General features: G+C 45.2%; 409 protein-coding genes, 20 tRNA genes, 6 rRNA genes, 2 other RNA genes, 3 pseudogenes and 1 riboswitch (2 of these 441 cut by a window edge). Of the genes and pseudogenes, 261 read left to right on the plus strand and 179 right to left on the minus strand.

What is annotated here, in order from left to right:
- A protein-coding gene (gene pnp, locus PGW99_RS01425; RefSeq protein ID WP_273779386.1) for a polyribonucleotide nucleotidyltransferase crosses the window boundary here: on the plus strand, positions 1–1924 show its 3' portion. The gene continues 164 nt to the left of window position 1, outside the view; 1924 of the gene's 2088 nt are visible here — the last part of the coding sequence; the start codon falls outside the window, past its left edge; it ends in the stop codon at positions 1922–1924.
- Between the two features lie 86 nt (positions 1925–2010).
- Here the strand turns inward: pnp and PGW99_RS01430 are convergent, their stop codons facing one another.
- Positions 2011–2229, minus strand: a complete 219-nt coding sequence (locus PGW99_RS01430; RefSeq protein WP_273778312.1) for a YdcH family protein — start codon at positions 2227–2229, stop codon at positions 2011–2013.
- 355 nt (positions 2230–2584) lie between these two features.
- Between PGW99_RS01430 and PGW99_RS01435 the strand changes: the two genes are divergently transcribed.
- Complete coding sequence (locus PGW99_RS01435; RefSeq protein WP_273778313.1) at positions 2585–3823, plus strand: magnesium transporter CorA family protein; 1239 nt, start codon at positions 2585–2587, stop codon at positions 3821–3823.
- On the opposite strand, the gene PGW99_RS01440 is transcribed toward PGW99_RS01435, so the two are convergent.
- The 5 genes from PGW99_RS01440 to PGW99_RS01460 all read right to left on the minus strand — a co-directional run bounded on the left by PGW99_RS01440 (position 3804) and on the right by PGW99_RS01460 (position 10349).
- A complete protein-coding gene (locus PGW99_RS01440; RefSeq protein WP_273778315.1) occupies positions 3804–4142 on the minus strand; it encodes a chaperone modulator CbpM in 339 nt (112 codons plus the stop codon). The two genes, PGW99_RS01435 and PGW99_RS01440, sit on opposite strands and share 20 nt — an antisense overlap.
- Positions 4143–4152: 10 nt before the next feature.
- The gene (locus PGW99_RS01445; RefSeq protein WP_273778318.1) at positions 4153–5109 is read right to left on the minus strand and encodes a DnaJ C-terminal domain-containing protein; all 957 of its coding nucleotides are present in this window, start codon (positions 5107–5109) and stop codon (positions 4153–4155) included.
- Positions 5110–5280: 171 nt separating this feature from the next.
- Entirely contained in the window at positions 5281–6156 is an 876-nt protein-coding gene (gene hslO / locus PGW99_RS01450; RefSeq protein ID WP_273778319.1) for an Hsp33 family molecular chaperone HslO, read from the minus strand.
- 50 nt (positions 6157–6206) lie between these two features.
- The gene (locus tag PGW99_RS01455) at positions 6207–8045 is read right to left on the minus strand and encodes a monovalent cation:proton antiporter-2 (CPA2) family protein (protein WP_273778320.1); all 1839 of its coding nucleotides are present in this window, start codon (positions 8043–8045) and stop codon (positions 6207–6209) included.
- A gap of 81 nt (positions 8046–8126) precedes the next feature.
- The gene (locus tag PGW99_RS01460) at positions 8127–10349 is read right to left on the minus strand and encodes a primosomal protein N' (protein ID WP_273778322.1); all 2223 of its coding nucleotides are present in this window, start codon (positions 10347–10349) and stop codon (positions 8127–8129) included.
- A 426-nt stretch (positions 10350–10775) separates the two neighbouring features.
- Here PGW99_RS01460 and PGW99_RS01465 point away from each other — a divergent pair, with 426 nt between their 5' ends.
- Complete coding sequence (locus PGW99_RS01465) at positions 10776–11111, plus strand: hypothetical protein (RefSeq protein ID WP_273778323.1); 336 nt, start codon at positions 10776–10778, stop codon at positions 11109–11111.
- Positions 11112–11170: 59 nt separating this feature from the next.
- On the opposite strand, the gene lnt is transcribed toward PGW99_RS01465, so the two are convergent.
- Positions 11171–12730, minus strand: a complete 1560-nt coding sequence (gene lnt / locus PGW99_RS01470) for an apolipoprotein N-acyltransferase (RefSeq protein ID WP_273778324.1) — start codon at positions 12728–12730, stop codon at positions 11171–11173.
- Positions 12727–13566 carry an HlyC/CorC family transporter gene (locus PGW99_RS01475; protein ID WP_273778325.1) on the minus strand — a complete coding sequence of 280 codons (840 nt, stop codon included), beginning with the start codon at positions 13564–13566 and terminating at the stop codon, positions 12727–12729. The genes lnt and PGW99_RS01475 overlap by 4 nt, the downstream gene beginning before the upstream one ends.
- Before the next feature lie 185 nt (positions 13567–13751).
- Between PGW99_RS01475 and tusA the strand changes: the two genes are divergently transcribed.
- Positions 13752–14009, plus strand: coding sequence for a sulfurtransferase TusA (tusA, locus tag PGW99_RS01480; RefSeq protein ID WP_273778326.1), 258 nt, complete (start codon positions 13752–13754; stop codon positions 14007–14009).
- Positions 14010–14139: 130 nt separating this feature from the next.
- Here the strand turns inward: tusA and PGW99_RS01485 are convergent, their stop codons facing one another.
- Complete coding sequence (locus PGW99_RS01485) at positions 14140–15849, minus strand: electron transfer flavoprotein-ubiquinone oxidoreductase (protein WP_273778327.1); 1710 nt, start codon at positions 15847–15849, stop codon at positions 14140–14142.
- Between the two features lie 185 nt (positions 15850–16034).
- On the opposite strand from PGW99_RS01485, the gene PGW99_RS01490 reads away from it, so the two are divergent.
- The 5 genes from PGW99_RS01490 to PGW99_RS01510 all read left to right on the plus strand — a co-directional run bounded on the left by PGW99_RS01490 (position 16035) and on the right by PGW99_RS01510 (position 20467).
- Positions 16035–16646, plus strand: coding sequence for a DUF1285 domain-containing protein (locus PGW99_RS01490; RefSeq protein ID WP_273778328.1), 612 nt, complete (start codon positions 16035–16037; stop codon positions 16644–16646).
- Positions 16647–16693: 47 nt separating this feature from the next.
- On the plus strand, positions 16694–17575 hold the full coding sequence (gene murI, locus PGW99_RS01495) for a glutamate racemase (RefSeq protein WP_273779387.1): 882 nt from the start codon (positions 16694–16696) through the stop codon (positions 17573–17575).
- A 114-nt stretch (positions 17576–17689) separates the two neighbouring features.
- Entirely contained in the window at positions 17690–18718 is a 1029-nt protein-coding gene (locus PGW99_RS01500) for a DUF4062 domain-containing protein (protein ID WP_273778329.1), read from the plus strand.
- Positions 18719–18788: 70 nt separating this feature from the next.
- Positions 18789–19802: a ferrochelatase gene (gene hemH, locus PGW99_RS01505; RefSeq protein ID WP_273778331.1), complete on the plus strand. Its 1014-nt coding sequence runs from the start codon at positions 18789–18791 to the stop codon at positions 19800–19802.
- Positions 19803–19822: 20 nt separating this feature from the next.
- Positions 19823–20467 carry an MBL fold metallo-hydrolase gene (locus PGW99_RS01510; protein ID WP_273778332.1) on the plus strand — a complete coding sequence of 215 codons (645 nt, stop codon included), beginning with the start codon at positions 19823–19825 and terminating at the stop codon, positions 20465–20467.
- A 50-nt stretch (positions 20468–20517) separates the two neighbouring features.
- On the opposite strand, the gene PGW99_RS01515 is transcribed toward PGW99_RS01510, so the two are convergent.
- A complete protein-coding gene (locus PGW99_RS01515) occupies positions 20518–20700 on the minus strand; it encodes a DNA gyrase inhibitor YacG (RefSeq protein ID WP_273778334.1) in 183 nt (60 codons plus the stop codon).
- Between the two features lie 79 nt (positions 20701–20779).
- Here PGW99_RS01515 and PGW99_RS01520 point away from each other — a divergent pair, with 79 nt between their 5' ends.
- Positions 20780–21418, plus strand: a complete 639-nt coding sequence (locus tag PGW99_RS01520; RefSeq protein ID WP_273779388.1) for a DUF938 domain-containing protein — start codon at positions 20780–20782, stop codon at positions 21416–21418.
- Positions 21408–22631 carry a TIGR03862 family flavoprotein gene (locus PGW99_RS01525; RefSeq protein ID WP_273778336.1) on the plus strand — a complete coding sequence of 408 codons (1224 nt, stop codon included), beginning with the start codon at positions 21408–21410 and terminating at the stop codon, positions 22629–22631. The genes PGW99_RS01520 and PGW99_RS01525 overlap by 11 nt, the downstream gene beginning before the upstream one ends.
- Before the next feature lie 98 nt (positions 22632–22729).
- Here the strand turns inward: PGW99_RS01525 and PGW99_RS01530 are convergent, their stop codons facing one another.
- Entirely contained in the window at positions 22730–23062 is a 333-nt protein-coding gene (locus PGW99_RS01530) for a HopJ type III effector protein (protein ID WP_273778338.1), read from the minus strand.
- Between the two features lie 172 nt (positions 23063–23234).
- On the opposite strand from PGW99_RS01530, the gene crcB reads away from it, so the two are divergent.
- Complete coding sequence (crcB, locus tag PGW99_RS01535) at positions 23235–23618, plus strand: fluoride efflux transporter CrcB (RefSeq protein ID WP_273779389.1); 384 nt, start codon at positions 23235–23237, stop codon at positions 23616–23618.
- An 81-nt stretch (positions 23619–23699) separates the two neighbouring features.
- Here the strand turns inward: crcB and PGW99_RS01540 are convergent, their stop codons facing one another.
- The 4 genes from PGW99_RS01540 to PGW99_RS01555 all read right to left on the minus strand — a co-directional run bounded on the left by PGW99_RS01540 (position 23700) and on the right by PGW99_RS01555 (position 27426).
- Positions 23700–23954, minus strand: coding sequence for a type B 50S ribosomal protein L31 (locus tag PGW99_RS01540; protein WP_273778340.1), 255 nt, complete (start codon positions 23952–23954; stop codon positions 23700–23702).
- 115 nt (positions 23955–24069) lie between these two features.
- On the minus strand, positions 24070–25368 hold the full coding sequence (locus tag PGW99_RS01545) for an ABC1 kinase family protein (protein ID WP_273778342.1): 1299 nt from the start codon (positions 25366–25368) through the stop codon (positions 24070–24072).
- Positions 25369–25570: 202 nt separating this feature from the next.
- Entirely contained in the window at positions 25571–26881 is a 1311-nt protein-coding gene (locus tag PGW99_RS01550; RefSeq protein ID WP_273779391.1) for an MATE family efflux transporter, read from the minus strand.
- A gap of 86 nt (positions 26882–26967) precedes the next feature.
- Positions 26968–27426, minus strand: a complete 459-nt coding sequence (locus tag PGW99_RS01555) for a DMT family transporter (protein WP_273778344.1) — start codon at positions 27424–27426, stop codon at positions 26968–26970.
- Between the two features lie 130 nt (positions 27427–27556).
- On the opposite strand from PGW99_RS01555, the gene hemW reads away from it, so the two are divergent.
- The gene (gene hemW, locus PGW99_RS01560; RefSeq protein WP_273778346.1) at positions 27557–28711 is read left to right on the plus strand and encodes a radical SAM family heme chaperone HemW; all 1155 of its coding nucleotides are present in this window, start codon (positions 27557–27559) and stop codon (positions 28709–28711) included.
- Between the two features lie 53 nt (positions 28712–28764).
- Positions 28765–29700 carry an acyltransferase family protein gene (locus tag PGW99_RS01565; RefSeq protein ID WP_273778348.1) on the plus strand — a complete coding sequence of 312 codons (936 nt, stop codon included), beginning with the start codon at positions 28765–28767 and terminating at the stop codon, positions 29698–29700.
- Positions 29701–29750: 50 nt separating this feature from the next.
- On the opposite strand, the gene PGW99_RS01570 is transcribed toward PGW99_RS01565, so the two are convergent.
- Complete coding sequence (locus tag PGW99_RS01570; RefSeq protein ID WP_273778350.1) at positions 29751–31574, minus strand: acyl-CoA dehydrogenase C-terminal domain-containing protein; 1824 nt, start codon at positions 31572–31574, stop codon at positions 29751–29753.
- A 235-nt stretch (positions 31575–31809) separates the two neighbouring features.
- On the opposite strand from PGW99_RS01570, the gene PGW99_RS01575 reads away from it, so the two are divergent.
- A complete protein-coding gene (locus PGW99_RS01575; protein ID WP_273778352.1) occupies positions 31810–34134 on the plus strand; it encodes a hypothetical protein in 2325 nt (774 codons plus the stop codon).
- A 46-nt stretch (positions 34135–34180) separates the two neighbouring features.
- Here the strand turns inward: PGW99_RS01575 and aroE are convergent, their stop codons facing one another.
- Both aroE and hemF read right to left on the minus strand, forming a co-directional pair.
- Positions 34181–34987, minus strand: a complete 807-nt coding sequence (gene aroE, locus PGW99_RS01580; RefSeq protein ID WP_273778354.1) for a shikimate dehydrogenase — start codon at positions 34985–34987, stop codon at positions 34181–34183.
- 103 nt (positions 34988–35090) lie between these two features.
- Positions 35091–36032, minus strand: a complete 942-nt coding sequence (gene hemF / locus PGW99_RS01585) for an oxygen-dependent coproporphyrinogen oxidase (protein ID WP_273778356.1) — start codon at positions 36030–36032, stop codon at positions 35091–35093.
- Positions 36033–36230: 198 nt separating this feature from the next.
- On the opposite strand from hemF, the gene hemN reads away from it, so the two are divergent.
- Positions 36231–37595 carry an oxygen-independent coproporphyrinogen III oxidase gene (hemN, locus tag PGW99_RS01590; protein WP_273778357.1) on the plus strand — a complete coding sequence of 455 codons (1365 nt, stop codon included), beginning with the start codon at positions 36231–36233 and terminating at the stop codon, positions 37593–37595.
- Positions 37596–37672: 77 nt separating this feature from the next.
- Here hemN and ribA read toward each other — a convergent pair whose 3' ends face one another.
- Positions 37673–38275, minus strand: coding sequence for a GTP cyclohydrolase II (gene ribA / locus PGW99_RS01595; RefSeq protein ID WP_273778359.1), 603 nt, complete (start codon positions 38273–38275; stop codon positions 37673–37675).
- Between the two features lie 319 nt (positions 38276–38594).
- Between ribA and dxs the strand changes: the two genes are divergently transcribed.
- The 8 genes from dxs (at position 38595) to PGW99_RS01635 (ending at position 47352) form a co-directional block, all read left to right on the plus strand.
- Complete coding sequence (dxs, locus tag PGW99_RS01600) at positions 38595–40511, plus strand: 1-deoxy-D-xylulose-5-phosphate synthase (protein WP_273778360.1); 1917 nt, start codon at positions 38595–38597, stop codon at positions 40509–40511.
- A gap of 119 nt (positions 40512–40630) precedes the next feature.
- Positions 40631–41461: an inositol monophosphatase family protein gene (locus tag PGW99_RS01605; RefSeq protein ID WP_273778361.1), complete on the plus strand. Its 831-nt coding sequence runs from the start codon at positions 40631–40633 to the stop codon at positions 41459–41461.
- Between the two features lie 416 nt (positions 41462–41877).
- Positions 41878–43695, plus strand: a complete 1818-nt coding sequence (locus PGW99_RS01610; protein ID WP_273778362.1) for a DEAD/DEAH box helicase — start codon at positions 41878–41880, stop codon at positions 43693–43695.
- A 410-nt stretch (positions 43696–44105) separates the two neighbouring features.
- On the plus strand, positions 44106–44924 hold the full coding sequence (locus PGW99_RS01615) for an ABC transporter ATP-binding protein (protein ID WP_273778363.1): 819 nt from the start codon (positions 44106–44108) through the stop codon (positions 44922–44924).
- Complete coding sequence (gene mlaE, locus PGW99_RS01620; protein ID WP_273778365.1) at positions 44921–45700, plus strand: lipid asymmetry maintenance ABC transporter permease subunit MlaE; 780 nt, start codon at positions 44921–44923, stop codon at positions 45698–45700. Before PGW99_RS01615 ends, mlaE begins: the two co-directional genes overlap by 4 nt.
- Positions 45697–46380, plus strand: coding sequence for an outer membrane lipid asymmetry maintenance protein MlaD (gene mlaD / locus PGW99_RS01625; protein WP_273778366.1), 684 nt, complete (start codon positions 45697–45699; stop codon positions 46378–46380). Before mlaE ends, mlaD begins: the two co-directional genes overlap by 4 nt.
- Before the next feature lie 20 nt (positions 46381–46400).
- A complete protein-coding gene (locus tag PGW99_RS01630) occupies positions 46401–47045 on the plus strand; it encodes an MlaC/ttg2D family ABC transporter substrate-binding protein (RefSeq protein WP_273778368.1) in 645 nt (214 codons plus the stop codon).
- A 16-nt stretch (positions 47046–47061) separates the two neighbouring features.
- On the plus strand, positions 47062–47352 hold the full coding sequence (locus PGW99_RS01635; protein ID WP_273778369.1) for an STAS domain-containing protein: 291 nt from the start codon (positions 47062–47064) through the stop codon (positions 47350–47352).
- Positions 47353–47395: 43 nt separating this feature from the next.
- Here the strand turns inward: PGW99_RS01635 and PGW99_RS01640 are convergent, their stop codons facing one another.
- Positions 47396–48409, minus strand: coding sequence for a magnesium and cobalt transport protein CorA (locus tag PGW99_RS01640; protein ID WP_273778370.1), 1014 nt, complete (start codon positions 48407–48409; stop codon positions 47396–47398).
- Positions 48410–48569: 160 nt separating this feature from the next.
- Here PGW99_RS01640 and PGW99_RS01645 point away from each other — a divergent pair, with 160 nt between their 5' ends.
- Positions 48570–49148, plus strand: coding sequence for a TIGR00730 family Rossman fold protein (locus tag PGW99_RS01645; RefSeq protein ID WP_273778371.1), 579 nt, complete (start codon positions 48570–48572; stop codon positions 49146–49148).
- A 2-nt stretch (positions 49149–49150) separates the two neighbouring features.
- Positions 49151–49540: an NUDIX hydrolase gene (locus tag PGW99_RS01650; protein WP_273778372.1), complete on the plus strand. Its 390-nt coding sequence runs from the start codon at positions 49151–49153 to the stop codon at positions 49538–49540.
- A 5-nt stretch (positions 49541–49545) separates the two neighbouring features.
- Here the strand turns inward: PGW99_RS01650 and PGW99_RS01655 are convergent, their stop codons facing one another.
- Both PGW99_RS01655 and recG read right to left on the minus strand, forming a co-directional pair.
- Positions 49546–50175 (minus strand): ComF family protein, encoded by a 630-nt coding sequence (locus tag PGW99_RS01655; protein WP_273778374.1) that lies wholly within the window; start codon positions 50173–50175, stop codon positions 49546–49548.
- On the minus strand, positions 50162–52207 hold the full coding sequence (gene recG, locus PGW99_RS01660) for an ATP-dependent DNA helicase RecG (RefSeq protein WP_273778375.1): 2046 nt from the start codon (positions 52205–52207) through the stop codon (positions 50162–50164). Before recG ends, PGW99_RS01655 begins: the two co-directional genes overlap by 14 nt.
- A gap of 25 nt (positions 52208–52232) precedes the next feature.
- Here recG and PGW99_RS01665 point away from each other — a divergent pair, with 25 nt between their 5' ends.
- On the plus strand, positions 52233–53054 hold the full coding sequence (locus PGW99_RS01665) for an NAD-dependent epimerase/dehydratase family protein (protein WP_273778376.1): 822 nt from the start codon (positions 52233–52235) through the stop codon (positions 53052–53054).
- A 36-nt stretch (positions 53055–53090) separates the two neighbouring features.
- Here PGW99_RS01665 and plsB read toward each other — a convergent pair whose 3' ends face one another.
- A complete protein-coding gene (plsB, locus tag PGW99_RS01670; RefSeq protein WP_273778378.1) occupies positions 53091–55655 on the minus strand; it encodes a glycerol-3-phosphate 1-O-acyltransferase PlsB in 2565 nt (854 codons plus the stop codon).
- Between the two features lie 298 nt (positions 55656–55953).
- Here plsB and PGW99_RS01675 point away from each other — a divergent pair, with 298 nt between their 5' ends.
- A complete protein-coding gene (locus tag PGW99_RS01675; protein ID WP_273778380.1) occupies positions 55954–56826 on the plus strand; it encodes an acyl-CoA thioesterase in 873 nt (290 codons plus the stop codon).
- A gap of 135 nt (positions 56827–56961) precedes the next feature.
- Positions 56962–58218 (plus strand): dicarboxylate/amino acid:cation symporter, encoded by a 1257-nt coding sequence (locus PGW99_RS01680; protein WP_273778382.1) that lies wholly within the window; start codon positions 56962–56964, stop codon positions 58216–58218.
- Positions 58219–58288: 70 nt separating this feature from the next.
- On the opposite strand, the gene yihA is transcribed toward PGW99_RS01680, so the two are convergent.
- From yihA to PGW99_RS01700, 4 genes are all read right to left on the minus strand, one after another.
- Positions 58289–59131, minus strand: a complete 843-nt coding sequence (yihA, locus tag PGW99_RS01685) for a ribosome biogenesis GTP-binding protein YihA/YsxC (RefSeq protein WP_273778383.1) — start codon at positions 59129–59131, stop codon at positions 58289–58291.
- A gap of 79 nt (positions 59132–59210) precedes the next feature.
- Positions 59211–59657, minus strand: coding sequence for an RrF2 family transcriptional regulator (locus PGW99_RS01690; RefSeq protein WP_273778384.1), 447 nt, complete (start codon positions 59655–59657; stop codon positions 59211–59213).
- A gap of 99 nt (positions 59658–59756) precedes the next feature.
- Positions 59757–60521 carry a globin domain-containing protein gene (locus tag PGW99_RS01695; RefSeq protein WP_273779392.1) on the minus strand — a complete coding sequence of 255 codons (765 nt, stop codon included), beginning with the start codon at positions 60519–60521 and terminating at the stop codon, positions 59757–59759.
- 150 nt (positions 60522–60671) lie between these two features.
- Positions 60672–61865: a PLP-dependent transferase gene (locus tag PGW99_RS01700; protein ID WP_273778385.1), complete on the minus strand. Its 1194-nt coding sequence runs from the start codon at positions 61863–61865 to the stop codon at positions 60672–60674.
- A 152-nt stretch (positions 61866–62017) separates the two neighbouring features.
- Between PGW99_RS01700 and PGW99_RS01705 the strand changes: the two genes are divergently transcribed.
- The 32 genes from PGW99_RS01705 to PGW99_RS01860 all read left to right on the plus strand — a co-directional run bounded on the left by PGW99_RS01705 (position 62018) and on the right by PGW99_RS01860 (position 78924).
- A complete protein-coding gene (locus PGW99_RS01705; protein ID WP_273778386.1) occupies positions 62018–62755 on the plus strand; it encodes a type 1 glutamine amidotransferase in 738 nt (245 codons plus the stop codon).
- A 259-nt stretch (positions 62756–63014) separates the two neighbouring features.
- Entirely contained in the window at positions 63015–63326 is a 312-nt protein-coding gene (gene rpsJ / locus PGW99_RS01710) for a 30S ribosomal protein S10 (RefSeq protein WP_000070912.1), read from the plus strand.
- A 59-nt stretch (positions 63327–63385) separates the two neighbouring features.
- A complete protein-coding gene (rplC, locus tag PGW99_RS01715; RefSeq protein WP_273778387.1) occupies positions 63386–64024 on the plus strand; it encodes a 50S ribosomal protein L3 in 639 nt (212 codons plus the stop codon).
- Between the two features lie 11 nt (positions 64025–64035).
- Positions 64036–64638, plus strand: a complete 603-nt coding sequence (gene rplD, locus PGW99_RS01720; protein ID WP_273778388.1) for a 50S ribosomal protein L4 — start codon at positions 64036–64038, stop codon at positions 64636–64638.
- The gene (gene rplW, locus PGW99_RS01725; protein WP_273778389.1) at positions 64635–64955 is read left to right on the plus strand and encodes a 50S ribosomal protein L23; all 321 of its coding nucleotides are present in this window, start codon (positions 64635–64637) and stop codon (positions 64953–64955) included. The genes rplD and rplW overlap by 4 nt, the downstream gene beginning before the upstream one ends.
- 11 nt (positions 64956–64966) lie before the next feature.
- Entirely contained in the window at positions 64967–65791 is an 825-nt protein-coding gene (gene rplB, locus PGW99_RS01730) for a 50S ribosomal protein L2 (protein ID WP_273778390.1), read from the plus strand.
- A 13-nt stretch (positions 65792–65804) separates the two neighbouring features.
- Positions 65805–66080 (plus strand): 30S ribosomal protein S19, encoded by a 276-nt coding sequence (gene rpsS / locus PGW99_RS01735; protein WP_004985338.1) that lies wholly within the window; start codon positions 65805–65807, stop codon positions 66078–66080.
- Between the two features lie 11 nt (positions 66081–66091).
- Positions 66092–66421 (plus strand): 50S ribosomal protein L22, encoded by a 330-nt coding sequence (rplV, locus tag PGW99_RS01740; protein WP_130172996.1) that lies wholly within the window; start codon positions 66092–66094, stop codon positions 66419–66421.
- Between the two features lies 1 nt (position 66422).
- Positions 66423–67166, plus strand: coding sequence for a 30S ribosomal protein S3 (gene rpsC, locus PGW99_RS01745; RefSeq protein WP_442784388.1), 744 nt, complete (start codon positions 66423–66425; stop codon positions 67164–67166).
- 3 nt (positions 67167–67169) lie between these two features.
- The gene (rplP, locus tag PGW99_RS01750) at positions 67170–67583 is read left to right on the plus strand and encodes a 50S ribosomal protein L16 (RefSeq protein WP_273778391.1); all 414 of its coding nucleotides are present in this window, start codon (positions 67170–67172) and stop codon (positions 67581–67583) included.
- The gene (rpmC, locus tag PGW99_RS01755; RefSeq protein ID WP_273778392.1) at positions 67583–67780 is read left to right on the plus strand and encodes a 50S ribosomal protein L29; all 198 of its coding nucleotides are present in this window, start codon (positions 67583–67585) and stop codon (positions 67778–67780) included. The genes rplP and rpmC overlap by 1 nt, the downstream gene beginning before the upstream one ends.
- The gene (gene rpsQ / locus PGW99_RS01760) at positions 67777–68034 is read left to right on the plus strand and encodes a 30S ribosomal protein S17 (RefSeq protein ID WP_273778393.1); all 258 of its coding nucleotides are present in this window, start codon (positions 67777–67779) and stop codon (positions 68032–68034) included. Before rpmC ends, rpsQ begins: the two co-directional genes overlap by 4 nt.
- A gap of 92 nt (positions 68035–68126) precedes the next feature.
- Positions 68127–68495, plus strand: a complete 369-nt coding sequence (rplN, locus tag PGW99_RS01765; RefSeq protein WP_001982634.1) for a 50S ribosomal protein L14 — start codon at positions 68127–68129, stop codon at positions 68493–68495.
- 9 nt (positions 68496–68504) lie between these two features.
- Entirely contained in the window at positions 68505–68822 is a 318-nt protein-coding gene (gene rplX / locus PGW99_RS01770) for a 50S ribosomal protein L24 (protein WP_273778394.1), read from the plus strand.
- A 16-nt stretch (positions 68823–68838) separates the two neighbouring features.
- Entirely contained in the window at positions 68839–69375 is a 537-nt protein-coding gene (gene rplE, locus PGW99_RS01775) for a 50S ribosomal protein L5 (RefSeq protein ID WP_273778395.1), read from the plus strand.
- A gap of 9 nt (positions 69376–69384) precedes the next feature.
- On the plus strand, positions 69385–69690 hold the full coding sequence (gene rpsN / locus PGW99_RS01780; RefSeq protein WP_004825185.1) for a 30S ribosomal protein S14: 306 nt from the start codon (positions 69385–69387) through the stop codon (positions 69688–69690).
- A 13-nt stretch (positions 69691–69703) separates the two neighbouring features.
- Positions 69704–70102, plus strand: coding sequence for a 30S ribosomal protein S8 (gene rpsH, locus PGW99_RS01785; RefSeq protein WP_273778396.1), 399 nt, complete (start codon positions 69704–69706; stop codon positions 70100–70102).
- 13 nt (positions 70103–70115) lie between these two features.
- A complete protein-coding gene (gene rplF, locus PGW99_RS01790; RefSeq protein WP_273778397.1) occupies positions 70116–70649 on the plus strand; it encodes a 50S ribosomal protein L6 in 534 nt (177 codons plus the stop codon).
- Positions 70650–70663: 14 nt separating this feature from the next.
- The gene (gene rplR / locus PGW99_RS01795) at positions 70664–71014 is read left to right on the plus strand and encodes a 50S ribosomal protein L18 (RefSeq protein WP_273778398.1); all 351 of its coding nucleotides are present in this window, start codon (positions 70664–70666) and stop codon (positions 71012–71014) included.
- Between the two features lie 2 nt (positions 71015–71016).
- The gene (rpsE, locus tag PGW99_RS01800) at positions 71017–71514 is read left to right on the plus strand and encodes a 30S ribosomal protein S5 (protein ID WP_273778400.1); all 498 of its coding nucleotides are present in this window, start codon (positions 71017–71019) and stop codon (positions 71512–71514) included.
- A 6-nt stretch (positions 71515–71520) separates the two neighbouring features.
- Entirely contained in the window at positions 71521–71697 is a 177-nt protein-coding gene (gene rpmD, locus PGW99_RS01805; RefSeq protein ID WP_273778402.1) for a 50S ribosomal protein L30, read from the plus strand.
- 3 nt (positions 71698–71700) lie between these two features.
- Positions 71701–72141, plus strand: coding sequence for a 50S ribosomal protein L15 (rplO, locus tag PGW99_RS01810; RefSeq protein ID WP_273778403.1), 441 nt, complete (start codon positions 71701–71703; stop codon positions 72139–72141).
- 45 nt (positions 72142–72186) lie between these two features.
- Entirely contained in the window at positions 72187–73506 is a 1320-nt protein-coding gene (secY, locus tag PGW99_RS01815; RefSeq protein ID WP_273779393.1) for a preprotein translocase subunit SecY, read from the plus strand.
- Between the two features lie 20 nt (positions 73507–73526).
- Positions 73527–73643: a 50S ribosomal protein L36 gene (rpmJ, locus tag PGW99_RS01820; RefSeq protein ID WP_000867907.1), complete on the plus strand. Its 117-nt coding sequence runs from the start codon at positions 73527–73529 to the stop codon at positions 73641–73643.
- Positions 73644–73749: 106 nt separating this feature from the next.
- Positions 73750–74106 carry a 30S ribosomal protein S13 gene (rpsM, locus tag PGW99_RS01825; protein ID WP_273778404.1) on the plus strand — a complete coding sequence of 119 codons (357 nt, stop codon included), beginning with the start codon at positions 73750–73752 and terminating at the stop codon, positions 74104–74106.
- Between the two features lie 19 nt (positions 74107–74125).
- Positions 74126–74512 (plus strand): 30S ribosomal protein S11, encoded by a 387-nt coding sequence (gene rpsK, locus PGW99_RS01830; protein ID WP_001040166.1) that lies wholly within the window; start codon positions 74126–74128, stop codon positions 74510–74512.
- Positions 74513–74524: 12 nt separating this feature from the next.
- On the plus strand, positions 74525–75151 hold the full coding sequence (gene rpsD / locus PGW99_RS01835; protein WP_273778405.1) for a 30S ribosomal protein S4: 627 nt from the start codon (positions 74525–74527) through the stop codon (positions 75149–75151).
- Positions 75152–75168: 17 nt separating this feature from the next.
- Complete coding sequence (locus PGW99_RS01840; protein ID WP_004691292.1) at positions 75169–76176, plus strand: DNA-directed RNA polymerase subunit alpha; 1008 nt, start codon at positions 75169–75171, stop codon at positions 76174–76176.
- 18 nt (positions 76177–76194) lie between these two features.
- Positions 76195–76569 carry a 50S ribosomal protein L17 gene (gene rplQ, locus PGW99_RS01845; protein WP_273778406.1) on the plus strand — a complete coding sequence of 125 codons (375 nt, stop codon included), beginning with the start codon at positions 76195–76197 and terminating at the stop codon, positions 76567–76569.
- A 154-nt stretch (positions 76570–76723) separates the two neighbouring features.
- Positions 76724–78172, plus strand: a complete 1449-nt coding sequence (locus PGW99_RS01850; RefSeq protein ID WP_273779395.1) for a flavin-containing monooxygenase — start codon at positions 76724–76726, stop codon at positions 78170–78172.
- Positions 78173–78281: 109 nt separating this feature from the next.
- Positions 78282–78539: an FAD assembly factor SdhE gene (locus PGW99_RS01855; RefSeq protein ID WP_273778407.1), complete on the plus strand. Its 258-nt coding sequence runs from the start codon at positions 78282–78284 to the stop codon at positions 78537–78539.
- Positions 78532–78924, plus strand: coding sequence for a hypothetical protein (locus tag PGW99_RS01860; protein WP_273778408.1), 393 nt, complete (start codon positions 78532–78534; stop codon positions 78922–78924). The genes PGW99_RS01855 and PGW99_RS01860 overlap by 8 nt, the downstream gene beginning before the upstream one ends.
- Positions 78925–79217: 293 nt before the next feature.
- Here PGW99_RS01860 and PGW99_RS01865 read toward each other — a convergent pair whose 3' ends face one another.
- The 4 genes from PGW99_RS01865 to rnr all read right to left on the minus strand — a co-directional run bounded on the left by PGW99_RS01865 (position 79218) and on the right by rnr (position 84529).
- Complete coding sequence (locus tag PGW99_RS01865; protein ID WP_273778409.1) at positions 79218–79643, minus strand: hypothetical protein; 426 nt, start codon at positions 79641–79643, stop codon at positions 79218–79220.
- Between the two features lie 11 nt (positions 79644–79654).
- On the minus strand, positions 79655–79864 hold the full coding sequence (locus PGW99_RS01870) for a YheV family putative zinc ribbon protein (protein ID WP_273779396.1): 210 nt from the start codon (positions 79862–79864) through the stop codon (positions 79655–79657).
- Positions 79865–79907: 43 nt separating this feature from the next.
- On the minus strand, positions 79908–81947 hold the full coding sequence (locus PGW99_RS01875; protein ID WP_443098203.1) for a M3 family metallopeptidase: 2040 nt from the start codon (positions 81945–81947) through the stop codon (positions 79908–79910).
- 161 nt (positions 81948–82108) lie between these two features.
- Positions 82109–84529 carry a ribonuclease R gene (gene rnr / locus PGW99_RS01880; RefSeq protein ID WP_273779398.1) on the minus strand — a complete coding sequence of 807 codons (2421 nt, stop codon included), beginning with the start codon at positions 84527–84529 and terminating at the stop codon, positions 82109–82111.
- 268 nt (positions 84530–84797) lie between these two features.
- On the opposite strand from rnr, the gene PGW99_RS01885 reads away from it, so the two are divergent.
- From PGW99_RS01885 to PGW99_RS01910, 6 genes are all read left to right on the plus strand, one after another.
- Positions 84798–84887: transfer RNA gene (locus PGW99_RS01885), tRNA-Ser, on the plus strand.
- Positions 84888–84903: 16 nt separating this feature from the next.
- Positions 84904–84980: transfer RNA gene (locus PGW99_RS01890), tRNA-Arg, on the plus strand.
- Between the two features lie 33 nt (positions 84981–85013).
- Positions 85014–85090: transfer RNA gene (locus tag PGW99_RS01895), tRNA-Arg, on the plus strand.
- A 273-nt stretch (positions 85091–85363) separates the two neighbouring features.
- Positions 85364–85440: transfer RNA gene (locus PGW99_RS01900), tRNA-Arg, on the plus strand.
- A 157-nt stretch (positions 85441–85597) separates the two neighbouring features.
- The gene (locus tag PGW99_RS01905; RefSeq protein WP_273778410.1) at positions 85598–86095 is read left to right on the plus strand and encodes a YcxB family protein; all 498 of its coding nucleotides are present in this window, start codon (positions 85598–85600) and stop codon (positions 86093–86095) included.
- 8 nt (positions 86096–86103) lie between these two features.
- Positions 86104–86742, plus strand: coding sequence for a fumarylacetoacetate hydrolase family protein (locus PGW99_RS01910; protein WP_273778411.1), 639 nt, complete (start codon positions 86104–86106; stop codon positions 86740–86742).
- Positions 86743–86789: 47 nt separating this feature from the next.
- Here PGW99_RS01910 and PGW99_RS01915 read toward each other — a convergent pair whose 3' ends face one another.
- Positions 86790–88034 carry a YihY family inner membrane protein gene (locus PGW99_RS01915; protein WP_273778412.1) on the minus strand — a complete coding sequence of 415 codons (1245 nt, stop codon included), beginning with the start codon at positions 88032–88034 and terminating at the stop codon, positions 86790–86792.
- Between the two features lie 111 nt (positions 88035–88145).
- Between PGW99_RS01915 and wrbA the strand changes: the two genes are divergently transcribed.
- Entirely contained in the window at positions 88146–88739 is a 594-nt protein-coding gene (wrbA, locus tag PGW99_RS01920) for an NAD(P)H:quinone oxidoreductase (protein WP_273778413.1), read from the plus strand.
- Between the two features lie 89 nt (positions 88740–88828).
- Here the strand turns inward: wrbA and PGW99_RS01925 are convergent, their stop codons facing one another.
- Both PGW99_RS01925 and PGW99_RS01930 read right to left on the minus strand, forming a co-directional pair.
- Entirely contained in the window at positions 88829–89542 is a 714-nt protein-coding gene (locus tag PGW99_RS01925; RefSeq protein WP_273778414.1) for a DUF3108 domain-containing protein, read from the minus strand.
- Positions 89543–89668: 126 nt separating this feature from the next.
- Entirely contained in the window at positions 89669–90343 is a 675-nt protein-coding gene (locus PGW99_RS01930) for a hypothetical protein (RefSeq protein ID WP_273779399.1), read from the minus strand.
- A gap of 235 nt (positions 90344–90578) precedes the next feature.
- On the opposite strand from PGW99_RS01930, the gene PGW99_RS01935 reads away from it, so the two are divergent.
- The gene (locus PGW99_RS01935; RefSeq protein ID WP_273778416.1) at positions 90579–91460 is read left to right on the plus strand and encodes an energy transducer TonB; all 882 of its coding nucleotides are present in this window, start codon (positions 90579–90581) and stop codon (positions 91458–91460) included.
- Positions 91461–91514: 54 nt separating this feature from the next.
- Here PGW99_RS01935 and ybeY read toward each other — a convergent pair whose 3' ends face one another.
- The 3 genes from ybeY to miaB are packed head-to-tail and all read right to left on the minus strand — an operon-like array spanning position 91515 to position 94582.
- On the minus strand, positions 91515–92000 hold the full coding sequence (gene ybeY / locus PGW99_RS01940) for an rRNA maturation RNase YbeY (protein WP_273778417.1): 486 nt from the start codon (positions 91998–92000) through the stop codon (positions 91515–91517).
- A 12-nt stretch (positions 92001–92012) separates the two neighbouring features.
- Positions 92013–93092 (minus strand): PhoH family protein, encoded by a 1080-nt coding sequence (locus PGW99_RS01945; RefSeq protein WP_273778419.1) that lies wholly within the window; start codon positions 93090–93092, stop codon positions 92013–92015.
- A gap of 35 nt (positions 93093–93127) precedes the next feature.
- Positions 93128–94582 (minus strand): tRNA (N6-isopentenyl adenosine(37)-C2)-methylthiotransferase MiaB, encoded by a 1455-nt coding sequence (miaB, locus tag PGW99_RS01950; protein WP_273778420.1) that lies wholly within the window; start codon positions 94580–94582, stop codon positions 93128–93130.
- A 319-nt stretch (positions 94583–94901) separates the two neighbouring features.
- Here miaB and PGW99_RS01955 point away from each other — a divergent pair, with 319 nt between their 5' ends.
- The 4 genes from PGW99_RS01955 to PGW99_RS01970 all read left to right on the plus strand — a co-directional run bounded on the left by PGW99_RS01955 (position 94902) and on the right by PGW99_RS01970 (position 99087).
- Complete coding sequence (locus PGW99_RS01955) at positions 94902–96815, plus strand: lytic transglycosylase domain-containing protein (protein ID WP_273779401.1); 1914 nt, start codon at positions 94902–94904, stop codon at positions 96813–96815.
- 36 nt (positions 96816–96851) lie between these two features.
- Entirely contained in the window at positions 96852–97508 is a 657-nt protein-coding gene (locus PGW99_RS01960; protein WP_443098216.1) for a ribonuclease T2 family protein, read from the plus strand.
- A gap of 169 nt (positions 97509–97677) precedes the next feature.
- On the plus strand, positions 97678–98664 hold the full coding sequence (locus tag PGW99_RS01965) for a malate dehydrogenase (protein WP_273778422.1): 987 nt from the start codon (positions 97678–97680) through the stop codon (positions 98662–98664).
- A 174-nt stretch (positions 98665–98838) separates the two neighbouring features.
- Positions 98839–99087, plus strand: coding sequence for a DUF2789 family protein (locus PGW99_RS01970; RefSeq protein ID WP_273778425.1), 249 nt, complete (start codon positions 98839–98841; stop codon positions 99085–99087).
- Between the two features lie 35 nt (positions 99088–99122).
- Here the strand turns inward: PGW99_RS01970 and PGW99_RS01975 are convergent, their stop codons facing one another.
- Together PGW99_RS01975 and PGW99_RS01980 are read right to left on the minus strand one after the other, a co-directional pair.
- Positions 99123–99650: a hypothetical protein gene (locus tag PGW99_RS01975; RefSeq protein ID WP_273778426.1), complete on the minus strand. Its 528-nt coding sequence runs from the start codon at positions 99648–99650 to the stop codon at positions 99123–99125.
- A gap of 69 nt (positions 99651–99719) precedes the next feature.
- Positions 99720–100322 (minus strand): 2OG-Fe(II) oxygenase, encoded by a 603-nt coding sequence (locus tag PGW99_RS01980; protein ID WP_273778427.1) that lies wholly within the window; start codon positions 100320–100322, stop codon positions 99720–99722.
- A gap of 124 nt (positions 100323–100446) precedes the next feature.
- On the opposite strand from PGW99_RS01980, the gene PGW99_RS01985 reads away from it, so the two are divergent.
- From PGW99_RS01985 to PGW99_RS02030, 10 genes are all read left to right on the plus strand, one after another.
- Positions 100447–101304, plus strand: coding sequence for a 23S rRNA (adenine(2030)-N(6))-methyltransferase RlmJ (locus PGW99_RS01985; RefSeq protein WP_273778428.1), 858 nt, complete (start codon positions 100447–100449; stop codon positions 101302–101304).
- A 49-nt stretch (positions 101305–101353) separates the two neighbouring features.
- The gene (gene pssA / locus PGW99_RS01990) at positions 101354–102169 is read left to right on the plus strand and encodes a CDP-diacylglycerol--serine O-phosphatidyltransferase (protein ID WP_273778430.1); all 816 of its coding nucleotides are present in this window, start codon (positions 101354–101356) and stop codon (positions 102167–102169) included.
- A 16-nt stretch (positions 102170–102185) separates the two neighbouring features.
- Positions 102186–103271: a DUF6670 family protein gene (locus PGW99_RS01995; protein WP_273778432.1), complete on the plus strand. Its 1086-nt coding sequence runs from the start codon at positions 102186–102188 to the stop codon at positions 103269–103271.
- A 375-nt stretch (positions 103272–103646) separates the two neighbouring features.
- A 16S ribosomal RNA gene (locus tag PGW99_RS02000) occupies positions 103647–105181 on the plus strand.
- 61 nt (positions 105182–105242) lie between these two features.
- Positions 105243–105319: transfer RNA gene (locus PGW99_RS02005), tRNA-Ile, on the plus strand.
- 38 nt (positions 105320–105357) lie between these two features.
- Positions 105358–105433, plus strand: a tRNA-Ala gene (locus tag PGW99_RS02010).
- Positions 105434–105805: 372 nt separating this feature from the next.
- Positions 105806–108698 (plus strand): 23S ribosomal RNA (locus PGW99_RS02015).
- A 170-nt stretch (positions 108699–108868) separates the two neighbouring features.
- Positions 108869–108983 (plus strand): 5S ribosomal RNA (gene rrf / locus PGW99_RS02020).
- Together the 16S, 23S and 5S rRNA genes with 2 tRNA genes alongside form the textbook arrangement of a ribosomal RNA operon.
- A 273-nt stretch (positions 108984–109256) precedes the next feature.
- Positions 109257–110615 carry an aromatic acid/H+ symport family MFS transporter gene (locus PGW99_RS02025; protein WP_273778433.1) on the plus strand — a complete coding sequence of 453 codons (1359 nt, stop codon included), beginning with the start codon at positions 109257–109259 and terminating at the stop codon, positions 110613–110615.
- A gap of 368 nt (positions 110616–110983) precedes the next feature.
- Positions 110984–112579, plus strand: a complete 1596-nt coding sequence (locus tag PGW99_RS02030) for a Na/Pi cotransporter family protein (RefSeq protein WP_273779403.1) — start codon at positions 110984–110986, stop codon at positions 112577–112579.
- Here the strand turns inward: PGW99_RS02030 and PGW99_RS02035 are convergent.
- Together PGW99_RS02035 and PGW99_RS02040 are read right to left on the minus strand one after the other, a co-directional pair.
- Entirely contained in the window at positions 112565–113944 is a 1380-nt protein-coding gene (locus PGW99_RS02035) for a dihydrolipoyl dehydrogenase (RefSeq protein WP_273778435.1), read from the minus strand. The genes PGW99_RS02030 and PGW99_RS02035 overlap by 15 nt on opposite strands.
- 389 nt (positions 113945–114333) lie before the next feature.
- On the minus strand, positions 114334–114669 hold the full coding sequence (locus PGW99_RS02040) for a TIGR01244 family sulfur transferase (RefSeq protein WP_273778437.1): 336 nt from the start codon (positions 114667–114669) through the stop codon (positions 114334–114336).
- Positions 114670–114791: 122 nt separating this feature from the next.
- Here PGW99_RS02040 and PGW99_RS02045 point away from each other — a divergent pair, with 122 nt between their 5' ends.
- Genes PGW99_RS02045 through PGW99_RS02055 form a run of 3 tightly spaced genes read left to right on the plus strand, consistent with a single transcriptional unit; the run spans position 114792 to position 116546 of the window.
- Entirely contained in the window at positions 114792–115691 is a 900-nt protein-coding gene (locus PGW99_RS02045) for an alpha/beta hydrolase (protein ID WP_273778438.1), read from the plus strand.
- The gene (gene trxC / locus PGW99_RS02050) at positions 115688–116125 is read left to right on the plus strand and encodes a thioredoxin TrxC (RefSeq protein WP_273778440.1); all 438 of its coding nucleotides are present in this window, start codon (positions 115688–115690) and stop codon (positions 116123–116125) included. The genes PGW99_RS02045 and trxC overlap by 4 nt, the downstream gene beginning before the upstream one ends.
- Position 116126: 1 nt before the next feature.
- The gene (locus PGW99_RS02055) at positions 116127–116546 is read left to right on the plus strand and encodes an acyl-CoA thioesterase (protein WP_273778441.1); all 420 of its coding nucleotides are present in this window, start codon (positions 116127–116129) and stop codon (positions 116544–116546) included.
- Positions 116547–116669: 123 nt separating this feature from the next.
- Here PGW99_RS02055 and PGW99_RS02060 read toward each other — a convergent pair whose 3' ends face one another.
- Positions 116670–117158, minus strand: coding sequence for a YajQ family cyclic di-GMP-binding protein (locus tag PGW99_RS02060; protein WP_273778442.1), 489 nt, complete (start codon positions 117156–117158; stop codon positions 116670–116672).
- 91 nt (positions 117159–117249) lie between these two features.
- Here PGW99_RS02060 and PGW99_RS02065 point away from each other — a divergent pair, with 91 nt between their 5' ends.
- Positions 117250–117561, plus strand: a complete 312-nt coding sequence (locus tag PGW99_RS02065; RefSeq protein ID WP_273778443.1) for a rhodanese-like domain-containing protein — start codon at positions 117250–117252, stop codon at positions 117559–117561.
- Between the two features lie 65 nt (positions 117562–117626).
- On the opposite strand, the gene mnmC is transcribed toward PGW99_RS02065, so the two are convergent.
- From mnmC to PGW99_RS02085, 4 genes are read right to left on the minus strand one after another with little or no spacing between them, the layout of a single operon-like run.
- The gene (gene mnmC / locus PGW99_RS02070; protein ID WP_273778444.1) at positions 117627–119525 is read right to left on the minus strand and encodes an FAD-dependent 5-carboxymethylaminomethyl-2-thiouridine(34) oxidoreductase MnmC; all 1899 of its coding nucleotides are present in this window, start codon (positions 119523–119525) and stop codon (positions 117627–117629) included.
- Between the two features lie 45 nt (positions 119526–119570).
- Complete coding sequence (locus PGW99_RS02075) at positions 119571–120071, minus strand: hypothetical protein (protein WP_273778445.1); 501 nt, start codon at positions 120069–120071, stop codon at positions 119571–119573.
- Between the two features lie 4 nt (positions 120072–120075).
- Positions 120076–120378 carry a YciI family protein gene (locus PGW99_RS02080; protein WP_273778446.1) on the minus strand — a complete coding sequence of 101 codons (303 nt, stop codon included), beginning with the start codon at positions 120376–120378 and terminating at the stop codon, positions 120076–120078.
- Between the two features lie 29 nt (positions 120379–120407).
- A complete protein-coding gene (locus PGW99_RS02085; RefSeq protein ID WP_273778447.1) occupies positions 120408–121022 on the minus strand; it encodes a septation protein IspZ in 615 nt (204 codons plus the stop codon).
- Between the two features lie 44 nt (positions 121023–121066).
- On the opposite strand from PGW99_RS02085, the gene PGW99_RS02090 reads away from it, so the two are divergent.
- Positions 121067–121918, plus strand: coding sequence for a PHP domain-containing protein (locus PGW99_RS02090; protein WP_273778448.1), 852 nt, complete (start codon positions 121067–121069; stop codon positions 121916–121918).
- A 14-nt stretch (positions 121919–121932) separates the two neighbouring features.
- Here PGW99_RS02090 and PGW99_RS02095 read toward each other — a convergent pair whose 3' ends face one another.
- Together PGW99_RS02095 and radC are read right to left on the minus strand one after the other, a co-directional pair.
- Positions 121933–122844 carry a bestrophin family protein gene (locus PGW99_RS02095; RefSeq protein WP_273778449.1) on the minus strand — a complete coding sequence of 304 codons (912 nt, stop codon included), beginning with the start codon at positions 122842–122844 and terminating at the stop codon, positions 121933–121935.
- 76 nt (positions 122845–122920) lie between these two features.
- Positions 122921–123613 carry a RadC family protein gene (gene radC, locus PGW99_RS02100; RefSeq protein ID WP_273778450.1) on the minus strand — a complete coding sequence of 231 codons (693 nt, stop codon included), beginning with the start codon at positions 123611–123613 and terminating at the stop codon, positions 122921–122923.
- 128 nt (positions 123614–123741) lie between these two features.
- Between radC and coaBC the strand changes: the two genes are divergently transcribed.
- Positions 123742–125019: a bifunctional phosphopantothenoylcysteine decarboxylase/phosphopantothenate--cysteine ligase CoaBC gene (gene coaBC, locus PGW99_RS02105; RefSeq protein WP_273778451.1), complete on the plus strand. Its 1278-nt coding sequence runs from the start codon at positions 123742–123744 to the stop codon at positions 125017–125019.
- Between the two features lie 59 nt (positions 125020–125078).
- Here the strand turns inward: coaBC and secB are convergent, their stop codons facing one another.
- The 4 genes from secB to rsgA form a co-directional block, all read right to left on the minus strand.
- Complete coding sequence (secB, locus tag PGW99_RS02110; protein ID WP_273778452.1) at positions 125079–125534, minus strand: protein-export chaperone SecB; 456 nt, start codon at positions 125532–125534, stop codon at positions 125079–125081.
- Positions 125535–125558: 24 nt separating this feature from the next.
- Positions 125559–125816 (minus strand): glutaredoxin 3, encoded by a 258-nt coding sequence (gene grxC, locus PGW99_RS02115; protein WP_273778453.1) that lies wholly within the window; start codon positions 125814–125816, stop codon positions 125559–125561.
- An 11-nt stretch (positions 125817–125827) separates the two neighbouring features.
- Positions 125828–126244: a rhodanese-like domain-containing protein gene (locus tag PGW99_RS02120; RefSeq protein ID WP_273778455.1), complete on the minus strand. Its 417-nt coding sequence runs from the start codon at positions 126242–126244 to the stop codon at positions 125828–125830.
- Between the two features lie 95 nt (positions 126245–126339).
- A complete protein-coding gene (gene rsgA / locus PGW99_RS02125; protein ID WP_273778456.1) occupies positions 126340–127398 on the minus strand; it encodes a small ribosomal subunit biogenesis GTPase RsgA in 1059 nt (352 codons plus the stop codon).
- A 126-nt stretch (positions 127399–127524) separates the two neighbouring features.
- Here rsgA and orn point away from each other — a divergent pair, with 126 nt between their 5' ends.
- From orn to PGW99_RS02140, 3 genes are all read left to right on the plus strand, one after another.
- The gene (gene orn / locus PGW99_RS02130) at positions 127525–128082 is read left to right on the plus strand and encodes an oligoribonuclease (RefSeq protein ID WP_273778457.1); all 558 of its coding nucleotides are present in this window, start codon (positions 127525–127527) and stop codon (positions 128080–128082) included.
- Positions 128083–128248: 166 nt separating this feature from the next.
- On the plus strand, positions 128249–128980 hold the full coding sequence (locus PGW99_RS02135) for a Bax inhibitor-1/YccA family protein (RefSeq protein WP_273778458.1): 732 nt from the start codon (positions 128249–128251) through the stop codon (positions 128978–128980).
- Positions 128981–129117: 137 nt separating this feature from the next.
- Complete coding sequence (locus tag PGW99_RS02140; protein ID WP_273778459.1) at positions 129118–129924, plus strand: enoyl-ACP reductase FabI; 807 nt, start codon at positions 129118–129120, stop codon at positions 129922–129924.
- A 65-nt stretch (positions 129925–129989) separates the two neighbouring features.
- On the opposite strand, the gene PGW99_RS02145 is transcribed toward PGW99_RS02140, so the two are convergent.
- From PGW99_RS02145 to PGW99_RS02155, 3 genes are read right to left on the minus strand one after another with little or no spacing between them, the layout of a single operon-like run.
- Positions 129990–131420 carry an efflux transporter outer membrane subunit gene (locus PGW99_RS02145; protein ID WP_273778461.1) on the minus strand — a complete coding sequence of 477 codons (1431 nt, stop codon included), beginning with the start codon at positions 131418–131420 and terminating at the stop codon, positions 129990–129992.
- 10 nt (positions 131421–131430) lie between these two features.
- Positions 131431–133419 carry a MacB family efflux pump subunit gene (locus PGW99_RS02150; RefSeq protein ID WP_273778462.1) on the minus strand — a complete coding sequence of 663 codons (1989 nt, stop codon included), beginning with the start codon at positions 133417–133419 and terminating at the stop codon, positions 131431–131433.
- 2 nt (positions 133420–133421) lie between these two features.
- Positions 133422–134741 (minus strand): efflux RND transporter periplasmic adaptor subunit, encoded by a 1320-nt coding sequence (locus PGW99_RS02155; protein ID WP_273778463.1) that lies wholly within the window; start codon positions 134739–134741, stop codon positions 133422–133424.
- Positions 134742–135397: 656 nt separating this feature from the next.
- Between PGW99_RS02155 and PGW99_RS02160 the strand changes: the two genes are divergently transcribed.
- Positions 135398–135847, plus strand: a complete 450-nt coding sequence (locus PGW99_RS02160) for a bacteriohemerythrin (protein WP_273779404.1) — start codon at positions 135398–135400, stop codon at positions 135845–135847.
- Here the strand turns inward: PGW99_RS02160 and holA are convergent.
- The 4 genes from holA to PGW99_RS02180 form a co-directional block, all read right to left on the minus strand.
- A complete protein-coding gene (gene holA / locus PGW99_RS02165; protein WP_273778464.1) occupies positions 135844–136842 on the minus strand; it encodes a DNA polymerase III subunit delta in 999 nt (332 codons plus the stop codon). The two genes, PGW99_RS02160 and holA, sit on opposite strands and share 4 nt — an antisense overlap.
- An 8-nt stretch (positions 136843–136850) precedes the next feature.
- Positions 136851–137378, minus strand: a complete 528-nt coding sequence (locus PGW99_RS02170; protein ID WP_273778465.1) for an LPS-assembly lipoprotein LptE — start codon at positions 137376–137378, stop codon at positions 136851–136853.
- 23 nt (positions 137379–137401) lie between these two features.
- Complete coding sequence (leuS, locus tag PGW99_RS02175; RefSeq protein ID WP_273778467.1) at positions 137402–140023, minus strand: leucine--tRNA ligase; 2622 nt, start codon at positions 140021–140023, stop codon at positions 137402–137404.
- A 192-nt stretch (positions 140024–140215) separates the two neighbouring features.
- Positions 140216–140635 (minus strand): DUF4124 domain-containing protein, encoded by a 420-nt coding sequence (locus tag PGW99_RS02180; RefSeq protein WP_443098204.1) that lies wholly within the window; start codon positions 140633–140635, stop codon positions 140216–140218.
- Positions 140636–141213: 578 nt separating this feature from the next.
- Between PGW99_RS02180 and PGW99_RS02185 the strand changes: the two genes are divergently transcribed.
- The 20 genes from PGW99_RS02185 to PGW99_RS02280 all read left to right on the plus strand — a co-directional run bounded on the left by PGW99_RS02185 (position 141214) and on the right by PGW99_RS02280 (position 161635).
- Positions 141214–142938 (plus strand): acetolactate synthase 3 large subunit, encoded by a 1725-nt coding sequence (locus tag PGW99_RS02185; RefSeq protein ID WP_273778469.1) that lies wholly within the window; start codon positions 141214–141216, stop codon positions 142936–142938.
- Positions 142938–143429 carry an acetolactate synthase small subunit gene (ilvN, locus tag PGW99_RS02190; protein ID WP_273778471.1) on the plus strand — a complete coding sequence of 164 codons (492 nt, stop codon included), beginning with the start codon at positions 142938–142940 and terminating at the stop codon, positions 143427–143429. The genes PGW99_RS02185 and ilvN overlap by 1 nt, the downstream gene beginning before the upstream one ends.
- A 33-nt stretch (positions 143430–143462) precedes the next feature.
- Positions 143463–144479 (plus strand): ketol-acid reductoisomerase, encoded by a 1017-nt coding sequence (ilvC, locus tag PGW99_RS02195; RefSeq protein WP_273778472.1) that lies wholly within the window; start codon positions 143463–143465, stop codon positions 144477–144479.
- A gap of 629 nt (positions 144480–145108) precedes the next feature.
- Positions 145109–145621, plus strand: a complete 513-nt coding sequence (locus PGW99_RS02200; protein ID WP_273778473.1) for a hypothetical protein — start codon at positions 145109–145111, stop codon at positions 145619–145621.
- A 110-nt stretch (positions 145622–145731) separates the two neighbouring features.
- Positions 145732–146454: a fimbrial biogenesis chaperone gene (locus PGW99_RS02205; RefSeq protein WP_273778474.1), complete on the plus strand. Its 723-nt coding sequence runs from the start codon at positions 145732–145734 to the stop codon at positions 146452–146454.
- 7 nt (positions 146455–146461) lie between these two features.
- Entirely contained in the window at positions 146462–148789 is a 2328-nt protein-coding gene (locus tag PGW99_RS02210; RefSeq protein ID WP_273778475.1) for a fimbria/pilus outer membrane usher protein, read from the plus strand.
- 63 nt (positions 148790–148852) lie between these two features.
- On the plus strand, positions 148853–149224 hold the full coding sequence (locus PGW99_RS02215; protein ID WP_273779406.1) for a hypothetical protein: 372 nt from the start codon (positions 148853–148855) through the stop codon (positions 149222–149224).
- A gap of 131 nt (positions 149225–149355) precedes the next feature.
- Positions 149356–150642 carry a glycosyltransferase family 4 protein gene (locus tag PGW99_RS02220; protein ID WP_273778476.1) on the plus strand — a complete coding sequence of 429 codons (1287 nt, stop codon included), beginning with the start codon at positions 149356–149358 and terminating at the stop codon, positions 150640–150642.
- A gap of 30 nt (positions 150643–150672) precedes the next feature.
- The gene (locus tag PGW99_RS02225; protein ID WP_273778477.1) at positions 150673–151224 is read left to right on the plus strand and encodes a phosphatase PAP2 family protein; all 552 of its coding nucleotides are present in this window, start codon (positions 150673–150675) and stop codon (positions 151222–151224) included.
- An 87-nt stretch (positions 151225–151311) separates the two neighbouring features.
- The gene (gene iscX, locus PGW99_RS02230; protein ID WP_273778478.1) at positions 151312–151512 is read left to right on the plus strand and encodes a Fe-S cluster assembly protein IscX; all 201 of its coding nucleotides are present in this window, start codon (positions 151312–151314) and stop codon (positions 151510–151512) included.
- Between the two features lie 107 nt (positions 151513–151619).
- Entirely contained in the window at positions 151620–152051 is a 432-nt protein-coding gene (ndk, locus tag PGW99_RS02235; protein WP_273778479.1) for a nucleoside-diphosphate kinase, read from the plus strand.
- Positions 152052–152175: 124 nt separating this feature from the next.
- Positions 152176–153411 (plus strand): 23S rRNA (adenine(2503)-C(2))-methyltransferase RlmN, encoded by a 1236-nt coding sequence (rlmN, locus tag PGW99_RS02240; RefSeq protein WP_273778480.1) that lies wholly within the window; start codon positions 152176–152178, stop codon positions 153409–153411.
- A gap of 65 nt (positions 153412–153476) precedes the next feature.
- Positions 153477–154238 (plus strand): type IV pilus biogenesis/stability protein PilW, encoded by a 762-nt coding sequence (gene pilW, locus PGW99_RS02245; protein WP_273778481.1) that lies wholly within the window; start codon positions 153477–153479, stop codon positions 154236–154238.
- Positions 154229–155017: a helix-turn-helix domain-containing protein gene (locus tag PGW99_RS02250; RefSeq protein ID WP_273778482.1), complete on the plus strand. Its 789-nt coding sequence runs from the start codon at positions 154229–154231 to the stop codon at positions 155015–155017. Before pilW ends, PGW99_RS02250 begins: the two co-directional genes overlap by 10 nt.
- A gap of 22 nt (positions 155018–155039) precedes the next feature.
- The gene (ispG, locus tag PGW99_RS02255) at positions 155040–156155 is read left to right on the plus strand and encodes a flavodoxin-dependent (E)-4-hydroxy-3-methylbut-2-enyl-diphosphate synthase (protein ID WP_273778483.1); all 1116 of its coding nucleotides are present in this window, start codon (positions 155040–155042) and stop codon (positions 156153–156155) included.
- The gene (hisS, locus tag PGW99_RS02260) at positions 156152–157444 is read left to right on the plus strand and encodes a histidine--tRNA ligase (protein WP_273778484.1); all 1293 of its coding nucleotides are present in this window, start codon (positions 156152–156154) and stop codon (positions 157442–157444) included. The genes ispG and hisS overlap by 4 nt, the downstream gene beginning before the upstream one ends.
- A 29-nt stretch (positions 157445–157473) precedes the next feature.
- Positions 157474–158178 (plus strand): YfgM family protein, encoded by a 705-nt coding sequence (locus PGW99_RS02265; RefSeq protein WP_273778485.1) that lies wholly within the window; start codon positions 157474–157476, stop codon positions 158176–158178.
- The gene (gene bamB, locus PGW99_RS02270; RefSeq protein ID WP_273778486.1) at positions 158178–159326 is read left to right on the plus strand and encodes an outer membrane protein assembly factor BamB; all 1149 of its coding nucleotides are present in this window, start codon (positions 158178–158180) and stop codon (positions 159324–159326) included. Before PGW99_RS02265 ends, bamB begins: the two co-directional genes overlap by 1 nt.
- Positions 159327–159494: 168 nt before the next feature.
- Positions 159495–160904, plus strand: coding sequence for a ribosome biogenesis GTPase Der (der, locus tag PGW99_RS02275; protein ID WP_273778487.1), 1410 nt, complete (start codon positions 159495–159497; stop codon positions 160902–160904).
- Between the two features lie 98 nt (positions 160905–161002).
- On the plus strand, positions 161003–161635 hold the full coding sequence (locus PGW99_RS02280; protein ID WP_273778488.1) for a 4'-phosphopantetheinyl transferase family protein: 633 nt from the start codon (positions 161003–161005) through the stop codon (positions 161633–161635).
- Positions 161636–161681: 46 nt separating this feature from the next.
- Here the strand turns inward: PGW99_RS02280 and secF are convergent, their stop codons facing one another.
- From secF to queA, 7 genes are all read right to left on the minus strand, one after another.
- Positions 161682–162650, minus strand: coding sequence for a protein translocase subunit SecF (secF, locus tag PGW99_RS02285; RefSeq protein ID WP_273778489.1), 969 nt, complete (start codon positions 162648–162650; stop codon positions 161682–161684).
- 8 nt (positions 162651–162658) lie between these two features.
- The gene (secD, locus tag PGW99_RS02290) at positions 162659–164557 is read right to left on the minus strand and encodes a protein translocase subunit SecD (protein ID WP_273778490.1); all 1899 of its coding nucleotides are present in this window, start codon (positions 164555–164557) and stop codon (positions 162659–162661) included.
- Between the two features lie 53 nt (positions 164558–164610).
- The gene (yajC, locus tag PGW99_RS02295) at positions 164611–164940 is read right to left on the minus strand and encodes a preprotein translocase subunit YajC (RefSeq protein ID WP_273778491.1); all 330 of its coding nucleotides are present in this window, start codon (positions 164938–164940) and stop codon (positions 164611–164613) included.
- Between the two features lie 102 nt (positions 164941–165042).
- Positions 165043–166173 carry a tRNA guanosine(34) transglycosylase Tgt gene (gene tgt / locus PGW99_RS02300; RefSeq protein WP_273778493.1) on the minus strand — a complete coding sequence of 377 codons (1131 nt, stop codon included), beginning with the start codon at positions 166171–166173 and terminating at the stop codon, positions 165043–165045.
- Between the two features lie 178 nt (positions 166174–166351).
- Positions 166352–166915, minus strand: coding sequence for a LemA family protein (locus PGW99_RS02305; RefSeq protein ID WP_273778494.1), 564 nt, complete (start codon positions 166913–166915; stop codon positions 166352–166354).
- 20 nt (positions 166916–166935) lie between these two features.
- Positions 166936–167964 carry a hypothetical protein gene (locus PGW99_RS02310; protein ID WP_273778496.1) on the minus strand — a complete coding sequence of 343 codons (1029 nt, stop codon included), beginning with the start codon at positions 167962–167964 and terminating at the stop codon, positions 166936–166938.
- Positions 167965–167972: 8 nt separating this feature from the next.
- Positions 167973–169004 (minus strand): tRNA preQ1(34) S-adenosylmethionine ribosyltransferase-isomerase QueA, encoded by a 1032-nt coding sequence (gene queA, locus PGW99_RS02315; protein ID WP_273778497.1) that lies wholly within the window; start codon positions 169002–169004, stop codon positions 167973–167975.
- 190 nt (positions 169005–169194) lie between these two features.
- Here queA and PGW99_RS02320 point away from each other — a divergent pair.
- Positions 169195–169281, plus strand: a tRNA-Leu gene (locus tag PGW99_RS02320).
- 185 nt (positions 169282–169466) lie between these two features.
- Positions 169467–169778, plus strand: coding sequence for an Arm DNA-binding domain-containing protein (locus PGW99_RS02325; RefSeq protein WP_273778498.1), 312 nt, complete (start codon positions 169467–169469; stop codon positions 169776–169778).
- On the opposite strand, the gene PGW99_RS02330 is transcribed toward PGW99_RS02325, so the two are convergent.
- Positions 169770–170908 (minus strand): IS3 family transposase gene (locus PGW99_RS02330; protein ID WP_100223103.1). Its coding sequence is split into 2 segments (ribosomal slippage): positions 169770–170650 and positions 170650–170908, totalling 1140 coding nucleotides; the frame shifts between segments, so codons are not numbered across the junction. The two genes, PGW99_RS02325 and PGW99_RS02330, sit on opposite strands and share 9 nt — an antisense overlap.
- 109 nt (positions 170909–171017) lie before the next feature.
- Between PGW99_RS02330 and PGW99_RS02335 the strand changes: the two genes are divergently transcribed.
- From PGW99_RS02335 to PGW99_RS02380, 10 genes are all read left to right on the plus strand, one after another.
- Complete coding sequence (locus tag PGW99_RS02335; protein WP_273778499.1) at positions 171018–171704, plus strand: hypothetical protein; 687 nt, start codon at positions 171018–171020, stop codon at positions 171702–171704.
- Between the two features lie 488 nt (positions 171705–172192).
- On the plus strand, positions 172193–173479 hold the full coding sequence (locus PGW99_RS02340) for a sensor histidine kinase (protein WP_273778500.1): 1287 nt from the start codon (positions 172193–172195) through the stop codon (positions 173477–173479).
- Between the two features lie 66 nt (positions 173480–173545).
- On the plus strand, positions 173546–176290 hold the full coding sequence (glnE, locus tag PGW99_RS02345) for a bifunctional [glutamate--ammonia ligase]-adenylyl-L-tyrosine phosphorylase/[glutamate--ammonia-ligase] adenylyltransferase (RefSeq protein WP_273778501.1): 2745 nt from the start codon (positions 173546–173548) through the stop codon (positions 176288–176290).
- Positions 176291–176316: 26 nt separating this feature from the next.
- Positions 176317–177243, plus strand: a complete 927-nt coding sequence (locus PGW99_RS02350; RefSeq protein ID WP_273778502.1) for a branched-chain amino acid transaminase — start codon at positions 176317–176319, stop codon at positions 177241–177243.
- A 61-nt stretch (positions 177244–177304) separates the two neighbouring features.
- On the plus strand, positions 177305–178198 hold the full coding sequence (locus PGW99_RS02355; protein ID WP_273778503.1) for a mitochondrial fission ELM1 family protein: 894 nt from the start codon (positions 177305–177307) through the stop codon (positions 178196–178198).
- Between the two features lie 12 nt (positions 178199–178210).
- Positions 178211–179020 (plus strand): polysaccharide deacetylase family protein, encoded by an 810-nt coding sequence (locus tag PGW99_RS02360; protein WP_273778504.1) that lies wholly within the window; start codon positions 178211–178213, stop codon positions 179018–179020.
- A 2-nt stretch (positions 179021–179022) separates the two neighbouring features.
- The gene (locus tag PGW99_RS02365; protein WP_273778505.1) at positions 179023–180033 is read left to right on the plus strand and encodes a glycosyltransferase family 4 protein; all 1011 of its coding nucleotides are present in this window, start codon (positions 179023–179025) and stop codon (positions 180031–180033) included.
- Positions 180030–181046 carry an ELM1/GtrOC1 family putative glycosyltransferase gene (locus PGW99_RS02370; RefSeq protein WP_273778506.1) on the plus strand — a complete coding sequence of 339 codons (1017 nt, stop codon included), beginning with the start codon at positions 180030–180032 and terminating at the stop codon, positions 181044–181046. Before PGW99_RS02365 ends, PGW99_RS02370 begins: the two co-directional genes overlap by 4 nt.
- A gap of 24 nt (positions 181047–181070) precedes the next feature.
- Positions 181071–182189, plus strand: a complete 1119-nt coding sequence (locus tag PGW99_RS02375) for a glycosyltransferase family 4 protein (protein ID WP_273778507.1) — start codon at positions 181071–181073, stop codon at positions 182187–182189.
- Positions 182189–182986, plus strand: a complete 798-nt coding sequence (locus PGW99_RS02380) for a glycosyltransferase family A protein (protein ID WP_273778508.1) — start codon at positions 182189–182191, stop codon at positions 182984–182986. Before PGW99_RS02375 ends, PGW99_RS02380 begins: the two co-directional genes overlap by 1 nt.
- Here PGW99_RS02380 and PGW99_RS02385 read toward each other — a convergent pair.
- Together PGW99_RS02385 and PGW99_RS02390 are read right to left on the minus strand one after the other, a co-directional pair.
- Entirely contained in the window at positions 182966–184066 is a 1101-nt protein-coding gene (locus PGW99_RS02385) for a glycosyltransferase (protein WP_273778509.1), read from the minus strand. The two genes, PGW99_RS02380 and PGW99_RS02385, sit on opposite strands and share 21 nt — an antisense overlap.
- A gap of 176 nt (positions 184067–184242) precedes the next feature.
- A pseudogene (locus tag PGW99_RS02390) lies at positions 184243–184781 on the minus strand (IS630 family transposase).
- A 47-nt stretch (positions 184782–184828) separates the two neighbouring features.
- On the opposite strand from PGW99_RS02390, the gene PGW99_RS02395 reads away from it, so the two are divergent.
- Positions 184829–185967, plus strand: a protein-coding gene (locus PGW99_RS02395) for an IS3 family transposase (RefSeq protein WP_100223103.1) whose coding sequence is annotated in 2 segments (ribosomal slippage) — positions 184829–185087 and positions 185087–185967 — 1140 coding nt in all. Because the reading frame shifts where the segments join, the coding sequence is not laid out codon by codon here.
- 290 nt (positions 185968–186257) lie between these two features.
- Here PGW99_RS02395 and PGW99_RS02400 read toward each other — a convergent pair.
- Positions 186258–187142, minus strand: coding sequence for an O-antigen ligase family protein (locus PGW99_RS02400; RefSeq protein WP_273778511.1), 885 nt, complete (start codon positions 187140–187142; stop codon positions 186258–186260).
- 673 nt (positions 187143–187815) lie between these two features.
- Between PGW99_RS02400 and PGW99_RS02405 the strand changes: the two genes are divergently transcribed.
- On the plus strand, positions 187816–188598 hold the full coding sequence (locus PGW99_RS02405) for a hypothetical protein (protein ID WP_273778512.1): 783 nt from the start codon (positions 187816–187818) through the stop codon (positions 188596–188598).
- Here the strand turns inward: PGW99_RS02405 and PGW99_RS02410 are convergent, their stop codons facing one another.
- The 3 genes from PGW99_RS02410 to PGW99_RS02420 form a co-directional block, all read right to left on the minus strand.
- Positions 188599–188817, minus strand: a complete 219-nt coding sequence (locus PGW99_RS02410) for a hypothetical protein (protein ID WP_273778513.1) — start codon at positions 188815–188817, stop codon at positions 188599–188601.
- Between the two features lie 112 nt (positions 188818–188929).
- Complete coding sequence (gene aspS, locus PGW99_RS02415) at positions 188930–190717, minus strand: aspartate--tRNA ligase (RefSeq protein WP_273778514.1); 1788 nt, start codon at positions 190715–190717, stop codon at positions 188930–188932.
- 181 nt (positions 190718–190898) lie between these two features.
- Entirely contained in the window at positions 190899–191687 is a 789-nt protein-coding gene (locus tag PGW99_RS02420) for a DUF4184 family protein (RefSeq protein ID WP_273778515.1), read from the minus strand.
- 141 nt (positions 191688–191828) lie between these two features.
- Between PGW99_RS02420 and znuD the strand changes: the two genes are divergently transcribed.
- The 3 genes from znuD (at position 191829) to PGW99_RS02435 (ending at position 196105) form a co-directional block, all read left to right on the plus strand.
- Positions 191829–193955 carry a zinc piracy TonB-dependent receptor ZnuD gene (znuD, locus tag PGW99_RS02425; protein WP_273778516.1) on the plus strand — a complete coding sequence of 709 codons (2127 nt, stop codon included), beginning with the start codon at positions 191829–191831 and terminating at the stop codon, positions 193953–193955.
- Positions 193956–194047: 92 nt separating this feature from the next.
- Positions 194048–195511, plus strand: coding sequence for a phospholipase D family protein (locus tag PGW99_RS02430; protein ID WP_273778517.1), 1464 nt, complete (start codon positions 194048–194050; stop codon positions 195509–195511).
- A 189-nt stretch (positions 195512–195700) separates the two neighbouring features.
- Complete coding sequence (locus PGW99_RS02435) at positions 195701–196105, plus strand: RcnB family protein (RefSeq protein ID WP_273778518.1); 405 nt, start codon at positions 195701–195703, stop codon at positions 196103–196105.
- Between the two features lie 70 nt (positions 196106–196175).
- Here the strand turns inward: PGW99_RS02435 and PGW99_RS02440 are convergent, their stop codons facing one another.
- Positions 196176–196622 carry a hypothetical protein gene (locus PGW99_RS02440; protein ID WP_273778519.1) on the minus strand — a complete coding sequence of 149 codons (447 nt, stop codon included), beginning with the start codon at positions 196620–196622 and terminating at the stop codon, positions 196176–196178.
- Between the two features lie 176 nt (positions 196623–196798).
- Here PGW99_RS02440 and PGW99_RS02445 point away from each other — a divergent pair, with 176 nt between their 5' ends.
- Together PGW99_RS02445 and PGW99_RS02450 are read left to right on the plus strand one after the other, a co-directional pair.
- Positions 196799–197230 (plus strand): RcnB family protein, encoded by a 432-nt coding sequence (locus tag PGW99_RS02445; RefSeq protein WP_273778520.1) that lies wholly within the window; start codon positions 196799–196801, stop codon positions 197228–197230.
- A gap of 169 nt (positions 197231–197399) precedes the next feature.
- Positions 197400–197816, plus strand: a complete 417-nt coding sequence (locus tag PGW99_RS02450; RefSeq protein ID WP_273778521.1) for an RcnB family protein — start codon at positions 197400–197402, stop codon at positions 197814–197816.
- A gap of 52 nt (positions 197817–197868) precedes the next feature.
- On the opposite strand, the gene PGW99_RS02455 is transcribed toward PGW99_RS02450, so the two are convergent.
- From PGW99_RS02455 to PGW99_RS02470, 4 genes are all read right to left on the minus strand, one after another.
- Positions 197869–198366: a phosphate-starvation-inducible protein PsiE gene (locus PGW99_RS02455; protein WP_273778523.1), complete on the minus strand. Its 498-nt coding sequence runs from the start codon at positions 198364–198366 to the stop codon at positions 197869–197871.
- Positions 198367–198495: 129 nt separating this feature from the next.
- Positions 198496–200277 (minus strand): acyl-CoA dehydrogenase C-terminal domain-containing protein, encoded by a 1782-nt coding sequence (locus PGW99_RS02460; RefSeq protein ID WP_273778524.1) that lies wholly within the window; start codon positions 200275–200277, stop codon positions 198496–198498.
- Positions 200278–200436: 159 nt separating this feature from the next.
- Complete coding sequence (locus tag PGW99_RS02465; protein ID WP_273778525.1) at positions 200437–202239, minus strand: acyl-CoA dehydrogenase C-terminal domain-containing protein; 1803 nt, start codon at positions 202237–202239, stop codon at positions 200437–200439.
- Positions 202240–202526: 287 nt separating this feature from the next.
- A complete protein-coding gene (locus PGW99_RS02470) occupies positions 202527–202934 on the minus strand; it encodes a hypothetical protein (RefSeq protein ID WP_273778527.1) in 408 nt (135 codons plus the stop codon).
- Positions 202935–203062: 128 nt separating this feature from the next.
- Here PGW99_RS02470 and baeS point away from each other — a divergent pair, with 128 nt between their 5' ends.
- Entirely contained in the window at positions 203063–204724 is a 1662-nt protein-coding gene (gene baeS, locus PGW99_RS02475) for a sensor histidine kinase efflux regulator BaeS (RefSeq protein WP_273778528.1), read from the plus strand.
- A complete protein-coding gene (locus PGW99_RS02480; RefSeq protein WP_273779407.1) occupies positions 204724–205413 on the plus strand; it encodes a response regulator in 690 nt (229 codons plus the stop codon). Before baeS ends, PGW99_RS02480 begins: the two co-directional genes overlap by 1 nt.
- 4 nt (positions 205414–205417) lie before the next feature.
- Here the strand turns inward: PGW99_RS02480 and PGW99_RS02485 are convergent, their stop codons facing one another.
- The 5 genes from PGW99_RS02485 to PGW99_RS02505 all read right to left on the minus strand — a co-directional run bounded on the left by PGW99_RS02485 (position 205418) and on the right by PGW99_RS02505 (position 211811).
- A complete protein-coding gene (locus tag PGW99_RS02485) occupies positions 205418–206860 on the minus strand; it encodes a protein adenylyltransferase SelO (RefSeq protein WP_273778529.1) in 1443 nt (480 codons plus the stop codon).
- A 125-nt stretch (positions 206861–206985) separates the two neighbouring features.
- A complete protein-coding gene (locus tag PGW99_RS02490; protein ID WP_273778530.1) occupies positions 206986–208152 on the minus strand; it encodes an acyl-CoA desaturase in 1167 nt (388 codons plus the stop codon).
- Positions 208153–208550: 398 nt separating this feature from the next.
- Complete coding sequence (locus tag PGW99_RS02495) at positions 208551–209264, minus strand: glycerophosphodiester phosphodiesterase (RefSeq protein WP_273778531.1); 714 nt, start codon at positions 209262–209264, stop codon at positions 208551–208553.
- 39 nt (positions 209265–209303) lie between these two features.
- A complete protein-coding gene (locus tag PGW99_RS02500) occupies positions 209304–209882 on the minus strand; it encodes a cob(I)yrinic acid a,c-diamide adenosyltransferase (protein WP_273778532.1) in 579 nt (192 codons plus the stop codon).
- 96 nt (positions 209883–209978) lie between these two features.
- Positions 209979–211811 (minus strand): TonB-dependent receptor plug domain-containing protein, encoded by a 1833-nt coding sequence (locus PGW99_RS02505; protein ID WP_273778533.1) that lies wholly within the window; start codon positions 211809–211811, stop codon positions 209979–209981.
- 37 nt (positions 211812–211848) lie between these two features.
- Positions 211849–212058, minus strand: a riboswitch (cobalamin riboswitch).
- 133 nt (positions 212059–212191) lie between these two features.
- Here PGW99_RS02505 and PGW99_RS02510 point away from each other — a divergent pair.
- From PGW99_RS02510 to PGW99_RS02520, 3 genes are all read left to right on the plus strand, one after another.
- Complete coding sequence (locus tag PGW99_RS02510; protein ID WP_273778534.1) at positions 212192–212848, plus strand: phosphoribosylanthranilate isomerase; 657 nt, start codon at positions 212192–212194, stop codon at positions 212846–212848.
- Positions 212832–214061, plus strand: coding sequence for a tryptophan synthase subunit beta (gene trpB / locus PGW99_RS02515; protein WP_273778536.1), 1230 nt, complete (start codon positions 212832–212834; stop codon positions 214059–214061). Before PGW99_RS02510 ends, trpB begins: the two co-directional genes overlap by 17 nt.
- A gap of 229 nt (positions 214062–214290) precedes the next feature.
- Positions 214291–215286 (plus strand): DUF2804 domain-containing protein, encoded by a 996-nt coding sequence (locus PGW99_RS02520; protein WP_273778537.1) that lies wholly within the window; start codon positions 214291–214293, stop codon positions 215284–215286.
- 76 nt (positions 215287–215362) lie between these two features.
- On the opposite strand, the gene PGW99_RS02525 is transcribed toward PGW99_RS02520, so the two are convergent.
- A complete protein-coding gene (locus PGW99_RS02525; RefSeq protein ID WP_273778538.1) occupies positions 215363–216691 on the minus strand; it encodes a Na+/H+ antiporter NhaC family protein in 1329 nt (442 codons plus the stop codon).
- 351 nt (positions 216692–217042) lie between these two features.
- Between PGW99_RS02525 and trpA the strand changes: the two genes are divergently transcribed.
- From trpA to PGW99_RS02545, 4 genes are read left to right on the plus strand one after another with little or no spacing between them, the layout of a single operon-like run.
- Positions 217043–217846: a tryptophan synthase subunit alpha gene (trpA, locus tag PGW99_RS02530; protein WP_273778539.1), complete on the plus strand. Its 804-nt coding sequence runs from the start codon at positions 217043–217045 to the stop codon at positions 217844–217846.
- Positions 217843–218739, plus strand: a complete 897-nt coding sequence (gene accD, locus PGW99_RS02535; RefSeq protein WP_273778540.1) for an acetyl-CoA carboxylase, carboxyltransferase subunit beta — start codon at positions 217843–217845, stop codon at positions 218737–218739. Before trpA ends, accD begins: the two co-directional genes overlap by 4 nt.
- Positions 218733–220019, plus strand: coding sequence for a bifunctional tetrahydrofolate synthase/dihydrofolate synthase (gene folC / locus PGW99_RS02540; RefSeq protein ID WP_273779408.1), 1287 nt, complete (start codon positions 218733–218735; stop codon positions 220017–220019). Before accD ends, folC begins: the two co-directional genes overlap by 7 nt.
- Complete coding sequence (locus PGW99_RS02545) at positions 220010–221080, plus strand: SPOR domain-containing protein (protein ID WP_273778541.1); 1071 nt, start codon at positions 220010–220012, stop codon at positions 221078–221080. The genes folC and PGW99_RS02545 overlap by 10 nt, the downstream gene beginning before the upstream one ends.
- A gap of 17 nt (positions 221081–221097) precedes the next feature.
- Here the strand turns inward: PGW99_RS02545 and PGW99_RS02550 are convergent, their stop codons facing one another.
- Both PGW99_RS02550 and PGW99_RS02555 read right to left on the minus strand, forming a co-directional pair.
- Positions 221098–221676, minus strand: a complete 579-nt coding sequence (locus PGW99_RS02550; protein WP_273779409.1) for a dual specificity protein phosphatase family protein — start codon at positions 221674–221676, stop codon at positions 221098–221100.
- Positions 221677–221838: 162 nt separating this feature from the next.
- A complete protein-coding gene (locus PGW99_RS02555; RefSeq protein WP_273778542.1) occupies positions 221839–222480 on the minus strand; it encodes a peroxiredoxin in 642 nt (213 codons plus the stop codon).
- Between the two features lie 340 nt (positions 222481–222820).
- On the opposite strand from PGW99_RS02555, the gene secA reads away from it, so the two are divergent.
- The 20 genes from secA to hisC all read left to right on the plus strand — a co-directional run bounded on the left by secA (position 222821) and on the right by hisC (position 242996).
- Positions 222821–225535 carry a preprotein translocase subunit SecA gene (gene secA / locus PGW99_RS02560; protein WP_273778543.1) on the plus strand — a complete coding sequence of 905 codons (2715 nt, stop codon included), beginning with the start codon at positions 222821–222823 and terminating at the stop codon, positions 225533–225535.
- Positions 225536–225685: 150 nt separating this feature from the next.
- Positions 225686–226003: a hypothetical protein gene (locus tag PGW99_RS02565; RefSeq protein WP_273778544.1), complete on the plus strand. Its 318-nt coding sequence runs from the start codon at positions 225686–225688 to the stop codon at positions 226001–226003.
- A 162-nt stretch (positions 226004–226165) separates the two neighbouring features.
- Positions 226166–227386 (plus strand): bifunctional glutamate N-acetyltransferase/amino-acid acetyltransferase ArgJ, encoded by a 1221-nt coding sequence (argJ, locus tag PGW99_RS02570; protein ID WP_273778545.1) that lies wholly within the window; start codon positions 226166–226168, stop codon positions 227384–227386.
- A gap of 153 nt (positions 227387–227539) precedes the next feature.
- On the plus strand, positions 227540–228604 hold the full coding sequence (gene nadA / locus PGW99_RS02575) for a quinolinate synthase NadA (RefSeq protein WP_273778546.1): 1065 nt from the start codon (positions 227540–227542) through the stop codon (positions 228602–228604).
- A gap of 153 nt (positions 228605–228757) precedes the next feature.
- Positions 228758–228834 (plus strand) — tRNA-Pro (locus tag PGW99_RS02580).
- A gap of 45 nt (positions 228835–228879) precedes the next feature.
- A tRNA-Arg gene (locus PGW99_RS02585) sits at positions 228880–228956 on the plus strand.
- A 36-nt stretch (positions 228957–228992) separates the two neighbouring features.
- A tRNA-His gene (locus PGW99_RS02590) sits at positions 228993–229068 on the plus strand.
- Between the two features lie 25 nt (positions 229069–229093).
- Positions 229094–229170, plus strand: a tRNA-Pro gene (locus tag PGW99_RS02595).
- A 1203-nt stretch (positions 229171–230373) separates the two neighbouring features.
- Positions 230374–231907, plus strand: a 16S ribosomal RNA gene (locus PGW99_RS02600).
- Positions 231908–231968: 61 nt separating this feature from the next.
- Positions 231969–232045, plus strand: a tRNA-Ile gene (locus PGW99_RS02605).
- 38 nt (positions 232046–232083) lie between these two features.
- Positions 232084–232159 (plus strand) — tRNA-Ala (locus tag PGW99_RS02610).
- A gap of 372 nt (positions 232160–232531) precedes the next feature.
- Positions 232532–235422, plus strand: a 23S ribosomal RNA gene (locus PGW99_RS02615).
- Between the two features lie 170 nt (positions 235423–235592).
- Positions 235593–235707: ribosomal RNA gene (gene rrf, locus PGW99_RS02620) — 5S ribosomal RNA — on the plus strand.
- A gap of 325 nt (positions 235708–236032) precedes the next feature.
- Positions 236033–237484, plus strand: coding sequence for an RNA polymerase factor sigma-54 (locus PGW99_RS02625; RefSeq protein ID WP_273778547.1), 1452 nt, complete (start codon positions 236033–236035; stop codon positions 237482–237484).
- Between the two features lie 174 nt (positions 237485–237658).
- Positions 237659–237991 carry a ribosome hibernation-promoting factor, HPF/YfiA family gene (hpf, locus tag PGW99_RS02630; RefSeq protein WP_273778548.1) on the plus strand — a complete coding sequence of 111 codons (333 nt, stop codon included), beginning with the start codon at positions 237659–237661 and terminating at the stop codon, positions 237989–237991.
- Positions 237992–238138: 147 nt separating this feature from the next.
- Positions 238139–238390, plus strand: a complete 252-nt coding sequence (ibaG, locus tag PGW99_RS02635; RefSeq protein WP_273778549.1) for a BolA family iron metabolism protein IbaG — start codon at positions 238139–238141, stop codon at positions 238388–238390.
- A 7-nt stretch (positions 238391–238397) separates the two neighbouring features.
- Complete coding sequence (gene murA, locus PGW99_RS02640; protein WP_273778550.1) at positions 238398–239657, plus strand: UDP-N-acetylglucosamine 1-carboxyvinyltransferase; 1260 nt, start codon at positions 238398–238400, stop codon at positions 239655–239657.
- Positions 239654–240349 carry an ATP phosphoribosyltransferase gene (hisG, locus tag PGW99_RS02645; RefSeq protein ID WP_273778551.1) on the plus strand — a complete coding sequence of 232 codons (696 nt, stop codon included), beginning with the start codon at positions 239654–239656 and terminating at the stop codon, positions 240347–240349. Before murA ends, hisG begins: the two co-directional genes overlap by 4 nt.
- 200 nt (positions 240350–240549) lie before the next feature.
- On the plus strand, positions 240550–241839 hold the full coding sequence (gene hisD / locus PGW99_RS02650; protein ID WP_273778552.1) for a histidinol dehydrogenase: 1290 nt from the start codon (positions 240550–240552) through the stop codon (positions 241837–241839).
- Positions 241840–241907: 68 nt separating this feature from the next.
- Positions 241908–242996, plus strand: a complete 1089-nt coding sequence (gene hisC, locus PGW99_RS02655; RefSeq protein ID WP_273778553.1) for a histidinol-phosphate transaminase — start codon at positions 241908–241910, stop codon at positions 242994–242996.
- A 10-nt stretch (positions 242997–243006) separates the two neighbouring features.
- Here hisC and pabB read toward each other — a convergent pair whose 3' ends face one another.
- Together pabB and PGW99_RS02665 are read right to left on the minus strand one after the other, a co-directional pair.
- Entirely contained in the window at positions 243007–244344 is a 1338-nt protein-coding gene (gene pabB, locus PGW99_RS02660; RefSeq protein WP_273779410.1) for an aminodeoxychorismate synthase component I, read from the minus strand.
- Positions 244345–244511: 167 nt separating this feature from the next.
- Positions 244512–245060 (minus strand): NUDIX hydrolase, encoded by a 549-nt coding sequence (locus PGW99_RS02665; protein ID WP_273778554.1) that lies wholly within the window; start codon positions 245058–245060, stop codon positions 244512–244514.
- Positions 245061–245184: 124 nt separating this feature from the next.
- On the opposite strand from PGW99_RS02665, the gene PGW99_RS02670 reads away from it, so the two are divergent.
- From PGW99_RS02670 to PGW99_RS02735, 14 genes are all read left to right on the plus strand, one after another.
- Positions 245185–245784, plus strand: coding sequence for an NUDIX hydrolase (locus PGW99_RS02670; protein WP_273778555.1), 600 nt, complete (start codon positions 245185–245187; stop codon positions 245782–245784).
- A 12-nt stretch (positions 245785–245796) separates the two neighbouring features.
- Positions 245797–246330: a gamma carbonic anhydrase family protein gene (locus PGW99_RS02675; protein WP_273778556.1), complete on the plus strand. Its 534-nt coding sequence runs from the start codon at positions 245797–245799 to the stop codon at positions 246328–246330.
- Between the two features lie 139 nt (positions 246331–246469).
- Positions 246470–247135, plus strand: a complete 666-nt coding sequence (tsaB, locus tag PGW99_RS02680; protein WP_273778557.1) for a tRNA (adenosine(37)-N6)-threonylcarbamoyltransferase complex dimerization subunit type 1 TsaB — start codon at positions 246470–246472, stop codon at positions 247133–247135.
- A gap of 13 nt (positions 247136–247148) precedes the next feature.
- Positions 247149–247970: an undecaprenyl-diphosphate phosphatase gene (locus tag PGW99_RS02685; protein ID WP_273778558.1), complete on the plus strand. Its 822-nt coding sequence runs from the start codon at positions 247149–247151 to the stop codon at positions 247968–247970.
- Positions 247964–248782, plus strand: a complete 819-nt coding sequence (locus PGW99_RS02690; RefSeq protein WP_273779411.1) for a class I SAM-dependent methyltransferase — start codon at positions 247964–247966, stop codon at positions 248780–248782. Before PGW99_RS02685 ends, PGW99_RS02690 begins: the two co-directional genes overlap by 7 nt.
- Positions 248783–248904: 122 nt before the next feature.
- Positions 248905–250308 (plus strand): C13 family peptidase, encoded by a 1404-nt coding sequence (locus PGW99_RS02695; protein ID WP_273778559.1) that lies wholly within the window; start codon positions 248905–248907, stop codon positions 250306–250308.
- 20 nt (positions 250309–250328) lie between these two features.
- On the plus strand, positions 250329–251165 hold the full coding sequence (gene fghA / locus PGW99_RS02700; RefSeq protein ID WP_273778560.1) for an S-formylglutathione hydrolase: 837 nt from the start codon (positions 250329–250331) through the stop codon (positions 251163–251165).
- Between the two features lie 436 nt (positions 251166–251601).
- The gene (rpe, locus tag PGW99_RS02705) at positions 251602–252288 is read left to right on the plus strand and encodes a ribulose-phosphate 3-epimerase (RefSeq protein WP_273778562.1); all 687 of its coding nucleotides are present in this window, start codon (positions 251602–251604) and stop codon (positions 252286–252288) included.
- Positions 252289–252677: 389 nt separating this feature from the next.
- The gene (locus tag PGW99_RS02710) at positions 252678–253112 is read left to right on the plus strand and encodes a hypothetical protein (RefSeq protein ID WP_273778563.1); all 435 of its coding nucleotides are present in this window, start codon (positions 252678–252680) and stop codon (positions 253110–253112) included.
- A gap of 44 nt (positions 253113–253156) precedes the next feature.
- Positions 253157–255100, plus strand: a complete 1944-nt coding sequence (locus PGW99_RS02715) for a copper resistance system multicopper oxidase (RefSeq protein ID WP_273778564.1) — start codon at positions 253157–253159, stop codon at positions 255098–255100.
- The gene (locus PGW99_RS02720; protein WP_273778566.1) at positions 255087–256019 is read left to right on the plus strand and encodes a copper resistance protein B; all 933 of its coding nucleotides are present in this window, start codon (positions 255087–255089) and stop codon (positions 256017–256019) included. Before PGW99_RS02715 ends, PGW99_RS02720 begins: the two co-directional genes overlap by 14 nt.
- Positions 256020–256248: 229 nt before the next feature.
- A complete protein-coding gene (sugE, locus tag PGW99_RS02725) occupies positions 256249–256566 on the plus strand; it encodes a quaternary ammonium compound efflux SMR transporter SugE (protein ID WP_273778567.1) in 318 nt (105 codons plus the stop codon).
- 17 nt (positions 256567–256583) lie between these two features.
- A complete protein-coding gene (locus tag PGW99_RS02730; protein ID WP_273778568.1) occupies positions 256584–257090 on the plus strand; it encodes a methylated-DNA--[protein]-cysteine S-methyltransferase in 507 nt (168 codons plus the stop codon).
- Between the two features lie 204 nt (positions 257091–257294).
- Positions 257295–257954 (plus strand): nuclease-related domain-containing protein, encoded by a 660-nt coding sequence (locus tag PGW99_RS02735; RefSeq protein ID WP_273778570.1) that lies wholly within the window; start codon positions 257295–257297, stop codon positions 257952–257954.
- A 75-nt stretch (positions 257955–258029) separates the two neighbouring features.
- Here PGW99_RS02735 and PGW99_RS02740 read toward each other — a convergent pair whose 3' ends face one another.
- Positions 258030–258797, minus strand: a complete 768-nt coding sequence (locus tag PGW99_RS02740) for a hydroxymethylpyrimidine/phosphomethylpyrimidine kinase (RefSeq protein ID WP_273778571.1) — start codon at positions 258795–258797, stop codon at positions 258030–258032.
- Positions 258798–258896: 99 nt separating this feature from the next.
- Here PGW99_RS02740 and PGW99_RS02745 point away from each other — a divergent pair, with 99 nt between their 5' ends.
- Positions 258897–259553: an HAD-IA family hydrolase gene (locus tag PGW99_RS02745; protein ID WP_273778572.1), complete on the plus strand. Its 657-nt coding sequence runs from the start codon at positions 258897–258899 to the stop codon at positions 259551–259553.
- Between the two features lie 21 nt (positions 259554–259574).
- Here PGW99_RS02745 and PGW99_RS02750 read toward each other — a convergent pair whose 3' ends face one another.
- The 3 genes from PGW99_RS02750 to PGW99_RS02760 form a co-directional block, all read right to left on the minus strand.
- Complete coding sequence (locus PGW99_RS02750; protein ID WP_273778574.1) at positions 259575–260318, minus strand: sporulation protein; 744 nt, start codon at positions 260316–260318, stop codon at positions 259575–259577.
- A gap of 90 nt (positions 260319–260408) precedes the next feature.
- Positions 260409–260861, minus strand: coding sequence for a protoporphyrinogen oxidase HemJ (gene hemJ / locus PGW99_RS02755; protein ID WP_273778576.1), 453 nt, complete (start codon positions 260859–260861; stop codon positions 260409–260411).
- Entirely contained in the window at positions 260861–262090 is a 1230-nt protein-coding gene (locus tag PGW99_RS02760; protein ID WP_273778577.1) for a beta-ketoacyl synthase N-terminal-like domain-containing protein, read from the minus strand. The genes hemJ and PGW99_RS02760 overlap by 1 nt, the downstream gene beginning before the upstream one ends.
- Before the next feature lie 296 nt (positions 262091–262386).
- Between PGW99_RS02760 and PGW99_RS02765 the strand changes: the two genes are divergently transcribed.
- The 6 genes from PGW99_RS02765 (at position 262387) to rimI (ending at position 269217) form a co-directional block, all read left to right on the plus strand.
- Positions 262387–263817: an EcsC family protein gene (locus tag PGW99_RS02765; RefSeq protein WP_273778578.1), complete on the plus strand. Its 1431-nt coding sequence runs from the start codon at positions 262387–262389 to the stop codon at positions 263815–263817.
- Between the two features lie 170 nt (positions 263818–263987).
- On the plus strand, positions 263988–264362 hold the full coding sequence (gene rpsL, locus PGW99_RS02770) for a 30S ribosomal protein S12 (RefSeq protein ID WP_000246374.1): 375 nt from the start codon (positions 263988–263990) through the stop codon (positions 264360–264362).
- 164 nt (positions 264363–264526) lie between these two features.
- Positions 264527–264997, plus strand: a complete 471-nt coding sequence (gene rpsG, locus PGW99_RS02775; protein WP_004901967.1) for a 30S ribosomal protein S7 — start codon at positions 264527–264529, stop codon at positions 264995–264997.
- 127 nt (positions 264998–265124) lie between these two features.
- Positions 265125–267263: an elongation factor G gene (fusA, locus tag PGW99_RS02780; RefSeq protein ID WP_273778579.1), complete on the plus strand. Its 2139-nt coding sequence runs from the start codon at positions 265125–265127 to the stop codon at positions 267261–267263.
- A 93-nt stretch (positions 267264–267356) separates the two neighbouring features.
- Complete coding sequence (gene tuf, locus PGW99_RS02785) at positions 267357–268547, plus strand: elongation factor Tu (RefSeq protein WP_273778242.1); 1191 nt, start codon at positions 267357–267359, stop codon at positions 268545–268547.
- Between the two features lie 208 nt (positions 268548–268755).
- Positions 268756–269217: a ribosomal protein S18-alanine N-acetyltransferase gene (gene rimI, locus PGW99_RS02790; RefSeq protein WP_273778581.1), complete on the plus strand. Its 462-nt coding sequence runs from the start codon at positions 268756–268758 to the stop codon at positions 269215–269217.
- A 4-nt stretch (positions 269218–269221) separates the two neighbouring features.
- On the opposite strand, the gene PGW99_RS02795 is transcribed toward rimI, so the two are convergent.
- The 3 genes from PGW99_RS02795 to trxB form a co-directional block, all read right to left on the minus strand.
- Positions 269222–270037, minus strand: coding sequence for an arginyltransferase (locus PGW99_RS02795; RefSeq protein ID WP_273778582.1), 816 nt, complete (start codon positions 270035–270037; stop codon positions 269222–269224).
- 21 nt (positions 270038–270058) lie between these two features.
- Entirely contained in the window at positions 270059–270790 is a 732-nt protein-coding gene (aat, locus tag PGW99_RS02800; protein ID WP_273778584.1) for a leucyl/phenylalanyl-tRNA--protein transferase, read from the minus strand.
- Positions 270791–270910: 120 nt separating this feature from the next.
- Positions 270911–271864, minus strand: coding sequence for a thioredoxin-disulfide reductase (gene trxB, locus PGW99_RS02805; RefSeq protein WP_273778585.1), 954 nt, complete (start codon positions 271862–271864; stop codon positions 270911–270913).
- Positions 271865–272112: 248 nt separating this feature from the next.
- Here trxB and PGW99_RS02810 point away from each other — a divergent pair, with 248 nt between their 5' ends.
- Positions 272113–275208, plus strand: a complete 3096-nt coding sequence (locus tag PGW99_RS02810; protein ID WP_273778586.1) for a DNA translocase FtsK — start codon at positions 272113–272115, stop codon at positions 275206–275208.
- A 60-nt stretch (positions 275209–275268) separates the two neighbouring features.
- Here PGW99_RS02810 and PGW99_RS02815 read toward each other — a convergent pair whose 3' ends face one another.
- The 6 genes from PGW99_RS02815 to PGW99_RS02840 form a co-directional block, all read right to left on the minus strand.
- On the minus strand, positions 275269–275556 hold the full coding sequence (locus PGW99_RS02815) for a PA4642 family protein (RefSeq protein WP_273778587.1): 288 nt from the start codon (positions 275554–275556) through the stop codon (positions 275269–275271).
- Positions 275557–275652: 96 nt separating this feature from the next.
- Positions 275653–275925, minus strand: coding sequence for a cell division topological specificity factor MinE (minE, locus tag PGW99_RS02820; RefSeq protein ID WP_273778588.1), 273 nt, complete (start codon positions 275923–275925; stop codon positions 275653–275655).
- 2 nt (positions 275926–275927) lie between these two features.
- Positions 275928–276740 carry a septum site-determining protein MinD gene (gene minD / locus PGW99_RS02825; RefSeq protein WP_273778589.1) on the minus strand — a complete coding sequence of 271 codons (813 nt, stop codon included), beginning with the start codon at positions 276738–276740 and terminating at the stop codon, positions 275928–275930.
- Positions 276741–276805: 65 nt separating this feature from the next.
- Positions 276806–277510, minus strand: a complete 705-nt coding sequence (gene minC, locus PGW99_RS02830; protein WP_273778590.1) for a septum site-determining protein MinC — start codon at positions 277508–277510, stop codon at positions 276806–276808.
- A gap of 126 nt (positions 277511–277636) precedes the next feature.
- On the minus strand, positions 277637–278680 hold the full coding sequence (locus tag PGW99_RS02835; RefSeq protein WP_273778591.1) for a preprotein translocase subunit SecA: 1044 nt from the start codon (positions 278678–278680) through the stop codon (positions 277637–277639).
- 31 nt (positions 278681–278711) lie between these two features.
- Positions 278712–279632, minus strand: coding sequence for an acyltransferase (locus tag PGW99_RS02840; protein WP_273778592.1), 921 nt, complete (start codon positions 279630–279632; stop codon positions 278712–278714).
- A 246-nt stretch (positions 279633–279878) separates the two neighbouring features.
- Here PGW99_RS02840 and PGW99_RS02845 point away from each other — a divergent pair, with 246 nt between their 5' ends.
- The 10 genes from PGW99_RS02845 (at position 279879) to PGW99_RS02890 (ending at position 289821) form a co-directional block, all read left to right on the plus strand.
- Positions 279879–280511: an OmpA family protein gene (locus PGW99_RS02845; RefSeq protein WP_273778593.1), complete on the plus strand. Its 633-nt coding sequence runs from the start codon at positions 279879–279881 to the stop codon at positions 280509–280511.
- A 128-nt stretch (positions 280512–280639) separates the two neighbouring features.
- Positions 280640–282679: a UvrD-helicase domain-containing protein gene (locus PGW99_RS02850; RefSeq protein ID WP_273778594.1), complete on the plus strand. Its 2040-nt coding sequence runs from the start codon at positions 280640–280642 to the stop codon at positions 282677–282679.
- 34 nt (positions 282680–282713) lie between these two features.
- Positions 282714–283166, plus strand: a complete 453-nt coding sequence (gene dut / locus PGW99_RS02855) for a dUTP diphosphatase (protein WP_273778595.1) — start codon at positions 282714–282716, stop codon at positions 283164–283166.
- A 207-nt stretch (positions 283167–283373) separates the two neighbouring features.
- On the plus strand, positions 283374–284780 hold the full coding sequence (locus PGW99_RS02860) for a phosphomannomutase/phosphoglucomutase (RefSeq protein ID WP_273778596.1): 1407 nt from the start codon (positions 283374–283376) through the stop codon (positions 284778–284780).
- 10 nt (positions 284781–284790) lie between these two features.
- Positions 284791–285690 carry an acetylglutamate kinase gene (gene argB, locus PGW99_RS02865; protein ID WP_273778597.1) on the plus strand — a complete coding sequence of 300 codons (900 nt, stop codon included), beginning with the start codon at positions 284791–284793 and terminating at the stop codon, positions 285688–285690.
- A gap of 114 nt (positions 285691–285804) precedes the next feature.
- Positions 285805–286584 carry a GNAT family N-acetyltransferase gene (locus PGW99_RS02870; RefSeq protein ID WP_273778598.1) on the plus strand — a complete coding sequence of 260 codons (780 nt, stop codon included), beginning with the start codon at positions 285805–285807 and terminating at the stop codon, positions 286582–286584.
- A 95-nt stretch (positions 286585–286679) separates the two neighbouring features.
- Complete coding sequence (locus PGW99_RS02875; protein ID WP_273779412.1) at positions 286680–287528, plus strand: class II glutamine amidotransferase; 849 nt, start codon at positions 286680–286682, stop codon at positions 287526–287528.
- Positions 287529–287797: 269 nt separating this feature from the next.
- A complete protein-coding gene (locus PGW99_RS02880; RefSeq protein ID WP_273778600.1) occupies positions 287798–288253 on the plus strand; it encodes a bacteriohemerythrin in 456 nt (151 codons plus the stop codon).
- A 165-nt stretch (positions 288254–288418) separates the two neighbouring features.
- The gene (locus PGW99_RS02885) at positions 288419–289501 is read left to right on the plus strand and encodes a hypothetical protein (protein ID WP_273778601.1); all 1083 of its coding nucleotides are present in this window, start codon (positions 288419–288421) and stop codon (positions 289499–289501) included.
- Positions 289498–289821: an RnfH family protein gene (locus PGW99_RS02890; protein WP_273778602.1), complete on the plus strand. Its 324-nt coding sequence runs from the start codon at positions 289498–289500 to the stop codon at positions 289819–289821. The genes PGW99_RS02885 and PGW99_RS02890 overlap by 4 nt, the downstream gene beginning before the upstream one ends.
- A 45-nt stretch (positions 289822–289866) precedes the next feature.
- On the opposite strand, the gene PGW99_RS02895 is transcribed toward PGW99_RS02890, so the two are convergent.
- Positions 289867–290265: an outer membrane protein assembly factor BamE gene (locus PGW99_RS02895; protein WP_273778603.1), complete on the minus strand. Its 399-nt coding sequence runs from the start codon at positions 290263–290265 to the stop codon at positions 289867–289869.
- Between the two features lie 111 nt (positions 290266–290376).
- Between PGW99_RS02895 and fur the strand changes: the two genes are divergently transcribed.
- Entirely contained in the window at positions 290377–290814 is a 438-nt protein-coding gene (gene fur / locus PGW99_RS02900) for a ferric iron uptake transcriptional regulator (protein ID WP_273778604.1), read from the plus strand.
- A 66-nt stretch (positions 290815–290880) separates the two neighbouring features.
- Here fur and PGW99_RS02905 read toward each other — a convergent pair whose 3' ends face one another.
- Positions 290881–291999 (minus strand): PilT/PilU family type 4a pilus ATPase, encoded by a 1119-nt coding sequence (locus tag PGW99_RS02905; RefSeq protein WP_273778605.1) that lies wholly within the window; start codon positions 291997–291999, stop codon positions 290881–290883.
- Positions 292000–292028: 29 nt separating this feature from the next.
- Complete coding sequence (locus PGW99_RS02910; RefSeq protein WP_273778606.1) at positions 292029–293066, minus strand: type IV pilus twitching motility protein PilT; 1038 nt, start codon at positions 293064–293066, stop codon at positions 292029–292031.
- Positions 293067–293188: 122 nt separating this feature from the next.
- Here PGW99_RS02910 and PGW99_RS02915 point away from each other — a divergent pair, with 122 nt between their 5' ends.
- On the plus strand, positions 293189–293881 hold the full coding sequence (locus PGW99_RS02915) for a YggS family pyridoxal phosphate-dependent enzyme (protein ID WP_273779413.1): 693 nt from the start codon (positions 293189–293191) through the stop codon (positions 293879–293881).
- Positions 293882–293956: 75 nt separating this feature from the next.
- Here PGW99_RS02915 and PGW99_RS02920 read toward each other — a convergent pair whose 3' ends face one another.
- Positions 293957–297562: an AAA family ATPase gene (locus PGW99_RS02920; protein WP_273778607.1), complete on the minus strand. Its 3606-nt coding sequence runs from the start codon at positions 297560–297562 to the stop codon at positions 293957–293959.
- Between the two features lie 10 nt (positions 297563–297572).
- On the minus strand, positions 297573–298817 hold the full coding sequence (locus PGW99_RS02925; protein ID WP_273778608.1) for an exonuclease SbcCD subunit D C-terminal domain-containing protein: 1245 nt from the start codon (positions 298815–298817) through the stop codon (positions 297573–297575).
- Between the two features lie 413 nt (positions 298818–299230).
- Between PGW99_RS02925 and PGW99_RS02930 the strand changes: the two genes are divergently transcribed.
- Positions 299231–299686 carry an ABZJ_00895 family protein gene (locus PGW99_RS02930; protein ID WP_273778609.1) on the plus strand — a complete coding sequence of 152 codons (456 nt, stop codon included), beginning with the start codon at positions 299231–299233 and terminating at the stop codon, positions 299684–299686.
- A 101-nt stretch (positions 299687–299787) separates the two neighbouring features.
- On the plus strand, positions 299788–300702 hold the full coding sequence (locus PGW99_RS02935; RefSeq protein ID WP_273778610.1) for a TIGR01777 family oxidoreductase: 915 nt from the start codon (positions 299788–299790) through the stop codon (positions 300700–300702).
- Positions 300703–300718: 16 nt separating this feature from the next.
- Here the strand turns inward: PGW99_RS02935 and thiO are convergent, their stop codons facing one another.
- Entirely contained in the window at positions 300719–301843 is a 1125-nt protein-coding gene (thiO, locus tag PGW99_RS02940; RefSeq protein WP_273779414.1) for a glycine oxidase ThiO, read from the minus strand.
- Between the two features lie 27 nt (positions 301844–301870).
- Positions 301871–302884: a porphobilinogen synthase gene (hemB, locus tag PGW99_RS02945; protein ID WP_273778611.1), complete on the minus strand. Its 1014-nt coding sequence runs from the start codon at positions 302882–302884 to the stop codon at positions 301871–301873.
- Between the two features lie 108 nt (positions 302885–302992).
- On the opposite strand from hemB, the gene PGW99_RS02950 reads away from it, so the two are divergent.
- The 3 genes from PGW99_RS02950 (at position 302993) to PGW99_RS02960 (ending at position 306443) form a co-directional block, all read left to right on the plus strand.
- Complete coding sequence (locus PGW99_RS02950; protein ID WP_273778612.1) at positions 302993–303490, plus strand: thioesterase family protein; 498 nt, start codon at positions 302993–302995, stop codon at positions 303488–303490.
- 270 nt (positions 303491–303760) lie between these two features.
- Positions 303761–304906: an EmrA/EmrK family multidrug efflux transporter periplasmic adaptor subunit gene (locus PGW99_RS02955; RefSeq protein ID WP_273778613.1), complete on the plus strand. Its 1146-nt coding sequence runs from the start codon at positions 303761–303763 to the stop codon at positions 304904–304906.
- 10 nt (positions 304907–304916) lie between these two features.
- Positions 304917–306443: a DHA2 family efflux MFS transporter permease subunit gene (locus tag PGW99_RS02960; RefSeq protein WP_273778614.1), complete on the plus strand. Its 1527-nt coding sequence runs from the start codon at positions 304917–304919 to the stop codon at positions 306441–306443.
- A 35-nt stretch (positions 306444–306478) separates the two neighbouring features.
- Here PGW99_RS02960 and glpK read toward each other — a convergent pair whose 3' ends face one another.
- The gene (gene glpK, locus PGW99_RS02965; protein WP_273778615.1) at positions 306479–307969 is read right to left on the minus strand and encodes a glycerol kinase GlpK; all 1491 of its coding nucleotides are present in this window, start codon (positions 307967–307969) and stop codon (positions 306479–306481) included.
- 129 nt (positions 307970–308098) lie between these two features.
- Here glpK and ssrA point away from each other — a divergent pair.
- The 3 genes and pseudogenes from ssrA (at position 308099) to PGW99_RS02985 (ending at position 310026) form a co-directional block, all read left to right on the plus strand.
- Positions 308099–308458: a transfer-messenger RNA gene (gene ssrA, locus PGW99_RS02970) on the plus strand.
- 254 nt (positions 308459–308712) lie between these two features.
- A pseudogene (locus PGW99_RS02980) lies at positions 308713–308862 on the plus strand (IS3 family transposase); the annotation flags it as partial.
- A gap of 114 nt (positions 308863–308976) precedes the next feature.
- Entirely contained in the window at positions 308977–310026 is a 1050-nt protein-coding gene (locus tag PGW99_RS02985; protein ID WP_273778616.1) for an MBL fold metallo-hydrolase, read from the plus strand.
- 509 nt (positions 310027–310535) lie between these two features.
- Here PGW99_RS02985 and PGW99_RS02990 read toward each other — a convergent pair.
- The 4 genes from PGW99_RS02990 to PGW99_RS03005 all read right to left on the minus strand — a co-directional run bounded on the left by PGW99_RS02990 (position 310536) and on the right by PGW99_RS03005 (position 316333).
- Positions 310536–311234 carry a DUF1826 domain-containing protein gene (locus PGW99_RS02990; RefSeq protein ID WP_273778617.1) on the minus strand — a complete coding sequence of 233 codons (699 nt, stop codon included), beginning with the start codon at positions 311232–311234 and terminating at the stop codon, positions 310536–310538.
- Between the two features lie 191 nt (positions 311235–311425).
- The gene (locus PGW99_RS02995; protein WP_273778618.1) at positions 311426–313510 is read right to left on the minus strand and encodes a TonB-dependent receptor; all 2085 of its coding nucleotides are present in this window, start codon (positions 313508–313510) and stop codon (positions 311426–311428) included.
- 770 nt (positions 313511–314280) lie between these two features.
- The gene (locus tag PGW99_RS03000) at positions 314281–314724 is read right to left on the minus strand and encodes a universal stress protein (protein ID WP_273778619.1); all 444 of its coding nucleotides are present in this window, start codon (positions 314722–314724) and stop codon (positions 314281–314283) included.
- A gap of 470 nt (positions 314725–315194) precedes the next feature.
- Positions 315195–316333, minus strand: a protein-coding gene (locus PGW99_RS03005) for an IS3 family transposase (protein WP_100223103.1) whose coding sequence is annotated in 2 segments (ribosomal slippage) — positions 315195–316075 and positions 316075–316333 — 1140 coding nt in all. Because the reading frame shifts where the segments join, the coding sequence is not laid out codon by codon here.
- 190 nt (positions 316334–316523) lie between these two features.
- On the opposite strand from PGW99_RS03005, the gene PGW99_RS03010 reads away from it, so the two are divergent.
- Entirely contained in the window at positions 316524–317564 is a 1041-nt protein-coding gene (locus PGW99_RS03010; RefSeq protein WP_273778620.1) for a zinc-dependent alcohol dehydrogenase family protein, read from the plus strand.
- Between the two features lie 96 nt (positions 317565–317660).
- Here the strand turns inward: PGW99_RS03010 and PGW99_RS03015 are convergent, their stop codons facing one another.
- The 4 genes from PGW99_RS03015 to gatC form a co-directional block, all read right to left on the minus strand.
- Positions 317661–318362: a phospholipase D family protein gene (locus PGW99_RS03015; protein WP_273778621.1), complete on the minus strand. Its 702-nt coding sequence runs from the start codon at positions 318360–318362 to the stop codon at positions 317661–317663.
- 79 nt (positions 318363–318441) lie between these two features.
- Complete coding sequence (gatB, locus tag PGW99_RS03020) at positions 318442–319920, minus strand: Asp-tRNA(Asn)/Glu-tRNA(Gln) amidotransferase subunit GatB (protein ID WP_273778622.1); 1479 nt, start codon at positions 319918–319920, stop codon at positions 318442–318444.
- Entirely contained in the window at positions 319920–321398 is a 1479-nt protein-coding gene (gene gatA / locus PGW99_RS03025; protein WP_273778623.1) for an Asp-tRNA(Asn)/Glu-tRNA(Gln) amidotransferase subunit GatA, read from the minus strand. The genes gatB and gatA overlap by 1 nt, the downstream gene beginning before the upstream one ends.
- A gap of 52 nt (positions 321399–321450) precedes the next feature.
- On the minus strand, positions 321451–321765 hold the full coding sequence (gatC, locus tag PGW99_RS03030; protein ID WP_273778624.1) for an Asp-tRNA(Asn)/Glu-tRNA(Gln) amidotransferase subunit GatC: 315 nt from the start codon (positions 321763–321765) through the stop codon (positions 321451–321453).
- A 133-nt stretch (positions 321766–321898) separates the two neighbouring features.
- Here gatC and PGW99_RS03035 point away from each other — a divergent pair, with 133 nt between their 5' ends.
- The 6 genes from PGW99_RS03035 (at position 321899) to PGW99_RS03060 (ending at position 326663) form a co-directional block, all read left to right on the plus strand.
- Positions 321899–322945 carry a rod shape-determining protein gene (locus tag PGW99_RS03035; RefSeq protein WP_273778625.1) on the plus strand — a complete coding sequence of 349 codons (1047 nt, stop codon included), beginning with the start codon at positions 321899–321901 and terminating at the stop codon, positions 322943–322945.
- Between the two features lie 15 nt (positions 322946–322960).
- On the plus strand, positions 322961–323818 hold the full coding sequence (gene mreC / locus PGW99_RS03040) for a rod shape-determining protein MreC (protein ID WP_273778627.1): 858 nt from the start codon (positions 322961–322963) through the stop codon (positions 323816–323818).
- Complete coding sequence (gene mreD / locus PGW99_RS03045; protein ID WP_273778628.1) at positions 323805–324296, plus strand: rod shape-determining protein MreD; 492 nt, start codon at positions 323805–323807, stop codon at positions 324294–324296. Before mreC ends, mreD begins: the two co-directional genes overlap by 14 nt.
- Positions 324284–324850, plus strand: a complete 567-nt coding sequence (locus PGW99_RS03050) for a Maf-like protein (RefSeq protein ID WP_273778629.1) — start codon at positions 324284–324286, stop codon at positions 324848–324850. The genes mreD and PGW99_RS03050 overlap by 13 nt, the downstream gene beginning before the upstream one ends.
- A gap of 40 nt (positions 324851–324890) precedes the next feature.
- Entirely contained in the window at positions 324891–326345 is a 1455-nt protein-coding gene (rng, locus tag PGW99_RS03055; protein WP_273778630.1) for a ribonuclease G, read from the plus strand.
- A gap of 144 nt (positions 326346–326489) precedes the next feature.
- Positions 326490–326663, plus strand: coding sequence for a PA1571 family protein (locus PGW99_RS03060; protein WP_273778632.1), 174 nt, complete (start codon positions 326490–326492; stop codon positions 326661–326663).
- A 42-nt stretch (positions 326664–326705) separates the two neighbouring features.
- Here PGW99_RS03060 and PGW99_RS03065 read toward each other — a convergent pair whose 3' ends face one another.
- A complete protein-coding gene (locus PGW99_RS03065) occupies positions 326706–328085 on the minus strand; it encodes a WS/DGAT/MGAT family O-acyltransferase (RefSeq protein WP_273778633.1) in 1380 nt (459 codons plus the stop codon).
- Between the two features lie 172 nt (positions 328086–328257).
- Positions 328258–328992, minus strand: coding sequence for a phosphoadenylyl-sulfate reductase (locus tag PGW99_RS03070; protein ID WP_273778634.1), 735 nt, complete (start codon positions 328990–328992; stop codon positions 328258–328260).
- A gap of 202 nt (positions 328993–329194) precedes the next feature.
- Here PGW99_RS03070 and thrH point away from each other — a divergent pair, with 202 nt between their 5' ends.
- Positions 329195–329812, plus strand: coding sequence for a bifunctional phosphoserine phosphatase/homoserine phosphotransferase ThrH (gene thrH / locus PGW99_RS03075; RefSeq protein ID WP_273778635.1), 618 nt, complete (start codon positions 329195–329197; stop codon positions 329810–329812).
- Between the two features lie 56 nt (positions 329813–329868).
- On the opposite strand, the gene PGW99_RS03080 is transcribed toward thrH, so the two are convergent.
- From PGW99_RS03080 to PGW99_RS03090, 3 genes are all read right to left on the minus strand, one after another.
- Entirely contained in the window at positions 329869–331206 is a 1338-nt protein-coding gene (locus tag PGW99_RS03080; RefSeq protein ID WP_273778636.1) for an OmpP1/FadL family transporter, read from the minus strand.
- 375 nt (positions 331207–331581) lie between these two features.
- A tRNA-Arg gene (locus PGW99_RS03085) sits at positions 331582–331654 on the minus strand.
- A gap of 86 nt (positions 331655–331740) precedes the next feature.
- Positions 331741–333102, minus strand: a complete 1362-nt coding sequence (locus PGW99_RS03090) for an amino acid permease (RefSeq protein ID WP_273778637.1) — start codon at positions 333100–333102, stop codon at positions 331741–331743.
- Positions 333103–333711: 609 nt separating this feature from the next.
- Here PGW99_RS03090 and PGW99_RS03095 point away from each other — a divergent pair.
- Together PGW99_RS03095 and PGW99_RS03100 are read left to right on the plus strand one after the other, a co-directional pair.
- A complete protein-coding gene (locus tag PGW99_RS03095) occupies positions 333712–334053 on the plus strand; it encodes a zinc ribbon domain-containing protein YjdM (RefSeq protein WP_273778638.1) in 342 nt (113 codons plus the stop codon).
- Between the two features lie 27 nt (positions 334054–334080).
- The gene (locus tag PGW99_RS03100) at positions 334081–334992 is read left to right on the plus strand and encodes a polyprenyl synthetase family protein (protein WP_273778639.1); all 912 of its coding nucleotides are present in this window, start codon (positions 334081–334083) and stop codon (positions 334990–334992) included.
- A gap of 177 nt (positions 334993–335169) precedes the next feature.
- Here PGW99_RS03100 and PGW99_RS03105 read toward each other — a convergent pair whose 3' ends face one another.
- From PGW99_RS03105 to PGW99_RS03120, 4 genes are all read right to left on the minus strand, one after another.
- Positions 335170–336027, minus strand: a complete 858-nt coding sequence (locus PGW99_RS03105; protein WP_273778640.1) for an SPFH domain-containing protein — start codon at positions 336025–336027, stop codon at positions 335170–335172.
- Positions 336028–336045: 18 nt separating this feature from the next.
- On the minus strand, positions 336046–336516 hold the full coding sequence (locus PGW99_RS03110; RefSeq protein WP_273778641.1) for an NfeD family protein: 471 nt from the start codon (positions 336514–336516) through the stop codon (positions 336046–336048).
- A gap of 100 nt (positions 336517–336616) precedes the next feature.
- Positions 336617–337531 carry a patatin-like phospholipase family protein gene (locus PGW99_RS03115; protein WP_273778642.1) on the minus strand — a complete coding sequence of 305 codons (915 nt, stop codon included), beginning with the start codon at positions 337529–337531 and terminating at the stop codon, positions 336617–336619.
- 38 nt (positions 337532–337569) lie between these two features.
- Positions 337570–337833, minus strand: coding sequence for a hypothetical protein (locus PGW99_RS03120; RefSeq protein ID WP_273778643.1), 264 nt, complete (start codon positions 337831–337833; stop codon positions 337570–337572).
- Positions 337834–337877: 44 nt separating this feature from the next.
- Between PGW99_RS03120 and PGW99_RS03125 the strand changes: the two genes are divergently transcribed.
- From PGW99_RS03125 to PGW99_RS03145, 5 genes are all read left to right on the plus strand, one after another.
- Complete coding sequence (locus PGW99_RS03125) at positions 337878–339152, plus strand: MFS transporter (RefSeq protein WP_273778644.1); 1275 nt, start codon at positions 337878–337880, stop codon at positions 339150–339152.
- A gap of 107 nt (positions 339153–339259) precedes the next feature.
- Positions 339260–340417 (plus strand): porin, encoded by a 1158-nt coding sequence (locus PGW99_RS03130; RefSeq protein WP_273778645.1) that lies wholly within the window; start codon positions 339260–339262, stop codon positions 340415–340417.
- A 112-nt stretch (positions 340418–340529) separates the two neighbouring features.
- The gene (locus PGW99_RS03135; protein ID WP_273778646.1) at positions 340530–342200 is read left to right on the plus strand and encodes a phosphoethanolamine transferase; all 1671 of its coding nucleotides are present in this window, start codon (positions 340530–340532) and stop codon (positions 342198–342200) included.
- A 3-nt stretch (positions 342201–342203) separates the two neighbouring features.
- A complete protein-coding gene (locus PGW99_RS03140; protein ID WP_273778648.1) occupies positions 342204–342890 on the plus strand; it encodes a response regulator transcription factor in 687 nt (228 codons plus the stop codon).
- A 4-nt stretch (positions 342891–342894) separates the two neighbouring features.
- Positions 342895–344256, plus strand: a complete 1362-nt coding sequence (locus tag PGW99_RS03145) for a sensor histidine kinase (protein ID WP_273778649.1) — start codon at positions 342895–342897, stop codon at positions 344254–344256.
- On the opposite strand, the gene PGW99_RS03150 is transcribed toward PGW99_RS03145, so the two are convergent.
- From PGW99_RS03150 to PGW99_RS03175, 6 genes are all read right to left on the minus strand, one after another.
- Entirely contained in the window at positions 344200–344883 is a 684-nt protein-coding gene (locus tag PGW99_RS03150) for a phosphatase PAP2 family protein (RefSeq protein ID WP_273778650.1), read from the minus strand. The genes PGW99_RS03145 and PGW99_RS03150 overlap by 57 nt on opposite strands.
- A gap of 361 nt (positions 344884–345244) precedes the next feature.
- Positions 345245–346432: an ammonium transporter gene (locus PGW99_RS03155; RefSeq protein ID WP_273778651.1), complete on the minus strand. Its 1188-nt coding sequence runs from the start codon at positions 346430–346432 to the stop codon at positions 345245–345247.
- 397 nt (positions 346433–346829) lie between these two features.
- Positions 346830–347186, minus strand: a complete 357-nt coding sequence (locus tag PGW99_RS03160; protein ID WP_273778652.1) for a roadblock/LC7 domain-containing protein — start codon at positions 347184–347186, stop codon at positions 346830–346832.
- Positions 347187–347236: 50 nt separating this feature from the next.
- Positions 347237–348196 carry a hypothetical protein gene (locus PGW99_RS03165; protein ID WP_273778653.1) on the minus strand — a complete coding sequence of 320 codons (960 nt, stop codon included), beginning with the start codon at positions 348194–348196 and terminating at the stop codon, positions 347237–347239.
- Between the two features lie 99 nt (positions 348197–348295).
- A complete protein-coding gene (locus PGW99_RS03170; protein WP_273778654.1) occupies positions 348296–348706 on the minus strand; it encodes a roadblock/LC7 domain-containing protein in 411 nt (136 codons plus the stop codon).
- A gap of 16 nt (positions 348707–348722) precedes the next feature.
- Positions 348723–349265, minus strand: coding sequence for a GTP-binding protein (locus tag PGW99_RS03175; protein ID WP_273778655.1), 543 nt, complete (start codon positions 349263–349265; stop codon positions 348723–348725).
- Positions 349266–349916: 651 nt separating this feature from the next.
- Here PGW99_RS03175 and PGW99_RS03180 point away from each other — a divergent pair.
- On the plus strand, positions 349917–350975 hold the full coding sequence (locus tag PGW99_RS03180; RefSeq protein WP_273778657.1) for a molecular chaperone DnaJ: 1059 nt from the start codon (positions 349917–349919) through the stop codon (positions 350973–350975).
- 48 nt (positions 350976–351023) lie between these two features.
- On the opposite strand, the gene PGW99_RS03185 is transcribed toward PGW99_RS03180, so the two are convergent.
- On the minus strand, positions 351024–353129 hold the full coding sequence (locus tag PGW99_RS03185) for an ATP-dependent nuclease (protein WP_273778658.1): 2106 nt from the start codon (positions 353127–353129) through the stop codon (positions 351024–351026).
- Between the two features lie 92 nt (positions 353130–353221).
- Complete coding sequence (locus PGW99_RS03190; RefSeq protein ID WP_443098206.1) at positions 353222–356116, minus strand: valine--tRNA ligase; 2895 nt, start codon at positions 356114–356116, stop codon at positions 353222–353224.
- Between the two features lie 410 nt (positions 356117–356526).
- Between PGW99_RS03190 and PGW99_RS03195 the strand changes: the two genes are divergently transcribed.
- A complete protein-coding gene (locus PGW99_RS03195) occupies positions 356527–357330 on the plus strand; it encodes an SDR family oxidoreductase (RefSeq protein WP_273779416.1) in 804 nt (267 codons plus the stop codon).
- A gap of 81 nt (positions 357331–357411) precedes the next feature.
- Here PGW99_RS03195 and adeK read toward each other — a convergent pair whose 3' ends face one another.
- From adeK to sdsA, 6 genes are all read right to left on the minus strand, one after another.
- Positions 357412–358866, minus strand: a complete 1455-nt coding sequence (adeK, locus tag PGW99_RS03200; RefSeq protein ID WP_273779417.1) for a multidrug efflux RND transporter AdeIJK outer membrane channel subunit AdeK — start codon at positions 358864–358866, stop codon at positions 357412–357414.
- Positions 358866–362039, minus strand: a complete 3174-nt coding sequence (locus PGW99_RS03205) for an efflux RND transporter permease subunit (RefSeq protein ID WP_273778660.1) — start codon at positions 362037–362039, stop codon at positions 358866–358868. The genes adeK and PGW99_RS03205 overlap by 1 nt, the downstream gene beginning before the upstream one ends.
- 12 nt (positions 362040–362051) lie before the next feature.
- Positions 362052–363284: an efflux RND transporter periplasmic adaptor subunit gene (locus tag PGW99_RS03210; RefSeq protein ID WP_273778661.1), complete on the minus strand. Its 1233-nt coding sequence runs from the start codon at positions 363282–363284 to the stop codon at positions 362052–362054.
- A gap of 3 nt (positions 363285–363287) precedes the next feature.
- Positions 363288–363920, minus strand: coding sequence for a phosphatase PAP2 family protein (locus PGW99_RS03215; protein WP_273778662.1), 633 nt, complete (start codon positions 363918–363920; stop codon positions 363288–363290).
- Positions 363921–364072: 152 nt separating this feature from the next.
- Entirely contained in the window at positions 364073–366124 is a 2052-nt protein-coding gene (locus tag PGW99_RS03220) for a site-specific recombinase (RefSeq protein ID WP_273778663.1), read from the minus strand.
- A 6-nt stretch (positions 366125–366130) separates the two neighbouring features.
- Positions 366131–367108, minus strand: coding sequence for an All-trans-nonaprenyl-diphosphate synthase (gene sdsA / locus PGW99_RS03225; RefSeq protein ID WP_273778664.1), 978 nt, complete (start codon positions 367106–367108; stop codon positions 366131–366133).
- A gap of 456 nt (positions 367109–367564) precedes the next feature.
- Here sdsA and rplU point away from each other — a divergent pair, with 456 nt between their 5' ends.
- From rplU to PGW99_RS03260, 7 genes are all read left to right on the plus strand, one after another.
- Positions 367565–367876 carry a 50S ribosomal protein L21 gene (rplU, locus tag PGW99_RS03230; protein WP_273778667.1) on the plus strand — a complete coding sequence of 104 codons (312 nt, stop codon included), beginning with the start codon at positions 367565–367567 and terminating at the stop codon, positions 367874–367876.
- Positions 367877–367895: 19 nt separating this feature from the next.
- Positions 367896–368153, plus strand: a complete 258-nt coding sequence (gene rpmA / locus PGW99_RS03235) for a 50S ribosomal protein L27 (RefSeq protein ID WP_273778668.1) — start codon at positions 367896–367898, stop codon at positions 368151–368153.
- 217 nt (positions 368154–368370) lie between these two features.
- Positions 368371–369066 carry an outer membrane lipoprotein chaperone LolA gene (gene lolA, locus PGW99_RS03240; protein WP_273778670.1) on the plus strand — a complete coding sequence of 232 codons (696 nt, stop codon included), beginning with the start codon at positions 368371–368373 and terminating at the stop codon, positions 369064–369066.
- A 190-nt stretch (positions 369067–369256) separates the two neighbouring features.
- Entirely contained in the window at positions 369257–370045 is a 789-nt protein-coding gene (locus tag PGW99_RS03245; RefSeq protein ID WP_273778671.1) for an RsiV family protein, read from the plus strand.
- Between the two features lie 115 nt (positions 370046–370160).
- Positions 370161–371432, plus strand: coding sequence for a serine--tRNA ligase (serS, locus tag PGW99_RS03250; RefSeq protein WP_273778673.1), 1272 nt, complete (start codon positions 370161–370163; stop codon positions 371430–371432).
- A gap of 57 nt (positions 371433–371489) precedes the next feature.
- A complete protein-coding gene (cysG, locus tag PGW99_RS03255) occupies positions 371490–372863 on the plus strand; it encodes a siroheme synthase CysG (RefSeq protein WP_273778674.1) in 1374 nt (457 codons plus the stop codon).
- A gap of 39 nt (positions 372864–372902) precedes the next feature.
- Positions 372903–373373 (plus strand): tRNA (cytidine(34)-2'-O)-methyltransferase, encoded by a 471-nt coding sequence (locus tag PGW99_RS03260; RefSeq protein ID WP_273778675.1) that lies wholly within the window; start codon positions 372903–372905, stop codon positions 373371–373373.
- A gap of 84 nt (positions 373374–373457) precedes the next feature.
- Here PGW99_RS03260 and PGW99_RS03265 read toward each other — a convergent pair whose 3' ends face one another.
- The 6 genes from PGW99_RS03265 to rpoD all read right to left on the minus strand — a co-directional run bounded on the left by PGW99_RS03265 (position 373458) and on the right by rpoD (position 379909).
- A complete protein-coding gene (locus PGW99_RS03265; RefSeq protein WP_273778676.1) occupies positions 373458–374849 on the minus strand; it encodes an APC family permease in 1392 nt (463 codons plus the stop codon).
- A 263-nt stretch (positions 374850–375112) separates the two neighbouring features.
- Positions 375113–376297 (minus strand): iron-containing alcohol dehydrogenase, encoded by a 1185-nt coding sequence (locus PGW99_RS03270; RefSeq protein ID WP_273778677.1) that lies wholly within the window; start codon positions 376295–376297, stop codon positions 375113–375115.
- Positions 376298–376300: 3 nt separating this feature from the next.
- The gene (locus tag PGW99_RS03275; protein WP_273778679.1) at positions 376301–376834 is read right to left on the minus strand and encodes a hypothetical protein; all 534 of its coding nucleotides are present in this window, start codon (positions 376832–376834) and stop codon (positions 376301–376303) included.
- Between the two features lie 79 nt (positions 376835–376913).
- Positions 376914–377579: a lipoyl(octanoyl) transferase LipB gene (lipB, locus tag PGW99_RS03280; protein ID WP_273778680.1), complete on the minus strand. Its 666-nt coding sequence runs from the start codon at positions 377577–377579 to the stop codon at positions 376914–376916.
- A 63-nt stretch (positions 377580–377642) separates the two neighbouring features.
- Positions 377643–377930 carry a YbeD family protein gene (locus tag PGW99_RS03285; RefSeq protein ID WP_273778681.1) on the minus strand — a complete coding sequence of 96 codons (288 nt, stop codon included), beginning with the start codon at positions 377928–377930 and terminating at the stop codon, positions 377643–377645.
- Between the two features lie 98 nt (positions 377931–378028).
- Entirely contained in the window at positions 378029–379909 is a 1881-nt protein-coding gene (rpoD, locus tag PGW99_RS03290; protein ID WP_273778682.1) for an RNA polymerase sigma factor RpoD, read from the minus strand.
- 372 nt (positions 379910–380281) lie between these two features.
- Between rpoD and PGW99_RS03295 the strand changes: the two genes are divergently transcribed.
- Together PGW99_RS03295 and PGW99_RS03300 are read left to right on the plus strand one after the other, a co-directional pair.
- A complete protein-coding gene (locus PGW99_RS03295; protein ID WP_273778683.1) occupies positions 380282–380488 on the plus strand; it encodes a PA3496 family putative envelope integrity protein in 207 nt (68 codons plus the stop codon).
- Positions 380489–380557: 69 nt separating this feature from the next.
- Positions 380558–381082 carry a YecA/YgfB family protein gene (locus PGW99_RS03300; RefSeq protein ID WP_273778684.1) on the plus strand — a complete coding sequence of 175 codons (525 nt, stop codon included), beginning with the start codon at positions 380558–380560 and terminating at the stop codon, positions 381080–381082.
- Between the two features lie 74 nt (positions 381083–381156).
- Here PGW99_RS03300 and PGW99_RS03305 read toward each other — a convergent pair whose 3' ends face one another.
- From PGW99_RS03305 to trhO, 3 genes are all read right to left on the minus strand, one after another.
- A complete protein-coding gene (locus PGW99_RS03305) occupies positions 381157–381765 on the minus strand; it encodes a DedA family protein (protein ID WP_273779418.1) in 609 nt (202 codons plus the stop codon).
- Between the two features lie 73 nt (positions 381766–381838).
- On the minus strand, positions 381839–382120 hold the full coding sequence (locus PGW99_RS03310) for an FUSC family protein (protein ID WP_273778685.1): 282 nt from the start codon (positions 382118–382120) through the stop codon (positions 381839–381841).
- 262 nt (positions 382121–382382) lie between these two features.
- A complete protein-coding gene (trhO, locus tag PGW99_RS03315; protein WP_273778687.1) occupies positions 382383–383315 on the minus strand; it encodes an oxygen-dependent tRNA uridine(34) hydroxylase TrhO in 933 nt (310 codons plus the stop codon).
- Positions 383316–383432: 117 nt separating this feature from the next.
- Between trhO and PGW99_RS03320 the strand changes: the two genes are divergently transcribed.
- Positions 383433–383927 (plus strand): DUF1289 domain-containing protein, encoded by a 495-nt coding sequence (locus tag PGW99_RS03320; RefSeq protein ID WP_273778688.1) that lies wholly within the window; start codon positions 383433–383435, stop codon positions 383925–383927.
- A gap of 76 nt (positions 383928–384003) precedes the next feature.
- On the opposite strand, the gene panD is transcribed toward PGW99_RS03320, so the two are convergent.
- From panD to PGW99_RS03375, 11 genes are all read right to left on the minus strand, one after another.
- Complete coding sequence (panD, locus tag PGW99_RS03325) at positions 384004–384384, minus strand: aspartate 1-decarboxylase (RefSeq protein WP_273778689.1); 381 nt, start codon at positions 384382–384384, stop codon at positions 384004–384006.
- A gap of 146 nt (positions 384385–384530) precedes the next feature.
- Complete coding sequence (gene pth / locus PGW99_RS03330; RefSeq protein WP_273778690.1) at positions 384531–385112, minus strand: aminoacyl-tRNA hydrolase; 582 nt, start codon at positions 385110–385112, stop codon at positions 384531–384533.
- Between the two features lie 22 nt (positions 385113–385134).
- Positions 385135–385431: a 50S ribosomal protein L25 gene (gene rplY / locus PGW99_RS03335; protein ID WP_273778692.1), complete on the minus strand. Its 297-nt coding sequence runs from the start codon at positions 385429–385431 to the stop codon at positions 385135–385137.
- Positions 385432–385530: 99 nt separating this feature from the next.
- Complete coding sequence (locus PGW99_RS03340; protein WP_273778694.1) at positions 385531–386484, minus strand: ribose-phosphate pyrophosphokinase; 954 nt, start codon at positions 386482–386484, stop codon at positions 385531–385533.
- A 36-nt stretch (positions 386485–386520) separates the two neighbouring features.
- Positions 386521–386595 (minus strand) — tRNA-Gln (locus tag PGW99_RS03345).
- Between the two features lie 92 nt (positions 386596–386687).
- Positions 386688–386762, minus strand: a tRNA-Gln gene (locus PGW99_RS03350).
- A gap of 20 nt (positions 386763–386782) precedes the next feature.
- Positions 386783–386857, minus strand: a tRNA-Gln gene (locus tag PGW99_RS03355).
- A gap of 30 nt (positions 386858–386887) precedes the next feature.
- Positions 386888–386962 (minus strand) — tRNA-Gln (locus PGW99_RS03360).
- Position 386963: 1 nt separating this feature from the next.
- Positions 386964–387794, minus strand: coding sequence for a 4-(cytidine 5'-diphospho)-2-C-methyl-D-erythritol kinase (ispE, locus tag PGW99_RS03365; protein WP_273778696.1), 831 nt, complete (start codon positions 387792–387794; stop codon positions 386964–386966).
- A 9-nt stretch (positions 387795–387803) separates the two neighbouring features.
- Positions 387804–388388, minus strand: a complete 585-nt coding sequence (gene lolB / locus PGW99_RS03370; protein ID WP_273778697.1) for a lipoprotein insertase outer membrane protein LolB — start codon at positions 388386–388388, stop codon at positions 387804–387806.
- A gap of 8 nt (positions 388389–388396) precedes the next feature.
- Entirely contained in the window at positions 388397–390109 is a 1713-nt protein-coding gene (locus PGW99_RS03375) for a tetratricopeptide repeat protein (protein ID WP_273778698.1), read from the minus strand.
- A gap of 78 nt (positions 390110–390187) precedes the next feature.
- Between PGW99_RS03375 and hemA the strand changes: the two genes are divergently transcribed.
- Positions 390188–391471 (plus strand): glutamyl-tRNA reductase, encoded by a 1284-nt coding sequence (hemA, locus tag PGW99_RS03380; protein WP_273778699.1) that lies wholly within the window; start codon positions 390188–390190, stop codon positions 391469–391471.
- A 36-nt stretch (positions 391472–391507) separates the two neighbouring features.
- Here hemA and PGW99_RS03385 read toward each other — a convergent pair whose 3' ends face one another.
- The 3 genes from PGW99_RS03385 to PGW99_RS03395 form a co-directional block, all read right to left on the minus strand.
- On the minus strand, positions 391508–392578 hold the full coding sequence (locus PGW99_RS03385; RefSeq protein ID WP_273778701.1) for a maleylacetate reductase: 1071 nt from the start codon (positions 392576–392578) through the stop codon (positions 391508–391510).
- A gap of 108 nt (positions 392579–392686) precedes the next feature.
- Complete coding sequence (locus PGW99_RS03390; RefSeq protein WP_273778702.1) at positions 392687–394573, minus strand: DNA primase; 1887 nt, start codon at positions 394571–394573, stop codon at positions 392687–392689.
- 244 nt (positions 394574–394817) lie between these two features.
- Positions 394818–395801 (minus strand): outer membrane protein assembly factor BamD, encoded by a 984-nt coding sequence (locus PGW99_RS03395; RefSeq protein WP_273778703.1) that lies wholly within the window; start codon positions 395799–395801, stop codon positions 394818–394820.
- A gap of 71 nt (positions 395802–395872) precedes the next feature.
- On the opposite strand from PGW99_RS03395, the gene rluD reads away from it, so the two are divergent.
- Genes rluD through PGW99_RS03410 form a run of 3 tightly spaced genes read left to right on the plus strand, consistent with a single transcriptional unit; the run spans position 395873 to position 398283 of the window.
- Positions 395873–396925: a 23S rRNA pseudouridine(1911/1915/1917) synthase RluD gene (gene rluD, locus PGW99_RS03400; protein ID WP_273778704.1), complete on the plus strand. Its 1053-nt coding sequence runs from the start codon at positions 395873–395875 to the stop codon at positions 396923–396925.
- 17 nt (positions 396926–396942) lie between these two features.
- Positions 396943–397704, plus strand: a complete 762-nt coding sequence (gene pgeF / locus PGW99_RS03405) for a peptidoglycan editing factor PgeF (RefSeq protein ID WP_273778705.1) — start codon at positions 396943–396945, stop codon at positions 397702–397704.
- Between the two features lie 21 nt (positions 397705–397725).
- Complete coding sequence (locus tag PGW99_RS03410) at positions 397726–398283, plus strand: flavodoxin family protein (RefSeq protein ID WP_273778706.1); 558 nt, start codon at positions 397726–397728, stop codon at positions 398281–398283.
- 39 nt (positions 398284–398322) lie between these two features.
- Here PGW99_RS03410 and smpB read toward each other — a convergent pair whose 3' ends face one another.
- Positions 398323–398799 (minus strand): SsrA-binding protein SmpB, encoded by a 477-nt coding sequence (gene smpB / locus PGW99_RS03415; RefSeq protein ID WP_273778707.1) that lies wholly within the window; start codon positions 398797–398799, stop codon positions 398323–398325.
- A 147-nt stretch (positions 398800–398946) separates the two neighbouring features.
- Here smpB and coaD point away from each other — a divergent pair, with 147 nt between their 5' ends.
- The 5 genes from coaD (at position 398947) to PGW99_RS03440 (ending at position 400561) form a co-directional block, all read left to right on the plus strand.
- The gene (gene coaD, locus PGW99_RS03420) at positions 398947–399438 is read left to right on the plus strand and encodes a pantetheine-phosphate adenylyltransferase (protein ID WP_273778708.1); all 492 of its coding nucleotides are present in this window, start codon (positions 398947–398949) and stop codon (positions 399436–399438) included.
- Between the two features lies 1 nt (position 399439).
- Positions 399440–399709, plus strand: coding sequence for a YfhL family 4Fe-4S dicluster ferredoxin (locus PGW99_RS03425; RefSeq protein ID WP_273778710.1), 270 nt, complete (start codon positions 399440–399442; stop codon positions 399707–399709).
- A gap of 21 nt (positions 399710–399730) precedes the next feature.
- An RNA gene (gene rnpB / locus PGW99_RS03430) (RNase P RNA component class A) lies at positions 399731–400086 on the plus strand.
- A gap of 64 nt (positions 400087–400150) precedes the next feature.
- A tRNA-Met gene (locus tag PGW99_RS03435) sits at positions 400151–400227 on the plus strand.
- 257 nt (positions 400228–400484) lie between these two features.
- A tRNA-Met gene (locus PGW99_RS03440) sits at positions 400485–400561 on the plus strand.
- A 411-nt stretch (positions 400562–400972) separates the two neighbouring features.
- Here PGW99_RS03440 and PGW99_RS03445 read toward each other — a convergent pair.
- Complete coding sequence (locus PGW99_RS03445; protein ID WP_273778712.1) at positions 400973–402598, minus strand: NAD+ synthase; 1626 nt, start codon at positions 402596–402598, stop codon at positions 400973–400975.
- A 265-nt stretch (positions 402599–402863) separates the two neighbouring features.
- Here PGW99_RS03445 and PGW99_RS03450 point away from each other — a divergent pair, with 265 nt between their 5' ends.
- The gene (locus tag PGW99_RS03450; RefSeq protein WP_273778713.1) at positions 402864–403343 is read left to right on the plus strand and encodes a type IV secretion protein Rhs; all 480 of its coding nucleotides are present in this window, start codon (positions 402864–402866) and stop codon (positions 403341–403343) included.
- A 49-nt stretch (positions 403344–403392) separates the two neighbouring features.
- On the opposite strand, the gene gltA is transcribed toward PGW99_RS03450, so the two are convergent.
- The gene (gene gltA, locus PGW99_RS03455) at positions 403393–404670 is read right to left on the minus strand and encodes a citrate synthase (RefSeq protein ID WP_273778715.1); all 1278 of its coding nucleotides are present in this window, start codon (positions 404668–404670) and stop codon (positions 403393–403395) included.
- Between the two features lie 1183 nt (positions 404671–405853).
- On the opposite strand from gltA, the gene sdhC reads away from it, so the two are divergent.
- From sdhC to PGW99_RS03505, 10 genes and pseudogenes are all read left to right on the plus strand, one after another.
- A complete protein-coding gene (gene sdhC / locus PGW99_RS03460; protein ID WP_273778717.1) occupies positions 405854–406252 on the plus strand; it encodes a succinate dehydrogenase, cytochrome b556 subunit in 399 nt (132 codons plus the stop codon).
- Positions 406252–406617 carry a succinate dehydrogenase, hydrophobic membrane anchor protein gene (sdhD, locus tag PGW99_RS03465; protein WP_273778718.1) on the plus strand — a complete coding sequence of 122 codons (366 nt, stop codon included), beginning with the start codon at positions 406252–406254 and terminating at the stop codon, positions 406615–406617. Before sdhC ends, sdhD begins: the two co-directional genes overlap by 1 nt.
- 12 nt (positions 406618–406629) lie before the next feature.
- On the plus strand, positions 406630–408465 hold the full coding sequence (gene sdhA, locus PGW99_RS03470; protein ID WP_273778720.1) for a succinate dehydrogenase flavoprotein subunit: 1836 nt from the start codon (positions 406630–406632) through the stop codon (positions 408463–408465).
- Between the two features lie 14 nt (positions 408466–408479).
- Positions 408480–409190: a succinate dehydrogenase iron-sulfur subunit gene (locus PGW99_RS03475; protein WP_273778721.1), complete on the plus strand. Its 711-nt coding sequence runs from the start codon at positions 408480–408482 to the stop codon at positions 409188–409190.
- Positions 409191–409755: 565 nt separating this feature from the next.
- A complete protein-coding gene (locus PGW99_RS03480) occupies positions 409756–412596 on the plus strand; it encodes a 2-oxoglutarate dehydrogenase E1 component (RefSeq protein WP_273778722.1) in 2841 nt (946 codons plus the stop codon).
- Complete coding sequence (gene odhB, locus PGW99_RS03485) at positions 412596–413813, plus strand: 2-oxoglutarate dehydrogenase complex dihydrolipoyllysine-residue succinyltransferase (RefSeq protein ID WP_273778723.1); 1218 nt, start codon at positions 412596–412598, stop codon at positions 413811–413813. Before PGW99_RS03480 ends, odhB begins: the two co-directional genes overlap by 1 nt.
- Positions 413814–413878: 65 nt before the next feature.
- Positions 413879–415312 carry a dihydrolipoyl dehydrogenase gene (gene lpdA, locus PGW99_RS03490; protein ID WP_273778724.1) on the plus strand — a complete coding sequence of 478 codons (1434 nt, stop codon included), beginning with the start codon at positions 413879–413881 and terminating at the stop codon, positions 415310–415312.
- Between the two features lie 181 nt (positions 415313–415493).
- Positions 415494–416660, plus strand: coding sequence for an ADP-forming succinate--CoA ligase subunit beta (gene sucC / locus PGW99_RS03495; protein ID WP_273778725.1), 1167 nt, complete (start codon positions 415494–415496; stop codon positions 416658–416660).
- A gap of 11 nt (positions 416661–416671) precedes the next feature.
- Positions 416672–417562, plus strand: coding sequence for a succinate--CoA ligase subunit alpha (gene sucD, locus PGW99_RS03500; RefSeq protein WP_273778726.1), 891 nt, complete (start codon positions 416672–416674; stop codon positions 417560–417562).
- A 487-nt stretch (positions 417563–418049) separates the two neighbouring features.
- A pseudogene (locus PGW99_RS03505) lies at positions 418050–418469 on the plus strand (hypothetical protein); the annotation flags it as partial.
- A gap of 88 nt (positions 418470–418557) precedes the next feature.
- Here the strand turns inward: PGW99_RS03505 and PGW99_RS03510 are convergent.
- Together PGW99_RS03510 and PGW99_RS03515 are read right to left on the minus strand one after the other, a co-directional pair.
- The gene (locus PGW99_RS03510) at positions 418558–419892 is read right to left on the minus strand and encodes a hemolysin family protein (RefSeq protein ID WP_273778728.1); all 1335 of its coding nucleotides are present in this window, start codon (positions 419890–419892) and stop codon (positions 418558–418560) included.
- Positions 419893–420011: 119 nt separating this feature from the next.
- A complete protein-coding gene (locus PGW99_RS03515; protein ID WP_273778729.1) occupies positions 420012–421001 on the minus strand; it encodes a LysR family transcriptional regulator in 990 nt (329 codons plus the stop codon).
- Between the two features lie 667 nt (positions 421002–421668).
- On the opposite strand from PGW99_RS03515, the gene PGW99_RS03520 reads away from it, so the two are divergent.
- Positions 421669–423273: an isocitrate lyase gene (locus PGW99_RS03520; RefSeq protein WP_273778730.1), complete on the plus strand. Its 1605-nt coding sequence runs from the start codon at positions 421669–421671 to the stop codon at positions 423271–423273.
- A 92-nt stretch (positions 423274–423365) separates the two neighbouring features.
- Here PGW99_RS03520 and PGW99_RS03525 read toward each other — a convergent pair whose 3' ends face one another.
- The 3 genes from PGW99_RS03525 to mrdA form a co-directional block, all read right to left on the minus strand.
- On the minus strand, positions 423366–423701 hold the full coding sequence (locus PGW99_RS03525) for a hypothetical protein (protein ID WP_273778731.1): 336 nt from the start codon (positions 423699–423701) through the stop codon (positions 423366–423368).
- A gap of 167 nt (positions 423702–423868) precedes the next feature.
- Entirely contained in the window at positions 423869–424420 is a 552-nt protein-coding gene (gene rsmD, locus PGW99_RS03530) for a 16S rRNA (guanine(966)-N(2))-methyltransferase RsmD (protein WP_273778732.1), read from the minus strand.
- Positions 424421–426436, minus strand: a complete 2016-nt coding sequence (gene mrdA / locus PGW99_RS03535) for a penicillin-binding protein 2 (RefSeq protein ID WP_273778733.1) — start codon at positions 426434–426436, stop codon at positions 424421–424423. It lies immediately after the preceding gene.
- A 590-nt stretch (positions 426437–427026) separates the two neighbouring features.
- Here mrdA and PGW99_RS03540 point away from each other — a divergent pair.
- The 3 genes from PGW99_RS03540 (at position 427027) to PGW99_RS03550 (ending at position 429342) form a co-directional block, all read left to right on the plus strand.
- A complete protein-coding gene (locus tag PGW99_RS03540) occupies positions 427027–428343 on the plus strand; it encodes a hypothetical protein (RefSeq protein WP_273778734.1) in 1317 nt (438 codons plus the stop codon).
- An 80-nt stretch (positions 428344–428423) separates the two neighbouring features.
- Positions 428424–429083 carry an adenylate kinase gene (adk, locus tag PGW99_RS03545; RefSeq protein ID WP_273778735.1) on the plus strand — a complete coding sequence of 220 codons (660 nt, stop codon included), beginning with the start codon at positions 428424–428426 and terminating at the stop codon, positions 429081–429083.
- A 70-nt stretch (positions 429084–429153) separates the two neighbouring features.
- A complete protein-coding gene (locus PGW99_RS03550; RefSeq protein ID WP_273778736.1) occupies positions 429154–429342 on the plus strand; it encodes a hypothetical protein in 189 nt (62 codons plus the stop codon).
- Here PGW99_RS03550 and nth read toward each other — a convergent pair.
- A complete protein-coding gene (gene nth, locus PGW99_RS03555; RefSeq protein ID WP_273778737.1) occupies positions 429339–430034 on the minus strand; it encodes an endonuclease III in 696 nt (231 codons plus the stop codon). The two genes, PGW99_RS03550 and nth, sit on opposite strands and share 4 nt — an antisense overlap.
- A 1-nt stretch (position 430035) precedes the next feature.
- The gene (locus PGW99_RS03560; RefSeq protein WP_273778738.1) at positions 430036–430830 is read right to left on the minus strand and encodes an RnfABCDGE type electron transport complex subunit B; all 795 of its coding nucleotides are present in this window, start codon (positions 430828–430830) and stop codon (positions 430036–430038) included.
- 343 nt (positions 430831–431173) lie between these two features.
- Here PGW99_RS03560 and gdhA point away from each other — a divergent pair, with 343 nt between their 5' ends.
- Positions 431174–432517, plus strand: a complete 1344-nt coding sequence (gdhA, locus tag PGW99_RS03565; protein ID WP_273778739.1) for an NADP-specific glutamate dehydrogenase — start codon at positions 431174–431176, stop codon at positions 432515–432517.
- A 117-nt stretch (positions 432518–432634) separates the two neighbouring features.
- Here the strand turns inward: gdhA and PGW99_RS03570 are convergent, their stop codons facing one another.
- The 5 genes from PGW99_RS03570 to PGW99_RS03590 form a co-directional block, all read right to left on the minus strand.
- Positions 432635–433411 (minus strand): dioxygenase family protein, encoded by a 777-nt coding sequence (locus tag PGW99_RS03570; protein ID WP_273778740.1) that lies wholly within the window; start codon positions 433409–433411, stop codon positions 432635–432637.
- 114 nt (positions 433412–433525) lie between these two features.
- Entirely contained in the window at positions 433526–434005 is a 480-nt protein-coding gene (gene rlmH, locus PGW99_RS03575; RefSeq protein ID WP_273778741.1) for a 23S rRNA (pseudouridine(1915)-N(3))-methyltransferase RlmH, read from the minus strand.
- A gap of 321 nt (positions 434006–434326) precedes the next feature.
- Positions 434327–436753 (minus strand): endopeptidase La, encoded by a 2427-nt coding sequence (gene lon, locus PGW99_RS03580; RefSeq protein ID WP_273778742.1) that lies wholly within the window; start codon positions 436751–436753, stop codon positions 434327–434329.
- A gap of 149 nt (positions 436754–436902) precedes the next feature.
- The gene (locus PGW99_RS03585) at positions 436903–437490 is read right to left on the minus strand and encodes a 5-formyltetrahydrofolate cyclo-ligase (RefSeq protein ID WP_273778743.1); all 588 of its coding nucleotides are present in this window, start codon (positions 437488–437490) and stop codon (positions 436903–436905) included.
- A gap of 84 nt (positions 437491–437574) precedes the next feature.
- Positions 437575–437961, minus strand: a complete 387-nt coding sequence (locus tag PGW99_RS03590; protein ID WP_273778745.1) for a MerR family transcriptional regulator — start codon at positions 437959–437961, stop codon at positions 437575–437577.
- Between the two features lie 86 nt (positions 437962–438047).
- Here PGW99_RS03590 and PGW99_RS03595 point away from each other — a divergent pair, with 86 nt between their 5' ends.
- From PGW99_RS03595 to PGW99_RS03620, 6 genes are all read left to right on the plus strand, one after another.
- Positions 438048–441230, plus strand: coding sequence for a heavy metal translocating P-type ATPase (locus tag PGW99_RS03595; protein ID WP_273778746.1), 3183 nt, complete (start codon positions 438048–438050; stop codon positions 441228–441230).
- A gap of 1650 nt (positions 441231–442880) precedes the next feature.
- Positions 442881–443828: an OmpA family protein gene (locus tag PGW99_RS03600; RefSeq protein ID WP_273778748.1), complete on the plus strand. Its 948-nt coding sequence runs from the start codon at positions 442881–442883 to the stop codon at positions 443826–443828.
- 77 nt (positions 443829–443905) lie between these two features.
- The gene (locus PGW99_RS03605) at positions 443906–454342 is read left to right on the plus strand and encodes an Ig-like domain-containing protein (protein WP_273778749.1); all 10437 of its coding nucleotides are present in this window, start codon (positions 443906–443908) and stop codon (positions 454340–454342) included.
- A gap of 487 nt (positions 454343–454829) precedes the next feature.
- Entirely contained in the window at positions 454830–456068 is a 1239-nt protein-coding gene (locus tag PGW99_RS03610) for a TolC family protein (RefSeq protein ID WP_273778751.1), read from the plus strand.
- Between the two features lie 54 nt (positions 456069–456122).
- Entirely contained in the window at positions 456123–458390 is a 2268-nt protein-coding gene (locus tag PGW99_RS03615) for a type I secretion system permease/ATPase (protein WP_273778753.1), read from the plus strand.
- Between the two features lie 53 nt (positions 458391–458443).
- Entirely contained in the window at positions 458444–459682 is a 1239-nt protein-coding gene (locus PGW99_RS03620; protein ID WP_273778755.1) for an HlyD family type I secretion periplasmic adaptor subunit, read from the plus strand.
- 297 nt (positions 459683–459979) lie between these two features.
- Here PGW99_RS03620 and PGW99_RS03625 read toward each other — a convergent pair whose 3' ends face one another.
- A protein-coding gene (locus tag PGW99_RS03625; protein WP_273778758.1) for a sensor domain-containing diguanylate cyclase crosses the window boundary here: on the minus strand, positions 459980–461373 show its 3' portion. 220 nt of this gene lie beyond the right edge of the window; 1394 of the gene's 1614 nt are visible here — the last part of the coding sequence; its start codon lies off the right edge, out of view — the gene reads right to left on this strand; the stop codon is at positions 459980–459982.

A 461373-nucleotide genomic window follows, 5' to 3' on the forward strand; every position in this document is an offset into this window, starting at 1 on the left:
CTTTCCTTTAACTGTTAACTATCAAGAAAAACAATATGCTGCTGGTCGTATCCCAGGTGGTTATGGCAAGCGTGAAGGCCGTGCGTCTGAAGCGGAAACCTTGATTTCACGTCTGATTGACCGTCCAATCCGTCCATTGTTCCCAGAAGGTTATTTCAACGAAATCCAGGTCACTGCGACTGTAGTTTCTTCTGACAAATCAATGGAAGCAGATATTGCGGCCATGTTAGGTACGTCTGCAGCACTTGCAATTGCGGGTACACCATTCCGTGGCCCAATCGGTGCGGCACGTGTCGGTTTAATCAACGGTGAATACGTTCTGAACCCGAACTATGAACAAATGGCACAGTCTGATCTTGACCTGGTGGTTGCAGGTACAGATTCAGCCGTGTTAATGGTTGAATCAGAAGCGAAAGAACTTTCTGAAGATCAAATGCTCGGTGCAGTATTGTTTGGTCATGATGAAATGCAAATCGCGGTACAAGCGATTAAAGAATTTGCAGCAGCAGCGGGTGCAAAAGAATCCGACTGGGTTGCACCAACTAAAAATGAAGAGCTTCGTGCGCAGTTAAAAGCGGCATTTGAAGCAAAAATTTCTGAAGCGTATACCATTGCGGTGAAACAAGACCGTTATGCGGCATTGGATGCATTAAAAGCTGAAGCAGTTGCTCAGTTCGTTCCAGAAAATGATGAAACTGGTATTGCAGACGAATTGAATGATTTGTTTGAAGACCTGAAATACCGCACTGTACGTGACAACATCTTGTCAGGTAAGCCACGTATTGATGGCCGTGATACTAAAACTGTTCGTGCGCTAGATGTACAAGTGGGTGTACTTGATCGTGCACACGGTTCAGCATTGTTTACCCGTGGTGAAACTCAAGCCCTTGTGACTGCAACCTTGGGTAATACTCGTGATGCGTTGATGGTCGATACGCTTGCAGGTACCAAGACTGACAACTTCATGTTGCACTACAACTTCCCTGCATACTCAGTAGGTGAAACTGGTCGTGAGTCTGGTCCAAAACGTCGTGAAATCGGTCATGGCCGTTTGGCGCGTCGTGGTGTACAAGCGGTACTTCCTGCTGCAGACCGCTTCCCGTATGTGCTTCGTGTAGTATCTGACATCACTGAATCTAACGGTTCGTCGTCTATGGCATCTGTGTGTGGTGCATCTCTTGCATTGATGGATGCAGGTGTACCATTAAAAGCACCAGTTGCGGGTATCGCGATGGGTCTAGTAAAAGAAGGCGAGCGTTTCGCAGTTCTTTCTGACATTTTGGGTGATGAAGATCACTTGGGCGACATGGACTTTAAAGTAGCAGGTTCTGCCAACGGTATTACCGCGCTACAAATGGACATCAAGATCGAAGGTATAACTGAAGAAATCATGGAAGTGGCATTGAACCAGGCATTTGCCGGTCGTATGCACATCTTGAATGAAATGAACAAAGTGATTTCCCGTGCACGTCCAGAAATCAGCATGCATGCGCCAACTTTCCAAGTGATCACCATCAATCCAGACAAGATCCGTGACGTGATTGGTAAAGGTGGTGCGACCATTCGTCAAATCACAGAAGAAACCAAAGCGGCGATTGACATCGAAGACAACGGTACCGTACGTGTGTTTGGTGAAACCAAAGCAGCTGCACAAGCGGCAATTGCCAAAATCCAGGCCTTAACTGCTGAAGTTGAACCAGGTAAAATCTACGATGGTAAAGTGATCCGTATTGTTGAATTTGGTGCTTTCGTGAACATCATGCCAGGTACTGATGGCTTGTTGCACATTTCACAAATCTCGAATGAGCGTATTGCCAACGTGGCTGACGTGCTGAAAGAAGGTCAGGACGTAAAAGTTCAGGTTGCTGACGTGGACAACCGCGGTCGTATCAAATTGACCATGAAAGACATCGCGCAGGCTTAAGCTCTCGCAATAAAAAAAGCCCATCAAATGGGCTTTTTTTATATCTGAAGCTTGAGGGAATCATTCAACCTTCAGAAGTATGTACCTTATTCGCTGTCAGCGCGTCGCAGCATGACATATAACTCATCTTTTAATTTGAGTTTCTGGCGTTTCAAATGCTCAATCTCGTCACTTCCCTCGGTTACCGGGTTTTGTTCAAGACGAATAATTTCATGGTCAAGTGCATTATGTTCTTCAAACACGCGATGGAAATGGGCATCTTCTTGCTTTAATTTGCTGATCAAAGAACGGTATTCTGGAAACATTCGTGATTTACCTCTGCTGGATTGTTCATACTTTCTATCTTTAAAATGCAATATGTCACAAAAAAATGACAGTTTTTTTGCTGAACCCTGCAGGCAGTAAAATTCCTTAATTTTTTTATGGAATTAAGCTATAATATGGCTCCGCCAAGCTATAAAAATAAGATTTCTACACCAAGCACACCATTCGTGCTAATCATTACCAAGTGAGGCTCTGTTCAATATGTTCCATTGAGGCTCATTTTTAGGTGATTGGTCGTGACGAAATCTGCACAGTTTGTAGAGCAAAGCCTACTTTCAAAGCAGACATTTTGTGGCATGATGCCTTTTCCAGCACGTTTTAAAATCCATTCAAATCATGCAGATATTTTATTTCTATCAAGACCGTAAGGATCAGTACACCTTCGTGCGTGATCAGCTTGAGCAGGAGCATCCTGTCGATTTTATCTGGATTGATAATACCCGCGAAGATTTGCTGGACCGTGTAGAGGATTGGAAAGCCGATATTCATGCTTTAACCGGGCTGAAAATTAATGAATATCACCTGCGTGATCTATTGAATATTGACCATCCCTGCGCATTTGACAGTACCGAAGAATATGATCTGCTGATTTTCCGCAAGATGGTCACACCGGATGACCAGATTGATTATAAAGATAAAACTCTATCACCTGACCAGACGGCCTTTGGTTTGGCTTCGACACCGATTGCCTTCTTCTTTAATCCCAAAGTATTGATTACCTTTCGTGAAACAGGAACCCAGGTCATTGAGGCTTATCTACAGCGGATGAAAAGCTGCTCGGTCCAGCAGACGGAAAATGATAAGCCGCTGAAATTACCGACTTCAACGCTGGATTTGGGACTGCGTATCCTCAACCGCATGACGGACAATTATCTGGATTTACGCACACCTTTGACCAGGCGGGTGGAGTACTGGCAGCGTGAATTGCTCCAAGGTAAAAAGCGCTTCAAGCAATGGCACCAGTTATTTCAGGAAATGACCTTATTTCAGCAGATTGAAAATCTGTGTGAAGAACAAATCGAGGCTCTGCAAGAGTTGCGTGATGAAATTGTGCAGAACTATCCACATCTGATGGGGGAAGAACTGCATGATCCACAAGATATTACCTTGGTGCGGATTGATGACTTGGCCAGTCACGTTGAGCGGATCCAGAAACACGTGACCCGATTACGCAACGCGATACAAGCCGCGATTAACCTGCATTTTTCAGCTATTTCTAACCAGACCAATGAAAACATGCGGATCTTAGCAATTATCACCACAATTTTTGCCCCATTGACCCTACTCACCGGAATCTATGGAATGAATTTTCAATATATTCCGGGTTTAGACCAACACGAGGGTTTCTGGATTATTGTGGTTTTAATGCTGCTATGTACCGCTATTTTGCTGTATTTATTCTATCGTAGCCGTCTGTTTGGTGGGCATGAAGAAAGTATTATTGATCTGCTGGCCCAGCAGCACCAGCAGAGAACCGTGAATTTGTCCTGGTTACTCGACTATGACCGCTATAACCAGCATTTAAAGCGTCAAACCCGTCGTTTCAAACGAAAAATTAAAGATCTGGCGGAGTAGTCCGTTGCATGCGGCGCCGTAGCTGTTTGACCTCATCCAGCAGATCCAGCATCACGGCAACCGCAGGTAAACTGGCCTCAAAATCTCGTTGCAGGCGATATGCACGTCGTGCACGACCAACATCTTCGCCGATAAATTGAGGCTGCCCAGCACCGCTGCGCAGGGGTAAAATATCATGTTCGAGTAAAGCCAGAATCCAGTCTGGGCTTTGGCCGCAAATCTGTGCAAATTGCTGGAGTGTGAGTGGATAATCGTTATCCAAAATTTCCATGTCCTCACAGCCGTTACAGATCATTTCGCGATAATGAATCGTGACCATGTGCAACTCCTTATTCTGCCCGTGGATTAAAATGAGGGAAGGCCGCAGCCAGTGCCTGATAGGCTTGTTTTTCTTGTTCGGAATGTGCTGCCGGGTTGACCACATTCAAGATTAAATACAGGTGTCCCGGTGTTTTTGCAGGAATCCCTTTGTCTTTGAGACGCAACTGCTGACCAGTTTTGGCATTTCGTGGTAGATGGACGTGCAGGGAGCCTGCCGGGGTTTTTACCTCAATGCTTTGTCCAAGAACCGCTTCCCAGGATGCCACATCTACGGTGTAATACACATCGCTGCCTTCGACTCGGATGCGGTCATTGTCCTTGTATTGGATCTCAATATACAGGTCACCATTTTCGCCACCATTGATGCCGCTTTGTCCCTGACCGCTAAGCCTGATTTGCTGGCCTTCTTTCATGCCTTTCGGGATTTTGACCTGTAGGGTTTTTCGCTGGATTTCGGGCTCACCATAGGCATTCAGGGTTGGAATCTGCAAGGTAATATTCTGCGTACTGCCGTGATAGGCAATCTCGGGATCAATTTCGATTTTGGCATGTTGGTCTTCACCACGGTAACTGTGTTGTTGACGTTGATACTGGTAGTTGCCACCGCCAAATCCACTGCCAAAGCGTCCAAAAAGATCTTCAAAACCGCTAAAATCTGAAGCACTGCCATGCTGACCATAACCCTGACGGTAAAAGCGTGCCCCATCAAAACCTGCGTGTCCTGCACCTGCACCAAAACCCGAGAACCCTTGTGGATGATCGAGCATCTGGTCATATTCAGCTTTTTTTTCTGGATGACTCAATGTGTCATAAGCAACATTGACCGCCTGCATTTTCTCTTCAGCATCAGATTCTTTGCTGATATCTGGGTGATATTTTTTGGCGAGTTTTCGGTAACTTTTTTTGATTTCTTCTTGTGTAGCATCCCGCGAGACACCGAGAATTTCATAATAATTTTTGGTCATGGTGATGATTTATCATTCAGTTTTATTGTTGATTATTAGTTTTATTCTGTAGAAAGCATAGCTGAGTGCCGTTCAATATTGTTTCAATTTATGAAAAAAGCCAGTGAACGGGTCACTGGCTTGACTGAAACGGCAGGATTTTTTAATGCTGCGCTTCAAGGCTTAGCTGGGTTAACTGACATGCTTGCCAAACAGGCCCAAGGCTTCTTCAGCGCTAAAGGTATATTGGGCCTGACAGAACTGGCAATCCATGACGATGGGGGTTTGATGTTCCAGCGTTTCTTTCACGGCTTCGAGACCAATTTGTTGCAGAGCAATCGCACAGCGTTCTTTGGAACAGGTACAGCCAAAACGTAATGCTTCAACTTCGGGTAAACGAACTTTTTCTTCATTGTACAAACGGTAAAGAATTTCGTTTGGATCCAGTTCAGTCAATTCTTCCACTTTCAGTGTTTGTGTCAGCATGATCAGGCGTGGCCATAGATCTTCATCGACAAACTTCTGTTCTTCTTCATTGTTGCGCGGTAACAACTGGATCAGTAAACCACCCGAGTGCTGGGCATTGCTGGCCAAGACAATGTGCGTTGGGATCTGTGCAGACAGATCATAATACTGCATCAGGCAGCCTGCCAAGGTCGGTTGATCCAATGGTACGATGCCCTGATAGCGTTCACCAAACTCCGGTTCGATATTGATAAAAAGTACAGGGTTGAGCAGTGATTTCAGCACCACACTGCTGTCTTCTGCAGCAACAAAACGTGGGTCTTCTTCGTAATCTGCCAAGGCGCGGACTTCACCGAGATGGTTACATTCAGCCATCGCCCATTTAAAGGTGCCACTGGCCTGAATCTGCAGGCTGATGCGTCCCTTGATTTTGAGGGTGCTGGCCAGCAAGGCCGTTGCGCTCAGCATTTCTCCCAGCAGGATTTGTACAGCAGGCATATACGGGCGTTGGCCCAAAATGGTTTGTAAAGCTTCTTCTAAATGAACTACTTCACCACGAACAGGGCAGTCTTCAATAAAAAAGCGTTGGCGTAAATCAGACATAGTATTCTCCAAGACCCTGTCTTAATGGTGGTGATATTGTAAAACACAAGTCAATTGGGTTCATCCCGTGTTACATCAATACGATGATTTTCTAAGCCGCGGGTTAAATTGACGCCTGTGGAGGATGTACTGATTTCACGGTCATATTCAAACAGCTGTTCCAGTTCAAGCAAGGCATTCCGCTGTGATTCATGGATTTTTTCTGGATCCATGAAAATGCTCTGCTGTTGCGCCAACAGTTTTTCATCATAGTCACGGAAACGTTCAATATTGTCATAGGCCTGTTGTTCGGCTACATCCAGTTCGCGTAAAACCTGAAAGGCCATGCCCAAAGATGATAGATAGGTTTCCCGCCAGATCAGTTGTACCCCGATTTCCCGTAGCAAATGTACATGATGCCGATCACGTGCACGAACCAGCAGTTTTAAGCTGGGATAATTCAGTTTGATATGCCGGGCGACGTTCATAGAGTCTTCGACATCATCAATCGCGAGCACAAACACCTTGGCATGCTGGATGCCGGCCGAACGTAGCAAGTCGGGATGGGTGGCATCGCCATAATACAGTGAGCCGCCGTACTGATGGACAAAATGCTGGTGCTGTGGATTGTTGTCAATTGCAGTAAAAGGAATGTGTTGCAGTCGGGCGACCCGCGCCACGATCTGCCCGAAACGACCGAAACCAGCAATAATGATTGGATACTGTGTTGTTGGAATTGAATCATCAGTTCGAGTCGATCCCGTATTCCAGCGGTTGAGCAGCTTGTGCATGGCCCAGTAGCTAAGTGGTGTCAGCATCATAGACAGGGTCACGATCAGCATTGTCGGTTCAAACAGTACTGTACTCAGCACCTTTTCAGTGTGAGCAACCGTCAGTACGACGAAGGCAAACTCGCCTCCCTGCGCGAGACAGGTGGCTAGTAACAGGCTGTTTCTCCAGCTGCGTCGATAGTAGCGTGCAATACCTACCAGCAAGGCAGCTTTGACCAGCATCAATAATAGCGCGCCACCCACAATCAGCTCAGGGTTATCCAGTACCAGATGGAGGTGGGTGGTCATTCCGACCGTCATGAAGAACAGGCCCAGCAATAATCCTTTAAAGGGTGCGATACTGGCTTCAAGTTCATGACGGAATTCAGAATCGGCCAGCAACATTCCGGTCAGGAAGGCCCCCAAGGTGGTACTGATTCCCAGGGTTTTCATCAGTAAGACCACGGCCAGCACAATAAATAAGCCGACCGCGGTAATGAGTTCGGTTGCGCCACTCTTGGCCACGAAACGGAAAAAGGGGCGCATGACGTAACGGCTGAACAGAAATAGCCCGGTAAAGGCTGCAATAATCGCGGCAAAATAAGCAATGCCATGATGTGTGGAGCCACTCCCAGCCAGTAACGGAATTGCAGCAAGTAAGGGAATGGCGGCCATGTCCTGAAACAGCAAAATGGCAAAGGCCTGTCGGCCGTATACGGTATTGAGCTGCTGTTGTTCACTCAGCATTTGCAGGACAAAGGCTGTGGATGATAGAGCCAGGGCAAAACCCAGAATAAAGCTGGCACTCAGTGTCGTATTCAGCAGTAAAAAAACACCGAGCATCAATACAATGCCACTCAGCAGCATTTGCAAGCCGCCCATGACAAACATGGAATGGCGCATTTCCCACAAGCGCTGCGGTCGTAGTTCCAGGCCAATCAAGAACATCAGCATGATGACGCCAAACTCGGCCAATTCCATAATCGCATGGGGATCATGGGCAATGTTGAACACGCTCGGGCCAAGCAGGATGCCTGTGAACAGATAACCCAGAATACTGGCAATACCGAGGCGCTTACCTAATGGCACCAGAATCAATGCCGCACCCAAGAAAATGGTGACTTGTAACAGTAAAGACATCAGCTGTTCGAATGGAGGGTTCTAATGCCCTTGATTGTAAACATGAATTTAGACAATAGGGCATTAATTTGTAGGGGATTGTTAACTCAGTTCCTGTGGATCCACATCAATCGACATTTTCATCTGTGAAGGGCGTTCATGCAGTAGTTGTTGCCACCACGGACGGCTGTAAAAATGCAAATGTGCCCGATCTTTGGCGAGCAGTACCATGTGGGCTTGATAGCGCCCTGCCTTGCGTTCCATCGGTGCTGGAATCGGGCCCCAGATTTCAATTTCACCATTCGAGCGTTGGCGCAACAGCTCGGCCTGTTGTTGTAAGAACTGCTGGTTCTGTTCCTGCTGACGTGACTCACAGCGTACTAGCATGGCGTAGCGGTAAGGGGGCAACAGAGCCAGTTTGCGGTCTTTCAGGGTTTGTTTGGCAAAGGCACGATAATCCTCTTTAATCAGCGTGTTGAGTAAGGGATGATCGGGTCTGAGGGTCTGTAAATACACCTCACCTTTATGTTCACCGCGGCCGGCACGCCCCGCCACTTGGACGATGAGCTGTGCCGTACGTTCGGTGGCACGGAAATCGACACTGAGCAAGCCAGCATCAATATCCAGAATGGCTACGAGAGTAACATAGGGGAAATGATGGCCTTTGGCCAGCATCTGGGTGCCCAGTAAGATGGTGGGTTTACTCTGCTGGATCCGATCATAAATTTTCTGCCAACTGCCTACTTTGCTGGTACTGTCACGGTCGACCCGAATCACGTCGTAATGCGGGAACAAGGTCTGTAAATTTTCCTCGACTTTGGCGGTGCCCATACCAATCGGTTTGAGCGTAGTCTGCTGGCAGGAAGGACATTGTTCTGGTAGACGATGAATGCTGCCACAATGATGGCAGTGCAAATGTGAGTAGGGCTGTGTATGCAGGGTAAAATGCGCATCACAGTGTGGGCAGTTGGCCTGCCAGCCACAGCTTTCACAGATTAGTACAGGGGCATAACCGCGACGGTTCAGAAACACCAGTACCTGTTCTTTGCGTTCTAGGCGGAGTTGAATTTGCTCGATGAGTTGTTGACTCAGTCCATGTTGCTTTTTGGCAATTTTTACATCGATCAGGTGCATTTTGGGTAACAGGGCATTGCCAGCACGCTGGTTCAGCTCAAGACGGGTCAGTTTGCCTTGTTCTGCCAGATGATAGCTGTCAATGCTTGGAGTGGCTGATCCCAAAATGATGGGACAGTTTTCTAGATGTGCCCGGTATAGCGCGACATCCCGTGCGTGGTAACGGAAGCCTTCTTGTTGCTTAAAAGATAGGTCATGTTCTTCATCGAGAATCACCAGACCCAACTGTGGCAGTGGCGTATAAATTGCTGAACGTGTTCCTAAGATAATTGAAGCTCTGCCACTTTGTGCATCGCGCCAGGCTTTCAAGCGCTTGCTGTCATTCAGCCCGGAATGTAAAACCGCCATATGGCAATGGAAGCGTGACTGAAAACGGCTGATGGTTTGTGGTGTCAGGCCAATTTCCGGAACCAAGACCAGTACCTGTTTGCCCTGTTTGAGTACCTCATGCATCACTTGCAGATACACTTCAGTTTTGCCACTCCCCGTCAGGCCATCGAGTAAAAAAGCCTGATATTTATGCTGAGCTTTGAGAATCTGTTGGATGGCTTTGTGCTGATCTGGATTGGGGGTTAACGGCATGTGTGCCAACTGCACCGGTTCAGGCGAGAAATCCTGGTTTTCCAGCAGGCACTGCACAATGCCTTTTTTTTCCAGCGCCTTGAGGGTTGCGGTTTCAATCCCGTTCAAATTCAAAATATTTTCTGCAGTCCCAACGGGATGCAATTTCAAAATCCGGTAGGCCTCTTGCTGCTTGCTTGAACGACTAATCTTGCTATCCGCTTGCTGATCCAGCAAGGTCCAGGTTCGTGCCAGCAGATTGAGCGGTTTACCTTGCCGTAACAAGGCAGGCAGCGCAGTTTGCATCACTTCACCGATGGGAAATTGATAATACTGGGCGGCCCAGTTTAAAAGGGTGAGAACTTTTGCATCTAAGATCGGCTGTTCATCTAACAGTTCGGTAATGGCTTTCAGTTTGATATTTGGATCGAGCGGGGTGTCCAGTGCCAGTTTTTCAACAATCAGACCAATCAGATTTTGCCGACCAAAAGACACCGCCACACGTGCACCAGGTTGAGCCAGCTGATACTGTTCTGCACTGAGCATATAGTCAAAACAATCATAGAGATGCACTGGTACAGCAACACGTACACGATAAACAACAGCGCTGGCATCAACAGGATTTGGCATATACATCAATTCTGGGATTAAGAAGTGTGGGGGCGGACTGCAAATAAAAGATCTGCAGTCAACGTATGTTAAAGAATATGAATGATTTTTATGGAAATAGGCAACATCTAGACAAAATATTTTTCTTTTGGCTCTCGGTTGTAGTTTCTATGCTGAGCATAAAGCGAGTGGGTGGTAATCGAATAGTACGATAAATCCAGCATCGTGAATCTTAAAAAATTACAAAAAGTCTCGAGCCTATAAGTGCAGAATTGTATGTAGACCCTACATCCCTAAGGTAGTAGTTGAATATACGATTTAGAATAAGAATGATTCGTATCCGAGATGGTTACAATTTATTGAAATAATGAAGGAAAATGGACTTTTTATTTATTGGAAAGCTTACATACTTACATTTGTAACATGCAGATTCGCAGGGAGGGGCGAATGAAAAGTTTTATTTTTTCTGAAGAAACTTATCGCATTCACCGTGCGCTGCTGAAATCAATTTTACTTACATTAAGCCTGTTGCCTTTAACAGGCCAACTTGAGCAGCTTTGGCAAATGACTGGTGGTAGTAGCCAGATTATACTGGGCTTTTTTGCCTTGACGCTACTCAGTGCCTTGCTGAGCGTGTGCTTCTATACAGCTTTAAAAGTGAGTTTGCTGCCGTTCAGTCACTTGAGTGATCATAAAGAACAATGGATATTTCAAATTTACCGGCTGTTGCCCATGTGGTTTTTGGTCACGATGCTGGCCTACTTGAGCTATGAGTGGATTTAAAAGATAAAAAAACCGGGAGTGTTCCCGGTTTTTTTATTCTGTTTTCTGTTTGCAGTATTTTAGCGCCGTGATTTAAACGATACATCAACCACGCGTGGGCGGTAGATCCAGCCTAAAATCAGCAGGAACAGGGCGAAAGCTAAGATCGGCCAGTCACTGAAACGGGTGTAAGGGGTAAGTCCTTGCATGGCCGGTAAATCTCCGCGTAACACGGTAGCTTGATCCTGTGGTGCCTGTTTGACAATATGTCCTTCATGGTCAATAAAAGCCGTCACGCCGGTATTGGTGGCACGGATAAACCAGCGACCATTTTCTTTGGCACGCATCTGCACCATCTGTAAATGCTGCCATGGGCCAGCTGTACCCGTGAACCAGGCATCATTGGATACTGTCACCAGAAAATCGCTGTCGCTGGCATTACGACGGGTCAGATTCGGGTATGCCACTTCGTAACAAATCGCAGAACCCAGAGGATGTCGATGGACGAGCAGTGGCTTTTGCTCTCTAGCACCCCGTGAAAAACCACTCAGACTGACATCGTTTTGTAGGCCGGGTAAAACCCAGCTGAGCATGCCGGAAAGGGGAATATATTCGCCAAACGGCACCAAGCGCTGTTTCTTATACAGTCCCGATGCTTCGTGACCGCTGGCCATAATCGAGTTGTAGTACATGGCATGACCGGTCTGCTGTGATTCTGGCTGATCCCAGTAGGGAATACCGGTTACCCAAGCTGTTCCTGTTTGCCGAGCTTGAGTCGCCATAGCCTGCAAGAAGGGTTGAATATCGGTTTGAAAGAGTGGAATCGAGGATTCCGGCCAGACGATAAGATCACGCCCCCATTCGCTCTGACTGAGATTGACGTAAATCATCAGGGTTTTGTTCTGATATTCGGTCAGCCATTTTAAATCTTGTGGGATGTTGCCCTGGATAAGCGAAACGCTGAGTGGTTTTCCAGGTTTCTGTTCGACAAAACTCAGTTGCGCTGCGCCCCATGCACCGAGTAACAGCAATGCGGAAGGAATGAGCCAGAAGAAACGTCCCTTGCAGATTTCCACCACGGCACAGGCCAGAATGACCACCACGAAAGACACGCCAAACACCCCAAAAATGGGAGCATAGGCATCGAGAAAACGCTCGGTAAAGGCATAGCCCGCAAACAGCCAAGGGAATCCGGTAAACAGCCAGGTTTTTGACCATTCAGAGAGAATCCACAGCGGTGCAAAAGTCAGTGGGGTTTCCGGGAAAAAACGACGGTACAACCAGCTTTGTACAGCAGTAAACAAGCCCATGACCAGGGCCATAATCCCAATCAGCAGGACACTGACGGCTGCATTGGTGTCACCATAGACATGAATGGAGGTGTAAAGCCAGAATGCTCCGACAAACCACAAGCCGATACCGTAAAACCAGCCGATAAAGAATGCTTGGCGGGCAGAGCGTTTGCTCAGTGTTGCATACAGCAGTGCCGGAGAGAGCAGTGCGATCCACCAATAATGGTAGGGTGCCAGCGCAAAGCTGAACAGGGCACCCGCACAGAGCGAAATCAACAAAGGAAAAATTAGTGGCAGCTGTTTCTCTGTGGAAGAGGGACTTAGCAGCTTGTCAAAATAGGCTCTCATTTACGTACAGCTCGAATCAGATGAATAGTGCGGGCATCTGCTTCGACAATGGTAAATTGCCAATCGCCAAGCTCTATCACCTGGCCTTGCAAATCACTCACTAGACCCATTTCCTGAAGCAGTAAACCGCCGACAGTTTCTACTTCATCGTCAGAAAATTCAGCATCTAATACAGTGTTGAAATGTTCAATTGGTGTAAGTGCTTGTACCATCCAGGCATTGGCTGTGCTATGGCTTGGATCGGGAATGATGTATTGCGCTTCTTCATCGACCTTGTCGTGTTCATCTTCGATTTCACCGACAATCTCTTCCAGAATATCTTCTAAGGTAACGAGGCCAGCCGTAGAACCGTATTCATCGATTACAATGGCAATATGCGTTTGGGTGTTTTTCAGCATACGCATGACCTGGTCAGAGCGGGCGCTTTCTGGGACAAACAAAGGCTGGCGCATCAAGGCTCGAATATCGACCTTGTGATTGCGTTCGGTGAGGAAAGGAAGCAGATCTTTGGCCAGCAAAATACCAACGACATTATCGGGTTGATCCGATGAAAATACCGGGAAACGTGAGTGTGCTGACTCAATCAGGACATGCAGAATATCCAGCAGTTCATCATCTTCTTGCAAGCTGATCATCGCTGTACGCGGAGTCATGACTTCGCGGATTTTGGTTGCAGGTAAATCCAGCACGCCTTCTAGCATGGCGACTGTATCAGGTTCTAAAAAACGACGTGAATCTTGTACTAATTTTAACAGTTCGTCGCGAGTTTCCGGTGCGGTACTGAGCCACTTGCGTAAACCACGCATCCCCCACGACGGGCCTGATTCCTCGTTCATGATCTTTCCTAAAGACTCTTGATATTAAAAATGAATTTAATCATACCGAAGAACGCCGTGCCGTGCATCTAGAAAACCGTATGAAAAATAGTAAGGAGAGCGATCAGCAAAACAACGGGGCGTAAACAGGCGAGCCAAAAAGGAATATGTTAAAATAATGACGATTTTTTGTTTTGAGTCTACTGATGTCTGAACAACCCATTACGCCCACTATTCAGTTAAATACACGTGGCTTGCGTTGCCCTGAGCCAGTCATGATGCTGCATCAGGCCATCCGCAAATCAAAATCGGGGGATGTGGTGGAAGTGTTTGCCACGGATCCTTCAACCTCTTGGGATATTCCCAAATTTTGTATGCATTTGGGCCATGAGCTGCTGTTACAGGAAGAAAGTCTGGATGCAAACAATCATAAGGAATACCGTTATCTAATCCAGAAAGGATAATTTTCTAGGCTTAGACTTTCTGGTTCCAGAATCAAAAAAATCCCCTTAGAAAAGGGGATTTTTTTGATCTGATCTATTTGGATATGAGAACTTGTGGAATATCTTCCTCATTCGCAAGATGACCGGAAGATTACATATTCGGATAGTTTGGACCACCACCACCTTCCGGCGTTACCCAGGTGATGTTCTGTGAAGGATCTTTGATGTCACAGGTCTTGCAGTGCACGCAGTTCGCCGAGTTGATCTGGAAACGTGGACCATTTTCTTCCTGTACAATCTCATACACGCCTGCAGGGCAGTAACGCTGTGCCGGTTCATCCCATTTTGGCAGGTTCACATTCACCGGAATTGAGGCATCGGTCAGTTTGAGATGCGATGGCTGGTTTTCTTCATGCACCGTGTTTGAGATAAACACCGAAGACAGACGGTCGAAAGTGATCTTGCCATCCGCTTTTGGATAGTCTGGTTTAAAGCTCACCGCATCTACGGTTTTCAATGCACTAAAATCCGGTACCAGGTCATGCAGGGTAAATGGTACTTTAAACAGGTTCTGGTCAATAAAGTTAAACGCACCGCCGCCCCATTGACCGAACTTGTGCATCGCCGGGCCAAAGTTACGTGCGTTGTACAGCTCTTCTTTCAGCCAGCTGTTGTTAAACTTTTCGGTATAAGCGGTGAGTTCTTTGGCAAAGAAATCTTCCCCTTCAGTCAAACGCGCATAACCGAGATCACCGCCTTTTTCCACACCCGCTGCAATCGCTTCAAACACCGCTTCAGCACATAACATGCCGGATTTCATTGCGGTATGAGAACCCTTAATCTTGGCAAAGTTCAGGAAGCCCGCGTCATCACCAATCAGACAGCCGCCTGGGAAAGTCAGTTTAGGTAAAGAGTTAAAACCACCTTTGACGACCGCACGTGCACCATAAGAAATACGCTTACCGCCTTCCAGATATTGTTTGATCAATGGATGGGTTTTCCAGCGTTGCATTTCCATGAACGGGAACATGTGCGGATTCTGATACGACAAATCCACGATCATGCCCAGCGTCACCTGGTTGTTTTCAGCGTGATATAACCACCAGCCGCCAGATGATGCAGTTTCCGCCAAAGGCCAGCCTGCACCATGCATCACCAGACCCGGTTTATGCTTGGCCGGATCGATTTCCCACAGCTCTTTAATGCCGATGCCGTAATGCTGCGGATCCGCTTCTTGATCCAGATTGAATTTCTGGATTAAACGCTTACCGAGATGACCACGGCAGCCTTCAGCAAACAGCGTGTATTTGGCATGCAATTCATAACCTGGCGCAAAGTTATGCGTCGGTTGACCATCTTTACCAATACCCATGTCACCGGTTTGGATGCCTTTGACCGTACCATCTTCATGATAGAGCACTTCCGCAGCAGCAAAGCCCGGGAAGATCGACACTTCCAGTTCTTCGGCTTTCTGGCCTAACCAGCGCACTACATTGCCCAACGACACCACATAGTTGCCGTCATTGTGCATGGTTTTTGGCACCATCCAGTGTGGTGCTTCCTTGTGCGTACTGTCCGACATGAGGAAATAGGTTTTATCTTCAGTCACTGGCACATTCAAGGGTGCACCCTGTTCTTTCCAGTCGGGGAACAGTTCATTCAGTGCACGGGGTTCAAGCACAGCACCCGAGAGGATATGCGCACCCACTTCAGAGCCTTTTTCAACCACACAGACGGAGAGGTCTGTCAGGTTGTTTTCGATTGCTAATTGACGGATGCGAATCGCGGCGGCAAGACCAGCAGGTCCGGCACCAACGATGACGACATCAAACTCCATCGATTCACGTTCGATGTGTTCCATGTAGGACTCCTCATATTGCTAAGGGTGGCAACCGAAATGAGAAAAACGGTGCTGCCATGAGTGTTCTGAATTGCCAGACACAAAATCGCTCTCGTGTCTTGAAAAATTTGGGCTAGTATAGTTTCAAACCTTGATCTAGCCAATCGGCTGAGTCGTATTAATTTCCCGTCAGCAAGGCATAAACCATGGTAAAGCAAGCTAATTCAAACGATGCGGTGAAAAAAGAGCCGCTGGGCGATGATAAAAATTTACTGGACATCGCACAATACATAAAAAATGTACAGCAAAGTCACAAACACACGATACCACCTCTTGACCAATGGCATCCTGCCCATTGTGGCAAGATGAATCTGCACATCAAGGCGAATGGGGAATGGTGGCACGAAGGGCAGTGCATCCAGCGTCAGGCCATGGTTGAACTGTTTTCCAGTGTGCTGTGGAAAGAAGAAGACAAGTTCTATCTAAAAACCCCGGTTGAGCAGATTGAGATTGAAGTCGAGGATGAACCGTTTCTGGTCAATCAAATTGATCAGGTTGAAATTGAAGGGAAAACCTATTTGCAATGCCGTACGGCACAGCAGGATGTAGTGATTGTAGATGTCGAGCATCCGATTTTTATGCGTGATTATCAAGGCGAACGACGTCCGTATATCCATGTCCGCTTTGGCATGAATGCCTTGATCCAGCGCCAAGCCTTTTATCATCTGGTGAGTTACGGCGAGCTGATTGAAGACGCCGATGGGCAGACCATTTTGCAGCTACAAAGTGGTGATTTGCACTTGCAATTAGGCACTTGAGGTTTAAGCTTTACACTTTGAAACGTGCAAAACCTGAAAGTAATGCCATGAGTGCCATCCAGCCTGTTTTTCTGTTGCAAGATCCAATGCCTCAAGCGACACCCGACGCGCCGATCGGTATTTTTGATTCTGGCATTGGCGGACTCTCGGTTACACTGGAAATCGCCCGGCATTTACCTAATGAGCGGATTGTCTATTATGCCGATACTGCACATGTGCCTTATGGTCCACGTCAGGATGAGGACATTCGCCAGTTGACAGCCCAAGCCGTGGAATGGTTGTACCGACAAGGGTGTAAAGTGGCAGTCGTGGCCTGTAATACGGCTTCGGCCTTTAGTCTGGATTATTTGCGCGAATATTATGGGGAAAGTTTCCCGATTATTGGGCTGGTTCCCGCGCTAAAACCAGCGGTATTACAAAGTAAAACTAAGGTGGTGGCTGTGTTGGCGACACCCGCCACATTTCGCGGTAAATTGATCAAAGATGTCATCGAGAAATTTGCCTTACCTGCAGGGGTCAAGGTGTTGCCTGTCACCTGTCTTGATCTGGTGCCTTTCGTGGAAAAAGGCCTGCAAATGAGTCCGCTCTGTTTAAATACACTGAAGGAAATTTTGCAACCGGTGGTAGACCAGGGGGCTGATTTTCTGGTGCTCGGCTGTACCCATTATCCTTTTCTTAAAGAGGCGATTCAGTCGATTTTTGCTGAACAGCTGAGCCTTATTGATTCAGGTCAGGCAGTTGCACGACAAACAGCGCGTATTCTGATCAAACATGGTTTATTATCTGAACAGCAACTGGATAATCACATTCGAATTAAATGTTTTGTTAGTGGGCAAAATGCCGAGGAATTGCGAAGTATTTTGCAGCATCTTCTGCCGGAAGATTTAACTTGGAGCATTGAAAATATTCGTGTTTCTCACATCTTGTGATATAAGATAGTCAGCTTAAATAATTATATTTTTTGAAATTTTAAATTGGGGGTGTTCATATCGGTCACGGCTAGGGATTGAGGCTGCGATATGAAAAAGTAATGAGGAATACCCATGCTGGATAAGCGCTATCAGGTTTTTATCTCGACTTCGGGCAGTGACATGCAACCGGAGCGTATGATGTTGGCTCAAACTTTGGTGGGCATGGGTTTTTTTTCATGGGGATTGGAGCAGCGCACCCCGTTAAGCACGGCATTTGCCCGTCGCCAGATTGATGATTGTGATTATGTGGTGATTCTGCTCGGCAGCCAGTATGGTGAGCAGTCGGTTTCTGGCGTAGGTTATATGCATCTTGAATATATTTATGCAGTGACCAAACAGAAGCCGATTATTGTCTTTATGCACGAGGATCCCGATTCGCGTGATCCCGCATTGCATGATGAAAAGCCGGAATTACAGGCCAAATTCAAAGAGTTTCGCAAACTGCTACAGCAGGAAGTTGATCAGGTCTTTACCTACCGAACCTTGCGTGATCTGGAGTTGGCAGTACGCTATAACATGCCACAAATGCTGGAACGTTATCCGGTGGTGGGTTGGGTACGCCCACAAAATATTCAGGTGTTGCAGGATGAAATTGACCGTTTAAAAGAGCAACTACAGCACTTGGAAACTGAAATGGGTGCGCGTGATGCCGACCCGTTCCTGAACCTGCCAAAAGCCTCAATGCATGAAATGTTTGCGTTTGAATACCGCATGCACGCTTATCAGGATGGTAATTTTAGCGAGCTAAAAGCACAGCGCAAACTGACCTGGGCGCAGCTGTTGTCCGTTTTAGGCCCAACCTTTAAACAGCCCACGCCGGAAGAATATTTTTCCAAGCGTATGAATGAATATCTGAATCAAACCGGTATTGATGATGCCCGCCTGGAAATGCCGCGTGCGCATGCGGTTGCGCGTTGTCAGATCAATATTCGAGCGTTACATAACATCAAAATGCAGATGCGCCAGAATGACTGGATTGTACCAACGGCTCGTGATGACCGACAGCGCATGTTGTGGCAGCTAACGGCGAAAGGCCAAAAGCTGCTGGATAGTAATTTGCTAGATAACGATCGAATTTTTCAATTCAGGTCGACATATTAATCAATCTCAAGCATCAGGATAAACTGTTAAAGTAAGCCGATTCATTGCCGCTGACTGAATAGGAACCTTTATGTTTTCAGCACCTAAACCGAAAGTGACCGTGATTCTGGCCAACTTAGGTACGCCTGATGCAGCTACCGTCCCTGCGGTACGCCGATTCTTAAAACAGTTTTTGTCTGATCAGCGGGTGATTGAAATTCCCAAACCGATTTGGCAAATCATTTTAAATCTATTCATCCTGCCATTTCGTCCGAAACGTGTGGCGCATGCTTATGCACAGGTGTGGTCAGTTGATTCTCCTATGCGTGAAATTCTGTTTGATCAGGTCGAACAGGTCAAAACACGTTTACTGCAGCAGTATTCTGAGCTTGATCTCACGATTGTGCCCGCCATGACGTATGGCAATCCGGGGATTGGGCCTTTATTGCAGCAGCTCAGCCAGAATCCACCGGATCACATTGTGCTGTTGCCTTTATTTCCGCAGTATTCAGCTACCTCGACAGCACCGTTATATGATGCGTTTGCCAAATGGATTTTAAAGCAGCGTAATTTACCGGGGCTGACCTTTATCCGTGATTATTATCAGCATCCTTTATTTATTCAGGCATTGGCACAAAGCGTGCATGACTATCAAGCTGAACACGGTAAACCGGAAAAGCTGCTGATGTCGTTCCATGGCATTCCACAGCCTTATGCGGATAAGGGTGATCCTTATGCGGACCGGTGCCGCGTGACTGCTGCACTGGTCGCTCAAGCACTCAACTTGCAGGAACATGAATGGGCGATTAGTTTCCAGTCACGTTTTGGCAAGCAGGAGTGGGTCAAACCGTATACCGATGCCTTGTTGGAACAATGGGGACGTGAAGGCGTGCAATCGGTACAAGTATTGAGTCCGGCATTTTCAGCGGACTGTCTGGAAACGCTGGAAGAATTGGCGATCCAGAATGCCGAACTGTTCCAGGAAGCGGGTGGCGGCAGCTATGCTTATATTCCGGCATTGAACAGTCAGCCCCAACATATCGATTTATTGACGACATTACTGCAAGCGACTCTAGATAGCCTGCAACAAACTTATATCCGTTAAGCTCAGCGCCCGAGGAAATCATGCTACAAGTCAAGATTGTACCCGTTACTGCTTTTGCGCAAAACTGTTCCATCCTGTGGGACAGTGAAAGCAAAGAAGCGATCCTGATTGATGCTGGTGGTGAAGCTGGAAAGCTACAGCAGGAAGTTGCTGGCTTGGGTCTAACGGTCAAAGCCTTGTGGCTCACGCACGGCCATCTTGATCATGCTGGTGCAGTGGGTGAGCTGGCGCGTGTCTGGCAGGTACCGGTCATCGGGCCACATGAAGACGACCAGTTCTGGCTGGATCAGATTCAGGAATCCTCAGCACGTTATGGTTTCCCCATTCCGGAGCCGGTCGTGGTGGATCAATGGCTGCAAGGCGGAGAAATCCTGAAACTGGGTGAGCATGAATTTGAAGTGCGTCATGCACCGGGTCATACGCCTGGGCATGTGATGTTTTATAATGCGGCACATGGCCTGCTCTGGACCGGAGATGTGCTGTTTAAAGGCTCGATTGGCCGTACGGATTTTCCACGCGGGAATTTTGACCAACTGATGGCATCCATCCAGCGTGAGTGTTTCAGTTTACCCGATGAAACCCAGTTTATTTCTGGTCATGGTCCACTCAGTACCATTGGCTATGAAAAACAGTTCAATCCTTTTGTCGCGGGAAAAGCCGGTTAATCTGCGGTCAGATCTCATGTCAAAAACCTCGGTCAAGCCGAGGTTTTTTATTATTCATTTTCTGAAGGATCGCCTGAGGCCATCGGAGCATCCTGAGTCGGCAGTTTATATTCTTCATTGGCCCAGGCACCCAAATCGATCAGTTTGCAGCGCTCCGAACAGAAAGGGCGGAAAGGATTGTCTTCCCATTGGCTCGGTTGACCACAGCGCGGGCAGGGAAAGGTACGGGGCATTTCATTTTCCTCATTCAAGGGTGATGCAGCGATTTCATCGCGCTCATGCTAGACTGATGCGGTTTTTGTTTAGTTTGGTCTGATTATGCCGATTCGTCAATTTCAAGCTCAGCGTATGCAAGCCCCGCGTGATTTTCAAGCGATCTCGTCGCAACCGATTTGCCTGGAAATTGGTGCAGGCAAAGGCAAACATGCCCTACAGTTTACTGCACAGCATCCGCAGCAGCGTTTAGTGGCAATTGAACGAACCCGGGAAAAGTTTGAGGCGATGCAGAAACAGCATCAACAGGAAGGCCAAAAAAATCTGCAACCGGTTCATGCTGATGCTCTGCCATGGGTGGTGCATGCGCTTTATCCCCAGCAGGTTGAGCAGTGTTTTATTCTGTATCCGAATCCGGAACCGCATAATCCGGCGCAGCGCTGGCTGAATATGCCTTTTTTTGAATTTTTGTTATCGCGTTTGCAACCGAAGGGTCAGATTATCCTGGCCAGCAATATTCCTGATTACATTGCGGAAGCTGAACAGCAATTGCAGCAGGTCTGGCAATTGCCTTATATCAAGGAAGTGATCCCGGCAACTTCAGCACGTACCCATTTTGAAATCAAATATCTGGAACGCGGGGAATTGTGCCAGCAATTGGTGATTAGTAAACCTGAAACCTACCAGACTCGCTTTGATGACTTTATGCCGTTATTGGGTCAGTCTCATGCCGAATAAGCGCATCGCGATTGTCGGGGCTGGACCTGCTGGATTGATGGCTGCGGAAGTCCTGAGCCAGTATGACTATGACATTCATGTCTATGAACAAAAACCTTCGGCAGCACGTAAATTCCTGATGGCCGGTAAAACCGGACTGAATATTTCCCATGCTGAAGACGTTGCACAGTTCTTGCAGCGTTATGACCATCCGGATTGGCTCACTCCTTGGATTCGCCGTTGGGATGCGACCTGGATTCGGCAATGGATGACAGATCTCGGGGTTGAATCGTATGTCGGTTCATCGGGCCGGATTTTTCCGGTTGAAATGAAAGCTGCTCCGCTGTTACGTGCCTGGTTAAAACGTCTTACGGGGCAAGGGGTTAAATTTCATTACCGTCATGTCTGTTTGGGCCTAGAAGGACAGCAGTTGCATTTTCAGGATCTGAAACATGCTGATCAACCGGTTCAGACCGAGCGTTTTGATGCGATTGTGCTGGCCTGTGGAGCAGTTTCTTGGCCGCAACTCGGCAGTAATGGCGCCTGGCAGCAATGGCTCAAGTCTGAACAGATACAGCCTTTCCAGCCGAGCAATGCCGGAGTGGAAAGACCTTGGTCCAGTTTTATGCAGCCAGTTTTTGGCCAGCCACTCAAACGGGTCGAGGCCTGGGTACAGTCTGAACAGAAAACCATGGGTGATATTGTGATTACCCAGTATGGTCTGGAAAGTGGTCTGATTTACAAACAGGGTCGTGCCTTACGTCAGTTGCAACAACAGCAACAGCCGATGTGTTTGCATCTGGATCTGTTACCGGCATTGAGCCAGGCTGAACTGGCAAAAAAACTGGTGCCCAGTAAAAAACAGTCTTTAAGTAATGTCTGGCGCAAAGCTGGTTTGGATACTGTGAAAGCCAGTTTAGTCCGTGAACTGGTGGATAAAGCCCTGTGGCATGATGCTGAACGACTGGCGGCAAATATCAAAGATTTGGTGATCGAAATTGAGGCCTTCCGCCCGATTGAAGAAGCGATCAGTTGTGCCGGTGGGGTAAAACAATCGGCTTTGACACCAGAATTACAATTAAAATCACATCCCGGCATTTTTTGTTGTGGTGAAATGCTGGATTGGGATGCTCCTACCGGGGGCTATTTACTCACAGCCTGCTTTGCCACGGGACGTGCAGCAGGCGAAGGCGTTCACCAGGTACTGTCAACTGGATCTGCTAGTGAATGTTGAAGATCAGCTCGGTCTGCCGCTGCATAAAAAAATAAAAGAGCCGATGAGAAGGCTCTTTTATTTTGGGTGTACAGCATGATTTCTGCTTGTGCACTCGATTATTTTGCGCTGAGTGCCTGACCTGAAAACTGAATACCTGCCCAGCCATTTTGCATGAACTGACGGATATTCTGGTGATCAGTGGCTTCTGGCGTTGCCAGTACCGCTGCATAGTGTTCAGCAAAGAGGCTGAGGGTTTGAGCTTGATCCAAACCATTCAGCTGGGCAAATGAAAACACTTTGGCACTGCCCTGGTTCTCAGTCGCTGCATTGGCTTGCTTGCCATTGGTAAATGCAGTAGGGGTATGGGTATAACGTGCATCAATATAAGCGATGACATCGGCAAATTTAGCTTCACCCGCTTGCAGTTGTGCCAATAAATCTTGAGCCATATTTTCCTCAATTGCTTGAAAAACAGAGCGCTCTAGCATAGCGGTTTTATCCGGGTTTTGCCTGTATCACTGCTGAATTTTTTCTTCTACAGGGCGTGTTGGGGAGAATTTTTGGATTTATCCACAAGCTTGCGATTACAATGTGGATATCTCGGGCACACTGGAAACTGTAATGAACTGGCTGCTGGTCGCATGTGGGGGCGCAATAGGCGCAACGTTACGTTATGCTGCAAGTTTGCTGCTGAAACCGCATGGACTGTTTCCCTGGCCGACCTGGTGGGTCAACTTGCTGGGCTGTTTTTGTGCCGGACTGTTTCTGGCTCTGTGTCAGAAATATCCTGCATTACAGCAGGAAACCCGTCTCTTTTTGATGGTCGGGATTCTAGGGGGGTTTACCACATTTTCCAGTTTTGGTCTGGAAACCTTTCAATTGTTACGTCAGGGCCAACACATGCTGACCTTACTGTATGTGCTTTCGACGCTGTTTTTAGGGGTGCTGGTTCTGGCACTGGGTTTTTATCTGGCACAATACCTGTTGGCGAGCAAAAGCCTCTAAGCAAAAAAAAAGAAGTCTAAGCGAAATGAGGCGTCTTAGACTTCGAAAGGAGTCAACACATTCACCGGGGTTGCAACTCTGCTAACGCTTATGCTTAAAGCGTGCAAAACGTTTGTTAAAGCTTGCCACACGTCCTTCATTGCTCGCCTGACGTACTTCACCGGTATAGAACGGATGTGAAGCGCTGGAGATATCCAAAGTCACGTAAGGATAGATTTGACCTTGATATTCTTTGGTTTGTTTGCTCTGTAAGGTACTGCGTGTCAAAAAGTACACATCAGCATTGGTATCGTGAAACAGCACCTGCTGATAGGCGGGATGGATATCTTTGCGCATTATTTCCTCTGAATTGTCTTGATTTGATGTAATGTTATAATATTACATTAAGAAAACAAAATCATGCAACCCCCAAAGGAGTTGCTGAAAAATGCGAGGGATGAGGATGAATCGGTTAAGCGTCGGAAGGAATCAGCTGCTCAAAAATGTCATTCACGTTGTCATGGACTTTTAAGTGAATCAGGTTCCAGTAATGGCCGGAAATGGTTCGGTTCACCATAAGCGTGTCAGGTGAAGGTTTAAAGACATCCCAGTATTTGAGCGAACGTTTCACCAGTAACATGCCATCATGATGGGCGGAGTTTTCTGAAAAATCGTAATGTGTAGTCAATGGACGTAACAGGACCTCCAGCCATTCCTGATACAACTCTTCAGGGAACTGCCCTTTGGCTGCCAAGGCATGTAAGGCATCCAGTTGCTGTTCAATTTCAGCAATATTGCCACGGCGTGATGCGCGAACCAAGGTTTTAAAGTGCTCAACGATCTCTGCGCTCAAGGTTTTGACACCACCGTAATCATAAATGATTACGCTGCCATCCGGGCGGAACGCAAAGTTGCCAGGATGTGGATCACAATGAAACCGCTTGAGGAAAAAGATTTCTTGCCCCATTGCGGTGAGCAGACGACGTCCCAGTTCGTTCCGGACTTCGAGGGGCCAACTGCTCGCCGTTTCGATACTGTCACCACGTTCCATACTCAGGGTCAGTACACGGCGGGTTGAATATTCGGGATAGACGCGTGGAATAATGATCTTGTCATCCAGCGCGGCATGAAAGGTACGGAAGACCTGTAAATTCTGCGCTTCGATTTCATAGTTCAGTTCAGCATTCAGGCTGTCCTGAATTTCTTCAAACAGACGGTCCTGTAATTTCTTATCGACTTTTAATACACCCATCAGGCGTAAAGCCAAACGAACCTGTTTCAGGTCACTTTCACAGGCCTGATCCACGCCTGGATATTGTACCTTAACCACCACCTGTTCACCGCTTAGCAAGGTCGCTTTATGTACCTGACCAATTGATGCCGCTGCAAACGGTTCAGGATCAAAGGACTGAAACAGTACATTCAATGGCTTGCCGAGTTCTTTCTCCACCTGGGCTTGAATGGCAGCGAAGGGCATGGCCGGTGCCTGACGTTGCAGTTTAGAGATAGCCTTAGCAACCTCAGGCGGGAAAATATCTTTGTATTGTGAGGCGATCTGCCCGACCTTCATTACCGCACCTTTCATTTCTCCCAAGGTCTCAGCGATCTGTATCCCGATATCCTGCAACAGCTTACTTTTTGCCTCGAGTTTCTTTTCCTCATCGGCCGTCAAATGACGGATGGAGTTCGTCATGGTTTTGCTGGCAATGCTGGCTGTCATACTGGCCAGTTTCATAAAACGCCGGCCGGGAGAACTGGAATGTTTAGCCATTCAAAGATACCTCAGAGAAGTCGAGAGATTGCATGCAGTTGTTGATCATAGGCGCTCGCTCAGCCTTTGCCTAGTTTTTATTGTTACTGGCCGATGAGCACACTGTTAAGCCATTATCTTATTCAATATAAACAGGTTATTCGAGAGAAAATTTTGCTTGAGCAGAAGAGGATTGCAGTATTTTTCTCGAAAGCGTGCTGCCTTAACCTGTATGGGAAAATTTTTGTTTTAAGTGCTGGTTGTTCTGATAGAGCCGGGTCAGCAGCAGGATACAAGCCACCGTGAGTCCAACAATCAGTCCGACCCAGACACCACTAGCACCCAGGGAACTAAAACGCGCCAGATAAATACTGATCGGGAAAGCCACCACCCAGTAGGCGATCAAGGTGATCCACATTGGCCCTTGGGTGTCCTGCATGCCACGTAAACAGCCTGCAGCACTGACCTGCCAGGCATCCATTAACTGATAGGCCAAAGCAAACAGCAGCAAATACATGGCAACCTGAGAAACAGCCGGATCACTGGTATAAATCGCAATAATCTGAGGCCGTGCCAAGGCAATAAACAACATACAGGCCACGGCCAACAGGGTGGCAGTGAATAGGCCTAGATGCTGGACTTTTTGCATAGCTACCCAATTCTGTTCACCATAATAGGTGCCGACACGAATGGTCAGTGCAATTGCCAGTGATAGGGGGACCATAAACAGTTGCGAGGTGACCGAAATGGCAATTTGATGGGCAGCAATGACGGTTTCACCGAGTGGGCTGAGAATAATCGCCGCCATACTGAACAGGCTGACTTCAAAAAAGATCGCCAGTCCAATTGGCAAACCCAGTTTTAAAATGCGTTTGAGCCAGATTGGATTCAGACGTTCCCAAGCAGCAAAGACTTGGGTTTTCTCATAGGCCTGGGCTTTGTAAATATAGCCAGCCAGGCTGATCAGCATCAGCCATTGCAGAATGGCCGTCGCAAAACCACAACCCGCACTGCCTAAAGCCGGAATCGGCCCCCAGCCATACATAAAAATCAGGTTCAGCGGTACCAGAACCAGCAGGGCGAGTAAGCCAATCGCGGTTACTGGTCGCGGATAACCCAATGCTTCAGAGTAACCTCTGAGTGCTGCATATAATGTCACGGCAGGCATGCCAAAACCGATGGCATGCAGGAACAGGCTGGCTTTTGGCAAGAGATTGTCCGGTACACCCAGAACCGGCAATAACAATGGCATCAGCTGTAAAATCAGTAAGGCAATAATTCCGAGTCCTAATGCGGCCCAGAGGGATTGCCGGGTGATGGTGGCGATCTTGTGTGGATCTCGGGCACCGTTAGCCTCTGCAACCAACGGAGTGGTGGCGATCATGATGCCACTGAACAGGAGCATGACCGGAATCCATAAACCGACCCCCACAGCAATCGCGGCCAGATCGGTCGGAGAAAGGCGTCCTGCCATAATGGTATCGATTAAGCCTAAGCCTGCCTGAGCAAACTGGGTCAGTAAAATCGGTAACATCAGACGGAACAGATGGATAAACTCAAAGCGGGTGCTGGTGGCTTTCGACACAAAAAATACTCGTAATCAACTGGACAGCAGCTGACTTATCGTTGCAAGGTGAGTATGACACCCACAAAGATCACGATTCCTCCGAGTAAACGCTGCCAGTTCACCGGAGCCTTTTCAGTGCCCAGCCAGCCGAAGTGATCCAGTAGCATCGACATCAGCAATTGCCCAAAAATAACCACACCAGAAAAGGTTAAAAATCCCATTTTCGGTGCAGTATAAATGCTGAAGCTGATCGCATAAACCCCTAGAAAGCCGCCTAACCAGAGAAACCAGGGGATTTGTGCCAGCTGCTGCAGACCAGGTCTTTCTGCGGACTGCAGTAGGACCATCACGGCTAACACGAGCGTGCCGATAAGAAAAGATAAAAAAGCGGCCTGAAGCGGAGAAGTCAGATATTCGCGCAGCTGAGTGTTGATCGCGGTCTGGATGGTCAACGCAATCCCGATGCCTAAGGTGAAAGGCAGAAGTCCTAACAGTTGTGCCGAAATTTTCATGGTCCGTTGATGCTGTAATTCTTCTTTAGTGATTCGAGGTTAGCATAAAACTGATGGCTTGCCGTCGGTGTATCCGTGTAGTCATGTTAAAATACAGGGCATTCCTGTAGACCTGTTCTGAGTATATTGTTTGGCTATCTTCGATCCGAAAACGATTCCGTTGTCGTTATATATTCACATGCCGTGGTGTGTGCGCAAATGTCCCTATTGTGACTTTAATTCTCATGCCGTACCGGATGGTAAACTGACGCTGGATCTGGAACAGGAATATCTGCACGCCCTAGTTGAAGATTTCAAAACCCAATTGGATTTTGCGCAAGGCCGTCCTATCCACAGCATTTTTATAGGAGGGGGAACACCCTCGCTGATTTCTGCCCAAGGCTATCTGTGGCTGTTTGCTCAGTTACGTCATTTACTGCCGTTCCAAAGTGACTGTGAAATTACATTGGAAGCCAATCCCGGTACCGTAGAGCATGATCCTTTTGCTGATTATTTGCAGGCCGGGATTAACCGGCTATCGATTGGGGTGCAAAGTTTTCACAGTGAGCAATTGCAACGCTTGGGACGTATCCATGGCCAGCAGGATGCCTTGTCTGCGATTCAGCAGGCGAAAGCAGCGGGTTTCCAGTGCATCAATGTCGATTTGATGCATGGCTTACCTGAACAGACCGTTGAGCAGGCACTGACAGATCTGCAACTCGCGGTAGAAGCGGGGGCAACGCATATTTCCTGGTATCAGCTGACAATTGAACCGAACACGGTCTTTTTCAGAACCCAGCCGCTACTGCCTTCGGATGAGGTGTTAGAAGATATTCAGGAGCAGGGGGAGGCCTATCTTAAGGCTCATGGTTTTGTGAACTATGAGGTCTCAGCGTGGCGTAAAGAACGTCCATCAGCGCATAACCTGAATTATTGGCAGTTTGGCGATTATCTAGCGATTGGGGCGGGCGCCCATGGCAAGGTGACCTTACCGGAGGGGGTCTATCGTTTCCAGAAGACCCGGCTGCCGAAAGACTATCTGGCTAAAGTCCCTGCGGAACATTTGCAGTTTAAACCGGTCACGGCTGAAGAGTTACCTTTTGAGTTTATGATGAATGCACTGCGCTTGAATGATGGTGTAGACGCTCAGCTGTATGCGCAGCGAACCGGATTAGATTTAGCCGATTTGGATCAAGTTCTGACTTCTTTGCGACAGCGCAAATTGCTGGTTGATGATCCTCAGCGTTTGGCCTGTACCGAGCAGGGCCATGTGTTTTTAAATTCCGTGCTGGAAGAATTTTTGTAAGTGGTGGAAAGGCTCCACCATGCTTTATTTTTTCATTTTAAGCTGTCGCATCCATGCCAAGAAATTTAGCACTCGATTATCTCAAAATGGGGCTGGCCATCAGCATTGTGTTTTTACACACCCTGATTTTCTATGATTTTGCACCGTTATTGGGACATAGTCTGGTACAAGGCCTGTTTCGACTTGCCGTACCGGTGTTTTTGATCATTAGTGGCTATTATTTTTTTGGCATTCAGGATGTCGAAAAATATAAAAAATGGCTATTCAGGATTGCCGGTTTATATCTACTCTGGACCCTGTTCTATGCCCCCATCTGGTGGACCGCTTACCCTTTTTATAATTGGCTGAATCTACTCTATGGCTATTTTGTCTTGTGGTATCTGGTTGGTGTCCTACTCGGCGGTTCACTGCTTTATGTGCTGAGAAAATGCCATTCAGGCCTATTATTGGCTTGTGCTTTGCTGCTGTTTCTCGGCGGCTGGGCGATCCAGGAATTGGGCAATTTGCATGTGCTGAATCCGGTACTGGACCGGCGCTTTAATTTTGCGCCCTGGCATCGTAATTTTCTGCTGGTCAGTTTTCCTTTTCTGACTGTAGGTTTTTTACTGCGTAAGCACCGTGAGCAAATTACTGCGCGCTTTAAGGTCAAGTTATGGCATGTGGTATTGGCATTCACCGTGGTTCTGATGGAGTCAATAGCGAATTATTACTGGATCAGTAAAACGGAAGCGGTAGAACAGATGCTCTCGTTATTTGTAGCTGCGCCGTTGCTGTTTTTATATGTGTTGCAGCAGAAAATCATGGGAAACAATAAAGAACTGGCTAACCTTTCTACCGCGATTTTCTTTATACATCCCTTGTTTATTTATTTGCTTAAAAACCATTTCATTGGACAGCAAACGCTACTGAGTTTTATGGTGTTGCTATGTTCCCTCCTAGCTGGTTTTGTACTGGTCGCGCTGAATAAGAAACTGAAGTATCTGTTATAAATGGGCATAAAAAAGAGCGCCTTGGCGCTCTTTTTTACAGCGTTCTCAAATTAATAATCGAAACTGAAATGTTCCGCTGGTAATGCTGTCATGCTACGTGACGGATAAACCATCGCTTCTGCATGGCCTTGTGCCCGTGGTAACAGACGTTCAAAGTAGAATTGTGCCACCTTGATTTTGGCCTTATAAAATTCAGGCGTTTCCTGTCCGGTACCTGCTGCAAGATGATTAGAGGCTACGGCTGCCTGTTGAGCCCAGAAATAGCCCATCATCACATAGCCGGAGAACATCAAGAAATCAACCGATGCGCTGGATACAATGTCACGATCCTTACGCGCAGCTAGCAGAATACGCACAGTCAGAGTGTTCCATTGTGCGCAGAGTTTGGTGAGATCCCAGGCAAAACCGCGCATATATTTGTTACGCGCATGTAGGCCACAGAATTTGAGAATTTCTGAAGTGTAATCACGGATGACCTTGCCGCGCGAGTTCAATAAGACTTTACGACCGATCAAGTCCAGTGCCTGAACACCTGTAGTGCCTTCATACAGCATGGCAATGCGGGCATCACGCACGATTTGTTCCATGCCCCATTCCTTGATATAACCATGACCACCATAGACTTGCATGCCGTGGTTTGCAGCTTCGTAGCCCATTTCGGTGAGGAAACCCTTAAGAATCGGCGTATAGAAACCTAAGTGGTCATCTGCCGCCTGGAAGGCCGCCATATCACCCCGTTGCAAGGCATCGTTCATTTTATCGGCCAGCTGTGCAGCATGATAAATCATGGAACGGCCACCTTCTGCAATGGCTTTTTGCGTGAGCAGCATACGGCGTACATCGGCATGGTAAATGATTGGATCTGCAACCTTGTCTGGCTCTTTTTTACCAGACAGTGCGCGCATCGACAGACGTTCTTTGGCATACGGCAATGCTCCTTGGAACGCCAGTTCAGCATGAGCGATCCCTTGGATTGCGGTGCCAATCCGCGCGATATTCATGAAGGTAAACATGGCGTGCAAACCCTTATTCGGTTCACCAATCAGGAAGCCTTTTGCTTGGTCGAAATTCAGCACCGCGGTTGCTGAGGCACGAATCCCCATTTTGTGCTCAATGGAGCCACAAGTGACAGCGTTGCGTTCGCCCACCTGACCTTCGGCATTGGGCAGGAATTTCGGCACAATAAACAGCGAAATGCCTTTGGTCCCTTGTGGGGCATCGGGTAAACGTGCCAATACGATATGCACGATATTTTCTGTTAAATCATGCTCACCGGCAGAGATGAAGATTTTGGTACCGGAAATCTGATAGGTGCCATCTGCTTGCGGTTCTGCTTTGGTTTTGACCTGACCGAGGTCAGTACCACATTGCGGTTCGGTCAAACACATGGTGCCCGACCAAGTTCCCGCCACCAGATGTGGCATATAGGTTTTTTTCTGTGCATCGGTACCGTACTGCATGATGGTGCTCATACAGCCGACACTCAGTCCCGGATACATCTGGAAGGCCCAGTTGGCGGTGCCCATCATTTCCGCCTTGATCAGATTCAAGGACATTGGCAGATTCTGCCCCCCAAACTCTTCTGGATAAGACAAACCTTGCCAGCCGCCTTGTACGAACTGGTCATAGGCTTCTTTAAAGCCTTTTGGCGTGGTGACCTGTCCATTATCGAAATGGCAGCCTTCATCATCGCCGGATTGATAGAGTGGGGAAAGGACATTTTCACAAAAATCGGCGGCACCTTCGAGGATCATATCTACCGTGTCGGCATCAGCCGCTGCACCATTCGATAACGATTGATAGTGGCTGCGGTAGTCAAATACTTCATTCATTAAAAAACGAATATCGCGTAATGGAGCTTTATAAGCAGGCATGAGATTAATCCTAATTTAGAAATTGTTTTTGATTGTTCAGGTCGTTACTTTGATTATTCACATGGGTCATAAAAATACATTGATATTGTAGCCTCCGGAAATTGTCAGAAAGGCGAATAGAGGACGAAGCCAATTATCTGAATGCTGTATTTTTTCTTTCGTTCTGCATACATTTTCATCATACTCGAGCGCTTAGATTCTGCAAATTTTTATACACAATAATTAGGTTTTTATTATGAAACTTACAATATTAACGGGGTGTTTACTCAGTTTGGGGCTGATGGGCTGTAGCCAAAATTTAATAAAATCAAAAGTGCAGCAACCCAAGGGAACGGTAGCACCGCAGGCGGTGCAAGGCGTGAATGCGGTATACCGTTATCCAAGTTTTGACTATGCTTCGCAGATCAAGTTTGAATTTAATGATCCGGCTCATCCAGGCAATACAGTCAATCGTGCGATAACTTCACCGAAAACATTGGATCCCGAGATTCGTCAAAAATTACAGCAATTTTTTGCCGCAGAACAAATTCACTTGAAAGCCCGAGAGCAACAGGCACTGTATCAGGCTTTGTCTGAGCCGCCTCATCCACTGCAACCTAGCAGTATGAGTGCACGTTTGCAAAAGTTTAGTACTCATTTACTGAGCGACCTGGATTTGAGCCTGAATGGTTCGGTACATTGGCGGGAAAAACAGGCCTCAATGAACCTGCAGTTACGTTATGCCAAGCCAACTTTGCTGGTACAGGCTCAAGTGCCGATGGTGCTGGATTTACAGGACCATAAATTTTATAGCAATTTTTTTGCCTTGATGCCGTTCTTGGTCAATCGGGATTCACAAGCCGATTATGCCTATGTCGATTTGGCCAAGTACAAAGATCTCTTGCAACAGCTCGATGGCCGTGCTGCTTTACAGTTTTTGCAGGAACTTTCTGCGCTGCCTTACCAGTTAGCAGCGGACTCGAACTTAACTCGCCTCCCTTTAACGGCTCAGGATCGTGCGCAAGGTGCCGTAGACAAGATCCGTTTGCAATCGACGCTGGCTGAAAGTCTGTTACAAACCAGCCTGTTTTTACAGGTCAATGAACAGTATCTGTTACGTCATATTCTAAAAATTGACCCTGTTTCTGGCCAGAGTCAGAATCTGGGTCAACTTTTATTGAGTCAGGCATCGGCCACATCTGCTGAAAAAGTAGTGAAGGACCGTACCGCAACGCATGCATCGGCACATTATCAGGATATGTTGAATGCCTACTGGCAACAGTTGCGTGAGCAACAGCAGAGCGATTGTGACTGTGGGGAAGATGAAGCCTCGCTATCAGCAGAGACAGCCAAAGAAGTGGCACCCGAGGGGAGCGTGCAACAAGAACAGGAACAGTACCTTGCACAGGATTTGGCACAGTGCCAACGGTTGGCGACTGAAAAGCAGCAGATCAGCTTGGGCGATGCTGCCTATTGTTTGAATGTCTATGCGGTGGATGTGCTGCAGCCACAGGATTCGACGGTATCTATGAGTTCGCCAGTGATTCAGCAGGAAAAAATGGTGAGACTCAAACAACTTTTTAAAACCTATGACACTGGACAGCTGGTTACAGTACAACAATTTAAAGCCTTATGGCAGCAGCATCAGACTGAGATACAAGCCTACCTGCAAGAGGAAAACATGCCGCTGCCCTCCGTTGTTGAACTGGGGCTAGATGAGCAGGGGCGCATGCTGTATGTGCACAATCAATTTGATTTATCGGGTGTACTCCCTCAGCAGCCGCTACGTATTCGGGTTGATACCCAGGTGTCTCATTATGGACAGGCCTCTGCAATTGATCAGCAGGCTTTAAAACAGGCGAAACCGATTGCCGAAGTAATGCGGGGTTCCGCTTTAGATGGGGTGTTTCAGGGCGTATTGAAGCGTAGCGGCATGGATGATGAAGCATCCTCCATGAGCAAAGATGTGGATTCACTGGATCAGCAACTCGAACAGCTGGCCACTCAGGTCTATGCCAAGAAACAGGACTACCTCAGCACCTATAATGCAGTTTTTCTGGCTACGCTTGCACAGCAACAGCCGCGTTGGTTGCAGCATTTTTCTGCCCAAGATCTGGCAGAGGTCGCCAGTCTGCATGCTTACCGTTATGCCAGTGAACAGTATTTGCCATCAACTACAGATATGGAACAGCAACAGCAGCGTTGGCAACAGCACCAGCATTGGACTGAAGACAGCTATCAGGTCATGTTAGGACGACAGACGGCCAGCTTGGTGGAGCATGTCATCCAGAAAGCACAACAGAAAAATCGTTTAAAACAGCTCAAGCAGCATTCGCCAAAACCGGAACAGCAGTTTTCGGCCTTGTATGTGCAGGCTTATCAGCAGGCCTATGAAGATGAGCTGAACAATCCCCCGCCTAAAGAATTAAAACAGGTGGCGGATATTCTGGGGCATGCCTATGCCACACAGCAAAAACGAGTCCTGCAGCCAGAGAGTTTTCAGCCGTTGAAATTGTCGGATGAAACATGGGTGGATGTAGAGTTGATCTCGGTGGTCTTTGCTCAGTTGGAAGAAAAATAACCCATAGATTTCACCAAGTTCAAATGCTGAACTTGGTGAAACAGTTTTATTTTTGCTGTTCTAAGCTCAGAAAATCGCGGGTGTTTGGTCGGACACCATTCCAGATCGAGAACGATTCGACGGCCTGACCGACCAGCATTCCGAAACCTTCAGAGGTTGGAATACCGCGTGCTTTGGCCTGATCCAGAAAACTCGAAGGTTTGCCATACGCCATTTCATAGGCATATTTAAACTGCAACGCTTCCGGTAAAACCAGGGCATCACCCGCCAGACTGGCCGAGGTAGCATTAATCACCAGATCAAAATCACCGGCTAACTCATCTAGCCCAATCGCGGCTAAAGTTGCTTGTGGCACCGAAGCAGCGATATCCTGAACCAGTTGTTCGGCACGAGCGAGTGTACGGTTAGCGATCACGATTTTTTTCACGCCTGCCAGAACCAGTGGATAAATTACCCCACGGGTCGCACCACCTGCACCAATAATCAGCACGGTCGTATTGTGCAATGGCCAGTCCAGTGCCTGAATGGCTTCCACCAGACCCTGACCATCGGTATTGTCGCCGTGAAGCTGTCCATCTTGCATCCATAGCGTATTGACCGCTTTGGCGATTTTGGCACGTTCACTGAGCTGGTCACATAAAGCAAAGGCCTGTTCTTTAAACGGCACCGTGACATTCATACCGACACCACCGGCAGCAAAAAATTCGCGTACGCTGGCTTCAAAACCATCCAGCGCGGCCAAGCGTTTGCTGTAGTTCAAATCTACACCCATTTTTGCGGCAAAGGCGTGATGTAATTCAGGTGAGCGTGATTGTTCGATTGGATTGCCGATCACGGCAAATTGTTTTGTCATGGTATGGACGATCCCTAAAAGCAAAGGCCCATGATGGATCAACCAAAAACCTGCAGTATAGAAATCAGCAGGCTAATCTGATAGTCATCATGGGCTCGATAGATTATGCGTTCAATTGTAACCAGTCACGCGGCTTTAAATAATATTCGGTGAGACGTTTTTCGGCGGAATCTTCTGCCCATTCCGGACGGTAGCTCCATGCCGCCAGGTTTGGTAAGCTGACCAGAATCGATTCGATGCGACCACCGGTTTGTAGGCCAAACAGGGTGCCGCGGTCATAGACCAAGTTGTATTCGACATAGCGGCCACGACGATAGAGCTGGAATTCCCGCTGTGCTTCACTATATGGCTGCTCACGGTGTTTCTCAAAAATCGGCAGAATTGCTTCAAGATAACCATTGCCCACGGCCTGGATATACTGGAAGCAGGTTTCAAAATCCCAGCAGTTCAGATCATCAAAAAATAGGCCACCGACGCCACGCTGTTCATCACGATGCTTTAAATAAAAATAGTCATCACACCACTGTTTATGTTTGGCATACACCTCTTCACCAAAAGGCTGGCACAGATCATAGGCTTTTTGATGCCAGTCGATGACATCCTGCTCATCCGGATAAAATGGTGTGAGGTCAAAACCGCCCCCAAACCACCAGATTGGTGCCTGGCCTTCCGGCTCGGCGACAAACAGACGCACATTGGCATGTGAAGTCGGAATATTCGGGTTTTTCGGATGAATCACCAGAGATACACCCATGGCCTGAGCCTTGGCACCGGCAATCCCCGGATGACGTTCTGTCGCCGAGGCTGGCAGTTTGGAAATATTGATGTGCGAGAACATCACGCCGCCTTTTTCAATCACTGTGCCATCTTGCAGCACACGTGAGCGGCCACCGCCGCCTTCCGGGCGTTCCCAGTCATCAATGATGAATTCTGCCTTACCGCCCCCGGCCTGTTCCTGCTGTTCTAAAGCAGCACAGATCCGGGCCTGTAAGTCGAGGAGAAAGTCACGAACACGCTGGAGATCAGCAGAGGTGGGATGAGACATCGGAACACTCATAAGAAAATTCTAAATTCATCACATCAAAACACAAAATGCCGAAAAGATTAAGCAGGTTTTTCTCATGCGGAGGTCGGCTTGTATTCTGTGTAGAAGCTGCGCAGAATAGATTCGTGCTACTGTTTTTGTTGAATTGTATTTTTCTGTTGTGTTTTGCAGGCAGAGATTTTTAAGTGGATGGGAAATATGGGTACTTCGCTAATTCAAAAATATAATGTTCCTGGGCCACGCTATACCAGTTATCCGACGGTACCCTATTGGGAAGACAGTTCTTTCTCAGCAGAGCTTTGGCAACAGAGTTTGAAACGTTCCTTTAATGAATCCAATGTCAGTGAAGGCATCAGCTTATATATCCATCTGCCGTTTTGTGAAAGTCTGTGTACCTTTTGTGGCTGTCACAAGCGTGTGACTAAACGTCATGAAGTGGAAGCGCCTTATATTGCTGCTGTGTTGAAAGAGTGGGATCTGTATTGCCAACTGCTGGTCAATAAGCCACGTATCAAGGAAATTCATTTGGGGGGTGGCACGCCGACCTTTTTCTCTGTTGAGCATCTGGTGCAACTGATGCAGGGCATTCTGTCGAAAGCTGAAATTACGGAAGAGCACGAATTCAGCTTTGAAGGCCATCCGAACAGCACTACGCGAGAACATTTGCAGGCCTTATATGATCTCGGGTTTCGCCGGGTCAGCTATGGGGTGCAGGACTATAACCTCACCGTGCAAAAAGCTATTCACCGGATACAGCCATTTGAACATGTCGAGCGTGTGACGCAATGGGCGCGTGAAATCGGCTACACCTCCATCTCGCATGATCTGGTATTCGGTCTGCCATTTCAAAGTCTGGACGATGTGCTGAATACTATCGAGAAAACCACCAGCCTACAGCCAGACCGTTTGGCCTTTTACAGTTATGCCCATGTGCCGTGGATCAAGGGCAATGGCCAGCGTGGTTTTAAAGATGAAGACGTGCCGAAAGACCATGTGAAGCGCACTTTATATGAGGAAGGCAAAAAACGTTTGCTTGAGCACGGTTATCATGAAATCGGTATGGATCATTTTTCGCTTGCCAGTGATGCCATGTACCAGTCCTTCCAGCAGGGCAGCTTACACCGTAATTTTATGGGCTATACCGCTTCTAAGACCCAAGTGATGATTGGTCTAGGGGTTTCCTCGATCAGTGATAGCTGGTACAGCTTTGCGCAGAATGAAAAACAGCTGGAAGATTATTATAGCCGTCTGGAAAATAATGAAATTCCGGTGTTTCGTGGGCATGTGCTGAGCGCAGAAGATCTGATGATCCGCAAACACATTTTAAACCTGATGTGTACCTTCCAGACCTCGTGGCAAAGTGTCGAGATGCAATTTCCAGAATTGCCCGAGGTCCTGACCCAACTGGCTGAAATGCAGCAAGACGGTTTACTGGAGATTCTAGAGCAGGGAATCAAAGTGACTGAACAGGGCAAACCCTTTGTACGCAATATCTGTATGGCTTTTGATTTAAGATTGAAACGCAAGATGCCGAACACCCGCATTTTTTCCATGACCATTTAATCGGTCAATACCGCATAAAAAACCGGGTGGACTAAGTCCACCCGGTTTTTTATGCGAAGAATTTTTAGAGCAAGGAATTAGAAGTCATCTGTATGATAAAGGTGTGACATACGTTCACGTTTGGTCTTGAGATAATCTTCATTAAACTGGTTTTTGCCTACCGTCAAAGGCACACGACCCACCACATCAATGCCTTGTGCTTTCAGGGCTTCAATCTTGAGGGGATTATTGGTAATCAACTTCACCTGTTGGATGCCCAAGTGATTGAGCATGATCGGGCACATGTCATATTCACGGGCATCAGCGGGCAAATTGAGCATGAGATTGGCATCCACCGTGTCATGACCTTGATCCTGCAGGGCATAGGCACGGATTTTATTGGTTAGACCGATGCCACGACCTTCCTGACGCAAATACAAAATGACCCCTTGTCCGGCATCGTTAATCATTTTCTGCGTGGCTTGCAATTGTGGGCCACAATCACATTTTAACGAGGCAAAGGCGTCGCCAGTCAGGCATTCAGAATGGATGCGTACCAGCACCGGACCATTTGGTGGTGTCTCCAGTCCTTTAGAGAGTGCCACATGCTCTTCGCCGGTCGCAGGGTCTTGAAAAACACTAATTTTAAAATCACCAAAAGCAGTCGGTAGTTTAGAAGAGGCAACAAATTCTATTGGCACAGTTCAACCCATGGTTAGCTTAGAAAGTGATTGAAAGTATAGCGTAATGCTTGGACATTGGTAGAATTGCCATTATGAATTTATGCATAACATTTTCTTTTTTGTATAAAGCGCACGATAATAGTTGATAAATAGTAAGATTATTCAGGATAATCTGCTGCACCACACAAAGCCGTACGCGATGTATGCGAGAATACTCAAGATGACATCACTACAAATGTGGTTGCTTAAAGGTGATTCCATTCGATAATGTTCATCATTTATCGCTAACCCATTGACCCAGCTCGGATCCGCCAGGCTTTAGAAGGCTTTGCCATATATGTTGTATACCGAAATTCCAACTCAACGCCCTGTTACGCCATTGTTGGATGCGATTGATCATCCCCAACAATTACGTCAGCTCGAGCAAAGCCAGCTTGTACAAGTGGCAGATGAGTTGCGTCAGTATATTTTGTATGCCGCTGGGCAAAGTGGCGGGCATTTTGGCGCCAATCTCGGTGTAATCGAACTTACCGTTGCACTGCATTACTGTTTCAATACCCCACATGACCGTTTGGTTTGGGATGTCGGTCATCAGGCTTACCCGCACAAAGTTCTGACGGGACGCCGTGAGCAGCTCACCACGATCCGTGCTAAAAATGGTCTGGCGGCTTTTCCGGCACGTGAAGAATCTGAATTTGATACTTTCGGCGTTGGTCATTCTTCGACCGCAATTTCTGCTGGTTTGGGGATGTCACTGGCACGCCGCTATCAAAATAATCCATGTGAAGTCGTCTGCGTGGTGGGGGATGGTGCCATGACGGCGGGTATGGCATTCGAAGCTATGAACGATGCGGTCGCACATGATGCCGACCTGATGGTCGTGCTGAATGACAACGACATGTCGATTTCCTGCAGTACCGGTGGCTTTGCCAAACATCTTGCGGCCATTTGGGAAAAAGGTCACTTCGTCAATATTGATGAAAATGGCGAAGCCTATATTCAGCCGCACCCACAGTGGACGTATAATTCACGTTTGCATCAATCGGCGACAGATGCTGCAGACAACCTGTTTAAAGCCATCGGTTTTGACTATTTCGGACCGTTTGATGGTCATGATGTTGAGCAGTTGGTCCAGGTTTTTAATGCGCTGAAAAAACGCAGTGGTCCACGCTTAATCCATGTTTACACCCGTAAAGGCAAGGGTTTTGCACCTGCCGAAGCTGATCCAATTACCTATCACGCCATCAGTAAAATCACGGCGACACCATTTCGCAAGCCGGTCGCCAAAGCGGCACCGAAATATTCCGATGTCTTTGGACAATGGTTGTGTGATCAGGTCGCTCAGGATCAACGTTTGCTGGCAATTACCCCAGCGATGTGCGAAGGTTCGGGCATGGTGAAGTTTGCCAAGCAGTATCCGCAACGTTTCTTTGATGTGGCGATTGCCGAGCAGCATGCGGTGACTTTGGCAGCGGGGATGGCCTGTGAAGGTTTAAAACCTGTTGTTGCGATTTACTCAACCTTCCTGCAACGCGGCTATGACCAGTTGATCCATGACGTGGCTCTGCAAAATCTGGATGTGACCTTCGCGATCGACCGGGCTGGCCTGGTTGGTGAGGATGGCCCAACGCATGCGGGTGCTTATGATTACGCCTATATGCGTACCGTACCCAACATGCTGATTATGGCACCGAAAGATGAAAACGAATGTCGTCAAATGCTGCATACTGCCTATCTTTATCCAGGACCTGCAGCAGTGCGTTACCCACGTGGACAAGGGACAGGGGTGGAAATTCAACAACAAATGACCGCGCTGGACATTGGTAAAGCGGAGATCCTTGCGGAATTCCATCCACAACAGGACGAGCAGATTTCTATTCTGGCGTTTGGTAGCCGTGTTACTGTGGCATTACAAGCCGCAGAGCAGCTTGCTCAGCTGCGTGAAGTGGGTGTACGTGTGGTGAATATGCGTTTTGTTAAACCGCTGGATGAAACACTGATTCAACAGCTTGCTGAACATACCAGTTTGTTTGTGACCGTAGAAGAACATGCGGTCATGGCAGGTGCAGGTAGTGCGGTCAATGAATATTTGGCACAAGCTCAAATTGTCAAACCGGTACTGAATCTTGGATTGCCCGATTCATTCTTGCCACAAGCAACCCATGCACAGATGCTTGAGGATTGTGGTCTTGATGCCATTGGAATCCAAAAAGCCATAGAAAAAGCCTGGTTAAAGCTTGTACAGACAGCCTGAAGCCCTGCTTTAAATTTTTCGCAACATTTTTTCCCTAAAAGTGCATTCATTTGTTAAAATGTATGCGCTTTTATGCATTATTCTTTGTCAAAATCTTCAAAATTTGTAGTGGGTGTTCAATGGAACCTATGGTGGTGATGGCTGCGCGTGCGGCTCAAACAGTTGGTCAAGAGCTTTTAAAAGCACATCAGAATCGTCATAAACTCGATCTACAGGTAGAAGATAAAGGCATCGATGGTCCGGTAACACGTGTAGATCGCTATTTAGAGCAGTTGACCATTGATACGCTGCGTAAAAGTTATAAAAATCATAGTTTCCTTGGTGAAGAGTTTGGTTTTCAGGAAGGTAAAGGTCACGATGCAGACTGGTGCTGGGTGATTGATCCACTGGATGGTACACAAAACTTCATTAACGGCTTTCCGCATTTCTGTATTTCTATTGCTGTACAACACAAAGGGATCACTCAACATGGTGTGATCTATGATCCGGTACGTGATGAGATGTTCTCTGCCAGCCGTGGTCGTGGTGCGGTGATGAATCAGCGCCGTATTCGTGTCAATGTTAAAGATAGCTTGGCAAATACTTTCCTGGCGGTAGGTCATCCGTACCGTGCTACGCGTAATGGTGAAGTGGTCTCTTACGCTGAACAGCATTTTGCAAGTTTGTTGGCCGTCACCAAAGCGGGTGCACATATCCGTCGTGGTGGTTCTGCAGCCTTAGACTTAGCTTACGTGGCTGCGGGTCGTTTTGATGGTTTCTTTGAACTCGGTTTGAAACCTTGGGATATCGCTGCTGGTGAACTTTTAGTGAAAGAAGCGGGCGGTACACTGGTTGATGCGCGTGGGGGTACAGATTCAGCAGACAATGGTCAAGTTCTGGCATGTTCAATGAAAATGTTGAAACCTTTGATGCAAGCTGTTGTCCCTGCTTGGGCGGATGCAGCCAAATAAATTGATGCGCTGAAAAATATTTACGAAAGCCCTCAAAATTGAGGGCTTTTTTCATGTATGTAGGTACGTGTAATGTGTAATTGGTCAAGCTTTGTAAAATAATCGCAAAAGCGCATGACATTTGTCTTTTTTCTGTTATACTCCGCCGACGCACTTAAATTTCCGTTCATTACCTGAACATTATCTTCTAATCATTGTGTATGCGCGTACTGTCCATAGAGAGGACGATTCCTCGCGCCCCAATCGCTTAAGCGATTCCTTCAGGTTACGGCTGCAATCATGCGTGCGTTTAATCCACATCGTCGTTACACGGATCGCCGCTGAATCCTATTTTTCAGCTCTAGTCGCTGTGCCGCATTTTGCCGATGTCCATACTGTATTTATAATGGAGCACCCATTTAGGGTGAACACTCTCTATGAGCAAAACTTTTGCTGATTTTTCTTTGCATGAATCCCTTACTCAAGCCCTTGCAGACTTGGGTTTTACAGCCCCAACTCCTGTACAAGAACAAGCGATTCCTGCTGCGCTAGAAGGCAAAGACCTTTTAGTTTCAAGCCAAACCGGTTCAGGTAAAACCGCTGCCTTTTTACTTCCAACATTAAATGCTTTGGCAGGTCAAGACACCTTCGTTCCATTCAAAGAGCGTATGCGTGCTGTCACTCAACCGAATATTTTGGTGATCTCACCAACACGTGAATTGGCACAACAAGTCAGCCAAGATGCGATTGCCTTTGTACGTCACATGAAAGGTGTGCGTATTGCAGCGATTATGGGTGGTATGCCATTCGCTAAACAAATCCAACAGCTTAAAGGCGCTCAAGTTGTCGTTGCGACACCAGGCCGTTTACTTGACTTGGTCAACCGTCGTCAGATCAAGCTTGATAAAGTAGATGCTTTAATCGTAGATGAAGCAGACCGTATGCTTGATCTTGGTTTCGCTGAAGACTTGGAAGCTATCAGCGAATTAGCAGCGAACCGTAAACAAACTTTGATGTTCTCTGCAACGTTTGCTGACCGTATTATCCGTCTTGCTGAATGTATGATGCAGGATCCGCTACGTATTGCAATTGAAACAGGCCATTCAACCAATACCGATATTACCCAGACATTGCACTGGACAGACGGTTTCGAGCACAAGAAAAAGTTGCTCACCCACTGGTTAAATGATGAAACTTTAGATCAAGCGGTTGTGTTTGCCAGCACACAAGAAGACACTGATATGCTAGCGGAAGAGTTGGCGGAAGCAGGTCACTCTGTGGTTGCACTACACGGTGCTATGCCACAAACCGTACGTAACCGTCGTTTACGCAGTATCCGTGAAGGTCGTGCAAAAATTCTGGTTGCAACTGACGTTGCTGCACGTGGTCTTGACGTACCAACAATTTCGCACGTGATCAACTTTGGCTTGCCGATGAAACACGAAGACTATGTACACCGTATCGGTCGTACAGGTCGTGCTGGTCGTACAGGTCAGGCGGTGACTTTGGCGACTTACCGTGAACGTGGCAAGATTCGTGCGCTTGAAGATTATTTAGAAGCACGTTTGGATGTGTCTGAAATTGAAGGCCTAGAGCCATCTCCGCCTCCAGCACGTTCTGGTCGTGGTGATGGTGGTCGTGGCGGTAATAAACGCCATGGTGGTGGTCGTGAAGGTGGCCGTGGTGGTTTTGGCGGTGGCCGTCGCTTTGAAGGTGAAAGCAACTTCAAGCGTCGTGAAGGTGGTCGTGATGACCGTCCACGCCGTAGCTTCGATGATAAACCACGTGGCGACCGTCCATTTGGTGAAGATCGTCCAAAACGTGATTTTGGTGACCGTCCAGCACGCCGTGAAGGTGGCTTTGGTGACCGTCCACAACGCAGCTTTGCTGACAAACCACGTGGTGAACGTCCATTCGGTGATGACCGTCCGAAACGTGATTTTGGTGACCGTCCAGCGCGCCGTGAAGGTGGCTTTGGCGACCGTCCACAACGCAGCTTTGGTGGTGAAGATCGTCCACGTCGCGAGTTCAATTCGGATCGCCCACGTCGTGACTTTGCTGACAAGCCTCGTTTTGACAGCAATGATGACAACCGTGGTAATCGTGTAGATTACAAACCACGTACTGGTGGCTTTAACAAACCGGCAGGTGAGCAACCACGTCGTTTTGGTGGTGAAGACCGTCCACGTCGTGAGTTCAATGCGGATCGTCCACGTCGTGACTTTGGCGACCGTCGTCGTAAATTCAACGACTAAAACGTGAAAGTTCAACAAAAAAACCAGTGTTTTTACACTGGTTTTTTTGTAACTGAAGGATTTCTATTGATCTCTATAAAATGTATACTACATCAAATTTTAAAGTAGAATATGAGAACTATGGATCTTAAAGTGAACCGTTTTGTGTGGCATGAATCGAAGCTCGGAGTATATATGCCTTATCTGTTCATTCTGCTTTTACTTGTCAATATTATTTATTTTCTTTATCAAATTTCTGCTTAATCTATTGTTTTTATAACAAAAAAATAAAAATCTCTTCTCTATTGACTCTTCCTTAACTGATGAGTTGACCTTTAGTCAGGCTATCGCTTTTATATGAAAGAGTAACAAATTTCCTGCCATTCAGGGTATAGTATGCGGGCTGAAAAAATGCAGGAAACCGCTCAGCCATGAATAATTCTACTGCGCTCCAGACCGATTCGCTGATTGAAGTCAAAAATTTGAGTTTCAAGCGCGGACAACGTGTCATCTATGACAATGTCAACATTCAAATTCGTCGTGGTCAGATTACCGCGATTATGGGACCCTCTGGCACCGGAAAGACGACCTTGTTACGCTTGATTGGTGGTCAGTTGATGCCAGAGCATGGGGAAGTTTTACTCGAAGGTAAAAACTTAAATCACATGTCACGTCAGGAACTGTTTGCTGCTCGTGCTCGTATGGGCATGCTGTTTCAAACGGGTGCGCTGTTTACCGATATTTCAGTTTATGAAAACGTTGCTTTCCCTTTACGTGCCCACACCCGATTACCTGAGAATCTGATTGCCGAACTCGTTGCATTGAAGCTCGAAGCAGTAGGATTACGTGGTACTGAACAACTCATGCCTGCTGAACTCTCTGGCGGGATGAATCGTCGTGTGGCCTTGGCGCGTGCGATCGCTTTAGATCCAGAATTGATCATGTATGATGAACCTTTTGCGGGTCAGGATCCGATTGTGAAAGGCGTATTAACCCGTCTGATCCGTTCTTTGCGTGAAGCTCTGGATTTAACCACCATTATTGTCTCGCATGACGTGCATGAAACCCTTTCGATTGCCGATTATATTTATATCGTGGCGGAAGGCGTTGTACAAGGTGAGGGGACGCCTGCTGAATTACAAGCGAGTGATATTCCTTTTGTTAAGCAGTTTTTGACCGGCTCGATGGAAGGTCCAGTGGATTATCAATTTAGCCATCAAGCGTATTTAAGTCATGAGGTGCGTGCATGAATGCCATTGCCTCCTTAGGCCGAAGCGTTATTGCAAGTGTCCAGGGGATTGGGGTAGCCACCCTGATGCTGGCACAAATTATTTTTTCCATGCCAACGTGGTTAGGCGTCCGGTTGTTTATCTACCAGATGTACCGGGTCGGTGTGATGTCACTGCTGATTATTGCAGTTTCTGGTCTGTTTATTGGTCTGGTTTTAGGCTTACAGGGCCATTCGATTCTGGTCAATATAGGCAGTGAGGCAATGCTGGGCACTATGGTTGCGTTAACCTTGTTACGTGAACTCGCGCCTGTAGTTACGGCCTTGTTGTTTGCGGGGCGTGCAGGTTCTGCCTTAACAGCTGAAATTGGCTTGATGAAAGCGACTGAGCAACTGGCCAGTATGGAAATGATTGGGGTTGATCCGCTGAAACGGATTGTCTCGCCACGTCTTTGGGCGGGTATCGTTAGCTTGCCAATGTTGACCGTGATCTTTTCTGCAATTGGTATTCTCGGCGGTAAAATGGTTGGCGTGGATTTCCTCGGTGTGGATGAAGGTTCCTTCTGGAGCGGTATGCAAAACAGCGTGGAATTTCACCATGATATCGTCAATGGCATTATTAAAAGTGTTGTGTTTGCCTTGATCTGTACCTGGATTGCTGTGTATCAGGGCTATGCCTGTGTCCCGACTTCTGATGGAATCGCGACTTCTACCACCCGTACAGTGGTGTATTCGTCATTATGTGTTTTAGGATTCGATTTTGTGTTGACTGCGGTCATGTTCGGAGGAATTAAATGAAGTCACGTACCAGTGAGCTGGCCGTCGGTATCTTTGTCATTATCTTCGGTGTTGCATTATTTTTCTTGGCCATGAAAGTCAGTGGTTTATCCGGTACTAACTTGCGTGACAGCTATACCTTGACAGCGACTTTTGACAACGTGAATGGCTTGAAACCGCGTGCCAAAGTAACCATGAGTGGTGTCACGATTGGCCGTGTTGAGGAAATTAGCTTAGATCCAGTGACTCGTTTGGCTACCGTGACTTTTGCCCTAGATGGCAAAATGACTTCATTCAATGCCGAGCAGCTAAAAACCGTGCAGAATAATGCACTCGAAGAGTTGCGTTACAGTTCTGAATATCAGCAGGCAACACCAGAAAAACAAAAAGCAATGGAACAGCAACAAATTGCGAACATGAAATCCATCACCAGTATTGATGAGGATGCTTATATCATGGTAGCGACCAATGGTCTGTTGGGTGAAAAGTATTTGAAAGTTGTACCAGGCGGTGGGCTTAACTACATCAAGCGTGGTGAGCGTGTAGCGAATACCCAAGGCACGATGGATCTTGAAGATTTAATTAATAAGTTTATTACCGGTGGTGCGAGCAAATCAGCGCAAGGTACTAATGCTGATCAAAGTGTAATCCCGGCAGAAACAACTGAAGCGTCTGAAGCACAAGCTTCATTTGTTGAATAAGCCTGAAAGGAGTAAGTTTAGTGAACACGTTGTTAAAACAAACACTCACGGCGAGTGTTCTATCAACCTTGATTGCAGGTAGCGTATTTGCTGCACCGGCAGAAGCACCGCCTGTGTTTATTAAACGTGTGGCTGACGGCTTGGTTGAGCGCTTAAAAGCAGACCGTAGCAAGTTGCAAAACAATCCGGCGGCTGTGAAAGCGATTGTGCGTCAAAAGCTTGATCCTTATGTTGATGCACAGGCTTTTACCCGCATTGTGATGGGAACTTATGCGACCAACCAATACAGTACGGCTGCGCAACGTGCACGTTTTGAACAAAACTTCCGTGAAACACTGATTGAAAACTATGGCGGAGCTTTTGCGAAGTATACGAATCAGACTTATAGTATTCGTCCGTATAAAGCGACCAACAGCAAATATCCAGTGGTAACCATCGACTTTATTGATGGTGGTGAAAAAACCCCGGTATCGTTCCAGTTGGCTGACAAAGGTAACCAATGGAAAATCCGTAACATCAACGTGGCTGGCATTGACCTAGGTCTACAGTTCCGTAATCAGTTTGCGGCAACGGTTAAACGTAATGGTAATAACCTTGATAAAGCAATTGCGAACTTTGAGCCGGATGCGGAAGCAGCGGTTAATGCAAATGGCAAAAAGAAATAATTGAAGTAGGTGTAGTGTGATTAAGTTGCTGAATCAGGAATTGGTACTGTCGGGAAAAATTGATTTTGCTAATGCAGAAGCGGTCTATCGTCAGGGACTTGGCTTGATTCAGTCCCAGTCACAATTTCCACTGGTGGTGAATCTGGCTGAGTTAGAGCAGGGCAATACCATGGTTCTAGCGGTGTTAGTGCAATGGTTGCGCAAAACCCCAAATGCCCAAGGCCTACAGTTCAAGGCTGTGCCAGAAAAAATGCTGAAAATCATTCAGGCTTGTCATTTGCAGGATGATTTACAGCTGATCGCCTAACAAGATTGCATCTAATAAAAAAGCACCGTCAGGTGCTTTTTTATTAGATCCATTTTTTCCAGCGGAAATATAACAGGGGGCCGACAAAGAATGAAATCAGAATACAAATCACGACCATGAAGCTAGTGGTGCCATGGGCAAAGGGCAAGACTTCCGTGTTCATCCCGTAAATACTGGCGATGAGCATAGGAGGTGCGAGCATACTCGGTAAAATCGAGAAGCGACGGATTGTGTCACTTTGTTCAGTGTTAATGAATCCTGATGTGGTATCGAGCAGGAAACGTACTTTCTGGAACAGGAATGCATCGTGTTCGACCAGTGAGCGGACATCTTCGCTGAGTTCGCGGATATCAGCATCATAAATATGACTGCCCAAAGCGCGTGGACGTGACAGAAAGGTTAGAACACGGCGTAGATCAATCAGGCACAGTTGAGCTTTCCCCAAGACATCTTCTTGTTGTGCCAGACGGGTAATCATGTCATCCAGATCGAGAATCTGTTCACGATGGTGGTTATTCAGCACTTCGGTAGAGTATTTTTCCAGATCCTTGTGGATATCTTCCAAGATATCCGCAAGCTCATCTAGTTTAGCCTCGAGCAAACCGAGCAGAATCCAGGTTGGCTCTTTATAATCCATTTCGTAATCATTGCGGCGAGCACGTGCACGGAAAGCCCGGAAGGCAACCAGCTTTTCACCCCGTAAGGTAAAGAGACGGTCTTTATGTAAAATGAAGGCAACAGTTTGTACGGTGGCCAACATATTACTGGCATCATCTGCTTCCGCCTCGACCTGATAATTTTTATTTTTGGTCAAGAAATACGTACTGATGTGTAAAATACCGTCGTCGTCCCTGTAGAAACGCGCGGAAGACGAAATATCTTCAAGTGATTTCAGGGTCGGCAAATTGCGCTCGTAGGCATCTAATACCCACTGCTGTTCTTCTTGTGAAGGTGCAATCAGATCAATCCACACCAGATCGGAATGCAAATCGAAACCACCATTGATGGTGGCATCTTCTAAACTACCGCGCTCTGTGGCATAAAAGGCTTCAAGCATGTGATTGCTCCCTGCGCAGTACTGTTAAAAGGAATGCGGCTATTTTAGCCAAGGCTAGTCAGAAATACACTCGTGTGCGTATTATTTTGAAAAATAATTCTGAATCAAGCATAAACGAGTAAAATGTCAACTTTGTAACAAAAAACTCAGGAGCGTTGCGTTGAAATCAATTGCGATCTATTGCGGGTCAGCTTTAGGGCATGCCGAACACTTTGCCCAGACTGCACGTGAAGTCGGGCAGACATTGGCACAGCGTGGCTTAACCTTGGTCTATGGTGGTGGTTGTAGTGGTCTGATGGGGGTAATGGCGGATAGCGCCTTAGCAGCGGGTGGCATCGTGATTGGTGTTATGCCGCATTTGTTGGTCGAAAGTGAGATTGCCCATCCGCATTTAACCGAACTGCATATCGTGAATACCATGCATGAACGTAAAACCAAAATGGCGGAATTAGCGGATGGCTTTGTTGCCTTGCCGGGTGGTTCGGGCACGTTTGAAGAAATTTTTGAGCAATGGACCTGGGCACAATTGGGCATCCATCAAAAACCTTGTGCCTTTTTAAATGTGGCTGGTTATTACGATGCCATGTTTGCCATGATGGATATATCGATGCAATGTGGATTTACCTTGGATCGTCATGTCGACAAACTGATCCGTTCTGACAATTTTGAAGAAATTCTGCAGCGTTTTGCTGCCTATCAACCGCCTGTTCCGAAATGGAATCAGCCAGCGGAAGCCTAAATATGAATGTGATTACCGTGGCAGCGGCAGTGATCTTGAATTCACAGCAGCAGTTATTATTGGTGCGTAAACAGCAGACGCAGATGTTTATGCAGGTGGGCGGTAAGCTCGAAGCCCATGAAACACCCGAACAAACCATGTTGCGTGAAATTCAGGAAGAGATTGGCTGTGAGGCTGAGATTCTGCAGTTTCTGGGGCGATTTGAAACTGCCACGGCGAATGAGCCGAATCATCTGCTGGTCAGTTATGTTTATGAGGTGCAACTCAAACAGGAGCCTCAGATTGCAGCTGAAATTGCTGAAATGAAATGGATCTATTTAGATGATCAAACCACACCGCTCGCTCCCTTGACCCGAGACATCGTCATTCCCTGGTGTCAGCAGCAATTGTAGTCCGGTTAAAGTTCGGCTGCCGCAACACAACAGGCATAAATCTGTTCACAGCCCAGAGACTGTAATTGAATACGCAATGCATGTAACGAACTCCCGGTGGTGACGACATCATCCAGCATCAGTACACGTCGGTAGCGGATAGGTTGAGGATGAAAAATCTGAAACTGGTTTTCAATATCTTCGATCCGTTCTAGACGGGATAAGCCCTTTTGTGCATATTGCGATTGTCGTTGAATAGGTTGCCAGACCGGTACATTCAGCTGTTCGGCCAGAATTTTGGCGAGTAAGACGGACTGGTTAAAGCCACGGCTGGCTAAACGTTCAGTGGCAATCGGCATCGGTACAATTGCTTGTATACGGGGCAGTTTAAGTTGCGATAAGCAGCCTGCGAGTAGTCTCTGATAGTGGAGTTGCTGCTGGTATTTGAATTTCTGAATAATGCGATCCAGCGGATAGTGATAATGACAGGCCACCATGATGTCTAATTCATGTCGGGTCACTGTTTGTTTCAGCCAGGGTAACTGTTGCCAGCAGTCCAGACAGACCGCATGCTGCTGTTGTTTGGCAATCCCACATAAAATACAGGGTAATTGCTGTCGTAACCAGCTCAGAGGATCAAATCTAGACGTAGGCATAACGCGGTGCCTCAGGTAGCCAGCGTTTTAGGAGGGGTGTAACGTGCTCAGGATAATAGTTCAAAATCTCTTGTGCCACATGATGAGCTTGAGCCAAAAGGTGATCATCACGTTCCAGGCGGGCGACACGAAAGCCTAGATCTCCGGTTTGCTTGGTGCCAAGCAGTTCACCGGGTCCGCGTAATTCCAGATCTTTTTCTGCAATCACAAAGCCATCATTGCTTTCCCTTAAAATTCGTAAACGTTCCTGGCCATTTTGTGAGAGCGGTGTTTTATATAACAGGGCACAAAAGCTGGCTTTGGCTCCCCGTCCGACACGACCACGTAACTGGTGTAATTGCGATAAGCCGAGACGCTCGGCATTTTCAATAACCATAATCGAGGCATTCGGCACATCGACACCAACTTCAATCACGGTGGTGGCAATCAGCAGTTGTAGTTGATTGTTCTTAAATTGCTGCATCACCGCCTGCTTTTCATCGGCTTTCATCTTGCCATGGACCAAGCCAATCTTCAGTTCTGGAAAACGCTCCTTAATTTCGGCATAGGTGGCTTCAGCGGCTTGAGCATCTAGAGTTTCTGATTGTTCTACCAAGGTACAGACCCAATAGGCCTGTTTGCCTTCCAGGCAATTACTGGCAATGCGCTGCAAGACTTCTTCACGGCGATCCAACGGAATGGTCACTGTCTGAATCGGGGTGCGACCCGGCGGCAGTTCATCAATAATCGAGGTATCCAGATCACCGTAGGCACTCATTGCCAAAGTACGCGGGATAGGCGTGGCGGTCATGACCAGTTGATGTGGAGTCAATTCACCATTGCCTTTGTTGCGTAAAGCCAGACGTTGGTCAACACCAAAGCGGTGCTGCTCATCAATAATGACCAGACCCAGTTTGGCAAAGGCAACATTGTCTTGAAACAGCGCATGGGTTCCGACCACCAGTTGTGCTGAGCCATCCAGAATTTGCTGTTCTGCGGCAGCACGGGTTTTGCCTTTTTGTTTGCCGGAAAGCCAAGCCACCTGGACTCCAAGCGGTTCGAACCAGCGTTTGAAATTGAGATAATGCTGTTCTGCCAGAATTTCCGTGGGTGCCATTAAAGCCACTTGCCAGCCGGCTTCCAGTGCATGACAGGCTGCTACACCTGCTACCAAGGTTTTTCCGGCACCGACATCTCCTTGTACCAACCGTAGCATGGGGCGGTTCTGTTTCAGATCGGTAATGATTTCTTTGCTGACCCGTTTCTGTGCATTGGTCATCTGAAAGGGGAGGCTGGCGAGCAGCTGTTTAGCGAAGTCTTGGCTTGGTGCGAAGGTGGGAGCTTGAATCTGGCGAATATAGGCACGCCGGGTTAACAGGCTGAGCTGATGTGCCACCAGTTCTTCAAAAATCAGCCGTTGCTGGGCAGGATGGGAGCCTTGCAATAATTGCTGCATATTGGCGCTGAGCGGTGGCTCATGAATATAGTGCAGCGCTTCTTTAAGGGCATAGCCATTACTGAATTGAGCAGGTAACAACTCGGCCAGATGGTCACTATGCTCAGCCAGCGCCTGCCGTACAAAATCACGTATTTTGGCTTGGGTTAAACCTTCGGTGCTAGGATAAATAGCAGTGAGCTGGGTTTTCGGTAATGGCGTGTGTTCAGTAATCAGCTGAATTTCCGGATGATAGAGTTCCAGCCCTCGAGCACCGACCCGAACTTCACCAAAGACCCGTAGCCGGTTACCGGCACGCATTTTATCGGTTAAGGCTTTATACAGATGATAAAAACGCAGAGTAACTTTACCGAAATCATCGTCCAGCAAAACCGCCATGGATTTACGCTTACCTGGTGGAAAATCAACGGATTTGACTAAACCTTCCAATAAATAGCTACGACCGACGCTGAGTTGGTTCATCGGGATAATGGTGCTACGATCTTCATAGTCCCGAGGCAGATGAAACAGTAAGTCCTCTGTCGTGAAGATATTGAGTTTTTCCAGTAAAGCTGCAGCCGCGCTACCCACGCCCTGCAATTGATGGACCAGCGCCATGTCCCCTCAACCTAGGTCAATGTAAATGCATATTTTATTTATCGGTTATGGTAAAACATCTCAACGCGTTGCCAAACATTTATTTGGCCAAGGTCATCAAATTACCACAATCAGCCAGAGTCCGAAAACCGATCCGTTTGCCAATCATCTGATTCAGGATGTGCATCAGCTGGATTTAAGCCAGATTGCGCCGGTCGACTGGGTGTATGTATTGCTAAGTCCACAGCAATCGAAAGCGGAAGCCTATCAGCATACCTATCTGAACAGTGTGCAACCGATTGTTCAGGCATTGGCAGATCATCCCGTGCAGCGCATTGTGGTGGTGTCATCCACCCGGGTCTATGGCGAGCATGCCGGGGAATATGTGGATGACGAGACGTCGACTCAGCCACCCGATGCTCAGGCTGAGATTCTGCACCAGATGGAATTGGCCTGGCTGGCTGCTTATCCGGGGCGGGTCACCATTATCCGTCCGACAGGGATTTATGGCAGTTCTGTTAGCAGGATGTGCAAGCTGGCACAGCAGACCCAGCATTACCCCAATATTCACTACAGTAATCGTATCCATATTGAGGATCTGGCATGTTTCTTGGCATTTCTGACCCAACTGGCGCAACCTGCAGAATCCTATATTGTCAGCGACAATCAGCCGATCCCGTTGCATGAGGTGATTCTCTGGTTCCAGCAACAGTTGGGCTTAGCGTTATTGTCGTTAACGAGTAGTGGGTTATCTGGGCGGAAAATCTATGCCTCACGTATGCTGGCCAGTGGGTTTCAGTTACAGCATCCGGACTGTTTTCAGGATTATCTGGCGCAGTTACAGGCATCTGAATACAAGCTTAGCTGATAAAAAAAGCAACTCCGTAGAGTTGCCTTTTGCTATTTATTTCTTTTTACGTTTTAAGCGACGTTTTGCTTGATGGGCGGCCATTGCCTCGAGTGCTTCTTTCAGTTCTTCATCGGTAAAGGCAGTAATGTGCTGCAACATCTGCAAGGTAGCATCATCCAGAACCAGTTTGGCATATTGAGCCACGGCGCTAAAGCCTTCATCAAAGGCAATTGCCCCTTGTGAATTGGTATGGATGTAACCTTGTTGTGTCAACACTTTCAGGAAGCTTTGGAACAGGGCCTTGTCAAAGAATTCCGGTGAATTGAATTCATACAGGACAGAGAGGCGCTGACCAAGTAAATGACTGAGTTCCTCGACCTGACGGGCAGAAATATTGCCGGAACCACGCTGTGTAATCAGTGCCAAGGTCATGTAATAGCGTTCTAGACTTTGTTTGACTGGTGCAGCCAAGACGGTGAGCTGGTTATGCGCTTCGGTATTTGGCATTGGGCTGATCAAATCACCATTTTCATCTTGGCTGATCAGCTGCAATCCCATTAAGCCTTCGATATAACGTTCAATCTGGGCCGGGAGATCTTCCACGCCCCATTTCAGGAATAGCTCGGCTTTCAGGAATGGATACAGGGTACAAATCACGTTGGTTAGATCGGTACGGCTGAGTTTGGCGTTGTGTTCAACCAGAGAGGCGATCAGTGAAGGCAACACAAAGGCATGCAGAATGTTATTGCGGAAATAGGTCAGCAAGAGAGCCTGATGGTCCTCAATCGCGATAATATCGCCCAGCGCATGCTGTACCCGTTTAATCAGTTTTAGTTTGAGACCGTAGGCAATAATTTCTTTGCCTGATAACGGGGTGACCAGTGTCCGTTCATCGTAAGGCAGCGCAGTCAACAGGTTGCGATATGCGTCTAACTGTTTGATACAGATGGCTTCATCTAGGGTGTGTTTTGGTGTGGCCAATAAAATCAGTGATAACAGTGAGACCGGATTAATGACGACAGCACGGTTGATATTTTCTTGAATCACCTGTGCAGCAGTAGTGACTGCGCTTGAGATCTCGGTAGGAATCGGATCATCATTTTTCTCAATAGTGATGTGTTCAGCATGATGCTGCTTCAGCACATCATCTAGAAACACCGGTTCGCCAAAATTCACATGGACTTTGCCAAAGATGCGTTCGATTTTTCGCAGGGTTTGCATAATGCCGAGCAAGGATTCCGCTTCTTTCGGTTTACCCTGCATTTCGCCGATATAGGTCGAACCTTCCATCAGGCGTTCATAACCGATATAGGTGGGTAAAAAGACAATCGGTTTGGAACGACCACGCAAATGGCTATGTACTGTCATCGCTAACATGCCGGTTTTTGGTGGCAGCAGACGGCCGGTACGTGAACGCCCCCCTTCAATAAAGTATTCAATCGGTGTGTTACGTGACAGAATGCTGTAAAGGTATTCTTTGAACACTGTGGTATACAGTCCATTTCCACCAAAAGTACGGCGAATAAAGAATGCACCACCACCGCGTAAGAGTTGACCGACGAACGGCAGATTCAGGTTGTCGCCGGCAGCGACAAATGGCACCATCAGTCCACGACGATAAATCACATAAGACAATAATAAATAGTCGATATGGCTGCGGTGACATGGCGTATAAATAATTTCGTAATCTTTGGCCAGTTCACGCACGGTGCTGAAATTATGCACCTCCACGCCATCATACAGCTGCGTCCATAGGCGGGTCAGTGCCATGTCGGCAAAACGCACGGTCGATGCCGAATAATCGGAAACGATTTCGTTTAGATAGCCAATCGCTCGCTGTTCAGCTTCAATCAGGCTGACTTTACCGCGGATACTTTCACGGCGAATCGCTTCCTGAACATCACGGGATTTGATCAGGGACTGCATGACATTGCGACGGTCGGATAAATCCGGGCCGAGTACTACCTCACGCTGACGATCCAGATAATCATTCAGGTGGCTGGTGATATAGGTCGCAGGGGATAAATTCGGATATTGGGTTTGAGCATGCTGGATCAAGGCACGTAACGAAATCGCTTCGTGGAACTCCAGATAAGATTCCCGACCATGTAAGCCGATATTGACCAGTTGCTTGACACGACTCGGTGTCGCCCAAGTATCGGTAAAGAGCAGTTTAAGTAAGGAGTCTTCTTTGTCTGGAGAACGGCCCCAAAGCACGGTAACAGGAATCAGTTCGACTTCATAATCTGGATGCTTTTCCAGAAGTTCGACCAAGCGCAGCAGACGCGGTGAAAAGGCGTGTGTGGGTGGATTGACAAGGTTGCGCTGATTTTTATGCTGCAAGAAAATCAGGGAGGCTTTTTCCTGATGTTCGCCCAGTCGTAACGGATCAAGTGCCGGATTTAACTTGAGACGGCGAGCTTCGCCATCAACCACCAAGGCATTGCTGCGAGAGTAATTCTGCAGCACATAGCACACGACCTTTTGGCTCGGAGTTGTTGCTTCTGTTTTTGTAACGGTTTCGGTTGGAACCTCACCAAGAACATGTGGTGTTACCACGAGGTCAAGTAACTTACTGGAAAACCGTCGATACATTTGACCAAAACCACGCTTGGACATACAGACTCCTACCTAAATGACAAAAACCGCAGCACGCGAAACCTGATGATCAATTCTGCAGCTGTGTGTAGCGGAACAAGACGATATTGTCTGATAAATTGTAGGTCATTTGCTACATTTTATCGTTAAAAAACGTATTTTTAGCTCAATCAATCGCGTCAGATGATGACAGGCCAGTCAACCAATCTACAGGTTTTTATCGTTTAGCTATGGCAAAATAGCCCACCTGAGACCCTTTTGTTGTTCTTTTTGCTGTTTTCTTATTCATACAGCTCTCCCATTGTAGGATCCATATTTCATGAATGCCTTGACCCAAGAACTTGTTGAACTGTTAAGTCTGGAAAAGCTTGAAGAAAATATTTACCGTGGCATCAGTCGTAATCTGGTGGGAAAACGGGTGTTTGGCGGTCAGGTGTTGGGACAGGCGTTACGAGCCGCATCGTACACCACCGATCGTCCAGCACACTCCATGCATGCCTACTTTTTGTATGGTGGCGACGTCAATGCGCCAATTGTGTATGAGGTCAACAAGATCCGAGATGGCAAAAGCTTTATTAGCCGTCAGGTGAATGCAATTCAGCATGGTCGTACCATTTTTACCGCGATGGTGTCTTTTGCACATCCTGAGGAAGCTTTGGATTACCAACCAGAAGAACCGGCATATCCAGCTCCAGAAGCCCTGAAAAATGAACAGGAACTCAAGCATGGCCTGATTCATTTTATCCCGGACAATGTCCGTGCCAGTTTCATGCGTGAGCGTCTGATCGAGATTCGCCCGGTGAATCCTTACAACCCGTTTCAGCCGCAGCCCGAAGCTCCCACTTACGCCCATTATCTGCGTACCCATGATCCGATCGCAGCTGAAGTGGATGATCCAGCCCTGCATCAGGCGATCATTGCCTTTTATTCAGACTTTATTTTTATGACCACAGCACTGCGTCCGCATGGTTTGAGCTATTTGACGCCAAATTTACAATGTGCCAGTCTGGATCATACGATTTATTTCCATCGTCCTTTGCGTGCCGATGAATGGATGCTGTATGACATGGATGCCACGGTCACTACCAGTTCACGAGGGCTGAATTTTGGTCGCATGTGGCAGAATGGTCAGTTGGTCTGCAGTACGGTACAGGAAGGTTTGATCCGTTTGCGTGAAATTGAAAGCCAGTAATTTGATCCTGTTGCAAGCAGCCATCCGCTCAGGATGGCTTTTTATTTTCTGTTTGCGCAGGCAAAAAATAATACTCGATTGTTGATTTGCTGCATGTCATAGTGCGTTCAGAATGAGCCAAGCATAAGTACCGTGATGAGTCTAAATACACAAATTCTGATAGCTGCAATTTTTGGGGTAGCCTTTGGTTTTTTATTGAATCTCTATCCCCATAGCCAGTTTTTTGACAGTAGCCTGTATCTTTTGGCGCTGGCCAGCAGTATTTTTATTGGTTCGCTGAAGATGCTGATTGTGCCACTGATTTTTAGTTCGATTGTCGTGGGAGTATCCAACCTGGAAGCGGGTGGTCAGTTTAGCCGGGTCTGGAAAATCACCTTTTTGTGCTTTATTACGACCACGACGCTGGCACTGGGATTGGGCTTGTTGTGTGCGCATTTATTTGAAGTCGGCAAGGGCATCGATGTCACTAGTTTTGCCAGTGCCATGCAGGCTCATCAAACAGCGGACAGCTTAACCCCTGCATCATTCTTGACCAACTTTATCCAGAACACCCTTATCAATCCGTTTAAAGCCTTTAGTGAGGGGAATCTACTTGCCGTGGTGGTGTTTGCCTTACTGATCGGCGTGGCACTAGTGCATGGTGGAGATCGTTACCATGTGTTCCGTCAGTTAAGTCAGCAGTTTTTTGAGCTGATGATGACCTTGGTAGGTTGGGTGATGAAACTGGCACCTATCGGTATTTTTGCCTTGCTAGCAAAACTGATTGCCAGTGAAGATATTTCGGTATTGAGCCGGTTGGCTGAATTCGCGGCAGTGGTTACCGGAACAACCTTATTTCATGGCTTGGTGGTCTTGCCATTACTTTTGTGGTTATTTGGCCGGATGCAGCCGCTGCGTTTTTTCCGTGGAGCTCGTGTAGCCTTGGTGACGGCTTTTGCCACCAGTTCCAGCTCAGCGACCATGCCGCTATCTATCGAATGTGCCCGCAAAAACTTAGGGGTTCGTCCGCAAACAGCCGGCTTCGTGATTCCCTTGGGGACACAGCTGAATATGGATGGCACTGCTCTGTATGAAGCCGCTGCGGCACTGTTTGTTGCCAATCTGATCGGGTTGGAATTGAACTTTACCCAGCAGTTGGTGGTATGTTTAACGGCGATGATCGCTTCTCTCGGTGCCCCCGGGATTCCCAGTGCCGGCATGGTGACCATGATCATGGTATTGCAGTCAGTTGGCTTGCCAGCGGAAGCGATAGCAATCCTGTTACCTATCGACCGTTTGCTCGATACTGTGCGCACGGTGGTCAATGTGCAGGGAGATATGATGATTAGTGTGGTGGTTGACCGTTATGCACAAGATGTCGAACATTTACCCGACACTGTACAAAAGAGTTAGAATTTACGCATCAGCAAAAAGCCCAGATCAGTTGTGACCGATCTGGGCTTTTTTATTCAGATGGAAGTTTTTAGCGTTGATCAGCTTCATCATCCGTTATTTGTTCTGGTTGGAAATCTTCGAGTTCTTCAAAACTGTCGACTTCATCGTCCTCCACAGCTTCCGGAATGGTATCTAAATCAAATTGGCTCACCTGATCCAGAGTGAAGTTCAGACGACCTCCCATCACGCTGGCCAGCTCCTCCAGCCCCTGTTTGTTGAGCGAAGAAAACAGCTGAATAGAGAACTGCAACTTCATCTTTTTCAGGGTTTGTTTGACTTCGAGCAGGACTTTGTTGGCTGGACCACGATTCAGCTTGTCGGATTTGGTCAGGAGCACATGTACAAACAGCTTTCGTGAGTGTGCCCACTCCAGCATCATGACATCAAAGTGTTGCAGCGGATGGCGGATATCCATCAAGAGCACCAAACCTTGCAGGCTTTTGCGGTGAATCAGATAATTTTCCAGCTCTTTTTGCCAGACCAGTTTCATGGCTTCAGGGACAGCAGCATAACCATAGCCAGGAAGATCGACCAGGCGCTGATCGGGATTACCCAGACTAAAGAAGTTGATCATTTGGGTACGGCCCGGTTTTTTCGAAGCACGTGCCAGCTGTTTCTGGTTGGTCAAGGCATTAATCGCACTCGATTTTCCGGCATTGGAACGGCCCGCAAAGGCAATTTCATAACCGCTATCGTCCACACAGAGAGAGAGCTTGGGCGCACTCATCAAGAATTCGGCTTTGCGTAACCAGTTCAGTGCTTGAACCGCATATTCATTGATCGCAGGATCTACTTTTTTCTCATAGCTGATCTTTTGCTTGGTCGTATGCGCGGTCTTACTGTTTCTGGATTTTCCACTGCTGCGATGCATAGCTCTTCACTGTCATTCTTGAATCAAACCCTAGTATAAAGGAACTCGGGCGTTCTCGCGAATATTGCCGATATGAGGATTATACGTTGAGCAGTTGGATGGCTGGGTAAGCATTGTTGGATACGGCACGTTGAATCGGTTCCACAGCTTCAGCCAAGGTGTGTTGATTGAGTTTCTGATAGAATTCTTCCACTGCTTCATCGAGCAAGCCTTTGAGTCCACAGTAACTGCGTAGTACGCAAGGTGGGGTGCCGCATTCAACAATCGGTTGTCCGCCTTGCAAAATACGGACAAGATCACCCATGCGTAATAAAAGGGCTTCCGGCTGCAAACGAATCCCCCCGCCTTTACCACGTGTAGTGACGATCCAGTTTTGTTTGCCCATGAAGTGAACAATTTTGACGAGATGGTTTTGCGAAACATGCAAATCCTGAGCAATCTCGGCAATGGTGTAGGGTATTTCACGAGGACGCGAAATATACATGAGGACGCGTAATGCGTAATCGGTGAATTTACTTAATTGCATGATCGCCTAACCACAAGAGACAGCTTAGGAGATCATCTTGGCGCGAGAGTTCAAAGGGGGGGAACTCTCGGCCTGGATGTTCTAACTCAAGCTGCTAATTTAGAGCTTTACTGGAGCAGTGACTTCGACACTGTCACCTACTTGGTAGTCTTCAAGAAGAATTTTGGCTACTGAGAATTCAGTTGGATTTTCTTCAGGAGTTACAATGAAACTATAATCGGTATTGCCTTGATTTTCCACAAAAGTAAATTGTTGTGGTTGATCAATACCATGCTTTTTAACGTGAACTTTCACAGAAATAAAGTGGCCTGCTTCTGCTGGAGTCACTGCTTTACCATCTTTAGGTGCAATGGTCATACGTTTGCCATTTTCCGCAGCTTCAACCGCTTTAATCTCAAATTCGCGCCAGCCAGCCCAGCCACCTTGGTTGTGTGCGAGCGTGTCATATTTTTGCTTCTCAACACCGATCATGATATCAGCCAGCTGTAGATAAGCCTGTTTCCATGCTTCAATCAGGTCAGATTCAAATGGAACATTCAATACTTCGCTGATCGAGTGCAACAGGTTCTCACCCACAATCATGTATTGATCCGGTTGGATGTCTAAGCTCACGTGTTTGGTGGTCATACGTTCTACCGCTTTGCCCAAAGCACCCGGATTTTCGATATTTTCTGCATAGGCCAAAACTGCAGCAGCAAGGGCGCGAGGTTGGCGACCTGTACTTTGGTGATCTAGGTTAAACACATTTTTCAGCTCTGGATTATTTTTCAACATACGTTGATAAAAATAGCTGGTCAGTGTCACGCCATTTTCACGTAGAACAGGTACGGTAGACTTAACGATTTCGATTTGTTGTGGGGTCATCATAGCGGCGGCTTCATTTTGTTGTTTATAAGATGTATTTAAAATACATCTTTAAAATAGCCTTGACAATACACAGCATGATAAAAATACATAAAAAAGTAAAGGATAATTAATATCCTTTACTTTTCAATATCTTGAATTGTTTTTTGGCTAAAATGAGTGAAGTTGCGCTAAAGCTTGCTGAATATCTGCAATTAAATCCTCAGCATGTTCAAGACCAATACAGAAACGTACCAGTAGACCGTCGGCAAGATGTGGATGATTGAGCTGGCGCATTTCTTTGGGGTTATACAGCATGACCAAACTGACCGGGCCACCCCAGCTAAAGCCGAGTTTAAATAGGGTAAGACTGTCACAGAACCGGCGTATAGCCGCCATATCATATTCTGCTTTAAAAATGACACTGACCAGTCCAGCGCTTAAGCTATCCTGGCATACTTGTTGCCAGTAGCAATGTCCTGGAGAATCAGGATTGGCAGGATGCAGGACTTGTGCGAACTCTGCTCGTGTTTTCAACCAGTCTAAAATGGTTAGAGCAGTTTGCTGTTGCTGGCGATAGCGGAGGGACATATGCGCTAGGCTGCGCTGGATCTGTGCCACATCATCACCGGCAACCGCAATACCTTGAATTGCATGCATACGGAATAGCTGATGATGCAGCTTACTATCCCGGGTGACAATGCTGCCCATCAAAATATCACCGCCACCACTCGGGTATTTGGTTAGCGCATGCACGCTGATGTCCACGGCTAAATGTTCTGAAGAAAAATCAAAAGGATTGAAGGCTAACCCTGCTCCCCAGGTATTGTCCAAAACGGTCAATACTTTTGCGGAACGTGCCTTTTCTACCAGACCCACCAGATCGGGGAATTCAAGCGTCACCGATCCAGCCGCTTCGAGCCATAACAATTTAGATTGGGCTGAAAACTCCAGCGAATTAACCTCTAGCGCATTGTAGACACGTACCTGAATCCCATAACGTTTTTGCAGGTTGTGCAAATGTTCCATGTTGGGTCCATAGATATTGTCAGGTACCCAAACTTCATCGCCTTGAGCTAGAAAAGTGGAATTCACCAGATTAATGGCTGACAGACCGCTAGGGGCCAGCAAGCAATACTCACCGTGTTCAATTTGTGCAATTTGATCTGCTAGGGTGAAAGTTGTCGGTGTGCCATGTGTACCATAGCTATAATCGTAGGGATCGGTCCAGTGGCGATTAAACAGGGCATCGGTATTGTCAAAAATAATGGTGGATGCACGAAACAGGGGAGGTTGAATCGTCTCGATATATTGCGGAGCCTTTCTTGGTGCATGGATTAGCTCTGTTTGCGGATTTTTTTTCACAGGAATGCTCAAAAACAGTTCTTTTATACGGTTTAGATTAAGAGAAACCCTTCTGTAGTGCCAGTAAAAGTCGACTTTTGCGAAAAAGCATCCAACTTGGCGTCAATTTTGCAAAAGCAGCAATGACATGAACAACGATAGGATTCTCGCGCATGAAGTCGCATTTAAAGGTCCATTATTTTCAGCATATTGCTGGTGAAGGATTTGGAAGCTGTTATGCCTATTTGCAAAAATACCAGGCGCAGATCACCGCTACCGAGTTTTTTGCACTCCCCCTTGATCAGTCATTAGAAATAGAAGCATTGCCACAGATAGAGGATGTGGATCTATTAATTATTATGGGGGGAACCATGAGCGTGAATGATGAGGCGAATTTCCCGTGGTTAAAAATGGAAAAACGCTGGATTCGCCGTTATCTGTCTGCTGGTAAGCCGGCGATTGGCTTGTGTCTAGGTGGGCAGTTGATTGCCAATGCTTTGGGAGCAGCAGTGAGTCGGAATCCTCATCCAGAACGTGGTTGGTCAATGATTCAACGGGTACAGTCGGTGCCTGATTGGTGTTTTCAGTTGCCACCGCAGTTACAGGTGTTGCAGTGGCATAGTGAAACCTTTGAAATTCCGCGTGGTGCGATTTTACTGGCAGAAAATTCAGCCTGCCGTCACCAGATGTATCAGATGGGAAAGAATGTATTGGGTTTTCAATTTCATCCAGAAAGTACACCCGAAAGCCTGGCATTGTTTTTGGAAAATGATGAAGAAGAGATACCTTGTATCGGTCCTTACATTCAGTCTGATGCGGAGTTAGGGAAAATTGAAAAAAAGCATTTTGAACCTGGCAATCAGTTACTTAATCAGGCGATTGAATATGTATTGCAGTGTTCTGTGCTGTGAGTAAAATTTAAGCAGTTGATTTGTCTCGTATTGGCTAAAAAAATCATAAAAGCATCAAAAGGGATTTGCTTAAGCCTTAAACAATAGTTATAATGGGCGACCCTCAATAGGAGGGGGTTAGTTGCGAAGAAAGTAACTAGCATCGTGACAGTCGCGGCATCGATCGTGACCTTAGTGATTTTCACTGCCTTTGACACTTACCAATAGGTGAGGTGCGTCAAGGGTGATTCTTTATATATTTGGCTTGGAGTTTACTGGTATGTCTAACCAGAGAATCCGTATCCGTTTGAAGTCTTTTGATCACCGTTTAATTGATCAATCTGCTCAAGAGATCGTAGAAACAGCAAAGCGTACTGGCGCACAAGTATGTGGTCCAATTCCGATGCCTACACGCATCGAACGCTTCAACGTTCTTACTTCACCGCACGTTAACAAAGATGCGCGTGACCAGTATGAAATCCGCACCTACAAACGTTTGATCGACATCGTTCAACCTACAGATAAAACTGTTGATGCATTGATGAAATTAGATCTTGCGGCTGGTGTTGACGTTCAGATCGCATTGGGTTAAGGCTTTCGGTTAATTAACACTCTAAGTTAATTAAGCCGCTTTTTTAGAGGTTTACACACATGGCTATTGGTTTAGTCGGTCGCAAGTGCGGTATGACCCGTATCTTCACAGAAGCCGGCGTCTCTGTGCCAGTTACAGTGATCGAAGTTGATCCAAACCGCATCACGCAAATCAAGACGCTTGAAACTGATGGTTATCAAGCAATTCAAATCACTACTGGTGAACGTCGCGAATCTCGCGTAACGAATGCTCAGAAAGGTCACTTTGCGAAAGCGGGTGTTGCTGCTGGTCGTTTGGTTAAAGAATTCCGCGTTTCAGAAGCTGAGCTTGAAGGTCGTGAAGTTGGTGGTACGATCGGTGTTGATTTGTTCACAGTTGGTCAAGTAGTTGACGTAACTGGTCAATCAAAAGGTAAAGGTTTCCAAGGTGGTGTTAAGCGTTGGAACTTCCGTACGCAAGACGCAACTCACGGTAACTCTGTATCTCACCGTGTTTTAGGTTCTACAGGTCAAAACCAGACTCCTGGACGCGTGTTCAAAGGCAAGAAAATGGCCGGTCACCTAGGTGATGAACGCGTAACAGTACAAGGTCTTGAAATTGTATCTATTGACGCTGAACGTTCTGTTCTAGTTGTTAAAGGTGCTATTCCTGGTGCAACTGGCGGTGACGTAATCGTACGTCCTACCATCAAGGCCTGAGGGGAAATAACGTGAATTTAAAAACTGTTTCCGGCTCTGCTGTTGAGTTGTCTGAAGTTGCTTTCGGACGTGAGTTTAATGAAGCGCTTGTACACCAAGTTGTAACTGCTTATCTAGCAGGTGGTCGTCAAGGTTCTAAAGCTCAGAAATCACGTGCTGACGTATCTGGCGGTGGTAAAAAACCATTCCGTCAAAAAGGTACTGGCCGTGCTCGTGCTGGTTCTATTCGTAGCCCAATCTGGGTTGGCGGTGGTAAAACTTTTGCTGCGCGTCCACAAGACTGGTCTCAAAAAGTTAACCGTAAAATGTACCGCGGTGCAATGCAATGTATCTTAGCTGAACTTGTTCGCCAAGATCGTCTTGTATTGGTTGAAGAGTTTGCTGTTGCAGCTCCAAAAACTAAAGACTTGCTTGCTAAACTGAACGACTTGAATGCAACTCGCGCATTGATCGTTACTGAAGCTGTAGATGAAAACTTGTATCTAGCAGCGCGTAACCTTCCACACGTTGATGTGGTTGATGCAACTGCAATCGATCCTGTGAGCTTGATCGCGTTCGATAAAGTTGTGATGTCTGTGGCTGCTGCTAAGAAAATTGAGGTAGAACTCGGATGAACAACGAACGTATCTATCAAATCCTCAAAGGACCAGTCTTCTCAGAAAAGGCACAAGTTTTAGGTGAAACTGCTGGTGTTCAAGTTTTTAAAGTTGCACTTGATGCAAACAAACTTGAAATCAAAAAAGCAGTTGAGCAATTGTTTGGTGTAGAAGTTGTTAAAGTTAACACGACTATCACTAAAGGTAAGACTAAGCGCTTTGGTAAAACATTAGGACGTCGTTCTGATGTTAAAAAAGCATACGTCACCCTGAAAGCTGGCCAAGATGTAGAGATGGCTGACTTGGGCGATACCGCTGAAAGCGCAGCGGAATAAGGACGAGAATTATGCCGATTCAAAAATGTAAGCCAACGTCTCCAGGACGTCGCTTTGTAGAGAAAGTCGTTCACGACCATCTTCACAAAGGCGCGCCTTACGCACCGTTGGTTGAAGCTAAAAAACGTACTGGTGGCCGTAATAATAATGGTCACATCACGACTCGCCACGTAGGTGGTGGTCATAAACAGCACTACCGTCTTGTTGACTTTAAACGTAACAAAGATGGCATTCCTGCTGTTGTAGAGCGTATCGAATACGATCCTAACCGTACTGCACACATTGCATTGTTGAAGTATGCTGACGGTGAACGTCGTTATATCATCGCACCTAAAGGCTTGCGTGCTGGCGATAAAGTACAATCTGGTAACGATGCTCCAATTCGTCCAGGTAACTGCTTGCCACTTCGTAACATGCCAATCGGTTCTACACTTCACAACATCGAACTTAAAATCGGTAAAGGTGCTCAGTTAGCACGTTCTGCTGGTACTTCAGTTCAATTGTTGGGTCGTGATGGTTCTTACGCGATCGTTCGTCTACGTTCTGGCGAAATGCGTAAAATCCATGTTGAATGCCGCGCTGTAATTGGTGAAGTTTCTAACCAAGAAAACAACCTGCGCTCACTAGGTAAAGCTGGTGCTGCACGCTGGCGTGGTGTTCGTCCTACCGTACGTGGTATGGCAATGAACCCGGTTGATCACCCGCACGGTGGTGGTGAAGGGCGTAACAAAGGTATTCAACCTGTAAGCCCATGGGGTCAAAAAGCTAAAGGGTACAAGACACGTACCAACAAGCGTACGACTAAGATGATTATTCGCGACCGTCGCGTCAAGTAAAGGAATCTGACTAATGCCTCGTTCTCTGAAAAAAGGTCCATTCGTCGATGCGCACTTGTTCGCTAAGGTTGAAGCGGCTGTTGCGGCTAATAACCGTAAGCCGATCAAGACTTGGTCTCGTCGTTCGATGATCCTTCCAGATTTTGTTGGTTTAACAATTTCTGTTCACAATGGTCGTAACCACGTTCCAGTAATCATTACTGAGCACATGGTTGGTCATAAACTCGGTGAATTCGCGCCAACTCGTACCTATCGTGGTCACGGTGTTGACAAGAAGTCTAAACGTTAATGGGTGCTATGATGGAAGTAACTGCTAAATTACGCGGTGCCGCTATCTCGGCACAAAAAGCTCGTTTGGTTGCAGATCTAATTCGTGGCAAATCTGTTGCTCACGCGCTTAACATCTTGAACTTCAGCAACAAAAAAGCTGCAGCTCTTGTTAAGAAAGCATTGGAATCTGCGATTGCAAACGCTGAACACAATAACAGTTTAGATGTTGACGACCTTAAAGTTTCTACGATTTACGTTGATGAAGGCATGAGCCTTAAACGTATTATGCCACGTGCTAAAGGCCGTGCAGATCGTATTACTAAGCGTACTTGTCACATCACCGTTAAGGTAGGGGTTTGATATGGGTCAGAAGGTTCATCCAATCGGTATCCGCCTAGGTGTTGTGAAACGTCATAACGCTAACTGGTATGCGAGTCCGAAACAATACGCTGAATACTTGCTTAAAGATCTTCAAGTTCGTGAGTTTTTAACTAAAAAACTTAAGAGCGCAATGGTCAGCAATATTCTTATCGAACGTCCAACAGGCGCTGCTAAAGTAACAATTAGCACTGCTCGTCCTGGTATCGTAATCGGTAAAAAAGGCGAAGATATTGAAAAATTACAACGTGAGCTCACCGCTATTATGGGTGTGCCTGCGCAAGTAAGCATCAACGAAATTGATCGCCCAGACTTAGATGCGCGTCTAGTTGCTGAAGCTATCGCTTCTCAATTGGAAAAACGTGTAATGTTCCGTCGTGCTATGAAGCGTGCGGTACAAAACACAATGCGTGCCGGTGCTAAGGGTATCAAAGTTGAAGTATCTGGTCGTTTAGGTGGTGCTGAAATTGCACGTACTGAATGGTATCGTGAAGGTCGTGTACCTTTGCATACGCTTCGTGCTGACATCGACTACGCAACTATGCGCGCTGAAACTACTTACGGTACGATTGGTGTTAAAGTTTGGATCTTCCGTGGCGAGATCTTGGGTGGCATGAAGCAAGTCATGAACCCAGCTCCAGCTGAAGAACGTCCAGCTAAACGCGGTCGCGGTCGTGGTGAAGGTCAAGAGCGTCGTGGTCGTCGCGCTGCAGACAAGGGAGAATAATCCATGTTGCAACCAAAACGTACCAAATTCCGTAAAGTGCATAAAGGCCGTAACACTGGTCTAGCACATCGTGGCAGTACAGTATCATTTGGTTCGATTGCTATTAAAGCGACTGAACGTGGTCGTATGACTGCGCGTCAGATCGAAGCTTGCCGTCGTACCATTAGCCGTCGTATTAAGCGTGGTGGTAAAATCTTTATCCGCGTATTCCCAGACAAACCAATTACCGAAAAGCCATTAGAAGTTCGTATGGGTAACGGTAAAGGTAATGTGGAGTACTGGGTTTGCGAGATCAAGCCAGGTAAGATCCTGTACGAAATTGAAGGTGTGAACGAAGAATTAGCAACTGAAGCGTTCAAGCTTGCTGCTGCTAAACTTCCGTTTAAAACCACAATCGTGACTCGGACGGTAATGTAATGAAAACTAAAGATCTACGTGAAAAATCGGTAGAAGAGTTGAAAGCTTTGCTTGATGAGCAACAGCTTAACCAATTCCGTCTTCGTATGGCGAAAGCAACTGGTCAATTGGGTAAATCGCACGAAGTGCAACTTACTCGCAAGACTATTGCGGTTATCAAGACACTCCTTACCGAAAAACAGGGGAACGGACAATGAGTGAAAAAACAGTCCGCACGTTAACCGGCAAAGTCGTAAGCGACAAAATGGACAAGTCTATTGTTGTGCTTATTGAACGCCGCGTTCAACACCCGTTGTATGGCAAATCAATCCGCCGTTCAACTAAACTACACGCTCATGATGAGAACAACGTTGCTAAACTTGGTGACCTTGTGACTATCAAAGAAAGCCGCCCAATTTCTAAAACTAAGTCATGGACATTAGTTGAAGTTGTTGAAGCAGCTGCTGAGTAATTAGACGTTCTTGTTGCATCATCGGACAATTTCGAGTACTCTTTGAGCCTTTCGAAATTGTGACCGGTGATGCTCGGTTTTGGAGTAGGGCAATGATTCAAACCGAAACGATGCTCGACGTAGCAGACAACAGTGGTGCTCGCCGCGTACAATGTATTAAAGTACTTGGTGGTTCACATCGTCGTTATGCTTCTGTTGGCGACATTATTAAAGTTACTGTAAAAGAAGCTATTCCACGCGCACGTGTTAAAAAAGGTGACGTGATGAATGCTGTAGTTGTACGTACAAAGTTCGGCATTCGTCGTCCAGATGGTTCAGTGATCCGTTTTGATGACAACGCTGCTGTGATTTTGAACAACAACAAAGCGCCGATTGCTACTCGTATTTTCGGACCAGTGACTCGTGAACTTCGTACTGAACAGTTCATGAAAATTATTTCACTGGCTCCTGAAGTTCTATAAGAGGCAATCATGGCTAAGATCAAAAAAGGCGATCAAGTAATTGTGATCGCAGGTAAAGAAAAAGGCAAACAGGGTACTGTTCTGTCTGTTTCTAATGACCGCGTTAAGGTTGAAGGCCTTAACTTGGTGAAGAAGCACCAGAAGCCAAATCGTGTAACCGGCGCTGAAGGCGGTGTTGTTACTCAGGAAGCTTCGCTTCACATCTCTAACGTGGCAATTTTTAATGCTACAACCCAAAAGGCTGACCGTGTTGGTTACCAAACGATTGATGGCGTGAAAACTCGCGTTTATAAATCAAATGGTGAATCAGTGGCGGCAGCGAAGTAATAGGTTGAAATAGGCAATGGCCAGACTTAAAGCGCGTTATAACGACGAACTTAAAGCTCAATTACAAGAACAATTGGGCATTAAGAATGTGATGGAAATTCCTCGCATCACTAAAATCACCATTAACATGGGTGTTGGTGCAGCTGCTGCTGACAAAAAACTCCTTGATGGTGCACTTTCTGATATGCAAGCAATTGCTGGTCAAAAACCAGTTCTTACATTAGCTCGTAAATCTATCGCGGGTTTCAAAATCCGTGATGGTTGGCCGATCGGCTGTAAAGTTACTTTACGTGGCGAGCGTATGTACGAATTCTTGGACCGTTTGATCTCTATCGCGATCCCTCGTATCCGTGACTTCCGTGGTTTCTCAGCGAAATCATTCGATGGTCGTGGTAACTACTCTATGGGTCTTAAAGAACAAATCGTTTTCCCTGAAATCGATTTCGATAAGATTGATCGTATTCGTGGTATGGATATTACCATCACTACGACTGCTCGCACCGATGACGAAGGCCGTGCGCTTATGCGTGCATTCGGCTTCCCGTTCAAATAAGAGGTCGATATGGCTAAGAAAGGTATGATTAATCGCGAATTGAAACGCGAAGCTACTGTTGCTAAATACGCTGCAAAACGTGCTGAATTAAAAGCAACGATTGCAAACGTAAATGCAAGCGACGAAGAACGTTTCGAAGCGATGATGAAGTTACAAGCATTACCTCGTAATGCGTCTCCAGTACGCCTTCGTAACCGTTGTGGTTTAACTGGTCGTCCTCATGGTTACTTCCGTAAGTTCGGTCTAAGCCGTAACAAATTACGTGACACAGTAATGCAAGGTGATGTACCGGGCGTTGTTAAGGCAAGCTGGTAAGGAGCGACTATAAATGAGTATGCAAGATACCGTTGCCGACATGCTAACACGTGTTCGTAACGCACAAATGGCGAAGAAACAAACTGTTTCTATGCCAAATTCTAAGTTGAAGGTTGCTATTGCAAACGTACTTCAACAAGAAGGTTACATTTCGAATGTAGAAGTTGCTGAAGCTGAAGGCAATAAAGCAACTTTGACCATTACGTTAAAATATTTCGAAGGCAAACCAGTTATCGAAACCGTTAAGCGCGTAAGCCGTCCAGGTCTTCGCCAATACCGCGGTAAAGATAATCTTCCAAGCGTTAAGCAAGGTTTGGGTATTGCAATTGTTTCTACAAGCAAAGGCATCATGACTGATCGCGCTGCACGTGCTGCGGGCGTCGGTGGTGAAGTTATTGCTTTTGTTTCATAATAGGTGATTCCTCATGTCTCGTGTGGCTAAAGCCCCAGTAACTGTACCTAACGGTGTAACAGTTACTCAGAACGGCCGGCAGGTCGAAGTGAAAGGCAGCAAAGGTACATTGTCTTTCAACCTGCATGCGCTGGTCGAGCTAAAACAGGAAGAAGGTAAACTTCAAGTTGCTCCAGTTAAAGAGTCGAAAGACGCTTGGATGCAAGCTGGTACTGCTCGCGCTGTGTTAAACAACCTTGTTAAAGGTGTTAACGAAGGCTTCGAACGTAAATTGCAATTGATCGGTGTTGGTTATAAAGCTGCGGTTAAAGGTAACGTTGTTAACCTTAACCTTGGTTACTCTCACCCAATCGATTATGCACTTCCTGAAGGCGTAACTGCAGAAACTCCAACTGCAACTGAAATCGTATTGAAATCTGCGAACAAACAGTTGTTAGGTCAAGTAGCTGCTGACATCCGTTCATATCGTGAGCCTGAGCCATATAAAGGTAAAGGTGTTCGTTATTCGGATGAAGTTGTCCTTCGTAAAGAAGCTAAGAAGAAATAAGGCGCGAGGTTCTTATGAACGAAAAGAAACAATCCCGTTTGCGTCGTGCGAAAAGCACACGCTTGCACATCCGTGCATTGGGTGCGACTCGTTTGTGTGTAAACCGCACTCCGCGTCACATCTATGCTCAAGTTATCTCAGCAGATGGTGGCAAAGTTTTAGCGCAAGCTTCTACTTTAGATGCATCTTTACGTAGTGGTACTACTGGTAATGTTGAAGCGGCAACTAAAGTTGGTGCTTTAATCGCGGAACGTGCTAAAGCAGCTGGTATTACTAAAGTTGCGTTTGACCGTTCTGGTTTCAAATATCATGGTCGTATCAAAGCCTTGGCTGATGCTGCTCGTGAAAACGGCTTGGAGTTCTAATCATGGCTAAAGTTGAACAAAACGAAGGTCTTGTTGAAAAGCTGGTTGCCGTTGATCGTGTAGCCAAAGTTGTTAAGGGTGGTCGTATCTTCTCTTTCACAGCATTAACGGTTGTGGGTGATGGTAATGGTCGTGTAGGTTTTGGTCGTGGTAAAGCGCGTGAAGTTCCAGCTGCTATTTCTAAAGCACTTGAAGCTGCTCGTCGCAACATGATCACGGTTGATCTTGCAGGTACTACTCTGCAACACCCTGTGAATGCTCGTCATGGTGCAAGCCGTGTATACATGCAACCTGCTTCAGAAGGTACTGGCGTAATCGCTGGTGGCGCAATGCGTGCCGTTCTTGAGGCTGCAGGTGTACAAAACGTACTTGCTAAATGTTATGGTTCTACTAACGCTGCGAACGTTGTTAACGCGACTTTTAAAGGTCTGCGTGACATGACTTCTCCTGAGAAAGTTGCTGCGAAACGTGGTCTTTCAGTAGAACAAATTCAAGGGTAATCAATCATGAAAACGATTAAAGTTACCCAGACTAAATCTGCTTCGCACCGCTTGAAAAATCACAAGCTTTGCCTTCAAGGTTTAGGTCTGCGTCGTATTGGTCATACTGTAGAAGTGCAAGATACACCTTCTAACCGCGGTATGATCAACCAAGTCTACTATATGGTTAGTGTAGAGGAATAAGCCATGACTCTGCGTTTAAATGAACTTGCGCCTGCAGAAGGTGCAAAACGTGAAAATCGTCGTCTAGGTCGTGGTATCGGTTCTGGCGTTGGTAAGACTGGTGGTCGTGGTATCAAAGGTCAAAAATCACGTAAAAGTGGTGGCGTTCGTCCGGGCTTTGAAGGTGGTCAAACTGCACTTTACCGTCGTTTGCCTAAATTCGGCTTCACTAGCCAAATCGCTTTGAAAACTGCTGAAGTACGTTTATCTGAGCTTAGCAAAGTGGAAGGCGACATCGTTAGCCTTGAAACTTTGAAAGCTGCGAATGTTGTTCGTAAAGACATGATTCGCGCTCGTATCGTGCTTTCTGGTGAAATCACTCGCGCATTCACTATCCAAGGTGTTGCGGTGACTGCAGGCGCTAAAGCAGCTGTTGAAGCTGCTGGCGGTAAAGTCGAGGAGTAATCACTAGTGTCTATGTCTCCTAGTTCTTCAGGTCATGTTCACATGATGAAAGGCCAGCCATTTCACGTGAAATATCGTGAAATTATTCGCCGAATGATGTTTCTCATCGGGGCGTTGTTGGTGTTTCGACTAGGAGCGCATATTCCAGTACCGGGCATTAATAATGCTGCACTTGAGAACCTCTTCAATGCAAACCAAGGTACGATCCTTGGTTTGTTTAATATGTTTTCAGGTGGCGCATTAGAGCGAATGTCTATTCTTGCGCTTGGGATCATGCCATACATCTCTGCTTCAATTATTGTGCAGCTGATGTCTACAGTGGTTCCACAGCTCGAAGCTTTGAAAAAAGAAGGCGAGCAAGGTAAACGTAAGATTAACCAATATACGCGACAAGGAACATTGTTGTTGGCACTGGTACAGTCCGTCGGGATGTGTGCAGGTCTGATCAGTCAGGGAATTACTTTGACGTCAGGCATGGCATTTTATATTCCTGCTGTGACTTCTTTAGTTGCTGGTACTATGTTCTTAATGTGGTTAGGAGAACAGATTACCGAACGTGGTGTCGGTAATGGGATCTCCATGATCATTTTTGCGGGTATTGTGGCTGGGTTGCCTAATTTGATTATGCAATCATTCACCTCAATCGAAAATGGCCAAGCAAGTTTGATTGGTCTGGCAGTTTTTGCACTGCTTTCATTAGGTGTGTTGGCCGCAATTGTGTTTATTGAAAAAGCACAGCGTCGTATCCCCGTGAACTACGCACAAAAACAGCAAGGTCGACGTGTATTTACCGCGCAGCAAAGCCATTTGCCATTGAAAATTAATATGGCGGGCGTGATTCCTGCAATTTTTGCCAGTTCATTGCTTTTGTTCCCTGCGAGCTTAGGTCAGTGGGTGGGTAGTGCAGATCCGAATGCGGGTATTATCAAGCGTAGTCTGCAAGATTTGGCTTTAGTTTTATCGCCTGGACAACCTTTGTATTTGGTGCTCTTTGGTGCGTTAATTATCTTTTTCTGTTACTTCTATACCGCGCTGGTTTTCAGTCCAAAAGAAGTTTCAGAGAACTTGAAACGCAGCGGAGCTTATGTGCCTGGTATTCGTCCAGGTGAGCAAACTGCTCGTTACTTAGATCATATTCTCAATCGTTTGACCTTTATTGGCGCGATTTACATTACAGTGATCTGTTTGATGCCGATGGTATTGCAAAGTTCATTTGGTATTCCATTCTCTTTGGGTGGTACCTCTTTGCTGATCGTTGTAGTTGTAGTGATGGACTTTATGGCTCAGCTTCAAGCACATCTCACCTCGCACCAGTACGATAACCAAACGTTAATGAGAAAAACGACTGCTCATCCGAAGGGATAAGCGCACTTAGAGGTTTCATCATGAAAGTACAAGCTTCTGTAAAGAAAATTTGTGGTAGCTGTAAAGTTATCCGTCGTAATGGGGTTATCCGCGTGATTTGTAGCGCAGAACCTCGTCATAAGCAGCGTCAAGGTTAATCTGATCAAGACCTGTTGATTTCAGTAGGCTAATTAGGTTAATATCCGCCCCTCAAGATTTTTTGTGGGGCGGTTGATTATCTACTGCCTTTTTGGAGAAAAGTGAATGGCTCGTATTGCCGGTGTAAACATTCCGGATAACAAGCATGCTGTTATCTCCCTCACGTACATCTTTGGTATTGGTCGCCACACTGCTAAGAATATCTTAGCTGCTGTTGGTATTGCTCCAACAACTAAGATCCGTGAATTGGATGATGCTCAGCTTGATGCGATTCGTGCAGAAGTTGCTAAGGTTCCGACCGAAGGTGACTTACGTCGCGAAATTTCCATGAACATTAAACGTTTAATGGATCTAGGCTGCTACCGCGGTCTTCGCCATCGTCGCAGCTTGCCTGTCCGTGGTCAACGCACCAAAACTAACGCACGTACCCGTAAAGGTCCGCGCAAACCGATTAAAAAGTAAGATTTCTGGAAGCTAAAAGATGGCTAAAGATACTCGCACACGCAAGAAGGTCACTCGTACCGTCTCTGAAGGTGTTGCACACATTCACGCGTCTTTTAATAACACCATTGTAACGATTACCGATCGTCAAGGTAATGCATTGGCTTGGGCCACCTCAGGTGGACAAGGCTTCCGTGGTTCACGTAAATCAACTCCGTTTGCTGCTCAGGTAGCTGCTGAAGTTGCTGGTAAAGCAGCTTTGGATTACGGTTTGAAAAACCTAGACGTCCTTGTGAAAGGTCCTGGTCCTGGTCGTGAGTCTGCGGTTCGTGCATTAGGCGCAGTGGGTTATAAGATTAACAGCATTACCGATGTGACACCAATTCCTCACAACGGTTGCCGTCCACCTAAAAAACGTCGCGTGTAAGGAGAAACATTCATGGCTCGTTATATTGGTCCAAAATGCAAACTCTCTCGCCGCGAAGGGACAGACCTGCAATTAAAATCTGGCGTTAAACCATTTGACGTTAAGACTAAAAAACATGCTAAAGCTCCTGGCCAACACGGTGGAGCTCGTGGCAGCAAACAATCTGAGTACTCACTACAATTACGTGAAAAACAAAAAGTACGTCGCATGTACGGTGTTTTAGAGCGTCAATTTAGTAACTACTATAAAGAAGCAGCTCGTGTTAAAGGCGCAACTGGCGAGAACTTGTTAAAGTTACTTGAAAGCCGTCTTGATAACGTCGTTTATCGCATGGGTTTTGGTTCTACACGTGCAGAAGCTCGTCAGCTCGTATCTCACCGTAGCGTTACTTTGAATGGTCGTCGTGTTAACATCGCGTCTATCCAAGTTAAAGCTGGTGATGTGATTGCAGTTCACGAAAGCGCTAAACAACAATTACGTATCAAAAACGCAATTGAGTTGGCTGCGCAACGTGGTATTCCTTCTTGGATGGAAGTTGACCATTCTAAATTAGAAGGTACCTTCAAAGCTGCTCCAGATCGTTCTGATTTACCTGCTGAAATCAACGAAAGCTTGATTGTAGAATTGTATTCTAAATAATCCTTGAGGTAGCAATAATGACGCGTACTGCAAACGAGTTTCTAACTCCGCAAGCGATCAAGGTCGAAGCGGTTAGCGGGACCTCGGCAAAAGTGATTCTAGAACCTTTAGAGCGTGGCTTTGGTCATACTCTAGGTAATGCTCTACGTCGTATTCTATTGTCATCTTTACCTGGCGCAGCTGTGGTTGAAGTTGAGATAGAAGGTGTCGAGCACGAGTACAGTACTTTAGAAGGCTTGCAGCAGGACATCGTCGAGCTCTTGCTGAACCTAAAAGGATTGTCTATTAAGCTGTTCGATCAAAACGAAGCTTACTTAACGTTGGAAAAACAGGGTCCTGGCGACGTAACTGCTGCTGACCTTCGTCTACCTCACAACGTTGAAGTGGTTAACCCAGAGCATTTGATCGGCACATTGAGTGCTTCAGGTTCATTGAAAATGCGCCTGAAAGTCTCTCAAGGTCGTGGTTATGAAACATCTGACTCACGTTTCCCAGAAGGCGAGACTCGCCCAGTGGGTCGTTTACAGTTGGATGCTTCTTATAGCCCAATCAAACGTGTATCTTACACCGTAGAAAACGCGCGTGTAGAACAACGTACTGACCTTGATAAGCTGGTCATTGATCTTGAAACCAACGGTACTGTTGATCCTGAAGAAGCAATCCGCAAAGCGGCAACAATCTTGCAACAACAAATTGCAATTTTTGTTGATCTTCAGAAAGACCAGGCACCTGTGGCTCAAGAACCTCGCGAAGAAGTTGACCCAATTTTGCTTCGTCCAGTAGATGATCTTGAGCTTACTGTTCGTTCTGCTAACTGTTTGAAAGCAGAAAATATTTACTACATTGGTGATCTTGTTCAACGTACTGAGGTTGAGTTGTTAAAAACTCCAAACCTAGGTAAGAAATCGTTGACTGAGATTAAAGATGTTTTGGCTTCGAAAGGCTTGCAACTCGGCATGCGTTTAGAAAACTGGCCACCAGCTAGTTTGCGCATGGACGACCGTTTCGCCTATCGTAGCCGTTAATTAAGTAGGACTATCACCATGCGTCATCGTAATAGTGGTGTGAAATTAGGCCGTACCAGCAGCCACCGTAAGGCGTTGTTCCAAAATTTAACCAATGCACTTGTTGAGCATGAGTTAATCAAAACAACTTTGCCTAAAGCGAAAGAACTTCGTCGCGTTGCTGAGCCTTTAATCACTTTAGCTAAAAACGATACAGTAGCAAACCGTCGTTTGGCGTTTGCTCGTACTCGTAATGCAGCAACTGTAGGTAAATTATTTACCGTGCTTGGCCCTCGTTACAAAGAGCGTAACGGCGGTTATCTACGTGTTCTTAAAGCGGGCTTCCGTGCAGGTGATGCTGCACCGATGGCTTACGTTGAGCTTGTAGATCGCGAGCTTAAATCTGCTGAATAATTTCACAGATTTAAAAAAACCGGCTTAATGGCCGGTTTTTTTTATGCTTTTTATTTTGTTTACTGTCCGTTCAGCTTTATCTGTATGACGAATAGGTGGTGTGGTTAAAATTATGTTTTAATCATTTTCTCTAGCATGAACCTTTAAAAGTATGATGAGCAAGCAGATTGATGTTCTAATTATCGGTGCGGGTATTTCGGGGATTGGCCTCGCTGCACATCTTGCTCAGCAATGTCCAAAACGACAATTTGCGATTCTCGAAGCACGGGAGAGCATCGGCGGTACTTGGGATTTATTCCGCTATCCCGGTATTCGTTCTGACTCGGATATGACGACTTTTGGCTATCGTTTTAAGCCGTGGCGCAAAGCAAGTGTGCTGGCTGATGCGGCTTCTATTCGAGGGTATCTGTCAGAAGTCGTTGATGAACAACATTTGCGCGAAAAAATCTATTTTGGCCATCGGGTGATCGCTGCGAATTACGATTCAGCAACCAAACAATGGTGGGTTGAAGTCATCAATGCACAACAGGAAAAACAAACCTGGATCGCCAATTTTATCTTTTCCTGTACCGGCTATTATGACTATGCACAGGGTTTTTTGCCTCACTATCCAAATCAAACTGCCTTTCAAGGTCAGTTGATTCACCCACAGCATTGGCCGGAGTCGCTAGATTATCAGGGTAAGAAGATTGTGGTGATTGGTAGCGGTGCCACTGCGATCACGTTACTTCCAGCCTTGGTGCAAGGTGGGGCTGGGCATGTAACCATGCTGCAACGTTCACCCACCTATATTGCTTCGATTTCTGCCTTGGATCAGATGTATCATAAATTGCGTAAATGGCTGCCAGAACAGACCGCTTATCAACTGATCCGTGGTCGTAATATTGTAACGCAGCGCTTGATCTACGCCTTGGCTCGTAAATATCCTCAGCTGGTCCGTACCTTTTTATTGCATGCGGTGAAAAAGCAGTTGCAGGGGAAAGTCGATATGAAGCATTTCACGCCACATTATTTTCCCTGGGAGCAGCGTCTCTGTGTGGTGCCTGATGGTGATCTCTTCCAGGTACTGAGAGATGGGCAGGCGAGTGTAGTTACCGATGAGATCGAACATTTCACCGAACATGGAATTCAGCTGAAATCTGGACAACATCTGGATGCGGATATTATTGTGTCTGCCACCGGCCTGCAAATTCAGGTCCTGGGTGGGATTCAGGCAACAGTGGATGGTAAACCCATTGATCCTGCTCAACACCTGCTTTATCAAGGAATGATGCTCAATAATGTACCGAACTTGGCCATGATGATTGGTTATATCAATGCATCGTGGACGCTTAAGGTCGATATTGTTGCAGATTATCTCTGCAGTTTATTAAATTATATGGATCAGCAAGGCTATGCCGAAGTCATGCCGGCTGGCCAGGCAGAGCAACTTCCTCAGAGTGTTATGGGAGGCTTAACTGCAGGGTATATCCAGCGTGCTACTCACTTAATGCCAAAGCAGGGGGCAACATCTCCTTGGAAAATGACCAATAATTATCTGGCAGACCGTAAAGCATTAAAACATGCAAGTTTTGAGGATGGTATTCTAACTTTCCGTAGCTGATTGTTCAGCTGTTTACCATTCCTATCGCCAGATGCTATCGCTGAAATGATGCATGAAATGCTGTTGAGTTGGGTTAAACTAGACACCTTATCAAACGTTGGGGATAAACATGTCAGAAGAAATGAGCTTGGAAGAGCGTAAAGTGATTTATCGTGCACGTCGTGGTTTGAAAGAAATCGATGTGTATTTTGATCCTTATGTGAAACAGTATTATTTGCAAGCTGATCCTGCTGAAAAAGCCTTATTTGCTGAATTGGTTGCTCAAGAGGATCCGGATTTGCTGGACTGGTTTATGGAAGTCACCGAACCACCACGCCCAGAGCTTAAAACGTTTATCGCGAAGCTTAAAAATTACATTCATGGCTAAGCCACGTGCTTTTCAATTGAAACGCAGCCGTATCGCGCTTGCGTTTCAGTGTTTGATATTCATGATCTTGCTTGCACTGCTATATGCTGTTGTCAATCCAGTCCTTTGGTTGATCTGTGCCGTGTTAGGCTTGATGAGTTATCTACTGTTTCGTAAACGGGCAGATTTGTTGCGTTTAGAGCATCTTGATGCGGATGATTGGTCTGTACTGTATCGCCAATCCTCACAGGTATTGCAGCTACAATTGCATCAAGTTATTGATCATCAACTGTATATCGTGCTGTACTTTCAAGGGAGTAAAATCCCGCCTATCGTGATCTGGTGTGATCAATTGACAGTTCCACAATGGAAATCTTTAAAACAGTTAGCGCTGCTCAATCATTAGCGAGTAAAGTCAAATTTCTTTCTAAAGTAGTTAGGCTTTTATTGGGTTATCCTAAAAAGATAAGTTTATTATCGTATTGTGGATAACATGTGATTTATCCACATCTAACACTACAGTTATCCGCAATTTAAAAAATTTTAATGCCATTATGGGCTTGTAGACCATAACGAAGCAGAGTGGCCGCCAAAGATTGAGCAAGCCGCACGACAATGAAATAAATTTTAAAAAGACGCCTCATGAACTTTCGGGCGAGGTCAACAATTTATTCGCCCGAGAGGTAACATCAATTTAAGTTATTTCTGAGCCAATTGCGCTTCTAGCAGCTTGATCTGTTCTTCTTTAAGTTTGATTAAGTCATCGGCATCTTTGTGTTGCTGTTGCAGGCTATTTTCTTGCTCTTTCAGCTGTTGCTGCACATCTTCCAGTTTGGCGATTTCATCTTTGGCCAGGGTCTCATTTTCAGCAACGGGCGCTTTTAACAGACTGTCATCGACGAGCGTGGTAGCAGGCTCAGAAGCAGCAGCTGCAACCTGTGCTTGGACTTCAGCTGGTTTTACTTGTGGCTTAGTCATCGGTTGACCGATCACGGCTTCGGTATTGGCGGCAGATGGATCTTCTGCCAAGAACTGGGCATAGGCCACATAGGCACCCACCAGAATAACGATCGTACCAATAATTCCCCATAATAAGGTGGAGGTGTTTTTTTGCTCTAATGTCATGAATCGAACCTTTATTCGGAACGACGAGGCTTGAACTGTATAACCCCAATTTCATCGGGTTCAGCAGGAATTTCCGGCTGTTCCACATGGGTTGGCCGGTTCTCGCTGTAACCACATTCTATACATTCAATCCACTCGTCATCAGCAGAGGTCAGCATGACAACACGGTCCAAAGCTTCACATTTTGGACACTTCACACCTGCAATAAAACGACGTTTAATATTCATCATTCTAACCATCTGCTGATCAAATTAGGCGCCTAGTTTAAGCCGTTTTGGGGCGGTTCGTCCAACCTTGATGACGTAACAATGCATCTATTTTTGGCTCCCTTCCGCGGAAACTGATAAATGCGTCAAGCGCTTTTTCTTTTCCGCCAACTGCTAGGATTTTCTTACGAAACTCATGTCCAGTCTCGGTATTAAAAATCCCTTCATTTTCGAAACGGTCAAAGGCATCACTGGCCAGAACTTCAGCCCATTTGTAAGAGTAATAGCCTGCTGCATAGCCGCCGGCAAAGATGTGGGTAAAGCTGTGCTGAAAGCGGTTATAGGCCGTCGTAGGTGCAACTGCATATTTGGCACGAATGGCATTGAGTGTGCTTTGAATTTGTTCGGTTGTTAATGCAGGGGTTTGGCAGTGAATTTCCAGGTCAAACAGGGCAAACTCAAGCTGGCGTAAGGTCTGCATTCCGGATTGAAAGAAGCGCGCAGCGAGCAGAGCTTCAAGCAGCTCATGAGGCAAGCTTTCTTTGCTTTTGATATGTTCGCTGAGTAAGTCCAGACTATGCTGATCCCAAGTCCAGAATTCCATAAACTGGCTTGGCAATTCAACCGCATCCCAGGCTACCCCGTGCGTACCGGCAACCGCAATATTGTCGACTTCGGTTAATAAATGATGCAAGCCATGACCAAATTCATGGAACAGGGTATTCACTTCATCGTGGGTTAATAGCGCTGGCTGATCACCGACCGGTGGGGTAAAGTTGCAGACCATGTAGCAGATTGGTTTTTGCAGACCTTGAGCAGTTTGCATGCGTGAACGGAAGCCACTCATCCAGGCACCACCACGTTTGCCACTCCGTGCATATAGGTCAAAATAAAATCCGCCCAGCACTTGGCCCTGATCTTCCAGCTCGAAATAGCGGGCGTCTGGATGCCAGACTGGCGCTGCACGCTCAACAATCTGTACACCATAAAGGCGGTTCACAATCTGGAACAGACCTTGCAAAATTCTTGGTACAGGAAAATAAGGTTTCAGGGCTTCTTGCGAAAGATTAAAACGCTGCTGCTTTAATTTCTCCGAATAATAGGTGGTATCCCAAGGTTGGAGTGTTTCGATACCATCACTTTGAGCCATGGCCTTGAGCTCAGCAATCTCAGCCAGTGCTGGTGTCAAGGCATGTTCTGCCAGTTCAACCAGGAACTGTTGCACTGCTTGCACATTCGGCGCCATTTTACTGGCCAGAGAATATTCAGCATAATTGTTGAAACCCAATAACTGTGCCATTTCCTGACGCAGTGCCAAAACTTCTTGCATGATGGCGCTGTTGTCAAATTCTGTATGCTCAGATTGATCTGATGCACGGGTCGTATAGGCTAGATAGAGTTCTTCACGCAGACTGCGGTCATCCGCATAGGTCATAATTGCCAGATAAGATGGAATATCAAGGGTCGCGACCGCCTGATCGAGTTCATGCTGTGCACCATACTGTTTCAGTAATTCAATACTTGATACTGGTAAACCCTGCAGTTGTTGTTCAGTCAAAGGCTTATGATAGGCTTGGGTCGCGTCTAGCACATGATTGGAAAAATCAGAGGAGAGTTGTGACAGGCGTGCAGAAATTTCTGCATAACGTTTTTTGGCTGTACCCTCGAGCGCTACGCCTGAAAGTTTGAAATCTCGCAGAGCCAGTTTGACGGCACTTTGCTGGGCTGCGCTTAATTCACTAAATTCGCTACGGTCGTGCACCTGCTGATAGGTTTGATAGAGAACGGTATGTTGACCCAGTTGTGTGTAATAGTCACTTAAAGCTGGAAGCAGAAACTGGTAGGTGTCACGAGTTTCCGTGTTATTCATCACGGCATTCAAATGCGATAGGATGCCCCAAGATTCATTGAGCTGGTTCTCTAAACCGTCAATATCCGCTAAGACCTCACGCTGCGCCGAAAATTGCTGAGGTACCTGTTGTAAGCCCTTGAGAAAATTCAGGCCATGCTGTAAATGCTGTTCGATCTGTTGTTTCAGTTCAGTAAGCTGAATCTGCTCAAACTGTGGAACAGGTAATGTTGCGTGTTCTAAAGTCATATGGATGCTACAAATGGTCTTCTTGCCCTTAGATGTAAGTCTTGTCGTTACTGAAATCAAGCGTTGAAGTGATTTTATTTGTGCGGAACAAGCTTCAGTGAGAGTGTGGGGCCTGGGAAAAATGGGAGCCAAAGCTCCCATTTTGTTTTACTTAAGCGAATTTACTCAGTGCGAGGTTTAGCATTGGATTTTTTCTTTTTGACTTTGTCTTTTTTCTTGGCTTTCTCTTTGCTTTTCACATCTGCTTTAGCCATCGATTTTTTACCCGGCTTTTTGGTGTAAGCGCTTGGTTTGCTCTTGGGCTTTTTCTTACGTTCAGGTGTATCGCGCTCTTCCGTTGTGGGCGTCCGCTTGTCGGCATAGACTTGTTCATCGATTGCCGGTTTTGCAACACGTGGGGCACGACTGCGAATAATCCGGCCAGCATGGGTCAGTTGTTTGACCAAGGCAAAATCAATTTTGCGTTCTTCCAGATTGACGCCTGCCACTTTAATCAGGACTTCATCCCCGAGGCTAAAACTCTGTCCTCGGTTTTGTCCAACCAGACTTTGGCTGGCTTGATCATACACAAAGAAGTCATCCCCGAGCTGGCTGACGTGAATCATGCCGTCGATATAAAAATTCTTTAATGTCACAAATAGACCAAACTCAGTCACTGCACTGACCACACCAATAAAGTCTTCACCCAGATGCTGCTGCATATAGTGGCACTTCAACCACATGGTCACGCTACGTGAAGCTTCATCGGCACGGCGTTCGGTTTGTGAGAAATGTTCTCCGGCATCATCTAGCGCAGCACCAGAAAGCGGATATGTTTTTTGTTGCAGTTGCGCTTTGATGGCACGGTGTAACAGTAAATCCGGATAACGGCGAATCGGTGAGGTGAAATGTGTATAGGCTTCATAAGCCAAGCCGTAGTGACCGGAATTTTTGGCGCCGTAATAGGCCTGCATCATGGAACGCAATAACACCGCATGAATACTTGGTGCATCAATACGATCTTTGGTTGCATCAATCACGGCTTGATAGTCCGCTTGTGTTGGCTGTTCAGGGAAATTCAGTCCCAGCAGTTTGACAAAATCGCGGACTTTCTGGATACGAGAAAATTCTGGTGGCTCATGCACCCGGTACAAGATCGGGATCTCATTTTTCAGCGCATAGTCTGCTGCTGCCACGTTGGCCAGTAACATACATTCTTCGATCAGCTTGTGCGCATCATTACGGCTACGCGGCAAGATTTCATCAATCCCGCCGAGCTGGTCAAAGGTCATGTAGGTTTCAATGGTTTCAAATTCCAATGCATGACGTTGGCTACGCAAAGTAGTGAGCACCTGATAGAGCTGGAAGAGTGTATTCAGTGATTTCTGTACTGCACGATCAGCGGGAATGACCTCACTGTCACCTTGGAAATATTTGGCGACCTGATTGTAGGTGAGGCGTGCCTTGGAGTGCATGACGGCCGGATAAAACTCATAATCGGTGACCCGGCCAGCACGTGACACTTTCAGGTCACACACCATGCACAAGCGATCAACATGGGGATTGAGCGAACACAGCCCATTGGATAAGGCTTCAGGTAACATCGGTAACACGAAGTGTGGGAAGTAGACGGATGTGCCACGTTCCACTGCCTCCTGATCAAGTGCTGAATCCAGTTTGACATAATGGCTCACATCGGCAATCGCAACAACGACTCGGTAGCCACCACCCGGACGTTTTTCTGCATACACGGCATCATCAAAGTCACGGGCATCTTCACCATCAATGGTTACCAAGGCCAGATCGCGTAAATCAACACGACCTTCACGGTCTTTCTCGCCCGGTTCTTTGTAGCTGGCGGCTTGTTTGAGAACGTCTTCTGGGAACTCATACGGCAGACCAAATTCCAGAATGGTCTGTGGGATAATGATTTCGGTATCCGATTTATCTGCCATCGATTGCACAATATGGCCGGTCGCGAGTTCTTCACGGGTTGGGTAGTCATCAATCGCGACGCGGATGGAATCTCCCAGTTTGATCTGCGCATGTTCGATCAATTCTTTTTCGAGCGTGATCGGTTGATGAGCATTTGGCATGCTCGGCTGGACAAAGTATTCATTGTCATAGCAGCTGACTTTGCCAATAATCTGTTTGACCCGACGCTGGGTCACTTCGCTAATAAAGCCCCAAGGCTTGCCTTTACGGTCTACCGAGGTCTGGCGTACTTTAACGCGGTCACCATTAAACACTAAACGCAGTTCGCGTTCGGGAAGTAACAAGTCGTCTTGGCCATCGACCTGGGCAATGCCGAGACCCTTACTGTTGATATAAACAGTTGCATCATGGGTCGGTTGATCAGTGGCCAACTGAAACTTGAAACCATCTTTCATGAGTTGGCCATCACGCACCATTGCACTCAGGCGATGATTTAGCGCTTCAATGCTCTGCTGATCCTGGATTGCAAAATGCTCGACCAGATCTGCATGTGATTGCGGGGATTGTAATTGTTCAATCGTATCAGTAATCAGTGTGCGGCTTGGAATAGGATTGTCGTAGCGTTCGGCTTCGGCTTTTGCTTCAGGATCGACCCAGTTTTTCATAATATCTTTTGGCTTTACGTCAGAACATAGCTTTAAGCATAAGTCATGCTGAGTAAGACTGCACGTCATTGCGTACAATATTCTTGTTTATACGGTGTTTTCCATCCGATTTTTTCTTGGAGATCCTGCTGTATCCCGGATAAACCGGTAATTCAAACCGCTTTTTGGGGTAAATTGCTTAAAAAGTATTTAATTGAACCAAAAATACGGTTTTTTTTAGGGGTATCCCTTGAAGAACCGAAGTTTAGTTTGTATTATGGCGGCTCGTTACGGTGAGATGGGTGAGTGGCTGAAACCACGTCCCTGCTAAGGACGCATACGGGCAACTGTATCGAGGGTTCGAATCCCTCTCTCACCGCCACGTTTACTTACGTGAAGCGCTCATAGCTCAGCTGGATAGAGCACTTGGCTACGAACTAAGGGGTCGGGAGTTCGAATCTCTCTGAGCGCACCAAGTAAGTTAAACGAAAACGAAACACAAGTATATGCGCTCATAGCTCAGCTGGATAGAGCACTTGGCTACGAACTAAGGGGTCGGGAGTTCGAATCTCTCTGAGCGCACCAACTTGAATAAGAAACCGCTTTATAGCGGTTTTTTTGTGCCTGAAATTTTCTAATAAATTCATTTGCATCTTCGTAAGAAAGCTTGTTTTTTAGCTGTTCTTATTCATCAAAACTGTACCAGTCTTCAGTATTTTTACTGCTTGAATATAAAACAGTGGGCTGAAAAACAAGATTTTCTGCAAAGTAGAACAATATCTAAACGTTTGGTTGCAGTTCAATGAAAAAAACCTCATCTTTCGATAAAAACTGCGTATAATGCAACGCATCAGGTACGCGCTCATAGCTCAGCTGGATAGAGCACTTGGCTACGAACTAAGGGGTCGGGAGTTCGAATCTCTCTGAGCGCACCAACTTGAATAAGAAACCGCTTTATAGCGGTTTTTTTGTGCCTGAAATTTCCCCAATCTTCTCCCTTTACCCCTCTTGAAATAAATCCGTCTATTATTTTTCAAGACTATCTGAATATGCTCTAATAGCGGCGATTATACGACCAACCGAATTTTCGTTATGACAGATCAACAACCTGCCTTGGCGCTACGTTATCAGCTCAATCTGGAAGAATCACAAGATGGTTTTGCGCTAGCAGCCTTTGGTAAAAAACAATTCACCCGTTTTATGACCCCGCTGATCAGCATCGGGATTATGCTGTGGGGTATTTATTTGGGATTCGCTGGAGTCGGGCGTTATTATGTTGCGCTCGGGGCATTCTTTCTGGTTTTACAGGCGGTGATGCGCTACTGGTTTTTACCGATGGTCTTCAAGCGCCAGTTTGTCAAATATCAGCTCGGGAAAAGCGAACAGGGGATTGAACTGTTCCAGGATCATGTTGAACTCTACGTCAATGGACGCAAACAGGTATTTGCTTATAGCGCCGTTCGCCATTTTGCCAGCAGCGACTTGACTTATATGATCGAGTTTAATAACCGTATGGTGGTGATTGTGCCAAAGCGTGCTTTTGCCAATGCAGCCGACCAGAGTTTATTTGAAAACACCTTTAAAAAATAAGGAAGATTGTGATGAGCATTCCATCAAAGATTGTCTGTGTTGGTCGCAGTTATGCAGATCATGCCAAAGAGTTGGGTAATGCTGTTCCTGACCGTCCAGTTCTGTTTATCAAGCCACCGAGCAGTTTGGTGAGTCTGGAGCAGGGAATCGCATGGAATCGGGCTCTCGGGGATTGCCATTATGAGTGTGAGTTGAGCTTGCGTATCGATCAGCCATTAAAAGCAGAAACAGATCCATCTCAAGCCTTGCAGGCGGTGGGTGCGGTGACTTTGGGGCTGGATTTAACCTTGCGTGATCTACAAAATGAATTAAAAGCCAAAGGTCAGCCTTGGGAGCGTGCCAAAGCTTTTGATGGCTCATGTCTGCTCGGAAGCTGGGTGGAGGTAAGCGAAATCCAGGACTGGAAAGCAGTAAGCTATCAGTTACAGGTTAATGACGAAATCCGTCAAAAAGGTAATACAGCCTTACTGATTTTTGAGATTGGTGCTTTGATTGCAGAAATCAGTCAGAGTTTCTCTCTACAGCCGGGCGATGTGATTATGACTGGCACACCTGCTGGTGTTGCAGCGTTGCATTCAGGCGATCAGTTGACCATGACCTTGAATGGCACAACGCAGGATTTTGTCTGGACGACCTTTGTAAAATAATTTTTTATCGTATGACCTAGGATCACCCGCTGATCCTAGGCTCGAAATTATTTTTGTTCAAAAATACGTGCGAGTGGAATAGACAGCTTCGCTGCCAGATAATCATCCGTTTCGATCAGAGCCTGGCCGATCCGGCAGATCCATCTGTCATCCGCATGCAGATTGCCGATATCCTTGCGTAAAGGCAGCGGATACGGCAGGGCACTATAAAAACTCCAGAAATCGACCTGAGCCAGATTGCGAACCAAAACATATTCGTCATTATCGGTACGCTTGATCAGATTTTGCTGTTCCAGCATCAGCACATAAGTGGGCCAGTGCCCCATCTCACCGCGACCCAGAATATTCAGGGCTTCTTCATCACTGACACTCGCACCGATCTGCTGTTTGCGATAGAACAGTTCCAAAATATCCAACAGCATGAGTACTGGATGTCGTAATCTTTCTTTGCTGGTATGAAAGGCTGTGAGTGCATAGCTGATTTCGACGCCGAGCAGGACGATATTCCACGACAGATAAATCCAGAGTAGGAAAATCGGCACGGCAGCAAAGGCACCATAGACAATTTCATAGCTGGTAAAATTGGCCATGATCAAGCTAAACAGATTTTTTAACAGCTCAAATACCACAGCACTGAATAGACCCGCAACTGCTGCGGCTGAGATCGGGACACTGCGATTAGGAATGGTCCAGTACAGAATAAAAAAACCGATGACCGTGAGAGCAAATGAAATGATCCATAAGATAAATGCTCCATCCACTTCATAACCTGCAAAATTATTGCTCAGGATATTCATGGAAGCGACGGTAGAGGAAAGCGCAAAGGCACTGCCTAAGACAATCGGTCCTAAGGAAATAATGGTCCAGTAACGCATGAAACCCATAATCCCACCGCGGGTTTCTTTGACCCGCCAGATGCGATTAAAAGCACCTTCTACACTGATCAGCATCAGTACCGTAGTGATAAACAGAAACAGCACCCCGATGGCGGTCAAATTGCTGGATTTTTCTGTAAAGGCATTCAGTGCCTTATCAAATGCGATGGTACTTTTGGGTAGGAAATGACTATAGATTAATTGTTGTAATTGTTGCCGTGCCGGTTCTAAGGCCTTAATTGAAGAAATGATCACCAAGAATACCGTGAGCATCGGCACTACAGCAAACAGCGTAGTGTAGGTTAAAGAGCCTGCCTGTTCCCGGCAGCGATCTGCTTCGAAACGACGAATAACAAAGACCACAAACTGAAACCAGGTTTCTTGATAAAAAGGCAGTTTCTTTAATAAATGCATCATCGGCACGGATCTCAATTTTTTGATGTTCTTGCGGTGATTTATTATTAGCTTAGCCAAAAAGTAAGAGAAATACCGTATAGTTTTTCTTTTTAACCAAATTTTTTAAATAATATGCAAGCATATGTCCTTGTGCTGTACTACAGCAAATATGGTTCTACCCGGGAAATGGCACATCTCATCGCAAATGGCGTGGAGGCGGCGGGTGTCTTGGTAAAAATCCGTACAGTGCCTCATGTTTTCCCTTCAATCAAGGAAGCAGAACCAAGTATCCCAGAGCAAGGGGATATTTATTGTACTTTGGATGATCTAGCCAATTGTGCAGGTTTGGCGCTCGGTTCACCAACACGCTTCGGCAATATGGCGGCAGAAATGAAATATTTCTGGGATCAGACGACTAGCCTCTGGCTGAATGGTGCACTGCATAATAAACCGGCCTGCATTTTTACGTCCTCTGGGGCTATGCATGGTGGTCAGGAAATGACTTTGTTTAGTATGTTACCGCCCTTGTTCCATCACGGCATGTTTATCATGGGTTTACCGAATGCCCATCCAGCGCTATCAAATACGCAAAGTGGGGGAACGCCGTATGGGGCTAGTCACGTCAGCGGGCCACGTCATGAGCTCAGCCTGAGTCAGGATGAAAAAGCTCTTTGTGAAGCACAAGGCAAGCGCTTGGGTGAGTTAGTGAAAAAACTGTCCAGTTAAAAGCAATCAAAGAGCACCTTAAGGTGCTCTTTGAGTAATATCTCAAAACATTCAAGATGTGTCGAAAGACAGAAGTTTGTTACGTCAGTTTATTGGGTTGGGCCTTTGTAGCCTGTCAAGAGTAAGCCATAGGAACTGCCTTCATCTTTATGGCTGACTTTCACTGGTAAGTAGTCCAGTTCAGGTGCAAGCCAGAAGATCGTATTGCGTTGTGGATCACTGTGCTGAATTTTAACTTTAATGGTATTAAATGTTCCATAACGTGTTTTTATGCTTTCATGACCTTCTTGGGTAAAATGACGTATATCTGCTGCTTTGGCATCTGCGATCGGATAGGTTGACTTTAAACCTGAAGCTTTCAGATCCTCACGAATTTGCAGCTCAGCATTTAATTCATCCAGAACACCGGATTTCCAAGCAAAAGAACGAGCTTTATTATTTTTTTTGGTGGTTATTAAATGTTCTTCAGGGCGAAAATCAATCGTTAATGTGTCATTACGCAATAAGACTTTGCTGCTACGTTTAAAGTCATTAGAAATGATTTTACCTTCGTTAAAGCTAAAACGGCTGCTTTCAGTCGCTGAGGCAAGCCCCCCAGCTCTGGCACTAAAAACATAATTCCACTGATTGCCACTTTTGCTGAGCGTACGCGTGGCGGAACCTAGGTTTTTACCATTATAAGAAAACTGATAACTGGCTTGGAATGGACTCATGGCGAGTGCGTGGCCCGTCATGCTGGTTAACAAGACAGTAGTCGTAAATCCCAACACCAGACGCATGTTTTTAACAAGTGAAATCGCCATTAGTGGATCAGTCCTAAGTAAAGAAATGTTTGAAATAATTGTAACGCGTGGCTGTGCTTTAAATCATGGAGAAATCCACATAATCATGTGAAAACTGTATAAATCCTGTAGAGCCACGCAAGTCTTTTATTTTTGCTGAATCGGAGACACTTGACTATCTCGGAGATCAAAGGAATCCGTGTCAGAAGCCATATTACTCATTTTGTTGAGGAGGGCAGCCAGATTTACATTTCCCAGAATAACTAACTCTGTTTCGCGTAATCGGGCATGGTTAATATGTACCTTGCCTAAGGTTTCGATCACAGAGCGGCTTTTTCCCATCCAGCGATTCAAATCCAGATATAACAACTCATCCTGAGCCCGTACGATCTGGTATTTTTCCAGGATTTTCCCTAAGGGGTCTTCTTTTAAGATTTTTTGATAAAAGAAGATTGCTGCATAAAAGCCAACTTTCTGGAACCAGTTTTTAAAGCGTGCTTCCACCACTTGAGTTTCACTGATCTGTTCAAAGACGACCAGTTGGACACGTTGGTTGAGTTCCATCTGAATCAGCTTTAAGTCTACGGACAGTGTGGTATGTAGACCTTTGACTTCAAGCGTTGCATACAGTCTTAACCAGTCTTCATGCAAATCTGCATGTAAGTCTTGTAAAATTCTGACGTTATCCGTGACGTAGCGCTTAAAGGTGGCATTCAGGAAGACTTGCGATAAAGCAAACTCGCGCTCCTCTTCAATAAATTCTTCCGCCCGTTGATACACTTGGCGAAGACGTTTAGAGAAATTGGAAATCAGCGTTTGCATATACAGGAGCTTCCAGAAAAACAGATCAAATTCAATATGAATGCCCATCTTGGCGAATGCAAAAAAAAAATCAAGTATTCTTCCGGATGGATTGTGCATGACATCACATTTTGCTGTGGATTCTTTGATGCCGTAGAGAAACTGCCGAAATACAATGCTATTCAGAGAGGGTATATATTTTTTATTATACTGTTTTCGCAATTTGGGGATGGACATTTTTTGTCAGCAGAATGCCATGGTAAAAAAAGCATTGTTTAAATCCAGTTTCACTGCATTTTGGTGGAAAGATCCGATATTTGTCGGTGCCGTGACATTTGCTGTGATTTTGCATGCCCTGATCTTGGCCATTCAATTTGCAATGCCTGAACCGTCAGAGGCGGCGAGCAAGGATATTGCGATCACGTTGCGTCCAAGTGCGGATAAAGTTCAGGAGGCCGATTTCCTTGCCCAAGCGGATCAGCAGGGCGCGGGAAAATTTCAAGAAGCTCATCGCATGTCGAGTGATATGTCTGTGCCAATGCAGGATCAGACCAATGGTGAGCAGCCTAACGAAACTTTAGAATCGATGCAGCAACAACGTGAGCTTAAATTCGAGGAAAAAGTGCTCATGACAGTGTTGAGCTGGCAAAAACAGGCCGAAGAAAAGCAGCGTAAAAAAGCCCTCGAAGAGTTACAAAGTCAGTTCCAGGCGAAAGCAGCCATGGTGGCGAGTCTGGAAGCGCAGTATTTACAACGACAGCAAAATTTTAGTCGACAGCAAAAAATTAAAACCGTCGATGGTATTCAGGCGAAACAGGATGCTTCAGCGGCCTATCTCGACAAGTTTCGACAAAAGGTGGAGTTGTATGGCAACCGCTATTATCCGGAACAAGCCAAACAGCAGCGCTTATCTGGTGAAGTCCGTTTGATGGTGGCACTCAATTCACAGGGTGGAATCCGTGCGATCACTCTGCTGGAAAGTTCAGGTCATCCTATTCTGGATGAAGCAGCAAAAGCTTCTGTGCGTAAGGGTGCACCTTTTGGACGTTTTGATGCCAACATGCGCGAGATTTCCGAGCTGAGAATTATCCGGACCTGGCGTTTTGATCCTGCAGAAGCAGAATTTGAAGTTCATTAATTCATTCTTTTCTTGATCATAAAAAAGCGAGCTCCAGGCTCGCTTTTTTGATGCTTATTCATCGCGTTCAGTATAGGGATTACTGACGCCTAATTTGGCCATAATCTCGATTTCTAACGCTTCCATTTCTTCAGCATCGGCTTCTGAAGTTTCATGATCATAACCGAGTAAATGCAAGGTACCATGCACCAGCATATGGGTGAAATGATCGAGCGGCTGTTTCGCCTGTTCCTCTGCTTCACACAGAACAACCGGGATGCAGATCACCAGGTCACCGAGCGGTAAAGCTTCCAGCATCGGAAGCACTTCCTCCGGAACTTCACTGGGGAAAGATAAAACGTTGGTTGGTTTGTCTTTTTCACGGTATTGCAGGTTGAGCTGTTGGCTTTCAGCAAGATCAACACAGGCAATGCCCATTTCACAATCACTGTCCATGTGTACATGACGCAAGGTGGTTTCCAGGACTTTTTTCAGGGCACCACGTTTTACTTCCAGAGCAGGACTTTTAAAGTCCTGCTGTAAAGACAGACTCAGTTTCAAAAATACACCTTTTTATTCGTTATGCTGCTGGTCTGCAGCAGCATTATGTTCAGCCATTAAGGCTTCTTGACGGGCCTTACGTTCGGCACGTGCTTCAGCACTTAAACGCTGCTGTTCACTATCCCAGCCTTCATAGGCCTCGACAATTTTCTGCACTAACTGGTGACGTACGACATCACGCGAGTGGAAGCGGGTAATGTGAATTTCCTTGATCGGCTCCAATACGCGTAAGGCATGTGCCAAACCTGATTGCTGGCCACGCGGCAAGTCGACCTGGGTAATATCCCCGGTAATGACAGCACGTGAACCAAAGCCTAAACGGGTGAGGAACATTTTCATCTGTTCGGGCGTGGTATTTTGTGCTTCATCCAGAATCACAAAAGAGTGGTTCAAGGTACGACCACGCATATAGGCAAGAGGAGCAACTTCAATGATTTGGCGTTCAATCATTTTGGCGACTTTTTCAAAGCCGAGCATCTCATACAGCGCATCATACAGCGGACGCAGATAAGGGTCGATCTTCTGGGTCAGATCACCCGGCAGGAAGCCAAGTTTTTCACCGGCTTCGACAGCAGGACGAACCAATAGAATGCGCTGAATTTCATTGCGCTCCAGCATATCGACGGCTGCGGCAACGGCCAGATAGGTTTTCCCTGTTCCTGCCGGACCAATACCAAAGGAAATGTCGCTTTGCAGGATACGCTGCACATAACGTTTCTGGTTGGCACCACGCGGGTTAATCCGTCCTTTGCGGGTTTGCAGCCAGACATTATCCAGACCGGTATGTTCCTGATCTGGATCGTCCAACAGCTCGCGTTCGGTCTGACTGCCCTGAATCATGAGGTGCAACTGATCGGCTGTGATTTGCCTAGGAGGTTCGGATTCCTCGAACAGCCGATGCAACAAGGCTTCGGCACGTTCTACTGCATCAATATCGCCATCGATAAAAAAGGCGTCTCCACGTTGGGTAATCTGAACATTTAAACGCTGTTCGATCTGTTTCAGATGGCCGTTATAAGCACCCAACATGCTTTGTAAACGATCCATCGAAATCCCGGTAAAAGTTACTGTACGTCGAATCGCTGCAGTCAAGAGAAATCCTTATGAAGTTAGCTTGTCGCCTTACATTACGCCACGTCTGGCTCTAGATTCAAGAGTTCTCCGTAAACTAAATTCAGCGTTTTAATTTCGGTAATCTCAATCTCGGCAAAACGTCCAACCCAAGCAGCGTCCCCAATAAAAGTTACTAAACGGGTGTTGTCTGCAGTGCCGACGAGCAAATTCGGATCTTTTTCTGAAACGTTCTCGACCAGAACGCGCTGGATGGTGCCGAGCATGGCATCTGTTTTATCAATGCTCGATTGCTTGATGACCTGCTGAACTTGAGCCAAACGTTCTTTTTTCACTTCTTCTGGCGTGTCATCTGGTAATTCTGCAGCAGGGGTGCCAGGACGCTTTGAGTAGACGAAGCTATAAGAGTGGTCAAAATCCAAGTCTTTAATAAACTGTAAGGTTTCAGCAAAGAGCTCATCCGTTTCACCCGGGAAACCGATAATGAAATCACTTGATAAATGCATATCTGGGCGTACTTGACGCAGTTTAGCAATCTTGTCGATATACACATCAATGGTATGGTTGCGCTTCATTGCCTGTAACACGGCATTCGAACCGCTTTGTACAGGTAAGTGCAGATGTGACACCATCTGTGGCAAGTCACGGTAGCACTGGATCAGCTCATCAGAGAATTCGAGTGGGTGCGAGGTGGTGTAGCGAATTCGACCGATACCCGGAATTTCTGCAACTAAACGTAACAATTCAGGGAAGGTGCAAATGCCGCCTTCAAAGGTTTCACCACGATAGCCATTGACGTTTTGACCTAACAGGCTGACTTCACGTACGCCTTTTTCGGCTAGAGTCGCGATCTCTGCAAGGACATCATCAAGTGGACGTGAGACCTCTTCACCCCGTGTATAAGGTACAACACAGAATGAACAATATTTGGAACAACCTTCCATAATTGAAACAAAGGCCTTATAACCTTCGACACGAGGTTCTGGCAGAAAGTCAAATTTTTCAATATCCGGGAAGGAAATATCAACGAGTTTGATTTTTTCTTTTTTCGGTAATTCAACCTGCTCTTGGTGCTGATCCAGCATCTGTGGTAAACGGTGCAGGGTTTGTGGGCCAAAAACCATATCGACATAAGGCGCGCGTTTCTGAATATTGTCGCCTTCTTGTGAGGCCACGCAACCGCCGACGCCAATAATCAGCTCCGGATTTTTTTCTTTCAGTTTGCGCCAGCGACCGAGTTCGCTGAATACTTTTTCTTGTGCTTTCTCACGAATAGAACAGGTGTTCATCAGCAGAATATCGGCATCACTTGGATCTGTGGTTAATACATAACCATGAGAGTCGCCAAGCAGATCCGCCATACGGTGACTGTCATACTCATTCATCTGACACCCTTGCGTCTCAATGTACAGTTTTTTGACTGTGCCTTGAGAAGAAGTGTGCGCAGGCTGGTGGACAGTGTTTTCTGAGGCAGCGTTGGCAGCAGTGGGGATGAAGGTTTGAACCGTCATGTAGGCTCCTAAAACGGATAAACATGGCAATGCCGAGACACGTCCATGGGAGGGATCAAAAAATGAGAGCACTATTTTAGCAGCATTTAGCGTTAAACTTATAAAAATCTGTCCGGCTTAGCATGTTGATTTTTTAATAAAAAATATTTGAAAATTAATCCCTTTTAGTCATAAGGTTACATAAGACAACAATACTGTTGTTTTGGAATAACTAAAATATCCATCAAGGGTGGATAGGTAGCAGGCAGAGGGCGGCATGAGGTTCAATAAAATCAGTGATTTATTCCTTCGTACGAAGAGGGTTAATCACCCGGTGCTGATGGCTGTCTGTACTTTGGTCATCGCCGGTCAAACAGCTCACGCGGCTGAACAACAGTTTAACGATGCTTTACGTGCAGCCAGTAATGCTGATCTGGTTCTGCTGGATGAGTATCAGCTCGCAATGCAAAATGATGTATTGGGCTATTATCCCGAATACTGGAAACTGAACAGTAACCTTGCCTTCCAGCCTGCTACAAATATTGTTTCTTTTGCCCAGCGCTACCCGCAATCTGCCATGGCTGAAAAACTGGCTGCTGACTATGTAGAAGAAAAAGTTAAACAAGCGGATTTTACTAGCGCACAGCCGGTCTTGAGCTATGTCACCAATCCAGACCAGGCGGAAAGCTGTGCAGTGGCACAGGTCCGTGCCAAATCAGGTGATGCCTTGGTTTTTGCTGAATACAAAGATATCTGGCTAAAGACCGATAGCCAACCGGAATCCTGTACCGGTCTCGGACGTATGATGCTATCGAGTCCATTACTCACGGCTCAGGATCGACAACAACGTCTTTGGGGACAACTGCGTGCTGGACAGAGTGGTCAGGCGATTGCAACAGCACAAACCATTGGAATGAACCTCTCACTGGCACAATTCAACCAGATCCAGCTCGACCCACAGAATTATCTCTGGTCAGCCAGTAAAAAGACCGCAGAGGACTATGCTTATCTGATTTTTGCGTTAGGTCGTCTGGCAGACAGTGACCTGAATACGGCCTTGGCTGCTGTTCCGCGTGCTGCCCAGGATACGCCAGTTGAAATCCAGAAATATTTATACCGTACGGTCGCCTATATCGGGGGAACTACGGTCATGAAAAATAATTTTAACCGTGCCGTGTTAAATGCCTTTGATGCCAGCTATGGTTTGGTCTTTAGTCCTGAAGAGGCGGAAATCTATGCACGTCAAGCCATCCGTTTTAGTGCTTGGGAAGGCCTGATTCGTGCCATTAATGCGATGAGTGTAAATCAGCGGCAGGAAGACCGTTGGCAATACTGGTTGGCCCGAGCATCCGAACAACGTGGAGATGCGAATGCAAAACGTGTTGCGCAAGAGATTTATCAGCGCCTGGCTCAGGGAGATGATTACCATAACCTGTTGGCTAAAGACAAAATCGGTCAGCGCTATAACAGTATTCCTACCGATGACCAGCCGAGTCGGCGTGATCTGCAGCGCTTAGCACAAGATATTCATTTTAACCGTGCCTTCACTTTGCGCAGCATCAATGCACCAGATAGTTATATTAACCGGGAGTGGAACTGGGCGGTACGCCAGGCTTATCTCAAGCATGATGATGGCTTATTGTTAGCTGCAGCAAAACAGGCAACGGACATGGGATGGTACGACCGGGCCATTTATGCAGCGGATCGTACTGTCAACAAACCCAGTTATAACTATCGTTATTTGATGCCACACCGCGATACTGTAGTGAACCATAGCCGCAATACCAACCTAGATCCTGCTTGGGCTTACGGCTTGATGCGTCAGGAAAGCCGCTTTGTGACCAGTGCCCGATCTCATGTGGGCGCCGGTGGCTTAATGCAAATTATGCCTGACACTGCAAAGCTGGTTGCACGGCAAATGGGCGAAACCTACACACCTGCGGCCTTAAGTGACCTGAATACCAATATCCGTTATGGCACTTTCTATCTGTCGATGATTCATAATCAGCTGAATGCCAATCCGGTACTGGCGACAGCTGGTTATAATGCAGGACCGAACCGCGCACGCCGTTGGCAATCAGAAGTGCAACCACTTTCTGCAGATCAATATACGGAAACGATTCCTTTGCTCGAGACGCGGGACTACGTCAAGCACGTGATGACCAACGCTACGCATTACGGCATTTTGTTGGGGCAGGGAGCACAATCTATCGGTCAGCGCATGCAGGTGATTCCGATGCGGATGACGCCATAATTATTGTCACGGTTGCGATTGATGTCTTGGGTTGAGATGAAAAATAAAAGCACCATGCAGACTAGCTTGATTTTTCTTAGTTCTCTTGTGGGGAGTGGACTGGCATTATGCTTGGGTTCGAATGTGCAGGCTGCACCGTTGCAAGGCTATGTGATGCAGGTACAAATGACGCCTGCAGTTTGTACTTTGGATCCGGCACGTAAAAAACAGCGCAAGTGTCTGGAGGGTTATTCCCTTACTATTACAGGTTTGTTGCCTGAAATTTCCGAAAAAGACTGTTCGACCCGTTCATCCGCAAATTTGTCACCCTTACAGGCCAAAGTTGTTGCACGGGTGATGCCGGATGAAAACGCCCGGGTTCAGTTATGGCGTAGTATTGGGGGATGTGTTCCGATGAATGCAAGCCAATATTTCCGTACCATCATCAATCTGGCTGAGCGTTTAAAAGTTCCAGCAGAATTAAGCAGTGCTGAGACGCGAAGTATGTCTGCTACACGCTTAAAACAACAATTTTTACGTTTGAATTCAGGTTTACCCGCCGGGGCGTTACGTTTTAATTGCCAATCTAGCGGGGGGAATGCTGTACTCACCAATATTCAGGTTTGCTATACAGTTGGTGGTCAGTATAAACAATGCTCAACTCAGCTGACTTCCAGCTGTCCGGCCAGCTTCCTGATTAAAGGTATTTATTAAGCCTTTTTCCAATTTTCATTTATATTTTCTATCAGACTTTTGTTGAAATACATGTGCTTTTGGGTGCAGGCAGTCAAGCTTTGGAGTACAATCTTTCGCGTTTATGATTATTAGGTTAAATAGAACAGCTATTTAATCGCATTGACTATCCTCAATTGGAGATAATTACATGAAGCAACCTGTTCGCGTTGCCGTTACTGGCGCTGCTGGTCAAATTGGTTACAGCCTACTATTCCGTATTGCCAGCGGTGAAATGCTAGGTAAAGACCAGCCAGTTATTTTGCAATTGTTAGAAGTTCCTTTTGAGAAAGCTCAAGCTGCGCTTAAAGGCGTAATGATGGAACTTGATGACTGTGCTTTCCCATTATTGGCAGGCATGATCGGTACTGATGATCCGAAAGTTGCATTCAAAGATGCTGACTACGCGTTATTGGTTGGTTCACGTCCACGTGGTCCTGGTATGGAACGTGCTGACCTATTAAAAGTAAACGGTGAAATCTTCATCGGTCAAGGTCAAGCGCTTAACGAAGTAGCGAGCCGTGACGTTAAAGTTCTTGTTGTAGGTAACCCTGCGAACACCAATGCTTACATCGCAATGAAATCTGCTCCAGATCTTCCAGCGAAAAACTTCACAGCAATGTTACGTCTTGACCACAACCGTGCGTTGACTCAACTTGCTCAAAAAGCGGGTGTTGCGGTTTCTGACATCAAAAACATGACTGTTTGGGGTAACCACTCTCCAACAATGTATGCTGATTACCGTTTTGCCAATGTAAACGGCGAAAGCTTGAAAGACAAAATCAACGATGCAGCATGGAACAAAGACGTATTCCTTCCTACAGTTGGTAAACGTGGTGCTGCGATCATTGAAGCACGTGGTCTTTCTTCTGCCGCTTCTGCTGCAAACGCTGCAATTGACCATATGCGTGACTGGGCGCTTGGCACAAACGGCGAATGGGTAACGATGGGTATTCCTTCAGACGGTTCTTATGGTATCCCTGAAGGCGTAATGTTCGGTTTCCCTGTAACTTGCGAAAATGGCGAATACAAGATCGTTCAAGGTCTTGAAATCGACGAATTCAGCCGTGAGCGTATCAACTTCACGCTGAACGAGCTAGAAGAAGAACGTGCAGCAATCGCTGACATGGTTAAATAATTTAATCTTTTAGATTAGATTGAAAGAGCACTCCACTTGGGGTGCTTTTTTTATGGTATTTATCGGGCAAAACAAAAAATAACAAGACTGGATGCGAGAGTCGCGGTAAATTGAAAACAAATACGCGAGTTTGATTTAATCAACAGAAAATACTGAAAATAACAGGAGAGCGTTATGTTAGAACAACAACCTACTTTCGAATTATTATTTGAACAGCTCGGCCTTCCCTCTGACGAAGCTTCCATTGAAAAATTTATTCAAGAACATCAGTTACCGGCAGAGGTTAAACTGCATTGTGCCGAATTTTGGAATGCCGGACAGCGTGATTTTTTGCAAAGTCACTGGAAAGAAGATGATGAATGGATTGTCATTATTGACCAGCTGAATGAACAACTCCATGAAGACAGCATGCCTGAAGTCTAAGACTTCAGGTTTTGCCTTGATAGATGATTGTAAATTCAGTGAAGTGTTTGAGCAATCATTTGCTGGAACCAGCTTGCTGTACGCAGCGGATCAAAAGCGGGATGTACTTGTAAAAGTTGTGGATCAAATTCTGCGGTTTTGGTGTATTTTTTGAGCCAATGACGTGTCAGCGCATGTTCTTTTTGAGCAGCTGAGGCATAAGCCAAGAAGAAATAAATATTCCCTTCTTCATGATGTGCAAGTGGTTTCAGAATCTGTTGCGTGATTAAAGCAAAACGGTTTTCACGGTTCAGTTCAAAATACAGCATATAGGCTTTGGCCAAATGTAAAGACAGGCTCAGATAGAGTGCTAAAGGTATTTCTTCATATTCAATCCGTGCCTGCTCCAGAATGACAATCGCTTCCTGCAGAAAATGGATTTGTTCCTGACGTATATTACTCAGTACCACCAGCTGCAGACGTAAATCTCCACGTTCCAGAGAAAGTTCAGGAGTGTTCTGACTCAAGTACAGTTGATCTGTCTCGCCAATACGCGCGATGATATGTTGTGCATTTTCCGCCATGAAGCAAAACCTCTGAATTGATCTGTTCTATATGAGGATGATCCTCGGAATTTAAAGCCGTGAGTGTTTTTACCAGAGTGTATGGCCACTACGTAACCAGGCGGTGATAGAAAGGCGTTGTTGTTTGGCGACCAAGACCTCGTGAAGCAGATCACTTTGGAAAACAGCAAGGCGGTTGGGTTCGGGCCGTAGAATATGCCATTCGCCATATTTATCTTGTAAACGCAGTTCACCGCCCCAATCAGGTTGCCATTCGGGATGTAAATAATAAACAGCCGAGATCATCCGGTCATTTTTCTGTTGCGGGTTATCACGATGCAGTGCGTAGAATTCTCCGGCGTGGTAACAGGCAAAATGTGCCTCAACTTCTCGGATTCCGGTAAAAAAGGCACGATTCAGTTCTTGGGCAAAACTATGTAAAGCCTGAATATGCTGTTGTGCGAGAGGGAGATCTTCTTGAATCCATAGAATATGATCGCTGCGGATATTGCTGACCACACCATTCTGGATGGCAGCTTCGCGAAAACGTGCCAGGTTAGCATTACATTCCTCAAGTAAGGCTTGTACATACTGTTCAGAATAGGCTTGGTCAATGACGGCAAACCCATGTTGATCGATGTCCTGCAAAACCTGATCGATATTCCAATGTGACGGGATAGAAAATGCGGTCATGACGCCTCGATTGAGTCTGAAAATGTGTAATTGAAACAGAACAGTATTTTAGATCAGGTGATCATCGGTAAAGAAACTTTTTTTCATGCTAAAATATCTGCCGATTTAAGGAACCCATATAAAGATGAATTACCGTCACCATTTCCATGCAGGCAACTTTGCCGACGTCATGAAGCATGTGTTGCTGCTGCAATTATTGGCACGCTTAAATGCCAAAGACAAACCTTATCGTTATATCGATACACATGGTGGTGCCGGTAAGTATGATCTGTCACTGGCGCCAGCCCAGAAATCGGGTGAATTCCTGAACGGGATTCATCGTTTGGTTAAGCTAGAAGACTCTGTCAAACGTCAGGCACCGGAAGGCGTACGCCAATATCTAAAATTGGTTGAACAGATGCGTGCTCAGGACGGTCAAGGTGCTTATCCGGGATCGCCGTGGTTTGCATTACAAGGAATGCGCGATATTGATAAGGCGACAGTTTTTGAAATGCAACGCGATGTATTTCAGCAACTGCGCCAGAATATTCGTGATAAGCGTGCTGGTTTGCATGAGCGTGATGCTTACGAAGGTTTACTGGGTGTCATTCCACCAAAAGAAAAACGTGGTTTGGTGATGATTGATCCACCATATGAGCTAGAGCGTAAAGATTTTCCCCAGTTGGTGGAATTGTTGCAAAATGCGTACAAGAAATGGCCAACGGGTGTTTTTGCGGTATGGTATCCAATTAAAGACCGCGCAATGATTGAACGCTTTGAAAAGAAAATGATGAAAACGGGTATTCGTCGCCAGTTGGTGTGTGAAATTTGTGTATGGCCGGATGATACGCCAGTGGGATTAAATGGTTGCGGTTTGCTGGTCATCAATCCACCTTGGCAATTCTCTGAACAGGCAGATGAAGCGCTGCAATGGTTATTCCCGCATTTACGTATGCAGGAAAATGGTGGCCACGCTGCAGTGCGCTGGTTGGTGGGTGAATAACCCGTTCAGACTCAAATAATTTATGTGACAGGTCAAGCTGGGACAAACAATGACAAATACACCAAAGCCGGAAAGCGAGCAGTCCACGCAGGAACATTCCTTTGATGGCATCACCTTCGAGGTGGTTGAAGAAGAGCATACGCGTGAAGGGCAACGCGTGAGACGCCGTGGAATTTACTTGTGGCCGAATCTGATCACTACCGCTGCGCTGCTTTCAGGTTTTTATTCGATTATTGCCAGCATGAATGGGGAGTTTACCCAAGCGATATATGCCATTTTTCTGGCTGCTTTGTTTGACGGTCTCGATGGTCGTGTGGCACGTGCGATTGGTGCGCAAAGTGCCTTTGGTGAACAATATGACTCTTTATCCGATTTGCTCGCGTTCGGTGTTGCACCTGCGATTCTGATGTATAGCTGGAGTTTGAATGATCTCGGGCGCATTGGTCTGGCTTGCTGTTTTATTTACACGGCTTGCGCAGCTTTTCGTTTAGCGCGGTTTAACGTACAGATCGGTGTGGTTGATAAACGCTATTTTATTGGTGTGGCCAGTCCATTAGCGGCAATCATGGTCATCTCACTGGTATGGGTGGGATTGGATTATCCGAGCATATTTGATTTGCAATCTCTTAGTATTAAGTTGTTGAACGCTGTCGTGATGGTGCTGGTCGGTTTATTGATGGTCTCCAACATCAAATACTACTCCTTCAAGCAGCTTGATCGTAAGCGGGTTCCTTTTGTGGTGATGCTACCGGTTGTGCTTATTTTTGCTGCAATCACCTATAATATTCCTGTCGGGATTCTGATTGTGGCACTCATTTATGCTTTGTCTGGTTTTGTAACAACTTTCTTAGCCAGGAAAAGTTAACGGGTAGGAGGTAAGTATGCTGAAGATCACCAATTTTCTAGATCTCTCTCGGCAGCTAAACCTCAAAGCTCAACATCGAGAGCCACTTGCTTATCATGCCCCACAGGGGCGTTATAAAATTGTTCATCAAAGCCTCGTCATTCCGGGGCTTCCTGCACCGTTATATTATCTGAATTTTTTTACCTTGCTTGGTCAGCCGAATCTTCCGATTTGGTTGAATGCGGATGCGGTTTTCAATGATTCACTTGATACCGCAACCGTGTTAGTCAGTGCCAGTCCTCATATGGTTGGGCATCTCAAACGTTATTCGATCAGTCGTGATTGTCAATTTGAAGATCATCAATTCCGTTTCGCACAGACTGATACAATTTCCGGTCAGTTTCCTCAATTTCGTTTTCAGCGTTTAGATACAGAATTTCAGGTTGATTTACAGATAAGGGCCAATAATCAGCCTGTCTATTTCAGTAAATTACGTCTCAACCTGATGGAATTTTGGTCGGTATTATGTGACTGTCAGGGGCAAGTCCGTTACCAAGGGCAGACCTATCACATTCAAGGGATGGGAGCATTGCAATACGCACGGTCAGTGCATATGCCTCCATTACCTCTGTGTTTTTATACCTGCCAGATTCTACATTTCGCTGATGATTTGCAAATCGTATTACAGCAAGTACGTGATCAATTTAATCAGGTTGTGATTTCCCGTTGCTATATTCGACAGGCGGATGGTCAACATCAATTTTTTGATCAGCATGTTCAATTCAAAATAGACCGCGTCTATCCTTGGGTGCAAACACCGAATGCTCAGCGTATGTATCTACCTCGTGAATTTAACTGGCGAATTTATCAGGATAAAAAGCCTTATCTCACCATCCATGCACAAAGTCGTGGTGATTTTAAATTTGGTTTGGGAGCTGGATATGTGGGAAGTTTCCATTTTGATGCAGAGTTGAATGGTAAACACTACAGCGGGGAATCCGGATATTGCGAATATGTGGATTGCCGGCCATTAAAATGGCAGGAAAACCAGCAAAAATCTTTTTTTCAAGAAAAGTTATTGAATACAGAGCCTTGCTTATTAAAAAACAAAAAAATTGACTAAATAAAATACACTTGGTGGATTTTTTCAAAAAACCGCTTGCGTCTGGAATGGAATGGCCTATAATGCGAATCCATCGGCGGCGCTGTTGAATAAAACTTGTTGAAAATCAATCGATTGGAAATAAGTTAAATTTAAGAGTTGACATTCTGGATAAACAGAGTAGTATAGCCGACCTAGCTTGATGCTGACGAAGCATCGAGAAGATCATTAAGAGATTATGAAGAACAACTTGTGTGGATTTTTACTGGTTGATTGATCGATATATTATCATTGATTGAATTGGTAGAAATTACTCGAAGTTTATTTGAGCGAATTTTTAGTCAGTAAGATTAATGAGCCAGATTTGGCCACTTCGAAAAAGTGGCAAATGATTTTAAACTGAAGAGTTTGATCATGGCTCAGATTGAACGCTGGCGGCAGGCTTAACACATGCAAGTCGAGCGGAGCGAGGGTGCTTGCACCTTAGCTTAGCGGCGGACGGGTGAGTAATGCTTAGGAATCTGCCTATTAGTGGGGGACAACGTTTCGAAAGGAACGCTAATACCGCATACGTCCTACGGGAGAAAGCAGGGGATCTTCGGACCTTGCGCTAATAGATGAGCCTAAGTCGGATTAGCTAGTTGGTGGGGTAAAGGCCTACCAAGGCGACGATCTGTAGCGGGTCTGAGAGGATGATCCGCCACACTGGGACTGAGACACGGCCCAGACTCCTACGGGAGGCAGCAGTGGGGAATATTGGACAATGGGGGGAACCCTGATCCAGCCATGCCGCGTGTGTGAAGAAGGCCTTTTGGTTGTAAAGCACTTTAAGCGAGGAGGAGGCTTACCTAGTTAATACCTGGGATAAGTGGACGTTACTCGCAGAATAAGCACCGGCTAACTCTGTGCCAGCAGCCGCGGTAATACAGAGGGTGCGAGCGTTAATCGGATTTACTGGGCGTAAAGCGTGCGTAGGCGGCTTTTTAAGTCGGATGTGAAATCCCCGAGCTTAACTTGGGAATTGCATTCGATACTGGGAAGCTAGAGTATGGGAGAGGATGGTAGAATTCCAGGTGTAGCGGTGAAATGCGTAGAGATCTGGAGGAATACCGATGGCGAAGGCAGCCATCTGGCCTAATACTGACGCTGAGGTACGAAAGCATGGGGAGCAAACAGGATTAGATACCCTGGTAGTCCATGCCGTAAACGATGTCTACTAGCCGTTGGGGCCTTTGAGGCTTTAGTGGCGCAGCTAACGCGATAAGTAGACCGCCTGGGGAGTACGGTCGCAAGACTAAAACTCAAATGAATTGACGGGGCCCGCACAAGCGGTGGAGCATGTGGTTTAATTCGATGCAACGCGAAGAACCTTACCTGGCCTTGACATAGTAAGAACTTTCCAGAGATGGATTGGTGCCTTCGGGAACTTACATACAGGTGCTGCATGGCTGTCGTCAGCTCGTGTCGTGAGATGTTGGGTTAAGTCCCGCAACGAGCGCAACCCTTTTCCTTATTTGCCAGCACTTCGGGTGGGAACTTTAAGGATACTGCCAGTGACAAACTGGAGGAAGGCGGGGACGACGTCAAGTCATCATGGCCCTTACGGCCAGGGCTACACACGTGCTACAATGGTCGGTACAAAGGGTTGCTACACAGCGATGTGATGCTAATCTCAAAAAGCCGATCGTAGTCCGGATTGGAGTCTGCAACTCGACTCCATGAAGTCGGAATCGCTAGTAATCGCGGATCAGAATGCCGCGGTGAATACGTTCCCGGCCTTGTACACACCGCCCGTCACACCATGGGAGTTTGTTGCACCAGAAGTAGCTAGCCTAACTGCAAAGAGGGCGGTTACCACGGTGTGGCCGATGACTGGGGTGAAGTCGTAACAAGGTAGCCGTAGGGGAACCTGCGGCTGGATCACCTCCTTAACGAAAGATTGACGATTAGTAAGAATCCACAACAAGTTGTTCTTCATGACGATGTATCTGAGGGTCTGTAGCTCAGTTGGTTAGAGCACACGCTTGATAAGCGTGGGGTCACAAGTTCAAGTCTTGTCAGACCCACCATGACATACTCATACGATACATTGACTAATGATATAGCTGGGGACTTAGCTTAGTTGGTAGAGCGCCTGCTTTGCACGCAGGAGGTCAGGAGTTCGACTCTCCTAGTCTCCACCACGTATTTCGGTACGAGGCTAAAGCTAAAGATTGCAGAACTTAATGAATACGATGATGTTTATTAATTTCTGTGATTTAAGTATCACGGTATTAAGCATGACCTGACGAAGGCGTGTTTATTCATTAACAGATTGGCAAAATTGAGTCTGAAATAAATTGTTCACTCAATTCAGAAGACAGTAGCAAGCAATTGTGAATGTTGAATGAAATTGAGAACTAGCAAATTAACTGAATCAAGCGTTTTGGTATATGAATTTAGATTGAAGCTGTACAGTGCTTAAATGCACGGGCAACAAACTGTGGATTGACTAAGTAATTAGTTAATCTGTCTTGATCCTACTTGTAGGGATTAACGACTGTTTGGGGTTGTATAGTCAAGTAATTAAGTGCATGTGGTGGATGCCTTGGCAGTCAGAGGCGAAGAAAGACGTGATAGCCTGCGAAAAGCTTCGGGGAGGCGGCAAATATCCTGTGATCCGGAGATATCTGAATGGGGGAACCCACCTATCATAAGATAGGTATTGCATGATGAATACATAGTCATGCAAGGCGAACGAGGGGAAGTGAAACATCTCAGTACCCTTAGGAAAAGAAATCAATTGAGATTCCCTTAGTAGCGGCGAGCGAACGGGGACTAGCCCATTAAGTTATCTAAGTTTTAGTGGAATGCTCTGGGAAGTGCAACCATAGTGGGTGATAGTCCTGTACACGAAAGGGCTTAGATAATGATGTCGAGTAGGGCGAGGCACGTGAAACCTTGTCTGAATATGGGGGGACCATCCTCCAAGGCTAAATACTCCTGACTGACCGATAGTGAACCAGTACCGTGAGGGAAAGGCGAAAAGAACCCCTGTGAGGGGAGTGAAATAGATCCTGAAACCGCATGCATACAAGCAGTGGGAGCACCTTCGTGGTGTGACTGCGTACCTTTTGTATAATGGGTCAGCGACTTATATTCAGTAGCGAGGTTAACCGTATAGGGGAGCCGTAGAGAAATCGAGTCTTAATAGGGCGTCTAGTTGCTGGGTATAGACCCGAAACCGGGTGATCTATCCATGAGCAGGTTGAAGGTTGGGTAACACTAACTGGAGGACCGAACCCACCGTCGTTGAAAAGCCGGGGGATGACTTGTGGATAGGGGTGAAAGGCTAATCAAACTCGGTGATAGCTGGTTCTCCCCGAAAGCTATTTAGGTAGCGCCTCGGACGAATACCATAGGGGGTAGAGCACTGTTTCGGCTAGGGGGTCATCCCGACTTACCAAACCGATGCAAACTCCGAATACCTATGAGTACTATCCGGGAGACAGACTGCGGGTGCTAACGTCCGTAGTCAAGAGGAAAACAATCCAGACCGCCAGCTAAGGCCCCAAAATCATAGTTAAGTGGGAAACGATGTGGGAAGGCATAGACAGCTAGGAGGTTGGCTTAGAAGCAGCCACCCTTTAAAGAAAGCGTAATAGCTCACTAGTCGAGTCGGCCTGCGCGGAAGATGTAACGGGGCTAAAACTATGTGCCGAAGCTGCGGATGTATACTTTGTATGCGTGGTAGGGGAGCGTTCTGTAAGCCGATGAAGGTGGATTGAGAAGTCTGCTGGAGGTATCAGAAGTGCGAATGCTGACGTGAGTAACGACAAAACGGGTGAAAAACCCGTTCGCCGAAAGACCAAGGGTTCCAGTCCAACGTTAATCGGGGCTGGGTGAGTCGACCCCTAAGGCGAGGCCGAAAGGCGTAGTCGATGGGAAATTGGTTAATATTCCAATACTTCTGTGTAATGCGATGAGAGGACGGAGAAGGTTAAGTCAGCCTGGCGTTGGTTGTCCAGGTGAAAGGATGTAGGCATGTATCTTAGGCAAATCCGGGGTACTCTATGCTGAGATCTGATAGCAAGCTGTACTTGTACAGTGAAGTGGCTGATACCATGCTTCCAGGAAAAGTCTCTAAGCTTCAGTTACACAGGAATCGTACCCGAAACCGACACAGGTGGTCAGGTCGAGTAGACCAAGGCGCTTGAGAGAACTCTGCTGAAGGAACTAGGCAAAATGGTACCGTAACTTCGGGAGAAGGTACGCTGCCGGCGGTGATAGGACTTGCTCCTTGAGCTGCTGGCAGCCACAGAAACCAGGCCGCTGCAACTGTTTATTAAAAACATAGCACTCTGCAAACACGAAAGTGGACGTATAGGGTGTGATGCCTGCCCGGTGCTGGAAGGTTAATTGATGGGGTTAGCGTAAGCGAAGCTCTTGATCGAAGCCCCAGTAAACGGCGGCCGTAACTATAACGGTCCTAAGGTAGCGAAATTCCTTGTCGGGTAAGTTCCGACCTGCACGAATGGCATAATGATGGCGGCGCTGTCTCCAGCAGAGGCTCAGTGAAATCGAAATCGCTGTGAAGATGCAGTGTACCCGCGGCTAGACGGAAAGACCCCGTGAACCTTTACTGCAGCTTGACATTGAACTTTGACCTTACTTGTGTAGGATAGGTGGGAGGCTTTGAAGTTGGAACGCCAGTTCCAATGGAGCCGTCCTTGAAATACCACCCTGGTAATGTTGAGGTTCTAACTCTGACCCATAATCTGGGTCGAGGACCATGTCTGGTGGGTAGTTTGACTGGGGCGGTCTCCTCCTAAAGAGTAACGGAGGAGTACGAAGGTGCGCTCAGCGTGGTCGGAAATCACGCGTAGAGTATAAAGGCAAAAGCGCGCTTAACTGCGAGACCCACAAGTCGAGCAGGTACGAAAGTAGGTCTTAGTGATCCGGTGGTTCTGTATGGAAGGGCCATCGCTCAACGGATAAAAGGTACTCTGGGGATAACAGGCTGATACCGCCCAAGAGTTCATATCGACGGCGGTGTTTGGCACCTCGATGTCGGCTCATCTCATCCTGGGGCTGAAGCAGGTCCCAAGGGTATGGCTGTTCGCCATTTAAAGAGGTACGCGAGCTGGGTTTAGAACGTCGTGAGACAGTTCGGTCCCTATCTACCGTGGGCGCTGGAAATTTGAGAGGATCTGCTCCTAGTACGAGAGGACCAGAGTGGACGAACCTCTGGTGTACCGGTTGTGACGCCAGTCGCATCGCCGGGTAGCTATGTTCGGAAGGGATAACCGCTGAAAGCATCTAAGCGGGAAGCCTACCTCAAGATAAGATTTCCCTAGGACTTTATGTCCTCTAAAGATCCGTTCAAGACTAGGACGTTGATAGGTTGGATGTGGAAGCATAGTGATATGTGAAGCTGACCAATACTAATTGATCGTGAGGCTTGACTATACAACACCCAAACAGTTGTTGTATCAAGCTAGATTCATCATAAATACTTGATTTAGTTAAAACTAAAGCTAAAATGAACACCTTAAAGTAAGATTCAATACAGCCCAATCTGTTCAAGATTTGGTAACTAAGTGGCATCAAGTAAGACCACTGAAAACCATAACAGTTGTGCTGGCGACAATAGCAAGAGTGAACCACCTGATCCCTTCCCGAACTCAGAAGTGAAACCTCTTCGCGCTGATGGTAGTGTGGGGTTACCCATGTGAGAGTAAGTCATCGCCAGCTCATTATTCCTAAAAACCCCCACCATTAAATATGGTGGGGGTTTTTTCTTTGCCGGGTGGAAAGCTGAATTAGAATATTTGAGTTGCTGAAATAAAAATAAATACATAATAAATAAAGGGTTTTTAGACTAATGTTGAATTTTAAACCTCACTGTTTTGTGTGAAAGTTGCTTTATCTACCGAGAGGCTAAACAGTGATTTGAAGTGTTAAATAAGCTTCATTTTATAGCTAGCGATCACGGTTCATTGAAACGCAACCCACAGGAGGTGAGGAATGGCACATCAAGCAGTGAATGCCAATAACGTCATTGATCACGCAAAATTTGGTCCCTTTCATTTTAAAGTCGTGACATGGTGTCTACTGATCATTTTATTTGATGGCTATGACTTGGCCATTAATGGTGTGGTTTTACCGCTATTAATGGAAGATTGGGGGTTGAGTGCTGTACAAGCAGGTATGTTAGCCAGTACAGCATTGGCGGGTATGATGTTCGGTGCGATGACTTTTGGATCTTTAGCCGATAAAATTGGCCGTAAAAAAGTCATCATGATCTGTATCGTGCTGTTCAGTGGTCTAACCTTTGCAGGTGGATTTGCGTCCAATCCAACTGAATTTGCGATTTTACGTTTCCTTGCCGGTTTAGGCATTGGTGGCGTGATGCCAAACCTCGTAGCATTAACTTCCGAATATGCACCGAAGACTATGCGTAGTACTTTGGTTACGACCATGTTTAGTGGTTATGCGGTAGGTGGTGTGATGGCTGCTTTACTGGGTTCTTGGTTTACTCCAGTGTTTGGCTGGAAAATCATGTTCTTTATCGCAGGTATTCCGTTGTTTTTACTGCCGGTGATTTGGAAGTTTCTGCCAGAGTCTCTGACTTTTATTGTTAAACAAAACAACCAAGTACAAGCTCGACAGATCGTACGTCGGTTGGCACCTGAGGTGACAGTTACGGATACTACGACTTTTGAGTTACATAAGGTGGATGTGCCAGAGTCAGCGAGTGTAGTCAGCCTATTTAAACGTGGTCGTGCCACTAATACTCTCTTGTTCTGGCTAGCATTCTTCACTTGTCTATTGACTATGTATGCACTCAGCAGCTGGTTGCCAAAACTGATGATGGCGGCAGGTTATTCGATGGATAACAGCCTGATGTTCATGATGACCATGAATATGGGTGCTGTCGTGGGTATTGTGGGTGGTGGTATTCTGGCTGACCGTTTCCATTTAAAGCCGGTTCTAATGTGCCTCGGAATCATGGGTGCAATTGTGATGAGCTTGATGGGGCTACAATCTTCTCAGTTCTTGTTATACATCCTAGTGTTCTTGGCCGGTGCTGCATCGATTGGTTCGCAAATGTTGTTGTATAGTTATGTTGCACAGTTCTACCCATTAGCCGTGCGTTCAACTGGTATTGGTTGGGCCTCTGCGATCGGTCGTATGGGGGCAATTGTGGGTCCAATTCTGATCGGTGCCTTATTGGGGATGAGTTTGCCTGCGTATGTAAACTTTATTGCCGTGGGCATTCCGGTGTTGATCACTGCGATTGCCGTTGCATTAATTTGTCATGATCAGCAGTCTGATAAAATTGATACGACAGCACCTGCTGCAGCCGAATTAGAAACTGCCTAATATTAAAGCATTGAAAAAAGCCTTCATGAAAATGAAGGCTTTTTTATTGTCTGCAAATTTCCATAGATGATCGATATTGATTTAATAGCCCCGCTATTTCTAGCGAAATGAACCTCTTTAATTTTGCCAATTTCATTTGAACGCGGAGCTGTTGTTCTATAGCTCATCTATCAAATGAGTTAAATCTGTTATGTGATCGGGAGAAATGCCATTTGCAAATGAATATAAGGAGAGATTCCATTGCTTTATTTCAAGTGGTTGAAGAGACAGATAAATTTCGCTGATTTGATTCCCTTAAAAAGATTCGGTGTTATGCTCATTCAGTAGATGGATGCATTAAATTGATGATTCTAAGCAAGGATGTGGCTGTGCTGAGTGTTTTAACACAACTTTTGGGTGGGATTGGCCTGTTTCTTTTGGGAATGTCCTTGATGACGGATAGCCTGAAAGCGATTGCAGGGGAGAGCTTACGTCTCTGGCTGACCCGATTTACTGGATCTCCGCTCAAGGCCATGTTTTCTGGTATAGGTTTGACTTTACTGGTGCAGTCTTCAACCGCCACCACTTTAGCGACGATTGGTTTTGTCAGTGCCGGAGTGCTCAGTTTCAGTCATGCGATTGGGGTAATTATCGGTGCGAATATTGGAACCACCAGTACCGGCTGGATGGTGGCCTTGCTCGGGTTGAAATTCTCGATTGCCAGTTTTGCCTTACCGATTATCAGTATGGGGGCTTTATTAAAACTCTTTGGCCGTGATCATGTCGCTTTACTTGGACTGGCAATTGCAGGTTTTGGCTTATTATTTTTTGGTATTGACCTTTTGCAAACGGCGATGGCTGATGCAGCACAACGGGTCGATTTTTCAGCCTGGTCCAGTGAAACACTACTCACTCGCCTGATGTTGGTACTGATTGGTCTGGTCATGACCATTTTATTGCAGTCTTCCAGCGCTGCCGTGACTACCACACTGGCAGCTTTGGCAACTCAAACCATCGACTTACAACAGGCCTTGGCCTTGGTGATTGGACAGAATATTGGAACTGTTGCAACTGCAGTACTCGCAGCAATTGGCGCTACTGCCAGTGCCAAACGGACCGCTGCAGTACATGTGATCTTTAACATGCTAACAGCAGTTGTGGCTTTTTTCCTGCTCTTACCCGGTTTTGTTTGGCTGGCACAATCGGTGGCTTTATTGCAGCATGTTGATGCTGTAGTTATGGTTGCTGCTTTCCATACCGCTTTTAGTTTGCTGGGAGCACTGATTTTTATCCCGCTGATCAAGCAGCTGGAACAGCTGATTGTGTATTTGATTCCAGAGAAAGAGCTGACCAGTATCCGTTATTTGGATGACTCTTTGCTTGAGGTTCCCGCACTTGCGATTGCTGCAGCTGAAAGTGTATTACGCCAGACGATCGTCGATATTTATACCTTGCTGTTGAAGTGCCTGCGGGGCGAGATTATTGCCTCGATGGTACACACCCAGGAATTGGGCACCATCTTGCAAAAAGTGGAGCAATATCTGCAAGACATGCCTGTGCCGCAATCCAAGGCAGACCAGCAACGGCTGATCGCACTGTTACGATTGATGGTTTATGCACGGATTTTATATGGAGATTTACAGACGATTGCCAATATTGAAGTCTTGAGATCACAAACCGGACTGGATCAGGTATTACAGCAGTTTGCCGATCTGCTAGACAAGCATATTCCGTATTTGCTGGTTGATCCGTCGGAAAAATTACCGCTCGCGTTGGTGGAAGAACTGACAGCAACCCGTTTCTGGATACGTGAACAGCAGACGGTATTACGGCATCAAGTCATTGAGCGTTCAGCGAATGCCCAAATCTCTGCCGCACAGGCGTTGAATCTTTTGGCTGCACAGCGCTGGCTGGAACATGTGGTGGATCATACCGAGCGCGTGGCAAAAATTCTACATGATGAACAGCATTTAGAGACTGGTTAATTGTCGGCGTGCGTGTTTCAGGGCCGTACGTAAGCCTTCTTCCAGGGTTGGATGATAGAACGGTTTTTGCAAAATGGCATCTACCGTCAACTGCTCATCAATCATCCAGGCAAGGAGATGAGCCAAATGTTCACACTCGGTCAGGAATAGTTCTGCACCCAGAAGTTGTCCCGTCTGAACATCGACGTAAACTTCAATGGCACCTTGATTTTTACCCAGTACCAAAGCCCGTCCCTGTTTTTCGTAGCTACTTTGCCCTGTGACAAACTTATGCTGCTCGCTTTCTAGTTGCTGGTAAGACTTTCCTGCAATTGCCATTTGTGGAGAGCTGAAAACAATCGCTAAGGGGGTTAGGGTTTTAATCAGTTGAGTTTGTGGATAACTCAGGCAGTTGTGCACAGCCTGTTTTCCTTCATGGGCTGCTTCATGCTGAACTGGAGTTTGGCTGAAGGCATCGCCCACAATAAAGATGGGATAATTACCCAGCTGTTTGCTTTGGGCATCAACCGGTAGCGCTTTAATCTCGTTAAAGGCCGGATCGATATTTTCCAATTTTAAGCTCGGTAAGAGGCTTTGTCGGCCTGTGGCATTCAACACATAATCGACCCTGATTTTTTTTGCTTGGCCATGATGGGTATAGGTGATTTCAACTTCATCATTGTGTCTTTGCATACTGTCCGGCAGTGTTTCAAACAGGATATTCAGCTCTTGGCCAAGCACTTGCTGGGATAAGGTTTGCAGGGTTGGGCTAGACAGAATTCCGGCTTTATTGCTACGCGCAAAAATGGTGGTTTCAACCCCCAAACGTTGCATGGCTTGTGCCAGTTCCAATGCAATCACACCGCTGCCAATCACAGCCAAAGCGCGTGGTAATTCAGGTAATTCAAAAATCTGATCTGAGTTGATCAGACGCTCAGCCAAGACCTGTTGCCATTGTGGTTGCAGTGCGGGTGTTGAACCTACAGCTAGAATAAAATGTTCGGCTTGATAGCGTTGTCCCTCTACTTCAACGGTCTGTGCATCAACAAAATGTGCTTTGCCAGAAATTTTGTGTTCTGCCGGCCATTTTTCCACACTTTTTAAGGTTCCGGCAGTAAAGCGGTCACGCAAGCTACGCATATGTGACATCACTTGAGAGGTGTCGATTTGGCTCGTCACCTGCAAAGCGACCTGTTCGGCATGCTGAATGTCATGCATCCGCTCGGCGGCGGAAATTAGGACTTTACTCGGCATACAGCCAACCCGTGCACAGGTAGTATCCCATGGGCCATCATTGATAATTAAAATGTTTTGAGTGTGTTTAATAGCTTCTTGATAAGCGGCAATACCTGCCGTCCCCGCACCGATAATAATAATGTCGTACATAAGATTCTAGGAATAAAGAAAGGCGTATTTTCAATATATAAGAAAATCCGGGATGCGGAAGGGAAATCTTGCAAATCCTTACATTCACTGCGGAGTAAAAAACTTGAGCAAGCTTGGCTTGCTGCTGTTAATGGATGGACGTTCCTACAGAAACGCTTGCGGTTGGGCGTATTTGCATGGAAGAACAAGCACTGACACTGATCAATACGATACAGAGCAAAACTAACTTTTTCATCATCGATCCTTTCAACCTGATTTCGGCCATCAGCTTAATCGAAAAACATGGGGGTGTTTATAGCAATTTTGCAATTTCAAATGAGGTGTAATGATGGGAATATTGAGGAGATAAAAAAAGCCCGAAAAAATTCGGGCTTCGCTTAGCGAGAGGATTAGTCGTCTAGCAGATCCATCTGTTTGGCAAGCTGATACAGGTTGTTTGAGCGATTACCAGTACGGCAGAACATCAAGACTGGTTTTGGCAATTCATTATAATGATTGGCGAAAGTACGTACATCCACTTCGGTGATTTGACCGGCAACCACAGGTTGGTAGACATAATCCAGGCCTGATTGACGTGCTGCTTCTTCAATTTGTGCACTGGTCGGTTGTTCTGGGCCACCTTCCATATCTGGACGGTTGTTAATAATCGATTTGAAGCCTTTCTCAACCACTTGAGCGACATGTTCAGGACCAATCTGGCCTGCAAAGCCGACATTCTCACTCATTTTGTTACTCCAGAGTATCTGTATGTTTTATGCAGTATGATAGCATTAAGCTCGTTCTTGAGTTGCAGTCACCTGAATTTTTACAAGAAAATACCAACAAAATATAACGTATGGGAGCAGCTATGTACGCTTATACAGTTGAACCACTGTATGTCAAAAGCGGTCAGGATGTGATTGCTGCCGATTTTTATTGCCCTAAAGCCCTAGAAAAACCTGCAGTGATTCTTATGGCACATGGTTTTGCAGGATTACGCCATTTCAAGCTGATTCGTTATGCACAGCATTTTGCACAGGCCGGTTATGCTGTTGTGCTATTTGATTATCGTTATTGGGGTGGAAGTACCGGCCGGCCGCGTGAATTGGTCTCTCTTGAAAAACAGCTGGATGACTGGCGCACCATGATTCAGCACGTAGCGGCCCGTAAGTCGATTGATCCACATCGGATTGTGCTTTGGGGTACGGGGCTGAGTGGGGGCTATGTGCTTAGCCTTGCCGCGGAAATGAATAATCTACAGGCCGTGATGGTGCAAGTGCCATTTGTTGATGGTGCCGAAAGCGTTAAACGTTATCCATTAGCATATTTGCCAAAAGCGCTGAAGTTATCGAGCCAGGACTATATGGGCAGTAAGGTGGGTTTAACGCCGGTCACCTTACCGGTGGTAGATCCGAATGGACTATGCTTCCTGCCACGTGAGGATGCCTATGTCGGCTATCAGGCTATGCTAAATCCAGATTATTATTGGAGTGGAGAGGTACCAGCCCGGGTATTTTTTCATTTAATGCGCTATCGTCCGATACAAGCGGTGCGAAAAATTAATATTCCCGTCCTGATGATTGCCGCACAATACGACAGCCTGATACCGGTTGAGTCGGTACGGCAAACGGTGAAACATCTGGCTCCTTTTGTCGATTATCATGAATGGGAAATGCAGCATTTTGATATTTATCAGCCTGTTTGGTTGGAAAAAGCTATCACGACCCAATTAGAATTCTTAAAACAGCATATTGGAGTGAACACATGATTATTGTATGCCCTCATTGTCAGGCTAAAAACCGGGTGCCTGAAGAAAAACTTGAAGCCGGGCCGGCGTGCGGGCAATGTCACTCCGCATTATTACCACTGGCACCGATTGAGCTGAATGAACAGAATTTCAGCCATTTCATTTCCAATAGTGATTTACCTATTTTGATTGATTTATGGGCCGATTGGTGTGGACCATGTAAAATGATGGCGCCGCATTTTGCTCAAGTCGCAAAACAGAATCCTCGAGTGATCTTTGCCAAAATCAATACGGAAGAATCACCTCGACTCAGTGCTGCTTTTCATGTACGCAGTATCCCGACGTTGGTGCTGATGAATAAGACCACTGAGATCGCGAGGATGAGCGGTGCACTTCGATCTAACGAGTTACAACAATGGTTAGATCAGCAACTTAATGCCCATGTTCGGAGTTAATGTGTCAGATTCTTATATAAAACCGGAAGGGACGCTTTCCCTTCAAACCATCGCAATGCCAGCGGATACCAACTGGAGTGGAGATGTTTTTGGGGGATGGATTGTTTCGCAAATGGATTTGGCGGGAGCGATTCACGCTGAACGTTTTAGTAAGGGTCGCTGCGCGACCATTTCGATCAACCAGATGACTTTCCTGGTGCCGGTCAAAGTTGGGGATGTGATCAGCTGTTACACTAAAATTCTCAAGGTGGGCAATACTTCCATCCAGATGCAGATTGAAGTGTGGGATAGCCATGACTCTTCCCGCCCTGCAAAACGTGTGACTGAAGGTGTTTTCACCTTTGTTGCCGTGGATGTGAATGGCAATAAACGTCAGATTCCGCAAGAGGTCAAACAAAAATTCCTCGATGCACAGCATTAAATCTCCCGTATAAAAAAAGCCCCATGTGGGGCTTTTTTTTGCTGTAGGATGTGCTGTAGAGCAGGATTCCCCATGCATGCACATCGGATCAGGAAGCGTGGGCTGTGCGGGGGTATGATCCGTTTAGTCTTTAAAGTTGTTAAATTGCAGAGGTAGGCCAAATTGCTGCTCACGCAGGAAATTCATCACTTGCTGCAGGGTATCGCGTTTTTTATCCGTCACACGGATCTTGTCGCCCTGAATAGAGGATTGCACTTTGATGCCACTTTCTTTAATCGCCTTGTTGATCTTTTTCGCGCTATCTGAATCTAAGCCATCTTTGAGCTTGATCACTTGAATGACATTTTTACCTGATGCAGTGGCTTTTTGCGGATCAAGGGCTTGAACATCGACCTTACGCTTATAGAAGTGGTTTTCCAGCATGTTGTAGACTTGTTCACACTGGAAGTCACTTTCGCTAGAAATCTTAATTTCTTTCGCTTTTTCATTTAGTTCAATAGAAACGTCTTGCCCACGGAAATCAAAACGTGTTGCAATTTCTTTTTGAGTGTTTTGTACAGCGTGATTCACTTCGAATAGTTCAAGTTCAGACACAATATCAAAAGATGGCATGGTTTAGACCTTTACAAAGGGAAAGAATATTTGAGATGCTAGGGATGTTTTCTTCATTTGCCAAGTGTTGTTTATATCAAAGGAGTGCGCAATGATCCGTAAACAAGAAATTACAACATTTGAGTTCCCAGAAGGAGCGATTATCTGGGATGTCCGTGATTCAAATGCCTATGCAGAGGGTCATGTTAAAGGTGCGGTAAATCAACCAATTAATGGTTTAACGGCCGACAGCCTAACTCAAGTGGCAGCGGATCAACCGATTTATATGCTGTGTGGCGGTGGTAGTAAGGCCCTGCGTGCGGCAGAAAAATTAGAGGCATTCGATCAAGCACGTGAATACGTGATCCTTGTGGGAGGTACGCGAGCAGCACGTGATGCTGGTTTGCCTCTTGAGCAGGGATAAGCAAAAAAAGCGCCTTCGGGCGCTTTTTTATGGATCAGTGTGAAGAAAACAACAACACTTTAATCTCACTCATGATGTGCTTTCTGAGCATGATAGGGCTTTTTGCTCTTGCTCTTTTTGATAAAACGTTGCGGATTAAGTCGCTGTAACACAGCCTCCGGAACAGGGCAGGCTTCTCCTAGAATCAGTGCTGCGAGTACCTCACTGCAGAGAGGTGCAAACAAAAAGCCTTTTGAGCCTAAGCCGGCAAAGGTGTAAATCTCACTGTCAGGATCAAATTTACCCAGCACAGGGAAATAGTCCGGACTTTGTGCCCGTATTGAGGCGCGTCCTTGCCAGCGTTCAATCGCTGGAAAATCTCGTGACTCACCCGGAAAAGCGGTGTTAAACAGATCAGCATTATGTTGGTGATCTTCTTGCAACACGTCGCTATCATCCCGCTGTGGATGGAATGAAGCCCCTAAAATCAGATGTTGTGGATCCAGTTGCATGCAATAACCACCATAACTGAAGGCCTGATCGACCGGCAGTATTGGATGTGTTAAAGGAATCCAACTCACCTGACCGCGAATCGGTTTCAGTAGTGGATAATTCTCGAAGAAATCTACGCTTTGTTGTGCACAGCACACCACGGCATGATCAATACGGGCAATACAATCACCGGCCTGATTGAAAACTTCAATACCCGCATCCGACTGAACCAGTTGTTTAATCAGGGCGATTTCAAGCTGAATGAGAGGATGTTGTAAAATCTGATCACGCAGCTGATGCGGAAATACCGCTCCCGCCTGGCTGAGTTTCAGACTGGCATACGGTGTATTTAATAGGGATTGTTGCGGCGTCTGTGCCCGCAGTAGTCCAGCAGGGTACTGTTGGGCCAAGTCCAAAAGTTCATCAGGCTTTTTCAATGCCAGCTGATTGACCTGCAGCGGACGGAAGGCCATGAATTGGGCATAATGGCGCAACGCATGTTGCCAGCAGATGGTCATTAAATGGGTATGACTTTGCTGAATCAGGCTGAGTTTGGGATTGAGCAATGCCAGTGGATTCCCCGATGCACCCGATAAGGCTGCTTTCTGCTCGTAAATCTTAACTTGATGGCCACGTTGTGCCAGTGCCCAAGCTACACTTAAACCGGCAATACCCGCGCCAAGTACTGCAATCGTTTTGCGGTTGTCTCGCTGATTGAGGGACGGGGAAGAACATGTAATGCCGTCACTGGTAGTAGGCTCAGGCACCTGCCAGATGGCCTTGAGCATTTCACGTTTATGACCAAAACCACGCGGTCGTGAAATTTGTACACCATGAGCAGACAACCCTCGTTTTAACACACCTGCCACACTGAATGAGGCAAAGGTCGTGCCGTAACCCGACAGACGAATGATATGTTGTAAGACATTTTCCGCCCACATATCTGGATTACATGATGGGGCGAAACCATCTAGAAACCAGGCATTGACTTGCTGGGTTTTCACCATGGCAGGGAATACATCTTGGGCATCACCTAACCATAAGTCCAGGCTGAAGCGTTCTTTCGGAAAAGAGAGACGGTGGCAGCCAGGAATCGGTAAAGGGTATTGGGCGATTAACTGTTCAGCCAAAGGCGTGAGTTCTGGCCAGGCATTTAACGCACGGATCAGATCAGCCTTGCTGAGCGGAAATTTCTCCACGCTAATCGCATGTAAATGGCTGTGATTGTTGGGACGAACTTGTTGCCACAGTTGCCATAAGGCCAAAATGTTCAGACCGGTACCAAAGCCGGTTTCGCCCACACAAAAATAGTCATAGTCTGCCAGTGCAGCCAGACGTGGTGAAAGGTCGTTACCATTTAAGAAAACATGGCGGGTTTCCAATAAGCCATTATCTTTGGAAAAATAGACATCACCAAACTGTTTCGACACTGGCACGTCGATGCCATCGACCTGCTGCCATTCCAGATCGGCGGTTTGAATCGCATCTGACATGATGTTTGTCCCTTGTACGAAAGCCAGTCGTGCTGTATCCGGGTCTTACCACTGACGACGACGTTTGGTATAGATATAACTGGCAAGAAGAAAGCCAAGTAGCACACCAACCGCTAGGGTTGCAGCGCCGTACAGAAACATTTGTGCGCTACGTTCACTTTGTAGTACCTGTAACTGCACGCCCAAGTTATCGTTTTTGAGCTGTAGTTCCTGATTTTGTGCCAGCGCAGCAAGATTGGCTTTTTCCAGCTGTTGCAGGCGCGTGCTCTGGTCTTTGACCAGGGCTTTAATTTTGGCATCCTGTAACGCTTTGTTCTTGGCAATCTGTTCAGCAGTCAGTGGTTGCACTTCTTGAGGTTGACCTGTTGGACTGGCTGTGGCATTGGCTGGAAGAATACCCGGTTTGGCTGCGAGTACTGTTGCAGTCGTCGCCGGGGCGGAAGTTGCCGGAGCCGGCCGTACCGCTGCGGGTGCTGGCGTTTCGACAGCCCAGGCAGAAGAACAGAAGAGGCTTAACGCGAAGAGGCTTTTGACCACACCCTGCATGACATTATCCTTTTGGAAATGCTTTGTTGAACGGTTTAACATCAATATGGCCATACACACCGGCTTTTAGGAATGGTTCATCTTGTAACCAGGTATCCAGTGCTTCACGGCTTTCAAAATCGACAATAATCGTACTGCCATAAAAACCCGCCTGAGGATTGCTTGGATCTTTGGGCATTGCACCTGCCACAATTAAACGACCTTCATCATCTAATTGCTGTAAACGTTCAACATGTGCAGGGCGGGTTGCCAGACGTGTTTCCACGGTTCCTTCGTTATCGGTGCAGGTGACTACAAATAAAGGCATAGAATCTGTTTCTCTTGAGAATCGGTGAATTATTCTTCGGTTGACTTAAAATGCTTACGCAAGATGATGAACTGGATAATGATAAAAGAAAACATCACGATCATGTCACCAAAAGCGGTAAATTCTCCCCAATATTTTCCACCCATAAATAAAAAGGCAAAAAATACATGTAGACAGGACATGACCACAAACATGGCAGCCCAGGCAAAATTCAGATTTTTCCATCCTGCAGCTGTCAGATGCAGAATTGGACCGAATAAACGCTTGATCAGCGGTGTGCGATCTTTACTAAACCAAGGGGATAGCAAGAAAGCGCCGGCAAATACCAGATTGAGCAATGCCGCTTTCAGGCGGATATAAAAGTCATCGCTTAATATCAGGGTAATGCCACCAAAAATAACCGTCATGAACAGTACCAACCACTGCTGTTTGTCCAGACGGAATTTCTGCATGACAAATAAAGCACCATACACCACCAGCATGGAAATAATCAGTCCTGTGGTTGCGACTAGAATATTGTTGTTATCGACACCGCCCGCTGAACCGATCAGTTGTAAAAGAGGATGTTGTTTGTCTGTTGGCTCAACAGTTTTATAGAGGTAGAAGAAAATTATGAGCGGCACAAAGTCGAAAAGTGCTTTCATGTTAGAGTATCTGATCTGTTCAAGTGAATGGCATAGTATAAAAGATGCAAGGCGTAGATTTACATACACACAGTAATATTTCTGATGGAACTTTGTCTCCAGCAGCACTGGTCGAATCTGCAGTCGCACATGGCATTCATACCCTGGCACTGACAGATCATGACAGTATGGATGGGGTGCTATTGGCACAGCAGGCGGCACAGTCACAGCCACTCGATATCATCACGGGCGTAGAAATTTCCAGTCAATGGTCGCGGCCAGCCACCAAGAAAAGCTATGGCGTGCATATTGTCGCCCTAAATATGCAGAATCCGGAACCGCTCTATGAGGCACTGGCCAAACAGAAGCAGATCCGTGCACAACGTGCTGAACAGATTTGTGCCTTGTTACAGCCACTGATTGGCCGGCAGATTTATGATGAAGTCTTGGCTTTGGCGGATTTTCAAGCGGATCATATTACCCGAACCCATATCGCCAAGGTCTTGGTGAATCAGCAGATCGTCAGTCGGCCGCAGCAAGCATTTGACCGTTTTTTGAAAGAAGGAAAGAAAGCCTTTGTGCGTTTTGAAGGCTTGAGCCTGCCAGAGACAGTGCAGGTGATTCAGCAAAGCCGCGGCTTTGCCGTATTGGCGCATCCGACTCGTTATGATCTCTCCGCCACCAATGTCCGCTACCTAATCGAGCTGTTTGCACAAGCAGGAGGTCATGCTGTTGAACTACCTCCAGGCATAGATCCTTTATCTACCCGGCAGATGATTGACCGTATGATCGCACAATATCAACTCAAGGTCTCAGTCGGCAGTGATTTTCACGGGGAGAATATGCCCTGGATTCGACTCGGATATATTCCTAAGGTGAATCCTGAACAGTACGGGATCTGGCAGGATTTTCAATAAATAGACGAGACGGCTTAGAGTAAGTTATGGTCTTGGGCTTGAATGGGTGGTGGAGTCGGTTTACCAAGACTGCCGAGTAATTCAATTTCAATCATGCGCACCATCGAATCAAGTGGCAGGTCATTGCTTTGCGTACCGAAGGGTTCTTCAATTTCACTGCTCAGTGCATCCAGGCCCAGAAAGGTGTAAGCTAACAGGCCGACCAACAGGGGCGTCACCAAGCCTAGCGTTGAACCCAAACTGAAGGGCAACATAAAACAGAAAAAATACACGGTTCGGTTCAGCAAAACAGAGTAAGCAAAAGGCAAGGGAGTGTTGGCAATCCGGTCACAACCAGTTTGTACTATGCTGAGCTCTGCGACATGTTGATTCATTTGCGTGTAAATCACGTCGGATATTTCACCATCCTTGAGTGCTTGCAGCAGTTCCCAATGGATCAGGGTGAGGGTGTATTGTGGTGCATTGTGGTGTTGGTACAGCTGAGTGAGTGCCTGCTGACTAAGTCCGCTGGTTTCAACCAGTTCAGTCGGATTCGCAGTCTGGTGGCGCAGGCGGTCACGCAACACATTGGCAAAGACAATCACATGCTGAATCACACGTTCACGGCGGGCTTGTGTCAGGATCCGACAGTCACGGTCAAAATGTCGCGCGTTGGCGATGAGAATTCCCCACAGTTTACGTGCTTCCCACCAGCGGTCATAACAGGCACCATTGCGAAATCCGAGGAAAATTGACAATACCACCCCGATTAGGGTAAAGCCCACCAAAGGGACTTCTGGCACATGCAGAATTTCAAGGTGGGTGAGACCACCAATAATAGTTGAAATCAACACAACAAAACCGAGTGACGGTAGAATTTTCGGTAAAATAGTACCTCGCCAGGAAAACAGCACCTTGATTATGCTCGGTTGTTCGCGAACGATCATGTTATTTAAATCATCATTAATTTTTTGTTGATCTTTACCAGTTGTCTTGCCTTTGTCAATAAGCGGCTGAAGGACTTTATTGAGATTTGATGAGTTGTTGTTCGGCAAAAGAAAAATTGCCATCTGCTGCGATAATACAATGATCTAAAAGACAAATTTCCACCAGTGCGCAGGCTTGCTGGATTTGTTGGGTCAAGTGCAAGTCCTCGGCCGAAGGATGTGCCCGGCCATGCGGGTGATTATGAGCAATCACGATATGGCTGGCCTGTTGGCTGATCGCATAGCGTAGCAGTTGATTGATCGAGATGCTGCACTGATTCAGGGAACCGTAGAAAAGCTTTTTAAAATGCAGTTTGCGTAATTCGGCATCGAGACACAGCACGGCAAAGACTTCTTGTTGTTCTTCTAGCAGTTCATAACGTAAATAATCCATGACCAGCTGGGAGTGGTTTAGTTCCGGTCGGGCATGCTGAAAATGGTTACGTAGATAACGCCGTCCTAATTCCTTGACCGCCATCAATTGAGAGTATTTGCTACTGCCCATCCCATGAAACTGGCTGAGATCCTCTAAGGAGGCATCGAAAATGGGATTCAGATGACCGAAATGCTGCAGCATCAGGCGTGCCAGTTCAACGGCTGAGTGTTGTTGTGATCCAGAGCGTAGAAAAATGGCCAGCAATTCGGCATCGGACAGGCTCTGTGCGCCCTGGCTCAGCAGGCGTTCACGAGGGCGTTCTTGTTCCGGCCAGTCTTTGATGGATTGATGCATGATTTTTGACTTCTTTTTCTCATATTTTTTTAATTATTGAATCCCGGTGAATTTGCAGGAGCATCACTTGGGTCTGTCATTATTTAATGCTATTGTTGGCGCCACTGCAACAGAAAGGTAGCCTGTTCGTGAGCTTTGATTTAAGTGTAATTCCTCATAAAAATATTATTTTAGCTGTTACAGGGGGGATCGCCGCCTACAAAAGTGCCATTTTGGTCCGCCGTTTAAAGGACTATGGTTTTAATGTCCGGGTAGTGATGACGGAAGGCGCACAGGCATTTATTACACCGCTCACTTTTCAAGCTTTGTCGGGTAATCCGGTACATACCGCATTATTAGATCCAGAAGCCGAAGCGGGTATGGGGCATATCGAGTTGGCACGTTGGGCAGATCTAGTGTTGGTAGCTCCTGCGACGTGTGACACTCTGGCCAAATTTGCCCATGGTTTGGCGGATGACTTGCTGAGTACGCTTTACCTAGCCACGAAAGCTCCAGTATGGGTTGCACCGGCGATGAACCAGCAAATGTGGGCCGCGAAAGCCACACAACGCAACCTGCAAACCCTGATTGGTGATGGCGTACATGTGATTATGCCGGATGCAGGGGCACAGGCCTGTGGTGATGTAGGGCTGGGGCGTTTGCCAGAGCCTGAAGACATTGCACGTCAGGTCACCGAATATTTTCATCAGGCCCAGCGTGCGATTGCAGAAAAGTTTGGCTTACTGGCTGGAAAACGCGTGGTGATTACCGCTGGACCCACGCGTGAAGCGATGGATCCAGTGCGTTATATCTCGAACCATAGTACCGGGAAAATGGGCTTTGCTTTGGCTGCGGCCTGTTATGCAGCCGGTGCTAAGGTGACCTTGGTCGCTGGCCCGGTAACTTTGGATACCCCAAATGGCGTACGCCGGATCAATGTGTCTTCTGCACAGCAAATGCTGGATACCAGTTTGCAGTTATTAGATGAAGGCTGCGACATTTTTATCGCGACAGCAGCTGTTGCAGATTACCGTGTGGCGCATGTGGCGGAACATAAAATCAAAAAAGCGGGTGATGCACTTGATCTATCGCTGGTGAAAAATCCGGATATTGTGGCGACTATTGCACAGCAAGCCAAACGACCGTTTATGGTAGGTTTTGCCGCTGAAACGCAAAATGTGGAAGCCTACGCAGCCGGTAAACTGGTGGCGAAGAAACTGGATATGATTGCCTGCAACGATGTCTCACGTGCAGATATTGGTTTCGCTTCTGATGAAAATGCCATGACGGTATTTTTTGCTGAGCATTACCACATGTCAAAACGAGATCTGGAAAAAGCCTCCAAACAAGAAATCGCCCAACAATTGGTCGAAGCTATGCATGATGCCTTATATCCTTCGGCTCATATGCAGGACGAGGATTTTTAGCGTTTACTACATTGATAAAAAAGACCGCTATGGCGGTCTTTTTTTATATCATCAGACGATTACGCTTGGCCTTCAGCAGCAGCTTGAGCACGTTGCATGTTGGCTTCAAATTCCGCATCAAAGTTGATTGGGGTCAACAGTAATTGTGGGAAGCTGCCTTTGGTTACTAGGTCATTCACTGCTTCACGTAAAAACGGGAACAAAATATTTGGGCAGTAGGCACCTAGAATGTAGGGCAAACGTTCATCTTCAACGTTGTCGACCAGGAAAATACCGGCTTGAGTGACATCCACGATAAATGCAGTTTCACCTGCATTTTGTGCTTCAACCACAACCTTTAACGCCACTTCAAAATGGTTTTGATCAATTTTTTCTGCGGAAGAGGATAAATTGATGTTCAGTTCAGGTTGCCATTCTTTGGTGAATACTTGTGCGCCAGGAACTTCAAAAGAAATGTCTTTGGTATAGATACGCTCTAATGCCAATTGTGGTTGAGCTTGTTGTTCTTCACTCATGTATTAAGTCCTTAAGATAAAAAATTAAGCCAGTAATGCGTCGAGTTTGCCTTCACGTTCTAATGCGTAAAGTTGGTCAAAACCGCCGATAAACTGCTCGTTAATAAAAATTTGTGGCACTGTACGATGGTTGGTGCGTTGCATGAGCTCTACACGCACTTCAGGTGCTTCGTTAGAGAGGTTAATTTCTTTATAAGCCACGCCTTTACGCTCAAGAAGCTGTTTGGCACGAATGCAGTAAGGGCATACAGTCGTTGAATAGATGGTAACTTCAGCAGCCATGAGAAATCTCCTTAAGCTTTTGCTTTGCTTTTGACGAGAGGTAAGCCTTGGGCTTTCCAGTTACTAATACCGCCATCAAGACGATAGCTATCTGCATGACCGACTTGCTGTAGGGCACTGCCAGCCACTTGACCGAGATTGCAGATAAAGACCAATGGGCGTTCAGCCGCTTTCAGTTCATCTGCATGACTTGCGATTTGGTTATACGGAATATTACGGCTGCCGCTAATGTGACCTTCACGGAAATCTTTGGCATCACGTAAATCAATCAGGATGGCATTTTTAGCTTTGACCAAAATACCGAGTGATTGTGGTGAGATTTTGCGACCGTTGCGTTGTCCCTCAAAAATGACGAACAGTACAATCAACACCCCTAAGGTTCCAAACAAGAAGGGGTGATTCCCCATAAACTCCAGCCAACGTTCCACAAGTCACCTAAATTACAATCAAAAATTGATCTCAAGTATATCCGATATATATGGCGATCAAAATCGCCGCTTCAAGCTTAGTTTGCAAAACAAAACTAATTTTTTTGCTGGGCTTCGGTAATTTCATCGATCAGGCGTAAATAACTCTCCAGGCGTCGTGGCAGGATCTCGCCTTGTTCTGCCGCCTGACGTAACGCACATTGTTTTTCATGCTTATGCGTACAGTTTCTGAACTGGCAATGTCCAAGCAGGTTTTCAATCTCAGGGAAGCCATGACGGACTTTATCTAAGGTTAAATGCCATAAACCAAATTCCCGGATTCCGGGCGAATCGATCAGGGCACCATTTTCGCCAAAACCGATTAAACGGGTCGAGGTCGTGGTGTGCTGACCTAGGGCCGAGTTCTCGGAAATGATATTGGTCTTCTGCGCTGCATCCGGCACGATGTGATTGATCAGCGAGCTTTTGCCCACACCCGACTGACCGACAAAGGCTACGGTTTCACCATCCAGGCGTGTTGCTAAGGCTGATAAATCTCCTGTGGATTGACATAGCATGACTTCATAACCCAGTTGACGATATTCTTCCAGCAATTGCAGGATCGGATCATTTTCTGTTAGCAAATCAGATTTGTTGAGTACCAGTAAGGCCGGAATCTCGGCATCTGCACAGGCCACCAGATAACGGTCAATCAGCATAGGAGCCGGTTCTGGCAAAGGCGCAAACACCACCACAATCAGACTGATGTTGGCAGCGACAGGTTTGACCTTGTGATAGCGGTCCGGACGGGTCAACAAGGAACGTCGCGGATGAATCGCGGTGATAATGCCAAGTCCAGTATTGGGGTCAGCTTGCCATTTGACCCGGTCGCCTGTGACCAGTAGCTCCAGATTGGTTCGGGTATGACAGCGCCATACACTGCCCAGTTCTATCGGCTTCCAGAACGGTTCAGGTTCACCGGATTCGACCACGGGTTTTTCAGGATGAGGATCAGGAATGGACAGGGCTTGTACTTCTAATTGGCGGCCATAATGTTGTACTACCAAGCCTTCAAGGTCATTGGACGTATCCAATTCTTCCTGACGATTTTGCTGCTGTTTCTGAATCCGACGTTGTTGTTGTTCAGTCAACCGGCGTTTACGAATTAGAGCCATTCATATCCTAGAAAAAACCACGTATTGAGGAGGGCAAAAATAACATGAAGCAGGTGGTGAATTACAGCCAAGATGCAAGAAATTTGCTACCATGCCGCTTTAGCAAAACTTTAAGAATCACCTTTCATGAGTAGTAGCCCAGATACCCGGTTAATTTGGATTGACCTAGAAATGACCGGTTTAGATACCGTTAATGATGTCATTATTGAGATTGCCACGATTGTCACGGATGACCATTTAAATATTCTGGCGGAAGGACCGGTACTGGCAGTTCATCAACCGGATCGTGTCTTGAATGCCATGGATGAATGGAATACCCGTCAGCACGGTCAGTCCGGTCTGATTGAACGTGTGCGTCGCAGCAAATTGACTGCACAGGATGCCGAGCAGCAGACTTTGGAATTCCTGAAAAAATGGGTGAATCCGAAAGCCTCGCCGATGTGTGGTAACTCGATTTGCCAGGACCGTCGCTTCCTGCACCGCTTGATGCCAGAGCTAGAACAATTCTTCCATTATCGCAACCTAGATGTCTCTTCGGTGAAAGAACTGGCGAAACGCTGGCGTCCGGAGATTATGAGTGGCCTGAAAAAAAATGCGTCGCACTTGGCGATGGATGATATTCGCGATTCGATTGCCGAACTGAAATATTACCGCCAGTATTTCTTTATTACGCATAATGACTAAATTATTTGAACAATCAGGAAGAGGCATCTGCCTCTTTTTTTATGGAAACGATTCAATCAGCTCGAATCAGATAAGCGGTTACAAAAAGCAGCAACCTATGGCTGAGTTTCTTGTGCATTTGGTCTAATATCAGATCATATCCTAAATGATAACAATGAGATGAGCTATGCAAAGTAACAACCCTATTTTGACCCGGGTCGAGACCTATGCCGATGTTCACAAGCCTATGACCGTGCAGGGTGCGATCCGTAAGTCCATATTGCTGACCAGTATTTCTGCCATTCTGGGTGTGGCCCTGTTTTTTTATGCGGCATTGACACAAAGTGCAGCGATTGCCTATGCCGCTGCCATGGTCGGTGCAATAGGGGGCTTGATTCTGGCCTTGATCACTACCTTTAAACCGAATACGGCACCAACTTTGGCGATCCCCTATGCGTTATTTGAAGGGGCTTTCCTTGGCGGAATTTCCTTTGTCTTTCAAACTAAATATCCGGGCGCACCATTACAGGCGTTATTGGCGACCTTTGTTACGACCCTGGTCATGTTTGCTCTCTACAAATTCCAGATTATTCGTGCGACCGAGAAATTCAAATCCGTGGTGATTTCTGCCACTCTGGCGCTCTGTATCGTGTTTGTGGTGCAGATGGTGATGCAGCTGGCTTTTGCTTCAAGTATTCCGTATATCTTTGAAAGCAACTGGCTGGGGATTGGTTTTGCGGCATTTGTAGCTGTGATTGCCTCCTTAAATCTCATTCTAGATTTTGACCTGATTGAGTCCGCAGCAGCCCAGCGCGCCCCCCAATCGATGGAATGGCTCTGCGGCATTGCTTTATTGGCGACCTTGGTCTGGATGTATATTTCGTTCCTGCGTTTAATTGGTCTGTTATCCGAAGACTAAATCTGGACTTTAGGCCAGTAAATCGCCGTATTTTTATACGGCGATTTTATTTTGCATGAAAAAAAGATGCATTATGCAATTACGCAACGGCTCCAGAATTGGCATTATGCCCATAAATTATTTCAAGTGAGATTCACATGGCACAAGGACTATTGGCGGGTAAACGCTTTCTCATCGCGGGTGTTGCCAGCAAATTATCAATCGCATTTGGTATTGCACAAGCATTGCATCGTGAAGGCGCTGAATTGGCTTTCACTTATCCAAATGAAAAATTAAAAAAACGTGTAGATGAATTTGCTGAACAGTTTGGTTCAAAGCTGGTTTTTCCATGCGACGTTGCGGTAGATGCCGAGATCGATGGTGCTTTTGCTGAATTGGCAAAACATTGGGATGGTTTAGATGGTGTGGTTCACTCGATTGGTTTCGCACCAGCCCACACTCTAGATGGTGACTTTACCGACGTAACAGACCGTGAAGGCTTTAACGTTGCGCATGACATCAGTGCTTATAGCTTTGTTGCGATGGCACGTGCTGCAAAACCATTGTTACAAGCTCGCCAAGGTTGTTTATTGACTCTGACTTATCAGGGTTCAGAACGTGTTATGCCAAACTACAACGTAATGGGTATGGCCAAAGCATCTTTGGAAGCTGGTGTACGTTACCTTGCATCGAGCTTGGGTCCAGAGGGTATTCGTGTGAATGCGATCTCTGCAGGTCCAATCCGTACTTTAGCAGCTTCTGGTATCAAATCTTTCCGTAAAATGTTGGATGCCAATGAGCGTGTTGCGCCATTACGCCGCAACGTGACCATTGAAGAAGTGGGTAATGCCGCATTGTTCCTGTGCTCACCATGGGCTTCTGGTATCACTGGTGAAATTTTGTATGTCGATTCAGGTTTCAATACTGTAGGTATGAGCCAAGCGTTATTGGACAATGAAGACTAATTCGCTGTCGGATACATAAAAAAACAGCACCTTGGTGCTGTTTTTTTATGGTTGAAATTTTAAAGTTAAGGCCGAGCTGTATTGTCTTGGATTGACGAGCTAGAGGTGATTGGCGAGCCACCTAAAGCTTGCATCAAGGTGACATAAGCTTGGTATTGGTTTTGCTGTGCCTGCACCACCGCAATACGGGCATTGCGGCTGGTTTCCTGAGCGTCTAATAAATTTTTTAGTGCAACGGCACCATTTTTATAACGGATCGCGGTCAGGCGTTCCGTACGTTCCGCGAGTGTCAGATTCTGCTGTTGGTAAGCCAATTGTTGTGTCGTTTGCTCTCGGTTCGACAGGGCATTCTCCACATCGGCAAAGGCCTGATATAAGGTCTGGCGATAATTCAGGATACTTTTCTGGTATTCCAGCTCGCTGATCTGCAGATCCCGTTTCATGTCGTTATATTGCAGGAAAGGTAAACTGAGATTGGCTCCCAGCGTTAGTACTGGATTCTGCAAGAGTTGGGTTAACGAGCTACTGCTGGAGCCGACATTCCCGGTCAGGTTGATCGAGGGGTAGAAGCTAGCTTTAGTGGCATCCTTATTGGCTAGGGCTTTACGTAAACGCAGTTCTGCTGCACGTAAATCCGGACGACGTGCTAAAAGATTCGCGGGCAGACCGGCTGCGATTGTCGGTAAACGTGTTTGGCTAAGACCTTTGGGTTCATCTAGATCAAGCTGTTGCACGGGCACATGTAATAACACGGCAAGTGCAGTCCGTGTTTCGATCAATCGTTGCTGAATCTGGCTGAGTGTTGCTTTTTGACTTTGTAGCGCCTGTTGTGCTTGTACGACTTCTAGACCAGAGACTGCGCCCGCACGGTATTGTGCACGCACCAGCTCCAGTAATTTTTCAGAGCTGGCTAGGCTTTGTTGTGCCGTATCTAAATGCTGATGCAAATAACCCAGTTGCCAGTATAAATTTGCTGTGGTAGCAATCAAACTTTGTGCGGTGGCTTGTAAGTCTTCGGCACTGGCGGCCGCTTCCCAACGCGCAGCTTCGGTTTGACGATTGAGTTTGCCAAACAGATCCAGTTCATAGCTGACTCCAGCATTTAGCGATAGTCCTTTGGACTGGTCTTGACCCGCATTTAAATCGACACTATGCCCCGCTGATGCACTAGAATTGACCCGAAACAGTTCGGCATTTTTAGCTAAGTCTGCTTGTAAACGGGCCTGTTTGAGTGTGATCCCAGCGATAGCCAGATTGCTATTTTGAGTCAGTACCCGATCGACCAGTTGATTCAGTCCAGTATCCTGAAACAGTGTCCACCACTGATCGGCATATACGTCAACAGACCATGATTGTGGCGTGTTTTTGGCCTGTTGAAAACTGTTCGGGATACTGACCTCGGGTGGCTGATACGCTGTGCGTACCAAGGCACTACAACCTGCAAGTGAGCTTGACACTAAGAGTACGGTGGCCAGCTGGGATAAACGTAGAGACATCATATTTTCCTTATTCTCGTGCCAAGGCAGCCACTGGATCCAGTCGTGCTGCATTTCGTGCTGGCAAAAAGCCAAAAATAATGCCGATCAGCGTCGAGCAGATAAAGGCGACCACCATCGATGTGGTGGAATAGCTCATCTGGAAACTACCACTCAAGAGCTTGTTGACTAGCTGACCTAGACCTAAGGCAAGCAAGACCCCTAAAATACCGCCTAAAATACATACCAATACCGCTTCAATCAGGAATTGCTGCAAAATATCACTCTGTCGAGCACCCACAGCCATCCGTACACCAATTTCCTGTGTACGTTCCGTGACCGAAACCAGCATGATATTCATCACACCGATGCCACCGACTACCAGCGAAATCACAGCAATCGCAGAAACCAATAAGGTCATGGTTTGTGTGGTGTTTTCGATGGTCTGACGGATACTGTCCGAATTTTGGCTATACACATCCTGTGCACCGTGACGTTGTTCTAACAGGGTTAAAATCGCATTTTCAGCAGCGCTGCTGGCATATTCGTCTTTCACCCGAACGACAATACTGCGCAAATTGCTCTGGCCGAGCATTCGACCCATGACGGTCGAATAGGGTAGGTAGACATTCAGGCTATCCGAACTGAACATGCCGGAATTGGCCTGAACCACCCCGATAATCCGGCTTGGCAGATTGCCGAGCAGAATGACCTGACCAATCGGATCACGCCCATCCGGGAAAAAGGTCTTTTGCGTATTACTGTCAATCACTACATCCTGTGCACGTTCAGTAATGGCTGTTTTGTCAAAGGTTTGGCCGGCTGTAACGCTGAGGCCTCGTACCTCAAAGAACTGTTCACTGACACCGTTTACAATTGCGGTGGCTTCGGTGTCCTGAAAACGCGCGGTGATGTTGCTATTGACTGTTGGGGATACCCCCGCAACATACGGTTGCTGCTGTAACGCATCGGCATCTGCAGGAATCAGTGTTTTGACTTGAGAGGCACGGGAATTGTCACCAAAACCACGCCCCTGATAGATGGTAATGGTGTTGGTGCCGAGGCTACTGATATTGTCCAGAATTTTTTGTTGTGATCCTTTACCTAAAGCGACAACGGAAACCACAGAGGCAATCCCGATAATAATGCCCAGCATGGTGAGGAATGTCCGCATCCGATGGGCATTCATGGCGAGCAATGCCATCTGGAAGGCTTCGGTTAAACGATCGAGTGCTGAACGCCAGGCCGGGATTTTTTTCTCTTCAGCATATTTCATCAACGAAGCATGTTGTTCTAACGGGGCATCATCGCTAGACATTTCAGGTGTATTAGGACGATCGGCAATAATCTGCCCATCACTGATTTCGATAATCCGCGTGGCATGTTTGGCGACATTCACATCATGCGTGACCAAAATGATGGTATGTCCATTCTCATTCAGCTCACGCAAAATGCGGATTACTTCGATACCACTGTTTTTATCCAGAGCACCAGTCGGTTCATCAGCCAGAATGACATCACCGCCATTCATCAGGGCTCGCGCGATGGAAACCCGTTGCTGTTGGCCACCGGAAAGCTGGCTTGGACGGTGCTGTATTCGTTCCCCTAAGCCTAAATCTGTCAATAACTTGGCGGAACGCTCACGACGATGCCGTGCATCTACACCAGCATAGATGGCGGGTACTTCTACATTGCCAGCAGCACTGAGGTCACCGAGCAGGTGATAACGCTGAAAAATAAAACCAAAATATTCGCGACGTAGCTGTGCCAGCTCATCGGGCTCAAGCTGTCCAGTTTCTTTGCCATTCACCTTGTAGCTGCCACTGCTGGGCTTGTCCAGACAGCCGAGAATGTTCATCAGGGTGGATTTACCTGAACCGGATTGGCCAATAATGGCGACCAGTTCACCCGGGTAAATCTTCAGGTCAATGCCTTTTAAAATCTGAACAGTGCTTTCACCTGCCGGAAATTCCCGTGTCAGCTGGCTGACCTCGAGTAAAGGTTGTTGATCAGGCTGCATCGTTACATCCTCACCGGTGGGCTGCCAGCATTACGGTTGCTACTGCGTTTAGCACCGTCATTGCTACTGTCTGAACCATCTGCAATGATGACTTTATCGCCCTGTTTTAAACCTGCCAGAATCTGTGCCTGAACACGGTTATTTAAACCGACCAATACCTGCTGGTTGCGAACCTGATTATCGGTCAGCAGAATACGCACACTTGCCAGTTTTGCTTTGCCCTGTTGTAACAGATCACGTTGTGCCGTGGTTAAGTTCAGCGGTTGTGGGCGGATCGGATCTGAACTTTTCGCATCAGTCTTCGCCGGATTATTTGCATTGTGTTGTGGCCGTTTTGCACTGTTCAGGGCTGCGGCAGGAATGGTGAGGGCATTTTTTGCTTCCGCCAAAACAATATAGACTTGTGCCGTCATATCAATACGTAATTTCCCATCCGGATTGGGCACATCAAATAGGGCGTTATAGTAAACAGCCGTGTTGGATGAGCTGCTTGTGGTGCTGTTGTTTTCGGCATTGATCGAGCTTGGGGCGGGTTCAATCTGTCGCAGGGTTGCATAATGCCGGGTCTCGTTATCGCCCAGTGTCGTGAAATAAACTTTTTGTCCCGGTTGAACTTTCATGACATCTGCTTCGGAAATCTCAGCCTTGACGGTCATGGTGTCGAGTTTCGCCAGTTTGACAATCGTTGGAGCACTCTGGTTGGCATTCACGGTCTGGCCTTCTTCCGTCACAATCGCCACAATCGTGCCATCCATCGGCGCCACAATACGGGTATAACCCAAGTCTTCTTTGGCTGTGGCTAGACTTAACCGAGACTGTTCAATCTGGGCGGCAATCTGGGCAATTTCTGCCTGTGCTGTTTTATAGCTGGCCAGGGCGGATTCCAGTTCAGCTTTTGATGTAGCGTCATATTTATACATCTCGGCTTGACGCTGATATTCAGCAGCCACTTTACTGAGATTGGCCTGTTTCGTCGCGAGCTGTGCCTGCTGACTTTTAATGCTGGCCTCTGCTGTTTTTAACTGGTTTTCCTGCCGGTAGGAATCAATTTGTGCAATCAGCTGACCTTGTTTAACCTGATCCCCCAAATGCACATACATTTTTTTCACCTGACCGGAAACCTGTGAACCGACACTCAGCATTTGCGTCGCTTCAAGTACACCCGTTGCAAGGACAGAATCTTCCAGATCGCTGCGTGTCACATCGGCTGTGATGAATTGAGGCTGGGTATCTTTGGGCTTTAACCCATACCAGGCAATCAGTGCAATTAAAAGTACAGCAAGGATGAACAGGATCAGTTTAAATGGTTTTATTTTTAGCATAAGGTCAAATGGCAACAGTCTATATCGTTTCAGTATAAGGATGAATTGAGGACAAAACGTGTAGATTTGCACGAAAGTATGTTGAATCTTCTCCAGATCACGCTAATTCGATCTTATTTGCTACAAGGAAAAATAACATAATGCACTGTATCTAATTTTAGATATATATCTTGATGGAAACGCAGAATGGAGATGACTCATGTGTAGGAAAGATTAATACTTTATGTTTCGAGATATTTCACGCAATGCTATTGGATGGCATGTAATTGCCCTGTGGTGATTAGTCAGGGAGTACGTTGGTATGTGGTCAGGAAAACTGAAGCCAAGAATCAGTTCTATTGTTCTTGATGTGAAATCACCTGGAAATCAAATAAAATCAATTTCTTATATTGTGATCTTTTGTTTACCCAACATAATATAGCTGCAAAATCTGAACGCAGATCCTGTAAATCGCTTCTTTAAATCAGGAGAGTTATGACCTGTGATCGACTTGGATTAAAAATGAAAAAATCTGTAATAATCCCTATAGATTTCAAGTTAAAAAGATTATAAGATAAAATCCCGTAAAAAAAATATGGGATTTGATCTTTATGATCATCTAATAATAATTCTGCAAAAAACATAACTTGATGATGAAAAATAATGGGGCATAAATGATGGAATGGAGTGAAAGTTATAACATTGGAATTGATGTGATAGATAATCAACATCGCCAAATCCTAGATTATATTAATGCATTAGAAAAAATCATTAGTGGAGGGCAGAGAGACAAGATTAAAGAAGTCTTGGATGATCTGATCGACTATACCCAATCACATTTTAGTTTTGAAGAAAACCTGCTTCAGCAGGTCAACTATCAATATCTACCATCGCATAAAGGTATTCATGAGTTATTTGTTAAACGGCTGAATGACTGTCGTCATAAATTTGATCGGGGTGAGTCCGTCGAGAACGACTTATATCGGTTACTGTCTAAGTGGTTAATTAACCATATTCAACATGATGACCAGGATTACGTAGATTCAGTGCGTGACAATATGTTGCATTATCTACGTGCACAAGAGCAGAAAAAAGGTAAAAGCTGGTTCGCGCGTTTTTTTAGCTAAACAATTGAAGCATCAAATAAAGTTTGACCACACATTGCGCTAATACCCTGGATGATCAAATGCTCTGGATTTTCTTCAGACATGCCTTTGATGGCTGCATCAATGCGTAGAAGGAGCATCGGCCAGGCTAAAAAACACTGTGGGTGAAAGCGGCGCAAGGCTTGTTGGTATACACTAACTTTATTTTTCCAGATGCCCAGTTGCAGGGCATTTTGCGGTTGTTCATACAGTTGCATCAGTAAACGCATTTCTTTGCTGAGTGTCCACAGGATCAGGCTGTGCGGTTCACCGGAAGCAACCAGGTACTGAAAGATTTTGATGGCTTGTGCCAGCTTGCCTGCCAGCAGGGCATCACTTAAATCGTAACTGGTATAGCGTGATTGATCCTGTAAGCAGCTATACAGTTGTTCAATCTGGATCAGTGCTTGGTCAGGAAAAGTATCACTCACCCGCATCAGGCTGTTTTTTGCAGCCAACAGGTTATGTTCATGATGCTGCATCAGCCATTGCCATGCAGCAGTATCGAGTTGTATTCCGAGCTTTTCGGCTTCAACACTGAGAATGCGTTGACGATCTTGTGGATAGGTGGCAGTCAGGGGAACCACGACCCCATTGGCTTCAATCACCTGAAAAAAACTGGATTTCAGACTCGCACTGTCCTGCTTGGGCATGACGACCAAAAGCAGATTCTGTTCATTTTGCTGGATATAACTCTTGAGCTGTTTGACGCCATTTGCATCCGGCTTTATGTTGCCGTGTACTTCTACCGCAAGTTGCTGTGAAAATAGAGATAGGCTATTGAGTGCATTAAAGACATTTTTCCAATCACTGACACTGGCGATATCATAACGTTGCCGCTCGATTTCCTGCTGCTGCCAGTGATGGCGGAACGCATCAAGCAGGTTCTGTTCAAGCAGAGGTTCCTGCCCGTGCAGGATCCAGGCACCGCGTGCTTCTGTGACACGTTTTAATGCCTGCAGATAATCCAGTTTCATGAGGCAAATTAAGGTGCAGCAGTCTGAGCGGTTTTTACCAGAGGTAAACGGTTCGCTGCAATCTGTCGACTGATTTGCTGAGCGATATCATCAATCACAATACGATTGAGATAGCTTTCTTGTTGGTTGTCGGTATTGACGGTTTCGACGTCATATTGATAACTGCGTGATGCAGTTAAGGTACGGGGTTGGGTAATTGGATTGCCTTGACGGTCTTCAATCTGGAAGGTTACGGTCAAACGCAACAACACCTCAGTGAGTTTGCCATTTAATAACTGGCGACGTGGTGTATATTCCAGTACACGTAGTACATAGGCATCATTCGCTTGGCCCAATTGTACCCCCGATGCGGCCAGGTAGGTGTTGAGCTGACGATTCAATTCATCGGTATTGGCGGGTAAGACCAGGTTCAGTTTTTGATATACCAGAGGAGCAGCGGTGGGATTCATTCCTTTCAAATGAAAACCACAGCCGACCAAGCTTGCACTCAGACCTAAGGTTAAGACAATGGCTGCGAAACGTTGGACAAAATGCATGCGTATTCCTCTGTAATCAGGTCTTAAACGACCAGGTTAACCAGTTTGTTCGGGACGACAATTTCTTTCTTGGTTGGACCAGTCAAGAATTGTTGCACTTCAGGCAAGGCCTTCGCCTGTGCCAAAAGGTCCTCTTTTGAAGTGTCGACAGCAACTTCAAGCTTACCACGGAGCTTACCGTTCACTTGTACCACAATCGTTTGGGTATTTCGAGTCAAAGCAGATTCATCCACTTTCGGGAATAAAGCTGCGGTCAATTCGATCCCGAACTCTGCCAGTAAGGTCTGGCTCAAGTGCGGTGCAAATGGTGCCAATAACAGCAACAGTGTGGTGATGGCTTCGCGTGCCACGGCAAAATCATTGTCTGATGTTGGCTCAAACTTGTTAATGCTGTTGAGCAATTCCATCTGTGCCGCAATCGCCGTATTGAATGAGTGACGACGCTGAATGTCATCGCCCACCTTTTGGATCGTTTCATGCACTTTACGACGCAGGTCTTGTGCTTCTTTCGACAAGTTTGCCGTATCAATGGTGCTGCTGGCATTGCCTTTTTCCAGGAAGCCTGAGGCCAAACGCCAAACACGTTTCAGGAAGCGGTTGGCACCTTCTACACCAGCATCCGACCATTCAAGTGACTGATCCGGTGGAGCAGCAAACATCATGAACACACGTGCAGTATCAGCACCGTACTGGTCAATGATGGCTTGCGGGTCGATACCGTTATTCTTCGATTTCGACATTTTTTCCTGACCACCGATGATGACTGGTTCACCATCACCTGTGTATCTGGCTGCAAGGATACGGCCTTTTTCATCGCGTTCGAGTTCGATGTCTGCCGGGTTAAACCAGGTTTTTTTGCCTGATGTTTCTTCGCGGTAGAAGGTGTCTGCCAATACCATGCCTTGAGTGAGCAGGTTGGTAAATGGTTCGTTGCCTTGTACCACGCCTTCATCGCGCATCAATTTATGGAAGAAGCGTGCATACAGTAAATGTAGGATCGCGTGTTCCACACCACCGATGTACTGGTTCACCGGTAACCAGCTTTGTGCTGCTTCCGGTTTGACCATACCACCAGTAAAATCTGGAGACGCGTAACGCGCGTAATACCAAGAAGACTCTACAAAGGTATCCAGCGTGTCTGTTTCACGACGTGCATCGCCGCCACAGCATGGACACTTGGTTTCATAGAATTCAGGCATCTTGTTCAGTGGGTTGCCTGAACCGTCTGGCACCACATCGGTTGGTAAAATGACTGGTAGTTGATCTTCTGGAACCGGAACCTGACCACATTTCTCACAGTTGATCATTGGAATTGGGCAGCCCCAGTAACGCTGACGCGACACACCCCAGTCACGTAAACGGAACTGGACTTTACTGTTGGCTAAACCTTGCGGTTCCAGTTTTGCCAGGATGGCGTCAAATGCACCCTGGAAATCCAAGCCATCAAATTCGCCCGAATTGACCAGCTTACCGTCTTTTGAACCGTACCATTCTTGCCATTCAGTGGCTGAGAAGTCAGCATCTTCTGTGCCTTTGGCATCAATGACCTGTTTGATTGGTAAGCCGAACTTGTTGGCAAATTCAAAATCACGTTCATCATGCGATGGCACTGCCATCACGGCACCTGAACCGTAGGACATCAACACATAGTTGGCAATCCACACCGGCACTTGTTCACCAGTCACTGGATGTTTGACGAACAAGCCAGTCGCCATGCCTTTTTTCTCGGCTGTGGCCAAATCGGCTTCTGCCACAGAACCCATGCGGCATTCTTCGATAAACGCTTTCAGTTCAGGATTGTTTTCAGCTGCTTTGAGTGCTATTGGGTGTTCGGCAGCAACCGCGACATAGGTTACACCCATCAAGGTGTCTGCACGTGTCGTGAACACGGTCAAGCCATCTGCATAGATGTCTGGATTTGCTGAAGGGAAAGTGATTTCCATTCCTTGTGAACGACCAATCCAGTTACGCTGCATGGTCAAGACTTGCTGTGGCCAGCCATCTTTGAGTGAATCTAAATCATCGAGTAGTTCTTGAGCATAGTCGGTAATACGGAAGTAATACATTGGAATGTCGCGTTTTTCCACCAAGGCACCAGAACGCCAGCCGCGGCCATTTTCCACCTGTTCATTGGCAAGAACGGTTTGATCAACCGGATCCCAGTTCACGGTAGACAGTTTGCGGTAGATCAGGCCTTTTTTATACAGCTGGACAAACAACCATTGTTCCCAGTGATAGTACTCTGGAGTACAGGTGGCGAATTCACGATCCCAGTCAATCGACAAGCCCAAACGCTTTAACTGGTTGCGCATGTAGTCGATATTTTCAAAGGTCCATTTCGCTGGAGCAACTTTGTGGGCAATCGCTGCATTTTCGGCAGGTAAACCGAAAGCATCCCATCCCATTGGTTGCAGCACGGTTTCACCTTTTAAACGGTAGAAACGGCTAATGACGTCACCAATGGTATAGTTACGCACATGACCCATATGCAGCTTGCCGCTTGGGTAAGGGAACATCGACAGAATGTAACGATGTGGACCTTCTACAGTGTCGGCAACTTTAAAGGCTTTGCGATCTTCCCAGTCTTTTTGGACATTTGGCTCAATCGCACTTGCTTGATATTCAGGGTCAATGTGAGTAGTCATAAACGTATCGTGAACAACAATAAAAATTTTGTCGCAAAGCATAGCGCAAAATGCACCTAAAAGTGAATTTTGCGCAGCAGTTTCTTTTACAACTCTAATTTTGCAGCAAGAGTCATCGCATTCATCTAGGCTGACCGATCTATGCTGCAATTCCGCTGCAGATTGCAGAGGGCGGGTAATCGGAGCATTACTTTAATTTTTTGCTGCAGATGCAACTGGCACTTTTTGTGACATGGTGTCGGTCATTTTTGTGCCCGGCGCTGCTTTTTCAGTGGCTGCTGGTGCGGTTGCCGCTGTATCGGTTTTATTCTCTACTGCCGAATTGGGTGCCGGTGTCGGGGTGCTTGAAGTTGTTATGTTGTGATGCCAGCCATAGGTATCAATTTTGCCTTTTTTAATGGCATGATTGGGTGGAGGGGTCATGGTGTAGTGGGTAGAGCCATTACGATCGACCCATTTGTAGTATTCTTTTGCCGACGCCGGTGTTGTGCTGAACAAAACGGCTGAAACCAGCGAAGAAATCCATAAAATATTCTTTATTTGCATTGTCATGAAGCCCCAACAAAAATGCTTTAATCGTGATGTAAATTTATACTGAAAATCATGTGGCATGATCGCCTTATTTTACGCTGACTGCTAGAGAGTTTTCTGCATTTTTATCCATGAATGAACGAGAAAAATGCTCGGCTCTACGCATCATTTTTAACAACCCTCTACAGAAATATCACAGTCTTGCCGATAAGCGTGAAAGCAGTCTGAATCTTGTTCAGTATTTTAAGTACGCGGTGAGAATTTCTGCTTAAATGGGTGGCTGTGAAATTCACTAGAAACTAAAGCGGATTTCCAGACAAATAAAGCGGAAAAAGCCGAGTTTTGATCTTGACTTTAATAGGCGAAACTACAAAAATGCTTGCTTTGGTTTTATGTGCTTTTATTCGATCACCCTTTGAATAAATGTCATGACGTGCAATGGGCATTTTCTCTAGCCGAGAAGATGATCAAAGCGAAGAAATATGTGTATCCCGACATATTTTAAATCAACACGAAGCTTATTCGGTTGTGTTGTCAGAATTTTTCCTATTTGCAGCGAAAACCACTCCACATGTGTGCTATAAACAGTGCAGACAGTTAAATGAATGAAACGCGGTTTGTGCCTTCCACAAATTGCGAGAAGATTAGGGTGAATCACGTTGGAACTTTTATCTGGTGGTGAAATGCTCGTTCGTGCTCTTGCGGACGAAGGCGTTGAGCATGTTTTTGGGTATCCAGGCGGCGCAGTTTTACATATTTACGATGCGCTTTTTCAACAAGACAAAATTAATCATTACCTCGTGCGTCATGAGCAAGCTGCTGGTCATATGGCAGATGCCTACTCACGTGTCACCGGTAAAACCGGTGTGGTGCTGGTGACTTCAGGTCCAGGCGCAACCAATACCGTGACTCCAATCGCAACTGCATACATGGACTCCATCCCAATGGTGATCCTGTCAGGTCAGGTTGCCAGTCATTTAATCGGCGAAGATGCTTTCCAAGAAACCGATATGGTGGGTATTTCCCGTCCAATCGTAAAACACAGTTTCCAGGTACGTCACGCCAGTGAAATTCCTGCGGTTATTAAAAAAGCATTCTATATCGCGGCATCAGGCCGTCCAGGTCCAGTAGTTGTTGATATTCCAAAGGATGCAACTAACCCGGCTGAAAAATTTGCCTACGAATACCCAGAAAAAGTGAAGATGCGTTCGTATCAACCCCCGCATCGTGGTCACTCTGGTCAGATCCGTAAAGCGATCGATGAGCTGATCGTAGCGAAGCGCCCAGTAATTTACACGGGTGGTGGTGTGGTACAGGGTAATGCTTCTGGATTGCTGACCGAACTTGCACATCTTCTGGGTTACCCAGTGACCAATACCTTGATGGGGCTTGGTGGTTTCCCTGGTGATGATGAACAGTTCATCGGTATGCTCGGTATGCATGGTACCTATGAAGCCAATATGGCGATGCACCATGCAGATTTGATCCTGTGCGTTGGCGCGCGTTTTGATGACCGTGTGACCAATAACCCGGCAAAATTCTGTCCGAATGCCAAAGTCATTCATATTGATATTGACCCGGCAACGATTTCAAAAACCATTATGGCGCACATTCCAATTGTCGGTGCAGTAGAGCCTGTATTGCAGGAAATGCTGGTGCAATTGAAGCAAATGAATGTGTCTAAGCCAAATCCTGAAGCGATTGCGGCATGGTGGTCACAAATTAATGAGTGGCGTAAAGTACATGGCCTGAAATACCGGGTTCCTGCGGATGGCTCAATGAAACCACAACAAGTGGTTGAGGCACTGTACAAGGCAACCAATGGTGAAGCGATCATTACTTCTGACGTAGGCCAACACCAGATGTTTGGTGCCTTGTATTACAAATACAAACGTCCACGTCAATGGATCAACTCGGGTGGTCTAGGGACCATGGGTGTTGGTTTGCCGTATGCAATGGCTGCGAAACTCGCTTGCCCAGAGCAGCAAGTGGTGTGTATCACGGGTGAAGCATCGATCCAGATGTGTATTCAAGAGCTTTCAACCTGTAAACAGTACGGTTTGAATGTGAAGATTCTATGCCTGAACAACCGTGCCTTGGGTATGGTGAAACAGTGGCAAGACATGAACTACGAAGGCCGTCATTCAAGTTCTTATGTCGAATCTTTACCAGACTTCCCGAAACTGATGGAAGCTTATGGTCACGTCGGTATTCAGATTGACCATGCAGATGAGCTTGAAAGCAAGCTTGCTGAAGCGATGGCCATTAATGACAAATGCGTATTTATTAACGTGATGGTCGACCGTACCGAGCATGTTTATCCGATGCAGGTGGCAGGTCAATCCATGCGTGATATGTGGGTTGCAAAAGGGGAGCGTACCTAATGAGACATATTATTTCCGTTCTCGTTGAAAATGAATCAGGTGCGCTTTCACGTCTCGTGGGTTTATTTAGCCAACGTGGCTATAACATCGAAACTCTGAATGTTGCACCGACTGAAGATGCAACATTATCTCGTCTAACCCTCACGACGTATGGTGACGAGCATAAAATTGAGCAAATTACCAAACAGCTCAATAAACTGGTTGAAGTAGTAAAAGTAGTGGATCTGTCAGAAGGTGCTCACATTGAGCGCGAATTGATGCTGATCAAAGTCAAAGCACTGGGTTCAGCACGCGCCGAGATCAAGCGCACAGCGGATATTTTCCGCGCGCAAGTGGTTGATGTGACACCAACGACTTATACCATTCAGATTGCAGGAACAACTGATAAATTAGATGGTTTTATTGATGCACTTGCAGAAAACACCATTCTTGAAGTGGTTCGTTCTGGTGTGTCGGGTATCGCTCGTGGCGAAAAAGTACTGACCATCTAATTTAATTTAAAAGCATTTTAGCGGAGAAAACAGATGCAAATTTTTTACGATAAAGACTGTGACTTATCAATCATCCAAAGCAAGAAAGTTGCGATTATTGGTTACGGTTCTCAAGGCCATGCGCATGCGCAAAACCTTAAAGATTCTGGCGTAGACGTAACTGTAGGTCTACGTGCAGGTTCAGCTTCTTGGAAAAAAGCTGAAAATGCAGGCCTTAAAGTTGCTGAAGTACCAGCAGCTGTTGCGCAAGCTGACCTTGTAATGATATTGACTCCAGATGAGTTCCAAGCTCAACTTTATCGTGACGTGATCGAGCCAAACATCAAGCAAGGCGCGACACTTGCATTTGCTCACGGTTTCTCTGTTCTTTACAACCAAGTTGTTCCACGTAAAGACTTAGACGTGATCATGGTTGCTCCTAAAGCACCAGGCCACACTGTACGTTCTGAATTCCAACGTGGTTCAGGTGTTCCAGACCTTATCGCGATTCATCAAGATGCTTCTGGTAATGCACGTAATGTTGCACTTTCTTACGCTTCAGGCGTAGGTGGTGGTCGTACTGGTATCATCGAAACTTCATTCCGTGAAGAAACTGAAACTGACTTGTTCGGTGAACAAGCGGTTCTTTGTGGTGGTGCGGTTGAATTGGTGAAAATGGGCTTCGAAACTTTGGTTGAAGCAGGTTATGCACCAGAAATGGCTTACTTCGAATGCTTGCACGAACTTAAATTGATCGTTGACTTGATGTTCGAAGGCGGTATCGCGGACATGAACTACTCAGTGTCTAACAACGCTGAATACGGCGAATACGTGACTGGCGTTGAAGTCATCAACGAACAATCTCGTGAAGCAATGCGTAATGCCCTTAAACGCATCCAATCTGGTGAGTATGCGAAGATGTTCATCCAAGAAGGTGCATTGAACTATCCTTCAATGACTGCGCGTCGTCGTCAAAACGCAGCACACGGTATCGAAGTTACTGGTGCTAAATTGCGTGCAATGATGCCTTGGATCCAAGCGAACAAGATCGTTGATAAAGAGAAAAACTAATTGGATTGATTTTTTCAATTAGTCAAAAATCCCCCTTATTTTAGGGGGATTTTTTATTCAAGAATAAAAATAGGTGACTGTAATTTAGGCTCTTTTTTGATCGAGCGTATCTGGGAAAATCGATTAGATTATAAATCCCATTTTTTCTGTTTAAATAAAAGCAGTATAAATGTCATTTGCTATCTTTTTATTTAAAAAAATATGAGTTAAAGCAAGATTGGTAATGATGTAGATTCGGAAAATTGATTTTTTTGAGAATACGTAACAAGATATAAATAAAGGCTGGTTTTTAAATGTAAATATAAGTTGTTGAAAATATACTATAAAAATAGTCCGTTGAATTGTTATGTTAATTATAAAAGCCAGTTTAAGCTGATATTAAAAGTACTATTATTATATTTATAATATAATGGATAAAAATAATAAATAAAAAACAATTAGTTAGCTGATTGTTTAATATGTTTTTCTGTTGAATAAATATATCTATCGTGAAATGTGTTGTTTCGTTGTGAATTTACTCCAGTCCCCTAAGATAAAACTACAGTTACAAAGTTGGATTATCAACCTGATGGTAAAACCAAGTAATTGTGTCTATGAAAATCTTTTTATAAAAAGACGGGAGAATTCCTATGAAAAAATTAATAAAAACATCATTGTACGCCCTAATCCTAGGTGTAAGTGCAGGTGCTGGCGTTGTTTATGCCGAAGAAGTTGAAAGTCCGGATTTACAGGCTCAAACTGATGCATGTAATGGTGGCGGTGGTAAAGGCTGTAGTGGTCACATTCCAATTAATGTAACAGTAGCAAAGCATTGTTATATTAAAACAACACCAGCAATTAACCTAGCTGCTAATGGCACAGGTTTTGGTCAATTCGCTGTGGTTAGTAATGCAGATTATAAATTGCATTTGAAAACACAGAATGGTTCACAGGCTCTTTTGAATGGGGATGCCACTAAAAATATCCCACTTACAATTAAGACTACCGCTGGTGCTAATTCTTATAATTTAAATCAATGGTATTCAGGCATTCCTAAATCTCAAGTGCTTTATAATGTCAGCGTAAGTACATCTGGTATTGACTTGTCGACTAAAGAAGCAGGTATATATAAAGATACCTATCTAATTGATGTAGATTTCTAAGTTTTCCCAATAGTTGGTCTTATTTGTGAATAGGACCAACTTTTTTAGTTACGAATAATAAACATTATATACTTTTTATATTTCTATTAAATTGGGTCAGGGAGAGGGAAATGAAGCCATTTTTACATCCTCTATTTATGTTGTGGGGAATGGTTTTTTTTAATCATACTAGTCATGCGGATATGTTAATTGAACCCGTTCAACTTTATTTATCAGAAAAAGCGAAGCAACGAAGCGCAACGTTAACTTTTGATGCTGTAGATGAGAAGCAGGCACGAAATTTTGAAGTAAAAGCAGTTAAGTGGACGCAAAACGAATACGGACAAGATGTCTATGAGCCTGATTCTAGCATTATAATTAATCCTAAAACTTTTGTTATCAAGCCAAATACTAAGCAGTTGATTCGAGTGGGATTTAATCAGCCGATAGTGAGTCTTGGATTGAAAAAGGAAATGGCTTGGAGAGTTATATTTACTGAAATACCTGCTGTTGCGAATGAAACAGGTGTGAACTTTGCATTGAACATCAGTATTCCTTTCTTTGTGGGGAAACAGAGTGATACAAATGTTGTTTTAAAGTTGAAGAAAAATGTTAATACTACCTTGTTGAATGTTTATAATGCTGCTGACTCCCATGTTCAGATAAAAAAGTTATCAATTCTTGATCAAAATAAAAAAGAAGTTTTTAAGTTGGATAACATGAAATATTTATTGGCTAAATCTCAAAGTGATTTGGAGTTGGGGGCTATTAAATTAGCAGAGATAAATAAATATACTGTATTAATGAAAACAGATAAAAATGATGAGGAATTGAGATTAAAAATTATGGAGTAATTTTTTTATGGGTAAAATAAAAATTCCACTATTATTATATTGTATATTATATGCTCAGGTAACTTCTGCGGTAGAACAATCATTGGAAAATCCACCTGTGCTAAGTACAATCTGGTTAAATGGTGTGGATCAGCAGACAGAAATTCTTTTTTTTAAAGAAAATGAGCAGGAGTATTTAGAATGCTCTGTGCTTGAAAAGTTAAACTTAAATATCACATTATTAAAGCATCATTCAAAAAATAATATGTTCTGTTTGGTCACACAAGATCAACTTAAGGTTGAATTTGATGCTTCACTTCAAGCTGTTAAGTTGGACGTCCCTGCTCATTATTTTAATAGGGGGAGTAGCAATGAAATTTTATATTCTAAACCAGAGAAATCTGATTTAGGTGCTTTCTTGAACTATGATTTTTTTTATTTAAATGATGAGGGTGGTAATGAATTAAATACCTTATCTGAGCTAGGTATTTTTAAAGATAATTGGATTTTTAAAAATACATTTATCTATAGGAAAAAAGATGATTCAGAAAATGAGAATGATAGTGGGAAAGCATTTGCAAGGTTAAACACATCATTAGATTTTGATTTTTCCGATAGTTTAACTAGTTTAACCATTGGTGATACGACTACTATTTCTAATGCATTAATTAATTCATTCCGGTTTGGTGGTATAAGTTGGGGAAGTAATTATACAAATCGACCTGATTTTATTTATTGGAATGTACCAAGTTTAGAAGGGAGTGCTGTTGTACCTTCAACTGTAGATTTATATTTGAATGGGGTCAGTATTTTTAAGCAGACAGTGAGTCCTGGTGATTATAATTTACAAGTTGGGGCGAATATTCAGAATGCTGGTGAAGCACAACTGGTGGTTGAAGATGTATTAGGTAATAGAACTGTACAAAGTTTTCCTATATTAATTAGTAGTCGTTTATTAAAGCCAGGATTGAATGAGTATAATCTTTCCTTGGGTAAGATTCGTTATGATTATAGTTCTGGAGAGAATGATTATCGTGAGTTTTTTACTAGCTTGTATTTTAGGCGAGGAATAAGCTCAAAAACCACTTTGGGTGCTAATGCATCTTATAGTAAAGATCTACAGAGTTTAGGTTTATTATGGACTCAGGCGGTAAGTAAGTATTTTACTGCAGATGTTGTAGGGGTGATAAGTCATACTGATGATCAGCAAGGTTATTCTGCAGGTTTGTCACTCAATAAAAATTTTGGTCGTTTTAATTTTGGTTTAAGTAGTCGATATACCAGTGACGATTATAAAGTATTGGGTTACGACGATGGCTTTGTAATGCCTAAATGGGAGAATTTGTTATATTTCGGATTGACGGATCTTCCTATTTTTCAAAATTTCAATATGAATTATGTTGAACAAAGACAGCATCAAGATCAAAATTCTCGTGGAGTAGACCGTAAAGTACTAAGAGCAGAGTTTTCTCGGCAAATTACCGCTGATTTGTCGATGAGAGCAGGTTATTTTAAAGAGTTTGATGAGCAGGCTGATTCTGGAGCCTTCTTATTTTTGACATATAACTTTGGAAAGAACCGAACTTTGTATGCTGATTATTCTACTGAAGGCGATGCTAGCCTTACTTATGCTCAGTCGAATTATGGGCAATTAGGGTTGGATTATGCAGTAGGTGTTCAGCGGAGAAGTGATCGTGAGATGATTTATAATGTGGATGGTCAAATAAAAACTCGTGTAGGAGACTTGACCCTTCAGCATGTACAGTCAGATCAATCCCATCAGACTCAAGCGGGTTATCGCGGTGCAATGGTATGGTTGGATGGTCAGTTTAACTTTACCCAACCTGTTGATAATGCTTTTGCTTTGGTGCGTGTGGGTGACTATTCGGATATTGATGTTTATCGTACTCTAGCACTGGCCGGTAAAACCAATAAAAGAGGTTATGTATTTGTTCATGATATTCCTGCTTATGTGAATTACGATATCTCCTTTGATATAGATCAGTTACCAATGGATGATAAGGTACCTTTCTCTAGCAAAAAAATATCAGCTTTAGATAAGCGTGGTTATGTAGTTAATTTTCCAGTTTATCATGCTCAAAAAGCAGTAATTCGATTGCTTGATATAAATCAACATAGGTTTGTGGCAGGTAGTGAAGTACATCTAGATAATCCAGAAAAAGATATTTATCCGGTAGGAACAGATGGCTTGGTCACTCTATATGGTTTATTGCCTGGTGAGCATAAACTGACCGTTTACACTACAGGCGGTGCTTCTTGTCAAAGTAAGTTGATTGTTGCTGAAAAAACCTCGGTTGAACAGCAAAATAAGACTATTGATCTCGTGTGTAAATAAAAATGATAATAAGGGTGAATAATGATGAAAATAATAACTTTAACGATATTCTTGCTCTTATGGATGCCTACTTTGCAAGCCAAACAATGTGCGCTGGGTTCGTTCACGGATCCAAAACTGTACTTGTCTTATACCTATGGAAGCCAAGCAGCAACTTCTTTTAAAGTTTCATGTGACCACGCGTATGGTATTCGTTTTAGTAGTGAAAATTTAAGGGATTCAAGTGGAAATAGTTATGTTACTAATGGCGTGAATAAACTAAGAACTCGAATGACTATATCTGGGGCTGGTAATAATTTGTGGAATGTGTCTATACCCCAATCGGCAAGTTCAAATAACAAATATGTGATTTTTGTTCAATTGGCTGAGCGTCCATCAGCGCTGACTACGGCAGGAACGTATACAGATAGAATTTATATCGATTTAGCTTTCTAATGTAAATTGTCTCCTTATATGTTGCTTTGGACATAAACGTTTAAAATATTACCCAATACTCAAAACGCATCATAAAACTGTCAAAAATCTCGGGTAGGATGACCACGAAAAAGAAAATAATTGGTGGTTGTATGTCTGGTCTATACCCAACAGCCCTATTAAAACAACAAGATTTTCCAGAACCGTTTAAGTTTTACTTTAAACGTAAAAATAAAGAAACAATCACGGAAGAGATTGATCGTTTACAGGTGCTTGTCCGTCCTAAGCTTAAAATTGCGATTGTTACCGAAACTTGGCCGCCTGAAATAAATGGGGTGGCCTTGTCTTTGTTGCAACTGTGTAAAGGTCTACAGCAAAAAGGCCATAAAATTTTGCTGATTCGTCCAGAGCAAAAAGTGCCCTGTCATGACTTTACTCCTAATAAAGAATGTTTGGTCGTGGCACAACCAGTTCCCAAATATCCGGCTTTGAAATTCGGTTGGCCACAATATTTAAAAGTGAGCCATGCTTTAGAAGAGTTTCAACCGCAGGTGGTGCATATTGTCACGGAAGGTCCCCTCGGATTGACTGCTTTGCAGGCGGCTAAATCGAAGAATATGCCTGTAACTAGCGGATTTCATTCGCCATTTCAGGATTTTAGTCGTTTTTTTGATCTTGCTTTTTTAGTCAAGCCGATTCAACGCTACCTTTGTTGGTTTCATAACAGTACTCAATTGACCTGCGTTCCAAGTCAGGATACTGAGCGTGCTTTACGTCAGTTCGGGGTGAGTTGTCCATTAAAAGTGGTAGGGCGTGGGGTGGATACGCAACGTTTTTCACCCCGACATCGCTCTGAAAGTCTACGTTATCAATGGGGTGTTTCGGCCGATACCACGGTTATGTTGTATGTAGGACGTCTTTCTCCAGAAAAAGAAATTGACGTGCTGATTGAGGCTTATTGTGCCAGAGCAAAAGAAACACATGCACATCAAGTGAAATTGGTGATTGTGGGAGATGGCCCTGATCGCGCACGCCTGCAAACACTTGCTGCCAGCAGTGATGTCCTGTTCACGGGTAGTTTGACCGGACATGACCTTGCAACGGCTTATGCCAGTGCCGATGTTTTTGTTTTTGCCAGTCAGGTTGAAACCTTTGGTAATGTGGTACTGGAAGCGATGGCGAGTGGCTTGCCTGTCGTGGCTTATGATTATGCCTGTGCTCATCAGCATATTGAACATGGCGAAACTGGCTGGCTCAGTCCTTTAGGTCACAAGCAGCACTTAATCCAGTGTATTAATGTTTTGCCCAATAATCGGGTTCTTCGACAAATGGGCTTACGTGCGGTACAGCAAGCAGAAAGAATGGGTTGGCAACATCCGGTACAACAACTGGAACAGGCCTTGTATGACGTTGTTCAGGAGAACGTCATGATCACATAGCTCCAAGCGTGATGCTTGAGGAGAGAAAGCATGAATTTTAAAAATGCAAAAATTAGAATACTTGATCTCGATTATAAAGGCTGTTTGTACTTCAACCACTTGTCACATTCTCAGCAGGTGGCTGCTTTTTTTAAAATCATTAGCCGGCTAGGCGATGGCATTTTCTGGTATGTGATGTTGGCCATCGTCTGGATCTTGGAGGGACTACGTTACGGTCTGCAAATTTTATACTTGTTGGCAGGCGGTGCGGTTGGAACCAGTATCTATAAATATCTCAAGCATAAAACCACGCGCCCCAGACCTTATCAGGTGCATCAAGTGATCATTCTGGGAGAGCGCCCTCTAGATCATTTTAGCTTTCCTTCCGGACATACCTTGCATGCGGTGATGGTCAGTATCACTCTGGGTTATATTCAGCCATTCCTGATCACACTGCTGATGCCTTTTACCATTCTGGTGGCGTTATCACGTATGATTTTAGGACTACATTATCCGAGTGATGTCCTGGTCGGTGCTGCAATTGGAGCAATGGTCGCGACGGGGATTATTTTGACTGCACCCTTCTTGAATATCATCCTCTAAGTGCAAAAAATTCTGTGTAGTGAATCTAGCGAAAGTCGAGTAATTTGCTAAAGTACAGACTTTCCTTCCGATTATTTAGGTTGAGCTATGGGTTTACGTTGGACTGATACCATCGATATTGCGATTGAGCTTTCTGAAGCACATCCTGATGTGGATCCACAATGGATTCGTTTTACCGATTTGCATGCCTGGATTTGTGCACTACCAGATTTTAGTGATGATCCGAATAAATCGACAGAAGGTTTGCTCGAGGCCATTCAAATGGCATGGATTGATGAAGTTCGCTAAAAATACGCAGAAAAATCTAAACTTTTACATATTGAACGCTGCTAGTTGAGCATTATGTGGTTATAATGCGGCAAATTTTTTGACGTTTAAATCTTAAGGAGCCGATCATGGCAATTGAACGTACTTTATCTATCGTTAAGCCAGATGCAGTGGGTAAAAACCACGTTGGTGATATCTTTGCTCGTTTCGAAAAAGCTGGTCTTAAAATCGTTGCGACTAAAATGAAACACCTTTCTCAAGCTGAAGCTGAAGGCTTCTATGCTGAGCACAAAGAACGCGGTTTCTTTGCTGACCTCGTTGCTTTCATGACTTCTGGTCCAGTGGTTGTTTCTGTTCTTGAAGGCGAAAACGCTGTTCTTGCTCACCGTGAAATCTTGGGCGCGACTAACCCAAAAGAAGCGGCTCCTGGTACAATCCGTGCAGACTTCGCTGTAAGCATCGATGAAAACGCTGCTCACGGTTCTGACTCAGTTGCTTCTGCAGAGCGCGAAATTTCTTACTTCTTCGCTCAAACTGAGATCTGCCCACGTACTCGTTAATCGGCAGCATTCAAACCAGATAAGTGTTATTATACTTATCTGGTTTTTTTATTCTCTTTAGAATGGTTTGCTTGAATATTGAGCGAATTGTTTTCATTTCTAAGACATGGTTTAGGTAATACACATGAGTTCCGAAGTGGTCGTTTCATCGGCACATACAGATGAACAGCAACATTCCTCGTCTGCTCACGTACAGCAACCGTCTGTAAAAAAAGTGAATTTACTGGGCATGTCGCGTCCTGAGCTGGAAAAGTTCTTTGAAGAACTGGGTGAAAAGAAGTTTCGCGCCGGTCAGGTCATGAAATGGATTCATCAATATTTTGTGACCGATTTTGCTGAAATGAGCAATATTTCGGGCAAGCTACGTGCCAAACTGGAGCAGATTGCGGAAATCAAACCACTTGAAGTGGTGCATCGTCACTATTCGAAAGATGGTACCCGTAAATGGGTATTTCGTGTCGGTGAGGGTGAAGGATCTCTGGTGGAAACCGTGCTGATCCCTGCCGAAGATAAAACCGGTTCACGTAAAACTTTATGTATTTCCTCTCAGGTGGGCTGTGCACTCGACTGTTCTTTCTGTTCAACAGGCAAACAGGGCTTCCAACGTGATTTGACACCGGCGGAAATTATTGGCCAGCTGTGGATGGCGAACTATTCCTATGTGGAAGATGTCCCTGTTGCTGAGCGTACCCGTGCGGTGACGAATGTGGTGATGATGGGTATGGGTGAGCCTTTGCTGAATTATCAGGCTGTACTGAGTTCAATGTCGATCATGCTGGATGACTTCGCTTATGGCATGTCAAAACGCCGTGTGACATTGTCAACTTCCGGTGTGGTGCCGATGATTGATCAATTGGCACAGGATATTGATGTGGCCCTGGCGATTTCCCTGCATGCGCCGAATGATGAATTGCGCAATGAATTGGTGCCAATTAATAAAAAATATCCGTTGAAAGAACTGATTGCGGCAGCCCAGCGTTATATTGCTAAAGATGGCAATGAAAGTGCACGTAAGCATGTGACCATTGAGTACGTGATGCTGGAAGGGGTGAATGATCAGCCTGAGCATGCCCAGCAGCTGATTAAATTGTTAAAAAATTTACCAAGTAAAATTAACCTGATTCCGTTTAACCCGTTCCCGCACGCACCTTATGGGCGTTCAAGCCGCAACCGGATTATTTCTTTCCAAAAAACTTTGTCTGATGCCGGATTTGTGTGTACGATTCGTCAAACGCGTGGTGACGATATTGATGCCGCTTGTGGGCAGCTTGTTGGTCAGGTGGCTGATCGTACCCGCCGAGCTGAGCAATGGAAAAAGAAAGTTGCGCAGCGTAACGAAATTATGCGATCACAAGGATAATAAAACCGAGGAAAAACCAATTGAGAAAGCCTGCGTATAAGTCAGTTGTAATATTTACAGTGTGTATGTCGGCATTCATTGCACAAGGTTGCCAGACCCATACTCCGGGTATGAGTAAAGACCCGGAGAAATCGGTTAAGGTGCGTACTCAATTGGCTGCTGAATATATCCGCAAAGGTGATCTGGATGCAGCAAAACGCTCACTTGATCAGGCACTTGAGGTGGATTCGCGTGATGCCACTGCCAATATGATGATGGGGGTGTTATTGCAGCAGGAAGGCAGTCCGCTTAACATGGAAAAAGCGGATGAGTATTTCCGTAAATCCATTTCGATTGATCCACAAAATGCGCAAGCTCGTAATAATTATGGGACATATTTATATCAGCTTCAGCGTTATAATGAAGCGATTGAACAGCTCAGTATCGCAGGAGCTACACTCGGATATGATCAGCGTTTCCGTGCCTTAGAGAATTTGGGACGGATTTATCTGCAACTGGGTGATGTAGAGAAAGCAGAAAAAGCTTTTAAACAAGCATTACAAGTGAACCGTGACTCTTATGTTTCGATGCTGGAGTTGTCAGAAATTTTTTATTTGCGGCAGCAAATACCGGCAGCTACCCAGCTCTATCAACAGTACGTCACGGCTGTTGGACAAAATAATCAAGGTGCACGTGCACTCTGGTTAGGTATTCGCCTTGGGCGTGCCAATGGTGAAGACATGAACAAGCAGGTTCTGGTGAACCAGTTACGTGCTTTGTTCCCGGATAGCCAGGAATATCAACGTTATTTGCAATTACAGTACAGTACTGAGGCCGTATGGAAGTAAATCCTAATTCACAGCAACCTACTGGTTCAAACGTAGCACCTAATGTTTTAGGAAATGTTCAACGTCCGGGTGAGTACTTGCGTCAAATTCGTGTGGCTCAAAAACTTGAGCTGGCGGATGCGGCAGCTGCTTTAAATATGCCGTTAAAAACTTTAACGGCCTTAGAACAAGATGATTATAAGGCCTTGCCAGAAGCGACCTTTATCAAAGGCTATTACCGTTCTTATGCCAAATTGCTGAAAACTGATGCCACTGCGATTATTCAGCGTTTTGATGAAATTTATGCCAATGATACCGGTCTATTACCCAATCATGCCCTGAACAATTCACCGATTAAAATCATGGGGAAATTGCCAGGTTCCAACAGTGATCGCAAAAAGAAGTGGTTCAAGCGCATAGCGATTGCGATTCTGGTACTGCTTGTGATTGGATTGGCGGTAATGGGTATCCAGAACTGGTCATCAAAGAAAGAGACCACATCAAATTCACAAGCTGCACAATCCAATGTTCAAGTTTTATCTTTGGATAATGCCAATAGCACTTCTGGTGATCAGCTGGTCTTGAGTTTTAACCGTCCAACCTCAATTCATATTGTGGATTCAACCGGTAAGGTACTGGCAACAGGCCGCCAATCAAATACAGTGACATTAAATGGCCAGTCTCCATTCCAGATCCGTTTAGATGATGCAACTGCAGTCTCTTTGACTTTGAACCAGGAACAGATTTCCCTGTCTCCTTATACCGTAAACGGGCAGGCTGATTTCCGTTTATCACGCTAATTCGCAACAGTAGAGCGATAGAATGATTGAGAATCCAATTAAACGTCGTCCAACCCGCAAAATTCGTGTGGGGTCTGTCTATGTAGGTGGTGATGCACCGATTAGCGTGCAGAGCATGACCAATACGGAAACCTGTGATGTCGATGCCACCGTAGCGCAAATCCAGCGATGTGTTGATGCGGGTGCAGACATCATGCGTGTTTCCGTTCCTTCCATGGAAGCGGCACAAGCCTTTGGTGAAATTCGTAAGCGTGTTGATGTGCCCTTGGTTGCGGATATTCATTTTGACTATAAAATTGCGCTCGCAGTTGCCGATCTGGGGGCAGACTGTTTGCGAATTAACCCGGGCAATATCGGTTCGGAACAAAAGATTCGCGAAGTGGTTGCTGCTGCCAAACACCATGATATTTCCATGCGGATTGGGGTGAACGCCGGTTCATTGGAAAAAGACATCCAGAAAAAATATGGCGAGCCAACCGGACAAGCATTGCTTGAGTCGGCAATGCGTCATATCGATATTTTAGACCGTTTGGACTTTCAGGAGTTCAAGGTTTCAGTTAAGGCATCGAATGTATTCCTGACCATGGATGCTTACCGTTTGTTATCGAAACAGATTGATAATCCACTGCATTTGGGTGTAACCGAAGCAGGAATTTACCGTACGGGTACAGTAAAATCTGCGATCGCACTCGGTGGCCTGCTACTCGAAGGCATCGGCGATACCATGCGTATTTCGCTCGCTGCCGAGCCGGAAGATGAAATCAAGGTCGGTTTCGACATTCTGAAATCACTTGGCTTGCGTTCTAACGGCATTAATTTTATTGCCTGCCCAAGCTGCTCACGTCAGGAATTTAACGTGATTAGCGTGATGCAGCAGCTTGAAGAGCGCTTAGAAGATGTGCGCACCCCAATGGATGTTTCTGTGATTGGCTGTAAGGTCAACGGGCCAGGTGAGGCCAAAGAGGCGGATATCGGTGTGGTGGGGGCGAGCCCACGTTCATTGGTATATCGTAATGGTGAAAAGAGCCATTTAATTGATACCAATCAGTTGGTTGATGAAATCGAGTCTATGGTTCGTCAACGTGTTCAAGAGCTTGAAGAAGCTAAATCTAAAGAGATCATTCGTAGTTCATCATGAGTTCAATCGTCGCAATCAAAGGTTTTAATGACATTCTGCCAACCCAAACACCGGCATGGAGACGTCTAGAACAGCAACTGGCTTCCCTGATGGATGCCTATGGCTATCAACAAATTCGTTTGCCGATGGTTGAACAGACCAATTTGTTCAAGCGTTCGATTGGGGATGCAACGGATATCGTTGAAAAAGAAATGTACACATTCTTAGATAAAGGTAATCCGCCGGAGTCTTTGACCTTGCGTCCGGAAGGTACTGCAGGCTGTGTACGTGCCATGCTGGAACATAACCTGTTACGTGGTGCAACCCCACGCGTTTGGTATATCGGACCCATGTTCCGTTATGAAAAACCGCAAAAAGGCCGCTATCGTCAGTTTCACCAGTTTGGTGTGGAAACCTTTGGTGTAGCAACACCTGACATGGATGCGGAACTGATCCTGATGACCGCGCGTTTGTGGCAGCGTATGGGTGTGGCAGATAAAGTCCGTCTAGAACTCAATACCTTGGGTGAAAGTGACGAGCGCGCTGCTTATCGTGCAGCCCTAGTTGAATTTTTGACTCAGCATAAAGATGCTTTAGATGAAGATTCACAGCGCCGTCTAGAAACCAATCCATTACGTATTTTGGATTCAAAAAACGAACGTACCCAGCAGATTCTGGAAAATGCACCGAAGCTGCATGATTTTATGGGTGAAGATACCTTAAATCACTTCGCAACCTTGCAGCAGTATTTAACAGATGCCGGTGTTGAGTTCGTGATTAACCAGAAACTGGTGCGTGGTCTAGATTATTACAACAAAACCGTGTTTGAGTGGACTACGACGCATTTAGGTTCACAAGGTACTGTCTGTGCTGGTGGCCGTTATGATGGTTTGGTAGGACAGTTAAAAGGCAAAGCAGATCAATCCGTGCCAGCCGTCGGTTTTGCGATGGGCATGGAGCGTTTGTTGCTTCTGCTCGAACAGGTTCAAGACAATACTCCAGTGCGCGATTGTGAAGTATTCCTATTGGCCGACCCATCTTATCAGGGTAAAGCCCTGGTGTTGGCTGAACAAATCCGCAATCAGTTGGAAGCAGCCAATAGCCATATCCGTCTGAAAGCTGGTTCACAAGGTAGTCTGAAAAGCCAGATGAAAAAAGCGGATCAATCCGGGGCCATTTATGCTCTGATTCTTGGCGAGCGAGAGTGGGAAGCACAGCAACTGGCCGTGAAACAGCTAGCCACTGCGGAGCAGCACGAAGTTGCTGTGGCAGAACTGGTTCCATTCCTCATTCAACAACTTGCACAATAAGCTAAAAAGCAGCAGAAAAGGACAATCACATGAGCGCGTTAAGTGATGCTGAGCAACTCGATAATTTGAAATCATTCTCCAAAAAATATGGCTCAGCCATGGTGAGTGGTGTCTTAATTGCGTTGATTGCCTTTTTCGGCTGGGAATATTGGCAGAAAAAAAATCTGGCAGAGTCGCAAAAGCAAACCGCCAAAGTACAATTGTTAATGGATGAGGCAAATGCACAGGCAGGAAATAAAAATGCCTTCAACCAGCTTGCAGCCTCTGCCGACAAAATCGTAAAAGATACGCCAGATTCTGTACAGGCCCTGCAGACTCAGTTGGTTTTGGCGAAAGCTGCTTATGAGCAGGGCGATTATGCACATGCTGAAAAAGCCTTGAAACGTGTAGAAAATTCTAAGCTTGATGATCAGGGCTTGGTACAGATCGTTAAATTGCGTTTAGCTTATGCTCAACTGGCACAAAAAAAATATGAAGAAGCCTTAAAAACATTGAATGACGTCACCGATCCAGCTTTTAAGGCAACCGCTGAAGAAGCGCGTGGTGATGTATATGTCGCAAAAAATGATATTGAAGGTGCAAAAAAAGCCTATCAAAATGCCTGGAATGCGTTACTTGAGCGTCAGCAAGAACGTCAAATTTTACAAATTAAACTCGAAAGTGTCGGCGTTTTAGTAGAAGATCCGGATATTGAACGCCCAGTTTTGAAAACACAAATGGATGAATCTTCATAATGTATAGCAAATATAAAATTCCATTCGCGCTTGCCGTTTTATCCATTGCGCTCGTAGGTTGTTCGAGCAACAAAATTAAAGTTGAAGAAGCAAAACCGAATCCGTTGCCAAAGCTGGCTCAATCTAAAAGCTTGGTTCCTATTTTTAGCCATGACGTGAGTGCAACAGAACAAGCTGATCCATTGCGCTTGCAGCTGGATGTCGATAATGGTGTGATTTTTGCACTCGATCCGAAAGGTGAAGTGGCTGCCTATCGCGGCAAACAGCGCATCTGGGAAAAGAAAGTCAGCAAACGGGGGCTGAGCTCCGGTGTGACCGCTGCTGAAGGTCTGGTAATTGTTGGCAACCAGAAAGGGCAGTTGTTTGCCTTAGATCAGGCGAGTGGTGAACAAAAATGGCAGGCTCAGCTCTCTGGGGCGTTATTGTCACCTGCACTGGTTCAAGCTGGCCGTGTGATTACTTTAGCGAATGATGGTACAGTCTTTGCACATGACCTGACGACTGGACAGCAAGTTTGGGCTTATAAACTGCAAAATGCACAGTTCAGCCTGCGTGGTTTGGCCTCTCCGGTGAATTTGGATGGTCGAACCATCTTGGTAGCATCTTCGAATGCGTATGTGTACGCGATTGATGCGCTCAGTGGTGTGCCTCGTATGCAGCGTCGTGTAGCAGTCAATAATGGTCGTTCTGATATTCAGCGCCTGAATGATATTGATGGTGATCCTGTGGTAGCAGGACGTTTTATGGTCACCAGCAGTTTCCAGGGGCAAGTCACTGTCACTGACTTAGCGGCGATGCAAGTGGTATGGAGCGAGGATGCCAGCAGTAACAAACGTCCGGAAGTGGCTGATAACAAGGTCTTTGTCGCGAAAACCGATGGCAAGTTGGTGGCTTATGATCTCGGCACAGGCCAATTAGCATGGGAAAACGACAGCCTACTCAACCGACAGCTGAGTAATCCCGTGATGCTGGGTTCTGATCTGGTGGTCGGTGATCTGGATGGGGTATTACATCTGTTGGATCCAAATTCAGGTCAGCTGGTAGGTCGTTCGAAAACCAGCGGTGAAGTACGTTCGTTACGTGTAATTGACAATCAATTGTATGTTTCTACTCGCAAGGGTGCGTTAAGCGTTTGGCAGAACCGTTAATTTTCTGCTGCCTTATGTTAAACTAAGCACAATCCGTATTTTTAAACACGGGGTATTTGAATCAGTTCAATACCCCGTGTTTTATTTAATTATCTAATTTATTATTTTTGCTATTGTTTCTGATGTTCAGACCAGTCTCACTGGCTGATCTTGAATAAAGGTTAATCTATGAAACCCGTAATTGCGCTCATTGGTCGTCCGAACGTCGGAAAATCAACGTTGTTTAACCAGATTACCAAAAGTCGTGATGCACTTGTGGCCGACTTTGCCGGTCTGACCCGTGACCGTAAATATGGTGATGCTGTCTATCAGAATAAGTCATTCATCGTGGTCGATACCGGCGGTATTGGTGAAAATGAAGGGGGTATTGACTCCTATATGGCGGAGCAGTCTAAAACCGCCATTCATGAAGCCGACATGATCATTTTTGTGGTCGATGCCCGTGCTGGACTGCTTGCCTCTGATGAACAGATCGCCCGTGAACTGCGTACTTTAGGTAAAAAAGTTTTTCTGGTCGCCAACAAAGTGGATGGCGTGCATGCAGAAGCTGCACTGGTTGAGTTTTATAAACTCGGTATGGGCGAGCCGATGCAAGTGGCTGCGAGCCATGGCCGCGGTGTACAGCAAATGCTGGAAGAAGTCTTGGCTGATGTGCCTGAAGATGAAAATCCAGAAGAACATGACAAGAACACTGGCTTGCGTCTGGCGATTATTGGTCGTCCAAACGTGGGTAAATCGACGCTGGTGAACCGTCTATTGGGTGAAGAGCGCGTTGTTGCCTTTGACCAGCCGGGAACCACTCGTGACTCAATCTATATTCCTTTTGAGCGTGATGGTCGTCAGTACACCCTGATTGATACTGCAGGTGTGCGCCGTAAAGGTAAAGTGGATGAAATGATTGAGAAATTCTCAATCGTAAAAACCTTGCAGGCGATGAAAGATGCGCATGTGGTGGTGATTGTCGTTGATGCCCGTGAGGGAATTGTCGAGCAGGACTTGCACCTCATTGGTTATGCACTAGAAGCGGGCCGTGCCATGGTGATTGCGATCAACAAATGGGACAATATGTCCGAATATGATCGCAAACAATGTAAGCTCGATGTAGAGCGCCGTTTCGACTTTATTCCATGGGCGAAAATTCACCTGATTTCTGCTTTGCATGGTACCGGTGTCGGCGAGATGTATCCGTCGATTCATCGCGCTTATGATTCTTCACATCTGAAAGTATCACCAGCGAAACTGACCCAGATTTTGAATGATGCCACTGAAGCGCATCAACCACCGATGGTTTCTGGCCGCCGCATTAAAATGCGTTATGCGCATATGGGTGGACAAAACCCACCGACGATTGTTATCCATGGTAACAAGGTAGATAAAACGCCGGCAGACTATCGCCGTTATCTGGAAAACGTGTTCCGTAAAGTTTACAAACTGGAAGGTACACCGGTTCGTATCGATTTCAAAACTTCGGAAAACCCGTTTGAAGGGCGTAAGTCGCAAGTGGATGAGCGTACTGCCGCACGTCGCCGCCGTTATATCCAGAAGTTTAAAAAAGCTGAGAAAAAGTTTAAACGCTAAGTTTTCAGCGCTAGCAAAGCCCAAACTACGTTTGGGCTTTTTTTATTTTGCTGGAAAAACACCTATACTCACCTGCAAGTTGTGATGGGGAATCAGAGATGCTACGCATTGATCTATGTGCCTTAGACCTAATTTATCAGCCGGATGTATCCTTGCCCCGTCCGACCATGATCCAGCAGCGTAAACAGGCAATTTATGCCTATCGCAACCAATGCTTGAGTCAGTTGAGTGGTCAGCGGGTTGAGCAGGATAGTTTTGCCAATACGCTTCATGGTAAGCCCTATCTGAAAAATCAGATTTTGGCATTTAACCACTCGCATAGCCAGCAGCATTATGCGTTGGTCAGCAGTGTACAGCATGCCCATGTGGGCGTAGACGTTGAGGATCTCAACCGCCGTGTACGGATGGATGCCTTGGCACAGCATGCCTTTCATCCTGAAGAATATGCCACCTGGAAAGCCTTGGATGAGGATCGTCATTACTGGTTTAAGGTTTGGACGACTAAGGAGGCGGTGTTAAAAGCACATGGGGTAGGTATTCGCCTGAGCCTGAATGAACTGAATACCCAAGTGCATCCCACACAAGATACAGGGCAGATTGAGCATGTCTGGTTAGGCAAGGTTGCTTATCAGAACTTTGTGTTGAATCAGGTCATGCTGACAGTTGCCTGGTGTCTTGGGGAGGGGCAAACTGAATCGAGCTGGCCGCAAATCGAATTGTTTCAGCATTAAAAAAGCCCATCCGGAGATGGGCTTAAATGAACAAAGTGCAACCGGATTAAGGTAAATCATCCTCAAATTCTGGTTTGACTTGCACGATAAAGTCTTGACGGTTCAGGCCACGCCATAAGGCAAAAGCAGTTCCGATATAAATCGAAGAGTAGGTTCCGACAAATACACCGACAAACATCGCGACGGAGAACCAGCGTAGTCCTTCACCCCCGAGAACCATCATGGCAACCACGACCAGTAACAGGGTCATCGAGGTATGAATGGTACGGCGTAAGGTTTCAGTCAAGGCAATATTGACGATTTCACGCGGTTCAGCACCACGAATTTTACGGAAGTTTTCCCGGATACGATCCGATACCACGATGTTATCGTTGAGCGAGAAACCGATCACGGCCAATACCGCCGCCAACACCGTTAGGTCAAATGGCCACTGCATCAGGGCAAAAATACCCAAGGTCATGATAATGTCGTGGAACAGGGAGAGTACTGCACCAATCGCCATTTTGAGTTCAAAGCGGATGGTCACATATACCAGCATCAGTAATAGTGCCAATGCAACAGCCCCTGCAGAACGGATATAGAGCTCATTCCCGACCTGACCACCGACAGAGTCCACCTTATGCAAGGTAGCCGTATTACCCGGTAATTGGATCGCTTTATTCAAGCTGTTGTTCAGGTCTTCAACTTTCACATCCTGCACTGGCATACGCACAATCAGATCGGTATTACTGCCCAGAGTTTGCACCACAGCATCTTTAAAACCAGCCTTGTCTAAGGCCTGCACAACTTCGGCCTGATTGACAGCCTTTTGGTAGTTCAGCTCTGCCGAGATACCGCCAGTAAAGTCGAGACCTAAATTTAGACCTTTGGTCGCGATAAAAAACAGGCTGGCCAAAGTCAGAATGATCGAGAGGATTGCCGCAGGGCGAGCAATCTTCATAAAGTCAATCACGCGCTCATCATCTGGGCGACCATATTGTTTGGCTTTTTGTGCTTGAGTCACATCAGTCATCATAGATCTCCTTATATGCTCAACTTGCTCAAATTACGGCGTTTGCCATAAATGAGCTGCACAATGGCACGGGTTACGGTAATCGCGGTAAACATCGAGCAGACGATACCGATCATCAACGTGACCGCAAAACCTTTAATCGGGCCAGAACCAATCGCAAACAGAATGAACGCAACGAGGAACGTCGTCAGGTTGGAGTCAAAAATGGTGTTATAGGCGCGGTCATAACCCGCCACAATCGCCTGTTTTGGCGAGGCCCCCCATTTCATTTCTTCCCTGATCCGTTCGCAGATCAGAACGTTGGCATCGACCGCCATACCGATGGTGATCACGATACCGGCAATCCCTGGTAGGGTTAGTGAAGCACCAATCCAGGACATGACGGTTAAGATCATCGCGAGGTTAAACACCAGAGCAAAGTTGGCAATCAGACCGAACAAGCGGAAGAACACCACCATCCAGATCGCAACCAGTAAGAAACCGATTTGTGTTGAAAGGACGCCTTTATCAATATTTTCCTGACCGAGGCTTGGACCAACAACACGTTCTTCGACGAAGTACATTGGTGCAGCAAGGGCACCCGCACGTAACATCAAGGCCAGTTCAGCTGCTTCTTGTGGTGAATCCAGGCCGGTAATACGGAATTGTGAGCCCAGCACGGCTTGTACAGTCGCAGCATTAATGACGACCGATTCAGCATATGGAGTCCGTACTTCAGTTTGAACACCGGTTTTTGGATCGGTCACATAGCTGATTTTTTGTTTGTTCTCAATAAACAGAACAGCCATACGTTTGCCCACAGCATTACGCGTTGCATCTGCCATCAGTTTACCGCCGGCACTGTCCAGGGTAATGTTGACTTCAGCGCCGCCCGTATCCTGGCTAAAACCAGAGCTGGCATTTTGTACACGCTCACCGGTCAAGATACGGTTACGGTTTAACAGGAGCTGTTGACCGCTATCTAGTGAACGATAGGCAAATGCTTCGGTACCCGGTGGCAGCGGCTGATTGGCTTTACCGGTATAAGGATCGATATATTGATCATTCAGATCAGACACCAAGCGGAATTCAAGGTTTGCAGTACGACCGAGAACACGTTTCGCCTCAGCAGTATCCTGTACCCCTGGTAGTTCCACTACAATACGGTTGCTACCTTGGGTTTGTACCAGTGCTTCCGCCACACCGAGTTCGTTAATACGGTTACGTAATGTGGTTAAGTTCTGGTTGACGGCATAGGACTGAATTTCCTGTTTGCGTACATCGCTATACGTCAATTTCAGCATTGAGCCATTGGCAGTCGCAAGTGCCTGCTGGGTAAATTCATTGCCATTGCTGCGCAGGAAGTCCATCGCGGCTGTACGGTCTGCATTATTGGCAAACTGAACAGTGATGGCATTGTTATTCAGACTGAGACTGTTGAATTTAATTTTGTTGTCACGTAACTGGCGGCGTAAATCTGTCGCCGAGGTTTCTAGACGTTGCTGGATGGCCTTATCCATATCCACTTCAAGCAAAAAGTGAACACCACCACGCAAGTCGAGACCGAGCTTCATCGGTTTTGCACCAATTTTCTGTAGCCATTCTGGCGTCGTCGGTGCAAGGTTTAAAGCCACCACGTAGTTTTCACCTAGACCACGGCGTAAGGCATCCTTGGCTTTAAGCTGGGCTTCGGTAGAATCAAGACGTAACAGAGCGGCATTATTGGTGAAGCTATTATCGTGCGTACTAATATTTTCGCTTTTTAAAATTTGCGCTGCTTTTTGTACCACACTCTGATCAATCTGAGTGCCCGCCTTAGCACCTGAGATCTGCACAGCAGGTTCATCAGGGTACAAACTTGGCAGTGCGTATAATGTACTGATCACAAGTACGACAATGATCAGTAGATATTTCCATGCTGGATAACGCATTTGCTTTCTTCTTAAAATGAAAAAGCCGTGCGGTGTGCACGACTGTTTTTTGATTAGATGTTATTTAAGGTGCCTTCAGGCAAGACTGAAATCACGCTGGCACGCTGGATTTTGACCTCTACGCCATGGCTCAATTCAACTGCAGCGAAGTCACCTTCAATCTTGGTAATTTTACCCATTAAACCACCTGCAAATACCACTTCACTGCCTACACCCAGGCTTTCCACCAAAGTACGGTGCTCTTTGGCACGTTTTGCTTGTGGACGCCAGATCAAGAAGTAGAAGATTGCAACGAATGCTGCAATCATCAGCAGGTTTGCTACCAGACTTGGTTGTTGAGCAGCTTCGCCAGCAGCGTGAGCAGTAGAAATAAACAGGCTCATTTTATATTCCTAAATTTAACTAAAATTGTCGTCAAAGGATGACGTGATTCGACTTGTTCTGCAATTTACCCTGTCTTTGCGTTGAGCGCAAATTTGCCCGGATCAGTCCACTGGACAAGGGGGAACTTCGAGACCACGGCGTGCATAAAAGTCTGTGACGAATTCATCAAAGGTGCCGTTATCCAGCGCATCTCGCATGCCTTGAGTCAGGCGTTGGTAGTAGCGCAGATTGTGGATTGTACCTAGCATCGAAGCCAACATTTCACCGCATTTTTCCAGGTGGAAGAGATAAGCACGGGTGAAGTTCTGGCAGGTATAGCAATCGCAGTGTGGATCCAGTGGACTTTGATCGTGACGATACTTGCTGTTACGGATACGTACCAAACCATCGGTGACAAAGTAATGGCCATTACGTGCATTACGCGTTGGCATCACGCAGTCAAACATATCGACCCCGCGGCGCACCGCTTCCACGATATCTTCCGGTTTTCCGACGCCCATCAGGTAACGTGGTTTGTCCTCTGGCATTTTGTGCGGTAAATAATCTAGAACCTTAATCATTTCCTCTTTGGGTTCGCCAACGGATAGACCGCCAATCGCATAGCCGTCAAAACCGATTTCTAGCAGGCCGTTGAGGGATTCATCGCGTAAATCTTCATACATTCCGCCCTGAATAATACCGAACAGGGCATTTTTATTGTTCAGCACGTCATGATGTTGAGTTTTACAGCGTTTCGCCCAGCGTAAAGACAGTTGCAGTGATTTTTGCGCTTCTTCATGGGTGGCTGGATAAGGCGTGCATTCATCAAAAATCATGACGATGTCAGAATTCAGGGTGTGCTGAATATCCATCGAGATTTCAGGGGATAAAAACACTTTGGAACCATCAATCGGTGAGCGGAAGGTCACGCCTTCTTCTTTGATTTTGCGCATGGCGCCTAAGCTAAACACCTGGAAACCACCTGAATCGGTCAGAATCGGCTTGTTCCATTTAATAAACTCATGCAGGCCACCATGTTCTTTGATGACTTCTAGACCTGGACGGAGATATAAGTGGAAAGTATTGCCTAAAATAATTTGTGCCTGAATTTCTTCAATATCACGAGGCAACATGCCTTTGACCGTACCATAGGTGCCCACAGGCATAAAAACAGGAGTTTCAACCACGCCGTGTTCAAGGGTGAGACGACCACGACGGGCGCGACCCGACTGGCCTAATTTTTCAAATTCCATACCGCATCCAAATCAAGGCGAAAAAACAGTTCGCTGATTAATTTCTGTCAAAGAGCGTTATTGTCCTTGATTCTGCCCCCGAGTGCCACTGTTAAATGTAAGCGCCCGGTAAATTTTCAGCAGAGAAAAAGCGCCTGAAAGGCGCTTGAATTGCATTGCAGATCGGTGGTGCAGAGCGTTAAAAATTAGGACGGTAGTCAAAATTTTGCAGGTTGTTGTCGCGGAAAGAACGGATCGGTTTTTTCCCCGCTGTAACAGTGTTCACGATATTGTTTGGGAAAATCTGGATATGATTGTTAAATAATTCAACATTGCGGTTGAAAATACTAATCGCCGCGCTGACATTCTCATTCTGCTCATCAATTTCGTTCATCATGCGCAGATAGACTTCATTGGCTTTCAGTTCAGGATAATTCTCGACCACTACATGCAGGCTTTGCATCAGTTCTTTATTGAGCGACTCGATGCGTTGTAACTGTGAAATATCGGTGTTGTCCAGATTCAACGTCATGATTTGCTGGCGTAACTCGGTGACTTTTTCCAGTGTGCCTTTTTCAAAACCGGCATATTGTTCCACCAGTGGTGCCAGGCCGTCCAGCACTTTGACTTTCTGGCGTTCATAGGTGGCGACATCCGCCCAGGCACGCTGTGTCGCGTTGTGATGACGAATAATATTGTTACGAATCACGATGGCTGCAATGCCAAATGCCAGCATCAGCAGCAAGAAAATGATTAGCCCCATAAAAAAACCTCGATGTATCGTTATTTTAAAAACGCGATTAAGTCGCGTTGTAAGTTCTCATATTCCGCCAGACGGAAAGTCCGCAAATGGCCGCGCAATTTGGAAATATCATCGATATTCTGCGCTTTTGTGGCAATTTTAAAAAGATCCTGCTCACCCAAAAAGCATAACACTTGCTGTTCCGGGTGCAGGAGTAAATCGCCGGAACGTGTTGCAAACAATTGATCGAGACGCAGTACCATCGCGGGAGTCAGTGTTTTGGCCAGCTGCAGGGGATCGGCACCAAAAATCCGTAATTTCTGGTTGATTTGGATGTCGCTGGTATGCCAGTCATGCAGGTACGGAAACTCAAATGTTTTGCGGGAAGACGTGACGGCCAAACCTTGTGCAGCGACCTGAAAAATAAACACGCCCCAAAGATCTTTATGAACTTCTTTGACTTTGGTTTCGTTGCCGTTCCGATCCCGCACGCGGATTTCATTGACGAAATGATATTGAAATAGCAGTACGGGGTATTGCTGTCCCTGATCATCAGTCCAGACAGTGCTGGCATAGACGGGAATGGTGTTTGACACCTGACCCTGCTGAAAGAGGGGGAACAGATTTTTCAGATAGGACTGAAAGAGAGAGGGTTGTACCGGAATGCTGATATGTGCGGGTGTCTGGTAAAACTGCAAACTATATTTTTGAGTAATAGTTTGTTGCTCAAGAAACTCGATGACCTCAGCAATCGGCATGCTCTGTTCATAAGTGAGATAGCTGTAGAATCCAAGGCCAAGTGCCAGCCAGAAGGCCAGATGTGACGGGAGACCTGCTGGTAGAATCCAGATACTGAGTAAACAACATCCTGCAATCACAGCCAGCAGGATGGGAAGCACATTGTCAAAACGTAGCTGATTATCTGTCCCCCAAGGATGTAAACCTTCCAAAAGTTCTTGATGGGATTGCGCTTGTTCGCCTAGTTCCCAAAGCCGAGCGACATTTTGCATGACTCGCTGGTTCTTTCTGCGACGCAGGTGAATCGTGCGCTTGATATCGTCGATCGGCATGAGGGTACTCAGACTTTATCGATCAGCATGGCATCGCCATAACTGAAGAAGCGATAGCGTTCGGCCACAGCATGTTCATATGCACGTAAGATGTTGTCCCGGCTAGAGAGTGCTGAAACCAGCATGAGCAGGGTAGACTCCGGTAAATGAAAATTGGTGATCAGACGATCCACCACCTTAAACTCATAACCTGGATAAATAAAAATTTGTGTATCTCCACTCCAAGCCGCAAGTTCACCCCCATGCGCTTGTGCGGCACTTTCTACAGCACGGGTTGCAGTAGTACCCACAGCGATCACCTTGTTGCCACGTGCTTTGGCAGCACGAATTTTTTCTACGGCTGTTTCAGGTACTTGACACCATTCGCTGTGCATGACGTGATTGGCAATATCATCGGTACGTACCGGCATAAACGTACCGGCACCCACATGTAAAGTCACGAAGGTTTGTTCGATGCCTTTGTTTTGCAGTGCGGTCAGTAATGCTTCATCGAAATGCAAGCTGGCAGTGGGTGCAGCCACACTGGCGATTTTAGTCGGATCATGAAATACCGTCTGATAGCGCTCAGTATCAATCGCTTCCGCTTCGCGATTGAAATAAGGTGGGATCGGCAGTTGACCATATTGATCTAGCACATCGAGAATGGGTTGTGAAAATTCTACGATATACAGATTTTCATGACGGCCCTGTACGGTCACTTTGATGGCATCCGGGCCAATAAATAATTCTACCCCGGCTTTTGGGGAGTTGCTGGCTTTGATATGACAATGGGCAACATGCTGATCTAGCAGGCGTTCTACCAAAACTTCAACTGCACCGCCACTGGCTCGTTTCCCTTTTAGGCGTGCTTTCATAACTTTTGTGTCATTCAAGACTAAAAGGTCACCCGGATTTAACAGCTCAACTAGATCTTTAAAGAGCAGGTCGTGATACTGACCTGTCGCATCAAGATGCAGCAGGCGAGACGCGCTGCGTTCTGCAAGGGGATAACGTGCAATAAGTTCGTCCGGAAGATCAAAGCTAAAATCAGAAAGTTGCATGATTTTGATAGGGAATAGAGCAGAAAATTATCCGGCATTATAAACATTTCCCTTTAAAAACGGCGGATTTGCTGATTTTTAGTACAAAAATAGTCTTTATGGTTTAAAAGTAATCAACTGGTATTGTGTTGTGATTGACAGTGAAAAAAAACCGAGTATTATACGCATCACAAGCTACAAACCTTCTCTTCCCGAGGTGGTGAAATTGGTAGACGCGGCGGACTCAAAATCCGCTGTCAGAGATGACGTGTCGGTTCGAGTCCGACCCTCGGGACCAAGATTCAAGAAACCCTAAACTGGTATGAAAGGTTTAGGGTTTTTTATTGCCTGTAATTCAATGGCTTACCGCAAATTCCAGAGATTCTTCTACATTCTACTTACCCAAAAATGGGTAGGTTGCAGACAATAATGAGTACCCGTATAAGTACCCAGAGATATTTTGGGTTCTTATTCTGGAAGCTCATGGCAAAGACTATAAAACCATTAACAGCATCTCAAGTTGAAGCAGCTAAACCAAAAGACAAAGACTACAATCTCTTCGACGGCGCTGGGCTGTATTTAAGAGTTAGACCATCAGGCAGTAAGACTTGGGTTTTTAGCTACTGCACGGCATTAGGTAAAACTCATAAAATTACGATAGGGAGTTACCCTGAAATTAAGTTAGCCTTCGCTAGAGATAAACGAAGTGAATATCGTAGGTATCTAGCTGAGGGAGTAGATCTGCACGAGGTGGACTGCTCCCAGTATCCTAGACATGAGACCGCCTCATTTTGAAGCTGTCTCAAATGCTTCTGGGCTCATCCCATCGAGATGCGAATGACGCCTGATTCGATTGTAAAACATCTCGATATAATCAAACACATCCGCACGGGCCATTTCTCGTGTTTTATAGATCCTCTTTTTAATTCTTTCCTTCTTTAAACTACTAAAAAAGGATTCAGCAACAGCATTGTCCCAACAGTTTCCACGACGACTCATACTCGGAACTAAATTATGCTTTTGACAGAATTTCTGCCAGTCTCCGCTACTGTATTGTGAGCCTTGGTCTGAGTGTATGATCACAGGTTCATTGGGTCTGCGTCGCCATACCGCCATTAAAAGTGCATCCAAAACGATATCCTTGGCAAGCGTAGGTTTCATTGACCAACCGATGACTTTCCTTGAATATAAATCGAGAACCACAGCCAGATATAACCAGCCTTGCCAAGTACGGATGTAGGTAATATCAGTCACCCAGGAAGTATCAGGGGTGCTCACAGCGAACTCTCGATTTAAGTGATTTGGTGGCACAATCGGAGGACGGCCACAACCATAACTTTTATGCTTTTTATATCCTCGAACAGCGGCAATGCCATTGTTCTTCATGATCTTCAGCACACGATTGGGGCCACAGCTTTCACCTAGCTCTTTAAGATCCAGCGTGATGCGACGATAACCATAGATGCCATAACTGGCATCATAAGAAGAGCGGATCAGTTGTAATAACCGTTTGTCTTCAATTGTTCTGCCTGATTCGGGTTCATGTAGCCAGGCGTAATAGCCAGCACGAGCAATCTTAAGAACCCGACACATCGTTTTAATCTTAAATTGATGGCTGTACTCAAGGATAAACTGATACTTTACTCGGGCAGGCTTGCAAAGTACCTTGCGGCCTTTTTTAAGATATCTCGCTCTTCTTCAGTTTGCTTAAGCTGACTTTTAAGACGAAGGATCTCTTTCTTTGCTTCGAGTAGTTCATGTTCATCAGGGTTGTTGCGTAAAGGCTGTACGGCCTTTAGCCATTTATAAATGCTGTGCTGTGATACACCTAAACGTTCAGCCACATCAGTGACAGAATATCCACGTTCGGTAATCAATTTAACAGCTTCATCTTTAAATTCTGGGGTGTATCGTTGTCCACTCATAATGTTCTCTCCTATGCAAAAAGAATAGACGAAATTTGTCTAGGAGAGTGGTGGCAGTCCACAGATACCTGTCAAACCAGCAGATACTTCACCTATAGAAAATACTGGATTGTCTCAAAGTGTAGAGCAGGAGATTGTGCAGGCTCCTCAACCCGTGCCAATGGATCCTTCTTTAGGTGTTTATGGTGATGCCAATATTCAAAACTTACCTTCCATTGAATTGGGTGAAGCCATTAAAGAATTTATGCCTACACAAACAGACATTTTAAATACAGGGGTTCGTTGGAACTATCAAGCAAACAACCCACATGTGATCTGGTTGGATAAGACTCATGTTCAAGACTATGACTATTCCAGAAAAGGGGTGATGAGGATTAATGTCCAGGGTAGAGTGGCTAAAATACTGGCAGAGCGTGAATACGAACTACCTTGGGCGGTGATGTATAAATCCTCTAGGGATCCTAAATTCGGCGTTGAAGCAATTCAATTTTTCCCAGGAATGCCAGGAATAGAGCAAGAACATAGAAACTCTTGGAGTTGTTTTGGTGAAAAATTCCGTGACTGTGACTTTGATCCTTTAGCTTCGCTTGCGCAAGCGGGAATAGCTTTTACCAAAGTATGTGAAGACCCTACAGATGGAGCCAATTATACAAATGTATATGAGTTAAGTTCGTTAGGTAAAGTTAATGTGTTTGCAGCATATTCACTGTCTACTGGCTCAGGGGGAGCTACTGCTGATTTTACACTCTACCCTAATATTACCAGGGAACAGGCGTGTTCAATGTTAAATCCATGATGAACTACCTCTACTCTTAGTGCTATTTGACGATTTGTAATTGAATTGATTTATATGAAGAGGAGTGCTTTCAGTATCCTTGAATGTTGATAGCCTCTTCTTTAAATTCTCGCGTAATAGGTAGGGATTCTATAGTCTCGCTTAAGGTGGGTTAATTCTTAACAAAAAGTGTCTGTTGATTAAATAATGATCGATTGACTCATCTTGTTAAATGAGTACCCAGTTGAGTACCTGGGGTATGTGGATTGGCGTACAACTAACTGATTTTATTCAGAGATGACGTGTCGGTTCGAGTCCGACCCTCGGACCATATCTTAAGTTCTTTAAGATATGTTAAAAACCCTAAATTTTAAATCAAAAATCTTCCAAGATAACTCTTGCGTTGATGTTTTTTTATTGTCATTCAGTAAGAAATTTGCAATGCTCTATGAGCCTTATTGCAATTATCTGTTGTAGAGGTTTTGTTAAGTCACTGGATGAGGGAAAGCATGGGATTAGCCTTATTAGAGATTGGTCAGGCCGATCAGCTCAGTGCATGCAGACTTTCCCTCCTATTAGGCGTCTTTACTCCGCATAATCAGGTTGAGGGTTTTTTAAACCTGGCGCGTAAAATGCTCTCTGCAGAAAAAGCACTACTTTTTTTTCATGATGAACCTTATTTCTGGCATGCAGCTCCTAACCAGTTCCATGCTGTACGGGCACAACCAAATACAACGCTTGCGCCTTTCTTTGCGGGTCAGTTTATGATGGATGAATCACATCCACGCTATGCCGACTTTTGTACCCATTTGCGACAGCTGGGCGTGATCCATCAACGTGCGTTGGCCATAGATTTACAGAAAGCAGATCATGGTTCTATCGGACAAGTGGTTTTTTTCGATGAGCAGCCTCATCGCTTTAGCGCTGAGCAGAAACAGCTCGTCAGTGAATTTAGTGCGAGTTTGGTTCCTTATCTGACTCTGAAATTTGAGCATGCAGAATTACAAGACTTGTATGAGCAGCAACGTGCCCTCAATTTTAGTAAGACGAAATTTTTGCAGGTAATCGCACATGATTTGCGTGCGCCGTTTCATGGTCTGCTAGGGTTTTCCGAGGTGTTGGCTCTGGAACTTGAAACGCTCGATGAACCTGCAATCCAAAATATCGCTGATTATTTACATGATACTGCGCAGTCGACCTATAACTTGTTAGAAGGCCTGCTGAATTGGGCAATGGCCGAGGGTGGGCGTTTTGTCTATCATCCGATTAGTTTTAACCTGAAACAGGTATCAAATATTGTTTGTTCGGTATTGAATTCCTTGGCGGTAAGAAAACATATCCAACTGATTGATCAAGTCCCTGATGAACTTAAAGTCTTTGCCGATATCAATATGATCACCTCGGTCATTCAAAATCTGGTTTCGAATGCGCTGAAATTTACCCATATGGATGGGAGTGGCAAGGTGGTGATCTCTGCGCGACAGCGAGAACAGCAGGTCGAGATTATGATTCAAGATACTGGTCTGGGCATGACGGAGGCTCAGCTGGCTAAATTGTTTGAACCGCAAATTGCGGTCAGCTTTCAGGGAACGGCTGGGGAGAAAGGAACCGGGCTTGGGTTGGTGCTGTGTAAGCGGTTTATTGACCTGAACCATGGGGAAATTCACGTGACTTCGAAAGAGGGTGAAGGAAGTCTTTTTACGGTGCTGTTGCCTGCTGTACAAGAGAGTGCTCAGTGTCTAAATGATGAACAATCCTCAGAAAACCAAATCGATCCCTCGGTAAAAATGGCATAATTCATTTCCCAAACTCCGTTTTCACCTGCTATAACTACATAAAAATATTCAGGTTAAGGGGGTGTTATGGATACCCAGCAGTTACAAAAAACATTACGTGCCAGTCAATATGCTGAACAGGTTTTAGGATTATATCCTGCACAATTAGAACAAGATTACACACTCGATCAGTTTGCTGGGACTTTATCGACGCTACAAATTCAACAACGTATCTATTCTGTTTTGACGGATATCCAGGATGAAGCCGAATGGATGCGCAAGATGCGTGCACTCCGTGCCTGCCTGATGTTTCGCTGGATCTGGCAGGATGCCAACCAGTTGACGGATGTGGTAACCCTGACGCGAGAATTGTCTGATTTTGCCGATGCCGCAATTTGTGCAGCTAAAGAATTTGCCCGTGCACCACTGGTTGCCAAACATGGTGAACCGATTGGTTATTCCGGACAGGTGCAAGACCTGATCGTAGTGGCAATGGGAAAACTGGGCGCACAGGAACTCAATCTGTCGAGTGATATTGATCTGATTTTTGCCTTTGATGAACAGGGCGAAACCAATGGCCGTAAGTGCATCGATGTGCAGCAGTTCTGTATTTTATGGGGACAGAAGCTAATTTATTTGCTGGATCACATTACGGCTGAAGGCTTTGTTTTCCGGGTAGATATGCGTTTGCGTCCTTGGGGCGATGGTTCGGCATTGGCAATCAGTCATGTGGCCTTGGAAAAATATCTCAGCCAGCATGGTCGTGAGTGGGAACGTTACGCCTGGATTAAAGCCCGGATTGTTACGGGTGGCCAAGCAGGGCATGAGTTGATGGAAATGACTCGTCCATTCGTGTTCCGCAAATATGTCGATTACACTGCCTTTGAAGCCATGCGTGAAATGAAGGCGATGATTGAGCGTGAAGTCATGCGTCGTAATATCGCCGATGACATTAAACTAGGCGCGGGTGGAATTCGTGAAGTCGAATTTATTGTCCAGGTGTTTCAGCTCATTTATGGCGGTTCCAAGCTGGAACTTCAGGATCGTCAATGTTTAGTCAGCTTGCATCATTTAGGTGAAGTTGGCCTGCTGGAGCAAACTGCGGTACAGGAACTTGAGGACGCCTATCTCTTTCTGCGTCGTGTGGAACACGCGATCCAGGCTTTAAATGACAATCAGACCCAGTCTTTGCCTGCGGAACCAGATTTGCGGCAGCGAATTGTGGATACTTTGGGCTTCGCCTCTTGGGATGAATTTTTACAGCTGCTTAATCAAAAGCGTGCCAAAGTCACATATCAGTTTGAGCACTTGATCAAGGATGAAGCACCTTCACTCAGCGCGAGTTTTGGTCAGCTGGAAGAACGTTTGAATGCTGTACTGGATGAAAATGCCCGAAATTTGGTGTATGAGTTCTGGAATGGGCATGCTATCAAAAAGCTGCCCGCCAAAGCTATTCAGCGCTTGAAAACTTTCTGGCCGCATTTGATTGAAGCAATTTTACAGTCTGAACATCCACAGATGGCCTTATTGCGTTTAATGCCATTGGTGGAATCCGTACTTCGCCGTACTGTTTATCTGGTCATGCTGATCGAAAGTAAAGGGGCATTGCAGCGTCTGGTGAAAATGGCGACGGTGAGCCCCTGGATCTGCGAAGAGCTGACACATTATCCGGTTCTGCTGGATGAATTCCTGTCGATGGATTTTGAATTGCCAAAACGCAAGGATCTGGAGGATTCGTTACGCCAGCAACTGTTGCGTATCGAAATTGATCAGGTCGAAGATCAGATGCGGGTTTTGCGTCTGTTTAAAAAATCGAATGTCTTGGCGGTGGCAGCGAGTGACGTACTGGCAGAAAGCCATTTGATGAAAGTTTCAGATGCTCTAACTGATATTGCTGAAGTTTCGGTGAATGCTGCGCTGAATTTGGCCTATCAGATCGTGGCGAAAAAACATGGTTATCCGCAAGATGTCGATGGTCAGCGTTGCAGTCTGGATCGAAAAGCCTTTGCTGTGGTGGGTTATGGTAAGTTGGGGGGGATTGAGCTGGGTTATGGTTCGGATCTGGATCTGGTATTTATCCATTACTTTGATGAGCAAAGTGAAACGGATGGTGCGAAGTCGATTAGTGGGGCAGAGTTTGCCATTCGGGTAGCCCAAAAATTCTTGTCCTTGATGACCACACAGACCTTGGATGGCCGGGTTTATGAGATTGATACTCGTCTGCGCCCTTCTGGGGAGGCGGGTATGCTGGTCACCAGTTTAAAAGCATATGAGCAATACCAGTTAAAAAGTGCCTGGCTTTGGGAGCATCAGGCTTTGGTACGTGCGCGCTCGATTGCCGGTGATCAGGACTTGCGCCAGCAGTTTGAAGCATTACGCTGTCGCATCTTGACCCAGCCTCGTGATGAAGCTGAGGTGCGGGCAGAAGTGTTGCAGATGCGCCAGAAAATGAAAGACCATCTGGGTTCATCCCAAGAGCAAAAAAAACATGGAATTTTTCATTTAAAACAGGATGCAGGTGGTATCGTTGACATCGAATTTATGGCACAGTATATGGTGCTTGCATGGAGTGGGTCGAAACCAGATCTCGCCCATTATTCCGACAATGTAAGAATTCTTGAAGATGCTGCTAAAGCAGGCTGCTTATCCAGTGAAGATGCCACAGCATTAATGCACGCTTATCTACGTGAACGAGCCGAGAGCCACCGTCTAGCCCTTGCAAATCAATCCATGCAAGTGAATGCTGCGGACTGGCACGATACCCGAGAGATCGTTTGCAAGTTATGGCAAAGATTAATTGATCCAACTGCACCTGCATTGGATAGTGAATGATTGTGTAAAAATTTGGAGTGTGTGCCATGAATTTGGCTGATCGTGATGGTTTTATTTGGCAAGATGGACAAATGGTTGATTGGCGCGATGCCAAAATTCATGTCCTCACGCATACGTTGCATTACAGTATGGGTGTCTTTGAAGGTGTCCGTGCGTATGAAACTCCTAAAGGCACCGCGATTTTCCGTCTTCAAGACCATACGAAGCGTTTGTTGAATTCTGCAAAAATTTATCAAATGAAAGTGCCATTTGATCAGGCTGCACTCGAACAGGCACAAATTGATGTGGTACGTGAAAACAAACTTGCATCTTGCTACTTACGTCCATTGATCTGGATCGGTTCAGAGAAATTGGGTATTGCCGCGACCAACAACACTATTCACGCTGCAGTTGCAGCATGGGGTTGGGGTGCTTACCTTGGTGAAGAAGCCATGGCGAAAGGCATTCGTGTGAAAACTTCTTCATTCACGCACCATCATCCAAACGTGACCATGTGTAAGGCTAAGGCATCAGGTAACTACACTTTGTCTATTTTGGCACACCAAGAAGTAGCCCATGCCGGTTATGACGAAGCCATGCTAATGGATCCGCAAGGCTACGTTTGTCAGGGTTCTGGCGAGAACGTGTTCCTAGTGAAAGATGGTGTGTTACATACCCCTGATATCGCCGGTGGTGCACTGGATGGTATTACCCGTCAAACCGTAATTACGATTGCTAAAGATCTTGGCTATGAGGTCGTTGAGCGCCGTATTACTCGTGATGAATTCTATATCGCTGACGAAGCATTCTTTACCGGTACTGCTGCAGAAGTGACCCCAATCCGTGAATATGATGACCGTGAAATTGGTTGCGGTTCACGTGGTCCAATCACCACTCAAATCCAGCAAACCTTCTTTGATGCGGTTCAAGGTAAAAATCCGAAATATGAGCACTGGTTAACTTACGTTAAATAAGTCGATCGGCTATCATTTAAAGGCGAAGCGTAAGTTTCGCCTTTTTTATTGGGAAGATGTTATGCATATTGTCTATGTCAGTGATGGAAAAGCCGGACACCGTTCACAGGCGTTAGGGCTATATCAGGCAATGCAAAGACAAAGTGTAGTCGATGTGAGTTTTCAGGAAATTCCACTTCAGGAGTTGTCATTACTGGATTTGTTCTCCGCTTTATTTTCCCATCAGCTTGATGGCATCACCCCAACACCAACTTTCATTTTTGGGGTAGGCAGTCATACACATTTGCGTGTCTGGCTATTGGGAAAAATTTTCCCAACTGCTAAAACCGTGATCTTGATGAAACCGAGTTTACCCATCGCTTGCTTTGATTATGCGGTGATTCCAGAACATGATGGAATTCCGGCATCCGACCATGTGATTGTGACTAAAGGGGCATTAAACCCGATTGTGAATGAACAGCGGCATATACCGAATCAGATTCTGATCGCACTCGGCGGTAATTCAAAACGTCATCAATGGAATGACCAGAAAGTGCTGCAAGTGCTCGAAAAAATCATAGTAAATAATCCAGACGCAGAAATTATCCTGACGACATCCCGACGTACGCCCGCAGAATTTCTACCGTTGTTGTCACAACAGGACTATGCAAAAAAAATACAGATTTTTCCTGTAGGGCAAACGCCACAGGGCTGGATTTTTGAGCAGATGCAACAGGCTGAGGCAGTTTGGGTCACTGAGGACAGTATTTCGATGATTTATGAGGCATTGACTGCAGGGTGTAAGGTTGGGGTGATTGAGTTGGATCGGTTGAAGCAGGATCGGATCATTCGTTCCATTCAAGAATTGATGCAACGAGAAGATATTTCATTGAATACCAGACAGAAGGAACTTAAATCACCCGCAACTTTTAAAGAAGCAGAGCGTGTGGCAACATACCTGTTATCTCAAAAATAACGAGACGATCTTGTGATTTATTTTTTGCTACTGTTCCTGATTTTGTTGATTGTATTCAGTTATAAATATGCATGGTGGAAACCAGCAGTGAATTGGAAACAACCACGTGTATTAATGTATCACATGGTACGTGAGCCTATCGATGGTGCGAAATTCAATAAATTGCGTGTGAAACCAGCTGAATTTGAAAAACAGGTGGCTTGGATGAAAGCGCAAGGTTTTCATTTTGTCACCATGCAGGAATTACAGGAAAATTGGGGCAAACATCCAGAAAAAACCGTGGCTATTACCTTTGATGATGGTTATCTGGATAATTTGGAAAATGCCTATCCGATTTTAGAAAAATATCAGGCTAAGGCAACGATCTATGTCGTTGTGGATCGTCATGATCGTGACTGGTCGACCTATAAAAAAGCTCATCATAATAGTGGTGAGTTGGCAAAAGAACCTAAACTGAATGATCAGCAAGTCCAATTTTTGGCGCAGAGTGGTTGGGTAGAAATTGGTTCACATACCTTGACCCATGCCAATCTGGATAAACTCAGTGATGAAGAATGTTTAAAAGAATTGGTTGAATCTAAGCACCAGTTAGAGCAACTCATCCAGCAACCAGTGAACAGTTTTGCTTACCCGTTTGGTATTTATAGTGTACGTGATGTTGAGCTGGCTCGGCAAGCCGGCTATCACAATGCAGTGACGACCCAAGAAGGGATTGATTCAGTCGATCCTGATTTTATGCAGCTGCAAAGAATCAAGGTCAGTGGAAAGGATACATTATTTGCTTTTAAATTACGTTTAAAGCTGGGTTCCCGAGAAGGTTAAGTATGCGTATTACACTTGTGATGGCCAGTGATGAAGACGGTGGACTGGAAAAGCATGTTTTAGAATTAGCAGATGGACTAGCTGAAACAGGACATCGGGTTTCTGTCATTGCGCATCCACGTTACCAGCATCAACTCAAACAACATATCAATTTTGTTGCATTTGACATGAGCGGTAGTCGTTACAATCCTTTGACTAAATATCGATTAAAGAAAGAAATTCTGAAAACTGATCCTGAAATTTTACATGCACATGCTTCTAAAACGGCAAAACTGCTGCAATCGATGTTGCAGCAGTTTCCATGTCCGAGTGTAGTGACGGTACATGGAGCAAAATCCAACTTAAAACCGTATTTGGCTTTTGACCGGATTATTGCCGTGAGTCAGCGTGTGGCTGATTCGTTTGCTCGACCGGATAAAACGGTCGTGGTTTATAATGGGGTGAAAATTACCCAGTCTCCACAACCCTATCAGCCCAACCGAAAATTTATTGCAATTGGCCGTTTAAATGAAGTGAAAGGTTTTGACCGATTATTACAGGCTTGGCAACAGATTCCTCATCAATTGACGATTGTTGGAGATGGCGAGCAACGGATACAGTTGGAGCAGTTGGTTCAGCAGTTGCAACTGGCCAATCGAGTCACATTGCTCGGTTATTCTGATCAAATTGCGCAATTATTGACTGAGCATGAAGCATTGATCGTATCCTCCTTGCGTGAAGGTGGGCCTTACACTTTAAGCGAAGCTTTATTGTTGCATCGCCCAGTGATTGGGACTGATGTCGGGATGATGCGAGAGTTCGTACCAGAACAATTTTTATGTCCGCCTGATGATGTTGCCGCATTGTGTGCTGTCATTAATAATTATCTGAATACTCCCGAAGTAGAGAAACTGTTCCTGCCCGCCTATCAGCATGCTGCTACAGAATTAACCTTTACTGCGATGATTGAACATACTTTGGCTGTTTACCAGACCGTGATCGAAACAGATGTGAAGAACAAGGATTGGTCATGAAACCTTATATTGTGGCTTTAACTGAAGGCAAAGGCGGTCATGAAACTCAGACCAAAGGCATGATCACGTTGTTAAATGCCAAAGGCCAGTATGAGGTGAAATGGTTAACAATCAAAAAAGTCAGCAAATTGCATAAATGGCTGTTAAAGACATTCTTTCCTGTTCTCAGTCCGCAGTGGGCCTTGGGACTGTATTTGGAAAATGGTGCGGAATGGCAAAAATTATCATGTGCTTATATCGTTTCTGCTGGCGGTGAAACGCTTTTGCCCAATGCACTGCTCAAGAAATATTTTCATCAGCAAGGGCAGGCGGTAAAAAATGTCATCGCGACGTCATTAAGGGGGATGTCTGCTTCCTATTTCGATGCGGTATTTACCATTGATGAAAAATATGAAAATCAAAAGCCCTTTATATATTATCCGATTGCACCGAATAAACAGCTGACTTTTCAATTGGAACATAGAGTCCAGCAAGCAAAAGAAAACCTGAATTTGATAGGACAGAAAGTTCTTAGCATTTTAATTGGTGCGGATACCAAAACCTCAAAAATTGGTACTTCTTCGGAATGGAGTGACTGGATTCAGCAGCTTCTTCAGTCTTATCCAGACTGGAAAATCCTGTTAAGTACCTCTAGACGTACTGAAAAAGCATTTGAACAGGATCTGCAAAATACCCTGGCAGGAAATCCGCAACTGACTTTAACCTTGGTCAACCATGGTCAGCAGTGTGATATTACTGATTATATTTATGCAGCGGATTTGCTGATTTGTTCACCTGAATCAACTTCGATGATCAGTGAAGCGTTGGTGAGTGAAAAAAAAGTGTTGATTCCTTTGTTTACTTCTAGCGCCCTAGATGCCGAACTTCAGGCTTATTTAAAGCATTTTGAACAGCGGCAATGGTTGAAACGAATTGAGGTTTCTGAGACTCCAGGGCAGATAGATGCAGAGGCCGAAAAAATTTGTTCGCAGCCACATATTAAAGCGTTAGAGCAGCTATTTAAGATGGTTTAATAAGGTTACAGAAATGATCATAATATGGCTTGTCTGCCGTGGTCAGATTATTTGTGCTCCCCATTTGTTGAAGAAAAAGTGATGACGAACAAACTCAAAATTGTAAACACTGTGTATGGTGATGCTTCAGGTGGACGCTGGCAGGCGATGCTGAATACACATGATGCTTTGGCAAGCCACGGACATGAGATGTGGATTGTGGCAGGGGATGAAAATAAGCACCTTAATGTGGGAGAGCGTCAGTTTTTTTCTTTAAATAGTTCCGGATTTTATGACCTTGTGGCAGCGTTTAAACTAAATCGTTGGCTGCGCCAAGTGCGACCTGATGTCATTATTGCCCATAGTGGTAGAGCGGTTTATCTATTTAAAAATGCGATGCTATTTGGGGGAATAAAAGCGCCTGTCTTGGCAATGAACCACAGCCATAACGTCAAAAGAACGGTTCGTGCGGACGGATTTATTCATATCACTCCCCATGTTAAATCCCTGGTTGAGCAGGCAGCTAAAAAGAAAGGCATACATATTGAGGATAAACCGCAAGCAATCATCTCTAATTTGGTTTATTTGCCTGAGCAAGAACCAGAATTTAAACCATTGGGTTCATTGGTGACTTTGGGCATGATGACCCGTTTAGTGGATTATAAAGGTACACATATCTTGATTGATGCCGTGGCTTTGTTAAAAGTAAAGGGTTATCAAATGAGGTTATTGGTTGCTGGTGATGGTGAGGAAAAAGACAACCTGATTGCCCAGATTCAACACTTAAAGCTTGAAAACGAAGTCCAGTTTTTAGGCTGGATTAAGGGTGAGCAAAAAACTCAGTTTTATCATGATGTAGATATTATCGTGGTTCCGACAATGAATGATACGCAGCCACTGGCTATTCTAGATGCCTTTGCATGGGGTAAACCGGTTGTGGCGAGTGACCATATTAGTGTGCAGCAAATTATTCGCCATGGTGAGAATGGGTTAATGGCACGACAAAATGATGCTGAAAATCTGGCTGAAAAAATAATTTATTTGATAGATCATCCAGAAAAGTTAAAATCAATTGCTGTAACTGGTTATCAAGATGCTCTCCAAAAATATCAATTTAAAAAAATCGAAGAAAATTTAAATAAATTTGTAAGTGAAGTATATTAATGGATCAAAAAAATTCTACCCGCATTGGAATTATTACGCCAACATTTAATCGTCCTGAACTACTGAAACGCACAATTGATTCTGTACTCGCTCAGAATTATTATAATTGGGTCATGGTCATCATTAATGACTGTTCAACAGTTGATTATCGAAGTATTACAGATAGTTTAAAGGATGAGCGGATTCATTATTTTGTTAATGAAAAAAATTCGGGTGTAAATTTTTCAAGAAATAGAGCATTAACTAAAATTGAAGATTTTGATTGTGATTACTTAACATTTTTAGATGATGATGATTTTTTGGCACACCCACAAATTCTAGAAGATATAGCTAGTGATTCAAAAAGATTACTAGAAAAAGACTGGTTAATTTATGATGTCATGAAAATCAATCAAGTTGTAAGTAATACTGATTCGAAGGAGAAAGTTATTGATTATATTAATGATTATTTATATGGAAACCAGTTGCGTGGCGATAAGCACCATTTAATTCGTGCATCTGTTGCTAAGGGGAAACGTTTTACTGAATGTATTCGTAATGGATATGAATGGACTTATTTTATACAACTTGCCAATGTGAAAACAGTACATATATCTAGAGTTGTTAAAATTGTTGAATACCAAGAAGAAGGCTTAACCCAAAAAGGGCAATCTAAAAAAGTTAAAAATATTTTATTGCAAACAGCACTGCCAACAATGGTTTGGTTGAATAGACCTTTAAACTTTAAAGCCTTGCGTAGAATGGTTGCTTTAAGTTTAAAACTTCCATTTCGATTATTAATTTCTTTTCTTAGCTAAATTTATAAAATTTTCAGCTGTTTTTTTGATATTAATATTTTTAATTATTTCATGAGAAATTTTATATGGATGATCCACTAATTTCTTTAATTTTAATGCTAGAAGATCTATATTGTTACTTTCAATAAGAAATTCATGCATTGTATTACAACAGAATATGTCATTAATTCCTGATGACGTATTATAAGCAATCACAGGGGTATTGAGACTAATAGCTTCTGCTAATACCAAACCATAAGACTCATAATGAGAGGTAAGGATTAAACTACGTGAGTTGTTTATATAATCAAGAGGGTTGTTGACCCACCCTAGGAACTCAATATGATCAGTAATATTTAATTCTTTAGTTAGTTTTTCAAGATTTTTTCGTTCTGAGCCATCTCCAATAATTGCCATTTTTCCTTTTAGTCCACTTTGAGCAAATGCTTGAATAGCATGGTCGACTTGTTTGATCGGTGCTAATCGACCAACAAAAATTGTGTCCCATTTTTTTTGGCTATATATATATTTGTTTAGTAAATCTGTGGGTATTTCAACGCCATTAGCAATAGTTTGACATTCTTGAATATTAGCATATAGTCTTGTTTTATTCTCTAAATCTCGATTGACCGTTATAATATTTCGGTTAGAGAAAAGTTTTTTAAATTTCCTTTTATTTTTTGCAAAACGGATCTGCTCTTTCATCTTTTTAAAGAGGTTGTTTTGAGGACGAATTTCTAATAAATCACCATGGATCCAATGCCATACATTGCCTTTTAAATATGGGCCCAGCCAGTGACCATTATTATAACCGGTCACAATTAAGTCAAAGTTATTCAATAATAATTGATTTAACCTTATAATTTCAGATGCATTAAGTTTTTTATCTTTCCACATTTTTCCAAATGCAAAACTTTCTGAAAGATCTAGGTCTGTATAAGTAATATTGGTAGAAGGAAAATGATAATTAGCTTTGCCATTGAGTACAGCTAAGTGGATAATATGGTTTTTATTTTTTGCTAAATACTCTGCAAGTTGTAGCGTAATACGTTCTGCACCACCACAGCCTAAGTGATCAATTATAAAAAGTATTTTAAGCACGTTTTTCACTATCAAAAATTTGTTTTATCTATCTTATCATTTTCAATTTGTGATTGAAAATATCATTCTTCAAATTGATTCATAATATTAGGGTCTGTTGACATTTATAGCTAATTAAAAATTATAAGCTACATTAGCTTAAATCCTATATCCAAGGCTTCTCCAATCGATTTATCTTATTGGCTGACAATGTCTCTAACTTTTCTTTTGAGCAAAGACCATGCTTTTTCAATTGGGTTTAGATCTGGACTATAAGCCGGTAAATACATGAGTCTGGCATTGTATTGAATAGCCAGCTCGTAAATTTCTTTACCTTTTGAATCGAAGCGTTATCTAAAATCAATAAATGCTTTTGATGCAGACCACTTTTATCTTTGGGTAAGTCTTTCAGCAAATATTCAAGCCATCCAGAAAAAGTGCTGCGATCACACGAACCCTGAAAGATGAATGGTGCAATGAATCTGAAGGCTGCACTTGAGCGAACAGCACTGATCATACTTAGTCTGCTTCCATGCCCACCTGATTTTAAGGCATGGCAACGTTTTCCTTTCTTAGACCAACCATACTCAGCAGTTTCATTGGTATTTATGCCGGATTCATTAATATATAAAATATGCTCTTCACCATATTGCTGTATCCATTGCGGCAGGAACCACTGAAATGTATAGCCCCCGTAAAAACGGACAGTTAACTCGCTAATTTGGACTGCCACCACTCTCCTAGACAAATTTCGTCTATTCTTTTTGCATAGGAGAGAACATTATGAGTGGACAACGATACACCCCAGAATTTAAAGATGAAGCTGTTAAATTGATTACCGAACGTGGATATTCTGTCACTGATGTGGCTGAACGTTTAGGTGTATCACAGCACAGCATTTATAAATGGCTAAAGGCCGTACAGCCTTTACGCAACAACCCTGATGAACATGAACTACTCGAAGCAAAGAAAGAGATCCTTCGTCTTAAAAGTCAGCTTAAGCAAACTGAAGAAGAGCGAGATATCTTAAAAAAGGCCGCAAGGTACTTTGCAAGCCTGCCCGAGTAAAGTATCAGTTTATCCTTGAGTACAGCCATCAATTTAAGATTAAAACGATGTGTCGGGTTCTTAAGATTGCTCGTGCTGGCTATTACGCCTGGCTACATGAACCCGAATCAGGCAGAACAATTGAAGACAAACGGTTATTACAACTGATCCGCTCTTCTTATGATGCCAGTTATGGCATCTATGGTTATCGTCGCATCACGCTGGATCTTAAAGAGCTAGGTGAAAGCTGTGGCCCCAATCGTGTGCTGAAGATCATGAAGAACAATGGCATTGCCGCTGTTCGAGGATATAAAAAGCATAAAAGTTATGGTTGTGGCCGTCCTCCGATTGTGCCACCAAATCACTTAAATCGAGAGTTCGCTGTGAGCACCCCTGATACTTCCTGGGTGACTGATATTACCTACATCCGTACTTGGCAAGGCTGGTTATATCTGGCTGTGGTTCTCGATTTATATTCAAGGAAAGTCATCGGTTGGTCAATGAAACCTACGCTTGCCAAGGATATCGTTTTGGATGCACTTTTAATGGCGGTATGGCGACGCAGACCCAATGAACCTGTGATCATACACTCAGACCAAGGCTCACAATACAGTAGCGGAGACTGGCAGAAATTCTGTCAAAAGCATAATTTAGTTCCGAGTATGAGTCGTCGTGGAAACTGTTGGGACAATGCTGTTGCTGAATCCTTTTTTAGTAGTTTAAAGAAGGAAAGAATTAAAAAGAGGATCTATAAAACACGAGAAATGGCCCGTGCGGATGTGTTTGATTATATCGAGATGTTTTACAATCGAATCAGGCGTCATTCGCATCTCGATGGGATGAGCCCAGAAGCATTTGAGACAGCTTCAAAATGAGGCGGTCTCATGTCTAGGATACTGGGAGCAGTCCAATAGAACACTCCTTAACCCTAGTGCTATGACTAGGTCTTAATTGAAAAGTGTCCGTTTTAATTGGGGGCTATTACAGAATCTCCTGCTTGTATCTTAAGAGAAAATTCTACTTTTAGATCCTTTTATTTTTAGGGGGGATTACCGCCGTTTGGCGATTAAATTTTACTTTCTCGCTATTTTTTGCACAGAAAATGTCAAAAGACCCTCGTTATCAGTTTGATTTTTCTATAATCAAACTGATACCCTATTTATTATTAATTAGATTTTGTATTCTGAGTAATTTTAAAACTCATTAAGCTTATAAGAGTTAGAAAGAAAAATAAAGTAGAAGGGCCACTGAGAAAGAAATAATCAGTAAATCCACAAAAAATTGAATAAACTATTAGTGAAATGCCACATGTTGATATAAGTTGACTGTCTTTATTAAAATTTTGTTTTTTTAGAAAAAATAAAATTGATGTCATAAATATTAAAAATAAGGATGTTATTCCTAAAACTCCATGAGTTCCTAGTTCTTGAAGAAAAATATTGTGTGCGTGCGAGCATAAAGGTAAAATTTTTCTGTCTTTTAGTTCACATGCATCTTCTTGAAACTGAACCATTCCAACTCCTGTTATAGGAGATTTTTTAAATTCGTCTATTGAAAAGCTCCATAAAGCTAACCTTTGACCAGTACTTGTGTTAAAGTTATTTTGTTGTATATTAGTAGTATCTTGGTTGAATTGATTTAAGCGTTTAAGGATCGGGGAATTCGGAATTATAAGTGAAATTAATGTTAATAAAGTTGAAAAAAATAAAATAGCAATTAACCTATTTAGGTGGGTTTTGTAATAAATGATAAATATTATTATTAGGATAACAGGTATACCAATCCAGGTTCCTCTACTACCATGTAGGCTCAGAGTTGCAATATTTACTATACTTAATGTAATAAATATATATGATATTCTTTCTTTTTTCTGAATTCCATAAATGAGTGTTAAAATTGATAAACAGATTGTTGCATAATCATATAAAATAATAGCATTGAATTTTTCAGCTAATCTACCTCTCTCGAAATCTAGAAAGATATTCCAATATGTGTTGAATGCAAGAGAGATTATGATAGCTAATAAGCAGATTTGAAAAAAAGTATCCATCCTAAATTTTGATATTTTGAATAGTGTTGGAAGAGTAATTAATGGAAGTATGTATACATAATGACTAATAATTCTATTGAAATCTTTTTCGAAGGGACTTCTCGCATTGCTTAAAGGATATGTGTTAAAGATAAACTCATTTAATGTTACAAAAAAGAAGCCGCTAAAGCATACTACGATAAGATATTTGTTAAATATTAGTATCCTATGAGTTGTATAGCTTAATAAGAAAAGAATTAGGGGAATATAGATTAAGTTCCAAATAACACCATCATCAATAACAAGATTAATATAGAAGATGGAATATAAAAGTATTAGTCCTAAACTAATTATTTTTTCGATAAATTTATCATCTAGTGAAATAAGCATATAGTAGGCTGCGCGATGTTTGAAATTAGGGGGATTGTAGGAAAAATAAAATTATGAGACAAGTTTTAAATATTTATTTTTTAATTTGAAGTTTTCTGAGTAAATTCTATGGGAAGTCGAATTTTTATAGAGTAGGCTTGTAAAAAAATTTAACTCAACATGAGCTACAATTAAAGAAATCATTTCGTTCTGATCGTATGCCCAAAATTTATTCAGTTGATTTGCATGAAAAAGTGATGCTTTTCTATAAAAAATCTCTTTCATAACTCAAAAATCGATCATCTTTAAATTTTGGGGTGTATCGTTGTCCACTCATAATGTTCTCTCCTATGCAAAAAGAATAGACGAAATTTGTCTAGGAGAGTGGTGGCAGTCCAAAGACTATTTAGATATATTTACAGGAATGATCTATCACATTCCATTACATCTGATGAATACTTTAAATTCGGAAAATAATTGGTTGCTAGATGATGGAAATGAAACTCGGTTAATTATAAGAAATTTGAATGAAGGAATTTATTATCAAACTAATAGATCAAAGAAAATTTTAGGAATAAATCAAAATGTACAAATTTTAAAAAAATTAAAAATATTTACATTGTATGATGATTTATCGACTAAACATGAAATTATAAAAAATGATTATCGTGTATTTAGATCTAAAGTTCGTTCTTTAGCTATAAGAAAATCAACAAGTTTACTTATAGGTTCAAATTTAATTGGTACTTATATTTTATCTGCGGAAAAATATTTGGAATTTTTAAAAAAATTTAAAGACAGGAATAGTAGTGTAGAAATTTGGTATGCTCCGCACCGTTATTTACCTAAACATTTACTGCAAGATATTGAGGAAATTGGTTATAAAATTTTCAGCTACGATACAATTTTGGAGTTAGCTCAAGTTCAGCAAGGATGGTGTTTTGAGGAGTATACTTCTGTCCGCTCTACTGCGATTGATACTTTAGAGGTATTATATGGCATCCAAGGTAAGTATATTTCCCTTGGACAAGAGTATTTTGTATCAATTGATAAATGGGAAGAGTGTATGCAGATTTGGAAAGCAACTAACCGTATTATAAAGTTATAATTATGGCTGTTCTTTATTCCCCTTCAACGCCATATAAAGCAAACCTGCCATTACCATCCAGGCACCACCAAATGCACTGATACAAAAAGTGAGAATGCGCTCACCTTTGGTCATAGGCCACCAATTGCCATTCAGTGCCATTGTGACAAATGCCCATTGCAGAATACCAATCACAATAAACACAATTGCACGACGACGGACTTCAGGACGCATAGCCATAAGATTATTCACTGCAGAATGAAAACTGAAAGCTATTATGCCATTCTCATGATCTGATCTCAATGCAATAAAAAAAACCCTGCATCAGCAGGGTTTTTTGTCGAATCAAGAATTAAGCTTCTTTACTTTCAGCTTTTGGTTTTTCACGTAAACGAATCCCCAAATCACGCAACTGGTTGGCTTCAACCGGAGCTGGTGCTTGTGTCAATGGACATTCAGCAGTCTTGGTTTTCGGGAATGCAATCACGTCACGAATAGAAGACGCACCAGTCATGAGCATCACTAAACGATCCAGACCAAAGGCTAAACCACCGTGCGGAGGTGCACCATAGCGAAGTGCATTCAACAGGAAGCTGAATTTTTCTTCTGCTTCTTCTGCATCAATACCCAAAGCTTCAAAAATGGCTTGTTGCATTTCTAGTGTATAGATACGCAGTGAACCACCACCAATTTCTGTACCGTTCAACACCATGTCATAGGCAACAGAAAGTGCTTCACCTGGGTTACTCTTCACTTCTTCTACGCTTGATTTTGGTAGCGTGAACGGATGGTGAACAGAAGTCCATTTACCATCATCAGTTTCTTCAAACATTGGGAAGTCAACGACCCAAAGCGGTGCCCATTCACAGGTTGCAAGATTCATGTCATGACCGATTTTGACACGAAGTGCACCCATCGCATCATTGACCACTTTGGCTTTGTCTGCACCGAAGAACACGATATCGCCATTTTCTGCACCGACACGCTCAAGCAACTGCATCACGATTGGTTCGATGAACTTCACGATCGGAGACTGAAGACCTTCAACGCCTTTTTCAATTTCATTGACCTTGATGTAAGCCAAACCTTTCGCACCATAAATACCGACGAACTTGGTGTATTCATCGATCTGGCTACGGGTCAATGCACTTGCACCGGGCACGCGAAGCGCTGCGATACGGCCTTTCGGATCTTTAGCAGGGCCAGCAAAGACTTTGAATTCAACTTCCTGCATCAAGTCTGCAACGTCAACCAGTTTCAATGGGATACGCAAGTCAGGCTTGTCCGATGCATAGTCGCGCATTGCTTCGGAATATGGCATACGGCGGAATTTATCAAATTTCACACCGAGCAATTCATCAAACAGTTTGATGGTCATACCTTCCATCAGATCCATGATGTCATTGTCATTCATGAACGATGTTTCAACGTCGATCTGGGTAAATTCAGGCTGACGATCCGCACGTAAGTCTTCATCACGGAAACATTTCGCGATCTGGTAATAACGGTCAATACCACCTACCATCAATAATTGTTTAAACAATTGTGGTGATTGTGGTAATGCATAGAAGCTACCATTCGATACACGACTTGGGACCAAATAGTCACGTGCACCTTCTGGGGTTGCACGAGTCAAGATTGGAGTTTCAACATCCAGGAAGCCATTGTCATCTAGGTAATTACGGATCAGGTTGGTCACTTTAGAACGGAAACGCAAACGATCCAGCATTTCCGGACGACGGATATCCAGGAAACGGTACTTTAAGCGATGCTCTTCAGAAATATTGACGTTTTCATCGTTCAATGGAAACGGTGGAGTTTCAGAAGCCGCAAGAACTTCGATCTCTTTGCCTAAAACTTCAATTTGACCGCTCACCATGTTGGCATTTTCTGTACCGGCGTAACGACGACGCACACGGCCAGTAATTTTTAATACATATTCAGAACGTGCTTTATCTGCAGTTGCAAAGGCTTCCGGCGTATCAGGATCGATCACCACTTGCACTAAACCATCACGGTCACGCATATCAAGGAAGATCACACCGCCATGATCGCGGCGACGGTGTACCCAACCGCATAATGTTACTGTTTGGTCAATTTGGGCTTCAGTTAAAGAGCCACAGTAGTGAGTTCGCATCATGGCGCGCTAAATCCAACTTCTATTATTCAAAAATAAGTGATACGTAAGGAGTTACGTTTGAAAACACTCAATTATGCCTTTTTGAGGGGGAGCCCACAAGAACTAGATCAAAAAAGCACAGCTTTTCCCCTCAACCGGAAGACAAATGTCCTCATTTGGGTAGGCTCGGGGTTAATTAATGTTATGGGGTTTTGTTTCGTACTTGCTGATCTGGGGAAGATTTTCCTTCTAAAAATAGCAATAACAGGCATCCCATCGTCATCACAATGAGCCAGCCCTGCATAAAAATATTGATGGATCGGCCTAAAAAATAATAGGCATGCTGTTGCCATAGCGTTGTAGAAATCAGCTGTATGTAGTGCCAACATGAACATGCTGCATAAATAAGGCTCATAACAACCAGTAAGGCAAAATAGGCACGTATCCATCTAGCCGTCGCTGTAGGATTGTGATGCTGTTGATAATAATGCCCAACCATCCAGATCAAGATGGGAAGGGCGAGAACTGAACTGCCAATTTGTAGCAGGTAGTGTAGTGGATAAGTCTGATGGAAAATTTGAATATGATGGCTTAACAGATCGCGAAATGCCCAAGTACGATAATCGACGTGCGTGACACTATCCCACAGCAGATGGGTGATGTTACCGAGTAAAATCGCCACACTGATGCTAAATACAAACCGCAGAAAGTTTTTAAAATTGTGAATTCTTAAAGGATCAGACAAGCTAAATACCTGATAAAGCACTGGACGATAAATCAAATACCAGAGTGCTGAAAATCCGAGACCGATCCATAAATTGGGATGGAGCATGCCTGACCATAAATGAGTGCTATGATCATTTGCTGCGGTAAACAGGCGGAATAGATCCGGAACCATACAGCCGATTGCCAGTGCTGCAATAGGCAAATGACGGCCAGTGATGCGTGACAAGACCGGTGCAAGAACTGTATGAGAAATTGTAAAAGGCATTGAAAAATATAATAAATAATTTTGTTGTAGGAGAAGCAACTAGCTTAACCTAAGTTTTTATAATGAAATGTTTTTTATTGCAAAACAAAAGAAATGTTATAATATAACGAAAAATTATCCGATAATGACCGAGTTTTGACCATGTTATTTCCAAAAAGTATGCTGACCCTGTCAATTTTGGCGGCAGCCTCTCAATGGGTATGGGCAGAAGATGCACCCGAAACAACACAACAACTAGAAACGATCCAGCTGACCGCGCATCCTTTGGTACAGACAGCAGCAGATTTTGCGGTGGCAGATCATGTCGTTGAACAGAAGACTCTAGCCGAGCGTGCGGCGACCATCGGTGATGCGCTGAGCGATGAACTTGGGGTCTATAGCAATCAGTATGGTTCGGGTTCTAGTCGTCCGGTCATTCGTGGTCAGGACGGCGCACGAGTGAAAGTGTTACAACACGCTTCTGAAACCATTGATGTTTCTACATTGTCACCCGACCATGCGGTGATGGTGGATCCTTTATTGGCGAAACAAGTTGAGATCATTCGTGGGCCATCGACCTTACTCTATGCTGCAGGGACTGTGGGTGGTCTCGTCAATGTTACAGACAATAAAATCCCGACCCAAATGCCTGAAAAAGGTTATGAAGGGACAGTCAACCTACGTTATAACTCTGGTAGTGATGAGAAATTGGCGAGCTTGGGCACGACGGTTGCGCTGGGAGATCAGGTTGCCTTACGCGTTGAAGGGCTCAAACGTAAAGCCAACGACTATATTGCACCGGATTACTATCATGAACATGACGGTGAATTAGAAAAAGAACGTCGGGTGGGCAATACCTTTGCAGAAGGTGAAAGTGTCAATCTGGGTCTTTCTTGGATTCATGATCGTGGTTTTACCGGAGTTTCTTATAGCAAGCGTCAAGACCAATATGGCTTGCCAGGACATAGTCATGGCTATCATGATTGTTATCCAGATACGAATATGCAGTTGCAATGCCCAACTCCAACCGGTGAAGAAGATGATCATGCGGGAGGTCCATGGATTGATCTGGATTCGGAACGTTATGATTTTCGTACGGAATTGAATCAACCATTTGCCGGTTTTGACAAACTGCGTGCACATGCCAGCTATACCGATTATGCGCATGACGAAAAAGAAGGGCAGACGGTCTCGAGCCGTTTTGAAAGTCGTGGTTATGATGGCCGTTTAGAATTGGTGCATGTGCCCGTTATGGGATGGGAGGGGGTGATTGGTGCCCAGTATGGTCAACAAAAAATTGATCTCAGTGCACCCGATGAACATGAAGCAGATCCAATACTGGATGCAGGCCATGAAGAGCATAATCACAATGTACTGATGGCAAATAGCAAAACCCAAAAATACAGTCTATTTGGTCTGGAACATAAACAGCTCGGTGATGTCCATGTGGAATTGGGAGCACGTTTAGACCATCAGAAAGTCAATATCGATTCAGAACAGCAAGATTATAGCGGTACGGGTTTCTCGTATTCGGCTGCCGGTAACTGGGCTTTTGCACCAAACTATAAACTGTCATTGGTTGCCTCACATCAGGAGCGTTTACCTCTTGCGCAAGAGCTATATGCTGACGGTTTGCATTTTGCGACAAATACCTATGAATTGGGCAATGAAAACCTGGATAAAGAGACATCGAATAATCTTGAGCTAGGTCTGCATTATGAGCAAGATAAGCTTGATTATCATGTACATGTCTATCACAACTGGTTTGATGACTATATTTATGCCCAGACACTCGACAAGAAAGATAATTTACGTTTAGTACAATATACTCAGGATCAGGCACGTTTTTATGGTGCAGAAGCACAACTAGGCTATCAGTTGACTTCGGACTATAAATTCAGTGTCTTTGGTGACTATGTGCGCGGTAAAATTGATAATGATAATGCACCACGTGTACCGGCAGGCCGTCTAGGAGCCAAAGTCGATGCAGATTTTGCTGATGGCTGGTCGGGGATGATGGAGTATTATCATGTGTTTAATCAAGATAAAACTGCTAGCTATCGCACACCTCTCGGTGAGAAAGTCAGTTATGAAGATGAAACACAAGGTTATAACATGCTGAATATGGGCATTTCTTATGCGGGACAGTATGCCGCGAACAACAGCTATCGTGTTTTCCTCAATGCAAACAATTTGCTGGATGACCAGGTGTATCAACATGCATCATTCTTGTCGAATATCCCACAAGTAGGGCGGAATTTTACCGTTGGTTTGGAATTCGCGTTTTAAGTTGAACTGAAAAGTCCATACAATCACCAAATTACCCTTGAAAAATCAACCAATAAAACCTAGCCTGATCGCATCAGGTTAGGTTTTTTGTTATGCGTTTATTTCGACGAATCCAGCAGCGTTTAAATTGGTCACGTCGCCATTATTTTGGTGTGACTGGGGCTGTAATCTTGCTTGCCTATCTATCCTCTGCTGCTTATCAAAGCCATAAGCCTTTACCTGAGGGACTGAACTTTACGGGTCCATTACGTCATGCTGATGTGCAATTTTTGGCGGATCAAACCTATCTGGATCATCAGGGACAACAACAGCATGACCAGCATATCTTTAATGCGGTCTTTCAGTTGATTGAACAGGCCCAGAGCACCATTGTGTTGGACATGTTTTTATTTAATGCCGAGGTGGGTAAATCCACTTTGCACTACCGTCCACTGATGCAGCAATTAACGGATGCCCTGATTGCCAAACGACGGCAAAATCCACAGATCGAAATTAAACTGATCACTGATCCGATCAATTCGGTTTATGGGGGGCTGAACCCTGAGCATTATCGGACACTGCGCCAAGCCGGAATTGATGTGATTGAAACGGATCTGACCCCATTACGTGCGTCCAATCCACTCTGGTCGGGGGGTTGGTATTTATGTTGTCAGGATGTTGGGAATCATTCGGCAAAAGGTTGGTTGCCCAATCCATTCGGTACACATCCGATCACGCTGCGCAGCTATTTGCATTTATTTAATTTTAAGGCCAATCATCGAAAAACTATTGTGGTCGATACAGTTGAAGGGTGGAAAACCTTGGTGACTTCGGCCAATCCGCATGATGGCAGTTCATTGCATTCTAATGTGGCTTTGCTGGTGAGTGGACATACGGCTGTGGATGTGCTGAATACCGAACGTGCCGTCGCAGCATTTTCGGGTGCAGATATGCCTGCCGTGATTGTTGGCCATGTTCCTGAAAATTCGACTCTGCCGCAGGTGCAGGTGTTAACTGAAGCTGCAATTTATCAGGCAGTGCTTAATCTGCTGGATCATGCCCAAACGGGGGAGCAGGTGGATGTAGCAATGTTTTATCTTTCTGAACGCCGGGTCATTGCCGCCTTAAAACAGGCACATGAACGTGGGGTGAAGTTGCGGGTCTTACTCGATCCCAACAAGGATGCCTTTGGTCGACAAAAAAATGGCATTCCGAACCGTCAGGTGGCTTCCGAACTCCACGCAAGTGGTATTGCTGTGCGTTGGTGTAATACCCACGGGGAGCAATGTCATAACAAAATGCTCCTCAAACATGGCAAGACGGAAAATGAGCTGATTTTGGGGTCCGCCAATCTCACCGCACGTAACCTGAAGAACTATAATCTGGAAACCAATCTGCGGGTGCTCGGTTCAGCGCAGGCAGCCGTGTTTGTGGATGCCGGTGCCAATTTTGAAACGGCTTGGTCAAACTTGCATGGACGGTTCATTAGTGTGGATTATGCGCAGTATGCAGATGAGTCCAAATTGAAATACTGGCTTTACCGTTTTACAGAGTGGTCGGGCCTCTCTACATTTTAGTCAGGATGCAAAAATGCATTGAGTTAAACCTGATTTTTTATTTTTTCGATCCAGTTGGCGAAAGCTTTTTCTAGTGCTAAGTGCTTCAAATTTTTCATGAAAAAATAATAGGATAGCTGTTTCGTTCTTCATTGTTTCTTCTTAACAAAGCGTTAAACTTTGGACTAAACAAAAACAAGGAGAAATCCAATGAAAAAGGCAGGCATGCTGATTGCACTTGCAATGCTGTTGGGGTCAACTGCGGTGATGGCCGATCGTCACGATGATCATGGCCGTCATGATGGGGGGAAGCCGTACGGTCGTGAAATTAAACATGAACACGATGATGATCATGAGCATGAATATAAAGAGAAACAAAAGTATAAAAAAGCCCCGCCTGCACATGCCCGTGCCTGGGGACATGAGTCACGCCAGTTTAAACAGGGTGACTACCTGCCAAAAGAATACCGCTCTAGTCGTTACTATGTGAATGACTGGGAAACGCATCAGTTGAGTGCGCCGCCTGTTGGCTATCGTTGGACTGAAGTAGATGGCAAGTATCTATTGGTTTCCATGGCCAATAATGCGATCAGCAAGATTGTTTATGGCCGTTAATTCGAAGGGATCTGAAGTTGATCACCTGAACTCAGGTAATCAAAAGGTCAGTATAAACTGACCTTTTGATTTATTGCATCGGTGGAATCAGTTGGTCGAGCTCTTTGGCGGACAATTGTTCCAACTCACTGAGATCGGTTTTAATTTTCCACTGATTTACATCTTCGACTGGATTCGGTAAGCGTGCTTCTAGCCAGTCACATACCACATCTGGGCTAAATTCAGCATGGTTACACTGGATCACCCAAGCCAAAAATTCTTTGGCATCGCCATTCATATAAGGCGGTGGTGAAACCGGGAAAAACTGGGTTGGCAGACGTTCATTGGTCGATAAGTAGTTCAATACATGGCCCAATTCCTGTACGGTTTGCCATGCGAGTGGATGTTCAATATCTATATTAAACTTAAACCACCAAGCATGTTGGCCATCGGATCCATGTGCCACGATATTTTTTTCCTGAACACTCGGAACCTTGCAAAAGAACTGATACAGTCGGTCAAAACTTAATTCAGACACAATGATGATCTCATCCTGAAAAATCGCATCTTAGCATATTCTGCATTTAAAGCAGCAGAACCCTATCTGAGGCGGAGGTCTGCCGTCTGTGAAACCATACCCTTAGTCATGTTTGCTGTATTTTTTCTGTGCATTTCTTCTATACTGATCTGATTAAAGCTTGAACAGAATACATCATGATACAGTCAATCTTGAGCCGTACTTTGATTGCTCTGCTTACATCATTCACCGTCATGACGGTTTTTGCAGGGACGAGTAACTGGGGAAATTACCGTGGTGTTGAGCGTCCGGCACCTCATGAACATCCTCCTACGCATTCTCATTACCCTGATCATGCTTATCCGCGTTATTGGGGAGATCAGTACCCGCATCAGCGAGGCTATTACCAGTTTCGCTACACGCCCTCCACGGAATATGAATATCGTTATGAGCAGCGTATCTTTGTAGGAGACCAAGTGCCGTTTCAGTATCGCGACAGTCGTTATTACGTGGATGACTGGGCTGCACATCGCTTAGATGAGCCTCCCGAGGACTGCCGCTGGATGATCATTGAAGGGCGCTATGTTCTGGTCTCGACACCGACTTTTACCATCACCGTGGTACGTTAACGATCTTTAGGGCTTTCGCAGCTTCATCCCGGGAATCCGATTTAGTGCATTTTGATTTTAGGATCGTTTAGTTAAATTACAAATTGTTGCAGTGCAGTGCCTTTTATCCATTATTTCTCCTTATCTGCTGTTTAGACTAGCTTCAAAGGCAAGAATAAGGAATAAGTCGATGAACAAGCTATTTATGCTCGTGGCACTTTCTGGTGCAGTGTTGACTTCTACAGCGGCAATGGCAGATCGTGATGATGATTATGACCACAAACGCTGGGGTTATGAGCATCAGATGAAATATGACCATCGTTATGATGATCGTGATCGTTATGGACATCGTTATGAGGATCGTCGTTACAAATACAAAAAGGCACCGCCTGCGCATGCTCGTGCTTGGGGGCATGAATCACGTCGTTTCCAGCGAGGTGATGTGTTACCAAGAGAATTCCGTTCTAGCCGCTACCATGTAAACGACTGGCGTTCACGTGATTTATATGCCCCTCCATACGGTTACCGCTGGACGGAAGTTGATGGCAAATACCTGTTGGTTTCTACCGCCAATAACGTGATCAGCCGTATTGTCTATGGTCGTTAAAACTGAATTAAAAAAGCAGGCAAATGTCTGCTTTTTTATTTATGCTGTTTTTTTAAGCTAATTCATCATCTTGTGGACGTGGGGTGAGGTCATGGGGGAGTGGTTTCTCGCTGTGTTTATCCCGAATTACAGATGGGTAATGCCAAGATGCAAAACGGACCACCAGAATGGCAGCAGCCAGAACCAGAATCGACCCGGTAATGATCACCAGATCCATATCAGCCTTATGATCGTGCTGAATATCGGAGATCAGCAAGCGGGTAAGTGCAGTAATCGCGACATAAATCAGAAAGCGCACAGGCATATGGTTGGTCTTGAAATAAATGCCAACCATGGCACCCAGTTCCAGATAAATGAACAGCAACAGGATGTCATCAATGCTGGCATACTGTTTGACCGTCAGAATTTCTAACACGGTATGCACCGCTGACCAAGCGACCATACAGCCAATGATAAACAGGGCGATATAGTGAAAGCTCTCAACCGCATAATGACCTAAACGATCCAGTAAAGTTTCAACTTTCTCTACTCGGGTTCTCTCTTCTGACATGATTTGATTCCTCACATGGGGGATGTGACTGCTCAGAAAGAGATGCAAGATTCGTGCACAATTTAGTTTTTAAGCCAAATATGCATAAAAAATGCCTGACGAATCAGGCATTTTAGGGATCAAATCGGATTAATATTGCGCAGTAAAGAAGTCTTCACTGAAGTTCATAATCAGTTCGGAGCCAGCATTGATTTTGGCGATACGGCTTTCCAGTTCAGGTAATACACGTTCGACAAAGTACTGTGCCAAGGCCAGCTTGTTGCGATAGAACTCACCTGATTGACCCTGAGCAGCCGCTGCAATACGGGCAAACATGTAGGCAAAGCTGAGCAGACCGACCGCATGCAGGAAGTCTACTGCTACCGCATTCGGGAAGTTCGCATCTTCACTGCCTTGTTGAATGATGAACTGGCCGATAGCTTCCACTTCAGTCGCTGCATCGAGTGTTGCATCTTTAATAAAGTTCAGGTCATTGTCGAGACTATTGGCAAAATCACGAATTTCACTAATGTATTCAGCGAGGAATGCGCCTTTATTTTTAATCAGTTTACGGCCGATCAAATCTTGTGACTGGACACCGTTGGTGCCTTCATAAATTTGTGAAATGCGGACATCACGTACACACTGTTCCAGTCCCCATTCACGGATGTAGCCATGTCCGCCAAACACCATTTGTGCATCCAGAGTGGCCTGGAATGCTGTATCGGTCAGATAGGCTTTGGCAATTGGGGTGAGCAGTGCTACACGGTCATTGGCTTGACGGATCGCTTCGGCATCGGTCGAGAATTTGGTGATATCGAGCTGTTGTCCTACATAGACGGCAAATGCACGAGTGGCTTCATTGTTAACGCGAACATTCAGTAACATGCGGCGTACATCACCATGCACCAAAATGCTGTCAGCCGGTTTGTTTGGGCTGATCACACCGGTTGCACTGCGACCCTGCAGGCGGTCAGTCGCATACTGGGCTGCATTTTGATAAGCAAATTCCGAAGCACCTAAGCCCTGAATCCCCATGGAGAGACGTTCATAATTCATCATGACGAACATCGCAGCCAGGCCTTCATTTTCCTTACCTACCAGGTAGCCGGTAGCGCCATCAAAATTCATGACACAGGTGGCGGATGCCTTAATCCCCATTTTGTGCTCGATCGAACCCGGGCCTACAGCATTACGCTCACCCAGTGAACCATCAGCATTGACCAGGAATTTTGGCACGATAAATAGGGAAATTCCGCGTGAGCCTGCAGGGGCATCCGGGGTTTTGGCCAAAACCAGATGGATGATGTTTTCGGTCAGGTCCTGATCGCCGCCAGTAATAAAGATTTTAGTGCCGGTAATGCGGTAGCTGCCATCCTCATTACGTTCAGCTTTGGTTTTGATAATGCCCAGATCTGTACCCGCGTGTGGTTCAGTCAGGCACATCGTACCCGCCCATTCACCAGAATAGATTTTAGGTAAATAGGTTTCTTTCTGCTGCTGTGATGCGCAGCTGCTGAGCGCCACGCCGGCACCGATGGAGAGCAGGGGATACAGGGTAAAAGAAGGATTGGTGGCCATCAGCATTTCATCGGTCAGAACCGTGAGCATTTTTGGCATGCCCTGACCGCCCCACTCAGGATCTGCGCCTAAGCCAATCCAGCCTGCTTCGGCATATTGGCGAAATGCTTCTTTAAAACCAGCTGGTGTGCTGACACTTCCGTTGTGATAGCTTGCACCTTCTTCATCACCGCTACGGTTGAGCGGCAAGGTCACGTTTTGGGCAAATTTGGCCATTTCTTCGAGGATGGCATCTGCAGTCGCCGTATCAAGATGAGCCAGATTTTCATTGGATTGCCAGAATTGTTCCGCGTTAAAAACTTCATTCAAAATGAAACGCATATCCGCAATTGGCGCATTATAAATTGGCATAATTATTCACCGTTCTTACACATCGATGTGTTTGTAATGGAATGAAATGTAATAGAAACCCGTATCTTCGCTGTTCAATTTAGCATTTATTTCATAAAAAAAGGACGATCAAAACTGATCAGTCCTTTTTTTAAATTTACAGCATATTGCCAGTGATTTTTAGAAGGCAAAATGCTCAGCATCCAAAGCCATCACTGGATCAGCACCAGTCAAGATCAGCTCGACATGCCCACGAGTGCGTGGGAGCAATTTCTTGAAATAGAAACGTGCGGTAGTAATTTTGGCCTGATAGAAATCCACCTCTGTGCTACCAGCTGCCAACTGTTGTTGTGCCACTGCAGCCATACGTGCCCACAGATAAGCCAAGGTGACATAACCTGAATAGAACAGATAATCCACGGCTGCTGCCCCCACTTCCTCTGGATCCTGCTGTGCAGCTGCGGCAATTTTTTGGGTGATGTCTGCCCATTCCTGATTAAGGCTGGTCAACACATCGGTAAATTCACGCATGCCCGGCTGTTCTTGCTGTTCCTGCACAAATTGATGAATGATCTTGCCGAAGTCACGAAGCATTTGACCTTTGTTTTGTAAAACCTTACGACCGAGCAGGTCGAGTGATTGAATTTCGGTAGTGCCTTCATACATACAGGAAATTCGGGTATCACGGACGATCTGTTCCATGCCATGTTCGACAATAAAACCATGTCCTCCAAAGACCTGCATGCCTTTGTTGGCAGCTTCCAGGCCGGTTTCCGTGAGGAAAGCTTTCGCAATCGGGGTCAGTAAGGACAGCAGATTGTCGGCATAAATCCGCTCTTCTTCACTCTCGGCTTTTTCGACGCAATCTGCATACTGGGCCAGCAAATAGACCAGTGCACGTCCACCTTCAGCAAAGGCTTTTTGTGTCAGTAACATATTGCGTACAGCGGGATGTACGATAATCGGGTCTGCTTCTTTTTCAGGGGCCTTGGCTCCTGAGAGTGCACGCATGGCCAGACGGTCTTTGGCATAACGCAAAGCCCCTTGGAAAGATAATTCTGTTGCTGCCAATCCCTGAACGGCTGTACCGATCCGCGCAGCATTCATAAAGGTAAACATACAGTTGAGGCCACGATTTTCTGGCCCTACCAGGAATCCGGTGGCTTGATCAAAATTCAGTACGCAGGTGGCATTGCCATGAATACCCATTTTATGTTCAATCGAGGCACAACGAACCTGATTGCGCTCACCCAGGCTGCCATCGGCATTTACCAGAAATTTAGGCACGATAAACAGGGAGATGCCTTTCGTACCTTTGGGTGCATCAGGTAAACGTGCCAGCACGATATGCACAATATTTTCAGCCATGTCGTGCTCACCGGCAGAAATAAAGATTTTCTCCCCGGAAATTGCATAACTGCCATCTGCATTCGGCTCGGCTTTGGTGCGAATAATTCCGAGATCCGATCCGGCATGGGATTCCGTCAAGCACATGGTGCCAGTCCATTCTCCAGAAACCAGTTTAGGCAAGTAGGTGTTTTTTTGTTGTTGCGAACCGTGATGTTCGAGTGTGCGCATGGCGCCATGCGATAATCCCGGATACATACTCCAGGCCCAGTTGGCACTGCCCACCATTTCTGAAATCACGGTGCCGAGCGAGTTGGGTAAAGCTTGTCCGCCATATTCTTCATTGCCAGAGAGAGAAGGAAAGCCCAGTTCAATATATTTCTGGTAGGCTTCTTTAAAGCCCGTTGGCGTGGTTACAATGCCATCATTCCACTGGCAGCCTTGCTGATCGCCAATCTGATTGAGTGGCGAAAGTTCATTTTCACAGAAATCAGCGGCAGCTTCTAAGTATTGATCGACCAACTCACGGCTTACGTTGTCCTGAAATGCCGGGAGTTTGGCATAGTGTGCTTGAGCATCTAAAAGTTCATGCAAAACAAACTGCATGTCACGTAAGGGCGCTTTGTATTGTGGCATATCGGGTTCCTCAATACTGGTTAGACAACCAGCCATATAATCCTAATAAACGATAAACGTGTCAGCGGTGACACATATCTGAGCGATACATTGTGCAATCATTTATACCGCTGAATGGGCAGATGGGCGACTTGTGTTGGTGACTGCAAAGTCAAGGATTTTACAATTTTATTAATTAACTATTTTAAATTTATTAATTTTTCTACATGGTTGAGTTGGTTGGGCATAAGATGAACCTCGAAAAACAACAAGGCACTGTTGTGCCTTGGTTGTTATATTTTGCCAATTTAATGTTTTGGTTGTTGCATCATGGCTGGGGCACTGGGTTGGAAACGAAGCTCACAGGTGCCCTGAATTGTTGTGTCACCGAGTTTGACCTGTACGGATTGTCCCGCGGTTTTTCCTTCACAAGCTTTCCGCACCTGTTCAAAATGGGTGCGATGTTCTGCACGATGTTTTTCCCAGGCAGCTCGCTGTTCCGGCGTTAACTCACGACCTGCACCCATCTGGCCTTCCTGCATATGGGCCATCATGTGGCGATGCTGATCATCTGACATCATGTCCATAGGCTGCTGCATGGCATGCATATGATGCTGAGCAGACTCTTGAGTTGCATGAGGAGACTGACAGGCGGTTAAGGCGGTCACAGCAAGCAGACTGGCACCGAAGATTGCGATTTTTTTCATTTTATTCATGAGGATGATCCCTGACGCCAAAGAAGAAGGGTTATTTAACATTAAACAATAAAGATGAAGAAACAATGGAGGCGTTTTTTGCTGTGGTTTGGTTACAATGATGAAGCCATTCCTATGAGCGTGAAATTTTGAAAATTCTTCGTATTCCCATTGCGTTGCGTCTGTTTCTCAGTGTCTTGTTGACCACGGTGGTGATTACCACGGTCAGCTTGGGGATTTTGCACTGGACCATGCAGCGTAACTTTGCCCAGTATGTGGCAGATGTGGAAATGCAGAAACTAGATCACCTGATTGCGAATCTGGCGGGTGTGTATGGGGTTTATGAGGATTGGGGCAATGCCATTCAGGCCCAAATTCTGCAAATCGAAGGAGATGCTGCACCGGATGATTATGACCGCCTGTCACGTTGGTGGTTACGCCGTCAGTATGATATCGCTTGGCAGCAAAACTATTTTAGCCAGCATACTTTGCTGCAGGCTACACCGAATAGTACGAATGCTGCGCCGTTGCTGGATGCCGAAGAATTACGCCTGATGGCACAAAATCTACCCTCAGAATATCAGCCTTTTGAAGGACTGGTTTTTCCACTCAGCGCCAATGATTTGTTTCGTACTGAAGGTAAAAAAATCAATGCGGCACAACAGGAAACCAGCAGCACGAATGGGAAAAAACGCTTTATTCCGATTCCTGACCGTTTGGGCTTGAGCTCACGTTTGTCGTTGTATGATGCTAAGCGCCAGTTTGTGGTGGGTGAACCATCGAATGAGCCTGTGGCTTACCGCCCGATTGAGGTAAAGGGCAAAGTTGTTGGGTATTTGGGCTTAAAGCCGGTACTGAATCAGCAGGATGCCTTGAGTATCAACTTCTTCAGTAATCAGAAGCGTTATTTGCTATTCGTATATGCATTTGCGGTACTGGCGAGCCTGGTGGTGGCATTACTTCTGGCAACCTCATTCAAGCAGCCGATATTACGTCTGTTACAAGCGACTCGTGAATTGACTAAAGGACATTTTCAGCATCAGGTTCAGATTCAGCGTAATGATGAATTAGGAGATTTGTCCAATCAGATTAACCAGTTGGCCAGTATGTTGTACCAGCATGAACAGTCGCGTCGACAATGGGTAGCCGATACTTCGCATGAATTAAAAACCCCACTCAGTGTATTGCAGGCACAAATTGAGGCGATGCAGGATGGCATTCGACAGGCGACGCCTGATCATCTTGAGGCCATGCTGCGTCAGGTCAGCAGTTTGAAAAAACTGACGATGGATCTGGCTGATCTGGCACAAGCCGATGTTCAGCAACTGAAATGCTATTTTTCTCAAGTCGATCCGTGGGAAGTGGTGCTGCAGGAAGTGGAAAACTTTAAGCCGAAATTGATCCAGGCGCAGTTGAGTATTGAGTTACAAGGCCATGGCACTACGTTACAGTTGGATATTGACCGCTTTAAACAGATTTTGGTGAACTTGCTGGAAAACAGTATTCGTTACACACAAGCCGGTGGCAAGATTCATATCCATACCGAACAGTTGGCAGAAAGCTGGAGCTTATATGTCGATGACAGTCCGTTTGGTCTGGATGATGCTCAGTTGGCACGTTTAGGTGAGCGTTTCTATCGGGTGGATGATTCACGCACACGCAGTACTGGCGGTACCGGTCTGGGCTTGGCGCTCTCGCGCAAGATTGCAGAAGCTTTGGGCGGTGAGTTGAGTTTTGCACATTCTCCGCTCGGTGGACTGCGTTGCAAACTGACTTTTTCCCAAAAAAATCAAGATAAGGATCTGAAATGATGAAACATGTGATGTTGGTAGAAGATGAGGTCGAGCTGGCGCATTTGGTCCGTGATTATTTACAGGCGGCAGGTTTTGAAGTCAGTGTATTTCATGACGGACAAGAGGCCTATAACAGTTTCCTAACCCGTAAACCTCAGCTGATGATTCTGGATCTGATGGTGCCTCGTATGGATGGCTTAACGATTTGCCGTAAGGTGCGTGAACAGTCAGATATCCCAATCATTATGGTCACCGCACGTACTGAAGAAATTGACCGGGTGCTGGGTCTGAATATGGGGGCGGATGACTATGTCTGTAAGCCGTTTAGCCCGAAGGAGCTGGTGGCTCGGGTGCAGGCCGTATTGCGTCGTTTGGAACGTAAAGTGGAGCCGGAGCAAAATGATTTGTTCCGTATCGATAAAGCGCAACAGCGGATCTGGTATCAGCAAAAACCGCTGAGCTTGACGCCGACCGAGTTCCGTTTGTTGGAACTTTTTTTAGAGCATGTGGGGCAGGTCTATTCCCGTGCCCAGCTCCTAGATCATATTAATCCGGACAGTTTTGATGTGGCCGATCGTGTCATCGATAGCCATATCAAAAACCTGCGTCGCAAGATTACTGAAGTTGCCGACACCGGTAACCGCCATGAGTGGATTCAGGCGGTGTATGGCGTGGGCTACCGTTTTGATTACCCGGAAGAGCACTAACCCCTTAGGACGAGCAGCTGACCTGAATTTCCGGGACATCACTTGGTAAAGGAGCCAAGTCTTGTGGCTGCTCTAATTCAGGCTGATGTAAAAAAGGCTGGTTTAGTAATTTAAACAGCCGATCCACCTCGGAGAAATCATCCTGTTCTGCCAGCTCAATGGCACGTTGTGCCATGTGGTTACGCAAGATATAACGTGGATTGACCTGCCGCATGGCCGCATTGAGTTCATCCACATCCTGATGCTCACGAATCTGCTGATACTGCTGTAGGAAACTGTCGAATTGGCGGATGTCCAGACAGTCATCACGAAGCGCGTTATAGTCCTGGTTTTGTAATCGGATAAAGCTTTGCGTGTAATCGAGTTGCTCGCTTTGCAAAATCCGTAAAAAAGCCAAAGCACAATCAAAACTGTCTTGATGAAAGTCAGGCAAACCCATTTTGGCACACAGGCCACGACGGTAATGAGCCAAAAAGGTGGTTTCATACTGTTCCAGGCATTCAGCCAGGTCTGCCTTGAACTGGTCTTTTTCAGCTTCAGCGGCCAGCGGCACGAGATTATTCAGCCAGACCCACAAGTTCCAGTGCCCGACACTCGGCTGATTCTGGTAAGTATAACGACCCTGATAGTCGGAATGGTTGTTGATCCAGTTCGGACGAAAGCGTTCCATAAAGCCGTATGGGCCAAAATCCAGGGTAGAACCGGTGATGTTCAGGTTATCGGTATTCATCACTCCATGTGCGAAGCCGACGAGTTGCCACTGGGCAATCATGATCGCCGTGCGTTGGATGACTTGCGTGGCAAAGGCTAAAAGAGGCCGCTCAGCCTGCAAGCATTCCGGATAATGCCACTCCATGCATTTCTCGGTAAATTCCTGCAGTAGTTCGGGTGCATATTGGTTGATCCATTCAAAATGTCCCAAACGGATATGACAGTCGGAAGTACGTAGCAACATGGCACCGCGTTCCAAGGTCTCACGCTGCACCCCCTGATGCGAACTGGTAAAACCTACGGCATGACTCGACGGTACACCGAGTGCATTTAAGGCATGTCCAGCCAGATATTCACGAATCACGGAACGTAACACTGCACGGCCATCGCCCATGCGTGAATAAGGCGTCATGCCCGCACCTTTAAGGTGTAAATCAATCACCTGTCCCTGTCGGTTAAGTACCTGAGCGATGAGCAGGCCTCGGCCATCTCCGAGTTGTCCGGCCCACTGGCCAAACTGATGACCCGCATAAACCATGGCCAGTGCGGGGAATTCGGCAAAGGTTTGCTGTCCGCTACAAATTTTCACCCACTGTGCTTTTTCTTGTTCAGTCCACTGTAATTCATCAGCCAATGCAACATTAAAGTGCCCTGCGACAGGAGACTTTAGCGGGTTAGGGGGCTGCTGGTGGTAGAGTTTTGGATGAAGACTCGGGTAACGCGCATAAAACTGCATGAGTAAATGATCAGCTGACTTTGGATGACTTACTATAACAAACCCGATGTGTGGACTTCACTGGCTTTAGGTCGTGGAACGGTAAAAGAAAAGCCCCAAGGCTGGGGCTTTCTCAAAAAGATCATTTAATCTGAGACGGCGTTCTTTTTGACGCTGCGCATTAAGCTGTCAAGCGACTCACGATGATGACCCAGACGCTGTTCAACCTGCTGGAATTCAGCTTTGAGCTTATGATCCATCTGATGGATTTTTTCCGCCATTGAAACTTTTTTGGCTTGTAATTCCTGCTCTTTGAGCTTTGCCCAGTCATTTAAGGTGTGGGTAAAAGCTTCATATTCCTGTGCGATCCGTTGTTTCATCACTTGCATGTCAGAGTTGACATCATGACCATAAATTGCCAGATCTTGTTCGGCATATTTAAATTTCATCGCCAGTTCCGCTTTTTTGATATTAAAGCTCGGAATACGGCGTAGATTTTTGGCCAGACCGACTTTTGAGCAGCTCCAGATCAGCCATTTCGTTGGATCATATTGCCACCATTTGACACCATTACGATAATCGTATTGGAAAATATGGTGATAGTTATGATAACCCTCACCCCAGGTGGCAATCGCTAACCAGAAGTTGTCACGTGCGGTGTTTTCATCGGTATAAGGACGCTTGCCCCACATATGACACAACGAGTTAATGAAGAAAGTCACGTGATGACTCACAATCAGACGGAGTAAACCACCTAAAAGTACAACCCCCCACATATCTCCGGTTGCCCAACCGATGGTACCCAGAATAGCGACATGAACCAGAATTACCAGCGGTACATAATATTTGTGTTGGAACATGACCAGCTTGTCGTTTAACAGATCTGGTGCATTTTTAAAATTCGGTTCCGCCGCAGGGTAGTCACGTAGCATCCAGCCGAGATGCGCATACCAGAACCCCCGGTTGATTGAATACGGATCTTGATCAATATCATCCACATGACGGTGATGGGTACGGTGACCGGATGCCCAGAACAGAATGCTGTTTTGTACGGCAAAGGTACCGCCTAGCATCAGGATGATTTTTAACGGTAAAGCCGCTTCATAAGCACGGTGTGCCCAAAGGCGGTGATAACCGGCTGTGATGCTCAGACTGCTGACACCCAACAGAATAAACAGGCTGATCCAGGCAGCAGCACTAAAATCGTGATAATAGGCATACAGTGGAATCGTAATGATGGCAACAATCGGCAAGAATACCAGTGCAAAAATCGCAATCCAGTTAATTGGGGCTTTGGGTAAGGGAGGATTCATCTCCAACAGCGCTCCTAATGACCTTAGTCAAGGTGTAAAACAAAACTACACAGCTAAAGCATTGAAGCGTGTTATAGCTATGAGTGCGGCATATTAGCATGGGTGAACAAATATTCACTAGCATTATTGTACAGTTGTATTGTATTAAACAGTATCGGTATTCGACCTAGGTTTAATGGGAATTCCCGAAATTTATTAGGGGATTTCTCTTGATTAACGATAGTGGAAAATTTATACAGTTTTGCGACAAAAAAATTATTCAACGATCTTTTTTGCATAAATGCCGAGCCAGAGTTGGTAGCGCAAAATTTTGTGGGGCGGCGGTTGGCAGATCATTAGGGAGCGAGTGACCAATTCTCCATCACAAGTCAAGGTGATGTATTTAAAAGCAAGCAAACTTAGAGATGTTGCTGCATCACTTTAGGAATATCAGTAATCAGTCCTTGTACCCCTGCATCCCGAAGAGCCTTGGCCCGGTCGACATTATTGACGGTCCAGACACTGATGTTGAGCTGTGCCAGATGCGACAGTTGAATCATTTCAGGACTAGCCAACTCATCCATCCAGCCAATATGTTGGCAGTCGAGCTGATGCGCGTGTTCAATCGCTTTGGCTTTGAGATCAGTTTCAACCAAGAGCCCACGTTTAAAAGGGCTACGGCTTTGTTGTAGCGCCTGCAGAATTTTTTCATCAAAACTGGTGATGATCACCCGATCTTCCAGACCTTTGAGCTGCCATTGCAGGGTTTCTGTCAGTTGCTCGGCCTCGTGCATCGATGGCACTTCTTTGATCTCAACCTCAATATGTTCGAAGTCATTGAGCAAATTCAGCACTTGGGTCAGTTTAGGCGTGGTTTCTTTGTGTGGCCAGTGTGCCCAATCGTTACGGTGATCATAATGTTCCAAATCGGCCTCATTACAATCATACAGCGAATAGTTCAGGCCCGTGGTGCGTAGAAAATTATCATCGTGGATGACCGTCAGACAACGGTCTTTAAGCTGTCGAACATCAAATTCAACGGCACGGACACCGAGGTCGCGTAGATATTGAAAGCCACCTAAGGTGTTTTCCGGTGCCTCACCTCGGGCACCACGATGACCAATAATTCGCATAAGGATCAATACATAAAAGCGCTAACTTATATTTTACGCTTAAATTGTGTCATTAATGTTCTTTTGCCATAAAACTTCTTGTCCACCTTCTGCTCGTTGCAAGGTGCGCGAAGCAACAAACAACCAATCTGAGAGGCGATTTAAAAGCTGTAACGCAGTGGGCTGGATATTTTGATCACGGTGATGCACCGACATCAGGCTACGTTCGGCACGACGACAGACCGCACGGGCCTGATGGGCATAACTGCAGACCAGTGTACCGGCCGGCAAAATAAATTCCTTCAGCATGGGTAGAGCATCATTCATCTGGTCAATTTGCTGTTCTAGAAAATCGATACAGGTTGTTTGTAGCATGGTGTAGTTTGGAATACAAACTTCACCACCGAGGTCAAATAACCAATGCTGGATCAGGCTGAGCGATTTATCCCAAGCAGCTTTATCTTCGATCATGCCGACCGCAATCTGCGAACGTAAAATGCCAATACAAGCGTTCAGCTCATCAACATCTCCTAATGCTGCAACACGTAGATCATCCTTCGGTACACGTGAACCGTCGCCAAGACCGGTCGTTCCTGAGTCGCCTGTGCGGGTATAAATTTTACTTAAACGGTGGCCCATGATGTTTCCTGAAAGTTAAAACAAAAAAGTGGATAATGCTGGAGTGTCATTATCCACAAAATGCGCTGTTTTTAAATTGAATTGGAGTTTGTTGGCTTAGTAGCGGAAAGTGACACCCGCAGAGGCAAGACGACCACTTGCTATATAGTAGGAGTTAACTTGGTTGTTCCAAGCTGTTTTATATGTAGTGTCACCTAAGTTTCTGATATTAGAAAATACTTTGATATGTGGGTTGATTTGCCAATAAGCGTTCATATCGATAGTGGCATATCCTGGGACATCGTGAGCATCTTTAGCAGAACCTTTTGCTACTAAAGAAGTCGTGAGACCGTAGATCCCATTATCCCAACCAGCAGATAAAGTGAGATTTTGACGCGGACGGTTAGGGGCATCTTGATCTGTTTCATCATCCTTTGGCTGAATATATGCATATTCTGCATTTGCAAACAAGTTATCTTGTTTCCACTTCAAACCAAGCTCAGAGCCCGTGAAAGTTGCTTTATCAAGATTATAATATTTCCATCCTGTAGATGAATCAGAAACCATTAGATTATCAATTTTAGTTTGATAAACAGAACCATAAAATTGAAGACCGTAACCAAAGGAATGATCAAAGCCTAATTCATAAGAAACACTTTTTTCAGGTTTAAGGTCTGGATTTCCTCCCCACCATGCTGGTTCAGTAATAATTTGACCAACAACAGGCGCTCTGAATGCTGTACCAATATTTGTGTAAATGCTCGTCTTTGGGGTGGCAAAGTAACGTGCAGCGATTTGACCAACGGTATGGGTACCGAACTGCTGATTCTCTTCTAAACGAATACCTGTTTGAGTTGAGAACAAGTCATTTTTAAACTGATGTTGCAAGTAATAACCTACAGTTTCATTATCACTGTTAAAATTTTTGATATTTTTAGCTTCAGTTTTATTAAATTGTGCACCAAATAAAATATTTTGGTTTGGATTAAGTTGCCATTTTAGATTGGAATCAATTTCTTGTTGTTCAGTATCTAAAATTGACGGATATAAACTTTTAACAACATTATATTGGTCTTCGAATTGTGAAAGACGAGTATTCCAAGTGAGGTTGTCGTTAAAGTTTAAACGGCCTTGAATGTTGTATAGGCGATTCATAAAGTCGTAGGCTTCTGGTGCACCATAAGAAAAATAATCACCAGTTCCTTTATTTTCTTTAATTTCAGCAGAAAGACCATAAGTTTCCTTTTCTACGCCAACTTTTGCAGCATAACCTTTTTGGTCGAAGCCTGCTTTACGTTCATCACCGGCGATGATTTGGTCACCATCGGTTTCAAAACGTTGACTGCGGATTTGAGCGTAAAAACCATCTTCAGCTCCATCGACACCTAAAATTGATTTATATGTATTACGTTCGCCAGCTTCAAGAGTCGTGAAAACTTTATTCTCTGTTGGTGTTTTGGAGATGAGTTGAATGACCCCCCCAATTGCATCAGTGCCGTATTGTACCGATGCAGGACCTTTTAATATTTCAATTTGTTTAATGTCTGTTAAGTCAAATAATGGAATATTGGTGCTTGCAACAGTAGCGATATTGGAACGCATGCCATCATGTAAAAATAAGGTATGTGAAGCACCAGCTCCACGAATGAATACAGATGCTGTTTGGCCATATCCTCCAGTTTGATGGACGGTTAAACCAGCTTCTTTCGATAGTAAATGAGGTAGATCAACAATTGGAGATTGCTCTAGCATCTTTTCATCAATAACGGAAATTCGCACCGGCACATTCTTAATTTTTTCTTCAGAACGTGTCGCGGTAACAACCAGTGTTTCTAAAGAAGCATTTACCGTATTTTGATCTGTAATGGACTGTGCAGAAACACTAGACGAAAAACCCATTGCCATAGCAATAGCGCCCACAAGTGCTGTAGGCTGTAGAGAGATAGACATTTTTTGCTCCATAACATTCACACCCCGTGAATGATTGAGAAAAAGAACACAACAAGCAGGTCTCCGGACTCTAATGTAATATCAGCGGATATTTGTCTATCCACCTTCCCACACCAATGTGCAGTGGTGTTAAGTTATAAAACTTAAGATGACAGACGTTTCATTATTACCGTTGCGGGGGCAGTGTTGGCTTTTCACCAACTTCCCTAGAACTGGATCAGTTCTGACTTGTTGCAAAACGCGCGCAGTATAAGGGTAAGGGCTCGTTTAAACAATGTATAGATGGGATATTTAAAAGTGAAGTTTAACGCAAACCAAAAAATTTGCATTACAATGATTCGCCTCCATGATTTATAGATCGGCTATGAATCAGGCATGACATGAGTTTATATTCCATGCGAACGCGTGCCAAAATTTGTGGTATTACTCGTCCTCAAGATATTCAGTCTGCTGTTGCTGCGGGTGCAGATGCTATTGGTTTGGTATTTTTCCTACCAAGCCCAAGAAATGTAAGTATTGAGCAAGCTCAACAATTGGCTGATGTGCTTCCACCGTATGTGCAGCTGGTCGGTTTATTTGTGAATGCCAGTGCAGCAGAGATTCAGCAGATATTACAGAAAGTACCTTTGGATGTTTTGCAATTACACGGCGATGAAACTCCAGAACAATGCCAAGCGATTGCAGCACAATGTCAAAGACGGTGGTATAAAGCGATTCAGGTGAAACCAGATCTGGATGTGGTGGCTGAAATTCAGCGTTATCAAACAGCGGGTGCAAGTGCCGTTTTATTAGATGCTTGGCATCCGGAATTGAAAGGGGGGACCGGGCATAGCTTTGACTGGTCCGCGTTCCCTAAATTAGAAATTCCTCTGATTTTGGCCGGCGGTTTAAAGCCAGAGAATATTGAAGAGGCTATACACACCACGCAAGCCTTTGCCGTGGATGTGAGCGGAGGCGTCGAGTCCGCAAAAGGTATTAAAGACCAACAACTCATTGAACGATTTATGCAAGGAGTCCAACGTGGATCAGCAAAATAACGTGATTGATTACACCCAGTATCCAGATGCCAAAGGGCATTTTGGTATCCATGGTGGACGTTTTGTGTCAGAAACGCTGATGGCGGCATTGGAAGATTTAGAAAATCTTTATAACCGTATGAAGAATGACGAACAGTTTCTGGCAGAATTCGACCGAGATCTAAAATATTACGTTGGACGTCCAAGTCCACTTTATTATGCTGAACGATGGTCACGCGAGTTGGGTGGGGCACAAATTTATTTAAAACGTGAAGACCTGAATCATACCGGTTCACATAAAATCAATAACACGATTGGTCAGGCTTTATTGGCCAAGCTTTCTGGTAAAAAACGCATTATCGCTGAAACCGGTGCAGGCCAGCATGGTGTTGCAACTGCAACTATTGCTGCGCGTTTGGGACTGGAATGTGTGGTCTACATGGGTGCTGAAGACGTGAAACGTCAGGCCATGAATGTGTATCGTATGCGTTTGCTCGGTGCCAAAGTCGTTCCAGTTGAAAGCGGTTCGAAAACCCTGAAAGATGCACTCAATGAAGCGATGCGTGACTGGGTCACCAACGTCGACAGCACTTACTACATTATTGGTACGGTTGCAGGTCCACACCCTTATCCAATGCTGGTACGTGACTTCCAGTCGGTGATTGGTCGTGAGGCACGTCAGCAGATTCTAGAGCAGGCAGGACGTTTACCAGATGCATTGGTCGCTTGTGTGGGCGGAGGTTCCAATGCGATTGGTTTATTCTATCCATTCCTGAATGACTACGACGTGAAAATGTATGGGGTCGAAGCCGCAGGTTTGGGGATCGAAACCGGTAAACACTCTGCACCATTGAATGCGGGTCATGTCGGCGTATTGCATGGTAACCGTACGTACCTGATGTCGGATGCACAAGGCCAGATTATCGAAACCCACAGTATTTCAGCTGGTCTGGATTATCCGGGTGTAGGTCCAGAACATAGCTTCCTGAAAGATATGCACCGCGTGGAATATGTGCCAATTAATGACCAGGAAGCATTACAAGGTTTCCGTGACTTAACGCAAATCGAAGGCATCATTCCAGCATTAGAAAGTTCACATGCCATGGCGTATGTGACCAAGCTTGCCCCAACCATGTCGAAAGACCAAATTATCATTGCGACCGTTTCAGGACGTGGGGATAAGGACTTGATGACCATGGCACGTCTTGACGGTATCCCAATCGTCGATATGTAATTCTGCTGTAAATAAACAAAACATCTGGCTGCTTGTTAGCCAGATGTTTGCAATTTTAATTTTCTCGAAACTGGATGAGACAAGCATTGAAAAATGATGAGCGTGTTTCCGCACCTTTTATCATTGTAGGGATCTAAACAATACATAAAATTGCTATTCGTTCAAGAATCGCGAGGCATAATAAAACAGTGAGCTAAATCGGCTTGTTGGCTCTAGACGGAACTGGTTAATGGATTTAATTCAATCGAATGGACAACCGCGATACGGGCGTTTTGATAAATTGCCTGCCAGTATTGATCTCAATAAATATATCTATCGAACGCCTTATGGCGACATCGTTACTGGGTGGCGCAGACGACTAAAATACAAAAAATACAAATTTTGCAGTATTCAGCATGAACATTATTCTATGGGGATTGCGATCGTTGATATGGGCTGGGCAGCGCATGCCTTTGTCTATATTTATGATCATATGACGCAGCATGCCTCTGAATGGAATGCGATACAGCCCTTTGGCCGTAAAACCCAGTTGGATGAGCAGCCACTGCTTAACCAGAGTTTTTTTTATAAGTCACCTTTTCAGATTGATATTCAGCATGCACATGGCGTGCGCTATATCCGGGTGACTAAATATGGTGAAATCAAGCTCAGTGCGCGAATTTTTTGTGCGGGAACCGAGCCGCTCAGTTTATGTAGTCCAACCGGAATTAATGGCTGGACTTATACCCAAAAACTGACCACCTTGGCCGTTGAAGGTTTTTTTGTGAATCGGCAGCGCGAAGTGATCCAATTTCATGAGCGGAGTCTGGCTTCTCTGGATGATACCTGTGGTTTTTTAAGACCAGAAACGGCTTGGTTCTGGCTATCCTGTAATTTTTGGGATGTCCAGAATAACCGTGTCGGGATTAATTTGGCCTCTGGTGTGAATGAGAGTTTTGGCAACGAAAACTGTTTATGGGTGAATGGCGTACTTTACCCTCTACAGGATGTCCTGTTTGAAAATCAGGATGAACAGTTCTGGACCATTCGTTCATTGGATAACAGGTTGAATTTGAGTGTGCAAACCAGTTGGCGGCGTTATGAAAATATTAATCTGCGCCTGGTGGGTAGCCAGTTCAGTCAGTGGCAGGCTAAGATTTCCGGTACCATTCAGTGTGAAGGGCAGCCAGAAATTATATGTTTAAACGAGTATGGCCTGCTCGAGCAGCATTATGCGAAATGGTAAGGCTGAGCTGAAATAATTTTGCTGGCGCATAACTAAAAAAAAGCCATCTTAATGATGGCTTTTAGTGTTTAATCGGTTAGTTTTTTAATCGTGGGTAGCGGAAAACAATTGCGATCAGGGTGAAAACCGCCAGAACCCAACAATAATAAACATTGCCAATCAGTTCGACTGGCGACATTTTTGCAATGGAACAGGCCAGCAATAACTGTGCACCGTACGGAATCAAACCTTGTACCACGCAGGAAAAGGTATCCAGTAGAGCGGCCACCCGTTTTGGGTCCAGACCATATTCTTTCGCAACTTCACGCGCCATATCGCCCGATAGAATAATCGCAACCGTGTTGTTGGCCACAAACAGGTTGGAAAAAATCACTAGAAAACTCACGCCCAATTCACCCGCACGTTCACGGCCCACTTTGAACAGCTGCGTAAAGGCATAAATGCGCTCAATCAGCCATTGCAAGCCTCCTTCTTTTTGCATCAGGGCAGATAAGCCTCCGAGAAACATCGAAAGCAAGGCAACTTCAAACATGCCGACAAAACCATCATAAATGGCATTATTGAGTTTCAGTAGATCAAATGTTGGATTGGCAAAAAGTCCAATCAAACCCGAGATCACAATGCCAATACTCAAAATCACAAGGACGTGCAAACGGCTAAAGGCCAGAAAGAACACCGCCAGATAAGGCAGGATGAGCCATAGGTTATATTCTTTATAAGCCAATGCCTGTGAATCATGGCTGATCAGAATATAGATCATTAGGGTAACTAGAGCTGCTGGAAGTGCGATCCAGACATTGACCCTGAACTTGTCACGTAATTCGACACCTTGACTGCGTGTTGCCGCAATGGTGGTATCAGAAATCATCGACAGGTTATCGCCAAACATCGCACCACCGACCACAGCACCAATGGCATAAATTGCTTCAATATCAGTTGCTTGTGCAAAACCAAAGGCAATCGGAGCACATGCGGCAATGGTTCCCATTGAGGTGCCCATCGCAGTGGCAATAAAAGCTGAAATGATAAACAGCATAGGCAGCACAAACGAAGGCGGAATAATCGATAAACCCAGTTGTACGGTGGCATCGACGCTGCCAATCGTGCTCGAGACACTTGCGAATGCACCGGCGAGCATAAACACCATAAACATCAAAATCAGGTTGGGGTGGCTCGCCCCCGCAATGAATTCATCAATCGCTGTATTCAGTTTGTCTCGATACAACAGCACCGCCAAAATCAGAGCGGGTAAAGCGGCGACAGGCGCTTTGATCTGATAAAAAGCGAATTCGGTTCCAATCAGGGAGTGATAGATGCCGCTGCCTAAAAAGATGGCCAGAAAAACAAGAAGGGGCAACAGTGCGAGCGCGCGAGCTTGCACTTTGCCCAAGGAAGAAGTGGTCATAAAAACAGGAAATACATACGAAAACCGCTAGTATAAAACAGCTTTTGCAATATCCGAAAAGTAAAAATGTAAGAGCTAACTCTATTTTTTTACAGTAATTTTTCTTGTTTAAAATAAGTGAATCTTAATATTGATGATTTTTAAAAAACTGAAAATTAGGAAGCTTTGATCATTGAGAAAAAAAATAAAATATAGATAAATGTAGCACACGGGTTGTTCTGCAAATATCAAGACCTATTGTGGCTTTTATGGCGCTGTGCAAGTGGCGAAAAATAGCGTTACAATGCGATGTCTTGTATTTCTACAAAACCAACTCCTCAGTTTTAAACAATTCAAGGAAATTACAACCCTATGTCACGTTTAGCCACCCGTTTTGATCAGATCAAATCTCAACAGCGTAAGGCCCTGGTTTCTTATGTCATGGCAGGTGACCCTCAACCTCAAGTAACGGTGCCGTTATTGCATCAAATGGTTGAAGCAGGGGTAGATGTAATTGAACTTGGATTGCCATTTTCAGACCCAATGGCAGATGGTCCAGTGATTTCACTGGCTGCGGAACGCGCTTTGGCAGGGGGAACCAATACCCTGGATGCGTTGAATATGGTGAAAGAATTCCGTCAAAAAGACCAGGATACCCCGGTGGTTTTGATGGGGTATTTGAACCCAGTTGAAGTAATTGGCTATGAAAAATTTGTTTCAACAGCCAAAGAATGTGGTGTGGATGGCGTATTGCTGGTGGACTTGCCGCCAGAAGAAGCCACAGATTTTGATACCGTGCTGAAACAGCATGATATGGATCAAATCTTCCTCCTTGCGCCAACATCAACCGATCAGCGTATCCAGCATGTGGTGAAACAGGCACGTGGTTTTATTTATTATGTTTCCCTGAAGGGAGTAACAGGTGCAGCCACACTGGATGTTGCTGAAGCAGCAGAACGCATCCAGAAAATCAAAGCGGTGACTGATGTGCCAGTGGGTGTGGGTTTCGGAATTAGCGATGCTGCTTCTGCGAAAGCGATGGGTAGTGTTGCCGATGCGGTCATTGTCGGAAGTGCATTTGTCAAACAATTTGCAACATTGGCACCAGAACAAGCCGTAGAACAAACGGTTAATAAAGTCAAGGAGCTTCGAGCTGCGCTCGATGAGTTAGTATGAATCAAGAAGTGAAATCAGGGAAAATTCTTAGCCCATCGACGCCATGGACTGCACGTGCAGTGCCAGGTATCCAAAAGGCCGATGAGCAACAAGCACTTAAATCTACGTTAACCGAGCCAACGATTGAGTGCCCTGAGTGCCATTCATTGGTGACGCTGACTGCCATCTCGTTTAATGCGCATGTTTGCCCGCAATGTGACGAGCATCTGCGTATGAAAGCGCGTGATCGTTTAAACTGGTTCTTTGACCATGTACAACACGAACTTGGTCAGGAATTTGTTGCCAAAGACCCTTTGCATTTTGTCGATAGCAAGCCTTATCCAGAGCGTATGCGTGAAGCACAAAGCAAAACGGGTGAAACCGAAGCGCTTGTGGTGATGCAAGGTACACTGAAAAATACTCCAATGATTGCTTGTGCCTTTGAATTCGACTTCATGGGTGGCTCAATGGGTACTGTTGTGGGTGACCGTTTTGTTCAAGCCGCTGAACGTGCGATTGAAATGCGTCAACCTTTAATCTGCTTTGCAGCTTCAGGTGGTGCACGCATGCAGGAAGGGATGTTATCTCTGATGCAGATGGCACGTACTTCTGCTGCAATTCAAAAAATGAAAGATGCCGGTTTGCCATATATTGTCGTTTTGACTCATCCAGTCTACGGTGGTGTAACGGCATCATTGGCGATGTTGGGCGATGTGCATATTGCTGAGCCTAAAGCCATGATCGGTTTCGCAGGTAAACGTGTAATCGAGCAAACAGTTCGTGAAAAGCTAGAAGAACCGTTCCAGCGTGCTGAATACTTGCTTGAGCATGGTGTAGTTGATCAGATTGTTCATCGTCACGCATTACGTGATACTGTATATCGTATTATTGCGAAACTGATGAACTTATCTTGAACAACGCTCCACTTGTAACGGATACCTTAGACACATGGCTCGATTATTGGAGCCATGTACACGTCACAGGCATTGATTTGGGCCTTGAGCGCGTCTTGCCTGTCGCGGAGAAACTCGGAATCACTCAACCTCAGGCTAAAGTGCTGACGGTTGCTGGAACCAATGGTAAAGGTTCAACCACGACTACTTTGGCGGCCATACTCACGGCGCAAGGTTATAAAGTCGGACTGTATCAATCTCCGCATATTTACCGCTTTAATGAGCGCGTTAAATTGTCGGGTATTGAGGTGGATGATCGGATTCTGGTTGAAGCGTTCGTACAAGTGGATCAGGCACGTCGTGCCTGTGATTTAAGCCTGTCTTTTTTTGAAGCGACCACTCTGGCCGCTTTTGTCATTTTTAAACAGCAGCATTGTGACGTTTGGGTACTCGAAGTTGGTTTGGGTGGGCGTCTTGATGTGGTCAATGTGATTGATCCTGATTTGGCGGTGATCACCAATATTGGTCTGGATCATACAGACTGGTTGGGCGACAGCATCGAAAAAATTGCCTTTGAAAAAGCCGGTATTATTCGTCCACAGATCCCTGTCGTATTCGGTGGATTGCAAACCCTTCCGCAGGCAATCCAGCAAAAAGTAGAAGAATGCCAAGCCAAACTGTATGTTGCGGAACGTGATTACTTCTATCAAATGGCTGAAGATGGCCAAAGTTGGATATTGGCTGCACCGGGTACTACGCTAAAATTACCTGTAGGCACATTGGCACTAGAAAATATCGCGACGGCTGTGGCTGCTGCTTTGCTTAGTGGTTTGCAGATCAGCCAGGCGGCTATTGCTCAAGGGATTACGACCGCACATTTAGCAGGTCGTTTTGAACAGTGTCAGATTGCAAATAAAACCGTCATTTTTGATGCGGGGCATAATCCGCATGGTGTAGAGTTTTTGTTAAAGCAATTGCGCAATTTCTTAAAATATCATACACAGTACAGCGAAGTCGTGACGGTCTTTTCCATGCTGGCTGACAAAGATATTGCGGCTGTGGTCAACTTGTTGAAAGGCTCAATTACACAATGGAAAATTGCGCCATTACAAGTACCCCGTGCAGCACCAATTGAACAGCTACAACACGCTTTGCAAGGTGAAGCAGTTGTGCAATATGATACGATTCAACAGGCCTTTAAAGCAGCCTTGGACGAGACTAAAAATAATCAATTAATTTTGGTGTGCGGTTCGTTTCATACATTAGAAGCGGTCTGGGAGTATTTGGAAGAATGTCAATGAATAACAGACAGCGTTGGATGGGTGGCGTTGTTATATTAGGTGGCGGTGTTTTATTGGCAGCATTACTTCTAAAAGGTAATCAAGAAATACATCAAAAAAATATTCAGACCTCTGCACCTGCTGAACAGCTAGAACAAAAAAATCCAGCACAAAATAATGCTCAGGCACAATTTCAGTCGTTAACAGTCGATGTTGAAACTGAAAAGCGATTGCTTGAAGAGCAACGCCGTGCCCGTGAAAAAGCAGTCGCAGAACAGGAAGCCCGTGCTGCTGAATTTCTAGCAATGCAACAACAGGCTGAAGCTGAGGCTGCCCGTAAAGCCGCGGAAGAGTATGCGGCTTTGAATGCCTTGCGTACACCAGCACAACAGAGTTCAGACAATATTCCTCCCGAGTTGGCAGAAGAACAAAAAGCCAAAAACAATTTGCTTGCGGAGGAGAAGCGCACTGCGGAACTAAAAAAGACTGAACAGCAAAAGCTAGAGGCTGAGAAAAAACTAGCAGAACAAAAACGTCAGCTTGAAACGGCTCAAAAATTAGAAGCCAGCAAGAAGGCGGAAGAAGAGCGAAAGCGACAACTTGCCGATGCCCAACGTAAGCTAGAAACCGAACGTAAGCTTGTTGCTCAGCGTCAGGCTGAGGCGGAGCGTAAAGCAGAAGCTGAACGTAAAAAGATAGAAGAAGCCAAGGCAGCCGCCAAAAAACAGGCTGAAGCTGAAAAGCTACGTGCCGAAGCGAAAAAACGTAAAGCTGAGGAAGAAGCCAAGAAAAAGGCGGAAGCAGCGAAAGCCCGTGATTTGCTAGAAAATGGTGATAAAAACTGGATGGTACAAGTTGCACTGGCCGCAAATCAGGCCAATGCTGATGCAATTGTGTCGAAGCTGCGTGCTAAAGGTTATAAAATTACCACCAGTCCGACTTCTAAAGGGATTCGTATTATGGTGGGACCTGCTAAAGATCGTGATACGGCAGATGTGACACGTCGCAAAATTACCAGTGATGCTAGCTTGAATATGAAATCTGCCTGGGTCATTGACTGGGTGCCGCTCGACAAGCGATAAATCAGATCATCTTCGCTTTATGATGGATTCGACAGTTGCTGTTGAATCCATTTTACATTTTCAGGCTGAAATAGTGCCTCGATATTGAACCAGATCGGGTGAAAGCCATAATTTCCCTGTCTCATTTCCCGCACTGCTTCAGCAATCGGCCATTGCTGAAAAATAATCCGGTACATCGCCACACTCGCGCCGGTACGGTCAGAACCATGATAGCAATGAATGAGTACTTTCTTATTCTGTTGTTGTGCTCGTTGTATCTGTTGCATGACTTGCAATAAGTCTTCACGATCAATCGCCCAAGTATGAATCGGGACATGAACGACCTCAATACCGTGCTGAGGCAGTAGTTTTTGATCGAGGTTACTAGAACGAAGATTGATGACCAGATTGATCTGTTGCTGTTGCAATAATGGCAATAAAGCAGCTTGAGGCTGTTCACTACGGAACAATCCTGCATCGACCTGATAGAAATTGTATGGGGTAGAGAGGGCTGTCGCCCAAGTGTTTGGACGTTGTTGTTCTGGTAATGCTGTCGTGGTCATACAACCTGAAAGTGGGCTTAAGCAGAGCAGTAGACTGATAATTTTTTGATTCATAGTAATGTTGAGCATCGTGGTGCAATCGTGTTCTGTTATAGCATCTCATTAGAAGTATTAAATTAAAAAATGACAATCGGTCAGCCTGATGTCAAAGATTAATAAAAAAGAAAGCCTATCGATGTTGGATAGGCTTGGAGAAAAGGAAGAAAGGTTAAAAAATCAGTGTTTGTCTGGCTGTGGAGTTAAACGTAAATAGGGCTTAATTACCTTGTAACCCTGAGGGAAACGTTGTTTAAGCTCGGCTTCATCCTTAATCGATGGCACAATCACAACCTCTTCACCTTGTTGCCAGTTTGCTGGTGTGGCCACTTTGTAGTTGTCTGTGAGCTGCAAGGAATCGATCACGCGCAAGACTTCATGGAAATTACGTCCTGTTGAAGCTGGATAAGTGATGATTAAACGGACTTTTTTATTTGGATCAATAATCACTAAAGATCGTACAGTTAAGGTGTCGCTAGCATTCGGATGAATGAATCCATACAGATCAGACACTTTACGATCCTGATCGGCAAGGATCGGGAAGTTCACGGTGGTGTTTTGCGTTTCATTAATATCCTGAATCCAGCCGTGATGTGACTCTACATCATCAACAGAAAGTGCAATCGCTTTCACATTGCGTTTGGAAAACTCATCTTTCAGTTTGGCGGTAAAGCCGAGCTCTGTTGTGCAGACTGGGGTGTAATCCGCTGGATGGGAAAATAAAACGCCCCAGCTGTCACCTAGAAACTCATAGAAATCAATAATTCCTTCACTCGATTGCTGTTGGAAATTCGGTGCGGTATCGCCTAAACACAGTGTCATTCTTTGGTCCTCATGATATGGGTTTATTTTTGGGATGAAACGACTATGGCGCAATTCTTTAGCAAATAAAAATATGGTTTTTCTATTTCTTTATGAAAATAGTGAATATGATTGGATCAATGATCGTAAAAATCATGCAGAAAAAAACGCCTGTAGTCGATGTATGTCGGCGGTAAATTTGTTAAATTGTGCAATGCCCAACCGAATAGGCGCTAGAACCTATCCTTAGGATTTTTTAATTTGTAGGGTGCAAGGCCCTTGTACTTCACATTTCTAGCTCCATAATAACGGCTGAGAAAAAATTTATTCATTTGACAAGCAAGATTTAGAGAGTTTATTCATGTTGGCAAGTCTGATCGGAGGTATCTTCGGTACAAAAAATGAGCGCGAACTCAAGCGGATGCGTAAAATTGTCGATAAAATCAATGCGCTCGAGCCGACGATCTCAGCTTTAAGCGATGCGGACTTATCTGCGAAAACTCCAGAATTCAAACAACGTTATCAAAAAGGCGAAAGCCTCGATCTTTTATTGCCGGAAGCTTTTGCGGTCTGTCGTGAAGCTGCGAAGCGTGTGATGGGCATGCGTCATTATGATGTACAGCTCATCGGTGGTATTACCCTGCATGAAGGTAAAATCGCCGAGATGCGTACCGGTGAAGGTAAAACCCTGATGGGAACCTTGGCCTGTTATCTGAATGCGTTAAGTGGTCAGGGCGTACATGTCATTACCGTAAATGATTACTTGGCACAACGTGATGCCGAGTTAAACCGTCCACTGTTTGAATTTCTTGGTTTGAGCATTGGGACAATTTACTCGATGCAAAACCCGGTGGAAAAGGCACAAGCCTATCAAGCTGATATTACCTACGGTACCAATAACGAATTCGGTTTCGACTATCTGCGTGACAACATGGTGTTTTCACTGGCCGAGAAAAAACAACGCGGTCTGCACTATGCCATTATCGATGAAGTCGATTCCATTTTGATTGATGAAGCACGTACACCGTTGATCATTTCTGGTCAAAGTGAAGACTCTTCACAGCTGTATGCCGCGATCAACAGTATTCCACCTAAACTGCATCCGCAAAAAGAAGAAAAAGTTGCTGATGGCGGTCATTTCTGGATTGATGAAAAACAGCGTTCGGTGGAAATGACCGAAGCCGGTTTTGAAACTGTCGAGCAAGAACTGATTGAGATGGGTTTACTGGCAGAAGGTGAAAGTCTGTATTCTGCCGCGAATCTGAATCTAGTGCATCACGTGACGGCAGCCATTCGTGCGCATTATCTGTATCAGCGTAACGTGCATTACATCATCCATGAAGGTGAAGTCATCATTGTGGATGAAAATACTGGCCGTACTATGCCGGGGCGTCGCTGGTCAGAAGGTCTGCATCAGGCAGTTGAAGCCAAAGAAGGCTTAGAAATCCAGCCAGAAAACCAGACACTGGCTACCACGACTTTCCAGAACTATTTCCGTCTGTATAAGAAACTTTCTGGTATGACCGGTACTGCCGATACCGAAGCGGCGGAAATGAAAGAGATTTATGGTCTGGATGTGGTGATTATTCCAACGCATCGACCAATGATCCGTAAAGACCTTAACGATTTAATTTATTTAAACCGTAATGGTAAATATAACGCGATCATCAATGAAATTCGCAACATCCGTGAAGCTGGTGTTGCACCGATCCTGATCGGTACCGCAACCATTGAAGCCAGTGAAATCCTCTCGGAAAAACTGCTTGAGGCGGGTATTCAGCATGAAGTCTTGAATGCCAAACAGCATGAACGTGAAGCGGATATCATTGCGCAAGCCGGTAGTCCGAATGCGGTCACCATTGCCACCAACATGGCGGGCCGTGGTACCGACATTCTGCTCGGCGGTAACTGGAAAGCCAAGCTTGCGAAACTGGAAAACCCAACTGCGGAAGATGAAGCACGTTTAAAAGCGGAATGGGAACAGGACCATGACATGGTCTTGAGCTCAGGTGGTCTGCATATTATCGGTTCAGAACGTCACGAATCTCGCCGTATTGACAATCAGCTCCGTGGTCGTGCCGGTCGTCAAGGCGATCCAGGCGTATCACGCTTCTATTTGTCACTTGAAGATGACTTGATGCGTATCTTTGCCGGTGACCGTGTGGTGGGCATGATGCGTGCGATGGGCTTACAAGAAGATGAAGCCATTGAACACAAGATGGTCAGCCGTTCGATTGAAAATGCCCAACGTAAAGTGGAAGCGCGTAACTTTGACATTCGTAAGAACCTGCTGAAATATGATGATGTGAATAATGAACAGCGTAAGATCATTTATTCACAACGTGATGATGTACTGGCAGAAAACACATTGCAGGACTATGTTGAAGAAATGCACCGTGATGTGATGCAGGGTGTGATTGCCAACTTTGTGCCACCTGAATCGATTCACGATCAGTGGGATATTCCGGGTCTGGAAAATGCCTTGCGTGTGGATTTGGCAATTGATCTGCCAATTCAGCAATGGCTTGAGGATGACCGTCGCCTGGATGAAGAAGGATTAGTGGCGCGAATCACTGATGAAGTGATTGCACGCTATCGTGAACGTCGTGAACAGATGGGGGATGAGTCTGCAGCGATGCTTGAGCGCCATTTCATGCTGAGCTCGCTAGATCGTCACTGGAAAGATCATCTGGCTGCGATGGACTACTTGCGTCAGGGGATTCATTTACGCGGTTATGCGCAGAAAAATCCAGAGCAGGAATACAAGAAGGAAGCCTTTAACCTGTTTGTGAATATGTTGGGTGTGATCAAATCGGATGTCGTAACCGATCTTTCGCGTGTGCATGTGCCAACTGCAGAAGAACTGGCCGAGTTAGAAGCGCAACAACAGGCGCAAGCGGAAGCGATGAAGTTGAGTTTTGCCCATGATGAAGTCGATGGTCTGACCGGCGAACTTCATCCACAAGAGGATGCACAGCCCGCTCCAACAGCCCACTTTACACCGCCTGCAAGCCGTAATGCACCGTGTCCTTGCGGATCTGGACTGAAATACAAACAGTGTCACGGCAAAATCTAATCATCTAGATCGTCAGTCAGAGAAAAAAGCGGAATTTTGATTCCGCTTTTTTATGTTTACCGGATATTACAAAGGACAATTAGTATTTGCAGCCGAAGAGCGTTGCATGCTATTAACTTGCACATTGCATTCGGACAGCAGGAATACCGTATGAAAACAGGATTAAGCAGTTTATGTGTGGCTACATTGCTACTGCCAGTGATAAGTTTTGCCAATACACCGCAGATCGCCACTATCCCAACAGTACAGAAAACCACAACCACTTTAATTAGCCCACGTACGGGTATTCGCTATACCTTGAGTAATACTGGCGATCGTCCTGTCATTTTGAAGACTGCAAATATTACTGCCGCGGATGCCAATACTGTCAAGCGTATTGTGGCTAACAATCCCGCATTGTCCGCAGCGAGTCAGGAAAAAGCCAAACAAGTCTTGCTGTCTGTTCCTGGGCAATTGGCGGCGAACTAATGCTTGCAAGTTGTGTATCAACCGGTCTGCAGACCGGTTTTTTATTTTGATAAAAAACACATGCACAGAAAATAGGTGAAATGTCGTCTGACTCTCGATTTTTAGCTGCATTTCCACTAAGCTGTGAGTTTTTTCCACAACATATTCATTGGACGTTTAAAAATGGCGGTTGGTGACGTAACGATGCCACACATGCATGTGGTGCACGGGGTAAAGATTGGCTCAGCAGAAGCGTATGTGCGTTATCCGAACCGCCGAGATCTGGTGATTTTTGAATTTGCTGAAGGTACAAATGTAGCGGGCGTCTTTACCCAAAATGCGTTTTGTGCAGCGCCTGTGCATGTGTGTAAAGCTCATTTGGCACAAACCAACTCACGTTATTTAGTGATCAATACCGGCAATGCCAATGCAGGGACAGGTAAAACCGGCATGGCAAATGCGCAAAAAACCTGTGAAAAACTGGCTGAATTAGTGGGTGTGAGCCCCGCGGAAATCTTGCCATTCTCAACCGGTGTAATTGGTGAGCAATTGCCAATGGAGCGTTTACTTTCTGGTTTGCAACCGGCTTTAAATACGCTGAATGCGGAAGCTTGGGTGGATGCTGCAACCGGAATTATGACCACAGACACGACACCGAAAGGTGCTTCTGAGCAGTTTGAACTGGATGGCATCACTTACACGATGACCGGCATTTCAAAAGGCGCGGGTATGATCCGTCCGAATATGGCCACCATGCTCAGTTTTGTGGCGACCGATGCGCCAATTTCACGTGCCTTGGTACAACAGCTACTTAGCACGACTGTAGAACAGTCATTTAACCGGATAACTGTCGATGGTGATACCTCGACCAATGACTCCTGTATTTTTGCGGCGACAGGTCAAGCGGGCGGTACGGAAATTACTTCAGCCGATGATACGCGTTATGCGGTCGTGTTGGATGTTTTGACCCAGATCATGAAACGTCTGGCGCAACTAATTGTGCGAGATGGTGAAGGTGCGACCAAATTTATTACCATTACTGTAGAAGGTGGTGCTGATACTCAGGAATGTTGCGACATTGCCTATAGCATTGCGCATTCTCCATTGGTTAAGACTGCAATCTTTGCTTCTGATCCAAACTGGGGACGTATTCTGGCTGCGATTGGTTATGCCGGGGTAAAAAATTTGGATGTTGAAAAAATTCAGGTGTGGCTCGACGATGTCCAGATCTGCAAAGATGGTGGTGCCGCAGAGGATTATACTGAAGAAGCAGGTGCACGCGTCATGGCGCAGACAGAATTGACCATCCGTGTTGACCTAGGCCGTGGTCAGGCCAAAGATACAGTGTATACCTGTGACTTGTCTTATGACTATGTCAAAATCAATGCGGATTACCGCTCCTGATTCACCTCATTTCAGTAAAGCCTCATTCTTGAGGCTTTTTTCACGATTGATCTTTTGATGTAAATCCCCATATGTACTTTAAGGTACAGCGTGGTGACTTACCTAAGTGTAAATGCCAGTTGATGACTGGTGAATGGATAGAGAAGACGTTTTATGAATGATGCGACTTTAATTGCGAATGAAGCAAAATCTATTGTACAAGCGCATTTGGATCGTTTAGGAGAGCCGAAAGAAATTCGTCTCACTGATGAAGCGAAACAACAGAAATTCGAGCAGATTAAAGCGGAACTCAAAAAACGTGATGCTGTCCTTGTTGCGCACTATTATTGTGATCCAGAAGTTCAGGAGTTGGCTGAACTGACGGGTGGTTGTGTGTCGGATTCACTGGAAATGGCACGTTTCGGTCGTGATCATGCAGCATCTACGCTGGTCGTTGCTGGGGTGAAATTCATGGGTGAAACGGCCAAGATTTTATCGCCAGAAAAAACCATCTTGATGCCTACCCTTGAAGCAACTTGTTCCCTTGATTTAGGTTGCCCTGTGGATGAGTTCAGCAAATTTTGTGATGAGCATCCTGATCATACGGTTGTAGTGTATGCCAATACCTCAGCTGCAGTAAAAGCTCGTGCGGATTGGGTGGTGACTTCAAGTTGTGCGGTAGAAATTGTTGAGCATCTGGATAGTTTGGGTGAAAAAATTATCTGGGCACCGGATCAGCATTTAGGTCGTTATATCCAGAAAAAAACCGGTGCAGATATGCTGCTTTGGGATGGTGCGTGTATCGTGCATGAAGAATTCCGTTCACGCGGAATCGCTAATATGAAAGCGCTGTATCCAGATGCAGCTGTTTTAGTCCATCCAGAATCACCAGAATCGGTCGTTGAAATTGCTGATGCAGTGGGGAGTACCTCCCAATTAATCAAAGCCGCGCAGACTTTACCGAATGAGCGTCTAATTGTGGCAACAGATCGTGGCATTTTTTATAAAATGCAGCAGGCTGTGCCAAACAAAATCCTAATTGAAGCCCCAACAGCGGGTGAAGGTGCGACTTGCCGTTCGTGTGCGCATTGCCCTTGGATGGCTATGAATGAGCTCGATGGCATTCTAGAAGTATTGCAGAAAGGTGATCAGGAAATTCATGTGGATCCAGTGTTGGCACAGCGTGCCAAAGTGCCGCTTGATCGTATGTTGGCGTTTAGTGCAAGCTTAAAACGCTGATATTGATCAAAAAATGCTAAAAATGCTGTATAAATATACATTTGAAGCTGATTTTTAACTTTTTTTAAATATAGGTGTTGACGTCTCTGGGCGTCACGCCTAGAATGCACACCGTACCGCACGATGTGCGATACAGCGAAAGCTGAGATGAATCGGAGCATAGCACAGCCTGGTAGTGCACCTGGTTTGGGACCAGGGGGTCGTAGGTTCGAATCCTACTGCTCCGACCAATTCTTCAAGGCAGAGTTATCGCATGGTATTTTATCATCGATTAAGCGCCTGTAGCTCAGTTGGATAGAGCATCCGCCTTCTAAGCGGATGGTCACAGGTTCGAATCCTGTCAGGCGCGCCATTTGGTCGCTTGGTATTAAGAACCAAATATTTGATGGTGGATGTAGCTCAGTTGGTAGAGCCCTGGATTGTGATTCCAGTTGTCGCGGGTTCGAATCCCGTCATTCACCCCAATCTTTGATAAGATTGGAAACGTTTCGGAGCATAGCACAGCCTGGTAGTGCACCTGGTTTGGGACCAGGGGGTCGTAGGTTCGAATCCTACTGCTCCGACCAATTTAAAAGATCCGCGTTAAGCGGTTTTTTTATGTCTAAAATTTAATAAAACACGATTTTCTCTCGACAGCAGCGATCTGGGCTGGTGTGCTCTTTCTGACTTTCTGACTTTCTGACTTTCTGACTTTCTGACTTTCTGACTTTCTGACTTTCTGACTTTCTGACTTTCTGACTTTCTGACTTTCTGACTTTCTGACTTTCTGACTTTCTGACTTTCTGACTTTCTGACTTTCTGACTTTCTGACTTTCTGACTTTCTGACTTTCTGACTTTCTGACTTTCTGACTTTCTGACTTTCTGACTTTCTGACTTTCTGACTTTCTGACTTTCTGACTTTCTGACTTTCTGACTTTCTGACTTTCTGACTTTCTGACTTTCTGACTTTCTGACTTTCTGACTTTCTGACTTTCTGACTTTCTGACTTTCTGACTTTCTGACTTTCTGACTTTCTGACTTTCTGACTTTCTGACTTTCTGACTTTCTGACTTTCTGACTTTCTGACTTTCTGACTTTCTGACTTTCTGACTTTCTGACTTTCTGACTTTCTGACTTTCTGACTTTCTGACTTTCTGACTTTCTGACTTTCTGACTTTCTGACTTTCTGACTTTCTGACTTTCTGACTTTCTGACTTTCTGACTTTCTGACTTTCTGACTTTCTGACTTTCTGACTTTCTGACTTTCTGACTTTCTGACTTTCTGACTTTCTGACTTTCTGACTTTCTGACTTTCTGACTTTCTGACTGAGTCTACCCAGAGTTATTCTTATAAAAATCTAGTTTCTTTGCTGAAAATGAGTAAAAAATCACAAAAAAGATTAAATAATAGTCAAAAGGAGAAAATATTTATCTTTTTTCCAAAAACTTCTTGCGTCTGTGAGGGAATGGCCTATAATGCGAATCCATCGGCGGCGCTGTTGAATAAAACTTGTTGAAAATCAATCGATTGGAAATAAGTTAAATTTAAGAGTTGACATTCTGGATAAACAGAGTAGTATAGCCGACCTAGCTTGATGCTGACGAAGCATCGAGAAGATCATTAAGAGATTATGAAGAACAACTTGTGTGGATTTTTACTGGTTGATTGATCGATATATTATCATTGATTGAATTGGTAGAAATTACTCGAAGTTTATTTGAGCGAATTTTTAGTCAGTAAGATTAATGAGCCAGATTTGGCCACTTCGAAAAAGTGGCAAATGATTTTAAACTGAAGAGTTTGATCATGGCTCAGATTGAACGCTGGCGGCAGGCTTAACACATGCAAGTCGAGCGGAGCGAGGGTGCTTGCACCTTAGCTTAGCGGCGGACGGGTGAGTAATGCTTAGGAATCTGCCTATTAGTGGGGGACAACGTTTCGAAAGGAACGCTAATACCGCATACGTCCTACGGGAGAAAGCAGGATCTTCGGACCTTGCGCTAATAGATGAGCCTAAGTCGGATTAGCTAGTTGGTGGGGTAAAGGCCTACCAAGGCGACGATCTGTAGCGGGTCTGAGAGGATGATCCGCCACACTGGGACTGAGACACGGCCCAGACTCCTACGGGAGGCAGCAGTGGGGAATATTGGACAATGGGGGGAACCCTGATCCAGCCATGCCGCGTGTGTGAAGAAGGCCTTTTGGTTGTAAAGCACTTTAAGCGAGGAGGAGGCTTACCTAGTTAATACCTGGGATAAGTGGACGTTACTCGCAGAATAAGCACCGGCTAACTCTGTGCCAGCAGCCGCGGTAATACAGAGGGTGCGAGCGTTAATCGGATTTACTGGGCGTAAAGCGTGCGTAGGCGGCTTTTTAAGTCGGATGTGAAATCCCCGAGCTTAACTTGGGAATTGCATTCGATACTGGGAAGCTAGAGTATGGGAGAGGATGGTAGAATTCCAGGTGTAGCGGTGAAATGCGTAGAGATCTGGAGGAATACCGATGGCGAAGGCAGCCATCTGGCCTAATACTGACGCTGAGGTACGAAAGCATGGGGAGCAAACAGGATTAGATACCCTGGTAGTCCATGCCGTAAACGATGTCTACTAGCCGTTGGGGCCTTTGAGGCTTTAGTGGCGCAGCTAACGCGATAAGTAGACCGCCTGGGGAGTACGGTCGCAAGACTAAAACTCAAATGAATTGACGGGGCCCGCACAAGCGGTGGAGCATGTGGTTTAATTCGATGCAACGCGAAGAACCTTACCTGGCCTTGACATAGTAAGAACTTTCCAGAGATGGATTGGTGCCTTCGGGAACTTACATACAGGTGCTGCATGGCTGTCGTCAGCTCGTGTCGTGAGATGTTGGGTTAAGTCCCGCAACGAGCGCAACCCTTTTCCTTATTTGCCAGCACTTCGGGTGGGAACTTTAAGGATACTGCCAGTGACAAACTGGAGGAAGGCGGGGACGACGTCAAGTCATCATGGCCCTTACGGCCAGGGCTACACACGTGCTACAATGGTCGGTACAAAGGGTTGCTACACAGCGATGTGATGCTAATCTCAAAAAGCCGATCGTAGTCCGGATTGGAGTCTGCAACTCGACTCCATGAAGTCGGAATCGCTAGTAATCGCGGATCAGAATGCCGCGGTGAATACGTTCCCGGGCCTTGTACACACCGCCCGTCACACCATGGGAGTTTGTTGCACCAGAAGTAGCTAGCCTAACTGCAAAGAGGGCGGTTACCACGGTGTGGCCGATGACTGGGGTGAAGTCGTAACAAGGTAGCCGTAGGGGAACCTGCGGCTGGATCACCTCCTTAACGAAAGATTGACGATTAGTAAGAATCCACAACAAGTTGTTCTTCATGACGATGTATCTGAGGGTCTGTAGCTCAGTTGGTTAGAGCACACGCTTGATAAGCGTGGGGTCACAAGTTCAAGTCTTGTCAGACCCACCATGACATACTCATACGATACATTGACTAATGATATAGCTGGGGACTTAGCTTAGTTGGTAGAGCGCCTGCTTTGCACGCAGGAGGTCAGGAGTTCGACTCTCCTAGTCTCCACCACGTATTTCGGTACGAGGCTAAAGCTAAAGATTGCAGAACTTAATGAATACGATGATGTTTATTAATTTCTGTGATTTAAGTATCACGGTATTAAGCATGACCTGACGAAGGCGTGTTTATTCATTAACAGATTGGCAAAATTGAGTCTAAAATAAATTGTTCACTCAATTCAGAAGACAGTAGCAAGCAATTGTGAATGTTGAATGAAATTGAGAACTAGCAAATTAACTGAATCAAGCGTTTTGGTATATGAATTTAGATTGAAGCTGTACAGTGCTTAAATGCACGGGCAACAAACTGTGGATTGACTAAGTAATTAGTTAATCTGTCTTGATCCTACTTGTAGGGATTAACGACTGTTTGGGGTTGTATAGTCAAGTAATTAAGTGCATGTGGTGGATGCCTTGGCAGTCAGAGGCGAAGAAAGACGTGATAGCCTGCGAAAAGCTTCGGGGAGGCGGCAAATATCCTGTGATCCGGAGATATCTGAATGGGGGAACCCACCTATCATAAGATAGGTATTGCATGATGAATACATAGTCATGCAAGGCGAACGAGGGGAAGTGAAACATCTCAGTACCCTTAGGAAAAGAAATCAATTGAGATTCCCTTAGTAGCGGCGAGCGAACGGGGACTAGCCCATTAAGTTATCTAAGTTTTAGTGGAATGCTCTGGGAAGTGCAACCATAGTGGGTGATAGTCCTGTACACGAAAGGGCTTAGATAATGATGTCGAGTAGGGCGAGGCACGTGAAACCTTGTCTGAATATGGGGACCATCCTCCAAGGCTAAATACTCCTGACTGACCGATAGTGAACCAGTACCGTGAGGGAAAGGCGAAAAGAACCCCTGTGAGGGGAGTGAAATAGATCCTGAAACCGCATGCATACAAGCAGTGGGAGCACCTTCGTGGTGTGACTGCGTACCTTTTGTATAATGGGTCAGCGACTTATATTCAGTAGCGAGGTTAACCGTATAGGGGAGCCGTAGAGAAATCGAGTCTTAATAGGGCGTCTAGTTGCTGGGTATAGACCCGAAACCGGGTGATCTATCCATGAGCAGGTTGAAGGTTGGGTAACACTAACTGGAGGACCGAACCCACCGTCGTTGAAAAGCCGGGGGATGACTTGTGGATAGGGGTGAAAGGCTAATCAAACTCGGTGATAGCTGGTTCTCCCCGAAAGCTATTTAGGTAGCGCCTCGGACGAATACCATAGGGGGTAGAGCACTGTTTCGGCTAGGGGGTCATCCCGACTTACCAAACCGATGCAAACTCCGAATACCTATGAGTACTATCCGGGAGACAGACTGCGGGTGCTAACGTCCGTAGTCAAGAGGAAAACAATCCAGACCGCCAGCTAAGGCCCCAAAATCATAGTTAAGTGGGAAACGATGTGGGAAGGCATAGACAGCTAGGAGGTTGGCTTAGAAGCAGCCACCCTTTAAAGAAAGCGTAATAGCTCACTAGTCGAGTCGGCCTGCGCGGAAGATGTAACGGGGCTAAAACTATGTGCCGAAGCTGCGGATGTATACTTTGTATACGTGGTAGGGGAGCGTTCTGTAAGCCGATGAAGGTGGATTGAGAAGTCTGCTGGAGGTATCAGAAGTGCGAATGCTGACGTGAGTAACGACAAAACGGGTGAAAAACCCGTTCGCCGAAAGACCAAGGGTTCCAGTCCAACGTTAATCGGGGCTGGGTGAGTCGACCCCTAAGGCGAGGCCGAAAGGCGTAGTCGATGGGAAATTGGTTAATATTCCAATACTTCTGTGTAATGCGATGAGAGGACGGAGAAGGTTAAGTCAGCCTGGCGTTGGTTGTCCAGGTGAAAGGATGTAGGCATGTATCTTAGGCAAATCCGGGGTACTCTATGCTGAGATCTGATAGCAAGCTGTACTTGTACAGTGAAGTGGCTGATACCATGCTTCCAGGAAAAGTCTCTAAGCTTCAGTTACACAGGAATCGTACCCGAAACCGACACAGGTGGTCAGGTCGAGTAGACCAAGGCGCTTGAGAGAACTCTGCTGAAGGAACTAGGCAAAATGGTACCGTAACTTCGGGAGAAGGTACGCTGCCGGCGGTGATAGGACTTGCTCCTTGAGCTGCTGGCAGCCACAGAAACCAGGCCGCTGCAACTGTTTATTAAAAACATAGCACTCTGCAAACACGAAAGTGGACGTATAGGGTGTGATGCCTGCCCGGTGCTGGAAGGTTAATTGATGGGGTTAGCGTAAGCGAAGCTCTTGATCGAAGCCCCAGTAAACGGCGGCCGTAACTATAACGGTCCTAAGGTAGCGAAATTCCTTGTCGGGTAAGTTCCGACCTGCACGAATGGCATAATGATGGCGGCGCTGTCTCCAGCAGAGGCTCAGTGAAATCGAAATCGCTGTGAAGATGCAGTGTACCCGCGGCTAGACGGAAAGACCCCGTGAACCTTTACTGCAGCTTGACATTGAACTTTGACCTTACTTGTGTAGGATAGGTGGGAGGCTTTGAAGTTGGAACGCCAGTTCCAATGGAGCCGTCCTTGAAATACCACCCTGGTAATGTTGAGGTTCTAACTCTGACCCATAATCTGGGTCGAGGACCATGTCTGGTGGGTAGTTTGACTGGGGCGGTCTCCTCCTAAAGAGTAACGGAGGAGTACGAAGGTGCGCTCAGCGTGGTCGGAAATCACGCGTAGAGTATAAAGGCAAAAGCGCGCTTAACTGCGAGACCCACAAGTCGAGCAGGTACGAAAGTAGGTCTTAGTGATCCGGTGGTTCTGTATGGAAGGGCCATCGCTCAACGGATAAAAGGTACTCTGGGGATAACAGGCTGATACCGCCCAAGAGTTCATATCGACGGCGGTGTTTGGCACCTCGATGTCGGCTCATCTCATCCTGGGGCTGAAGCAGGTCCCAAGGGTATGGCTGTTCGCCATTTAAAGAGGTACGCGAGCTGGGTTTAGAACGTCGTGAGACAGTTCGGTCCCTATCTACCGTGGGCGCTGGAAATTTGAGAGGATCTGCTCCTAGTACGAGAGGACCAGAGTGGACGAACCTCTGGTGTACCGGTTGTGACGCCAGTCGCATCGCCGGGTAGCTATGTTCGGAAGGGATAACCGCTGAAAGCATCTAAGCGGGAAGCCTACCTCAAGATAAGATTTCCCTAGGACTTTATGTCCTCTAAAGATCCGTTCAAGACTAGGACGTTGATAGGTTGGATGTGGAAGCATAGTGATATGTGAAGCTGACCAATACTAATTGATCGTGAGGCTTGACTATACAACACCCAAACAGTTGTTGTATCAAGCTAGATTCATCATAAATACTTGATTTAGTTAAAACTAAAGCTAAAATGAACACCTTAAAGTAAGATTCAATACAGCCCAATCTGTTCAAGATTTGGTAACTAAGTGGCATCAAGTAAGACCACTGAAAACCATAACAGTTGTGCTGGCGACAATAGCAAGAGTGAACCACCTGATCCCTTCCCGAACTCAGAAGTGAAACCTCTTCGCGCTGATGGTAGTGTGGGGTTACCCATGTGAGAGTAAGTCATCGCCAGCTCATTATTCCTAAAAACCCCCACCATTAAATATGGTGGGGGTTTTTTCTTTGCCGGGTGGAAAGCTGAATTAGAATATTTGAGTTGCTGAAATAAAAATAAATACATAATAAATAAAGGGTTTTTAGACCAGGAAAGTACTTTGATTCTACGGTAGATTCGCAAAAAAGCTTAGGATTTAAAGCGCTATTTCTTTTTTAATACTTATAGTAAAAATCTATTGTCAGTTCTTTCCTTTATATGATATTTAATATTTTTACAAATTCTGCATAATCGGCATAGAATTTGCTTTATAAAACATGAATTAAATGAAGGAACAGAACGAGTATGAAGCTTTCGGTGGGACTTAAAGTTGCAAATACGTTGTCATTGACGCCTCAATTGCAACAGGCCATTCGATTGCTACAGTTGTCGAGTTTGGAACTAGAACAAGAAATTCAAATTCAATTAGACAGTAATCCGTTGCTGGAAAAAGTTGAAGAAATTAATAGTACTGAAAGTCTGCCGAATACAGAGCAAGAACTTGAAACTCATGACCTTACTCAAGAGTTGAATGCTGATCATCTTCCTGATGATCTGCCCGTGGATACGGATTGGGATGATGTTTATACCCATCAACCCACAGCTTTGGCAATGCCCGAGTATGAAGAACGTGAAGATAATCGTCACGGTCATGTGGGATTAAAAGAACATCTACTTGAACAAATTAACTTATTACATCTTTCTCAGGTCGATCAGCTAGTTGCATATTGTTTAATCGATGCTCTAGATGATAAAGGCTTTTTAGATGCTGAAATTGCTGAAATTACGGCTTCCGTGCAGCATTTATTAGCTGATGCGGGCTATGAAGATGAGGTGGAAGACTCAGAAGTTCTGGTGGTTTTAAAGCATATCCAGCATCTTGATCCGGTGGGGATTGGATCACGCAATTTGGCAGAGTGTTTGAAAATCCAGTTGGAGCAATCAGTGATTCAAAGTCAGTTGCGTGATAACGCACTGATGCTATTAAATTATTATGAGTTATTGGTTGCGAATGATCTTAATAAGCTTCTGAAACAGAGTGGCTTATCGATGTCACAAGTCAAAGAGGCTATTGAGCTTTTAAAAACACTGAAACCCTATCCGGGAATGGAATTTAATGTCCAGGAGTCGGATTACCAGATTCCGGATGTCGTCGTCGCCAAAAAAAATGACAAGTGGCAAGTTCAGCTCAACCCAGATGTTGTGCCCAAACTGCGGGTAAATAGTTTTTATGCCAATATGATCCGTCGAGCTGATCAGAGTGATGAAAACCAGTATTTACGCAATCATTTGCTGGAAGCTAAGAATTTTATTAAAAGCATTGATGAGCGACATAAGACCCTATTAAAGGTTGCGACCTGTATTGTTGAACATCAGAAAGCGTTTCTTGAATTGGGGCCGGAAGCGATGAAACCTCTGGTGCTGCGTGATGTAGCTGAGGAGGTTGAATTACATGAGTCTACCGTTTCACGTGTGACGACCAATAAATATATGCTGACACCACGTGGTCTATTTGAATTGAAATATTTCTTTTCCAGTCATGTCGGCACTACATCGGGCGGTGAAGCTTCATCAACTGCCATTCGTGCGATGATTAAAAAACTGATTGCCAATGAAAATCCACGTAAGCCTTTGTCGGATAATGTGATTGCCAATTTGCTGAAAGAAGAAGGCATTGATGTGGCACGAAGAACGGTTGCGAAATATCGTGAGTCGTTACATATTCCGTCGTCTTCTGAAAGAAAAGTATTGATCTAAAATTTTAAGTGTGATTATTTTATAGACTCATTATGACCAAGTAATGAAAATTTTATTTCCATGGGGAGTCGCAAAAATGATGAAATGAATGTCATACAGAAGACTAGGTTCTGACTTCGGATCATTTTTGCGCTGACTCAATATCCTTAATAATGAGAAGGTGAGGATAGAATTATGCAAATAGTCATTCGTGGACATCATTTAACTATCACTCCAGCAATCGAAGATAATATTCGTTGTAAATTTGCCCAAATGACTAAGCATCTGGATCAAGTCAACAGTATGCAGGTGAAATTGACGAAAGATCATCAGATCAATCAGCGAACGCGTAAAGGCAGTGCCAATCATATCGCTGAAGCGATCGTGCGCTTGCCGGGGATTGAACTGTTTGCTCAGGCCAATGCGGATGATATGTATACATCAATAAAAAAATTGACCGAAAAGCTGAAAAGACAGCTGCACAAACACCGTAAGATGCAGTGTGACCACCAGATTTTGGCAGTATAAAGATCCCGTTCAACGTGTCTGAGTGAAAAAGAGGTTGCAATGACCTCTTTTTTTATACATAAAACTTGTGCAGTTAATGATTTATTTTTTTTAGATATAGTAAAATAACCGGTTTTTACACCGTTGGTCCTATAAGAGGTCTTTGCAATGAATAGTGAACAGCTCACTCAAATTTTACAAGCTGCTTTTCCTGAAGCTGAAGTTGCTGTGAGTGGACAAGCGGGAAAGTTTGATCTTCGAATTGTAGATGATTTGTTTGAAGGAAAACGTCCTGTCGCACGTCAACAAGCTGTTTATGCACCATTAAATTCCTATATCGCCAGTGGCGAGGTGCATGCTGTGACCATCCGTGCAATGACCAAAGAAGAATGGCGTAAAGCAAGTCTTTTCGGAGCTTAATATTTCAATGGATAAATTTTTAATTAAGGGTGGTGTTAAGCTCGATGGAGAAGTGCGGATTTCCGGTGCGAAAAACGCAGCACTGCCTTTATTGGCAGCGACCATCCTTGCAGATTCGCCGATTACCCTGACCAATGTACCCAATTTAAAAGACGTTAATACCTTAGTAAAATTGATTGCCGGTTTGGGCGTGAAAATCAGTTATGAAGGGGATACGGTTAAAGCCGATACATCGACTTTAGATAACCAGTTTGCACCTTATGAGTTAGTCAAAACCATGCGTGCCTCAATCTTGGTCTTAGGTCCACTGGTTGCCCGTTATGGTTCGGCGAAAGTATCGTTACCGGGTGGTTGTGCAATTGGTTCACGACCAGTCGATCAACACTTAAAGGCACTTGAAGCATTAGGTGCACAAATTGAAGTCGAAAATGGTTATGTGAATGCCAAAGTCGATGGCCGCTTAAAAGGTGGTGAAGTCGTTTTTGATATGGTCACAGTGGGCGGGACAGAAAATATCCTGATGGCTGCTGCATTGGCCGAGGGTGTCACGACGATCCGTAATGCTGCCCGTGAACCTGAAATTACTGATCTGGCCAAGCTACTGATCAAGATGGGTGCAAAAATTGAAGGTTTAGATACCGATACCCTCGTGGTGACCGGTGTTGAATCTTTACATGGCTGTGAATATGCCGTTGTCGCAGACCGTATTGAAACCGGTTCCTATCTGGCTGCAGCTGCGATCACGGGTGGTCGTGTCAAAACTACGCATACCGATCCTGCTTTATTAGAATCCGTGCTCGATAAATTCGAAGAAATGGGCGCAGAAGTGACCCGTGGTGAGGATTGGATCGAGCTGGATATGCAGGGCAAGCGCCCGAAAGCCGTGAGTTTCCGCACGCTGCCGCATCCAGATTTCCCAACGGATATGCAAGCCCAGTTGATGGCAGTCAATGCTATTGGTCGTGGCTTTGCAACAATTTCAGAAACCATTTTTGAAAACCGCTTTATGCACGTACCTGAACTCTCTCGTATGGGGGCTAATATTCAGGTTGATGGCAATGACGCTGTTGTCACTGGGGTGGAGCGGTTGTCTGCTGCACCAGTGATGGCCACGGACTTACGTGCTTCTTTTTCACTGGTCTTGGCTGCATTGGCTGCTGAGGGTGAGACCCTGATTGACCGGATTTACCACATTGACCGCGGTTATGAAGATGTGGAAGCAAAATTACAAGGCCTCGGTGCCCAAATTGAGCGAGTACATGCATGAGTGACATGAGAAACGATGATCCCAACTTTGATGTGATGGGTAACTTTGATCATGGTTTAACTTTGGCTTTAAGTAAGGGACGTATCTTAAAAGAAACGTTACCTTTACTTGAAACCTCGGGCATTAATCTGCTGGAAGATCCGGATAAATCGCGCAAGCTGATTTTCCCAACGACGCATAAGCAGGTGCGTATCCTGATTTTACGTGCGTCGGATGTGCCGACCTATGTAGAAAATGGTGCAGCAGATCTAGGCGTAGCCGGGAAAGATGTACTGATGGAACACGGTGCACAAAACGTCTATGAACCACTGGATCTTAAAATTGCCAACTGCCGTTTAATGACCGCCGGAAAAGTTGGCATGCAACGTCCAAAAGGCCGTTTAAAAATTGCCACCAAATATGTCAATTTGACCCGTCAGTATTATGCTAGCCTTGGTGAACAGGTGGACGTGATCAAGCTGTATGGTTCGATGGAACTGGCACCACTGGTCGGTTTGGGTGACTATATTGTTGATGTGGTGGATACAGGAAATACCTTGCGTGCCAATGGTCTTGAACCATTGGAAGAAATCTGCAAAGTCTCTTCACGTCTGATTGTGAATAAGGCCAGTTTTAAGCGTAAGCAAGCCTTGTTGAATCCGATCATTGAGCAGTTAGAAAAAGCTGTGGCTGAGCGTCAGGCTCAAAAATAATGGGCTTTGATCTTGAAAAACCGCCGACTTCGGCGGTTTTTTTATGGCTATATGGATCACCTCATGTATCCCTCGATTTTTCCTATCTAGAAAAGTGTCATTTCCCATTAAAGTCATGCAATAGATGCTGCATAGAGGCCGACAAAATTGGCAAAACAAGGTAAACTTTGATTTTCTCATTTCACCTTGTAGGTAAATTGATGCGACGTTTATCGACTCAAGATCAAAACTTCCAACAGGTTTTTGCTGACTTGTTGGCTTTTGAGACAGTCAGTGATCCTGAATTGTTAAAAACTGTAGATGAAATCATTGCTGACGTGCGTCAGTACGGTGATGATCATGTGTTAAAACTGACACAACAGTTTGATCGACATCCCGCGCATCAATTCTCTGAACTTGAATTGACCCAGGCACAACTGAAGGCGGCGTTTGAAGGCTTAGCTCCTGATGTGCATGAAGCCTTGCAATTGGCTGCCAACCGGATCCGTAGTTTCCACCAGGCACAAAAGCAGGAAGGTTGGACCTATGTGGACGAGTTGGGCAATACCTTAGGCCAAAAAGTCACACCACTCGATCGTGTCGGAATTTATGTGCCGGGCGGTTTAGCCTCTTATCCATCCTCTGTGCTGATGAATGCGATTCCGGCACAGGTCGCAGGTGTGCAAGAAATTATTATGGTAGTACCGGCACCGAATGGAGAACTGAATCCATTGGTCTTGGCTGCCGCCTATCTTGCCGGTGTACATCGTGTTTTTACCATTGGTGGCGCACAGGCTGTAGCTGCTCTGGCCTATGGCACACAAACCATTCCAGCTGTAGACAAAATTACCGGACCGGGTAACCGTTTTGTTGCGGCTGCGAAACGTGCCGTCTTTGGGCAAGTGGGCATTGACATGATTGCCGGCCCATCCGAAATTCTGGTCTATGCCGAAGGCGAGAATAATGCGGAATGGCTGGCGATGGATGTGTTGTCGCAAGCTGAGCATGATACTGTGGCGCAAGCGATTTTTATTACCCCAGATGAAGCTTTGCTGAACGCAGTGGAGCAAGCGATCGAGCAGCACCTAAGCGAATTGCCAAAAGCGGAGATTGCACGAACTTCAATTGCCAATCGTGGTGCTCTGGTACTGGTCAAAGACCGTCAGGAAGCGATTGATCTGATCAATCAGGTAGCACCGGAGCATTTGGAACTGAGCCTGAATGAAGCACAGGAAATGGCGGAGCAGATTCGCCATGCGGGCGCGATTTTCATGGGGCGTTTTACTCCGGAAGCAATTGGCGATTACTGTGCAGGACCTAACCATGTCTTGCCGACTTCCGGCACCGCGCGTTTTTCCTCACCGCTCGGCGTGTATGACTTCCAGAAACGTTCCAGTTTAATCTTCTGCTCTGAGCAGGGAGTAAAAACCTTGGCCAAAACGGCGGATGTTTTGGCGGTACAGGAGAATCTGGATGCCCATGCACGCTCGGCGCGCTATCGCTATCAGTAAGCCTTGAAACTTATAAGATTGGGCTGAAATTTCAGCCCTTTTTTCAGACCAGATTTGAGATTTTGAAGATGACTATTACAGCAGAACAGATGCGTTTCTGGAGTCCAGCCGTACGTGAGTTGGAACCTTATGTCCCGGGTGAACAGCCAAAAATCCAGAATTTATTAAAACTGAATACCAATGAAAATCCCTATCCCCCTTCACCAAAAGTGGTGGAAGCGGTACAGCAGGTGTTGCTGAATCAGGCCGATGCTTTGCGTCTGTATCCTGATCCGGATGCAACTGCGTTAAAACAGGCGATTGCCCAACAGCAAGGTGTTGATGTGGCACAGGTGTTTGTGGGCAATGGCTCGGATGAGGTGTTAGCTCATATTTTTAAAGCCTTTTTTGTGCAAGAGGCACCGTTGCTTTATCCGGACATTACTTACAGTTTTTATCCGGTGTATAGCCAGTTTTTTGGTATTCAGGCCGTCCAATTACCGCTGAATGAACAGTTTGAAATCGTGCCGGAGGATTATAAACGTCCCAACGGTGGCATTATCATTACCAATCCGAATGCACCCACCAGTATCGCTTTGGGGCTGAATGCGATTGAAGAGATCCTGCAAGCCAATCCAGACTCGGTGGTGTTGATTGATGAAGCCTATGTGGATTTCGGTGCGCAATCGGCAGTCAGCTTGGTGAGCAAGTATGAAAACTTGGTGGTGTGTCAAACCACATCGAAATCGCGTTCTCTGGCGGGTTTGCGTGTTGGTTTTGCCATTGCCCAGCCGCATCTGATTGCTGCATTGGAAGCAGTGAAAAACAGCTTTAACTCTTATCCGATCGACCGTTTTGCTATCGCTGCAGCAGTCGCTTCCTTTGAAGATCAAGCCTATTTTGAGCAGCAATGCCAGAAAGTTATTGCCAGTCGTGAAACACTGGTGGCAGATCTTGAGCAATTAGGTTTTCAGGTGTTGCCATCGAAAGCCAACTTTATTTTTGCCACCCATCCACAACGTGATGCAGCTCAGCTGGCGAGTCAGCTACGTGAACAGGGCATTATCGTGCGTTATTTCAATAAGCCGCGTATTGATCAGTACCTGCGGATTACCATTGGCACCGATGAGCAAAATGCTCGTCTGGTCGAGACCCTGAAAAATCAGATTCTGGTTTAAAAAATCAGGGTTAAGGTTTTTGCCAAGTGTTGAGCAGATTCAACATGGCAGAGACTTTGTCGAAACATTCCTGATATTCGGCATCACTGTCAGACGCGATGGTGATGCCACCCCCCGCCCATAAGGACAACTGATCCTGATATTTTTGGATGCTGCGGATCAAGATATTCCAGCGGCCAGTCCCGTCCAGATTAAAATAGCCCATCGAGCCACAATAGGCACCGCGTGGTGCACCTTCGAGTTCTTCGATAATTTGCATCGCCCGGATTTTTGGTGCACCGGTAATTGAACCACCGGGTAGGGCTGAGAGCAGCATCTCTATGGGATTCACTTCAGGCTTCAGGATAGCGGTGACCTCACTCACCATGTGATGCACCTGATTGAAGCTTTCAATTTCAAACAGGATCGGAGTTTTGACACTGCCATTTTCAGCATACACACTCAGATCATTGCGCAGCAAATCCACAATCATGACATTTTCGGCCTGATCCTTTTGTGAAGCCGCGAGTTGCTGGCGTGATTGTTCATCCTGTTGCGGATCAGCATGGCGTGGCATGGTGCCCTTGATCGGGCGCGTACTCATCTTTCGATCCGCTTGGAAATCAATAAACAGTTCCGGCGAGCAGCTGAGCAGTTCAAATCCGTCTAGCTTTAAATAGCCCGCGTATGGGGCATTGGTCAGTTGCCAGAATTGTTGTGCTGTTGCTAGAAGCTCGCCTTGTGCGACACCGGTAAATTCCTGAGTCAGGTTGATCTGGTAACAGTCACCGGCGCGGATATAGTCTTGTACTTGGGTAAAGGCATGTTGATAGTCTTGCCGTGACCAGCGTGCTTGACAAGGTTGGGTTAACTGAAAATCCGCTTCTGTACTTAGGGGCTGCATGAACAGACGATTGATCAGTTGCCACAGTTGTTCGGCCTGAGCCTCATCACTGTAGAAATACCATTGACCCTGTTCCTGTTTCAGATAGGAACGATAGCGTCCGAAATACAGGGCTGGCTGCTCTTTACTTTGATTCTGGATCTGCTGTTGTGCTGCGAAGTCATAGCTTACAAAGCCGATTATGCCCCCTTGGAAACCTGCATCGGCAGGTTCCCGTGTGGGGGCAAATGCAATGAAATCGGTGCAATTAATGGTTTGTTCTTGTACCTGATAGCCTAGTTGCTCATTGCGCTGCATGAAATGGCTTTGGCCATTTTGAACCTGTAGATAAGCCTGAGGCAAGAAACCAATCACAGGATGTTGCTGATCTTGTAAAAATACCAGTCCGGTCAGGGAATTCAGGTGCAGCAAAAGCGATGCGATTTCAGTCTGTTGCAAATGCAGCGGTCTTTTCATCACGGTCAGATCAGGCATAACACGAACATATCAGAAGTGGAAAGGCAGTTTACTATACTCTGCCAAATGAGGCGAATCTCGGAGCTGTGCAGAATCAGGTTGTTCAATCAATTTGCACACTCAACACACACAAAAAAGCCACTTCGAGGAGTGGCTTTGGGGATCAGTCTATTTAACTAACCTGTATGATCTAAACGCGAGCCCAAAGTTTCCAGATGTACCGGGAAATGCTGTTGTTGAAGGTCAGCAAAATAATGACGCAGGGTCTGCTCTACACTCGGGAAGGCCAGATCAGCCCATGGAATTTCCTCTTCGCTGAATAGACGGCTCTCAATGGTTTCCTCACCGGCACCAAAGCTGCCATCTTTAAGCTGTGCCTTGAACAGCACATAAATTTGCCCAATACGCGGAATATTGTACATACAGTACAATTGTTCGATGTCAATCTCGGCTTCGGCTTCTTCACGGGTTTCCCGGGCAGCGCCTTGTTCCATGGTTTCGAACAGTTCCATGTAGCCTGCGGGTAAGGTCCATAGGCCATAACGTGGTTCAATCGCACGGCGGCAGAGTAATACTTTGTTTTCCCAGACTGCGAGGGCACCGCAGATGACTTTCGGATTTTCGTAATGAATATGACCACATTGTGTACAAACACGGCGCACCTGATGGTCACCTAACGGAATCTGTTCTGTTGTTTGATGTCCACAAATTACGCAAAAGTTCATATTCATCATCAATCCGGAAGATGCCTCAGCATAACTGAAAATTTGGACTTTGACATCATTTGTGTACGTTGTATGAAAATTTCGGATATGATGAAAAACACAGCAGTTTCGCCCTGAGGAAGATATGCAGGATCAGCCTTTAACCCAGCGTTTGCAGCAGCGTTTACGTTTCTCCCAGCGTGTGCAGGAAGCGCAGGCGGCCGTTCTGATCGCGATTACTGACGAAGCTGATCCTCGTGTTGTGTTGACCCGCCGTTCTGCCTATCTGAAAAACCATCCGGGTGAGGTTTCCTTTCCAGGAGGCAAGCGTGATCCGGAGGATACCAGCAATGCCGCCGTGGCACTGCGCGAAGCGCATGAAGAAATCGCCTTGAATCCTTTTGATGTGCAGCTGATTGGTGATCTGCCGATGCAGCGTGCGCGCAATGGCATGCTGGTCAAGCCGGTGGTCGGACTGATTCCACCCGAAGTGGAGCTAGTGCCACAACCGAGTGAAATTGACCGGATCTTTTTTGCCTCGCTGCAACATCTGATGCAGGCACCCACCATTCCTCATGCTGTGCAGTATGCTGAGCAATTACTTTATTTTCCGAGTCTTAGAGTGGAAAATGAGATTGTCTGGGGATTGACCGCCCGGATGCTGATGAGCTTGTTCAAGTATGGACTGGACTATCAGAAAGAGTGGCCATTTTTATTGAATTCCAGCAATATCGAGGCAAGTTAACAGGATCATCACATGATGTATAAATTTCAGGGACATGCACCGAAAGCTTTGTGTCCACCTTTTGATGGTTGGATTGCCGATAATGCCACCGTGATTGGTCAGGTGGAGTTGGGGCGAAAGGTTAGTGTCTGGTTTGGTGCCGTGATTCGTGGGGATAATTGCCGTATCCGTTTGGGGGACTATACCAATGTGCAGGAAAACGCCGTGCTGCACACCGATGCGGGCATTGAAATGCAGATTGGCAATTATGTCACGATTGGACATCAAGCCATGCTGCATGGCTGTACCATCGGAGATAATTCGCTGATCGGAATTAATGCTGTGGTGTTGAACCATGCAGTGATTGGTAAAAATTGCATCATTGGCGCCAATGCCCTGATTCCGGAAGGTAAAGTCATTCCGGATAATTCTGTTGTGATGGGATCACCGGGTAAAATTGTCAAAATCTTAGATGAACAGGGGGCAGCCAAGCTGACCGCTAGTGCATTGCATTATGCCAGCCATTTTGAAAAATTTAAGCAGCTCGAAGCTTGCCAGTTTGAGTAACTTCTTTGATCTCTTCATTAAAAATGCCAAGTTGTTTTACTTGGCATTTTTGTATCTTGTACCGGAAAATCTCGCGCAGTCGGCATGAGTAGAGTATGATATCTCGCGTTTTTAATTCACTTTTTAGTCAAGGTTGTGCATGAAATTGCTGGCGTTGGAAACTGCGAATGAGCAGTGTTCCGTTTCTATTGTAGATGACACGCAAACGCTCTTTTTTCAGTTGGATGAGCGCGCGAAAGCACAAACCCAAACCATTTTGCCCATGATTGAACAGGGCTTGCAGCAAGCGAATCTTGCTGCTGCAGATTTGACGGCAATCGCCTTTAGCCGCGGGCCTGGTTCCTTCAGTGGTGTGCGGATCAATGCTGCAGTGACACAGGCGCTGGCTTGGGCGCATGATCTGCCGGTAATCCCGGTCTCGACTTTACAGGCTTTGGCCCAGGCCGCTTATCGTCAGCATCAGTTGACCGAAGTTACCGCTGTACTTGATGCGCGTATGCAGGAAGTTTATATGGCCAGCTTCCGTCTGGATGCACAGCACATTATGCAACCAGTTGATCAAGAACAATTACTGGATTATGCACAAGCACAACACAACGCTCGCTTTACTCTGGTAGGCTCGGGTGCGGCACTGGTTCAAGCGCAAGCAACTGAATATCAGACCCTCGCTGCCAGCGCACAAGATATTGCAAGCATTGCCCATCAGCGGGCTCTGCAAGCAGACTGGGTCAGTGCAGAGCAGGCTTTGCCGGTATATTTACGTGACAATGCTTGGAAAAAAATTCCAGAACAAGGCAAATCATAACTAGGACTTTACAATGGATATTTTACTGCTGCTCAAGGCAGCCATTATGGGATTGGTCGAGGGGATTACAGAGTTCCTGCCTATTTCTAGTACCGGTCACTTGATCCTCGCAGGTCAGCTCCTCGACTTCTGGACACCAGAAAAGCGCGATATGTTTGCTGTGGCTGTACAGATTGGTGCGATCGCTGCAGTAATTTATGAATATTGGGGTAAGTTATGGGGGGCATTGATCGGTGCATTTACGGGCCAGGAACAAGGCCGTCGTTTAAGTATCAACTTGATTATTGCCAGTATTCCAATTGTGGTGTTGGGTCTCACCGTCGGTGATACCATCAAGGCCTATTTGTTTAATGCCGTGACGGTTGCGATTGCCTTAATCGTCGGTGGTTTTATTATTTTGTGGGCAGAGCGCCGTGCACACCGTACCACCTGTCTGGAAGTGGATGATTTAACCTTTAAACAGGCGACCCTTATCGGCTTGATTCAGTGTTTGGCGCTGATTCCGGGAACATCACGTTCGGGCTCGACCATCATTGGTTCATTATTTTTGGGCGTGTCACGTAAAGCCGCTGCGGAGTTTTCTTTCTTCCTCGGTATTCCGGTGTTGATGGGTGCAGGCCTGCTGGACATGTACAAGATGCGTGATGACCTGCACAGCAATGATATGGCCGTGTTAGCGGTGGGTATTGTAGTGGCCTTTATCTCGGCTTTACTGGTGATCCGTGCGTTGATTCGTTATGTTTCCAAGCATGATTTTACGGCATTTGCTTACTATCGTATTGTTTTTGGTTTGTTTATCTTGATTACGTGGGGCACAGGTTGGGTGCATTGGTAACACACTTTCACTGTTGGTTTAGTCCGGAATATCAAGCGGAGTGTCAGGCTTTACACGCACGTCTGGCGGTCTTAGGTGTTGAACTGAGTAGCCAGCCAGTTGAGACGATCAATGCACGGTTCTTACGTCAGCATCCAGAGCTGGCACTGGTGCTGGATCAGGATGGCTTAAGCCTGACGGCACAGGGCATGAAAATGCAGCCCGACTGGTGTGCCGAGATTCCTCGCCTAAAGCGTGCCAGTATCAAATCTGAAATGATTGCCCGGGCTTGCCAGTTAAGTGAACAGCCCAGTCTGATTGATGCCACGGCGGGTTTGGGACATGACAGTCTGCTGATGGCTCGCTTGGGTGCACAAGTTACGCTGGTTGAACGTCATCCGATCTTATTTGTGTTGTTGCAAGAGGCAAAACGCCAAGCTGCAGCAGATGCCTTTTTACAACCTATTGTTGAACGCATTGAGCTGGTCTTTGCAGATTCTGCAGGCTATTTGGCCGAGCAAGCTGCACAACAGCATTACGTTGATGTTGTGTATCTGGACCCGATGTTTCCACAGCGTGACCAGAACCAGAAAGCAGCGAAGAAACAGGCCCAAGTCAAAAAGCAGATGCAGCTTCTGCATTTATTGTTGCCTGAAGAGAGTGGAATGGATCTGGGAGATCATCTGCTTGATCTGGCACGTCAGGTTGCGAAACGTGTGGTGGTCAAGCGTCCACGGTTGGCCGTTTTTCTGGCTGATACGCCGCCTGACCATCAATGGCAAGGTGATGCGTGCCGCTTTGATGCTTATTTCCAGAATGAAGTTAGACCTTAAGCGGACAAGCGCTTCATTATTGGGCAAAGATTTGCTATATAGTTAAAACCAGCATTGCTAAATGCGTACGCAAGCATAAACTTAGTGTGTTGTGATTCAGACACACTACATTCGAAGATTCTATGATCGACCTGAAACCCTCCATTAATTTTTGGCATGATTTTAAAAGTAACCAGACTGCCGGGATGTGGTTATTTCTCGGGTCGAGGCGTTCCTTACAGATTGTTCGACCTTCGATTCTCCAGCTGATTTTCTGGGGAATTTTGGGGGGGCTGGCCAATTCTCTCTTCAGTTGGCTAATTGCCGGTGAAGGGGGGATTTTTAACCCGCAAGGCTTGGTCAGTTATGCGTTATGGCCTTTTCTGGCCTTGATTGTCGGAATTTTCCTGTCACAACGGACCAATAATCCTCGTTTAATGCTGGTTCCAGCCTTGCTTTGGCTGGTCTTGGATACCCATATTGCTTTACTGCAAAGTCTGATCCAGTATCTGGGCAATCTGGACTATTTACCATATGTCCTGTATGACTTCATGCCAACGCTGTTTATGGTGCTGTTTGTCTGGCAAAGTCTAGCGGTGGTTTGGGTGTTCGCGCGTGAACTGCACTGGCCTTGGTGGGAGCGTGCGCTGATTATTGGGGCGACCTGGTTTACTTTAGTGGTCTGGCAGATGTCGGTCACCAGTCAACCGATCTGGAAAGTAGAAGAAATACCGCCTAGCTTCACGGAAGCGGCCTTGTATGCCCAGCCACAATTGCTGAATAAAGCTTTGGAACAAATTCAATTGGGTGAATTTGCCAAAACCCACTGGTATTTTGTGGGCGTGGCCGGTGCGAGTTATCAGGATGTTTTCAAGTCGGAAGTACTGCGGATTAAAGAACAGTTTGATACCCGATTTGGCACTTTGGGGCGTTCAATTGCGTTGGTGAACAATCCAGCAACAGAAACTGAATTGCCGATTGCTTCGCGTACGAGTCTGGAACTGGCTTTGCAGCGCATTGGCCAGCAGATGAATCGAGAAAGTGACATTTTGTTTCTGTATATGACCTCACATGGTTTGAAGAATCAGTTTGAAATTGAAAATGCACCGCTCGACTTAAAACAGATCGATCCGAAATGGTTGCGTGAAGCCTTGGACCGTGCCGGGATTCGTTGGCGTGTCATTGTGATTTCTTCTTGTTTTTCCGGCAGTTTTATCCCGGCACTGCAGTCAGACAATACCTTGGTGATTACGGCCTCTGCTGCCGACAGGCAGTCTTTTGGCTGTAATAATGAAGCTGACTATACTTATTTCGGTCGTGCTTTCTTTGATCAGGCCATGCGTGAACAGAACAGTATGCAGGAGACTTTTCAGCAGGCCAAAGCGACAGTGCAGCAGTGGGAAAAAGCCCAAGGTTTTGATGCATCCCAGCCGCAATGGGTGATGGGTAAAAACATGGAATTAATGCTGCCACAATTTGAACAAGCCCTATTTCCACCAAGCCATTTAGCACAAGGCACAGCAGACGAACTAAAATCGGCACCATAATAACCATTGAGGGTCAGCACATGGAACTTCTACAAAAAAATTGCTGTTTTGAGGGTGAGCAACGGATTTATCAGTTCGCATCGAAATCCTTGCAGGGTTTAACCCGTGTGGGGATCTATTTGCCACCCCAAGCTTTAGCAGGTAAACATTGTGCGGCTCTGTTTTATCTGGCGGGTCTGACCTGTACCGAAGAAACTTTTGCCATCAAAGCACATGCTCAACGCCTCGCAGCGCAGCTCGGCCTGATTCTGATCACTCCAGATACCTCTCCGCGAGGAGACCAGGTTGCCCAAGGTGATCACTGGGATTTAGGGCAGGGCGCAGGATTTTACATCAATGCGACCCAACAGCCTTGGGCTGAGCATTATCAGATGGAAAGTTTTATTGCTGAAGAACTGTATGCGAGCATTTTACAATATTTCCCGGTACAGCCACAGCGAATCGGGATTTTTGGTCACTCCATGGGCGGGCACGGCGCATTGACGCTGGCTTTTAAATACCCAGAAAAGTTTAAGTCAGTTTCTGCATTTGCACCGATCTGTGCAGCTAGTGCCTGTGCATGGGGCGAGAAAGCTTTCAGCCATTATTTAGGCGAAGACCGAAAGCTTTGGGTGCAACATGATGCGGTACAGTTGGTGTTGGACAAAGGTGCACTGTTTGAGGAAATTCTGGTGGACCAGGGGCTAGATGATCAGTTTTATCACCAGTTACAGCCTGAAGCATTACAACAAGCCTGCCATCAGGTAGGACAAAAGCTGATACTACGCCAACATGCGGGTTATGATCATGGTTATTACTTTATTCAAAGTTTTATCGATGATCACCTGCAGTTTCACGCTGCGCAGTTGATGCCATAAACTCAAAAGGGATCGAAAGATCCCTTTTTTATGTGCTTATATTGTACCGGGTGACCCGCGATACCCACCAACATGCTCAATCACGCTATTTTCAGGCAGTTATCCCATCCGTATCTCGTGATCTGTTGATACCGATTTTAAATAGTTCATTCTGTAGTTGCTAATCAGCTATCGCTTCAAACCTTTAAGCCGAGCCTTTAGAGTATTTTTTACTGAAAATTTATATTTTTCGTAATTTACTCAGTTTGCTCATACCTGCTGCATTCATTTTAATTTAGCTAGTCTATAGCTCATATCCTGGGCTGCCTATGAGAGCCATTCCCGATTTTGATGAGTTTCAGAAGAGGATTGCTACCGTATTGTCCGCGTATTTCCTGCGAGCCACTTGAGTTTGTTATACTGCAGGCCAATTTGAGAATTTCGCCAGGTAAATGTTATGACCCAGCCTTATTTGATCGCCCCGTCGATTCTGTCTGCCGATTTTGCCCGTTTAGGTGAAGATGTTGAGCGAGTTCTGGCCGCAGGTGCGGATGTCGTGCACTTTGATGTGATGGATAATCATTACGTACCAAACCTGACTTTTGGTGCGGGTGTGTGTAAGGCACTGAAAAAATATGGCATCAAGGCACCGATTGATGTGCATTTGATGGTGTCTCCTGTTGATCGCATGATTGGTGATTTTCTGGAAGCGGGTGCCGATATTATTACCTTCCATCCGGAAGCTTCAGATCATATCGACCGTTCTTTACAGCTGATCAAATCAGGTGGTGCAAAGGCGGGCCTAGTCTTTAATCCAGCGACTCCATTGCATTATCTGGACTATGTCCTGGACAAAGTCGATCAAGTGCTATTAATGAGCGTCAACCCGGGTTTTGGGGGCCAAAGTTTTATTCCAACAACATTGCAAAAACTACGTCAGGCACGCCAGATCATTGATGCATCGGGTCGTGATATCCGTCTGGAAGTGGATGGCGGAGTTGGACCAGCGAATATCCGTGCAATTGCTGAAGCGGGAGCCGATATGTTTGTTGCAGGTTCAGCAATCTTTGGTAAACCGGACTATAAAGCCGTAATTGATGAGATGCGTGCTGAACTGGCTAAAGTGGGCAGTGTTTCGGTTTAGCAGTTTATCCCTATAGATTGGTATAAATTGTGGATAAGTCTGTAGATAACCGTATGGATAACTGTGTTGATAACGCTATGGATAAGCTGATGTTAAAATAATCAATCAGATATCAATTGTTTATTATATAGACGTAAAATGTATAAAAAGGATGCAAACAGCATCCTTTTTGTTTATCTCTTATCCTTAAAAAATAAAAATATTTTATTTGTTTTTGTCTGGAAGAGTTTTGTTTAAAAAATAGTTAAAAGCTTAATACCAAGTCGGCCAGTCGGTTTAATTTTTGTAGCGGGATCATGGATAGAAATTGTGGATAATTCAAAAGTTGTTTATGCTTGCAGGCAATAACTCCTATTTCTTTCTGTAGTTCTGATCACTAGGAATTGCCCGTGCCATCTATCACAGTTCGACCACGCTGGTTACTGTACCTGATGATTTTTTTCATTGGGTGGAGTCGCGTGTTTGCAGCGTCTGTTGAGATGCCGATGGATACCCAGAAGTTTCATATCAGTACAGAACAAAAAACAGTGACAGATTCGCACAGTCACATGAAGTGTCATCAGGCAATGACTCATGCTGAGCCTGCTGCATCTGTAAAATCAGTCGACTGTCATCAGCAGCAGGCAACCCAGCAGTCTGGCCATATACCTTGTGCTGATTGTTCATCCTCACACTGTCAAAACCTTAATTCCAGTTTGCCGCATTATCTGCCTATGAGTGGTCCATTTTTGGATGCTCCTCAGGAAAGTCGTACTTATAGGCAGGATCCAGCCCAGCACTTGACGGGTTATTGGCAGGAAATTCTCCGTCCCCCGCGTGCTTAACCTGTTTTGTAAAACCTTATCTTTTTCAAAATAGAGTTGAAGCCATGTCCAAATTTATTTATGCCCCCTTGATTGTGGGAGTTTCACTTTGCCTGTCGCCTGAAGTCATGGCCGCGGTGAAAGAATATCATCTGGTGATTGACCAGCAGCAGGTTAATGTCGGTGGAAAATCACTGAAAAAAATCACCGTTAATGGCCAGTTTCCGGCCCCTCTATTAGAGTTTGAGGAAGGGGATGAAGCAGTTATTCATGTCGAAAACCGTCTGAAGCAGCAAGATTCCTCGGTGCATTGGCATGGGATCTTGCTGCCCGGTCTTATGGATGGTGTACCGGGATTTAACCAGTTTAAAGGGATTGCTCCACAAGGACATTTTGAGTATCGCTTCAAAGTTCGTCAGCAAGGCACCTACTGGTATCATGCGCATAGCAAAGGGCAGGAACAGGATGGTTTATATGGTTCACTGGTGATCTATCCACGTGGCCATCAGCCTCTTGCGGCCCATGAAACCACGCAACGCGATTATGTGGTGATGCTGTCGGATGATCATTGTGCCAGTGGTGATCAGATCCTGCGGCAACTGAAAAAAGACCCGGAACGTTATCAAAATCGTCGTGAAACCCTGTCGGATGTCTGGCGTCAGGTCAAGACTGAAGGCTTGAAGGCAACCTGGCAGCAGCGTTCAATGTGGAACCAGATGCGCATGTTGCGTACGGACCTGTCAGATGTGACGGGCTATACCTTTCTGATCAATGGTAAAACGCCTGAGCAAAACTGGACGGGGCTGTTTAAACCAAACGAAAAACTGCGTTTGCGTTTCATTAATGCCTCAGCGATGTCGTTTTTCGATGTCCGGATTCCAAATCTGAAAATGACCGTGGTCAGTGCCGATGGACAGCCGGTTAAACCAGTATCAGTGGATGAGTTTCGTATAGGCACGGCTGAAACCTATGACGTGATTGTCGAGCCGCAAGCTGGACATTATCAGATTGAAGCAGAATCGATTGATCGTTCTGGTTTTGCAGTAGGCTCTTTGCACAATGAGAATCTTCCATTAGCCAATGGGATTCATCCACCCCAACCGCGTCCGCGAGCCTTGTTGACCCTGCAGGATATGGGCATGGCACATGAAGGTCATGCTAATCATGATGAGCATGCCTCACCTTCACAGCCAAAAGCTGCAGCCGCTGCTACAACGGATGCTCATCAACATGCAGCCCGGTCAGATGCTGCACATGAGAAACCTCCTGCGGATGCGGGGATGTCGGATACTGCTCACATGAACATGCACCAACAGCATCATCCTGATACATCATCGGCGATGCAATCGATGGGCGCCATGCAGCATTCGATGCACCATGATATGCCGGTGCAGCAGATGCAACATCATGAGATGCAAAAACATTCCGAGCATGCTCAACATTCTGCGGCAGAAACCTTAACAGCGTCGCAACCCAATATGGAAGGCTGGGCCAATGCCTCAACACCAGCCGGACATAAGGCTTTGCAATATCAGGATCTAAAAGCCTTGCATCCACAAACTGATACACGCCCGGCAGAACGTGAACTGGAAATCCGTTTGGGCGGCAATATGGAACGTTATATTTGGACCATCAATGGCAAGAAATTCAATGAAGCCGAACCCTTACGAGTGGCATATGGGGAACGCATCCGTTTGAAATTTATTAATGACAGCATGATGGCGCATCCGATGCATTTACATGGCATGTTTATGCAACTGGAAAATGGTCAACCGCTGCAAGATCTGCCTAACAAGCATACGATCGTGGTGCCACCAGGCCAAACGGTCAGTGCTTTATTGACAGCAGATGAGCTGGGTGAATGGGCAATTCACTGTCATCTGTTGTATCACATGTCTGCCGGGATGATGAACAAGCTAATCGTGGCCAAGGTTGATGAACGCCAGATGAACGCAAATCCTATTGCTCCAGCGCCCGCCGTACAAGGAGACCAACATGCACATCATTAATTTAGCATCTAGCTGTACCTTGACGGCTTCAATGCTGCTGATCACTGGACCTACTTTGGCACAAACTCCCGCTCATACGGCACATCATGGGACTGAAATGACTGCAGCTACCGGAATGAATATGGCGGATCCGGTTGAAGAACAGCAACAGATGGAGCATCAACATGAGCAACAAGATCATGCTCGTGAGACAACCGCGATGCCAACCCAGCCACTGGCCATGCCTGTCAGTATGCCGTATGTGACTGAACATGAAGATCATCAACAACAGCATGGCGGGCAAATTTATCAACGGACGATTGTGGAAAGCCGCTGGCTGCGCAATGAAGATGGACATGGGCAGTTAACATCAGAACTCGACACCCGGATCGGGACGGATGAAAACAAGTTGGTGGTTAAAATTCATCAAGACAAAGCTGAATCCGAACAATCAGAATATGATGCCAAGCTCATGTATAGCCGGATGATTTCTACCTTCTGGGATGCTCAAGCCGGTGTGCGTTATCAGCATCAGCCACAGCATCATACGGATCAAGATCAATATGAGGCCGTGTTCGGTATTCATGGTTTGGCCCCTTATTTTTTTGAAACTGATGCCTATTTCACGGTGGGTAAAGATCAGCAGATTGCATTGAGTTTAGAAACCGAACGAGATTTGCTATTGACGCAAAAGCTGATTTTAAAACCTTATCTGGATCTGAATGTTGTGTTGAGTGATGATTCTAACTATGCGCAAAAAACCGGATTCAATTCCGTACAAGTTGGCCTTGAAACACGCTATGAAATTAATAAACAGTTGATGCCCTTTGTGGATGTCGGTTATGCCTACAGCAAAGGGCAGCAGTTCACACCATGGCAACAAGCCACCGATGCTGAAAAAAGCTGGTTTTATGGTGCAGGTCTGCGCTTTAAGTTTTAAGAGGCAGTAAACACTTTCCTTGTCTACAGAAAAGCGATTCGTAACAATGAATCGCTTTTCTGTTGTGCTAGGATAAAGTTTAAATCAAGGCAACCTAGTATTGCTTTGGCTGCGATTTTTATCGGACAAAATATAGCGGAGGAACGACCTCCCTTGATGTCAGGCAATGTTTGTGACATCAAAACAATTCGTCAGGACGACCTGACTCAAACTGAATGAGGAGGGTGTGATGGCTTGGGTCATCTTGATTTTTGCCGGTATTTTTGAAGTGGTTTGGGCATATTCGATGAAACTTTCCCAGGGTTTCACCCGACTCACTCCGAGTGTCATCACCATCATTTTTATGCTGCTCAGTGTGGTGTTATTAGCCTATGCCATGCGGACCTTGCCGCTTGGCACGGCATATACCATTTGGACCGGAATAGGTGCGGTCGGTTCTTTTCTGGTCGGGATTTTTATTTTAGGGGAACCCGCCAGTGCGATGCGTATGCTGGCCGCCGTCCTGATTATTTCCGGTTTGGTACTGATGAAATTGTCTTCTACTTAGGGATTTAGGAGAAATAAATGCGATTGGCCTTGATGCAAATGAACTCTCCGGTCGGAACCCTGAAACTGATGGCTCATGATCAGGCGCTGGTGGCTGTGTTGTGGGAACATGAAAGTCCTAAACAGCTACGTCATCTTGAGTTGAGTTTGCAACCGGATCATCCAATTTTGTTGGCAGCACAACAACAGTTGCAGGAATATTTTGCTGGGCAACGCCGTGAATTTGATTTGCCACTTGCCTTTACCGGAACGCCCTTCCAGCAAAAGGTCTGGCAGGCGTTGTTAACGATTCCGTATGGAGAGACGCGGAGTTATCTACAAATCGCACAACAGATCGGGCATCCACAAGCGATGCGTGCGGTCGGAGCTGCCAATGGCCAGAATCCCCTCTCGATTATTGCACCATGTCATCGGGTGATTGGTGCTAATGGTAAGCTGGTTGGCTTTGCAGGCGGTTTGGATAAAAAACACTATTTACTGCAACTTGAAACCCAGCTTGGTAATGCATCTAGCACGAAGCTTTAGGTCAGATTTTACATGTGGACAAAGATTAAGGAAATCTTGCGGGCTGATTGAAGAAGCATCGACGGTGTTGGGATAAGATGCAATATCATTGCTTACTTTTGACCAAATAGATCATCGAATAAATTTAACTAATTGAAATTAAAATTGGATTTATAAAAATAAGATATTTATAGTAGAGCAATAAATTAAAATAATGAGGGTGTTATGTGGTTTTTTTACATACTGTTGATTTTGGGGATACTGTTTCTTTCTGCTTATCTGTCATCTGCAAAATTTAAAGGGAAACTGGGCGAATTTGTGTTGAGCCAGCAAGCCAAGACCCATCTCGATCCGGATGTTTATCACTTACTCGAAAACTGCACTTTGCCGGATGGGCAAGGTGCAACCACACAAATTGATCATATCTTGCTGAGTCCCTATGGTATTTTTGTGATTGAATGCAAGAATTATCAGGGCTGGATTTTGGGGGGTGAACGTCAGAAAACCTGGACACAAAAATTTCATAAAAAAAGTTTCAAGTTCCAGAATCCTCTGCATCAGAATTATAAACATCTCAAAGTGCTGGAACAGCTTCTTGAGGATATTGTGGACGCAGAATATTTACACTCTCTGGTGGTATTTACACCGCAAAGCAGCTTTAAGACCCCGATGCCTGCAAATGTGGTGCAGGGTAAGGCTTGGCTGGATTATGTGCGCAGCTTTCGTCAGGAAGAGTTGGGGCCAATGAAGCTGAAACGGGTCCGCTACCGCATCGAAAAAGAGGCTTTGGATCCCTCCTGGAAAACTGATCGGTTGCATGTGCAAAATTTGAAGCAGGCGAAAATTGCCCAACCATCATCCACTGAATCCAGTCACCAAATTTAAAAATCCAAGACAAGATCGATCCGGGATTCAAAATGACTTAGATCCAGCGGATAGCTTTGAACCTCTGAAGGGTGCTCAGAAGCGCTTTGGAATTTTTTGTCCGTTCATTACCGGTGTTTCGGCATTTTTCAGTACCCCAAACAGCCAGGTTTCCGCGTGTTGTACTGCCTGTTTGAGTGTGTCGCCCTGTGCGAGGCGTCCGGCAATAAAACTGGCCAGTGAACAGCCTGAACCATGATATTCGCCTTCCAGACGCGGGCAGCGGCTTTCAGCAACCAGTTCACCAGCCACGTATAAGGCATTGCGAATATGATCCGGCGTGTCTTCATGCCCTCCTTTGACCAATACCGCCTTTGCGCCCATAGCAAATAGTTTTTCGGTAGCACGCGTGAGATCTTCTTCAGCCGTCAAAGCCCGTAACTCGACAGTATTCGGGGTAATCAGGCTGGCGAGTGGAATCAGTTCAGCAAAGGCTTTGACCAGTGTGGCCTGATCGCCCAATGCTCCACCACTGTTCGCAACCAGAACCGGATCCAATACATATAAATAATCGGGATACTGCTTTAAAAACTCAGCCAATGCCGCAATATTCTCCGTGGTACCCAGCATACCGGATTTGACACAACGGATCGGGAGATCCTGAACCACTGCGTTCGCCTGAGCCAGCAGCAGTTCACGTGAGGTGGCCTCAAAACCGAAGACCTGTTGCGAGTTTTGGATGGTCAGTGCGGTACAGGCAATCGCTGCATGGGCACCACTTTGCCCAATGGCTTCAATATCGGCTTGCAAACCTGCTCCCCCTGAAGGGTCAAGACCGGAAAAACACAGTACGGTTGGGCGCATGGCATCATCCTGGAAGGCAAATTGGGTTAGTATAGGCAACTTTCTTGGCAGCGATAAGTGGCTTCGCAGCGCTGTATTGGATTTTGATTGGGTAGACTTGTGGAAAATCTCCGACATATTTTAATTGATCTGGATGGGACATTGACGGATCCCAAATTGGGTATCCATACTTCTATTCGCTACGCGATGGACAAGCTGGGGCGCCCGCTGGCACCGGAGCTAGATATCGACTGGACGATTGGTCCGCCGTTAAAAGCCTCCTTGATGAAGCTTCTGGATACAGAGGATCATGATTTGGGCGAGCAGGCATTGTTGGCCTATCGTGAGCGTTTTTCTGTAATCGGTCTGTTTGAAAATGAAGTTTACCCGACAGTGGCAGAAACTTTGGAAGCTTTGAAGCAGCGTGACTATCAACTGTTTGTGGCAACGGCCAAACCGACGGTATATGCCAAACGGATTTTGGAACATTTCCAGCTTGCGGAATTTTTTAACGAGATTTATGGCAGTGAGCTCACGGGCGAAAGGACCAATAAAGGCGAGTTGATCGAGTACATTGTGCAGCAGGAAGCCTTACAACCCGCACATTGCTTGATGATTGGTGACCGTGAGTACGATATTTTGGGTGCACGTAAAAATGGCATCGAGGCGATTGCGGTGGAATATGGTTATGGCTCACAGGCTGAGCTTGATCAAGCTCAGCCGAAAGCACGAATTCAACAGTTTGCCGAGTTATTGCAGCATCTTGGTCAGGGCTAACCAACCAAGATGTAAAACTCTTTAACGTTGTAATAGATGTTGAATCTCCTCAACCAAACTTGGAATGTGAATGTGCTGATGAGGGATGGTCAAGCTACGGAAATGGTCACCGCGAAACTTGCGGTCAATTTCCAGCAAGACATGCGTCTGTTCCGCCTGAGCGACAAAAGACACTTCGACTTCATTGATGCCGCTCAGGAACTGGGTGGGTTTAAATTCCAGTTCTTGGTAACAGCCCAGCGTGGAGTGGAAGTGGTGGCCACGGAGTTGACCTTTTTCCACATCAACACTGTGTAACTGATAGCCGCAGTGTTGCATCGCCTGTAAAAAGGCGTTCATGGCTGGGGTGGGAGTCACTTTAATGTAGTCACGGTCATTGGCATCCAGTCCCCAATCCACATCGAGATGGGTATGCAGCCATAGCCGAGTAGCATTATAGCGACAGGCGACTTCCGTGATCGGCGTTTCATAAGGCAGCTGAAGCTGAAATGGAAAACGCTGCACTTGATGCGCCTGTAATTCAAAAGCGCCGCTCACATGCCAGCGTGCCAGACATAGTGCCTGGCTTGATTCATGGTCTCCCGCTTCCACTTCAGCAGTAGTCATCAAATTAAGATAAATGCCATTGATGTTTTTATTGCTACTAGCGCCTTGAAAATGGATTTCACCTTGTAGTGTTTGTCCGGCTTGCAGCACAGGTGTATGCAAAATCGTGTCTACTTTTACCCCTTGTAGACCTAGGCTAGAAATAAGCTTGTCGAACATTTGGTTTATTGATTGGCCTTAAAAACGAAACTGAAAACGGCTTATCTTGCCATAAAAAAAGCCCCATGATGGGGCCTTTTTTTTGGCATCTTAGAAGTGGGGTTTCACCACGACCAGAATCACGACAGTCAGTAAGATGACTGTCGGTAACTCATTAAAGAAACGCCAGAATTTATGTGATTTGTAATGGGCGTTTTCTATCAGTTTCTTGCGGTAATAGCCGCAAGAAAAATGATAGATCACCAGTAAACCAACCAATGCAACTTTTAGGTAAAACCATGCAGATTCATGATAATGGAACCAGACATCTCCCCAATCGACCAGAAAATGGGCCGTGATCAGTGTGGCCACCATCGATGGCCACATGATCCCTCGGTAGAGTTTACGTTCCATAACCTGGAAACGTTCATGACTGATCTGGTCATTGCTCATGGCATGGTAAACATACAAGCGTGGTAAGTAGAACAGTGCAGCGAACCAACAGACCACAGCAATAATATGTAATGCTTTTACCCACAAGAAAGCATCAGAAGGTACAACCATTAATTATCCCATTTTTTGAAGACTAGGCAGGCATTCACACCGCCGAAGCCGAAACTGTTACTCATCACAGTATTCAATTTTGCATCACGTTTTTCAAGTACGATGTCAAAACCTTTCGCGCCTTCATCCAGTTCAGTCACGTTGATGTTTGGTGCGATGAAGTCATTTTGCAACATCAGTACAGAGTAAATCGCTTCGTGTACACCCGCAGCACCCAAGCTGTGACCAGTCATTGACTTGGTTGAGCTGAGCGCAGGAACTTTACCTTCACCGAATGCACGTTCCATCGCTTTAAGTTCAGTGATGTCACCAGCAGGGGTAGAAGTACCATGTGTGTTCACGTAATCAATGCTTTCTACGCCGTGTTGTTTAGCTTCTTCAAGTACCATCTGGATACAACGTGTTGCACCTTCACCGCTTGGCGCAACCATGTCGGCACCATCACTGTTCGCCGCATAACCTACGATTTCAGCCAAGATGTTGGCACCACGTGCTTGAGCATGTTCAAGTGATTCAAGTACCAAGAAACCACCGCCACCTGCAATCACGAAACCATCACGGTCTGCAGAGTATGGACGTGAAGCTGTTTCTGGTGTGTCGTTATATTTAGAACAAAGCGCGCCCATTGCATCAAATAGCAAGCTTTGAGACCAATGATCTTCTTCACCACCACCCGCAAGCATCAAGTCCTGTTTGCCAAGTTGAATCAGGTTGTAGGCATAACCAATCGCATCTGCAGAAGTTGCACATGCGCTGGCGATCGAATGAGCCATACCTTGTAATTTAAATGCCACACCCACGTTTGCTGTAATGGTGTTGGTCATGTTGCGTGGAACGAAGAACGGACCAACTTTACGCGCACCTTTTTCTGCAAGAATCTCAGACATTTCAATCACAGATGCAGTTGAACCACCACCTGAACCGCCTGCGATACCGTAACGTGGATTACCCGCAAGATCTTCCGGTGTTAAGCCTGCATGTTTTACCGCATCAAGCGCTGAGTTGTACGCATACATGGCACATACGCCCATGAAACGTTTCAGTTTACGGTCGATATTGTCAAAATTTTGTTCAGCTGCTGCACTAACATGGCTTTTGAAATTCAGTTCAGCATAAGTAGGATTAAAACGTGTGCCTGAAATGCCGTTTTTTAAAGAATTTGTTACGTCTTCTAAGGTGTTACCGATACATGAGTTAATACCCATACCTGTGATTACAACACGTTTCATCTACAGTTCCCTTCATATGGTGATGTGAGATCCGAGCGATTCCAGACCAACAGGATCAATAGGCTGAGATAAATCAAAGCCTGATTGTTGGTTGGGCACTCAAGTTTTAAATTGCACCCATGATAACAGAAAGATTTTTGATTTCTTATGGCAAATCTTATGTCTATTGCAGTGTAACGTCAGAGAGACAGATCATTTGCTTAACTTCACTAAAAGATACATATTCATGTTGAGTTCACACCTGACTACTCCTAGTATCTATCGAGAAATTTAAGAAATACGACTAGGGATACCGGATGGCAAATTCAAACAATAAGCGTTCAGCAGGTTTCATCTCCAATAGCTTTGGAGTGGCTAAAAAGCTCAGCCACACAGGTGTCAAGGTGTTGAATCGTATAGCACAGCAAGGTTCGGCTTCAGCTCAGTCGCAGCGCGGCCTTCATTTGCAAGGGCAACATGCTAATCATCAAAAAAATAGTTTTTCAACTCCGCAGGAAATGCTGCGCCAGCATGTACCGCAAATCTCCAAACAGTTATTAGGCCGTCATTACCCACGTGCCCAGCAAATCACCCATCTATTGGCACCGGAGTGGTCTGATCAACTATCCGACTATTTATTCGAACAGCTCAACCAGATCAGTTCGCGTTACAGTTCGGTTGAGCAGATTCTAGATGAAGCCGGTGCTGAACAGCTTGAAGAGTTAACTCAGGATGTACAACGTTCAGGCCGTTTAAGTCAGGCATTGAGTGAACAGAACAAATGGATTGCAGCGGTACAGGGGGCTTTGAGTGGGGCAACGGGTGCACTCGGTAGCACAGTTGATGTTCCGGCATCGATTGCTTTGGCTTTGCGTACCATCTATCAGACCGGGCGCGCTTATGGTTTTCCTTTAAACCAGACGCATGAACAGGAAGCCGTGCAATATGTATTTCGCCACGTCAACCTTGGGCTCGTTGCCGAAAAGCAAACCGTACTGTTGGGGATGAAAGCACTGGTAGGGCTATTACAACGCCACGACAGTCAGCAATTACAACAACTGTTAGGTTCCAGTCATGATGCCGAAGCTCTTAAAAAATGGCTGTTACAGGAAAATGGCGAGTTTAAATGGCCATGGATGCAGCAGGTGCCGAAGTTTACTTTTATTGGCAAACTCACCCCTGTAACAGGCGCTGGAATCGGAGCATTCTATAGCTGGCAATTGATCGAAGAGGCTCATCGTAAAGCACAAGAGGTTTTCTCGGCGGCACGCCAGTATTTAACCGATCATCAAGATTCGCCGCTTTCCCCCTTGGCAGCCTATGAGGCATCTGTACGTTTATTGGCAAAAGCCTCGCCTTTACTGAGCTCAGCACAGGGCATAGAGCAGCAAGATAATTCGCCTGTTATCGAGCCAAAAGAATTAGATGCCGGATCTAATCCTGCCATTGCCAAAATCGAGATTCAGCCTAAACCCGCAGAAAGTGCGGAGGATGATCAACAAGCACAGGGCAGTGATGATCCGGTCGAGCAGGGGATTCAGGCTTTGGCTGAGCAGTATGTGGCACCGCATGCGGAAGTGGAGCCACAAAAACCGGCAGTTCCTGTGCCGGAAGCAGAAACGGATGAAGTGACAGATTTAGCTGAAGAAAAAAATCCAGAAGGCGAAAAGGCACAGTCTTCTGTGGGTGAAACGCCAGCTGCAAGCACGAGCCGGACAAAAAGTAAAAAAGAAAAACCGGCGTCATAAGTCAGAGAATTGGTCAATGACATCGGATCGTAAATCCTGTTCAGACGCTTGAAAAGTCAGGTGCCAGAAGCGAAGTTGTTGTGTTGACCATTTAAGCGTCTTGGCTTACAATTGCATGCCCTCAAAAAGTAGTCATTTTTGGGGCTTTTTATTAACGGGAGAATTGCCATATGGCAACAACAAATCAGTTGATCCGTAAGGGTCGTACGACTTTGGTTGAAAAATCAAAAGTTCCTGCGTTGAAGGCTTGTCCACAACGTCGTGGTGTTTGTACACGTGTTTACACAACTACACCTAAAAAACCTAACTCAGCAATGCGTAAAGTTTGCCGTGTTCGCTTAACTTCTGGCTTTGAAGTTTCAAGCTACATCGGTGGTGAAGGCCACAACCTACAAGAGCACAGTGTTGTTCTTATCCGTGGTGGTCGTGTTAAAGACTTACCAGGTGTACGTTACCACACCGTTCGTGGTTCTTTAGACTGTGCTGGCGTGAAAGATCGTAACCAGTCACGTTCTAAATACGGTGCTAAACGTCCTAAGAAGTAATTCTTAAGGCTCTAAACCGCAATCCTTTATCGTCTCGCTTGTCTGATTTCTGCATTTAAAATTGTGAAATTCAAGCGACGTGTAGTAAGGCCAGCGAATAGTACACGACACTTTGTACTTACGGCTGGATCACCCTGAAGTGTCATATTTATAGGTAGTTTAAAATGCCAAGACGTCGCGTAGTCGCTGCTCGTGAAATCCTTCCGGATCCAAAATTCAGCAGCCAAACAATCGCTAAATTCATGAACCACGTAATGCAAGATGGTAAAAAATCTATTGCTGAAAGTATCGTTTACGGTGCTTTAGACCGCGTTCAAGAAAAAAACAAAGTAGACCCAGTTGAATTCTTTGAAGCTACGCTTGAAAAAGTTCGCCCAATGGTCGAAGTAAAAGCACGCCGTGTTGGTGGTGCTACTTATCAAGTGCCTATGGAAGTACGCCCATCCCGTCGTACTGCCCTAGCTATGCGTTGGTTGGTAGATGCTGCTGCTAAGCGTTCTGAAAAAACTATGGCTTTACGTCTTGCTGGCGAGTTGCTTGATGCGGCTGAAGGTAAAGGCGCAGCGATCAAAAAACGTGAAGATGTGCACCGTATGGCTGAAGCCAACAAAGCCTTCTCTCACTACCGCTTCTAAGCGGCTAAAACAGGCCTTAATCAGGAGGATGACAGTTTTGTTTCACACGACTGTCATCAAATCGCTTTAAGTTGCTAGCAGCTTAAAGCGTCCTGTTTTAATAACAAATTTAGGAATGCAAGAAATCATGGCTCGTCAAACCCCAATTTCTCGTTACCGTAATATTGGTATTTCTGCGCACATTGACGCAGGTAAAACAACTACGACTGAACGTATTTTGTTCTACACAGGTGTATCTCACAAAATTGGTGAAGTGCATGATGGTGCAGCAACAATGGACTGGATGGAACAAGAGCAGGAACGTGGTATTACCATTACTTCCGCTGCTACGACTTGTTTCTGGTCTGGTATGGCTAACCAATTCGAACAGCATCGTATCAACGTAATTGACACCCCGGGACACGTAGACTTCACAATTGAAGTAGAACGTTCTATGCGTGTTCTTGACGGTGCTTGCATGGTTTACTGTGCGGTAGGTGGTGTACAGCCTCAGTCTGAAACCGTATGGCGTCAGGCGAACAAATATAAAGTGCCTCGTTTAGCATTCGTGAACAAGATGGACCGTACTGGTGCCAACTTCTTCCGTGCGGTTGAACAAGTAAAAACACGTTTGGGCGGTAACCCTGTGCCAATCGTTGTGCCAATCGGTGCTGAAGATACATTCGCTGGTGTTGTTGACCTGATCGAAATGAAAGCGATTATCTGGGATGAACCATCTCAAGGTATGAAGTTCGAATACGGCGAAATTCCTGCTGATCTTGTTGATACTGCGAACGAATGGCGTACCAACATGGTTGAAGCTGCTGCTGAAGCTTCTGAAGAGTTAATGGACAAGTACCTAGAAGAAGGTGATCTTTCTAAAGAAGACATCATCGCTGGTTTACGTGCTCGTACCTTGGCTTCTGAAATCCAAGTAATGCTTTGTGGTTCTGCGTTCAAGAACAAAGGTGTACAACGTATGTTGGACGCTGTAATTCAGTTCTTGCCATCACCAACAGAAGTTAAAGCGATCGAAGGTATCCTTGACGATAAAGCTGAAACTAAAGCATCTCGTGAAGCATCTGACGAAGCTCCGTTCTCTGCGCTTGCGTTCAAAATCATGAACGATAAATTCGTAGGTAACTTGACATTCGTACGTGTTTACTCTGGCGTTCTTAAACAAGGCGACCCAGTATACAACCCAGTTAAATCTAAACGTGAACGTATCGGTCGTATCGTGCAAATGCACGCAAACGAACGTCAAGATCTTGACGAAATCCGTGCGGGCGATATCGCTGCGTGTGTAGGTCTGAAAGACGTTACTACGGGTGATACATTGTGTGATGAGAAAAACATCATCACGCTTGAACGTATGGAATTCCCAGAGCCAGTAATTTCATTGGCTGTTGAACCAAAAACTAAAGCTGACCAAGAAAAAATGTCAATCGCTTTAGGTCGTTTGGCGAAGGAAGATCCATCGTTCCGCGTACGTACTGACGAAGAATCTGGTCAAACGATTATTGCGGGTATGGGTGAGCTTCACCTTGACATCATCGTTGACCGTATGAAGCGTGAATTCGGTGTTGAAGCGAACATTGGTAAACCAATGGTTGCTTACCGTGAAACGATCAAAAAGTCTGTTGAGCAAGAAGGTAAGTTCGTACGTCAAACAGGTGGTAAAGGTAAATTCGGTCATGTATATGTTCGTTTAGAGCCACTTGATGTCGAAGCTGCTGGTAAAGAATACGAATTCGCTGAAGAAGTTGTAGGTGGTGTAGTACCTAAAGAATTCTTCGGTGCGGTTGACAAAGGTATTCAAGAACGTATGAAGAACGGTGTCTTGGCTGGTTACCCTGTTGTGGGTATCAAAGCGACACTATTCGATGGTTCTTATCACGATGTCGACTCTGACGAATTGTCGTTCAAAATGGCAGGTTCTTATGCATTCCGTGACGGTTTCATGAAAGCAGATCCAATCTTGCTTGAACCGATCATGAAAGTTGAAGTAGAAACTCCAGAAGACTACATGGGCGATATCATGGGTGACTTGAACCGTCGTCGTGGTATGGTTCAGGGTATGGACGACTTGCCTGGCGGTACTAAAGCAATCCGTGCTGAAGTTCCACTTGCTGAGATGTTTGGTTACGCAACTCAAATGCGTTCTATGTCTCAAGGTCGTGCGACATACTCAATGGAATTTGCTAAATACGCTGAAACTCCACGTAACGTGGCTGAAGGCATTATCGCGAAGTTCCAAGCTGGCGGTAAAAAAGGTGACGACGAGTAATCTTTCGATTACTATAAGCCCAAACTAATTTTTTAGTTAATAACCAGTTGCTCATGAGCGACCCTCATGAGCAGTTTATAAAGGAAGATCATCATGGCTAAAGCCAAGTTTGAACGTAATAAACCACACGTAAACGTGGGCACAATCGGTCACGTTGACCATGGTAAAACTACTCTTACTGCTGCGATTGCAACTATCTGTGCAAAAACTTACGGCGGTGAAGCGAAAGATTACTCACAAATCGACTCTGCTCCTGAAGAAAAAGCACGTGGTATTACCATTAATACTTCACACGTAGAATACGACTCTCCAACTCGTCACTACGCGCACGTTGACTGCCCAGGACACGCCGACTACGTTAAAAACATGATTACTGGTGCTGCTCAGATGGACGGCGCGATCCTTGTGTGTGCTGCGACTGACGGTCCAATGCCACAAACTCGTGAGCACATCCTTCTTTCTCGTCAGGTAGGTGTACCTTACATCATCGTATTCTTGAACAAATGCGACCTTGTAGACGACGAAGAGCTTCTTGAGCTAGTTGAAATGGAAGTTCGTGAACTTCTTTCTACTTATGACTTCCCAGGTGATGACACTCCAGTGATCCGTGGTTCTGCGCTTGCAGCACTTAATGGTGATGCTGGTCAATATGGCGAGTCTTCTGTTCTTGCTCTTGTTGAAGCGCTTGACTCTTACATTCCAGAACCAGAACGTGCTATCGACAAAGCATTCTTGATGCCAATCGAAGACGTATTCTCTATTTCTGGTCGTGGTACAGTAGTAACTGGCCGTGTAGAAGCAGGTATCATCAAAGTTGGTGAAGAAGTTGAAATCGTTGGTATCCGTGATACTACGAAAACAACTGTTACTGGCGTTGAAATGTTCCGTAAACTTCTTGACGAAGGCCGTGCGGGCGAGAACTGTGGTGTTCTTCTTCGTGGTACTAAGCGTGAAGACGTACAACGTGGTCAAGTACTTGCTAAACCAGGTACAATCAAGCCGCACACTAAATTCGATGCAGAAGTATACGTACTTTCTAAAGAAGAAGGTGGTCGTCACACTCCATTCCTAAATGGTTACCGTCCACAGTTCTACTTCCGTACAACTGACGTAACTGGTGCTATCCAGTTGAAAGAAGGCGTTGAAATGGTTATGCCAGGTGACAACGTAGAAATGTCAGTAGAATTGATCCACCCAATCGCAATGGACCCAGGTCTACGTTTTGCGATCCGTGAAGGTGGTCGTACTGTAGGTGCTGGTGTTGTTGCGAAAGTAACTGCATAATCACTTTATAGTGTGAAAAAAGCGCGCCGAGAGGTGCGCTTTTTTTATGTCTGTGAGTTTTTTGATTTACTGATCTAAAAGCATGCTCAGACTCATTCGATTGAGCCTGCAAGTAGACTGGTATCTCAAGATGATTAATACGTCTTCGATTCTGAGATAAAAGCTTCTATAATGCACAACTTCCAAAACTGCCTAAAGATAAACGAAGATGATTCGTTTGATGCAACCTTCTGATTTGTCCGCTGTTGTCACCATAGAAAATCAGGTGCAAACCCATCCCTGGACGTTCAAGCAATTCGAAGAATCTCTGCAATGTTATCAATGTACAGTGATTGAGCAGGATCAGCGTATTGTGGGGTTCTGTATTTTGCAACCGGTGCTAGATGAAGCGAATTTACTGTTGATGGCGATTGATCCTAAATTTCAAGGCAAAGGTTTGGGTTATCAATTACTCGATGCTTCTATTGAACAGTTAAACAATCAACCAGTCCAGATTTTTCTGGAAGTGCGTGAAAGTAACCATGCAGCGATTGGATTATATGAAAAAGCGGGTTTTCATCAGATTGATCTCCGCAAAAATTATTATCCGAATCCCGATGGCAGCCGTGAGCATGCCATCATTATGGTAAAAAGCTGTACAGATGACTTTGCCCGGTTATTTAGCTCATAAAGCATTATTTGATAATCGGGTTGTTCCATTCTGAAGGTAGTGTGGTCATCAGGGATTTGCCGAGGCGTTGTATTTCTTCAGCATTCAACTGGCGATTGAGGCGACGCCATTGACCATCAAGTAGAATTTCCAGTGGAATATATTGGGATTTGTAGTTCATCTTGTTGGAATGCGGTACCCAATAGCCCAGATAGACATATTCCAGTCCCTGTAACTGTGCATATTCGATCTGTTTCAAGATCGCAAAAACGCCGAGCGAGCGGCGGCTTTCATCCGGATCAAAGAAGGTATATACCGCAGATAAGCCATCATCCATCAAATCGCAGGTGGAGACACTGATCAGGCGATCCCCTAACCATAATTCCAGAAAAAAGCTTTCGGTACAGCTATGTACTAAAAATTTTTCAAACTGATCCTGACTGGCAGGGAACATATCACCATCGGCATGCCGTTCATTGATGTAACGTTCATACAGGGCGTAATGGGTAGCATTGGCTGCCGAGCTTGGAATGATCTTCATTTGCAGATCCTGATTACGCTTCCAGGCTTTTTTTTGTGCACTGGTCATGATGAAGTCTTGTATGGGAACTCGGCAGGACAGGCATTGTCGGCAAAGATGACATTCTGGGCGATAGACAAAATCCCCGCTACGACGAAAACCGATCCGTGACAGTTCGGAAAGGGTCACGACATCAATACGATGGGCAGGATCCAGAAAGACCATCCGTGCTGATTTATTTTCCAAATAGCTGCAGTCATGGGGTGGCGTAATGTAATACTGTAAGTCATTTAATGGGGACTTAGGATGATAAGAGTTCATAATAAAGGTCCCTCTTTATTGTCATTCGGTCAGTTTTGCAGTTTCTGCTATTGTTTTACTTGAAAATACACTGTCTTGATATTTTTTCCAATTGATGGGCGGTTGATTAATTACATCTTGTAACGATTTTAGATACGCTTGACGAGAAAGTGTACATGCTCCCAGACTCAATAAATGATCATTGACCAGTTGGCAGTCAATCCACGGCAGTTGCTGTTCTTGTCCAATCAACATGAGCGTATAAAAGGCCATTTTGGATACATCGGTGCGTTGACTAAACATCGACTCACCAAAACAACCCTGTCCAATGGTTACACCATAGAGTCCACCAACCAACTGATCTTGCTCCCAGACCTCAATACTATAGCCATAACCCGCTGCAAAAAGTGCAGAGTAACCCTCAATGATCTGTTCGCTGATCCAGGTTTCGTTGGCATAGTGACGGGGTAAGGCACAACAGCGAATGACCTGTTCAAAGGCTTTGTTGACTGTAATGTGGTAATCCTGCTTTTTCATGGAGCGGAGTAAGGATTTACTTGGATGGTAGTGCTGTGGCTCGATAATGCATCTAGGCTCAGGGCTCCACCAGCAAATTGGTTCATCTTCATTGAACCAGGGAAATAAGCCATGGGTATAAGCTTCATACAGCGTAGAAGGGGAGAGGTCTGCACCAATACAAATCAGTCCCTGGCCTTCAGGATCTGAAGCGATAGGATCAGGAAATAGATACTGTGAAGGTGGCAGCAATTGCATGTCAAAGCTCCATCCATAAAATGCAGGGAAGTATGATGTTAAAGCAAATACTACAAAATCCAAATACAGATAAAAAAAGCCGTCTAGTGACGGCTTTTTTATTCAGCATGTCTGAGAGAATTATTCACCCAAGGCATCTAGATATTTTTCTGCATCGAGTGCTGCCATACAGCCTGAACCTGCTGAAGTAATCGCTTGACGGTAGACACTATCCGCCACATCACCTGCAGCAAATACACCAGCGACTGAGGTGGCAGTCGCATTGCCTGCTGTACCGCTTTGCACTTGAATATAGCCATTCCGTAATTCGAGCTGACCTTCAAACATGGTTGTATTAGGTTTGTGGCCAATCGCAATAAACACACCCTGTACATCAACCTGTTGGGTTGAGTCATCTTGGGTTGATTTCAAACGTACACCTGTTACACCCGTGGTGTCGCCAAGGACTTCGTCGACTTGATGGTTCCAGATAATGCTGATCTTGCCTTCTTTTTCTTTTTCGAAAATATGATCTTGCAGAATTTTCTCAGAACGCAGGCTGTCACGGCGATGAACCAGAGTAACATGCGACGCAATATTAGAAAGGTACAGTGTTTCTTCAACTGCGGTGTTACCACCACCCACTACCATGACGTTTTGATTTTTATAGAAGAAACCGTCACAGGTCGCACAGGCACTCACGCCTTGTCCCATAAAGGCCTGTTCTGATTCCAGACCTAAATACTGTGCCGTTGCCCCAGTGGCAATGATCAGGGCATCACAAGTATATTCTTCCATATCGCCTTTAAGCACAAATGGGCGGCTGTTTAAATCAACTTCATTGATATGGTCATAAACCAGTTCAGTGCCGAAGCGCTCTGCATGGGCTTGCATACGTTCCATCAAGGCAGGCCCAGTCAAACCTTCAGGATCACCCGGCCAGTTGTCGACTTCAGTGGTCGTGGTTAACTGGCCACCTAACTGCATACCGGCAATCAGGGTTGGTTTTAAATTGGCACGTGCCGCGTACACAGCAGCACTATAACCTGCAGGACCTGAACCTAAGATGATTAAACGCGAGTGGCGAGTGCTCATGGAATTATCCTTTTTATTTAAAAATTAACAAAATTATACGGGAAATGCAGAGGGAGTTGTGTTCGATCAATGTCGATATTATTGATCATGTAAATCGATTTGAGCTATATAGAAAAAGTTAACAACTCATCTAAATAATCGTGCATCTTTTTTCGTTGAACAGGTGCATAATATAAAGATTTATTCTTTCACGCTAGCGATTCGCTACAGCAGAAGAACACGATAAATAATTGCTTACAGGACAGTATATGACTGCGGTGTCGAGTGTTTATGCACAGCGCTTACTATTAACCCTATTCTTGGTGTCATTCGGGATTTATCTGTTTCTGGCAACAGTAACCTATACACCTTTTGATCCGGGTTGGATGCATATTTCCAGTGATACCCAACAAGTTTCCAATGCCAGTGGGGTAGCGGGTGCTTGGATTGCGGATTTGCTGTTTGGCTTTCTGGGCTGGGCCAGTATTCTGGTGCCTTTATACTTCTTTATTGAAGCCATCCAGGTCTGGTGGCCACGCAGTTTTCTCAACCGTCCTTTCCGTTATGCTGCACAATTTTTTATTGTTTTGGCTTCTTCGAGTCTGGTATATCTCTACGGTAATTTACCGGCAGATACCTTGGAAAATGCTGCGGGTGGCATTATTGGGTATGAGTTGGGGGAAAGTCTTTCTGGATTACTGACGATTTATGGTGCCACGATATTTCTGGTCGCGTTCTGGATTTTATTGGTGACTTTGGCGTTTGGTATCCAGTGGAATAAAACCTGGGCAACGCTGAAAGCAGCTCCGGCTTATTTACAGGATCTGTTCTACCGGAATGTACCAGAAAGTGAGTCTGCCTATGACCGTACTGAATTATCGGTTAAAAAGGGGATGCCACAAAAAAATCTGAGCCCACAGACCGAAGTCGAAACCCCTGCGATACAAGAAGCTGTACCCGTCAAAACAGCCAACAAGCATGATGTAGTAGCTGCACGTCTGTTTGCTGAAATGGTAGAAAAAGAACAGCAAGCTGAGCCAGAAAACTTGCAGCCCCAATCCGTCTTGATTGATCCGGAAGATGAAGAAGAATTTGAACGGACCTTGCAAAAAGCACATCAATTAGAAAAAGAAAGCCAACGCATTATTCCGACAGGCGAAGTCTGGCGGGCTTTGCAGGAACATGATGATCCCAAAAATGAGATTGAAGCCTTACTGAAAGCTGCAGATGATGAACAGCCATTGATTTTGTCACAAGAACATCATGCGGTAGAAGAACGGTCAATATCTGAAAAAACCGTTACTGCTGACCACAAAAATGCCAAAGGTGCAGACTTCAATCTGGACTGGAATGATGATGAAATTTTTGATGAATTATTGGCTGCAGTGCCCAATAACAAAACTGTGGCTGATGTCCATACGCCATTTCAGTCCCAAACAGCTTTGTCAGAGGCATTGAACAGTTCCGCTGTTACCGCAACAGTCAATCCTGCGATTGCGGTGACCGCCAGTGCCATGACAGGTGCTACCCTCCAGCCTAAAGCTTTCTCGAATCTAGATACTGAACTCGATGCATTAGATGATTTACTGGTTGAGGAAGATGAATTGATCGAAGCACGCTCTACTGTGCTCGAATCTAAAGCTGAGCTCGTAAGAGAAAAAACTGACTTTGCGCAGGAACAGCAAAATCACTTCATTAAGCCAGAGGAAAAGGCGCCGCTGTCCAAAGAACAATTTGTTGAGGCTTGGCAAGAAACTGCAGGTAAGCCGGAAGCGGATGCATTTTCTGAACTTGAAGATGAGTTCGACTTTGATGCGCCTTTAACCGATGCCGCAGGACGCCCTTTATCTCGTGCCATGCAGGTCGCACAAAAACGCCGAGATTTACCGACTTTGCCAGGACTGGATTTGCTGGATGAGGTTGATCCAAACAAAAAAGTCAATTTCACGGCTGAACAGCTGGCACGTTTATCTGAACTGCTGGAAATTAAACTGCAAGAGTTCAATGTCAAAGCCAAGGTGATCGAGGCACAACCAGGACCAGTGGTAACACGTTTTGAGCTCGATCTTGCACCGGGTGTTAAAGCCTCTAAAGTGACCAACATTTCCCGTGACTTGGCACGTTCCATGTCGATGGCTTCGGTGCGTGTAGTCGAGGTGATTCCGGGTAAACCGTATATTGGCATTGAAGTGCCGAATAGTAGCCGCGAAATGGTGCGCTTGATTGAACTGGTTCGAACGCCAAAATTTGAGGATCCCGAGGGTATCCTTTCCATGGCTATGGGTAAGGATATTTCCGGTAATCCAGTGATTACTGAATTGGGTAAAGCCCCTCACATGCTGGTTGCAGGCACCACCGGTTCGGGTAAGTCGGTGGCGGTGAACTCTATGATTTTATCCATGTTGTTAAAATACACGCCGGATCAGTTACGTTTGATCCTGATTGACCCGAAACAGCTGGAACTGGCCAACTATAACGATATTCCACATTTGCTCACGCCTGTGGTTACGGACATGAAAGATGCCGTGAGTGCCCTGAACTGGTGTGTCAATGAAATGGAACGTCGTTATAAGCTGATGTCTTTCCTGAAAATTCGTAAAATCAGCGACTATAACCGCAAGGTAGAAGAGGCGATTGCCAATGGCGAAGATCTGATTGATCCGACCTGGAAACCGAGTGATTCAGCGACCCAAGAACGTGCACCACGCTTAACGCCATTACCTTCGATTGTGATTGTGGCCGATGAGTTTGCCGATATGATCATGCAGGTGGGCAAAAAGGCGGAAGAGATGATTACCCGTCTGGCACAAAAATCCCGTGCAGCCGGTATTCACCTGCTATTAGCGACCCAGCGTCCTTCGGTGGACGTGATTACCGGTTTGATTAAAGCCAACATTCCAACCCGTGTGGCACTGCGGGTAAACTCGAAAATTGACTCACGGACGATTCTGGATGCTGGCGGTGCAGAAGATTTACTCGGTCATGGTGACATGTTGTTCCTTGGGCCGGGTAAGATTGAGCCAGAACGTGTGCATGGGGCATTTATTGCCGATGATGAAGTGAACCGGATTTGTGATGCCTGGCGTGAACGAGCCAGTCCAAACTATGTTGATGAAATTCTCACCCCATTTGATGAAGAACCGACTTCACGTGGTTTTGAGGAGGGTGATGGTGGTTCTGAACGTGACATGTTGTATGAGCAGTGCGTGGCCTTTGTACTGGAAACCCGTAAAGCTTCGACGTCTTCGCTGCAGCGTAAATTTAGTCTGGGCTATAACCGTGCTGCCCGAATCATCGACCAGATGGAAGAAAATGGTATCGTCAGCTCGATGGGTGCCAATGGTAAACGTGACATTCTGGTTTAAATGTTAACGAAAGTCTTCAATAAAAAAGCCTGCACACGCAGGCTTTTTTATTGGGTGGATTCAGGCAAACTTGGCCAATACGTCTAGAAATGGTGCGCTTTGACGTGGGTATTCCGCAATAACGTCATGAATGCGCTGGCCTTGTGGATTCTTTGCATTGAGATCACGGCCATCTGCGATGAATTGTGTCAACAGACGCTCGTAATCACTTGGACGCATATGTTTGAAAGCATGGTAAAGCACGTGAAAATCGCCATTCACGCCTTCAGGAGGAAGTTGGTTGAGGTAGGCAAAAACACGCTCATCGGACCATTCTTCATTGAAAGTTGCTGGCTGTGATAGTGCCATGACAATCTCCTCAGTTAAAAATTCAAATTAAAAAAAGGCAAAATAACTGGCGTTATTTTGCCTTGATTCAATCTGCTTGACTAATCAGTAATGAGATTAACGTTCTTCAGGCAAATTGATATTCATTTCCAGCATTTCGATGTTGGCTTCAGAACGTACCTGCATCTGGATATGCTGTTCATCAACACCACGCACGTAGCGGTTCACTACCTGCATGATTTCTTTCTTCATTTGGTCAATCTTGTCTTGGCTTAAACGTTTGCCCAAGCCTTGTTCTGAGGCAACGATGACTTTTAAACGGTCTTTGGCAGTTTTGGCACTCGGCTGTTTATCGTCTGCACTAAAAAGTTTACTCCAGAATCCTGCCATCTCTACGCTCCAAATAGTCGTGCTAACCAGCCTTTCGGTTTCACGGTGATATGACGATAAGGACGTTCTTCACCAAGGAAACGGGCTACGAGATCATCATAAGCCTGACCAGCATTTGCTTCTTGATAAAGAATAACCGGTTTACCTTCGTTAGAGGCTTGCAATACGCTTGCGCATTCTGGAATTACGCCGAGAGTCGGGACGCGTAAAATATCCTTGGAGATGTCATCAATGGTAAGCATTTCCTGACGATCCGCACGTTCCGGGTTATAACGGGTGATGCATAAATGTTTGCGTACACGTCCTTCGTTTTGTTCTACTTTTTTGGTTTTGCTGTCCAGCATGCCAATAATCCGGTCAGAGTCACGCACCGAAGAAATTTCCGGATTCGTGACAATGATCGCTTCATCTGCATGATACATTGCCAAGATCGCACCACGTTCGATACCGGCAGGAGAGTCACAGATAATGTAGTCAAATTCTTGTGAAAGCTCATCGATTACACGTGCTACACCTTCATCGGTGAGGGCATCTTTGTCGCGTGTTTGAGATGCAGGCAAAATATAAAGATTTTCAATATCCTTATCACGGATTAATGCCTGCTGTAAGCGGGCTTCATTATTAATCACATTGACAAAATCATAAACCACGCGGCGTTCACAACCCATGATCAAATCAAGGTTACGCAAGCCTACGTCAAAATCGATCACAACAGTTTTATGGCCACGTAGGGCTAAACCTGTTGCAAAAGATGCACTTGTTGTAGTTTTACCCACACCACCTTTGCCTGATGTTACGACAACAATTTTGGCCACCGAATCCACTCCTGTTATGGTCATTCACCCTTCATTTCGGGTTGTTATGGTGTTTAATTTATACCTTAAATTTCCAGAGCTTCAAATTCAAGCTCTTGGTTATTATTCAAATAAATATGTACAGGTTTTTTGCTCATATGCTGCGGGATGTCATCCGCAACGCAATAGGTTCCTGCAATAGATACCAATTCTGCTTCTAGTGAATGGCAGAAAATCCGTGCGGTGGTATTGCCGCCCGCGCCGGCGATGACTCTACCACGAACACTGCCATAAATATGTATATTTCCTGAAGCGATCACTTCCGAGCCACTGTTGATGCCTGCATTGATAATAATATCGCCGTGGTCTTGTACCAGGCATTGGCCGGTACGCAAAATTTCGTTGTGATAGGCACTGCTGTGACGCAGGATTTTTGCCGGTTCTGCTGTTTCCGTCGCAGCTTCAACCGGTGTTTCTACAATCTGTTCCTGGGTCGGCTTAATCCGCTGTAAAGGACGATCAGCTGGTAGAACCGGGAACTGAATGGCGCGCGCCTGGTCACCTAACAGACCATCAATCACAGCCATGGGTTGCAAATCCAGACTAATCAATAACTGGATCAGGGCAATTAACTCTTGTTCGACGGTGCTGTCTAAAATGACCAGTGCACCTTGATACGCGCTTTCATGTAATAGGGAGGTCAGTTGCTGGCGGATTGCGTCATGATCATTGGTATCAAAGGTTAACCGGGTGAAATTCACCATTCGCCCGGTAATCCGTATGTCAGCCATAATTATTCCTTGAGCGCTTCAGACGGAATTGATGGAATGTCGAAGCAAATGTTGTAAATAGAGCAAATCCTAGACCAAATCGGTGCAATTCTCTAGTTGCACGATCAAATATTTTTTAGTAAATGTTTATTCTTTCCCTTGGTCATGTTTTTCTAAAGTTTCCAGCCACTGTTTGACTTTGACCTGTTTATGCAGGGCGTCCAGACTTTCAAAAACTGCCGATTCTACCAGTTGTTCCAGGGCTGCGTTTTCAATGTTGAGTTGGCTGATATTTTCTGCAATCTCCCGATAAATTGGATTTGGTTGCTCAGCATTCCCCGAAGTCCAGGGTTGTATGAGCCCCAAACTGATATTTTCGCCCAGACGCTGTCCAATGCTCTGGATCTGCTGCTCAATACGCCCACCAACCAGCGGAATCAGGCGGAGTAGCTGGGTCAGTTCCGGCGTATCTTCAATGGCTTGGTTTACCACCAGTCCTACATTTTTAGCAATGTGCTGTTGCTGCTGTTGGAGTTGTGTGGCCAAGGTTTCTTGTAGAATTTCAACCAGTGCATTGGCGAACAACTGACGGTGATGATCGACCAGATCGTGGATAATCTGTTTATGTGTGGTACTGGTGCTAAGTTCGCGTTTGATGCCTTCCAGCACGGTCAGGACGATACGGCTGGACAATTCTTCCAGCATGACATGATAGTAAAATTGCACGCGTTTGGAGAACCATTCTGGAATGACCTGATAGCCGAGTTCACTAAGCCGGTAAGCAATGACACTGGCGCGTAACAGACGCAAGAAACGCAGTTCCGGCATAATCGCCAGGATTTCATACCAGTGCACAAAAGGGAAAAAGAACCAGCGTGGATGGTGCTGCCGAATGATTGCGGTCAACCAGCGCAGCAATAACTCAACAATTAGATAACCGGTAAACCATTCTTCAGTTTTGATTACCCAAGGGTGCAGTTCACTGCGGTAAAACTGCAGGGCTTCAGGCAGATGCAGAAAGGTAAAAATGGAGGCACCGAAATCACTCATCAGCATGGCATTGGCTGCCAGACAGAACAGGTTAATGACGATGAGCAGCATCATGAACATGTCATAAATTAAAAACAGCTTCCAGGACCAAGTATCATGACGGATCGGGTGGAAACTGTTTTTAATCGGGTTGAGTGACATAAGCGCCTTAAATCGGTGAAATTTAGAAAAATTAGCTGTTTTGATACTTGCGCTTCATCTCATCGATGAGCTGATCTTTTTCACGCCAGACCTGGTCCAGCCATGCCTGAAAACGCTGGCGATATTCAGGATCATCCTCATAATTGCCGCCATGCACCCAGTCAGGAATCTCGATTTTGCGCATATGCACCGCAATCCGTGAAACCTCACCCAGCCAGAAATGATGATATTCCGGAATGCCATCAGGATAAACGATGGTCATGTCGACAAGCGCATCAATCTGGTCACCTAAAATGTTCAATGCCAGCGCCAGTCCACCGGCTTTGGGTTTGAGCAAGTGTTGATACGGAGATTGCTGCTGCTCATGTTTTTGCTGGGTAAAACGTGTGCCTTCGAGATAATTCAGTAGCGTAAAGGGTTGACTGAGCAACTGTTCACAAGCTTTACGTGCTTCAGCCAGATCACGGGTTTTGAGTTCCGGATTTTTCGCAATCTGTTCCTTGCTATGACGTTTCATCATCGGGAAACCGAGAATTTTGAATGCCTGACCAACAAATGGAATGAAAATGAGTTCCCATTTGGTAAAGAAACGGGTCAGGGGCATACGACGTAGACCGAAATATTGATTCACGGTGGTATCGACCCAGCTTTGGTGATTGCAGACCATCAAATAGCGACCCTGCAAGCTCAGCTGTAAATCGGGCTCAATTTCAATATCCCAGTGCAGATGCGGCAACACACGATCAATCAGCCAATTGTTCACACTGAGCCAGCTGTTGGTAATTTGGATGTTGGTTTGATCCACTTTACGTGATTTTTTGATGAGCTTGGTCAAGCCCAGTGCCAGAACAGGAGGGCCATGTAGAAAGGTACTGCCGGTAATGACCGAACCTACAGTGAGGCCTCGTTTGATTTTTTGTAATAATGGTTGTTTCTGTGGATGAGATGGCATACAACAATCCTGCTGGATAATTCGGTCTGTAAACGAATGTGATCAAATATAGCCAGAGTTTCACCGAGAAGAAAGCCAAAAAGTTGACTGTGAAGGAATTATGGTGAAACAGCTCACACTCATGAAAATTCTTATTACAAATTGTAACTAAATGCTTTATTGTTAACAAAAAATCAATGGTCTAGCGCCATTTTTTCTTTCATCATCCCTCATGTAAACAACAAACACAATGTAAGGAGGCATGCAATGCGTGCACTAGTCATTTCAACAGTAGTCGGGGCGTTGGCACTTTCTGGTTGCCAGAATATGGAATATGACAAAACTGCAATGGGTGCCGGCTTAGGTGCTTTATTAGGTGCGGGTATCGCATATTCTAATGCTGACAAAGATAAAATGGGTCAAGCTGCTGCGATCGGTGCTGTTGTAGGCGCGGGTGCGGGTTTGTTACTTGACAAGAAAGAAAAACGTTTACGTGAAGAATTGGCAGGTACTGGTGTTGACGTTAACCGTAATGCAGACGGTTCGATCAACATGGTCATGCCATCTGTGACTTTCGCAACAGACTCTTCTGCGATTCAACCACGCTTCCAATCTGCATTGAATGATGTAGCGCGTGTATTACGTGAAGATGGCACAGCAAGCAAATTAGCGTTGGTGATCCATGGTCATACAGATAGCGTAGGTTCTGATAGCTATAACCAGGCGTTGTCTGAGCGTCGTGCAAACTCTGTCTTGAGCTATTTGGCTTCTCAGGGTCTTCCTTCTTCTCGTATGACTGCGCGTGGTTATGGTGAAACTTCTCCAGTGGCAAGCAATGATACTGCTGCAGGCCGTGAGCAAAACCGCCGTGTAGAAATTACTGTTTATGAAACTCGCTAATCCGAGTGACTAAAATAAAAAACCACCTTCGGGTGGTTTTTTATTTTTTGCAAATGCTTACTTTTCGGCTTTAGTTCATCTTCAAGACAAGACTATAATCTCTGCCGAAATGCAGCCGAGGTAGAGATATGTCATCCGCAAGTCAACTGAATGACAAGCAACTTGAAGCCATGAAATATACTCAAGGACCCTTGTTAGTTTTGGCGGGTGCCGGTTCAGGTAAAACCTCGGTGATTACCCGGAAAATTGCCTATCTGGTGCAGCACTGCCGTATTCCTGCACATCGTATTACCGCGATGACCTTTACCAACAAGGCCGCACGCGAAATGAAAGAGCGTGTGTCAAAGCTGTTGTCACGTGAAGAAGCCAAGGGCCTATCCGTTTCTACTTTCCATACTTTTGGCCTGAATCTGTTGCGTTTAGAGCTGAAGAACACGCCGTTAAAAGCCAATTTTTCGATTCTGGATGCGGATGATTGTAAACGGATCTTGATGGATCTGATGCATCGCGACAATCTTTCGGGTGCAGAAAGTAAAGATCTGATCGCTAAAGCGATGAAAAAAATTTCCGACTGGAAAAATGATCTAATTCCACCGGAACAGGCACATTCGACCTGTGAGACGCCAGAAGATGTGCAAATGGCCCATCTGTATCAACTGTATGAACGCAATTTGCGTGCTTACAATGCGGTGGATTTCGATGATCTGATTGTCATGCCAACCCGTCTGTTACAGGAAAATGCCGAAGTACGGGATAAATGGCAGAACCGGGTACGTTATTTATTGGTCGACGAATATCAGGATACCAACACGGCGCAATATATTTTAGTCAAATTGCTGGTCGGGGTCATGGGGCAGTTCACTGCTGTGGGCGATGATGACCAGTCCATCTACGCTTGGCGTGGTGCCAAGCCTGAAAATATGGCCTTGCTGAAACAAGACTTTCCGAACCTGAAAGTCATCAAGCTGGAGCAGAATTACCGTTCCACCAGCCGGATTCTGAAATCTGCCAATGCCGTGATTGCCAATAACCCGCATATTTTTGAAAAGACGTTGTGGAGTGACAAAGGCCATGGCGAACTGATTCGTGTTATTACCTGCCGTAATGATGATGATGAAGCCGAACGGGTAGTGAAAGACCTGCTCACCCATAAGTTGATGAACGGTAAAAACTGGAAAGACTACGCGGTGCTGTATCGTGGTAATTTCCAGGCAAGGGTGCTGGAAACCCAGTTACGCCAGATGCAGATTCCCTACAAACTCTCTGGTGGACAATCCTTCTTTGCCCGGGCTGAAATTAAGGACGTGATGAGCTATTTACGTCTGATTATTAATCCGGAAGATGACAGTGCTTTCCTGCGCATTATCAATACACCAAAACGCGCGATTGGTCCGGTCACGCTAGAAAAACTCGGATTGTTCTCACAGGAAAATAATCTGTCTTTATTGATGGCATCTAGTGACCAGCGCCTGTCCATGGTATTGCCGAAGAAAGCGGCAACGCAGTTGCACGAATTTGCTGACTTTATTGGTAACTTTACCCGTGAACTGTTGGATGATGATGAACCTGTACCGAAAATTCGCCAGATGATGATGGAAGCAGGTTATATCGATTACATCCGAGAACAGGCCGCGACACCGGCACAGGAAAAAACCAAGCTGGATAATATCGAAACCTTATATGCCAGTATCCAGAGCCTGATTAACCGGGCAGAGGATGTCGATGAAAAAAATATTGAAATCGTAATTCGCAAAATGGTGCTGCTTGACATGCTCGAACAGCAGCAGGAAGAAGAAGATACCGATAAAGTGAATCTGCTGACGCTGCATGCGGCAAAAGGACTAGAATTTCCTTTCGTTTATATCATGGGCTTGGAAGAAGAGCTGTTACCGCACAAGAACTCGATTGCTGCCGAAACGATTGAGGAAGAACGCCGTCTGATGTATGTCGGAATTACCCGAGCACGTCAGGGGTTGACACTCACCTTGGCAGAGCAGCGCAAAAATGGTGGACAGATGAAACAGATGACACCAAGTCGTTTTCTGGATGAGCTGCCGCAAGACGAGATCGAATGGCTGGGGCGTAAAAAGAAACTGGCGGCCAATGTTGATCCAAAAGAACAGGCACAGATGTATCTGCAAAATCTGAAAGCCTTACTCAAACGTTAAAATATCCTCTCCCTTGAAATTAACAGGAAAAATTATGAAAGTTCAGTTGAAAGTACTCGATCCGCGTTTGGGCAATGAATGGCCATTACCGACCTATGCCACCGCAGGTTCTGCTGGGCTGGACTTACGTGCCTGTTTAGACGAAGCGATTCAGATTGAGCCGGGACAAACCATTTTAGTCAAAACCGGTATGGCGATTTATATTGAAGATGTGAATTATGCGGGACTGATTTTGCCACGTTCGGGTTTGGGTCATAAACACGGCATCGTATTGGGTAACCTGGTTGGCTTGATTGACTCGGATTATCAGGGTGAATTGATGGTGTCCGTGTGGAACCGAGGTCAACAGCCGTTTTGTCTAGAGCCGGGTGAGCGTTTGGCACAATACGTTCTGGTTCCGGTTATTCAGGCAGAGTTTGAGCAGGTGGATGAATTCGTTGCAACCGAACGTGGTGCGGGCGGTTTCGGTCATACTGGTAAAAACTAAGTCTCACTACGCTAATGAAAGCCTGTTTCGACAGGCTTCATTTCATTCTATGCTTGAATAATATGAAAAAATGGATTAAAAAGTAGCCGGATTTTTAGATGACAAAAACATTACTTGTTTATTACAAAATTTTTCAAGTATCATGATTTCCTTCGAGTAGGCTTTCTTTTCAAGATCTAAAAGAATAGCCATGGATGTACATACCTCATGTTTCCATTTTACATTTTCCGCGCTTACGATATTCGTGGAAAGATTTCTGTTCTGACTCCCGAATTGGTTCAAGCGATTGCTCAAGGTTTGGTACAACAATATCAGCAAGCCGGGCAAACTGAACTGGTCATTGGCTATGATGCCCGTCTCAGCAGTCCCTTTTATGCCCAGTTAATTGCACAAGTCTGCCGTAATCATGGTTTGGCGGTAACTGAACTCGGCTGCTGCTCAAGTCCTTTAATGTATTACATAGCGCGGGATTTTTCCGGCAATGGCATTATGGTCACCGCCAGTCATAACACAAAATCTGACAATGGAATCAAATGGATTATTCAGGGTGAACCCCCATCTCCAGAAATGATCCAACACGTGGCACAGCAGGCGATGAAAGCCTATCAACCTGCACAAAAAATCCCCTTGCAATTGCTTCAGAATGAAGTCAAAAGTCAATATTGTCTGCAATACCAACAGGCATTATTACAGGACATCCAGCTAAAACGCAGTTTTAAAGTCGTCCTAGACGGATTGCATGGCTCTGCGGGGCATTGTGCTCAATTTATTCTCAATAAACTAGGCTGTGAGGTGATTGCCTTGCGCTGTGAGGCAAACGGTGAATTTCCAGATCATGCACCGGATCCTTCACAAGCTTCCCATCTGGAAAAACTACGTCATGCCATCCGGGAACATCAAGCTGATTTAGGCATTGCCTTGGATGGTGATGGTGACCGTTTAGTACTGGTGGATGAAAATGCCCACATTATTACTGCAGACCGCTTACTGTCATTTTTTGCCAAAATCTGTTTGGATGCTCATCCCCAGCATGAAATCGTATTTGATGTGAAGTGCTCCAGCATGGTTCGTGAGACCGTAGAAAAATCGGGTGGCCAAGCCAAAATGATCCGCACTGGGAGCAGCTTTTTACGCACATACCTGTCGCAATCTCAAGGTCATGCCATTTTTGGTGGGGAATATGCCGGGCATTATGTATTTAATGACGGACGCGGTTTTGGTTATGATGATGGCCTGTATGCTGCACTGCGGGCAATGGAATATTTGAGCCAGTTTCCACAGATGAGTCTATCGCAGTTGTTGCAGGATTTCCCGGATCGTTGCGCAACAGAAGACACTTATGTCAGTACCTATCAGATGAATCCGAAACAGCTGTTGCAGGATATTGAGATTTCCAGTCAGTGTTTAGGGGCCCAGTTGAGTAAAATCGATGGGGTAAGGCTTGATTTTGATGGTGGTTTTGGCATTATTCGAGCCTCGAATACCGGTGAATACTTTACCGTACGTTTTGATGCGGATAATCCGCTCAAACTGGCTGAAATCCGTAATCAGTTTGTGTCCATGTTACGTGATCGATATCCCAACATCGCCCAAGATATTTTAAATGCTCAATAAGGAGAGGTGCATGCCACATCAACAGACCGGCCTCGACAAAGCGCAAATTCTGACTGAAGCTTTGCCGTACATTCAACGTTTTGCAGGTAAAACGTTGGTGGTGAAATACGGTGGCAATGCAATGACTGACCCGGAGCTGGAAAGTTCATTTGCCCGTGACATCGTGCTTTTAAAAACAGTCGGTTTGAACCCGATTGTTGTGCATGGTGGCGGACCACAAGTCGATTCATTCCTGAAACAGTTGGGGCGTGAATCTGATCGGATTGATGGTATGCGTGTCACGGATCCGGCGACCATGGAAGTGGTGGAAATGGTCTTGGGTGGCAGCGTGAACAAGTCGATTGTGAACTTGATCAACCAGCATGGTGGCCGTGCGATTGGCTTAACCGGTAAAGATGGTAATCTACTTCGTGCACGTAAACTGTTGATGAAAAAACAGGCTGAAGACGGTACAGAACAACAGATTGACCTAGGTTTGGTCGGCGAAGTTGTTGGCGTGAAGACGGATGTGCTGGAAATGTTTACCCAAAGCGATTTTATTCCAGTGATTGCTCCACTTGGTGTTGATGATGAAGGCAATACCTATAACATCAATGCGGATTTGGTGGCGGGTAAAGTAGCCGAAGCCTTAGGCGCAGAAAAACTTATCCTGTTGACCAATATTGCCGGTGTATTGGATGAAAACAAGAATCTCTTGACGGGTTTAACCACACAAGAAGTCGACCGTTTAATTGAAACAGGTGTGATTTATGGTGGCATGATTCCTAAAGTTGGCTGTGCCTTGGATGCAGTTAAAGGGGGAGTCGTGAGTGCCCATATCGTGGATGGCCGTGTTCCGCATGCAACCTTGTTGGAAATCTTTACTGATCACGGTGTAGGTACCCTCATTACCAACCGTGGTAAACGCTAATCATCAGCAATAAAAAAGCCTCCTTGTGAGGCTTTTTTATTGCTGTAATTTTAGTCACTTAATTGTCATCAACTTCGCCTAGTTTATAGCGATGACTTGTAGAGGATGTCATCGATGTTAGCCAAGTTGAACCCGTCACAACAAAATTTTGATGTGTCATTTCCCACAGGAATTACTGCGCCAAAAACAGAATATTTATTTGAATGGGTGGACTCACTCAAAGTCTTACAAGAAGTACAACGCTTTCGTGCTCAACAATTTTCTGAGCAATTTGGGGTCAATTTCCCGCAGCAATTGGATCAGGATCTTTATGATTTTGGTTGTGAACATGCTGTGTTACGCAATAAAGAGACCCGTGAAATTATTGCGTATACCCGCTTAAAAATGTTTCAAGGGCACGAATTGGCACAAAGTTATAGTGCACAAGAATTTCAAGTGTTCCCACAGTTATCCCATTTGGACAATGTGGTGGAAATGGGCCGGGTCTGTGTACATTCGCGTTACCGTTCGAGTAAAGCACTTTCTACTTTGTGGCTGAATCTAATTCCGAAAGTCTTGTGGGGAATGCGTGCAAAATATCTGATCGGTTGTGTAAGTATCCGCTGGGAAGGGAATCAGTCACGTGCTTACCATACCCATCAGTATCTACAGCAATTAGATCCTGCAAGAACAGTCGACATCCAGCCATTACAGGCATTTGAACCTCGCCTCAACGATACGATTTTGGCTCAGGATGAGAAAATTCCAAAACTGTTTGATGTGTATTTAGAGATGCAGGCCAAATTGTCTAAACAGGCCTATTTAGATCAGCAGTTCAATTGTCTGGACTATTTCGTGCTGCTTGAAGTCAAAAAAATGGCACGTAACTTTATGCTGCAACAGAAGGCGGGTTAAGCTGCATCATCGGTCAGGTTCGATAATCTGATTTGCAAGGCGAAATCGACTGATGCACAATAAACACTTAATTTTATCAGGTGTTTCTGAAGTCTATGTGCCAGTTACTCGGAATGAATTGTGCGACCCCCACGGATATTACCTTTTCTTTCCGAGGGTTTTCACAGCGGGCAGGGATTACCTCAGATCATTGTGATGGTTTCGGCATCGCATTTTTTGAGGATAAAGCCTGCCGTCTGTTTGTCGATAACCAGTCGGCTGTTGAATCACCGATCGCTGAACTAATCCGTAACTATCCGATCAAATCTCGCAACGTGATTGCACATATCCGCAAGGCGACCCAGGGAAAAATCAATTTGGAAAATTCTCATCCTTTTATGCGCGAGTTATGGGGGCGTCACTGGATTTTTGCACATAACGGTGATTTACATGATTTTCAGCCTGCTTTAACTGGACGTTTTATGCCGGTGGGGAATACTGACAGTGAGCGTGCTTTTTGTTATTTGCTGGATCAGTTGGTGGAACGTTTTGGTTATGTCGAACCGGCACTGGATGAGATTTTTGCAGTGTTGGCTGAGGTTTCTCCACAAATTGCAGAGCATGGGACCTTTAATTTTTGTCTATCCAATGGACAGGCGCTGTTTAGTTATGCCACCACCAAACTGCACTGGCTGGTACGTGAATATCCTTTCAAGCCGGCACGTTTGATTGATCTGGATGTGGAAGTCGATTTTAGTCAGGTGACGACGGCGGCAGACCGTGTAGCAGTCATTACCACCGATCCCTTAACGCAAAACGAAGTTTGGACTGCGTATGTTCCAGGGCAGATGATTCTATTCCAACAGGGGCAGCCGATTAAGAGCATGCAAACGCGAGTGGAGCGTTTGGTGCGTGAAGCAGAAAATCCTGCCCTAAAACGGATCACACCTGCTGATCAATATTAATGTGATGGATTTCTCATATTAATCCTTTGTTTTTACTTGGTTTTATGTTTTTAAAGTCTTAAATTTAAAGCGAAATAATTATCATTTTGGCTAAAAAATATCTTATCTTTTTAATCTGAATTAATATATTTTTTATATTTAAAACATGAACTTGCAACAAATTGGTGCGCTTTATGGCTAAACCCAACTGATTTGCTTGTTTTTTATTTGCGAAAATTAAATATAAGATGCTTTTCAAGTGATAAATAATGTATGCCACAGGTGGTCGTATGATGATGAAATGGGATCCAGAATATAATACTGGCATCGATGTGATTGACGATCAGCACAAACGAATCTTGGATTATATCAACGAAATCGATGGTATTGCTGCGAATACGGATCGCGCGCGTATCAAGCAGATCCTGGATAACATTATTGACTATACTCAGTCGCATTTCACTTTCGAAGAAAGTCTGCAGGAAGAAGCAGGTTACAAGTACCGTGTACCGCACAAACGCGTACATGACTTGTTTATTAAAAAAATTGAATCTTATCGTGACCGCTTTGAATCAGGGCATTCGATTGAAGCCGAGTTACATGAAGTTTTATCGAAATGGTTAATTAACCATATCCAGCACGATGATGCGGATTATGTTGGCGCTGTAAAAGAAAATATGATGGGTATCATTAAAGAGAAAGAAAAGAAAAGAGGGAAAAACTGGTTTGCTCGTTTCTTCTCATAATAAAAAATTAAACGACAGAATAAATGAGCATCGAAAATTAAAATAACCAATCGATAAATTAGCGCAGCAAATCATCCTCAGGATGGTTTGCTTTTTTCTTTGTAAACTTTGATTTTCATTGATGACAAAGGCAAAATAGCCAAAGACTTTTTCAAGGTATACGTCATGCAGGACAATTCTATGTCGCGATGGTTAGCGCCGCTGATGGCATTTTGTTTATCATTTCTAATGATTGCCACATTGGCACCTCTAGTGGGGATTCAGACAGAACGTCAAATTGATTTCTGGCTCCTCTGGTTGGCCAGTATGCTAATTTTGGCCTTACCGCTGGCTTATCTTGAAATTGCCTTGGTAAAACGTGCCAAGATTTCGGCCTTACAGGCTTTATCTTCCCTGACCCGAGATGCTGACGCTTCAGCACGATGGCGTTTGGCGGGTTGGTTGGCTGCGCTGTTTATTCCTTTCTTTGCTGGAGGAATGCTTGCCCACAGTAGTGACCTTTTGTTGTCACAGCAAAACTTGGGGGTAAACAGTACTGTAATTATCGCTGCTGCGGCTGTCTTGGCGTTGATCTTGTCATTGTTGGCTCGTCCTATTTTACTGGGCTTAGCAGCGCTAGGGGTATTGGCATCACTGATTACTGCGAATGTCATGGGTGATACAGCAAGCAACTGGCAGATGACTGCAATTCAATCAAAAGAGTTACTCTACGCGGCTGTCTTGGCTTTGGTTGCAACCGGTTTGGGCTTGGGGATGTATGGACAAACCAGTCTGCCGCAAGTTAAAAATCGTGATGAAGCCAGTAAGACCGTCTTGCCGATCTGGATTGCTCAGCTGATTGCCGTATTGGCTTTTGCCTTTTTCTCGGTCAAGCTGGCTGTTCCTGCCATAACATTGCTCATCAGTGCCATCGCTGTCAGTGCGGTAATGTTGCAAATGGCGCGTGAGCAATTGGCCCATCGTCAGTTAGCCGTTCCAGTCCAATGGTTGTTGGTGGTTATCCCAATGCTGCTCTGGGCTGTTCCTGCAATAAGCGTGGTGTTGAATCCTATCCTGATCATTTGGGGGCTGGTGATTGCCCTCATTTACGCGATTTTTGTGGGTTGGGTGATGAAGATCAGCCATTTGCGTAAAGCGCTGAATTTTAGCAATGAACTGTTTTATAACCTATGGCGTATTGCGGTTCGTATCATCTTGCCGTTGACGATTATTTTATCGCTTATTGCTTTTATTGGATCTTTGCTATGAGCGAGCCACAGCAAGTCTGGGTGGCTTACGCAACCGCAACGCAGCAATTTCATATTGCTGTGCCTTATGTACCGGGGATGACAGCAGGCGACGCGATCCGGCAAAGTGCGATTGAGCAGCAGGTCGTTTTACCTCAACCTTTACAGCTCGGGATCTTTGGCGTCAAAGTTGAAAATGCAGATCATGTGTTACAGGCGGGTGATCGGGTCGAGATTTATCGTGCATTAATCATTCAACCACAAGATATCCGGCGTAAACGTGCTGCAAAAAATCCGGTGGGACGCTATCAGAAAGGTAATCGCTTTAAACAATCGAAATGATATAAAAAACCCCTCATTGAGGGGTTTCTTTTTAATTTAAACGGTCTATAGTGGTGGCGCATTTAGGATCGCCTCTTTTGAAGGCGGCAAACCTGGTTGTGTTTCTGGGATCGTTTCTAAACCTTCAATTTTTGTCACGATACCTGATTCATTAAAATAGATTTTTAAATGTTGACCATATGCAGCCGGAATCTTGGCTTTTTTAGCATAAGTTCCTGGAATATAGTGATAGATGTAGTCCCAGCGTAGTGGATTCATCGGATCGGTAACGGTCGGGCTTCCGAGTAAAAAGCGGACTTGTTGATGCGTCATGCCAACTTGAATTTTGGCTGCTTGCGCCTGTGTGAGGGGAGTTCCTTGTGGAATATCGACTTTATATACCCCTAATGTCGAACAGCCGGCGAGCAGTGAAGTGACCAATAACGTCAACATGATTTTTTGCATTTTGCTACACTATCCCAATTAATTATGATGCATTCGATCCGAGGATAAATCATACTGCATCTAAACTCTGTTGCATATTCCAACTTAACATTTGTTGAGAGACCTTTTTTCATGCCTATTTCAAATCAAGATTTACGTAAAGCTGGTTTAAAAGTTACCTTACCACGGATCAAGATATTGGAATTATTAGAAAATTCAAGACAACATCATTTGAGCGCGGAAGATATTTATAAAACATTATTGGAACAGGGTGAAGATGTTGGTCTCGCAACCGTATATCGTGTGTTAACACAGTTTGAAGCAGCAGGCATTATCCAGCGTCATCATTTTGAAAATAACCATTCAGTTTTTGAAATCATGCAGGAAGATCACCACGATCATTTGGTCTGCCAGAACTGTAACAAAGTCATTGAATTTACAAATGATGTGATTGAACATGAACAGCACGCCGTGGCGGAAAAACATGGTTTTGCATTGACGGGTCATTCTTTAAATCTGTATGGCTATTGTGACAGCGTAGAGTGTCAGGATGCTTTTCGTAAGAAGTAAGATTCACATAAATCTGACAAATAAAAAAAGAAGCTTTAAAGCTTCTTTTTTTGATCTGGATAAATCTTAATGGTTATCAAACGTGATATTGCGGCTTGCATTCAATAACTGGTCACCACCTTCTTCGATCAACTTGATTTGTAGACGTAGATCGTTTGGTGCATCGGCATGTTTTAATGCTTCTTTATAATTGATGATACCCGCACGATAGAGATCAAACAGTGCCTGGTCGAAGGTCTGCATGCCCAGTTCACGTGAACGTTTCATCAGGTCTTTGATGTTGTGAATTTCACCCTTACGGATGTAATCAGCCAGAAGGGGGGTATTGATCAGCAGTTCAATGGCAGCACGACGGGATTTTCCATCAACGGTCGGAATCAGTTGCTGTGCCACAATCGCTTTCAGGTTGAGTGACAAGTCCATATACAGTTGGCTATGGCGGTCAGCATCAAAGAAGTGAATAATCCGGTCTAGCGCCTGGTTGGCATTGTTGGCGTGCAGCGTTGCCAAAACCAAGTGACCGGTTTCTGCAAAGGCAATCGCATAGTCCATGGTTTCACGGGAACGAATCTCACCGATCAGAATGACATCTGGCGCCTGACGTAGGGTATTTTTCAGAGCCACTTCAAATGAATCGGTATCAATTCCAACTTCACGTTGGGTAATAATACAGCCCGCGTGTTCATGTACGAACTCGATCGGGTCTTCAATTGTGATGATATGACCTTTGGAATTGTGGTTACGATAACCAATCATCGAGGCCAGTGACGTTGATTTACCCGTACCGGTTGCACCGACAAAGATAATAATGCCACGTTTGGTCATGGCGAGATCTTTAAGAATCGGTGGTAAATTCAGGTCTTCCATACTTGGAATTTTGGTTTCAATACGACGTAACACCATGCCAGGTAAATCACGCTGCTGAAAGGCGCTGACACGGAAGCGTGCACTTTTCTCGCGGTTGGTAATCGCAAAGTTACATTCACGTGTCTGCTGAAATTCAAGACGCTGTTTGTCTGACATGATCGAATGTAGAAGTTGGCCTACAATCTCCCCAGTCAATTTGGTTTTGGAGACCGGTACAATTTGCCCGTTGATTTTCATAGAGGGTTCAACGTCGGCGGTAATAAATAAGTCTGAAGCTTTTTGTTGTATCATTAAGTTCAGTAAATCATTAAAGTCCATGATTTCCCCCTCATTAATCCTTAAAAAAATTATAAAAATGATTCTGGTTGTTTTGCCGCGGTACGTGCCACTTGCGGACTGATCACGCCTTTTGCCACCAGTGATTTAAGTGTCTGATCCAGTGTGGTCATACCGTAGTTGGCCCCAGTTTGAATGGCAGAATACATCTGGGCCACTTTGTTTTCACGAATCAGGTTACGGATCGCAGGAATCCCAATCATGATTTCATGTGCTGCCACACGGCCACCCCCATTCTTTTTCAATAGGGTTTGTGAAATTACAGCTTGTAAGGATTCAGACAGCATGGCACGAACCATGTCTTTTTCTTCTGCCGGGAAAACGTCAATGATACGGTCAATGGTTTTAGCCGCAGAGGTAGTATGTAGTGTACCAAACACCAAGTGACCGGTTTCCGCAGCGGTTAAGGCCAAACGGATGGTTTCGAGGTCACGCATCTCACCCACGAGAATAATATCAGGGTCTTCACGCAGTGCTGAACGCAGTGCTTCATTAAAGCCATGCGTATCGCGATGCACTTCACGCTGGTTGACCAGACATTTCTTGGATTGGTGTACAAATTCGATCGGATCTTCAATAGTCAGGATATGGTCATAACGATGTTCGTTGATATAGTCGATTATGGCCGCAAGCGTGGTAGATTTACCTGAACCTGTTGGCCCTGTCACTAACACGATACCACGTGGATATTCCGCGATTTCCTTGAAAATTTGCCCCATACCTAAATCTTCCATCGTCAAAACTTTCGATGGAATGGTACGGAATACGGCGCCTGCACCACGGTTCTGGTTAAAGGCGTTCACACGGAAACGTGCAACTCCTGGCACTTCAAAAGAAAAGTCGGTTTCTAGGCGTTCTTCATAGTCACGACGCTGTTTATCATTCATGATATCGTAAACAAGACGGTGAACTTCTTTGTGTTCTAGGGCAGGTAAGTTAATGCGACGAACTTCGCCATCCACACGAATCATCGGTGGCATACCTGCGGAAAGGTGTAAATCTGATGCGCCATTTTTCGCAGAGAAGGCTAAGAGTTCTGTAATATCCATGAGGTCCCCAGAATAATCAAAGTACGTAATTATTTTGTAGAATAATACGGCTTTCCCCACGCTTAACCAACAGTTGTCTGTTGAGAAAGTAAAAAAAGATCAATGAAATGAGAATCATGTCAATGAATCCAGTTGAGCAAGCCAGAAATCAGGTTCTGGCACAAATCCAGCAAGCCTGTCAGCAGTGCCAGCGTGATCCTGCGACGGTGCATTTACTTGCAGTTTCCAAAACCCATCCGAGTGATGCCCTGCGCGCAATGTATGCTACCGGGCAACGTGCTTTTGGTGAAAACTATCTGCAAGAAGCACTGGACAAGATGGCTGCGTTACAGGATTTACAGATAGAGTGGCATTTTATTGGTCATGTGCAGCGTAATAAAACCAAGCATTTAGCTGAACAGTTTGCCTGGGTGCATGGTGTGGATCGTCTGATCATTGCCGAGCGTTTATCTAATCAGCGTGAAGCCAGCCAGCCACCTTTGAATATCTGTATTCAGGTCAATATTGATGGGCAAGAAACGAAAGATGGTTGTACACTGCAAGAAGTCCCAGAACTGGTCCGGCAGATCAGCCAGTTGCCACATTTACGTTTACGTGGCTTGATGGTGATTCCAAAGCCGGGCAATACTGCTGCATTTAGTGATGCCAAGACTTTGTTTGATCAGGTGAAAGTTGAACATGCCCAACCGCAAGATTGGGATACCTTAAGCATGGGAATGTCTGCCGATATGGCAGAGGCAATTGCTGCAGGCTCGACCATGGTTCGTGTCGGAACCGCACTGTTTGGCGCGCGTGATTATTCAGTAAAAGCTTGAAAGTAAAACCAGCTGATGCCGCTGATATGCCATTTTGATGGTGCAAGGGCACAACGCTATATGCTGGCTGCAATTTTAGCCCACAATTTCAATATGACTGGCACCCGAGCCCACCGGTTTCACCTGAATCTGAACCGGAATGCGTTCATGCATTTCCTGGATATGGGAAATCAGGATGATTTTACGGCCCTGATTTTGTAAATGATCCAGTGCATCCATCACGATGTGCAGGGATGCTGGATCCAAGGTGCCAAAGCCCTCGTCAATAAACAGGGATTCAATCTTCATGGAACCTGACGCCATTTGGGCAATCGCCAAAGCAAGCGCTAAAGAAACCAGAAAGGTTTCCCCACCCGAGAGTGAAAGTACCGGACGAATCTCACCATTCATATGATGGTCAATGATGGCTAGTCCCAGGCTGTTATCGATACGCTGTAGTTGATAGCGTGGTGCCAGCGGTTGCAATTGTTGATTGGCATATTCCACCAGAATGTCCAGATGGTGTTCCTGGGCAATTTTTTTAAACTTGCTGCCATCTGCACTCCCGATCAGATCGGAGATACGACTCCAGCGGTATTCTTGTTGCTGGATACGCTGGATTTGCTGTTGAAACTGCTGCTGTTTCTGCAGATTTTGTTGCTGTAGCTGCAGTTTTAGTTTCAGTTCATCACGCTGTGCCGAGAAGTCCTGTGTCTGTTGTTCTAGGTCGGCGAGTTGTTGTTGGACCTGGAAAAAGTCACGTTCTGGTTGATCTTTAAGATGTCGCTGTTGCTGGTCTTGTAAGGTCTCTAGCGCCGTTTTGGCTTGTTGTAAGGTCTGTTCATGGGTGTGCAAATGCTGGCGTAACTGCTGTTCCATTTGGCTGGAGATCTGTAACAGCGTAGTAATCTGACCATCAGAAAATTGCGTTTGTTGTTGCCATAGCGTGATTTTCTGCTGGCAAGCGTGCAGTTGTTGTTCCGTCAGTTGCTGTTGAGCTTGCAGCTGTTGCAGTTGTTGTTGCTGTCGTAGATAGTCCGTCTGCAGATGCTCAAATTGCTGTTTGTGCTCACTACAGTTTTGCTCAAGCGTATGCAGTTTCTGTTTGAGTTGATCAAGCCATTCTTTTGCCGTTTCAAAGGGAGGTTCGGCATAAGCAGCCGTTAATTGAACGACATGCTGTTTGAGTTGTTCTCCCTGTAATTGGGTTTGCTCGAGTGCCTGCTGTAATTGAGTCAATTGCTGTTGTTGTTGAGCGCGTTGTTGCTGTTGAAGATGCAGCTCATTTTCAAGGGGCTGCAGCTGTTGCTGTAATTGTTTAATTTGGTTGAGCAGGGCATGGCGGTTTTGTAATGCAGTGCTGAGTTGCTGGATACAGCCGATGCGGTCAGCCTCCCAAGCCTGGCACATGCTCTCAGATAAATGCTGTACGATTGGCAGTTCGAGTTGTTCGAGTTGTTGTTGCTGTTCAAGTTGCTGCTGGAGCTGTAGTACTTTCTGCTCGTGGCTTTGTAATTCTTGCAGACTAAGTTTGAGTTGCTCCAGCTGCTGTTCGAGGCGCTGTTGGCGATCTTGCTGCGCATTTTCCAGTATGCTGATGTGGCCTAGCAGATGTTCATCACTTTGCTTTAAGTCAATTTCTACCGTGAGCTGTTGTGAGTCTGTGCTGAGCGTATCACGCAGCTGTTCAAGCTGCCGATGTAGCTCAGTAAGTTGCTGTTGTTGATGCTGATAACGCTGCTCGCTTACCACTCGTGCCTGCTGACAGGTTTGCCAAAGGCTAAAACTGTCCTGTTCTGCTTGTCGCAATTGTTGTTCCTGCTGTTCCTGGAGAGCAAGCAAAGATTTTTCTACCAACTGTGCATGGTCAATGTAAGGATGTGTGATACTGCCACAGACCATGCAGGGCTGATCGGTTTGCAGACTGGCACGCAGTTCTTCGACATTCTGGGAGTGGATCAGGCGTTGTTGCTGTAAGATTTTTTGTAATTGTTCACGTTCTTTTTTGGCCGTCTCATACTGTTGTTGAGCCTGTTTTTCTTGTTGCCCGTGTTCTTGCAGCTGTTGCTGTGAATGCGTCAGTGCAGATTCCAGCTGTCGTTGTTGTTGATGCTGTTCCAGGTAATTTCGCAGCTTTTGCACAAGATTCTGCAGGGCATATCCCTGTTGTAGCACGGCTTCTCGTTGCTGCTGTAACTGCTGAATTTCGGTCTGTAAGGTGTTGGTATTGCCAAATTTTTCATGTAGGGGGGTGATCTGCGCTTGGCATAGGTTTAATTGGATGTGTAATGCTGGGGCGTCCAGTGCCGCTTGGGCGGGAAAGCGCTGTTGAATCAGCTGCTGCTGATGTTGAATCTGTTGCAGCAGACGTAGGATTGCCTGCGGTTCTTCATCAAAAATAGCCAGGTGTTGACTGTCGGATAGTTGTTGCGTCAGAAGTTGCTGCTGCTGTTGTAGCTGTACCTGCTGTTGTTCTAATTTTTGAATTTGCTGTTGCAGAGAGGGTAACTGTTGTTGTGCCTGTTCATACTGATCGCGAAGTTCACGGAACTTGCTGGCCAGGATTTCCCGCTCGTGTGCATACTGCTCGGCTTGTGCGATTTGGGGCTGGATCTGCTGCTGAAAGTTTTTTTCTTGCTGTAATTGCTGCTCAGCCTGTAAATAGGCGTGTTCTTTGAGTTTAAACTCGCTTTGCAGTGCAGAAAATGGCGACTCCAGTTGTTTTAGCTGCTGTTGCAGTTGAATGTGTTGCTGCTGCAGTTGTTGTTGCTGTTCTACGCTAGAGCGAATTTCAGCAAATTGGGACAGCTGTTGTAATTTTTCGCGTTCGGTATTGAGCTGTTGATCTGCCGCCAATTGCAGCTGGTAAATTTCCTGTTTACCCTGAATTTCTGCATGTAATTCATGTTGCCGTTGATGCCATTGCCATTCTCGTTCGAGCAGGGATTTATTTTGTTGCAACTGTTGCAGGTTCTGTTCTTGCTGCTGTAACGCTTGCTGAAGTTGTGTGACTTGCTCAGCGGTCAATAACTCAATATGCCCCAAGATATCATTGAATTTTTCTTTCTCTAAACGGATGGCCTTGGTTTTTTCAAATGCGGCTTTGCCCACCTGGCTAAAAATGTTGGAGTTGGTGAGATATTCCAATAAATCTGCACGTTCCTGATCCTTGGCTTTTAAAAATGCGCCAACTTCAGACTGAGCCAACAGCACGGCACGGGTGAACTGTTCAAAACTCAGGCCAATCAAGCGAAAAATCGTGTCATTACACTCGGATATTTTTTGTGTCAGAACACGTTGATCGTCCAGACACAAAACTGAACGGTCAATTTTCAGGTTGCCATCGAGTTTGTTGCGTGCACGGCGAATTTCCCAGCGTGCACGGTAATGTTTTTGGTCGAGTCCAACAAAATCCAGTTCAGCGAAACCACTCGTCGTCCCGCGGCGTAAGATGTTTTTGGTGTCTTTAATGGAAATATCCTGACCACTGGCATCCCGCAGCTTGCCATCACTCTGTTTCAGACGAGGAATCTGGTCAAATAATGCAAGACACATGGCATCCAGCAGGGTGGATTTGCCGGCACCCGTGGAGCCGGTAATTGCAATCAGACCGGCATGAACCAGAGGATCGGCTTCAAAATTAATCTCCTGCTCACCACTGAGTGAGGCCAGATTCTGTAATTTTAGGCGTAAAATTTTCATGGCGGCTCACCTAAGGTTCAGTTGGATGCAAGGCATCGTTCGCCTCGCCCAGCAACGTGAGAAAGTCCTGCATGACTTCAGGATCCTGTTCATAGCCCATTTTTTCCCATAAGTCATGAAACAGGCTTTCCGGGGTTGGGGGGACCAGATCAATTTTAGAGGTCATATTGGCAGTTTGGTCTGTATTGACCAGTTTCCGGCTGATCCGAACCAGACGATATTGTTGTTCTGGTAGCAGTTTCTCAATTTGCAGACGCAAATCGGGTGGTGGTGGCTTCAGGCTGAAATATTCAATATCCACAAAAGCCCGCTGGTCAATCGCTTGTGCCGCACCATTGGGTAAATCGCGTAGTTGTTGAAGGACTTCATCGAGTTCGCCTGCGAGCCGATATAAAGGGATGGTTCTCGGAATGGATAATTTCTCGATCGCTAATTTTTGTTGCTGCTGGGGCTGAATATGGATATTCAGAACCTGATGCGGGTAGTGAATTTCACTAAAGGACAGCGGAATCGGTGCCCCACTGTAACGGATATGCTCATGCTGAACCTTTTGCGGTTTATGTAAATGCCCGAGTGCTACATAATCAACTTCATCTCCAAACAATTGCGTGGAGAGTGCTTCCTGATTGCCAATCACAATCTGGCGTTCGGAGTCCGATGTTTCTGCCCCCTGTAAATGGGCATGGGTCATGAGAATGAGTGCCTGTTCAGGGCTTTTTCGTGCCTTGGCTTCGGCAATAACCCGTTGATGGATGTACTCAATGGCACGACTGGTGTCCGCTGTTGCGTCGTTATAACCGGTGATTTCGGCAGGGCGTAAAAAAGGTAAAGCGACACACCAGGCCACAATTTGTCCCTGGGCATCATGGATCGGGATAATCAGGCGGTCGAAATCAAGTGTCCGGTCAGCATTCCAGTGCACGATTCCCACGGTTTTGGCGTTATATTTTTCTAGCAAGGGCTCCACCTGTTCAATGCGGTAACCTGAATCATGGTTACCGGCAATCATCAGGGTCTGCATATGGGGGGCTCGCTGATGGGCATCGGCAAGAAACTGATAGAGTTGTTTTTGCGCACTCGAAGCGGGATTGATCACATCAAACAAATCCCCGGCGATGAGTAAGGCATGGGGCTGTTGCTGTGCAATCTGTTCGAGTAACCAGGCCAAGAACTGTTCATGTTCATACTGACGTGAATGGCCGTAGAAGAATTGTCCCAAATGCCAATCCGATGTGTGTAAGAAGTGAACCGTCATGCCCTTGAACTCAAATGAAAATTCAGTCCCTATACTATAAATAAAGCAGGGAGTTGTGTGCAGAGAATTACAGTCTCACGGCGATTTTTGTCGCAGGCGTGCAAAGCTGAGGAATGAGCGATCTATAAAAAATAAAGACCGACGATTCGAGTGATGAGAAATCGTCGGTCAAAGGAACTTCGTCATGATAAAAGATTGGCTGCTGATCAATCGATTACAGGGAAGTTGGTTTGTTATTCTGTGTTGAAACTTGAAGGGCTGCGTCCAACATGATTTTGCGGATGCCGTGCGAAACAATGATTTCTTCAGACCTTACACTTTATATAACGCTGTCTGCGCGATTTGGTTGACAAGAAAATGCAAAAGATCGCGAAAATTTTTATACTGCTGCTTTATTTACCGGATTCACTGTCATGGTGTCATTAAAAAAATATTATCTGTGGTTTTTTCTGCTCTGTCTGGTCCTTACCTTGCTGGTCGGGGTGTTGGCCGCATTATTACCATTGGGAGTAGGAGGAATTCTAACCGCAGTGCCTTATTTATTGGCCATGATCATCGTGCTGTACCTGTTCCTCAATCAGCAACGCCGGGCACCTACCCAGCAGGAACGTAAGCAGTTTACCCTCAATTTCAGCCTGATTTTCTGGGGTTATAATGCGCTGGGTGTATTGTCTGGATTGTGGTTGTTTTCCCGGCAGGATCCTGAAGTATGGCAGAACTTTTTGCTGTATTTAAAACAGCCTCTGTTCTTGGCGCTCATTGCCGGCATGATTCTGATGCTGGCGATTCCGCTGTGTTTATTGACCTACTGGTTTTATGGACCACAAGCGCAGCGCATGGCCCAGCATAAATTCGGTTCCTCCATTTAAAACCAGTTTTTTATTTGCGCATCGTTCTGAGTATGTGTTTGATTCTGGATGCTAAACCGCTATGCTGAAATCAACCTGCATGATCATTATGGAGCAAGCCGATGCCATCAAATGCCACAGTTTTGCTGACCGGAGCCACAGGATTTATTGGGCAGCATTTGGTTCCTTTTTTACTCGAAAAAGGTTGTCAGGTGATTGGTTACAGCCGACAACGAAATCTGCAACCGCAACAGCCTGGCTACCGCCTGATTCATGATTTTGATCAGCTCAAAGGCGAACAGATTGATTATGTGATTAACCTGGCGGGGGAAAGTATTGGTGAAGCCCGCTGGACAGATGCGCGTAAACAAAAGCTGATCGATAGCCGGGTACAGACCACACGTCGTTTACTGGACTGGCTAGACCAACAGCAGGTCTATCCCAAATGTATCGTCTCCGGTTCGGCGATAGGCTATTACGGCATTGATGAACAGGAGCAATGGTCAGAAGTCTGTAGCGAACAGTCTCCACCGCAAGCCATCTTCATGTCTGAACTTTGCCAGTTATGGGAGCAAGAAGCGCTGCGACATCGCCAACAGAACATTAAAATTATTCGTCTGGCCGTGGTTTTTGCTGCGCAAGGCGGGATTCTGCCGCAAATGTTGTTACCGATTAAGCTCAAGACTGCAGGCCGGATTGGTCATGGCCGTCAGCCGGTGGTCTGGGTACATATACAGGATGTACTGGCCGCGATCTGGCATGTCTTGCAGCACCCTGAATCGGAACAGCAGGTGTTTAATGTGGTGGCACCGGAAAATGTCACCCAGCAGCAATTTGCACAAACAGCTGCAAAAATCTTGCAGCGCAAACCTTTATTCAGTTTACCTGCTTGGGTGCTGCGTTTGGCATTGGGTGAACAGTCACAATTGGTGCTCAATGGTCAGCGTGTGACCCCCCAAGCTTTGCTGTCCCAAGGCTTTGAGTTTCAGTACCCAACCCTGGAAGGTGCGCTCAAACATCTCCTTAAAGCACCGTGAACATTTACAAACTGCATTATGAAATTGCCAGGGCAGAGTGTTTGATTAAACGTTGCGGTGAGTAAGGTTGATGATCTGTGAGTGTTGGCTGTTGCAGGATCATTTGTCTTAACAGCTGGGCTGACGCTGGTCCCATGACCAGACCATTGCGGAAATGACCGAAATTGGCCCAAAGGTTTCTCACTTCTGGCATCTGGCCAATATAAGGAATCCCTTCTGGCGTTCCGGGACGCAGACCGGCCCATTGCTGGACGATCGGGAATTGGGCCAGTTCCGGCACCATTTCCAGCGAGGCATCGAGAATATTCTCGCGGATGGCATCGACAGGAGTGGTGTCAAAGCCACGCTCTGACATGCTGGAACCGCAGACAATATGGCCATCCTGCCGGGGAATCAGATACATCACCTTGTTCATGCACATGGTCGGTAACCAGTTTTCAGGTGCTTTAAATAATATCATCTGGCCATGTACCGGGCGTACCGGAATATCCAGTTGCAAGGGTTCTGCCCATTTTTGGCTCCAGGCCCCTGTCGTGATGACAAACTGATCAGCGTGAAATTTTTGCCGGTCTGCGCTGATCAATGCCGTGACTTGACCATTGTGGAATTCCAACTGTGAGATCGGGGTATTTTCAAAAAACTGCACTTTGGGGTGCAGTTTTAAATACTGAATCAGCGATTGCAGCAAGCGTGGGTTACGTACATTGGCGATTTGTGGAAAATAAATGGCGTGTTGAAAAGCAAACCCAACATGCGGATTGACCTGTTCCAACTGTTCCCGCTGTAGATATTCGCAGGCCTGCATCGGTTCCTGATAGCGTTCCGCATAGTTCAGGCCAATCTCAAAATCATCTTCATCAAAAATCAGCATACCACTTTCGTTGATTTCAAAATCAATGCCGGTGACTGGGCTGATTTTTTCATTCAACTGCTGATACAGGCGTTTGCCATGTTGTGCCAATGTGTTGACTTCATGCGGATATCGCCAGGGATACATCGGGGAGAGAATCCCTCCTCCTGCCCAGGATGCGGCACGACCGGCCTGCTGTTGATCAAAAATCGACACGGAACAGCCGTGTTCCACAAGTTCTAAAGCAGACAACAAACCGCTGACGCCTGCTCCAATAATGGCGATATGCATCATGTACTCAAATTCAGGTTAGTGGGGTTATCGCATATTCTTGAGATGTTCAGCTGCTGTTTCAGCAAAATAGGTCCAGATGCCATCGGCACCGGCACGGCGGCAGCACATTAGTGACTCTAAAATGACACTTTCCGACAACCAGCCGTTCTGGATGGCTCCGGCCAGCATCGCATATTCACCACTGACCTGATAGACAAAGGTTGGAACCCCAAAGCTATCTTTCACTTCACGCACAATATCCAGATAGGGCATGCCTGGTTTGACAATCACCATATCGGCCCCTTCCTGAATGTCCAGCGCAATTTCGTGCAGGGCTTCAGCGCGGTTGCCAATATCCATTTGATAATTGTATTTATTGCCACCTTTTAAGTTGCTAGCCGAACCTACTGCATCTCGGAATGGTCCATAGAAGCTAGAGGCATACTTGGCGGAATAGGCCATGATATTGGTATAGATCAAGTTATTGGCTTCAAGTGCCTGGCGGATCGCACCAATACGGCCGTCCATCATGTCACTCGGTGCAACCACGTCGGCACCGGCTTCGGCATGGCTCAAGGCCTGTTTGATCAGACATTCTACGGTTTCATCATTCAACACATAACCGGTGTCGTCAATGATGCCATCCTGACCATGCGTGGTATAAGGATCTAATGCACCATCGGTGATCAGCACCATTTCCGGCAATTCTTTTTTTAACAGGCGAACGGTATTTTGTACCAGACCATCCTCACGCCATGCGGCTTCTGCAGTCAGGCTTTTATCTTCTTGCGGGGTAACCGGGAATAGCGCCAGTTTAGATACCCCTAGTTCAAGTAAGCGTTCCGCTTTTTTTAATAACAGGTCGGCAGACAGGCGCTGGATGTTCGGCATGCTGGGAATATCTTGAGTCTGGTTCTGACCTGGCAATACAAATACTGGATAAATCAAGTGATGGGCCGTCAATTGCGTCTCGCTGACCATGGCGCGGAGTTGATCATTCTTGCGGATGCGGCGCATACGGGTCGCAGGAAAAGCGGGACGATTGAACGTATAAGTCATAACAATCTCGTTTATCAGTATAAGATATAGGCCTATTGTAGTCCCATATCCAGCCATTTGGGTATGGTAACCAATGCTTTTTCTCAACGAGTGCATACGATAATTCATATGAGCAATACCGATAAAACCTGGACGGGGAACCTGCTGCTGCATGAGCATCATGACAGTGATCAGATGGTGGAACAGTTATGTGCGGCATTTAATCAGGCACCATTTTTTCAACATGTCGGCATGCAGATGCGGGTGCGGCAGGGTCAGATCGAAGGCTATTTTGAGATGCAGCCTTATCTGATTGGAAATAAAGCCTTTCAGATTTTGCATGGTGGTGTGGCAGCGACCTTTTTAGATAGTGTAGGTGGGGTGATTGCGATGGCAGAAGTCTATCATCGCCGTCATGTAGAAGATTTGCATGAAACCTCAAAAAAAATCTCGCGGCTGGCTACGGTTGATATGCGAGTAGATTATCTTGCACCAGGCCGAGGCCAGTATTTTATTGCCCGTGGTAAGATTTTACGCTTTGGACGCAAAGGCTGTACCGTGCGGATGACCATGGTCAATGATGAGGAAAAAGCCATCGCGACCGCAATTGCCTCTTACGCCTACTAAATAGGTCTGATCTCATCTTTTCTTGAAGCTGATTGTCCCGAATCAGCTTTTTTATTGCCTGGTCAAACTTGTATATTCAGAACATTCTGAAAAGTGGGATAAAAATAGAAAACTCAACAGTTACGTTTTTAGATCGTAATTTAAGTTTGATGTTTTACAATCGTGATATTTCTTGCCCACAGTGCAGTCAGCTGCCTGTTTCCCTTAATAAAAGAGCCCATATCGTGCATGGGATGTTTGTGCTTGAACAATCTGGATAAGGAATAAAATATGACCGATACTCAGCCATCTGCGAAGGATGCCGCAGCCGTTCCCGCTGAAAATCACGGTACACAGATGAACAAACGTAAAACGCTGCTGAAAATTGTAGCCGTATTGTTTATTGCTGCTGTTTTAATTTATGCAATTTGGATGTGGGTCGGACAGGATTCAGTCAGCACGGATAATGCCTATGTAGGTGCCGAAACGGCATCTATCACTTCAATGGTTAGTGGTCAGGTCGTGGAGGTGCGCGTAAAAGACACCCAGCAGGTCAAAAAAGGGGAGCTGTTACTCAGTCTGGATACCCGCGATGCAACAATTGCATTGGCACAGGCTCAAGCTGAATTGGCCAAAGCACAACGTCAATACAATCAGACCTCCGCGAACAGTCAGTCCTTAAATTCACAGATTCTGGTACGTCGTGATGAAATTGCCAGTGCGCAAGCTCAACTCAGCAAAGCACAGGCGGATTTGAACAAGGCACAGAATGACTATGCACGCCGTCAGAAGCTGATCGAAACCGGGGCGATTTCCAAAGAAGAATTGACCAGCGCACAGGCTGCGGTTGAAACAGCACGGGCGGGTCTATCACTGGCTCAGGCACAAGTGGCTCAGGCGGAATCCAGCCGTAAAGCTGCCGAAAGCACCCTGGCTGCCAATGAAGCGTTAATTCGAGGTACCAATCAACAGTCGACACCAGATGTGCAGGCTGCCCAAGCGCGTGTTGATCAGGCGCTATTGGATCTGGAGCGTACCCGTATTCGTGCGCCTGTTGATGGAGTGATTACCCGACGCAATGTACAGGTCGGACAACGGGTGGCACCGGGTACAGCCCTGATGATGATCGTGCCGGTGGCACAACTGTATGTAGATGCCAACTTTAAAGAAAGCCAGTTGGCCAAAGTCAAAGCCGGACAGTCGGTCACTCTAGTTTCAGATTATTATGGTGATGATGTGGTGTATCACGGTAAGGTGGTCGGTTTCTCCGGAGGAACCGGTGCCGCATTTGCCTTGATCCCGGCACAGAATGCTACGGGCAACTGGATTAAGGTGGTTCAGCGGTTACCTGTACGGATTAGCCTCGATCCAAAAGAGCTTGCAGCCCATCCTTTACGCGTTGGGCTGTCCATGACAGCCACAGTACAACTCAAGTAGCAGGCTCGCAATGAACCGTCCAGCCCCATTTCCTGATTTGACCGGAAGCCGTTTGTGGATCGCAGCCTTCTTCCTGGCCTTTGCCAATTTTATGGTGGTGCTGGATACCACGATTGCCAACGTTTCTTTGCCCCATATTACCGGCAGTCTCGCCGTTTCAAGCACGCAGGGAACCTGGGTCATTACCTCCTATGCCGTTGCTGAGGCGATCTGTGTGCCGCTGACGGGCTGGCTTGCAGGGCGTTTTGGTATTGTCCGTACTTTTGTGACTTGTGTTATCGGTTTTACTGTGTTTTCAGTGCTGTGTGGTTTATCCAACAGTCTGTTGATGCTGGTACTGTGCCGGATTGGTCAGGGCCTGTTCGGTGGTCCGATTATGCCGCTCAGCCAGACCTTGCTGATGCGTATTTTCCCTCAGGAAAAACATGCACAAGCGATGGGATTGTGGGCCATGACGACCGTGATTGGACCCGTTTTAGGGCCAATTCTCGGGGGATTAATCAGTGACAATATGTCCTGGCACTGGATTTTCTTTATTAATCTTCCGGTGGGGATTGTTTGTGCACTTGGCGCGATCAGTTTGCTGAAATCGGTAGAAAGTCCGTTAGCAAAATTAAAAATAGACAAGATGGGGCTGCTGTTGCTGGTGATCTGGATTGGTGCCCTGCAGCTGATGCTGGATTTGGGGCATGAACATGACTGGTTCCATAGCCAGATCATTGTGGCGCTCGCAGCAATTGCGGTCACCGGATTTATTATCTTTCTCATCTGGGAGATGACAGAGCATCATCCCGTAGTCAATGTCCGGGTATTCCGGCATCGTGGATTCAGTATTTCTGTGCTCGCTTTATCCTGTGGGTTTGGAGCATTTTTTGGCAGTATTGTGCTGATTCCGCAATGGTTACAGGTAAATATCGGCTATACGGCGACCTGGGCCGGTTATGTCACGGCCACCATGGGTATCGGTAGTGTGATGATGTCACCGATTGTAGCTAAACTGGCAGTGCAATATGATCAGCGTGTTTTGGCGAGTTGTGGTTTGTTGTTACTCGGTGGTGTGACCTTGTTGAGAGCTTTCTGGTCCAATGAAGCGGATTTCATGACGATTGTTCTTCCGCAAATTTTGCAGGGATTTGCGGTTCCTTTTTTCTTTATTCCGCTGTCCAATATGGCATTGGCTTCAGTGTTACCGCAGGAAATTGCCTCAGCAGCTGGTTTAATGAGTTTTATGCGTACGATGGCAGGGGCGATAGGCGCTTCAGTTGCGGCTACCCTGTGGGATGATCATGCCAAATTGGCACGTAGTGAGATTGTAGCCCGACTGCAACCCGAGGATATTCAGAAAACCCTACAGCAAAATGGCTTATCTTATGACAGTGTATTGGGTATGATTTCAAACTTGGTCGATAAAGAAGCGCTGACCTTGTCTGCCAATCATGTATTTTTGATATTCAGCGTAATTTTTGTGATTTCTGGATTGATTATCTGGCTGTGCCCAAAACCGCGTCAAGGCACAGCATCGGGGCCGCCCCACTGAAGCCCGAAAGGGGCTTTTGATATGGGCAGATGTATTTATTGGTCGATATCCGAGCGCGCCCGTTTTAATGCAATTTTCCATTCATGTAAACGGCTCTGACGTTCATCTTCCCTCATGTTGGGGATAAATTCACGCTCCAATTGCCAAGAAGCGCCAATTTCGTTCAAATCACTGAAGATGCCCATCCTCAGCCCAGCCATGGCAGCAGCACCCCATGCAGTCGATTCTAGTAATTTGGGACGGCGTACGGGAACATTGAGCAGATCCGCCTGAAACTGCATCAACATATCACTATGGCTGGCGCCTCCATCGACCCGTAATTCCGTGAGAGGATGGGCCACATCGGCCTGCATGGCGTGAATAACATCTGAAACCTGAAAAGCGATGGCCTCTAATGCAGCACGGGCAATATGTGCCTTGGTGGTTCCGCGTGACATGCCACAAAGCAACGCGCGGGCATCGCTATCCCAATGCGGCGCGCCTAGACCGGTAAAGGCCGGAACCAGTACCACCCCCTCCGTAGAATGGACCTGTGCCGCCAGTCGTTCCGTATCACTACTTTTCTGGATAATACCCAGGCCATCACGCAGCCATTGCATGATCGCCCCGGCCATAAAAATACTTCCCTCCAATGCAAAAGTATTTTGTCCGTGACATTGCCAGGCCAAGGTGCTCAACAGTTGATTCTGGCTGAACTGGATGTCTGATCCAGTGTTAAACAGCAAGAAGCAACCGGTACCATAAGTATTCTTGGCGGAGCCTTTCTCAAAACAGGATTGTCCAAACAAGGCTGATTGTTGATCACCTAAAATCCCCGAAATTGGAATATTGGCACCCAGTAAGCCTGTGGCAGTGTCGGCAATATAGGTATCCGAACTGATAATTTTGGGCAAGATTGAACGTGGAATATCAAACAGATCCAGCAGTTCTTCATCCCAAGCCTGATTGTGCAAATTCATCAGCATGGTGCGCGAGGCATTGGAAGCTTCAATAACGTGCTCGGCACCTTGCGTCAGGTTCCAGACCAGCCAGCTATCTATGGTGCCAAAGGCGAGGTGACCTTGTGTTGCCAATGCACGTAAACCGGGTATATTTTCCAGAAGCCAGACCAGTTTTCCTGCACTAAAATAAGGATCAATCAGCAGACCGGTTTTTTGCTGAATTTTTTCAGAAAGCCCTTGTTGAACTTGCTGATGACACCAAGTGGATGCCCGACGGTCTTGCCAGACAATTGCAGGCGCGAGAGGTTGACCACTACGTTTGTCCCACACAACAGTGGTTTCACGCTGATTGGTCAGGCCCAAAGCGGCAACATCTTTGGCGAAAATACCCGCACTGGCGAGCACTTGTTGTACTACCCCAATTTGAGTAGTCCAGATTTCGAGTGCATCCTGCTCCACCCAGCCCGGATGAGGGGTCTGAATCTGAATTTCTTGTTGTGCTGTGGCAAGCGGTTCGCCGTATGTATTAAAAACAATCGCGCGGCTAGAAGTTGTTCCCTGATCGAGGGCCAGTAAATAGCTCATAATTTTTGTTGTTGGCTCTTGAAAATATAAATAGGATCTCAATTATGTAAATTAACACATCAAGCAAGGTGTATTACGAGAAAGAACATAGTAATTTTTCGTGGTTGTGCTAAGATGTGTTAGTTATCTGGGGGTGTCTTTGGCTTCGACGCTGATGATGAAACTCATAGATGCATGCCGAGAGCGCATTTTCTCTCGTAAATAAAATTTGCATTTAAATAGTCGCAAACGACGAAACTTACGCTCTAGCTGCCTAAGGGCAGCTTGTCCGCTTCCTAGAATACTTGTGGTCTGGGAACCCGACCGAAGCGCACGCACACAAGTCCGTATAGAGTTAAGCCTCGGGGCTTTATACCAAACTTAGAGGATCGCTTCTTGTACCCTGTTCGTCGGGTCACTTGAGGTTAAAACAATAGACGATATCTAAGCATGTAGTATTCTCGAGCGTAGTGTTGGCGGACGCGGGTTCAACTCCCGCCACCTCCACCAAATTCTTAAATTTATATGTTGTTATATGACGATATATAAGTAAATAAAGCTTAAATCTTAATGGTTTAGGCTTTTTTTATGCCTGTGTATCACGTTATATGCAGAGGCTTATCTTTCGTGAAGTGGCAGAAGATTGGTTCCATAACCAAAAAGAGACCTAGTCGCATAAATATATTTTGAATGTTCGAGCATCTCTAGATGAACTGTACATTTCATTAGGTGATCAGCGAATCAATAAAATCACACAGCAGCTTAAAGAAAGAATTAAAAAGAAAATCTATAAAACACAAGAAATGACCCGCACGGATGTGTTTGATGATATTGAGATGTTTTACAATCAAATTAGGCATCATTCGCATCTCAACGAAATGAGCCCAGAAGCATTTAAGCCAGCTTCAAAATGAGACTATAGTAGGTCTAAGAGAGGAGGTAACAGTCCATCATATTTTTGACTAAGTCATACAATTAAAGATACAAGATTTCAGTCTCAGTATTTAACAGCTAAACAAGGAATAGTTATGAATAAAAAATTAATATTAACAGCAGCTTATGGTTTTATTTTACCTTCACTATTCACCGCTTGTGTTCATACCAATACATTTGTTTCACAAGGCGAAACCAAAATAGTAACGAATAATAAAGAATACTTGCACCTTGCGAGTACCCATCCTGCCCGTATTGCTCCCAATAAAGATGAAATGCGTATAACTTTATTGGGAACAGGGAGTCCTGTGCCGAGTGAACAACGTTTTGGTATGTCCACCTTGGTGCAAGCGGGAGGCTATAATCTGGTTTTTGATGCAGGGCGAGGAGCGGTCATCCGTTTAACCCAAGCAGGGATACCGCTAGGAAAGGTGAATGGTGTTTTTTTAACCCATTATCATTCCGACCATGTCAATGGGCTGAGTGATCTGTGGATGACAGGCTACATCCCTGCTTTCGGAGGTCATCAAGGTGATTTTAATGTATATGGACCAACTGGCGTCCGGGCTTTAGTAGAGGGTTTGAAGATGGCTCATGCAGATGACATTCGAGTTAGGGTGGCAGATGGTGAGCTAAAGAAAGAGGCGACTAATATTGTTGCTCGTGAATTTTCTGCTGAAGGTGGTATTGTTTTTAATCAAAATGGCGTAGTCGTTACTGCCTTTAAAGTTGAACATGATCATCATGGCGCTATTCAACCCGCTTTAGGTTATAGAGTGGATTATGCTGGACGTTCGGTACTGATCAGTGGCGATACCATTCCCACCGCGAATGTACTTAAATACGGCAAAGGCGTTGATTTATTGATACATGAAGTAGCCGAGTTTCAAGATATTCAGGCCTTGCCACAAGTGTATGCTCACCACACCAATCCTCGAGAGGCCGGTGACATCTTTAACCAAACTAAACCTAAGATGGCGGTATACAGCCACATCGTAAATGGAGTTTCATCTAAAATTATTGGCATTCCTGATGAGGTATTAATCCAGCGTACTAGGGTCAATTATCAGGGCCCATTAGTCGTGGGTAGAGACTTAATGAGTTTTTTATTAACGCCTAATAAAATAGATGTTTACACACCTTAATTTTTCTCAGTCATCTTTATTTCGATCTAGACAATGACTAAGCCAAAACTCCAACGTTTTTTATGTGAATAAATTTGATTAAAAACCCCTGTTTGGGTTTTGGCAGAATAAAAAAGCGCTCATTGGAGACCTCCAATGAGCAAGCATCGGTGAAACCTGCTGGACTCCAGCGGGTTTCCATCGGTGTAGCAGCAATTCTTCAATCTGACACATTTTCCGCGTTGATCGTTTATTCAGTACATCGCTTCAATGGGCATTTACCAAAACATTTAGAAGGTTTCAAGAGCCAGCGAATGTTTATTGGTCATTTGCTGTGCCGGTGAGTTGAGTAAAGCAAGCAAAAACAGAATATTGATTGAAATAGCGAAAAATATGGCTCTTGAAAAAATTACACATCAGTCCGAGTATGTCGATTTTTCCCCTTTTCTCTCGGGCATTGAAGAAAGGGGAAAACGAGACACCTAAATTTTATAGGGATTCTGCTCATCCACGTTATATCGACTTAAGATTTAACAAATTAACAGCAGTCTATATTCACCCTCTTTTTCAGCCGGAGCTCTATGAACACAGGGTAAAGCTTGTTGCATTGGATGATCTACCGCCAAGCGCCAAAGATGTCCTGAGCCCAAATTCACGGGTTTTGCCTCGGGTTTAGGCTGATAATGGAGATCGAAGAAATTCTCTTCTAAGAACGTTTCAAATTCAGATTCTGGGCCGTCATGTAATTTTTTGAGTTTTGCCCTGATTTCTGCAATCAAAATCTTTTGTTCAACCTGGTCATTGGGCAGGATATCACTCGCAGGACCATGGTAGGTACATAAAAAAGTATCCATTGCAATGGGTGAGCGATCAACATGATACGAATAGACGTCTGTTGAAATGAAATCTAACTCTTCATCACGTTCATAACTTTGAAGTAGATTCAGTGAAGGGGAGGCACCAAAATCAGTTAACAGCTGCATATCTCTTAAGATAATTTCTCTTGCTAAATTTCCTTGTTCTGAGAGGTGCAGCGCCAAAAGGTTTTCAACAGAAACTTCTGTAATATTCTCTTTTAATTCCAGTTTAGCTACGATCTCTTGAAAGTCGCCAATCAAATTTCTATGCCAGCAAATGGCGTTCATCTTTTCTTTGAAATTTGTATTGACCAATTCAGCAAAAGTAGAAACCACTTTAATCTGATCGTTGTCAGAAAGTATATTTTTCATATTAGAATTAAATACATAATAAATACTACCTGATAATATACATGCAGCTTTTATAATAGCTATGGTTAGTGGGAAAAGATCGCATAGCTTTAGCGGTGATTAAATAGCCGCTGATTTTGTAGAGCAATTTAAACATAGGCACCTTGGTGGCACCTATGTTTATTTGATACTGGTTTATTAATTACGATGCACTAGAAACGATAACGTAGTGCAAGTTGAGCATTAATTGGATCACCCAGCATATTTGAGTCATTTGCACCGCTATGGCCAGACACAAAAAATTCACGATTCAATAAATTGTTGAGATTCAAAGTGACATCATACTGTGCTGTTTGATAGCCAAGAGCGGCATTGAACACAGTATAACCGGGTAACAAGTTTTTGTTGTCTGGAGCACTAAAGCGTGATGACTCAGCACGTCCACCAAGTGCGGCAAACCATTGGTCATTTAGCTGATATTTTAACCAGAGATTGGCTGCATGATTCGGTGTTAAAGCCGCATGATGGCCGCTAAAGCCTGTAGTAGATTTTTCAATCTTGCCATCAAGATAAGAATATCCCGCTAAAACTGAAAGCTGATCAGTGAGTTGGCCTGTCAGTGCCACTTCAGCACCGCGGGTTTTCTGTTCACCAGCCAAAATTGCCAGCGTATTGTCATTTGGACTCTGATTTTGAATATTGGTCTGATTCATTTCAAATACGGCCAAGGTCATATTCAGTCGACCACTCAGATCCCATTTGGTTCCGATTTCTAGATTTTCAGTTTTGGTCGGTTTCAGATCGGCACTATTTTTATATAGGACAAAAGCATCAGCCAGAGGTTGAAAAGACCGATTGTAGGAAGCGTACAACGATAAATTGGAAACTGGTTGATAAACGATCCCAATGCGAGGGGAAAGGCTGTGATCTGTCCGGTCTAAGATACCTGTCTTTCCGGTTTTATCATTCCTGTATTGAGATAAATCATCATAGCGCAGTCCGGCAAGTAGCTTGAACTTGTCATTCAAAGTGATCAGATCTTGCAGATAAAGGGCATAATTCTCAAATTCATTACTGTTATTGTTTCTGGCAGTCGTGGCCGTATTAATAGGTATCCAATAGTCCAGTACGGGATGATAGAGGTTGGTTGTCGTTTTAGCACCTTGCCATAAAATTTCGTCTTTATGTTGTTTGCTGTATTCGACTCCAATCAACACTTCATGCTGTAAGCCAGGGGTTTTCATCTTGGCACTGATTTCATTTTGCAGAAATATGCCATCTTCATTGCGTAAACGCTTGTTCTGGATTAATACAATTTGAGACGGATCACTAGGATGTGAATCCGTACTATATTCACGGTCTAAGGAGTAATTATAGTGTCGAGCTACTCCTCGATATTTCAACAGGTCATTAAATTTATGCTCTAAGGTAATGGTTTGGCTAGAAACTTCAGTATCGACATTTCCCACTTCTTCACCGTTTAAAGCACCATAGAAGGTTTTCGTATTTGTCCGTACCGGCTTTCCAGTCAAAGGATCCATGGGAAAGCCTTGATCGGCTAAACGGTCGTCATGCAAATAATCAGCTTGTAATAATATGGAGGTTTGATCCGAAACATTCCATTGGAGAGAAGGGGCAATGGCCTCGCGCTTCAGGAAGCTCTGATGGCGATAGCCGTCTGAATCTTCAATAGCTCCAGTTAAGCGGACTTTCACTTGGTCACTGATGATCTCTGCAAGATCCAATTCAGCACGTTTTTGTCCTAAACTGCTACCAATCAGGCTAACTTCATGTAATTTTTCATCCAGCGGTTTTTTATTAATCCGGTTGACCAAACCACCCGCTGAGCCTCTTCCATACAAGACAGACCCCGGTCCTTTCAACACCTCTATACGCTCAACATTCGACATATCACGATAATACAGTGCATCATCACGTACGCCGTCTACATAATTATCTGTAATGGCAGAAAATCCACGGATCATGACCTGATCACGCTGGCCATCGCCCACACTAAAACTCAGGCCGGCAACATTTTGTAAAGCGCCTTGCATGGATGTGACGGTTTGATCTCGTAAGATTTCTTGAGGAACCACGTTCACAATTTGTGGAATATCTTTGAGTTCTGCCAAGCCCTTCGTTGCTGTAGAAGCTTGGCCGACCTGGTTTTTAAGGCTTTGATCTGCCTCAGCAGAGGAACTGAGTGTAGGTAGAACAACGCTATTTGGTATTTCATTTGCATATGCCTGAACAGCAAGCAACCCCATAGAAGAAACTAACAACATCGACTTTTTCATGAATTTTACTGACTCCATCCTCCAAAAAATTGTGTGCAGTTTGAGCAAGAAAACTACCGAAGTAAATAATAATGAATATCATTTACTATTGATAATAGTAATCATTATTTTATATTTGAGAAGTTATCTGAATGGTTGTGACAGGAAAAAATTTAAATTTTTCCGTAAAAAATGAGATGAAGAGTAAAAAATACGGATGTAAAAAATATATTAAACAAAGGCTTAAATTAATTTTGTAATAAATAATCTGAAGAAGCTTGCCTTCGATTAAATGCAATCTAGAGAATTCGTCTGTTAAGCGAAAGGATGGAGCAGATTCTTATGCGTTGTTGAAGCAACCCTACTTTGGGAAAGAGGCAGAGAAATAAACTTATAAATTCAAAATCGATAGACTTCTGCGTTGAAAATTCTACATCATCGGCCCTATACCAGATTAAACCTATTTTAATCGTTTCTATTGGTTTTTAGGATAGCTTGAGGCACTGTGATACAAAAATATAAGGATGAGAAGATAGAGCTTAAATATAAATAGATTTTAAAATAATAGATTGGTGTTAAATAGAATGATTCATTCATTATCTATCTGAGTTTATAATTTTAAATATTAACTATTGGAGAGATAAATCACATTAGAAGCGGGATTTTTAATCCAAACTAATACAGATCAAAGAATAGGTTAGTGATTTCAATAAGATTCTTAAAATAAAAAACCCACTGAAGTGGGTTTTTCATGACTCGTTCTTACAATAAGTAACGAGTCCCAAGCTTAATTATTGTTTGATGATCAAAACTGGGAAATGGCTTTCACCCAAGACACCTTGTGCAACGCTACCCAAGATGAGTTTTTTGATGCCTTTACGACCATGAGAACCGATCACGACTAAGTCAGCTTTGATTTCCTCAGCGGCAGCAATGATTTCTTTATGGATAACTTGTCCTTCAGAAATTTTAGTCTCAATTTCAACGCCTTCTTGTGCAAACAATGCTTTTGCATTGTTTAGGGTTTCTTGAGCGCCAGCTTTTGCTTTTGCAAAATAATCCTTGGTGATTTCAGAAGTATCAATAAACTCAACCCCAATGAACGGGTCTACTGCAAGTACGCAAAGGGCAGTAACTTTGCTGCCAAATTTTTTTGCAATTTCAGCAGCTTGTTTTACTGCTGCAAGTGAAGTTGATGAACCATCGACAGGCACTAAAATATGTTGATAAGCCATGTAATACTACTCCTTATTGTCATTACTAAATGGATCAAGTCCATTGATTATTCGATCATTATATTTACACAAGTGTCATATCAGTTTGATGACCAGTCTGCTTGTTTCATTGGGGTATCAATCCAGCATACTTCAATGAGAATAAGTGTTTAAAATACTGGCGATTTTAAGCATAAGACATAGTATCAAATTAGCATATTTACACGCCTGATCAAGCATTTCTCAAACTAAAGTTTGAACAGATTTCCATTGAGAAGTCCTTTTACTTTTATAGTTAAGCTGAAAAGTCACTCGGGACTCACTTGATCTTGACATCCCGAACAAAGCTGTTTTGTGTTGGAGCGGCAGCTCATTGGCTTTGTACCAGACATTTGGAGCAAGTTGTTAAAAAAGCCCTGCAGCTTTTGAGGTTGAGGGATCTTTGCTCCAGATATCTGGACTGCTCCCAGTATCCTAGACATGAGACCGCCTCATTTTGAAGCTGTCTCAAATGCTTCTGGGCTCATCCCATCGAGATGCGAATGACGCCTGATTCGATTGTAAAACATCTCGATATAATCAAACACATCCGCACGGGCCATTTCTCGTGTTTTATAGATCCTCTTTTTAATTCTTTCCTTCTTTAAACTACTAAAAAAGGATTCAGCAACAGCATTGTCCCAACAGTTTCCACGACGACTCATACTCGGAACTAAATTATGCTTTTGACAGAATTTCTGCCAGTCTCCGCTACTGTATTGTGAGCCTTGGTCTGAGTGTATGATCACAGGTTCATTGGGTCTGCGTCGCCATACCGCCATTAAAAGTGCATCCAAAACGATATCCTTGGCAAGCGTAGGTTTCATTGACCAACCGATGACTTTCCTTGAATATAAATCGAGAACCACAGCCAGATATAACCAGCCTTGCCAAGTACGGATGTAGGTAATATCAGTCACCCAGGAAGTATCAGGGGTGCTCACAGCGAACTCTCGATTTAAGTGATTTGGTGGCACAATCGGAGGACGGCCACAACCATAACTTTTATGCTTTTTATATCCTCGAACAGCGGCAATGCCATTGTTCTTCATGATCTTCAGCACACGATTGGGGCCACAGCTTTCACCTAGCTCTTTAAGATCCAGCGTGATGCGACGATAACCATAGATGCCATAACTGGCATCATAAGAAGAGCGGATCAGTTGTAATAACCGTTTGTCTTCAATTGTTCTGCCTGATTCGGGTTCATGTAGCCAGGCGTAATAGCCAGCACGAGCAATCTTAAGAACCCGACACATCGTTTTAATCTTAAATTGATGGCTGTACTCAAGGATAAACTGATACTTTACTCGGGCAGGCTTGCAAAGTACCTTGCGGCCTTTTTTAAGATATCTCGCTCTTCTTCAGTTTGCTTAAGCTGACTTTTAAGACGAAGGATCTCTTTCTTTGCTTCGAGTAGTTCATGTTCATCAGGGTTGTTGCGTAAAGGCTGTACGGCCTTTAGCCATTTATAAATGCTGTGCTGTGATACACCTAAACGTTCAGCCACATCAGTGACAGAATATCCACGTTCGGTAATCAATTTAACAGCTTCATCTTTAAATTCTGGGGTGTATCGTTGTCCACTCATAATGTTCTCTCCTATGCAAAAAGAATAGACGAAATTTGTCTAGGAGAGTGGTGGCAGTCCAATCTTTAGTTATTGTGGCTGTTGAAAATTAGCGCTACAGTGGTAGATGTGGTCTGACCACGAAATACAAAGTTAAAAAACTGATTTATAAAAATTGATTATTTTAAAATTTTGATTGGAGTTTAGCACAATGAAAGCATTGGTTTATCACGGTCCAAGTAATGCTAAATGGGAAGAAAAAGAAGCACCAAAACTGCTCAAACCGAGTGATGCAATTGTCCGTATTGTTAAAACAACGATTTGTGGGACAGACTTACATATTTTAAAAGGCGATGTACCGGCCGTGACCGATGGCCGTACTTTGGGACATGAAGGCATTGGGATTATTGAAGAAGTGGGCCCTTCTGTTCAGCAATTCAAAAAAGGCGATAAAGTCATTATTTCCTGTATTACTGCCTGTGGTTCATGCAGTTATTGCAAGAAAAGTTTGTATGCGCACTGCAAGGATGGCGGCTGGATTTTAGGTCATAAAATCGATGGTACGCAGGCGGAATATGTGCGCATCCCGCATGCCGATAACAGCCTGTACCATTTGCCAGAAGGTCTGGATGAAGAATCGGCTTTGATGCTCAGCGATATCTTGCCGACGGGTTTTGAAATTGGCGTGTTAAATGGTCAGGTACAACCGGGTCAAACGGTAGCGATTGTCGGTGCAGGCCCAATCGGGATGGCTGCATTGCTCACGGCACAGTTCTATTCTCCAGGCCGTATTATTATGGTGGATACTGATGAAAGCCGTCTGGAAACTGCAAAACGTTTTGGGGCGACCGATACCATTAACCCAACCAAGCAGGATGTGAAATCGGTGATTGATCAATTGACCGATGGTGTGGGTGTAGATGTTGCAATTGAATGTGTCGGTGTGGAACCAACCTTTGCGATCTGTCAGCAAATTATTGCACCGGGTGGACATATTGCCAACGTGGGTGTGCATGGCAAATCAGTAGAGCTGCATCTTGAGGATTTGTGGATTAAAAACATCACCATCACCACAGGATTGGTGAATACTTCGAGTACACCAATGCTGCTCAAGAGCTGCTGTGCCAAAACTATTGAGCCAAATAAACTGGTCACCCACCATTTTGCTTTAAATGATATTGAACAGGCATATAAAGTATTTGGTCATGCTGCTGAAGAAAAAGCAATGAAAGTGGTGTTGTCGAATTCTTAATATCGACTTCTTGAAGTTTCAAAAAGACATTCCAGGTGGAATGTCTTTTTTTTAATTGCTGAATCCACTTTTTTCAGTTTTATATGCTTTGATTTTTTATACCGCTATGTTTTCAGGCCATAAAAAGTAAAATCCAAATTTCCCTTTTTTAAATTCTGCCCCAATCGTTTTTGCTTTATCAGTCAAATAGAAGTTATTGTCCTTTTTAGAGAGATAGCCATTTTGTGTTAATTGCTCTAATAAATCGGTAGTTGAAAGTCCAAGTTTATTGGCCAATTTAGAGCTAGTCAGTTTTTCAAAGTTGTTATCATCTTCATCTTCAGTGGTTGGAGTTGAGCTCTTTTGTTGATCAATTTTTTCTAATGAAATTCTTACTTCATCACTGATACGAATAATACGTTGAGCTTCCTCATAGGTATCTTTATAGAGTGCTGAATCCTCTTCACGTTCGATTAAAATTCCCATTTCATTGTTATTGATTTGACTGAATTCATAAAGATTTAGACTGGTAATAATGCCACGATCTTCATTTAAATAGCATTTTGCATGTAGGTTTTTGCAAAAACTGGTACGTATATAGTCTTGTTCTTTAAGCCAATTGATCTCTTCAGGCTGTAATTCACTCTTGCCGTAAATAATACGGATATCAATTTTTAAACGATTTTTGTCTTCTAGCAATTCTTTAATACGATCATTTAATTTTAAAAATGGACTAATAAGAATGACGCGCTCTTTTGCTGATTTAATCAGTTCTTCTAAATAGTAATTAGTAGCGCTGGTATTTAAAAATTTTGCCATTTCCCCTCATCCTTATGTATTGAATTTAAATAAAAAAACCCCGCATTCAGCGAGGTTTTTATATCACACATTCAAATTATTAACCAAGCAATTGCTTCATTAACTCATTTACTTGTGCTGGGTTGGCTTTACCCTTAGAGGCTTTCATTACCTGACCGACCAAACCGTTAAATGCTTTCTCTTTACCAGACTTGTATTCCTCAACCATTTTTTCATTGGCTGCAAGTACGTCTTTGATGATGGCTTCAATCGCACCAGTATCAGTTTCCTGCTTTAAGCCATGCTCAGCAATAATGTCATCGGCGGATTTACCTTGCGAATCCCACATTAAACTAAACACTTGTTTCGCGATCTTGCCGCTAATGGTGTTATCCACGATACGCGCGATCATGCCACCTAACTGTTCAGCTGAAATAGGGGAGTCAGTAAGGTCCAAACCGGCTTTGTTTAAAGCACCGGAGAATTCACCCATCACCCAGTTAGCTGCAACTTTACCTTGCGCAGCACCGCCGGCAGCAGCCACCACAGCTTCATAAAACTCCGACATTTCACGCGTTAAGGTCAACACGTGCGCATCGTACTCTGTCACGCCAAAGTCAGCGACAAAGCGCTCACGACGTGCAGCAGGTAACTCAGGCATGGTCGCTTTAATCGCTTCGATTTGTTCGTCAGCAATGATCACTGGCAACAAGTCTGGATCCGGGAAGTAGCGGTAATCGTTGGCTTCTTCTTTCGAACGCATGGAGCGCGTTTCCATTTTCACCGGGTCAAACAGACGGGTTTCCTGATCGATGGTGCCGTCCCATTCCAGAATTTCCATTTGACGTTCAATTTCAACATTGATCGCTTGTTCAATGAAACGGAAGGAGTTGAGGTTTTTCAGCTCGCAGCGGGTACCAAATGGCTGACCCGGACGACGCAAAGACACGTTACAGTCGGCGCGGAACGAACCTTCTGCCATGTTGCCATCCGAAATACCCAACCAACGTACCAGCGTATGAATCGCTTTAATGTAGGCAACCGCTTCTTCCACCGAACGCATATCCGGTTCAGAGACGATTTCAAGCAGCGGTGTACCGGCACGGTTAAGGTCGATGCCAGACATGCCTTCAAACTGGTCGTGAATCGATTTACCGGCATCTTCCTCAAGATGCGCACGGGTCACGCCAATACGTTTGGTCGTGCCATCTTCAAGTTGAATGTCGATATGACCTTTACCGACAATTGGATTGTCCATCTGGCTGATCTGGTAGCCTTTAGGCGAATCCGGGTAAAAATAGTTCTTGCGGGCAAAGACAGAGGCCTGATCAATATAGGCATCGATTCCCAAACCAAAACGGATGGCTAAATCCACCACAGCCTGGTTAAGAACCGGCAATACCCCTGGCATGGCCAAATCAACCAGGCTGGCTTGTGTGTTTGGATCTTGACCAAACTCAGTGGATGAACCTGAGAAGATTTTAGATTTGGTGGCAAGTTGCGTGTGGATTTCGATCCCGATAACGACTTCCCAACCATCAATCAAATTTGACTTCGGTTTAGCATTGTTTTTAGCCATTATGCGTTCTCCTCAGCAATAGCCGCGCGTTTAGTATGCCAGTCGGTCGCTTGTTGATATTGATGCACAATTGACAACAATTGAGATTCTGACCAGTAGTTACCAATCAGCTGCAAGCCTACTGGTAACTGTTCTGAATCAAAACCAACCGGTGCGTTAATGGCAGGTAAGCCTGCAAGGTTCACGGCGATGGTATAGATGTCACCGAGGTACATTTCAACCGGATCCAACGACGCGCCAATTTTGTAGGCAGTGGTTGGAGCCGTTGGAGCTGCAATCACATCAACCTGTTCAAAAGCTTTGAGGAAATCTTGCTGGATTAAACGACGGACTTTTTGGGCTTTCACATAGTAGGCATCATAATAACCGGCAGACAGGGCATAGGTTCCGATCAGGATACGGCGTTGTACTTCTGGACCAAAACCTTCAGAACGTGAACGCTTGTAAAGGTCGAGCAAGTCGGCCGGGTTTTCACAGCGATAGCCATAACGTACACCGTCATAGCGTGACAGGTTGGAAGACGCTTCTGCAGGTGCGATCAGGTAGTATGTTGGCACATAGGCTTCAGTCATGTTGAGGTCGATTTCAACCAGCACTGCGCCCATTTCTTCGAGTTTTTTCAGCGATTCTTCAACACGTGCTTTGACATCAGCAGCCAAGCCAGCCACATTGAAATATTGTTTTGGAATCCCGATGCGCAAGCCTTTTACTGCCGTTGCATTCAGGTTTGCTACGTAATCTTCTACCTCTTGATTCACAGAGGTAGAGTCACGTTCATCATGACCTGCCATGACATTCATCAGGTAGGCACAGTCTTCGGCTGAACGTGCCATCGGACCACCCTGATCCAGTGAGGATGCATAGGCAATCATACCGAAGCGCGAAACCCGGCCATAACTCGGTTTTAAACCGGTCAAGCCACAGAAAGAAGCCGGTTGACGGATTGAACCACCGGTATCGGTTCCGGTTGCAAATGGTGCAAGATCAGCTGCCACACAGGCCGCTGAACCGCCTGAAGAACCCCCAGGTACGCGATCCAGTGCCCACGGGTTTTTGGTCGCGCCGTAGTACGAGCTTTCTGAGGTGGAACCCATGGCGAACTCGTCCATGTTTACTTTACCCAGTGTCACTAGACCAGCAGCTTTACCTTTAGCCACTACAGTTGCATCGTAAGGCGAGATAAAGTTGTCCAGCATTTTTGAGCCGGCGGTGGTTTTGATGCCTTGGGTACAAAAAATATCTTTGTGTGCAAGTGGAATACCGGTTAATGCTGTCGCGTTACCGGCTTTGATCGCGGCATCAGCTGCATCGGCTGCCGCAAGTGCCTGTTCTGCGGTGACAGTCACATAACTGTTGACCTGTGTGTCAATTTTGGCAATACGGTTTAAATAGTGTTGAGTCAGTTCGCGGGAAGAAAATTGGCCCTGGCTTAAGCCTGCGGAAAGCTCGCGAATGGATAAGCGATGTAAATCAGTCATGAGTTAAATTCTTTACGTTCATTTATGAGAGCAGACAGATGAGTAAGCGGACTTATTCAATCACGCGAGGAACGAGGTATAAACCGTCTTGCGTTGCTGGGGCAACTGCTTGATATTCATCACGATGATTGCTTTCGGTCACCACGTCCGGACGTAATGGCTGAGGATGGTCAAATGGGCTTTTCAGCGGTTCTACACCGTCGGTGTCGATGCCTTTTAAGCTTTCCATCATGCCTAAAATTTTATTTAGGCTTTGAGCATATTCAGCAGATTGCGTATCATTGAGTGATAATTTAGCGAGATTGGCAATCGCTGAAACTGTTTGTGCATTTAAATCCGCAGAATGCTGAGCATCCGATGTAGACATAACATCACCTAAGTCAGTATTAAAATTTTTCAAAATATCGTGCGTTATAATAAGCGATTGACTTGTTCAAAGCATCACATTTAGTTAAAGTTGCCGACTTGCGTCCACCACAAAGTTTAATTGAGAACGACCCGTGATTCTAAAACGACTAATTGGCTTGTTTTCGCCAGATCTAGCCATTGATTTAGGTACAGCAAATACACTTATTTATGCACCTGGACGAGGCATTATATTAAATGAACCAACGGTTGTGGCAATCCGTCACAGTGGTTCTCAAAAAATTGTTGCCGCTGTAGGCCTTGATGCTAAACAAATGCTAGGTCGTACACCTGCCAATATTTCAGCGATTCGTCCAATGAAAGACGGTGTGATTGCCGACTTCGAAGTGACTGAAACCATGCTGAATCAGTTTATTGGCAAAGTGCATGAGAAACGTCTGTTTCCTCCTGCACCACGTGTAGTGGTCTGTGTTCCTTGCAAGTCAACGTTGGTTGAACGTCGTGCGATTCGCGAAGCGGTATTCAATGCCGGTGCACGTGATGTACGTTTGATCGAAGAACCAATGGCCGCTGCCATTGGTGCGGGTCTGCCAGTTGAGCAAGCTTGTGGTTCAATGGTCGTAGACGTGGGTGGCGGTACGACAGAAATTGCAATCATCTCCTTGCAGGGCTGTGTCTATGCAGATTCCTTGCGTATTGGTGGGGATGTGTTTGATGAACAGATCATCAATTATGTGCGTAAGGCGCATGGCTGCGTGATCGGTGAAACCACTGCAGAAACCATCAAGAAAGAAGTGGGAATGGCTTTGCCGGATGGTGACGCAAAACCATTAGAAATCGAAGTTCGTGGCCGTAACCTGGCTGAAGGTGTGCCACGTTCGATTACTGTGACCTCCAATGAAATTACCCAAGCGATTGCTGATCCGTTGCAAAGTATCGTATCGGCTGTGAAATCAGCACTAGAACAAACCCCTCCAGAACTTTCTTCCGATATTGCGGAGCGTGGTATTGTGTTGACTGGTGGTGGTGCCTTGTTACGTAATTTAGACAAACTTTTAGCCCAAGAAACAGGTCTGCCTGTAGTGGTGGCTGAAGATCCATTGACCTGTGTGACGCGTGGTGGCGGTAAGGTACTGGAATTCTTCGACAACCCAAACCATGACATGCTTTTTGTCGGCTAATTTAAGGATCAGGCGGTGCAACCGAATCTTTTTTCAAGACAACCGCCATCTTTTCGCTCTTTTATCATTGCGGTTATCACCTGCCTGATTGTGCTGTTTTTTGACTGGCGCATGCCGTATGTGGTGCAACCGGCCAGAGATGTCTTGTATGCAGCGTATAATCCGATTTATGCGCTGGCAAGCTATCCAGTGTTATCGCGAGAATGGCTGAATCAACAAACCAAATCTGAAGCACAGCTGCGCCGTGAAAATACGGCACTTCAGGCTGAACTGCTACAGGCACAGGTTCGCCTACAGAAATTATCTGAACTTTCTGCGGAAAATACCCGCTTACGTGGTCTGTTGGATACTCCGCTGATTATTGATGGTCGCATGGAAATTGCCGAGGTGATTGGAACCGACGCAGATCCTTTACGCCATATCATTATTATCAACCGGGGTGCCAGCAATCAGTTGAAAGTGGGCCAGACCGTTCTCGATGATAAAGGTATCATTGGACAGATTATTGATGTCTATCCGCATAGTGCACGCATCATGCTGCTTTCGGATAAAGAACATTCCTTGTCGGTACGTCTGGAACGTACCGGGATGCGAGCCATTGTATCGGGTACAGGAGATCTGGGCCGTCTGAAAATGGAATATGTACCAACCAGTGCCAATATCCAGGTGGGCGATCGGGTGTTCAGTTCTGGTTTAGGGCAACATTTCCCAGCCGGCTATCTGGTGGGTACTGTGTCTAAAGTGATGCGGCATAATTCCGGTGAATTCGCCCAGATCGATGTGAAGCCTGCAGCGCAACTGGCTGGTGGTCATCACGTCGTCATTCTGTTCTCTGACTCACTTGCGATGGAGCAACCTTATGCTAATCGCTAAAATGCGCAGTCAAAAACCACAAGATCCGCTCATTCCGATTATCTTGTCGGTGATTGTCGCCTCAGTGCTGCTGGTCTATCCTTTATCCTATACGCTGTCTGGCTGGCGTCCGCTGTGGATGATGATGATCATGCTGTTTTGGGTGCTTTGTCAGCCAACTTGGTGTGGGGTATGGTTTGCTTTTGCGACCGGAATTTTTACTGATTTATTACTAGATGCACCGCTCGGACTGAATGCGCTGAGCTTTGTGCTGATTACCTTCATCGTGCGCTTTTTTACCCGTGAACGACGTATTCTCACTTTTGGCAATTTATGGCTGATCGCGGCGATGGCTATTCTGGCACATTTATTTTTTATCTGGATGGCCCGGATTATGGGCGGCGTGCAATTCTCGTTAGCCCAGCATTGGCAGCCTTTACTGACCAGTATCCTTGCCTGGCCACTTCTGTATTTTTTGTTACGTAAATGGCGCATTTAATCCTCGCATCGAGTTCCCCCCGACGCCAAGAATTACTCCAACAGATTGGACTCGATTTTACCGTCTATAGCCCAGATATTGACGAAACCGTACGACCTGACGAGACTGTACAAGCCTACGTTGAACGTCTGGCGCAAGCTAAAGCACAAGCCGTTCTCGCACAGTTTCCGGACGCAGTGGTGATTGCTGCAGACACCAGCTTGAGTGTCGACGGTCAGATTATTGGCAAGCCCGAATCTAAACAACATGCCTTTGCCATCTGGTCACAACTCTCTGGTCGTCAACATGATGTATTATCAGGAGTTTGCGTCGCCACTTCACAACAAATTTCAAGTATAGTGGTAACAACACACGTTGAGTTCCAGTCGCTGAGTCCAGACGATATGGAAAATTACTGGGCGACAGGAGAGCCTTTAGGGAAAGCCGGTGCCTATGCGATTCAAGGGATTGCCGCTCAATATATCCCGCGGATCGAGGGCAGCTACACTAATGTGGTGGGTTTGCCTTTGTATGAAACACTACAGTTATTAAAAGCGGTTAAGGCACTAAATTAACCGTTGCAACAAGAATTTTCATAATGTTTTGAGTTTTCCTATGTCTGAAGAATTACTCATTAATGTCACGCCTATGGAATGTCGCGTGGCATTAATTCAGAACGGCACCGTGAACGAGTTATTCGTCGAACGTACGGTGAAGCGTGGTCTGGTCGGCAATATCTATAAAGGCAAGGTGGTGCGTGTTCTGCCGGGTATGCAGGCAGCCTTTGTAGACATTGGCCTGTCACGAACTGCCTTTTTACATATCAATGATATGGTCTGGCCACGTCACCAGGCGACGCCGAACGTGTTTGAACTCTTACAACCTGGACAAATCCTTACGGTTCAGGTGATGAAAGACATGCTGGGTACCAAGGGCGCACGGCTGTCGACGGATCTTTCTATCCCATCGCGTTATTTGGTCTTAATGCCCTATGGTAATCATATTGGGGTATCGCAGCGCATCGAGTCCGAAGAAGAGCGTGATCGTTTGCGCAGTATGATTGAACGTATTCAAAGCCAGCACCAGTTGCCGGGTAGCGTGATTGTGCGTACTGCAGCTGAGGGAGTGGATGAAGCTGCCATCATGCAGGATATGTGCTATCTGGCCAAGTTGTGGGAATATATTCAGCGCAAGCAGAAAAATGTCGCTGTACCTTCACTGATCTTTGAAGAGTTGCCTTTGCCGCAACGGGTGATTCGTGATTTGGCGAGTGAAGATACCGCCAAAATTTATGTCGACTCCCGTGAAATACATGCCAAGTTGATCGAATTTATCGACGAATTCGTACCGACGATGACCAACCGCCTGATTCACTATCCGGGTGAGCGTCCATTATTTGATTTATATAATGTCGAAGAAGATATCCAGAAAGCCTTGCAGACCCGAGTTGCCTTGAAGTCGGGTGGTTATCTGATGATTGACCAGACGGAAGCCATGACCACGATTGACGTCAATACGGGTTCATACGTGGGTGGGCGAACGCTGGAAGATACGGTTTTTAAAACCAATATGGAAGCCACGCAGGTAATTGCACGTCAATTACGTCTACGCAATCTAGGCGGCATTATCATTATTGACTTCATTGATATGCAGGAAGCCGTGCATCGTGAAGAGGTCATGCGCCAGTTTGAAAAAATGCTGGAACGCGACCACGCTAAAACCAAGATTACCCAGGTGTCGGAACTAGGTCTGGTGGAAATGACGCGTAAGCGTACCCGCGAGTCGTTAGAACATTTGCTGTGTGAATCGTGTCCAACCTGTCAGGGGCGGGGCTATGTCAAAACTGCCGAGACTGTATGTTACGAAATTTTTCGTGAAATTTTACGTTATGCGCGTGCTTTTGAATCACAAAGTGGCTTTACCGTTGTGGCACATCCTTCAGTGATTGACCGATTGTTAACAGCCGAAGCACCGGCCGTGGCTGATTTGGAACACTTTATCAATCGTGTGATTAAATTCCAGGTGGAAAACCTGTATACGCAAGAGCAATATGACATCATCTTGAGCTGAAATTGTAACAGGATTTCGCTTAATCCTTGTTACAACTGAAATTTTACTTTCGAACCTGAATTTTCAATACTAGGCACACTAAATAGCCAAAGACTTTTTTCGATGCGTTTTTGCAAAAAAGTCTGAGCAAATGAGAGTCCTGAGATGAACGTACGAGATAAAATTATTCAACAAAGCCTCAAACAAGTGATCGAAAGTAAAGCCGCCAATACCTGCTATATGCTCGATGAAAAAGGTAAAGAAGTACCCATTACCACCGCCATGGTGCGCACAGTTTGCCATCAGTTATTAAAGCAGTGTCGTACAATTAAAAATTAAGGGGCAAATGATTCGCCCCTTAATTTTTTCCTTTTTTAAACTTTATCCGTTTACCATTTCATTAGCCGATGATGCAGTAATGATTTCCTCAAAACGCTGAATTTCTTCTTCGAGGTAGGTCAGCAGATTTTGCATCTTCGGTAAGGCATTTCGACAAGCGGTTAAGCCGACTTCGAGTTTGCCCAGGTAGCTGGTCATGGTGATGTTTAAGGCTTGACCATCAAGCACAATCGAAGCGGGATAGAGGGCATCCAGTTTGGCGCCATTCCAGTATAAGGGTTCACGCGGGCCGGGTACATTCGAAATCACCAAGTTAAAAGCCTGCCGTTTTGGCATCATGCCAGACAAAATATTCAATCCTGCCGCGCTGTAGACCAAGGCGCTATAGCTGAGTGCTTGATTGGCATTCATACGTTTAAAACGCTGTTTGGCATTTTGTACACTGCGTTGCACAATCCGCAGGCGTTCAACCGGATCGGCTTTGTGAGTGCCTAAATTCGCTAGAATCATGGTAATCCGGTTGCTGACATCGGAATCATCTTCGCGTAAAGATGCGGGTACCATTGCAATTAATGGTTTCTTAGGTAAGCTGTTTTGGCTGAGCAAGTATTCGCGTAAGGCTCCTGAGCACACAGCTAAAATCACATCATTTAGGGTACCACCTAACGCTTGGGCAATACGGCGGAAACGTTCCAGCTCAAATGACTGTGCGGCAAAACGACGTGAAGAACTGACGCGTTGATTCAGAATACTGCTCGGGGCTTGAAAGCTCGAGACATAATCCGGATTGTAGCGTTTGTCCTGCATGATGGTGTGGGAGAGTTCCGAAAAGACCGTGGGAACGACTTCAAACTGACCTTTCATTTTTGTAATAATCTTGCCGATCCGGCTGGATGCCGGGGCTTTCAGGCGTTTGGCACGCTCACCTTCAACACACCAAGGTGGCACAATGTGTTTGGCATTTGGATCTTTGGAGAAAGATTTTTCGAGTAGCCGCATCCCCGCAATACCATCCACCATGGCGTGATGGATCTTAAAATACATGGCAAAACGGTTGCCTTCGATTCCTTCAATAATGTTGCAAGTCCAGAGGGGTTTAGCGCGGTCAATCAGCGTACTGTGTTCCTGTGAAATATAAGTCAATAATTCACGAATACGTCCAGGATGGGGCAGGGCAATGTGACGGAAATGATGGTCGAGATCAAATTCTTCATCTTCTTCCCAGAAAAGACCATGCAATTTGTTATTGAAGGGTGGAACAGGGATACATTTATTTTTTCGAATGTCTGCGACTAGGTCTTGAATAAAGGTTTCAGGAGCATGTTCTGGAATTTCAAAAATAAACAAACCACCCACATGCATTGGTTGTTGGCGTTTTTCGAGTGAAAGAAAAATAAAGTCAATTGGGTGTAATGGACGCATAGCGCTAATTGCCTCACTGCAACATATCTTGGCAGCTCTTTTTTGAGTTGCTGCTTGTTAGAATTATCTAATCTTGTGGAGTATATATTTTTTTATGGGGTTGTGCGTAAGGGATTTATTGCGCAACGTACCCAAAAATAAAAAAGCCACCCTGGAGGATGGCTATACAACATTATTTTTTTAAGTTGCCTGCATGCAAACCACACTCTTTATGTGTTTCTTCTTCCCACCACCAACGGCCTTCACGCTCATGCTGATTCGGTAACACAGGCTTGGTGCAAGGTTCACAACCAATTGAAATAAAACCACGTTCATGTAATGGATTGTAAGGAATTTCCATCATGCGGATGTAGTTCCAGACATCTGCACTACTCCAGTTGGCTAGCGGATTATATTTGATTAACTGTTTACCCGGACCAGAAAAACCCGGATCAGCCTGAATGACTGGAATTTCTGTACGTGTGCCTGGGCTCTGGTCACGGCGTTGTCCGGTAATCCAGCCATCCAGCGTGGCTAGTTTTTTGCGTAACGGTTGTACCTTACGGATACCGCAACACTCTTTATGTCCATCCTGATAAAAACTGAATAAACCTTTTTCAGTGACCAGTTGTTGTAGCGCTTCAGCGTCAGGGCAACAGATTTCGATATTGATTTTATAATGATTGCGGACAGCTTCAATAAACTGATAGGTTTCCGCATGCAAACGACCTGTGTCCAAGCTAAACACACGGAATGGTTTGCCTAAACGTGATGCCATGTCAATCAGTACTACATCTTCTGCACCGGAGAAAGAAATCGCAATTTCGCCTTCCTGATTGAGTGCAAGGTCGAGAATTTCACTTGGAGATTTATCAGTATATTCAGATGCCAAAGCATCCACGAGATCAAGGGTAGGAATGATGGACATGTGTGCTCCTGGCGACAGGCTTGGATACTCAACAATGAGTAGAATAGAAATAAAAAAGAATTTTAGTGGAAATGAAATCACTTCCTTAGCACTTTAAATAGAATACTTATGAATAAAATCGATTTAAACAGCAGCAGCGCAAAATTGTGTTGCTTAGTGGTATGATAGGCCAAATTTTTTTCAGGCACATTTGGGAGAGCCCATGGAAATCGTATGTCTAGATCTTGAAGGTGTATTGGTTCCGGAAATCTGGATCAATTTCGCTAAAAAAACCGGGATTAAAGAGTTGGAAGCAACTACGCGTGATATTCCAGACTACGATGTATTGATGACACAACGTTTGAATATTTTGAAGCAACATGGTTTGGGCTTAAATGATATTCAGGACGTCATCGCAGATATGGGGCCATTACCGGGTGCAAAAGAGTTCGTTGAATGGGTGCGTACTCATTTTCAATTGGTCATTTTATCCGATACCTTCTATGAATTTGCACATCCGTTAATGCAGCAATTAGGCTGGCCAACCATTTTCTGTCATAAATTAGAAACAGACGAAGCAGGCATGATCTCAGCCTACAAATTGCGCCAACCAGACCAGAAGCGTCAAGCAGTTAAAGCCTTACATGCGTTGAATTTCCGTGTGATCGCAGCCGGTGACTCTTACAATGACACCACCATGTTGGGTGAAGCCAACCACGGCTTCCTGTTTGATGCGCCAGAAAACGTGATTGCTGAATTCCCGCAATTCCCTGCAATTCATGGTTATGATGCGTTGAAAGAAGCGATCCGTTCAGTTTCTCAACGTGACATTCCGGCTTAAGGTATGTCACCAAAGAAAATGGCGCCTTAAAGGCGCCATTTTTTATACAGGATTGATTAGAATTTGTAGCCGATTTTCAAACCATAGGCGATGGCATTGTTATTTTTGAACTCAGCGACATAATTCTCTGTACCTGCTTGAGCCCCTGTTTGTGCCTTGGCATCACCTAACCAGAAATATTTTACACCCCCGCCAATAAAGGTTTGTGGAGTTGGGCTATATTGTGCACCAAGACCGACATTCCAGTAGCCTTCGGTTGGTCCTAATGTCGTGATCGGGTCACCTGCACCAGAGTCCCAACCGACTGAAAAATTACCCGCCCACTTATCATTAAATTTACGTCCTACACCGGTAGTGACAGACCATTGGTCATCAGAATATTCAACCAAGTTAAAACCATCTGGACGGCTAACTAATGGACCAATCGCTTCTGAAACTTTACCAAATTTGTATGGGCGAATAGCAAAATCTTTCCAGTTAACCCAACGTACATTCGCAAATGCAACGGTATTGGCCATAATACCGGTTTGCAAGTCAAGATTGACGGATTGTGGTGTGGTAATGGTTGTTTTGCCTTCTTGAGCATTTGCAACTAAAGCTTGTTGAAGTCTCGGACCGATAACTGTACCTGTAGGCCCTAAACTTCCTATCAAACCATTTAATTGCAAAGGGGACAAACTGCTTAAAGTGTCCATCAGTGCTAATGATTCATCAATATTTACTTTATGATCAATTTCAGAACGATAAGTTAATGACGTCTTTAAGGCAATTTCAGGAATTTGATAGGAAACACCTGCGAGCCAACCATAACCTTCAGTTTCTTTAATATGTGCATCGTAACCATTATAAAGACTATAAGCACGACCTCGTAAACTTACATCACCCTTAACCGTCTGATAAACTGGTCCGCCGTAGATATTCCAGTGTTTATTGGGTTGGTAACCTAGAATCATTGAAAGGTTTTGACTTTTTACTTCTACTTTTGTGCTGCCAGATACCCCACCTAGTGTAGAAACTGTAATAGGTAAAGTCCCTAGAACTGGATCTGTAGGGCTAGAAACGAAAACGTTGTTTCCTTGATATTCTGCATCTGCACCAAAAGGTTGATCATAAAGTAGACCAAAGGAAAATTGATCATTTACTTGCAATTTTAATGCGGCATGAGGGAAATAATAATCTCCAGCCATATCTTCAATATTGCGCCGCGTTGTACTTAGGCCCGCTTCTTGACCTGAAACATCTGGGTCTAGAATTGAGATACCAGCCTCGAAATAATTACCTGGTTGTAAAAAATTGGAAATAGATTGTCCGGATCGATCTAGGGCTGCCGCGAAAGCACCTGCTGCGGGAAATGCAGCTAAAATGATGGCTGAAGTGAGGGCTTTTAATTTCATTTTATATCTTCCTTGAACTGCCAGAGCGTTAAACATATGGATTTCATGAATGCTCATTAAAGTGTTTGAGGTCACTACCATGAAGCCGTTACATGGTTCAAAAATAACATAATTGAAATAAGAGTAAATGCTCTAGATTGGAGATGATCAGAGATGGAATACCTAAAAAATGTCTGATCGGTTAATTTATACTAGATTGAATAACTAAAAATCCACTTAATCTATTGTTTTTAATTATATTTATTATTGTGATGTGATTCACAATCTGTCTTTTCGATTCTATTGAATAAAAATGAACCATGAGTTCAAAATAATAGCGTGGTTTTAAAACAATCAAAATAACATAAATGGGGGAAGGGTATTGCGGTAATTTTGTGCGCCCTGCGGGACTCGAACCCACGTCGGTCGCTTAGGAGGCAACTGCTCTATCCAGTTAAGCTAAGGGCGCAAAGCATCGCTAATGTAGCGTAAATCGGGGTGAAAAAAAAGTTATTGCCGTGCAATAACTTTTTTCTTTATTAAATGTCGTGTGCATCAGGACGTGTGTGGATTTTTATGTAAAAGCTGAAATAAACCCAGCATTAAGAGAATCCATAGAGGGATCATCACTACAGATTCCATAAAACCTTGAGTCCACATGATGTAAAGAACAGCCAAAATAAATAGTAATACTAGATAATTACTTACAGGTGCCCACAGTGCCGGGAAGCGAGTGGTCATTTTTGCCTGCTGCATCGCCTGTTTAAATTTTAGGTGAGTGAGACTGATCATGGCCCAGTTGAGTACAAGTGCACCGACCACCACATACATCAAGTGGCTGAGTGCATCTTCCGGCACAAAATAGTTCAATAAAACACAACCAAAAATGAGCAACGCTGAAAATAAAACGGCAGGAATTGGTACGCCATGTTTATTCACTTTACTAAAAATTTTCGGTGCATTGCCCTGCTGGGACAGACCAAACAGCATACGGCTGTTAGCATACATTCCACTGTTATACACAGAAAGGGCAGCGGTCAAAATAATAAAGTTCAACAGATGTGCTGCCCAGCCAATTCCCATTTGGCTGAAAATCATCACAAATGGGCTTTTATCCAGACCACCCAATTCAAGCTGATTCCACGGAACCAGTGAAAGCAGAATGGTGAGTGAACCCACATAAAAGATCAGGATCCGGAAGACCACCTGATTGATGGCTTTGGGAATGGTTTTTTCAGGATTATCCGCTTCCGCAGCTGCCATGCCAATTAGCTCAATGCCGCCAAAAGCAAACATCAGGAAGGCGAGCATATAGAACAAACCTTCAAAACCGTTAGGAAAGAAGCCACCATAATGCCATAAGTTGCTCAGGCTGGTGCTGGAATTAGCATCTGCGGTGAGCAGTAAATAAATGCCAAATACAATCATGGAAAGGACGGCACTGACTTTAATAATGGCCAGCCAGAATTCGGATTCACCATAGAATTTTACATTACCGAGATTAATTGCCGTAATCACCACAAAGAAAAACAGCACAGAAACCCACGCCGGAATATGCGGCCACCAGTAATTAATATATTTGGCGACAGCTGTCAGTTCGGTCATGGCGACCAGAATGTAAAGAATCCAGTAATTCCATCCCGCTAGAAAACCCGGGAATTTGCCCCAATATTTATTGGCAAAATGACTAAAGGAGCCTGCTACCGGTTCATGGACAATCATTTCACCCAATTGACGCATGATCAGAAAAGCAATCAGACCACCAATCGCATAACCTAAAATGATCGAAGGCCCTGCAGACTGAATGACTTGCGCGGAGCCTAAAAATAGCCCCGTTCCAATTGCACCACCCATGGCAATCAGCTGGATGTGACGGTTTTTTAGGCCACGTTGAAGTTGAGAAGGCGCGTTGTTCAAAGTGCTCACTCGACGATGAATAAGCCGGCTATTGTAATAGATTTAAACAGTTTTAGCCTAGTGGTGCGGTATTAGTCACATTACTTTTTAATTAAATTAAAAAGTAAACTTAAATAGTTAAGTTAACCTTTTGGTACAAAAGAAGAAGAGTGGGGTAAGTTTTTGATTAACTTTGTTTGTTGATCAGACAATCCATTCTTTAAGAAATGAAGATGGTACCTTGTTGGTAGGAAAATTTTTAATAGGTACAGCCGTTCAACGTCATTTCATGTCAGCACCCCCATCGTTCCTGTCTGTTTAATAGTCAGTTATGAATCAAAGTATTGATCATCCTTTTGGATGGCTTTCTATCGATCCTTTTTTATAGAAGATTCGATTGATCATTGGGTTCATTGGGCGAATATATTCCTGATGAACACGGGTTATTATAGATGCCAGCTGTGTTCTTAAAATGTAGGAAACCGACGTGTTGCGGAATGTTTGCAAGCTGAATGTTAGGACTATTTCTGATTTTTTCGGGGAAACGGAGGTATTTTAGCGATCCGCGCATGGAGAAAAACCAGCGAAAGCAGTATGATGGCAGCAGCATAAAATCACAGAAGACGTCTGATGAGTGATCAATTACCCGCTTGCCCAAAATGTAGTTCAGAATTTACTTACACTGATGGAACTTTACTGATCTGTCCCGAGTGTGGACATGAATGGGAGGCACAAACGGCTGCAGAAACTGAAGATTTGGTGATTAAAGATTCTGTCGGCAATATTTTGCAGGATGGCGATACCGTGACCGTCATTAAGGACCTTAAAATCAAAGGGTCTTCGCAGGTGGTTAAAATTGGCACTAAAGTTAAAAATATCCGTCTGCTAGATCATGGTGACCATAATATCGACTGTAAAGTAGATGGTATTGGTCCAATGAAGCTCAAATCTGAGTTCGTGAAAAAAGTTTAATCTTCCTGATTGTTGATCGAGGCCCGTGTGTCATCTATATCATCCGTCCCTGCAGATGTACTGAAACAGGCGCAAGTCCGTATTCAGCAAGATTTATTAACAGCGCTCGATGCCTTTGCCATTCCGGAACCTTTGAAAGGGGCGGTCTACCATGCCGTCATGCTCGGTGGAAAGCGTGTTCGGCCCGCCTTGTGTTATGCGACTGCAGCACTGGGTGAGCAACGTCAGAATGATGCGGCGGTACGCCGTGCGGCAGTAGCCGTCGAGCTGATTCACTGTTATTCGCTGGCCCATGATGACCTGCCTTGTATGGACAATGACTTGTTGCGACGTGGGCAACCGACCTGTCATGTGGCATTTGGGGAAAATACCGCTTTGCTGGCGGGCGATCTTTTACAGTCGATGGCTTTTGAAGTGTTGGGTAGCCGATTGTTTGATTCAGGCCCCGCTGTTGAAGCGTCTATTGTACTAAAACAGATGCAGATTCTGGCCACGGCCAGTTCCAAAATGGTCTGTGGTCAAATGCTTGATTTGCAGGCAGAAGGCACCCAGATTTCGCAGCAGGAGCTGGAAAACATTCACCGTAACAAGACGGGTGCCTTAATTTCAGCAGCAATTATGATGGCAGCTGTGACCCAGTTTACGGGTACCGATCACGCCATTCCGCAACTACGTCAGTTTGGCCAATCGATTGGTCTGGCGTTTCAGGTACAAGATGATATTTTGGATATCATTTCGGATACGCAAGTGCTCGGTAAGACCGCAGGTAAGGATGAGCTGGTGGAAAAATCCACTTATCCAGCCTTGATGGGGTTGCAAGAGGCACAGGCGTATGCACTGGAGCTTCATGACCAAGCCTTTCAGGCGTTGAGCTATTTTGGAGAAAATGCAGCCGAGTTGTATCGGATTGCTGAATTCCTCTTGGTACGTAAACACTAATCAGCGTTAAGTGTTGTTGAACAAGACAAGGGTGGATCTATTCCGCCTTTTGTTATTTTAGTGCTCTGGTCAGAAAAATGCTGTGAATAAGGCTCTAGGCTAACGTTGGATTTTCTGTCATCTTCTAAAAAATAAAAAAGACAGCGGTAAGCTGTCTTTTTTGATTAAGACGCAAGATTAAGGATTATGACGTCCCATCACACCGCGGATGGTATTTAATACATCGGCTGGCAAGACCACAGTTTTGGCATTGTTGGATTTCGCCATATCCTGCATGGCTTTGACATATTGTTCACCCAACAGATAGGCCACAGGAATTTCTTTATCACCGACGGCTGAGCTAATCATTTTAATGGCTTTTTCAGAGGCTTCAGCCAAGACCACTTGAGCTTCGGCATCGCGGCGTGAAGCTTCGAGACGGCCTTCTGCTTCGAGAATCGCTGCGTGTTTTTCACCATCCGCTTTGGTCACGGTCGCGCGACGCTGACGTTCTGCGGCGGCTTGAGCCTCCATGGCAGATTGCATAGTCTGTGAGGGTTGAATGTCCTGAATTTCCACAGTTTTCAGTGTGATGCCCCAATCCGAGATATCATCAGAAATGGCCAGTTTTAATTTGGCCTTGATATGATCCCGTGAAGACAAGGCATCATCCAGATCCATTTCGCCCACAATTGAACGTAGCGAGGTTTGTACCAGATTCTGAATGGCCAAGACATAGTTTTCAATGCCATAGACTGCTTTTTCTGGCGTAGTCAGGTTGATATAGGCCACGGCATTCATCAGGAGTACCGCGTTATCACGGGTGATGACTTCCTGTGATGGAATATCCAGCACGATATCTTTGGTCGTGACCTTATAAGCCACTTCATCAATATACGGAATGACAAAGTTCAGACCAGGCGAGAGCGAGGTATGGTATTTGCCCAAACGCTGTACAATCCATTTATAACCTTGAGGCACAATGCGTACCCCTTTAAAAATGGTTACCCCAACAAAAAGTAAAAATGCAAAAATAATAATGGTTCCAGCTGACATGTTCTGTCCTCTTAGTTTTCATTCATGTGATTGAGTTGTATGCGTTTGTACCACCAAGTCATTACCTAAAATGTCGACGACACGTACACGGTCTCCCACCTGTACGGGAGTCAGGCTGCGGCAGATCCATTCATCGGACCCCAGTACCGGCATTGGAAAGCGTACTTTAATTTGCTCATGTGCCAAGCCGGTTTCAATCACCATGCCGACCTGACCGATCGTGGCTTCACGCGGGAGGCCAGCCTTGGTTTTATCAATAGATAAGGGCTTGATAAATTTAAACCAAAGCAGGGTGGAGAGGATGGAAAGGATGATCCACATGATCAGCTGCGTGCTCAGGCTCATCATCGGAAACAGCCAGAACAGAACCGCGACCATCAATGCAGCGATCCCAAACCATAGTGCAGCAAATGCCGGTATGACCAGTTCGGAGAGCATCAACACGATACCTAACAAGACCCAGTGCCAGGGTTCAAGCATTAATTCCATAAAGCCACTCTTAATATCGTTATTTACATATAGATCAATGGATTATCTGCATCAATGTAACAGATGCAGATAACAAAACCTATGAAAATTGTCGCAGAGCTTAGAATTTTGCAGGATTGGGTGCACGTAAGGCCGCAGGCGACTTTTTGAATTGCTGGATTGCCGACTGGATTTCACGCACTTTTTGTTGTGCTGCCTGTTCGCCTTCAAGAATTGAGGCATTGCTTGCGGCCAAATCCATGACACCGAGATGTCCCACCTTGGGCTGAATCACCACGTTCGCCTGACGCAATTCCTGCTGAATACTTTGCTGTCCCATGATATTAATGGTCTGGTCAAGTAGACCCCACATGCTCATCGGACGGTCGGCACTCGGACGTGCCGAAATATCCACGGCAATCACAATATCCGCTCCCATGGCTTTGGCTGTCGCTACCGGAATCGGACTCACCAGTCCGCCGTCCACATATTTCAGCTTGCCAATCGTCGCTGGGACAAACACGTTTGGAATACTGCAAGAAGCACGAACCGCTTGCCCCGCATTGCCTTTAATAAACTCGGTCTTTTGACCATTGTCGAGACGGGTTGCAACGGCTGCAAAGCGAATCGGAAATTGCTCCATCGGTTTGTTTGCTACCTGTTGGTTCACGTAATTCTGCAGTTTTTGTCCCAGCACAAACCCTTGACGGTTCAAGGTCAGGTCACGGATATCCGATTCTTTAAATTGTAAGGCCAGTTGTTGCAATTGATACGGTGTTTTACCGCTGGCATATAAACTTCCAACAAAGCTGCCGGCACTGGTACCTGTCACAATTTTGGCTTTAATACCATGGGATTCCAGCACTTTAATCACGCCAATATGTGCAAAACCTTTGGCACCGCCACCTCCTAATGCTAGGGCAATGACCGGTTCACGCGCTTTAGCGCTGGGTTGTGCCGGTTTTTCTGGTGTTTGTTGGCAACCCAACAGGGTTAAACTGAATAGGCCTAAAATGGAAAAGGAGAGTAATTTCATGGAGAAAAAGGAGAATCACAGCGTATAAATTGTGTTCATCACAGCAGATTGTTGCTGAGTTTTCTAGCAATTTTTCCGACTTTTTTGTAAAAGTAGTCTGGCTGAAAATGCTGGACAGGATTGGGATAGCTGTAAGTCCTCTTCTCTTTTTCAATGCTTAAGACCATTGTTCCTATGATAGAGCGTACGACTTGCATGGATCGATGGATCAGCTGGGTGACTTTGACTATGTTGATTGCATAGATCTCGATTCGTTTAAACAGGGCTGAATCCGCTCGGCGGGCAGCTTGCTTAGCACTCATCTGAATAGAGAGCATGATTACCGTAAACTTCAACCGGAACCTTTATGCACATATCGCATTTGTACTGGCTGTTATTTTCCCTGTATTGGGCACAAGGTTTGCCAGTCGGTTTTATGACCCATGCTTTACCGGTGATTTTGCGTTCTGAAGGGGTTTCGCTGGCACAGATTGGTGGTCTGGGTTTGTTGATGTTGCCATGGTCGGTCAAAATTCTCTGGGCACCTTGGGTGGATCGTATCTCTGGTTCATTCGGCCGTTATCGTAGCTGGATTCTCCCGAGTCAATTATTGACCTTATTGTGCTTGTTAATGTTGGCTTTTTTTCCGTTGCAAGCCTTGCAACATCCTAGTTATTTGATCGGATTGTTTGTACTTTTACTGCTGATGAATCTGTTCGGTGCGACCCAAGATATCGCGACAGATGGTCTGGCGGTTCGTCTATTACATTCAGACCAGCAACGTTGGGGCAATGCACTGCAGGTGATCGGTTCGCGTTTGGGGTTCATTGTAGGTGGTGGTCTACTGCTCTGGAGCTTGGAACACTGGGGTTGGCAGATCAGTTTTTTCTGGCTCGCCGCCTTGGTTTTGATCAATACCTTACCCATTGCCTGTGTACGTACCTCACATTTACAACAGTTAGCTCCTCCTGTTTCTCACACGACTTCCTCCGGCTGGATCGAACTTAAGCAACATTTTTTTCGTTATTGGCAAGATCCCGTTTTGCGTGCCTGGTTCTGGGTATTACTGAGCTTTAAGGTAGCTGATGGCATGGCAGGACCCTTGCTCAAACCTCTAGCGGTTGATCTAGGGCTATCCTTATCTGCGATTGGTCTTTATATCACGCTGCTCGGGGCAGTGGCGGCCTTGGTCGGAGCTGCGATTGCTGCATACAGCTTAAGATGGTTGAGTCGAGTACAGGCATTCATACTGTTTTCACTGTTCAAGGTTTTGAGTTTGTTGGCTTATCTTTGGCTGGCATTGCAGTATGAGCAATCACATCAGGTTGCCCATGAACTGATTTATGCAATCAATGCATTTGAAGATTTATGTTCTGCCATGTTGTTGATGGTGATGTTTAGCCTGATCATGCAGTATTGCCGTACCGAATGGGCCGCGACAGATTTTACTTTTCAGGTGGCTCTGATGGCGACCATCAGTGGCTTGCTATACAGCTTGGGAGGGGGACTGGCGGAGCTGTGGGGTTATAGCCATACACTTATTCTGATCATTGTGTTAGCTACATTGCAACTTTATCCGGTCTGGAATTGGAGTCGATATTTAACTAGAAAGTCAAAAAATGTGCATGATTTAACATCATAGAATTAGACTTTTTGCTAAAAACCGAATAAACAAATCGAAATAAAATGGTTCTGTGCTATAAGGCGATCTTGTAATGTTTGTTGCAAATATATGACAGGATCAATCAAATGAAAACTAAAATTGCCCTTGCAATCACACTTGGCTTAGCGGCTAGTTCCGGTTTTGCAGCGCCAACGCTGTATGGTGAAATTGATGCAAGTGTTGACTATTTACCCGAAGATAATGCAACGACAAAAGATCGTGATGTTTGGGAAGTGAGTTCAAATAGTTCATTTATTGGTGTAAAGGGTGAAGAAAAGCTAAGCCCGCGTTTAAGTGCGGTATATGCTATTGAGTGGGGACTCAGTGCTGATGGCGACAGCACCGATTGGACGACACGTAACCGTTTTGTTGGTTTAAAAGATGCAAAATTGGGAACACTCAAAGCGGGTGCACATGATACGCCCCTCAAGCAACTTTCCAGTGCTGTTGATACCTTTAATAACTATGTCGCAAACAAGGCTGATGTGACCGGGATTATGACGGGTGAAAACCGTGTCTCCAATGCGGTGGTGTATGAGTCTCCTGCCATTGCACTTCCTGTCGGTGCACTTAAGCTAAATGCTTTGCTGGCCAGTGGTGAAAATAAAGGCATTGATAAAGGTAACGGATCTGCTAAAACGGCTGGCCGTGGCTTAGGAGATGCCTGGTCTGCTTCACTAGTGTATGAAAGCCCGGTTGTGGTAGCAGGTGTGGCCTATGATAAAGCCATTCCGAGCAACTTTTTGGGCCGTGGTATTTTGAATACCGAAAATGGTGAAATTTCTTCTAAAGGTTCCGTATTTGCTGCTGCCAATACTGTACGGGCGATTGGCCGTGTCAATTTAGATGGTGGCTTGGCGCTAAAAGTGTTGTATCAAACTTCAGAAGCAGAAGAAACAGCAAATGCGAGTTATGATTTAACGACTGAAAAAGGTCTTGGAGATTATACTAAATGGTTGAAGTCTGTAAAAAGTATAGATGATGCCCAAGGCTGGTTAGTAGGTGCGGAATATAACCTGGCAAATGCCAAAGCTTGGACTGTGAAAGCTCAGTACAGTCAGAACACTACCAGCTTCAAAGATGCAACAGCTGATTTTGAAGCCAAACAGGTGATTGCAGGTGTCGATTATGCCTTCAATAAACAGGTAAAAGCTTATGGCTATGCAGGTTACTTAACCCTGGAACAAGCCGATCAAGAAACCAAACAACCAGTTGTCGGCAGCGGTTTGGAAATCAAATTTTAATCCAGCAATTTTTGAGGTGACGAAAGGTGGTGTAACGACCGCCTTTTTACTTTAAGCCTGTTTTAAGTTTGCCGTTCTATAGTGTATTTCTCAATCTTTGTCTGCGATCGCGATGCTTCAAATGATAAAACGGCTTATTCCAACAACGAAAACAGTTTCGCTCAGTACCTTTAACCTGATTCTGGCCATATGGCTCGCCTTAGTGTTGAATATTGGATTTTTCCAACAAGTTCAGCAACTCACGCCTTATCAGGGGATTAAAGCGACTCTGTTTCTAGCTGCGACTGCCGTTGTTTTAGTGGCGTATCATAGTTTTCTGTTCCAGTTAATCAACTGGAGAAGAACCGCCAAATTCTTTGCTATTTTGCTGGTCTTTGTTGGTGGTTTTAGTGCCTATTTTGTCAATACACTCGGTGTCGTGATCTCGCCCGATCAAATCCAGAATACTTTGCAAACCGACCCGGGCGAAGTATCCGACCTGCTGTCGTTGCGTTTGCTGTTTTGGGCATTGGCCTTTGTGCTGTTGCCGATCGTCTTGATTACTCGTGTGCAGATTAAACCGGAAAAACTGAGCCAGACCTGGATCAAAAAAGGCCTGAACAGTGTGGCAGCCTTATTGGTCATGGGGGGATTATTGTTTGTCTATTATGTAGATTACGCTTCAATTTTTCGTGAGCATCGTGATCTGAAAGGGATGATCTCTCCACAGAATGTATTTGCATCAAGCTGGTCGTATTATCATAAAAAAGCACCGAAGCAGAATTTGCCCTTAGTCCGTTATGGTGAAGATGCGCATGTTGTTGCTGCAGTCAGCCAAGCGCAAAAGCCAAAATTAATGGTATTGGTCGTGGGTGAAACCGCACGCGCGGAAAGCTTTTCCCTAAATGGTTACAGTAAAAATACCAATCCTGAACTTTCAAAGCAGCAAGTCATCAATTTCTCTAAAGTCAGCTCATGCGGAACAGCAACAGCGGTTTCAGTTCCATGTATGTTCTCAGGGATGCCACGTGAAGACTATGATGAACAGTTGGCCAGCCATCGTGAAGGTCTGCTCGATATCGCCCAACGTGCCGGTTACCATGTGACTTGGATTGACAATAACTCTGGTTGCAAGGGGGCGTGTGATCGGGTTGAAAAATATGTGATTCCAGAGCAGTTAAAACAGAAATGGTGTGCGACAGGGGATTGTTATGATGAAATTCTGGTTGATGCTCTGAAAGATTATATAGGCAAGATCCCAGCCGATGACAAAACTCCACGTTTAATTGTTTTGCACCAAATGGGTAGCCATGGGCCAGCCTATTACAAACGTGCAACGGCAGCGTATCAACACTTTAAACCAACGTGTGAAACCAATGCGATTCAGGGCTGTAGTCCGCAAGCATTGATCAATACCTATGACAACAGTATTGTCTATACCGATCATGTATTGAGTCAGGTGATTGACACCTTAAAAACTACCAGTAATTATCAGACTGGATTCTGGTATTTATCGGATCATGGTGAATCGACAGGTGAAAGTGGCATGTATCTGCATGGTGCACCGTATTCGATTGCCCCAAGTCAACAGACGCATGTCCCGATGCTGATGTGGTTCTCGGATCGCTGGAAACAGCAATCTGCTGCACAGCTGCAATGTATTACCGGTCAAAAAGACCAGCCGTTGAGTCAGGATAATTTGTTCCCAAGTTTATTGAGTCTGTTGGATATTAAAACCAAGGTAATCCAGCCGAAGTTTGATCTGTTACAGCAGTGTAATGCGCCTAGCCAAGCGAGAACCTAAACCATGAATAAAATCTTGATTATTGAAGATGATTTTATGATTGCGGAATCCACCATTACGCTGCTGAAATTGCATCAGTTTGAGGTGGAGTGGGTGAATAATGGCCGTGAGGGTCTGCAGCTATTGAGCCAGAAGGCTTTTGATCTGGTTTTGCTCGATTTGGGCTTGCCGACCATGGATGGCATGCAGGTACTTCGACAGATCAGACAACAGGCACCGGCTTTGCCGGTGCTGATCATTTCCGCACGGGATCAGTTACAGAACCGTGTTGAGGGTTTGAATCAGGGGGCAGATGATTATCTGGTCAAACCCTATGAATTTGACGAATTATTGGCAAGAATTGTGGCGCTATTGCGCCGTAGTGGTGTGCGTAAGCAGCGACAAGAGCAGCAACTGTTACGCAGTGGTGATTTGATCTTGAATGTAGAGCAGCATATTGCAACTTTCAAGGGACAAGAGCTTGAACTGTCTAATCGGGAATGGGCGATTTTGCAGGCTTTTTTGAGTTATCCCAACAAGATTTTCTCCAAAGCCAATCTAGAAGACAAACTGTATGATTTCGATAGTGAAATCAACAGTAATACTATTGAAGTGTATATTCATCATCTTCGTGCAAAATTGGGCAAAGATTTTATTCGGACCATCCGTGGATTAGGGTATCGTTTAGGGCATAGCGATTTATCGGATTAACTCTATGCAGCAGCGCTCCTATTCCCTGAAAAAACGCCTGATCTGGTTCACAGGTATTTTTAGTGTGGTGCTCGGCTGTATCCTGATGGTGTCCTCTTATAAGGTCGCTTTACAGGAAATCAATGAAATTCTGGACAAGCAGATGCGTTTTCAGGCGGAACGTGTAGCCGCAGAGGAATTGCGTCATCAGCAAAGTGATTTTGATCCGAACCGAAAATATTCAGAAGAAGATCTTTTTGTTGATATCTGGTCCTATCGCGAGTTGGCCCATCAACAGCATCCGAACCAAGTCTTAATGCCTGTAAAAGTCCCTCAAGCGGGATTTTATGAACATGAGAGTTTTTCAGGTACCTGGCTGGCCTATGTGATTCCGCTACAAGATTATCAGGTACAGGTGAGCCAGCAGCAAAGTGTCCGGGAAATGTTGGCCTGGGAGCTGGCCGCCAGCCTGTTTATTCCCTATATGCTGATTATTCCATTGGCCTTATGGGGGCTGATTCACATCATCCAGCGCAGTTTAAAACCCTTGGATGACTTTAAAGCAGAACTGGCACAACGGAACTCAGATGATCTGACGCCTATTCAGGATCTGGAATATCCAGCGGAACTGTTACCCACCATTGAAGAAATGAACCATTTGCTGCAACGGATTTCGATTGCCCAGCAAGAGCAAAAACAGTTTATTGCTGACGCCGCCCACGAATTACGTACGCCGATTACCGCATTAAATTTGCAAACCCAGATTTTACAAAAACAGTTTCCCGATCAGCCGGAAATTAAAAATCTGAGCAAGGGTCTTGTGCGCATGCAGCATCTGGTCAGTCAGCTTTTGACGCTGGCCAAGCAGGATGCTTTTTTGGTCGAACTGGAACAGCCTCAAGATTTCGAACTGAATCAGGTGGCGTTGAGCTGTGTGGAAGAACTGATGCATTTGGCGATGCAAAAGGAACAGGATTTAGGTTTGTTGCGCAATGAAACTGTACGGATGCATAGCCAGCCCACTGCAGTACACTCGATTATTTTTAACCTGCTGGATAATGCAATTAAATATACACCGGCTGGTGGAGTAATTAATTTATCTATTTATCAGCAGGATGATGATGCCTATATTTTACTTGAAGACAGCGGTCCCGGAATTTCACCTGAATTGTATGAGCAGGTGATGAAACGCTTCTATCGCATTCATCACCATCTGGAGCAGGGCAGCGGTTTGGGAATGTCCATCGTACACAAGGCGATTCAGCGTTTGGGCGGCAGTATTCAGATGGACCGGAGTACAGAACTTGGTGGATTATGGGTGCTGGTACGCTTACCGACCCACTGGGTTCAGAAGAAAACGTCGGTAAAACAGCGCATAGGCAGCTAAATTCAAGGTCCAAATGATCCAGCCGGTCCATAAATTATGACTCAGGAAATGCGCACCGCGCATCATTTGCGCCCAGCCCATGGCAAATCCTAAAATCAGGGCTGCGATGAGATAAAAATAGGCACGTGCAGGTTGCAGCAGGCGAAACACAAAGTAACCGGTGATGAGGGCAAAACCGGTACTGGCATGCCCTCCAGGGAAACAGTGGCCATTTTCCAAATTAAAATTCCAGGCAAAACCCGTCAGAGTACTTTGGGTCATATTCCATGGGCAGGCATGTGCAGATTGTGATTTAAGTAAACCGATTAGGCTGGTGCCAAGAATGACCAGCCAGAAAAAGTAACCATAGTGCCAGCGACGTTGTGCCAACCGGTTCATTTTAAAGGAAGCTAGCCAAAGCAGAAAAATACTGACATAGGCTGCAATAATCACGTCCTTGACGATGGTATGGTTCAGTTCAGCCAGATACCAGTCATTACGCGCAAAGAAATGTCCCGTTTGATCCATCCAGGGCTGAATAAAGGCCAAGTCCAGTGTACCACCCACCGGTACATACAGCAGCAACAGCACCAAGCTGATGATTAACAATAGGCTATGCGTCAGGAAAAATCGGGTGGTTTGCGACATTGTTCAGCGACCAGAGGCAAAAACATGCGCTATTGCAACAGTTGCAACTTAAATTCAGCTTAAGATCGCAGCACGGGAGGTGATTTTGTGAGGCATTTCTCTTGGCGGTAATTGGAATATGCAAACGATTGGCTTGGTAGAATCACGAGGATGCATAGACTGAAGATTGCGCGATTTGCGCTGTACTACGTGGGAAATTTAAATAGATCATATTCAGCGGATACTCGAACCAAATGCAGGCCTTGCTCCTTACATCGTTTCATTCGGATATTCTTCTACAGGCGAGTAATATCTAACACGTACATAAATTTTATTGAAATAAAAAAAGCGGCTCTATTGAGCCGCCATATATTTACAGAATTTAAAACATATTTTCTTCTGAGTTGGCTGAGATCTTGTGAATGGCCAGATCCGCACCGCGATATTCATCTTCTTGTGACAGACGAATACCGATAGTCGCTTTCAGGATACCGTAAACGATGAATCCACCAGCCAATGCCACAATAATCGCCAGCAGTGTCCCGATGATTTGCGCCATCATGGAAACACCTCCTAGGCCACCGAGCCAGCTCTGGCCGAAAATACCGACGGCTATGCCACCAAAGGCACCACAAACACCATGTAATGGCCAAACCCCGAGGACGTCATCCACTTTGAGTTTATTCTGTGTCACAGTAAAGAGTTTAACGAAAATAGCCCCTGCAGCGGCACCGATGATCAGTGCACTCACCGGATGTACAATATCTGAACCCGCACAGATCGCCACTAGGCCGGCCAATGGACCATTGTGCAGGAAGCCTGGGTCTTCTTTACCGATCAGGTTGGCTGAAATAGTGCCGCCGACCATGGCCATCAACGAATTAATCGCAACGAGACCAGAAATGGCATCTAGACGTTGCGCACTCATCACGTTAAAACCAAACCAGCCTACAATCAAAATCCATGAACCCAAGGCCAAAAATGGAATGGAAGAGGGCGGATGAGCACTGACGCGGCCATCTTTTTTATAGCGACCATGACGTGCACCCAATAACAGGACAGCAGCCAAGGCCATCCAGCCTCCCATGGCATGAACCACGACGGAGCCGGCAAAATCATGGAAAGATGCACCAAATACATCTTTTAGCCAGTTTTGCAGACCTAAATTGCCATTCCACATGATGCCTTCAAAGAATGGATAGACCAAGGCAACCAAAAATAGTGTCGCGATGGCCTGTGAGCGCATTTTTGCCCGTTCGGCAATCCCGCCCGAAATAATGGCAGGAATTGCAGCAGCAAAAGTCAGCAGGAAGAAACAGCGCATCAGGTTATAACCATGATCTAGTGCGAGCGTTGTCCCGCTGTGAAAGAAATGCTGACCGTAGGCAATGTAATAACCGATAAAGAAATAAGCGATGGCAGAGATTGAGAAATCGGCCAAAATTTTACTCAAGGCATTGACCTGGTTTTTATGGCGTACTGTTCCCAATTCCAAAAAGGCAAAGCCAGCGTGCATGGCCAGAACCAGAATGGCACCTAAGAGTAGAAAGAGAAGATCAATATTCGGCATATGCAAAGTTCAGTTTTAGTGCTGCTGTCACGGAGGTGATCAGTATAACGATGAAATTTGCACCAATACATGCAATTGATGTGGGAAATATTGATTAAAGATTCTTAATAATCCTCAAGACTCGATATAAAGCAAATAGCTGCACCAATATGGAAAATATGGACTTTTTTGGTGCTGGTTTTTTACAGGGGAAGGATTGAATCGGCCAGTTTTGACTCAGTCATGGGCCAAAAGCAGATTTATTTGCTCATCCTTATATATTGATGATGTTGAATAACGGGCTATTGCCGTGCAAAAAATAAAGCCTTTCCCCAAGAAAAGGCTTTAAGACAGCGTGAGGGCTGTGCATCTGCAAGCTCAAAGCTTTACATTTGCACAGGCATGCCATCAGACTCAATTATGAAAAATCGAGTTCTTTTTCGAATGATTTCAATTCAAAACGTGCCATAGCGAGGTTTGACTTAGCACGATCAAGAACTAAATACAAAAATAGGTTTTCATTGGTTTCTAGTGGACGAAGCAAGTGATATTGCTTGCCTAAAGTGATCAGAACATCTTCGATCCCGTCATTTAATTCAAGTGCTTTCGCCACTTTACGTTTTGCACGAAGTACTTCTGTGTTACCTGCTGCAGCAAGTTCCAAATTGATTCCTGTCCCCTGAGTTGCCAAAGCAAGACCACTTTCACTGTCTACAAGCGCTGATGCAACAAAACCATCAATTGCTGTTAAGGTATCTAGTGCAATACGTGCCATTTTATTTTTCACCTGTGTTATGGGGGATGTCCCCGAAAAAATCCATCTTTTTACAGACCTAGTTTTTTACGCAGTTTCCCAAAGAAACCGCGCAGTTTAATCATCTGATTACTATCAGCTGATTTATCGCCTCTCATGAATTGTGCTTCATGAGGTTCAATCCATTTGCCCATTTTGAGCAGATGCGTAATGGCTACAAATTTAATGAGCCGTTCATGTGAAATATTCAAATGATCGGCAACGCTTTGTAGCTGGGCACCTTGCGCAAAACAGGCAGAAATCTTGAGCAGATCACGCCGCTCGTATCCGGTATCAAATTGTGGCCAAATTTCCAGCTGAAAATGCTGATTGAGCTGAATCTTGGGTAAGTCGAGTGCTGCCGAACGAAATGCCGCTTGCCATAACCAGTTACGCAGATCCTGGGCTTTTTTATTTTTACTGGTTTCCTGCACAAACTGGCTGGTGGCATAGGTCTGGTTCAGACTTTTATTAAAAGACAGCATCGGGTTGTCGCCATTCACCCAAACCCGTTCGGTCATGGTATCCACCAATGCGAGGAAGCCACTGGAGTCAAACAGCTGGATATAACCATTACGCGGCAGTAAACATTCACTGATGATGGTGCTGATATTGACTTTTTCTTCACTGACCGCTGGAGCTGGTTTAAAGGTATAGAGCGGTTCATAGTCAAAGAATTTTTCCTGTAACCACTGCTGTAAATCCGTCAACTGTTCTACCGGATAACTCAGGTTATCCGCTTCAATTTTCCCACCACCGCTGGAAGTTTTGAGCAGGCGCAGATAGGGCATACCATGATGTGACAGAATTTTTTGAATGCTGGAGGACTGAAAAAAAGCATCATTGACCATGAGCAGATCAATTTTTTGTTCGGCAATATTGACCCATTGCACTTGAATCCCATTCGGTACGGCCAGCAGAATTTGGCCCTTGAGTTGATCGAGCATATTCAGGCTGAGACCGAAAACCGCAATATTTAAAATTTTTTTCATGGTTCACTCGCATTCAGTCGGATAAAGCAAGACACTTTTGTACTCCGTATTGTGTGAAGAACAGGTAAATAATGGTCTGTGCTAATCGCTGAGTGCTCTTTAAGTACTCGTTGTTAAGGTTTCTACGACCTTTTTTAATGTGTATTGCAGTTGTCCAATCAGGACATCACGCGAAGCTAAAGCCACAATCACCATTGGATATTGCGGGTGATCTACACCCGTGAGCATCACTTTGCCGTTATCGGCATCCAGGGTAATGGTTCTACAGCCAGTCAATTGAATTTCGGAAATAAAGGCAGACACCATTGCCAAGATCGAACTGCTGACCGCTGCAATCTTGCTTGGATTTTGCAGATTCTTCTTGCTGGCCAAAGCCAGTTCAAAACCGTCAGATGAACAGAGCATGACAAAATCAATGCCAGAAACGCTATTCAGTAATTCCTGAATTTCTGCCCGACCGATATCAATGAGACCTTGCGGAATTTGACGTGAGTTTAGCGCTGCATTCATGGTGAATAAAATCCTTTTAGCTGATTGATGGTTTAACTATTTCAGCCGTTGCAATTAAAGCTTCGGTCATCAATAACACATCATCTTTTTGTCTTGCATCCACTGCAAAGAGCGGGTAATGTCGGTGGTTCACCTGCATCCAGTCCCGATAGATCTTCAGCATTTGATCATCCTGTTGGTCTAGATGGGTAATGCCAACCACAATATTGTTGCCATGAGCTTCGAATGCATTTAAATAGAACTCTAAGTCTTGCAAACGTTCATTACGGCTATGATCAATCAGGATGACTGTGCCGATAGCACCCTTACAGACAATCGACCACATAAAGTCAAAGCGATCTTGTCCTGGAGTACCATACAGTCCAATTTTTAGCCCCTCATCCAGAACGATTTCCCCATAATCGATTCCGACAGTGGTCAAATATTTGCTGTGCGCGTCTGTATCGGTATTGACTGCTTCGGTTCCAATGACTGGAATATCAGACAATGCCTGAATTGCCGCAGACTTACCTGCACCCATCGTACCGCCAAAAACAATCTTGTATTGCTGCAAGATCATAGTTATTCCTTAACCGATAAAGTGATCAATCACATCAAGCGCAAAGATTCTATTTTATTAACATTAATTAACAAATATCATATTGATTCAAAATTAGTACTTAATTTTTAAAAGCTTTTTAACATGTAATTATATTTATAAAATATATAATGTTTTATTTTTAACCATATTATTTGTGATTTTTACACTTTATTGTGAATTGATTGGCTAATAATTTCTTTGATGTGATTGTGTTTGCATATGGGGTTGATGTTTCTTGTATAAATAGGGGTAAGTAGGAGGTGTGGCAAGAGTGGCAAAAAGTGAGATCATATATGGAATGATTCTCATTTATTTGGAGTGTGTTATGTGGATAAAATCTATTCTAGATTGTTCATTATTTAAAATCGACTTGCTAATATTTTTCTGAGATGGTCTGTTCTTTATCCCAAATTTACTTCTGAGAAGGCCGATAAAAACACAGCCTTGATGACTCACTTGTGGTTCACATCAGTAGAACCTGTACTTTGTCTGAAGTGAGAGAAACTCAGAAACTGAATAAGAGATCTGACGACTAAGAAATGGCGTACATATCGTCTATTTAGACCATGCAAAAGCAAGCGATACGAATTTCAAATCCGCTATAATTTTTCTTTTGCTTTGATCTTTGCGATGTCTCTCGATTTAAAAACAACTCAACAGCCAGACGCAGTGCTTTCACCGCAGCAAAAAAAGCTCAATCGTCTGATTGAAAAAATTGAACAGCAAAAGGTTGAACTGGCCGCATGGCAACAAGCGAAAACCGAGATTCAGCAGTATGCACGGCAAACTCTCGTGCCCGTCTATCACGAATTGCAGGTGATTTTATTTCAGCAGCTTGAACAGTTATGGCACAGCTTGCAGAGCAATGCATTCTCCAAAGCCGATATGGCACAGCTTGACGATAAAATTCAATCTCTCGCAGCCCTTTTAAAAGACTCACAAGCGCTGTCCGAGCAGCAGTTAACTACAGTCGACGAGCTTTATGCTTTTTATCAGCAGTATGCTGAATATGAACAAGCGAAAAAAGCCAGGAAGAAAGCATCTCCTGACACAGGGCCTATTTTTGAACGTACTGAATTAGAGCCAGATGATGGCTTTGGCGAATTTGATGAACTGGATGATTGGGATCATGCACAACACCAGCGTGAACGTGAACACGCCAAACTGCAACGCCAGCAAGAGAAACGTGAGCAAGCACAAAAAATGGCAGAGCAGTCATTGAAAACCGTGTATTTAAAAATCGCTGCCGTGATTCACCCTGACCGTGAGCAAGACGAAAGCAAGAAACTTGAAAAAACCGAAATGCTGCAACATGCCAATGCCGCCTATGAACAGCAGGATTTATTTTATTTGCTGAAACTGCAAATACAGATTGAGCAGAATAGAGGAGCAACGCAAAAAGGTTTAACTGCCGAGCAAATCAAGTTTTATAAGCTCGCACTCGATGCGCAAAGTCAGCAGTTAGACAGCCAAATCGATGAGATTATTGCTTCACTGAATTGGACGAAAAAAGCCAAAATCGCTGCTCAAAAATCAAAAGCAGTAAAGATTCAGATTCCAGATTTGTATAAGCAAATTGATGTGGATACTGCGGATTTAAAACAGCAGGTGAAGGTTGAAAAGGAACAGCTGAAATATATGAGTCGGGTGAAAGAGTTGGAGATGTTGTTGGGGCATCAAGCTCTTTAATTTATAGCTATCTAACCCATCATAAGATGGGTTAGATTCTCTAAAATTCTATGAGAAAATTTTATTCATCATTCTCGAAATTTCACAATCTTCTTTGTCTTGATAATGGATTTTTGGTAAGTAATTAATATCTGAAGATTTAATAATTTCTAAAGCATTTAACGCTTTTGATGGTTTATCTGCACCTGTATAGCCAGAAGGATAGTAATTTTCTATAGCTCCATTATTTAAAATGAAATAGCCGAGTTCATATAATCTATTAATTAGGGCGACTTTTTCAGGTAGATTTTGTGTAATTTCCAACTCTAAAGCTATTCTTCTTACATGATTTATCTCAAATTCAAAAAGTGATCTAATTTCCTTAAATTCATCACTGGTTAATGATTTTTCATTTTCGAATTTTAAGGTTAACTCTTTAAGTCTATAGTATTTTTCAACCCAACTACGATTTTCTCTTTGGGTCTTAATATCATCGCTTTTTAGCTTTGGAATAATATTTTGATCCGCACATATTTGATCAATTTTATTTATAAATACTTCTCTGAGCTGCATTATTTCATCTTTAGCATCACCTAGTTCAAGATGAGTAAACCCATCCAGTAACACATCACGATCTAACAAGGAAAAAACTTCAATATCAAAATGTTGGTAGAATTTGATGAAGCGTTTAATATTATTTTTTCCATTAATTCTAACTATAGGAATATTTAATTTATCGAAGCAGTATGTACTGCTAATTAAAGGTGAAATTCCTTTTAAAAAAATTAAATCTGAATCGCCTTCAACTAATAAAACTTTTTTTGAGAAGAAAGCCGGTGTGCTGTTTTCATAACATATAATTTGGAAAGCATCTTTATAAGAACTATCTTTTACAAAATTGATTTCTTTAGCTTTTGAACTTGGTGGAATTGTGGAAAGATCTTTATAAATTTTAATAAAGCAAGTTTCCTTAGCTGTAGCAGAAAAGAAGTTCGGTGAGTGTGTTGTAACGAATACTTGATCCTTACCAGATAGTTTTTCAAGTACATTATAAAGAACTCTTTGCCCATTTGGGTGTAGATATAGCTCTGGCTCTTCAAATAAGAATATATAGTCAGGATTTATATTTGAGCTATTTAATCTTTCAACATAAGTTCTAAGTATCGAAAATACTAAACTTCTTTTGACTCCATCGCCTTTGTAATCAATAGTAGACTTGATACCGTCATCTATCAAAATTTGTGTGCTATTAAAGATTTGTTTAAGTTCAGGATTTGGGATTTGTAATTCAAGCTTAATATTAGAGAAACTTTCTTGTAGAACTTTCTCAATATCTAATTCAAGTTGTTTCACACTTTCTAATCGATTATCAACAATAGTTTCACTGTCATTATTAGTTACTAGTTGTCTATTCAGCATTTTATTTAAGTTTTCAAATGCTGTCTGAATCTCGTTAAATTCTTCAGAGGCTTCAATTTGGCTAAAAAGAATTTTAACAAGTTTACCAAAACTAGTAGTTTCCTTAGTTTTAGTTTCATCCGAAAAGTCTTTGACTGCTGGAATGTATATGGGTTCAGGAAAAATAGGGCTTATGACATTAATTCCTGTTGGTAAATTACCCCAAACGTAGTGTAAATCGTCTTCATTTAAAGTAGTTGCTATCTGCTCGATTATTTCTTTCGCCGTTGCTTGTGTTCTAATATCGGAAATTTGTTCATCATCTAAAAAATAGGTGTGTTTCATAAACTCTTTGAGAGCTGAACCTGTTTTCCCTTTTAAGTTTTCGTTATACCAATTTTCGTTGTAAATTTCATTTATCGGGACTTTTTTATAACAAAGTAATTCCGATGAGAGATTAGAATCATATTTTCTTTGAAACTTAAGCTCATTATCTTGTATTAAATTACTAATTCTAGATCTATGTTCATCATCAGCTATCTTCAATAAATCATTTTCTGTTATTGAGTTAAACGTTACTTCTATAAGTATAGGCTGATAAGGATCGTGATAATCATTGATATTTACTTTTGAACCATTTAAAAAAAGTTTGAGAGCTAATAATACTGAGGATTTACCTGCATTATTTTCACCAATGACACAATTCATCTGTGAAGGTGTTAAATCAATATTTTTAAGACCCCGAAAGTTTTCGATATGTATCTTTGAAATTTTCATTAGTAATTATCTGCTTGATTTTTTAATAATTATATTTACAAATATAAAAAAAGCCACCCTAAGGTGGCTTTTTGAATTATCAAACTACAGCATTAAAGCGCTGCAATTTGCTCCATATTCGCTTTAATCTTCGCTAACTGATCAGCGAATTCAGCAAGTTTCACTTTTTCACCTTCCACCACTGCCGCAGGTGCTTTCGCGACAAAACCTTCGTTAGAAAGTTTGTTGGCAATCTGGTCATGCTGCTTTTGCACTTTGTCCAAGTCTTTTTGCAGACGACCCAATTCCGCTTTAGGGTCAATCAAGCCCTTCATAGGAACGAATACAGACACGTGACCCACGACAGAAGATGAAGACAATGGTGGTTGTTCAGCATCGGTCAGGAAGGTAATGCTTTCCACCTTGGCCAAGGCTTTAACCAATGCTTCGATACGAGCGATTTGCGCTTTTTCAGCTTCAGTCGTGTTCTGTAAAAGAACAGGCAACAGGCGAGCATTACCCAAGCCCATTTCACCACGAATGTTACGCACCGCACCAATCAAACCTTGCAGCCATTGCATGTCCGCTTCAGCTTGGTCATTCATTAATGCTTCGTCAGCCACAGGATACTGCGCCAGCATAATCGTTTCGCCACCCAAGCCGATCATTGGTGCAAGGGTTTGCCAGATTTCTTCGGTCAGGTACGGCATGATTGGATGCGCAAGACGTAAAGAGGCTTCCATGACCGCAAGCAACACACGGCGAACTTCCGCTTTACGTTCTTCAGAAACATTTTCATCATTCAGAACAGGCTTAGTTAACTCTACATACCAGTCACAGTATTCATTCCAGATGAATTCGTAAATGGCTTGCGCAGCCAGGTCTAAACGGTAAGTGGCAAATGCAGTTTGTACTGCAGCAGTCGCTTTTTGCAGACGACTGACGATCCATTGTTCAGGCAATTCCCAAAGATCAGGACGTGCAGTTTGACCTACGGTTTGACCTTCCACGTTCATCAACACGAAACGTGTACCGTTCCAGATTTTGTTGGCAAAGTTACGGTAACCTTCCACACGTTTCATATCGAACTTGATGTCACGACCGGTATTCGCCAGCGCACAGAAAGTGAAACGCACCGCATCGGTACCGTACGCCTGAATGCCTTCCGGGAATTCCTTGCGCGTTGATTTTTCAATCTTCGCCGCCTGTTTCGGGTTCATTAAACCTGTAGTACGTTTTTGCACCAGTGTTTCAAGGTCTACACCGTCAATCAAATCTAAAGGATCCAGTACGTTGCCCTTCGATTTCGACATTTTCTGGCCTTCGCCATCACGCACCAAGCCGTGAACGTACACAGTCTTGAACGGAACTTGCGGTGTGCCGTCTTCATTCTTCATGAAGTGCATGGTCATCATGATCATGCGCGCCACCCAGAAGAAGATGATGTCAAAACCGGTCACCAACACATCGGTCGGGTGGAAGGTATTGAGGAAATAGTTTTCTTTATCTTTTGCTGCGTCGCCAGTCCAGCCCAACGTTGAGAAAGTCCACAGACCAGATGAGAACCATGTATCTAATACGTCTTCGTCTTGTTTCAATTCAACATCGGCAGGGATGTTGTTTTTCGCACGCACTTCGGCTTCATCACGGCCAACGAATACATTGCCTTCGGCATCGTACCAGGCCGGAATGCGGTGACCCCACCACAATTGACGCGAGATACACCAGTCCTGAATGTTGTTCATCCACGCCATGTACATGTTGCTGTACTGTTCCGGCACGAATTTAATCTCGCCATCTTTTACGGCTTGAATCGCAGGCTCAGCAAGCGGTGCAATTTTCACATACCATTGGTCGGTCAATAATGGCTCAACAATGACGCCTGAACGGTCACCGCGAGGTGGTTTCAAGGTATATGGTTGAATCTGGTCTAACCAGCCTTCAGCTTCCGCCTGTTCAACCAGTTTTTTACGGGCTTCAAAACGCTCTAAACCAACGTAGTCTGCAGGTGCAGGGATGGTTTTAGAAATCTGTTCGCCCGCTTTGGCGATGTATTCAAATTCGGCCAACACTTCTGCGTTTTTGTTGAAGATGTTGATGATTGGTAATTCGCAGCGTTTACCTACCTCATAGTCATTGAAGTCGTGTGCAGGGGTGATTTTTACACAGCCGGTTCCGAATGCTTTGTCGACATATTCATCTTTCACGATTGGAACTGCACGGCCGGTAATTGGCAGGATGATGTTTTTGCCCACTAGATCTGCATAGCGTTCATCATCCAAGGCAACCGCAACCGCAGTATCACCGAGCAATGTTTCAGGACGTGTCGTGGCAACCACGATGTAATCTTTACCATCGTGAGTGCGCAGGGATTTATCTTCAAAGAAATATTTGAAGTGCCAGAGTGAACCTTGTTCTTCTTTATCAGACTCAACTTCCAGATCAGAAAGCGCGGTTTGCAGTTTCGGGTCCCAGTTCACCAGACGCTTGCCACGGTAAATCAGGCCTTCTTCATGCAGTTTGACGAAGACTTCTTTCACCGCATTGGATAGCCCTTCATCCATGGTGAAGCGTTCACGTGACCAGTCTACAGACGAACCTAAACGGCGGATTTGACGGGTAATATTGCCACCGGACTGTTCTTTCCATTCCCAGACTTTTTCGATGAATTTTTCACGGCCTAGGTCATGACGGCTGATGTTTTGTGCACCCAGCTGACGTTCAACCACCATCTGGGTGGCGATCCCTGCATGATCTGTGCCCGGCTGCCACAAAGTGTTTTTGCCTGACATACGGTTATAGCGTGTCAAGGCATCCATGATGGCATTGTTAAAACCATGACCCATGTGCAAGCTGCCGGTGACGTTTGGTGGCGGAATCATGATACAGAAGGATTCGCCTTTCTGAGATGGCTTAAAATAGCCGTTCTCTTCCCAAGTCTTGTACCATTTTTTCTCGATCTCGGTAGGATCGTAAGTCGTAGCAATATTTTGCGCAGAATCAGTCATAGTCAGAACAGATCAAAAGTGAATAAAAAATTGCAGCTATTGTAGCAAAAATTCATTCGAATTTAAGGAGAGAAACCGAGCAAAACACGTTTTGCTCGGCACAGCACTTGTCTATATCAGCAACTTTCGATTTTCAATGGTCAATCTGGGGAGAGAAAGCACTCATTTTTGCTAGAAATGTTGTTGAAGCGATTTTTAGTGTCCAAGTGTGAGCCATCCATTAATATGCTGCGCAAGATATCTATCTGAATGCTTAATGATGATGAGTAAGGACGAAATCTACTTGGTGCATTAACAGTCATGAGGATTTGGAGTATAAACGTGGAGCAATATGGGCTGATGTGAGGGTCTACCGGGATCTGAATCCTATGACGATGACTTCAGCCTTGATCTATTTCAATGGGGGAGATATGGCGCAGCAAGACTTAAGCAATCAGGTGGTATGGATTACCGGTGCTTCTTCGGGCTTGGGCAAGGCATTGGCACAAGCCTATGCGGCACGCGGTGTGCAGCTGGTTTTGACGGCGCGCCGTTATGAAGAATTGGAAAAAGTACGTGCCAGTCTGCATCAGCCCGAGCAGCATCTGTCGATTGTTGCGGATATTTGTGATGAGCAGCAGGTGGTACAAGCTTATCAGCAAGTACTGGCGGAAAAGGGTCGAATTGACTGGCTGATTAACAATGCCGGACTGAGCCAGCGCGCCCTGATTCGCGATACCAGCATGCAGACCGAACGCGCCATTATGGAAGTGGATTATTTTTCCCAGGTTTTTCTGACCAAGACGGTATTGCCGACCTTGCTCAAACAGCAGTCTGGACGTGTGGTATTCGTTTCCAGTGTCGCCGGTTTGCTGGGCACACAATATCGCGCGACGTATTCTGCGGCGAAAGGTGCGATCCACATGTGGGCCAACAGCTTGCGTGCAGAAGTGAGTGAGCAGGGGATTGGGGTGTCGGTGATTTTTCCAGGTTTTGTCAAAACCAATGTGTCTTTTAATGCGCTCAATGGTGAAGGCCAACCACAAGGCCATCAGGACAGTGCCATTGAAAACGGACTTGAACCGGAGGCATTTGCCGAGCAGACCTTGAAGGCCTTATTGCGTGGTGAAGAATATATTGTGATTGGCGGTGTGAAAGAAAAACTCGGGGTCTTCATTTCCCGTCTGTCACCGAAGCTACTGTATAAAATGATCCGTAAAAGTAGCGTGAAATAAGGAAAAAGCCTCTGTTCCTAGCATAAAAAAGCCAGCTGATCTTGCAGCTGGCTTTTTGTTTTCGTATGCAATGATGACGCGTTATTTGCTGTTCTGATTCAGCTCAGCCGTAGAGGGTTGACGGGTCACCTGATCAGCAGTGCTGGCTTTTACACCTCCACCGAGGACTTTGTACAGTTCGACCTGGTTGTTCAGATTGGCCTGTTCTAGTAACAGCAAACCCTGTTCCGCTGCATATGCAGCGCGCTGTGCATCGAGAACAGTCAGATAATTGTCAATTCCGGCACGGAAACGCGCATTGGCCAGTTTGTAGCTGCTATTGGTGGCATCCACTAAACGGCGTTGGGCGCTGAGACGTTCACCAATATTGGCACGTGTCGCCAAGGCATCATTAACTTCACGGAAAGCCGACTGAATCGATTTTTCATAATTGGCCAAGGCAATTTGCTGGTCTGTTTCAGAGATCTTGATGTTGGCTTTGCGGGTGCCCCAGTCAAAGATCGGGATATCCAGACTTGGACCGACTGCCCAGACAAAAGAACCGGATTTGAACAAATCAGTCAGGTCACTTGAAGCATAACCCGCAGAACCGGTCAGGCTGATGGTCGGGAAAAGGCGTGCGCGAGCCGCACCAATATTGGCACCCGCTGCACTCAACCGATATTCCGCAGCTTTCACATCCGGACGGTTATTCAGCAAATCACTAGGTAAACCTGCAGCAAGAGCAGTCTGCTGAGTCACACGGTTGAGGCGCTGCTGTGGCAATAAGTTTGCAGGAACAGTTTGACCCACCAGCAGATTCAGCAGGTTTTGTGCCTGAGCCAGTTGTGTTTTGTAGTTGGCCACGTCATTGCGCGCAGTTTCTACTGAAATTTGCGCCTGACGGACCGGCAATTCGCTGTCGATCCCGACATCAAAACGCTTTTTGTTCAGGTTGTAGGATTCCAGTTGGGCTTGCAGGGTTTGCTGGGCCAGTTTCAGATTGGCATTGGCAAAGGAATAGCTCATCCAGGCCTGTGCAACCTGACCGATCAGGCTGATCTGCGTGGCATCCCGTGCACTTTGTGTTGCCAGGTAATTGTCCAGCGCATTGTCTTTCAGACTACGCACGCGTCCCCAGAAATCCAGTTCATAAGCCGTCACACCGAGACCAACATTGTAGTTGGTCACTGGGTTTTTCGTATTCAGGGTGTCCTGACGTAATACGCTGCCACTGGCGCCAATGGTCGGTAACTGGTTGTTTTCCGAAATCTGGTACTGCTGCTGTGCACGCTGAATGTTCAGGGTCGCGGTACGCAGATCACGGTTATTGTTCAAGGCCAGCTGGATCACTTGCTGCAGACGTTGATCCGCGAAAAAATCCTGATAACCCTGTTCAGCAATCGATTGCTTGCTGCCATTTGAGTTGCTGTAACTTGCCGGAATGTCTGCTTTCACCGCGGGTTCTGGGCCACGCATGCTTTGACAGGCGGTCAAAGCAAGCGCAAGTGCAGATACCGCAATGCCACGACCTAAAAACGATCCTCGTTTTTGCATCACGATGTTTGCTCCTGGTTATTTTTAGGTTTGTATTTAAAGATGCTGCGAATCCACACGTAGAATACCGGAATAAAGAAGATTCCAAGTAAAGTCGAGCTGATCACACCACCAAGCACGCCATAACCGACTGAATGCTGGCTACCGGCACCGGCACCCGAAGCCAAGGCAAGCGGCAACACACCAAAACCGAAGGCTAGGGTGGTCATGATGATCGGGCGTAAACGCATTTTCGCAGCATGCAGGGTGGCTTCAAGCAGTTCTTCGCCCTGTTCTTGTAGCTCTTTTGCAAATTCTACAATCAGGATGGCATTTTTCGCCGCCAGACCAATCACCGCAATAATCGCCACCTGGAAGTAAATGTTATTCGACAGGTTTGGATCCTTGGTCAGAATCATGCCCAGGAAAGTCAAACCGACCGCACCGATAATCCCGAGTGGAATCACCAGCATCACCGAGAACGGAATCGACCAGCTTTCATACAGTGCGGCCAGACACAGGAACACAATCAGCATCGATAGCGCATACAACGAAGCGGTTTGTGAACCCGCCTCACGTTCTTCTAGCGATAGACCGGTCCATTCATAGTCAAAGCCTTGCAGACCCATCGAAGGCAGTTTGGCGATGATTTCTTCCATAGCCAGCATGGCTTCACCTGAGCTGACACCCGGTGCTGGTGTACCTTGAATGTTAACGGCAGAGATACCGTTATAACGTTCCAGACGTGGTGAACCATAAGTCCATTCACCGGTGGCAATGGTCGAGAATGGCACCATTTCACCGCTGTTGTTACGTACATACCACTTGTTCAGATCTTCCGGCTGCATGCGTGAATCAGCCTGACCTTGTACGTAGACTTTCTTCACACGGCCACGGTCAATGAAGTCATTGACATAACGGCCACCCCAGGCAATGCCCATGGTGCTGTTAATTTCAGAAATACTGACACCCATTGAGCTGGCTTTTTCCGTATCTACAAGGATGCGGTACTGTGGGGTATCTTCCTGACCATTTGGACGCACACCCATCAGGCGTTTATCCTGTCCGGCCATACCCAGAATCATGTTACGTGCTTCGAGCAGTTTGGCATGGCCCTGACCAGAAGCATCTTTTAACTGCAGGTTAAAGCCGGCGGTGACACCCAGTTCAGGCATTGCCGGTAACTGTAAAGGAATGATGTAGGATGCATCTTTCACAATCGCATTCAGTGCCATCCCTCGTTGAATCAACGCGCCAATTTGCTGTTCCGGTGTGGTTCGCTCATCCCAGTCTTTCAGTTTAACGAAGGCCAAACCGGCATTTTGTCCAACCCCACTGAAGGAGAAACCGGCAACACTGAAAACTGATTCCACGGTTTCTTTATTGCCTTCTCTAAAGAAGCCCGTGAGCTGGTCAATGGCATTCCCGGTACGTTCCAGTGTTGCATTTGGAGGTAACTGGACTAAGGTCAGTACTACACCTTGGTCTTCATTCGGCAAGAACGAGCTTGGCAGTTTTTGGAACAGGAACACCAGACCCGCCAGAATCACCGCATAGAACACCCCTGAAGCCAGTTTATGGACCAGCATTTTCTTGGCAATGTTCTGATAGCCTTGTGACAGACGGTTGAAACTGTGGTTAAACCAGCGGAAGAAACGCGCAACCGGATGATTACTTTGAGCCTTGTTCGGATCATGCTGTTTTAAAATGGTCGCACACAGCGCTGGGGTAAAGGTCAGGGCAATGATTAATGAGAAAATCATCGCGGTGACCAGGGTAATCGAGAACTGGCGATAGATCACCCCGGTGGTGCCGCTGAAGAATGCCATTGGAACGAATACTGCAGTCAAGACCGTGGTGATCCCGACCAGTGCACCAGAAATCTGCTGCATCGAGTGTTCGGTTGCCGTGACAGGATCGGTGTGTTCTTCGCTCATCACCCGTTCGACGTTTTCCACCACCACAATCGCATCATCCACCAGCAAGCCGATGGCCAGAACCATGGCAAACATGGTGAGCGTGTTGATGCTGAAGCCAAACAGGTTGATAACCGCAAAGGTTCCCAGCACTACGACAGGAACGGCTAGCGTTGGAATAATCGTGGCGCGCCAGTTCTGCAAGAACAGGAACATCACGATAAATACCAGGATCACCGCTTCGATCAGCGTATGCACCACACTTTCAATCGAAAGTTTGATGAATGGGGTGGTATCAAAGGCCAGCGAGTCTTCTAGTCCGGCCGGGTAGTTTTTACGTAGCTGTTGCATACGTTGTTCTACAGCCTGTGCGGTATCCAGTGCATTGGCGCCGGTTGCGAGTTTGATCGCGACACCACCTGCCGGTTTGCCGTTGAATTTCGACACAAACTGATAGTTTTCCGGGCCCAGTTCCACAGTTGCCACATCACCCAAGGTCACTTTGGCACCTGAGCTGGTGTTTTTCAGGAATACCTGACGGAACTGTTGTGGATCTTTCAGCAAACTCTGCGCATTCACGGTGGCATTCAGCATTTGTCCCGGAACAGAAGGTGCTCCACCCAATTGACCCACCGCCACCTGCGCATTTTGTGTACGCAATGCAGTTAAAACGTCACTCGGGGTCAGCTGGTAGCTGCTCAGTTTGGCTGGATCAAGCCAGATACGCATCGCATATGAACTACCGAAAACCTGCACTTCACCAACACCTGCAACACGGCTGAGCGGTTCGGCGATATAGGAGTTGACGTAGTCTTTAATGTCGGCATCAGACAGAGAACCATCCGGTGAATGGAAAGCAACTACTTGCAGGAAGCTGGCGCCTGATTTGGTAACTTTCACGCCTTGGCGTTGCACATCTTCCGGCAGCAGGGCGGTTGCAGATTGCAGCTTGTTCTGAACCTGAACCTGAGCAATATTGGGATCGATGCCCTGTTTGAAGTTGACCTGGATACTGGCCTGACCGTTACCCGAACTGTTGGAAGAGATATAACGCAAGCCATCCAGACCATTCATTTGCTGTTCAATGATTTGGGTTACGGTATTTTCCACGGTTTCCGCAGATGCACCTGGATAGGTGGCAGAAATGGTGACCGTAGGCGGCGCAATCGTTGGGTACTGGGCAATCGGCATCTTGGTCAGGGTGATAATCCCGGCCAGCATGATAACCAATGCCAACACCCAAGCAAAAATGGGGCGATGAATAAAAAACTTAGCCATTTATGCAAGTCCTCAAGTGGATGCTTTCGGAGCTACGGTAGCTTTTGAGCCTGATGGTTGCTGTTGTGGCTGCGCTGTCGGTGCTGTTTTTGGCGTATAAGGTTTAACCACGACCTGTGCATCCGGTTTCACTTTGGCGACGCCATCCACAATCACTTTATCGCCGTTTTGCAGACCTTTGGTGATGATCCAATTGGCTCCTTGCGTACCAGAAGTTTCAACCGGACGGCTTTCTACCTTGTTTTGTGCATTGGCAATCATCACTACGGCTTGACCTGTCGGTAAACGGGTCAGGGCAGGTTGTGGAATCAGATAGGCATTGGGAATCACGCCTTGCACGATTTGTGCCGTGGCATACATGCCCGGCAATAACAGACTACTTGGGTTGCTGAAAACGGCGCGCAAAGTGACAGAACCGGTTTGCGGATCAACACTGGCATCCGAGAAAGCCAATTTACCTTCAACTGGATAGGTGCTGCCATCCTCAAGCTTTAACTTGACCGTGGTGTTGTTGCTGTTATTGAGATTACCTTGGCTCAATTGCTGACGCAATCGGATCAGTTCAGCACTCGACTGGTTAATGTCGACGTAAATCGGATCCAGCTGTTGAATGGTCAGCAACGGATCAGCTTGATTCGCAGTTACCAAGGCACCCGCTGTGACGGTTGAACGTCCGGTTTGACCTGAAATTGGCGCACGAATCACTGAATAGCCCAGATTGATCTCGGCATTTTTCAGTTGTGCGCGTGCTGAGTTCAGGTCGGCTTCTGCCAGACGCACTTGCGCCACGATGTCATCATATTCCTGTTTGGAAATGGCATTGGAGTTGACCAGCTGACTGTAACGGCCTTCTTTGGTCCGCAACATGTTGAGGTTGGCTTGGGCGCGTTGTACCGCAGCACGGGCGTTATCGGCATCCGCACGGTAAGTTCGTGAGTCCACTTCATACAGCGCTTGCCCCTGACGGACGTAGCTGCCTTCGGCAAACAGACGTTTTAAGACAATGCCGCTCACTTGTGGGCGAACTTCAGAAATTTGATACGCTGAGGTGCGGCCAGACAGTTCTACAGTCTGTTCGACGGCCTGAGCTTGAGCCACTAGAACACCAACCTCAGTAGGTGGCATTTTTTGTGCAGCAGCAGCTTGCTGTGCTTCTTTCGGGTCTTTGCTACAACCCACAAGTGCCAGACTTGTGGCTAATGCGCAAGCAGTAAGGGCAGGCGCCCAAAGCTTAGCCGACATCATTCTTCACCTCTTTAGATTCTTATCTAAAATTAATTCGTTTTTGCTTAAGCTGCCGGGGCTGAGCCACAACCAAAGCAGAGAAATCCAAATAAAACCGATACTCCAACCCGCCAATACATCAGTCGGATAATGTACACCTGCGTAGATCCGAGAGATTCCCATCAACACCAGCCAGATCATGGCGAGCAGCATGATGTAGCGACGATAACGATGCCGATGAAAAATGAGCACGGCACAGGTCGCTAGCGTTGCGGCATAAACACTATGCACACTGGGAAACGAATCACCATAATTATTGACCAAATGATACATTTCTGGCGGACGAGGACGAGCAATCCACCATTTGAGCAGCCAGCCAATCACGCTACTGCTGAGAATCGCCAAACCAAGAAATAGTGCGGTGCTGTACTTTTTATCACACGCCAGTTGTATGGCCCAAAACAGGCTAAACAGCAATACAAAAGGCATGCCGCCCAGGTAAGAAAGCCAGGTTGCCAAGGTATCCAGTAGCGGCATTCGATAGGTGTGCATCCAGTCGAGCAGGATCATATCCCAGCCTGAAAATGCAGGCAGATGCCGGATCAGTTCACTGAGTCCAAGTAAGCAGCAGCCCACGAAAATCAAGCGGTATGGCATGTGAAAACCTTGTTATTCTAGCTGAAATCAACTAGACGAATAATTGATAAAGTGTACTCGTGAGTACACTTTATTTCAAGTCTATAAAAATCGTCGGTATTTAATTTTGATTGTTTTTTAACACGATTTTATCTATGACGGCTATCGGAAAATTAACTGTTTTTTGAGGGAGGAGGTGCGTTTTCAGCTTTTTCAGTCGGTTGTTTCGGGGGCCAGAAGAACTCACTTGGACGGGTCAGAAAATGCGTCAGTACCAGTTTGGCCAGTGGCTTCCACTGTTCAAAATGGACTTGCCGTGCGCGTAAGGCCACAATAATGGTGAGGGTGAAGCTGACAAATAGGTTGGTGAGACCGATCAGTAATACGCCTAAAAAAGACACGATGATCAGGCCAAGATCTGGCGTACCATTGATATTGATCAGGCCTTGGATGAAATTGGCCGAGGCAAAGGCAATATGGCGGATATCGAGCGGCAACCCTAGAATAAATCCCAGCGTGCCCATACTGCCCAGCATAATGCCAAACAGAAAATTACCTGCCAGTGCCCCTAGATTACGTTCAATATAATCTGCCAGTTTGTCCAGTCGTTCTTGACCAAGCAGTAAACGCAGGGACATGTGCATTTTCAGGCGTGGTCCGACCTTGCGATAGACTGCCATGTTGTCAAAATAACCCGCAATCAGACCAGACAGGAACAGACAGACGCCAGCAATCGCGGCATGTGGAATGGCGAGTGAGGTAAAGGGATCTAAGTCATGCAACATCTGCGTGGCTTTGGTATGTGTCATGAGCGGTTCATGCAGGCTGCCCTGCCAAAGCAGGGCAATCAGTGCCGCCGTGGGAATGGCAATCGAAATATTGCCCAGAATCGCAATAAACTGCGTACGGATAATATTCACGATCAGAGCTGCTAGCTCTATAAGCTGGGCACTTTTAGAACCTTTACGCTGTTGCACCGTGGCTGCCAGTGCGGCTGCAGTCATCGCAGGCTGTTTGGTTGCAACCGTAAAATGCAGCACATGGATCAGCATAAAACCCAGTGAATAATTCATGCTATAGACAAAGGCCTGCATCAAGGGTGCCATGCTCATTCGCGCAGCCAAGGTTTTCAGGCTGGCCATGCTGGCAATAATCACGCCGGCACCCGCTGCCGCTTTAAACATCGAGAAAAAACCGGCCTTGTCGCTACTGACATAGTGCTCGCCCGTTCTGCTGGCATTTTCGGTGACCTGTAGAGCGATCAATTGACTGTTGGTCGACAGTAAATCCCGCACACTTTGTTCACTGTAGTGGGCAGCAGCAACCGCTTTGAGCAAGTTCGCCATCGCCTGATAACGATCCCGAGGGGCATCGACCAGCAGATGCAGCAATAGTTCAATGCGATCCAGACATTGTTCCAGCAACGACAGCAAGTAAGTCAGGCTTAGACTGACCCCGATCCGTTTGGTGGCACGACGAATCTTCAGTACCACATCGCGGCATTGTTCAAACATCACAAAAGCCTGTGAGGCATCTGGCATGAAGAGCGCACAGCTCTGGGGATGTTGCAGGCAACTCTGTTTAAAGTTGCTGATAAATTCGTTAATTTCCCGATTCTGTACCAGGAACGGGGATTCATATTCTGTCAGATCGGGCTGTGCATTAATGAATTCAGGGTACAGGGCTATCCCGCTGATACGATAGGACAGCACCGTGATCGCTTTCAGGATTTCCTGCTGAATGCTCTGGCACTCAGTTTGTATACTGTTGTCATCACTGAGCAGTTCAAACAGCTGAGTCCAGCAGGACAAATCGATCTGTGCCAGCCATTCAGGATCACTCGGTTGATAAAAAATCTCGCCAATCAGGTAGCGAAGCTGCTGTTGATCCTGAATGACGGGGAGCAGATAGGCTCCCATTCGCTGCATTAACTGGTTCCAGAAGCCATCAAGTGGCAAGATGCCGCTTTCGGCATACAAGCTGGTCTGTTTGTATTGATTGATCAGTCTAACGAGGAAATGTTGTAAGGTCGCTGCTGCCGTTGGAATCCGCAGTAATGCCTGAATCAGGGCATTAAACTTGAGCTGGATTTCTTCTGGATTTTGGCTGTCTGCAGGACGGATGCGATTGATCAGTTCAATGATCAGTTGTTTATTGACAACAGCCTGTTTCTGCTCAAGCTGTTGCTGCATTTTTTCAAATAGATCGTAGAGGGTAATCTGCATCAGGATTTATTGGATACGGTGCAAGGCCATCTGCGCCAAATTGTGCAGGGCCTGGCGGTATTCGCTGTCTGGCAGAATGGTAAGTGCAGCACAGGCACGTTCGGTTTCTTCTGTCGCACGTTGACGGCAGTAATCCAGAGCACCTGAATGTTTGACAATGGCAATGACCTGCTCGAGCTGTTCAACGCCACCGGTGGCAATACTGCGACGAATAATCTGGTGGTCGTCACCTGTCGTATTTTTTAATGCAGCGATTAGGGGCAGGGTGGGTTTACCTTCCATCAAGTCATCGCCGATATTTTTACCGAGGGTTTCAGCATCTGAAGTGTAATCCAGAATATCGTCAATAATCTGGAAGGCATTACCGAAGTGGCCAGCGAAACAGCGTAGGGCTTCACGATATTCAGGTTTGCCGCACAAGATGGCAGCCCCTTCCGTTGCCAGTTCAAATAAACGCGAAGTTTTGCCATGAATAATTTTCAGATAGGTTTCTTCTGTGGTGTCCGGTTGATGCTGGGACTGTAACTGCAGCACTTCACCTTCTGCAATTTCACAGGTACCGGTGGAGAAATCTTTGAGTAAGTCAAAGTTATTAAAATTCACCAGCAGATCAAAAGAACGTGCAATCAGAAAATCACCGACCAATACCGCGGTCTGGTTGTTCCAGGTGGCATTCGCCGTTGGACGGCCACGACGCAGAGAGGACTCATCGACGACATCATCATGTACCAAGGTGGCAGTATGTAACATTTCAATAATGGCCGCCAGTTTACGTGCATCGGCCAAATCGGTTTCACCACAGGCACGCGAGGCCAGCAAGCACATAATCGGTCGCATGCGCTTGCCGCCCGCTTCGACCACATGTTTGCTCACCGACATGACCAGTGCCACTTTTGAACTAATGCCTTCATTAATGAATTGATCCATCGCAGCAAAGTCGTTAGCAACAGGAGCGAGAATATCTTGCTTAAAGTCGATGGCCATGTGAAGAAAAACCTCTAGTTCGTCGATGAGTCGCGTGAGTGTAACAATAACAATACGATAAAGTGCTTTAGCATACCATTATGTCATTGCCTATAGCCATGTTGTCCAGTTTTGATGCAAAAACAGCAGTAGGCGGGTTGTTGAACCAGATCAGCAGAATATCGGTTCAAGCATGAAACAGCCTATATACTAGCGAATAGTTTTTAAAAATCTATTTGCAATTGGGTGAAAGATGCAATTTAAGCAAGAAAAATACAGCTATTCAGCGAGTTTGCCGTGAAACAGAAATCGGCTAAAGTCTGTGCAATCGCTGCTATAATATTTCCTGTAAATGACTTGTTGTTTGGCCGATTATCACTTAAAATCTGTGCCCTTGTATAACACCCAGTGGCGTTCGTTTTAAGATCGATATCTTCCTTTATCGGCACGACGACACGGGCATGATTGGAGTACATTATGTACGCAGTAATCCAAAGCGGTGGTAAACAGCACCGTGTAGTTGAGGGTGAAACCCTTAAAGTTGAATTATTGAAAGCTGAAACTGGTTCAACGATTACGTTTGATGACGTATTGATGGTTGTAAATGGTGACAGCATTCAAATCGGTGCTCCAGTTGTTGCTGGCGCTAAAGTAACTGCAGAAGTAGTTGGCCATGGTCGTCACGACAAAATCCGCATCGTAAAAATGCGCCGTCGTAAACATTACCGTAAACAACAAGGTCACCGTCAATGGTTTACCGAGTTGAAAATTACTGGTATTTCAGGCTAATTACGAGGAGTAAAGAGACATGGCATCTAAAAAAGCCGGTGGTTCGACACGTAACGGTCGTGATTCAAACCCTAAAATGCTTGGTGTTAAAGTTTACGGCGGTCAAGCTGTAACTGCTGGTAACATCATCGTTCGTCAACGTGGTACAGAATTCCATGCTGGTGCAAACGTAGGTATGGGCCGTGACCATACTTTATTTGCTACTGCTGACGGCGTAGTAAAATTCGAAGTGAAAGGTCAGTTTGGCCGTCGCTACGTAACTGTTGAAACTGTATAAGTTTTGATGGTCGAAAAAACCCACATGATTGTGGGTTTTTTTATGCCCGTCATTTGGTGAAAAGTGACTCAGTACCTTCATCATGATGGATGAATTTCTACATTGTGCATTAATAAGCATACAAAACTTCTTATTTTCTCAATTATTAGCACTAAAAACTGGTTTAAGATGGGACATCTAACCCATTGTGGTAATGCAAAAAGAAAAAGGTGATGACATGAACATGCTTCGTAAAACCCTGTGTGTGATGGCTTTAGGTACAGTGATATTGGCACCTGTAATGACCACGGCAGTATATGCTGCACCTGTTGCAGCATCGGAGCAGCAAGCAACCGCCAGTTTAGTGCGCCAGTTGAGCGGAATTCGCAGTTTAACCGCGAATTTTGAGCAAACCACCAAGGCCACCACCAATAAGGCCAAACAGCAAAAAGGCCTGACGGCTCAACACATGAATCAGACCTTTAGAGGAGAGATGAAGGTAGAGCGTCCAGGTAAGTTTTTCTGGCAAACCACAACCCCAGCCAAACAGACCATTGTGACTTCAGGCAAAACGGTCTGGATTTATGATCCTGATTTAGAACAGGCAGTCCGTCAGACATTGGATGAACAGGTATCTAATACCCCAGCCTTGTTGTTGTCGGGGAATACCAGCCAGATCATGAAATCATATCGGGTCACTCAACCAAATAAAGCGAAAACCTATTACACCCTGTATCCGAAAAACCGTGAAGGTGCCTTCCAAAGCTTGACCATCAGTTTTGGCGCCAACAAGGCACCGAGCTTGATGATCTTGCAAGACTCACTCGGACAAACCACCTATGTTAAATTCAACAATGTACAGGTGAATAGCAAAATTGCGGCCAGTACCTTTAATTTCACACCACCTAAAGGCACAGATATTATTGATCAATAATCGATTGCAGTTTCTAAGCCACCTTCGGGTGGCTTTTTTATGCTGAGGCTTAAGCATAGATTGCGCCGGAATATTCACCGCTTGGCTATGCTTCGAGAGGTAGATACATTTTTTAGCTAGGCAGAGTCGAGCTGACTTTGTATAGTCCCAGCCAGATTCATACACCCCAACAGTAAGCAGGATGGAATTGATGACGTACAGACCGCTCGGCAGTGGAATCATAGTTTTATTGATGCTTGGTCTGGCTGCCTGTCAGCCTAAACCGGATGCATCTGCACCTTCGGCGAAACAGTCTGCCTCTGCCCAATCTGCACAGCCTGCCAATTCGACTTTGCCGCTGATAGAAGCGCGTGTGGTACCTGTTAAGGTTAGTAAAACGGAATCCTGTAATGCACAAGGTTGTACGCAGTATGACTTGCAAACGGTACAAACCAATGTGGCCTGGATTGATCAATATTTCCTGCAACGGATTCAAAAATCTCAGCCCAATGCCTTTGATGGTAAGCCTAACCAGAAAGTGAATGTTCAACCTGATCAACCACAGCTCAATCAGAGTTCAATCTATGTGCGTTATTTAGGGCAAAATCATACCATCGCAAGCTTCGCACTGGAAAATTACACCTACAGTGCTGGGGCAGCCCATGGTTTATATCATCAGGAATTTGTCAATTTTGACCTGAACAAGAAAAAGCGTCTGCAGTTGACTGACGTGATCAAGCCGGGTGTCGAACATGCTCTGTTGCAGCAGTTGTATGATGCCAATGCCCTGTGGTTGGAACAGCATGAAATTGACCGCAGTCGATTGCAACTCAGTGATAACTTTTATTATGGCGTCAATGGCATCATCTTTGTTTATCCATTGTATGAGCTCGCCTCTTATGCTGAAGGCATGAGTGAACTGACTTTGCCGTATAGTTTGGCACGCCAGTTGATCAAAACCGAGTACTTGCCGGCTTTACCTAAATATCCTCAGCCTTAATCCTGTACCCTTGCTGATGCAGCAAATTCGCCCACCCGCTCAGGTAGGTTACTGTATTTTTTGTCATGAAGCGCTTACACTATAGCCAGTTTTTTATCTGCATACATGATTGGCTATGATCGACCCAAAACTACTCAGAAATAATATTGAGGCTGTAAATTTAGCCTTGGCAAAACGTGGTGTACAACTCGATGTTGCAGAGTGGGCATCTTTAGAATCCCGTCGTAAAGAGATTCAGCAAAAAACTGAAAATCTGCAGGCTGAGCGTAATGCCGGTGCCAAACAAGTCGGTCAGATTAAAAAAGCCGGTGGTGATGCCTCAGAAATTATGGCACGTATGGCGGCGATTGGGGATGAAATTAAAGCGGCTGAAACTGCTTTGGCAGAATTACAAGCCGAAATCGAGCAGAAATCCTTAAGCATTCCAAACTTGCCAGATGAATCGGTTCCTGCTGGTAAAGATGAAAGTGATAACGTGGAAATCCTAAAATGGGGCACACCACGCCAGTTTGATTTTGAAATTAAAGACCACACCGATCTCGGTGAGATGATGGGTGGTTTGGAATTTGAAACCGCGACTAAACTCACCGGTTCTCGTTTTAGCGTATTAAAAGGCCCATTGGCGCGTTTACAACGCGCATTGACCCAATTCATGCTGGATACGCATACCTTAAAAAATGGTTACACTGAAGCCTATGTCCCTTATCTGGTAAATGCGGAAACCTTACGTGGTACCGGTCAATTGCCAAAATTTGAAGAAGATCTGTTCAAATTACAGGGTGAAAAAGAATACTACCTGATTCCGACAGCAGAAGTACCAGTCACCAACTTCGTGCGTGATGAAATCATTGATACCGAACGTTTACCACTCAAATATGCAGCGCATACGCCATGTTTCCGTAGTGAAGCGGGTTCTTATGGACGTGATACGCGCGGTTTGATCCGTCAGCACCAGTTTGACAAAGTAGAAATGGTGCAAATCGTCAAGCCAGAAACGTCGATGCAGGCCTTGGAAGAGTTGACTGGGCATGCAGAAGGCATTTTGCAGGCACTGGGTTTGCCATATCGTAAAATCCTGCTGTGTGGCGGTGACATGGGCTTCGGTGCAACTAAAACTTATGACCTTGAAGTTTGGGTGCCAAGCCAGAATACCTATCGTGAAATTTCGTCCTGCTCCAACATGGGTGATTTCCAGGCACGCCGTATGAAAGCGCGTTACCGTGTCGATGCCAAGAAAATTGAACTGGTACATACTTTGAACGGTTCAGGGCTAGCCGTGGGTCGTACCTTACTGGCCGTGATGGAAAACTATCAGCGTGCTGATGGCTCAATTGAGATCCCTGAAGTATTACGTCCTTATATGGGCGGTGCAACGCACATCAATTAAAATAGTACTGTCACGGTTTTTGCTTACTCCATCAGATTGATTACTGAGAGGTCTCTTGTGGAAATTTTTCCAATCTCCTTAAAGTTGCAGCAGCAACCCTGTCTGATTGTGGGTGGTGGACATATTGCCTACCGTAAAGCATTACTACTGACCCAGGCGGGAGCCGTGTTGGATGTTCTTTCTCCGGAAATTGACGCGCAGTTGCTGGCTCTGTTACAGCAAAGCGGTGGCCATTACCATCAAGCAAAATTCCAGCCGGATTTTCCCTGGTCCGATTACCGTTTGGTGATTGCCGCGACCGATGATGCAGAAGTGAACCGTCAGGTTTTTGATGCCTGTGAAGCCTTAAAAGTCTTAGTTAACAGTGTGGATGATCCACCAAATTGCCGTTTTATGGTGCCCGCGATTATTGACCGTTCACCTTTGGTAATTTCGATTGCCTCGAATGGCACGTCCCCCGTGCTGTCACGACAGATCCGAACCCAGCTGGAAACCAGCATTCCGCATGGCATGGGCAAACTGGCCAAATTTTCTGGTGAGTGGCGCCCGGCTGTGAAAGCTAAAATTGGCAATCCCGATGAACGACGGATTTTCTGGGAAAATCTATATGCCAGTCCGCTGCGGGAGCAGGTGTTTAATGACAACCTGGCCGAAGCGGAACGCATGATGCAACAGGCGCTGGATGAATGGCAAACGCCGAAAGGTGAAGTTTATCTGGTAGGCGCAGGCCCAGGTGATCCTGAACTGTTGACTTTAAAAGCCTTGCGTCTAATGCAGCAAGCCGATGTGGTGATTTACGACCGTTTGGTGTCTGCACCGATTCTGAATCTGTGTCGTCGTGACGCAGAAAAAGTCTATGTCGGCAAAGCACGTTCCAATCATGCGGTACCGCAGGAAGGCATTAATGCGCTGTTGGTGGAGTATGCTCAACAGGGCAAGCGCGTCTGCCGTTTAAAAGGTGGTGATCCGTTCATCTTTGGTCGTGGCGGTGAGGAAATCCAGGAGCTGTTTGCTGCAGGTGTTCCTTTTCAGGTGGTGCCAGGTGTGACGGCGGCTTCGGGCTGTTCTGCTTATGCAGGCATTCCACTCACCCATCGTGACTATGCACAAAGTGTTCGTTTCTTGACTGGTCATTTGAAAGAAGGTTCTCCAGAGCTGCCATGGAGTGAATTGGTGTATGAAAACCAGACCTTAGTGCTGTATATGGGGTTGGTGGGGCTGGAAAAAATTTGTCGTGAACTGATTGCTCATGGCCAACGTCCAGATATGCCGGTTGCCCTGATTTCCAAAGGCACCACACCAGAGCAAAAAGTGGTGGTGGGCACTTTGGCGGATATTGCAGACAAAGTCAGTGAACATCATATTCAGGCACCGACCCTGACCATTATTGGCGAAGTGGTGCGTCTGCGCGACCAGCTCAAATGGCAATAATGCTGTATCCGCTGCCTTGATATAAAGTAGAGAACTGATGTGATCCATGTTGTTTTGTTTGAACCTGAAATTCCTGCCAATACCGGGAATATCATCCGTTTATGTGCCAATACCGGTGCACAGCTGCATCTGATTAAGCCGCTGGGCTTTGAGCTGGATGACAAAAAGCTGAAACGTGCTGGGCTCGACTACCATGAGTGGGCACGGATGCGGATTTGGGAGAATATCGAATCCTGTTTGGCAGAACTGAAATCACAGGGCGTCGAACACGTATTTCCGCTGACCACAAAAGGGACAGCAACACCGCATACCATTGATTTAAATCGTCCAGTAGCTTTGTTGATGGGGCCAGAAACCCGGGGTCTACCTGAAGCGGTGCGTTTGATGTTTCCACAAGAACAATGGATCCGTTTACCCATGGCTGAAAACTCGCGTAGCCTGAATTTATCCAATGCCACTGCCGTGATCGTGTATGAAGCTTGGCGCCAGCAAGGATTTAAGCCACTCTGAGTGTTATCTTGAGCAGATACGTTGAGCTGAAACAGACAAATAAAAAAGGCGCTTTAAGCGCCTTTTTCTATGAGTGGAGGAAGCTTATTCATGCTCATTGTACTGCGGTGCTGAGTATTTAAAGCCTTTGGTTTTATAACCCAAATAGCACACACCAATCACTGCCCAGATTAGTCCCCATTTTAAGGAGGTTTCTTCGATTTCCAGCCAGAGCGCGAAGATACTGATAAAACCACAGATTGGAATGATCACGTAATTTAAAAGATCTTTAAAAGATTTAGTGCGACCATCACGCAAGGCATAGCGTGAAATCACCGATAAATTAACAAAGCTAAATGCGGTGAGGGCACCAAAGCTGATCAGTGAAATGACCAGATCTAGATCCATAAAGCCTGCACACAATGCCACTGCACCCACAATTAAAATATTGTAGGAAGGAGTAAAGGTTTTTGGATCAATATGACCAAAAATCTTCTTGTCGATGATGCCATCACGTCCCATCACATACATTAAACGTGAGACCCCCGCATGCGCTGAAATCCCGGAAGCCATCACAGTTACAATAGCAAAGCTCAGCACGATGGACTGAAATAAGGATCCGCCCACCAAAAGCAGGATTTCCGGTTGGGTCGCTGCAATGTCGGTAAAATAGCTGGTAGGATCTTTCGGGAAATACAGCTGAATGAAATAGGTACTGCTGACGAAAATCACCCCGGCAATTAACGCCGTCATAAAAATGGCTTTTGGCAGGGTTTTTTCCGTATCTTTGGTTTCTTCTGCAAGTGAACTGAGAGAATCAAAACCCGTAAAGGAGAAACACAGCAGGGTTGCACCTGTAATCAGTGCCCCAACCGAAGTCATTTCATTCCAAAAGGGTGCCAAGCTCCACAGTTGATAAGCATTCGCTTGATCTGCGATCTTGCCATCGGCATTGAGTCCCATACTGAGTTTTTGATAGACCAAAAAGGTAAATACGCCAATCACAATGATCTGGAACAGCACAATCAGGCTATTAAAGTTGGCAACAAAACGTGCCCCACGCAGGTTCACCCAAGTCATAATCCCTGTCAGGCCAAACACCCAAATCCAATGATTGATGGCCGGGAATAATGCTTCGAGATAGATCACCGCTAGAATAATATTCACCATCGGCGACAGTAAATAGTCGAGCCATGAGGACCAACCCACCATAAATCCGACATTCGGATGAATGGATTTCTGTGCATAGGTATAGGCCGAACCTGAAGAGGGATAACGTTTGATCATATGACCATAACTGATCGAAGTCAGCAAAATCGCTACCAGAGCAAACAGGTAAGAGGTTGGAACATGAAAATGACTTTCTTCCGATACCAGTCCGAAGGTATCAAATAAAGTCATCGGTTGAATATAAGCCAAACCAATAATGATAATGTGCCAGAGCACCAGCGTTTTCTGCAGTTTCGCTGCCGATTGAGTCCCAGAAGCATGTGTCAACGGCGTTATCCTCATAATCGTTGATCAAGGATCAGCTGTAATGTTTAAGGACCGTTTGAGACGAACGATCCCCCCGATGAAATAAGTGGAAAGTGCGCCAATCTATCCTAAATTGGGGGCGTTTGCCAGTCACTTTGCTGCACTTTTTTAGCAAATTTTTTGCCAGATCGGGTAGAAAAAAGATGAATAAATAGTCTAAGAAACAACAAGCAAAAAGCCCATGTTACGAGGCAACATGGGCGAGTTGAAAAGCGGGTGGGGTTTTACCAGGCCTGTTCTAAGATTTCACGTAAATCCTGCAGCGTGGCTTCTTTAGGATTGTAAATAATCGAGCCGTCATTCAGCGCTTTTTCTGCGATTTCCTCTAGTTGTTCCCGCTGCACTTTACCGGTTTCACTCAAGCTGCGTGGCAGTTTGGTCATGGCATACAGGCGGTCACGGATAGTCAGAATCGTATTGATCGTTTTATCTGCACGCTGGTTGGCTGGCGTCTGGGCATAAATATCGGGGCCTGCCAAAGGCATTAAGAGTTCGGCAATTTTCTGTTCATTGACACTCTTGTTGTAGTTCAATACGTAAGGCAGGAACAGGTTCATGCACACGCCATGCGGCAGATGGGCGACGGCACCCAAGGCATGACCTAAAGAATGAACCAGTCCGACCATGGAGTTGGAAAAAGCAATTCCTGCCATGGTTGAGGCTTGTGCCAATTCGAGGCGACCCTGTACATGGTCGGGCTGATCCAGCACATTAAACAAATTTTCACTAATTTTCTTGATTGCGGCTGTCGCGTAGGCATCACTGAGCGGATTTGCTGCCAGACCTGTATAGGCCTCGACGGCATGGGTTAGCGCATCCATGGCGGTCATCGCGGTTAAATGCGGTGGTAGGGTTTTGGTCATGCGTGGATCAAGAATCGCGGCATGTGGCATCAGATAATAGGAAGCAAAGGCCATTTTGACATTTTTTTCTGGATCCGAAACTACAGCCACCATGGTAACTTCTGATCCTGTACCGGACGTTGTCGGAATCACAAAGAATGGTTTTAATGGTTTTGGTAGGTTATGTGCACCTGAATACTGCAGCAGGTCATCACCTCCTTCGCTCACTAAAATATTGGTGGCTTTTGAGGTATCAATCACTGAACCTCCGCCTACGGCAATGATGGCATCACAGTCATGCTGGCGATAGCTGGCAGCAGCCTTGCGGACCACTTCTAGGCTAGAATCAGGTGGCACATCATCGAAAATGGTCGCAACGACCGCCTCCGTGCTACTAAAGGCATTTTCAATTGGTTCAAGTAAGCCATTGTTACGGACTCCTTTATCCGTAATGATCATGACGCGTTTGGCACCTAAGGTGGCCAGTTCAAACGGAATGTGTTCTAAAGCTGCATGACCGGCAATCACTTTTACAGGACAGAAAAATTCGTAATAAGGTTTAGCCATGCTTTATGCACTCCGTTTGAGGTAAGACTGTGCCACTTTGAGATAAATATTGGCGGCTTCAGACAATTTTTCTTTTAGACCGAGTTGATCAGGATATTGTTTAATGGCAAGTGAGGCCAGTGTCTTCGGTAAGATCAGTGCTTCAAGTTTATTGAGACAGCGTACTAGTCGAATCGCATGCGCAACATCACCATCTGCAATCATACGGTCATTGGCAAAGGCCTGTGCGGTGCTTTCCTGAAAAGAGAAAACCAGAAATGCATGTTGCAGATGTTTAAAGGTAATGGTGAGATCAGGTTTGACTTCCATTTGGCTGACCAACTCCAGCTGCTGTTCGTCATTGACGCGTGCGATAAAAGCCGGACCATGTGGAAAAACTGTCATGGAAAGGGTGAAATTGAGTGGGAATTTCGCTACTTCCTGCTGAATTTCTGGATCGACCTGACTGGCCATGACCAGACTTCGGCCAATCACATCCATCATCAATTTGACATACGCTTGCTGCAGAGTAGGCTTTACAGATTTGGTTGAAAGCACGCGTGAATCCTTTTTCAAAAATTATTTTTCTATATGCGGGCAAGTCTCTAATCGTATCGATCAGATCTGACTAGGCATTTTATGTGTGTACAACATCAACCTGATTAAAGTACTCACTACGCTGGAAATATTCAACAATATCTTGGCACAGCTGTGTAAAGTCCGGGTAATCCTGAACCAGATCCTGAATCCGTACCATTTCGAGGCCGGCATAGCCACACGGATTAATGGTTTGAAAACCGTCAAGAGCACAGTCAATATTGAGCGCAAAGCCATGGTAACTGCGACCACGACGGATCTTAAAGCCGAGTGAACCGATTTTACGCTCATTGACATAGACACCGGGTGCATCGGCTTTGGCATAGGCCTCGATTCCATATTTTTTCAGCAAATCGATCATCAGTGTTTCAGCAAAACTGACCAGCGTCCGTACATGCCATTTCAGGCGGTTTAAATCAAACAAGAAATAGGCAACGAGCTGGCCGGGACCATGCCAGGTCACTTGCCCCCCCCGGTCACTTTGCACAATGGGTAAATCACTGGTGTACAGAATATGTTCCGGTTTCCCCGCTTGGCCTTGGGTCAGTACTGCATGATGCTGTAACAGCCAGATCTCATCAGGCGTTGATTCATCACGTGTATTGGTTAAGCCTTTCATGGCTTCAAACATGGTGCTGTAATCCTGCAAATCATGAAAACAGCGCACAATCAGGTTGGGTTGCGGCACAAGCTTTGGATCATTCATGAAAAAATCAGACCTGGTCAAAACGGAAAAACCAGATGGGACACATCTGGTTTTGAGAAAATATTAAAGCGCAGTTCGAATATGTGGGCAAGCGGCCAGATCGGCGTAGAGCGCATGCACCTGTTCCAGTTCTTCAAAACGCAACTGAGCCGTCAAGGAATGATACTTCCCGGTGCGAGAGGCTTGTATTTGTAGGGTTGTGTGATCAAAATCCGGAAAATGCTTGATCAGGATTTCAACAACAGCGACACGTAATTCATCACCCGCATTACCAATGAGTTTGATGGGATAGTCCATCGGAAATACCCAAAGGTCTTCACGAAGTTCACGAGAGGGAGTACGGTCAATCATAGGTCACCTAGTGCAGTTAAAACGCCTGCAGGAGCAGGCGTTTAAGAAAACTTTTAATAAGATGGGGATGAGCCATCAAAGTTCAAGGGGTTCAGAGATTAGTCATTTTCCAGGAATGAACGCAAATGTTCAGAACGGGAAGGGTGACGTAATTTACGCAAAGCTTTGGCTTCAATCTGACGGATACGTTCACGGGTCACGTCAAACTGTTTACCCACTTCTTCCAAAGTGTGGTCTGTTGGCATATCAATACCAAAACGCATTTTCAGAACTTTTGCTTCACGTTCGGTCAGATTTTCCAGAACTTCACGTGTTGCTTCTTTCAAGCCTTCTGAAGTCGCAGCATCAATCGGAGAAGTGATGTTGCTATCTTCAATGAAATCACCCAAATGTGAATCTTCATCATCACCAATCGGGGTTTCCATTGAGATTGGTTCTTTAGCAATTTTCAACACCTTGCGAACTTTTACTTCGTCCATTTCCAGACGTTCACCGAGTTCTTCCGGTGTTGGTTCACGACCCATTTCCTGTAACAACTGACGTGACACACGGTTGATCTTGTTAATGGTTTCAATCATGTGTACCGGAATACGGATGGTACGCGCCTGGTCGGCAATCGAGCGGGTAATCGCCTGACGGATCCACCAGGTGGCATAAGTCGAGAATTTGTAACCGCGACGGTATTCAAACTTATCTACGGCTTTCATCAGACCGATGTTACCTTCCTGAATCAAATCGAGGAACTGCAAACCACGGTTGGTGTATTTTTTCGCAATCGAAATCACCAGACGTAAGTTGGCTTCGACCATTTCTTTTTTGGCACGGCGTGCTTTCGCTTCACCAATCGCCATACGTTTAGAAATGTCTTTGATTTCGCTAACTGTAAGACCCAGTTCTTTTTCGATATCGGCAATTTTTTGTTGGAACGCCAAGACATCTGGACGTACTTTTTCCAGGTGGGCTTTGATTTCAGGGGCAGCTTTGGCAATTTGTGTTTCTAACCAGGCTGGATTTGATTCCTGTCCTGGGAATGAAGTACGGAATTGAGTACGATCCATACGACCACGACGTACGGCATAGCGCATCACTTCACGTTCAGAATGACGGATTTGGTCATGCGTACCACGAATCATTTCAGAAATGATGTCAAACAGACGCGGTGTGAACTTAAACATCATGAATACTGCTGCAAGTGCTTCAAGCGCAGCATTCGCCTGTTCACTGTTACGGCCATATTGCTCAATTGTCGCCTTGGTATTTTTCCAAGCTTCTTCTAATTCAGCAAAACGGACTTTAGCAACTTCTGGATCTGGACCTGAATCACCTTCGGAATCATCATCCGATTCAGATTCTTCATCTTCGTCATCATCATCGAGTTTGACTTCTTTGGCTGGTGTGCTGTCTTCTTCTTCATCGTCGAGTTCAGCCTCTTCCAAGACTTCCGGAATTTCCTCATCCGTTTCTGGATCGAGATAGCCTGAAAGGATATCGGCAAGGCGTCGTTCGCCTACCAGAAAATCATTATATTCTTTGAGCACCACTTCAACGGCATTTGGCCAGTAAGCAATTGAATTGAGAACGTCACGAATGCCTTCTTCAATGCGTTTTGCAATGCTGATTTCGCCTTCACGGGTGAGCAGCTCGACCGTACCCATCTCACGCATGTACATACGCACAGGGTCGGTGGTACGGCCAGGTTCATTTTCCACAGAGGCCAATACAGCGGCTGCTTCTTCTTCGGCAACCTCATCCGCTGCTTCAGCGGTGTCTTCGAACATGGTGTCATCAGATTCAGGTGCACGCTCATGAACCGGAATACCAACGTCCTGAAGCATCTGGATGATGTCTTCAATCTGTTCACTTTCCGTGATGGAGTCCGGCAGATGATCGTTAACCTCAGCGTAGGTTAAGTAACCTTGTTCTTTGCCTCGGCTAATCAGAGCCGCTACTTGAGAAGTAGGGGAATGCATATCGCTCATCTTTGCTTACTCTTCGTTGAATCTGTGGCGGTGAAAAACCGTGCATGATAGCACAAATCGAGTTAAATGGTTTTGATTTGGTTATTCAAGCATGATTTTATAAATTTATTTGATTTCACAATGGTCTAAATATTGGGTTGTAATGGTTTTTTTCAAGTCACGTCTCTGCCAATCCTCTGCAATTTTTCCTGATGCTTAGTATTAAAGAAAATCATGAGATAAGGAGAATTATAAATACACAATTTCTTTGTCGAAAAAAAGCGCAAAAATGCATTTATATGAGAAAAAAATAAATAAAACTTGACAACTTATTTGAAGCCGGATAAATAGCGCCTAGACCCATTCACATTTTTTCGTTATGAGGTAGTTTTAGTGTCTTCTACAGATTTTGAATTAGATGATAACTACGGTGATGATGAGGTTGGTTTCGATGAGTCATCTAGTAAAATTAGTGCAAAAGAATCGTTGGAAAAACGTCGCTTAATCGATGACTTACTTGCACAACGTCGTTTAGAGCGCGAGCTCAAGGATTTCGATTACGATTTTGAAGACGATGAAGATTTTGATGACGAAGACTAACAAAATCACATTGGGCATGGCGACAGGGAGTGCTATGCTTGTCAGCATATTTTTTGAGTTGGATAAAACATGAGTGCTTTAGACCTAGACCTATTGAGTGATTATCTAGACGGTGACCAAAACGAGTATGGTCTAGATTTTGCTGCGACTCATGGTTTTTTATGTGCCATTGCAGTGGGGCCGAAATTTGATAAATGGCTGGATGAGTTGTTTGAAGGCAATCAGAAAAAAGTGCCTGCAAATATTATTGAACAGGTCAATGCCTGGTTAGGCTCCATTCGCCAAAATCTTGCCAATGAAGAAGGGATTGAGTTTCCTTTTGAAATTGAAGAAGCAGATGTTGATTCAAGCCTCGGTGACTGGTCTGTGGGCTTTGTGGATGCCATGTTCCTTAATGAAGAAGCCTGGTTTACTGAAGAGTTCGAAGAACAATTGGTCGATTTAACACTGCCAATCATGGTGTTTAGTGGTATTGATGAGGAAGATCCACAAATGGAATCTTTCCGTCGCAATGGCCAATTGATGGATGAACTGGCAGAAGAAATTCCAGATAACCTGAATGAACTGTATTTGATGTATCACACACCAAATTAATGCGCTACTGAAGTTAAAAGAAGCCTCAAAAGAGGCTTTTTTTATGTCTGTAAATTAGTATCTAAAGCCGAGCATTATTGAGAACGGGACAATTTACGGATCAGGTAAATCAAGCCGACCAGTGCTAATAAGCCGAGAATAACATTGCCCGACTGACTCAGGATTTGATTCATCAGTTCGAGATTTTCACCAAAGTAAAAGCCGACACACGCCAGAAATGTGGTCCAGATGATCGTGCCTAAGGCACTATAAAACATGAATTTCCAGAAGGGCATATGACTCATGCCTGCTGGAATGCTAATCAACGAGCGCACAGCAGGAATCATCCGGCCAAAAAAGACGATACGGTGACCATAATGTTCAAACCAGTCGAGCGCTTTTTCTACATCCTGAGCTTTGATCATCAAATATTTACCATAGCGTTCAGTCCATTCAAATAAGCGTTGATGAGAAACTTGACGACCTAATAGATAAAATACTGCTGCTGCTACTAGTGAACCAAAACTCCCAGCAATAATGACGCCTATCAAGGTTAATTCACCACGTGCTGCGACAAAACCCGCGGAAGGCATGATCAGTTCAGAGGGAATTGGTGGAAAGATGTTATCCAGAAACATCAGCAGGGCTATCCCTAGATAGCCCAACTGTTCCATGATTGAAATAACCCATTCATCCAGGTTCATGTGGTGCTTCATCTCAGACAATCCAGTAATACATTATTCTGAATCGAATTCACCACAAAAACCAGAGGCCGCTTTAATCCTGATAATGTACCAGGGTGTAGATATATACTTTACGTAGCAGATAAGCTAAAGCCCAAGGAATAGAGGCTAAAAGGGCAACTTGCCAGGCAATCGGTTCAATATGGTAACCAATGAACAAGGCCAGAATTGCGCCGATGATGGTTCCCATCACCACAATAAAAAAATGTGGTTGCTGATTGAGTTCGGCGGTACGGCTCGCGATCAGGGCAAGCTCTTGGGCACTGCGCTGTTCCCGTACACTTGGATTATATTCGGTGTGTTCGGTCAGCTGCATGAGTCTGTGTTTCCGTCGTGAAAGTTGCACCGTTTTTGTCATAATGCTCATCCTTTTTTATTGTTATGTTGTGTTCTTGCCAAGTGAATCACGTTCCTTAGCTTAGCTGTAGCATAACAAGCACATTGAACAATGCAACCGGATTTTTATGCAGAAGAGTTTCTAAATTTTTTGTATTGTTTTATAAATCATGTGATTATGCGTAAAAAAACCGCCCCATATTGAGGCGGTTTTTACATCAGCTTTACACTGGCTAATCTAATTACAAACGCTTACGTTTTGCTGCCGCAATCTGTGACTGACGCATGCGGAAGCCTGCTTTTTGCTTTTCTGTAGTTTTCTCGATGCAATAGACACAAGAAACACCATGTTCATAGCTTGGTAATGTGACCTCTTCTGGCGTGAGTGGCCAGCCACACGCATGACACTTACTGTTAATTCCTTCTTCGACACCGTGAGTCACTGCGGTACGGCCATCAAATACGAAACATTCACCTTCCCATAGACTTTCTTCAGCTGGGGTTTCTTCCAGGTATTTCAGAATACCGCCTTTGAGGTGATAGACTTCCTTGAAACCTTCCTGCAACAATAACGAAGTTGATTTCTCACAACGGATGCCGCCGGTACAGAACATGGCGATCTTTTTATCTTTATGCTGTTCCAGGTTTTGTTTTACATACTCTGGAAATTCACGGAAAGTTTCGGTTTTAGGATCAATTGCGCCTTTAAAGGTGCCTGCTTTATATTCGTAATCATTACGGGTGTCGATGAGAATGACATCATCACGTGCAATTAGTTCATTCCACTCTTTAGGGTCGAGATAGTGGCCCACCAAATCACGTGGTTTGACCGGTACCCCCAGCGTTACGATTTCTTTTTTCAGTTTGATTTTCATTTTACGGAACGGTTTATCCGAACTGTGGGATTCTTTATATTCCATTTCGGTAAAACCTTCATTGAGCAGGAACTGATGAACCTGATCAATCGCCGCACGGTCACCCGCAACAGTACCGTTAATGCCTTCACCTGCTACAATCAGAGTACCACACAAATTGATGCTGCCGACGAGATCAAGAAGACGTTGCTGTAATGCAGCAGGATCCTGTACTTCTTTAAATTGATATAGTGCGGCAACAACCCAATCTGAGGTCGCTGGCTGTTCTACAGGTGCAAGCTGTTCTACAGTAGCGTTCATGGAGTACTCCAAATATGTTAATTAGGATAAAATTTCAGGCGCACATTTTAGCCTGTATTGAATGAAGAAGCGAGAAAACCAAGTAAATTACCTGGTTTTTCTGGTAAGGAGTAAATTTTGAAGAATGACGATCATCTGCCTGCTTTAACGCCATGTGCAGGGCGCTGCTCTACCGTGTTTGGTGATCAGGTTTGTCGGGGTTGCCGCCGTTTTAATCATGAAGTCATTCATTGGAATACCTATACAGCTGAACAGCAACTTGCTGTATGGCAGCGTTTAGATAGCCAGCTGGATCAGATTTTGGTCGCCATGCTGCCTTCTGCTCATCCCCAGCAGGTTGATGCTTTTATTTCCAGTAAACGGGTACGTTTATTACCGAATGCCAGTTGGGGGCGTAAGCTTTACCATGCACTGAGACTCTGTGAAAAAAACCGTTATCTGGCAGAGCAGAGCGGGTTAGGGCTGACCGCAGAGCAAATACAGCCCTTTTGGCAGGAATTTGAACGGCGGATTCTGGCTTTGGCGCAGGCCAGTTATGACTTGGCGTGGTTGCGTGCAGATGGAATCCATCATCATCTGCTGGAACAGTTGGCTGAAGATGAATCTGTTTAAATTGTAGCAGCGTGATCTTATTTAAAAATAAAAAAACCCGTTATTAACGGGTTTTTTACTGATCCGATTGGTAATCTTAAGCGACTTGCACCGGAATGCAGTTGGCCGTGTGATTCACGGTATTGTCTGGGTTGGCGTATACCAAACGTGGTTTGTGAATATTGGCTTCTGCTTCGGTGAAATCACCAAAAGTCGCAATAATCACGAGGTCACCGACATCTGCTTGGTGCGCTGCACCACCATTCACGGAGATGATACCTGAATTGTTTTCACCACGGATTGCGTAGGTGGTGAAACGTTTGCCATTGGTCACGTTCCAAACATGGATTTCTTCGTATTCGCGAATTCCTGCTAAATCCATCAAAACGCCGTCAATTGCACAAGAGCCTTCGTAGTGAAGCTCTGCATGGGTAACAACTGCACGGTGAATTTTGCATTTTAATAAACGAGATAGCATGGCTAGCGTCTCCTTAGTCGACCTAAGATCTTTATCTTATGGTTAAATCAATCACGTCTTAGCGGATCAGTGATCAGCAAAAAGCGCATTGTGCTCTTAAAACAGTCACATGGCAAGTCTTGATTGTTTAACGATGAATCCATTTTTTAATTGGGTTTATAAGCATTAATCTGATTCATGGCTTGGGCAATGTCACCGCTAACGAGTAGTTTTACTCGTGACATGGCATGTGCAATTGCATCATCCATTAAGTCTTGTTCATTGCGGGGTGCTTTGCTCAGTACATGTCCAGAAACACGCTCTTTTGAACCTGGATGTCCAATTCCAATACGTAAACGATGGAAATTAGATCCAATGTGCGGGACGATATCGCGCAAACCATTATGCCCGCCATGACCGCCACCGCTTTTGAGACGAATAACACCTGGATTCATGTCCAGTTCATCATGCGCGATCAGGATTGACTCTGGGGCAATTTGATAGAATTTGGCGAAAGGCACAACACTTTGACCGGAACGGTTCATAAAGGTTGTGGGTAAAAGCAGACGAACGTCTTGACCTTCGATATTGCCTCGACCGCTGATTCCATGGAATTTAGGGTCGGCTTTGAGAGTAATGCCATATTTTTCTGCGAGGCTTTCGACAAACCAAAAGCCTGCATTATGGCGGGTTTGGGCATATTCCTTACCCGGATTGCCCAAACCAACAATTAGCGAAATATTTGACACTAATTTACGCCTTTAATCACACTTATGCGCGTTTGAAGTCAGCGTGCATAGGCGTATTTTTAGAAGGGTGACGTTGTAACGCTTGGATTTTCACGTTTTCAACTTTGTCACCTACTTTAACTTCAACAACTTCTTCAAAGAAAGCATTGCTTTCAAGTGCTTTTACAAGCTCGCGAAGTTCTAGAGTTACTGCTACAGGTTCAGCATCACCACCGTAGATGATTGCTGGAACTAGCGCTGCACGACGAAGGCGGCGGCTCGCACCTTTCCCTTGTTGAGCTTCTTCACGCGCTTGAGCGTTTAATACGAAGTTTGCCATGATAGACATCCTTTTAATGAGTTTAAATAAACTAGATCTGCGACCAATCTAGTGATAGAAAACCCCGCCAGAAGGCAGGGTTTGAAAAAATCTGCGCTATTATAGATAACTATCAAACATTGCGCTAATAGATTCTTCGTTATTAATGCGACGAATCGTTTCAGCAACCATGCTTGCAACAGAAACCTGACGGATTTTGCCAAGTTCAAGTGCTTCGGCTGATAGTGGAATCGTATCAGTCACGACCAGCTCATCGATTACTGAATTCTTCAGGTTTTCAATGGCTTTGCCGGATAGCACTGGGTGAGTTGCATATGCAATAACTTTGCGCGCACCAAAAGTTTTCAGTGCATCTGCTGCTTTACACAAGGTACCTGCGGTATCCACCATGTCATCGACAATCACACAGTCACGGCCTTTTACGTCACCGATCAAGTGCATTACTTGTGATTCATTGGCTTTTTGACGACGTTTGTCAATGATCGCAAGATCAATGTCGCCCATTTGTTTTGCTACTGCACGCGCACGAACTACACCGCCGACGTCTGGTGAAACGACCATCAGATTGTCATGCGACTGTTGACGAAGATCAGCAAGCAAGGCTGGTGTACCGTAAATGTTGTCTACCGGAATATCGAAGAAACCTTGGATCTGATCGGCATGGAGATCGATCATCACCACACGGTCAATTCCAACAGTCGTCAACATGTCGGCAACAACTTTGGCAGTGATTGGCACACGGCTAGAACGTGGACGACGGTCCTGACGAGCATAACCGAAGTAAGGAATGACAGCAGTAATACGGCCAGCACTTGCACGACGTAGCGCGTCTGCCATGACCAAGATTTCCATGAGGTTGTCATTGGTTGGGGCACAAGTAGGCTGAACGATGAAAACGTCTTTACCACGAACATTCTCAGTGATTTCAACTGCAATTTCACCGTCAGAAAAACGGCCTACAGAAGCTGCACCTAGAGGAATGTGTAAATGGCTTACGACTTTTTGGGCGAATTGTGGATGAGCATTTCCACTAAAAACGACAAGATTGGGCATGAAGCACCCTTGGCGGTTGGCATGTATGAAATTAGATGGCAGGGGCGGCTGGATTCGAACCAACGGATGGCGAGATCAAAACCCGCTGCCTTACCACTTGGCGACGCCCCTAATGCGGCAGAACTTTAATATTTTTGCTGTGTTATGTCAAGTTGATTTGATCAACAAGCAATCGACTGCGGTTCTGTCTTTTTTCAAGAGAATGGCAGGGGCGGCTGGATTCGAACCAACGGATGGCGAGATCAAAACCCGCTGCCTTACCACTTGGCGACGCCCCTAAGGTGATGTGATTTTTGTATGGCAGGGGCGGCTGGATTCGAACCAACGGATGGCGAGATCAAAACCCGCTGCCTTACCACTTGGCGACGCCCCTAATACAAAAAACATCTACAGGTGAAATTGATGGCAGGGGCGGCTGGATTCGAACCAACGGATGGCGAGATCAAAACCCGCTGCCTTACCACTTGGCGACGCCCCTATCAGGTAACCTTAAACTGATTCAATGGTGACTCATTTAAACTATGAACCAGGTAAGTTTTACATGGTGCATTTTTTAGAATTTCATCAATATTCATTTCAGCGGTTACTTCAGTAAAAACACAAGCACCTGTACCTGTAAGTTTTGCAATGCCGAACTGATCGAGATATTGCATCGCTTCATCGACTTGTGGGTATAACGTTCGAGCCAGAGGTTCAAAGTTATTGCCAAAGTCAGATGGCTTTAACTGATAGGCGCAAAATTTAGAGGGCTTTGTGTTTCTTGTCAACGTTTTTTGTGAAAAAAGCAGTTGAGTGCTGATAAAACAATCAGGTTTCAGCACAATGTATTGTTTGGGTTCTAAGTCAATGAATGTTAAGTGTTCACCGATGCCTTCTGCCCAGGCATTGCGACCCTGCACAAAGATCGGTACATCGGCACCCAACTTGACACCCAGCTCTGCCAGTTGATCGGTCGTTAAGCCACATTGCCAGAGTTGATTGACCACGATCAAGGTTGTGGCCGCATTGGAGGAACCCCCGCCTAAACCCGCACCCATCGGGATATTTTTCTCGATCTTGATGTCTAGTCCGGTGATTTTTTGCGCATACGGTTTAAGCAACTGTATGGCTTTGTAAATTAGATTATTGTCCAGCTCGACACCGTCAATCCCCGCAATACAAATGGTCTGATCCTGCCGTGGGCTGAATTCGAGCCAGTCATACAGGTCAATCAGCTGAAAAATACTTTGCAGCTCATGATAACCATTGTCACGACGGCCAGTGATATGCAAAAACAGGTTGAGTTTGGCAGGAGAAGGTACACGAATCATAAACAGGCATCATTCACGGTTTTGAATCAGCATTGTAATACGGTTTTCCTGACCTGATTCAAGTGCTTGTTTTAAAATCAGCTTGCTGGGTAACAAGGCATTTTCATCATAGCTAAGGTTGACGACCCAGCCATCTTCAATAATCTGCAACGGGCGCAGGAGTTGATCTTTATTTAACTGGGCATTTAAGGTTGCTGGACGTGCTTGAACCCAGTGCACCAGATGGCTGATAGGGGCTTGCCATCCTGTGGCACGTTGCAGCAGTTCCTCTGCAGTTTCTGCCTGAATCAGTCCCGTTTTGGCACTATTTAGTGTGACTTGTCCAGGTTTTCCTTCAATTTGAGTTTTACCTACCCCTAGAATGCCGCTGAGTTCGATGTCAAAATTGTCCTGTTGCTGTGCCCAGCTAAAAAAAGCGCTACCGGATTGTTGTGGGGTTCTGACCCCAATTTTGCCTTGTAAACTAAACTGATTCTGCACTTGCGGTGTTTGACTTTCAGTAGGTGGCTGCGGTTTGACATATTGCTGACAGCCCGTTAGCAATAAGCTGCCGGTTGCACACAGGGCTAGACACAATTTGTGAAAATGACGCATGGCGATGCTTAACTCTTGTGGGATTTTGCAGGTAACAATAAGCTATCTAATTGATCTAATTGCGGATCATTTGGATGCTTTTGTTTTAATTGTTGTAACACATTAGTAAATTTTTCCATGTCACCCAGCATAAATACAGCTTTGGCAAAGCGTACGCCAATATTGAGACTGTTGCTGATCTGGTAGGCCTTCTCTAAAACATTTGCCGCTGTCTCATAGTCATTCTGCAAAAAGGCGATATAACCCAATGTATCCAGAATGGAGGCCTGTTCCGGTGCATATTCCAACGCATGTTCTGCATAGCCGCGGGCTTCATCCAGACGCCGATTTTGTAATGCCAGGGTATAGGCATAGGCATTTAAATAAGTGGGGCTATTGGGTTCAATTTGCAACAGTTTCTTTAAGGTTTGATCAAGCAGAACTTTATCCTGGAAGGGATCGAGTAATAAAACTTGTGCATAAATCAGTTCTGGATCATCGGGCAGGTTTTTGATGGCTTCATCCAGCAAACTGAGCGCGGCTTTCTTGTTGCCCATTTTTTTCAGAATTTCGGCTTGGGCCTGATACAGGAAGCTGGCATGTTGCGGATAGTTCACCCGCTCTTGTGTGAGAAAACGCAGGCCGTCTTCCAGTTTGTTTTGTTTGTCAAAGATGGTGATCAAATTGCGGCGTGAAACGGTATATAGACTCCCATCTACCAGCCGGTAATAGGCTTTGGCGGTTTCAAAATGCTGCTTACGTTCAGCATTGATGGCCAGATAATAATAGGCTTCATTTTGATATTGATTGGAATAGCGTAATGCCACCAGATATTGTTCTGCCTTGTCATATTCTTTTAGGTCAATACTGGTTAATCCTGCAATAAACAAGGCTTCTTCGGCATTCGGCCATTTCTTTAATAAGTTTTCCAGCTTACTTAAGGCTTGTTCTGGTTGGTTGACCTTGATCAAATAGCGGATTTCGGCCAATTGTACATCTTGATTTTTTTTATGCTTACGGCTGGATTTTGCAAACCATTTCAGCGCAGCCTCTTCATCCCCCTGGGCAATGAGCAGATTGGCTTTCATCAGGATAAAGCCTGTGACATCAGGACGTTTACGCAATGCACGGTTAATGGTGCTTAAGGCTTGCTCTAGCTCGCCATTTTGTGCTTCGAGACCTGCGATTAACACCAAAATCGATGGATTATGTTTTTCTTTGCTTGAATGTAAGGTGCGCAGCAAATCTTCCCGATCTGTTGGTGTTTCCGGGGCAATACCCGCCAAAATTTGTTCGAGGTCGGCATTTGGATCAATAGTGAGAATCTTATCCAGCGTTTGGGCTGCCAGTTGATATTCGTGAGCCCTCAGCGAAATATGTGCGAGATAAAATAGCGCAGGTACATCTTCGGGTTCTTGTACCACCCAGTGTGTTGCAATATCTAAAGCCGCTTTTAAATCATTTTGTTCTAAGGCGACATTTAAAGCTCTCTGGCGTACCACGGTTGAATTGCTTTTAATCGCCAGAACCGTATAGTTATGTAAAGCCGTGGGAATATCATGAGAGGCAAGAGAAAACTCGGCGATCATGCTCTGTTTTATGGCATCAAGGTGGGCAGTGGCATGGTAGATTTCTCCAGATGCTCTCACTGGAACACTAGAGGCCATGCTTCCCACCAATAAGAATGTGGTAGAATATTGCTTAATGGTCATGCCGTAATGCCGGCCGTTGATTTGACGCAATTTTTCTTGTTCCAAGTAATGCTTTTTATGACACCAATGTTGCACAATAGCATAAATTTAGCGAAATGATGATCTGATATGTCTTTCTTTGCATTGGGTGTCAACCATCAAACCGCGTCAGTAGAACTACGTGAGCAAATTGCTTTTAACGCCGAGCGCTTAAGTGAGCTGCTTGCCGAACAAAGCCATCATGGCGAACTGAACGATCTGGTCGTGGTTTCTACCTGTAACCGCACCGAAGTGTATGCCATGGCGGACAATGCTGATATGGTATTGGAATGGCTCGCCCGTGCAAATGGCCTCGATGTTCAGCAATTGTTAAAACATGTCTACCGTTATGAAAATGGTCAAGCGGTCAATCATTTGATGCGGGTGGCCAGTGGTCTTGATTCGCTGATGTTGGGTGAGCCGCAGATTCTCGGGCAGGTTAAAACTGCTTTATCGCTGGCCAAAGAGGCACATACTGTTTCTACTCAGTTGAACCGGATCTTTGAATATTCTTTTTATGCCGCTAAACGGGTGCGCTCCGAAACTGCCGTGGGAAGCCATGCCGTTTCTATGGGCTATGCTGTTGCACAGTTAGCCACCCAAGTCTTTAGTCAACCAGAAAAACTCACCGTGATGGTGGTCGCTGCCGGTGAAATGAATAGTTTGGTCGCCAAACACCTCGCTGAAATGGGGGTGGCTAAAATTCTGATCTGTAACCGTACCCGTGAACGTGCCGAGCAACTGGCACAGGAAATCATGCATCGGGCCGAGGTGGAAATTGTCGATTTTGCAACCTTGGCCGCCAATTTGCATCGTGCGGATGTGGTGTCAAGCTGTACCGGAAGTCTGCATCAGGTGATTGGTTATGCCGATGTCAAAGCGGCATTAAAAAAGCGCCGTTATCAACAGATGCTGCTGGTGGATCTGGCTGTGCCGCGGGATATTGATCCGAAAGTGGAAAATCTCGATGGTGTTTACTTGTATGGTGTAGATGACCTGCAAAGTGTGATCGATGATAATTTGGCGCAACGTCGTCAGGCCGCGGTAGAAGCCGAGCTGATGGTTAGTCAGCTGGCAACGCAATTGATGACCCAGCAAAAAGTCAAACAGGCGGGTCAAACGATTCAGGCCTATCGCGCCCAAGGTCAGCAGTTGGCACAAACTGAGTTAGAGCATGCACTTCAGGCCTTGCAACAAGGCGCGGTTGCACCGCAGGTGTTACAAGAATTTGCTCATCGTTTGACACAAAAATTGCTCCATCCCACCTCATTGCTGCTACGTCAGGCTGCCCAATCCGAAGATCCGGCTTATATGGAGTGGATGCAGCAGGAGTTGGTAGATATTTTGGCCCATCAACGTTCAACTAAAAAGTAACCCCATCTGATCCCTCATCAGATTGGGGAGATTAATTTAGAGTGGACGTGTACCAGTGTAAGCCTGCTCAAGCAGCGTGACTAGATCCTGTTGGGTAAAAGGTCGGGGATTCCAGTAGGGATTCGCCAGCGCCAATGTTGCTGCTTTTTCAAGATCAGCGGCTTGAAAGTCCAGATCTTGCAGTCGTGTCGGTGCATTGATGTCCTGAATAAAATCAAACAAGGCTTGCCCTGCGCTTAATGTGGGTTTGCCAAGTGCATGGCTGATGATTGGGGTGATTTCAGGGCGTGCCACTTCATTAAATGCGATCGTATGCGGTAATAAAATCGTATGTGTTGCTGCATGCGGTAGATTAAAGCTGCCTCCCAAGGTATGGCAAAGTTTATGATGCAAAGCCATACCCACATTGCCGAGTACCGTACCACATAACCAGGCTCCATAAAGGCATTGTGAGCGCGCATCGAGATCTGCTGAATCCTCTTGTAGCTGTTTCATGCCTTGTGCCAGTGCACGGATGCCTTCTTGAGCCAGCAGATTCATGATGGGGTTGCCATCTTGTGCATATAGGCCTTCTGCGGCATGGGCTATCGCATTTATACCGCTAGTCATGGAAACCTCTAGTGGTAACTGAACAGTTAAGGCAGGATCATAAATTACGGTTTTCGCCAATACGCGCGGATCTTTACCCGTTTTTTTACTTTGCTGCGTGGTAATACCATACACAGCGGTCATCTCAGAACCCGCATAGGTTGTTGGAATGACAATAATGGGTAAACTCGTTTCCAGTGCAATCGCTTTGGCCAGCCCTGTGGTAGAACCACCACCTATCGCAATCAGACAATCAGCTTGTAACTGTTCTGCATGGGCTTGTGCATCCCGAGCAATTTCAAGCGGCACATGCATCTTGGCCTGGTCATAAATTCCCGCAGCGTTACCACCCAGTAACTCACTGACCTGTCGTGCAAGCTTGATTTGTCCTGGGGTCGACAAGATTAACGCACGTTGACCGTTTAATCGGGCAACCTCTTCAGGCAGTTGCTGTAAGCTACCCGTACCAAAAACAACACGGATGGGTTGGGCTTGATAAATAAAAGGATTGAGTGGCATCCGTAACAGCTCCTGATCTAAATAAATTGACGCTCAAGTGAATGGTTTATGGCTTCAATGAGCGTTTTTGATTTTTACTGATACTTTGAGTTTGAATGCAATGCGAGGTTATGACACCAATCTTAAACTGATTTTTTTGCTGAGTTCATTCAACTGCTGGCGTAAATTACGCGATTCCACCAGAGACAGTGGTGCTTTGAGTTTCTGGCGTAAATACTTTTCCTGTAATCCCATTGCATAATCTGCTGCCAGTTTGTCGGCCATTTCCGGAGCTTGAGTTAGAGCTTCAATATTGGTGCGCTCTATAATATCTGCAATATGCTGGCTATAACCGCTACAGGCACCGAGCACATAATAAGTGGCCAATTCCTGATCCTCTGGCAAATGATCAAAGATACCGTCAAGGATGCTCAGAACATGGGCGAGCAGTTGCTCGGGATCGATAAATGCTCGTAAGGTCTCGAAATGAATATACAAAAAAGGATGATGCATTAGCAACGCAATGGCAAAATCTTCATCCCGGGTCTGAATATTGAAAGACAATGAGGCATCATGATTGACCTGTGGGGTAAAACGTCGGCCTAGTCCGAGTTTTTCCCTGAAGGATTGGGTTAACAAATAACGGAACGAACCTTGTTTCGGCAAGAGATCAGTCAGTTCACGTAAGTCACCCATCACCTGACTTTTACCTTCCGGTGTAGAGATATCATGTTGTTGCGTGAGCTGGGCAAAAATAAAATCGGATAATAAAGGCGACTGCTGTAGCAGGTTCTGGAAATTTTCCAGGCCTTCACGGCGAATGAGCGAGTCGGGGTCATGGTCGGGTGGCAGCACAAAAAACTTCAGTTCACGGCCATCGTTCAGCAAGGGTAAGGTGATTTCTAAGGTGCGTCGTGCGGCTTTCTGCCCCGCAGTATCCCCATCAAAGGCCAGCGTGATGCGTGAGTTTTGTTTGAATAAAATATTCAAATGCTCACTGTTACTGGCCGTGCCCAGTGTGGCGACTGCACCATGCACGCCGTATTGTTGTAATGCAATCACATCCATATAGCCTTCGACCATCATCCAGTCCTGGGCTTTCAGTTTGCGGCCTTCATACAAGCCATACAGCAGCTGATTCTTATGAAACACTTCTGAATCAGGCGAGTTAATATATTTCGGTTTAATTTCATCATTCAGGGCACGACCCCCAAAACCGACCACGCGGCCTTTACTGTCACGAATCGGGAAAATTACTCGATCACGCAGCAGGTCAAAATCACGTCCGTTATCGCTGGTACGAATCAGTCCCAGCAGTTTTAAACCTTCGATATCTTGTGGAAAAGCCTTTTCGAGATGTTGCCAGTCTTCCGGTGCATAACCGAGGCGCCAAAACTGAATGGTTTCAGCTGTCAGACCGCGCTGTTTAAAGTATTGTTGGGCAGTTTTGCTGTTCGGTAATTGCCGTTCATAAAAATGTGCGACATTTTCCAGTAAATCATACAGATTTCCTTCTTGCACAGGCTGGTCGTGCAGGTCAGCCATCGGTTCAAAACCAGCAAAAGGATCATGGAAAGGCTGAAACTGCTCAAAAGGATCATCGACTAGCGGAGGGCTAACCTCGGCAGCAACTGTATCTGTATGCACAGACGTTGTGGTTTTTGTTGCTGCGGGAGTCGGTTTATTTTCGCGTTTATAGGAAAGTCGTTTGGATTCCTGATTGTCTTTAGGCAGTTCTACACCGGCTTGGCTGGCGAGATCTTTCATGACATCGATAAAATTGCGGTTATCAATATCCATCAGGAAACGGATTGCGTTGCCATTAGCCTGACAGCCAAAGCAGTGGTAGTACTGTTTATCACGATAGACGTGAAAAGAGGGGCTTTTTTCCTGATGAAATGGGCAACAGCCGGAATAGGTACGTCCGGTCTTTTTCAATTTCACACGCTGACCAATCAGATCGACAAGGTCAATCCGATCCAGAATCTGATCAATCGTATGCTGAGGAATTGCCATAGGAGATAAACCGTTTAATTTCTATTCTGCTCAAAACCATAAAATCGGAGTAACCCGATATTTTACAGCTGTTGTCTTTCGCTGATATATCATAACAGAATGTACCAGCCTCGTATTGAATCCGAATGGAGAGAATACCCAAGCCGGTTGTTGTCAAATATGCAAGGTATTGAAATAAAAAAAAGGCAAGTGATTTCACTTGCCTTTTGGGTTTTCCTTTCATTTGAGTGAAAAGAAGAATGACTTATTGCGTTGCTGGTAAGGTAGTCGCCGGTTGTTCTGGTTTATCCAGTAAACCAAAGCTTAAACGGTTAATCAGGCTGCGTGATGAATCTTCAGTTGCAGCGGGGTGAGTGGTTTCAACCGTATTCTTTTCACTGCGACCTAAAATCCCGAGCGTCGCACGATTTAGCCAGCTGCCATCTTGACGCGCTGCACGTAAATTGACACTGCCATCCGCTTTCACCAAATGCGGATAATTCAGTTTGAGCAGCTCGATGTATTGTTGTGAAGTCGCACGGTCACCGAGCTTGTCATAGCTATAGGCCAATGTGGCCAAGGCTTCTGGAATTTGTGGGGTTTGTGGATAGTGTTCCACGACCCATTGCGCACGTTCTGTCGCAGCAATCCAGGCTTTACGTTTGATGTTAAAACGTGCCGCGACCATTTCATGTTCAGCCAGTTCCTGACCGATAAACTTCATGCGTTGTGCGGCATCTACGGCATATTGGCTGCTTGGATAACGGCGGATTAAGTCGACAAAGTTTTGATAAGCCAGTTTGATATAGCTAACATCGCGATGAGACTGTTTTAATGAAGTGTAACGCAGCAGACCCGCATAGTTTTGTTCCATGTTTGCTACACCGCGAACATAGTAAGCATAGTCCACATTTGGATGTTGTGGGTTTAACTTGATGAAACGCTCAGCCAGTGCAACGGCATTTTCATAATCTTTCTGTTGGAATTTTACATAGAGCAATTCGAGCTGTGCCTGTTGGGCATAGTTGCTCGTTGGGTAGTAAGTATCGAGCGCTTCGAGTTGTTTTGCCGCTTCAATATATTGACCACGTTCCAATGCTTTTTCTGCATTTTGGATATAAATCTGCTCGCTTGATTGAGGGCCGGTATCCACCACTTCTTTTTTTGGATTGCTGCTACAGCCAGTCATTGCCGTGGCAATACCAAGGGAAACAGCGAGCATTGTCATTTTATAACGTGGTAGCGACATAAAAATTCCTCTGTTATCACGGGCAATGAGCTACAATTGCGCTATTAAACCACTTTTGTCTTAATGATCAAATGACTTCAGCACAATCTTCTAATTCTAATGTCCCTGAAACGATTCTCGATTTAATTGAAGATTCTGAGGATGCAGATAACCATACTTCAGCGCCAACTGCAACCCGTTTATCGTTGCAATTTCAATTGGATGAAAGCTATCTGGGACAGCGCATCGACCAGGTCGCCGCGAGCGTATGGCATGATTTTTCACGCGAAAAACTCAAGCAGTGGCTGAAGGATGGCCATTTGTTGGTAAATGGTAACATCGTCAAACCGAAATATAAGTGTGAGGGTAATGAGCTCTTGACGCTGGATGTCGAACTTGAAGTACAAACCTCTAGCCAGCCGGAAAATATCCCTTTAGACATCGTTTATGAAGATGATGACCTTTTGGTGATCAACAAGCCGGTTGGGATGGTGGTGCATCCAGGGGCGGGGAACTCAAGTGGCACCTTGGTTAATGCATTGCTTTATCATTATCCAAAATCTGCAGAACTGTCACGTGCCGGTTTGGTGCATCGTATTGATAAAGACACCAGTGGTCTGTTGGTTGTGGCTAAAAACCTCGAAACGCAATTTGCCTTGAGTAAACAACTGGCAGATAAATCAGTCTATCGTGTTTATGATCTCGTGGTGTATGGCAATATCATTGCGGGTGGAACAATTGATGAACCCATCAAGCGTCATCCGGTTGACCGAATCAAAATGGCCGTGCTACCGGGCGGTAAAGATGCCGTAACACATTATAATGTTAAAGAGCGTTTCCGTGATTTTACCCGAGTGCAGGCTCAGCTGGAAACTGGACGTACCCATCAGATCCGCGTCCATTTTAGTTATTTGGGTTTTGGCCTGGTCGGTGATTCGGTATATGTCAGTCGAGTGCGTGTACCACCGGGTGCATCTGAATTGCTGATTGAGACTTTGCGTGGTTTTAAACGTCAGGCCTTGCATGCTGCTAAATTGGGTCTGGTTCATCCACGTACTGGTGAGCAGATGCAATTTGAAGCGCCTTGGCCTGCAGATTTTGCACAGTTGATTGATGTATTACGTCAGGAAAATGCGGCTTACTAACTTCGGAGGGGGATGATATGGATTTTGTACAAGGTGTACCCGAGGGCGTATATGTGGGGCAGACCCAGATTCATCATCCTCATGCTTTGCCTGCTTCCCGTCCAGAACTCACAGGATTTAATCTGGCTTTACATGTCAATGATGAGCCAAAGCGCGTGCAACAGCATCGCATGACGCTGTTACAAGAGTTTATCCCTTACGGAGTAGAAAAAATCACCTGGATGACCCAAACCCATAGCACCATTTGTCATACCATCAATGAAAAAATGACCTTTGATGCACTGGAAGGCGATGGTTTGGTCACCCAGCGCAAGGGGCATGCCTTGATGATGATGACAGCAGACTGCTTGCCTGTGGTTTTGGGAAATGCACAGGGCACTGAAGTTGCAAACCTGCATGCCGGCTGGCGCGGTTTGGCTGGCGGGATTATTGAAAACACGATTGCCGCAATGCAGACTCCTCCCGCCTGGGCCTGGTTAGGTGCAGCAATTAGCCAAGCCTGTTTTGAAGTGGGTGCTGAGGTCAAGCAGGCATTCTGTGATAAATATCCGGATGTCGAAGTGGCGTTTATTGCGGGTCATAAACCTGGCAAATTTTATGCTGATTTATATGCTATCGCCGGTTATATCTTAAAAAAGCATGGTGTTGAGCGCGTTCTGGGGGGTGAACAATGTTCCTACCGTCAGGCCGAGGATTATTTTTCCTATCGCCGCAATGCAAACACTGGACGTATGGCAACCTTTGTGTTTATGCGTGAAAATTCTGCTAAAATTGACTAAATATCTTGGTTTTATCTGCTTATGTCTCTATCACCACACACGCTAGCGATTGTTTACCATAGCCCATATGGGCATACGGCAAAAGTGGCCGCTTATATTGCTCAAGGTGCACAAAAGATGGGGGCACAGGTTCATTTGATGTCAATTGAACATTTGGAATGGGAGCAGCTCGATCAGGCACAATGTATCGTATTTGGTTGTCCGACTTATATGGGAAGTGTAACAGCCGACTTTAAAAAGTTTATGGATGCTAGCTCAAAACGCTGGAAAAATCGCACTTGGCAAGGGAAATTGGCCGCTGGTTTTACCAATTCGGGTGGTCTAAGCGGAGATAAGCTTTCGGTATTGCAGCAAATTAACCTGTTTGCCATGCAGCATGGCATGCTGTGGTCAGGTTTACCTTTGATGACCACGGGTTCGCAGGACACCGATCTGAACCGTTTATCTAGTTGTATGGGGTTGATGACGCAATCGGACAATGCACCAGTGGAAATCACACCGCCACAAGGTGATCTCGATACAGCGTTATGGTTTGGTGAATACCTTGCGGGGATTCTAAACCGATTAAAAGCTCTTTGAAAAATGATAGATACAAAAAACCTCCAACAGGAGGTTTTTTTATTTGTGAAAAATGCGAGCCTTGTCGCGCTGCCAATCACGCTCTTTTTCGGAGGCACGTTTGTCATGCAGCTGTTTCCCTTTCACTAGGGCAATTTCAAGTTTGACCAAATGGCCTTTCCAGTAGCAAGCTAAAGGTACACAGGAATAACCTTTCTGATTCACGGCACCCATGAGTTTTTCAATCTCACGGCGTGAAAGTAGCAGCTTACGTGTACGCGTCGCTTCAGGGACCACGTGAGTTGATGCTGAAAGTAATGGCTGGATTTGAGCACCAAACAAAAATGCCTCACCATTTTTAAAAATGACGTAGCTTTCAGTCAAGCTCATACGACCAGCGCGCAGGGATTTTACTTCCCAGCCTTGTAGGGACAGTCCAGCTTCAAATTTTTCTTCAATAAAATAATCGTGGCGTGCGCGTTTATTCTGCGCAATGGTTCCACCATTATGTTTTTTTACGACAGTTGCTTTCGCCATAATCATGCAATTCCAAAGTTGTCACTATTGTGCCCTAAACTCAAGATAAGGTGAAGTTATTTCAAATCAAACAACTTCTTCACTACAAAACAAAAACAACTTTTTGCTAGAATGGAAACCCTCATCAATAGCTTCGAGATTGCAAGGATGTCTAAAACGCGAGTCATTTATCCAGGAACATTTGACCCGATCACGAATGGCCATATCGATTTGGTGACACGGGCAGCAAAAATGTTTGATGAAGTCGTTGTTGCAATCGCGATTGGGCATCATAAAAACCCGATTTTTAGTCTGGAAGAACGTGTTGATTTGGCACAAAAATCACTGAGTCATCTCAGTAATGTTGAATTTATTGGTTTTGATGGTTTGCTGGTCACTCTGTTTAATGAGCAGAAAGCGACGGCAGTATTGCGCGGCTTGCGTGCGGTCTCTGATTTTGAATACGAATTTCAGTTGGCTAATATGAACCGCCAACTTGATGGTAAATATGAAGCGGTTTTTCTGACGCCGTCAGAACAATATTCATTTATCTCATCCACTTTGGTGCGTGAGATTGCCCGCTTAAAAGGTAATGTGACCAAATTTGTTCCTCCTGCCGTTGAACAGGCATTTCAACTTAAACATCAGCAAGGTTGGTAAGGTGTCGTTATATATTACGGATGAATGCATTAACTGCGATGTTTGTGAACCGGTTTGCCCGAATGAAGCAATTTTGATGGGTGAGCTGATCTATGAAATAAATCCTGATCTATGCACTGAATGTGTGGGACATCATGAGCAGCCACAATGCCAGTTATTCTGTCCTGTAGACTGCATTCCAAAAGATCCACAACATGTAGAAACACAAGAGCAGTTACTGGAAAAATATCAACGGCTGATTGCTGAAAAAAGTGCGAGCAATTTGGATTAATCTTTGCTACTATGCGCGCTTGAAGTGGGCTGGACGGTCGCTGCTGTGGAGGTCTTCGTGACTGAAGCAGGGGAGGAAAGTCCGGGCTTCATAGGGCAGGGTGCCAGGTAATGCCTGGGCGGCGTGAGCCGACGGAAAGTGCAGCAGAGAGTAGACCGCCTCATTCGTGAGGTAAGGGTGAAAGGGTGCGGTAAGAGCGCACCGCGTATCTGGTAACAGTATACGGCATGGTAAACCCCACCAGAAGCAAGACCAAATAGGAATCCTGAGGTACGGCCCGTACTGGATTCGGGTAGGTTGCTTGAGCGTACAAGTGATTGTACGCCTAGAGGAATGATCGTTCACGACAGAACCCGGCTTACAGGCCCACTTCAGTGAATTTTCTTATAAATAGTGCTTGACCTTTGCTCAAGAAGCGAAGATAATGCGCGCACAGTTTACGGCTATGTAGCTCAGTTGGTTAGAGCACCGCACTCATAATGCGGGGGTCACAAGTTCAAGTCTCGTCATAGCCACCATTTTATAGATCACGCTCCTGCGTGATCTTTTTTTTTGTGCACTCAATGTCGCGCTGAGGAAGTTAGCTAAAAGTCTTATGAAACTCGTTGGAGAATCTTAAATGATCAAAAATAAGTAAGATGGCTTTAAGAGAATTTATTGAAAAATTGTTTAAAAAATATCTAATTGAAGATGAATTGCTTAAAGCATAGACAGTAATATAGATGGGGTTATTGACGCTGCGATAATAACTTTAGATAATGTGCGCACAGTTTAAGGCTATGTAGCTCAGTTGGTTAGAGCACCGCACTCATAATGCGGGGGTCACAAGTTCAAGTCTCGTCATAGCCACCATATTCTGAAAAAACCACAACCGATTGTTGTGGTTTTTTTATGCCTGCTTTTTTGATTGTATCACGGTGTGGTAAGTGGCTATTCTCGTGCTGTGTATCTATATTTTAGTGCCATCACCGAGGCAGTGGGTCATTCTTGAATGGATCCAATCTTTAAAGATCATTAAAATCCTGAAATTTAATTATTCTAGCCATAAAATTCTACATGTTAGAAATTTTCTATTTCATGATAGATCTGCTGTATGGCGTCGATGTGGCGTGATGATTGAATGTTAAATCCTATTAGGATGGGAAAGTTTGATCTTGTATTTGAGTAATCCTTTCTATATTCACTGATTTGAACTAGAGTTGTTTGGTTTAGCATAAAAAAATCCCCAGCATGAAGCTGGGGATTTTTGCTTTTCAGAGTGAATTATTCGCCTGGTTTCCAGCCATTCACGATTGGATAGCGACGGTCACGGCCAAATGAGCACGAGCTAATTCGTGGACCAATCGCGCCTTGGCGGCGTTTATATTCATTACGGTCCACGAGCTTAATTACTTTTTCGACCACAGCTTGTTCAAAACCTTTCGCGATGATGTCATCTTGGCTCAGATCTTCTTCAATATAAGCATAAAGAATCGCATCGAGTACGTCATAAGCAGGGAGCGAGTCCTGGTCTTTCTGATCTGGGCGAAGCTCTGCAGAAGGTGGACGTGTGATTACACGTTCAGGAATCACTGGTGTTTCACTGATGCTATTGCGGTACTTAGCCAATTCAAACACGATCGTCTTATAAACGTCTTTCAATACTGCAAAGCCACCAACCATATCACCATAAAGGGTGCAGTAACCTACAGATAATTCAGATTTATTACCTGTCGACAGCACGAGGTTGCCGAATTTGTTAGACAATCCCATGAGGAGCGTACCACGTGAACGTGCCTGCAAGTTTTCTTCTGTCGCATCGGCAGGGCTGTTGCCAAAGAATGGATATAGTGTTTGCATAAAACTGTTTACGATCGGGTGAATCTCGGCGATACCAAAGGTGACACCCATGCGTTTAGCTTGCTCGGCAGCATCTTCAATACTGATTTGAGCAGTATAAGTATAGGGCATCATGACGGCTTGAACCTTGTCCGCACCAATCGCATCGACAGCAATCGCCAGAGTCAGGGCTGAATCAATACCACCAGACAAACCAAGAATTACACCCGGGAAGCCAGAGCGTTGCACATAATCACGTGTAGCCATCACCAGCGCTTGATAAATCTCAGCCATAGTGCTGAGTGCCGGAGCGGGTTCAGTCACCTGATAGGCCTTGTTTTCAAGCACATAATCAGTGTAGTAGATTGATTCAATAAAACTTGGTGCTTGTAAAGCGACATCACCATTGTTGTTTAATACAAAACTGGTGCCATCAAAAATCAAGTCATCTTGTCCACCGACTTGGTTGACATAGACGAGATGTAGGTTCAGATGTTTGCTCAACTCGCGCATTGTCGTGACGCGGTGCTGTGGTTTGCCCACTTCATACGGAGAGGCATTCAATACCAGTAAAGTTTCGACATTCAACTTGCTAAGCTGGTTGACTGTGTTAATCGACCACACATCTTCACAAATCAGCACACCAAACTTATGTCCGAGATATTCGAAAATTAGATGCTGATGGCCTTCGATAAAATAACGTTTTTCGTCAAATACGCTATAGTTTGGTAGATTCTGCTTGTTATAAATTCCGAGAATCTCTCCATCTTTCATTACGGCTGCTGAGTTGTAACGTTGGCCTTCTGCAGTAACATTAACAAAACCAAACACCATGATGATATCTTTAACAGCTTTAAGCGCTTCAAAGGCTTTTTCAGTGCGTTTGGCAAGGCTTGGTCGTACCAATAGGTCTTCTGCAGGATAGCCGAGCGTGGAAAGCTCTGGGAAAATAATAATATCCGCATTTTGTTTTTTCGCTTCGTTTGCCTGCTCAATCATTTTTTGAGCGTTCGACGGAATATTGCCAATATGCGGAGAGAACTGAGCAAGGGCAATTTTAAAACTTTTCATTCAAACTTAATCCTATTCCTATAGGTGTGTTACACAACATGTTGATTTTTATGGATATAATTATTCAACATTGTGCAGATGATGACAAAACGACATGCAGTCATAAAATTAGAAATAATGTGCTGGTTACTATATACGAATCCCATGTTTTAGAGAGAGAAAATAACACGATTTTTTTATAGTCGCCTAAAAAAATTACATAGCTAGACTGTTGTAATAGGGTTTGAGTGTGTTCAGATGGATGGTAATAAAAAGGGGGGGAGTAATGTGGAGAATCCTGAGAGGGTTAAAATGTCTATATAGGCGTTTACTGGTGGTCAAAAGTAGAGGATTAACCGTTGGGGAAATTCAGCTGATTCGTTCGGTATTTGGTGATGCTTTGGATGTTGATCGAGTCAAGATCGTGGCTCACCGAGCAATCTTGCGGCACTACGCAATGAGTCCGAATGGCAATATCTATTTTAATCCGGCGGACTGGTGCGAAGACTTTTCAGTCATGCCTTTGGTAAAGCAATCATGGTTTATTCATGAGATGACACATGTCTGGCAGGTACAGCAGGGGGTTGCTGTGGTACGCAAGGCATTGTTGGATCGGCGTTATCGCTATCAACTGCAACCGAATAAGACTTTTCTTAACTATGGAATTGAACAACAGGCACAAATGGTACAGGATTATTTCTTGAAAAAGCACCTCGGCCATGAATGCTCTTCTTATCAGCAGTGTATCCCTTTTTTGCCGATATAAAAAAACCACCCAAGAGGGTGGTTTTTTAAGACTTTTAATTCTTGGAGAATTAACGGCCTTCGATGTCGCGTTGCGTGTAGCCTGTATAAAGCTGACGTGGACGACCAATCTTGTAAGGTGCAGAGTGCATTTCTAACCAGTGGCTGATCCAACCTACTGTACGTGCAAGTGCGAAGATTACAGTAAACATTTCTGTTGGGATACCAATCGCTTTAAGGATGATACCTGAGTAGAAGTCTACGTTTGGATACAAGTTACGTTTTACGAAGTATTCATCAGACAACGCAATACGTTCAAGTTCCATTGCAAGCTCAAGTTGCGGATCGTTAATACCAAGCGCGCTAAGAACTTCGTCACAAGTTTGTTTCATGACTTTAGCACGTGGGTCGAAGTTTTTGTAAACACGGTGACCGAAGCCCATGAGTTTAACTTCTTTAGTTTTAACTTTTTCCATGAACTCAGCAACGTGTTCAACAGAGCCGATTTCATCAAGCATCTTAAGAACAGCTTCGTTCGCACCACCGTGAGCTGGACCCCAAAGTGCAGAGATACCCGCAGAGATACATGCATATGGGTTAGCGCCAGTAGAACCTGCAAGACGTACAGTTGAAGTCGATGCATTTTGTTCGTGGTCAGCATGAAGCGTAAAGATACGGTCCATTGCTTTCGCAAGAATAGGGTTAACTTTGTAGTCTTTGTCTGCTGGAGTAGCAAACATCATGTACAAGAAGTTTTCAGCGTAACTTAAGTCGTTACGTGGGTACATGAATGGTTGACCCACTGTGTACTTGTAGCTCCACGCTGCAAGTGTAGGAATCTTCGCGATCAAGCGGATCGCAGTGATTTCACGGTGGTTCACATCTTCGATGTCAAGGTTGTTGTGATAGAATGCAGAAAGCGCACCAACAACACCCACCATGATCGCCATTGGATGAGCGTCACGACGGAAACCGTTATAGAAGCGGCTCACTTGGTCATGAACCATAGTGTGGTTACGAACTTTAGCGTCAAATTCAGCTTTTTGTTCTGGAGTTGGTAACTCACCGTTCAATAACAAATAGCAAGTTTCGAGGTAATCAGCTTTAGTCGCCAATTGATCAATTGGGTAACCGCGGTGTAAAAGGATACCTTTATTACCGTCGATAAAAGTGATTTTTGACTCGCAAGAAGCAGTTGCCATAAAACCAGGATCAAAAGTGAAATGACCTGCGGCCAACACATCTTTAACGTCAATTACATCTGGGCCCAATGTACCGCTGTAAATTGGTAATTCAATTTCTTTGCCATCAAGCTGTAAAACGGCTTTTTTGCCAGTTGCTTCAGACATTCAATAGATCTCCTGTCCTGGATGAATGTTTATCTGACTCGAAGTACTAAAATCTTCTAATGCGTGAATCAGACGGATCGAAAATTTGCTATAGGATTAGTGAGTGCTGAAATTTTGTCAATTATACTTATGGATAAAAATGACGTGCTCACAGGAGCTTAGTCAATAAACCGGTTAAGGAAAGTCTGAGAAAAATCGCAGCACCGACACAGTATCATAAGTCAAATTATTGGCAAGGTGCAGTAAAAAAAAATCTTGTCTGCTGTTATTGTAAGCAAGTTTTTAGTTTAAAAAACTCTTGTGGTTAAAACCTAATTTATCCTGATGTAAATTTAATTTTTATAAATTTCATAACTTATCGCTATTTTTGTTAAAAAACTGATGTAAATTTGTTCATATTTAAAAAGAATTAGTCGGATGATTTAATGGGTTTGTTTGTATAAAAAATAGCACTAAAAAATAGGCTGATGGAGTAAAAAACAATCAATTTAATGTGTTTTAAGTGGCAGAAAATCACGGATTTGTCGAAAAAATAACAAGTTGATCTGATGTTAATCACAATCTAAGTCATTCTTTCTGCATATGAAAATCACAACCAAATAGCTTTGGTGAATACTGGTTATTTATAATCTAAATAGTTGTGTGGTATTTGGGTGAGTCATCTATCTCTACTTTTAGAGAAACTCAATATGAGGCATTCGGATATTTAATAAAGCATTATTTGTTTGAGGTGGTATCCGTATTCATAGATTGAAACTGTCCTTGCGTGCAGGAGTATATATGTAGTGATCTATAAATTGACCTTATAAAACATCAAACTGAAAACTGCACGAATAACAAGCCTCTAGATAAAAGGCTGACTGAAAGCGTTGATCTTTAGTCTAAAAAAGTGAAAAAATTAATAATACTGAAAAATATTATAAAAAATTAAAATTATCTTTTTAAAATTAATTGCTTAATGTGATTTTTATATCGGTTTTATGTGTTAAAAAAAACAAATACCATAAGAATAATTCTCATTTGCATATTTTTTTGAGCAAAAGCCAAATTCGATAGTTTGTATTTTAATAATCCGCGTTTTATAATTCGATGTCGTTTAAGTTTAGGCATTTGCTTGCCTGACAATGCCAGCGTTCCTTCGAATTAATTCCAACAAACTCCGGATGGAGTTTTTACTTACAGGATGCCCGCTGTGAAAAGCAACAGACCTGTCAATTTGTCCATGGGTCAAGTTTTAGACGTAAACTTAAAATCCCCTGTGGCTATTGCATCAATTCTACACCGTCTTTCAGGTGTCATCGTATTTTTACTCGTACCGGTACTTTTGTGGTTGTTAGACAAATCTTTGTCTTCACCAGAAGGTTTTGCTCAAGTTCAAGAAATCTTCAATGGTTTCGTTGTTCGCTTTATCGTATGGGTATTTGTAGCCGGCTTAATCTATCACTTCATTGCTGGTATCAAGCATTTACTTGCTGATCTTGGCGTTGCTGAAGAGTTAGAAAGTGGCCGTCTTGCAGCTACTATTTCATTGATCTTGTCTGCAATCGGTATTGTTGCAGCATTTGTATGGATTGTACTCTAATGAAAAGTGCTACAGGTTTAACGGGTTCAGGTTCTCGCGATTGGTTTATCCAACGTGTCAGTGCTGTAGTGTTAGCTGTTTATACTGTTGTCGTGTTTGGTTGGATCCTGTTCAATGGCGGATTTAACTACGAGCAATGGTCTGGCTTTATGATGACTTTGCCAATGAAAGTTTTATCTTTGTTGGCTGTCTTATCGCTTGTTGCACACGCTTGGATCGGTATGTGGCAAGTATTCACTGACTACGTGACTACTCGTCAAATGGGTCCTTCAGCTTCAGGTTTACGCCTTGTGCTGACTTCAGCAGTCATTATTGCTGTATTTGCATATGCGATCTGGGCAATCCAGATTTTTTGGGCGAATTGATAGGAAAATATCATGGGCGCGATAACCCCTAAAGAAGATTATTCAAATATTCAAACCCTTACTTTCGATGCAGTCATCGTTGGTGGTGGTGGTTCAGGTATGCGTGCTTCTTACCAACTTGCTCAAGCTGGTTTGAAAGTTGCTGTACTGACCAAGGTATTCCCAACTCGTTCTCATACAGTTGCGGCGCAAGGTGGTATTGGTGCATCTCTTGGTAACATGCAAGAAGATAACTGGCACTATCACTTCTATGACACGGTTAAAGGTTCTGACTGGTTAGGTGACCAGGATGCAATTGAATTCATGTGTCGTGAAGCACCAAAAGTTGTTTATGAGCTTGAACACTTGGGTATGCCATTCGACCGTAACGCAGACGGTACAATTTACCAGCGTCCGTTTGGTGGTCACTCTGCAAACTACGGTGAAAAAGCTGTTCCACGTGCATGTGCAGCAGCTGACCGTACCGGTCATGCATTGCTTCACACGCTTTATCAAAGCAACGTGAAAATGGGTACACAATTCTTCGTGGAATGGATCGCACTTGACTTGATCCGTAACGAAGAAGGTGATGTGCTTGGTGTGACTGCAATCGACCAAGAAACTGGTAACATTGCTGTATTCCAGGCTAAAGCGACCTTATTCGCTACTGGTGGTGCTGGTCGTGTTTACCGTGCTTCTACCAATGCTTATATCAACACTGGTGATGGTCTTGGTATGGCTGCTCGTGCAGGTATTCCATTGCAGGATATGGAGTTCTGGCAATTCCACCCAACGGGTGTTGCGGGCGCGGGTGTACTGTTGACAGAAGGTTGTCGTGGTGAAGGTGGTATCCTTCGTAACGCTTCTGGCGAACCGTTCATGGAACGCTATGCACCAACTTTGAAAGACTTGGCACCACGTGACTTCGTATCACGTTCTATGGACCAAGAGATCAAAGAAGGCCGTGGTTGTGGTCCAAACAAAGATTACATCTTGCTTGATTTGACGCACTTGGGTGCTGATACGATCATGAAACGTCTTCCATCTGTATTTGAGATTGGTAAGAAATTCGCGAACGTAGATTGTACTAAAGAGCCAATTCCTGTAGTACCAACCATCCATTATCAAATGGGCGGTATTCCAACCAATATGCATGGTCAGGTTGTTACCCCAGTTCCTGGTACTGACAACTACACCCAACCTGTAAAAGGTTTCTATGCGATTGGTGAGTGTTCATGTGTGTCTGTACACGGTGCAAACCGTTTAGGTACTAACTCATTGCTTGACCTTGTGGTATTTGGTAAAGCAGCGGGTGAGCACATTGTGGATTACGTGACTAAACATCACGGTGATGATTACGCACCTCTTCCAAATGACGTACTTGAGCAATCGCTTGCACGTATCCGTCGTCTTGAAGAAAACGAAAACGGTGAAAATGCTCAGGAAGTTGCTGATGCTATCCGTGATATCGTTCAAGATCACGCAGGTGTATTCCGTACTGCAGCGTTGCTTGAAAAGGGTGTGAAAGAAATTCTTGCACTTGAGCCACGTGTTCGCAACATTGCATTGAAAGACAAATCTAAAGTCTTTAACACGGCGCGTATCGAAGCGTTAGAAGTTGAAAACTTGTACGAAGTGGCAAAAGCAACGCTTATTTCTGCTGCTGCACGTAAAGAATGTCGTGGTGCGCACACTGTTGTAGATTATGAATTGCCAGCAGATCACCCAACTTATTCTTACGGTCGTCGTGATGATGAGTGGATGAAGCATACTTTATGGTATTCATCTGACAACCATCTTGAGTACAAGCCAGTACGCATGAAGCCGTTGACAGTGGACACTATTCCACCTAAACCACGTACATTCTAATCGGGAGAATTAAGATGAGTAGAGGCACTCGTACCTTTGAAATCTACCGCTATGATCCTGATAAGGATAAAGCACCGTACATGCAAACATTTAAACTTGAGTTAACAGACAAGCATCGTATGTTGCTTGATGCGTTACTTGAGTTGAAAGTTCAAGATGAAACTTTGACATTCCGCCGTTCATGCCGTGAAGGTATTTGTGGTTCTGACGGTGTGAACATCAACGGTAAAAATGGTTTGGCATGTTTGCAAAACCTGAATGATTTGCCTGAGAAAATTGTGATCCGTCCGCTTCCTGGTTTACCAGTGATTAAGGATTTGGTTGTTGATATGAATCAGTTCTATGATCAATATCATAAAATTCAGCCATTCTTGATTAACAACCAGCCAGCGCCAGCAAAAGAGCGTTTACAGTCTCAAGCAGAGCGTGAGCACTTGGATGGTTTGTACGAATGTATTCTTTGCGCATGTTGTTCAACTTCATGCCCATCATTCTGGTGGAACCCTGATAAATTCTTGGGTCCTTCAGCATTGTTGAATGCATACCGTTTCATTATTGACTCTCGTGATTCTGCTACAGCAGAGCGTTTGGCTCGTCTTGACGACCCATTTAGCCTGTTCCGCTGTAAAGGTATCATGAACTGTGTATCAGTATGTCCTAAAGGTCTGAATCCAACAAAAGCAATCGGTCATATCCGTAGCATGTTGCTCGACCAAGCAGGTTAATTTTACTGACCAAAGGGCGTACATCTTTGATGTGCGCTCTTTTTGTTTATTTGCATTTTAATAAATAGGACTTTGGTCTACATTGAATCTAGGATTTAAATCAAGCACCATATTCTATATACTATGCAACTAGTATTTTCTTGTTTTATATGAGGTATATTTTAAAAAAATCTATGCATGAATGAGATCATGTTACGATTTAAAAGACCACTGTACTTATAAAAAGTGGAAGTCTTACCGTATAAATTTTTCATGATTTATCTGGGAAAAACGGTGGTTGAAAATGTCATAAGTCGCTTTAGAAAAGCTAAACCTGAATTAGTTTTTCTAAGACGATTTGCAAAAAATTGCTCGATGATTGTCGAGTAGATTAAGTGAGTGATGATGCCAATGAGGGCGTTATGATTCATTGTAGACACCGAGAATTTCTCGGTGTTGTTATAACGCCCCCATGGTCTGAGCGCCGGATGGGTATTAATGCCATGTTACCAATTTGGCATTATCAATCATGGGTTTGCCAAACAGGCGACCTGTAATGTTTTTGCAATAGGAAATGGGTCCACAAATGCAAGAAGTTGCTGACGCATTGCGTCTTGACACTGAACTTTCCGCTGATAGTGCAGCGTATATTGAAGAGCTTTACGAGCAGTATCTGACTTCTCCAACCTCTGTCGGTGAGGATTGGCGCCAATATTTCGATAAATTCCCAAAAGGTGATCAGCCACACAGCAATGTACGTGAACAGTTCCTTTTGCTTGGTCGCAATTCAAATCGTGTGCAAGCAGTTGTCCAAGGTACAGTAAGTTCTGAGCATGAGCGTCGTCAAATCGGTGTGTTGCAACTGATTGCTGCATACCGTAACCGTGGTCACCAAAAAGCTAAATTGGATCCATTAGGTTTAATGAAGCGTGAAGATGTACCTGATCTTGATTTGGCCTCTCACGGTTTAACTAAATCTGACCTAGATACTGTATTCAATACGGGTAACCTTGCAATCGGTAAGGCAGAAGCAACGCTTGGTGAAATGGTTGAAGCCATGGAGGCGATCTACTGTTCTTCGATCGGTGCTGAATATATGCATATCGTGGACAGTAAAGAAAAGCGCTGGATTCAGCAACGCCTTGAAAGTGCACGTGGTAAGTTTACCTTTACGGCAGAACAGAAAAAGCATTTCCTTGAGCGTTTAACTGCTGCTGAAGGTTTAGAAAAATATCTGGGTAACAAATACGTTGGTGCTAAACGCTTCGGTGTGGAAGGTGGCGAATCTTTCATTCCAATGGTGAATGAAATCATTCAGCGTGCGGGTGCTGTCGGTTGTAAAGAAGTTGTGATCGGTATGCCTCACCGCGGCCGTTTGAACCTTCTTGTGAACATTATGGGTAAAAACCCAGCCGATCTTTTTGGTGAATTTGAAGGCAAATCACTTCATAAGAAAGGTTCAGGTGACGTTAAATACCACCAAGGTTTCTCTTCAAATGTCATGACTCCAGGTGGTGAAGTACACTTGGCGCTTGCATTTAACCCATCACACTTAGAAATCGTAGGACCAGTAGTTGAAGGTTCGGTACGTGCGCGTCAGGTTCGTCGTAAAGATATCGGCGGTGACGATGTATTGCCAATCATTGTGCATGGTGACGCTGCATTTGCAGGTCAGGGTGTGAACCAAGAAACTTTCCAAATGTCACAAACCCGTGGTTATACCGTGGGCGGTACAGTGCATATCGTTGTGAATAACCAAGTGGGCTTCACGACTTCTGATCCACGTGATTCACGTTCTACAGAATATTGTACTGACATTGCGAAAATGATTCAGGCACCTATCTTCCATGTGAATGGTGATGATCCTGAAGCCGTAATTTTTGCAACTCAATTGGCGCATGACTTCCGTCAAGAATTCCGTAAAGATGTTGTCCTTGACTTGATCTGCTACCGTCGTCGTGGTCACAACGAAGCAGATGAGCCATCTGCAACTCAGCCAATGATGTATCAAGTGATTAACAAGAAAGCGACGACTCGTACGCTTTATGCTGATCAATTGGTGCAAGAAAAAGTATTATCACGCGAAGATGCGGATCAAATGGTGGAAAACTACCGTGCCGATCTTGAAGCGGGTAAACACGTTGCCAATGCATTGGTATTAGAACCGAACACCAAAATGTTTGTAGACTGGACACCATATTTGGGTCATGAATATACAGACGTTTGGGATACGACTTTCAGCAAAGATCGTTTAATTGAACTCGGCAAAAAAATGCGCGAGCTTCCAGAAGGCTTTGTGATGCAGCGCCAAGTAGCGAAAGTGATTGACGATCGCTTGAAAATGCAAACCGGTGAAATGCCTTTAAACTGGGGTGCGGCAGAAACGCTTGCTTATGCATCGCTGTTAGATGAAGGTTACCTCGTGCGTTTGACTGGTGAGGACGTTGGTCGTGGTACTTTCTCACACCGTCATGCGAAATTGCATAACCAAGTCGATGGTTCAACCTACATCCCGCTTTGCCATATCAAAGAAAACCAGCCACGTACTGCAATTTATGACTCATTGTTGTCAGAAATGGCGGTCTTGGCATTTGAATATGGTTATGCGACGACGATTCCACACGGTTTGATCATTTGGGAAGCGCAATTTGGTGACTTCGCAAACTGTGCGCAAGTGGTGATTGACCAGTTCATCGCATCGGGTGAAACCAAATGGGAGCGTGTATGTGGTTTGACTATGCTTCTACCACATGGTTTTGAAGGTCAAGGTCCTGAACACTCTTCTGCACGTCTAGAGCGCTTCTTGCAGCTATGTGCTGAAGAAAACATGCAGGTCATGACACCAACGACTCCAGCACAGATTTTCCATGCATTACGTCGTCAGGCGATTCGTCCAATCCGTAAGCCAATGATTATCATGTCACCGAAATCATTGCTTCGTCACAAGCTTGCAACTTCTACACTTGATGAGCTTGCAACTGGTACATTCCAGACAGTGATTGATGAAGTCGATAACATCAACAAGGCAGACGTGACCCGTCTTGTGCTTTGTGGTGGTAAGGTTTACTACGATTTGCTGGAAAAACGTCGTGAACTTGAGCTTAACAATACAGCGATTGTGCGTATTGAGCAGCTTTATCCGTACCCAGAAGAGCGTTTGGCTGAAGTCCTTGCTGCTTATCCGAACGTCAAAGAGCTTGTTTGGACACAAGAAGAGCCGAAAAACCAAGGTGCATGGCTATTCATCGCTCCACGTTTGTATGAAGATGTATTAAAATCTGGTAAACAAATTCGTATCAGCTACGCAGGCCGTGAAGCATCTGCTGCACCTGCATGTGGCTCACCTTATTTGCACGCAAAACAACAAGCTCAGCTTATCAATGATGCACTTGCGATTGTGGCTGAACAATCAGGAGATTCTCAATAATGGCAACCGAAATTAAAGCACCGGTATTCCCAGAGTCTGTTGCAGACGGAACGATTGCAACATGGCATAAAAAAGTGGGTGAACCAGTTTCACGTGACGAAGTGATTTGTGACATCGAAACTGACAAAGTGGTTTTAGAAGTTGTTGCTCCTGCAGATGGTACTTTAAGTGCAATCATCAAAGCTGAAGGCGATACTGTTCTTTCTGACGAAGTGATCGCTCAGTTTGAAGCCGGTGCTGTTTCTGGCGCTGCTCAAACTCAAGCAGTGCAAAGCGCTGAGACTGTTGAATCTGCATCTGCACAAACTCAGGCGGGTAATGCACCTGTTGTTGAGCGTGCTCAACCAGTTCAAGATCAAGCACCTGCAGTGCGCAAAGCATTAACGGAATCTGGTGTTAACCCAGCTGACGTACAAGGCACTGGCCGTGGTGGTCGTATCACTAAAGAAGATGTGGTAAGTCATGCAGCTAAACCTGCTGCCGCTGCTGTAGCGCCTTTAAGCGTAGCAGTCGGTGAGCGTGTTGAAAAACGTGTTCCAATGACTCGTCTTCGTAAGCGTGTTGCTGAACGTCTACTTGCTGCGACTCAAGAAACAGCAATGTTAACGACGTTTAACGAAGTAAACATGAAGCCAATCATGGAAATGCGTGCACAATACAAAGATGCATTTGAAAAACGCCATGGTGCTCGTTTAGGCTTTATGTCTTTCTTTGTTAAAGCTGCGACTGAAGCACTTAAGCGTTACCCAGCTGTAAATGCGTCAATTGATGGCGAAGACATCGTTTATCACGGTTACTACGACATCGGTGTAGCGGTTTCTTCTGACCGTGGTCTAGTGGTTCCTGTATTACGTGATACAGACCGTATGAACTACGCTGAAGTTGAAAATGGCATTCGTGACTACGCTTACAAAGCACGTGACGGTAAACTTGGCATTGAAGACATGACTGGTGGTACGTTCACAATCACCAACGGTGGTACTTTCGGTTCATTGTTATCTACACCAATTTTAAACACGCCACAAACGGCTATTTTGGGTATGCACAAGATCCAAGAGCGTCCAATGGCAGTGAATGGTCAAGTTGAAATCTTACCAATGATGTATCTAGCACTTTCTTATGACCACCGTCTAATCGATGGTAAAGAAGCGGTTGGTTTCTTGGTAACGATCAAAGAATTGCTAGAAGAACCAGCAAAACTTATTCTTGACCTTTAATTTCTGACCATAAAATATTAAAGCCGAGTTAGGGTGATCCTCTAACTTGGCCTTTGGAGATAAAAATGTCTCAGCAATTTGATCTTGTTGTGATTGGCGGTGGCCCAGGTGGTTATGAAGCAGCGATTCGTGCTGCACAGCTTGGCTTTAAAGTTGCGTGTATTGAAAAACGTATTCATAAAGGCAAACCATCTTTAGGCGGTACTTGCTTAAACGTGGGTTGTATCCCATCTAAAGCATTACTTGATTCTTCTCACCGTTATGAAGACACCGTTCACCACTTGGCTGATCATGGTATTACAACGGGTGAAGTGAACTTTGACCTTGCGAAACTTCTTGCTCGTAAAGACAAAGTAGTCGATAACCTAACTGGTGGTGTTGCTCAGTTACTTAAAGGTAACGGCATTGAATGGTTACAAGGTACAGGTAAACTACTTGCTGGCAAAAAAGTTGAATTCACGCCATTCGAAGGTGAAGTTCAAGTTTTAGAACCTAAATACGTGATTCTTGCAACGGGTTCTGTGCCAGTGAACATCCCTGTTGCTCCTGTAGATCAAGACCTGATTGTTGATTCAACTGGCGCGCTTGAATTCCCTGAAGTACCTAAGCGTTTAGGTGTGATCGGTGCAGGTGTGATTGGTCTTGAATTGGGCTCAGTATGGCGTCGTTTAGGTGCAGAAGTTGTGGTATTTGAAGCAATGGATGCTTTTTTGCCAATGGCAGACAAAGCTCTTGCGAAAGAATTCCAAAAACTGCTTACTAAACAAGGTCTTGATATCCGTGTTGGTGCGAAAGTTTCTGGCACGGAAATTAACGGTCGTGAAGTGACAGTTAAATATACCCAAGGTGGTGAAGACAAAGCACAAACTTTTGACAAGTTAATCGTTTGTGTGGGGCGTAAAGCCTATGCTGAAGGTCTATTGGCTGAAGATTCAGGCATTAAATTGACTGAACGTGGTTTAGTTGAAGTAAATGATTGGTGTGCAACTTCTGTTGAAGGTGTATATGCGATCGGTGACTTGGTTCGTGGTCCAATGCTTGCCCATAAAGCTATGGAAGAAGGCGTGATGGTGGCTGAACGTATGCATGGCCATGCTGCGCAAATCAACTACGACACCATCATTTCAGTAATCTATACTCACCCTGAAGCAGCATGGGTTGGTTTGACAGAAGAAGCAGCAAAAGAAAAAGGCCACGAAGTGAAAACTGGTCAATTCCCATTTGCTGTGAATGGTCGTGCACTTGCTGCGAATGAAGCGGCTGGTTTTGTGAAGTTTGTTGCTGATGCGAAAACTGACCGTCTGTTAGGTATGCATGTGATTGGCCCAGGTGCTTCTGACATCGTACACCAAGGCATGATCGCACTTGAGTTTGTATCAAGTGTTGAAGACTTACAGTTGATGACGTTTGGTCACCCAACTTACTCTGAAGTGGTACATGAAGCTGCACTGGCAGTAGACGGCCGCGCGATTCACGCGATCCAGCGTAAGCGCAAGTAAGAGAAACTCAAAAAAAAGAGCGGTTTATACCGCTCTTTTTTATTTTGAGTTGTTGTAATTGTTTGAATAATCCTCTAAAAATAACGATAAAGCTATTAAATAAATACCAATATGCAAGACGATGGATGTTTAAGTATTGGTAACTACATAACAAAGCGACAAGTAAAAAAAAGGTACCTTCATGAATCTGCACGAATATCAGGCCAAAGCCCTGCTTAAAAAATATGGAATGCCAGTGCAACAAGGCATTATCGCCAATACGCCGAAAGAAGCTGTCCATGCTTATGAACAATTGGGACATAAATTTGCAGTAGTGAAAGCTCAGGTCCATGCGGGTGGACGTGGTAAGGCAGGTGGAGTAAAAGTTGTAAGTTCCAAAGACGAAGTCTTTGATGTGGCAAAATCATTAATCGGTAACCGCTTGGTGACTTATCAAACCGATGCTCATGGCCAGCCTGTTAATAGCATCTTGATTTGTGAAGATGTCTATCCTGTGGAGCGCGAACTTTATCTTGGTGCAGTGGTAGACCGTTCTACACGTCGTATTACGTTTATGGTTTCTACGGAAGGTGGCGTAGAGATCGAAAAAGTCGCCGAAGAGACGCCAGAAAAAATTTTAAAGGTGAGCATCGATCCTTTAGTGGGCTTGTTGCCGTTTCAGGCGCGGGATTTAGCCTTTTCCTTAGGTTTAAAAGATAAGCAAGTGAATCAGTTTGTTAAAGTCATGACCAGTGCTTATCAAGCCTTTGTTGAGAATGATTTTGCACTGTTCGAAATTAATCCACTCTCGATCCGGGAAAATGGTGACATCTTATGTGTGGACGCCAAAATCGGGATTGACTCTAATGCCTTGTATCGTTTGCCAGAAATTGTTGAGTTGCGTGATAAGTCACAAGAAAATGATCGAGAACTTAAAGCATCAGAGTTTGATCTGAACTATGTTGCACTCGAAGGTAATATTGGTTGTATGGTTAATGGTGCAGGTTTGGCGATGGCGACCATGGACATTATCAAGCTTTATGGTGGACAACCTGCAAACTTTTTGGATGTGGGTGGGGGAGCGACGAAACAACGTGTGATTGAGGCATTTAAGATCATTTTATCGGACCACTCAGTACAAGCGGTGCTGATCAATATTTTTGGTGGTATTGTCCGTTGTGACATGATTGCTGAGGCTATTATTGCTGCCGTACAGGAAGTGAATGTGACCATCCCTGTGGTGGTACGTTTGGAAGGGAATAATGCTGAATTAGGTGCTAAATTGTTGGATGAATCTGGATTGACGCTCATCTCTGCACAAGGCTTAGCAGATGCAGCAGAAAAAGTTGTAGCAGCAGTGAAGGCATAAGGAGATCAATCATGAGCGTACTCATTAATAAAGACACGAAGGTTCTGGTTCAAGGCTTCACTGGAAAAAATGGGACTTTCCATTCCGAACAGGCTATCGCTTATGGTACCAAAGTGGTCGGCGGGGTCACTCCGGGTAAAGGTGATCACTTACATTTAGGATTACCCGTATTTAACTCGATGAAAGAAGCTGTTCGAGAAACTGCTGCAGATGCTTCAGTGATTTATGTTCCTGCCCCTTTTGTGCTGGATTCCATCGTTGAAGCAGTTGATGCAGGTATTGGCCTGATCGTGGTGATTACTGAGGGTGTACCGACCCTGGATATGTTGAAGGCCAAGCGTTATCTGGAAACCAATGGCAATGGCACACGTTTAGTTGGACCAAACTGTCCAGGCGTGATTACACCGGGCGAATGTAAAATTGGCATTATGCCAGGGCATATTCATCAGCCGGGTCGAGTTGGAATCATATCCCGTTCGGGTACTCTAACCTATGAAGCTGTCTCACAAACGACCAAATTGGGTTTAGGGCAATCGACTTGTATTGGTATTGGGGGAGATCCTATTCCGGGAATGAACCAGATTGATGCGCTAAAACTATTCCAAAATGATCCAGACACTGATGCCATCATCATGATCGGTGAGATTGGTGGAACTGCGGAAGAAGAAGCTGCAGAGTTTATCCAATCAGAAGTGACCAAGCCGGTCGTTGGGTATATTGCGGGAGTAACAGCACCTAAAGGCAAGCGCATGGGGCATGCGGGTGCAATAATTTCTGGGGGAAAAGGCACGGCAGAAGAAAAATTTGCCGCTTTTGAGAGAGCAGGAATTGCTTATACTCGTAGTCCAGCTGAAATTGGATCGGCCATGTTACAAGTGATGAAGCAAAAAGGTCTGGTTTAAAGTAGTTGCTTTATAAAGCTCCCTCGGGAGCTTTTATATTTCCTGATAACTTGTAATAAACGCGCTTTACAGAAACATAAATTTTAGATAAAAAAATACGCAATGATTGGGGTGATCATTGCGTAGAACAACGAATCTGCTTTCACAGATCGGTTAAGGAGAAATGTCATTCGCTCAGAAGAGTTCCTGAACATGTAATTATCATAAGCTGAGTTGAGACCTCGTTCATGATGCTTCAGGTAAGTAAGTGTTAATTCGTGTTAAATGCTGCTTAGTATTGTAATTTTCTCGGATTTTTTAGTTTTAGTGATCCGTTTCGTTCACTCAAGCTTGTATCTGTTGTGCTTTGAAGAGATAAGCAAAGCTTTCTCTGTAAGGCTGTGTCACAATAGAGTGAGTTAAAATTTGCTGTGGAAACATTATGTCATCGCTATCAGTGCAAGAGCATCTTCACCAACTTAAGCAGGTAGATTTAACTGCAGAGCCCAATAAGCTGATTCGCGAAGGAGGTAAGCAGGGGCGTCAAGAGGCACACAAAAATGCTTTGGTGGCGCTGCATCAGGCATTTGAGCAGAATTTTGTTGAAGCTGTGTGTTTAGCTTTGGGCTTAAATGAGGCACAGGCTAAAAAGATCCGTTATAAAAAAGACCGGGTCCGGATTTTAAAAGCTAAAGGAATTGACTATCTTGCAGTAGATGGGGCTGAAACGGCACAAGTCTTGTCGCAGATTGCTCAAGCGATTAGTCGCGAAGATGCAATCGTAACGCATGATTTGCATGATATTTTCCCTTTCTGGAAAGAAGGCTGGCCGATGGTTCAGTTTGACAATGCTTATAAAATTCTGGCGGAAGATATCACTATTCATTATCAGATGATGTTAGATAGACTGCTGGATGAAACTGCATAAAAGAGCCTTCGGGCTCTTTTTTTATTGAGTAGCATTGCCAGAATTTTACTTTAGATCATCTCTAGCGATTATCTTTTGGATGAATAGATCATTGGGTATTGGCTGAATCAGTCTCTATTAGGCGTTGATTTTCATCAAATAGACGAGTGACAAGGAGTTGGTCAATTTTGAAATGATCGACATCGACTACTTCAAATTTATAGTTGCTATACACGACCGTATCTGCCGGACGGGGAATTTTACGCAGCTGATACATCATAAAACCGGCCAGGGTCTCATAGTTTTCATCATCTGGCATTTCATCAATTTCGAGGGCATGTTTGAGGTCTTCAATTGGTGTACTGCCATCAATCAGCCAAGAATTGCTATCTCGTTTAATGATCTGCTGTTCTTCTTCAATCTGAACGACCCAATCGCCCATCACAGTAATCATGATATCGGATAAGGTAATGACACCGACGACGAGGGCATATTCGTTAATCACCACCGCGAATTTTTCCTTGGTAGAGCGAAAACGGTCCAGTAATTCGGACAACGTTAAGGTGTCAGGAATAGTCAGTACAGTACGAATGGTACTTTCATTTAATTGTAGCAGGGACTGATTGTTTAAAATTCTCACCAAAATATCTTTGGCATCGACATAGCCAATCACCTGATCAATGGTTTCGTTACATACCACAAATTTGGAATAGGGATATTCAGCCAATTTTTGTCGAATACTGGCCTCTGACTCTTTTAATGTAAAGAATACAACATTTTCACGTGTGGTCATGCTTGAAGGAACTGTACGTTCTTCTAGTTCAAAAACGTTTTCGATAAAGTGATGTTCTTGTTTCTGTAACACACCAGCCTGTGCACCAGCATCCATGACTGCCGAGATATCATCGAAAGTAATATTGTCTTCGCGAGTAGTATTGACCTTAAACAAACGGAAAAGGATGTTGGCTATCGCATTGATAAACCAAGCCAGTGGTTTACAAACTTTGATAAACACCTGGATGGGGTTAATCACGCTCACGGCAATTCGTTCGGGGGCAATCATGGCCAAGCGTTTCGGCATCAAGTCGGCGAACAAAATAAACAATGAGGTGACAAAGGTGAAAGATAAGCTGAAGCCAATGGTTTCAGCCCATGGACCTTGATAAAAACCTTGGACGATACTGACAAAATAGGGGCGGAAAGCTGCTTCACCTAAAATACCACCGAGAATTGCAATTGCATTCAGGCCAATTTGAGAGGCAGCAAAAAAATCGGCAGAATTTTCCTGAAGGTCCAAGACTTTCTGTGCACGTTCTTCACCCGATTCAGCGAGGATTTTAAGTTTTACTTTGCGTGCGCCTGCTAAGGCAATTTCAGTGAGAGAAAGAAAGCCTGCCCCAATAATGAGTAAGACGATAATAAGAAAATTTTGAAAGAGACTCACAATTCACCTGTGGTTCGTCATTATTTTGGAATCATTTTTTAGATAAAGGCTTAGGAAACAGATCATTTCCTAAGCTTAGTATAAGCATGAAGTGAGATTATTTTAACAGGTGGTGTGCCTTAGTACTGTGAAAATTGTGAATTGTTCAGTAGGAATTCACGATTTTCTTCCTCGATCATCTGCCGAGCGACATATAAAATGAGCTGACGTAACCAGCGATGCGCAGGATGATGATGCAGCAGCGGACACCAAGCCATTTTTAATTCAAACTCAGGAATATAAAACGGAGGATCCTTAATCATCAAATTCTGGTTCTTGGCTTGTAAGCGGGCAATTCGTGTGGGTAGGGTCGCTATCAGATCAACATTTGAGGCCAATAAGCCTGGCATTTGATAATGACGGGTAAAAACGGAAATTTTACGCTTCTGGCCAATCCGTTCGAGTGCCTGGTCAATCCAACCCAAACCGGCTTGTTTTTCAGGATTAACCCCAAAACCAACCCCCATCCCTGTTTTAGAGACCCAGATGTGTTGGGCATCTAGATAACTTTTCAAGTTGAGGTTATTCACTGCAGGGTGTTTGTTGTTGAGCAGGCAAGAAAAACTGTCGCGCCAAACCAAAACTTGGTGGAAGCTCTGTGGTATTTCGTTAAAACGGTTGATTGCTAAGTCCACTTTACCCTGTTCCATATCACGATAGGACACGTCACTTGGGGTTAAAAAGTCCAGCACAACATTTGGGGCTTCAGAACGCAAAGCCTTAACTAGACGCGGAACTAAGGTTGCTTCTGCATAGTCCGAAGTCATGATACGGAACACGCGGTTGCTGGTATATGGTCTAAATTCTGTGCGTGGCTCCAGAATCATTGAGAGATCAGAAAGTGCATCGCGAATCCGTGGCTGTAGTTCCAAGGCACGTTCAGTTGGTGTCATGCCTTCGGATGAGCGGATCAATAACGGATCATTAAATAGATTACGCAAACGGCGTAAAATATTACTCATAGCCGGTTGTGTCACACCGAGTTGTTCTGCAGCACGAGTGACATTTTTTTCACGAAGAAGGACATCAAGATAAATTAATAGGTTGAGATCGACCCGCTCCAGATTCATAAAAAAAATACCGAGAATAAAATCGTGAAATTATGTCGAATTATGCCACAGTTCCACAAGCTTGTGTAAGAGCACCAAGAAAAAACCGTGCTTATTTCATTGAAAATACTACTTAGGGAAGTGGAGCGCAGGTAGAGAGGTGAGGCGTGAAACCCAACTTGTTTTTTATGATCTACAGCATGTTTATTCTAACGGAGATTGTGAACTAAAATTCAGTGAATGCATGATTATTGGCGAATATTTGTTCGTATGGATAAGGTAAGATATATAGTTTTTGATTATTAAATAGGCGTTTGAAAAGACTTTAGAGGCTGTGAAAAGACCTTAATTTTCCCTGTTCAACGTTAGAAAAAAGGTTTTTTCTAGCAGACAAGACTTAAGTCTAATGAGGAAAAAACAGCAAAATGTTGAAATTGTAAACAAAGATTTATTTAACTATATTTAATAAAAACAAATACTTGTTTAATTTTATTTGAATTATTATAAGACTTTGATCTACATATTTTTTCAAGAAATACCGAGAATCATCGGAGAATATTGGATAAAAAAAAATAACCCATCTAAGCTGTGATTATCGTAACGAAGCGCTCTAAATCTGAACAAATAATACCGAGCACGATTTAGTCCTTCGCTTGATCAAAATCCTAATTCTATACAGGAAAATATCATGACTACATACCAAACAGCGATTGATGCAATCCGCGAATTAAAAGCAAAATTCGGCAACACTTGGGCAGACATCAGTCCTGAAGATGCTGCACGTATGCAAATGCAAAACCGTTTCAAAACTGGTTTAGACATTGCTAAATATACAGCTGCGATTATGCGTCGTGATATGGCTGAATATGATGCTGATTCTAGCAAATATACTCAATCATTGGGTTGCTGGCACGGTTTCATCGCGCAACAAAAAATGATCGCGAACAAAAAATACTTCGGTACGACTAGCAAGCGTTATATCTACCTTTCTGGTTGGATGGTTGCTGCTCTTCGTTCAGAATTCGGTCCTCTTCCTGACCAATCTATGCACGAAAAAACTTCTGTTCCTGCATTGATCGAAGAAATCTACACCTTCTTACGTCAAGCTGACGCGAAAGAATTAAACGACTTGTTCCGTGCATTGAAAAAAGCACAAGAAGCTGGCGACACTGCTAAAGCAGCTGAAATTACTTCACAAATCGACAACTTCCAAACTCACGTTGTGCCAATCATTGCGGACATCGATGCTGGTTTTGGTAACGAAGAAGCGACTTACTTGCTTGCGAAGAAAATGATCGAAGCGGGTGCTTGTGCACTACAAATCGAAAACCAAGTATCTGACGCGAAACAATGTGGTCACCAAGCGGGTAAAGTAACTGTTCCACACGAAGACTTCATCGCTAAAATCCATGCATTACGCTACGCGTTCTTAGAAATGGGTCTTGAAGACGGTATCATCGTTGCACGTACTGACTCTGAAGGCGCTGACTTGACTCAAAAAATCCCAGTGGTTAAAGAGCCAGGCGACATCGCTTCTCAATACATCAGCTACTTAGACACTCAAGAAATTGATATCTCTGAAGCAACTGAAGACGAAATCTTAATTAAACGTGATGGTAAGTTACACCGTCCTAAGCGTTTAGCGTCTGGCTTGTATCAGTTCCGTGAAGGCACTCAAATCGACCGCGTTGTACTTGACTGTATCACTAGCTTACAAAACGGTGCTGACCTGCTTTGGATCGAAACTGCAACTCCAAACGTTGAAGAAATCGCTCACATGGTGAACCGTGTACGTGAAGTTGTTCCAAATGCGAAACTTGTTTATAACAACTCTCCATCGTTCAACTGGACTTTAAACTTCCGTCAACAAGCGTATGACCGTTGGGTTGCTGAAGGTAAAGACGTATCTGCATACGACCGTGCTAAATTGATGAGCGCTGAGTACGACAACACTGAATTGGCTGCTGATGCTGATGCGAAAATCCGTACCTTCCAAGCAGATGCTTCTCGTGAAGCAGGTGTGTTCCATCACTTGATCACACTTCCGACTTACCACACTGCTGCTCTTTCTACACATGAGCTTGCACAAGGTTACTTCGGTTCTGAAGGTATGTTGGCTTATGTTGCTGGCGTACAACGTAAAGAAATCCGTGGCGGTATCGCTTGTGTGAAACACCAAGCAATGGCGGGTTCTGACATCGGTGACGACCACAAAGAAATCTTCGCTGGTGACAACGCGCTTAAAGCGGGTGACGATGCGAAAAATACAATGAACCAGTTCGCTGCTCACTAAGCATTGAATTGAATCAAAAAACCCACTCAATTGAGTGGGTTTTTTATGCTTTAAGATCAATCATATTTGGTTAAAAAAAAGAATAAAAGACCTTATTCAATTTCCAGCTTTGGATGAATCCCACCCAGTGCTTCACAAGCGGAAGTGTAGAGCTGGAATTGTTGCTGCACTACGTCACGTAAGGGTACATCGAAGAGTTCATCGCCTGCTTTATAGCTTTCAATATAAGTTTCGACTTTTTCACGACTGGCAGCCAATGACTGCTGGTAAAAACTATTGAGTGGACTGTGTTGCATTTGCAAAGTTTCGATATTGTGGCATTGAAATTGTTGCAGCAATTTTTCTGCTTGTTGAATTTCGCTAGAACCACCAAGTGCACAAGCACTGAGTAAGAGGCTAAGGCTTAAGCCAGAAATCATTTTTGTCATATTATTTGTTGGGAGGAGTGGATAAATCATGGTATTGAGTTGATGCAGTTTTATCAGTTTAGTCTTTGGCTAAAGCCATGCCATTTTATGCATTTATAGTTTAGCCTAAATGAATGGTATAAATTTTTAATTTGATATAAATCACATAAAATTAATTAAAAGTTGATTTATATCACATTCTTTTGGTACAGACCCGCACGTACGCTGCCTGCTTTACTACTTTTGATCTGCTGCCAAGAATTAGGTAAAACGATTTGATCTAACTCACGATCAGCTTCCACATAAATCAGCCCATTTGGGGCAATAAGAGGATCTGTTAATCTCGCTAATTCTTGCCATAGATCTAAGCTATAAGGTGGATCAAGAAAGACCAGATCAAAAGATCCAGTTAATTCCTTCAATGCCTGCTGTGCTGTAGCCGTTTTGAGTTGGCAGTTTTCTGCCTGTAACAGTTGAATATTGGCTTTCAAGATCTTGGCTTGTGCAGGGTGTGGTTCAATCATCAGTACAGATGCGGCACCTCGAGACAGTGCCTCAAAACTTAAAGCTCCTGAACCCGCACAGAGATCAAGGACACGAGCATTTTGGATATCCCACATCAGCCAGTTAAATAAAGTTTCCCGTACACGGTCAGGCGTTGGGCGTAAACCTTCAATGCTGGCGAATGGTAACTGGCGGCGTTTCCATGTCCCACCGATAATACGAAGCTGATTTTTCATTTATTCGGTAATCTCACTACTAGCAGGTGAAGTCGCTTGTGGCTTTGTTTCAGGTTTGCTCTGGTTAGGATTGGCTTTGGGATCCGCTTGCAGGATGCCAGCTCCACTTGGTAATTCACCTGGCTTGATTCCTGCTGTCATTAGACCACCACTGACTTGATGCGCAGCAGGGCGAATTGGATTTTTTTGACGCTTGAGTAACCAGTAATCGAAAATTGGACGTGACAGTTGAGCTGCTGAGCCACCATGGCGACCATTTTCCCAAATAACCGCAATCACGATTTCTGGTTTTTCTGCTGGTGCAAATCCTATAAATAATGCATGGTCGAGTTGGCGCTCAGTGAGCAGAGCTTCATTGTATTTTTTGCCTTGGGCAATACTTTTTACCTGAGCGGTACCGGTTTTACCCGCAATTTGATATTGCAAGCCGCCTTTAATGCCGCGTGCAGTACCGGATTCAATCACGTCAACCATTGCACTGCGCATATTGATCCAATCCTGTTCGGTACCATTGAACTGGATGCGACCATCGGGCGCATTCAAGACCTTATGGACTTTGGCACCATGCGAAGCTCTTAATACATGCGGGGTAACATGTGCACCGTGATTGGCGGTAATCGCGGTGGCCATAGCTAATTGTAGGGGTGTTGCGGTAAATGCACCTTGGCCGATACTGACCGAGATGGTTTCACCTTTCATCCATTTACTTTTGCGGGTGCGCATTTTCCATTCAGGATTTGGATAGAGTCCGTCGCTCTCACTAGGTAAATCGACTCCAGTTTTTTGGCCAAAACCAAACTGACGCATCCAGATATTCATTTTCTCGATACCCATCTGGAAGGAAAGGGTATAAAAATAGGTATCACAGGATTCTACAATCGAACGGTGCATATTCACCACACCATGACCGCCTTTGCGCCAGTCACGGAATTTATGCGAATCTCCAGGTAAATGGAAATAGCCCGGATCAGAAATGGCAGTGTTCCAGTCTACTAAGCCATAATGAATACCGCCTAAAGCAGCCATGGGTTTGATGGTCGATCCTGGAGGATAGACCCCTTGTACCGCACGGTTGTACAGTGGCTGATCCAGATTGTCACGTAATGCACTATAGTCGGTATGATTAATCCCGGTTACAAACAGATTTGGGTTAAAACTTGGGCTGGAAACCAACGCCAAAATTTCACCGGTTCGTGGATCCATCGCGACAATCGCACCACGGCGATCTGCCAACTGCTCGGCAGCGACGACTTGTAAACCATAATCAATTGATAAATATAAATCATTCCCTCGAATGGGTTCTTTACGGCCTAAATGGCGGAGCACATTGCCATGGGCATCGGCTTCAATCGATTCATTGCCTGGTACTCCGTGGAGTAAATCTTCATACGATTTTTCCACCCCAATCTTGCCAATCAGGTTGGTACCCGCATATAAATCTGGGTCAATTTTTGCCAATTCCCGGTCGTTGATCCGTCCCACATAGCCGACAACATGGGCAAACAGATCACCGTGTGGATAGTAGCGGGTCATTTGGGTATCAATTTTGACACCCGGAAATTCATGCTTGATTTCACTGAAGCGTGCAATATCCGTTTCGGTCAAATTCAGTTTGATAGACACACGCTCGGTTTTACGTGCTGTCTTGATTCGACTGCGGAAGCGTTGAATATCTTCTTCATTCAGGCTGAGGATGGGGGTCAGCCGTTTGATGGTGCCTTCGATATCTTCGACATCGGCCTTGCTCAGTGTTGCAGAAAAGACAGGATAATTATCAGCCAATAACACGCCGTTGCGGTCATAAATATAGCCACGGGCGGGTGGCAATGGTTGTAGACGAATACGGTTCTTATCTGAAGCGGTAGTAAATTCGTCATAATGCACAATTTGCAGATATGCATAGCGTGCCAACAAGAGTGACAGGAAGAATGCCACCAGACCAATCGCGAAAAAAATTCGACCACGGTAGATGCGCTTTTCTTGCTGTACGTTTTTGAGAGGAAAATGCTGCTTCATACGCGATCGACTTTTAATCCAGAACAACGGGGGAGAGCTTTAAAGGGCAACCATTTTAACCCAGGATTGAGGTCCCGCACGCATCTTTTTCCCATAAAGCTGTAATTTATTGCCGCTATACTTTGACTTGTGAACTATTAAAAATCCGCAGTGTGATCTATAAGCCCTTAGTGAATTCTGTTACAGTCAGCGGAACGATGCTCTTCATGATTGGTTATCCATTCCTTGAAACCAAGGTGTAACGATAGAAAAACAGAAATATTGTCCGGTTCGCTTAGTATTCGCAGATTGCCGGATATCTGGATAGAACACATGAACTATGTAACTATATCAACGACTAAGCCAAGTTGAACTCACTGGTGTTCATTGAGTGAAAGTGAAAGAGTCGAGCAGGATTGGGTGACTTTACCTGCAATCTGCTTTTCTAAAAACAGAAAAAAACAGAATATGTCGATGATGATAGATCAAGATATTCATATTTCATGGTTGTTGTTCTTTGTGGAATGTTTGAGACGGTAGAGCGATCCAGATGATGTATATATATGAACCGGAAAAATCTGTTTATGCAGAGATAAAATCGAGAGTGGTGCATGTTTGAGTACGTAAGTGCAGTGTGGCAAAGCTTTCTGAATCGCCCGGATTTATGGGCGGTGCTGAGTATTATTCCTGTCACCGCATTTGTTACTTGGGCGCATGTCTGGATGGCACTCAAAATGGTGTTTTATCCGATCCACTTCTGGGGTTTTCATCTGGGGGCTATTCCCGTGGGCTGGCAGGGCATTGTGCCTCGCAAAGCTGGGCGAATTTCAGGGATTATCACCGACAATACGCTGTCTAAATTAGGGTCGTTGCACGAATTTTTGCAGGCGATGGATCCTGAGGATATGGCACGCATTATCGGGGAGCAGGTGGGGTTTGAACTGGAGCACCTGATTGATGAGGTGATGGTCGACCGTAATGCTGTCTTGTGGGAAAATCTACCTTATTCGATCAAACGCCGGATTTATGCACAGGCACATAAACAGCTGCCAGATGTGTTGAAGGATTTGGTTCTCGAATTATCGGTGAACGTTGAATCATTGGTGGATATGCGTGAAATGGTAGTCCGCCAGATGGAAAATGACCGCCGTTTGATGGTGCGCATGTTCCTTAAGGTTGGGCATAAAGAAATTAATTTTATCTGGCATATCAGTGCCTTGATTGGGATGTTTTTTGGCATATTCCAGATGATTGTCTGGTTTGTTGTGCCATGGCACTGGACGGTTCCATTCTGGGCATCAATCTGGGGCTTTTTAACTAACTGGATCGCGATCTGGATGGTCTTTAATCCGATCGAACCTCATCCGGTTCGTTATCCGCAGTTTTTTAGACGAACTGAAAGTCGAAAGTTTCCTTGGATTGTCCCCGTTTTGCCACGAATCGGTTCGTATAATATTCAAGGTGCTTTTATGAAGCGTCAGGATGAAGTGTCTGATGTTTTTGCTAAAGTCGTGACTGAAGAGTTGATTACCTTGAAATCCATCATGACAGAAATGATGTATGGTGCTAAAAAGGATCGAACCCGGCGGATTATCAAGGCACATGTCAATGAAATCATGGAAACACCGCTGGTGCGTACCACCTTGCAGCTCTCTTTGGGGCCACGTGAATATGCAAAACTCAAGACAGACTTGATCGATCGCTCAATTGAAATTACGATGGTGCCTGTATGCGACCCAGCGTTTAATGCGAGCCGTGCACAGAAAATCTATCAAATGTTCAGAGATCGTATTCGCGAATTGACGCCTAGAGAGTTTCAGAATTTGTTACGCCCTGCTTTTCAGGAGGATGAATGGATTCTGATTGTGTTGGGTGGGGTGACCGGATTTTTTGCTGGTTTAATACATTTGTTTGTCGCTTTCTTATAATTAGATGCCGAAAAATGAACAATATGTGATTGTTCAGGCTTCAGGTGTCATTCATTGTTTAATAATGAGGATGTTTATTTATGCGCATTATCTTACTCGGACCACCTGGAGCAGGTAAAGGGACTCAGGCTCAGTTGATCTGTAAGCGCTACAATATCCCACAAATTTCAACCGGTGATATGCTCCGTGCTGCAATTCGTGAAGGTACTGAATTAGGCCTAAAGGCTAAAAGTGTAATGGAATCGGGTGGTCTGGTATCCGATGAGCTCATCATTGGTTTGGTTAAAGAGCGTATTGCACAGCCGGACTGCGTGAATGGCTGCATTTTCGATGGTTTTCCACGTACTATTCCACAGGCTGAAGCACTGGAAAATGAAGGTATCACGATCGATCACGTGATTGAAATTGATGTGCCAGATGAAGAAATCGTTCAACGTCTTTCTGGCCGCCGTCAGCACCCTGCATCGGGTCGTGTGTATCACATCGTTTACAACCCACCAAAAGTGGAAGGTAAAGATGATGAAACAGGTGAAGATCTGGTACAACGTCCAGATGACCAAGAAGAAACCATTCGTAAGCGTTTAGGCGCATATCATGCTGAAACAGCACAATTGGTTGGTTTCTATCAGGGCCGTGCGGCTGCAGGTGAAAATGCACCGACCTATGACAAACTGAACGGTTTACGTCCAATCGAAAATGTACAAACTGATTTGTTTGCGATTCTCGATCAAGCAAAATAAGTTTTAATATTTTGCAGATGAAAGAGTCCTAGTTAATATAGGGCTCTTTTTCTTTTAAAGGTGAACTGTGATGAAAATAGCCATGATTGCACTAGTGATTGTTGCTCTCGCGGTGCTACTGTTTTTATTCTACATCAGCCAGAAAATGCTGCGTCAGGTGCAAAAACAGGAAGCTCAAGAAAAAGTTCAGCAGAAACCTGAGCGTCAATTACATCCTAAATTGCTCGAGCAGCAGAAAGAGAAAAAATCAGGACGTTAATTGGCATCATTGCTAATATTTTTGACCGGAATACGGGCCGCACCAAATTCAAAACGATCTGGCCAATTACACACATCACCGACCACACATTCGTGGCATTTCGGTTTGCGTGCGATACAGCAGTAACGGCCATGCAAAATCAGCCAGTGATGGGCATCCAGAATAAATTCTTTGGGAATGACCTTGACCAGGCGTTGTTCAACTTCCAGTACATTCTTACCAATCGCCAGACCAGTACGATTGCCCAAACGAAAAATATGGGTATCAACAGCCATAGTTGGTTGGCCAAACGCCGTATTCAGCACCACGTTCGCGGTTTTACGACCTACCCCCGGCAGTGCTTCCAAATCTTTGCGGTTGTCAGGCACCTGTCCTTGATGTTGCTCTAGCAGGATCTGGCAGGTTTTGATCACATTTTCGGCTTTAGAATTATACAGGCCAATGGTTTTAATGTAGTCCTTGAGTCCTTCAAGGCCTAAATTGAGAATAGCTTGTGGGGTATTGGCCACCGGGAAGAGTTTATCCGTGGCTTTGTTGACACTGATATCGGTGGCTTGAGCCGAGAGCATGACGGCAATCAAAAGTTCAAATGGACTACTGTAATTCAGTTCCGTTTCTGGTTTAGGGCGTTGTTCACGCAAACGTTCAAAAAACAGCTGAATCTGCTTTTTTGTCATATTTTTCACGGCCATGTCAGACTCCCTGCAAATCCGCGAGACGCTGCTGTAAACTCATCAGTTCCTGACGTTTTTGCGGGTTTTCTCGTACGCTGAGCTGTTTTTCCAATTTTTTGATCTGTGTACGCAGCTTGGCCAGTTCAATGGTTGTCTTTGCATCAGCTGAAGGATGACCCAGATGTGCCGTTTCCACCAGTTCAATCGTCGGTACCACATTGACGTGCTGGGAAAATTCCGCAAAGATTTCGGTTGAAATTTCAGCACGAACAACAGGGCCTTTACGATGAAGTCGACGCTGTTCCTCACGCTGAATATGTGCGTAATAACGTCGGCGCAGATCATCCTGTTCTGCAATGCGCTGTGTTTCATTCGGTACGGGTAACGGATCTTCCACCAGCTCAATACAGTCCACCGGGCAGGGGGGAATACATAATTCACAGCCAGTACATAGCTCGTTGAGCACACTGTGCATCAGCTTGCCGCTACCAATAATTGCATCGACCGGGCAGGCATTAATACATTTGGTACAACCAATGCATTCATCTTCACGGATCAGTGCTTTCATGCGTTGTGGACGGCCATCATGCTGAATCGGCCATACGCTCGGTTCAGCAATCAGGCGAGGGCGTTGTAGTAATTTTGCCAATTCATCCGCGACAGGCTGGCCACCCGGAATGCACTTATTCGCTTCCTCGCCTTCCGCAATGGATTTTGCATAAGGGAGACAACCATCACGATGTCCACATAACCCACATTGGGTCTGCGGTAACAGCGCATCAATTTGCTGGATGAGGGAAATGTGCGAATTCATGCCGAGAACCAGTGAAATAAAACGGGAGGATATTGCGAGAAAAAGGATATTCTATCAATAAATTTTATCATGTTTTTTAGAACTATTATTGCGCTATTATGGTTCGTTTATAGCATTATTATGGTGCGTAAATTTTCATCACATGCACAATAATAAAGCCAGAAATTAAGCTTAACTTAGGATTTTATTTGTAAGTAAGATTTTGATTAATATTAATTTATTAAAATATTTTAAAAAAAGTGTTGTAGATCAAGGTTAAAAGATATTTAATATTTTGCGCCAAAATTTATCATTATTTGAAAATTTGACCAATTTTGAATCACCTTCTGCTGAGGATTAAGCGTTGAAATATAACAGCCTTAACGACTTCTTAAACTACGTGAAAGCACGTGATCCGCATCAACCAGAGTTTTTACAAGCTGTGGAAGAGGTTATGACCAGTTTGTGGCCGTTCATTGAAAAGAACCCACAATATGCTGCACATGGTTTACTTGAACGTTTGGTTGAACCAGAACGCGTGATCCAGTTCCGCGTATCTTGGGTCGATGACCAAGGTCAAACCCAGGTGAACCGTGCTTTCCGTGTACAGTTCAACTCAGCAATTGGTCCATTCAAAGGCGGCATGCGTTTTCACCCATCTGTTAACCTGTCTATTTTGAAATTCCTGGGTTTTGAGCAAACCTTTAAGAATGCTTTGACTACTTTGCCGATGGGCGGTGGTAAAGGTGGTTCAGACTTCGATCCTAAAGGTAAATCTGAAGGCGAAATCATGCGTTTCTGCCAAGCCTTGATGATCGAATTGTATCGTCATCTGGGTTCAAATACCGATATCCCTGCGGGTGATATTGGTGTGGGTGGTCGTGAAGTCGGTTACATGGCTGGCATGATGAAGAAACTCAGCAATGACACTTCATGTGTATTCACCGGTAAAGGTATTTCATTTGGTGGTTCTTTGGCACGTCCTGAAGCGACAGGTTTTGGTACAGTGTACTTTGCTGAAGAAATGCTAAAAACCCGTAACGAAAGCTTCAAAGATAAAATTGTTGCGATTTCTGGTTCTGGTAACGTTGCTCAATACGCAGCTGAAAAAGCCATGTTCTTGGGTGCGAAAGTGGTTTCACTTTCTGACTCGAATGGTACGGTTTACATTAAAAACGGTTTAACCACTGAACTTCTTGCTGAAGTGATGGAGTTGAAAAACGTTAAACGTGGCCGTATTTCTGAATTTGCTTCTAAGCACGGTTTTGAATACCTGGAAGGTCAACGTCCATGGGGTATCAAATGTGATATCGCGTTACCATGTGCGACACAAAATGAGCTGGATGGCGAAGATGCTGACAAATTGTTGGCAAATGGCGTGATCTGTGTGGCTGAAGGTGCCAATATGCCATCAACCCTTGAAGCGGTTGAGAAATTTATTGCTGCGAAAATCCTCTATGCACCAGGTAAAGCGTCTAACGCGGGTGGTGTTGCGACTTCTGGCTTAGAAATGTCACAGAATGCGATTCGTTTGGGCTGGAGTTTTGCTGAAGTTGATGAACGTCTGCATGCGATCATGAAAGACATTCACTGCCACTGCGTAAAATACGGTACACAAGAAGACGGTACAGTGAACTATGTAGACGGCGCTAACATTGCAGGCTTCGTGAAAGTGGCTGATGCGATGCTGGCTCAAGGCGTTTATTAATTCACATCGCGTACAAGATATAAAAAAACCGATGCACATGCATCGGTTTTTTTATGGCTGAATTATGGATTACCAATCCGAACAGAGGGTATCGCGTGAAACTAAACTCCTCGTGTTTTAATCAAATCGATAAATATCCATTCCCAAGGCACCCATGGTAAAACTGCTATGCACCAGGCTAAAGCGTGGTCCAGTACCCATTGCAAAAAACAGTGGTGCAAAATGTTCAAGGGTCGGATGGTTGCGTTGTAGATAAGGCAGGCTTGGCCAGTCCAATACCGCCTCAAAATCACTATGGCTGAGTTTACGAACCACTTCATTGCGGAACGTTGAGGCCCAATGTGGCACATCGCTGTGTTGACCTTGCCAGGAGAGTTCTGCCAGATTATGGGTAATGCTACCTGAACCGATTAGCAGGATTTGCTGTTCTCGCAGCGGAGCCAAGGTTTGCCCAATCCGGTAAATTTCCTGTGCACTCATCGACATGGGCAGGGAAATTTCCAGAACCGGAATATCAGCTTCAGGATACATATGTAATAACGGCATCCACACCCCATGATCGCGTGGACGGGTGCTATGTGCATGTGCATTAAAATCGGCTTCGGCTAAACGTTGTAGAATTTCTTCTGCCAGTACCGGATGCCCCGGAGCAGGATAGCGTAACTGATAGAGTTCAGCAGGAAAGCCGCGAAAGTCATGCCAGGTTTCTGGACGAGTCGCCGTGCTGACTTCGAGAGCCTCACTTTCCCAGTGCGCCGACATGACAATAATGGCGTGTGGTTTAGGAAGATTCAGACTGAGCCGTTGTAGTGCAGGGCCCACTTGTTCCGGATGAATAGTCAACATTGGTGAGCCATGTGAAACAAAAAGGCCAGGTAAAGTTTGCATATTCATGGGAGAAACCTTGCAATGAAAGCGATATTGCCATGATGCCAAATATTCGCTAGGGCTGAAAAGCACGATTGCTTCAACATATTGTTGCAATACTGCAACGCTGTACAGCGAGGGTTAGGCACGGTGATATGGATGATTATGGTTAATACTCATGGCACGATACAGCTGCTCGATCAGCATGACACGCACCAACGGATGGGGCAGGGTCAATTTGGATAGTGACCAGTGCCAAGCTGCCGCTTGACGGACTTGATCGGAGAGACCATCAGGTCCACCAATCGCGAGAGCAATATCATTGCCTTCCAGCATCCAGTTTTTCATGGTTTCGGCCAATTTCTCGGTACTGAGTTCACGGCCACCCACTTCCAGTGCAATCAGGGTTTCATTGGGTTTCAGTGCATTTAAAATACTTTCACCTTCTGACTGGCAATATTTCAGAATATCCGCTTCAGAATCATTTTTTCCGCGTTTAGCCATGGGAAGCTCAATGATCTGGGTTTGCACAAAAGGCTGAATACGTTTGAAATAATCTTCAAACCCGGTCAGTACCCAGGCAGGCATTTTTTGGCCAATGGTCAGAATCCGAATTTTCATAATTACTGTTCGCCGTGAATTTTCAGCATTATAACGAGCATTGCAGATAGATCGCTATGGGAGGGGAATTTGATGATTTAAAAAACATCATTAACAGCAATGAGGGAATACATAAGATAAAAAAACGCAGTCCTTCAAGGGGGAATCCGGACTGCGAAAAAGACCATCTGTCTGGAGATACAGATGGCCATACGATTCGGCAATCAAATCATGAAGAAACCAATCGCATGTAAAAATAAAATGAGGTGTGTGTCGCATTTTTCAAGTTGCCTTTACAAAAAAAGAGAGCCGGAGCTCTCTTTTTTTGATTGCACACTTCAATTAATGACGTGCTACTTTAGACTCTTCTACCGGTTTGACAATCGGTGTTTTTGCCAACGGTTTTGGTGCGCTGATTAAAGCCAGCGGCAAGATTTCATCAATGCTGCGTACGGCTTTAATTTCCAGCCCCTCTTTTACATTCTCTGGGATTTCTGCCAGATCACGCACGTTTTCTTGAGGGATAAACACCAGTTTAATACCACCGCGATGGGCTGCCAGAAGTTTCTCTTTTAAACCACCGATGCGCATTGCACGACCACGCAAGCTGGTTTCACCGGTCATGGCGATGTCTGGACGTACCGGAATTCCAGTAAATGCAGAGACCAGAGCAGTCGTCAGTGCCAAACCTGCTGATGGACCATCTTTGGGTGTTGCACCTTCCGGTAAATGCACATGCACATCCGTTTCGGCAAACACGGAAGATTCAATGCCTAGACTGTCTGCGCGTGTACGCACGACGGTCATTGCGGCCTTGATCGATTCCTGCATCACATCACCGAGTGAACCGGTGGTGATGAAAGAGCCTTTACCTTTCATGGTCGCCACTTCAATGGTGAGCAGTTCACCACCGACTGACGTCCACGCAAGACCATTAACGCGGCCGACTTCAGCTTCTTCTTCCACCATGCCGTAATCGAACTTTTGCGGGCCTAAATAATCTGGCAATGTCGCTTCAGTGACTTCAACATGCAGGTTTTTCGCTTTCGAGCTAACGGCTTCTTTCACGACCTTGCGGGCAATTTTAGAAACTTCACGCTCCAAATTACGCACACCGGCTTCACGGGTATAACGACGTACGATGTCACGGATTGCTTCTTCATGCACGCTGAGTTCTTTACTGCGCAAGCCATTGTCTTTGATGGCTTTTGGCACTAAATAACGTTCGGCAATGTTCACTTTTTCATCTTCGGTATAACCCGGCAGACGTATCACTTCCATACGGTCCAACAATGCTTCAGGAATATTCATGCTGTTTGCGGTACAGATGAACATCACTTCAGACAGGTCAAGATCAAGGTCAAGATAGTGATCGTTGAACTTGTTGTTTTGCGATGGATCAAGTACTTCAAGCAATGCAGAAGCCGGATCGCCTCGGTAATCTTGCGCCATCTTGTCGATTTCATCGAGCAAGAACAATGGGTTTTTCACACCGACTTTAGTCAATGACTGCACGATTTTACCTGGCATCGCACCAATATAGGTACGACGGTGACCACGGATTTCCGCTTCGTCACGCACACCACCGAGGGCCATACGTACAAACTCACGGCCTGTGGCTTTCGCAATCGATGCACCTAAAGAAGTTTTACCTACCCCTGGAGGACCAACCAAGCACAGAATTGGACCACGAAGTTTTTTCACACGTGACTGTACCGCGAGGTATTCAACAATGCGTTCTTTCACTTCATCTAGACCATAGTGGTCGGCATCCAGAATTTCCTGTGCTTTATTCAGGTTGATGCTGACTTTGCTAGCCTTGTTCCATGGGGTATCCAGAATGACTTCCAGATAATTACGCACCACGGCCGCTTCACTTGAAGCCGGTTGCATGGCTTTCAGTTTGCGGAATTCCGCTTCAGCTTTTTTGCGGACATGCTCCGGCAGATCTGCTTCTGCCAGACGGCGTTCAATTTCAGCGACGTCATCTTCTGCACCGCCATTCATATCAGACAGTTCACGCTGAATGACCTTCATCTTTTCATTGAGGAAGTATTCGCGTTGGTTTTTCTCCATCTGACGTTTTACACTTTCATGCAGACTTTGCTCGATTTGTTGCTCTTCTGACTGCTGCAACAAATAAGTCATCAATTCTTGCAAGTGTGCTTCGAATTCGTCATGTTCCAGAAACTTCTGTTTGATATCAATATTTAATGGGACACGAGTAGCAACAAAAAACAGCAGTTGCAAAAGATCATCAATTTTATTTGCCGCAGCGACCAGTTCACGCGCATTACGTAATTTGGCTTCTGCATATTGGGCAAAGAGAACTTTCAGTTCTTGCAGACGTGTGCCGCGAGTGGCTTCATCAAGATGCATACTCATCGGACTTAAGCTGTGCTCTGCCGTCAGGTGCGTATCAGCATCGATAATCTTGTCGAGTTTAGATCGATACAAGCCTTCGATAAGAACCTTAATACAGTTTTCATCATTTTCGTGATTCACAACTTGCACAATCTTCGCGACAGTACCGTATTGATAAAGATTGTCGTGATCAATTTCTTCTGTAAGCGAATCTTTTTGTGCAACTACAAATACTAAATTGTCACTGTTACGAGCCACATCAACTGCATTGATCGATTTTTCACGACCTACGAATAGCGCAATTTGCATATGTGGATAAACCACCACATCGCGTAACGCTAAAAGTGGTAATACACTTGGAACCTGAGGCTCTAAGGTTTGTTCATTCATAATAAGTTCAGACATGGGCACTCCTAATGAGTGACAACGGTGTTGCCATGTTTTTTATAGTGATGGGTATTTTAGAAATTACAAGGGTGAGTTTTAATAAATTGTTCAAAAATTGCGTACATGATGAAGAGTTTTATAACAATACGATTTATAAGGTTTTCTTTTTATCGTTTAAAACGGTAACAGTTTTTTGGTGTCAATAACGCATCGACTGGCTGATCCCATACTTCGCGCGGTAAAGGGAACACGATGCGCTGAAATTCATGGGCGAGGCCCAGACGAAAGGGTTGTCTAGGTGCACGGGACAAGGTTCGATCATAGAAGCCGCCCCCCATGCCAATACGGGTTCCTTGCATATCACACGCGAGTAATGGCATGAGCAGCATATCGAGCGTTTTGACCTGATGTCCACGATTTGCCATCGGTTCACGCATCCCAAGGGGGTGATGGGAAAAGCGTCGGTTTTGATACTGATTCGCATTGATTTGAACCCAGACCAAATGCTGGTTCATGCTACAGATCATCGGTAAATAGACGTTTTTTTTCTGCTGAAAACAGGAACGGATAATACGCTGGGTCGCGATCTCTCCGAAGGCATCAAGGTATACGCCAACGTTTTTAGCCTGATGAAATTCAGGTAAACGAATCAACTGTTGCCAAACCCGTTGTTCAGCCTGACGTTGCTGGAAACGGTTCACCTTCCTGCGTTGGCGGCGCAGAGTTTGACGGAGTTGCTGCAGTGAAACGCGCATGAATCTTAAATCCTGAATAAAAGGTGACCCTCATATATCCACCTCATGATAAACACGTGAAAAGCGGTTTAAGATGAGAATGGACTAGAGTGGCTTATGTTTAAGTTGTTTTAAAATCGGGCAGCTAGTTTCCTGAGTATTTTTACATTCGGCAATCCAGCTGGACAGACGTTTTTTTAAGGCCTGTAATTCTTCGATACGTTGGTCGATTTTGGCCAGACGCTGTTCAATGACCTGACGCACCTGTGCACGGTCATCCAGTTCGAGCTGCAATAATTCCTGAATTTCATTCAACTGTAAGCCGGCATCTTTGGCTTTTTGAATAAAACTTAGGGTTTCGATGTCTTTATCATTGTAATAGCGGTAACTCTGCGTGGTTTCTGGCACCCGCATCAAACCGATACGCTGATAGTAACGGATGGTTTCCACATTTATCTGACAATGCTTTGCCAGTTTTCCAATCGTGAGCATTTGCTACCTCACAAAAAAGACTTGACTCTGTACCCGAGTACGGACTTTATCTTAGCATAAACGTCATTGCAAAGGAGGAACTTCTGATGACACAACAACAAAAACCGGTCTGTTGTTCCGCAGCAAAAAATTCTGAACAAGTAATCCAGCGAGATCCAGTGTGTGGGATGTCTGTTCAAGAGGACACTGCGTATTTCGTCGATTATCAAAATCAACGTTATTTATTTTGTAGCGCGAGTTGTCAACAGAAGTTTAGTCAGAGTCCGCAGCAGTATTTACAGTCTGACGATTCCGATTCAGCGACAGCAACCCGTTGCTGTGCGTCATCAACTAAACCGAATGCAGTGGACTCAGGTTGTGGGCGGACATCTTTAAATGCAAATACTCCAACAGGCTGTGGTTGTGGAAGTAAATCTAAAGAAGTGTTTACGGCCATTGACCCTGTCTGTGGCATGCAGGTTAGTGACCCTGCAAAACCGCAGACCGAATACCAAGGACAGACCTACTATTTTTGCAATCCAAAATGTCTGGATAAATTTCTGGCGACTCCCGAGCAGTATGTAAAAACGACGGCAAAAAAATCTACCTGTTGTGGCGGATCAGAAAAACAGCCAACAGTTGCTGCTCGTACCTGTTGTAGCCCTCAAACTGTGCAGCAGCAAACTGCTAAAAAATCATCTTGTTGTGGTGGGAACCAGAATCAAGCCACAATGGCGGCTGAAATTGACCCGGTGTGTGGGATGCAGGTTGATCCCGGCACTGATTTAAAAACCAAATATCAGGGTAAAACCTACTATTTTTGCAATCCAAAATGTCTGGATAAATTTCTGGCGACTCCCGAGCAGTATGTGAAAACGACGGCAAAAAAATCCTCCTGCTGTGGCGAGTCTGACAAACAGCCAACAGTTGCTGCTAGCACCTGTTGTAGTCCTCAACCTGTACAGCAGCAAACTGTTAAAAAGTCATCTTGCTGTGGTGGGAGTCATGATCAAGCCACAACGACTGCTGAAATTGACCCGGTGTGTGGGATGCAAGTTGATCCTACCACCGATTTAAAAACCGATTATCAGGGTAAAATCTACCATTTCTGTAATCCCTCTTGTCTAGATAAGTTTCAGCAGGATCCGGAGTTTTATCTGATTCCAGCAGATCAGCGACCTGTGCCTGAAGGTGCAGAAGGCCTTTTGTATACTTGCCCAATGGATCCAGAAATTGTGCAGAAAGGTCCTGGGATTTGTCCGATTTGCGGTATGGCACTTGAGCCGATGCAACCTACTTTAGATGAAGGTCCAAACCCGGAACTTGTGGATTTCAGCCGACGTTTCTGGTGGACCTTACCTTTGAGTTTGATCGTGCTGGTGCTGGCGATGGGATCGCATCTGTATCCACTGATTCCACAGCATATTCAGCCTTGGATCGAACTGGTATTGAGCCTGCCGGTCGTTCTTTGGGCGGGATATCCGATTTTCCAGCGTTCTTGGATTTCTTATAAAACCGGTCATCTCAATATGTGGAGCCTGATCGGGGTAGGGGTATTGGCTGCTTTTCTCTATAGTCTGGTGGCAACCATTTTCCCAAGCCTGATTCCGGATGCGGCTAAAACTGGCCATGGTGTCGCAGTGTATTACGAGGCGGCTTGTACCATTGTGTCTTTGAGTTTGCTTGGGCAGGTCATGGAGCTGAAAGCACGAGCTCAGACTGCTGATTCGCTACGTGCCTTATTGCGCTTGCAGCCTGCTAAAGCCAAGCGTGTAGAGAATGGTCAGGTAGTTGATGTGCAGATTAGCCAAATTAAACAGGGCGACATTTTGCAGATTTCTTCAGGTGAGCAGGTACCACTTGATGGCATTGTTGTTGAAGGAAAAACCTACATTGATGAAGCCATGATGACGGGTGAACCGGTGCCAGTGAAAAAAGAAAAGGATGACCGTGTCATTGGAGGTACGGTCAACCAGCAAGGCAGTATCCGGATTAAAACCACAGCGGTTGGGAATCAGACGGTCTTAGCGAAAATGATTCAAACTGTGGCAGAGGCTCAGCGTTCAAAAGCGCCTTTACAACGTCTGGCGGACGTGGTGGCAAAATATTTTGTCATTGTGGTGTTACTGATTAGTGCTATTACCTTTGCCGCTTGGATGCTGATCGGGCAGGTTGGCTTCGATTTGGCCTTAATGTGCGCCGTGGCAGTTCTGATTATTGCCTGTCCATGTGCTTTGGGATTGGCTACGCCAATGTCGGTGATGGCAACAACAGGACGTGCTGCACAAAAAGGGGTGCTGTTCAAGGATGCTGAAGCAATTGAAGCACTTAGTAAAGTCAATACACTGATCATTGATAAAACCGGTACTTTAACTGAAGGGAAACCGAGTGTGAAAGAGGTTGTTGCACTCAGTACATCCGCATCCCAACAGCAAATGCAGCAATGGATTGCATCGATTGAGCAGTATTCCACTCATCCGATTGCACAAAGCTTGACGAAACTCGCGGATCCTTCGGTTTTAATTGCGGTGAATGATTTTGAAGAAGTCACAGGCTTTGGGGTAAAAGGTACTTTACATGGACAATTGCTCTATGTAGGTAGCCAGAAATTACTGGAACTGTTGCAATTGTCTTTATCACCTGACCTGCAACGACAACTGGATCAGTCCCGTGCTCAAGGCGATGTGGTCAGTTTTCTGGCCAGTAAACAGGAAGTGCTGGCGTATATTATTGTCTATGATGCGATTAAGCAGAATGCACAGCAAGTGATCCAGCAGTTACGTGCTGACCATATCGAAGTGATTATGGCGACGGGCGATCATCAGCAGAATGCACAGTGGGTGGCTGCGGAGCTTGGAATCCAGCATGTCTATGGCAATCTGGATCCCACACAGAAACTGGATATTGTGAAAAAATATCAGCAACAAGGCCGTATTGTGGCAATGGCGGGTGATGGAATTAATGATGCACCTGCACTGGCACAGGCGAATGTTGGGATTGCCATGGGCAACGGCACGGATATTGCCAAACAGACCGCGCAGGTGACATTGGTCAAAGGGGATATTCGTGGTGTGGCGGATGCCTTGCATATGGCTAAACTCGGTGTGCGCAATATGAAACAGAATCTGGCATTTTCCTTTGTATATAATGGCTTGGGTGTTCCGATTGCTGCTGGGTTATTTTATCCCATCACTGGGCTGCTGTTGACGCCGATGTTGGCAGCCTTGGCCATGTCGCTCAGCTCGCTCTCGGTCGTTATGAATGCCCTACGTTTACAAAAAGTAAAGTAACGATCGAATCTAGCTGGAAAGTAGACTATCCCTGGAGTTTTGGCTCTGGGGATTTTTATTTGCAGACCATCGTCTGTATTGTTGAATTGTTTTTTATTCTTGACTGCAGATTTGAGGGTAAAACTGCTCAGCTTTCCATCAATTTTTGGATTTCCTTCTCGAATAGCCTTCTAAACTGACGTGGTCAAAAGACTGTAAAAAAGAGACATCAGACTGATTCAAATTGAGCTTTACGATCCAATTTGAGCTGCTGAGGCATCATTTGGGTTTCAGCGTGAGGCAGTTTTTTCGGGTGAATCGTTCAAGTAAATGATGATCTTTCCAGAATTATAAAACCGTTCTTTGCGCCATCTGACAGTAGTTTGATGAAAGCTATGATCGAGGGATGCGCTCACGCAGAGCCAAAATCATCAAGGAAAGTCCTGGCAGCATTCAATGGTTAATTGTATTGAAATGCAATGATAGCCTTCCTCAAGTGAGAATTGGATAACCTTTAGATAGTTTTTTGCGATATGAATCTACTGGTTTCTGGATGGAATACGAAAAAATGTAAGGTGATTGATGCTGTTTATAGCTAAATCTTGCAAGAAATTTTTATGAATTATTCATCCATTTAGGAGATCTTCTCCAGGAAAGTTAGAGTCTCATCAAGTAAGAAAGAATGTAAAAAATAAGAATAAATCGGGTTTACCTTATTGATTTTATAAAAATATTTATTGTTTGATTTTTCACATATAACAACGCATGAATATTAAAGAAAAAATTTAAAAAGAATTTACTTAAAATTAAATGATGAGCTTAGGGAAAAGAGTAAATAAGCTATTGAAAATAAATAAATTAGATTGAGATATTCTTGCTCTGAAAGTGAAATTATTATTTGAATTCTATTTTTATATTGAAGGGTAAGATTGATTTTATATTGTTGTTTATTTTTATTTTGCATGGTTTTTTATTTTTAATATTAATTTAAATTTATATATTTAAACCATAGGGTTTTTATGGGTTTGTTGATTTGTGATTTTGTTGAATTTTAAAGTTTATTGGATTTATTTTTATTAAATGTATTTGATATTTTTATTATTTATTTTTAATTTAATTTTAAATGTATTTTTTTGTGGTTTTTAATTTTATAATTTTTCTTTGGTTTTGGAGTTTTTATTTAATTTTAATTTTCTGGTTGGTTTTTTTATTTTTAAAAGATGCTATTGCTTGATTCGTAAATATAATAAATTTTAAAAAACAATAACATATAGATAAATTTAATATTTTTTTTGATTTAAAACTAATTTATTTTGATGTTTTTTAGTTTTTGAAAATAGTTAAATTGAAAATAAATATTTCTGGGTTTTGTATTATTGGTTATGGGATTTGTTTTGTAAAAATAAGCCAAAGCCACTAAGTTGCTTGTTTTTGGTGTTTTTGTTTTTGTGAATTTTTATTTTTATGGGTTTTGGTTTTTGATTATGGGGTTTGTGTTTTAGGTTTATTATTTATTCGAAAGGTGTTAAATAGTATTTATTATATTTCTGATTGAGGAGTACTTGATCAGTGATGTGGGTTAAAAATAAAACATGATGATAAAGAAATAAGCCTGAAAGTGCCCAGTTGAACTACCGGGCTTTTTAAGAAAAATAAGAGGGTTGGATTTATATGAATATTAAAAAAACAGCTTTGATTGCAGCAGTTGTCTTAAGTGCAATTGGCTGCACATCAACTCCGAAAAAACTGCCGTTAGAACGGTGGACAACCTTTAAACCCGTGACTGCAATTGATGCAGATACAAGTAAGCTTCCTGTGGATCGTGCTTTGGTGGTGTTTATTCGTGAACCTGGACAAATTTCAGGGCCTGCTGTGAATGTTTTTATTGATGGTGAATATCTTACTTCTTTACAGGATGGGGGATATAAAATCACGTCAGTCTGCGCAGCATATGGCAACATCGTGGCAAATTTTACTGATCCCAAAGCAGATTATTACAACATTCGCCGTCAAAAAAATGTCCAGACATTCAAGCCGGGTTCGGTCAATTTTATCAAGTTTATTCCAGGTACAAATGGACAAATCCAGTTACAGCATCTTGATGAGCAGACCACCAGAGACTTGATGCCAAAGTATCTTGAACAAATAAACACCATTTCACGTGTCGACCAGAAAAAAGTTTGTCCTCAGGTCGTCAAACAGCGTGTACCGGTTCCGTATAAAAAATATACCTTACAAACCAATGCATTATTTGCATTTGGAAAATCAGGAATTAACGACATTTTGCAAAAAGGTCGAGAAGAGGTGTATGCGGTTGCGCAAGACATTGTGAAAGACGGTGACCATATCATGCATGTGATGGTTGTAGGACATACTGATCCAGAAGGCACTAACGAGTATAACGAGCAGCTTTCTATCCATCGTGCTGAAACTGTACGTAGTCTATTGATGAGCAGTGGTATTCAGAATAAAACCATCAACATCGAAGGCCGTGGTGAGACTGAACCGCTGATCTCAGATTGTCGAGCACGCTTTCCTAAAAATAAAGTCGCGCGTGATAAATGCAACCTGCCAAATCGACGAGTTGAAGTTATCTCGTATGGTGTTAAACCCGAATAGATTTTTAATAAATACAAATAATTAAAAGAATTTGAATCATTTGAATGATTGATTCATCACGAAGAGGATGAAGCACTATGTCTACACAAACAGTTACCGTCAAAATCCATGACGCTAAAAAAGTTATTTCAACCTTTCAAGTTACCAAGACTCATGATCAGCCGGTCATTATTCAGGCAAAAGCAAATCTCAATTATGAGCTGGTTGATGATATGACTCAGTTCGCGCCTGAGAACATTAAAATTCAACGCGTAGGCCAAGATCTACATATTGCTTTTGAAGATGCAGATGGTCTTCCAAATGATCCAGATCTGATCATCACGAACTATTACCAGGCGAATGGGGGTTCGAGTAATCTTTTGATTGGCTTAAGCGAGAATGGCAGTTATTACGCGTATGTGCCTGAAAGTGGGTTGCAAGAAGGTGCAGTCAGCATGCTCGCTGACCAAATTACTTCTGCACAGGCACTAGGTGGTGAAGCCTTAGTACCAGCAGCTTTTGCCTTTAATCCATGGTGGTTACTCGGTTTAAGTCCATTGGCAGCAGTCGGTGGCGGTGGAGGTGGCGGTGGAGGAGATACAACTGCACCGACAGTGACCTCAATTGTGATGAGCGATACACAGCTAAAAAGTGGTGAGACTTCTATTGTAACGATTACCTTCAGTGAAGCTGTGACCGGATTTGACAATACGGATGTGACGGTTGAGAACGGCACACTAAGCACTTTAACCAGTAATGATGGTGGTATAACCTGGACTGGGATATTTACACCAGCTGCAGATATTGAAGATACCTCCAATATTATTACTGTGGCGAATACCTATACTGATGCTGCGGGGAATGCAGGTAGCTCTGCAACAAGTGATAATTATACGATTGATACACTCGTACCAAGTCTAGATATTACCAGTGATAACTTGGGCAGCCTGAGTGTGGGTGAAACTGCCTTGGTAACTTTCACTTTTAGTGAAGAGATTGATCCCGCCAGTTTTAGTTTTGATGAAATACAAGTAGAAGGCGGTACATTAAGTGCCTTGAGTGAACCACAACTCATGGAAGATGGAACGTTGGTTTATACCGCTACTTTTACTAAAGACAGTAGTGATACTAAGCCACAGGTTAGTGTTATCGATGATAGTTATACAGATCTTGCCGGTAATGAAGGCACAGGGGATTTCCAAACTTGGCCATGGGATGTGGATGTTCCAACAATTGACATCCGTAGCATTGCAGGCGAAAGCCAAAACCCACTGGATAGCGATGCCAATGGTTATGCCACCATCAACATCAACGACAAAGCAAGCGGCTTTGCGGTATCGGGCATCACCACAGGTGTTGAAAATGGCCAGTTGGTGACTGTGAGGGTCTATGATGGCGAGACACTGGTGACCACCTTGAGTCCGGTAGCAGTCAGCGGTAACAGCTGGAGTGCCAGTGTTCCTGCAGGTGCCGGCTGGATCACGGATGGAGTGGTGTATACGTTTAAAGCCGATGTCACCGACAAAGCAGGCAACTCTGCAACAGACAGTGACATTACCCTTGCGACCGATCTCACCAGTCCAGCGATCGACATCCGTAGCATTGCAGGCGAAAGCCAAAGCCCACTGGATACCGATGCCAATGGTTATGCCACCATCAACATCAACGACAAAGCAAGCGGCTTTGCGGTATCGGGCATCACCACAGGTGTTGAAAATGGCCAGTTGGTGACTGTGAGGGTCTATGATGGCGAGACACTGGTGACCACCTTGAGTCCGGTAGCAGTCAGCGGTAACAGCTGGAGTGCCAGTGTTCCTGCAGGTGCCGGCTGGATCACGGATGGAGTGGTGTATACGTTTAAAGCCGATGTCACCGACAAAGCAGGCAACTCTGCAACAGACAGTGACATTACCCTTGCGACCGATCTCACCAGTCCAGCGATCGACATCCGTAGCATTGCAGGCGAAAGCCAAAGCCCACTGGATACCGATGCCAATGGTTATGCCACCATCAACATCAACGACAAAGCAAGCGGCTTTGCGGTATCGGGCATCACCACAGGTGTTGAAAATGGCCAGTTGGTGACTGTGAGGGTCTATGATGGCGAGACACTGGTGACCACCTTGAGTCCGGTTGCAGTCAGCGGTAACAGCTGGAGTGCCAGTGTTCCTGCAGGTGCCGGCTGGATCACGGATGGAGTGGTGTATACGTTTAAAGCCGATGTCACCGACAAAGCAGGCAACTCTGCAACAGACAGTGACATTACCCTTGCGACCGATCTCACCAGTCCAGCGATCGACATCCGTAGCATTGCAGGCGAAAGCCAAAGCCCACTGGATACCGATGCCAATGGTTATGCCACCATCAACATCAACGACAAAGCAAGCGGCTTTGCGGTATCGGGCATCACCACAGGTGTTGAAAATGGCCAGTTGGTGACTGTGAGGGTCTATGATGGCGAGACACTGGTGACCACCTTGAGTCCGGTAGCAGTCAGCGGTAACAGCTGGAGTGCCAGTGTTCCTGCAGGTGCCGGCTGGATCACGGATGGAGTGGTGTATACGTTTAAAGCCGATGTCACCGACAAAGCAGGCAACTCTGCAACAGACAGTGACATTACCCTTGCGACCGATCTCACCAGTCCAGCGATCGACATCCGTAGCATTGCAGGCGAAAGCCAAAGCCCACTGGATAGCGATGCCAATGGTTATGCCACCATCAACATCAACGACAAAGCAAGCGGCTTTGCGGTATCGGGCATCACCACAGGTGTTGAAAATGGCCAGTTGGTGACTGTGAGGGTCTATGATGGCGAGACACTGGTGACCACCTTGAGTCCGGTTGCAGTCAGCGGTAACAGCTGGAGTGCCAGTGTTCCTGCAGGTGCCGGCTGGATCACGGATGGAGTGGTGTATACGTTTAAAGCCGATGTCACCGACAAAGCAGGCAACTCTGCAACAGACAGTGACATTACCCTTGCGACCGATCTCACCAGTCCAGCGATCGACATCCGTAGCATTGCAGGCGAAAGCCAAAGCCCACTGGATAGCGATGCCAATGGTTATGCCACCATCAACATCAACGACAAAGCAAGCGGCTTTGCGGTATCGGGCATCACCACAGGTGTTGAAAATGGCCAGATGGTCACCGTAAGCGTTTACAATGGTGCCACCCTGGTGACCACCTTGAGTCCGGTTGCAGTCAGCGGTAACAGCTGGAGTGCCAGTGTTCCTGCAGGTGCCGGCTGGATCACGGATGGAGTGGTGTATACGTTTAAAGCCGATGTCACCGACAAAGCAGGCAACTCTGCAACAGACAGTGACATTACCCTTGCGACCGATCTCACCAGTCCAGCGATCGACATCCGTAGCATTGCAGGCGAAAGCCAAAGCCCACTGGATACCGATGCCAATGGTTATGCCACCATCAACATCAACGACAAAGCAAGCGGCTTTGCGGTATCGGGCATCACCACAGGTGTTGAAAATGGCCAGTTGGTGACTGTGAGGGTCTATGATGGCGAGACACTGGTGACCACCTTGAGTCCGGTAGCAGTCAGCGGTAACAGCTGGAGTGCCAGTGTTCCTGCAGGTGCCGGCTGGATCACGGATGGAGTGGTGTATACGTTTAAAGCCGATGTCACCGACAAAGCAGGCAACTCTGCAACAGACAGTGACATTACCCTTGCGACCGATCTCACCAGTCCAGCGATCGACATCCGTAGCATTGCAGGCGAAAGCCAAAGCCCACTGGATACCGATGCCAATGGTTATGCCACCATCAACATCAACGACAAAGCAAGCGGCTTTGCGGTATCGGGCATCACCACAGGTGTTGAAAATGGCCAGTTGGTGACTGTGAGGGTCTATGATGGCGAGACACTGGTGACCACCTTGAGTCCGGTAGCAGTCAGCGGTAACAGCTGGAGTGCCAGTGTTCCTGCAGGTGCCGGCTGGATCACGGATGGAGTGGTGTATACGTTTAAAGCCGATGTCACCGACAAAGCAGGCAACTCTGCAACAGACAGTGACATTACCCTTGCGACCGATCTCACCAGTCCAGCGATCGACATCCGTAGCATTGCAGGCGAAAGCCAAAGCCCACTGGATACCGATGCCAATGGTTATGCCACCATCAACATCAACGACAAAGCAAGCGGCTTTGCGGTATCGGGCATCACCACAGGTGTTGAAAATGGCCAGTTGGTGACTGTGAGGGTCTATGATGGCGAGACACTGGTGACCACCTTGAGTCCGGTAGCAGTCAGCGGTAACAGCTGGAGTGCCAGTGTTCCTGCAGGTGCCGGCTGGATCACGGATGGAGTGGTGTATACGTTTAAAGCCGATGTCACCGACAAAGCAGGCAACTCTGCAACAGACAGTGACATTACCCTTGCGACCGATCTCACCAGTCCAGCGATCGACATCCGTAGCATTGCAGGCGAAAGCCAAAGCCCACTGGATACCGATGCCAATGGTTATGCCACCATCAACATCAACGACAAAGCAAGCGGCTTTGCGGTATCGGGCATCACCACAGGTGTTGAAAATGGCCAGTTGGTGACTGTGAGGGTCTATGATGGCGAGACACTGGTGACCACCTTGAGTCCGGTTGCAGTCAGCGGTAACAGCTGGAGTGCCAGTGTTCCTGCAGGTGCCGGCTGGATCACGGATGGAGTGGTGTATACGTTTAAAGCCGATGTCACCGACAAAGCAGGCAACTCTGCAACAGACAGTGACATTACCCTTGCGACCGATCTCACCAGTCCAGCGATCGACATCCGTAGCATTGCAGGCGAAAGCCAAAGCCCACTGGATACCGATGCCAATGGTTATGCCACCATCAACATCAACGACAAAGCAAGCGGCTTTGCGGTATCGGGCATCACCACAGGTGTTGAAAATGGCCAGATGGTCACCGTAAGCGTTTACAATGGTGCCACCCTGGTGACCACCTTGAGTCCGGTTGCAGTCAGCGGTAACAGCTGGAGTGCCAGTGTTCCTGCAGGTGCCGGCTGGATCACGGATGGAGTGGTGTATACGTTTAAAGCCGATGTCACCGACAAAGCAGGCAACTCTGCAACAGACAGTGACATTACCCTTGCGACCGATCTCACCAGTCCAGCGATCGACATCCGTAGCATTGCAGGCGAAAGCCAAAGCCCACTGGATACCGATGCCAATGGTTATGCCACCATCAACATCAACGACAAAGCAAGCGGCTTTGCGGTATCGGGCATCACCACAGGTGTTGAAAATGGCCAGTTGGTGACTGTGAGGGTCTATGATGGCGAGACACTGGTGACCACCTTGAGTCCGGTAGCAGTCAGCGGTAACAGCTGGAGTGCCAGTGTTCCTGCAGGTGCCGGCTGGATCACGGATGGAGTGGTGTATACGTTTAAAGCCGATGTCACCGACAAAGCAGGCAACTCTGCAACAGACAGTGACATTACCCTTGCGACCGATCTCACCAGTCCAGCGATCGACATCCGTAGCATTGCAGGCGAAAGCCAAAGCCCACTGGATAGCGATGCCAATGGTTATGCCACCATCAACATCAACGACAAAGCAAGCGGCTTTGCGGTATCGGGCATCACCACAGGTGTTGAAAATGGCCAGTTGGTGACTGTGAGGGTCTATGATGGCGAGACACTGGTGACCACCTTGAGTCCGGTTGCAGTCAGCGGTAACAGCTGGAGTGCCAGTGTTCCTGCAGGTGCCGGCTGGATCACGGATGGAGTGGTGTATACGTTTAAAGCCGATGTCACCGACAAAGCAGGCAACTCTGCAACAGACAGTGACATTACCCTTGCGACCGATCTCACCAGTCCAGCGATCGACATCCGTAGCATTGCAGGCGAAAGCCAAAGCCCACTGGATACCGATGCCAATGGTTATGCCACCATCAACATCAACGACAAAGCAAGCGGCTTTGCGGTATCGGGCATCACCACAGGTGTTGAAAATGGCCAGTTGGTGACTGTGAGGGTCTATGATGGCGAGACACTGGTGACCACCTTGAGTCCGGTAGCAGTCAGCGGTAACAGCTGGAGTGCCAGTGTTCCTGCAGGTGCCGGCTGGATCACGGATGGAGTGGTGTATACGTTTAAAGCCGATGTCACCGACAAAGCAGGCAACTCTGCAACAGACAGTGACATTACCCTTGCGACCGATCTCACCAGTCCAGCGATCGACATCCGTAGCATTGCAGGCGAAAGCCAAAGCCCACTGGATAGCGATGCCAATGGTTATGCCACCATCAACATCAACGACAAAGCAAGCGGCTTTGCGGTATCGGGCATCACCACAGGTGTTGAAAATGGCCAGATGGTCACCGTAAGCGTTTACAATGGTGCCACCCTGGTGACCACCTTGAGTCCGGTAGCAGTCAGCGGTAACAGCTGGAGTGCCAGTGTTCCTGCAGGTGCCGGCTGGATCACGGATGGAGTGGTGTATACGTTTAAAGCCGATGTCACCGACAAAGCAGGCAACTCTGCAACAGACAGTGACATTACCCTTGCGACCGATCTCACCAGTCCAGCGATCGACATCCGTAGCATTGCAGGCGAAAGCCAAAGCCCACTGGATACCGATGCCAATGGTTATGCCACCATCAACATCAACGACAAAGCAAGCGGCTTTGCGGTATCGGGCATCACCACAGGTGTTGAAAATGGCCAGATGGTCACCGTAAGCGTTTACAATGGTGCCACCCTGGTGACCACCTTGAGTCCGGTTGCAGTCAGCGGTAACAGCTGGAGTGCCAGTGTTCCTGCAGGTGCCGGCTGGATCACGGATGGAGTGGTGTATACGTTTAAAGCCGATGTCACCGACAAAGCAGGCAACTCTGCAACAGACAGTGACATTACCCTTGCGACCGATCTCACCAGTCCAGCGATCGACATCCGTAGCATTGCAGGCGAAAGCCAAAGCCCACTGGATACCGATGCCAATGGTTATGCCACCATCAACATCAACGACAAAGCAAGCGGCTTTGCGGTATCGGGCATCACCACAGGTGTTGAAAATGGCCAGATGGTCACCGTAAGCGTTTACAATGGTGCCACCCTGGTGACCACCTTGAGTCCGGTTGCAGTCAGCGGTAACAGCTGGAGTGCCAGTGTTCCTGCAGGTGCCGGCTGGATCACGGATGGAGTGGTGTATACGTTTAAAGCCGATGTCACCGACAAAGCAGGCAACCCTGCAACAGACAGTGACATTACCCTTGCGACAGATTTAACACCACCAACGATGCTTGATGATTCAACCAATAACGTATCTGAAGAAGGTTTAAATGGTGGTATCAAAGATTCAATACCGGCAGAAATGGATACCACGAATTCTGCAACTGCAGTCTCAACTTTGAGTAATAAGATTGTTTTCTCAGAAGCCTTGTCTTCAATCTCTGTGTCAAATACGGTGGATGTCATCAGTATGTCCTCAGGGTTACCGATTGCATCACTTACATCGGGAGGTTTACCAGTCACCTGGAGTCACTTCACACCGACTGACCCGGTAGCCGGACAATACATTTTGATTGGTACAATCGCAACGAGCCCTGTCACTGAAGTTGCTCGACTTACCATCAATACAGATGGTAGCTATCAGTTTGAATTAAAAGCAGCTTTGGATCATCCAGATGTCAACCTAGAAGATGTCTTACAGTTGCAATTTGATCTGAATATCACGGATCTTGCAGGCAACTCAGCAAGTGTTCCAACGGCATTGACGATTAATATCGAAGATGACCGACCTGATGTGCACTTCCAAAATGGTAATATTGCGGGCGGTGCCGTAAATCTACTCGCGACATTTACCGAAACCAACCTTACAGGTTTTGTTGAAACCAACCTCATCAACATTTTTGATCACTATAACTCTGGAACTTCTTCAGATGTGACACAAACCATGATGGTTTGGGCAAAACAAAATAATCTGACCGAAGTTAATTTAACGCTTCTATCAAGTAGCCAATTGGATACATTCCGTGGCTTATTGAGCACTAAAGAAGGAAACTTAATCCTTCAAGAGGTTGCGCACGAATTAGGACTCTCAATTTCTTGGAACGCTACAGGAAACTTGACCTTCCATATCACGGCAGGAACCTCAGCTTTAACCAATCAATCTGCGAATGAGCTATTGGCGACTTTGTATCAGACCATCGGTGGTTTAATGCAAAGTAATACTAGTACCTTGATGGCAGGTGCGACCTTAACAGCCAGTGATGGTTTGTCTACAGTCACAACGACTTTACCAACTGATCCGGTTACCGGTTTTACGGATAATTTTGGTGCGGTTGATACCTTTGGTCTAACACTCGCTAACAAAGTTTATGTGCCAGAAAATACCGTGACGGGTACTTCAAGGGATGATGTCTACTTTACGAAAAGTGGGAATGACACCGTTTATGGTAAAGCCGGTAGTGACATCCTTATTGGTGGAACAGGCAATGACGTGATGTATGGAGATGATGAAACCCCTGATACCCTAACGGATGATAATGATAAATTGTACGGTGGAGACGGGGCAGACACACTCTATGGTGGTAATGGTCAGGACTTGCTGAATGGTGGAGCTGGTAATGATAAATTGTATGGCCAAAACGGCAATGATCTGCTCATTGGTGGCATGAATGATGATTTCTTGACAGGTGGTGAAGGTAAGGATGTCTTCCAATGGCGTTATGAAGATACTTTACCAAATATTAACCTGCGGATTGATTTGGCCCCTTCAGCCAAACCTGGAGATGTTATCCGGGTGACTGACGGTTTCACCGTTCAAGAGTACGTAGTTCCGGGTGGTGGCCCTGCTGGTCAGATGAATTCAATTGATGTCATCTTTGATCGTATTCCTTTACCAGGTGAAGTCATCACGATCACAGCAGCCCGGATTAATGTCGATACAGGTCAAACAGAAATCATTCGTACCATGACCCCACCGGGGACAGACAGTGCGATTTATTTGCCAGAGGCTAATACGACAAATGCGAAATTAACAGTCACAATTCTGGATGATAATGGCCCTAAAGATGGTTATTTGACCCCAAGTGAAATCGCAACCAATACAGCAAACGCCATTGACCTTCGGGTGAATTTTACAACCTTGGGTGATGCGGCAGCAGGGGATGTGATTGAGTTATCTTATACCTATGTCGATGGTATGGTCGTCAAAACGGATATGCTACAAGTCACTCTAAACAGCAGCATGTTGTCTAATGGCTATGTCGATATCCCAATGAATTCAACCCAGATTCCACTCCCTACAACGACGTATAACAGTTTCTTTAGTTTCACTGCCGTGCTGAAAGATAGTGCTGCGGTTGATGCAATATACAAATCTGCCCCTGCCAGTATAGGAGCGACATTCACTCCAAGTAATACGGAAAGGGTAACGTCAGATCCTGGTGTCCTTACTCTACTCAGCGATACCAACAATGACGGTATTTTGTCGGACATTACACCACGGGATGTCGTAACAGATTTTGCCGTGGGACTTGGTCCTAACAATCCGGTTGATGTCTTGGATTTACGCGCGCTGTTAATCAATGAGTACTATATTTCGGGTACTTTGGAAAATAACTTGAGCCGTTATATAAGAGTTGAAGCGAAAACTGTCGATCCAGTGACAGGACTGGATTCAACGGCAAATGGTGCTGTGCTCTCAACTGTGATCTACGTCAGTTCTACAGGAACCTATGGTTCAGGCACAGAAGTTACCGATCAGGAAATCGTGTTATTCGGCATCGATTTAACCTCTAATAATACAACGCCTGATCAGGTAGTCATTAATAAATTACTAAGTGATGGCAGCCTACTGGTCGATGGTGTCGGCAGTGTAATTTATGTCAGTGGTGACCCAGTATTTGGTGACCTGGTGGATTACGGTGGCGATGGACCGGGATACGTCAAAACGATCAATTACGATGGTTTAACCATTAATTATGACGGTAATGGACATGTGAGCGGTAATGGATTGACTGGTGATGATACTTTATCAGGCAATATTTTAACCATTAATACTGCCGATGGTGATCAGTTGAAAGTGGATATGGTGACTGGCAGATATGTTTATGATGCGGGTAGTCCAGGAATATCAACTTTTGAGTTTACTGCGGTTGACCGTGATGGTGATACAGACTCGGGTTCAGTCAGTTTTGGTTACTTACCTGATCTGAATCAGTCCATTAACTATTCTGTCGGAACGCCTGTAGATGGTGGAGCCGGATTTGATATCCTCACGACTACTGAGAATTTGGATCTGACCTCGGTCAATACCATCCAAAATATTGAACAGATTAATCTGGGTAATGGTAACCAAACCTTAACGCTCACAGCAGCAGATGTGCTTGAAGTAACCGGTTCTAGTACCTTGTATGTCCTTGGTAATACGGGAGATACAGTGAATTTGAGCAATGCAACACAAGTGGGCCCAACGCTTACAGGGGGGTATGTTGAATATCAAATGACAACCGCTGGAGGCGTGACAACATCCGTGTTCATTGATAATGACATCACCAATGTAACCGGTGTGTTATAACTGGTTTTCATCGTTGAATTGACTTTAATCTTGCACTTTCAAGGCATCCGATACGCGTATCGGGTGCCTTTTAATTTGTAATAATTTAGAAATAAAAAATCTGTTGAGAAATGAAGCGGAGTCAAGAGGTAAAGCTTTCATTTTGAGTTCCTAAACAGGTTCAAATAAACGCTTGAAATTGCCCTTAAGCTGGTTCATATTAATAAAAAAATACAACAAATATATAGCCGGATAAAGGAGAGCATTAGGCATAGAAATTTTAAATTAATTATAAGTTTTTGATTGAAATTGATTTATTGAATGAACTATATCTCGTTAAATGTAACCAAATAATAAGTACGTAAAACAGTGTTGTTAAAGTAATTTGAAAAAGTAATAACTTATTAACTGTAATTTTATTAAAAAATAAGACAATGAAGTGAAGCCTATGAAAAAGTGTAATGTGTTTGCCAGATCGATACACTCCAGTCAAAGTATTGCACTTTTAATGGCTTTATTTGTTATTTCACCTGCTCATGCCGTTGAACTCAAAACCTTATTAAAAATCGCGCTGACGCAAGACCCGTTAATTCTTGAAGCACAAGCCAATCAACAGGCTGCGATCAGTAAGGTCAAAGAGTCCAAGGCGTTGCATTACCCAACCCTTGCAGTGACTGGCAACCAGATTCTCAACCAGTCACACAACAACCGTTCTAATTATGTTAGTGAAAGTTTCACGCCTGGGGTACGCGGCAGTTTAAACCTCTATTCTTTTGGTGCGATTAGTGCTCAGGTCGAGCGTGATCAAAAGAAATCCGAATATTTCAACCAGAAAATAGATGAGACTGCGGAAGAGTTGGGCTATACCATCGGTACCGAATATTTTAAGGCTTTACGTGCGCGTGAATCTCTGGCCGTACAGGCACGCAGCCTGGAAAGGCACAATAAGTTTACCCGTGATATTGGGATTATTGTGCAATATGACCCGGGGCGTCGTTCTGAACTGACACAAGCACGAGCACGTCAGATGCAGGTCGAGCATAGTATTAGCAGCTTGCAACGTGAATTAGGTTTTGCCCTTAGTAACCTCAAAAAATACTCCCCCGAAGTTCTGGATCAAGATGGATTGATTGATCCTTTTGCCTATATGTCTCCGACTGAAGTGATTGATCGCTATACAGCCAACATTCAGGCGCATCCGTCATTGCAGGCACAACAGGCCGAACTCGACAGTATCCGTTCTGAGCTCAAATACCGTAAGGCTAAACGTTATCCAAGCATCAATCTGGAGGGGCAAGTCACCACTGAAGACAGTCAGGTCTATGTCAATATGGCTTGGGATGTGCTGAATCAAGGCACCAAATATTCCATCGAGCAGGGTGCGCAATCGATTGTCGCAGCTCAGGCACGTTTGGGACAGATTCAGCGTGACATTGAAGAGCGTGCACGGACGGCCGAAATTGATATGTTCCAAAGTAAACAGAAAATGGACATCAGCAGTCAGCAGATTATCGCATCGCGTGACGTGGTGATTGCCAATGAAAAACAATTCAAGATTGCGCGTAAAACACTGGTAGATGTACTGAACGCCTATAACGAACTGGCCACAGTTGAAATGGCGTATGTCAGTGCACAACACGATTTTCGTATGGCGGCACTGTCTTATTTACGTGCCAAGGCCCAGATTTCTGCATGGGCTCATGATCCGGCAACAACAGCATGGTCACCACAGCCTGTTAGCCGCTAAAGCGGTTGCACATGCTGTGCCTCAGCAAAAAAATAAAAATTGGGTAGAGACATCATGAAATCCATTATTGAACATATTGCACTGGTGACCCAGTTATTGGGTACGCCAGTTTCAGTGGCCACCCTGCTGGCACAAGTGACCCATGACCAAAATTTGCAGGTGAACTATCATGCGCTGGGTGAGGTGCTGAAAACCCACGGTTTTGACAATACTTTAGTGCAACGAGACCTGCTGGATATCCCGTCATTGGCCATGCCGGTGGTGATTGTGCTGCATAATGAAGAAGCTGCGGTGGTAACCCGTATCGAAGGTCAGGGTGCCGAACGTTATTATGAAATTCAGCAAACCGATGGCTTAAAGCAACGTTTGTCCCATCAACAGCTCAGCGAACGTTATCTTGGTTACTGCTGGTTTATCAAACCCAAGTTGGCCAGTGATCTGCGTTCTGAATTGCCTGAATATCATTTACCCAAAGCCTGGTTCTGGAAGGTCATTTGGCGATTTCGTTCATACTATTATCAGGTCATTCTGGCCACCTTTATTATCAACTTTTTGGCCTTAGTCAGTTCACTGTATGTGATGAATGTTTATGATCGGGTCATTCCCAATAAATCCTATGAAACGCTCTGGGTACTCAGCATTGGGGTGATTCTGGCCATTACGTTTGAGTTCATTGCCAAAATGATCCGCGGTCATCTAACAGATTTGGCGGGTAAAAAAGCCGATCTGATTATCAGCTCGGCTATTTTTAGACGGGTGATGAGTCTGGATCTGGCAGAAAAACCAGCTTCCTCCGGTTCCTATGCGAATAACCTGCGCGAGTTTGAATCCGTTCGTGACTTTATGACCAGTGCCAGCCTCTTGGTCTTGGTGGATTTGCCGTTCTTACTGCTGTTTATTACCGTCATCTGGCTGATCGCCGGAAAACTAGCACTGGTTCCGCTGATCCTGATTCCGATTGTGATGTTGGTCGGTTTCTTGGCACAAGGCCCATTGGCACGTTATATCAATGAATCCATGCGTGAAAGTTCACAACGCCAAGGTCTTGCAGTTGAAGCTATTGAAGGGATTGAAACCCTGAAATCCAATAACGCTACCAGTTGGGCACAGGAAAAATGGGATTTTTATACCGCCAAAAATGCAGCGTCAGGCATTAAAACCCGAGACCTCAGCAATTTTGTGGTGAATTTCTCGGTGGGTATGCAACAGCTCAACACCGTTATTCTGGTGATCGTCGGTACTTATCTGATTCACAGTCCGGATGCTAACAGTAAAATCACCATGGGGGCATTGATTGCCGCAGTGATCTTGTCGGGGCGGGCCTTAGCACCATTGGCACAGATTGCGAGTCTGGCCATCCGTTTCCAGCAAGCCAAAGTCGGGATGCAGGGACTACAGAGTATTATTGACCGTAAAATTGAACGCCATCCTGATCGTCAATACATCAGTTTGGACCGTGTCGAGGGGGAACTGAAGTTTCAGAACGTCAGTTTTAAATACCAGCCTGATACGCCAGAAGTACTGCAAGCGTTGAATTTGCAGATTAAACCGGGTGAAAAAGTCGGCATCCTCGGCAAAATCGGCAGTGGTAAAACCACCACCCTGAAACTGGCGAGCGGTTTATTTGAACCGAGCCAAGGCAATGTCACCCTCGATGGGGTGGACTTGCGGCAACTGGATCCGAATTACTTGCGCAATCAGGTGGCCATGCTGGGACAAGCTCCACGTCTGTTCCTGGGTAGCCTGCGTGAAAATCTGGATCTGGCACGTCAGGATGGTTTCTCCACCGATCAGGATTTACTGAACGCATTAAAACGCTTTGGACTGGAAAGCATTATCCAGAACCATCCAAGAGGGCTGGATATGCCATTGGGTGAAGATGGTTTGGGACTATCCGGTGGGCAAAAACAGATTATTGCCTTAGCCCGTTTAACCTTAAGAAATCCGCGGGTGGTGTTGCTGGATGAACCGACCACAGGTCTGGACCAGTTGACTGAGAAACGTGCACTAAGCGCTTTGCATCAGTGGTGTAAAAATAAAACCCTGCTGGTAGTGACGCATCGTACTCAGGTGCTGAGTATTGTGAGCCGGATTATTGTGATTGATCAAGGCAAAATTGTCATGGATGGTCCACGTGATGTGGTCCTGCAACAACTGGCACAAAATGAGCAGGCCGAACAACAGCGTGCACAACATGCAGCCAAAACCGCAAACCCTCCCCAGAGCGGCAGACGCACTGTAGTGGTGAAGCCGGAAGGTGTGACCGTTGAGCCCGCAGACGCTGCAGAAGCAACAGTGATGAATATGCCGCATCAGGCTTAAAAAATTCTCAGTGGTTGCAGACAGGTATAACGAACAGATTGTGAGTGTGAACTATGAAGGATGATCAAACCCCGCCAGTGGAACAGATTCAGTCCAAAGACCTTAAACTGGTTAATGACCTGAACGCGGCTTTACAAAAAGAGAAGCACACCGGGCTATTCTGGGTCGTCAGTTTGCTGTTTGTCTTCCTGATTGTTTTTGTGATCTGGGCATACAACAGTACGGTTGAGGAAGTCACTCGAGGACAGGGCAGTGTCATTCCGACCAGCCGTGAACAGATCCTGCAAAGTCTGGATCCGGGAACCATCAAAGAAATGCTGGTCAAAGAAGGTGATGTGGTCGAAAAAGGCCAGATCTTACTGCGTCTGGATGATACCCGGAGTTCCGCGGTTCTACGTGAAAGTGAAGCAAAAGTTGCCAATCTGGAAGCGATGGCTGCACGCTTACGTGCAGAATCTTATGGCACAGCCATTCAATTTCCTGCAGGGATTAGTGCCGACTTACAACGTCGTGAACGTGCTGCTTATGCCGCCCGTCGTCGTGCAGTTGATGATGCGGTGTCTGGTTTGGCCCGAAGCAAAGCGATGCTTGACCGGGAAATAGGCATTACCGCCCCGATGGTAGCGGAAGGTGTGATGTCAGAAGTGGAACTATTGCGCATGCGCCGACAATCCTCAGATCTTGCCCTGCAGATCAATGAAAAACGCAATCAGTATTCGGCAGATGCCAATAATGAGCTAGTACGGATCGAGTCAGAACTGGCACAAGCCAAAGAAAATATGGCCATGCGTGCCGATCCTGTCGACCGCAGTTTAATCCGGGCACCACTACGAGGCATTGTCAAAAATATCAAGATCAATACTGTCGGTGGCGTCGTTCAGGCAGGACAGGACATCATGGAAATTGTTCCATTGAATGACAAACTTCTGGTCGAAGCCTATATCCGTCCACAAGATGTTGCCTTTGTGCGTCCAGGTTTACCTGCCATTGTAAAGATCAGCGCTTATGACTATGCTTTATATGGCGGGCTTGAAGGAAAAGTCACACTCATCAGTCCAGATACCTTACGTGATAAGGCCCGGCCAAGTGAACTGAATCTAAATCCAGACGAAGCCTATTATCGGATTTTGGTGGAAACCAGTAAAAATTCACTAACCGATAAGAATGGTAAAACCATGCCAATTATTCCGGGCATGATTGCCAGTGTTGATGTGAAGACTGGAGAAAAAACCATCTTCCAATATCTGATCAAGCCGATTACCCGGATGAAGCAGGCATTGCAGGAGCGCTAACCCTTGTATACGTTAATCCCCACTATCAAAAGTGGGGAGTTTTTAGCTAGTCATAGACGTAAGAGAGCAATCTGAAATTGTTTCCCTGTCACGAAGAAAACGAAAATTTAGATAGTTCAGAGCAATTAATAAATGAATATAAGTCACAGGCTCTTTGATTTTCGTGGTGAAAATATTGGTATATGAATTAAAGTACGTCAATGGTGTACTTTAATTCCGGCAGTTTTAACACAAAAAATGAGAGCCTTAAGCTCTCATTAATTATCTCTTTGATTTAACTAAAAAATGCGTAGAAAATTAGGGGTGATCGGTATACCGAATACAATTACGACCCTCAAGCTTAGCACGATATAAATTATGATCTGCTTCCTTCAAGACGTGTTTAATATCTGTTGACGTATCGGAAGACCGGAATGAAAGACCAATAGAAACTGTGATTGGTCCTATGCCATTCACCAGTGTCGTGGTCAGTCTTTGTTGTAAACGTTCTGCGCTTAAGTAAGCTTGCTGTATATCTATTCTCGGGGTGATCACAATAAACTCTTCCCCACCGACTCGACAGCAAATATCATCCTCACGGAAATTTTCCTTGATTATTTGTGCCAGCTTTTGCAAAACCAAATCACCTTGATCATGGCCATAGTGATCATTAATTTTTTTGAAAAAGTCGATATCAATTGCGATGACCGAGAAGCGGGTTTGTTGCTTCAGCAATTCATTAGTAAACAGATCCATCCCACGTCGATTATATAGCCCGGTTAAAGGGTCTGTATTGACATGGAAATTGAGTTCAGTCACTTTTTCATTGAAATTTTTGGTACTCAGCAACAGGGACAGTTTAAATTTATAGACTTCGTAATACCATGGATTCACCTGTTCAATTTGAGCAATCGCATCTGGACTATTCAGATTACCTGCTGTCTTTGCCAGGCTATGTAAAGGTGCGGAGATAAAACGAGATAATCGCCAAACAATAAAAAAAACTAAAAGATAAAAGAGGAAAATACCAATGCCAACTTTATATAAAATAGAGCGTGCTTGAGCCAATAAAGACTCGGTCGGTTGTTGAGAAACCACGATCCAGTTAGTAGAAGGAACGCGTGCGAAACCAGCCAGATTATCAATTCCTCGGCTGTTAATCAGACGAATTTTTCCGGAACTGGTCTGATTCATAAAAGCTAAGCCCGTATTATTAACTACGGTTTCTCCAATTCTTGCTCGTTCAGGATGAAAAATGATCCTATTGTTATTATCTATGACATACATATAGCCATCCTTATAGCTATATTTAATTGTGAGCAACTCACTAATAATATTATTCTTTTTTAAATAAATAGAACCGGTGACAAAACCAAGATACTTCCTATTCTGATCAAAAATTGGTTGAGTCATCAGTACAATCAGGTTTTTAGTTGCAGAATAATAGGGTGGAGAAATATAAGTTTTTTGGACCTTTAAGGATTCCTCTACCCCTAGAGTGTGCAAGACCATATTCTTTTTAAGAGTCAGGCTTGGGGGGGCAACTTCTTTAATTTTTCCTTGATGATCAAAAACTAAAACACTATTAAATTGTGATGACTGATTTTTCAGACGTGCAACTTCAGCTTGCAAAACAGCTTGATTATCGAAATTCTTTCCTAAAATGTTGGCACTATAGGCGAGCTGATCCAGCATAATCTTAAACTGCTGAT

Source organism: Acinetobacter sp. GSS19, assembly GCF_028621895.1.
In the GTDB taxonomy this organism is placed as follows: Bacteria; Pseudomonadota; Gammaproteobacteria; order Pseudomonadales; family Moraxellaceae; genus Acinetobacter.

What these genes read in the sequence shown, in the direction of transcription:
- PGW99_RS01430 (WP_273778312.1), bottom strand. Translation starts at nt 2,229, where the DNA reads ATGTTTCCAGAATACCGTTCTTTGATCAGCAAATTAAAGCAAGAAGAT.
- PGW99_RS01435 (WP_273778313.1), top strand. Translation starts at nt 2,585, where the DNA reads ATGCAGATATTTTATTTCTATCAAGACCGTAAGGATCAGTACACCTTC.
- PGW99_RS01440 (WP_273778315.1), bottom strand. Translation starts at nt 4,142, where the DNA reads ATGGTCACGATTCATTATCGCGAAATGATCTGTAACGGCTGTGAGGAC.
- PGW99_RS01445 (WP_273778318.1), bottom strand. Translation starts at nt 5,109, where the DNA reads ATGACCAAAAATTATTATGAAATTCTCGGTGTCTCGCGGGATGCTACA.
- hslO (WP_273778319.1), bottom strand. Translation starts at nt 6,156, where the DNA reads ATGTCTGATTTACGCCAACGCTTTTTTATTGAAGACTGCCCTGTTCGT.
- PGW99_RS01455 (WP_273778320.1), bottom strand. Translation starts at nt 8,045, where the DNA reads ATGTCTTTACTGTTACAAGTCACCATTTTCTTGGGTGCGGCATTGATT.
- PGW99_RS01460 (WP_273778322.1), bottom strand. Translation starts at nt 10,349, where the DNA reads ATGCCAAATCCTGTTGATGCCAGCGCTGTTGTTTATCGTGTACGTGTT.
- PGW99_RS01465 (WP_273778323.1), top strand. Translation starts at nt 10,776, where the DNA reads ATGAAAAGTTTTATTTTTTCTGAAGAAACTTATCGCATTCACCGTGCG.
- lnt (WP_273778324.1), bottom strand. Translation starts at nt 12,730, where the DNA reads ATGAGAGCCTATTTTGACAAGCTGCTAAGTCCCTCTTCCACAGAGAAA.
- PGW99_RS01475 (WP_273778325.1), bottom strand. Translation starts at nt 13,566, where the DNA reads ATGAACGAGGAATCAGGCCCGTCGTGGGGGATGCGTGGTTTACGCAAG.
- tusA (WP_273778326.1), top strand. Translation starts at nt 13,752, where the DNA reads ATGTCTGAACAACCCATTACGCCCACTATTCAGTTAAATACACGTGGC.
- PGW99_RS01485 (WP_273778327.1), bottom strand. Translation starts at nt 15,849, where the DNA reads ATGGAACACATCGAACGTGAATCGATGGAGTTTGATGTCGTCATCGTT.
- PGW99_RS01490 (WP_273778328.1), top strand. Translation starts at nt 16,035, where the DNA reads ATGGTAAAGCAAGCTAATTCAAACGATGCGGTGAAAAAAGAGCCGCTG.
- murI (WP_273779387.1), top strand. Translation starts at nt 16,694, where the DNA reads ATGAGTGCCATCCAGCCTGTTTTTCTGTTGCAAGATCCAATGCCTCAA.
- PGW99_RS01500 (WP_273778329.1), top strand. Translation starts at nt 17,690, where the DNA reads ATGCTGGATAAGCGCTATCAGGTTTTTATCTCGACTTCGGGCAGTGAC.
- hemH (WP_273778331.1), top strand. Translation starts at nt 18,789, where the DNA reads ATGTTTTCAGCACCTAAACCGAAAGTGACCGTGATTCTGGCCAACTTA.
- PGW99_RS01510 (WP_273778332.1), top strand. Translation starts at nt 19,823, where the DNA reads ATGCTACAAGTCAAGATTGTACCCGTTACTGCTTTTGCGCAAAACTGT.
- PGW99_RS01515 (WP_273778334.1), bottom strand. Translation starts at nt 20,700, where the DNA reads ATGCCCCGTACCTTTCCCTGCCCGCGCTGTGGTCAACCGAGCCAATGG.
- PGW99_RS01525 (WP_273778336.1), top strand. Translation starts at nt 21,408, where the DNA reads ATGCCGAATAAGCGCATCGCGATTGTCGGGGCTGGACCTGCTGGATTG.
- PGW99_RS01530 (WP_273778338.1), bottom strand. Translation starts at nt 23,062, where the DNA reads ATGGCTCAAGATTTATTGGCACAACTGCAAGCGGGTGAAGCTAAATTT.
- crcB (WP_273779389.1), top strand. Translation starts at nt 23,235, where the DNA reads ATGAACTGGCTGCTGGTCGCATGTGGGGGCGCAATAGGCGCAACGTTA.
- PGW99_RS01540 (WP_273778340.1), bottom strand. Translation starts at nt 23,954, where the DNA reads ATGCGCAAAGATATCCATCCCGCCTATCAGCAGGTGCTGTTTCACGAT.
- PGW99_RS01545 (WP_273778342.1), bottom strand. Translation starts at nt 25,368, where the DNA reads ATGGCTAAACATTCCAGTTCTCCCGGCCGGCGTTTTATGAAACTGGCC.
- PGW99_RS01550 (WP_273779391.1), bottom strand. Translation starts at nt 26,881, where the DNA reads ATGTTACCGATTTTACTGACCCAGTTTGCTCAGGCAGGCTTAGGCTTA.
- PGW99_RS01555 (WP_273778344.1), bottom strand. Translation starts at nt 27,426, where the DNA reads ATGAAAATTTCGGCACAACTGTTAGGACTTCTGCCTTTCACCTTAGGC.
- PGW99_RS01565 (WP_273778348.1), top strand. Translation starts at nt 28,765, where the DNA reads ATGCCAAGAAATTTAGCACTCGATTATCTCAAAATGGGGCTGGCCATC.
- PGW99_RS01570 (WP_273778350.1), bottom strand. Translation starts at nt 31,574, where the DNA reads ATGCCTGCTTATAAAGCTCCATTACGCGATATTCGTTTTTTAATGAAT.
- PGW99_RS01575 (WP_273778352.1), top strand. Translation starts at nt 31,810, where the DNA reads ATGAAACTTACAATATTAACGGGGTGTTTACTCAGTTTGGGGCTGATG.
- aroE (WP_273778354.1), bottom strand. Translation starts at nt 34,987, where the DNA reads ATGACAAAACAATTTGCCGTGATCGGCAATCCAATCGAACAATCACGC.
- hemF (WP_273778356.1), bottom strand. Translation starts at nt 36,032, where the DNA reads ATGTCTCATCCCACCTCTGCTGATCTCCAGCGTGTTCGTGACTTTCTC.
- hemN (WP_273778357.1), top strand. Translation starts at nt 36,231, where the DNA reads ATGGGTACTTCGCTAATTCAAAAATATAATGTTCCTGGGCCACGCTAT.
- dxs (WP_273778360.1), top strand. Translation starts at nt 38,595, where the DNA reads ATGTTGTATACCGAAATTCCAACTCAACGCCCTGTTACGCCATTGTTG.
- PGW99_RS01605 (WP_273778361.1), top strand. Translation starts at nt 40,631, where the DNA reads ATGGAACCTATGGTGGTGATGGCTGCGCGTGCGGCTCAAACAGTTGGT.
- PGW99_RS01610 (WP_273778362.1), top strand. Translation starts at nt 41,878, where the DNA reads ATGAGCAAAACTTTTGCTGATTTTTCTTTGCATGAATCCCTTACTCAA.
- PGW99_RS01615 (WP_273778363.1), top strand. Translation starts at nt 44,106, where the DNA reads ATGAATAATTCTACTGCGCTCCAGACCGATTCGCTGATTGAAGTCAAA.
- mlaE (WP_273778365.1), top strand. Translation starts at nt 44,921, where the DNA reads ATGAATGCCATTGCCTCCTTAGGCCGAAGCGTTATTGCAAGTGTCCAG.
- mlaD (WP_273778366.1), top strand. Translation starts at nt 45,697, where the DNA reads ATGAAGTCACGTACCAGTGAGCTGGCCGTCGGTATCTTTGTCATTATC.
- PGW99_RS01640 (WP_273778370.1), bottom strand. Translation starts at nt 48,409, where the DNA reads ATGCTTGAAGCCTTTTATGCCACAGAGCGCGGTAGTTTAGAAGATGCC.
- PGW99_RS01650 (WP_273778372.1), top strand. Translation starts at nt 49,151, where the DNA reads ATGAATGTGATTACCGTGGCAGCGGCAGTGATCTTGAATTCACAGCAG.
- PGW99_RS01655 (WP_273778374.1), bottom strand. Translation starts at nt 50,175, where the DNA reads ATGCCTACGTCTAGATTTGATCCTCTGAGCTGGTTACGACAGCAATTA.
- recG (WP_273778375.1), bottom strand. Translation starts at nt 52,207, where the DNA reads ATGGCGCTGGTCCATCAATTGCAGGGCGTGGGTAGCGCGGCTGCAGCT.
- PGW99_RS01665 (WP_273778376.1), top strand. Translation starts at nt 52,233, where the DNA reads ATGCATATTTTATTTATCGGTTATGGTAAAACATCTCAACGCGTTGCC.
- plsB (WP_273778378.1), bottom strand. Translation starts at nt 55,655, where the DNA reads ATGTCCAAGCGTGGTTTTGGTCAAATGTATCGACGGTTTTCCAGTAAG.
- PGW99_RS01675 (WP_273778380.1), top strand. Translation starts at nt 55,954, where the DNA reads ATGAATGCCTTGACCCAAGAACTTGTTGAACTGTTAAGTCTGGAAAAG.
- PGW99_RS01680 (WP_273778382.1), top strand. Translation starts at nt 56,962, where the DNA reads ATGAGTCTAAATACACAAATTCTGATAGCTGCAATTTTTGGGGTAGCC.
- yihA (WP_273778383.1), bottom strand. Translation starts at nt 59,131, where the DNA reads ATGCATCGCAGCAGTGGAAAATCCAGAAACAGTAAGACCGCGCATACG.
- PGW99_RS01690 (WP_273778384.1), bottom strand. Translation starts at nt 59,657, where the DNA reads ATGCAATTAAGTAAATTCACCGATTACGCATTACGCGTCCTCATGTAT.
- PGW99_RS01695 (WP_273779392.1), bottom strand. Translation starts at nt 60,521, where the DNA reads ATGACCCCACAACAAATCGAAATCGTTAAGTCTACCGTACCTGTTCTA.
- PGW99_RS01705 (WP_273778386.1), top strand. Translation starts at nt 62,018, where the DNA reads ATGAAGTCGCATTTAAAGGTCCATTATTTTCAGCATATTGCTGGTGAA.
- rpsJ (WP_000070912.1), top strand. Translation starts at nt 63,015, where the DNA reads ATGTCTAACCAGAGAATCCGTATCCGTTTGAAGTCTTTTGATCACCGT.
- rplC (WP_273778387.1), top strand. Translation starts at nt 63,386, where the DNA reads ATGGCTATTGGTTTAGTCGGTCGCAAGTGCGGTATGACCCGTATCTTC.
- rplW (WP_273778389.1), top strand. Translation starts at nt 64,635, where the DNA reads ATGAACAACGAACGTATCTATCAAATCCTCAAAGGACCAGTCTTCTCA.
- rplB (WP_273778390.1), top strand. Translation starts at nt 64,967, where the DNA reads ATGCCGATTCAAAAATGTAAGCCAACGTCTCCAGGACGTCGCTTTGTA.
- rpsS (WP_004985338.1), top strand. Translation starts at nt 65,805, where the DNA reads ATGCCTCGTTCTCTGAAAAAAGGTCCATTCGTCGATGCGCACTTGTTC.
- rplV (WP_130172996.1), top strand. Translation starts at nt 66,092, where the DNA reads ATGGAAGTAACTGCTAAATTACGCGGTGCCGCTATCTCGGCACAAAAA.
- rpsC (WP_442784388.1), top strand. Translation starts at nt 66,423, where the DNA reads ATGGGTCAGAAGGTTCATCCAATCGGTATCCGCCTAGGTGTTGTGAAA.
- rplP (WP_273778391.1), top strand. Translation starts at nt 67,170, where the DNA reads ATGTTGCAACCAAAACGTACCAAATTCCGTAAAGTGCATAAAGGCCGT.
- rpmC (WP_273778392.1), top strand. Translation starts at nt 67,583, where the DNA reads ATGAAAACTAAAGATCTACGTGAAAAATCGGTAGAAGAGTTGAAAGCT.
- rpsQ (WP_273778393.1), top strand. Translation starts at nt 67,777, where the DNA reads ATGAGTGAAAAAACAGTCCGCACGTTAACCGGCAAAGTCGTAAGCGAC.
- rplN (WP_001982634.1), top strand. Translation starts at nt 68,127, where the DNA reads ATGATTCAAACCGAAACGATGCTCGACGTAGCAGACAACAGTGGTGCT.
- rplX (WP_273778394.1), top strand. Translation starts at nt 68,505, where the DNA reads ATGGCTAAGATCAAAAAAGGCGATCAAGTAATTGTGATCGCAGGTAAA.
- rplE (WP_273778395.1), top strand. Translation starts at nt 68,839, where the DNA reads ATGGCCAGACTTAAAGCGCGTTATAACGACGAACTTAAAGCTCAATTA.
- rpsN (WP_004825185.1), top strand. Translation starts at nt 69,385, where the DNA reads ATGGCTAAGAAAGGTATGATTAATCGCGAATTGAAACGCGAAGCTACT.
- rpsH (WP_273778396.1), top strand. Translation starts at nt 69,704, where the DNA reads ATGAGTATGCAAGATACCGTTGCCGACATGCTAACACGTGTTCGTAAC.
- rplF (WP_273778397.1), top strand. Translation starts at nt 70,116, where the DNA reads ATGTCTCGTGTGGCTAAAGCCCCAGTAACTGTACCTAACGGTGTAACA.
- rplR (WP_273778398.1), top strand. Translation starts at nt 70,664, where the DNA reads ATGAACGAAAAGAAACAATCCCGTTTGCGTCGTGCGAAAAGCACACGC.
- rpsE (WP_273778400.1), top strand. Translation starts at nt 71,017, where the DNA reads ATGGCTAAAGTTGAACAAAACGAAGGTCTTGTTGAAAAGCTGGTTGCC.
- rpmD (WP_273778402.1), top strand. Translation starts at nt 71,521, where the DNA reads ATGAAAACGATTAAAGTTACCCAGACTAAATCTGCTTCGCACCGCTTG.
- rplO (WP_273778403.1), top strand. Translation starts at nt 71,701, where the DNA reads ATGACTCTGCGTTTAAATGAACTTGCGCCTGCAGAAGGTGCAAAACGT.
- secY (WP_273779393.1), top strand. Translation starts at nt 72,187, where the DNA reads ATGAAAGGCCAGCCATTTCACGTGAAATATCGTGAAATTATTCGCCGA.
- rpmJ (WP_000867907.1), top strand. Translation starts at nt 73,527, where the DNA reads ATGAAAGTACAAGCTTCTGTAAAGAAAATTTGTGGTAGCTGTAAAGTT.
- rpsM (WP_273778404.1), top strand. Translation starts at nt 73,750, where the DNA reads ATGGCTCGTATTGCCGGTGTAAACATTCCGGATAACAAGCATGCTGTT.
- rpsK (WP_001040166.1), top strand. Translation starts at nt 74,126, where the DNA reads ATGGCTAAAGATACTCGCACACGCAAGAAGGTCACTCGTACCGTCTCT.
- rpsD (WP_273778405.1), top strand. Translation starts at nt 74,525, where the DNA reads ATGGCTCGTTATATTGGTCCAAAATGCAAACTCTCTCGCCGCGAAGGG.
- PGW99_RS01840 (WP_004691292.1), top strand. Translation starts at nt 75,169, where the DNA reads ATGACGCGTACTGCAAACGAGTTTCTAACTCCGCAAGCGATCAAGGTC.
- rplQ (WP_273778406.1), top strand. Translation starts at nt 76,195, where the DNA reads ATGCGTCATCGTAATAGTGGTGTGAAATTAGGCCGTACCAGCAGCCAC.
- PGW99_RS01850 (WP_273779395.1), top strand. Translation starts at nt 76,724, where the DNA reads ATGAGCAAGCAGATTGATGTTCTAATTATCGGTGCGGGTATTTCGGGG.
- PGW99_RS01855 (WP_273778407.1), top strand. Translation starts at nt 78,282, where the DNA reads ATGTCAGAAGAAATGAGCTTGGAAGAGCGTAAAGTGATTTATCGTGCA.
- PGW99_RS01860 (WP_273778408.1), top strand. Translation starts at nt 78,532, where the DNA reads ATGGCTAAGCCACGTGCTTTTCAATTGAAACGCAGCCGTATCGCGCTT.
- PGW99_RS01865 (WP_273778409.1), bottom strand. Translation starts at nt 79,643, where the DNA reads ATGACATTAGAGCAAAAAAACACCTCCACCTTATTATGGGGAATTATT.
- PGW99_RS01875 (WP_443098203.1), bottom strand. Translation starts at nt 81,947, where the DNA reads ATGACTTTAGAACACGCAACATTACCTGTTCCACAGTTTGAGCAGATT.
- PGW99_RS01905 (WP_273778410.1), top strand. Translation starts at nt 85,598, where the DNA reads ATGACAGATCAACAACCTGCCTTGGCGCTACGTTATCAGCTCAATCTG.
- PGW99_RS01915 (WP_273778412.1), bottom strand. Translation starts at nt 88,034, where the DNA reads ATGATGCATTTATTAAAGAAACTGCCTTTTTATCAAGAAACCTGGTTT.
- wrbA (WP_273778413.1), top strand. Translation starts at nt 88,146, where the DNA reads ATGCAAGCATATGTCCTTGTGCTGTACTACAGCAAATATGGTTCTACC.
- PGW99_RS01925 (WP_273778414.1), bottom strand. Translation starts at nt 89,542, where the DNA reads ATGGCGATTTCACTTGTTAAAAACATGCGTCTGGTGTTGGGATTTACG.
- PGW99_RS01930 (WP_273779399.1), bottom strand. Translation starts at nt 90,343, where the DNA reads ATGCAAACGCTGATTTCCAATTTCTCTAAACGTCTTCGCCAAGTGTAT.
- PGW99_RS01935 (WP_273778416.1), top strand. Translation starts at nt 90,579, where the DNA reads ATGGTAAAAAAAGCATTGTTTAAATCCAGTTTCACTGCATTTTGGTGG.
- miaB (WP_273778420.1), bottom strand. Translation starts at nt 94,582, where the DNA reads ATGACGGTTCAAACCTTCATCCCCACTGCTGCCAACGCTGCCTCAGAA.
- PGW99_RS01955 (WP_273779401.1), top strand. Translation starts at nt 94,902, where the DNA reads ATGGCTGTCTGTACTTTGGTCATCGCCGGTCAAACAGCTCACGCGGCT.
- PGW99_RS01960 (WP_443098216.1), top strand. Translation starts at nt 96,852, where the DNA reads ATGAAAAATAAAAGCACCATGCAGACTAGCTTGATTTTTCTTAGTTCT.
- PGW99_RS01965 (WP_273778422.1), top strand. Translation starts at nt 97,678, where the DNA reads ATGAAGCAACCTGTTCGCGTTGCCGTTACTGGCGCTGCTGGTCAAATT.
- PGW99_RS01970 (WP_273778425.1), top strand. Translation starts at nt 98,839, where the DNA reads ATGTTAGAACAACAACCTACTTTCGAATTATTATTTGAACAGCTCGGC.
- PGW99_RS01975 (WP_273778426.1), bottom strand. Translation starts at nt 99,650, where the DNA reads ATGGCGGAAAATGCACAACATATCATCGCGCGTATTGGCGAGACAGAT.
- PGW99_RS01980 (WP_273778427.1), bottom strand. Translation starts at nt 100,322, where the DNA reads ATGACCGCATTTTCTATCCCGTCACATTGGAATATCGATCAGGTTTTG.
- PGW99_RS01985 (WP_273778428.1), top strand. Translation starts at nt 100,447, where the DNA reads ATGAATTACCGTCACCATTTCCATGCAGGCAACTTTGCCGACGTCATG.
- pssA (WP_273778430.1), top strand. Translation starts at nt 101,354, where the DNA reads ATGACAAATACACCAAAGCCGGAAAGCGAGCAGTCCACGCAGGAACAT.
- PGW99_RS01995 (WP_273778432.1), top strand. Translation starts at nt 102,186, where the DNA reads ATGCTGAAGATCACCAATTTTCTAGATCTCTCTCGGCAGCTAAACCTC.
- PGW99_RS02025 (WP_273778433.1), top strand. Translation starts at nt 109,257, where the DNA reads ATGGCACATCAAGCAGTGAATGCCAATAACGTCATTGATCACGCAAAA.
- PGW99_RS02035 (WP_273778435.1), bottom strand. Translation starts at nt 113,944, where the DNA reads ATGTACGACATTATTATTATCGGTGCGGGGACGGCAGGTATTGCCGCT.
- PGW99_RS02040 (WP_273778437.1), bottom strand. Translation starts at nt 114,669, where the DNA reads ATGAGTGAGAATGTCGGCTTTGCAGGCCAGATTGGTCCTGAACATGTC.
- PGW99_RS02045 (WP_273778438.1), top strand. Translation starts at nt 114,792, where the DNA reads ATGTACGCTTATACAGTTGAACCACTGTATGTCAAAAGCGGTCAGGAT.
- trxC (WP_273778440.1), top strand. Translation starts at nt 115,688, where the DNA reads ATGATTATTGTATGCCCTCATTGTCAGGCTAAAAACCGGGTGCCTGAA.
- PGW99_RS02060 (WP_273778442.1), bottom strand. Translation starts at nt 117,158, where the DNA reads ATGCCATCTTTTGATATTGTGTCTGAACTTGAACTATTCGAAGTGAAT.
- PGW99_RS02065 (WP_273778443.1), top strand. Translation starts at nt 117,250, where the DNA reads ATGATCCGTAAACAAGAAATTACAACATTTGAGTTCCCAGAAGGAGCG.
- mnmC (WP_273778444.1), bottom strand. Translation starts at nt 119,525, where the DNA reads ATGTCAGATGCGATTCAAACCGCCGATCTGGAATGGCAGCAGGTCGAT.
- PGW99_RS02075 (WP_273778445.1), bottom strand. Translation starts at nt 120,071, where the DNA reads ATGCAGGGTGTGGTCAAAAGCCTCTTCGCGTTAAGCCTCTTCTGTTCT.
- PGW99_RS02080 (WP_273778446.1), bottom strand. Translation starts at nt 120,378, where the DNA reads ATGCCTTTATTTGTAGTCACCTGCACCGATAACGAAGGAACCGTGGAA.
- PGW99_RS02085 (WP_273778447.1), bottom strand. Translation starts at nt 121,022, where the DNA reads ATGAAAGCACTTTTCGACTTTGTGCCGCTCATAATTTTCTTCTACCTC.
- PGW99_RS02090 (WP_273778448.1), top strand. Translation starts at nt 121,067, where the DNA reads ATGCAAGGCGTAGATTTACATACACACAGTAATATTTCTGATGGAACT.
- PGW99_RS02095 (WP_273778449.1), bottom strand. Translation starts at nt 122,844, where the DNA reads ATGATCGTTCGCGAACAACCGAGCATAATCAAGGTGCTGTTTTCCTGG.
- radC (WP_273778450.1), bottom strand. Translation starts at nt 123,613, where the DNA reads ATGCATCAATCCATCAAAGACTGGCCGGAACAAGAACGCCCTCGTGAA.
- secB (WP_273778452.1), bottom strand. Translation starts at nt 125,534, where the DNA reads ATGAGTGAAGAACAACAAGCTCAACCACAATTGGCATTAGAGCGTATC.
- grxC (WP_273778453.1), bottom strand. Translation starts at nt 125,816, where the DNA reads ATGGCTGCTGAAGTTACCATCTATTCAACGACTGTATGCCCTTACTGC.
- rsgA (WP_273778456.1), bottom strand. Translation starts at nt 127,398, where the DNA reads ATGGCTCTAATTCGTAAACGCCGGTTGACTGAACAACAACAACGTCGG.
- orn (WP_273778457.1), top strand. Translation starts at nt 127,525, where the DNA reads ATGAGTAGTAGCCCAGATACCCGGTTAATTTGGATTGACCTAGAAATG.
- PGW99_RS02135 (WP_273778458.1), top strand. Translation starts at nt 128,249, where the DNA reads ATGCAAAGTAACAACCCTATTTTGACCCGGGTCGAGACCTATGCCGAT.
- PGW99_RS02140 (WP_273778459.1), top strand. Translation starts at nt 129,118, where the DNA reads ATGGCACAAGGACTATTGGCGGGTAAACGCTTTCTCATCGCGGGTGTT.
- PGW99_RS02145 (WP_273778461.1), bottom strand. Translation starts at nt 131,420, where the DNA reads ATGTCTCTACGTTTATCCCAGCTGGCCACCGTACTCTTAGTGTCAAGC.
- PGW99_RS02150 (WP_273778462.1), bottom strand. Translation starts at nt 133,419, where the DNA reads ATGCAGCCTGATCAACAACCTTTACTCGAGGTCAGCCAGCTGACACGG.
- PGW99_RS02155 (WP_273778463.1), bottom strand. Translation starts at nt 134,741, where the DNA reads ATGCTAAAAATAAAACCATTTAAACTGATCCTGTTCATCCTTGCTGTA.
- PGW99_RS02160 (WP_273779404.1), top strand. Translation starts at nt 135,398, where the DNA reads ATGGAATGGAGTGAAAGTTATAACATTGGAATTGATGTGATAGATAAT.
- holA (WP_273778464.1), bottom strand. Translation starts at nt 136,842, where the DNA reads ATGAAACTGGATTATCTGCAGGCATTAAAACGTGTCACAGAAGCACGC.
- PGW99_RS02170 (WP_273778465.1), bottom strand. Translation starts at nt 137,378, where the DNA reads ATGCATTTTGTCCAACGTTTCGCAGCCATTGTCTTAACCTTAGGTCTG.
- leuS (WP_273778467.1), bottom strand. Translation starts at nt 140,023, where the DNA reads ATGACTACTCACATTGACCCTGAATATCAAGCAAGTGCGATTGAGCCA.
- PGW99_RS02180 (WP_443098204.1), bottom strand. Translation starts at nt 140,635, where the DNA reads ATGCCACATGATTTTCAGTATAAATTTACATCACGATTAAAGCATTTT.
- ilvN (WP_273778471.1), top strand. Translation starts at nt 142,938, where the DNA reads ATGAGACATATTATTTCCGTTCTCGTTGAAAATGAATCAGGTGCGCTT.
- ilvC (WP_273778472.1), top strand. Translation starts at nt 143,463, where the DNA reads ATGCAAATTTTTTACGATAAAGACTGTGACTTATCAATCATCCAAAGC.
- PGW99_RS02200 (WP_273778473.1), top strand. Translation starts at nt 145,109, where the DNA reads ATGAAAAAATTAATAAAAACATCATTGTACGCCCTAATCCTAGGTGTA.
- PGW99_RS02205 (WP_273778474.1), top strand. Translation starts at nt 145,732, where the DNA reads ATGAAGCCATTTTTACATCCTCTATTTATGTTGTGGGGAATGGTTTTT.
- PGW99_RS02210 (WP_273778475.1), top strand. Translation starts at nt 146,462, where the DNA reads ATGGGTAAAATAAAAATTCCACTATTATTATATTGTATATTATATGCT.
- PGW99_RS02215 (WP_273779406.1), top strand. Translation starts at nt 148,853, where the DNA reads ATGCCTACTTTGCAAGCCAAACAATGTGCGCTGGGTTCGTTCACGGAT.
- PGW99_RS02220 (WP_273778476.1), top strand. Translation starts at nt 149,356, where the DNA reads ATGTCTGGTCTATACCCAACAGCCCTATTAAAACAACAAGATTTTCCA.
- PGW99_RS02225 (WP_273778477.1), top strand. Translation starts at nt 150,673, where the DNA reads ATGAATTTTAAAAATGCAAAAATTAGAATACTTGATCTCGATTATAAA.
- iscX (WP_273778478.1), top strand. Translation starts at nt 151,312, where the DNA reads ATGGGTTTACGTTGGACTGATACCATCGATATTGCGATTGAGCTTTCT.
- ndk (WP_273778479.1), top strand. Translation starts at nt 151,620, where the DNA reads ATGGCAATTGAACGTACTTTATCTATCGTTAAGCCAGATGCAGTGGGT.
- rlmN (WP_273778480.1), top strand. Translation starts at nt 152,176, where the DNA reads ATGAGTTCCGAAGTGGTCGTTTCATCGGCACATACAGATGAACAGCAA.
- pilW (WP_273778481.1), top strand. Translation starts at nt 153,477, where the DNA reads ATGTCGGCATTCATTGCACAAGGTTGCCAGACCCATACTCCGGGTATG.
- PGW99_RS02250 (WP_273778482.1), top strand. Translation starts at nt 154,229, where the DNA reads ATGGAAGTAAATCCTAATTCACAGCAACCTACTGGTTCAAACGTAGCA.
- ispG (WP_273778483.1), top strand. Translation starts at nt 155,040, where the DNA reads ATGATTGAGAATCCAATTAAACGTCGTCCAACCCGCAAAATTCGTGTG.
- hisS (WP_273778484.1), top strand. Translation starts at nt 156,152, where the DNA reads ATGAGTTCAATCGTCGCAATCAAAGGTTTTAATGACATTCTGCCAACC.
- PGW99_RS02265 (WP_273778485.1), top strand. Translation starts at nt 157,474, where the DNA reads ATGAGCGCGTTAAGTGATGCTGAGCAACTCGATAATTTGAAATCATTC.
- bamB (WP_273778486.1), top strand. Translation starts at nt 158,178, where the DNA reads ATGTATAGCAAATATAAAATTCCATTCGCGCTTGCCGTTTTATCCATT.
- der (WP_273778487.1), top strand. Translation starts at nt 159,495, where the DNA reads ATGAAACCCGTAATTGCGCTCATTGGTCGTCCGAACGTCGGAAAATCA.
- PGW99_RS02280 (WP_273778488.1), top strand. Translation starts at nt 161,003, where the DNA reads ATGCTACGCATTGATCTATGTGCCTTAGACCTAATTTATCAGCCGGAT.
- secF (WP_273778489.1), bottom strand. Translation starts at nt 162,650, where the DNA reads ATGATGACTGATGTGACTCAAGCACAAAAAGCCAAACAATATGGTCGC.
- secD (WP_273778490.1), bottom strand. Translation starts at nt 164,557, where the DNA reads ATGCGTTATCCAGCATGGAAATATCTACTGATCATTGTCGTACTTGTG.
- yajC (WP_273778491.1), bottom strand. Translation starts at nt 164,940, where the DNA reads ATGAGCCTGTTTATTTCTACTGCTCACGCTGCTGGCGAAGCTGCTCAA.
- tgt (WP_273778493.1), bottom strand. Translation starts at nt 166,173, where the DNA reads ATGGAATTTGAAAAATTAGGCCAGTCGGGTCGCGCCCGTCGTGGTCGT.
- PGW99_RS02305 (WP_273778494.1), bottom strand. Translation starts at nt 166,915, where the DNA reads ATGGGGCTAATCATTTTCTTGCTGCTGATGCTGGCATTTGGCATTGCA.
- PGW99_RS02310 (WP_273778496.1), bottom strand. Translation starts at nt 167,964, where the DNA reads ATGCCGATCGACGATATCAAGCGCACGATTCACCTGCGTCGCAGAAAG.
- queA (WP_273778497.1), bottom strand. Translation starts at nt 169,004, where the DNA reads ATGCAACTTTCTGATTTTAGCTTTGATCTTCCGGACGAACTTATTGCA.
- PGW99_RS02325 (WP_273778498.1), top strand. Translation starts at nt 169,467, where the DNA reads ATGGCAAAGACTATAAAACCATTAACAGCATCTCAAGTTGAAGCAGCT.
- PGW99_RS02340 (WP_273778500.1), top strand. Translation starts at nt 172,193, where the DNA reads ATGGGATTAGCCTTATTAGAGATTGGTCAGGCCGATCAGCTCAGTGCA.
- glnE (WP_273778501.1), top strand. Translation starts at nt 173,546, where the DNA reads ATGGATACCCAGCAGTTACAAAAAACATTACGTGCCAGTCAATATGCT.
- PGW99_RS02350 (WP_273778502.1), top strand. Translation starts at nt 176,317, where the DNA reads ATGAATTTGGCTGATCGTGATGGTTTTATTTGGCAAGATGGACAAATG.
- PGW99_RS02355 (WP_273778503.1), top strand. Translation starts at nt 177,305, where the DNA reads ATGCATATTGTCTATGTCAGTGATGGAAAAGCCGGACACCGTTCACAG.
- PGW99_RS02365 (WP_273778505.1), top strand. Translation starts at nt 179,023, where the DNA reads ATGCGTATTACACTTGTGATGGCCAGTGATGAAGACGGTGGACTGGAA.
- PGW99_RS02370 (WP_273778506.1), top strand. Translation starts at nt 180,030, where the DNA reads ATGAAACCTTATATTGTGGCTTTAACTGAAGGCAAAGGCGGTCATGAA.
- PGW99_RS02375 (WP_273778507.1), top strand. Translation starts at nt 181,071, where the DNA reads ATGGCTTGTCTGCCGTGGTCAGATTATTTGTGCTCCCCATTTGTTGAA.
- PGW99_RS02380 (WP_273778508.1), top strand. Translation starts at nt 182,189, where the DNA reads ATGGATCAAAAAAATTCTACCCGCATTGGAATTATTACGCCAACATTT.
- PGW99_RS02400 (WP_273778511.1), bottom strand. Translation starts at nt 187,142, where the DNA reads ATGGATACTTTTTTTCAAATCTGCTTATTAGCTATCATAATCTCTCTT.
- PGW99_RS02410 (WP_273778513.1), bottom strand. Translation starts at nt 188,817, where the DNA reads ATGGCTATGCGTCCTGAAGTCCGTCGTCGTGCAATTGTGTTTATTGTG.
- aspS (WP_273778514.1), bottom strand. Translation starts at nt 190,717, where the DNA reads ATGATGCGAACTCACTACTGTGGCTCTTTAACTGAAGCCCAAATTGAC.
- PGW99_RS02420 (WP_273778515.1), bottom strand. Translation starts at nt 191,687, where the DNA reads ATGCCTTTTACAATTTCTCATACAGTTCTTGCACCGGTCTTGTCACGC.
- znuD (WP_273778516.1), top strand. Translation starts at nt 191,829, where the DNA reads ATGTTATTTCCAAAAAGTATGCTGACCCTGTCAATTTTGGCGGCAGCC.
- PGW99_RS02430 (WP_273778517.1), top strand. Translation starts at nt 194,048, where the DNA reads ATGCGTTTATTTCGACGAATCCAGCAGCGTTTAAATTGGTCACGTCGC.
- PGW99_RS02435 (WP_273778518.1), top strand. Translation starts at nt 195,701, where the DNA reads ATGAAAAAGGCAGGCATGCTGATTGCACTTGCAATGCTGTTGGGGTCA.
- PGW99_RS02445 (WP_273778520.1), top strand. Translation starts at nt 196,799, where the DNA reads ATGATACAGTCAATCTTGAGCCGTACTTTGATTGCTCTGCTTACATCA.
- PGW99_RS02450 (WP_273778521.1), top strand. Translation starts at nt 197,400, where the DNA reads ATGAACAAGCTATTTATGCTCGTGGCACTTTCTGGTGCAGTGTTGACT.
- PGW99_RS02455 (WP_273778523.1), bottom strand. Translation starts at nt 198,366, where the DNA reads ATGTCAGAAGAGAGAACCCGAGTAGAGAAAGTTGAAACTTTACTGGAT.
- PGW99_RS02460 (WP_273778524.1), bottom strand. Translation starts at nt 200,277, where the DNA reads ATGCCAATTTATAATGCGCCAATTGCGGATATGCGTTTCATTTTGAAT.
- PGW99_RS02465 (WP_273778525.1), bottom strand. Translation starts at nt 202,239, where the DNA reads ATGCCACAATACAAAGCGCCCTTACGTGACATGCAGTTTGTTTTGCAT.
- PGW99_RS02470 (WP_273778527.1), bottom strand. Translation starts at nt 202,934, where the DNA reads ATGAATAAAATGAAAAAAATCGCAATCTTCGGTGCCAGTCTGCTTGCT.
- PGW99_RS02480 (WP_273779407.1), top strand. Translation starts at nt 204,724, where the DNA reads ATGAAACATGTGATGTTGGTAGAAGATGAGGTCGAGCTGGCGCATTTG.
- PGW99_RS02485 (WP_273778529.1), bottom strand. Translation starts at nt 206,860, where the DNA reads ATGCAGTTTTATGCGCGTTACCCGAGTCTTCATCCAAAACTCTACCAC.
- PGW99_RS02490 (WP_273778530.1), bottom strand. Translation starts at nt 208,152, where the DNA reads ATGAATCCTCCCTTACCCAAAGCCCCAATTAACTGGATTGCGATTTTT.
- PGW99_RS02495 (WP_273778531.1), bottom strand. Translation starts at nt 209,264, where the DNA reads ATGCGAATTATTGGTCATCGTGGTGCCCGAGGTGAGGCACCGGAAAAC.
- PGW99_RS02500 (WP_273778532.1), bottom strand. Translation starts at nt 209,882, where the DNA reads ATGGGCCACCGTTTAAGTAAAATTTATACCCGCACAGGCGACTCAGGA.
- PGW99_RS02505 (WP_273778533.1), bottom strand. Translation starts at nt 211,811, where the DNA reads ATGTCTATCTCTCTACAGCCTACAGCACTTGTGGGCGCTATTGCTATG.
- PGW99_RS02510 (WP_273778534.1), top strand. Translation starts at nt 212,192, where the DNA reads ATGAGTTTATATTCCATGCGAACGCGTGCCAAAATTTGTGGTATTACT.
- PGW99_RS02520 (WP_273778537.1), top strand. Translation starts at nt 214,291, where the DNA reads ATGGATTTAATTCAATCGAATGGACAACCGCGATACGGGCGTTTTGAT.
- PGW99_RS02525 (WP_273778538.1), bottom strand. Translation starts at nt 216,691, where the DNA reads ATGACCACTTCTTCCTTGGGCAAAGTGCAAGCTCGCGCGCTCGCACTG.
- trpA (WP_273778539.1), top strand. Translation starts at nt 217,043, where the DNA reads ATGTCACGTTTAGCCACCCGTTTTGATCAGATCAAATCTCAACAGCGT.
- accD (WP_273778540.1), top strand. Translation starts at nt 217,843, where the DNA reads ATGAATCAAGAAGTGAAATCAGGGAAAATTCTTAGCCCATCGACGCCA.
- PGW99_RS02545 (WP_273778541.1), top strand. Translation starts at nt 220,010, where the DNA reads ATGTCAATGAATAACAGACAGCGTTGGATGGGTGGCGTTGTTATATTA.
- PGW99_RS02550 (WP_273779409.1), bottom strand. Translation starts at nt 221,676, where the DNA reads ATGAATCAAAAAATTATCAGTCTACTGCTCTGCTTAAGCCCACTTTCA.
- PGW99_RS02555 (WP_273778542.1), bottom strand. Translation starts at nt 222,480, where the DNA reads ATGACACTGTGTTTAGGCGATACCGCACCGAATTTCCAACAGCAATCG.
- secA (WP_273778543.1), top strand. Translation starts at nt 222,821, where the DNA reads ATGTTGGCAAGTCTGATCGGAGGTATCTTCGGTACAAAAAATGAGCGC.
- PGW99_RS02565 (WP_273778544.1), top strand. Translation starts at nt 225,686, where the DNA reads ATGAAAACAGGATTAAGCAGTTTATGTGTGGCTACATTGCTACTGCCA.
- argJ (WP_273778545.1), top strand. Translation starts at nt 226,166, where the DNA reads ATGGCGGTTGGTGACGTAACGATGCCACACATGCATGTGGTGCACGGG.
- nadA (WP_273778546.1), top strand. Translation starts at nt 227,540, where the DNA reads ATGAATGATGCGACTTTAATTGCGAATGAAGCAAAATCTATTGTACAA.
- PGW99_RS02625 (WP_273778547.1), top strand. Translation starts at nt 236,033, where the DNA reads ATGAAGCTTTCGGTGGGACTTAAAGTTGCAAATACGTTGTCATTGACG.
- hpf (WP_273778548.1), top strand. Translation starts at nt 237,659, where the DNA reads ATGCAAATAGTCATTCGTGGACATCATTTAACTATCACTCCAGCAATC.
- ibaG (WP_273778549.1), top strand. Translation starts at nt 238,139, where the DNA reads ATGAATAGTGAACAGCTCACTCAAATTTTACAAGCTGCTTTTCCTGAA.
- murA (WP_273778550.1), top strand. Translation starts at nt 238,398, where the DNA reads ATGGATAAATTTTTAATTAAGGGTGGTGTTAAGCTCGATGGAGAAGTG.
- hisG (WP_273778551.1), top strand. Translation starts at nt 239,654, where the DNA reads ATGAGTGACATGAGAAACGATGATCCCAACTTTGATGTGATGGGTAAC.
- hisD (WP_273778552.1), top strand. Translation starts at nt 240,550, where the DNA reads ATGCGACGTTTATCGACTCAAGATCAAAACTTCCAACAGGTTTTTGCT.
- hisC (WP_273778553.1), top strand. Translation starts at nt 241,908, where the DNA reads ATGACTATTACAGCAGAACAGATGCGTTTCTGGAGTCCAGCCGTACGT.
- PGW99_RS02665 (WP_273778554.1), bottom strand. Translation starts at nt 245,060, where the DNA reads ATGAACTTTTGCGTAATTTGTGGACATCAAACAACAGAACAGATTCCG.
- PGW99_RS02670 (WP_273778555.1), top strand. Translation starts at nt 245,185, where the DNA reads ATGCAGGATCAGCCTTTAACCCAGCGTTTGCAGCAGCGTTTACGTTTC.
- PGW99_RS02675 (WP_273778556.1), top strand. Translation starts at nt 245,797, where the DNA reads ATGATGTATAAATTTCAGGGACATGCACCGAAAGCTTTGTGTCCACCT.
- tsaB (WP_273778557.1), top strand. Translation starts at nt 246,470, where the DNA reads ATGAAATTGCTGGCGTTGGAAACTGCGAATGAGCAGTGTTCCGTTTCT.
- PGW99_RS02685 (WP_273778558.1), top strand. Translation starts at nt 247,149, where the DNA reads ATGGATATTTTACTGCTGCTCAAGGCAGCCATTATGGGATTGGTCGAG.
- PGW99_RS02695 (WP_273778559.1), top strand. Translation starts at nt 248,905, where the DNA reads ATGATCGACCTGAAACCCTCCATTAATTTTTGGCATGATTTTAAAAGT.
- fghA (WP_273778560.1), top strand. Translation starts at nt 250,329, where the DNA reads ATGGAACTTCTACAAAAAAATTGCTGTTTTGAGGGTGAGCAACGGATT.
- rpe (WP_273778562.1), top strand. Translation starts at nt 251,602, where the DNA reads ATGACCCAGCCTTATTTGATCGCCCCGTCGATTCTGTCTGCCGATTTT.
- PGW99_RS02715 (WP_273778564.1), top strand. Translation starts at nt 253,157, where the DNA reads ATGTCCAAATTTATTTATGCCCCCTTGATTGTGGGAGTTTCACTTTGC.
- PGW99_RS02720 (WP_273778566.1), top strand. Translation starts at nt 255,087, where the DNA reads ATGCACATCATTAATTTAGCATCTAGCTGTACCTTGACGGCTTCAATG.
- sugE (WP_273778567.1), top strand. Translation starts at nt 256,249, where the DNA reads ATGGCTTGGGTCATCTTGATTTTTGCCGGTATTTTTGAAGTGGTTTGG.
- PGW99_RS02730 (WP_273778568.1), top strand. Translation starts at nt 256,584, where the DNA reads ATGCGATTGGCCTTGATGCAAATGAACTCTCCGGTCGGAACCCTGAAA.
- PGW99_RS02735 (WP_273778570.1), top strand. Translation starts at nt 257,295, where the DNA reads ATGTGGTTTTTTTACATACTGTTGATTTTGGGGATACTGTTTCTTTCT.
- PGW99_RS02740 (WP_273778571.1), bottom strand. Translation starts at nt 258,797, where the DNA reads ATGCGCCCAACCGTACTGTGTTTTTCCGGTCTTGACCCTTCAGGGGGA.
- PGW99_RS02750 (WP_273778574.1), bottom strand. Translation starts at nt 260,318, where the DNA reads ATGTTCGACAAGCTTATTTCTAGCCTAGGTCTACAAGGGGTAAAAGTA.
- hemJ (WP_273778576.1), bottom strand. Translation starts at nt 260,861, where the DNA reads ATGGTTGTACCTTCTGATGCTTTCTTGTGGGTAAAAGCATTACATATT.
- PGW99_RS02760 (WP_273778577.1), bottom strand. Translation starts at nt 262,090, where the DNA reads ATGAAACGTGTTGTAATCACAGGTATGGGTATTAACTCATGTATCGGT.
- PGW99_RS02765 (WP_273778578.1), top strand. Translation starts at nt 262,387, where the DNA reads ATGGCAAATTCAAACAATAAGCGTTCAGCAGGTTTCATCTCCAATAGC.
- rpsL (WP_000246374.1), top strand. Translation starts at nt 263,988, where the DNA reads ATGGCAACAACAAATCAGTTGATCCGTAAGGGTCGTACGACTTTGGTT.
- rpsG (WP_004901967.1), top strand. Translation starts at nt 264,527, where the DNA reads ATGCCAAGACGTCGCGTAGTCGCTGCTCGTGAAATCCTTCCGGATCCA.
- fusA (WP_273778579.1), top strand. Translation starts at nt 265,125, where the DNA reads ATGGCTCGTCAAACCCCAATTTCTCGTTACCGTAATATTGGTATTTCT.
- tuf (WP_273778242.1), top strand. Translation starts at nt 267,357, where the DNA reads ATGGCTAAAGCCAAGTTTGAACGTAATAAACCACACGTAAACGTGGGC.
- rimI (WP_273778581.1), top strand. Translation starts at nt 268,756, where the DNA reads ATGATTCGTTTGATGCAACCTTCTGATTTGTCCGCTGTTGTCACCATA.
- PGW99_RS02795 (WP_273778582.1), bottom strand. Translation starts at nt 270,037, where the DNA reads ATGAACTCTTATCATCCTAAGTCCCCATTAAATGACTTACAGTATTAC.
- aat (WP_273778584.1), bottom strand. Translation starts at nt 270,790, where the DNA reads ATGCAATTGCTGCCACCTTCACAGTATCTATTTCCTGATCCTATCGCT.
- trxB (WP_273778585.1), bottom strand. Translation starts at nt 271,864, where the DNA reads ATGAGCACTCGCCACTCGCGTTTAATCATCTTAGGTTCAGGTCCTGCA.
- PGW99_RS02810 (WP_273778586.1), top strand. Translation starts at nt 272,113, where the DNA reads ATGACTGCGGTGTCGAGTGTTTATGCACAGCGCTTACTATTAACCCTA.
- PGW99_RS02815 (WP_273778587.1), bottom strand. Translation starts at nt 275,556, where the DNA reads ATGGCACTATCACAGCCAGCAACTTTCAATGAAGAATGGTCCGATGAG.
- minE (WP_273778588.1), bottom strand. Translation starts at nt 275,925, where the DNA reads ATGGCAGGATTCTGGAGTAAACTTTTTAGTGCAGACGATAAACAGCCG.
- minC (WP_273778590.1), bottom strand. Translation starts at nt 277,510, where the DNA reads ATGGCTGACATACGGATTACCGGGCGAATGGTGAATTTCACCCGGTTA.
- PGW99_RS02835 (WP_273778591.1), bottom strand. Translation starts at nt 278,680, where the DNA reads ATGTCACTCAACCCGATTAAAAACAGTTTCCACCCGATCCGTCATGAT.
- PGW99_RS02840 (WP_273778592.1), bottom strand. Translation starts at nt 279,632, where the DNA reads ATGCCATCTCATCCACAGAAACAACCATTATTACAAAAAATCAAACGA.
- PGW99_RS02845 (WP_273778593.1), top strand. Translation starts at nt 279,879, where the DNA reads ATGCGTGCACTAGTCATTTCAACAGTAGTCGGGGCGTTGGCACTTTCT.
- PGW99_RS02850 (WP_273778594.1), top strand. Translation starts at nt 280,640, where the DNA reads ATGTCATCCGCAAGTCAACTGAATGACAAGCAACTTGAAGCCATGAAA.
- dut (WP_273778595.1), top strand. Translation starts at nt 282,714, where the DNA reads ATGAAAGTTCAGTTGAAAGTACTCGATCCGCGTTTGGGCAATGAATGG.
- PGW99_RS02860 (WP_273778596.1), top strand. Translation starts at nt 283,374, where the DNA reads ATGTTTCCATTTTACATTTTCCGCGCTTACGATATTCGTGGAAAGATT.
- argB (WP_273778597.1), top strand. Translation starts at nt 284,791, where the DNA reads ATGCCACATCAACAGACCGGCCTCGACAAAGCGCAAATTCTGACTGAA.
- PGW99_RS02870 (WP_273778598.1), top strand. Translation starts at nt 285,805, where the DNA reads ATGTTAGCCAAGTTGAACCCGTCACAACAAAATTTTGATGTGTCATTT.
- PGW99_RS02875 (WP_273779412.1), top strand. Translation starts at nt 286,680, where the DNA reads ATGTGCCAGTTACTCGGAATGAATTGTGCGACCCCCACGGATATTACC.
- PGW99_RS02880 (WP_273778600.1), top strand. Translation starts at nt 287,798, where the DNA reads ATGATGATGAAATGGGATCCAGAATATAATACTGGCATCGATGTGATT.
- PGW99_RS02885 (WP_273778601.1), top strand. Translation starts at nt 288,419, where the DNA reads ATGCAGGACAATTCTATGTCGCGATGGTTAGCGCCGCTGATGGCATTT.
- PGW99_RS02890 (WP_273778602.1), top strand. Translation starts at nt 289,498, where the DNA reads ATGAGCGAGCCACAGCAAGTCTGGGTGGCTTACGCAACCGCAACGCAG.
- PGW99_RS02895 (WP_273778603.1), bottom strand. Translation starts at nt 290,265, where the DNA reads ATGCAAAAAATCATGTTGACGTTATTGGTCACTTCACTGCTCGCCGGC.
- fur (WP_273778604.1), top strand. Translation starts at nt 290,377, where the DNA reads ATGCCTATTTCAAATCAAGATTTACGTAAAGCTGGTTTAAAAGTTACC.
- PGW99_RS02905 (WP_273778605.1), bottom strand. Translation starts at nt 291,999, where the DNA reads ATGGACTTTAATGATTTACTGAACTTAATGATACAACAAAAAGCTTCA.
- PGW99_RS02910 (WP_273778606.1), bottom strand. Translation starts at nt 293,066, where the DNA reads ATGGATATTACAGAACTCTTAGCCTTCTCTGCGAAAAATGGCGCATCA.
- PGW99_RS02915 (WP_273779413.1), top strand. Translation starts at nt 293,189, where the DNA reads ATGAATCCAGTTGAGCAAGCCAGAAATCAGGTTCTGGCACAAATCCAG.
- PGW99_RS02920 (WP_273778607.1), bottom strand. Translation starts at nt 297,562, where the DNA reads ATGAAAATTTTACGCCTAAAATTACAGAATCTGGCCTCACTCAGTGGT.
- PGW99_RS02925 (WP_273778608.1), bottom strand. Translation starts at nt 298,817, where the DNA reads ATGACGGTTCACTTCTTACACACATCGGATTGGCATTTGGGACAATTC.
- PGW99_RS02930 (WP_273778609.1), top strand. Translation starts at nt 299,231, where the DNA reads ATGGTGTCATTAAAAAAATATTATCTGTGGTTTTTTCTGCTCTGTCTG.
- PGW99_RS02935 (WP_273778610.1), top strand. Translation starts at nt 299,788, where the DNA reads ATGCCATCAAATGCCACAGTTTTGCTGACCGGAGCCACAGGATTTATT.
- thiO (WP_273779414.1), bottom strand. Translation starts at nt 301,843, where the DNA reads ATGCATATCGCCATTATTGGAGCAGGCGTCAGCGGTTTGTTGTCTGCT.
- hemB (WP_273778611.1), bottom strand. Translation starts at nt 302,884, where the DNA reads ATGACTTATACGTTCAATCGTCCCGCTTTTCCTGCGACCCGTATGCGC.
- PGW99_RS02950 (WP_273778612.1), top strand. Translation starts at nt 302,993, where the DNA reads ATGAGCAATACCGATAAAACCTGGACGGGGAACCTGCTGCTGCATGAG.
- PGW99_RS02955 (WP_273778613.1), top strand. Translation starts at nt 303,761, where the DNA reads ATGACCGATACTCAGCCATCTGCGAAGGATGCCGCAGCCGTTCCCGCT.
- PGW99_RS02960 (WP_273778614.1), top strand. Translation starts at nt 304,917, where the DNA reads ATGAACCGTCCAGCCCCATTTCCTGATTTGACCGGAAGCCGTTTGTGG.
- glpK (WP_273778615.1), bottom strand. Translation starts at nt 307,969, where the DNA reads ATGAGCTATTTACTGGCCCTCGATCAGGGAACAACTTCTAGCCGCGCG.
- PGW99_RS02985 (WP_273778616.1), top strand. Translation starts at nt 308,977, where the DNA reads ATGAATAAAAAATTAATATTAACAGCAGCTTATGGTTTTATTTTACCT.
- PGW99_RS02990 (WP_273778617.1), bottom strand. Translation starts at nt 311,234, where the DNA reads ATGAAAAATATACTTTCTGACAACGATCAGATTAAAGTGGTTTCTACT.
- PGW99_RS02995 (WP_273778618.1), bottom strand. Translation starts at nt 313,510, where the DNA reads ATGAAAAAGTCGATGTTGTTAGTTTCTTCTATGGGGTTGCTTGCTGTT.
- PGW99_RS03000 (WP_273778619.1), bottom strand. Translation starts at nt 314,724, where the DNA reads ATGGCTTATCAACATATTTTAGTGCCTGTCGATGGTTCATCAACTTCA.
- PGW99_RS03010 (WP_273778620.1), top strand. Translation starts at nt 316,524, where the DNA reads ATGAAAGCATTGGTTTATCACGGTCCAAGTAATGCTAAATGGGAAGAA.
- PGW99_RS03015 (WP_273778621.1), bottom strand. Translation starts at nt 318,362, where the DNA reads ATGGCAAAATTTTTAAATACCAGCGCTACTAATTACTATTTAGAAGAA.
- gatB (WP_273778622.1), bottom strand. Translation starts at nt 319,920, where the DNA reads ATGGCTAAAAACAATGCTAAACCGAAGTCAAATTTGATTGATGGTTGG.
- gatA (WP_273778623.1), bottom strand. Translation starts at nt 321,398, where the DNA reads ATGACTGATTTACATCGCTTATCCATTCGCGAGCTTTCCGCAGGCTTA.
- gatC (WP_273778624.1), bottom strand. Translation starts at nt 321,765, where the DNA reads ATGTCTACATCGGATGCTCAGCATTCTGCGGATTTAAATGCACAAACA.
- mreD (WP_273778628.1), top strand. Translation starts at nt 323,805, where the DNA reads ATGCTAATCGCTAAAATGCGCAGTCAAAAACCACAAGATCCGCTCATT.
- PGW99_RS03050 (WP_273778629.1), top strand. Translation starts at nt 324,284, where the DNA reads ATGGCGCATTTAATCCTCGCATCGAGTTCCCCCCGACGCCAAGAATTA.
- rng (WP_273778630.1), top strand. Translation starts at nt 324,891, where the DNA reads ATGTCTGAAGAATTACTCATTAATGTCACGCCTATGGAATGTCGCGTG.
- PGW99_RS03060 (WP_273778632.1), top strand. Translation starts at nt 326,490, where the DNA reads ATGAACGTACGAGATAAAATTATTCAACAAAGCCTCAAACAAGTGATC.
- PGW99_RS03065 (WP_273778633.1), bottom strand. Translation starts at nt 328,085, where the DNA reads ATGCGTCCATTACACCCAATTGACTTTATTTTTCTTTCACTCGAAAAA.
- PGW99_RS03070 (WP_273778634.1), bottom strand. Translation starts at nt 328,992, where the DNA reads ATGTCCATCATTCCTACCCTTGATCTCGTGGATGCTTTGGCATCTGAA.
- thrH (WP_273778635.1), top strand. Translation starts at nt 329,195, where the DNA reads ATGGAAATCGTATGTCTAGATCTTGAAGGTGTATTGGTTCCGGAAATC.
- PGW99_RS03080 (WP_273778636.1), bottom strand. Translation starts at nt 331,206, where the DNA reads ATGAAATTAAAAGCCCTCACTTCAGCCATCATTTTAGCTGCATTTCCC.
- PGW99_RS03095 (WP_273778638.1), top strand. Translation starts at nt 333,712, where the DNA reads ATGAGTGATCAATTACCCGCTTGCCCAAAATGTAGTTCAGAATTTACT.
- PGW99_RS03105 (WP_273778640.1), bottom strand. Translation starts at nt 336,027, where the DNA reads ATGTCAGCTGGAACCATTATTATTTTTGCATTTTTACTTTTTGTTGGG.
- PGW99_RS03110 (WP_273778641.1), bottom strand. Translation starts at nt 336,516, where the DNA reads ATGGAATTAATGCTTGAACCCTGGCACTGGGTCTTGTTAGGTATCGTG.
- PGW99_RS03115 (WP_273778642.1), bottom strand. Translation starts at nt 337,531, where the DNA reads ATGAAATTACTCTCCTTTTCCATTTTAGGCCTATTCAGTTTAACCCTG.
- PGW99_RS03120 (WP_273778643.1), bottom strand. Translation starts at nt 337,833, where the DNA reads ATGAGTGCTAAGCAAGCTGCCCGCCGAGCGGATTCAGCCCTGTTTAAA.
- PGW99_RS03125 (WP_273778644.1), top strand. Translation starts at nt 337,878, where the DNA reads ATGCACATATCGCATTTGTACTGGCTGTTATTTTCCCTGTATTGGGCA.
- PGW99_RS03130 (WP_273778645.1), top strand. Translation starts at nt 339,260, where the DNA reads ATGAAAACTAAAATTGCCCTTGCAATCACACTTGGCTTAGCGGCTAGT.
- PGW99_RS03135 (WP_273778646.1), top strand. Translation starts at nt 340,530, where the DNA reads ATGCTTCAAATGATAAAACGGCTTATTCCAACAACGAAAACAGTTTCG.
- PGW99_RS03140 (WP_273778648.1), top strand. Translation starts at nt 342,204, where the DNA reads ATGAATAAAATCTTGATTATTGAAGATGATTTTATGATTGCGGAATCC.
- PGW99_RS03145 (WP_273778649.1), top strand. Translation starts at nt 342,895, where the DNA reads ATGCAGCAGCGCTCCTATTCCCTGAAAAAACGCCTGATCTGGTTCACA.
- PGW99_RS03150 (WP_273778650.1), bottom strand. Translation starts at nt 344,883, where the DNA reads ATGTCGCAAACCACCCGATTTTTCCTGACGCATAGCCTATTGTTAATC.
- PGW99_RS03155 (WP_273778651.1), bottom strand. Translation starts at nt 346,432, where the DNA reads ATGCCGAATATTGATCTTCTCTTTCTACTCTTAGGTGCCATTCTGGTT.
- PGW99_RS03160 (WP_273778652.1), bottom strand. Translation starts at nt 347,186, where the DNA reads ATGGCACGTATTGCACTAGATACCTTAACAGCAATTGATGGTTTTGTT.
- PGW99_RS03165 (WP_273778653.1), bottom strand. Translation starts at nt 348,196, where the DNA reads ATGAAAAAAATTTTAAATATTGCGGTTTTCGGTCTCAGCCTGAATATG.
- PGW99_RS03170 (WP_273778654.1), bottom strand. Translation starts at nt 348,706, where the DNA reads ATGAATGCAGCGCTAAACTCACGTCAAATTCCGCAAGGTCTCATTGAT.
- PGW99_RS03175 (WP_273778655.1), bottom strand. Translation starts at nt 349,265, where the DNA reads ATGATCTTGCAGCAATACAAGATTGTTTTTGGCGGTACGATGGGTGCA.
- PGW99_RS03180 (WP_273778657.1), top strand. Translation starts at nt 349,917, where the DNA reads ATGTCTCTCGATTTAAAAACAACTCAACAGCCAGACGCAGTGCTTTCA.
- PGW99_RS03185 (WP_273778658.1), bottom strand. Translation starts at nt 353,129, where the DNA reads ATGAAAATTTCAAAGATACATATCGAAAACTTTCGGGGTCTTAAAAAT.
- PGW99_RS03190 (WP_443098206.1), bottom strand. Translation starts at nt 356,116, where the DNA reads ATGACTGATTCTGCGCAAAATATTGCTACGACTTACGATCCTACCGAG.
- PGW99_RS03195 (WP_273779416.1), top strand. Translation starts at nt 356,527, where the DNA reads ATGGCGCAGCAAGACTTAAGCAATCAGGTGGTATGGATTACCGGTGCT.
- adeK (WP_273779417.1), bottom strand. Translation starts at nt 358,866, where the DNA reads ATGCAAAAACGAGGATCGTTTTTAGGTCGTGGCATTGCGGTATCTGCA.
- PGW99_RS03205 (WP_273778660.1), bottom strand. Translation starts at nt 362,039, where the DNA reads ATGGCTAAGTTTTTTATTCATCGCCCCATTTTTGCTTGGGTGTTGGCA.
- PGW99_RS03210 (WP_273778661.1), bottom strand. Translation starts at nt 363,284, where the DNA reads ATGATGTCGGCTAAGCTTTGGGCGCCTGCCCTTACTGCTTGCGCATTA.
- PGW99_RS03215 (WP_273778662.1), bottom strand. Translation starts at nt 363,920, where the DNA reads ATGCCATACCGCTTGATTTTCGTGGGCTGCTGCTTACTTGGACTCAGT.
- PGW99_RS03220 (WP_273778663.1), bottom strand. Translation starts at nt 366,124, where the DNA reads ATGCAGATTACCCTCTACGATCTATTTGAAAAAATGCAGCAACAGCTT.
- sdsA (WP_273778664.1), bottom strand. Translation starts at nt 367,108, where the DNA reads ATGGCCATCGACTTTAAGCAAGATATTCTCGCTCCTGTTGCTAACGAC.
- rplU (WP_273778667.1), top strand. Translation starts at nt 367,565, where the DNA reads ATGTACGCAGTAATCCAAAGCGGTGGTAAACAGCACCGTGTAGTTGAG.
- rpmA (WP_273778668.1), top strand. Translation starts at nt 367,896, where the DNA reads ATGGCATCTAAAAAAGCCGGTGGTTCGACACGTAACGGTCGTGATTCA.
- lolA (WP_273778670.1), top strand. Translation starts at nt 368,371, where the DNA reads ATGAACATGCTTCGTAAAACCCTGTGTGTGATGGCTTTAGGTACAGTG.
- PGW99_RS03245 (WP_273778671.1), top strand. Translation starts at nt 369,257, where the DNA reads ATGACGTACAGACCGCTCGGCAGTGGAATCATAGTTTTATTGATGCTT.
- serS (WP_273778673.1), top strand. Translation starts at nt 370,161, where the DNA reads ATGATCGACCCAAAACTACTCAGAAATAATATTGAGGCTGTAAATTTA.
- PGW99_RS03270 (WP_273778677.1), bottom strand. Translation starts at nt 376,297, where the DNA reads ATGGCTAAACCTTATTACGAATTTTTCTGTCCTGTAAAAGTGATTGCC.
- lipB (WP_273778680.1), bottom strand. Translation starts at nt 377,579, where the DNA reads ATGAATGATCCAAAGCTTGTGCCGCAACCCAACCTGATTGTGCGCTGT.
- PGW99_RS03285 (WP_273778681.1), bottom strand. Translation starts at nt 377,930, where the DNA reads ATGATTGACCGTACTCCCTCTCGTGAACTTCGTGAAGACCTTTGGGTA.
- rpoD (WP_273778682.1), bottom strand. Translation starts at nt 379,909, where the DNA reads ATGAGCGATATGCATTCCCCTACTTCTCAAGTAGCGGCTCTGATTAGC.
- PGW99_RS03300 (WP_273778684.1), top strand. Translation starts at nt 380,558, where the DNA reads ATGAGTGCTTTAGACCTAGACCTATTGAGTGATTATCTAGACGGTGAC.
- PGW99_RS03305 (WP_273779418.1), bottom strand. Translation starts at nt 381,765, where the DNA reads ATGAACCTGGATGAATGGGTTATTTCAATCATGGAACAGTTGGGCTAT.
- PGW99_RS03310 (WP_273778685.1), bottom strand. Translation starts at nt 382,120, where the DNA reads ATGCAGCTGACCGAACACACCGAATATAATCCAAGTGTACGGGAACAG.
- trhO (WP_273778687.1), bottom strand. Translation starts at nt 383,315, where the DNA reads ATGAACGCTACTGTAGAACAGCTTGCACCTGTAGAACAGCCAGCGACC.
- panD (WP_273778689.1), bottom strand. Translation starts at nt 384,384, where the DNA reads ATGCTATCTCGTTTATTAAAATGCAAAATTCACCGTGCAGTTGTTACC.
- rplY (WP_273778692.1), bottom strand. Translation starts at nt 385,431, where the DNA reads ATGGCAAACTTCGTATTAAACGCTCAAGCGCGTGAAGAAGCTCAACAA.
- PGW99_RS03340 (WP_273778694.1), bottom strand. Translation starts at nt 386,484, where the DNA reads ATGCCCAATCTTGTCGTTTTTAGTGGAAATGCTCATCCACAATTCGCC.
- ispE (WP_273778696.1), bottom strand. Translation starts at nt 387,794, where the DNA reads ATGATTCGTGTACCTTCTCCTGCCAAACTCAACCTGTTTTTGCATATC.
- lolB (WP_273778697.1), bottom strand. Translation starts at nt 388,388, where the DNA reads ATGCGTCATTTTCACAAATTGTGTCTAGCCCTGTGTGCAACCGGCAGC.
- hemA (WP_273778699.1), top strand. Translation starts at nt 390,188, where the DNA reads ATGTCTTTCTTTGCATTGGGTGTCAACCATCAAACCGCGTCAGTAGAA.
- PGW99_RS03385 (WP_273778701.1), bottom strand. Translation starts at nt 392,578, where the DNA reads ATGCCACTCAATCCTTTTATTTATCAAGCCCAACCCATCCGTGTTGTT.
- PGW99_RS03390 (WP_273778702.1), bottom strand. Translation starts at nt 394,573, where the DNA reads ATGGCAATTCCTCAGCATACGATTGATCAGATTCTGGATCGGATTGAC.
- PGW99_RS03395 (WP_273778703.1), bottom strand. Translation starts at nt 395,801, where the DNA reads ATGTCGCTACCACGTTATAAAATGACAATGCTCGCTGTTTCCCTTGGT.
- rluD (WP_273778704.1), top strand. Translation starts at nt 395,873, where the DNA reads ATGACTTCAGCACAATCTTCTAATTCTAATGTCCCTGAAACGATTCTC.
- pgeF (WP_273778705.1), top strand. Translation starts at nt 396,943, where the DNA reads ATGGATTTTGTACAAGGTGTACCCGAGGGCGTATATGTGGGGCAGACC.
- PGW99_RS03410 (WP_273778706.1), top strand. Translation starts at nt 397,726, where the DNA reads ATGTCTCTATCACCACACACGCTAGCGATTGTTTACCATAGCCCATAT.
- smpB (WP_273778707.1), bottom strand. Translation starts at nt 398,799, where the DNA reads ATGGCGAAAGCAACTGTCGTAAAAAAACATAATGGTGGAACCATTGCG.
- coaD (WP_273778708.1), top strand. Translation starts at nt 398,947, where the DNA reads ATGTCTAAAACGCGAGTCATTTATCCAGGAACATTTGACCCGATCACG.
- PGW99_RS03445 (WP_273778712.1), bottom strand. Translation starts at nt 402,598, where the DNA reads ATGAAAAGTTTTAAAATTGCCCTTGCTCAGTTCTCTCCGCATATTGGC.
- PGW99_RS03450 (WP_273778713.1), top strand. Translation starts at nt 402,864, where the DNA reads ATGTGGAGAATCCTGAGAGGGTTAAAATGTCTATATAGGCGTTTACTG.
- gltA (WP_273778715.1), bottom strand. Translation starts at nt 404,670, where the DNA reads ATGTCTGAAGCAACTGGCAAAAAAGCCGTTTTACAGCTTGATGGCAAA.
- sdhC (WP_273778717.1), top strand. Translation starts at nt 405,854, where the DNA reads ATGCCCGCTGTGAAAAGCAACAGACCTGTCAATTTGTCCATGGGTCAA.
- sdhD (WP_273778718.1), top strand. Translation starts at nt 406,252, where the DNA reads ATGAAAAGTGCTACAGGTTTAACGGGTTCAGGTTCTCGCGATTGGTTT.
- sdhA (WP_273778720.1), top strand. Translation starts at nt 406,630, where the DNA reads ATGGGCGCGATAACCCCTAAAGAAGATTATTCAAATATTCAAACCCTT.
- PGW99_RS03475 (WP_273778721.1), top strand. Translation starts at nt 408,480, where the DNA reads ATGAGTAGAGGCACTCGTACCTTTGAAATCTACCGCTATGATCCTGAT.
- PGW99_RS03480 (WP_273778722.1), top strand. Translation starts at nt 409,756, where the DNA reads ATGCAAGAAGTTGCTGACGCATTGCGTCTTGACACTGAACTTTCCGCT.
- odhB (WP_273778723.1), top strand. Translation starts at nt 412,596, where the DNA reads ATGGCAACCGAAATTAAAGCACCGGTATTCCCAGAGTCTGTTGCAGAC.
- lpdA (WP_273778724.1), top strand. Translation starts at nt 413,879, where the DNA reads ATGTCTCAGCAATTTGATCTTGTTGTGATTGGCGGTGGCCCAGGTGGT.
- sucC (WP_273778725.1), top strand. Translation starts at nt 415,494, where the DNA reads ATGAATCTGCACGAATATCAGGCCAAAGCCCTGCTTAAAAAATATGGA.
- sucD (WP_273778726.1), top strand. Translation starts at nt 416,672, where the DNA reads ATGAGCGTACTCATTAATAAAGACACGAAGGTTCTGGTTCAAGGCTTC.
- PGW99_RS03515 (WP_273778729.1), bottom strand. Translation starts at nt 421,001, where the DNA reads ATGAATCTGGAGCGGGTCGATCTCAACCTATTAATTTATCTTGATGTC.
- PGW99_RS03520 (WP_273778730.1), top strand. Translation starts at nt 421,669, where the DNA reads ATGACTACATACCAAACAGCGATTGATGCAATCCGCGAATTAAAAGCA.
- PGW99_RS03525 (WP_273778731.1), bottom strand. Translation starts at nt 423,701, where the DNA reads ATGACAAAAATGATTTCTGGCTTAAGCCTTAGCCTCTTACTCAGTGCT.
- rsmD (WP_273778732.1), bottom strand. Translation starts at nt 424,420, where the DNA reads ATGAAAAATCAGCTTCGTATTATCGGTGGGACATGGAAACGCCGCCAG.
- mrdA (WP_273778733.1), bottom strand. Translation starts at nt 426,436, where the DNA reads ATGAAGCAGCATTTTCCTCTCAAAAACGTACAGCAAGAAAAGCGCATC.
- PGW99_RS03540 (WP_273778734.1), top strand. Translation starts at nt 427,027, where the DNA reads ATGTTTGAGTACGTAAGTGCAGTGTGGCAAAGCTTTCTGAATCGCCCG.
- adk (WP_273778735.1), top strand. Translation starts at nt 428,424, where the DNA reads ATGCGCATTATCTTACTCGGACCACCTGGAGCAGGTAAAGGGACTCAG.
- PGW99_RS03550 (WP_273778736.1), top strand. Translation starts at nt 429,154, where the DNA reads ATGAAAATAGCCATGATTGCACTAGTGATTGTTGCTCTCGCGGTGCTA.
- nth (WP_273778737.1), bottom strand. Translation starts at nt 430,034, where the DNA reads ATGGCCGTGAAAAATATGACAAAAAAGCAGATTCAGCTGTTTTTTGAA.
- PGW99_RS03560 (WP_273778738.1), bottom strand. Translation starts at nt 430,830, where the DNA reads ATGAATTCGCACATTTCCCTCATCCAGCAAATTGATGCGCTGTTACCG.
- PGW99_RS03570 (WP_273778740.1), bottom strand. Translation starts at nt 433,411, where the DNA reads ATGAATATGCAAACTTTACCTGGCCTTTTTGTTTCACATGGCTCACCA.
- rlmH (WP_273778741.1), bottom strand. Translation starts at nt 434,005, where the DNA reads ATGAAAATTCGGATTCTGACCATTGGCCAAAAAATGCCTGCCTGGGTA.
- lon (WP_273778742.1), bottom strand. Translation starts at nt 436,753, where the DNA reads ATGTCTGAACTTATTATGAATGAACAAACCTTAGAGCCTCAGGTTCCA.
- PGW99_RS03585 (WP_273778743.1), bottom strand. Translation starts at nt 437,490, where the DNA reads ATGCGCGTTTCACTGCAGCAACTCCGTCAAACTCTGCGCCGCCAACGC.
- PGW99_RS03590 (WP_273778745.1), bottom strand. Translation starts at nt 437,961, where the DNA reads ATGCTCACGATTGGAAAACTGGCAAAGCATTGTCAGATAAATGTGGAA.
- PGW99_RS03595 (WP_273778746.1), top strand. Translation starts at nt 438,048, where the DNA reads ATGACACAACAACAAAAACCGGTCTGTTGTTCCGCAGCAAAAAATTCT.
- PGW99_RS03600 (WP_273778748.1), top strand. Translation starts at nt 442,881, where the DNA reads ATGAATATTAAAAAAACAGCTTTGATTGCAGCAGTTGTCTTAAGTGCA.
- PGW99_RS03605 (WP_273778749.1), top strand. Translation starts at nt 443,906, where the DNA reads ATGTCTACACAAACAGTTACCGTCAAAATCCATGACGCTAAAAAAGTT.
- PGW99_RS03610 (WP_273778751.1), top strand. Translation starts at nt 454,830, where the DNA reads ATGGCTTTATTTGTTATTTCACCTGCTCATGCCGTTGAACTCAAAACC.
- PGW99_RS03615 (WP_273778753.1), top strand. Translation starts at nt 456,123, where the DNA reads ATGAAATCCATTATTGAACATATTGCACTGGTGACCCAGTTATTGGGT.
- PGW99_RS03620 (WP_273778755.1), top strand. Translation starts at nt 458,444, where the DNA reads ATGAAGGATGATCAAACCCCGCCAGTGGAACAGATTCAGTCCAAAGAC.